The sequence below is a fragment of the Shouchella rhizosphaerae genome (genome assembly GCF_900142675.1).
GTDB classification, from domain to species: domain Bacteria; phylum Bacillota; class Bacilli; order Bacillales; family Bacillaceae_D; genus Shouchella; species Shouchella rhizosphaerae.
Genome location: NZ_FRBS01000004.1, coordinates 164,380 through 492,146, shown reverse-complemented (window position 1 = coordinate 492,146; position 327,767 = coordinate 164,380). Strand labels below are relative to the sequence as shown.

At 44.6% G+C, this 327,767-nt stretch carries 307 protein-coding genes, 1 tRNA gene, 2 rRNA genes, 4 pseudogenes and 3 riboswitches; of the genes and pseudogenes, 240 read left to right on the top strand and 74 right to left on the bottom strand.

Annotated features, from left to right (window positions below; translation table 11 throughout):
* Window positions 1-341 (top strand): 23S ribosomal RNA (locus tag BUC05_RS14145); the annotation flags it as partial.
* 356 nt (window positions 342-697) lie between these two features.
* Window positions 698-813: ribosomal RNA gene (rrf, locus tag BUC05_RS14140) — 5S ribosomal RNA — on the top strand.
* 1,224 nt (window positions 814-2,037) lie between these two features.
* Here rrf and BUC05_RS14135 read toward each other — a convergent pair.
* Complete coding sequence (locus BUC05_RS14135) at window positions 2,038-2,748, bottom strand: MgtC/SapB family protein (protein WP_011245718.1); 711 nt, start codon at window positions 2,746-2,748, stop codon at window positions 2,038-2,040.
* A gap of 127 nt (window positions 2,749-2,875) precedes the next feature.
* On the opposite strand from BUC05_RS14135, the gene BUC05_RS14130 reads away from it, so the two are divergent.
* The 3 genes from BUC05_RS14130 to BUC05_RS14120 are packed head-to-tail and all read left to right on the top strand — an operon-like array spanning window position 2,876 to window position 4,754.
* Window positions 2,876-3,259, top strand: a complete 384-nt coding sequence (locus BUC05_RS14130; RefSeq protein ID WP_011245719.1) for a fluoride efflux transporter FluC — start codon at window positions 2,876-2,878, stop codon at window positions 3,257-3,259.
* Window positions 3,259-3,600, top strand: coding sequence for a fluoride efflux transporter FluC (locus BUC05_RS14125; RefSeq protein ID WP_050748941.1), 342 nt, complete (start codon window positions 3,259-3,261; stop codon window positions 3,598-3,600). Before BUC05_RS14130 ends, BUC05_RS14125 begins: the two co-directional genes overlap by 1 nt.
* A 17-nt stretch (window positions 3,601-3,617) precedes the next feature.
* Window positions 3,618-4,754 carry a trans-sulfuration enzyme family protein gene (locus BUC05_RS14120; RefSeq protein WP_084140066.1) on the top strand — a complete coding sequence of 379 codons (1,137 nt, stop codon included), beginning with the start codon at window positions 3,618-3,620 and terminating at the stop codon, window positions 4,752-4,754.
* A 69-nt stretch (window positions 4,755-4,823) separates the two neighbouring features.
* On the opposite strand, the gene BUC05_RS21520 is transcribed toward BUC05_RS14120, so the two are convergent.
* On the bottom strand, window positions 4,824-4,967 hold the full coding sequence (locus BUC05_RS21520; protein ID WP_156323108.1) for a hypothetical protein: 144 nt from the start codon (window positions 4,965-4,967) through the stop codon (window positions 4,824-4,826).
* 566 nt (window positions 4,968-5,533) lie between these two features.
* On the opposite strand from BUC05_RS21520, the gene BUC05_RS14115 reads away from it, so the two are divergent.
* From BUC05_RS14115 to tsaD, 6 genes are all read left to right on the top strand, one after another.
* Window positions 5,534-5,607 (top strand) — tRNA-Met (locus BUC05_RS14115).
* Window positions 5,608-5,676: 69 nt separating this feature from the next.
* Window positions 5,677-6,669 (top strand): thiamine-phosphate kinase, encoded by a 993-nt coding sequence (gene thiL / locus BUC05_RS14110; RefSeq protein WP_011245722.1) that lies wholly within the window; start codon window positions 5,677-5,679, stop codon window positions 6,667-6,669.
* A 4-nt stretch (window positions 6,670-6,673) separates the two neighbouring features.
* Window positions 6,674-7,141, top strand: a complete 468-nt coding sequence (gene tsaE / locus BUC05_RS14105; protein WP_073305130.1) for a tRNA (adenosine(37)-N6)-threonylcarbamoyltransferase complex ATPase subunit type 1 TsaE — start codon at window positions 6,674-6,676, stop codon at window positions 7,139-7,141.
* On the top strand, window positions 7,126-7,845 hold the full coding sequence (tsaB, locus tag BUC05_RS14100; RefSeq protein ID WP_073305128.1) for a tRNA (adenosine(37)-N6)-threonylcarbamoyltransferase complex dimerization subunit type 1 TsaB: 720 nt from the start codon (window positions 7,126-7,128) through the stop codon (window positions 7,843-7,845). The genes tsaE and tsaB overlap by 16 nt, the downstream gene beginning before the upstream one ends.
* A 4-nt stretch (window positions 7,846-7,849) precedes the next feature.
* Window positions 7,850-8,293, top strand: coding sequence for a ribosomal protein S18-alanine N-acetyltransferase (rimI, locus tag BUC05_RS14095; protein ID WP_073305172.1), 444 nt, complete (start codon window positions 7,850-7,852; stop codon window positions 8,291-8,293).
* On the top strand, window positions 8,271-9,278 hold the full coding sequence (tsaD, locus tag BUC05_RS14090) for a tRNA (adenosine(37)-N6)-threonylcarbamoyltransferase complex transferase subunit TsaD (RefSeq protein WP_073305126.1): 1,008 nt from the start codon (window positions 8,271-8,273) through the stop codon (window positions 9,276-9,278). The genes rimI and tsaD overlap by 23 nt, the downstream gene beginning before the upstream one ends.
* Before the next feature lie 34 nt (window positions 9,279-9,312).
* Here the strand turns inward: tsaD and BUC05_RS14085 are convergent, their stop codons facing one another.
* Complete coding sequence (locus tag BUC05_RS14085; protein ID WP_011245727.1) at window positions 9,313-11,226, bottom strand: ABC-F family ATP-binding cassette domain-containing protein; 1,914 nt, start codon at window positions 11,224-11,226, stop codon at window positions 9,313-9,315.
* A gap of 167 nt (window positions 11,227-11,393) precedes the next feature.
* Here BUC05_RS14085 and BUC05_RS14080 point away from each other — a divergent pair, with 167 nt between their 5' ends.
* From BUC05_RS14080 to BUC05_RS14050, 7 genes are all read left to right on the top strand, one after another.
* A complete protein-coding gene (locus tag BUC05_RS14080) occupies window positions 11,394-12,029 on the top strand; it encodes a redox-sensing transcriptional repressor Rex (protein ID WP_011245728.1) in 636 nt (211 codons plus the stop codon).
* A 16-nt stretch (window positions 12,030-12,045) separates the two neighbouring features.
* A complete protein-coding gene (locus BUC05_RS14075) occupies window positions 12,046-12,237 on the top strand; it encodes a twin-arginine translocase TatA/TatE family subunit (RefSeq protein ID WP_011245729.1) in 192 nt (63 codons plus the stop codon).
* 22 nt (window positions 12,238-12,259) lie between these two features.
* Entirely contained in the window at window positions 12,260-13,006 is a 747-nt protein-coding gene (gene tatC / locus BUC05_RS14070; protein ID WP_035204653.1) for a twin-arginine translocase subunit TatC, read from the top strand.
* A gap of 125 nt (window positions 13,007-13,131) precedes the next feature.
* A riboswitch (SAM riboswitch) is annotated at window positions 13,132-13,238 on the top strand.
* A gap of 76 nt (window positions 13,239-13,314) precedes the next feature.
* Window positions 13,315-14,340, top strand: coding sequence for a methionine ABC transporter ATP-binding protein (locus BUC05_RS14065; RefSeq protein WP_011245731.1), 1,026 nt, complete (start codon window positions 13,315-13,317; stop codon window positions 14,338-14,340).
* Entirely contained in the window at window positions 14,318-14,986 is a 669-nt protein-coding gene (locus tag BUC05_RS14060) for a methionine ABC transporter permease (protein WP_011245732.1), read from the top strand. The genes BUC05_RS14065 and BUC05_RS14060 overlap by 23 nt, the downstream gene beginning before the upstream one ends.
* A 55-nt stretch (window positions 14,987-15,041) precedes the next feature.
* Window positions 15,042-15,872 carry a MetQ/NlpA family ABC transporter substrate-binding protein gene (locus BUC05_RS14055; protein ID WP_011245733.1) on the top strand — a complete coding sequence of 277 codons (831 nt, stop codon included), beginning with the start codon at window positions 15,042-15,044 and terminating at the stop codon, window positions 15,870-15,872.
* Window positions 15,873-15,874: 2 nt separating this feature from the next.
* Window positions 15,875-16,969 (top strand): iron-containing alcohol dehydrogenase family protein, encoded by a 1,095-nt coding sequence (locus BUC05_RS14050; protein WP_073305124.1) that lies wholly within the window; start codon window positions 15,875-15,877, stop codon window positions 16,967-16,969.
* Between the two features lie 65 nt (window positions 16,970-17,034).
* On the opposite strand, the gene BUC05_RS14045 is transcribed toward BUC05_RS14050, so the two are convergent.
* Together BUC05_RS14045 and BUC05_RS14040 are read right to left on the bottom strand one after the other, a co-directional pair.
* Window positions 17,035-17,235, bottom strand: a complete 201-nt coding sequence (locus BUC05_RS14045) for a hypothetical protein (protein WP_035204656.1) — start codon at window positions 17,233-17,235, stop codon at window positions 17,035-17,037.
* Between the two features lie 9 nt (window positions 17,236-17,244).
* Window positions 17,245-17,967, bottom strand: coding sequence for a CPBP family intramembrane glutamic endopeptidase (locus BUC05_RS14040; protein ID WP_011245735.1), 723 nt, complete (start codon window positions 17,965-17,967; stop codon window positions 17,245-17,247).
* Window positions 17,968-18,196: 229 nt separating this feature from the next.
* On the opposite strand from BUC05_RS14040, the gene groES reads away from it, so the two are divergent.
* The 7 genes from groES to BUC05_RS14005 all read left to right on the top strand — a co-directional run bounded on the left by groES (window position 18,197) and on the right by BUC05_RS14005 (window position 25,246).
* The gene (gene groES / locus BUC05_RS14035; protein ID WP_011245736.1) at window positions 18,197-18,481 is read left to right on the top strand and encodes a co-chaperone GroES; all 285 of its coding nucleotides are present in this window, start codon (window positions 18,197-18,199) and stop codon (window positions 18,479-18,481) included.
* Between the two features lie 34 nt (window positions 18,482-18,515).
* Complete coding sequence (gene groL / locus BUC05_RS14030) at window positions 18,516-20,153, top strand: chaperonin GroEL (RefSeq protein ID WP_011245737.1); 1,638 nt, start codon at window positions 18,516-18,518, stop codon at window positions 20,151-20,153.
* Between the two features lie 384 nt (window positions 20,154-20,537).
* Window positions 20,538-22,442 (top strand): BglG family transcription antiterminator, encoded by a 1,905-nt coding sequence (locus BUC05_RS14025; RefSeq protein ID WP_035204658.1) that lies wholly within the window; start codon window positions 20,538-20,540, stop codon window positions 22,440-22,442.
* Window positions 22,439-22,876, top strand: a complete 438-nt coding sequence (locus tag BUC05_RS14020) for a PTS sugar transporter subunit IIA (protein WP_011245739.1) — start codon at window positions 22,439-22,441, stop codon at window positions 22,874-22,876. The genes BUC05_RS14025 and BUC05_RS14020 overlap by 4 nt, the downstream gene beginning before the upstream one ends.
* A 12-nt stretch (window positions 22,877-22,888) precedes the next feature.
* Window positions 22,889-23,170, top strand: a complete 282-nt coding sequence (locus BUC05_RS14015; RefSeq protein ID WP_011245740.1) for a PTS sugar transporter subunit IIB — start codon at window positions 22,889-22,891, stop codon at window positions 23,168-23,170.
* A 43-nt stretch (window positions 23,171-23,213) separates the two neighbouring features.
* Window positions 23,214-24,491 carry a PTS ascorbate transporter subunit IIC gene (locus BUC05_RS14010; RefSeq protein WP_011245741.1) on the top strand — a complete coding sequence of 426 codons (1,278 nt, stop codon included), beginning with the start codon at window positions 23,214-23,216 and terminating at the stop codon, window positions 24,489-24,491.
* A 14-nt stretch (window positions 24,492-24,505) separates the two neighbouring features.
* Window positions 24,506-25,246, top strand: coding sequence for an SIS domain-containing protein (locus BUC05_RS14005; protein WP_011245742.1), 741 nt, complete (start codon window positions 24,506-24,508; stop codon window positions 25,244-25,246).
* 35 nt (window positions 25,247-25,281) lie between these two features.
* Here BUC05_RS14005 and BUC05_RS14000 read toward each other — a convergent pair whose 3' ends face one another.
* Together BUC05_RS14000 and BUC05_RS13995 are read right to left on the bottom strand one after the other, a co-directional pair.
* Window positions 25,282-25,968 carry a queuosine precursor transporter gene (locus BUC05_RS14000; RefSeq protein WP_011245743.1) on the bottom strand — a complete coding sequence of 229 codons (687 nt, stop codon included), beginning with the start codon at window positions 25,966-25,968 and terminating at the stop codon, window positions 25,282-25,284.
* A gap of 128 nt (window positions 25,969-26,096) precedes the next feature.
* Window positions 26,097-26,900 (bottom strand): Fpg/Nei family DNA glycosylase, encoded by an 804-nt coding sequence (locus tag BUC05_RS13995; protein WP_035204662.1) that lies wholly within the window; start codon window positions 26,898-26,900, stop codon window positions 26,097-26,099.
* Window positions 26,901-27,005: 105 nt separating this feature from the next.
* On the opposite strand from BUC05_RS13995, the gene BUC05_RS13990 reads away from it, so the two are divergent.
* Window positions 27,006-28,445, top strand: a complete 1,440-nt coding sequence (locus BUC05_RS13990) for a 4-hydroxyphenylacetate 3-hydroxylase family protein (RefSeq protein ID WP_073305122.1) — start codon at window positions 27,006-27,008, stop codon at window positions 28,443-28,445.
* An 8-nt stretch (window positions 28,446-28,453) separates the two neighbouring features.
* Here BUC05_RS13990 and moaC read toward each other — a convergent pair whose 3' ends face one another.
* The 3 genes from moaC to BUC05_RS13975 are packed head-to-tail and all read right to left on the bottom strand — an operon-like array spanning window position 28,454 to window position 30,017.
* On the bottom strand, window positions 28,454-28,954 hold the full coding sequence (moaC, locus tag BUC05_RS13985; protein ID WP_073305120.1) for a cyclic pyranopterin monophosphate synthase MoaC: 501 nt from the start codon (window positions 28,952-28,954) through the stop codon (window positions 28,454-28,456).
* Window positions 28,955-28,959: 5 nt separating this feature from the next.
* Window positions 28,960-29,532 carry a molybdenum cofactor guanylyltransferase gene (locus BUC05_RS13980; protein ID WP_035204664.1) on the bottom strand — a complete coding sequence of 191 codons (573 nt, stop codon included), beginning with the start codon at window positions 29,530-29,532 and terminating at the stop codon, window positions 28,960-28,962.
* Window positions 29,529-30,017 (bottom strand): MogA/MoaB family molybdenum cofactor biosynthesis protein, encoded by a 489-nt coding sequence (locus BUC05_RS13975; protein ID WP_073305118.1) that lies wholly within the window; start codon window positions 30,015-30,017, stop codon window positions 29,529-29,531. Before BUC05_RS13975 ends, BUC05_RS13980 begins: the two co-directional genes overlap by 4 nt.
* 88 nt (window positions 30,018-30,105) lie before the next feature.
* Here BUC05_RS13975 and moaA point away from each other — a divergent pair, with 88 nt between their 5' ends.
* The 5 genes from moaA to moaD are packed head-to-tail and all read left to right on the top strand — an operon-like array spanning window position 30,106 to window position 33,582.
* Window positions 30,106-31,122: a GTP 3',8-cyclase MoaA gene (moaA, locus tag BUC05_RS13970; RefSeq protein ID WP_073305117.1), complete on the top strand. Its 1,017-nt coding sequence runs from the start codon at window positions 30,106-30,108 to the stop codon at window positions 31,120-31,122.
* A 13-nt stretch (window positions 31,123-31,135) separates the two neighbouring features.
* A complete protein-coding gene (locus BUC05_RS13965) occupies window positions 31,136-32,422 on the top strand; it encodes a molybdopterin molybdotransferase MoeA (protein WP_035204670.1) in 1,287 nt (428 codons plus the stop codon).
* Entirely contained in the window at window positions 32,389-32,904 is a 516-nt protein-coding gene (gene mobB / locus BUC05_RS13960) for a molybdopterin-guanine dinucleotide biosynthesis protein B (protein ID WP_167369577.1), read from the top strand. The genes BUC05_RS13965 and mobB overlap by 34 nt, the downstream gene beginning before the upstream one ends.
* Window positions 32,904-33,332, top strand: a complete 429-nt coding sequence (locus BUC05_RS13955) for a molybdenum cofactor biosynthesis protein MoaE (RefSeq protein ID WP_011245752.1) — start codon at window positions 32,904-32,906, stop codon at window positions 33,330-33,332. The genes mobB and BUC05_RS13955 overlap by 1 nt, the downstream gene beginning before the upstream one ends.
* Before the next feature lie 10 nt (window positions 33,333-33,342).
* Complete coding sequence (gene moaD / locus BUC05_RS13950; protein ID WP_073305113.1) at window positions 33,343-33,582, top strand: molybdopterin converting factor subunit 1; 240 nt, start codon at window positions 33,343-33,345, stop codon at window positions 33,580-33,582.
* Window positions 33,583-33,596: 14 nt separating this feature from the next.
* On the opposite strand, the gene BUC05_RS13945 is transcribed toward moaD, so the two are convergent.
* Window positions 33,597-34,406, bottom strand: a complete 810-nt coding sequence (locus tag BUC05_RS13945) for a formate/nitrite transporter family protein (protein WP_073305111.1) — start codon at window positions 34,404-34,406, stop codon at window positions 33,597-33,599.
* A gap of 128 nt (window positions 34,407-34,534) precedes the next feature.
* Between BUC05_RS13945 and fdhF the strand changes: the two genes are divergently transcribed.
* Genes fdhF through fdhD form a run of 3 tightly spaced genes read left to right on the top strand, consistent with a single transcriptional unit; the run spans window position 34,535 to window position 38,926 of the window.
* On the top strand, window positions 34,535-37,492 hold the full coding sequence (gene fdhF / locus BUC05_RS13940) for a formate dehydrogenase subunit alpha (RefSeq protein WP_073305109.1): 2,958 nt from the start codon (window positions 34,535-34,537) through the stop codon (window positions 37,490-37,492).
* Window positions 37,485-38,111 (top strand): helical membrane plugin domain-containing protein, encoded by a 627-nt coding sequence (locus tag BUC05_RS13935; RefSeq protein WP_011245756.1) that lies wholly within the window; start codon window positions 37,485-37,487, stop codon window positions 38,109-38,111. Before fdhF ends, BUC05_RS13935 begins: the two co-directional genes overlap by 8 nt.
* Before the next feature lie 11 nt (window positions 38,112-38,122).
* Window positions 38,123-38,926: a formate dehydrogenase accessory sulfurtransferase FdhD gene (gene fdhD, locus BUC05_RS13930; protein WP_073305170.1), complete on the top strand. Its 804-nt coding sequence runs from the start codon at window positions 38,123-38,125 to the stop codon at window positions 38,924-38,926.
* Between the two features lie 22 nt (window positions 38,927-38,948).
* Here fdhD and BUC05_RS13925 read toward each other — a convergent pair whose 3' ends face one another.
* The 6 genes from BUC05_RS13925 to BUC05_RS13905 form a co-directional block, all read right to left on the bottom strand.
* Entirely contained in the window at window positions 38,949-39,458 is a 510-nt protein-coding gene (locus BUC05_RS13925; RefSeq protein ID WP_073305107.1) for a ferritin-like domain-containing protein, read from the bottom strand.
* A gap of 200 nt (window positions 39,459-39,658) precedes the next feature.
* Window positions 39,659-39,838 (bottom strand): hypothetical protein, encoded by a 180-nt coding sequence (locus BUC05_RS13920; RefSeq protein ID WP_011245759.1) that lies wholly within the window; start codon window positions 39,836-39,838, stop codon window positions 39,659-39,661.
* Window positions 39,839-39,921: 83 nt separating this feature from the next.
* Window positions 39,922-40,086 (bottom strand): hypothetical protein, encoded by a 165-nt coding sequence (locus tag BUC05_RS21515; protein ID WP_156323107.1) that lies wholly within the window; start codon window positions 40,084-40,086, stop codon window positions 39,922-39,924.
* A gap of 119 nt (window positions 40,087-40,205) precedes the next feature.
* Complete coding sequence (locus BUC05_RS13915; protein WP_073305104.1) at window positions 40,206-42,797, bottom strand: YfhO family protein; 2,592 nt, start codon at window positions 42,795-42,797, stop codon at window positions 40,206-40,208.
* Window positions 42,787-43,206 carry a GtrA family protein gene (locus tag BUC05_RS13910; RefSeq protein ID WP_073305102.1) on the bottom strand — a complete coding sequence of 140 codons (420 nt, stop codon included), beginning with the start codon at window positions 43,204-43,206 and terminating at the stop codon, window positions 42,787-42,789. The genes BUC05_RS13915 and BUC05_RS13910 overlap by 11 nt, the downstream gene beginning before the upstream one ends.
* Window positions 43,190-44,146, bottom strand: coding sequence for a glycosyltransferase family 2 protein (locus tag BUC05_RS13905; RefSeq protein ID WP_011245762.1), 957 nt, complete (start codon window positions 44,144-44,146; stop codon window positions 43,190-43,192). The genes BUC05_RS13910 and BUC05_RS13905 overlap by 17 nt, the downstream gene beginning before the upstream one ends.
* Window positions 44,147-44,417: 271 nt before the next feature.
* Between BUC05_RS13905 and BUC05_RS13900 the strand changes: the two genes are divergently transcribed.
* From BUC05_RS13900 to BUC05_RS13850, 11 genes are all read left to right on the top strand, one after another.
* A complete protein-coding gene (locus BUC05_RS13900) occupies window positions 44,418-45,224 on the top strand; it encodes an HAD family hydrolase (RefSeq protein ID WP_035204681.1) in 807 nt (268 codons plus the stop codon).
* Between the two features lie 128 nt (window positions 45,225-45,352).
* Window positions 45,353-46,189 carry a DUF6612 family protein gene (locus BUC05_RS13895; RefSeq protein WP_073305100.1) on the top strand — a complete coding sequence of 279 codons (837 nt, stop codon included), beginning with the start codon at window positions 45,353-45,355 and terminating at the stop codon, window positions 46,187-46,189.
* A gap of 356 nt (window positions 46,190-46,545) precedes the next feature.
* Entirely contained in the window at window positions 46,546-47,379 is an 834-nt protein-coding gene (ehuB, locus tag BUC05_RS13890; protein ID WP_073305098.1) for an ectoine/hydroxyectoine ABC transporter substrate-binding protein EhuB, read from the top strand.
* A gap of 75 nt (window positions 47,380-47,454) precedes the next feature.
* Window positions 47,455-48,126 (top strand): ectoine/hydroxyectoine ABC transporter permease subunit EhuC, encoded by a 672-nt coding sequence (gene ehuC / locus BUC05_RS13885; protein ID WP_011245766.1) that lies wholly within the window; start codon window positions 47,455-47,457, stop codon window positions 48,124-48,126.
* Window positions 48,123-48,803: an ectoine/hydroxyectoine ABC transporter permease subunit EhuD gene (ehuD, locus tag BUC05_RS13880; protein ID WP_073305096.1), complete on the top strand. Its 681-nt coding sequence runs from the start codon at window positions 48,123-48,125 to the stop codon at window positions 48,801-48,803. The genes ehuC and ehuD overlap by 4 nt, the downstream gene beginning before the upstream one ends.
* An 8-nt stretch (window positions 48,804-48,811) precedes the next feature.
* On the top strand, window positions 48,812-49,621 hold the full coding sequence (ehuA, locus tag BUC05_RS13875) for an ectoine/hydroxyectoine ABC transporter ATP-binding protein EhuA (protein ID WP_374757932.1): 810 nt from the start codon (window positions 48,812-48,814) through the stop codon (window positions 49,619-49,621).
* A 78-nt stretch (window positions 49,622-49,699) separates the two neighbouring features.
* Window positions 49,700-50,125 carry an ArpU family phage packaging/lysis transcriptional regulator gene (locus tag BUC05_RS13870; RefSeq protein ID WP_011245769.1) on the top strand — a complete coding sequence of 142 codons (426 nt, stop codon included), beginning with the start codon at window positions 49,700-49,702 and terminating at the stop codon, window positions 50,123-50,125.
* Window positions 50,126-50,220: 95 nt separating this feature from the next.
* Window positions 50,221-51,840, top strand: coding sequence for a DcuS/MalK family sensor histidine kinase (dcuS, locus tag BUC05_RS13865; RefSeq protein WP_011245770.1), 1,620 nt, complete (start codon window positions 50,221-50,223; stop codon window positions 51,838-51,840).
* Window positions 51,837-52,547 carry a response regulator gene (locus BUC05_RS13860; RefSeq protein WP_035204695.1) on the top strand — a complete coding sequence of 237 codons (711 nt, stop codon included), beginning with the start codon at window positions 51,837-51,839 and terminating at the stop codon, window positions 52,545-52,547. Before dcuS ends, BUC05_RS13860 begins: the two co-directional genes overlap by 4 nt.
* Window positions 52,548-52,747: 200 nt before the next feature.
* The gene (locus tag BUC05_RS13855; RefSeq protein WP_035204697.1) at window positions 52,748-54,097 is read left to right on the top strand and encodes a 2-hydroxycarboxylate transporter family protein; all 1,350 of its coding nucleotides are present in this window, start codon (window positions 52,748-52,750) and stop codon (window positions 54,095-54,097) included.
* A 78-nt stretch (window positions 54,098-54,175) separates the two neighbouring features.
* Window positions 54,176-55,288, top strand: coding sequence for an NAD(P)-dependent malic enzyme (locus BUC05_RS13850; protein WP_244153314.1), 1,113 nt, complete (start codon window positions 54,176-54,178; stop codon window positions 55,286-55,288).
* A gap of 255 nt (window positions 55,289-55,543) precedes the next feature.
* On the opposite strand, the gene BUC05_RS21645 is transcribed toward BUC05_RS13850, so the two are convergent.
* Entirely contained in the window at window positions 55,544-56,374 is an 831-nt protein-coding gene (locus BUC05_RS21645) for an SHOCT domain-containing protein (protein WP_035204702.1), read from the bottom strand.
* 231 nt (window positions 56,375-56,605) lie between these two features.
* On the opposite strand from BUC05_RS21645, the gene BUC05_RS13840 reads away from it, so the two are divergent.
* From BUC05_RS13840 to BUC05_RS13790, 12 genes are all read left to right on the top strand, one after another.
* Window positions 56,606-57,034 carry a hypothetical protein gene (locus BUC05_RS13840; protein WP_035204704.1) on the top strand — a complete coding sequence of 143 codons (429 nt, stop codon included), beginning with the start codon at window positions 56,606-56,608 and terminating at the stop codon, window positions 57,032-57,034.
* On the top strand, window positions 57,024-57,473 hold the full coding sequence (locus BUC05_RS13835; RefSeq protein WP_011245776.1) for a hypothetical protein: 450 nt from the start codon (window positions 57,024-57,026) through the stop codon (window positions 57,471-57,473). The genes BUC05_RS13840 and BUC05_RS13835 overlap by 11 nt, the downstream gene beginning before the upstream one ends.
* Window positions 57,434-57,709, top strand: coding sequence for a Gp15 family bacteriophage protein (locus BUC05_RS22090; RefSeq protein ID WP_142237564.1), 276 nt, complete (start codon window positions 57,434-57,436; stop codon window positions 57,707-57,709). Before BUC05_RS13835 ends, BUC05_RS22090 begins: the two co-directional genes overlap by 40 nt.
* Window positions 57,709-59,490: a phage tail protein gene (locus BUC05_RS13830; protein ID WP_073305094.1), complete on the top strand. Its 1,782-nt coding sequence runs from the start codon at window positions 57,709-57,711 to the stop codon at window positions 59,488-59,490. The genes BUC05_RS22090 and BUC05_RS13830 overlap by 1 nt, the downstream gene beginning before the upstream one ends.
* A gap of 16 nt (window positions 59,491-59,506) precedes the next feature.
* The gene (locus tag BUC05_RS13825) at window positions 59,507-60,226 is read left to right on the top strand and encodes a distal tail protein Dit (protein WP_011245778.1); all 720 of its coding nucleotides are present in this window, start codon (window positions 59,507-59,509) and stop codon (window positions 60,224-60,226) included.
* 17 nt (window positions 60,227-60,243) lie between these two features.
* Window positions 60,244-64,299: a phage tail spike protein gene (locus BUC05_RS13820; protein WP_073305092.1), complete on the top strand. Its 4,056-nt coding sequence runs from the start codon at window positions 60,244-60,246 to the stop codon at window positions 64,297-64,299.
* A gap of 1 nt (window position 64,300) precedes the next feature.
* Entirely contained in the window at window positions 64,301-64,531 is a 231-nt protein-coding gene (locus BUC05_RS13815) for a hypothetical protein (protein ID WP_063609754.1), read from the top strand.
* A gap of 113 nt (window positions 64,532-64,644) precedes the next feature.
* A complete protein-coding gene (locus BUC05_RS13810) occupies window positions 64,645-65,037 on the top strand; it encodes a phage holin family protein (protein WP_235360826.1) in 393 nt (130 codons plus the stop codon).
* Window positions 65,038-65,344: 307 nt separating this feature from the next.
* Window positions 65,345-66,115 carry an N-acetylmuramoyl-L-alanine amidase gene (locus BUC05_RS13805; RefSeq protein ID WP_063609752.1) on the top strand — a complete coding sequence of 257 codons (771 nt, stop codon included), beginning with the start codon at window positions 65,345-65,347 and terminating at the stop codon, window positions 66,113-66,115.
* 85 nt (window positions 66,116-66,200) lie between these two features.
* The gene (locus BUC05_RS13800; protein ID WP_073305090.1) at window positions 66,201-66,773 is read left to right on the top strand and encodes a nitroreductase family protein; all 573 of its coding nucleotides are present in this window, start codon (window positions 66,201-66,203) and stop codon (window positions 66,771-66,773) included.
* 319 nt (window positions 66,774-67,092) lie between these two features.
* The gene (locus tag BUC05_RS13795) at window positions 67,093-69,093 is read left to right on the top strand and encodes a penicillin-binding transpeptidase domain-containing protein (protein WP_167369576.1); all 2,001 of its coding nucleotides are present in this window, start codon (window positions 67,093-67,095) and stop codon (window positions 69,091-69,093) included.
* Between the two features lie 64 nt (window positions 69,094-69,157).
* Complete coding sequence (locus tag BUC05_RS13790) at window positions 69,158-69,394, top strand: hypothetical protein (protein WP_011245785.1); 237 nt, start codon at window positions 69,158-69,160, stop codon at window positions 69,392-69,394.
* A 40-nt stretch (window positions 69,395-69,434) separates the two neighbouring features.
* On the opposite strand, the gene BUC05_RS13785 is transcribed toward BUC05_RS13790, so the two are convergent.
* Window positions 69,435-69,653: a sporulation protein YjcZ gene (locus BUC05_RS13785; protein WP_374757924.1), complete on the bottom strand. Its 219-nt coding sequence runs from the start codon at window positions 69,651-69,653 to the stop codon at window positions 69,435-69,437.
* A gap of 76 nt (window positions 69,654-69,729) precedes the next feature.
* Window positions 69,730-70,674, bottom strand: coding sequence for a metallophosphoesterase (locus tag BUC05_RS13780; RefSeq protein WP_011245786.1), 945 nt, complete (start codon window positions 70,672-70,674; stop codon window positions 69,730-69,732).
* A gap of 120 nt (window positions 70,675-70,794) precedes the next feature.
* On the opposite strand from BUC05_RS13780, the gene BUC05_RS13775 reads away from it, so the two are divergent.
* The 6 genes from BUC05_RS13775 to BUC05_RS13750 all read left to right on the top strand — a co-directional run bounded on the left by BUC05_RS13775 (window position 70,795) and on the right by BUC05_RS13750 (window position 78,511).
* A complete protein-coding gene (locus tag BUC05_RS13775) occupies window positions 70,795-71,352 on the top strand; it encodes a thioredoxin family protein (protein ID WP_011245787.1) in 558 nt (185 codons plus the stop codon).
* A gap of 126 nt (window positions 71,353-71,478) precedes the next feature.
* Window positions 71,479-72,435: an AAA family ATPase gene (locus BUC05_RS13770; protein ID WP_011245788.1), complete on the top strand. Its 957-nt coding sequence runs from the start codon at window positions 71,479-71,481 to the stop codon at window positions 72,433-72,435.
* On the top strand, window positions 72,435-73,610 hold the full coding sequence (locus BUC05_RS13765; protein WP_035204717.1) for a DUF58 domain-containing protein: 1,176 nt from the start codon (window positions 72,435-72,437) through the stop codon (window positions 73,608-73,610). Before BUC05_RS13770 ends, BUC05_RS13765 begins: the two co-directional genes overlap by 1 nt.
* On the top strand, window positions 73,600-75,810 hold the full coding sequence (locus BUC05_RS13760) for a DUF4129 domain-containing transglutaminase family protein (RefSeq protein WP_073305085.1): 2,211 nt from the start codon (window positions 73,600-73,602) through the stop codon (window positions 75,808-75,810). Before BUC05_RS13765 ends, BUC05_RS13760 begins: the two co-directional genes overlap by 11 nt.
* A 199-nt stretch (window positions 75,811-76,009) precedes the next feature.
* Window positions 76,010-77,557, top strand: coding sequence for a glutamine-hydrolyzing GMP synthase (gene guaA / locus BUC05_RS13755; RefSeq protein WP_011245791.1), 1,548 nt, complete (start codon window positions 76,010-76,012; stop codon window positions 77,555-77,557).
* 519 nt (window positions 77,558-78,076) lie between these two features.
* Window positions 78,077-78,511: a VOC family protein gene (locus tag BUC05_RS13750; RefSeq protein WP_011245792.1), complete on the top strand. Its 435-nt coding sequence runs from the start codon at window positions 78,077-78,079 to the stop codon at window positions 78,509-78,511.
* Between the two features lie 752 nt (window positions 78,512-79,263).
* On the opposite strand, the gene BUC05_RS13745 is transcribed toward BUC05_RS13750, so the two are convergent.
* The 3 genes from BUC05_RS13745 to BUC05_RS13735 all read right to left on the bottom strand — a co-directional run bounded on the left by BUC05_RS13745 (window position 79,264) and on the right by BUC05_RS13735 (window position 83,037).
* Window positions 79,264-80,667 (bottom strand): Na+/H+ antiporter NhaC family protein, encoded by a 1,404-nt coding sequence (locus BUC05_RS13745; RefSeq protein ID WP_035204719.1) that lies wholly within the window; start codon window positions 80,665-80,667, stop codon window positions 79,264-79,266.
* A 344-nt stretch (window positions 80,668-81,011) separates the two neighbouring features.
* Window positions 81,012-82,025 (bottom strand): hypothetical protein, encoded by a 1,014-nt coding sequence (locus tag BUC05_RS13740; protein ID WP_073305083.1) that lies wholly within the window; start codon window positions 82,023-82,025, stop codon window positions 81,012-81,014.
* A 76-nt stretch (window positions 82,026-82,101) separates the two neighbouring features.
* Window positions 82,102-83,037, bottom strand: a complete 936-nt coding sequence (locus BUC05_RS13735) for a LysR family transcriptional regulator (RefSeq protein WP_073305081.1) — start codon at window positions 83,035-83,037, stop codon at window positions 82,102-82,104.
* 193 nt (window positions 83,038-83,230) lie between these two features.
* On the opposite strand from BUC05_RS13735, the gene BUC05_RS13730 reads away from it, so the two are divergent.
* Window positions 83,231-84,352, top strand: coding sequence for an erythromycin esterase family protein (locus BUC05_RS13730; RefSeq protein WP_073305079.1), 1,122 nt, complete (start codon window positions 83,231-83,233; stop codon window positions 84,350-84,352).
* Between the two features lie 143 nt (window positions 84,353-84,495).
* Here BUC05_RS13730 and BUC05_RS13725 read toward each other — a convergent pair whose 3' ends face one another.
* The 3 genes from BUC05_RS13725 to BUC05_RS13715 all read right to left on the bottom strand — a co-directional run bounded on the left by BUC05_RS13725 (window position 84,496) and on the right by BUC05_RS13715 (window position 86,870).
* Complete coding sequence (locus BUC05_RS13725; protein WP_011245797.1) at window positions 84,496-85,035, bottom strand: TetR/AcrR family transcriptional regulator; 540 nt, start codon at window positions 85,033-85,035, stop codon at window positions 84,496-84,498.
* 91 nt (window positions 85,036-85,126) lie between these two features.
* Window positions 85,127-85,795: an ABC transporter ATP-binding protein gene (locus tag BUC05_RS13720; RefSeq protein ID WP_011245798.1), complete on the bottom strand. Its 669-nt coding sequence runs from the start codon at window positions 85,793-85,795 to the stop codon at window positions 85,127-85,129.
* Window positions 85,796-85,805: 10 nt separating this feature from the next.
* Window positions 85,806-86,870 carry an ABC transporter permease gene (locus BUC05_RS13715; protein ID WP_011245799.1) on the bottom strand — a complete coding sequence of 355 codons (1,065 nt, stop codon included), beginning with the start codon at window positions 86,868-86,870 and terminating at the stop codon, window positions 85,806-85,808.
* A gap of 252 nt (window positions 86,871-87,122) precedes the next feature.
* Between BUC05_RS13715 and BUC05_RS13710 the strand changes: the two genes are divergently transcribed.
* The gene (locus tag BUC05_RS13710; protein WP_084140061.1) at window positions 87,123-87,605 is read left to right on the top strand and encodes an RNA polymerase sigma factor; all 483 of its coding nucleotides are present in this window, start codon (window positions 87,123-87,125) and stop codon (window positions 87,603-87,605) included.
* A gap of 4 nt (window positions 87,606-87,609) precedes the next feature.
* Window positions 87,610-88,272 carry a zf-HC2 domain-containing protein gene (locus tag BUC05_RS13705; RefSeq protein ID WP_073305075.1) on the top strand — a complete coding sequence of 221 codons (663 nt, stop codon included), beginning with the start codon at window positions 87,610-87,612 and terminating at the stop codon, window positions 88,270-88,272.
* 331 nt (window positions 88,273-88,603) lie between these two features.
* Here the strand turns inward: BUC05_RS13705 and BUC05_RS13700 are convergent, their stop codons facing one another.
* The 3 genes from BUC05_RS13700 to BUC05_RS13690 all read right to left on the bottom strand — a co-directional run bounded on the left by BUC05_RS13700 (window position 88,604) and on the right by BUC05_RS13690 (window position 91,159).
* Window positions 88,604-89,788, bottom strand: coding sequence for an MFS transporter (locus BUC05_RS13700; protein ID WP_073305073.1), 1,185 nt, complete (start codon window positions 89,786-89,788; stop codon window positions 88,604-88,606).
* A 22-nt stretch (window positions 89,789-89,810) separates the two neighbouring features.
* The gene (locus tag BUC05_RS13695; RefSeq protein ID WP_011245805.1) at window positions 89,811-90,272 is read right to left on the bottom strand and encodes a MarR family transcriptional regulator; all 462 of its coding nucleotides are present in this window, start codon (window positions 90,270-90,272) and stop codon (window positions 89,811-89,813) included.
* Between the two features lie 425 nt (window positions 90,273-90,697).
* Window positions 90,698-91,159, bottom strand: a complete 462-nt coding sequence (locus BUC05_RS13690; protein WP_374757923.1) for a ClbS/DfsB family four-helix bundle protein — start codon at window positions 91,157-91,159, stop codon at window positions 90,698-90,700.
* Between the two features lie 317 nt (window positions 91,160-91,476).
* Between BUC05_RS13690 and dhaK the strand changes: the two genes are divergently transcribed.
* The 6 genes from dhaK (at window position 91,477) to BUC05_RS13660 (ending at window position 96,135) form a co-directional block, all read left to right on the top strand.
* On the top strand, window positions 91,477-92,454 hold the full coding sequence (dhaK, locus tag BUC05_RS13685) for a dihydroxyacetone kinase subunit DhaK (RefSeq protein WP_063608825.1): 978 nt from the start codon (window positions 91,477-91,479) through the stop codon (window positions 92,452-92,454).
* 52 nt (window positions 92,455-92,506) lie between these two features.
* Window positions 92,507-93,121: a dihydroxyacetone kinase subunit DhaL gene (gene dhaL, locus BUC05_RS13680; RefSeq protein WP_011245808.1), complete on the top strand. Its 615-nt coding sequence runs from the start codon at window positions 92,507-92,509 to the stop codon at window positions 93,119-93,121.
* A 3-nt stretch (window positions 93,122-93,124) separates the two neighbouring features.
* A complete protein-coding gene (dhaM, locus tag BUC05_RS13675) occupies window positions 93,125-93,514 on the top strand; it encodes a dihydroxyacetone kinase phosphoryl donor subunit DhaM (protein ID WP_011245809.1) in 390 nt (129 codons plus the stop codon).
* Window positions 93,515-93,624: 110 nt separating this feature from the next.
* Window positions 93,625-93,816 (top strand): YfhD family protein, encoded by a 192-nt coding sequence (locus BUC05_RS13670; RefSeq protein WP_011245810.1) that lies wholly within the window; start codon window positions 93,625-93,627, stop codon window positions 93,814-93,816.
* 108 nt (window positions 93,817-93,924) lie between these two features.
* On the top strand, window positions 93,925-95,172 hold the full coding sequence (locus tag BUC05_RS13665) for an MFS transporter (RefSeq protein ID WP_011245811.1): 1,248 nt from the start codon (window positions 93,925-93,927) through the stop codon (window positions 95,170-95,172).
* 42 nt (window positions 95,173-95,214) lie between these two features.
* Complete coding sequence (locus BUC05_RS13660; RefSeq protein ID WP_011245812.1) at window positions 95,215-96,135, top strand: phosphotransferase family protein; 921 nt, start codon at window positions 95,215-95,217, stop codon at window positions 96,133-96,135.
* Window positions 96,136-96,193: 58 nt separating this feature from the next.
* Here BUC05_RS13660 and BUC05_RS13655 read toward each other — a convergent pair whose 3' ends face one another.
* Entirely contained in the window at window positions 96,194-96,577 is a 384-nt protein-coding gene (locus BUC05_RS13655) for a hypothetical protein (RefSeq protein ID WP_011245813.1), read from the bottom strand.
* Window positions 96,578-96,727: 150 nt separating this feature from the next.
* A riboswitch (purine riboswitch) is annotated at window positions 96,728-96,829 on the top strand.
* A gap of 75 nt (window positions 96,830-96,904) precedes the next feature.
* On the opposite strand from BUC05_RS13655, the gene BUC05_RS13650 reads away from it, so the two are divergent.
* Both BUC05_RS13650 and BUC05_RS13645 read left to right on the top strand, forming a co-directional pair.
* On the top strand, window positions 96,905-98,206 hold the full coding sequence (locus tag BUC05_RS13650) for an NCS2 family permease (protein WP_011245814.1): 1,302 nt from the start codon (window positions 96,905-96,907) through the stop codon (window positions 98,204-98,206).
* 228 nt (window positions 98,207-98,434) lie between these two features.
* The gene (locus BUC05_RS13645) at window positions 98,435-98,677 is read left to right on the top strand and encodes a hypothetical protein (protein ID WP_035204741.1); all 243 of its coding nucleotides are present in this window, start codon (window positions 98,435-98,437) and stop codon (window positions 98,675-98,677) included.
* 63 nt (window positions 98,678-98,740) lie between these two features.
* On the opposite strand, the gene BUC05_RS13640 is transcribed toward BUC05_RS13645, so the two are convergent.
* A complete protein-coding gene (locus tag BUC05_RS13640; protein WP_035204743.1) occupies window positions 98,741-100,330 on the bottom strand; it encodes an alkaline phosphatase family protein in 1,590 nt (529 codons plus the stop codon).
* 82 nt (window positions 100,331-100,412) lie between these two features.
* Window positions 100,413-100,916 carry a YhcN/YlaJ family sporulation lipoprotein gene (locus tag BUC05_RS13635; RefSeq protein ID WP_035204745.1) on the bottom strand — a complete coding sequence of 168 codons (504 nt, stop codon included), beginning with the start codon at window positions 100,914-100,916 and terminating at the stop codon, window positions 100,413-100,415.
* Window positions 100,917-101,066: 150 nt separating this feature from the next.
* Between BUC05_RS13635 and BUC05_RS13630 the strand changes: the two genes are divergently transcribed.
* Window positions 101,067-101,903 (top strand): metallophosphoesterase, encoded by an 837-nt coding sequence (locus BUC05_RS13630; protein ID WP_035204865.1) that lies wholly within the window; start codon window positions 101,067-101,069, stop codon window positions 101,901-101,903.
* 89 nt (window positions 101,904-101,992) lie between these two features.
* Here BUC05_RS13630 and BUC05_RS13625 read toward each other — a convergent pair whose 3' ends face one another.
* Complete coding sequence (locus BUC05_RS13625) at window positions 101,993-102,910, bottom strand: proline dehydrogenase family protein (RefSeq protein ID WP_035204746.1); 918 nt, start codon at window positions 102,908-102,910, stop codon at window positions 101,993-101,995.
* A gap of 171 nt (window positions 102,911-103,081) precedes the next feature.
* Between BUC05_RS13625 and BUC05_RS13620 the strand changes: the two genes are divergently transcribed.
* Window positions 103,082-104,617, top strand: coding sequence for a sigma-54 interaction domain-containing protein (locus BUC05_RS13620; protein WP_073305067.1), 1,536 nt, complete (start codon window positions 103,082-103,084; stop codon window positions 104,615-104,617).
* A 110-nt stretch (window positions 104,618-104,727) separates the two neighbouring features.
* On the opposite strand, the gene pruA is transcribed toward BUC05_RS13620, so the two are convergent.
* The gene (pruA, locus tag BUC05_RS13615; RefSeq protein WP_035204751.1) at window positions 104,728-106,278 is read right to left on the bottom strand and encodes an L-glutamate gamma-semialdehyde dehydrogenase; all 1,551 of its coding nucleotides are present in this window, start codon (window positions 106,276-106,278) and stop codon (window positions 104,728-104,730) included.
* Between the two features lie 436 nt (window positions 106,279-106,714).
* Between pruA and BUC05_RS13610 the strand changes: the two genes are divergently transcribed.
* The 7 genes from BUC05_RS13610 (at window position 106,715) to BUC05_RS13580 (ending at window position 114,755) form a co-directional block, all read left to right on the top strand.
* Entirely contained in the window at window positions 106,715-108,403 is a 1,689-nt protein-coding gene (locus BUC05_RS13610) for a 5'-nucleotidase C-terminal domain-containing protein (RefSeq protein WP_035204752.1), read from the top strand.
* A gap of 100 nt (window positions 108,404-108,503) precedes the next feature.
* Complete coding sequence (locus BUC05_RS13605) at window positions 108,504-108,710, top strand: helix-turn-helix transcriptional regulator (RefSeq protein ID WP_035204754.1); 207 nt, start codon at window positions 108,504-108,506, stop codon at window positions 108,708-108,710.
* Between the two features lie 6 nt (window positions 108,711-108,716).
* On the top strand, window positions 108,717-109,178 hold the full coding sequence (locus BUC05_RS13600) for a hypothetical protein (RefSeq protein ID WP_051881226.1): 462 nt from the start codon (window positions 108,717-108,719) through the stop codon (window positions 109,176-109,178).
* Between the two features lie 36 nt (window positions 109,179-109,214).
* Window positions 109,215-109,772: a cysteine hydrolase family protein gene (locus BUC05_RS13595; RefSeq protein ID WP_035204756.1), complete on the top strand. Its 558-nt coding sequence runs from the start codon at window positions 109,215-109,217 to the stop codon at window positions 109,770-109,772.
* 103 nt (window positions 109,773-109,875) lie between these two features.
* A complete protein-coding gene (gene htpG, locus BUC05_RS13590) occupies window positions 109,876-111,753 on the top strand; it encodes a molecular chaperone HtpG (protein WP_011245825.1) in 1,878 nt (625 codons plus the stop codon).
* A gap of 175 nt (window positions 111,754-111,928) precedes the next feature.
* On the top strand, window positions 111,929-113,461 hold the full coding sequence (locus tag BUC05_RS13585) for an AbgT family transporter (protein WP_035204759.1): 1,533 nt from the start codon (window positions 111,929-111,931) through the stop codon (window positions 113,459-113,461).
* Between the two features lie 85 nt (window positions 113,462-113,546).
* On the top strand, window positions 113,547-114,755 hold the full coding sequence (locus BUC05_RS13580; RefSeq protein ID WP_035204761.1) for a cytochrome P450 family protein: 1,209 nt from the start codon (window positions 113,547-113,549) through the stop codon (window positions 114,753-114,755).
* 58 nt (window positions 114,756-114,813) lie between these two features.
* Here BUC05_RS13580 and BUC05_RS13575 read toward each other — a convergent pair whose 3' ends face one another.
* Complete coding sequence (locus BUC05_RS13575) at window positions 114,814-115,086, bottom strand: hypothetical protein (RefSeq protein WP_011245828.1); 273 nt, start codon at window positions 115,084-115,086, stop codon at window positions 114,814-114,816.
* A 213-nt stretch (window positions 115,087-115,299) separates the two neighbouring features.
* Between BUC05_RS13575 and BUC05_RS13570 the strand changes: the two genes are divergently transcribed.
* From BUC05_RS13570 to BUC05_RS13550, 5 genes are all read left to right on the top strand, one after another.
* Window positions 115,300-117,087: an L-lactate permease gene (locus BUC05_RS13570; RefSeq protein WP_011245829.1), complete on the top strand. Its 1,788-nt coding sequence runs from the start codon at window positions 115,300-115,302 to the stop codon at window positions 117,085-117,087.
* A gap of 12 nt (window positions 117,088-117,099) precedes the next feature.
* Window positions 117,100-117,819 carry a (Fe-S)-binding protein gene (locus tag BUC05_RS13565; RefSeq protein WP_011245830.1) on the top strand — a complete coding sequence of 240 codons (720 nt, stop codon included), beginning with the start codon at window positions 117,100-117,102 and terminating at the stop codon, window positions 117,817-117,819.
* 5 nt (window positions 117,820-117,824) lie between these two features.
* The gene (locus BUC05_RS13560) at window positions 117,825-119,252 is read left to right on the top strand and encodes a LutB/LldF family L-lactate oxidation iron-sulfur protein (RefSeq protein ID WP_011245831.1); all 1,428 of its coding nucleotides are present in this window, start codon (window positions 117,825-117,827) and stop codon (window positions 119,250-119,252) included.
* Window positions 119,245-119,934, top strand: coding sequence for a LutC/YkgG family protein (locus BUC05_RS13555; RefSeq protein WP_011245832.1), 690 nt, complete (start codon window positions 119,245-119,247; stop codon window positions 119,932-119,934). Before BUC05_RS13560 ends, BUC05_RS13555 begins: the two co-directional genes overlap by 8 nt.
* Before the next feature lie 162 nt (window positions 119,935-120,096).
* Window positions 120,097-120,831: a FadR/GntR family transcriptional regulator gene (locus tag BUC05_RS13550; RefSeq protein WP_035204869.1), complete on the top strand. Its 735-nt coding sequence runs from the start codon at window positions 120,097-120,099 to the stop codon at window positions 120,829-120,831.
* 41 nt (window positions 120,832-120,872) lie between these two features.
* On the opposite strand, the gene BUC05_RS13545 is transcribed toward BUC05_RS13550, so the two are convergent.
* The 3 genes from BUC05_RS13545 to BUC05_RS13535 all read right to left on the bottom strand — a co-directional run bounded on the left by BUC05_RS13545 (window position 120,873) and on the right by BUC05_RS13535 (window position 124,326).
* A complete protein-coding gene (locus tag BUC05_RS13545) occupies window positions 120,873-122,081 on the bottom strand; it encodes a choline dehydrogenase (RefSeq protein WP_011245834.1) in 1,209 nt (402 codons plus the stop codon).
* Window positions 122,082-122,103: 22 nt separating this feature from the next.
* The gene (gene betB / locus BUC05_RS13540) at window positions 122,104-123,579 is read right to left on the bottom strand and encodes a betaine-aldehyde dehydrogenase (RefSeq protein WP_073305065.1); all 1,476 of its coding nucleotides are present in this window, start codon (window positions 123,577-123,579) and stop codon (window positions 122,104-122,106) included.
* A 180-nt stretch (window positions 123,580-123,759) separates the two neighbouring features.
* Entirely contained in the window at window positions 123,760-124,326 is a 567-nt protein-coding gene (locus tag BUC05_RS13535; RefSeq protein WP_073305063.1) for a GbsR/MarR family transcriptional regulator, read from the bottom strand.
* A 187-nt stretch (window positions 124,327-124,513) separates the two neighbouring features.
* Between BUC05_RS13535 and BUC05_RS13530 the strand changes: the two genes are divergently transcribed.
* A complete protein-coding gene (locus BUC05_RS13530) occupies window positions 124,514-125,362 on the top strand; it encodes a glycine betaine ABC transporter substrate-binding protein (protein WP_073305061.1) in 849 nt (282 codons plus the stop codon).
* 1,385 nt (window positions 125,363-126,747) lie between these two features.
* Window positions 126,748-127,710, top strand: a pseudogene (locus BUC05_RS22085) (adhesive domain-containing protein); the annotation flags it as partial.
* 24 nt (window positions 127,711-127,734) lie between these two features.
* On the opposite strand, the gene BUC05_RS21640 reads toward BUC05_RS22085, so the two are convergent.
* On the bottom strand, window positions 127,735-129,255 hold the full coding sequence (locus BUC05_RS21640) for a hypothetical protein (RefSeq protein ID WP_208610217.1): 1,521 nt from the start codon (window positions 129,253-129,255) through the stop codon (window positions 127,735-127,737).
* 193 nt (window positions 129,256-129,448) lie between these two features.
* On the opposite strand from BUC05_RS21640, the gene BUC05_RS13520 reads away from it, so the two are divergent.
* The 3 genes from BUC05_RS13520 to BUC05_RS13510 all read left to right on the top strand — a co-directional run bounded on the left by BUC05_RS13520 (window position 129,449) and on the right by BUC05_RS13510 (window position 133,494).
* Window positions 129,449-131,119: a prenyltransferase/squalene oxidase repeat-containing protein gene (locus tag BUC05_RS13520; RefSeq protein ID WP_073305057.1), complete on the top strand. Its 1,671-nt coding sequence runs from the start codon at window positions 129,449-129,451 to the stop codon at window positions 131,117-131,119.
* A gap of 13 nt (window positions 131,120-131,132) precedes the next feature.
* The gene (locus tag BUC05_RS13515) at window positions 131,133-131,723 is read left to right on the top strand and encodes a class D sortase (protein WP_073305055.1); all 591 of its coding nucleotides are present in this window, start codon (window positions 131,133-131,135) and stop codon (window positions 131,721-131,723) included.
* Between the two features lie 442 nt (window positions 131,724-132,165).
* Entirely contained in the window at window positions 132,166-133,494 is a 1,329-nt protein-coding gene (locus BUC05_RS13510) for a helix-turn-helix domain-containing protein (RefSeq protein ID WP_167369575.1), read from the top strand.
* A 214-nt stretch (window positions 133,495-133,708) separates the two neighbouring features.
* Here BUC05_RS13510 and BUC05_RS13505 read toward each other — a convergent pair whose 3' ends face one another.
* Window positions 133,709-135,163: an esterase/lipase family protein gene (locus BUC05_RS13505; RefSeq protein ID WP_073305052.1), complete on the bottom strand. Its 1,455-nt coding sequence runs from the start codon at window positions 135,161-135,163 to the stop codon at window positions 133,709-133,711.
* A 198-nt stretch (window positions 135,164-135,361) separates the two neighbouring features.
* On the opposite strand from BUC05_RS13505, the gene BUC05_RS13500 reads away from it, so the two are divergent.
* From BUC05_RS13500 to uxaC, 8 genes are all read left to right on the top strand, one after another.
* The gene (locus tag BUC05_RS13500; RefSeq protein WP_167369574.1) at window positions 135,362-136,015 is read left to right on the top strand and encodes a futalosine hydrolase; all 654 of its coding nucleotides are present in this window, start codon (window positions 135,362-135,364) and stop codon (window positions 136,013-136,015) included.
* Window positions 135,984-136,814: a 1,4-dihydroxy-6-naphtoate synthase gene (locus tag BUC05_RS13495; RefSeq protein WP_011245844.1), complete on the top strand. Its 831-nt coding sequence runs from the start codon at window positions 135,984-135,986 to the stop codon at window positions 136,812-136,814. Before BUC05_RS13500 ends, BUC05_RS13495 begins: the two co-directional genes overlap by 32 nt.
* Before the next feature lie 55 nt (window positions 136,815-136,869).
* Window positions 136,870-137,460, top strand: coding sequence for a chromate efflux transporter ChrB (locus BUC05_RS13490; protein WP_035204779.1), 591 nt, complete (start codon window positions 136,870-136,872; stop codon window positions 137,458-137,460).
* Window positions 137,457-137,996, top strand: a complete 540-nt coding sequence (locus BUC05_RS13485) for a chromate efflux transporter ChrA (protein ID WP_011245846.1) — start codon at window positions 137,457-137,459, stop codon at window positions 137,994-137,996. Before BUC05_RS13490 ends, BUC05_RS13485 begins: the two co-directional genes overlap by 4 nt.
* 119 nt (window positions 137,997-138,115) lie before the next feature.
* Window positions 138,116-138,871 carry a DeoR/GlpR family DNA-binding transcription regulator gene (locus tag BUC05_RS13480; protein ID WP_011245847.1) on the top strand — a complete coding sequence of 252 codons (756 nt, stop codon included), beginning with the start codon at window positions 138,116-138,118 and terminating at the stop codon, window positions 138,869-138,871.
* 99 nt (window positions 138,872-138,970) lie between these two features.
* On the top strand, window positions 138,971-139,723 hold the full coding sequence (kduD, locus tag BUC05_RS13475) for a 2-dehydro-3-deoxy-D-gluconate 5-dehydrogenase KduD (protein ID WP_073305048.1): 753 nt from the start codon (window positions 138,971-138,973) through the stop codon (window positions 139,721-139,723).
* A 50-nt stretch (window positions 139,724-139,773) separates the two neighbouring features.
* Window positions 139,774-140,604 carry a 5-dehydro-4-deoxy-D-glucuronate isomerase gene (gene kduI, locus BUC05_RS13470; protein ID WP_063608669.1) on the top strand — a complete coding sequence of 277 codons (831 nt, stop codon included), beginning with the start codon at window positions 139,774-139,776 and terminating at the stop codon, window positions 140,602-140,604.
* Window positions 140,605-142,023, top strand: coding sequence for a glucuronate isomerase (gene uxaC / locus BUC05_RS13465; protein ID WP_073305007.1), 1,419 nt, complete (start codon window positions 140,605-140,607; stop codon window positions 142,021-142,023).
* Here the strand turns inward: uxaC and BUC05_RS13460 are convergent.
* Window positions 141,980-142,606: a GNAT family N-acetyltransferase gene (locus BUC05_RS13460; RefSeq protein ID WP_063608667.1), complete on the bottom strand. Its 627-nt coding sequence runs from the start codon at window positions 142,604-142,606 to the stop codon at window positions 141,980-141,982. The two genes, uxaC and BUC05_RS13460, sit on opposite strands and share 44 nt — an antisense overlap.
* A 157-nt stretch (window positions 142,607-142,763) precedes the next feature.
* Window positions 142,764-143,519, bottom strand: coding sequence for a MerR family transcriptional regulator (locus tag BUC05_RS13455; RefSeq protein WP_073305004.1), 756 nt, complete (start codon window positions 143,517-143,519; stop codon window positions 142,764-142,766).
* Window positions 143,520-143,682: 163 nt separating this feature from the next.
* On the opposite strand from BUC05_RS13455, the gene BUC05_RS13450 reads away from it, so the two are divergent.
* Entirely contained in the window at window positions 143,683-144,783 is a 1,101-nt protein-coding gene (locus tag BUC05_RS13450; protein WP_073305002.1) for a type III polyketide synthase, read from the top strand.
* A complete protein-coding gene (locus BUC05_RS13445) occupies window positions 144,780-145,331 on the top strand; it encodes an isoprenylcysteine carboxyl methyltransferase family protein (RefSeq protein WP_084140057.1) in 552 nt (183 codons plus the stop codon). Before BUC05_RS13450 ends, BUC05_RS13445 begins: the two co-directional genes overlap by 4 nt.
* A 187-nt stretch (window positions 145,332-145,518) precedes the next feature.
* Here BUC05_RS13445 and BUC05_RS13440 read toward each other — a convergent pair whose 3' ends face one another.
* The 4 genes and pseudogenes from BUC05_RS13440 to BUC05_RS13425 form a co-directional block, all read right to left on the bottom strand.
* Window positions 145,519-146,565 carry an AimR family lysis-lysogeny pheromone receptor gene (locus BUC05_RS13440; protein WP_011245855.1) on the bottom strand — a complete coding sequence of 349 codons (1,047 nt, stop codon included), beginning with the start codon at window positions 146,563-146,565 and terminating at the stop codon, window positions 145,519-145,521.
* Between the two features lie 359 nt (window positions 146,566-146,924).
* Entirely contained in the window at window positions 146,925-148,211 is a 1,287-nt protein-coding gene (locus BUC05_RS13435) for an MFS transporter (RefSeq protein ID WP_073305000.1), read from the bottom strand.
* 64 nt (window positions 148,212-148,275) lie between these two features.
* The gene (locus BUC05_RS21635) at window positions 148,276-149,388 is read right to left on the bottom strand and encodes a hypothetical protein (RefSeq protein WP_011245857.1); all 1,113 of its coding nucleotides are present in this window, start codon (window positions 149,386-149,388) and stop codon (window positions 148,276-148,278) included.
* Between the two features lie 273 nt (window positions 149,389-149,661).
* Window positions 149,662-150,154: pseudogene (locus BUC05_RS13425) on the bottom strand (RNA-guided endonuclease InsQ/TnpB family protein); the annotation flags it as partial.
* 786 nt (window positions 150,155-150,940) lie between these two features.
* On the opposite strand from BUC05_RS13425, the gene BUC05_RS13420 reads away from it, so the two are divergent.
* The 3 genes and pseudogenes from BUC05_RS13420 to BUC05_RS22155 all read left to right on the top strand — a co-directional run.
* A complete protein-coding gene (locus tag BUC05_RS13420; protein ID WP_073304998.1) occupies window positions 150,941-152,692 on the top strand; it encodes an ABC transporter ATP-binding protein in 1,752 nt (583 codons plus the stop codon).
* Entirely contained in the window at window positions 152,689-154,686 is a 1,998-nt protein-coding gene (locus BUC05_RS13415) for an ABC transporter ATP-binding protein (protein ID WP_073304996.1), read from the top strand. Before BUC05_RS13420 ends, BUC05_RS13415 begins: the two co-directional genes overlap by 4 nt.
* A 328-nt stretch (window positions 154,687-155,014) precedes the next feature.
* Window positions 155,015-155,139 (top strand): annotated as a pseudogene (locus tag BUC05_RS22155) (transposase); the annotation flags it as partial.
* A 315-nt stretch (window positions 155,140-155,454) separates the two neighbouring features.
* Here BUC05_RS22155 and BUC05_RS22080 read toward each other — a convergent pair.
* The 5 genes from BUC05_RS22080 to BUC05_RS13390 all read right to left on the bottom strand — a co-directional run bounded on the left by BUC05_RS22080 (window position 155,455) and on the right by BUC05_RS13390 (window position 158,843).
* Window positions 155,455-155,658 (bottom strand): halocin C8-like domain-containing protein, encoded by a 204-nt coding sequence (locus tag BUC05_RS22080; protein ID WP_073304994.1) that lies wholly within the window; start codon window positions 155,656-155,658, stop codon window positions 155,455-155,457.
* 175 nt (window positions 155,659-155,833) lie between these two features.
* Window positions 155,834-156,724 (bottom strand): hypothetical protein, encoded by an 891-nt coding sequence (locus BUC05_RS13405; protein WP_011245860.1) that lies wholly within the window; start codon window positions 156,722-156,724, stop codon window positions 155,834-155,836.
* Between the two features lie 2 nt (window positions 156,725-156,726).
* On the bottom strand, window positions 156,727-157,050 hold the full coding sequence (locus BUC05_RS13400) for a PadR family transcriptional regulator (protein ID WP_011245861.1): 324 nt from the start codon (window positions 157,048-157,050) through the stop codon (window positions 156,727-156,729).
* A 241-nt stretch (window positions 157,051-157,291) separates the two neighbouring features.
* On the bottom strand, window positions 157,292-158,011 hold the full coding sequence (locus tag BUC05_RS13395) for a phospholipase A2 family protein (RefSeq protein WP_073304992.1): 720 nt from the start codon (window positions 158,009-158,011) through the stop codon (window positions 157,292-157,294).
* Window positions 158,012-158,687: 676 nt separating this feature from the next.
* Window positions 158,688-158,843 (bottom strand): YvrJ family protein, encoded by a 156-nt coding sequence (locus BUC05_RS13390; RefSeq protein WP_011245863.1) that lies wholly within the window; start codon window positions 158,841-158,843, stop codon window positions 158,688-158,690.
* A 343-nt stretch (window positions 158,844-159,186) separates the two neighbouring features.
* Here BUC05_RS13390 and BUC05_RS22075 point away from each other — a divergent pair, with 343 nt between their 5' ends.
* Together BUC05_RS22075 and BUC05_RS13375 are read left to right on the top strand one after the other, a co-directional pair.
* The gene (locus tag BUC05_RS22075) at window positions 159,187-159,594 is read left to right on the top strand and encodes a sigma-70 family RNA polymerase sigma factor (protein WP_084140056.1); all 408 of its coding nucleotides are present in this window, start codon (window positions 159,187-159,189) and stop codon (window positions 159,592-159,594) included.
* Window positions 159,587-159,817, top strand: a complete 231-nt coding sequence (locus BUC05_RS13375; protein ID WP_041823665.1) for a hypothetical protein — start codon at window positions 159,587-159,589, stop codon at window positions 159,815-159,817. Before BUC05_RS22075 ends, BUC05_RS13375 begins: the two co-directional genes overlap by 8 nt.
* Window positions 159,818-160,264: 447 nt before the next feature.
* Here the strand turns inward: BUC05_RS13375 and BUC05_RS13370 are convergent, their stop codons facing one another.
* Window positions 160,265-162,277 (bottom strand): Na+/H+ antiporter, encoded by a 2,013-nt coding sequence (locus BUC05_RS13370; protein ID WP_244153311.1) that lies wholly within the window; start codon window positions 162,275-162,277, stop codon window positions 160,265-160,267.
* A 267-nt stretch (window positions 162,278-162,544) separates the two neighbouring features.
* Between BUC05_RS13370 and BUC05_RS13365 the strand changes: the two genes are divergently transcribed.
* The 10 genes from BUC05_RS13365 (at window position 162,545) to BUC05_RS13320 (ending at window position 171,111) form a co-directional block, all read left to right on the top strand.
* On the top strand, window positions 162,545-164,137 hold the full coding sequence (locus BUC05_RS13365; protein WP_208610216.1) for an ATP-binding protein: 1,593 nt from the start codon (window positions 162,545-162,547) through the stop codon (window positions 164,135-164,137).
* The gene (locus BUC05_RS13360; protein ID WP_073304984.1) at window positions 164,134-164,805 is read left to right on the top strand and encodes a response regulator; all 672 of its coding nucleotides are present in this window, start codon (window positions 164,134-164,136) and stop codon (window positions 164,803-164,805) included. Before BUC05_RS13365 ends, BUC05_RS13360 begins: the two co-directional genes overlap by 4 nt.
* A gap of 177 nt (window positions 164,806-164,982) precedes the next feature.
* Entirely contained in the window at window positions 164,983-165,966 is a 984-nt protein-coding gene (locus BUC05_RS13355; protein ID WP_179288247.1) for a tripartite tricarboxylate transporter substrate binding protein, read from the top strand.
* 12 nt (window positions 165,967-165,978) lie between these two features.
* Window positions 165,979-166,437, top strand: a complete 459-nt coding sequence (locus BUC05_RS13350) for a tripartite tricarboxylate transporter TctB family protein (protein WP_035204803.1) — start codon at window positions 165,979-165,981, stop codon at window positions 166,435-166,437.
* Between the two features lie 11 nt (window positions 166,438-166,448).
* Complete coding sequence (locus tag BUC05_RS13345; protein WP_073304982.1) at window positions 166,449-167,960, top strand: tripartite tricarboxylate transporter permease; 1,512 nt, start codon at window positions 166,449-166,451, stop codon at window positions 167,958-167,960.
* Between the two features lie 391 nt (window positions 167,961-168,351).
* On the top strand, window positions 168,352-168,984 hold the full coding sequence (locus tag BUC05_RS13340; protein ID WP_073304980.1) for a replication initiation protein: 633 nt from the start codon (window positions 168,352-168,354) through the stop codon (window positions 168,982-168,984).
* Window positions 168,959-169,165 (top strand): NETI motif-containing protein, encoded by a 207-nt coding sequence (locus BUC05_RS13335; protein ID WP_073304978.1) that lies wholly within the window; start codon window positions 168,959-168,961, stop codon window positions 169,163-169,165. Before BUC05_RS13340 ends, BUC05_RS13335 begins: the two co-directional genes overlap by 26 nt.
* Before the next feature lie 126 nt (window positions 169,166-169,291).
* Window positions 169,292-169,657 carry a YybH family protein gene (locus BUC05_RS13330; protein WP_011245874.1) on the top strand — a complete coding sequence of 122 codons (366 nt, stop codon included), beginning with the start codon at window positions 169,292-169,294 and terminating at the stop codon, window positions 169,655-169,657.
* 133 nt (window positions 169,658-169,790) lie between these two features.
* A complete protein-coding gene (locus BUC05_RS13325) occupies window positions 169,791-170,399 on the top strand; it encodes a zinc dependent phospholipase C family protein (protein ID WP_073304976.1) in 609 nt (202 codons plus the stop codon).
* A 79-nt stretch (window positions 170,400-170,478) separates the two neighbouring features.
* Window positions 170,479-171,111 carry a hypothetical protein gene (locus BUC05_RS13320; RefSeq protein WP_011245876.1) on the top strand — a complete coding sequence of 211 codons (633 nt, stop codon included), beginning with the start codon at window positions 170,479-170,481 and terminating at the stop codon, window positions 171,109-171,111.
* A 122-nt stretch (window positions 171,112-171,233) separates the two neighbouring features.
* On the opposite strand, the gene BUC05_RS13315 is transcribed toward BUC05_RS13320, so the two are convergent.
* Window positions 171,234-171,785: a GNAT family N-acetyltransferase gene (locus BUC05_RS13315; RefSeq protein ID WP_011245877.1), complete on the bottom strand. Its 552-nt coding sequence runs from the start codon at window positions 171,783-171,785 to the stop codon at window positions 171,234-171,236.
* Window positions 171,786-171,844: 59 nt separating this feature from the next.
* Window positions 171,845-172,582 (bottom strand): type II CAAX prenyl endopeptidase Rce1 family protein, encoded by a 738-nt coding sequence (locus BUC05_RS13310; protein ID WP_011245878.1) that lies wholly within the window; start codon window positions 172,580-172,582, stop codon window positions 171,845-171,847.
* A 198-nt stretch (window positions 172,583-172,780) separates the two neighbouring features.
* Window positions 172,781-172,882: riboswitch (purine riboswitch) on the top strand.
* 113 nt (window positions 172,883-172,995) lie between these two features.
* On the opposite strand from BUC05_RS13310, the gene purE reads away from it, so the two are divergent.
* From purE to BUC05_RS13220, 18 genes are all read left to right on the top strand, one after another.
* Window positions 172,996-173,487 (top strand): 5-(carboxyamino)imidazole ribonucleotide mutase, encoded by a 492-nt coding sequence (purE, locus tag BUC05_RS13305; RefSeq protein ID WP_011245879.1) that lies wholly within the window; start codon window positions 172,996-172,998, stop codon window positions 173,485-173,487.
* Window positions 173,484-174,614, top strand: coding sequence for a 5-(carboxyamino)imidazole ribonucleotide synthase (purK, locus tag BUC05_RS13300; protein WP_011245880.1), 1,131 nt, complete (start codon window positions 173,484-173,486; stop codon window positions 174,612-174,614). Before purE ends, purK begins: the two co-directional genes overlap by 4 nt.
* Window positions 174,615-174,633: 19 nt before the next feature.
* Window positions 174,634-175,932, top strand: coding sequence for an adenylosuccinate lyase (gene purB / locus BUC05_RS13295; protein WP_035204813.1), 1,299 nt, complete (start codon window positions 174,634-174,636; stop codon window positions 175,930-175,932).
* Window positions 175,933-175,956: 24 nt separating this feature from the next.
* Window positions 175,957-176,676, top strand: coding sequence for a phosphoribosylaminoimidazolesuccinocarboxamide synthase (gene purC / locus BUC05_RS13290; protein WP_073304974.1), 720 nt, complete (start codon window positions 175,957-175,959; stop codon window positions 176,674-176,676).
* Window positions 176,669-176,920, top strand: a complete 252-nt coding sequence (gene purS, locus BUC05_RS13285; protein WP_011245883.1) for a phosphoribosylformylglycinamidine synthase subunit PurS — start codon at window positions 176,669-176,671, stop codon at window positions 176,918-176,920. The genes purC and purS overlap by 8 nt, the downstream gene beginning before the upstream one ends.
* The gene (purQ, locus tag BUC05_RS13280; protein WP_011245884.1) at window positions 176,917-177,600 is read left to right on the top strand and encodes a phosphoribosylformylglycinamidine synthase subunit PurQ; all 684 of its coding nucleotides are present in this window, start codon (window positions 176,917-176,919) and stop codon (window positions 177,598-177,600) included. Before purS ends, purQ begins: the two co-directional genes overlap by 4 nt.
* On the top strand, window positions 177,584-179,809 hold the full coding sequence (gene purL, locus BUC05_RS13275; RefSeq protein ID WP_073304972.1) for a phosphoribosylformylglycinamidine synthase subunit PurL: 2,226 nt from the start codon (window positions 177,584-177,586) through the stop codon (window positions 179,807-179,809). The genes purQ and purL overlap by 17 nt, the downstream gene beginning before the upstream one ends.
* Window positions 179,785-181,197, top strand: a complete 1,413-nt coding sequence (gene purF / locus BUC05_RS13270) for an amidophosphoribosyltransferase (RefSeq protein ID WP_011245886.1) — start codon at window positions 179,785-179,787, stop codon at window positions 181,195-181,197. The genes purL and purF overlap by 25 nt, the downstream gene beginning before the upstream one ends.
* 23 nt (window positions 181,198-181,220) lie before the next feature.
* Entirely contained in the window at window positions 181,221-182,258 is a 1,038-nt protein-coding gene (gene purM, locus BUC05_RS13265) for a phosphoribosylformylglycinamidine cyclo-ligase (protein ID WP_035204822.1), read from the top strand.
* Window positions 182,255-182,839 (top strand): phosphoribosylglycinamide formyltransferase, encoded by a 585-nt coding sequence (purN, locus tag BUC05_RS13260; RefSeq protein WP_035204825.1) that lies wholly within the window; start codon window positions 182,255-182,257, stop codon window positions 182,837-182,839. Before purM ends, purN begins: the two co-directional genes overlap by 4 nt.
* A complete protein-coding gene (gene purH, locus BUC05_RS13255; protein WP_063608652.1) occupies window positions 182,836-184,371 on the top strand; it encodes a bifunctional phosphoribosylaminoimidazolecarboxamide formyltransferase/IMP cyclohydrolase in 1,536 nt (511 codons plus the stop codon). Before purN ends, purH begins: the two co-directional genes overlap by 4 nt.
* 10 nt (window positions 184,372-184,381) lie before the next feature.
* Window positions 184,382-185,677 carry a phosphoribosylamine--glycine ligase gene (gene purD, locus BUC05_RS13250; RefSeq protein WP_063608651.1) on the top strand — a complete coding sequence of 432 codons (1,296 nt, stop codon included), beginning with the start codon at window positions 184,382-184,384 and terminating at the stop codon, window positions 185,675-185,677.
* 359 nt (window positions 185,678-186,036) lie between these two features.
* Window positions 186,037-187,161 carry a M20 family metallopeptidase gene (locus BUC05_RS13245; RefSeq protein WP_084140055.1) on the top strand — a complete coding sequence of 375 codons (1,125 nt, stop codon included), beginning with the start codon at window positions 186,037-186,039 and terminating at the stop codon, window positions 187,159-187,161.
* Between the two features lie 154 nt (window positions 187,162-187,315).
* Window positions 187,316-188,326, top strand: coding sequence for a LacI family DNA-binding transcriptional regulator (locus BUC05_RS13240; RefSeq protein ID WP_051881230.1), 1,011 nt, complete (start codon window positions 187,316-187,318; stop codon window positions 188,324-188,326).
* A 141-nt stretch (window positions 188,327-188,467) separates the two neighbouring features.
* Window positions 188,468-189,220: an SDR family oxidoreductase gene (locus tag BUC05_RS13235; RefSeq protein ID WP_035204829.1), complete on the top strand. Its 753-nt coding sequence runs from the start codon at window positions 188,468-188,470 to the stop codon at window positions 189,218-189,220.
* Between the two features lie 42 nt (window positions 189,221-189,262).
* Entirely contained in the window at window positions 189,263-190,303 is a 1,041-nt protein-coding gene (locus BUC05_RS13230) for an NAD(P)-dependent alcohol dehydrogenase (RefSeq protein ID WP_011245894.1), read from the top strand.
* Window positions 190,304-190,327: 24 nt separating this feature from the next.
* On the top strand, window positions 190,328-191,680 hold the full coding sequence (locus BUC05_RS13225; protein ID WP_011245895.1) for a gluconate:H+ symporter: 1,353 nt from the start codon (window positions 190,328-190,330) through the stop codon (window positions 191,678-191,680).
* Between the two features lie 25 nt (window positions 191,681-191,705).
* Window positions 191,706-192,464: a glucose 1-dehydrogenase gene (locus BUC05_RS13220; RefSeq protein WP_073304970.1), complete on the top strand. Its 759-nt coding sequence runs from the start codon at window positions 191,706-191,708 to the stop codon at window positions 192,462-192,464.
* 126 nt (window positions 192,465-192,590) lie between these two features.
* Here the strand turns inward: BUC05_RS13220 and BUC05_RS13215 are convergent, their stop codons facing one another.
* Complete coding sequence (locus BUC05_RS13215; RefSeq protein WP_035204831.1) at window positions 192,591-193,538, bottom strand: ABC transporter substrate-binding protein; 948 nt, start codon at window positions 193,536-193,538, stop codon at window positions 192,591-192,593.
* 142 nt (window positions 193,539-193,680) lie between these two features.
* On the opposite strand from BUC05_RS13215, the gene BUC05_RS13210 reads away from it, so the two are divergent.
* The 27 genes and pseudogenes from BUC05_RS13210 (at window position 193,681) to BUC05_RS13080 (ending at window position 212,934) form a co-directional block, all read left to right on the top strand.
* The gene (locus tag BUC05_RS13210) at window positions 193,681-194,196 is read left to right on the top strand and encodes a GNAT family N-acetyltransferase (protein WP_011245898.1); all 516 of its coding nucleotides are present in this window, start codon (window positions 193,681-193,683) and stop codon (window positions 194,194-194,196) included.
* Window positions 194,197-194,212: 16 nt separating this feature from the next.
* Window positions 194,213-195,325: a sensor histidine kinase gene (locus tag BUC05_RS13205; protein WP_050748949.1), complete on the top strand. Its 1,113-nt coding sequence runs from the start codon at window positions 194,213-194,215 to the stop codon at window positions 195,323-195,325.
* Window positions 195,303-195,935 (top strand): response regulator transcription factor, encoded by a 633-nt coding sequence (locus BUC05_RS13200; RefSeq protein WP_073304967.1) that lies wholly within the window; start codon window positions 195,303-195,305, stop codon window positions 195,933-195,935. The genes BUC05_RS13205 and BUC05_RS13200 overlap by 23 nt, the downstream gene beginning before the upstream one ends.
* Window positions 195,936-196,096: 161 nt before the next feature.
* On the top strand, window positions 196,097-197,026 hold the full coding sequence (locus BUC05_RS13195; protein ID WP_011245901.1) for an ABC transporter ATP-binding protein: 930 nt from the start codon (window positions 196,097-196,099) through the stop codon (window positions 197,024-197,026).
* A gap of 9 nt (window positions 197,027-197,035) precedes the next feature.
* Entirely contained in the window at window positions 197,036-198,262 is a 1,227-nt protein-coding gene (locus BUC05_RS13190) for an ABC transporter permease (RefSeq protein ID WP_011245902.1), read from the top strand.
* Entirely contained in the window at window positions 198,259-199,317 is a 1,059-nt protein-coding gene (locus BUC05_RS13185) for an ABC transporter permease (RefSeq protein ID WP_051881231.1), read from the top strand. The genes BUC05_RS13190 and BUC05_RS13185 overlap by 4 nt, the downstream gene beginning before the upstream one ends.
* Window positions 199,318-199,943: 626 nt before the next feature.
* Window positions 199,944-200,327: a DUF5082 domain-containing protein gene (locus tag BUC05_RS13175; RefSeq protein ID WP_073304964.1), complete on the top strand. Its 384-nt coding sequence runs from the start codon at window positions 199,944-199,946 to the stop codon at window positions 200,325-200,327.
* Between the two features lie 17 nt (window positions 200,328-200,344).
* The gene (locus BUC05_RS13170; RefSeq protein WP_073304962.1) at window positions 200,345-200,608 is read left to right on the top strand and encodes a YwqI/YxiC family protein; all 264 of its coding nucleotides are present in this window, start codon (window positions 200,345-200,347) and stop codon (window positions 200,606-200,608) included.
* Window positions 200,609-200,627: 19 nt separating this feature from the next.
* Entirely contained in the window at window positions 200,628-201,326 is a 699-nt protein-coding gene (locus tag BUC05_RS21755) for an LXG domain-containing protein (RefSeq protein WP_244153310.1), read from the top strand.
* An 89-nt stretch (window positions 201,327-201,415) separates the two neighbouring features.
* The gene (locus tag BUC05_RS21750) at window positions 201,416-202,357 is read left to right on the top strand and encodes a DNA/RNA non-specific endonuclease (RefSeq protein ID WP_244153309.1); all 942 of its coding nucleotides are present in this window, start codon (window positions 201,416-201,418) and stop codon (window positions 202,355-202,357) included.
* A gap of 10 nt (window positions 202,358-202,367) precedes the next feature.
* Window positions 202,368-202,832 carry a hypothetical protein gene (locus BUC05_RS13160; protein WP_011245907.1) on the top strand — a complete coding sequence of 155 codons (465 nt, stop codon included), beginning with the start codon at window positions 202,368-202,370 and terminating at the stop codon, window positions 202,830-202,832.
* Between the two features lie 354 nt (window positions 202,833-203,186).
* On the top strand, window positions 203,187-203,855 hold the full coding sequence (locus BUC05_RS22150; protein ID WP_302466543.1) for an RNase A-like domain-containing protein: 669 nt from the start codon (window positions 203,187-203,189) through the stop codon (window positions 203,853-203,855).
* Window positions 203,834-204,136, top strand: coding sequence for a contact-dependent growth inhibition system immunity protein (locus BUC05_RS13150; RefSeq protein WP_073304960.1), 303 nt, complete (start codon window positions 203,834-203,836; stop codon window positions 204,134-204,136). Before BUC05_RS22150 ends, BUC05_RS13150 begins: the two co-directional genes overlap by 22 nt.
* 262 nt (window positions 204,137-204,398) lie before the next feature.
* Window positions 204,399-205,166, top strand: a complete 768-nt coding sequence (locus BUC05_RS21745; protein ID WP_244153308.1) for a hypothetical protein — start codon at window positions 204,399-204,401, stop codon at window positions 205,164-205,166.
* A 15-nt stretch (window positions 205,167-205,181) separates the two neighbouring features.
* On the top strand, window positions 205,182-205,403 hold the full coding sequence (locus tag BUC05_RS13140; protein ID WP_035202084.1) for a hypothetical protein: 222 nt from the start codon (window positions 205,182-205,184) through the stop codon (window positions 205,401-205,403).
* Window positions 205,404-205,618: 215 nt separating this feature from the next.
* Entirely contained in the window at window positions 205,619-206,044 is a 426-nt protein-coding gene (locus BUC05_RS13135) for a hypothetical protein (protein WP_142237559.1), read from the top strand.
* A 2-nt stretch (window positions 206,045-206,046) separates the two neighbouring features.
* Complete coding sequence (locus BUC05_RS13130) at window positions 206,047-206,478, top strand: hypothetical protein (protein ID WP_011245915.1); 432 nt, start codon at window positions 206,047-206,049, stop codon at window positions 206,476-206,478.
* Between the two features lie 199 nt (window positions 206,479-206,677).
* Window positions 206,678-207,175: an RNase A-like domain-containing protein gene (locus BUC05_RS21630; protein WP_244153307.1), complete on the top strand. Its 498-nt coding sequence runs from the start codon at window positions 206,678-206,680 to the stop codon at window positions 207,173-207,175.
* A gap of 16 nt (window positions 207,176-207,191) precedes the next feature.
* On the top strand, window positions 207,192-207,491 hold the full coding sequence (locus BUC05_RS13120; RefSeq protein ID WP_011245917.1) for a contact-dependent growth inhibition system immunity protein: 300 nt from the start codon (window positions 207,192-207,194) through the stop codon (window positions 207,489-207,491).
* A 242-nt stretch (window positions 207,492-207,733) separates the two neighbouring features.
* Window positions 207,734-208,204 (top strand): hypothetical protein, encoded by a 471-nt coding sequence (locus BUC05_RS13115; RefSeq protein WP_073304956.1) that lies wholly within the window; start codon window positions 207,734-207,736, stop codon window positions 208,202-208,204.
* 253 nt (window positions 208,205-208,457) lie between these two features.
* Window positions 208,458-208,889 carry a hypothetical protein gene (locus BUC05_RS13110; RefSeq protein ID WP_073305158.1) on the top strand — a complete coding sequence of 144 codons (432 nt, stop codon included), beginning with the start codon at window positions 208,458-208,460 and terminating at the stop codon, window positions 208,887-208,889.
* Between the two features lie 73 nt (window positions 208,890-208,962).
* The gene (locus BUC05_RS13105; RefSeq protein ID WP_073304954.1) at window positions 208,963-209,403 is read left to right on the top strand and encodes an SMI1/KNR4 family protein; all 441 of its coding nucleotides are present in this window, start codon (window positions 208,963-208,965) and stop codon (window positions 209,401-209,403) included.
* A 318-nt stretch (window positions 209,404-209,721) separates the two neighbouring features.
* Window positions 209,722-210,078: a hypothetical protein gene (locus tag BUC05_RS13100; protein ID WP_073304952.1), complete on the top strand. Its 357-nt coding sequence runs from the start codon at window positions 209,722-209,724 to the stop codon at window positions 210,076-210,078.
* A gap of 230 nt (window positions 210,079-210,308) precedes the next feature.
* Window positions 210,309-210,607, top strand: a pseudogene (locus BUC05_RS13095) (polymorphic toxin type 50 domain-containing protein); the annotation flags it as partial.
* A 23-nt stretch (window positions 210,608-210,630) separates the two neighbouring features.
* Complete coding sequence (locus BUC05_RS13090) at window positions 210,631-210,969, top strand: hypothetical protein (protein ID WP_073304950.1); 339 nt, start codon at window positions 210,631-210,633, stop codon at window positions 210,967-210,969.
* A 242-nt stretch (window positions 210,970-211,211) separates the two neighbouring features.
* Window positions 211,212-211,532 (top strand): hypothetical protein, encoded by a 321-nt coding sequence (locus tag BUC05_RS13085; RefSeq protein ID WP_073304948.1) that lies wholly within the window; start codon window positions 211,212-211,214, stop codon window positions 211,530-211,532.
* A gap of 301 nt (window positions 211,533-211,833) precedes the next feature.
* Window positions 211,834-212,934, top strand: a complete 1,101-nt coding sequence (locus tag BUC05_RS13080; protein ID WP_035202082.1) for an AimR family lysis-lysogeny pheromone receptor — start codon at window positions 211,834-211,836, stop codon at window positions 212,932-212,934.
* A gap of 397 nt (window positions 212,935-213,331) precedes the next feature.
* On the opposite strand, the gene BUC05_RS13075 is transcribed toward BUC05_RS13080, so the two are convergent.
* Window positions 213,332-213,874 carry a GbsR/MarR family transcriptional regulator gene (locus tag BUC05_RS13075; protein ID WP_011245925.1) on the bottom strand — a complete coding sequence of 181 codons (543 nt, stop codon included), beginning with the start codon at window positions 213,872-213,874 and terminating at the stop codon, window positions 213,332-213,334.
* Between the two features lie 249 nt (window positions 213,875-214,123).
* Between BUC05_RS13075 and BUC05_RS13070 the strand changes: the two genes are divergently transcribed.
* The 7 genes from BUC05_RS13070 to ade all read left to right on the top strand — a co-directional run bounded on the left by BUC05_RS13070 (window position 214,124) and on the right by ade (window position 222,910).
* On the top strand, window positions 214,124-215,341 hold the full coding sequence (locus BUC05_RS13070; RefSeq protein ID WP_011245926.1) for a quaternary amine ABC transporter ATP-binding protein: 1,218 nt from the start codon (window positions 214,124-214,126) through the stop codon (window positions 215,339-215,341).
* Window positions 215,310-216,146, top strand: coding sequence for an ABC transporter permease (locus BUC05_RS13065; protein WP_063608640.1), 837 nt, complete (start codon window positions 215,310-215,312; stop codon window positions 216,144-216,146). Before BUC05_RS13070 ends, BUC05_RS13065 begins: the two co-directional genes overlap by 32 nt.
* 59 nt (window positions 216,147-216,205) lie before the next feature.
* Window positions 216,206-217,138 (top strand): glycine betaine ABC transporter substrate-binding protein, encoded by a 933-nt coding sequence (locus BUC05_RS13060; RefSeq protein ID WP_011245928.1) that lies wholly within the window; start codon window positions 216,206-216,208, stop codon window positions 217,136-217,138.
* A 404-nt stretch (window positions 217,139-217,542) separates the two neighbouring features.
* Window positions 217,543-218,595 (top strand): 23S rRNA (adenine(2503)-C(8))-methyltransferase ClbB, encoded by a 1,053-nt coding sequence (locus BUC05_RS13055; protein ID WP_011245929.1) that lies wholly within the window; start codon window positions 217,543-217,545, stop codon window positions 218,593-218,595.
* Window positions 218,596-218,898: 303 nt separating this feature from the next.
* Entirely contained in the window at window positions 218,899-220,644 is a 1,746-nt protein-coding gene (locus BUC05_RS13045; RefSeq protein WP_011245930.1) for an adenine deaminase C-terminal domain-containing protein, read from the top strand.
* 83 nt (window positions 220,645-220,727) lie between these two features.
* Window positions 220,728-221,036, top strand: coding sequence for a YerC/YecD family TrpR-related protein (locus tag BUC05_RS13040; RefSeq protein WP_011245931.1), 309 nt, complete (start codon window positions 220,728-220,730; stop codon window positions 221,034-221,036).
* 143 nt (window positions 221,037-221,179) lie between these two features.
* The gene (ade, locus tag BUC05_RS13035) at window positions 221,180-222,910 is read left to right on the top strand and encodes an adenine deaminase (RefSeq protein WP_073304946.1); all 1,731 of its coding nucleotides are present in this window, start codon (window positions 221,180-221,182) and stop codon (window positions 222,908-222,910) included.
* Window positions 222,911-223,149: 239 nt separating this feature from the next.
* On the opposite strand, the gene BUC05_RS13030 is transcribed toward ade, so the two are convergent.
* Complete coding sequence (locus BUC05_RS13030; RefSeq protein ID WP_073304944.1) at window positions 223,150-225,549, bottom strand: penicillin acylase family protein; 2,400 nt, start codon at window positions 225,547-225,549, stop codon at window positions 223,150-223,152.
* A 143-nt stretch (window positions 225,550-225,692) separates the two neighbouring features.
* On the opposite strand from BUC05_RS13030, the gene BUC05_RS13025 reads away from it, so the two are divergent.
* Window positions 225,693-226,574 (top strand): aldose 1-epimerase family protein, encoded by an 882-nt coding sequence (locus BUC05_RS13025; RefSeq protein WP_073304942.1) that lies wholly within the window; start codon window positions 225,693-225,695, stop codon window positions 226,572-226,574.
* A 35-nt stretch (window positions 226,575-226,609) separates the two neighbouring features.
* Here the strand turns inward: BUC05_RS13025 and BUC05_RS13020 are convergent, their stop codons facing one another.
* A complete protein-coding gene (locus BUC05_RS13020; RefSeq protein WP_011245934.1) occupies window positions 226,610-226,906 on the bottom strand; it encodes a hypothetical protein in 297 nt (98 codons plus the stop codon).
* A gap of 257 nt (window positions 226,907-227,163) precedes the next feature.
* Here BUC05_RS13020 and BUC05_RS21935 point away from each other — a divergent pair, with 257 nt between their 5' ends.
* From BUC05_RS21935 to tkt, 26 genes are all read left to right on the top strand, one after another.
* Window positions 227,164-227,286: a hypothetical protein gene (locus tag BUC05_RS21935; protein WP_255222624.1), complete on the top strand. Its 123-nt coding sequence runs from the start codon at window positions 227,164-227,166 to the stop codon at window positions 227,284-227,286.
* Between the two features lie 219 nt (window positions 227,287-227,505).
* Entirely contained in the window at window positions 227,506-228,558 is a 1,053-nt protein-coding gene (locus BUC05_RS13015; protein WP_035202109.1) for a FecCD family ABC transporter permease, read from the top strand.
* Window positions 228,555-229,568: a FecCD family ABC transporter permease gene (locus BUC05_RS13010; RefSeq protein WP_073304940.1), complete on the top strand. Its 1,014-nt coding sequence runs from the start codon at window positions 228,555-228,557 to the stop codon at window positions 229,566-229,568. Before BUC05_RS13015 ends, BUC05_RS13010 begins: the two co-directional genes overlap by 4 nt.
* 16 nt (window positions 229,569-229,584) lie before the next feature.
* Window positions 229,585-230,412, top strand: a complete 828-nt coding sequence (locus BUC05_RS13005) for an ABC transporter ATP-binding protein (RefSeq protein WP_062750202.1) — start codon at window positions 229,585-229,587, stop codon at window positions 230,410-230,412.
* A gap of 416 nt (window positions 230,413-230,828) precedes the next feature.
* The gene (locus BUC05_RS13000; RefSeq protein ID WP_073305156.1) at window positions 230,829-231,527 is read left to right on the top strand and encodes a heptaprenylglyceryl phosphate synthase; all 699 of its coding nucleotides are present in this window, start codon (window positions 230,829-230,831) and stop codon (window positions 231,525-231,527) included.
* Between the two features lie 12 nt (window positions 231,528-231,539).
* On the top strand, window positions 231,540-233,786 hold the full coding sequence (gene pcrA / locus BUC05_RS12995) for a DNA helicase PcrA (RefSeq protein ID WP_073304938.1): 2,247 nt from the start codon (window positions 231,540-231,542) through the stop codon (window positions 233,784-233,786).
* A gap of 16 nt (window positions 233,787-233,802) precedes the next feature.
* The gene (gene ligA, locus BUC05_RS12990; protein WP_073304936.1) at window positions 233,803-235,818 is read left to right on the top strand and encodes an NAD-dependent DNA ligase LigA; all 2,016 of its coding nucleotides are present in this window, start codon (window positions 233,803-233,805) and stop codon (window positions 235,816-235,818) included.
* A gap of 16 nt (window positions 235,819-235,834) precedes the next feature.
* Window positions 235,835-236,989: a CamS family sex pheromone protein gene (locus BUC05_RS12985; RefSeq protein ID WP_073304934.1), complete on the top strand. Its 1,155-nt coding sequence runs from the start codon at window positions 235,835-235,837 to the stop codon at window positions 236,987-236,989.
* 149 nt (window positions 236,990-237,138) lie between these two features.
* Window positions 237,139-238,233: a BMP family lipoprotein gene (locus BUC05_RS12980; RefSeq protein WP_011245942.1), complete on the top strand. Its 1,095-nt coding sequence runs from the start codon at window positions 237,139-237,141 to the stop codon at window positions 238,231-238,233.
* A gap of 70 nt (window positions 238,234-238,303) precedes the next feature.
* Window positions 238,304-239,842, top strand: a complete 1,539-nt coding sequence (locus tag BUC05_RS12975) for an ABC transporter ATP-binding protein (protein WP_073304932.1) — start codon at window positions 238,304-238,306, stop codon at window positions 239,840-239,842.
* 1 nt (window position 239,843) lies between these two features.
* Window positions 239,844-240,890, top strand: a complete 1,047-nt coding sequence (locus BUC05_RS12970) for an ABC transporter permease (protein ID WP_035202108.1) — start codon at window positions 239,844-239,846, stop codon at window positions 240,888-240,890.
* Window positions 240,891-240,892: 2 nt separating this feature from the next.
* Complete coding sequence (locus tag BUC05_RS12965) at window positions 240,893-241,846, top strand: ABC transporter permease (protein WP_011245945.1); 954 nt, start codon at window positions 240,893-240,895, stop codon at window positions 241,844-241,846.
* Between the two features lie 204 nt (window positions 241,847-242,050).
* The gene (locus BUC05_RS12960; protein WP_035202070.1) at window positions 242,051-242,410 is read left to right on the top strand and encodes a hypothetical protein; all 360 of its coding nucleotides are present in this window, start codon (window positions 242,051-242,053) and stop codon (window positions 242,408-242,410) included.
* Window positions 242,411-242,584: 174 nt separating this feature from the next.
* Window positions 242,585-243,553, top strand: a complete 969-nt coding sequence (locus tag BUC05_RS12955; protein WP_011245947.1) for an immunoglobulin-like domain-containing protein — start codon at window positions 242,585-242,587, stop codon at window positions 243,551-243,553.
* Between the two features lie 35 nt (window positions 243,554-243,588).
* Complete coding sequence (locus BUC05_RS12950; protein WP_011245948.1) at window positions 243,589-244,074, top strand: DinB family protein; 486 nt, start codon at window positions 243,589-243,591, stop codon at window positions 244,072-244,074.
* A gap of 163 nt (window positions 244,075-244,237) precedes the next feature.
* The gene (gene gatC / locus BUC05_RS12945) at window positions 244,238-244,525 is read left to right on the top strand and encodes an Asp-tRNA(Asn)/Glu-tRNA(Gln) amidotransferase subunit GatC (RefSeq protein WP_011245949.1); all 288 of its coding nucleotides are present in this window, start codon (window positions 244,238-244,240) and stop codon (window positions 244,523-244,525) included.
* A 27-nt stretch (window positions 244,526-244,552) separates the two neighbouring features.
* Window positions 244,553-246,004, top strand: a complete 1,452-nt coding sequence (gene gatA, locus BUC05_RS12940) for an Asp-tRNA(Asn)/Glu-tRNA(Gln) amidotransferase subunit GatA (protein ID WP_011245950.1) — start codon at window positions 244,553-244,555, stop codon at window positions 246,002-246,004.
* Window positions 246,005-246,019: 15 nt separating this feature from the next.
* Window positions 246,020-247,450: an Asp-tRNA(Asn)/Glu-tRNA(Gln) amidotransferase subunit GatB gene (gene gatB, locus BUC05_RS12935; protein WP_011245951.1), complete on the top strand. Its 1,431-nt coding sequence runs from the start codon at window positions 246,020-246,022 to the stop codon at window positions 247,448-247,450.
* A gap of 208 nt (window positions 247,451-247,658) precedes the next feature.
* Window positions 247,659-248,567 (top strand): diacylglycerol kinase, encoded by a 909-nt coding sequence (locus tag BUC05_RS12930; protein WP_011245952.1) that lies wholly within the window; start codon window positions 247,659-247,661, stop codon window positions 248,565-248,567.
* A 177-nt stretch (window positions 248,568-248,744) separates the two neighbouring features.
* Complete coding sequence (locus tag BUC05_RS12925) at window positions 248,745-249,203, top strand: flavodoxin (RefSeq protein WP_011245953.1); 459 nt, start codon at window positions 248,745-248,747, stop codon at window positions 249,201-249,203.
* Window positions 249,204-249,277: 74 nt separating this feature from the next.
* Window positions 249,278-250,654 carry a 23S rRNA (uracil(1939)-C(5))-methyltransferase RlmD gene (gene rlmD / locus BUC05_RS12920; RefSeq protein ID WP_073305154.1) on the top strand — a complete coding sequence of 459 codons (1,377 nt, stop codon included), beginning with the start codon at window positions 249,278-249,280 and terminating at the stop codon, window positions 250,652-250,654.
* Window positions 250,655-250,696: 42 nt separating this feature from the next.
* Window positions 250,697-251,302, top strand: a complete 606-nt coding sequence (locus BUC05_RS12915) for an NDxxF motif lipoprotein (RefSeq protein ID WP_073304930.1) — start codon at window positions 250,697-250,699, stop codon at window positions 251,300-251,302.
* A gap of 729 nt (window positions 251,303-252,031) precedes the next feature.
* A complete protein-coding gene (locus BUC05_RS12910; protein ID WP_244153306.1) occupies window positions 252,032-254,095 on the top strand; it encodes a BglG family transcription antiterminator in 2,064 nt (687 codons plus the stop codon).
* Complete coding sequence (locus BUC05_RS12905) at window positions 254,095-254,376, top strand: PTS sugar transporter subunit IIB (RefSeq protein WP_011245957.1); 282 nt, start codon at window positions 254,095-254,097, stop codon at window positions 254,374-254,376. Before BUC05_RS12910 ends, BUC05_RS12905 begins: the two co-directional genes overlap by 1 nt.
* Before the next feature lie 34 nt (window positions 254,377-254,410).
* Window positions 254,411-255,763 carry a PTS ascorbate transporter subunit IIC gene (locus tag BUC05_RS12900; RefSeq protein WP_011245958.1) on the top strand — a complete coding sequence of 451 codons (1,353 nt, stop codon included), beginning with the start codon at window positions 254,411-254,413 and terminating at the stop codon, window positions 255,761-255,763.
* Between the two features lie 129 nt (window positions 255,764-255,892).
* Window positions 255,893-257,899 (top strand): transketolase, encoded by a 2,007-nt coding sequence (tkt, locus tag BUC05_RS12895; protein WP_073304928.1) that lies wholly within the window; start codon window positions 255,893-255,895, stop codon window positions 257,897-257,899.
* Between the two features lie 221 nt (window positions 257,900-258,120).
* Here tkt and BUC05_RS12890 read toward each other — a convergent pair whose 3' ends face one another.
* Entirely contained in the window at window positions 258,121-258,885 is a 765-nt protein-coding gene (locus tag BUC05_RS12890) for an SDR family NAD(P)-dependent oxidoreductase (RefSeq protein ID WP_073304926.1), read from the bottom strand.
* Window positions 258,886-258,997: 112 nt separating this feature from the next.
* Between BUC05_RS12890 and BUC05_RS12885 the strand changes: the two genes are divergently transcribed.
* Window positions 258,998-259,393, top strand: a complete 396-nt coding sequence (locus tag BUC05_RS12885) for a MerR family transcriptional regulator (protein WP_035202064.1) — start codon at window positions 258,998-259,000, stop codon at window positions 259,391-259,393.
* Between the two features lie 153 nt (window positions 259,394-259,546).
* Here BUC05_RS12885 and BUC05_RS12880 read toward each other — a convergent pair whose 3' ends face one another.
* A complete protein-coding gene (locus tag BUC05_RS12880) occupies window positions 259,547-260,989 on the bottom strand; it encodes a GntP family permease (RefSeq protein WP_073304923.1) in 1,443 nt (480 codons plus the stop codon).
* Window positions 260,990-261,164: 175 nt separating this feature from the next.
* A complete protein-coding gene (locus BUC05_RS12875) occupies window positions 261,165-263,147 on the bottom strand; it encodes a YjhG/YagF family D-xylonate dehydratase (RefSeq protein WP_073304921.1) in 1,983 nt (660 codons plus the stop codon).
* A gap of 500 nt (window positions 263,148-263,647) precedes the next feature.
* On the opposite strand from BUC05_RS12875, the gene BUC05_RS12870 reads away from it, so the two are divergent.
* From BUC05_RS12870 to gucD, 4 genes are all read left to right on the top strand, one after another.
* A complete protein-coding gene (locus BUC05_RS12870) occupies window positions 263,648-264,424 on the top strand; it encodes an IclR family transcriptional regulator (protein WP_073304919.1) in 777 nt (258 codons plus the stop codon).
* Between the two features lie 183 nt (window positions 264,425-264,607).
* Window positions 264,608-265,480: a fumarylacetoacetate hydrolase family protein gene (locus BUC05_RS12865; RefSeq protein WP_073304917.1), complete on the top strand. Its 873-nt coding sequence runs from the start codon at window positions 264,608-264,610 to the stop codon at window positions 265,478-265,480.
* Window positions 265,481-265,503: 23 nt separating this feature from the next.
* Window positions 265,504-266,409 carry a dihydrodipicolinate synthase family protein gene (locus BUC05_RS12860; protein ID WP_073304914.1) on the top strand — a complete coding sequence of 302 codons (906 nt, stop codon included), beginning with the start codon at window positions 265,504-265,506 and terminating at the stop codon, window positions 266,407-266,409.
* Between the two features lie 50 nt (window positions 266,410-266,459).
* On the top strand, window positions 266,460-267,929 hold the full coding sequence (gene gucD / locus BUC05_RS12855; RefSeq protein WP_073304912.1) for an alpha-ketoglutaric semialdehyde dehydrogenase GucD: 1,470 nt from the start codon (window positions 266,460-266,462) through the stop codon (window positions 267,927-267,929).
* Window positions 267,930-268,101: 172 nt separating this feature from the next.
* Here gucD and BUC05_RS12850 read toward each other — a convergent pair whose 3' ends face one another.
* The 4 genes from BUC05_RS12850 to BUC05_RS12835 form a co-directional block, all read right to left on the bottom strand.
* Window positions 268,102-268,932 (bottom strand): metal ABC transporter permease, encoded by an 831-nt coding sequence (locus tag BUC05_RS12850; RefSeq protein WP_073304910.1) that lies wholly within the window; start codon window positions 268,930-268,932, stop codon window positions 268,102-268,104.
* The gene (locus BUC05_RS12845; protein WP_073304908.1) at window positions 268,878-269,585 is read right to left on the bottom strand and encodes a metal ABC transporter ATP-binding protein; all 708 of its coding nucleotides are present in this window, start codon (window positions 269,583-269,585) and stop codon (window positions 268,878-268,880) included. Before BUC05_RS12845 ends, BUC05_RS12850 begins: the two co-directional genes overlap by 55 nt.
* Window positions 269,586-269,640: 55 nt before the next feature.
* On the bottom strand, window positions 269,641-271,215 hold the full coding sequence (locus tag BUC05_RS12840; protein WP_073304906.1) for a metal ABC transporter solute-binding protein, Zn/Mn family: 1,575 nt from the start codon (window positions 271,213-271,215) through the stop codon (window positions 269,641-269,643).
* A 64-nt stretch (window positions 271,216-271,279) separates the two neighbouring features.
* Window positions 271,280-272,281, bottom strand: coding sequence for a metal-binding protein ZinT (locus BUC05_RS12835; protein ID WP_073304904.1), 1,002 nt, complete (start codon window positions 272,279-272,281; stop codon window positions 271,280-271,282).
* A 499-nt stretch (window positions 272,282-272,780) separates the two neighbouring features.
* On the opposite strand from BUC05_RS12835, the gene BUC05_RS22065 reads away from it, so the two are divergent.
* Window positions 272,781-273,239 carry a CobW family GTP-binding protein gene (locus BUC05_RS22065; protein ID WP_367618132.1) on the top strand — a complete coding sequence of 153 codons (459 nt, stop codon included), beginning with the start codon at window positions 272,781-272,783 and terminating at the stop codon, window positions 273,237-273,239.
* A complete protein-coding gene (locus BUC05_RS22060) occupies window positions 273,236-273,691 on the top strand; it encodes a CobW family GTP-binding protein (protein ID WP_367618133.1) in 456 nt (151 codons plus the stop codon). Before BUC05_RS22065 ends, BUC05_RS22060 begins: the two co-directional genes overlap by 4 nt.
* Window positions 273,692-274,045: 354 nt before the next feature.
* Here the strand turns inward: BUC05_RS22060 and BUC05_RS12825 are convergent, their stop codons facing one another.
* From BUC05_RS12825 to BUC05_RS12810, 4 genes are all read right to left on the bottom strand, one after another.
* Window positions 274,046-274,867 (bottom strand): alpha/beta fold hydrolase, encoded by an 822-nt coding sequence (locus tag BUC05_RS12825; protein ID WP_073304902.1) that lies wholly within the window; start codon window positions 274,865-274,867, stop codon window positions 274,046-274,048.
* A gap of 139 nt (window positions 274,868-275,006) precedes the next feature.
* Window positions 275,007-275,711 carry a Type 1 glutamine amidotransferase-like domain-containing protein gene (locus BUC05_RS12820; protein ID WP_073304900.1) on the bottom strand — a complete coding sequence of 235 codons (705 nt, stop codon included), beginning with the start codon at window positions 275,709-275,711 and terminating at the stop codon, window positions 275,007-275,009.
* A gap of 37 nt (window positions 275,712-275,748) precedes the next feature.
* On the bottom strand, window positions 275,749-276,627 hold the full coding sequence (locus BUC05_RS12815; protein ID WP_035202047.1) for a fumarylacetoacetate hydrolase family protein: 879 nt from the start codon (window positions 276,625-276,627) through the stop codon (window positions 275,749-275,751).
* 160 nt (window positions 276,628-276,787) lie between these two features.
* Entirely contained in the window at window positions 276,788-277,639 is an 852-nt protein-coding gene (locus BUC05_RS12810) for an AraC family transcriptional regulator (protein ID WP_073304898.1), read from the bottom strand.
* A gap of 113 nt (window positions 277,640-277,752) precedes the next feature.
* Here BUC05_RS12810 and BUC05_RS12805 point away from each other — a divergent pair, with 113 nt between their 5' ends.
* The 8 genes from BUC05_RS12805 (at window position 277,753) to BUC05_RS12770 (ending at window position 286,218) form a co-directional block, all read left to right on the top strand.
* Window positions 277,753-278,835, top strand: a complete 1,083-nt coding sequence (locus tag BUC05_RS12805) for a C4-dicarboxylate TRAP transporter substrate-binding protein (protein WP_244153305.1) — start codon at window positions 277,753-277,755, stop codon at window positions 278,833-278,835.
* The gene (locus BUC05_RS12800; RefSeq protein WP_073304896.1) at window positions 278,832-279,347 is read left to right on the top strand and encodes a TRAP transporter small permease; all 516 of its coding nucleotides are present in this window, start codon (window positions 278,832-278,834) and stop codon (window positions 279,345-279,347) included. The genes BUC05_RS12805 and BUC05_RS12800 overlap by 4 nt, the downstream gene beginning before the upstream one ends.
* Window positions 279,325-280,608, top strand: a complete 1,284-nt coding sequence (locus tag BUC05_RS12795; protein WP_073304894.1) for a TRAP transporter large permease — start codon at window positions 279,325-279,327, stop codon at window positions 280,606-280,608. Before BUC05_RS12800 ends, BUC05_RS12795 begins: the two co-directional genes overlap by 23 nt.
* Window positions 280,609-280,767: 159 nt before the next feature.
* Entirely contained in the window at window positions 280,768-281,058 is a 291-nt protein-coding gene (locus BUC05_RS12790) for a UxaA family hydrolase (RefSeq protein ID WP_011245980.1), read from the top strand.
* Window positions 281,055-282,221, top strand: coding sequence for a UxaA family hydrolase (locus BUC05_RS12785; RefSeq protein WP_073304892.1), 1,167 nt, complete (start codon window positions 281,055-281,057; stop codon window positions 282,219-282,221). Before BUC05_RS12790 ends, BUC05_RS12785 begins: the two co-directional genes overlap by 4 nt.
* A 144-nt stretch (window positions 282,222-282,365) precedes the next feature.
* Window positions 282,366-283,826, top strand: coding sequence for a protein adenylyltransferase SelO (locus tag BUC05_RS12780; protein ID WP_073304890.1), 1,461 nt, complete (start codon window positions 282,366-282,368; stop codon window positions 283,824-283,826).
* Between the two features lie 154 nt (window positions 283,827-283,980).
* Window positions 283,981-284,973, top strand: coding sequence for an ROK family protein (locus BUC05_RS12775; protein ID WP_011245983.1), 993 nt, complete (start codon window positions 283,981-283,983; stop codon window positions 284,971-284,973).
* A gap of 21 nt (window positions 284,974-284,994) precedes the next feature.
* Window positions 284,995-286,218, top strand: coding sequence for an MFS transporter (locus BUC05_RS12770; RefSeq protein ID WP_051881117.1), 1,224 nt, complete (start codon window positions 284,995-284,997; stop codon window positions 286,216-286,218).
* A 105-nt stretch (window positions 286,219-286,323) separates the two neighbouring features.
* On the opposite strand, the gene yicI is transcribed toward BUC05_RS12770, so the two are convergent.
* Window positions 286,324-288,627, bottom strand: a complete 2,304-nt coding sequence (yicI, locus tag BUC05_RS12765) for an alpha-xylosidase (RefSeq protein ID WP_073304888.1) — start codon at window positions 288,625-288,627, stop codon at window positions 286,324-286,326.
* A 449-nt stretch (window positions 288,628-289,076) separates the two neighbouring features.
* Here yicI and BUC05_RS12760 point away from each other — a divergent pair, with 449 nt between their 5' ends.
* The 8 genes from BUC05_RS12760 (at window position 289,077) to BUC05_RS12725 (ending at window position 300,025) form a co-directional block, all read left to right on the top strand.
* Window positions 289,077-290,876 carry a sensor histidine kinase gene (locus BUC05_RS12760; RefSeq protein WP_073304886.1) on the top strand — a complete coding sequence of 600 codons (1,800 nt, stop codon included), beginning with the start codon at window positions 289,077-289,079 and terminating at the stop codon, window positions 290,874-290,876.
* The gene (locus tag BUC05_RS12755; RefSeq protein WP_063608618.1) at window positions 290,869-292,350 is read left to right on the top strand and encodes a response regulator transcription factor; all 1,482 of its coding nucleotides are present in this window, start codon (window positions 290,869-290,871) and stop codon (window positions 292,348-292,350) included. Before BUC05_RS12760 ends, BUC05_RS12755 begins: the two co-directional genes overlap by 8 nt.
* Window positions 292,351-292,444: 94 nt before the next feature.
* Window positions 292,445-293,410: an ABC transporter permease gene (locus tag BUC05_RS12750; RefSeq protein ID WP_063608617.1), complete on the top strand. Its 966-nt coding sequence runs from the start codon at window positions 292,445-292,447 to the stop codon at window positions 293,408-293,410.
* Between the two features lie 30 nt (window positions 293,411-293,440).
* Window positions 293,441-294,337, top strand: a complete 897-nt coding sequence (locus BUC05_RS12745) for a carbohydrate ABC transporter permease (RefSeq protein ID WP_063608680.1) — start codon at window positions 293,441-293,443, stop codon at window positions 294,335-294,337.
* A gap of 25 nt (window positions 294,338-294,362) precedes the next feature.
* A complete protein-coding gene (locus BUC05_RS12740) occupies window positions 294,363-296,024 on the top strand; it encodes an ABC transporter substrate-binding protein (RefSeq protein WP_073304884.1) in 1,662 nt (553 codons plus the stop codon).
* Window positions 296,025-296,148: 124 nt separating this feature from the next.
* Window positions 296,149-298,497 (top strand): glycoside hydrolase family 95 protein, encoded by a 2,349-nt coding sequence (locus tag BUC05_RS12735; RefSeq protein ID WP_073304882.1) that lies wholly within the window; start codon window positions 296,149-296,151, stop codon window positions 298,495-298,497.
* 68 nt (window positions 298,498-298,565) lie between these two features.
* Window positions 298,566-299,297, top strand: a complete 732-nt coding sequence (locus BUC05_RS12730; RefSeq protein ID WP_073304880.1) for an NAD-dependent epimerase/dehydratase family protein — start codon at window positions 298,566-298,568, stop codon at window positions 299,295-299,297.
* 128 nt (window positions 299,298-299,425) lie between these two features.
* Window positions 299,426-300,025 (top strand): GNAT family N-acetyltransferase, encoded by a 600-nt coding sequence (locus tag BUC05_RS12725; RefSeq protein ID WP_244153304.1) that lies wholly within the window; start codon window positions 299,426-299,428, stop codon window positions 300,023-300,025.
* 138 nt (window positions 300,026-300,163) lie between these two features.
* Here BUC05_RS12725 and pelA read toward each other — a convergent pair whose 3' ends face one another.
* Together pelA and BUC05_RS12715 are read right to left on the bottom strand one after the other, a co-directional pair.
* Window positions 300,164-301,195, bottom strand: a complete 1,032-nt coding sequence (pelA, locus tag BUC05_RS12720) for a pectate lyase (RefSeq protein WP_084140052.1) — start codon at window positions 301,193-301,195, stop codon at window positions 300,164-300,166.
* A 65-nt stretch (window positions 301,196-301,260) separates the two neighbouring features.
* Window positions 301,261-302,139 carry an AraC family transcriptional regulator gene (locus tag BUC05_RS12715; protein ID WP_073304876.1) on the bottom strand — a complete coding sequence of 293 codons (879 nt, stop codon included), beginning with the start codon at window positions 302,137-302,139 and terminating at the stop codon, window positions 301,261-301,263.
* Between the two features lie 96 nt (window positions 302,140-302,235).
* On the opposite strand from BUC05_RS12715, the gene BUC05_RS12710 reads away from it, so the two are divergent.
* The 18 genes from BUC05_RS12710 to srlD all read left to right on the top strand — a co-directional run bounded on the left by BUC05_RS12710 (window position 302,236) and on the right by srlD (window position 321,351).
* Window positions 302,236-304,533 (top strand): helix-turn-helix domain-containing protein, encoded by a 2,298-nt coding sequence (locus BUC05_RS12710; protein WP_073304874.1) that lies wholly within the window; start codon window positions 302,236-302,238, stop codon window positions 304,531-304,533.
* Between the two features lie 209 nt (window positions 304,534-304,742).
* Window positions 304,743-306,257, top strand: a complete 1,515-nt coding sequence (locus BUC05_RS12705; protein WP_073304872.1) for an extracellular solute-binding protein — start codon at window positions 304,743-304,745, stop codon at window positions 306,255-306,257.
* 95 nt (window positions 306,258-306,352) lie between these two features.
* A complete protein-coding gene (locus tag BUC05_RS12700; RefSeq protein WP_073304870.1) occupies window positions 306,353-307,312 on the top strand; it encodes an ABC transporter permease in 960 nt (319 codons plus the stop codon).
* A 19-nt stretch (window positions 307,313-307,331) separates the two neighbouring features.
* On the top strand, window positions 307,332-308,207 hold the full coding sequence (locus BUC05_RS12695) for a carbohydrate ABC transporter permease (RefSeq protein ID WP_073304868.1): 876 nt from the start codon (window positions 307,332-307,334) through the stop codon (window positions 308,205-308,207).
* A 4-nt stretch (window positions 308,208-308,211) separates the two neighbouring features.
* Entirely contained in the window at window positions 308,212-309,144 is a 933-nt protein-coding gene (locus tag BUC05_RS12690) for an alpha/beta hydrolase family protein (RefSeq protein WP_073304865.1), read from the top strand.
* Window positions 309,131-310,417 carry a glycoside hydrolase family 43 protein gene (locus BUC05_RS12685; RefSeq protein WP_244153303.1) on the top strand — a complete coding sequence of 429 codons (1,287 nt, stop codon included), beginning with the start codon at window positions 309,131-309,133 and terminating at the stop codon, window positions 310,415-310,417. The genes BUC05_RS12690 and BUC05_RS12685 overlap by 14 nt, the downstream gene beginning before the upstream one ends.
* On the top strand, window positions 310,414-311,526 hold the full coding sequence (locus BUC05_RS12680) for a glycoside hydrolase family 88/105 protein (protein WP_011246002.1): 1,113 nt from the start codon (window positions 310,414-310,416) through the stop codon (window positions 311,524-311,526). The genes BUC05_RS12685 and BUC05_RS12680 overlap by 4 nt, the downstream gene beginning before the upstream one ends.
* Window positions 311,523-312,017: a hypothetical protein gene (locus BUC05_RS12675; protein ID WP_073304863.1), complete on the top strand. Its 495-nt coding sequence runs from the start codon at window positions 311,523-311,525 to the stop codon at window positions 312,015-312,017. Before BUC05_RS12680 ends, BUC05_RS12675 begins: the two co-directional genes overlap by 4 nt.
* On the top strand, window positions 311,992-312,699 hold the full coding sequence (locus BUC05_RS12670; protein WP_073304861.1) for a YesL family protein: 708 nt from the start codon (window positions 311,992-311,994) through the stop codon (window positions 312,697-312,699). The genes BUC05_RS12675 and BUC05_RS12670 overlap by 26 nt, the downstream gene beginning before the upstream one ends.
* On the top strand, window positions 312,656-313,942 hold the full coding sequence (locus BUC05_RS12665) for a Gfo/Idh/MocA family oxidoreductase (RefSeq protein WP_073304859.1): 1,287 nt from the start codon (window positions 312,656-312,658) through the stop codon (window positions 313,940-313,942). Before BUC05_RS12670 ends, BUC05_RS12665 begins: the two co-directional genes overlap by 44 nt.
* Before the next feature lie 3 nt (window positions 313,943-313,945).
* A complete protein-coding gene (locus BUC05_RS12660; protein ID WP_073304857.1) occupies window positions 313,946-315,442 on the top strand; it encodes a UxaA family hydrolase in 1,497 nt (498 codons plus the stop codon).
* 13 nt (window positions 315,443-315,455) lie between these two features.
* Window positions 315,456-316,937, top strand: a complete 1,482-nt coding sequence (locus BUC05_RS12655) for a tagaturonate reductase (protein WP_073304854.1) — start codon at window positions 315,456-315,458, stop codon at window positions 316,935-316,937.
* A 198-nt stretch (window positions 316,938-317,135) separates the two neighbouring features.
* Window positions 317,136-318,092, top strand: a complete 957-nt coding sequence (locus BUC05_RS12650; protein WP_011246008.1) for a sugar-binding transcriptional regulator — start codon at window positions 317,136-317,138, stop codon at window positions 318,090-318,092.
* A complete protein-coding gene (locus BUC05_RS12645) occupies window positions 318,092-318,541 on the top strand; it encodes a transcriptional regulator GutM (protein WP_011246009.1) in 450 nt (149 codons plus the stop codon). The genes BUC05_RS12650 and BUC05_RS12645 overlap by 1 nt, the downstream gene beginning before the upstream one ends.
* Entirely contained in the window at window positions 318,541-319,110 is a 570-nt protein-coding gene (gene srlA, locus BUC05_RS12640) for a PTS glucitol/sorbitol transporter subunit IIC (protein ID WP_062750127.1), read from the top strand. The genes BUC05_RS12645 and srlA overlap by 1 nt, the downstream gene beginning before the upstream one ends.
* Window positions 319,103-320,104 carry a PTS glucitol/sorbitol transporter subunit IIB gene (srlE, locus tag BUC05_RS12635; RefSeq protein WP_011246011.1) on the top strand — a complete coding sequence of 334 codons (1,002 nt, stop codon included), beginning with the start codon at window positions 319,103-319,105 and terminating at the stop codon, window positions 320,102-320,104. Before srlA ends, srlE begins: the two co-directional genes overlap by 8 nt.
* An 88-nt stretch (window positions 320,105-320,192) precedes the next feature.
* The gene (locus tag BUC05_RS12630) at window positions 320,193-320,549 is read left to right on the top strand and encodes a PTS glucitol/sorbitol transporter subunit IIA (protein ID WP_073304852.1); all 357 of its coding nucleotides are present in this window, start codon (window positions 320,193-320,195) and stop codon (window positions 320,547-320,549) included.
* Window positions 320,550-320,568: 19 nt separating this feature from the next.
* Window positions 320,569-321,351 carry a sorbitol-6-phosphate dehydrogenase gene (gene srlD / locus BUC05_RS12625; RefSeq protein WP_073304850.1) on the top strand — a complete coding sequence of 261 codons (783 nt, stop codon included), beginning with the start codon at window positions 320,569-320,571 and terminating at the stop codon, window positions 321,349-321,351.
* A gap of 164 nt (window positions 321,352-321,515) precedes the next feature.
* Here the strand turns inward: srlD and BUC05_RS12620 are convergent, their stop codons facing one another.
* A complete protein-coding gene (locus BUC05_RS12620) occupies window positions 321,516-322,301 on the bottom strand; it encodes a lytic polysaccharide monooxygenase (protein ID WP_011246014.1) in 786 nt (261 codons plus the stop codon).
* A 172-nt stretch (window positions 322,302-322,473) separates the two neighbouring features.
* Entirely contained in the window at window positions 322,474-322,680 is a 207-nt protein-coding gene (locus tag BUC05_RS12615) for a sporulation histidine kinase inhibitor Sda (RefSeq protein WP_011246015.1), read from the bottom strand.
* An 847-nt stretch (window positions 322,681-323,527) separates the two neighbouring features.
* On the opposite strand from BUC05_RS12615, the gene BUC05_RS12610 reads away from it, so the two are divergent.
* Complete coding sequence (locus BUC05_RS12610; protein WP_011246016.1) at window positions 323,528-324,088, top strand: class D sortase; 561 nt, start codon at window positions 323,528-323,530, stop codon at window positions 324,086-324,088.
* Window positions 324,089-324,201: 113 nt separating this feature from the next.
* Window positions 324,202-327,767: isopeptide-forming domain-containing fimbrial protein (locus tag BUC05_RS12605; protein WP_142237557.1), on the top strand; the 3,566-nt coding region annotated here is incomplete at its 3' end.

Sequence of the window (327,767 nt, the reverse complement as noted above, 5' to 3'; positions counted from 1 at the left end):
CCATTAAAGCGGCACGCGAGCTGGGTTCAGAACGTCGTGAGACAGTTCGGTCCCTATCCGTCGCGGGCGTAGGAAATTTGAGAGGAGCTGTCCTTAGTACGAGAGGACCGGGATGGACATACCGCTGGTGTACCAGTTGTTCCGCCAGGAGCATCGCTGGGTAGCTACGTATGGACGGGATAAGTGCTGAAAGCATCTAAGCATGAAGCCCCCCTCAAGATGAGATTTCCCATGGCGTAAGCCAGTAAGACCCCTTAGAGATGATGAGGTTGATAGGTCAGAAGTGGAAGCGTGGCGACACGTGGAGCGGACTGATACTAATCGGTCGAGGACTTATCCTATACACATTCTTGACAATTGAGTCTATTTCGGATTTAGTTTTGAAAGAATCACCGATTCTTTCCATACCCTTCAGTGCAGACGAAGCGATTCGCTGCTTATCTGAAGTCAAAAAAGAACTACGAAGAGAAGCAAGGAGTTCGAGGACAGGAGTGCTCGAAGAAGGGAGCGTACCCAAACGTACGTGACCGACTGAGAGACACGTACTGGACGAAGAAATCCGAAGCTTAAACGATTGACAAAGAGAAGCAAGAAGGTCGAGGATCGGGAGTGTTCGGCTGAAGGAGCGTACAAGCGTACGTGACTGAAGAAGAATCACGAACAAGACGAAGCGATTCGCTGCTTATCTGAAGTAGAGTCCGGTGACAATGGCAAAGAGGTCACACCCGTTCCCATGCCGAACACGGCCGTTAAGCTCTTTTGCGCCGATGGTAGTTGGAGGCTTCCTCCCGCGAGAGTAGGACGTTGCCGGGCAACAGCAAGACACCTGAATAGGTGTCTTTTTTGTTTTTGCAGGAGGCAAAAGAGGGCTGCTTCGAAGAAGCAGAGTTAAATGCTTATTAGGAGTATTTGGAGATAAGCTCATATAAAAAACTACGTGAATAGGCTTCACTGGAAAAGCCTCGTGCCCTCCTGCGAGACGTAGGGATCATTTTCGTAAAACAACATGAAAAACATCTTGAAAAAGCTTCATGCTCAACTCTCCCGTAGGAAAAGATCCCGGACCCAGGACGTTGCCGGGCAACAGCAAGACACCTGAATAGGTGTCTTTTTTTGTTATGGGCAGGAAGCAAAAGAGTGCTGCTGCGCAGTAAAATACATACAGAATCAACCATACAGCAACTCTGCCCTTTATTCCGCGCTATCCATTCAGTCGGTTCTTCTAAGCTTATTGACAATTTTTTTAATACCCATATCAACGAACACAAAAAATAAGTAAAAAAAGGCAACATTGAGTACGAGCCCTATCAGATTAATATCTGCAAAATTAAACTGTTGTGTTACTGAATAGCCATGTAGCAGGAAAACCGAGATCATACCTAATAGTATTGTAATTATTAGTGTTAATGTATACACCGACTTTAGGGACAACAGTTATAATAAATACCGCCAATAAACTAAAAAATTTTGTGTTTTTTCTAGCTAACACCCTCATTTTCGCACTTCCTAACTTGGAATCTTTGAGAACTACCCATTTTGTATAAAGCAGCATCTTGAGTCAATAGGTAGAGTAAACACAAGCCTCACTCTACCCAGCAGTTAAGAAAGGCTCTGTTTTATCGAGCGTCGACTCGCTTTTTTAAAAAAAGAGATAAAAATATTGTAGTGAAGAGATGTGGCCATGATAGTCCATGTGGTGCGTTGCCTTGGACGGTAAGGCTATGGAGATTTCTCCATAGCCAGTGTGAGTGTACGTCCCTGCATACCCCTCTAAAGCATGGTTGCACGGCTTGTCATCGATTTTCGTATCGTGGATGCCACGGCTGCCTTTCATCGTAGATAGCAAAGTGTTCATTCCATCTTGGTATGAAAAAAAACCAATTGTTCTCGTCTTGGCAGCCTAACTGTCGGTCACATTAACGCCGTTCCAAATAAATGGCTATTTGCATTCGCCAGAATGGCCACGCCAATAGTTTCATCTAACTCGTTAATGGGACTTCCATGAAGAATTGCTAGCTGTTCTTGGTAATTATTCTATTACCGTTGTTCAACAGCCACTGATTTCACATGTTCGATGTTCTTGACCCGATCGTATAGCTCTGTCATATACATGGTTCTTGGAATAGAAAGAGCCATGTCTAGTTGTTGGCCGCCTTGGTCAACATCTTTTATCTTCACGTCGCGAATGACGATGTTTCTTTGTTTCCGTTCTTTCCAAGTACTTTCTTTTCGTTGCAGTTGTTTAATCAAGTGTGTGGAGTCTGCTTCTTCAAACATGACAACGCGAAGAGCAACATCGACTTGACTTAGCGATGTAGGACCGATGTGCTTTAACAAAGCTGGAATTAAGTTAACTGCAATGAGAATGAGTATGACTGTGATAAGCGATTCAACGTAAAAACCGGCGCCAATGGCAATGCCGATTCCAGATGCGGCCCAAATCATGGCTGCTGTTGTTAGTCCGGAAATAACATCGTTGCTTCTCCGTAAAATGACCCCTGCCCCAAGGAAACCAACGCCACTGACGATTTGAGCAGCGAGTCGCATTGGGTCCATATTTTGCGTTCCCTCGCCAGCAGATGAGTAGTGCATGTAGGCTTCTACTGAGACGATGGTTATTAAACAACTTGCGATGCAGATGACCATGCTTGTTTTTAAACCGAGTGGCTTATGCTTGATTTGCCGGTCAATGCCAATCAGGAACCCTGAAAACAGGGCGGCGCTTAATTTTAGTAAAATAATATCCATGTTATCACCTTCTTCATTAGTATCAGTTTATCTATATGGGAAAATGAATGACGCCATTCAAAACAAGTTGTCTAAAGGAATGGACTTATAGTAAAATCGGTTTAATCTTACAGAATGGGGCAATTACGTGAAACTCGTCTATACCTACGTCGCTGTCGCTTTAGGAGGCGCCCTCGGTGGTGCTTTTCGTTTTATCTTAACGATTATCTTCCCTTTTCACAACTGGCCATGGGGAATTTTCACTGCAAATCTAGGTGGGTGTTTTCTTTTAGGTTTTCTCACTCCAATTTTGCAGTTAAAAAAGTCTATTCCTCTTGCTGTAAAAAAAGGCATTACAGTCGGATTGATTGGTGGATTTACAACGATGTCCACGTTTGCGGCTGATACGATCGCCATGTTGCAAAACGGTCATCTGCTTGGAGGAAGCGTGTATTTGTTGGCCACTGTTACAGGGGGAATGGGCTTTGTCGCCCTTGGATTCGTTTTAGGAGCAAGAGGGAGGACAAGATGATGTATGTAATAATAGGCGGCGCAGTTGGAGCGTGTTTACGGTTTGCTGTAAGTGAGTGTTGGTTGAAATTTGGAAAGAACGCTCAATTAATGACGGCAGTATTTGTCATCAATATAAGTGGATGTGCGATGTTAGGATGGATTTTGGCCAAGCCTTTGCCAGAAGGGATTGAGTTGCTGTTTATTAGTATGCTGGGCGGATTTACGACGTTTTCAACTTTTTGCATGGAAGCATTAGAGCTATGGCGCCTCAAAAAGCGTAAACAAGCTATGATTTACCTGGTTATATCGATTGTTGGCTCGCTGTTTGGTTTTTTGTTTGGATGGAATGTAAGAGCATAGGAGAGAGGGAGAGAAACGTGGAACCATTTTTTAACACAAAATCTGTACATTTTTTGCAAAAAGAAAAAGGGGAAAATCAAAGCAAAGCACGGCCTATTTACCAAACTTCAGCCTTTGTTTTTAAGGATTTAGCTGATATGGAGCAATATTTCAAAGGCGAGAAGGATTATTTGTATACTCGGTATGGAAATCCGAATACCGATGATCTTGGCAAAGGGGTAGCTTTGCTTGAATGTGCAGAAGATGGAGTTGCTACTTCTTCAGGAATGTCGGCTATTCTTTGTGCCATTTTAGCTTTTTGCAAAACAGGTGACCACCTAATTGCGACGATGGATGTCTACGGAGGCACTTATGCTTTGCTTGAGAAAGAGCTTTCTTTATTTGGAATTGAAGTAAGTTTTGTCCATCCGAACGAGAATTGGGAAGCTTCTATTAAAAGCAATACAAAGGGTGTATTTGCCGAAACGATTTCCAACCCACTTGTTCGAGTAGAGAACTTGGAGGATTTGATTGACGCAGCTAAAAGGCATGACCTTTTAGTAATCGTTGATAACACGTTTGCGACGCCATATTTGTTGCAGCCTTATACGTTAGGTGCCGATTTGGTCATCCATAGTGCTACCAAATACATTGGCGGTCATAGTGATGTAACTGCCGGTGTAATTGTAGGCAGACAGGAGCTTGTTGATCAAGCGATGGCCCGCGTGATTGCGTTAGGAAGCAACTTGAGCCCTTTTGAAGCGTGGCTTGCCTGCCGTGGTCTTAAAACGCTTGCTCTGCGCATGGAAAGGCAATGCCAAAATGCGGCCGAACTTGCTAAAACGATGCAAGAGACGGATGGTGTGAAGCATGTTTACTATCCACCATTTGTCTCTGAAAAAGGAAACGGGGCGATTGTTAGCATTGAGCTCGACCAAAAGGCTAATGTCGAACGCTTTTTTTCTGCTTTTACTTTCGTTAAAGTTGCACCAACATTAGCTGGTGTAGAGACGTCCATTTCGTATCCATTAAATACGTCTCACCGGTCTGTTCCTGAAGAAATGCGAAAAGCATTAAATATTGGTACCCATCTTATCCGAATTTCAGTAGGAATTGAAGATGGCCGAAATATTATTGCCGAGTTTCAGGAAGCGGTAAGGAAAAGCTTGCTATAAATAACAGTAAAAAACTAAAAAACGGCGGATTTATCCGCCGTTTTTAAATATGGTAGCCAAGCAAAAAAGTTATGATCTGTGATTGCCTGAGACAATCGAATCAATAAACTGGGTAAACATTGGTAAATCCACTGCAACTAGTGCTGGCAAGAGAACAATTCCAAGTATAAGCGCGACAGGTGTGAGCAGGATCATACGGAATGCTCGTTTCATAAAATCATCTCCTTTTTGTCACAAAACTGTCATGAAAAAGACTTGAAATTTACTATACTCCTATTTTCAAAGAAACGCAACTAATTTAGCTTCTTTTTTTATAAAAAAATCATTGTTATTGTAAAATAAATATGGTATATTAATTGTTGTCGACGGAAATACTAGTAGTGAAATACTACAATATTTTAAGCGACGCGGGGTGGAGCAACGAACGAAGTGAGTTGTCTCGACGCAAAAACCTCCCCGGATAAGCTAGCAGAGGAAGAGACAGTCCTCTTTCAAACAATAGCACCAAAAAATCAACATTTTTAGAGCGACGCGGGGTGGAGCAACGAGCGAAAGCGAGTTGTCTCGACGCAAAAACCTCCCCGGATAAGCAAGCAGAGGAAGAGACAGTCCTCTTTCAAACAGTAGCACCAGAAAATCAACATTTTTAGAGCGACGCGGGGTGGAGCAACGAACGAAGTGAGTTGTCTCGACGCAAAAACCTCCCCGAATAAGCTAGTAGAGGAAGAGACAGTCCTCTTTCAAACAATAGCACCAAAAAATCAACATTTTTAGAGCGACGCGGGGTGGAGCAGTCTGGTAGCTCGTCGGGCTCATAACCCGAAGGTCGGCGGTTCAAATCCGTCCCCCGCAATACCAAAAGCTGAGGCTGATGTCTCGGCTTTTTTCTGTTTTAGAGCCTTTTAAAGAAAGGGGTACTGACATGGACGATGAATTTTCCTTTATTCGCAGCATCGTGCCGCGGGAAACATACCAGGAGAGGCTAACGCATGGAATTGGGGATGATGCGGCTGTTTATACAGGTCAGGATGCTTGGGATGAAGTGGTTTGTGTAGATGCCATGGTAGAAGGTGTCCACTTTCGTAAAGACACGTTAAGTCCATTCCAAATTGGTCGTAAAGCACTTGCGATCAATGTCAGTGACTTGGCGGCAATGGGAGCCGTTCCCCAATTTTATTTGGTTTCGATTGCGATCCCGCCAAATTGGAGTGCTGAAGAACTAACATCCCTTTACGAAGGAATGAGGGCAGTTGGCGATCGTTACGGGATGGATTTAATTGGCGGTGATACAGTCTCTATAAAAGATTCGCTTGTTCTTTCTGTGACGGCAATAGGACGTGTCAAGAAAGGTTGCGCTCTTTTCAGAAACCAAGCGCAGCCGGGAGATGTCGTGTTTGTAACGGGGCCTGTTGGAGGATCTGCGGCTGGATTGGAGTTGCTTGATCAGCGCGGCCGGTTTGGGGCATTTACTGAACAGGAACGACGGTATGTGCACATGCATCAAGAACCAGTCCCACAAGTGGAAATGGGGAAGATGCTGGCTGAACAACCTTATCGAGTGGCACTCAATGACATTAGTGACGGGCTTGCGAGCGAGAGTATGGAAATTGCAGAAGCGAGCGGTGTCCAACTCGTTTTGGATCAACAGAAAGTGTTGGAGCTTTCTCCGCAAATGGATTCTGTTTTGCCGGAAAAAAGGGTAAAATGGAGTTTGAATGGCGGAGAGGATTTCCAGTTGGTAGGGACAATGACTGATAGCGCCTTTTCGTCTTGCTGTGAAGCAGCACAGCAGCAAGGGCGGCATTTATATAAAATAGGGTTTGTGCGCGCCGGAGAGCCAGCGGTTTTATTGGCTTCTGAAACAGGTGAACAAGCGCTGCAAATGAGTGGATACAATCATTTTAAACGTAGGTGATGACATGACTGTCTGGAGAGCACAAACAAATTCTGTTGAGGAAACGATTGAGCTAGCAGCGGCACTTGGAAGCATGTTAAAGCCTGGAGATGTCGTGACGCTCGATGGCGACCTTGGGGCAGGAAAAACCCATTTTGCGAAAGGCATTGCCGTTGCCCTTGGCGTAAATGGTGTCGTCAATAGCCCAACATTTACGATTATTAAAGAATATGAGGGCAACATGCCCTTTTATCATATGGATGTATACCGAGCAGAAGGGCAAGTTCAAGACTTAGGGTTGGAAGAATATTTTTATGGGGATGGCGTAACGGTTGTAGAGTGGGCGAGCCTTTTGGAAGAAGCGCTTCCGAACAACCGGTTTGCCTGTTCGATTCATTTGCTTGGCGAAACGAAAAGGGAGCTTATCCTAAAACCCGTTGGCGAGGAGAATCGGACACGTTTGGAGGAGCTTGTGCAATGGCAAAAATTTTAGCAATGGATACATCCTCCTATAAGCTCGGTGTTGCTGTAAGTGATGGTGATACCGTTATAGGGGAATACATGACACAGTTGAAAAAGAACCATGCTTTGCGGCTTATGCCTGCTGTAGAAGCTCTTTTACAAGAGGTAGGGATAAAGCCAACAGATCTTGATGCCATTGCTGTGGCGAAAGGTCCCGGTTCGTATACAGGAGTGCGGATGGCGACAACAGCTGCGAAGACATTGGCTTGGACGCTTGGCCTTCCGCTTGTGGCGGTTTCAACGATTGAGCTTATGGCACAAGCAGGTGCTTATTTTCATGGCTATGTTGTCCCAATCATTGATGCGAGACGAAAAACGGTGTTTACAGGTGCTTATCGCAGCGGTGGGGCTCGAGACATAATGATGGAACTGCCTGATCGACATAGCTCTTTAACAGACTGGCTTTCCGATTTGCAAACGCTCGATGGCCCGTTTTTGTTTGTCGGCGAGGATGCCCGTCTTCACCGTGAAGCGATCGTGGCAGCCCTTGGGGAACAGGCTGTATTTGCCCCTAGGATGCTTGCTGATGCACGGCCTGGCGAGCTTTGTGCGCTTGCGAGCAAGCGGGAGCCTGTTCAACATGTCCATGCGTTTGAGCCAACATACTTGCGTCAAGCGGAGGCGGAGGTGAACTGGCAGCGTGCCCAAAAGGACAGACACGAAGGCTTATATTAGACAAATGGTGCTCGACGACATCGACGAGGTGCTGCTGATTGAGCGTGATGCCTTTACGACGCCGTGGGAACGGGAAGCTTTTGAAACAGAGCTGATGAAAAACCAATTTGCTTGTTACTATGTCGTCGTCGTAGACGGGAAAGTCGTTGGTTACTGTGGACTGTGGAAAGTGGTGGATGAAGCGCAAATTACCAATGTGGCAGTCGCTTCGGAATACCGCGGCCATTCTTATGGAGAAAGCTTAATGCGTTACGTGATGGAGTGGTTAAAGGCACTAGGCGTCGTGAGCCTATCCTTAGAAGTGCGCGTTTCGAATACGCCAGCACAGTCTTTGTATCAAAAACTCGGTTTCCGAAAAGCTGGAATTCGAAAAAACTACTACGCAGACAACCAAGAAGATGCGTGGGTCATGTGGGTGAAGCTAAATGACAACGATACTAGCAATTGAAACAAGTTGCGATGAGACGGCAGCGGCCGTCATTGAAAATGGCGATACGATTCGCTCGAATGTGGTCGCGACACAAATGGAAAGCCATGCCCGCTTTGGCGGGGTAGTGCCCGAAATAGCCTCTAGGCACCACGTAGAGGTAGTCACTGCCGTTGTAGAGGAAGCGTTAGAAAAAGCAAATGTGACTTATCAGGACTTAACAGCTGTGGCGGTGACCGAGGGACCAGGTCTTGTCGGTGCTCTTTTAGTAGGGATCCATGCTGCCAAAGCGATTGCGTTTGCCCATGGGTTGCCGCTAATTGGCGTCCACCATATTGCTGGGCATATTTATGCAAACCAACTCGTTGCGAAGCTACAGTTCCCGTTGCTCGCCTTAGTCGTTTCCGGGGGACACACGGAACTGATTTATATGGAGAAAGACGGGCATTTCCAAGTCATTGGGCAAACACGGGATGATGCAGTGGGAGAAGCGTACGACAAAGTGGCAAGAGCTCTTGCTTTGCCTTACCCAGGGGGCCCGAATGTGGAGCAATTAGCCGATACAGCTGAAGCGGCTCTGGACTTGCCCCGGTCGTGGCTTGAAAAAGACAGCTATGATTTTAGCTTTAGCGGCTTGAAGTCGGCTGTGCTCAACCGGCTGAACAATGACAAGCAGCGGGGAATTGTAACCGATCGGGCGGCGCTCGCAAAAGGGTTTCAAGAAAGTGTGGTTGACGTTCTGGTTGCTAAAACGGTAAGAGCGCAAGCGCAATTTAACGTGAAACAAGTCGTGCTTGCCGGTGGCGTCGCTGCTAATAAGGGGCTGCGCAAAGCATTGACAGAAGCGTTTGCCAACAAAGACGTAACGTTGTTGGTTCCACCGCTATCACTATGTACGGACAATGCTGCGATGATTGGCGCTTGTGCCCACAGCATGTGGTTACGTGGCATTTCTGGGAATATGGCTATGAATGCACGGCCAGGGTTGCCGCTTTCCTCATTTTAAAAACAAACAGCCTATGAACTCTAGGCTGTTTGTTTTATGTCGATAGTGTTTCCCATTCTTCCATTAACGCTTCGAGAGCGTTGTTTTGTTGCTCGAGTTCGGCTTGGATCGTTTGCGCTTTTTGATGATCGGTATAAACGTCTGGGTCAGCAAGCTGTTCGTGAAGAGCGGAAATGGACGCTTCAATTTGTTCCAGTTCTGTTTCGATTGCTTCAATCCGCCGTTGTTTTTGCCGCTCTTGTCGTTTCGCCTCTTTATCAAGCTGAAACGAATTTCTATCTGTCTCCGCTGCCTGCTTTGTTAAGGTTTCTTCTTTCTTCAAAGCAGCACGCTCGGCGTTTTGCCGTTTCTTTTCAAGGTAATCATTATAATTGCCTAAATAAACATTTGTGTCACCTTGATCCAATTCGATGATTCGCGTCGCTAGGCGATTAATAAAGTAACGGTCATGGGAAACAAATAAAATTGTCCCTGGATAGTCCAGCAGTGCGGCTTCCAATACTTCTTTAGCATCCAAGTCCAAATGGTTTGTCGGCTCGTCTAAAATGAGAAAATTGGCTTGCTGCATCATTAATTTGGCGAGTGCGACACGGGCTTTCTCGCCGCCGCTTAGTGAGGAAACGGGTTTGAGGACATCATCGCCAGTAAATAAAAACCGGCCAAGCACCGCGCGGATGTCTTTTTCGGGAGTAGTGGGATACTCGTCCCATAATTCATGTAAAACGGTTTTGTTGCTCGACAGTTTTGCTTGTTCTTGATCGTAGTAGCCAATAACGACATTGCTGCCGTAAATGATCGACCCTTTTTGTGGAGAGAGTTGTTGGGTAATGGCTTTTAATAATGTCGATTTGCCTGCTCCATTTTCACCAATTAACCCGACTGATTCACCTCGTGTTAATGAAAGATGCAAGCCTTCAAACACTGTGTCTTGTCCGTATCCGACAGCTAAGTCACGGATGGTGAGCACGTCGTTTCCTGTTTGCTTGTTGATGTTAAACGAAAAAACAACTGATTTATCGCCATCAGGGCGATCGACCATGTCCATTTTTTCGAGTTGCTTTCTTCGGCTTTGGGCTCGTTTCGTAGTCGAAGCACGGGCAATGTTTTTGGCAATAAATGTTTCTAATTTGGCGACTTCCTCTTGCTGTTTCTCGTATTGTTTGACTGCTTGTTGATACCGTTTTGCTTTTTCGTCGAGGTAATGGCTATAGTTCCCGTGAAAAGTTGTCGTTTTGCCCCGTGATAATTCCACTGTCTTCGTCACAAGTTTGTCCAGAAAATAACGGTCATGGGATACGACTAAAATTGCCCCAGAGTAGTTAGCCAAATACTGTTCGAGCCAAGACAATGTTTCCATATCCAGATGGTTCGTTGGTTCATCAAGGACAAGAATGTCTGGTTTCGAAAGGAGCAGTTTGGCTAAAGCGAGCCTTGTTTTCTGGCCGCCGCTAAGCGTAGAAATGGCTGTGCTGTAATCAAAATGATGAAAATGGAGTCCAGCCAGCACACTGCGAATATCCGCTTCGTATTGGTAGCCACCGGAATCTTTAAAAGCGAGCTGCAACTGGTCGTATTCAGAAAGCAGTTTTTGGTAATTGTTTTGCTCTATCGCCTCTGGATTGGCCATCTGCTGTTCCAACGTACGCAGTGAGCGTTCCATTTCCAACAGCGGCGCAAACACTTCAAGCATTTCATCCCAAATGGAACGGTTTGAAGCAAGCCCCGTATGCTGGGCTAGGTAGCCAATTGTTGTTTGCTTTGGAATGACGATTTCGCCTGTATCTTGGCTCATTTCGCCAGTAATTATTTTTAAAAGCGTCGATTTGCCTGCCCCGTTTCGCCCGACTAAGCCTACTCGATCTCTCGCCTGTACTTCTAATTTCACCTGTTCGAGCACAGGTTCTGTGCCAAAAGCCTTTGATACGTTTACGCATTGTAGTACAATCATAAAAAGCAAACCTCGCGTTCATAATAAGTTCTTTAATAAGTGTACATCAATTTAGATACAAACAACAATAAAGGTTCATAATGAGAGCTCTTTCATTTTAGCGAAAATCGTGTACAATAGAGTTGAATCATGCTGCGCCAGCAGCCAAAGCTCAGAAAGGGGCGGACATGAAATCAGAACAACTGAAGATTCCTCAGGCAACAGCAAAACGCTTGCCGCTTTATTACCGCTTTATCGAAAGCTTGCATGCTGCCGGAAAACAGCGGGTTTCTTCAACTGAATTAAGCCAGGCAGTAAAAGTAGATTCTGCAACAATCCGAAGAGATTTTTCTTACTTTGGCGCGTTAGGAAAAAAAGGGTATGGGTATAATGTCCAATATCTCCTTTCTTTTTTTAGGGAGACGTTAGACCAAGATGAGCGGACAAACGTGATTTTAGTCGGTGTAGGAAACCTTGGAACTGCATTATTGCAGTATAATTTTTCAAAAAACAACAATACCGTGATCACCCATGCTTTTGATGTCGATGAAAAAAAAATTGGTACAAAAGTCGGCGAAGTTCCTGTGTATAACTGGGACAAGCTTGAAGAAATTGGGTTGCAAAATGTTTCGATTGCGGTTCTGACTGTGCCTGCTTCCCAGGCACAAAAAAGTGCCGACCGCCTCGTTAAAGCGGGAATTGAAGGGATTTTAAACTTTACCCCAGTGCGCTTATCCGTACCAGCCCATATTCGCGTTCATCATATTGACCTTGCAGTGGAACTGCAGGCGCTTGTTTACTTTTTAAAGCATTACCCACTATAAGAAGGAGGCAACAACAATGGGAGGACTTTCTGTAGGGAGTGTCGTATTAATTGCACTAGTCGCATTGCTAATTTTCGGGCCGAAAAAGCTGCCGGAACTCGGAAAAGCAGCGGGAAGCACATTGCGTGAGTTTAAAAATGCTACCAAAGGATTAGCGGATGACGATGATGACACCAAATCAACAAACGTCCAAAAAGAAAAAGCGTAAAGGCAGAAAAGGGCGTGTCCCTATGCAAGACATGTCCATTATGGATCACGCGGAAGAGCTAAGGCGCAGGATTTTTGTGGTCCTCGCCTTTTTTATTGTCGCGCTTATTGGCGGTTTTTTCTTGGCGGTTCCCGTTATTACGTTTTTGCAGAACTCCCCCCAAGCCGCTGATATGCCGTTTAATGCTTTTCGATTGACCGACCCGCTTCGTGTCTATATGAACTTTGCTGTCATAACAGCGCTTGTGCTTATCATTCCAGTGATCTTGTACCAATTATGGGCCTTTGTTTCACCGGGATTAAAAGAAAACGAACAAAAAGCGACGCTCGCGTACATTCCAATTGCGTTCCTATTGTTTTTGGCAGGAATTGCTTTTTCCTATTTTATTTTATTGCCTTTTGTCATTTCTTTTATGGGGCAAATGGCCGACCGCCTCGAAATAAATGAGATGTATGGAATCAATGAATACTTTTCATTTTTGTTCCAACTGACCATCCCTTTTGGGCTTTTGTTTCAGCTCCCGGTAGTTGTGATGTTTTTAACGAGGCTAGGAGTGGTCACGCCAGCATTCCTGCGGAAAATCCGTAAATACGCGTATTTTGCCTTGCTTGTGATCGCTGGCATTATTACACCCCCTGAATTAACGTCGCATCTGTTTGTTACGGTGCCGATGCTTATTTTATATGAGATCAGCATTACCATTTCGGCGATTACATACCGAAAATACCATGGAACTACCGACCATAATGGCCAAGAAAGTGCTAAATGAAACAAACATACAAAACCAAAACATGTTTTTCACATTGAAAAACGTGTTTTTGGCGTTGCTGCCGATAAATGTTTTGACAATTTTGTTTAAAAAGCGTAATATACGGGTTACATCAATTAAAAAAGGACTTATCAAGAGCGACTGAGGGATTAGGCCCAATGACGTCCAGCAACCTCCCGTTACGGGGAAGGTGCCAATTCCTGCAGAATGGGATCATTCTGAAAGATAAGCCGGAAAAACGGAAACGGATTTTCGCAGCTTCTTTCATGATGATGAGAGAAGCTTTTTTATGTAGGAGTGGAGAACCGATGATTGAGGCAAGCGAGTTAACAAAAGTATACAAAACAAAGAAAAAACGTGTTATCGGCGTAGACAATGTTTCTTTTAAAGTAGGCAAAGGGGAGATTTTTGGTATCGTTGGCTACTCCGGAGCGGGCAAAAGTTCACTGCTTCGCTGTATTAATTTATTAGAGCGGCCGACGAGTGGGACGATTCGTGTTGACGGCTTGGATTTGACCAAACTAGGTACACGCGAGCTTCGGCAAGCACGTCTAAAGATCGGCATGATTTTTCAACATTTTTATTTAATTAACCAAAAAACGGTATTCGGCAATATTGCCTTTGCTTTAAAAGCTGCTGGCGTGAGAGCGGATCTAATTCCAGCCAGGGTGGAAGAACTGCTAGAGCTTGTTGGCCTTTCGAATAAACGCAATGCGTATCCAGCGCAGCTTTCTGGCGGCCAAAAGCAACGTGTTGGCATTGCCCGAGCGCTAGCCAACAAACCAAGCGTGCTGTTGTGTGATGAAGCCACATCTGCGCTTGACCCAACAACAACTAAATCGATTTTGGCGTTATTAAAAAAGTTGAACGAAGAACTAGGGTTGACAATCGTGCTCATTACCCATGAAATGGCAGTCGTTAAAGAAATATGCCATAAAATGGCGATTATGCAAGATGGCAAAATGATTGAGCAGGGAGATGTGTATGATGTGTTTGCTGCGCCAAAAGCACCGTTAACACAAGAGTTTATTGGAGATGTCGTCTCTTTTCATATTCCTGAACATACATTGAGCCAATTTTCTGGCACGATTGCTAAAGTAATCTTTAAAGGTAGCGTTGCCCAACAAGGCATTATCTCGGATACATTGCAACAGTTTTCTGTAAAAGGAAACTTTCTCCATGGAGCGATCGAATATATCGGCGGCCGCCCGCTTGGCATTTTTATTATGGAACTGAAGGGCGAGCCAACAGCGATTCAGGAAGCAATTGCTTATATTAAGCAACGTTCCGCTGAAGTGGAGGTGATCCGCGATGGACTTCGTGCATTTAGTTGAGATGTTGCCAGATATGTGGAACGCCTTTGTAGAGACGTTGTTAATGATCAGCATCTCAACAGCTGTGGCGATAATCGTTGGTTTTCCACTTGGCGTCATTTTGTTTGCGACTGACCGAGGCTTATTCTGGGAAAATCAACTTGTCCAATCAGGGTTGGGCTTTATTGTCAACATTGTTCGTTCCATTCCGTTTATCATTTTGCTTGTGGCCCTTTATCCCTTTACGAAAGCGCTCGTCGGTACAACGACAGGTCCGATCGCAGCAAGCGTGTCGTTGTCTGTTGCTGCGATTCCGTTTTTTGCCCGGATTGTGGAAAGTTCAATGCGGGAAGTAGATAAAGGGTTAATTGAAGCAGCAATCGCTTCGGGCGCGACGCCATGGATGATTATAAAAGACGTGCTCTTTTTAGAAGCGCGTGCTTCGATGGTACAAGGGCTTACTCTTACGATTATCAGCTTAATTGCTTACTCGGCAATGGCGGGTGTCATTGGCGGTGGCGGAGTTGGCGATTTGGCGATTCGCTACGGGCATTATCGCTATGACCATACAATTATGATTGCGACTGTGGTGATATTGATCATTCTCGTCCAAGTATTTCAGTTTATAGGAGATTTGACTGCAAAAGCGACAGATAAAAGAAAATAAACGTTAAGGCAAGCTTGCCTTTTGTTAAATAGATAGGAAAAGAAGGAGAGAAACGATGAAAAAGACATTATGGGTACAAAGTGCAATAAGTTTAGGCGTCATCTTCGCTCTCGGCGCATGTGGAAGTGGAAGTGAAAGTGGAAATGCTGGAGACTCAAAAGAAATTCGGTTTGGAGCTACCGCTGGCCCATACAGCGATATGATTACAAAAGCCATTATTCCTGGTTTAGAGGAGAAAGGCTACACTGTAACGGTAAATGAATATCAAGACTACATCATTCCGAACCGTGAATTGGCTGAAGGCAAAGATGACGCAAATTTATTCCAGCACCAAGTTTATCTAGATGATTTTGCCGAGAATAATGACTTAGAGTTATCTAGTTTGATTTCTGTCCCGACAGCGCCAATGGGGATTTATTCGGAGGTATATGGTTCGCTTGATGAAATTGAAGATGGTGCCGAGATCGCTATCCCTAATGACCCAACGAATGGAGCCCGAGCGTTCTTAATGCTTGAGGAGGAAGGGCTGATTTCATTTGAAGATGGCATAGACCCGCTGACTGTCTCTGTAAAAGACATCACTGAAAATGAAAAGAACCTTCAATTCGTAGAGCTAGAAGCTGCTCAATTGCCACGTGAAGTGGGTGAAAAGCCATTGACGGCTGTTCCTGGCAACTTTGCTTTATCGGCTGGACTTGATTTAAACAGCGCAATCAAGTTGGAAAACATGCCTGACCAATATCGAAATGTCGTGGCTGTTCGCTCAGAAGATGCAGACGGAGAGTTGGCTAACGATATTAAAGAGGTTGTTGAGTCCGCTGAATTTGAAGAAGTAATCGATAAAGAATTTGCAGGCTTTGGCAAGCCAAGTTGGATGGAGGAATAAGGATGGAGTCGCTTGTTGTTCGCGGAGCACCACATGAATATGTATTGGAAGAAGGGATACTGTCTTCCTTAGAAACTAAACTAAAAGCGAGAGGATTTCACCATGTTTTAGTGGTCCACGGCGATGCCTCTTGGAAAGCGGCAGAACGATTTTGGCCGGAATTTACAGCTGTTGAGGCAACTTACTGGCAATACAATGGAATTTGTTCACAAAATCAAATGGACCAACTGGCAGCTGTTGTGCAAAGCGGCGAGTACGATGCGATTGTCGGCGTGGGGGGCGGCAAACTCCTTGACCTAGTCAAAGGAGGGGCTTACCAAACGAAACGGCCTTATGTGCTCGTGCCGACGCTAGCCTCAAATTGTGCCCCTTGGACGCCGCTTGCGGCCGTTTATACAGATGAGGGGACCTATACACACTACGACGTTTACCCAGAAAATGCGTCGTTGCTATTACTTGAACCGCGCTTGCTTTTGACTGCGCCAAAAGAGCTGTTTGTCGCTGGCATAGGCGATACGCTTGCAAAATGGTACGAAGCGGATGTCCAGCTTGGTTCGATGGATGAAAAGTCCCCAGCATTAGAGGTGGCTTATTATACGGCTAAACTATGTCGTGACATTTTGTTGGAAAAAAGCGATGAAGCTTTGCGCGCTTTTGACATAGGCGAAGTGAGCACTGCTTTTTGTAAAGTTGCAGAAACGATTATTATGCTAGGTGGCATGGTTGGAGGATTTGGGGACCAATATGGACGGATTGCAGGAGCCCATTCGATCCATAACGGCTTGACGGTTTTAGCGGAAACACATGATATTCTCCACGGCGACAAAGTGGCATACGGCATTCTCGTCCAATTGGCGTTAGAAGAGAAATGGCACGAAATCGAAGCATTGCGGCTATTTTATGAAAAAGTTGGCCTTCCATATTCATTAACTCAGTTAGGCATTTCCCTCCAAGCTGATTTGCGTTCAGTTGCTGAAAAAGCGACAGTCGCAGAAGAATCCATTCATGTAATGCCGTTTCCAGTATCAGCGGATGCTGTGGTCTCTGCCATAAAAAAATTGGAAGAAAAAAACGAAGGGCTGCAAGCAGGAGTGTAACCTGCGTGCAGCCTCAACACGTTTACTCAAATGTTTCCAACCCTCGTTTTTTCCCATCTTTACTTTCAGTCTGATTGATTTGGTTTCTTTTTAAACCCTCGTTGAAGGTTGAGCCAGCCCACGTACAAATCGACGGCTGCGATAAAGGCGGTAAAAAAAGACATAAATCCCCAACCATTTTGGTTGACGTTAATAAACGTCAGCGCAATGAAGCCAACACCAAGCAACACATACGATAGACCTATAAAAATTGGCGACTTTGTCATAGGGCACCCCTAAAAGAATAACTGGATAAAGGATGACTGCTGCTCGTATTGCTCCATAATCTCCGCCAGTTGCTCAGCAAACACGACTTGGACAATGACGACAAAACTGTTGATCGCCATATGGGAGATAATAGGTACAATAATCCGTTTCGTTTTTACGTATAAGAAGGCAAACGAAAAACCCATAGCAGCATAAACCAAAATATGTTCAAAATCAAAGTGGATGACAGCAAAGATTATCGAGCTTATGAGAGCCGCAACAAAAAAATTGGTGCGGACATAAATCCAGCCAAAAATCGCTTTTCGGAAAACGAGTTCCTCAATAATCGGCCCAAGAATCGCTACCACAAGAATAAAAGGCAAAAAATCTTGGGCGACTTCAACCAGTTGCGCAGTATTTTCAGATCCTTGGTCAATCCCAAGAAGCTGTTGTTCAATCAAGCCGGCAACAGTTTGTGTCGCAAATACAAGGAAGATACCGATAAGCGACCACGCGATTGTTTCTGGAACGGTCGCTTTCTTTCCAGGAAGGCCCCCGCCTCTGTCTTCGTCTTTGCGTAAAATAAGGAGAATGGCGATTAAACCAATCGTAAATGTAATAATGGATGACAAGCCGATGTTCAAGGCGCCGGAAATGGCAAAGTAACGAATCAGCAGCCAGCTTACCAAAATAGCCAGACCAGTCTGCATAACGATATAAGCAAACACGACGAGTAAATAACGTTTTGTCACAGCGTAACTCCTTTAACCTAATCAGATTTTCGTTGCTTCATCATACCATAGTTTATCCATAAATTCAGTGAACAGCACTTAGAATAAAAATCTCTTGTAAATCGACAAAAAAAGTCAAGCAACCCCCTTGCAAAACAAGTGGGGAATGATTATTATAATAAATGTGTTAGCACTCATCGAATCCGAGTGCTAATAAGACTACATACGTCTTCAAAGGAGGGTGTTTTCCTTGTTAAAACCATTAGGAGATCGCATCATCATTGAGCAAATTCAATCTGAGGAAAAAACTGCAAGTGGGATTGTTTTGCCTGATTCTGCAAAAGAAAAGCCGCAAGAAGGCAAGGTTGTTGCTGTCGGCACTGGTCGCGTAACAGACAACGGCGAAAAAGTGGCACTTGAAGTAAAAGAAGGCGATTCAATCATCTTCTCTAAATATGCAGGTACAGAAGTGAAGTATGAAGGCACAGAATACCTCATTCTTCGCGAAAGCGATGTACTAGCGATTATTGGCTAAGTAAGGGAAAGAACACACTAGGAGGCGAATACAAATGGCTAAAGATATTCAATTTAGTGAAGAAGCGCGCCGTTCCATGCTTAAAGGCGTAGATACTCTTGCAAATGCAGTAAAAGTAACGCTTGGGCCTAAGGGGCGCAACGTTGTTCTAGAAAAGAAATTCGGTTCACCACTCATCACCAATGACGGTGTGACGATTGCAAAAGAAATCGAACTTGAAGATGCTTTTGAAAATATGGGCGCTAAGCTGGTTGCTGAAGTAGCAAGCAAAACGAATGATATTGCTGGTGACGGAACAACGACTGCGACAGTCCTTGCACAAGCAATGATCCGTGAAGGCTTGAAAAACGTTACTTCCGGTGCAAACCCAATGGGCATCCGCAAAGGAATTGAAAAAGCAACGGCTGCTGCAGTGAAAGAGCTTAAAGCAATTTCAAAACCAATCGAAGGCAGAGAGTCGATTGCTCAAGTTGCGGCGATTTCTTCTGCTGATGAAGAAGTAGGGCAAATCATCGCGGAAGCAATGGAACGTGTCGGCAACGATGGCGTTATTACAATTGAAGAATCAAAAGGTTTCTCAACAGAACTTGAAGTAGTAGAAGGTATGCAATTTGACCGTGGCTATGCTTCTCCTTACATGGTGTCTGACTCAGACAAAATGGAAGCAGTCCTCGACAACCCATACGTTCTTATTACAGACAAAAAAATCACGAATATCCAAGAAGTGCTTCCTGTACTTGAACAAGTGGTACAGCAAAGCCGTCCAGTTTTAATTATTGCTGAGGATGTTGAAGGGGAAGCGCTTGCGACACTTGTATTGAACAAGCTTCGCGGTACATTTAATGCTGTAGCTGTAAAAGCTCCAGGATTTGGCGACCGTCGCAAAGCGATGCTTGAAGACATTGCCATCCTTACTGGTGGCCAAGTGATCACTGAAGACCTTGGGCTTGATTTGAAATCTGCCACAATCGAATCGCTTGGACGCGCAGCAAAAGTCGTTGTAACAAAAGAAAACACAACGATTGTTGAAGGTGCTGGCGACCCAGAACAAATTTCTGGCCGCGTCAACCAATTGAAAGCGCAAGTAGAAGAAACGACTTCTGAATTTGATAAAGAAAAACTACAAGAGCGTCTTGCTAAACTTGCTGGCGGCGTCGCTGTTCTTAAAGTAGGCGCAGCTACTGAAACAGAAATGAAAGAACGCAAGCTTCGCATTGAAGACGCCCTAAACTCTACACGTGCTGCTGTAGAAGAAGGCATCGTTGCTGGTGGCGGTACAGCACTTGTCAACGTGATTAAAGCAGTTAAAGCAGTTGACGCTACAGGGGACGAAGCAACAGGCGTGAACATTGTGCTCCGCGCTCTTGAAGAGCCAGTTCGCCAAATTGCCCACAACGCTGGTCTTGAAGGCTCTATCATCGTAGAGAAGCTAAAAGCTGAAGAGGTTGGCGTTGGCTACAATGCGGCTACAGGCGAATATGTGAACATGGTTGAAACGGGCATTCTTGACCCAGTAAAAGTGACGCGTTCTGCTCTACAAAACGCAGCAAGTGTTTCCGCAATGTTCCTCACCACTGAAGCTGTTATCGCTGATAAGCCAGAAGAAAATGCTGGCGGCGCTGACATGGGCGGCATGGGAGGAATGGGCGGCGGAATGCCTGGCATGATGTAAGGCATTCTTCCATCCTACAAAGAGGTTGCTCCTAGCAGCCTCTTTTTTATGCAGTCCCCGCATGCAGTTAGCGTTACATTGACTAAAAAACAAAACAGATAGAGACAAAGGAATCTGGCTAAACATCAACAGGTTCCTTTGTCTTTTTATTCTAATTCCGAGCCGGCTAGTTTTTTTCCACTAGTTTGGTTTTTTTTAGTATGAATGGGCACACTATTTTTTGCCAACTACTTGTGAAAACGAGAGCTTCAACATCCTTTGTTTTTGGCTTAGTAGATGTAAAGTTATTTGACAACAACCATCACTTTCTTGCCACAACTGTGATAAACTTCACTCTTTAATTACAGGCAGCCACAAGATATGATTACAGCAAGGGTGATGAAGATGTTATCGTCCAGACAAAAAAGCGTTTTAACGAAATTGCTCCGTAGCAACCACTATGTCACTATTGAGTTTTTGGCGAAATGGCAAAATGTTAGCGGTCGCACAATACGTTATGACTTAGATGCGATTGATGACATGTTAAAACAGGCAGGTGCCCCGTTAAAGCGAGAGCCTGGCAAAGGCGTATTTTTGCATGTTGGTGAGGAAAAGCGTGCTGAACTGTTTCGTATTGCCGAAGGCCATCAAGTCTTTTTTGATAAAAATGTCCACATTGCGATGATGAGCTTGTTTGCGATTATGCATGAGACCGTAACGATCCAGCAGCTGGCGGATGAATTTCATTTAAGCCGGTCAAGCATTCAAAAATATTTACCTGATATTGAGGAGACACTTGACCGTTTTGGTTTACAGCTGGCAAGGCAAGCACGTAAAGGGTTTTTGGTGAATGGAACGGAGCGGAGCATCCGCCGGGCCATTTTTCATTGGCTGACGGACAAACAGGTTGACTTAGAGCGAGTGGAGCGTTGGTTTGACTGTGAAAAGGATGGCGGTCGCGGCCAAATTGATAGGTGGCTTCGTTCTTGCCAAGAGGACCGGCAAGTGTTTTATAGCGAGGGCTCTTTGCGTGTATTGACGATTTTCCTTTGTTGGTGGTATGAGCGGATTTTGCACGGCCATTATGTGTATATTCCTCAGGAAGAGCGCGAAGCAGGACACCGACTTGGTGAATTAAGTGAAGTTGTTTCCGCGCTATGCGATAACCGTACTGCTGAGCACGAGCACGCATTTCTGAACACGTTGCTCGGACAAGCGAAAGTCGTTTCCTATAAAAATGACGCTGTCTTAGGGGAGAGTTATCAGAAGGAAAAAGATTTTTGCACGTATTTGCTTGAACAAATTTCTACCATTCTCCAAGTCGACTTGCTAAAAGATAAAAAACTGATGAATGATTTGCTTTATCACATGAAAGCGGCTTTTTTGAGAATCGAACAAGGGCTTGTTATTGACAACCCGTATACAGAGGAAATTAAAGTTCGGTATCGTGCCATTTACGAGATGGTCCACCAAATTACAGCGGATATGGGGTATACGCTTGTAGCTGCGGAAGTCGCTTTTATTACGATGCATGTGAGTGCTGGTTTTGACCGTAGCAAAAGCAAACGGTTTTTGCCGACTGTGATTGTCGTTTGTTCAACTGGACTTGCTACTTCTTCCATTTTGACGACAAAATTGCAACAGGCTGAGCCAGGTTTCCATTTAATTAACGTGGTGAACACCGAGGATTTAGAAAAAGCCCTTGAAGAAAGCGATGTCGACTTTGTCTTAACCACGCAAGAGCTGCCGATCAAACAATGGAATGAAACGAAAATTTTCCGTGTAAGCCCGTTGTTAAATGATGAAGACAAACGGACGATTCAGCATGAAGCGCAAAAGATGATTAATCGTAAACAGCTCGCTTGTTTCAACCAAGTATATGCCCATGCCTCAGCTGTGGAGCCAACGCTTTTTGACGAAACCGTTCATACGGCCAACACGAGCGACTGGAAGGAAAGCATTGCTCTGGCAGCAGCACCACTGCTCAAGGCTGGCTACATCCGCCAAGGATATGTACAAGAAATGATTATGTCTGTGGAACGGAATGGCACGTACATGGTGTTCTTGCCAAAGGTAGCGTTTGTCCATGCCGGACCTGAAAATGTCATTAAAGAAGGCATTAGCATGACCATATTTGAACATGAAATTGATTTTGGCTCTTTTAACCCTGAACGTGTGGAAGTCGTGATCGTGCTAGCAATTAAAGAAGCACATAACCAGGATTTCTTGCAGCTTTTCCGCTATTTGGAAACACAAGAGAAAAGAGAGCAGCTTATAACGAAATGGATTGGGAGGAAGAGTGCAACATGACAGAAGAACTAATAAAAAAAGAACATGTTGCTGTTGGCGTTCAAGCAAAAGACTGGGAGAGAGCCATTGAAGCATCAGGTTCCTTGCTAGTCAAGTCAGGAGCGGTAACTTCAGAGTATGTTAAGCAAATGGTTGATTCCGTCAAAGAAAACGGGCCTTACATTGTCATTGGCCCCGGGATGGCGATGGCCCATGCCAGGCCTAGTGAGGCGGTGCATACGGACGCCGTTTCGTTGGCAGTCTTAAAAGAGGCTGTGCCGTTTGGCAATGAAGAGAATGACCCAGTTGACCTTGTCTTTTCATTTTCAGCCACGGGAGCAGAATCCCATTTGCACTTAATTGAGAGGCTATCGCGTCTTTTGCTTGATGAAGAAAAAGTCGGTCAGCTACGTGAAGCCAAATCAGCCGAGGACGTTTATCAAATTATTTCATAAGGAGTGTGTCGTATGAGCAAATTAAAAATTATGACAGTATGTGGGTTTGGCCTTGGTTCTTCCATGGTCCTAAAAATGAACTTGGAAAGTGTTTTAAAAGAGTTAGGCATAGAAGCCGATGTGTTTACTGGAGATGTTGCTTCTGCGCAAAGTACGCCTGCGGACTATATTTTCACAAGCAAAGAGTTAGGGGAAAAGTTGCAGGAGTCAGCTGGGAAACCAGTTGTGATCATTAACAGTTTTGTCAATAAGGCAGAGATCAAAGAAAAAGCAGCAGCGGAAATCAAGGCTTAAGCCTTGGCCGCTTTGCTTTCCAACATAAAAAGGGGGGTTTCCCATGCAAGGAGTTATGAACTTTTTTATTGAAATCATCCGGGAACCAGCAATTTTTCTTGGGCTTATTGCATTGATTGGCTTGTTGTTGTTGAAAAAAGATTTTTCGACGGTTGTCTCAGGAACGGCGAAAACGATCATTGGTGTCGTTATTTTAACACAGGGGACAAATATTTTAACAAGCTCGATTGCACCGCTAACAGAAGGGTTTAATTTAATGTATGACATCCAAGAAGCAGAAGTAGCGCCTGCGCTAGGGTCTGATACGATTTTAAGCCAATATGGGACGCAAATCGGAATCGCGATGCTCATTGCTTTTGTCATTAATTTGCTTGTCGCACGCTTTACGAAAATCAAACATGTGTTTTTAACTGGCCATATGTTGTTTTGGTTTCCGTTTATCTTTGTAGCCGTTGGAGTTGAAAACGCTCTTAGCAATACGCAAATAATCTTGTTTGCTTCACTGATGACAGCACTTTATATTATTATAGCGCCCGCGCTTTTGCGCCCATTTATCCGCAAAGTAACGGGTTCAGATGATTTTATCATTGGGCATCCAACCACAATCCTATCTCTTGTTTCTGGCTGGGTGGGAATGCTGTTTGGTACAAAAGGAAAATCATCGGAAGAAATAAAATTCCCTAAATCTACCGAATTCTTGCGTGAAATTAGCATTACGTCTTCGATTACAATGTTCTTAGTATATATGGTCGTATCTCTTATTATCGGGTTCGACGCTGCTTCAACAGCGTTTGGGGCGGAGCAGAACTTGTTTATTTACAGCCTCATGCAAGGAATTTTGTTTGGCGCCGGGTTAACGATTTTGTTGCTAGGTGTACGAATGATGCTTGCGGAAATTATTCCAGCATTCCAAGGGATTTCACAAAAATGGATTCCGAATGCTGTTCCAGCACTCGATGCGCCCATTTTGTTTCCGTTTGCCCCAAATGCTGTACTAATTGGGTTTATTGTATCCATGATTACCTCGGTGGCAACAATTTTCGTGACGGGCAGCCTCGGTTTGTTTAGCTTTGTCATTGTGCCCCTTACGATTACATGCTTTTTTGAAATTGGCACGGCTGCTATTATTGGAAACGCAACTGGCGGGTTAAAAGGAGCGATTGCTGGATCAGCCACAGCCGGTGTCGTGATGATTTTACTTGTCGGCCTTTCTGTACCGGTGTTGAGTGGAACGGTGTCAGATTGGATCGTCATTTTTGGCGGAAACGATTTCTCGCTTTGGTCTTTTATTGGTGACTTAGTTGCCAAACTCTTTCCTTAAGGAGGACGAAATCAATGTCTTACGTGGAGCAATATTACGAGTCAATTAGCCGTCTCTTACGGCAAACGGTCGATGAGGGGGAAGAGGTTCTCGGAAAAGCCGCTGATATCATGGTCCATGCGATAAAGGAAGGCAAGTCGCTCTATCTATTTGGTGCTTCCCATGCGGGCATTATTGCTGAAGATGCCTTTTACCGCGCCGGCGGCTTGGCTCTGTTTAATCCGATTTTTAGCCCAGCGCTTATGCTGAATGTTGAACCGATCACGTTGACTTCTAAATTGGAACGGCTTGAAGGATACGGGACGATCCTGCTTGAATCAAAGCCTGTCAAACAAGGCGACGTGTTGTTTATCCATTCGGTGTCTGGCAGAAATCCTGTTGCGATCGATATGGCGATAGCAGCAAAGCAAAAAGGAATGACCGTTATTTCGCTGACAAACGTTTCTTACTCTAAAAGTGTCGAGTCCCGTCACTCTTCTGGGAAGCGGCTGTTTGAAGTAAGCGATTTGGTAATGGATAACCACGGCGAGCCAGGTGATGCGGCTGTTTCAGTAAAGTCGTTGTCGCAAAAAGTCGCTCCGACGTCAACGATCGTTGGCAGCTTTATCATTCATTCAATCGTTTTAAAAATGATTGAACAACTTGAAGAGGCAGGCCGTGAAGTCCCAGTCTTCCGCAGCGCTAATTTAGATGGCGGCGACGCATATAATGAAGCGATGATGGAACGGCACAAACATCAAATTCACTATATGTAAGTAAAAAAACAGGACTCAATCAGTCCTGTTTTTTTTTACTTGATCAGCTCTAATGGTTTAATGCTTCTCAGCCAATAGATGAATGGGATGCCAAGCAACGAGACAAGAAATTTCATTAAATACGTGGTGAAAGCAATTTCGAGCCAGACATCAAACGAGTAAACGCCGAGGAAGGCGATCGAGCAAAAGATGAGTGTATCAAAGGCTTGGCCAATAAAACTGGAAGCACTATTGCGGAGCCAGAGCATCGACGGCTTTGGAAATAGCCTTTTGAAAAAAGCGAAAATGTATACATTCAAATGGTTGCTAATTAAGTAAGCAATAAGGCTGCCTGCGGCAATACGGAGCGCGAAGTCAAAGATGAAAGCTAGATGTTCTTGCGCCAAGTCCTCGCTATGCGGCGGGAAGTGGACCACGAACTGCATGATGACAGTGGAAATGAATAAAGTGGCAAACCCAAGCCATACAGCCGTCCGCGCCGTTTGTTTGCCATGTTTTTCATTTAGCAAATCAGTAGCCAAGAATGTAGTTGCATACATCACATTTCCGAGCGTGACAATTAGCCCGAACAACTCTACCGTTTTTACAACCTGCAAATTGGCAAGGATGGTGGCAAAGCCGATCCAACAAATCATGCCGGTCTTGCCGAATACTTTATAAAATAGACCAAGCAATAAAAAATTGATGAGGGCAAAAATGAACCCATATAACTCTGTAGGCATTTAGCAAAATCTCCTTAGTTTTGATAACGCAGGAAGGTCTCGAACTGCGTTGTTGCCGTAGGACACTTTACCACATCTAAGCTAAGAAGTACAGGTAGATTTTTGTGACAAACGTACATAAACCGCCACTAATGTTGGCAGACTTGGCAGAAAAATACGTTTTTCTTTGATGCCTCCTGGCGAATAATGGGATTGCCGCAACGGAAGCAAGCTTCACCTTCGCGGTCATACACATAAAGTTTGCTGTTCATACCGCCTGTCAACCGATCTGACGAAGTGAAAGGGTGACTCATATAGCCGCCCGCATCGGCAGCCGCTTGCAGCGTTGGTGCGATTGCTTGGTGCAATGCTGCTAATTCTTTGGAAGAGAGGGAGTCGATTGTCCGTAAAGGGATCATCTTTGCATGGTAGCAAATTTCATCTGCATAGCAATTGCCTATCCCAGACAGGTGGGCTTGGTTCGTTAAAAAAGGTTTTACCATCGTGCGCTTATGCTTAGCAATTTTCTTAAATTCGTCAGCATTTATGCTGCTTGCTTCTGGACCAAGTTTAGCAAGAACGGGCTTAGCAGATTGTTGGTCATGGAGGTGAATGTAGCCAAGGCGCAGCCCGATAAAATAAAGTTTGTGCCTTGAAAAGGAGAGAATCACTTGTTTGGTTCGATCTGGCGCATCCTCCTCTGTCCCCCAATACATCCAGCCACCTAGCATTAAATGAAGCAAAAGCATGTGCCCGTTTGCCAAGTGGAAGAGCAATTGCTTACCCCGTCGTGACACTTCCGTAACGATTTGATGTTGTACCGCTGCCTTCAATTCGAATACAGGCACATTAATGGACTTCTCCCGGTTTACCTCGACGTCTGTGATCATTTGGCCGACTACCGTGCGGGTAAGCCATTTTTGATAAGTGGCCATTTCAGGCATCTCAGGCATAGCAACCACTCCTCTCTTTTTAGCTAGTTTTTGCTTGGGCTCATGTCGTTATACACCTCCATTGTGTCCATCGCATAGGCTAATATCGTCTAAGGAGGCGTTGATATGGCAATGGTGACTGGTGCTGAATATTTAAAGCGAATTGCCCAATTGGAAAGCACAATTTGGATTGATGGTGAATTCGTAAAAGGAAAAAGCACAGAACATCCTGCTTTTAAGGCAGTGTTAGAAGCAAAAGCGAGCTTGTACGATATGGTGCTGGATGATGACTATGCAGATATTTTGCAAGCAAGCGACAAAAACGCTAATTTTTCTTTTGAAATTCCACGTACAAAAGCAGACTTAACGAAGCGCAGGAAAGCAACTCAATTGTGGGCGCAATCGACTTTAGGCGTGCTAGGCCGTTCTCCTGAATACGTGAATACAATGATTGCAATTATGGCAGGGGCAAAAGATTTCTTTGCCGAAGATGGAAAAGAGTATGGGGAAAGCATACAATCCATTTATGAACGAGCTGTAAAGAACGACTATACATTTACGCACACGTTTGTGAACCCATCGATTAGCAGGAAACCATTTTATCCTGACGGAGAAAGTGTCGAGCAGCCCGTTGCTGCAAAGATTATCGAGGAAAACGAAAAAGGAGTCGTGATAGACGGAGCCCGGCTTTTGGCGACACAAGGGGGGATTACCGACGAACTGTTGGTCCTTCCATCAGCTGCATTTGTCGATAGCGATTACTTGTTTGGCTGCACTGTCCCCTCAGATACAGAAGGGCTCCTATTTTTAAGCAGGCCTTCTTTCGGGAAAGAAACGCAATTTGACTATCCTTTATCTGCTACTCTTGAAGAGGGCGATGCGGTTGTCGTGTTTGACCACGTCTTTGTCCCGTGGGAACGGGTATTTATGTATAGAAATGAATGGCTAATGAGCCAGCTCTTTGCGAGAACAGGCATTGAAGCATTTTTGCTGTATCAGGCGGCGAACAGGCAAATCGTTAAAACGGAGTGGCTGCTCGGCGTTGCCCAAGCGCTTGTCGATACACTAAATATAGGCCAACACACTCATGTGCAAGGGAAAGTATCAGAAGTAATTGTCGCTCTGGAAGCAATGCGTGGATTTGTTTATTCAGCGGAAACGCAAGCGCAAGCCAATGAGTACGAGATCATGGTGCCGAAGCTAGAACCGTTAAAAGCTAGTGCGTGTTATTTTCAAATGACATACGCGCGCTTGATTGAGATCATTCAATTGCTTGGCGCGAGCCACTTCATCTCAGCGCCAAGTAAAAAGGATTTTGCCTCGCCGATCGCTGGGAGATTGGAACGTTTTATGCGCGGCGAATATACGAGCGCGAAGGAAAAAACGAAATTGCTCCGCCTTGCTCGCGACTTAAGCATTAGCGAATTTGGCTCCCGGCAAATGTTGTACGAACGCTATTTTTTCGGTGATCCAGTTCGTGTCGCTTCTGGTCTTTACCATTTTGCAGATTGTCAAAAACAGAAGTACGTGGAATGGGTGCAAACCTTTTTAAAAAAAATGGATTAGGGTCAATCCTAATCCATTTTTTCTCTGCGTGGATGGTAAAAGTCGCCGTTTTTGCCGCCTGTTTTTTTGACGAGCAATGTTTCTTCAATCACCATGCTTTTATCGACCGCTTTGCACATATCGTAAAAAGTCAGCGCAGCAGCTGTAACAGCTGTTAATGCTTCCATTTCAACGCCTGTGTTGCCATCAACGGTAACCGTTGCGCCAATCACGAGCATGTAGCCGTCTTTGACTGGTTCATACTTAAAAGAAAGGTCAGTCCCTTGGATGAGGATAGGGTGACACATTGGAATCCATTCTGCCGTCTTCTTGGCGGCCATGATTCCTGCTACTTGGGCAACTGGCAATGGGTTTCCTTTTTTTAATGATTGTTCATGGATCGCCTCGTAAAGGCGAGGCGAAATCCGGACACGGCATTCTGCTGTCGCCGTCCGACTTGTTGCTGATTTAGAGGAGATGTCAACCATTTTAGAAAGCCCGTCTTCGTTGTAGTGTGAGAATTGGCTCAAGGGAATCACTCCTTCCAGTCTGACTGGAAATTAATGTTGGTAAATGCAGGTTCATCTTCTGAAAAAGATACATGTTTAGCCGTTGCGATTTGATATAAAGCACGCATTCGCTTTTCTTCCTGCCCGAGTTCAGGAAAATAACGCAAGCAGCGTCTATGGTAAAGAGCATGGAGCGGTTGTGCTCTCGTGCCGCTTATTGGCAAGACGATATCAGCGCCCGGAGTAGAGCGAGCTTGATTGACGAGCTGTTTGATCATAGCCGAGTGGACATAGGGTAAGTCACCGGCCAAGACTTGGAACCACTCATGCCCTAAAGCACTTCCTTTTTCCATCGCGTGTTGAAGGGCAATGAGCGGCCCTTCGTAAGGGGTCGTATCACAAATGACTGGCACCCCGATGTTGGTAAAAGCAGGCGCTAAGGCACTGTTGGTTACGGCATAAACATCGTCAATGCCAGCCTGTTCTAATGCGATAAAACTACGCATGACAAGGGGAAGTCCTTGATGGTCGGCAAATAGTTTTTGGCTTCCATACCTGGAAGATTTCCCGCCAGCAAGGACAAGGCCGGCAATGTTCATTTGCGCAATTCTCCAGCTAAATGAGATAAAATCGGCACAATAAAGGCTTCCATTGCGAATGCAACAGCATTCTTTGAGCCAGGCAGGCAAAAGATGGCTGTGTTCTCACGTACACCAGCTAGTGCATTGCTAAGGAGTGCCTTTGCGCCGATCTGTTCGTAACTTTTAACGCGGAACAATTCGCCAAACCCTTTCATTTCTTTATCAAGAAGCGGGTAAACGGTTTGAATCGTGATATCGCGCTTGCTAAGCCCAGTGCCGCCGTTTGTGATGATCGCATCAATATCAACGGCTTGCGCCCATTCTGTAACAGTCTGGTGCAGTTTCTCTGCATCATCGGCGATCAGTTTGTAACGGACGATTTGATGGTGCTCCCCTAATAGTGATTGAATGGTTTGGCCGCTTTTGTCTTCTGCCTCACTGCGGCTATCTGATAGTGTGAGGACGGCAACTTTTACGACTGGCACATCGTGCGTATGATGCATTTTCTTTTACCCCCCACTTCAGCTATACTAAAATTGTGGAAATAGCTTCTTCATACTTATTGTAAGTGAGGAAGGAAGGAGGCGTAAAGTGGCGAACCAACGAATTTGTGATAAGCTAGAGCGGCCATTGCAAGATTTACGCATCTCAATTATGGATCGTTGCAATTTCCGTTGCTCTTATTGCATGCCAGCAGAAGTGTTTGGCCCAGACCATGCTTTTATGGATGAAAGCGAGCTTCTTTCTGTTGACGAAATAGTACGCACAGCAGAGCAGTTTGTGCAGTTAGGCGTCAAAAAAATCCGCATTACAGGGGGAGAGCCGCTGCTTCGAAAAGAATTGGCGCATTTGATTGGCCGACTTCATGCTATAGAGGGCTTAGAAGATCTAGCGTTGACGACAAATGGCGTGATGTTGCCAAAGATGGCGAAAGCCCTTAAAGCCGCTGGATTGCAACGGGTCAATATCAGCCTAGATGCATTGTCCACGGAAACATTTCAAAAAATGAGCGGACGTAAGACGAAGCCGCAAGCGGTGTTTAACGGTATTGCTGCTGCCAAGGATGCAGGACTCGGCGTGAAAATAAACATGGTAGTCAAACGAGGCGCAAATGAACAGGAGGTCATTCCCCTTGCACGTTATGCAAAGGAGCTTGGTGTCACATTGCGCTTTATTGAATTTATGGATGTTGGCCAAACGAATGGCTGGGATTTTTCCTATGTTGTATCGAAAAAGGAATTGTACAAGCTCGTCTCCCAAATTGCGCCATTAGAACCGGTAAATCAAGCGTATTACGGGGAAGTAGCCTCCCGTTATCGCTATAGCGGCACAGAGACGGAAGTAGGCTTTATTTCTTCGGTTACCGAAACGTTTTGCCAATCGTGCACTCGTGCGCGCCTATCGGCTGATGGGAAAATATTCACATGCTTATTTTCGGAAAATGGCACAGACTTGCGTGCTGATTTGCGCAAGGGACTTTCAGACGAGGCATTGCAGCGAAAAATCAAGCAATTATGGGAAGCACGGGCTGATCGCTATTCAGAGCTTCGGACAGAAGAAACAGCAAAAACAAGAAAAAAAATTGAGATGTCTTATATTGGAGGTTAATAGGAGGTAAAAAATGGTGGAGAAAAGATTGCCGCTTCCAATTGAAGAGGCAGTAAGGCGTGTATTGCAAGAAATGGATGTCCCTGTTCGTACAGAGTCAGTCCCTCTTTTAGATGCGACGCAGCGTTTTTTGGCTGCTGATCTTGTTGCAGACCACGACGTCCCTCCTTTTGACCGTTCGCCTTACGATGGCTATGCGCTTCGTTCGTTTGATACGGCACAAGCAAGCCGAACAAACCCAGTGCGTTTAAAAACAGTTGGTGAGATCGGTGCGGGAACTGTCTTTGCAGGAGACGTGAAAGCAGGGGAAACGGTGCGCATTATGACTGGGGCAAAGATTCCGAACGGCTGTGATGCCGTAGCCATGCTTGAAGTCGTAAAAGAAGAGAGCGATGGCTATATCACCGTTGTCCGCCCTTTTGCAGCAAACACGAATATTTCTTTTCAAGGAGAAGACACACGAAAGGGGACACCCCTTGTAAAAAAAGGAAGCTATGTCCATCCAGGCGTCGCCGCTTTGCTGGCGACGTTCGGATACAATTACGTGCCTGTGGCCGTTCAGCCAACCGTTGGCATTTTGTCGACGGGGAGCGAACTGCTGGAAGTCGGCGCACCGCTAACGCCTGGGAAAATCCGCAACAGCAACGCGTATATGATTGCAGCCCAAGTAAGGCAAGCAGGTGGGCAGCCCGTCATGTATGGACAGCTACCAGATGATCTTAAGCTGTGTGAGCAGGCAGTGCGCAACATGCTTGAAGAAGTCGATATTGTTATTACAACTGGAGGAGCTTCTGTCGGTGATTATGATCTTGTGCCTCAATTAATTGAGACATTAGGCGCCAAGCAAATTTTTAATAAAGTAGCAATGAGGCCAGGAAGCGTCACAACTGCGGCCCATGTTGGCGGCAAGCCGTTTTTCGGTTTGTCAGGCAATCCTGGGGCTTGTTTTGTTGGCTGCGAATTGTTTGTCCGCCCCCTTATCCGGCGTAGCCTTCAAGCCCAAAACATTCATTTGAAAAAGAGTAAAGCAATTTTAGCGGTTGATTTTCCAAAACCGAACCCATTTACAAGATTGGTGCGCGGCATTCTTTCAGAAGAAGATGGCATTCATAAAGTGGCGCCCTCTGGCCTTGACAAGTCAGGGTCGGTCATTTCTCTTGCTGAAGCAGATGTGTTGATAATGTTGCCAGGAGGGACGCGTGGCTATCAATCAGGCATGGAAGTGGATATATTGCTTTTAGGTGAACAACAAGGAAGTGAATGGCCGTGGAAAAGCGTTGCCGTATCTTCCAAGTCGTAGGCTACAAAAATGCAGGCAAAACGACATTAATGGAGCAATTAATCGCGGTCCTTCGCAATGAAGGGATGGTTGTATCCTGCCTGAAGCACCATGGCCATGGGGGAGCACCTACAGGCAGCACAGACAGTGACCGATTTCTTCTTGCCGGAGCCAATGGGAGCTCGGTCGAGGGAGATGGTGTGTTAAAAATCGTTGCGAAAAAGCAAGAATGGACGCTTGTGCAATTGTTGCAGCTTCAAGTGCTTATCGATCAACCAGACGTTATTTTAGTAGAAGGATGGAAAAACGCTCCGTACCCGAAAGTCGTTTTGCTGCGCGATGACAGCGACCAGTCCCTGCTCGAGTTGGAACATGTACAATGCGCCATCGATTGGGGCAATAACAAGAGAACGAGGGATTTTCCTGTTTTTGGAATTGATGAACGTCAACGCTATATGTCATACATGAAAAAGCAAATTCTAGAAAGCGGGGCTTATTTTTAGTGTTTCAGTTAACCAATAAACCAATTGATGTCCAACAGGTAATCAACCAAGTGACCGATAGAAACTGCGGAGCGATTGCCACTTTTATCGGCACTGTCCGTGAATTTACCAATGGCAAAAAAACAGTGCGTCTAGAATACATCGCCTATGAATCAATGGCTGAAAAAATGCTGAAACGGATTGGCGCTGAAATAAACGAAAGGTGGCCAGGTACAAATGTCGCGATTGTACACAGGCTCGGCGTTCTCGACATTTCTGAAGCAGCGGTCGTGATCGCAGTCAGTTCACCACATCGACAGGCCGCGTATGAGGCCAATGCATACGCAATGGAACGGATAAAAGCGATGGTGCCAATATGGAAAAAAGAAATTTGGGAAGACGGCAGTTCGTGGATTGGCGATCAGCTTGAAACCAAACGGTATACATAAGGGGGACAACATGATTAAAGTTCTTTTTTTTGCCGGGCTAGCCGAACAAGCTGGCCAGGCAGAAACAGAAGTTGATTTTGCTGGAAGGACAGTAAAAGAATTGACAGAGTGGGCCATTGACACGCATAGGCTTTCTCCTAATTCGCTGAACGGCGCCATGGTTGCAGTAAACGAAGAGTTTGCGAGCCAATCGACAGAGCTGACAGCAGGGGATGTCGTGGCTTTTATTCCACCTGTAAGCGGCGGTTAAAACCTTGTAAGGTTTTAACCGCTTTTTTTGTCAACTTGTTCGGGCGACGACTCATTCTTTTTTTGGCTAATGGCTACATAAGCACCGGCGACAAATAGAGCGCCGCCTATGACATTGCCGATCGTAACAGGAATCAAATTATAAAAAAATCCGCCAATGGTGACCATATCATTGCCGCCATGGAATAGAGCCATACCAAGAATAGACATGTTGGCCACACTATGTTCGAAACCAGATGCGATAAAGGCAAAAATGAGCACAAAAATGAGAAAAAGTTTGGCGATGTCGCCTTCCGCTCGGAGGGAAGTCCAAATCGCAAGGCACACGATCCAATTGCAGAGGATGCCCCTAAATAACAACTCCTGTAGAGGCGCATTCATCTTATCGGCCGCAAGAGACATCATGTAATGATGGGCGCCAGCATCAGCAAAAATGCCAGTAAGGAAGACGAGGTACGAGAGCAGTAGTGCGCCGACTAAATTGCCTACAAAGCTCCAACTCCAAATTGAGGCTGTTTGTTTCCAAGTAGTGGTGCCGCTTAATGAGCTGGCCGTAAAAATTAAATGGCTGCCTGTGAAAAGTTCGGAGCCGGCCCAGAGCACAAGCGCTAAAGCGAGTCCAAACGTAGCGCCAGTCACGACAGACAGAAATGGTGAGCTAACTTGATAGAACGGATCGCCAACAGAAAAAAGCACGATCGAGCCGACGCCCACATAAGCACCGGCAAGCATAGCAGCAAGAAAATAACGGAGAGGAGAAGAGTCGAGCAGCCCGTGTTTCTGTTTCGCCTGAGAGTCTAGCTTGGCCAGTGTGTTGTTATACATAAATGGCCCTCCTTTCATCGTTACCCGTATACCCAGCCGTTTTCATTTTAAAACGGTTAAGATGTCTAGGTTTTATTGCAGGATTTTACGGGTAGGGGAGGAAAGAGGAAATAGAGGGGGAATAAAAATTGGCCAGACAGTTCGAAGTTACGTTGAATGGGAAAAAGGAAACGGTTACAAATCCACGTTCACTCTTAACCTTTTTAGCGGAGAAAAAGGTGGAAGTGCCTAGCCTGTGCTATCATCCAAGTTTAGGGGCGATCGAAACATGCGACACTTGTATTGTAGAAGTAAACGGCGAATTCGTCCGCTCATGCTCGACAGACATCAAGCCTGGCGACACGATTCATACAAAAAGCGCTGGCGTGCATGAGGCTCAATTGATCGCAATGGACCGCATTCTTGGCAATCACGAACTGTATTGTACGGTATGCGATTACAATAACGGCAACTGCGAGATACATAATGCGGTCAAAGAAATGAAAATGACCCACCAGGAAACGGAACATTCTTCAAAAAAGGCAGAAGTACAGCGTAACGCGTTTTATCGCTATGATCCTGATCAGTGCATCTTATGCGGGCGTTGTGTGGAAGCATGCCAAGACGTGCAAGTAACGGAAACGCTATCGATTGATTGGAGTTTGGAACGGCCACGTGTTATTTGGGACAAGCACTCACCTATTGACGAATCATCTTGTGTCAACTGTGGACATTGTTCAACCGTATGTCCGTGCAATGCAATGATGGAAGTTGGCATGGAAGGTGAGGCAGGGTATTTAACAGCGATTAAGGAAAACTCAATGCGGCCGATGATTAACATTACAAAGAATGTAGAAACAGGCTACCAATCATTAATGGCTGTTTCTGATGTAGAAGCGATCATGCGAGAAGAGCGGATCAATAAAACAAAAACTGTTTGCACGTACTGTGGCGTAGGGTGTTCGTTTGATGTGTGGACAAAAGGGAGACAGATTTTAAAAGTCGAACCACAGCCTGAAGCGCCGGCAAATGGCATTTCTACTTGTGTCAAAGGCAAATTCGGCTGGGATTTTGTCAACAGTGAAGAGCGACTGACAAAACCATTGATTCGTGAAGGGGACGGATTCCGAGAAACGAATTGGGAAGAGGCGCTCGACGTTATTGCTCGTAAATTTAAGGAAGCGATCGATCAGAACGGACCTGATTCACTCGCCTTTATTTCTTCGTCCAAATGTACGAACGAAGAATCGTATTTGATGCAAAAATTGGCCAGAGCTGTAGTTGGCACGAATAACATTGACAATTGTTCTCGCTACTGCCAGTCTCCGGCGACGAAAGGGTTGTGGCGTACTGTCGGCTACGGCGGCGATTCAGGGGGAATTGAAGACATCGCAAAGGCAGGTTTGGTTATTTCAATCGGTTCCAATACAACAGAATCACATCCAGTTTTGGCAACAAGGGTGAAACGAGCGCAAAAGCTACATGGACAAAAAGTGATTGTCGCCGACATTCGCAAGCATGAGCTTGCTGAGCGTGCTGATGTCTTTATTAAGCCAGCACCAGGCAGCGACCTCGTTTGGCTGTCGGCTGTGACGAAATACATCATTGACCAAGGTTGGCATGATGAAGCATTTTTGCGAAAGCATGTCAACAATGTGCAAACATTTATTGACAGCTTAGCCGTATATACACTTGATTACGCTGAAAAAGCAACAAATTTGTCAAAAGACGAAATGATTGCGGTCGCTACAGCCATCCACGAGGCTGATACTAGCTGCATTCTCTGGGCAATGGGCGTTACCCAACACGGTGGCGGAAGCGATACGAGCACAGCCATTTCAAACTTACTCCTAGTTACAGGCAACTACATGAAGCCAGGCGCAGGAGCTTACCCGCTGCGTGGCCATAACAACGTCCAAGGTGCTAGTGATTTCGGCAGCATGCCTGATCGGTTTCCTGGCTACCAATTTGTTAGCGATGATGAGGTGCGCCAGCGCTATGAACAAAAATGGGGTGTTAAAATCCCAGCAGAACCTGGCTTGAATAACCATGAAATGGTTGACGCCATCCATGAAGGGAAGTTGAATATCCTCTATCTAAAAGGCGAGGACATGGGCATAGTCGATTCAAATGCCAACTATGTGCAAGCTGCTTTTGAAAAGCTGGATTTTTTTGTTGTCCAAGACGTGTTCTTTTCGAAAACGGCCCAATTCGCCGATGTCGTCTTGCCAGCAAGCCCGAGCCTTGAAAAAGAAGGGACATTTACGAATACGGAGCGGCGTGTGCAAAGGCTATATCAAGTCCTTGAACCACTTGGCGATTCTCGCCCTGACTGGATGATTATCCGAGACATTGCCAATCGGCTTGGTGCCGCTTGGTCTTATAAACATCCATCTGAAATTATGGACGAGGCAGCATCGCTAGCTCCATTGTTCGCTGGCGTACGCTACGATCGCCTTGAAGGCTACAATAGCTTGCAATGGCCAGTTGCAGAAGATGGCACAGATACACCTTTGCTGTTTAAAGACAAATTCCCGCTGCCAGAAGGGAAAGCCCACCTATATCCTGTTACATGGACGAAACCGCTTGAATTTGGGGATGAATATGACATTCACGTTAACAATGGAAGGTTGCTTGAACATTTCCATGAAGGCAATCTGACGTATAGGTCAAAAGCGATCAGCGGAAAAACGCCAGAAGTATTTTTAGAAGTATCGAAGGAACTTGCGAAAGACCGGGGCATTACGGATGGCACAAAAGTACGGCTTACATCGCCATACGGCAGCGTGAAAGTAAGATGCGTTGTCACGGAACGAGTCGCCGGAAAAGAAGTTTATTTGCCGATGAATACGAGCGGAGAGGGAGCAATCAATTATTTGACAAGCTCTCATTCAGACAAAGATACCGACACGCCTGCCTATAAAGAAGTAGCAGCTAAATTGGAAGTGTTAGAGTCACAAGGCAAAAACCCACTTCCAAAGACAAACCACCGCTATGGCAATCCTCAGCCACAAATAGGCGTGCGCGTTCAAGAAAAGTGGGCCCGAAAGGATTATGTATTTCCTGGCGATGTAGTAAAGGAAAGGAGAGCGCAGAGCAATGGCTAAGGCGACGACGGTCATCCGCAAGCTTGAAATAGACCCAGCAGAAAAGCGCCAAAACGATTTAACAGAGCTAGAAGACGTTTTTTTAGACAATAAGGAGGCGATCGAGTCTGCCGTAAAGCTCCTTGGCCGTATCCACGAAAAGGGGGCGCTTGATATCGCCCACGGCGCGATAGGGCAAAGCGATAAAATATTGGAGCGAATTGTCATAGCACTTGATCATCCAAATGTGACACAGTCGCTCAAAAACATGTTATTACTCGTTGAAGCATTAGGTACAGTGAAAATGGCAGACTTGGAACCAATCGTTTATAAAATCAACTCAAGCATTGAAAAAGTCGCCGATTATGAACACGTTGAGGGCCAAGGTGGAGGCTTTGCCGGTTTGCTCCGCGCGTTGAAAGACGAGCAAGTGATCGAAGGAATGAATGTGTTGCTTGCAATCGTAAAAGGATTGGGCATCAATCAGGAAGACATAGAAGAAAACCAAGCGATGCACGAGCGTTCCGAGCCTGTTAACCGTCGGAATGCACCAAAGCGCCGACCAGCACAAGGAAAGTGGTACATGTTTGCGGCGGGCGCTCTTGCTTGCGCACTTCCACTTATTTGGAAAAGGAAGTAAGGGTTATGCCGATGGAAAAAAACATACAAACATCAAGACTAATATGGCGTTTTCAGGCAGGAGAGCCAGTGCGGATAGACGATCCAATTGCGAGGGAACAGCCTGTAACGCTGAAAATCAACGGTGAGGAGTTTGCTACGCTTGTTTGTACGCCAACATATTTGGAAGAAATGGCAATTGGATTTCTAGTTTCCGAAGGCCTCATCCAAGCGTATGAAGAAGTAAAGACGATATGGATCGATGATAGGCAAGGGTTTATCCATATTGAATTAGTACGGCCAATAGATCGCTTGCACCAGCACTTGCAAACAAAACGGTATATGGGGTCATGCTGTGGGATGAGCAGGCAAGGGTTCGTCTTTGCGTCCGATGCAAAGACAGCGAGGAAAGTGCAAACAAGAGATGTAAAATTAAATGCTGGCGATTGTTTCCGGTTAATGGCGGAGCTCCAGGAAAATGCACGTACCTTTCAACAAACTGGCGGTGTCCACAATGCAGCATTGGCCACGAAGGATGGCTTGCTTCTCATGCGAGAAGACGTTGGCCGCCACAATGCGTTAGATAAACTCTATGGGCATTGTTTGCAGAACGGTCTTTCCTTGCACGGCAAATTAGTGGTCTTTAGCGGCCGGCTGTCGGCAGAAATTATTCTCAAAGTGGCTAAAATCGGTTGTGAGCTAGTTTTGTCCAAATCAGCCCCAACCGATAGGGCGCTGCAAATTGCCGAGGAATTGGACATTACAACAGTCGGTTTTATCCGCAATCGCTCGATGAATGTCTATACGGTGCCAGAACGAATCGAGCTAAAAAGCTAGAGCAATGCGCTTCTAGCTTTTTTTAATGGGAAATTCGACCAGTGCTATAGATCGTTAAGAAAGAAAGCAGCCATAAGGCATGTCGCTGCTCATCACGAGCAAGAGAAGCATACACTTCTTTCAAAGCAGGATGAGTCGTAAAGCGAGCGGCCTGTTCAAACGTATAAGCCGCAGATTGTTCTTTTTCAAACGCCGCTTTTAAAGCAGGGATATAGTCGTTTCGAGGTAAAGTAGGTTCGGTAATCGTAGGGTCTTTGCCGCTTAATTGCTTATAAGCATGAAGCAGTGTTTGATAATGACTTTTTTCTTCTTCAATCGTTGCATCAATGAGAGAAGCCAAGTGTTGCGTAGGCGCTTGGCTGCGAAGTTGTTCATATTCTAATACGGATTGGTAAGCTAGCTGGAGAAATTGCTGCAATTCAGCCCGCTGCTCCTTGGATACAGTTGGCGAACTTGCTCCCCGCGTCACTGGACCAGCAGATGGAGTAGGTGGAGGCCCCGAGAAAGAGGGAGCGGCCCGTTTTTTAAACATAGTTTGCCTCCTCGCATAAATCGTATAAACCTATGTTTATGCGCTGAAGAAGGCAGACATTCACAAATAACCGGACTTACTTAGACTAGACTTATCCGTTGAGGGATGAATGTGAATGAGCAATCAAAAACGAGAGCCACAATTAACAATTAAATGAGCTGCTAGCGTTTTACAAAATAAACCGGCCTGAAATGAGCCGGTTAATCTTTGTCAGGTTTCTGTTTTTTTGAATAAAAGCTTGCCATTGTACCGACAACAATGCCAATAGCGATTCCAATTGGGATGCTATTTAAAGCAATACTAACGCCAATTCCAATCAAAAGGCCAAAAATCATTCCAAATGTCTCATTAGGTGGTTTCTTTTGGGTAGCTTTGGACATGTCCAACCTCCAGTAGTGTCGCTACATGTATTGTAGCGGACAACTCTGTTGCGGTCAAAAGGTCGCTGGTTCCTGGTTCATGGTTAGCTTTGAGCCTTGCGGGGTTTGAATAGGAGAGAAAGGATTGAACCGAGTACGAGTAACACAAACATGGTGCAAGTAATTGCCAATTCTGAAACACCTAAGTAAAGCAGTAGAACGCCAAGCCCGATGAGCAAAGCAACATAGCCAATAAAAATTCGTTTCATTAAGAATCCTCCTTTTTTAATATTTTGTCATAATCATATGAATATTGCCGTGGCCGTTTTTTATAGATTTAACTTCCATAATAACAGTTTCGTTGTTTAAAGGCAAGAAAAAAACAGCGTTATCGCTGTTTTTTTCTTGCAATCGCCCAACCTGCTGCTAAAAGCAAACCAGTGGCTGTTAAAAAGGTGGAAAGGCGGAAGAATGGTGGCCAATAAGAAAAGACGATGTGATTTTCCCCTGCTTGTAAGGGTACGCCGAGAAAGGCATAGTTTACTTTAAGCAAGTCGGCCTTTTCGCCATTAACCGTTACTTCCCAGCCTTTTTCATAAGGCACAGGGATGGCCAGCACGTTGTTTTCCTCATCATTGTTATAATCAACCGATATTTCCCGCGAAGACAATTGAACTGGAATGTCTTCGCTTGTTGCAACTGCTTCATCAAGGTGGCGATAGGTTTCTGTGTAAAGCGCCAACTCGTTTAATGTATAGCTTCCTTCTGGGACGCGTAACGATAATACGTCATTGGCGGCTACACGAATCGTTATGTGGTTTACATCGGTTCGGTAAATCGACTCACGGGATTTGCGCGACGTTTTGAACTCATTGACTGTTAACTGAAATAATGGAGCAGTCTCAGAATTGTTTCGGAGATAAAAGGATAAGTAGTCATCGATCTCGCTTTCATCCCGTTCACCTATGTAAATGTCAAGCCCGCCTATTTCTTCCGTCACAGTCAATAGGCCATTTTCGTATGTTCCGCCTACTGCTTCAATTTCAGCATCGTTTATACGGTTTTGAGCTTGTGGTATAAACTCGCCCGTTTCTAAACCTGGTTCGACAATAATGCCTTCAAGCATTGCATGTTCCCGATCAAGGACGCTTAACGACGAAAGCTGATCTTCACTATAGGTCGAAGAAGAAACACGGGCAAAAGGAAGGACGTTTTCATTCTCGTAAAGGGCATAGCGTTCATTGTTGGCCACTTCTGAAAAACCGTAAGGGATCGGCGTTTCTTTTTGTTGATCCACGAGTTTATATTTGACTTGGAATAAGCTATGCAAGTTAGCACGATCTCCAAAGCCAGAATAACGGCTGACGCTTTCCCGGTTCATGTCAATTTGCAAATCATGATAGTAGAAGAACAGAAGATGCTTATTTAATACACTCGAATAGGCGCTCGTGCCATAAAAATCCTGGACAAGCGGTGTGTTGTTGCGGAAATCAGCTACCCACTCTACTCTGGAAAGAGGCCTTTCATCGACTGTTTGTGTAAACAGCTCCCGCTGAGCGTCGTGATCATACTCATGGCTTTGCAAAAATGCTGCCGATGTCTGGCTCAAGTTTCCGTTTTCATAGAGCCGCTCTTTTTGATAAATATTCGCAAGCCCAAGCTGTAACACGGCAAGGCTAACGAGTAAGACAGGCATCCAAACTTTAGGATGTTTATGCACGAAGAGCAAAAGCACAAGTGTTAACACTGCGCTAATTATCAGCAAATAAGCTTGGCCAGATTGGAATAAGGACGACGTGTTATACCCTAATACATAGCTGAGCGCGAAAGCAAAACCTGTTAGACAAAAGGCAATCCAAAAGTCGCGTTTGGCCAGTGATTTTAATGACGGCAAAGCAAAGGCAACAGCAGCAGCTAGCAAAAAAGACCCCATATATTGGAATCGGTATTGGGGAGCTGAGAAGCCATTAAAAACGCTACCGATCATTGGGCTATAATGGAAAGCAACAAACAACAAGGCCATAAACGCAAAAAAGCGAAAAGGCTTTTGTTTATAAAGAGAGCGTGCAAACAGGCAAAAGATGAAAATGGCTGGCAAAATGAGCAGCCTGCTCGTATAAAAAACGTTGTCATGCCAGTCCATCCACTGGATTGGATCAGTAAAGGCGGGACGAAAATTATTGACGTACCCGTAAACCGCCGGTATAAATGCAATTGCTCCGATCAAAAAGCCGATGAAAACAGACGGGATATACATGCGTAGCTGTTGCTTGATGGAACTTTCATGATCGGCCAAAGGAAAGAAAAAGCGCAAGAGTGCATAAAGGCCAATAAACAGAAAGTTTATGTAAGCAAAGTAAAAATTGTTCACTAGTGACAAAGCAATCGCAGCAATCAACCACCATGGCTTCTGTTCGCGAATGATTTTCTCAACGCCAAGCACGAGTAAAGGCAACCATAAATAAGCATCCGCAAAAAATTCCCAAAAAGCAGCGTGCCTAAAATACATCACACTTCCGCCATATAACACGGCTCCGATAAAGGCGTACTTTGCTTTTATGTTCATATAACAGAATAAGAGTGATGTAATGAACACAACAGCCGCAAGACGGAATGCGTTTACAAAGACAGCCGCTTGGCCCCAAAAAAGGACTGTGTCAGGATCAGCAAACAGTCCAAGTATTTCGCCAGAATAGACAACAAGAAATGTAAGAAAGAATACAGTACTTGTGGCAAAATAATAAGCTAGTTGGCTGAAAATCCCTCCACCGAGGCCAAACTGAAGGGAGTAAAAGAACGATCCTTCACTGTACAGGCTGTAAAGAAATTGCTTAAAGGGCAACATTTGTGCTGTACCATCATTTGGACCGACCATGAATTGGCCGTTTGCCGACTGATAAAAGAAAAAAGCGTGCGCAGCTGCTGCAAAAAGCACGCTTCCGATCAATAAAGAAAGCAATGTCCTTAAATTAAACTTCATGCTGGACTCCATCTCGTTTTAAAATTTTTGCTGTAACAAGATACGTAATTGGGACAGTGAATAGCACGGCCACTAAAGGTGCAAGGGGGGCAGGCAACCCGATCCATTCAACAAGTACAAAAACAAGCACTGTCGATACACTAAAGTTGACAGCTTGCGTCAACGGAAATTGCAGGAATGTTTTCCAAGAAGGCTTGACGCCAAATGTAAAAAATACATTTAAAAAATAAGAGCCAATCATACTCAGCAAAAAAGCTGTCACGTGGGCAGCTAAATAATGGAGCGAAAAGACTTGCTGAAACAGCAAGTAAAGCAAGTAAAACGTTCCTGTATTAATTCCGCCGACGAAAGCAAAACGGACAAACGAGTTATGGTAGATTTTCTTCCAAATGTTAGTGCGCTCGTTCATACCGTTTTCCTTTAGTCGCATTTGTTTCTTTCACTAAATAATGGGGGCGACGTTTCGTTTCATTGTAAATCCTGCCAATATACTCACCGATGATCCCGAGAGACACAAGCTGTACCCCTCCTAAAAACAACACGGCTGAAATGATGGTAAAGTAGCCAGGGACATCAATGCCTGTACGGATGATTTGAGCAAACATGATGAAAATGTACAGAAGAGCAGCCGCTAAAATAAAGCCGCCCATGTAAAAGCAAATGCGCAATGGCTTCATATTAAAAGATACAATTCCATCAATGCCATAATTGACCAATTTAGAGAAGGACCATTTTGATTCGCCATTTTGCCGCGAAACATTTTCGTAATAAACGACTTTTTGGTCAAAACCGATCCAAGAAAACAGCCCTTTTGAGAAGCGGTTGCCTTCGCTCATAATTAAAAGCGCATCGACAGCGCGTCTGCTTAACAGGCGAAAGTCGCCGACACCGTCTTCGAGCTCCACATCGACAATTTTATTGATGAACTTGTAATACAGCTTTGAGGCTGTGCTGCGGAGAAACCCCTCTCCTTTTCGATCGCGGCAAGCAATCACTTGATCATACCCTTCTTCAAATCCTTCTAACAGGTCTTTGATCAAATGGACCGGGTGTTGCAAATCAGCGTCAATGACAACGACGCAGTCTCCTTTGGCATGCTGGAACCCTGCGACGATAGCAGCTTCCTTGCCAAAATTCCGTGTAAACGACACATAATGTACTTGTGGATGCCAAGTAGATAAACGCTGGAGCAACGGCAGCGTGCTATCGGAACTGCCATCGTCTATATAGATGACTTCCCAGCGATAGTGGGTATCCTTAAGCGTTTCCCTTAAAGCAAAATAAAATGGTTCAACATTTTCCTCTTCATTAAATGAAGGGACGATAACAGAAAGCAACGGCTTGTTCATCTCCGAGCCTCCATTTCTTTACAAGATATTCCTCCATTTTATCTTACCCTGTTTCACGCCTATTCAATCTTACAGTTCGTTTGCAAAATGCGAAAAACTATGGTTGCTTGTAAAAAAGTATCTCAGTGAACCGTTTTCAATTTGTAAATAAAAGTACATACTCGTGGCCGACAGATGAGTTTGCTGAACTTCCGTGTTTTTTGTCGCTAACAGCTGGCGCGCCAAATGAGATCGGTTTAAACTGGAAAGGGACTTGAAAGGAGAGTTTTTTATGAACTATAAATTGGTTGTTTTTGATTTGGATGGAACGTTATACGAAGGGACCGACCATTTTGATTTTTATGCAACCCATTTGCAACAAAAGGTGGCTAAAAAAGATCGGCTTGAATTTCAGCTTGATTACGAGGCGATGAAAGCAGGGAATCATGTTGTGCAAATTGGAAAAGCATACGATGTCGCCCGTGACGCTGTTCTAACGATTGATCCAATGACATTAAAAGTAACTGCTGCCCATACATGGGAAGGCGAACAGTACGACCAGGCTTCTGTCGAAGAAGTGTATACTGGTGAATTGTCGTTTAACTTTGAAGACATGATCGCAATTGGCGACGGTTGGTGGTATCCATTTGTCTGTGCCAAACACTATGGAGTAACAGACTGTTATTCCAGCTATCAAGCGACAAAAGAATATATGGTATCAGACAAATTTCAACTTGAGCCTCTTCCTGGGCTGCGGGACAAGCTTCTTGAGCTGAAGAAACACACACATGTGGTGGTGATGACAAATAGTGACCGGGATGATGTTGGCCGCTTATTTAAAGAATTAGGGCTTGAAGGCGTGTTTGAGCACATTATTTCATCTGCCAAGAAACCGACTAGAACGATGGGCCTTTTTGAGCAACTTTTGTCCCACTATGAAGTAAAACCTGAAGAAGCAGTCAGTGTTGGCGATAATTTCATTAACGAAATCGCCCCCGCTGTTTTGCTCGGAATGGATGCGGTATACATTCATCCACAACGGCCAAAGGTTGATCTTGAGCAAGTGCGTGTTGTAAGCACTGTTCTTGAGCTATGGTAAATATGCAAAAATAACAAATGAATCTATAAAGTAGCTGGAAATCGCGCTTACTCCTTTTTTGTTACAGACACTTGTGTTAGTGTGGCACAAGCGGCAATGAACAAAGGTTTAAAGGAGGACGTAAGGCGATGAAAAAATATGGACTAGCAGTTGTTTCAGTACTTGTGGGTGCAGGGGCGCTTACTGCTTGTGGTGACAATGCAACTGGCGAAGAAATCGAGCAGCTGCTAACCGATTCAAATGAAGCGATGGGGAATTTGAACAGTTATGCCGTAGAAACGGCTGTGCATAGCGATGATTTCGAAAACAATGCGTCCCTTCAACTTACAAGGGATCCGGTCGCTTTAACGAACGAACATAGGCAGCCGGATGCTGTAAGTGGAGAAACAGATGTCAACACGGAGTTTATTGAAGACGGCATTTACTATTATGAAGAGCCAAGCATAGGCGAATGGATTAAGCTTGATGCCGAGGAGGCTGGCATAACTGGCGCGGAAAGTCTCCGCCCGGCTGAAGCGCAACTAGACATGATGAAACAGTATAGCGATCAGCTTGAACTAAATGACAAAGGCGATGACTATATCCTCTCTGCCTCAGGAACGGACGGGGAACTAAAGGAATTGGCCTTGGAAATGGCTGGAGGCCAACAAGCAAAAGAGATGGGCTTAGAAGTAACCGATTTTGATATCGAAATTGTGATTGACAAAAGCTCTTTGTTGCAAAAAGAGGCAACAATGACATTAGGATTTCAAATGCCTAACCAGCAAGAAAATGAAAAGAAAGCAGACGTGCAAACACAATCGCTTACGAGCACGTATAGTCAATTTAACGAAGTAGAAGACATTCATGTGCCAGACGAAGTCACAAACGAAGCAATCGATATTGAAGAAGCACAGGAAATGATGGAGCAGCAACAAGCCGAGTTGGAACAAGAGGCACAACCGAACGAAGACAGTGAAGAATAGCGAATGCGCCCCTTTTCTGCAGTGGAAAGGGGTTTTTTGTTTAGTATTTCCCAATAATAGGAAAAAAGACGACAATTAACATGAAGAAAATTGAAAATTATAGTTATATTTGCGTATCAAAGAGGATATGGGCTTATTCATAAGAAATTAAGACATACTCGAACGACAACGAACGTAAGTAAGAAATAGGCGAATAAATGCGCTAATATTAAGTGATACGAAATTTGTAAGAATGTGTATCTGTGCTATCATGTTAAAAACAGACCGAAAAAGTGTCCTCATGAAAAAGAGGCTGTTGGTTGGGAAAGTAAAAAATAGCTTGTTTTTGATGATGGACAGCAGGAGGAGATCGAGTAGTGAAAAAAGCAGGAATCTTCGGTTTATTAACATCTGCTGTTGTATTGGCTGCATGTGGCGGCGGAAACACAATCCAAGTAGGTGTGGCCAATGAAGAGCCATACGGCTACATTGACACAGACGCGGGAGAAGTAACGGGGGCCAGCCCAGAAATTGCCCGGGCTGTGCTGCAAAAAATGGGCTATGAGGATATTGAAGGGACTGTTGTTGATTTTGGAGCATTGATCCAAGGCGTCAACAGCGGACAGTTTGACATTGTTACAGCCGGGATGGACATCCAGCCAGAACGGTGCGCAAATGGTAATTTCGGCAATATTGAAATGCAGTACGGGGAAGGGATTGTGGTCGCCTCAGGCAACCCGCTAAACATCACAAGCTATGAAGACATTGCCGAAGATCCAGACATTCGTGTTGCGCTTATGGCAGGGGCGAACCAAGAAGCGATGCTGCTCGCACTAGGAGCAGATGAAAGCCAATTTGTCAGCGGAAACAGCATTGCCGACAATATTGCTGCTGTTGAAAATGGCCAGGCAGATGTGATGGTCGCCACAGATGCGACAGCAAACTCAGCTGCTCAAAACAATACGTCAGGCAAAGTCGAATTTGTGGAAGATTTTACACAGCCTGTGATTGATGGCGAGGAACAAATCGCCTACGGTGCAGCCGTCTTCCCACAATCGGAAGCAGGAGAAGAGATGCGGGAAGAATACAATGCCGCACTGCAAGAACTCATTGATTCAGGGGAGTTGCTTGAAATCATTGAACCGTTCGGCTTCACTGAAGCCAATTTGCCTCCTGAAGACGTCACTATGGAAGATCGCTGCAATGCCTAAAGGGCAAGAGGGAAGCATGGTGCTCACATAGGTGGAATCCCATGCTCCCTTTTTTAGTTGATAAGAGGTGAGAGGATGTTCAATAACTTTTCTAGCTTTATGCCGTTTATTCTAAAAGGGCTAGAAATCACGGTCCAAGTTTTTTTAGTAGGCGCTGTCGTCGCGTACAGCATCGCTCTCGTTGCTGGTTTGATGCGAACATCAAAAAATCCAGTCATCCGCAGTGTGGCTGCTGTTTTCGTGGAGCTGTTCCGCGGCACATCGTTGCTTGTGCAAATGTTCTTTTTTGTTTATGCGCTACCGATGATTTTCCCTGGCCTGTCGATGTCAAATTTTTTAGCTGGTTCAATTGCTGTCGGTCTAAATTACGGCGCGTATGCTTCAGAAGTGGTGAGAGGGGCAATTCATTCAATTGCCGTTGGCCAGACGGAAGCTGCCATTTCATTGAACATGTCAAAATGGCAACGGATGAGGCTTGTGATTTTGCCGCAAGCGGTCCGTTTGATGTTGCCCGGTTTTGGCAATAACGCGATTGAATTATTGAAAGGGACGTCGCTTGTTTATTTTATCGCGCTAGCCGATATGACGTTCCAAGCCAATGTACTCCGAGGCAGCAACAATTCGCTGTCCAACCAAATTGAAATTTACACATACTTGCTGGTCGCTTACTTTATTTTAGCGCTGCCTTTGATTTTCCTTGCCCGCTGGCTGGAAAAACGGGCTTCTAAAGGAGTGAGCACATCATGAACAAAACATGGGATTGGGAATTTGCGATCGCAATCTTTCCCGAAATTCTTTCCGCTATTACAGTAACGATTGCAGCTACGATCATTGCTTATTGCATTTCGCTAACAGCGGGCCTCGTTTTAACGCTTTTGCGGCGTGCATCCTTTAAGCCGTTGGCACTAACGGTTGCCGGTATTATTGAATTTATTCGGGCAACACCACCGCTTGTCCAACTGTTTTTCGTCTACTATACAACACCATTAACAGGCTTCCAAACAGGCGCTATCGTGCTCGGCCTCCATTATGCTACGTACGTTTCGGAAATTTACCGTTCGGGGATTGAAGCTGTTCCTAAAAGCCAATGGGAAGCAAGCCAGGCGTTAAATTTCACGCGTGCCCAAACATGGAGACGAATCATTTTGCCACAAGCTATTCCTCCAGTCATTCCAATGCTTGGAAACTATTTAATTGTCTTATTTAAGGAAACACCGTTGCTTTCGGCGATTTTTGTCGTAGAAATGATGGCTGTTGCCCAGTCAATCGGTACAAGCGATTGGCGTTATGTAGAGCCGATTACGATCGTTGGTTTCTTATTTTTAGTGTTAAGCTATCCGTCCGCTGTGTTTATTCGCTATTTAGAACGGAAAGTCGGTACGCTGCACGGCAATAAAATTGAAACTAGAGGAGTGAAAACATGAGTGAAGTCATGGAGAAAGTGGAACCAGCTTCAGTTGTGCAAATGGAGCAAGCAGAAACGCTTGTCCGTTACCGCAATGTGAAAAAAGCATTTGGCGATACGGTCGTTTTGAACAATTTAGACATTGACGTGAAAAAAGGTGAAAAAATCGCTCTAATCGGCCCGTCTGGCTCTGGCAAAACAACGATTATTCGCATGTTGATGACATTGGAGCAGCCAACGGCAGGGACGATCGAAGTGGATGGAGAAATGCTCTGGCATAAAAAAGTGAACGGCGAGCTAAAGCCGGCTGACGAAAAGCATTTGCGCAAAGTACGGGGCAATATTGGAATGGTGTTTCAACAATACAATTTGTTTCCCCATATGACGATCATGAAAAATTGTATTGAAGCACCTATCCACGTCCTTGGCTTGAGCAAAGACGAGGCAAAAGAACGGGCTGTGGCCATGCTTGAAAAAGTCGGGCTTGCCGACAAAGTTGACATGTATCCATCGCAATTGTCCGGTGGGCAGCAGCAGCGTGTAGCCATTGCTCGTTCACTGGTTATGCAACCGAAAGTGATGCTGTTTGATGAAGTAACAGCAGCCCTTGATCCAGAGTTGGTCGGGGAAGTGCTTCAAGTCATTCGCGACATTGCAGAAGAAGGAAAAACGACGATGATGTTGATCACCCATGAAATGGATTTTGCCCGTGACGTTGCTGACCGGATTTTGTTTCTTGATAAAGGCAGCATTGCCGAACAAGGCACGCCTGGTGACGTTTTAAACCACCCAAAAACAGAACGGCTAAAAACATTTTTAGGGCGTTTTCACGCCTAAGGAAAATTTTCTTGTTTTCTTTGATTTAGCGAACCTTCGTTCTCTTTAGTAGGAAAGCGAACATGAAGGGGAATGGCTATGAACAAAACGGAAAAACGCTATGTCGAAAAAAAACTTGAAACGTACAATCTTTATCGCCTGACAATGGCCTATGAAGAACTTCCAAAGACGACACAGAGCTTTCAATTCGTTCCTGCTCACACGGGAGCTCGATCGTTCTTTTCTACAACCGAACAGACAGCGCTAAAAAATATTGAAGCAGCCCAAAAAAGGAAGAACTACATGACGATGATCGAACAATGTGTCAATCGCTTGCCGCCTGCTGAGCGGGAGTTGATTGTCCGCCGCTATTTGCAAGAGGCAGACCGGTTTGATTATCAAGTATACATGGATATGCTCATTAGCGAGCGCCAATATTACCGCATAAAAAACAGGGCGTTTACAAAGCTACACTATTTGTTTTCTGTGTGGGAGGAAGAACAGGGAGAGTTGGAAGGCATCTGAGCGAACGTCAACACGTTGCCAGCGTTCATGAGCAAATGAACGCTGGTCTTTTTTGTGCTATACTGCCTGTTAGGATCAGGAAGAAGGAGACATTTATGCAAAAGGCGAGAGAGAAAAAACGCTCCTATAAAAGGCCAACATTGCGGACAACGATTTTTTTACTCGTTTCGGCAGTCGTCATTGCGGCGTTGCTTGTAACGGACCTTCTTATCCATCGGACGATTGAAGAAGAAATTGAGCAAAATCAAACGGAAAAAGCGCAGCAGCTTGCTAGGGCGGTTGCGCTTATGCCTGTTGTCCAGCAAGCGTTAGTCGAAAAAGAGACGGAACCTGTGCAACAGTACGTTGAAACCTTTATGGGACAAGCTGATGTCCAATTTGTCGTTATCATAGATATGGACGGAATTCGTTATGCCCACCCAGACCGAGAAAAAGTCGGTAAAGCTTTCGTTGGTGGAGATGAAACAGAAGCGCTGAACGGGAATGAAAGTGTCTCCACGTCTGTTGGAACGTTAGGCAGGTCATTGCGGGCCTTTACGCCTGTTTATGCCGAGACAGGCGAGCAAGTGGGAGCAGTCGCGGTCGGCATTTCCCTCGAAGTGGTGGAAAAAGCTCTCCAAGCAAACCGCGTAAATTTGCTCATTGGCACACTGTTTGGATTAAGCGCAGGTTTAGTTGGCGCCGTTCTGTTATCACGCTTTATTAAAAAAACACTATTCCATCTCGAACCGCGAGCAATCGCCACATTAGTAGAAGAGCGAAGCGCCATGCTGCAATCGACCATTGAAGGAATGATCGCCGTTGATGCCGATGGGAAAATTACACTAGTCAACAAGTCAGCACAAGCGATTTTTGACCGTGCTGGCCTGCCGCCAAAGCCAGAAGGTGTCGATGTCGAAGCCTATATGCAAAATTCTAGGCTCCGTCATGTGCTCGCTAGCGGCCAGCCAGAATACAACAAAGAACAAGATTTAAACGGACTTACCATTGTCGTTAACCGCGTTCCGGTTCGGATAAATGACCAAATTATTGGCGCGATTGCCACATTCCGCGATAAAACGGAAATGAAACAGCTTGCAGAACAACTGACGGGCGTTAAAACGTACGCTAGTACGCTGCGGGCACAAACCCATGAATTTAAAAACCGCCTGCAAGTCATTCTCGGTATGTTGCATACAAAAGAGTATGAACAAGTAGAGGCCTATGTTGCCCAAATTGTTGGCAACCAATCAGAAGAATTAAAGCAAACGACCGATAGGGTGAAAGACCCGGTCCTTGCAGGGCTTTTGCTCGGCAAAAAAAGCGACGCCCGGGAAAATGGGGTCGATATGAAACTTGTCATTGACACGGTGATTGAACCGTTGCCCCAAGAAAGGCTGGCGCTTGAGCTCACCACGATTCTCGGCAACTTGATCGATAATGGGATTGATGCTGCTTCTGGCAAGGAAAACGGAAGCGTGAAGGTTACTTTGTATGTGCTCGATGAAGAATTGATTATCCGCATTGCCGATAATGGCCCAGGAATGAGTGAAGTAGAACTGGAGAAGATGTACGTGCGTGGCTATTCAACAAAAGGAAAAGACCGCGGCTATGGTTTGTCTCTTGTAAAGCAAAGCGTCGAGGCGATTGGGGCAGCTTTTACAGTGGAAAGCGAAATCAATCAAGGCACGACTTTTACTGTTTTTGTGCCAATAGAGAGGGGGAGGCACACATGATTCAGGTGCTTATCGTCGAAGATGATCCGATGGTTGCCGCTGTTGTTAAAAGTTATTTGCGCGATGTGCCAGATTTTCAAGTGGCGGCTGAGGCTGGCGGAGTAGAGGAAGCAAAGCAGCATCTTAAAGAAAACAAAACAATCCAATTAGTGTTGCTTGATGTTTACATGCCTGGGGAAAATGGCTTGTCACTGCTGCCTTATTTGCGCGAAAACAAGATCGAAGCAGATGTCATCCTGATGACAGCGGCCTCAGACAAAGAATCGATCGAGACTGCACTTCGATTCGGGGCAGTTGATTATATTTTAAAGCCATATCAATTTTCCCGTTTCCAAAAAGCATTGCATGCTTACCAAAGCCGTTACAATTTCTTTCGCAAAGAAGAAACGACCGATCAAAAACAGCTTGATGAAACGTTTTTTGAAAAAAAACATACGCTTGAAAAACAAACGTTGCCAAAGGGGCTTACGAAAGAAACGCTGCAAGAAGTTTGGGAGGCGATTAGGCAAGTCGGTCAAGATAGCTTTTCAACAGAAGACATCGCCCTTCATGCTCGTCTCTCTCGTGTTTCTGTGAAAAAATACTTAACGTTTTTAAAAGAATTAGACGTGTTGCAGTTACAGCCAACGTATGGATCAATAGGCCGACCGATTCACATTTATCGAATCGATAAAGACAATGTTCGGAAAATAAAGCCCTATTTGTAACGAATACGTGCCCTAGCCTACTGTTTTGCCAGGTTAGGACGGATTCCAGCCAGTTAGAATCAATAACTGGCTTATTTCGTTTTGAGTTTAAAAGAAAGGCCTGCTTTTTTTAATTACAAAAAGAAAGCGCTTATTTACATAAACTATTCACCCTGCTCGAGCTTGTTTAAGATAAAGCAAGAAACGAGGAGGTCTTTCAATTGGAGCAAATAAAAACGGTTTCAGAGCCAAGCGAGCGAAAATACCAGCATGAACATGATCGAGCATCCTCTCGCTGGAACCCCTTTTATTGGAAGGTAGGAGTGTTGCCTTTCCCTATTTATATAGCTATTGCTGCCATCGTCCTGGCTGCAGCGTATTTTCAAAAATTGCCTGCTGACATGATTGGCGGGTTTGCGATTATTATGGTAGCCGGAATGTTACTTGGGGAAATTGGTTCCCGCCTGCCGATTATAAAAAGCATTGGCGGCCCAGCAATACTAGCACTGTTCGTACCCTCCGCATTCATGTTTTTTGGATGGTTAAATGAAACAACTGTAAATGCTGTATCGAATTTAATGACGACATCTAACTTTTTATATTTCTATATTGCTTGTTTAGTAGCTGGCAGCATTCTTGGCATGAACCGCGTGGTACTCATGCAAGGAATCACGAAAATGTTGGTTCCTCTTGTTGCCGGAACCGCTGTCTCAATGGCTGCAGGAGTCGGCATGGGCCTTTTACTCGGCTATGAGGCAAAGCATACATTGTTTTTTATTGTTGTGCCTATTTTGGCAGGCGGCATTGGCGAAGGCATTTTGCCGTTGTCAGCTGGGTACAGCACGATTCTTGGAATACCTGCGGCTGAATTAATATCACAGTTAATTCCGGCAGCGATCATCGGCAATATCTTTGCCATTATCGGAGCAGCCCTTTTAAAACAGCTCGGCGCAAAAAAGCCCCATCTTACAGGAAAAGGAGTGCTTGTTAAGACAAAAGGGCCAGTAATGCCGAAATCGATTGATGATACAAAACCAGTCAATTTTGCGCTAATGGGAGCTGGGCTCCTCGTTGCTTGCAGTTTTTATGTGTTTGGCCACTTAATGGAATCGAGCTTGCATATTCCAGCAGCAATTTTAATGATCTTGATTGCTGCGATTGCGAAAGTATTAAAGCTGATTCCTGAACAACTTGAGCAAGGCGCTTTTCATTTATATAAGTTTGTATCAACAAGCTTTACGTGGCCGCTTATGGTAGGGCTTGGATTGTTGTTTATTCCCCTTGAAGATGTGGCAGGCATTATTAGCTTTTCCTACGTCCTGATTTGCGCCACAGTCGTCTTTGCCATGATCGCAACCGGCTATTTTGTCGGACAGTGGCTTAACATGCACCCTGTCGACTCGGGGATTGTCACCGGTTGCCACAGCGGCCTAGGCGGTACAGGCGATGTCGCCATTTTATCGGCGTCCGATCGCATGAGCCTAATGCCGTTTGCGCAAGTAGCGACGCGACTAGGCGGAGCAGGGACGGTTATTTTAGCAACATTTGTATTACGTTGGTTAGGACTTTAAGAAATGAAGGAGTATGATAACGTGTTACAAGCACGAAAGCAAAGGGAGGCAGCGATTGCGCTGCATAAGCATGGGAAAATGGAAATGAAAAGCACAGTCCCTTTAATAAATGAATACGATATGAGCCTCGCTTATACGCCTGGCGTAGCTGAGCCATGCAAGCGCATCGCTGAGAATAAAGACGAAGTATACGACCATACCATTAAGGGCAACCTTGTCGCCATTGTTACGGATGGCTCTGCAGTGCTTGGTCTTGGCAATATTGGGCCAGAAGCGGCTATGCCAGTTATGGAAGGAAAGGCCGTTTTATTTAAGCAATTTGCCGGAGTGGATGCAATCCCGCTTTGTTTAGAGACACAAGACGTCGATGCAATTGTCGCGACAATTAAAGCGGTCGCGCCTACATTTGGCGGTATTAATTTGGAAGACATTGCTGCGCCCCGTTGTTTTGAGATTGAGCAACGCCTACAGGAAGAACTAAACATCCCGGTTTTCCACGACGACCAGCACGGCACAGCGATCGTTGTCCTAGCTGCGCTAATCAATGCATTAAAAGTCGTCGATAAAGGGTTGAACAGCGCCCGCATTGTCATCAACGGGGCAGGGGCAGCAGGCCTTTCAATCGCCACGCTTTTGCTAGAAGCAGGTTGCAGCGACATCACCCTTGTCAGCTTAGAAGGAATTGTCCAAGAAAACGAGCCGTGGCTAAACCAACGCCAAAAAGAATTAGCGGCCCAAACAAACCGACGTCATCTTACCGGCAAGCTCGACCAAGCAATCGAAGGCGCCGATGTCTTCATTGGCGTCTCCGGCCCTCGCGCCTTAACAGGCGAACAAGTCAAGCGGATGAATAGCGATGCTGTTGTATTTGCTCTCGCTAATCCGACGCCTGAAATTTACCCAGAAGATGCGTCCGCTGCTGGTGCGGCCGTTGTGGGCACTGGACGTTCAGACTTTCCGAACCAAATTAATAACGTTCTTGCCTTCCCCGGCATTTTCCGCGGCGCCTTGGAAGCCCGCGCTAGCACCATCACCACCTCGATGAAGCTGGCAGCTGCAAAAGCAATTGCGAACATTGTTGGGCAAGACTTGCATGCCGGCCACATTCTCCCGTCTCCGTTCGATGAACGAATTGCCCCTGCCGTGGCCAAGGCCGTTGCGGATGAAGCGAAGGAGAAAGTGTGTAGTTAATAATGAATAATGAAGAAAGATGCATGAACAGAACAGCGCCCATTCTGTAAAGAAAGGGCGCTTCTTTATTATTTAAAAATGGGTAATGAGAACAAACATATATGGAAAAATGAAGAGGAAATTTTAGTAAAAACAGGAACGGTGACTTTGGTGTATCAAGTACTTGGCTACAGGAACAACCACTAACCACCTAGCTTATTTGCACAAAGCCCAAGCAATTGCAACGTAGGAACAGTTCCCATGAAAACCCCCTTTTTAATTAAGCAATTCCTTCTTCTTTTTCTCGAATTCCTCTTCAGAAATGATACCCTCATCAAACAATGATTTATACTTGCGGATTTCGTCGGCGGGGGAGAGCGAATCAGTCGAATGTACTTGATTCTCAAGATAACGTTTGAGAGCGAGAATGAGCTCCTTGGCTTCAAGCATTTGGTTGTATTGATTAATGTTTGTGATCGTGATTTCGTTAGCCTCTTCTTTTGGACTATAGTAACCCCGATTAGCAAACCCTTCGTAATGAATTTTAACTTTTCCACTTGTCATAGTTGGTTTTGATACGGATACGCTAGAGATTTTTTGGATATCTACTGTTTTTGAACCTTTTCCTCCAGTATGTAGAAACTTTTTATATTTTAACGTTATCGTACTTTTTGAAATAACTATACTCCCAGTCAAACCACTATAGTCATAGCTTTTTGTCTTCCCATTTATTAGTTCATTTAGTAATTTCTCGTGAGCAAAAGATACTACGGGAGTATCATTTTGGTCTATATTATCCAGATATTGATTAATAAGCTTTTCAGCTTTTAGAAAACGTTTAAACTGATGGGCAAAAGATATTGTTATAGCGTATTCGTCAGCCATAATATCTAGTTTGGAGAGATCCTGAATATCAAATCCTTTACGTAGAAAATAACAATAGCCTGAGACAATACTTGGTTTTTGTAAAATCAACTTATCGAGGTCCGAATATTTGATTTCTACAGTAGGACTACTAGTGAAGCGTTTATTTCTTCCATGTTTTAGGATTAATTTATCTTCTAAAACTACTAATGTTGACCCTTGCCCTTTAAAAGTGTGTTCCATAGCTAGCAACCATCCTTTCGTAAAGGTGTTCTCCTATTTCTCTTATCTTACCATAATCGTGGCAGAATCATGGCAGAAACACGACAGAATCGAACGCTCGTTCCGTATTATGATGGTAGTGTAGCAAGGTTAGCTAAAACCGAGCTGCACATTCGTTATCCATTTGTTAATGGTGCCGGCACCGCCTTTGCTTTGGGTAAACGGAGAAACTATAATTTTGGAGGAATTGACATGGCAGAAAAGAAATTTGTTGGAACACGAGTAGAAGTAAATGGACGAGTAGTAGCAAAATTAACGTCTTTCACACACTCACTAGAGGTTGAAGAGGCGGATGTAACTGGTCTTGGGGATACAGTTGAAGGTGGCGGCGTTTTCCGCCAAAAGTTCATTGCTGCGTCTGTAGGGGAGACGGTGGCGATGGAAGGGATCGCACTACTTGAAGATGATGGCCAAACAGAGTTAAAACGGGTAGCTGAATTAGGTCAAGAAGCAGTTATTAAGCATACAGACGCAAACGGAGCTGGATACGCTTTAACAGGGTTCTTTACTACGTATGAAGAGGAAGGTTCTGTATCTGAAGGTGTATATACATTCTCTGGCGAGTTCCGGGTAAACACAAAACAAGCAGTTGTGGAAGATGGTGCTCCAGGTGGCGAATAACTCGGCGGACCGTTTGCAATTGCTAAATGAAAAGGCGGAAGAGCTGGCCAAAATCCAACAAGAACAGCTTGTTGCCGATTATGATGATGCTTTAGCTGAGCTAGCGAATGAACAAAAGCATCAGTACGTCAAGTTTGCGGGCGAATATTTTCAAATTCCAACTGAAATGCCCTTCCAGTTTGCAACATTTTACTTTCGGCACTGTGTACAAAAAGTGAGAGGCAAAACGCAAATGGCTGTGCCAGAAGAAAAAATGTATGAATTTATTGAACTAATGTTAGGGAAGGAATTTCTAGCCCATCTCGAACAGTCGAAAGCAGGCGTCAATTTCGTTTTTAAACATATTGTGCCTGACATTATGAAACTTTGGGGATATGATGTCAAAGGCTCAGGCGCACAATCAGCCGCGGCGCAAAAAAAAACCAAGATTCGCGGATAATCATTTGGGCGTGGGCAGCGTTAGAAGCAGATTTCTACCGGTTTTATGGCATAAATTTAACAAAAGAGGGATTTGAGAACCGCCTATCTTGGAGGCGGTTCTTAGTATTTGTTAGAGGCTTGCCCGAAGACAGCGCCTTCCAGCGTTTTTTGCAAGACAAAAAGAAACGCAGCGCCGCCGAATGGGATGAAGGCAACATGCAAATGGAAGCGAACAAATGGAAAGGGGGAAGATGATGGCGATTTCAATAGGAGAGTCAGCAAATGTTAGACTTAATTTTGACGATATAGAAAAAAGCGGAAAGGCTCTGGCGGGCTTAGAACAAAGCTTAAAAAATATAGTTCTTGAAGTTAATAAGGTGACACAAGGCTTTGCAGAGGGCAATTGGGGAGAGGTTTTTTTAGGTCTTATATCAGGAGCCGGGACATCCTTACTCGGTATAGTAGCTATTAAAGCAGCTTTTGATGGCCTAGCAACAATAATACCAGTGATTGTAAGCGGTTTAGGAGGAATAGTAACCTCTTTATCAGGATTTATTGTACCGATAGCACTCGCTACCGCCGCAATTGCCGCTCTTGTTGCAGGCATTATGTATCTTTGGCAGACAAATGAAACGTTTCGCAATGGTGTAATCCAAGCGTGGGAGGCCATAAAGACCACGATGGAAACGGTAGTGGCTACAATTGTTACTTTTGTTTCTGAAAAACTGGCGCAAATCAAAGCGTTTTGGGATGAGCACGGGGCTGCTGTTATGCAAGCAGTAACCAATATCTTTAATGGAATAAAGAGCATTATTGAACCAGTTATGAACGGCATTTTGGCGATTATGCAATTTGTTTGGCCGTTCATTGTGTCGCTTATTCAAATGGTATGGGGCAATATTCAAGGAGTCATTTCGGGAGCATTGAACATCATCATAGGGCTAGTAAAGGCGTTTGCAGGTCTTTTTACTGGAGACTTTTCTTTAATGTGGGAAGGCATTAAGCAGCTTTTTTCTGGCGCGCTTGAAGCGATATGGAACGTCGTTCAGTTGTTATTGTTTGGGCGGCTTTTAAAAATTGCTAGTTCTTTGTTTACCGGTTTAATGGGTGTTTTTTCAAAAATGTGGGGAGCAATAAGTAATTTGTTTTTGACGGCATTAAATGGAATAAGGTCGTTTTTCTCCACCATTTTTACTCCTATTCAAAACGTAGTCATGACAGTAATGGGCTTTATCCGCAATGCCATTTCAACTGGCTTAACAACAGCCTCGAATGTGGTTCAAACTGTATTAACGGCAATTAGGACAGTATTTTTAACTGTATTTAATGCTGTTCGCAATGTAGTTACAACGGCGATTAGCTTTGTACAGAATTTTATTTCAACCGGAATTTCGGCGACCCGTACAGCGGTAACAAGTGCTCTTAATGCGATAAAAACCACATTTACAACCATTTTTAACGCTGTCCGTTCAAGTGTGACAACTGCAATGACTAATATCAAAACGGCTATCTCTAATGGAATTCAAAGCGCCTGGCAAGCGGTCTTGAATTTTGTTGGCCGTTTTCGCGAAGCAGGGAAAAACATTGTTAATAGCATTGCAGAAGGAATTACTAGTGCAATTGGGGCAGTGAAAAATGCAATTTCTAATGTCGCTGGAAAGATACGGGATTTCTTGCCTTTCTCACCTGCTAAAGAAGGCCCACTGCAAGACATTCACCGTCTTAACTTTGGAGGACCAATTAAAGACTCAATTTACCGAGATGTGCCAAAAATTGAACATGCATTTGAGAAAGCATTAACACTGCCTTCTCTTCACGACATTGGTTCTTCACTTGGCCGGGGGTTGGCGCGGCTAGATAGCAATGTACAAGCAAGAGAGTTGCAGGGACTGTCAGCAAATCCTTCTAGCAACATGACGATTGAAGTGCCAGTCCACCTTGAAGGCAAACAAATTGCTAAAGTGACCGCACCGTTTATGGATGTTGAACTTGGACGGAGAGGACAAATGGCACAGCGTGCAAGAGGACACTACTAAAAAAGGAGGCGAGAAAATGAATGCTTGGTTTTCTTTTAATGGCGTGAATTTTTCAAAGTGGCTCAAACTGGTCGATGACAATCGTGCCTCATTGCCGCCACGGAAATTTACGAACACGGAAGTCCACCACGGCGTCCATGCTTCAAATAAACGGTGGGGCGAGTACTTGATCGAGCTTGATGTTTTAATGATTTCCACAAGTTATGAAGAACAAAGAAAAGCAATGCGGGAAATGGCTTATTACCTTTCAGCAGAAGAAGGAAAACTGGTATTTTTTGATGAGCCAGATAAAGCCTATCATGCATTTGTAGTCGACTTTTCCGATTTTACAGGCAAAGGGTTGTTGAAAACGGGAAAATTAGTCTTTCAAGTATCGGATCCCGTCGCAGAAGGGGCAAAAAAAGAGCTTGATTTCACAGGTAGCATAGCTGTCGACTATGTAGCTACTGCACCAGCGATGCCGGTTTACTCGATTCTTTTCCATGAAGAAGCAGAAAACGTACAAATAGAAAAAGACGGGAACCGATTTAAGTTAAATCGAATGTTCCATTCAGGCGACCGGGTTGTGATTGACAGTGAAAAGTCAGCGATCCGCTATAACGATGAATGGGCGATGCCTTTGCTTGATCTGCGTTCAGGATTTAAAGATCTATTTTTACATCCTGGAGAAAATCATATTGCCGTTCATCCCGAAACTGCGACAGTAGAGATCGCATATAAGGAGAAATGGTTATAAAGGGAGAGGGGGATAGAATGAACGTATTCATTTTTGATAAGCACGAAACATGCAGAGCTGTTCTCGATGAACGGCATTTAATTGAAGCGGTTCATACAGAACAGCTAAACAATGCACATTCCTTTGAATTTACAATCCTTGCTGATTGTGACCATGCCCTTGAAATCGTTGAAGGACAACAAGTTGCTTTTTATGATGTCGATGGCGATTTTCAACTTTTTGAAATTGTGGTTGTAGAAGATCGCCATGGCGATGCTGCCTATAAAACGGTTATATGTGAACATGCAGTCAATGAACTGCTTGATGAACCTATAGAACATATTCAGTTTCATCGGACAAACGCAAGGCAAGCCCTTTCTAGTATTCTTGCACGGACACGTTGGCAGCCAGGCGTCGTTGCCGAGTTAGGGGAAGCTCCTGTAGAATTTGGCCAAACCAATGCCAAATATTGTGTAGCCGAGTTGTTAAATACGTTTAAGGGCGAACTAAGATGCCGTGTGACCATTGACGGAAGCAAAATTACCGGTCGGTACATTGATATTCTTTCACGCCGAGGGGCAGATACTGGCAAACGATTTGAATATAGAAAAGACTTAACTGAAATTGAACGCACGATTGATATGAGCAGTGTCAAAACGGCGATCAGAGCTTACGGGAAACCGACTGAGGATGAAAACGGGGACCAAGGCAAACCGATTACGTTTAAAGAGATCGAATGGAGCAAAGCGAAAGGCGACCCTATTGATAAACCAAAAGGGCAAGACTGGCTTGGCGATGAACAGGCAAGAGCCTTATGGGGACGAGGGGATTATGAAGGAAAAAGGCACCGCTTTGGCATTTTGGAAGAATCGGATGAAGACAACCCTGTCCGTTTATTGGAACAAACCTATGAATATTTGCAAACGGTATGTACGCCACTTGTCCATTATTCTGGAAAGGTTGTCGATTTATTCAGACTATCCAATTTTGAACATGAACGTATTCAATTAGGAGACACGGCCGCTGTCCTTGATGAAGACATTTATCCGGTCATCCAAGAAAAAACGAGAGTAATTGAGCTGAAACGCGACTTGCTTGATCCTAGCAATGATGAAGTCGTATTAGGGGAGTTTCTGCCGCTTTTTTCAAGTCCAAACCAAGAAGTAGAACGGGTGCTGGCAAAAGTGAAAGAGAATTCCCATGTATGGGATCGGGCGGGGAGGCCAATTCAGCCCAATTCATATCCGGACATTGTTCCTGAAATACCTGCTAATGTGACAGCGACCGGTTTATATGCTGCCGTCATGGTGGAATGGGATTTTAGCCATTTAGATACGTATATTGCAGGTTATGAAGTCTATGCAAGCGAAGTACAAGGATTTGCAGGAAGCCCAGAAACACTCGTTTACCGAGGGATTGGCAATACTTATAGCTTTCATGGAGAACCGAATAAACAGTATTATTTCCGTGTCCGTGCTTTTAACTATTACGAGCGTTACTCACCTTTGTCGGAAGAAGTGAGCGCTACGACAGCACGAATCGTATCAGAGGACATTTTCTTTGGCGAAGACTTGGCTGCCAAACTGCGCGAACTAAGTAAGGAAGCGCAAATTATTGCCGATGGGTCGATTAACTTGGATCAACTGGAAGAGTCGGTCCGCGAGCAATTACAGCAGGACGCTAAGCAATACACCGATGAGGAAATTAAGGCGGTTACCGAGCAAATAAATAGCGAATTGGCCGAAAAAGCCGGGTTAGAGTATGTCGACGGCAAGTTCCAATTCACAGATGGCAAACTAGCTGAGTTAGACAGCATTACCGATAATTTAACCCGTGAGGTTGGCGATATTAATGGGACTGTATCTAACATCGCCACTAACGTAGACGTCATCGAAGGCGAACTATCGGCGACAGCTAGCCGTTTAACGAATATAGACGGAAAGCTGAGTGCTCAAGAAGCAGACATACGAGCCAATGCAGACGCCATTTCTGCACGAATCACCAAGGACGAGTTTGAGGACACGACAGGGCAACTCTCCAGCCAAATTGGCGAATTAGAGTTAACCGCTAGCGGGTTAAAGACTGATTTTGGCGAACTGAGCAAGACGGTTGAAGGAGTGTCAGAGAAACAGTCTAATTTTGAGACAACAATTAATGGGCTAAAGGCCGATGTTTCAAACGTGGAGACAAGAGTAGATAATAATGCCGGAGCTATCACTAATGTCAGTAGTCGAACATCTCAGCTAGAGTTGAGGGCTGATCGATTTAGCACATCCATTACTGAACTTCGTTCGGATTTCGACAATCTGGAAATAGGCGGAAGAAATTTAATCTCACGATCTAGTTGTAACAATGAAAGACCAAGATTAGTGTATGATTCATTTTCGCATGCGAACTTCATAACAGTCAGCTACCAGGATGATTTCTTGATTATGACTAACACAGGGGACTCTTCGACTGACCGATATTACCAGTTAGGTTCTACAAATGTCGCAGATACACAAGGATTTCTAAATGGACAAGAGTATGTAATATCTTTTGAAGCAGATGTTAGTCGTACACTAGAGTTTAGGGTTTTCTCCCGCGTAAACAATAGTTGGGCCAGGGATGTTTTTAACATTCCAGCCTCGGATGGGTGGCAAACTTATACTTACGTTTTTAAGTTTAAGGATAACGCGGCGGGGAAAATGCTTAGATTTCAAATCCCGGGTAATGCTGAGGAATCGCTATTCCGAATAAGAAAAATAAAATTGGAAAAGGGGAACAAGCCTACAGACTGGACGCCTGCTCCAGAGGACATAGAAGATAGAGTATCATCAGCAGAAACAAAAATCGATCAAACCGCTCGTGAAGTCAGCTTGGTGGCGTCTGAGACCAATGTCCTTGGTGGCCGCCTGTCACAAGCAGAGTCTAAGCTAAGTGTACAAGCCGATCAAATCAATGCGCGTGTCGAGAAAAACGGTGTCATTGCTGCTATTAACTTATCTAGCGAGGGTGTCCGCATTGATGGCGCAAAAACACGCATCACAGGGCAAACGTTGATTGACAATGGCGTGATTAAGACGGCCCATATTGGAGAGGCAGCAGTCGGGACTGCTGCGATCGCTAATGCATCGATCAGCAAGGCGAAGTTGCAAAACGCCATTATCGGCACGGCACAGATCGAGAATGGCGCGATCACCAACGCAAAAATTGGCAATGGGCAAATTGACAACGCGAAAATCGCAAATGCCACGATTACCAACGCTAAAATTAGCGACATTAGTGCCGCTAAAATCACAAGTGGCACGTTAGATGCAGCCAATATTATGGTTAGGGCGATGAATGGCAGTATGGCTGTGCAGATGGATGCGGACGGATTTAAGGCGTTTGACAGCAATGCTCGGAACCGAATTTTAATCGGCATACGAAATTTTAATGGTCAGGGCAGCGATCCGGCCCTTGTTAGGTTTTTCGACCCTGGCGGCAAAAACATGGGTTATGTTGGTGCAAACACAAACGATACATTTACCATTTACAGTGCAAGTTCTACATTTATTGATTCGGTCGACCGGATTATCTCAAGGTCCGGGGAGTTTCGTTTTGATCCAATGCGTGGCAGTACCGGCAGCAGGTATTGGGTCATGGGAAGGGGAAATACGTCAAGTAAATCGGGACTTCATCCGACTTTTAGGCCTGATACCTCTGGGTGGGGTCTTGTAGGGATGAGTAATTTCCGGTTATGGGAAGTTTGGACCAATAACATGCATTACTTTACGATGCACAAAATTTCATCACGTAACGTAAAGGAAAACATTGAACCTCTTGACCTGGATTACTTCGCCCGTTTAATAGATCAAGTTGAATTAATGTCTTACCACTACAAAACACCCGATAGAAACGGTGCTTATGTCCGACCGAATTATGGTCCTATTTCAGAGGATTTACCGGAAGAGTTTCGCACGCCGTCTGATGAAGGTCCGGCATTGTCAATGGATGACTTTATCGCTGGAATTCTAGCTAAAGTGAAAGTGCAAGACCGGATAATGAAAGAACAGGCAAACGCGATTAAAGAGATTCAAAAGCAAGTCAATGCTCTGAAAGGAGGTCGCTGATGTGAGTCATGAGTTATCCTCTGAACAAAAGCAATATATCCAATCACTTGAGTATGAGGTACAAAAAGCGAACGCCCGTGTTGAGTATTTAGCGGAAAGGCTGGGGCAGCGGGAGTTAGAGTTATCAGAAATCGATGCGCAATTACAAACCTTTAAAAACGCTTACGCTTTACTGCAAAAAGAAAAGGAAGACATGAAGCAGGAAGAAACACAAGAAAGCCATTCTGAGTGACATACTCTATTAAATGGTATTTGGTTAACGGATTACTAACAGGAAACTAGAACAGCTTGAAATCAACAGCATGCCATTGAAAGGGGGGATGCTATATAGGCACATTCGCTGACTTGTCCTTAGATGTCGCTCGCCTTTACCTTTTCGGCAATGTCAAATTTCTAGACTTGCTCATATTGCTGATGGTGTTCGACATTGTCACCGGCATTGCAAAAGCAATCAAAAACAAAAGCGTTCGCAGCCGGGTTTCTTTGTATGGCTTTGCTCAGAAAATTGGGATTTTTGTTGTCATTGTTGTTGCCAATATGATTGATATCGTCTTAGATTTGAAAGGCATGGTTGCTTCGGCAACTGTGCTTTTTTATATCGCGAATGAGTGTTTGAGCGTTGTAGAAAATTTAGCGGCCAGTGGAGTGAAAATCCCGCCTGTGATTCGGGAAAAATTGTTAGGTTTTGCGAAAAGCGATGATGATAGGGACTCAGGTGAAGACAAGCCAAATAAGTAAAACGAAAAGGATTTATAGGTAACTTCCAAATTTAGTGTGTAATGGAAATAAGAAGAGGAGAAATCCTAGCTATCAGCGGGATTTTTCACCTAATTCAATTCGTTTCTAACGTTTGTCCATGTCGGCAAGACCCTTTGTTTCATACAAGTAGATTATAAGGGTTGACTGCCACTAGTTGAGGTATGGAGATTAACCCTTACGGATGGGAGCAGTCCTATCCTTATCAATAGTGCAGAAGGCTGTTGGCGCTGCCTTCAGCCTTAGACGCTTAGGACAAGCACCTACTATTATTAAGGAGGAATCATTTATGGTTAAAATTTTTATTGATCCAGGACATGGTGGTAACGATCCAGGTGCAGTAGGAAATGGTATGCAAGAGAAGAACTTAACATTGTCAATTGCGACGCAAATTCGTGATATGTTAGTGTCTGAATATGAAAACGCAGAAGTCCGGATGAGCCGAACAGGCGATACAGCCGTCTCTTTAACAGAACGGACGAATATGGCCAATAACTGGGGGGCTGATTATTTTCTATCGGTGCATATTAATGCTGGAGGTGGGACTGGATTTGAGTCGTATATTCACACATCGCAGACAAGCGGGTCTGTTCGGGCACAAAATATTATCCATCCAGCAATTATGCAGCAACTTAGTGAAAGGGACCGAGGAAAGAAAACCGCTAATTTTGCAGTGTTGCGTACGTCAACGATGCCAGCCATCCTAACAGAAAACCTGTTTATTGATCATGCCAACGATGCGGCCAAGCTTCGGGATCCGGCCTTTTTGACACGCGTCGCTCGTGGTCATGTCAATGGGTTGGCGCAAGCGTTCAATTTGCGGCGCAATTCCGGTGGAAACGGCACGATTTACCGTGTGCAAGCCGGTGCTTTTTCCCAACGAGCTAATGCAGAAGCCCTTCAAGCACGACTTCAAGCAGACGGCTACGAAGCCTTAATTATCCAAAGCGGTTCCCTTTATCGTGTCCAAGTTGGCGCTTTTTCGGTTAAAGCCAATGCAGAAGCGCTTGTTGCTGAACTAAAGAGCCGGGGATATGATGCGATTGTTATCACGGTCTAAATGAAAATGAGAATCATTCCTTGCGTTTGCCTAATCCTTTCGTTAGACTAAAAGATAAGAATGGAGAACGAAGGAATGAGTGAAAATGGAATTGAACCAAGTAAAAGCAATTGACGAGCTTATAAAGGGAAGGCGCTCAATTAAGAAATTTAAACCTGATCCTGTATCCATTGAAGAAATAGTCGATATATTGGAAGTGGCAAAGTGGGCGCCGAATCATAAATTAACGGAACCTTGGCGTTTTCTTCTATACGCTGAAGAAGGGAAAAACCAGTTTGTAGACGCCTTTTTGAAAACACAAGCAGGGAGCGATGGGAAGATCCCCGAAAAAGCGCAAAAAAAGGCAGCTTATTTTAGGGAAATTCCCCTCCACCTTGTTGTTGTCATGCCTGAGGACCCTCGTCAAAAAACATGGGATGAAGATTATGGAGCGGTTTGTGCCATGATTCAAAACATCCAGCTTGCTGCCTGGGCCAGAGGCATTGGCATGATTTGGCGTACGAATGACTGGATTTACAATCCTGTCTTCCGTGAAGCCATTGGTGTTCAGCCTGGGGAAAAAATTGTCGCAACATTAATGATTGGTTATGGGGATTTTATTCCTGAAGCAAAAGAACGGACGCCGATTGCTGATAAAATCAATATTATTCGCTCGTAATGACAAAAGCGTACGAAAGCAGAGGCTTTCGTACGCTTTTTTTACTTATAATGGGTCTAACACAGGAAAGAAGAGATAGTAGAGGGTATAGTGTCTTTGTGACCATTCCTTAGAGGAAAAATAAAAAGTGTAAGATTCCTGGTTCTCTTCGAAAGAAGGGCAAAGTTGAGGCTGTTTTTTCCAAACAATCTTGTGACTTTAGACGTAAGAGGTTCAAAGGTATCGACAAGTATGCTACTCTAACAGTAGAATCTTTTATCCTATGATTTTTGTCATATTTTTCGAAGACTTACCAATTAGCAAGGGAGCTGTTAGGGAGTTGAAGCGGTCGGGATTACTACTTTTTTCGGCATTCGCCGGAATGACACTTGCTTTGGCGGCTTGTTCAAGTTCGTCTCCAGAAGATGCTGCTAACACTTATATTGAACATTGGAAAAACGGCGAATACAAGGATATGTACGCCATGCTTACGAATGAAGCAAAGGAGAACGTCGACGAGGAGACGTTTATTACGAAACACGAGCGCATTTTTAGTGATTTGATAGCAGAATTTTCAGTGGATCCGAGTTTTCCAGATGACTACGATGGTGAAGGAATCGAATCGATTCCGATTTCCATTTCAATGGAAACGATTGCGGGACCTTATTCCTTTGAGGAAGGAATGGAATGGGTTCAAGCAGCGGAAGAAGAAAATGAGTGGCATTTGGAGTGGGAGCCGCGCCTTTTATTTCCTCAATTGGAAGGCGATGATGTGGTAAGGCTTGACCGCACGCCAGGAATGCGGGGCGATCTTTATGATGTCCATGGGCAGGCGCTAGCGACTAATGGCGAAGTGCTCGAAATGGGTGTGCAGCCAAGCTTGCTTGAAGGGCAAGATGATGCTGTGTCCATCTTAGCCAATGAGTTAGGGTTAACGGAAGACTATATTGAAGAGCAGTTGAGTCAAGGCTGGGTGACACCAGAGGCGTTTGTGCCGCTTAAGCAATTACCTGCTAGCGAAAATCGCCTAGCCGATTCGATTACAGAGCAAGTAACAGCCGCCTCCTACAGGCGCTTGAACGGGCGGGTTTACCCATTTGGCGAAGCTGCTGCCCATTTAACCGGATACATTGGGCCGATTACGGCGGAAGAATTAGAAAAGCGCAGTAGCGAAGGATACTCTTCTTCTTCCAAAATTGGTCTAGCCGGATTGGAATTGGTGCTCGAAGACCGTTTGCGCGCAAAAGACGGAATAGAAATTTATACAGCAAGCGCAGATGGCGAGCGGAAAGAAACCATTATCGAGTCTGAAAGCGAAGATGGCGAAGATATCCACTTAACGATTGATATGGACGTCCAGGAAGCGATTTTTAACGAATTTGCTGGGAAATCAGGTACAAGTGTGGCGCTAGACCCTCTTACAGGGGAAACGTTGGCATTGGTTAGTTCGCCAGCTTACGATCCGAATTTAGCAGCACTTGGGTTTTCTAGCGAGGAGCGCAAGAAAATCGAGGAAAACGAAGAAATGCCGCTGTTGAACCGTTTTAGTGCCAGTTTTTCTCCAGGATCGACTATGAAGGCACTAACTGCTGCGTTTGGGTTAGAAGCAGGGACACTTGTCCCCGAAGAGAAAATGGAAGTAAGCGGCCACGATTGGCAGCCAGACGATGCATCTGGTTGGGGCGATTACCATATCCACCGCGTCACTGATCCAGGCGGTCCAGTCGATTTAGAAGGTGCCCTTATGTATTCGGATAATATTTATTTTGCGATGGAAGCATTAAAATTAGGGGAAGAGAAGCTAATCGAGCATGCTGAAGCTGTTGGTTTTGGGGAAACATTGGATTATTTGTACCCGTTGAAGAAGTCGCAAATAACCGGCGAGGACGGATTTCGTTCCGAGCCTGAGCTTGCATATTCAGGGTCTGGACAAGGGCAAGTGCTCGTCAACCCAGTTCATCTTGCCACGATGTATACGGCTTTTTCCAATGAAGGCGCTATGATTCAACCAGTGCTAGAGCAAAGTGAACAAACCGGCGTCGTCTGGAAAGACCATCTGTCGCCTGAAACAGCTGCAATTATTGATGATGCCCTTGGGAAAGTGGTGTCTGAAAAAAGCGGGACGGCCCATGCAATGGAAATAGATGGCTATCCGTTAGCAGCAAAAACAGGAACAGCTGAATTAAGCGGTGGTCAAGGTGAATCGAATGACGATGTTCTTGGATGGGTTGTCGCCTATAACCAAGATGATCCTGAAATGTTGGTGGCGTTTATGCAGGAAGGGGCAAGGAGCGGCGAAGTTGTCCCAAAAGTAAAGGCAGTTTTTGAAGCAACTCGGTAAAACTTCCGCACATGCCTGCCTGCTAGTGCATAAGATACCCCATCAGATGTGAAGGGGGACCACGATGCAAACGCAATGGCATTATCATCAGCCCGTTTACCGGCGCCCACCTGGTTACTATGGCGGAAGGCCATTTGGCTATGGGGGAAGTGCATTTCTAGGCGGTCTCGTAGGCGGTCTAGGGGGATCACTCATTGCTGCGCCGTTTTTATACGGTGGTTACGGGTACGGATATGGCTATCCGCCCTATGGTTACGGACCTGGAGCTTATGGGTACCCACCTTATGGATATTATTACTAAATAAAAGAACATTAGCGAAGGACGCTAATGTTCTTTTCAGTTAGCAAGGCAGTCCGCGTCCGCCGCCCCAAAAGCCGGCGCCGCCAATGATAATAATTAAAATGAAAAGCACCACAACTATAGCAATCGCAAACCCGCCGCCGCCAAATCCTCTCGGCCCACAGTAAGGGCCCGGTCCATAACCGTATCCTCCACAAGGCGGGGGAGGGCAGCAGCAGTTGTTTTGAAATCCTCCGTAATAATAGCCCAAGCATTGCACCACCTTTTTCTAGGATAGTACACGATATGGATATCCATCTAAAAAGGTGATGAACCGTTATAATTTGGGCATGGGGCTAAAAATCCATTGGAAAACTAAACGTCATCGGCGCTTTATGAAAGTCCTCGTTTTCTAATGAGTCTTCCTTTGTATAAGGAGAGTAGGTGCTGATCGTCACTGCTTGGGATTTGGGTTGAAACGTCAGGAGGCGCATAAAGCCATTCCCGCCTTTTTGATAGCCTTGGTAATCAGATAAAATCTGTACTACAGTCCGTTCATTTACACCGTCGCCATCGTCATCAATACGGTCAAATCGCTGAGCCGTGCCGTGGTAGTGCCCGCTCAGGACAAGCTGAATGGAAGGGTTGGGCTTAATTAATTCATTAAACAGTTTGTCTCCATCTTCAGAGCGTTTGCCATTGACTTGCAAGTAACGATGCGTCGCAACAATCGTTGCATGGTGAGGGTGGTCTTGAACGACTTCTTTGGCCCACGAAAGCGTTTCGTCATTCCAACCAAACCCGAGGTAAAGAATGAGGAATTTGTGCCCGCTAACTTGAATTTCATCAAAGTGGGCTTCATTATCTTTATAAGATCCCTTAAACACATGGCTTTTTTTAAAACGGGCATCGCCAAAATAGCGGCTGTATGTGCTGTAGTCCAATTTGCTATGTCCGACATCATGGTTGCCTGCCAGCACGCCGTATGGAATTTTGGCTTGATCTAGTTTTTTCATCGCTAAGTCTGCCTGAACCCATTCGAATTCATTCGTCATATGGTCAACGATGTCGCCCGTATGAATCGCGTATTTAATGGACTGGTTCCGTTCGTTTTCGACAATCCACTCCGTCATGCTGTCGTAAATATACGGGTAATGCTGCGAGTAATACTGCGTGTCAGACATCCACACGAATGTAAACGGCTTATCGCCGATCGCATAGGCGATTGGAGTTGACACTTGCCCGATGCCTAAAAGCAGAAGGATAATAAGGGTCGGGGCAAGCAAAAAACGTTTGAACATCTCACCACTCCTTTAAATGTAGTGTTTGGATTGTCAGCAAAAATATGTCTAGAAAGATCAAATTTTTTGCGCCCATGACCTAAGGCATGGTACGATCAGTAATAAAAAAGGAGCAAGCTTATGACACTTCTCGATTGGTTTGAAAAAGGGGCGAGTGCCCAAGACTACATAGAGTCGATGGAAGTAAACAAAGAGACGTTGCTTCACATATACAATCAGTACATTCCTAGCGGGGACGCTGTGCAAGGAATGGAACGCCTCCAAGGGAAAGGCATGAAAGCCGTTGTGCTTACCGCTGATTGGTGTGGGGATGCGATGGTAAACGTGCCGATTTTTCTTAAATTAGCGCAAACGGCTTTAATGGATGTTCGTTTTTTAATCCGCGATGAAAACCTTGAGTTGATGGATCAGTACTTAACCAATGGGCGTGCCCGGTCCATTCCGATTATCGTCTTTTTCGATAGAGAAGGGAAAGAAGCAGGCAAATGGGGGCCACGGGCTGGCGAGATAGAAGCGCTCGTAACCGAATGGAAAAAGCAGCTTCCTGATCCTGCAACGGATGCCTATAAAGAAGCGTTTAAGACAGAACTAATCCCAAAAACGCGAAAACTGTTCCAGCAAAAAGAAACTTGGGATAAAATTGAAGCAGACATGCTGCAAACAATGTCACAACTGTAACAAGCAAAGCCGTGCACTTTAAAGGTGCGCGGTTTTTTCGGTGAAAGCTAACGCTTGTTCTGTAATGATAAAAGAACAGGACAATGGTACAATGAAAAAAAGAAACGGAGAGGGGCCTAGGATTTGTTGACTACAAGCACAGCTAAAATAGATGAGATCATTGAAAATGTTGAAAAAGTGATGATTGGCAAACGAGCGGAAATCCGCCTTAGCCTTGTCGCCTTGCTTGCAGGGGGGCATGTGCTTCTTGAAGATGTGCCTGGTGTTGGCAAAACCGTTTTTGTCAAAGCAATGGCGAAAACAATTAACGGCTCGTTTAAGCGAATCCAGTTTACTCCGGACTTGCTGCCGTCGGATGTGACGGGCGTATCGATTTACAACCAAAACAAGCAAGCATTTGAGTTTCGTCCTGGCCCAGTTATGGCGAATGTCGTGCTTGCTGATGAAATTAACCGTACGTCGCCTAAAACCCAATCTGCTTTACTTGAGGCACTAGAAGAAGGAAACGTCACTGTTGACGGGGAAACGATGGTCATCCATTCGCCCTTTTTTGTCATGGCGACTCAGAATCCAGTTGAATACTCTGGAACATTTCCTCTTCCAGAAGCGCAATTGGACCGGTTTTTAGTACGAATTAGCTTAGGCTACCCGACGATTGAAGAAGAGTTGGAACTTTTAGGGCGTGTCGAGCAAAAACATCCAATTGAGGATCTAGAAGCGGTCGTCACACTTGATGAAATTTCTGCTTTGCAGCAAGAAGTCAAAAACATTTACATTGACGAGTATGTCAAAGAGTATTTAGTAAACATCGTCCATGCCACTCGAACGAGCGGAAAGATTGAACTAGGCGCAAGCCCCCGCGCTTCCATTGCACTGATGCGGACAAGCCAAGCTTACGCACTCATAATGGGGCGTGATTTTGTTGCTCCTGATGATGTGAAAGCTGTTGCACCCTATGTACTCGGGCATCGAATTCGATTGCAGCACGATGTCCACATGCGTGAAGAAGCGGCAGATGAAGTACTCGCTGATCTGATAAAACAAATCCGCGTTCCGGTAGAGCGGAAAAGGCATGCAACCTAATGAAACGAGTAAAACCATTTGTTTATTTTGCTTTCCGATGGTTGATTGTCCTGTTTATTCTAGCTGCTACCTTTGTCTTTGGCATGTTCCAAGGCGGCTTTGTCAGTTGGTTTTTGTTTTATAGCGTCGTCATTGTGTTTATTTGTTCATGTCTTGTTTCTTGTCTTTCCTTGTTTGGAGTGAAGGCCACGCGCCATATATCAAAACAGGAACTAAGAGCAGGTGAAGAATTTAATGTAGAGATCACGATCTCAAGGCCATGGCTGCTTCCATTTTTTTATTATGAAGCGAGTGACGACGTTCCTGCCTCGATATTGGCAGAGCGGCATGAAGCCATTTTCTTTTTCACGTTAAAAAAAGAGCTGCGCTTTTCGTATGAGGCGAAAGCGTTGCAACGAGGGGAACAACAATTTGGCAAACTGGTTGTAACAGCAAATGACTTGTTTGGCCTTATCCGCGTTAAAAAAAGGATTCCGATTCAGACGGAGTTGCTTGTCTACCCTGCTTATCACTATGTAAAGCATGGCTTAGGAACAATCGGCGTTTCACATGTAGCCAAGCAATTAAAAAAGAATCATGAGGACCACGCTGTTTCTGGCGTACGCCCCTATGTGGCAGGCGATCGCATGGCGCAAATTGATTGGAAGCGCTCGGCAGGTGTAGGAGGGCTCGTCACAAAAGAGTTTGAAACGGACCAGAGCGAAGAAATATCGTTATTTTTATTGCCGAGCGTAGTGGAAACCGAGCTAGAAAAAGAATGGTTTGAAGAAAGTGTGAGTTGGGCCGCGTCTTTGGCAGCCACTTTTGTGTCAGCACGTACGGAGGTTGGTTTGCATACGTATCCTAATGGTTGGAATCAGCTGCAACTTAATGAGCGAACGTGGAAATCAGGCTTGCGTTTGCTTGCCAAAGTGAAGCCATTGAAAACGAAAAAGCAAGCCCACCTGCCTCCTAATCTTCAGCTACTAGGAGGGGTGACTCTATTGATAACGCCGCAAATAGAAGAGAATACCATTCGTTTAGTACGGCAGCTTGAAAAACGTAAAACGCTTGTGTTTGTTGCTTCCGCTGCTCCAGTTGGCGAGTGGGAACAGGAGCAATTTAAGCGGTTAAAGGCACAGCTTTTCCATCCCCAGTTTGAGGAGGGCAAGAGGCAAAGTGCGGATGATGCATAAAAAAAGGCAACTTTATCGTGATTTTGTGTTATACATGTTCGGTTTTCTTTTACTGATGGAATGGCTCTATCCTGTCTCAGAAATTACGCACACAGATTCGATTGCTCTATTTGTCGCCGTTTCTGCTGTGTTTTTCTTGATCACATTCTTTAAAATCCACCTTGTTTGGTCATTGCTTTTTCGCCTTGCTGCCATTCTCGGAGCGTTGTATCTGTTGTTTCCAGAATCAAGCACTGAGCAAATGTGGATGTTTACTTTTTTAGATGATCTCTTTTATAACATCTATTTGCTGACGGCTGGCAATTTGGCCGACATTACCGATATGCACCGGACGTTTTTATTTTTAATTCTTTTGTCCATCCTCAGTTACCTACTGTTTTACTGGATTGTCCAAGCACGGAGAATATTGCTCTTTTTAGCGATCAGCATCGTCTATATTGGTATAATTGACACATTTACCGATTATAGCGGGAGCTGGGCGATTGTTCGCACCTTTATCGTTGGGTTGTTTCTGTTTGGGCTGCTGCTGTTGCTTAAACGCGGCGAACAGAAAGGCACGCACGCTGTTTTATCGTTTCGCACATTTGGCCGCTCATTTGCTTTGCTAGGCGTGTTTATCATGCTAGCAGCGTCGATTGGCTATGCGATGCCAAAACCTGAGCCGCAGTGGCCTGACCCTCTTCCTTATCTCCAATCGGTATTTGGCTTTGTTCCGAGCGGTATAGGCACACCTGTGCAACGGATTGGCTACAGTGAGGATGATCGCCGCCTTGGTGGCGGCTTTGTCCAAGATGACACGCCTATTTTTATTGCTCGGGTAGAAAGCGGCCAATATTGGAAAGGGGAGACAAAAAACGAGTATACGGGAAGAGGTTGGCAGCTTTCTGACTCATTAGAAGTCGAAGAGCGGAGTGTGACCCCGCCGTTGCAAGAAAGCAAACGTGCTGATGCCGTTGAAGTAGAAACGCAGCAGGCGGAGTTGCAATTGTATAGTGAAGGGGAGCAACAATTCGGCCACTTATTTTACCCAGGAGAGCTTGCCTCGCCAACGGTAACAGATTTAGTCGGCGAACAAGATTATCCGTTGCAAATGGACCCTGTTTCAGCGATGGCCACAGTCGCGAATGGCGAATTGGTGCCGCAACGATACGAGTTTCAATTTTACGAGCAAACGTACTATGTGGAAGGCTTGCGCAATATTGGCCGACCTGATTACAGCAACGACGAAGAGCTAGCCGATTATTTAGCATTGCCAGAAGAATTGCCTGAACGTATCGGTGAGTTGGCCGAAGACATTACGAAAGACGCGGACAACCAGTACGACATGGCCGTTGCGATTGAACAATATTTAAGCGGGCCCAATTTTGAATACGAAACAGAAAATGTGGCTATTCCCGCAGAAGGCCAAGACTATGTCGACCAGTTTTTGTTTGAAACAGCGAGAGGGTATTGCGATAACTTTTCAACAGCGATGGCCGTTATGCTGCGAACACTTGACATACCGACTAGATGGGCCAAAGGGTTTACAGAGGGGGAAGCACAGGGAACTGTCGGCGAAGATGAAACCTATCAAGAATACGTAATTGCCAATAGCAATGCCCATTCTTGGGTAGAAGTATATTTTCCGGAAGTCGGCTGGGTGCCGTTTGAACCGACGCCTAGTTTTTCAGGTTTTTCCTTTCAGCAGCCCGAAATCGACATCGAAAACCGCGATGAGGAGGATGTCGAGCCTGAACAAAGAGAAGAGCCAGAGCAGGATGAAGACGAAGTGCAAGAGCCTGAAAACGAAGAAGAAACAGAGGCATCACAAACGTTAGGCCAAACAAAAGAAGGCCCGAGCTGGTGGCTAGGAGCCGCCATAGGGATACTTGCAGTGGCGGCGTTGGTTTTGTTTCTGTTCCGCAAAGCAATTGCCCGTGCTTACGTAAACGGTATGTACAAAAATGACGGGCGAACAGAGTCCTTTGTCCGTTCTTATGAGCGCTTGCTATGGTTGCTCGGTTTTCATGGCTACAAGCGAAAAACAACGCAAACATTGCGTGAATATGCAACCGACGTGGACAGCGAACTGGAGTCTACTGGAATGCGGGAGCTAACCGAAGCTTACGAGCAATATTTATACAGCAATAAAAAACCTGACATTGACGGGGACCGCTTTCATGAAAATTGGAAAAACATCCTGAACAAAATCAGAACTTGACCGCATTCAAGTGGGCTTGTTATGATTATTGGCGTATAAGCTGCATAAAGAAATGCGTGAGCCCCAAACAAATGGGAGAGCATTCATTTATATGGCTGCAAAGGCAATGCCGAGGGGCGATTGCTCTTGTAGCCGTTTTATTTGCGATAGTGATTGATTTTTTCCTATATAGAATTTCTTTAGCAAAGGGTGAAGCTGCATGCAAGTAACGAATCATGAAACGATTGTTGTCCTTGACTTTGGTGGGCAATACAATCAACTGATCACAAGACGTATCCGCGACCTCGGTGTGTATAGCGAACTGCATTCGCACAAACTGACGGCGGATGAATTAAAAGAAATGAACCCAATCGGCATTATCTTTTCGGGCGGGCCTAACAGCGCGTATGTAGAAGGCTCTCCTAAATGCGACCCTGCCATTTATGATTTAGGCATTCCGATTTTAGGGATTTGTTATGGCGTCCAATTAATGACGCACCACTTTGGCGGCAAAGTCGACAAGGCTTCCCATCGTGAATACGGAAAAGCGTTACTAAATGTCGAAAACCAATCGCCGCTCTTTAAAGGCTTGCCCATTGAGCAAACCGTCTGGATGAGCCATGGCGACAAAATTGTGGCTCCGCCAGAGGGCTTTACCGTCGACGCTTCCAATCCTTCTTGCCCAGTTGCAGCTATGAGCGACGAGTCCCGCAACTTGTACGGCGTGCAGTTTCATCCAGAAGTGCGCCATTCCGAATTTGGCAATGACCTTTTGAAAAACTTTGCTTTTGACATTTGCGGCGCTAAAGGCGATTGGTCAATGGAAAACTTCATTGAAGAGGAAATCAAGAAAATCCGCGAACAAGTTGGCGACCGCCACGTACTGTGTGCATTAAGCGGTGGCGTTGACTCCTCTGTAGTAGCGGTGCTCATCCATAAAGCAATTGGCGATCAATTGACATGCATGTTCATTGACCATGGCTTGCTTCGCAAAGGGGAAGCAGAAAGCGTCATGGAAACATTCACCCAAGGCTTTAACATGAATGTCGTCAAAATTGACGCATCAGAACGGTTCTTGACTAAATTAAAAGGCGTCACCGATCCAGAACAAAAACGGAAAATTATCGGCAACGAATTTATTTACGTCTTTGATGAAGAATCAGCAAAACTAAAAGATAAGAAAATGGACTTCCTCGCTCAAGGAACACTCTACACCGATATCATTGAGTCAGGAACAGACACGGCCCAAACGATTAAATCGCACCATAACGTTGGCGGCTTGCCAGAAGACATGGCGTTTGAATTAATTGAGCCACTCAATGCGCTATTTAAAGACGAAGTGCGTGCTCTTGGCACAGAACTTGGCATTCCAGATGAGATCGTATGGCGCCAACCATTCCCTGGCCCAGGCCTCGGCATTCGCGTCCTCGGCGAAATTACCGATGAGAAGCTAAAAATTGTCCGTGAATCAGACGCAATCTTGCGTGAAGAAATCAAAAAAGCCGGGCTTGACCGCGAAATTTGGCAATACTTTACGGCACTGCCGAATATGCGCAGCGTTGGCGTCATGGGCGACACACGCACATACGATTACACCGTCGGCATCCGCGCCGTTACTTCCATTGACGGCATGACGTCAGATTGGGCGCGCATTCCATGGGATGTGCTTGAAATCATCTCCACCCGGATCGTCAACGAAGTCGAACATGTCAACCGGATTGTGTACGACATTACGAGCAAGCCGCCTTCCACGATTGAGTGGGAGTAATTCACCGAGAGCATTTGAAGTGAAAACGTTGATTTGAAGGCATTTTGATGGTACGTATAAATGAATAGGATCTCGACCAAAAGAAAAGGGGATATTGTGTAAAAGCAATATCTCTCTTTTTAATTCTTATCGAAGTACTGTTTATAAGCCATTTTACCAAATGGGAATTAGCCAGAGTGGTAAGGACTTAACATACCCCTGTAGATATGCTTTGTTTAAAGGGGAGGAGAAAGTAAAATAAGCTTATACCACAATCAGTCATATTCTGGAACAATATTGCGAACAAAGTAAACGACTTGACTCTGTTATAAATAAGACCTACTCTTATATGGACTGAATAATTGAATCAAAATATCAAGGTCAATGGTAATCATTAGATTAACATGCTGAAAACAAATGTAATGTTTTTGTCCATATGATTTAATAAAATATTTAAAGCAGGCTATATAATAAATTTTATCGCAGAATATGATTGAAGGAATTGTAAAAGGCGAAGCTAAATTATAGGAGAGTGGTCAAATGTTTCATGGAGTTGAATTCGATTTTGTTGTAAAAGACAGTAAAGCTGCTTTGGAGCAATACAAAGCTATTTTTGATGTTGAGGTAGTAGAGGAGACAAATTTTAAAGTTGGAAATAACGAAGCAGTATTTAATATCTATGGTACACGTTTCCATATGCTTGATGAAAATCATGAATATCAACTTTTTGCCCCAAAAGAAGGTGACACACAATCATTTTGGTTTAATATCGTGGTTCCAGATATTAAAGAAACCTATGCGAAAGCAATTGCAGCAAATGTAAAAGAAATTCAGCCTGTCACAAGAATTGAAAAAATGGGCGTCTCCAATGCGATGTTTTCTGATAGCAATGGTTACGTGTGGATGTTGCATGAAATTCATCGGGAGGTATCTTTTGAAGAACGTGTAGACATTCTAAGTGAAGACTTTGAATAGGATTTCTTAAAAAATCGAGATTAGTGAAGGTAATGTTTCCTAATCTTGATTTTTTACATTTCATTTTGATGTTTGGTATTCAGAAGATAAAGGCAGAAACGAATGTTAGTTCTTGATGGTTATGTAACAAATGAATAAACTAGTAGAGTCGAATAGGTTTCTCACCAAGATTCAGCCAAAGGAATAAGAAAGAAAGAGTCTGTGGTGGGTCTATCAAGGGCGTTTACAACGGACAGCGTCTGTGCTGCGTCGTCGTCAATGGAAAACCAAAAACACTATGCCCCCGTGGGCGTTCACTGTTGGTCCAGTCCATCAATCAAGCAGCGGCTTAAAGAGATCCGAAAACGACAGACATTTGGCCATTGGGAACTGGACATGGCCGTCTCTACGGAGGAAGCCATTTGAAAGCTGAAAACTTCTTTACCTAAATACGCCATTCAAACAGCCACCGTAGAGCGTGGAAAAGAGTTTGCTTGTTATGCATCCATCGAGTAAACAAACTCTTTCCTTTATTTTGCGGATCCTTATTCTTCTTGGCCAAGAGGCAGTAACGAGAATGAAAATCGGTTTCTGCGAGAGTTCTACCCGAAGGGACGGATTTTGCTTGTATTGATTCTATCAATGGCCAACTAAGAAAATGCTTACGATGGCGAACAGCCCACGAGGCAGGTTACCCATGAACTGTTGCGCTTGAATTGACAATTTTTTAAATAAAAACGGCACGACTGAACGCTACCCTGTTTAGCACATACTCATATCGCCGTGCTTTCATCATCCTTTTGAGTAGCATAAGTTCGTTTCCAGCCTGTAATGGCAGCAATAACAATGATGATAAAAAGAGACCAGGCGTACGGATTAAGGAATGAAGTTAAAATATTTGGCAATGGAATTCCCCATTTATTAGCCGCTAAGGATAGCTGTCCGTACCATGTGATGATCGTGCTATGCCACGGAATCGTGAAATAAAGGGTTGTGACAGAACAATCCATCAGGATGGCTTTTCGGGACGGTGACAGATTAAACCTATCGCCAATTTTTCTAACAAATCCTGGTCCAACAAGTAACGCTGCAACTGTATTATGCGAAATAGGTGTAGAAATAAGCGTCGTAACAAAAATGATAGATAATTCTGCAGAACGTACCCCTTTTGCAACCTTTTTAGTAACAAAGTCCAAAATGCGGTCAATCGCCCCTGATTCTACCATAATTTGAGTGATAGCTAAGATAATCAACACAAAAATCATCGTATTGCTAATACTTAAGATCCCATCTTCAATAAGTCCAGATGAGACACCGCTTTCTTTTGGGATGTGGAAGAAATCGGATAATACAATTGAGCCATTTAGAATGCCTAATAAAGCAGCAGATACAATTCCCCACACAAATGCTTCAATCATATGCCTGTTAAGGAATACTGCTGTAATAAGCACTAAAACACTAATAAACATAAGAAGCCCTGATGGGTCTACATCCACTCCCATTTGTTGTGCACTTACTACTTCGCCGCCTCCACCTGTCAAGAATATGATAAGCATGGAAACTAGCGCAGCAATAATAACCATTGGCATACGAGCTAAAACAACTTCTCTAATACTAGCATTTTGTGTGGCAGCAGAGGCAATAGTCGTATCCGAATGAGGGGAGACGTTATCTCCAAAACCAGCACCGGCTAAAATCCCTACTGCTAACATGACAGGGTCTGCTCCTAATAAAATACCAGCAGGATAAAGTACAGGTGTAAGAGCTGCTGCTGTACTAACCGAGGAACCAGTAGCTAAGGAAAAAAACATCGTACATAAAAGGGCTAACAACGCAAAATAATTTTGCTGTACGTTTACTTCCAATCCCACCCAGAGCAACCCTTCAATCAGGCCCCCAGCTGTCAAGATTTGCCCAAAAACTCCTGCAAACAAATATAATGTGATAACCACAGCGCCGTTGCTGTTAGCAACACCCCTTATGAGTGCAGCGCAGTAGTCACTTTTATTTTTTGCCAAGAAGATTCCGAGAAAAAAAGCTAACCAGCCTATTGCCCAAAATGAAGTCATTCCCCCATTTCCCGAAAAAGTGAGAACAATCATGCCAACAATAAAAATCAATAAAGGGAAGCTGCCGCCGATAGCGCCTCCATACATGTTAAGTTTTGAATCCTTCATAGTCCCTCCTCCTTATTAACAAAATACAAATAGATTTTTTATATAGGGTACCAAACTTTGTAATTGTACCATAAAATCTAAGAAATCTATTTTAAAAACAACCTTGAAAGAGTATGAAGCGATACTTCATTCAGAAGGAAGGGGCTCACCATTATTGCCTACACGACGAATATTGACAGCATCGTCTTACAACGTCATGGGCTTATGATGAGCTCCTTCTTCCGCATTTTACTAAGTTGTTAGTTGAATCAACTCGCTTGTTCCACCGACTCCTAGTTCTCTATTTCTAAAGAGGAACCGGTACATGCCGTAAATTCGAAAATATTTAAAAATATTGAAGGTCGTTAGCTGAGTTTTTCGTAATCGAGTATATTACGGACTGTGTGGATGTCAGTCATTGTTCTTAAACCTTGTTGACGATAAAACATTAGTGATTGTGCTACATTAACCAGCACATTTGCTGTAACGGTATCCCCAAATAATCCTCCGGGTATGGTAAATTCCAAATGTCCAAGGTCCTTACTTTCAAAAATGATGCGGTCGATTTCCTCCACGTTGACTGACATCACCAGATCTAAGGTAATAGGAATAGTACCACTGCTTACTGCTGTTTCGTGTAAACCACTTACTCTTCCTTTACCAACATGACCAGAGGATAACTCTAGGTCGGTTGAAGTAACTGTCGGTTTAATTGATTTTTTTATTTTTTCCTGACTGAGACCCAGTCCATTTAAAATTAATCGAAGGGACTCCTCAAGACCGACATGCCCAATATTATTTTCTTCTGCAAGTGCATTAAATTCTTCCACCGTTTTACCAACACCGACTTTTTGTTGCAAAGGTATGCGCCGTTTGGAAACGTCCACTTTTCTGGAAATGTGAATACTCTCGATATCTCTCGTAACTGCTGATGTAAATACAGCAAGAGAATCCATGACAAAACCTGGGTTAACGCCTGTTCCAATGACAAAAAGCCCTTTATCTTTTGCGTATTGATCAATCTCCTTAGCTAACTCAGGATATCTCACCCATGGAAACGAAAGTTCCTCGCAAGAAGATACAACAGAATAGCCATGGTCTAACAGAGATTTAATTTGTGGCCAAACTTGTGGAACACTTGAACCGGTTGTATGGAGAGCAACAGAATGATTTGCTCCATGTGGAATGTTGCTTAATGAACTAGTCACTTTAATTCCCGTATTTGAAAGGCCAGCTATTTCACCCAAATCTTTCTCGACTTTATTCGGGTCAATGTCTACCCCGCCAATCACTGTAATGTTATTAGAACGTGTACAACTTTTAAAAACTTCGAGACCAATAGGTCCTAATCCATATAATAATACGTTAATCTCCTTCATCCTTTTCCATCCCTTCTTTGTAATCGGTTACAAAAATCAATATAGCAAATCAAATTAGTTATAGGAAATACGAATTTCATATATGGTTATAAGCTGAGCTAATAGGTGCTGAAAAACTTTCATTTATTACCTTTCTTGCATCTCTTAAAATGTCATTATCCCTTGATTCGTTCCAAACCATTGAAATAGAACTCATAACGGAGATGTCTTTTATAGGCACAGCTTTAATTTCATAAGCGCTGTATAGCTGAATCATATCTTCCGGTATAATGGAAATGCCAATACCGTTAGAAATCAATACAGCCCGGCTCATAAACTCGGCCCCTTTTGCAACGATTTTAGGTGAAAATCCTGCTGACATACATGCATATTCCATAAGATAATATAAGGTGGAAGATGTTTTAGGGTCGTAATGCAAAAAGTCTTCCTCTTTAAGTTCATTCAAATCCACTTCATTATAACCAGAAATTATATGTTCCTTTGCAACAGCAACGGATAGGGGAGAACGAGTAACGGTACGCCATCTTAATGGCTGTTGAAACTCAGCAGAAATATCTAAAGGTGTACGTATAAGTGCCATATCAAAGTCGCCTTTTTTTATGTAATCAAGCGCTTGGCTAGACAACGTCTCTAATATGTTGAATTCCAGTAATGGATGTTGCTCTTTTAGTCTTTTAATTAAAGTCGGCACAATGCTCATAGCTGCTGAAGGGGTGGCTGCAATATGTAAAACAGGTTTCGGCACACTTTTAAATTGTTGTAAATGTTTAAAGGAACTATCAATATTCGTAAATGACGGAACCAACGTCCGATATAAAAATTCTCCTTCTTTTGTCAAAGTGACTTGGTTTTTAGAACGGTTAAGCAGCAGCACGCCAAGTTCCTCTTCCAATGCCTTTATCTTCTGACTCAGAGCAGGCTGAGATATATTTAGTTGATGTGCGGATTTACTAAAATTTAAGTGCTTGGCAATTTCTAAAAAGCTTCTTAACGTTAAGTAATTGATATTCATGCCTTCTCCTTCCTTTTAGCACTGTCCATTAATCAAATTTATTATAGATTACTAAATGGTATTTTCAAATACGAACGACCAACTTTACAAATTAAATCATATAGTAACAAGAAAACATCAAAACATTCTTATCGAGTAAACACCCCAAAAAATAAAGGGGAGCGTCAAGAATTTCGTGTTAAGGAGTTATTTTATGAATCTACAACAATTAGATAAGGAATTAATTATATATAACGATGTTTTTAAAGAAAAGAAAATCATTTTTCTTGGTGAAAATGGGCATGGCGTTTTTGAAATACAAAAACTAAAATTAAAGATGGTTGAATACCTTCATGAACAGTTTGGTTTTAATAAGATTGTCTTTGAGGGCGGTATGGGGGAAATAGCGATTGCCAATCATAATAAACATCAGTTGTCCACTAAATCATTTTTAATGGATTCATTGCCCGAGGTGTGGCATACGAAAGAGTTATTAGAGTTATTTAAAATCATCCAAAATAGGGAGTTAACGGCTTTTGGTATCGATATTCAATACCAAAATCATTCTTTGCATAATTACATTTTTCCAATTTTAGATAAATATAATCACGGTTTAGCGAATGATTTTTCTGATGCTGAGAAAACGGTGGATACAATAACTGCTAGAACGTTTATGAGAAAGAAAATGTTATCGACGAAGAAAAGACTAGATTTGATCTATGGTCGTGTATATGCATTTTTAACAGATATGAAACAAGAAGTTATGTTAAATCACGTTATTGATGAGGCTACCTACATGTTCATGCTAAGAGCTATCGAGAATAGAATGAACTTGTTAGAACTATGTTTAATGAATTTTAACATGTATTCTTATTATCCTGATAAGTATATGTTTGAGCATCTTTCTTTTCTAGTAAACAAATGGCCTGAAGAAAAGTTTATCATTTGGGCGCACAACTACCATATTAGAAAAAACAATTCATTAAGTCAGGGTTGGCTAAATGAAAAATCGCTAGGTGAATTTTATTCAGAAAGGTACAACAATAGCTATCATTTGGGGATTTATATGAAGGAGGGCAGTGCTGCAAATAATAAGGGCAAACCTTATAACATAAAAAGTCATTCAAAAAATAGCCTTGAAAACCATCTTTTTTCTACAAACAATCATGATATTATATGTGAGTCTTTCAAAAACAAGGATCCCCACAAGTGGTATAACCATGAACAAACTGAACGTGAAGCCGGAGTAGATAAACGCAAACTTATTCCATCTCAACAGTACGATGGAGTAATCGGCATTAGACACGTAACACCAGCAAAGGATATTTATGCTTAAATTAAACCATACAAAACTGCCTGTTCCATCCACTATAAACGTTTATCAAAAAAGTGAACCTCGGCGGCCGAACTAATCTGGTAACTGATCGGTACAGTCAATCAGCCTAGATAGCTGTATGCTCGAATCTAGGCTGATTCATTCTATTCATCCAATATTCCATATAAAAATAGATCAATCGCTCGGTCTATCTGCCCCTCTTTCTGAGGGGAACGAAAGTAAGAGGAAATTGAGATAAACAATTGACTTACCGCAAATTCTGGATCAATGTTACTTCTTAGCTGCAATTTACTTTCTGTGAGCAACTCAATAAACGGCTTTTTATAGGACGTGGTCCAAAGGACAAATAATTTGTCTGCAATGTCTGGCGATAACGTATGTTGGATATCATGCAACATCATAAACAGATTAAAGGGATGGCGTTGCTGCAAATAATAAACCATGTTTCGTATTTTCTCTTCAAAGGGCTGTTCATTATTTGAAGACATCCGTTCTAAATTTCCAGATACCTCTGTGGCCAAGCGGAGCATGACATGATAATAAATTTCTTCTTTTTTCTTGAAATAGTAGTATAAGTTGGGCTGAGTAATGCCTAACGTATCAGCAATTTGTCTCGTCGATGTAGCCTGATAGCCTTGTTGCATAAATAATGTTTCAGCCACATCTAAAATTTCATCATACATGTTTCATCACCTAGAAATTGAGTTTAATGTTACCTGCTTCAACACCGGGGCTGTGAGAGGAAGGCAATGGCTCAGCGAACAATTGCCTTTGCTATATTTTTTCTTTCAAAATCCCGTCTTTCATGATTAGTACACGGTCACAATAATCGATTAAACGTGTGTCATGGGTGACCATAATCGTCGCTTTATTGTTTTTTTTCGTTTCTTTTGCCAAAATCTCAGCAACTTCATACGCTTTTTCTGTGTCCAAGCTTGCGGTCGGCTCATCGGCTAAAATGATCGTTGGATCGTGGTACAAAGCCCGAGCGATGGCGACTCGTTGACGCTCACCGCCAGAAAGCTCTTCTGGGTATTTCTTTTTCAATTGGTCAATTCCTAATTGTGTAAAGAGGTTGTCGGCTGTTTGCTTTCTATTTTCTTTGCTGATTTTATCAACAAGCTGTAGTTGTTGTTGTACGGTCAAGAATGGCACAAGGTTTGATGATTGTAAAACAAAACCAATCTCTTTAAATCTTAGTTTGGCGCGCTCTTGTTCTTTCTTTTTGCTAAAAGGGTTACCATTAATCAATACTTCTCCCTCGGAAGGCGCTTGCAATCCCCCGGCAATCGTTAGAAACGTGCTCTTTCCAGAACCAGATGGGCCGATAATAGCGACAAACTCTCCTTTTTCTACCGCGAAATCTGTTTTCTTTAACGCTTCAATTATATGAGCCCCATCTTTGAACGTTTTTTTCACTTGTTTAAATTCAATTGCCCCCATGTTTCCACTCCTATCCAATTGCTTTCAATGGATCAATCTTTACGATGCTTCTTACTGAGAAAAATGCACCTAAAACAGCGATGACTATGATGAGCCCACTAATTCCTGTGAAAAATTCGATCTTTATTTGGAAAGGCACCGCTTCTGGCAACAGCAAGGATGTACCCAATGTGGACAGCAAGCCGATCATGACACCTAATGCTGTTAATAAGAACGTTTGCGCAATAACAGAAGTTGAGATATATCGACTAGAAATGCCTTGGGCTTTCATTACCCCAAAAATTTCCGACTTTTGCATAGTCAGCACATAAACAAATATGCCAATCACAATGGCAGCAATGATAATGAGAAATCCAATCATAAACCCAAACGTTAGTACTTGTGCACTGTAACCAGGAAGTTCATTGATGAAAGTGGCGATATTTACTGTTTCTAACTCATCAGGCGTGTCATTCAGTTGCCCTCTCGTCACAATTGCATTAATAGGCGCCTCATCGACTGTTTCTGGCTGATCAAAACGAATTTCTTGGTTAGCCCTGATTGACGTGTATAAAACTGGGGATACATTGAACTTTGCATCTTCCGTAAAACCAACGATTGTCAATTCTTTATCGTTGCCTGCTAATGTTATACGATCCCCTAATGACAGGCTGTATTGCTCTTTTAAGCTCACATCTGCGACCGTTTCATTGTCGTTTGTAAACATTTCTCCCTCAATTATGTTCGGGACTAAAAATTGATCTGGCACAATGCCAAAAAACTGAACATTGACCTTTTCATCGACATCTTCTTGTGTAATCACACCGGCCGTTTGCGCTAAAATCGCTTTCTCATCAGCGGAAACGTCGTTAAATACATTGGTTGAGACCATTGACATGTTTAAATTGTTATTTGATTCTTCCGCTAATAATATGTGATCGGCGTCCCATTTATCGACAACCATGCGATTTTCCTGTGCCAGGCCATAGGCTAATCCCGTTAAAAAAAAGACCAAATAGGCAATCAAGAACATGACACCTATCACCAAGGCATAGCGTAATTTGGAATGCTTCATTTCATTGATTGCTAAAAACATCTTAACGCCCCTCCTCGATTTTATCGAACGATAAAATGAGCGTAACATGTTTGTTAAGGGACTTCAACAGTAAGGGCAGTATAAGGATTTGGGTAAATAGCTCTTAAACACCTTTCTGGAGGCTTGAATGTGGACAGGTTATACTTAATTGGACAAGTTCAAGAGCGCGCGCCCTTTTTTATTAAAAAATGTTGTAACGAAATCAATAATTTTGTGATACATAGGTGAATGGGCAGAATAGGGAGGGTGGCAGTGGATAAGGACAATATATACCAAGATTATGGGGATTTTATTTTTAAATACTTGTTAACTTTGACAAACAACCTTGATTTAGCAGAGGAGCTAACTCAAGAAACATTTTATCAAGCGATTAAATCCATTAATAAATTTCACGATAATGGTAAAACCAAGTTTTCCACGTGGCTTTGTGCTATTGCTAAAAACGTTTGGTTACAAGAGTTAAACCATAAAAATAAAAAACAGCAATTGAAGGATTCATTAAAAAATGAAAATACAACATTGTATGACCTGGAAAATGAGTATATAAAAAACGAAGATAAAATCATGTTTTTTAAAAAGACTCATCAACTCAGTGAGGATAAAAGAGAAATACTTTACTTAAGATTGTTGGGTGACTTATCGTTTAAAGAAATTGGTTCGATATTTGAGAGGTCGGAAAACTGGGCAAGGGTAACTTTTCATAGGGCAAAACTTGAACTAAGAAAGGGTGAGTAAGGTTATGAAACATAGTGTATTTAAAGATTTGGCTCCTGCTTATATTGATAAATTAACAAGTGAAGAAACAAACGAACAGATAGAAAAACATATGGATCAATGTGAAGAATGCCGAAATTATTTAAACAAAATGAAGGGAGATTTATTTTCAGAAGATGAAAATGAGAGAAGAAAGGATAAAAGGAACATTGATTATTTCAAAAAGGTACGCTCTAAAAATAGAAAAAAGATCTTAGTTATCGTATCTTCACTACTAGCAATGTTTTTTGTTCTGATAACTGCTTATTACTTCGTTTTTGTAAATATGTGGTTAACAAATTCCAGTAATGTTGAAACAAACATTCAGAACCAAGGCATGATGGCTACACTTTTATTCAAAGCAAAAAAGGACAATCATTATATAATTTTAACAGATGCAAAAACAGATGAGGGATATACAGATACTATAGTTGTATATGAAAAAAGGGACGATTTTTCTACTCCAGCGAAACTCTTAAAAAATGGGAGTGGCATTACCTTCACATTTGCAGATGAAAACACATTATTATTGTACAATGGTAAGGAAAAAAAACTAACGGATGAAGATAAGGTAACTATACAATATAAAGATAAAACCGACGTAATACCTATAAAGGATTTATATGATAAAAATAACGATGCTGAGTGATTTAGTGGGATAGAAGTTATACCGTAATCGGGCGCGATTGTTGAAGATCGGAAGGGCAGCATGTGCTGCTCTTTTTATTTTTTCTTGGGCCAAAGTGAAACTTGCTGCAGAAGAAAAAAAGTGGCAATTGTCAACGGTAAATGTCTGACTGGAGCGAACGGAAGGAATTTAAGGAGTTGACAATTTTGCTACACCCGCCCCCTCTTGGCTCGTCAAAAGTCAATACCTATAAAATATGTGACGACCACCTCCAAATACAGGAGAAAGTTATCCTAACAAAAAAGAAATCAACGATTCTAGCCTTGAAAATAAAATAGGAGACTTCAGTCTGTCACAAATCTTTTCTCATGAAAAGAGGATACTGGCATAGTGAAACAATCAAAAGCAAAATGCCTAAAGAAATAAAGATAAGTGTACTCGGTAGAACTTGACTGAATCCTGTAAACATACCGCCGATGGCCATGCCAGAATAACGGATAAAATTAAACATTCCTAAGGCAGCACCTCTATATTCTGAAATTTTATTACTGATCATTGTCGAAAACAATGGGGGCGCAAAACCGATAGTGACGCCATATAAAAACAACAACGTGCTTAAACCGATAATCGTTTTCGTATGGAATATGCCAAAAAGGATAATCAACGCTGGCATGACAAACAGAGTGGCTCTATACAGCTTACCTAATGCTATTTTTCTTTGTAACTTTTTAAAGAGCACACTGCCTAAAATCATGCTTACAGTTAGAGGTAAATACAATAATCCGATATATTGTAAATCAACGTGATAATGATCCCGAAGTAATAGTGGTAAAAACACGAGAATGGCAAAGTATATAAAAAATACAAAGAAGCTTATCAACATCATCATAAAAACAACACGATTAGAAAAAACGGAACGGTACGTCTGTAAAAAATGGTCTTGCTTTTGTGAATACTCTATTTTATAACCGCTGTCAGGAAGTCCGTACATCATAGACAAAAGCAATATAACACAAATAACCGAAAGAAATAGAAAGATTCCTTCGTAACCAAAGTACTCTCCTACTAATCCGCCGAGTACTGGAGAAAGCGCTGGGGCAAGAGTCAGTACGATTTGATAAGTACCCATTGCGTTTCCTCTTTCTTCCCCTTCAAATACGTGTGAAATCATAGTGATTGTTACCAGTGGAATAATTCCAGCACCAACCGCTTGAATGAGCCTACAAATTGTAAAGAGCAGAAAATCATCTGTAAACGCACAAATGGTCGTCGAGATCCCCATTAAGACAACACCTAGTATTAATAACCTTTTCTGATTTTTTCGATCGACCACTGAGCCTAAACAGATTTGTACAAGCGCTATAGTCAGAATGAAGCTGCTCACTGTGAAGTTTACCCAATGAATCGACACGTTAAAAGAATCTCGAATAAGGGGAATGACCGGTGTATAAATATTTTGATTCAAGGAAGCGAAAAAACTGCTAATGCTCAACAAAGATAGTATAAGCATTTTTCCATAAGCCTGTTGCCGTAACATACCTCGTTTCCTTCTTCCATTTTTAATGTGACTTGATATTTTCTGCAAGAGCATGTAAAAAACGAATAATTGTCTCTAATTCTGTTGAATTAAATTCAGCAAAGATGCGCATATAGCGATTCCTTGCCTGTTCATGCAATTGACTATGGATAAAGGCGAGCATCTCTCCTGATTTCGTTAGACGGTAATATACTTCTTTTTTGTTATCTGCTTGTTGTGTCTTCTCCAGGATTTGCTGATCCAATAATTTCTTTACTGCTTTTGTAATAGCTGGCTTCGATACGTTTAAATGTTCTGCGAGCATGGTATTATTTGCTCGTTCTTGTTCTTTTACAATCGCCACAATGTGTAATTGAGTCAGTGTCCAATCAGAAACAATCGATTCCTCCTGGCTGCCTTTCATTGCCTTCCTTCTTCTGTCAGCGGCTTCTCTTTCTTTAATGACTTGTTCCAGTGCTTCGAGTGCTTGTTCTTTTTTATTCATTTGATTCACCTATCTTTATTTTATTAACTGGTTAACAATATTGATTGTATGACTTTTTTAATAAGAATTCAACCCTTAAAAATGTGTGAAAATATTTTTTTGTTATTAGTTATCCGGTTTACTATATTGGTGTGGCGTATGCGTTGGTGAAGTGAAAAGGTTCAGCAATCCATTAAGTAGAGGAGGGGATGACCATTAAATGGCGTTAAAAGGGGATCGATAGGAGATGATTCATAACACTGTGTTTTTATGGGAAATGAGCGCACAAAATGAAAACGGATTAACTTTTTATAGATGTCTATCCTAAGCCAATCCGTTTTTAAGATCTCAATATTAATAGAAGTTTAAATAGGTACAGCGAACTTGAATCAAATAGTAATCATAAAAAACTACACTTTTTGAATAACTATTTTTAGATATTTCGGTTACTTTGATCCTAGCCCTTTCATCTTTTTCCACTTTCTAATTTTCGTTCGAAAGCTTTTAAATGGAGCCACTGTATTGATATGAATCCATTTCCAAATGGGCCAATTGGCTGGCGTAGAAGTCGCCCATTGTCTACCACCTGGTTCAAATAATTCTTCGTCGCTATAGCTCTCAACTAATTGAACGATTTTATAAACATCTTGTTGAAACAGGTCAATTAATGTTTCAAGGGAACACGCTGCGTATTTGTCGTAAAAACGTTGATAAAGGCCACCAAGGTTATTCCATTTATAATTTTCCGTTGGTGTTATGACGTGCTTTCCATCCTTATTATCTTGTTCCCAAGAGAGGATTAAATTGATCCAGCCTAATTGGTAGGCAATCATCTGGGCTGGCGTTCGGTCCACTTCTTTTACGAATACATCTTTATCAAGATCATCAATAGCATGAAATTCATTCATGAATAACGTTGCTCTTTTCATTATTTCATCAATCAAAGCTTGTTTATTCGCGTAGTTGCTCAGTTGTCATCATCCTTTCTTAACCGTTTTTGCTTATATACTTTTATACAGATTATACAATCAAACGACTCTTAAAAATGTGAAACAAATGTTCATATGATTGTTCGCTGAGATCTTTAAGGCATTTCGCAATTAAGGGATTAGAAAAACTGTCACAGATCATTTGATTACTGATTGGCGCGGCAGGGAATATAGATGTATGCGAATAATTATATGATAAGCATCGATTTGCTCATTAAGGAGAGGGGAATATAAAAATGAAAAAATTGTTGAACGATCCGAATCAGTTAGTGTCCGATTTCCTAGATGGGTTTACTGCTGTTCATACGAGTCAATTGAAACGCCTTCCAAATAGCAATGTGGTTGTCCGTAAGCAGCCAAAAACGGATAAAGTCGGTGTTATTAGCGGAGGGGGCAGTGGCCATGAGCCTGCTCATGCAGGTTATGTTGGTCAAGGGATGCTCGATGCTGCCGTATGCGGTGAAGTCTTTACTTCGCCAGGGGCTGATCAATTTTTAGCGGCGATTGAAGCAGCCAACCAAGGAAAAGGTGTGCTTCTTGTCATAAAAAATTACAACGGCGATCGAATGAATGCAGAAATGGCGATGGAAATGGCTGAGGCACAAGGTATTCAGACAGAAATGGTGGTCGTTAACGATGATGTAGCTGTGGCTGATCCAGCACAACGGCGTGGCATCGCTGGCACGGTTCTTGTCCATAAAATTGCAGGAGCTTGTGCAGAAACGGGCGCTAGTTTAACGAAAGTAAAGGAAGTCGCTGAAAAAGCAATAAGCCGTATCCGCAGCATGAGTGTGGCTTTAACGCCTTGTTCATTGCCTGGCGTTGACCAACCTAGCTTTGCTTTGGCAGAAGACGAGATGGAAGTCGGCATTGGCATACATGGTGAAAGAGGGATGTATCGAGAAAAAGTCGCTCCATCGCAAGAAATTGCCAAACTGCTCGTGTCGAAAGTGGCCGCTGAATTGCCTGGCTCTGATCCACTAGCTGTCCTTATTAACGGCATGGGCAGCACGCCGTTAGTAGAGCAGTACAGTTTTGCTCGTGACGTGCTAGCTGAACTAGATAAGCAGTCCTATAAAATACATGCCACCTATGTAGGCGATTATATGACAAGCCTTGATATGGCAGGCATTTCCTTGACGTTGTTTGTTGTCGATGACGAGTTAGCGCCTTACTTACAAGCAGAGGCAAGGACCGTGCAATGGCAATCGTAAGCAACTCGTTTTTGAAACAATGGGCGATCATTTTGACAGAGGAGGAACCGGTATGAATACAACACAGCTTAAACAATGGTTAACAGAACTGGCGGCTGTTATTGCGGACAACAGAGACGAATTGTCGAAATTAGACCAAGCATTAGGGGATGGGGATCATGGCATTAACATGCATCGCGGCTTTCAAGCAGTGCTTTCCGAGCTGCCAAACATAAAGGAGGAGGATGAGCCGGCGGCATTGCTGCAAAAAGTCGCTACCATTCTCATTTCAAAAGTAGGAGGAGCGTCAGGACCTTTATACGGTACCGCGTTTTTACGTATGTCCGCTGCATGCAAAGGAAAACAGACACTTGATGATGAGACGATGGTGGTTGCTCTCAAACAAGCAGCTGAAGGCATCGCCCAGCGCGGAAAGGCCGCGCCAGGAGAAGGGACACTTCTTGATGTTTGGTCCACGGTGGCGAATGAAGCAAAGGAAACCGGCATGGATTGGAACCAGTTGGAAGCGTCTGCTAGAGAAGGGATGGAAGCAACGAAGGATATGGTCGTCAAACGTGGCCGGGGCGCGATTTTAGGCGAGCAGTCAGTAGGCCATATCGATCCTGGGGCAGTCTCAAGCTATTATTTGTTTAAAACGCTATGCAACACAATGAAGGCAGGTGAGTGATGTATGGCAGACAGACGTGTAGCGATTTTGCTTATTTCCCATGTGGAAGCACTGGCGGACGGCGCCCAAGCATTGATGCAACAAGCAAACCGTGATGTTGGTATTTATGCTTGTGGCGGTTTGGAAGACGGAGAGATCGGCACAAGCATCGAACGGATTCGCACAGTTATAGACAGAATACCAAGTGATCATGATATTTTGGTTTTCTACGATATAGGAAGTGCGAAAATGAATGCGGAAATGGCACAAGAGTTTGAGCCGAACCGAACGATCATGATTAGCGACGCACCTTTAATCGAAGGAGGATATGTGGCGACGATTCATGCAGGGCTTGGAAAAGGGATCGATGAAGTAAAAAGGAATGCAGAAAGCAGCTACCAGAAAGGGGAGTAAACCAACTGTCATTTCTGTAAAAACGAGCGGGTCACTCTTCTGTTTCTTTTTAAATATGCATAGAAAGCAATTTGAATGGAAATGTTATGGAACAAAGGAGTGATGGTGAATTGACAAGAGGACAGTCTCGTAATAATAAACATAAAGACAAAGCTAAATTGTCGCAAACGCCAAAACAGGAAATCATAAGTGATGGAATTGACGAAGAATATTCCGCCGAACTTGCGGACCAAGACGATATAGAGGCTCAACAACGGGCTGCCGCTGCTGACAGACGCGCCAACCCTGATAACGAAGCATAACGCATATTAGCCAACCTATTCGGGTTGGCTTTTGTTTGTAAAAAGATGGTTGCGTGAATGTTCTTTCTTCGGTATTCTTTCCTATAGAGGGCAAAGCAGGGGGGAAGGATGGAAAAGAAAAAAGAGTGGCGCAAGTTAGCGATTTTGCTTGCTTCGATCGGTATTGCCAACATTGGTGATTTTGTTTATTTAGTGGTGATTAATATTATTGTCTTTGACATGACTGGTTCGGCTGCCGCCGTAGCCGGGTTGTGGATTGTTAGCCCAATTGTGAACATTTGCACGAAATTTTGGACGGGGAGTTTTATTGATTACCGAAGCAAACGGGCAGTAATGATGGTGACATACGGACTTAGGGCCGCTTTTATTGCTTTGCTTCCTTTAGCCCCCAACATCGCTATTATTTATTCGATTCTTGTTTGTTTAAGTGTGGCCCAATCTTTTTTTACGCCAGCTTCGATGACGTATACGACCATGCTCGTTCCTGTTGAAAAGCGGAAGCGCTTTAACGCCATTCGCTCGTTTTGTTCATCGAGTGCGTTTATTGTCGGTCCTGCGATTGGCGGCGCTATGATTCTAGCAACCTCTATTTCCTGGACACTTTGGGCAAATGCTTTGTTTTTTGTCGTTGCTGCTATTTTCCTTGCACTATTGCCAAAGGCAGAGAAAATCAACCAAGCAACGGTTCCAAAATTAACGGTTGCACAAGTTGCTAAAGATTTTACTGCTGTCGCCGCGTTTTTGCGAAACCACCAATATATTACATTCATTTACGTTGTTTTTTTGCTAGTTATGTTGTTTTCGTTTGCCATGGATACGCAAGAAGTTGTCTTTACACAGCAAGTTGTTGGTTTATCGCAAGTTGAATATAGTTTGCTTGTTAGTATTACCGGGATCGGTTCGATTGTTGGCGCCGCCGTTTTGGCGTTGTTTGCCAATCATATTCCGTTGCGGCATATGATTGGCAGTGGGCTCCTTTTAATGACAGCAGGTTACCTCATGTACGCGTTTTCTTGGTCGTTTTGGTCCATTGCCGCTGGCTTTATCGTTCTCGGCTTGTTTAACGTATTTGTGAACGCTGGAATGGCGACTTTTTATCAAAACCACATTCCAGTAAAAATGATGGGGCGAGTTACAAGCATGATGCAATTAGGCCAAAGCATTTTTCAAATTCTTTTTATTTTAGCGGTGGGCGTGATGGCTGATTGGTTTTCCTTACGGCTAACCATTGTGGTGCTCGCCCTTGCGATGGCTGTCCTCGCCTGTTTATTTGCGATTTCCGTTTTCCGACCAGGCAATCGACCATTTTTTGAAGATCAAACAACAAACGAGCAAACGGGGCAACAAGCAAGGTAGGTCATTGCTAAGTTGTTTTCGTTTAGAAAAGGAGGCGGTCATTTGTTTAAAAACACTTTAGAAGGAATTCCGTACGTCGCTGGGGCTAAGTCTATCCGCCAGCTCGTCAAAGGGTTTTCCAATGATGAAAAATATGTACTTGATGAAACCTATCTAGTCCGGCTATTTCCGTTAACGGAAGCAGAATGGCGTAAAAAAGAATTTGAACTAGTTCAAACATGTGCCGCCCATTCTGATTTCGTCCCCAAGGCATTGGCATTTGGCCACTTGCCAGCTGATGGCAAAGCGTATATGGTGCTGACTTACATGCCGGGAAAAGATGGTGAAGAAGCACTGCCGGCGCTGTCTGAAAAGGAGCAATACCAAATCGGTTTTGTGGCGGGGCAAGAGCTGGCTAAGCTGCATGAAATAGAAGCGGATCAGGACTGGCCTTCTTGGGAAATAGCCAAAAAACAAAAGAGCGACCGCTATTTGTCAGCGCTAGAAAAAATAGAAGAGCTTGACCCTGCCCTTAAACAGTTGTTAACAGGCTATATTGGAGAAAATGAATGGTTGCTGAAAGGGCGTCCGAATCGTTTCCAACACGATGACTTTCATCCGGCGAATATGATTATTGACCGTAACCGTTTTGTCGGTTTGGTTGATTTTGGCCGCTTCGACTTTGGCGATCCGCTTCATGACTTGCAAAAACTTGGCTTTTTTTCCATTCGAGTAAGCATTCCCTTTTCCATTGGTGCCATTGACGGCTACCATAACGGTGAAAAACCAGGAGAGCGTTTTTGGCAACTTTATGCCCTGTATAGCGCGATGCATATAGTGTCTGCCATCGTTTGGGGAAAGCGGACTAGCGAAGAACAGTATGACACGCTATTGGCCTACTCTCTTGACGTGGTGAATGATCATCATGATTTTACGGAAATCATCCCTAGTTGGTATCGGCAAAAGGCAGATATGTTTTTTTAGCTGCCACCTCCTTACTCATTTTGATGGAAATCTACATATGCCATGAGTGTGCCCTCTACTAGATTTTCTTTTTAGGCTGGCTTTCTCGATAAAATCCTTCGCTACGATTGGGAGTGAGCCATTCGCTTTCAATAACTTGTATCGCTGCCCCTTTAATAGGAAGAAGGCGGCGTGATAGGCGGCAAGCCAGTGATTCATAGTCTTCGATGAAATCGACATGACGCTCATAGGGGACAAGCACTTCTACGAGTGCAGTGGCCGCGACTTCGTTGAATTGGTTTTTCCAATGTTTATAGTTTGAGAGATCCGTAACACGGAGGCAATCAGACACAGGGTTTTGATAATGGGCGTGGAACAGCGCTTTTGTAGAGGCGAGGTTAGGAGTGCCATTGCCGAAATCGTGGTAAAGCGTTGTCCTGCAAGTGACTTTACAGGCATACATCGATGTCAATCCTCCTCATTAAATCGTGTTGTTAGTATACTAGATTTTAGGAATGAAGCCAACAAAGTTGAAGACGAATAATGGGAGGGCTATACTTCCCATTGTTCGTTTTTTTATATTGACACGTTTCCCAACCATTGCTACACTAACAATGTCCAATAGGAAAATACCCGTATAATTGCAGGAATAAGGCCTGCACGTTTCTACCGAGCCACCGTAAATGGCTTGACTACGGCATGATAAATGGAGCGCAACATCGTTGCGCCGTTTGTGTCAGCCTCAGGTAGAAGATCCCTGGGGTTATTTTGCGTTAGGAGGAAGAAAAAGATGGATCGTTTTTTTAAGCTTACAGAGAATGGGACGTCTGTTAAGCAAGAACTGCTAGCTGGGTTCACCACGTTTCTTGCGATGGCGTACATCTTGTTTGTCAACCCTGATATTCTTGGGGCAGCGGGAATGAACGTTGGGGCAGTGTTTGTTGCGACAGCACTTGCAGCAATGACTGGTTCTATCATTATGGGGCTCGTTGCCAATTACCCAATCGCCCTTGCACCTGGAATGGGACTGAATGCCTTTTTTGCTTTTTCTGCTGTCATTGGCATGGGCTTATCTTGGCAGGCTGCGCTTCTTGCCGTATTTTTCTCAGGTGTCATTTTCCTTGGCATCACCGTTTTTAAAATCCGTGAAAAAATCATTGATGCGATTCCAGAAGAATTAAAATACGCAGCCGGTGCAGGGATTGGGTTGTTTATTGCCTTTATTGGCTTTAAAAATGCAGAGATTATCGTAAGCGACCCCGCCACCTTTGTGGCGCTTGGCGATTTGTCAGCTCCTGGCCCTTTGCTTGCTGTTTTTGGGATTGTCGTTACGATTATTTTTGTCGTCCTCGGCTTTAAGGGTGCGGTGTTCTATGGGTTGGCGATTACTGCAATCGTCGGTGTCATTACTGGTTTTACGACATTAACAGGCGTCGTTAGTGCTCCGCCAAGCATCGCACCGACGTTTTTACAAGCATTCCAAGTAGATTGGCAAAATGAAGTGTTTACTGTGCAAATGGTTGGTGTTGTGTTAACGCTCTTATTCGTTGTCTTTTTCGATACAGCAGGCACTTTATTTGCCGTTGCCACTCAAGCAGGCTTTGTAAAGAACAACAAACTTCCACGTGCGGGCAGAGCGTTGTTTGCCGATGCGAGCGCTACGACCATTGGCTCATTGCTCGGGACATCGACAACAACTGCTTACGTCGAATCCACATCAGGCGTTGCTGTCGGAGGGCGCACAGGGCTAACGGCTATTTTTACAGGATTGCTGTTTGTCGTCGCTCTGTTTTTCTCGCCGTTGCTTAGCATCATTACAGGCCATGTGACTGCTCCGGCATTAATTATCGTTGGCGTCATGATGGCGACATCATTGCGTTTTATCGATTGGAACAAAATGGAGATAGCGATCCCTGTCTTCTTCACAGTTGTCACCATGCCGCTTACGTACAGCATTGCCACTGGTATTGCTCTTGGGTTTGTGCTTTACCCGATTACGATGGTAGTAAAAGGGCGAGGAAAAGAACTCCACCCACTTATGTATTTACTGTTTGTCGTGTTTATCGTCTATTTAGGTTTTCTCCATCATTAAGCAAGAAAGCTGGCGCTCTGTCGCCAGCTTTTTTGCTATAGAGGTAAGGAGGAGTTTTTTGTTTTCTCTTGATAAGGTGGTTAACTCATTTGCCGAATGAAAACTATATTTGTCGTAATAACTCTTAAACTGTCTAAATGGTTGAGTGATCGTTTTTCCATTGTTATTGTTAACTGCGACAGTATCGTATGTTTTTAGGTACCCAACTTTTAAAGGAATGATGTATTAGTGGCTACTATAGGAATACTAATCATTGCCTCGATAAGTGTCATTGCTTTTATTGTCGCTGTATTTGGTAGACACACAATAAAGTCCAATTATTTGGCCAGTTTCTTTTGCATGTTAATAAGTGGTGTCGTACTTATAGAAGTAGTGAGCAGTGGCACTCGTGACGTCTTAACATTTGGCACAATTTTGTTGTTATCCCTTTTTGCCGCTTTTTTTGCTGCCGATTTAAGAACGATCAAATGATTGCGAACCGTTGGCCAGCGATTGGTGATTTTGTCCTTGTTCCAACGTCCATCTAAGCAGTGATCACTCAATCCTTTTGCTTTGCGAATCTGTTAATGCCTCGACCCACTGTTTGAAGTCTACAAGCCGCCTATAGTCGGGTTCAATGCTGGTGCCGGCAATGATTAATGGGATGGTTGAGTCAAGCTTATGCAAAGAACCATGGCCTGCTCCGCCTGAATGTTTTGGTGTATGCTTTGCGATAAATTCATAGCCTGGAAGAGCATCTGCAATTAAAAAGCGGCCATCGTGTGAATGGAGGGCGCCGTGGAGCCTTGCCAGGGCATCGGGGTAGTCATCGAACTGTATGTCATTTTGGTCATTTGTTGTAAGACCTAAAATTGTCTCATCCCCATCGATCGACCAAGTTTGTTGGTAAGGGTCTGTATAGTCGCCGTTGGGAGAAAAGGTAAACAGCTCGTTTGACTTTGGAGAAGAGACATAATTGATGCCATTTTCGCTCCAGGCAACAAAGCCGATTCGTGAGTCGGCTGTTAATTTTGCTGCTACTTCTAAGTAGGAAAGTTGCTCATCAAGCAAATGCAAATAAGTCATGCGCGCGTTAAGGGCAGGAACGATTTGAAAAGATGCTGGAGACGCCTCTTCACCAGCATTCCAAACGGTAAACTGAGACAATAGCTGATTAATGTCAATTTCTGCTGTTTGCCCATCAGCCAAAATATCGGCTTGACCACTATCCCCACAAACAATCCAGATCGCTTGTTCCATTGCTTCTTCCCAAGATCGATACGTGTTTAAAATCGTTTGCAGCTCTTTGTCAACTTGTACAATGCCTTTCACTGCCATCGAGCCGTGTTTGTGGACTTGTTTATCCAATTCAGGGAAGTAAGCGAGCGTAAAAGCAGGCAGTTGGTTTTGCTCGATAAGATAGACTAACTCATTTGCGGTCGCTGTATCTGTTAATCCAGCTGATTTCCATAACTGAAGATCGTTTTTCGGACTAAAATGGGAAAACGCCCCCATTGACAACAACGATGGCCCTTGTGTTTGAATCGTTTTCGGCAGCATATTTAGCCACGCTGCTCCATTAGGTGTCGTTAATGTGTGCGGCTTTGGGCCTCGATAAATTAAACCATTAAGAGATGCTGCTTTGAGGTTGCGGGAAGCTAGTTCTTCATAAATCGTTGCCGTCTGTTTGTTTAAATGCTTTTGGTTTAAATGAAGCATGCTATCAGTTGTGACTTGCTTGACGCCAAGGGCGATGATTTCATTTAAGCCGCTGCCATAATTAACAAGGCGATTTTCATCTGTTTTAAACCAGGCCAAACCGGGAATGCGATGACCGTTTGCATACGTCCCTGTAAGCAAAGTGCTGTCAATGGTCACAGACATTGTTGGATACGAACTAACCAAATCAGTGTAGTAACGGCCATTGTTGATGAGAAACTCAAAAGCTGGAGCATTTCCGTCCGCCACTGCTTTTTGCAATGGCTCGTCCATGAGCGAATCAACCAATAAGAGGATGACAGGTTTGCCTTGCTTGTTGCTAGCATGGTGCTGATTGATGTTTTTGGCGGGAGTGTGTAATCCAATGATCGAAACGGCAGCTAGCAAGAACACGATTAAAAACACAAATAAGAGCTTTTTCTTCATACGAGCGCACTCCTTTAAATCGTTAAGGGAAGAAAGACAACCGGCATCTCAACAGGAAACGCCGGTTGTGTTGTTAAACGTATTACTTTGCATTTGGAAAGATTCGTCGAATGGTTTCATTAAACTCGTCAACAAACCCTTTCACAGGCTCTCCATTATTTATGCGGTCTGTATAATCCCTTGCTCGTTCAACAAAGTCAGGGTTTGAAGAGACATAGACATTGTTCATATTTTCATCTGTTTTCCTAACTTGTTCAGCGATTTTCTCTTTTAACTCCTCTGTGACTTCATCTTCGCCGCGATCGGTCATCATCACAGCAACATAGGCATTATCCCCAGCAATAAGAACGTTAGCCCTTTCCACTTCATCGAGTTCGGCCACGCGTTCAGCTGTTTCATCAGCGACCTCTAGGCGATCTTCTACCGGCCCGGCGTTATCATCATACCCTTGTTGGCGTGTTTCTGTTTCTCTGTTGTCATTGTCGTCCACTTGCTGGTCACGATCATTGTTGTTTTGAGCCATGCCACAACCCGTTAAGACGAGGCCTATGAGACAAATAGCAGAAAACTGTTTGATACGATTCATCAATTATCCCTCCTAATCTTGGTACTGGTAGGATGTGATGATTGTTTGCCTATTATTCACTGGAAAATGAGAAGGTTGTTTTGTTGGGCGATTATGGGGGCCATGCCAATAATTGCAGGTAACAACGCGTCGTTAAATTTTCTATACTTGATGTATAGAGGAGGACGTTCCGTGATTATTTTTACACTATTAGCGATATTGGTTATTTTGCTTTTTTATAGAGGCTACAAAAACACGCAACATTTTGTAGTCAACACGGTTTCTGCATCTGAGTCGGATCGGGAGGCTAACCATTCCTTATGCGTCCTGCATATTTCTGATATGCATCTTGAACGGATTTCCGTCACTCCTGACCAGCTTTATGAAAAATTGCGCCATAAGCGGATAGACTTAATTGCTTTAACGGGTGACTTCGCAGACCGCAAGAAAAGCATTCCGAAAATGATTCCATACTTGAAGATGTTCAGCCGATTAAGGCCGCTCTATGGGATGTATGCTGTATTTGGCAATCACGATTATTGGTTGAAGAACCCTGATTTTCAAGCCCTGAAGGAAGTATTAGAAAAGCATGGTTGTAAGACGATGCAAAACGAAAATGAGGCGATCATGATCGACGGGAAACGGTTAAATATTATCGGCATTGATGATGCTGGATCTAACCGAGAGGATATAGACAAAGCATTTAATGGCGTAGCCAATGGATATAACCTCGTATTGACCCATGATCCGAACATTGTCCTTGATATGGATCATGTCTCGTTTGATTATTTGCTTGCTGGTCATTTTCATGGCGGGCAAATCCATTGGCCAAAGCCTTATCACCTTGTGAAAATGGGAAAATTAGTACGTTTGAAAATGGTAAAAGGGTTGCATCACCATAAAGGACAACCGTTTTATATTAGTGAAGGTTTAGGACAAACAGGGTTAAATATCCGCCTTGGAAGCCGCCCTGAAATTACGCTGCACCATTTCGCGTTAGGGTGTTAACAAAAAATAATAGCACGTTAGCTGGTTAGGTGCTTGCCACTAAGAGAAGGGCCTCCAAGAAAGGGTGTCCTCTTTCTTGGAGGCTTAAGTCATTTTGAAAAGAACCCCCGCAAAACAAAGGCAATATTTTGCGGACGTTCGGCAAGGCGGCGCATGAAGTAACCGAACCAATCGGTTCCAAAAGGCACGTATAACCGGACTTTGTAGCCTTGTTCGAGCAGTTCCTTTTGTAGCGTTTCGCGAAAACCATAAAGCATTTGAAATTCAAACTGACTTTTAGGAATGCGGTTTTCCGCCGCATACGTTTTAACTTTTTCAATAATATGGTGGTCGTGGCTGGCAATCGCCGTATACGAACCGTTATCAAGGTGAAGACGAATAATGTTGAAATAGTTTTCATCGATAAGGGCCTTTTCTTGTAATGCCACTTCTGCTGATTCTTTGTAAGCCCCTTTAACGAGGCGGAGAGGAACGCCTTTTAACGAGCGGACGTCTTCTTCTGCTCGGTGCAAGTAAGCTTGGATGACAGTGCCAACGCCGTCGTATTCATTCCTGAGTTTCTCTAAAATACGCAAAGTTTGTTCGCAGTGCGCATAATCCTCCATATCGATTCGGACGAAAATTCCGAAGCTACGTGCCGTCTGGACAATCCGTTTCATGTTTTTGAGGCAGAACGATTCATCAATATCAAGGCCAAGCTGCGTCAGTTTGAGGGAAAGGTTGCAGTCAGCCCCTGTTTCATTAATGGCGCGTAGGACGTCTAAGCATGCTTCTGTTGAGTCAAGCGCTTCTTGTTCTTCGGTGACGAATTCGCCTAAATGGTCTAATGTACAAACTAGGCCTTTGTTATTTAAATCAATAACTGTGGCCATCGCTTCTTCCAGTGTTTGTCCAGCGACGAATTGCCGCGCGCCAAATTTTAATCCCCATTTTTTAGCTGCTTTATTTAATGGTTTGCTTTTAGCAAGCTGCATAAAGAATGAACGAAGCGGTTGATCTAGAACCATCGATGATTCCTCCTATTGAAATGTGAAGTTGCTAATAACAATGCAAGAAATGTGCCAATAATGAAAAATACGCGAAGAAAAAAAGATTGTTTATTGGCCAGGTTCGTCTAAAATAAAAGACAATAAGACAATTGTGTATAACGGATAAATCCGTAAAGGAGTGTGACTCTGTTGCGTAGATCTCTTAAAGATGTGGCGGTGCCAATTGCCGATCAACCAAAAAACAGCGAGTGGCGGCTGCCTGAAGACACATTGATTGCACAGTTGCCGCCGTTGTTAGAACCAAAAGACATTTATACGGTAGATCACATGAACAACGTGGTTGGGATTGTCAAAAAACAAGTGTTGGCCAATGTTTTGCTGGAAGAGCTAAAGCGCACAAATGCCTTTTTACAAACAATGATGGAAGCGATGGATGACGCAGTCACCATGGTTGATGAAGAACAGCGGATTATCCAAATTAACGCCAAATCAGAACAATTGTATGCGTTAACAAGCTGTGCTATTGCCGGCAAGCCTTTGCGCGATTACTTTGATGAGGAAGCGCTCGTGCTTTGGTCCGTTATGAAAGATAAACAACCAGTCGTCCATCAATACAACCAGCCGAAGCCTGGCTTGCATGTCATAGTGAATACGGTTCCAGTATTTGAAGGAGAAGCGTGCGTCGGCGGCCTCTCGATCGAACGGGACATTACAGATGTGGTTCGCTTAAATGAAGAATTATCGTCTAAAACCGCGTCTTTGCATCATTTGAATACGACTAGCGAAGATGAACCTTTTCAGAAAATCATCGGGCGCAGTGAACCGATTAGGCGGGCCATCCATCTTGCCTCTAAAGTGGCAAAAACAACGGCGAATGTTTTAATTACAGGCGAAAGCGGCGTTGGCAAGGAACTGTTCGCGGAGGGCATCCACCAGGCAAGTGACAGAGCAGAAAAACCGTTTATTGCCATTAATTGCGGCGCCATTCCTGCAGCGTTATTTGAAAGCGAATTATTTGGCTATGTGCAAGGCGCCTTTACTGGTGCCGCCAAAGGTGGCAAAAAGGGAAAACTCGATGCAGCCAAAGGAGGCACGCTATTTCTTGACGAAGTTGGAGAAATGCCTGCTGAATTGCAAGTAAAGCTGTTGCGTGTGCTGGAAGAACGAGCGTACTACCGAGTAGGCGGGCATGAAGCGATTCCGCTTGATGTCCGTATTGTGGCGGCAACGAACCGTGATTTAGAAAAGATGGTTGCGGAAGGCCGTTTTCGTGAAGATTTTTACTATCGTCTCCATGTCATTTCCATTTCCATTCCGCCTTTAAGAGAGCGCATAGAAGATTTACCTGAGCTCGTCCAATCTTTTTTACAGGAATTTGCCCAGCGCTATGAAAAACCGGTGCCTAAATTGGATCCAGAAGTACTATACGCGCTTAGGACGCAGAAATGGGAAGGAAACATTCGCCAATTGCGAAATTTAATCGAACGAATTGTGATTTTGAACGGCGACCACGAAGGGTCCGTTCATTGGTACCATTTGCCTGAATCGTACCAACAGAAATTGAAACACATGCCGTTGGCTTCAAAAGACAAGCCAAAAAAAGACGAGCGAATCGAAATCATCAATGCGCTAGAAAAAACATATGGCAACAAATCAGCTGCTGCAAAACTGTTAGGCATTTCACGGGCAACGTTATACAATAAATTAAAACACTACAAATTGTAAGCGGTAACTGTCTAAATAGACAAAAGTGTATAAACAAAAAATAGACACAATCTGTTCAAGATTGTGTCTAAGGTTGTTGACAAAGTCGATAACCTCTCTCAAAGGAGCAGTTAAAACATTTCTGAAATGGTTTTAGCTTGCATATGGAGAGTAAGGTAATCTGGTCCGCCTGCTTTTGAGTCGGTACCTGACATTTTAAAGCCACCGAATGGATGGTAGCCTACAATCGCCCCTGTGCAGTTACGGTTAAAGTAAAGGTTTCCGACGTGGAAATCCTGTTTAGCCTGCTCGATTTTTGCGCGGTTATTTGTTATTACAGCCCCAGTTAGCCCGTATTCTGTATTGTTGGCAATTTCGAGCGCTTCAGCAAATGTCGACGCCTTGCTAATGGCTAAGACAGGGCCGAAAATTTCTTCCTGCATGATCCGCGCTTTTGGATCAACATCGGCAAAAACGGTTGGGTGAATGAAGTAACCTTCTGCATCGTCGCTTTTGCCGCCAGCAACTAGTTTCCCTTCGGATTTGCCAATTTCAATATAACCTGTAATCTTGTCAAATGCCGCTTGGTCAATGACAGGCCCCATATAATAGTTCGTCGCATCTGCCGGGTTGCCAACGGTAAGCGCTTCTGTTTTTTCCACTACTTTTGCGACAACCTCGTCATAAAGGTCCTCATGGATGACTGCGCGTGAGCCCGCTGAACACTTTTGTCCAGAGAAGCCAAATGCGGAAATAACGATTGCTTCAACCGCCGTGTCAATATCGGCTTCATTGTCAACGACGACCGTGTCTTTCCCGCCCATCTCCACGATCACACGTTTCAAATGGTTTTGTCCGGCTTGGACGATTGCCGCTTTTTCATACAAGCGGACGCCGACATCCCGTGAACCTGTAAATGTGATAAGCGCGGTTTTAGGATGTTCAACAAGGTAATCGCCTACTTCACTGCCGCTTCCAGGGACGAAGTTAATAACCCCTTTCGGAACGCCAGCTTCTTCTAACACTTCGACAAATTTAGCAGCAACCACCGGTGTTGTGCTTGCAGGTTTAAGCAACACGGTATTGCCAGTGACAAGAGGAGCTACCGTTGTGCCTGCCATAATCGCAAACGCAAAGTTCCAAGGTGAAATAACAACGGTAACGCCAGTTGGTGTATAAATATAGCGGTTTAGTTCGCCTTCCCGGCTGTGAACAGACTTTCCTTCGGCTAATTCAACCATTTGCCGGGCATAATATTCCATAAAATCAATGCCTTCAGCAGTGTCTGCATCGGCTTCTTTCCAAGGTTTTCCGGCTTCTTTTATGAGCAGCGCCGTAAATTCATGTTTGCGGCGGCGCACAATTGCTGCTGCGCGGACAAGAATATTGGCGCGTTCTGCAGGCGCTACCGTTCTCCATGATTCAAACGCAGTGCTGGCGGCCTCAATCGCTTGCTCGGCATGCGCTTTTGTCGCTTTGCCTGTCGTACCAATCAATTCTTGTTTGTTCGCCGGGTTATAAGATGAAATCGTGTCATCCGTCTCAACGCGTTCGCCATTAATGACCAATGGGTAATGACCGCCTAGGTTCGCCTCCACTTGCTTAATCGCTGTAAGCAGTTCTTGTTTGTTTGCCTCAATTGTAAAATCAGTAAATGGTTCATGCTTATAAGGGGTAAACATTGGCTAATTCCTCCTTAAAAATTAAATTCATGATGAATCATGCAAGATGCGTGCCAAATTAACATGGTTACAAAATCGATAACGGTGGCCTAGTGGGCTCATAAATGTGGGCGGATGACCACTTGAATCATGAACGCATCGGTTCGCTGGCAGAAATACACGACATGTTTTTTCTATCATCCGGGTATACAAATAAAAAGTGGAGGAGGGGATCTTATGCGTAAACTGGCCGCACAAGTACTAACAATTGTGGCTGTCTATGGAGTCAAAAAAATGATTAACCGGTTTGTGCTTGAAGGCAAGTCGGCTAAAGCGCCAAAAGCGTAATCAGGAGGCTCATGCTTCCTGATTTTTTATGGAAACTTTAGTGGAAAATTACTTAAGTTAAAACAAGTTTAACCTTCGTAAGCTAATATAGAAGAAAAAGGAGGCGAAAATGGCTAAGAAAAATGTCTTTATTGGCGTGGTTAGTGTACTTATCATTCTTTTTTCAGAAGAAGCATATGCAGAGGAAACAACGATCCGTATTCTCCACACGAATGACGCCCATGGCCGTGCATTTGAAGGGGAATTAGATGGCATCGGTTATGCAAAAATGAAAACGCTGATCGCTGAAAACCGCGGAGAGCACTCGCTGTTAGTGGATGCAGGCGATACGTTCCACGGGACGACGTTTGCTTCTCTTGAGAAAGGGAGAACGATTGCAGATGTATTAAATGCAGTCGGTTACGATGCTTTTGTACCTGGAAACCATGATTTTAATTATGGGCTTGATCGATTGTATGAGCTTGAGGAAACAATTGATTTTCCAGTCATTGCTGCTAACCTCCTTAACGATGAAGAAGAGCCATTGTTTGAACCATTCATGCTGGAAGAATTCGATGATGTAACGGTCGGCATTTTTGGGTTAGCTACACCGGAAACTGCTTTCAAAACACATCCAAATAATGTCGCAGCGGTTACGTTTGAAGACCCATCAGCTGCTGCACAAAGAATGGTCGATCTTCTACAGCAAGAAGGCGCTGATGTCATTGTGGCGCTTGCCCATTTAGGCATTGATGAAACGAGTGAACACACAAGTCAGAAAGTAGCGGCTGAAGTCCAAGGGATTGACGTGATTATTGACGGGCACAGCCACTCGGAGTTGCCAACAGGACTTGCAGGAGAAAATGATACGCTCATTGCAAGCGCCGGGGAATATTTGCAAAACCTTGGCGTAGTCGATTTGGTGTTTGCAGATGGCATCCTTGTTGAAAAAAGCGCAAAGCTGATCCAGCAAAGTGAAGCAGAGGCGATCGAACCTGACGAAAAAGTAGAGGCATTGCTGGCAGAGTTAGAAGAGGGGCAACAAGCCATTTTGGCTGAACCTGTCGGGCACACTGCCGTCGACTTAAATGGCGAGCGGGAGCATGTTCGAGTGGAAGAAACGAATTTAGGCAACTTCATTGCGGATGTGCTTCGTAACGCAACGGAGGCGGACATTGCCTTGACTAATGGAGGCGGCATCCGTGCTTCCGTTCAAGCAGGAATGATAACGAAAGGGGACTTAGTCGAGGTTTCCCCTTTTGGCAATTACGCCGTAACCATAGAAGTGACAGGTGCCCAACTGCTTAAAGTTTTGGAAAACGGAGTGAGTGGCTATCCAGAACCGAGCGGCGGTTTTCCGCAAATCAGCGGGTTTTCGTTTCAGTTCGATCCCAACAATAAACCTGGACAGAGAGTCCATTCTGTTCTCGTAAAAGGCAAGCCGCTGCAAGAAAACGAAACATATTTGCTTGCTACAAATGATTTTCTTGCTGCTGGCGGAGATGAATACACGGATTTGGCTAATGCACCGATTGTCAATGAATTTAGCGCAGTCGATGAATTGCTGATTGAGTACTTGCAAGACGCAGGCGAAATCGCTCCTAAAAGAGAAGGCAGAATTCAAATGGCAGCCATACCAGCAGAAACACAAGCACCTTTACATGCTGAATACGTCATTCAGCCAGGAGATACGTTGTTTGAAATCGGCCTTCGTTTAAATGTTCAATGGCCAAAATTACTTGAAATGAACCCTTCAATTAGAGACGAAGATGTCATCTTTTCAGGCGAGACCATTCTTGTACCGCACACACGGACGTAACCACGTCCGTACCTTTTTTAATGTTTGATTGTAAAGTCAACTAGACAAAAAGTAAAATGTACTATACAATAAAAGCAGAATTGAATCGAGAAGGTGGACTATGGAGATTGAAAACAGGGTAAAAGTATTGCGTGCTGAAAAACGAATGACACAGGGAGAACTAGCCGAGGCAGTGGGGGTGACAAGGCAAACGATTGTTGCCTTGGAAAAAGGGCGGTATTCGCCCTCATTATTGCTTGCCCTTCAAATAGCGAAGCAATTTGAATTACCTGTAGAAGATGTGTTTTTTTTAACTGAAGAGGAGTGATCGAATTTGAAATGGTGGTTTACGATCGTTAGTTTAGTGGTTACAATCGGGTTGTTTACATGGCAGCTCGTTGAATATTTCCGTGGCTTTGATGAGATTAAAACGGCAACAGGGTCATGGGAAATATCAATTAATATACTCCCCACGACTATTATAATTGTTGGCGCGATCATTTACGGGATTGTGAGCGTTTATTTAAAGAAAAAAGGTATCATGTTCCAAAAAGGGCTGTTGATGCCTCCAGAGTTTTCGGAGCGTGATGAGCGTGAGAAAGAAATCACTGCTAATGCTTGCCGTACTGCTTATTTAAGCATGTATATTATCTATCCTGTCCTAGCGGCCTTACTTGTTGTTTATCCGTTGGTGCAAACGAAACTGCCGTACTTGCCGATCATTCTTGTTATGGCAGGGCCGCTTTTGCAGGCATCTGTTTATATGGTTTCATGGCGAAAAGGGTATTTGTCTTAATGCTGGCTTTAATTCAAAAGAAGGGATAGGTCTAACATGAAGGAACGTTGCGCGCTTCTTATTATTGATATGATTAATCCGTTTGATTTTGACGATGCTGATAAGCTATTGCCAAATGCAAAGAACTGCGCGAAAGCGATTGCTAACTTAAAGGCAATACTACGCGCCAAAGAATGGCCAATCATTTATGTTAACGACAATTATGGCGATTGGCAATCGGAATTTACACAGGTCTATAATCATATTGTCAACAATCGTTTGCCAGGAGCACCAATTGCGAAGCTGCTTGCTCCTGATACAGAGGACTATTCGGTGTTAAAACCCCAATTCTCGGGGTTTTTCGCTTCTCCTTTAGACATGCTTTTAAGGGAGCTTAATATTCAGACACTCATTTTGACAGGAGTAGTTGGCAACATGTGCGTCGAGTTTACGGCCAACGATGCCTACATGCGCGATTATCAGCTGCTTATCCCTAAAGACGGTTTTGCCTGTTTTACAGAAGAAGAGTACGACGCTTCATTAAACCATTTCACCACGGTTTTGAAGGCGGATGTGTCTTCCTCAAAAGAACTGCAAAAATGCCTAAACCGATAAAAGAATTGACGCAGAAGTGAATTTTAGTAAAATAGAATTGTTAGCACTCTAAACAAACGAGTGCTAAAAGATTCGTGATTGGATGGAAGGGAGCGCTCTTTTAATGGAAAAGAAGCAATTTCAAGCTGAATCAAAGCGTTTGTTAGAAATGATGGTCAATTCCATTTACTCGCAGAAGGAGATTTTTCTGCGCGAACTGATCTCAAATGCAAGTGATGCAATTGACAAAATGTATTATCGCTCGTTAACGGATGACTCGCTTTCATTTGAAAAAGACCGCTATGCGATTTATGTAGAGGCGGATAAAGATAACCGCAAGCTTGTAATGAAAGACACAGGGATTGGCATGACGAAAGAAGAGCTCGAAGCCAATTTAGGTACGATTGCCAAAAGTGGTTCACTCGCTTTTAAGAAAGAAACGGAAATTGAAGACGGCCACGACATTATTGGCCAATTTGGCGTTGGTTTTTACGCTGCCTTTATGGTCGCTGATAAAGTGACTGTCATTACACGGTCCATTGATAGCGACCAAGCTTATAAATGGGAATCGGATGGCACAGATGGGTATACAATTGAACCGGCTGAAAAAGAAGATGTCGGCACGGTCATCACACTCCACATAAAAGAAAATACGGATGATGAATCCTATGATGAATACTTAGAGGAGTACCGTATAAAAGCAATTATTAAAAAGTACTCTGATTTTATCCGCTATCCAATCAAAATGAATGTAACAGTAAGCAAACCAAAAGAAGACAATGAAGACGAATATGCAGAGTACCAGGAAGAGCAAACGATTAACAGCATGGTGCCGATTTGGCGCAAAAACAAAAGTGAGCTAAAAGACAGCGATTATGAACAGTTTTATCAAGACAAGCGTTACGGTTTTGATAAGCCCCTTGAACATATTCATGTATCAGTAGATGGCGCAATCCGTTACAACGCGATTTTATTTATCCCAGAGCATACGCCGTTTGATTATTACTCCAAAGAGTATGAAAAAGGCTTAGAGCTTTATGCCAACGGCGTGTTGATTATGGAAAAATGCGCAGAGCTTTTACCTGACTACTTCAGTTTTGTGAAAGGGATGGTTGATTCAGAAGACCTTTCACTCAATATTTCTAGGGAAATGCTCCAGCATGACAGGCAACTAAAGCTGATCGCTAAAAATATTAAGTCAAAAATCAAGAGCCAGCTGAAAACAATGCTGAAGAAAGAGCCGGACAAATACGAGAAGTTTTATAAAGCGTTCGGGCGCCAATTAAAATTTGGCGTGTACAATGACTTTGGTGCCAATAAAGACGACTTGCAAGACTTGCTGCTCTTCTATTCCTCAACAGAGAAAAAACTAGTGTCGTTAAGCGATTATGTATCGCGGATGAAAGAAGGGCAAACGTACATTTATTATGCGACGGGCGAGTCGAACGAACGAATCGCCAAACTGCCGCAGACGGAAATGGTAGCTGACCAAGGCTATGAAATTCTCTATTTCACTGAAGATGTAGATGAGTTCGCGATTAAAATGCTCCGTTCTTATGATGAAAAAGAATTTATGTCTGTCTCCAGCGCCGATTTGGATATTGAAACTGACGAAAAGCAAGAGGAAGAGACGAACAGCGAAGAGAACAAAAAACTATTTGAGAAAATGAAAAGCATTTTAGATGGAAAAGTAAAAGATGTACGCACGTCCAAACGTTTAAAAAGCCATCCTGTCTTTTTAGCTGCAGATGGTGAGATTACGTTAGAAATGGAAAAAGTTTTACAAGCAATGCCAGACAACCAAAATGTAAAAGCGGAAAAAGTATTGGAAATCAACCCAAACCATGACGTCTTTCATTCCTTGAAACAAGCATATGAGGAAGACGAAGACAAATTAAAGCTATATACCAACTTGCTATACAACCAAGCGCTCCTTATTGAAGGGCTGCCTCTTGAAGACCCAGTCGAATTCTCACAAAACATGTGCAAAGTCATGGTTTAACATCCGTTTTTTGTTTAAGCCTGCCGATGATCAATGTCGGCAGGCTTTTTCAATAGAGACGAAATTCACGATAAGAAGATTTGCAATTGGGACTTTTTTTAGTAGCCTTGCCTCTGAGAAACGACCTGTTTACCCTGGAGGCGTGGGAAGACATTTTCATAGAAAGGGTGATTGTATGTCCACAGTGGAAAGGAAAAAGGGGATCTTCCAACGTTTTCTTGATGGGATTGAAAAAGCAGGCAATAAGTTGCCACATCCAGTGACGCTATTTGCGATTCTTGCTGTTCTTGTCGTGGTCATATCTAGCGTTGTAGCAAGCTTTGGCATTTCAGTCGAGGATCCAGCTAATCCTGGAGAAACGATTGCTGTAAAAAACTTGCTGAGCGGTGAAGGGATTTCCTATATATTCACGAGTATGGTTGACAACTTTATTGGCTTCGCCCCATTAGGCGTCGTACTCGCAACGATGCTCGGTATTGGAATATGTGAACGCAGCGGTTTGATTAGTGCCGGATTAAGAGGCTTTGTGCTCTCGATTCCAAACCGCCTCATCACGGCAGGGCTCGTATTTGCGGCAGTGATGTCAAGCGTTGCCTCGGATGCAGGTTACGTGGTGCTCCCTCCTTTAGGCGCTGTCATTTATGCAGCACTTGGCAGACACCCACTAGCAGGGCTTGCCACTGCGTTTGCCGGCGTCTCCGGTGGGTTTAGCGCCAACTTGCTTTTATCGGCGACCGACCCAATGCTTGGCGAATTAACGATGCAAGCAGCCGCGACAGTAGACCCAGTTTACGCTGAACAAATGAATAACGCGATGAATTACTGGTTTATTATCGTATCAACGATTTTGATTACGATTGTTGGTACGATTGTTTCCGAAAAGATTGTGGAGCCTCGGTTAGGCACTTATAAAGGGGACTATACAGGCGAGTTAGAACGCTTAACACCAATCGAGAAAAAAGGCATGCTTTATGCTGGCATCGCTTTTGCTGTTTCTGCTGCCTTAATCAGTTTGCTTGTTGTGCCAGAATGGGGGCCGATGCGGGGCACAGGGGACCAACCGATAGTCGTTTCACCGTTTATGGACTCTCTCGTTGTGATTATTTTGTTGCTCTTCCTCATACCAGGGCTTGTTTACGGAATTGTAACGAAAAACATTAAAAGCGATAAAGATGTGGCGAAGCAAATGACAGACACGATGGCATCAATGGGCATGTTTATTGTCCTCGCTTTTACAGCTGGCCAATTCGTCGCTTACTTTTCTGAATCGAACTTAGGTTTATTTTTAGGGATTTTAGGTGGTGAAATGCTGACTTCCTTGAATTTAGACGGCATTCCAGTGGTCATTGGCTTTATTTTAATCACCGCCTTCATTAATTTGTTTGTCGGCAGCGCATCGGCAAAATGGGCGATGATGGCACCTGTGTTTGTACCGATTATGATGCAAATTGGCTACTCGCCTGAGTTGGCGCAAGCGACTTATCGCGTCGCAGACTCGGCCACCAATATCATTACGCCACTGATGACCTATTTCGCCATTGTCATTGCTTTTGCCCAGAAATATGATAAAAATATGGGGATTGGTACACTGATTTCAGTTATGCTACCCTTTTCGATTTGGTTCTTAATTTCATGGTCATTGCTGTTAATCGTCTGGATTTTTACTGGCCTTCCATTAGGGCCAAATGCGCCTATTTATATGCCTTAATTGTGAAAGCGGTTGCCGTATAAAGGAGTTTGGTTGCGGTGGAACGAATAGTAGAAGGGACGACGCATTTGAAAGGAAGATAAAATTGAAGCCAACCTCAAGCGAGCCAATTGATCTTTTTTCCGATCAATTTCACCAGCAGCCTTATACGTATTACAAAGATATTCGGGAACAAACCGGATTTGCGAAAGTCATGCTGCCTTATGGAATCCCAGCTTGGATGGCTTTCCATTACGACGTGGCGGAAGCGGTGTTAAAGGATGAGCGGTTTATTAAAGATGCACGTACTGTTTTTCCAGATGAAGTTTCGGACGAACAAATGCTGCCGATAAGCAAGAGCATGCTGTTTGTCGATCCTCCAGACCATAAGCGGCTTAGGGGCCTTATTCAAAAAGGGTTTACCCCAAAGCGGATTTCCAGGCTAAAAGGCAGAATCGATGCTATCGCGATGGAACAAGCGCGCCGGATTAAGCAAAAAAAGCGCTTTGACCTTGTCGAAGAATATGCTTTTCCAATCCCGATTATCGTCATTTGCGAGCTTCTCGGCATCCCTGATTCTGACCGCGATAAATTCCAATATTGGTCAAAGTTAATCGTTGATCTTGATAACGATGGATACGGCGAGTCTACTACAGTGCAGAAGGGCATGGACGACTTTCTTGCTTACTTGCAAGCATTGATTCATGCCCGGCGCCAAGATCCGCGAGAGGACCTCTTATCTGATTTAATCCGCGCCGAAGAAGATGGTGACCGATTAACGACAAATGAACTTTATGGTGTCGTCATGCTCCTCATTGTTGCTGGCCATGAGACAACCGTTAATTTGATTGCAAATGGGATGTTGGCCCTGCTTATGCATCCAGACCAGTTGGCGTTGTTGAAAAACGACGATCAACTAATCCCTCAAGCAGTTGAAGAGTTGCTTCGCTATAACAGTCCCGTTGAATTTAGCACAGACCGATGGGCTCGTGAATCATTTTCGTTTATGGGGAAAGATATAAAAAAGGGAGACTTCGTCATTGTGTCGCTCGCTTCTGCCAACCATGATGAAGCGCTTGTTGAACATCCTGATAAGCTGGACATCACTAGAGAAAAAAGCCCCCATTTATCATTTGGAAAAGGAATCCATTATTGTTTAGGCGCTCCGCTTGCACGATTGGAAGCAGAATCGGCGATCCGTGTCCTTTTAGAAGAATGTCCTGACATACGTCTAGGCGCGGAACCAGCCGAGTTAGCGTGGCGGCAAAGCTTAATCATTAGAGGATTAGAAAATTTGCCTGTGGAAACAGGTTAAGCAGGGCACTGCCAAGCAGTGTCCTGCTTCAGCATGCTTATTTTGGGGTTGGCAAGAGTTATGGACGGCGTTTTAACGCATAAATGTCACGTTCGTGGTTAATGAGTTTTTCTTTAATAAAGTCAAACGTAGTAGAGGCATGTTCTGCATGTTTTTGTAATTGGGCAGTTATGACTTTTTGTTCAGCCATATCCTTTTTTAAGATAGAAACATCACTTTTTAAGATAGCGACATCGTCTTTTAACGTGGCAACATCCCCTTTGATTTCCCGCAATTGGCTGTTAACTTCCCGAAATGCAGTCATGACTTGCTTAAATTGGTCGTTTGTCATTTTCTTCACCTTCTCTCAGTTTAGTATAATGGAGAAGGAAGGACAAGAACAGCAATAAAGAAGCTATTTAGCGATAAGCCAAAACCTCCTTTTCGTAAAAATTGTACTAGATTGGCTTGCCTGATTCATGAAAGTAAGCTATATTTGTAAGTGCTTACATATAGTCATCTGATGACCGTATGATATAATCATTATGGTAGAGGGGGAGAAAGGATGGGGTTTTGGTCGCTTGCGCTTTTAGCGCTGACGCCAATTTTAACAGTGTTGTTGCTTCTTGTTCTTTTGGGGTGGCCTGCTAAGCGGGCGATGCCGCTTGCTTTTCTAATGACAGGCTTAGTTGCCATTTTCTTTTGGGGTGTACCATATAACTATGTGGCGGCCGCAAGCACAAAAGGGATTATTACGGCTATAGAAGTGCTATTTATTGTGTTCGGCGCTGTATTAATGCTCAATACATTGCGAGAAAGTGGCGCAATCCACACCATTCGTGCTGGATTTACAACTATTACGCCTGATAGGCGGATACAAGCTATTATTATTTGCTGGCTGTTCGGCTCGTTCATTGAGGGGGCATCTGGCTTCGGCACACCTTCGGCCATACTTGCACCGCTTCTTGTCGCTATTGGCTTTCCAGCGATGGCTGCGGTCCTGTCGGCTCTTATTATCCAATCAACGCCAGTTTCGTTTGGCGCTGTCGGCACGCCGATTTTAATTGGAGTGAACTCTGGGCTCTCGGGAGCGCCAAATGTGGCTGAACAGGCGGCCGCACTTGGAATGACGACCGACGAATTTATTCGTTCTATCGGTGGCCAAGTGGCGATATTCCATGGGATGATCGGTGTGTTTTTGCCATTAGTGTTGGTCATGATGCTTACATTGTTCTTTGGTGAGAAACGCTCCATTTGGGCTGGATTGGAAGTGTGGAAGTTTGCGCTGTTTGCCGGTTTAGCATTTACGGTCCCTTACGCCTTGATCGCCAATGTACTCGGTCCAGAATTTCCGTCGCTTTTCGGTGGCCTAATTGGGTTAGCAATTGTTGTTCCTGCCGCTAAAAAAGGATGGTTCATGCCAAAAAAGAGCTGGGATTTTCCTCCTCTTTCCAAATGGGAACAGGACTGGATGGGAATGCTTTCGGCAGATCCTCTTACTAAACCGACCATTTCAATGTTTAAAGCGTGGTTTCCGTATATACTCATTGGCTTTATCCTAGTCATTACTCGCATGGAGGCGCTTCCTTTTGGCGCTGCTTTAAAAAAAGTAGCGATTACCATTGAACAAGTGTTTGGAACGACGATTGACATTTCCAGCACTCCGTTGTTTTTACCAGGAACGATTATGGTAGCTGTGTCGGTCGTTGGTTACTTTCTTTACAAGATGGATCGCTCTTCTTACCGTACGGCAGTAAGCAACTCGGCAAAAATGATTGTCAGTGCCGCACCAGCACTTTTGTTTGCCGTGCCAATGGTGCAAGTGTTTATTAACTCTGGCGTCAATGCAAATGGGTATGAGTCGATGCCGCTCTTGCTGGCTGAAGGCGTGTCAAAAATGGTTGGCGAGCATTGGCCAGTCGTAGCGCCAGTTATTGGCGCGCTAGGCGCATTTATAGCCGGAAGCAATACGATCAGCAATATGATGTTTGCCTTGTTCCAATTTGGGGCGGCAGAAAATGTTGGCATTTCTCCTGCTACGATCGTTGCTTTGCAAGCTGTTGGCGGAGCAGCAGGAAACATCATTTGTGTCCATAACGTTGTGGCAGCAGCGGCAGCGGCAGGGATTATTGGCAAAGAAGGCGTACTTATTAGAAAAGTGTTGCTTCCGCTAACATATTATCTCGTTTTTGCTGGTGGGCTAGGCTACGTAGCCATACATGGGTTTGGGCTTCATATCGGCACGTTGTTTGTGGCAACTGTCTTACTTGTTTTTCTAATCATGATCCTCAAATACCAGCGTAAAGCCAAATTGGCCAACATAGAAAACAACAAAAAAGTATCAACGCTATAAGGGGATGGTAATGTGAACGTTTCGCTATTCGTCACATGTCTAGCGGACATTTTTTATCCAGGTGTTGGGAAAGACACTGTAGAAGTGCTTGAACGCCATGGGTGTAACGTCAAATTTCCAGAAAACCAGATTTGCTGCGGGCAACCGGCATTTAACAGCGGTTATCATGAAGATACGAAAAAAGCAGCCAAACATACCATTGAAACGTTTGCCGATGCCGATTATGTTGTGCTGCCGTCAGGGTCCTGCGCTGCTATGCTCCTCGAATACAAGGAACTATTTGCAGACGATCCTGAGTGGGAAAAACGAGCAGAAGAGCTTGCAAGCAAAACGTATGAACTGACCCAATTCCTTGTCCGCGTCCTAAAAGTCGAAGACATTGGCGCAGTTTGCCATAAAAAAGCGACATACCATACCTCTTGCCATATGTCGCGGTTATTAAGGGAAACAGAGGCACCCTTTTCTTTGTTGGAACAAGTAAAGGGCCTTGAGCTGGCTCCACTGGCAAACAAGGAGTCGTGCTGTGGCTTTGGCGGTACATTTTCAGTCAAAATGCCTGCAATTTCGGAACAAATGGTGGAAGAAAAAGTCGGCCATATCGAAGCGACAGGTGCTGACCTGCTTATTGGCGCCGATTGCGGTTGTTTGATGAACATTGGCGGGCGGATCGAACGAAACGGCAAAACGATTGAAGTAAAGCATATTGCCCAAGTCTTAAATAGCAAGGAGTGAGGAATGTGGCCATTAAAATAAGCGATGCCCCTTTTTCAAAACGGGTTGAAAAAGGGCTCCAAGACGGTTTTATGCGCCAAGCGGTCAGCTCGGCCCAGGAACGGCTGAAAACATCAAAAGGTTCAGCGGAAAAGGAGCTTGGCAATTGGGAGGAGTGGCGCACACTCGCAGAAGAAATCCGCTCACACACGCTCAATCATATTGATTTTTATTTGCACCAGCTTAGCGAAAACGTTGAGAAGGCGGGAGGACATGTTTATTTTGCGCAAACGGCTGAAGAAGCGAATCAGTATATCAAGGAAATTGTAAGCAGCAAAGAAGCGCAAAAAGTCGTCAAATCCAAATCGATGGTAACCGAAGAAATTAGCATGAACAAAGCGCTCGAAGACATTGGCTGCGAAGTCATTGAAACCGACCTGGGGGAGTACATTTTACAAATAGACGACCATGATCCCCCTTCCCATATCGTCGCGCCAGCATTGCACAAAAATAAAGAACAGATCCGTGATACGTTTAAAGCCCGCAAAGGTTATACAAAGTCAGAGAATCCCCAAGAGCTGACGTTGTTTGCTCGTGAACAGCTCCGCAAAGAGTTTTTGTCAGCAGATGTGGGCATTACAGGCTGCAATTTTGCCGTAGCAGAATCAGGAAGCATTTCGTTGGTCACGAATGAGGGAAATGCCCGCCTCGCGACCGCACTGCCTAAAACACATATTGCCGTTATGGGGATGGAACGGATTGTGCCGACATGGGAAGAACTTGACATTTTAGTTAGCATGCTTTGCCGAAGTGCAGTCGGCCAAAAATTAACGAGTTATGTGACAGGCCTCACAGGTCCTCGTGAAGATGGCGATGCCGATGGTCCTGAAGAGTTTCACCTCGTCATTGTCGATAATGGGCGCTCCAATATTCTCGGCACTGAATTCCAAGCAGCGCTTCATTGCATCCGCTGCGCAGCTTGCATCAATGTCTGCCCTGTGTACCGCCACGTCGGCGGTCATTCCTACGGCTCGATTTATCCAGGGCCGATTGGGGCAGTATTAACACCGTTGTTGGAAGGGTATGAAGACCACAAAGAGTTGCCTTACGCGTCAAGCTTATGTGCGGCTTGCACGGATGCGTGCCCTGTCAAAATTCCCCTTCACGAACTGTTGATTAAGCATCGTCGCGTTATCGCCGAACAAAAGCGGACTGCGCGAACGGAGGCGTTGGCGATGAAAGGGTTTGGAATTGGTGCAAGTTCGCCTATGTTGTATAAGGCTGGAACCAAAGTAGTGCCATTTTTGCTGTTCCCGTTTGTAAAGGATGGCGCAATTCCAAAAGGGCCAGGGCCGCTAAAAGGTTGGACAGATGTCCGCCATTTGCCAGCTCCGGCCAAAGAACGGTTCCGTGATTGGTTTAAAGCACGGCAAAAGGAGGGGGCGCATGATTAAAAACCGCGATTCTTTTCTCGATCATGTGGCCAATCAACTTGGCCGGCCCCGCCAAACAGAAGGGGTGTTACGGCCCAATTATCGAGTTTCCCCTCAATTTGAAGTATTAAAAGACGCTTCAAAAGATGAGTTGGTCACAGTGCTGAAAGAACAATGCGTGGCGATTCATACAGACTTTAAACAAGTGGAGAGCGGTCAGTTAGAGACGGCACTTGATGAAACAATCGACATGTATGGAGCGAAATCGGTCATTGCTTGGGATGACCGTCGTTTTCATGAGTTTGGCCTCGGCTCCTTTTTGACGCGCCCCTCTGTTTCATTATGGGACAATCGTGACAGCAAACGTTCGATTGAGCAGGCAGAAATAGCAGACGTAGGCATTACCTTTTCCGATATCACTCTTGCTGAGTCGGGAACAGTGACATTGTTTAGCAGCAATGGCAAAGGGCGTTCTGTCAGTTTGTTGCCGCGCTATTATATCGCGATCATCCCGAAAAGCACGCTAGTAGCGCGGATGACGCAAGCGGCGCGCCACATTCGGCAACTAACAGGCGAAGGACGCCTCCCATCATGCATCAATTTTATTTCAGGGCCAAGCAACAGTGCGGATATTGAAATGAGTTTAGTAGTTGGCGTGCACGGCCCGCTAAAAGCGTGCTATATAGTAGTCGACGACAAGTAAAAAACACCCAAGGCCAGCGCGTTACCGCTGGCCTTTTAGTTGTTAAATGTTGCTTCAGGTAGAAGAAGGATACTGCAGATGCTTTTTACTAGTCAGCAAAAGGATGTTGCTCGTTTGCATATGCTATACTTAAAACGAGAAGTTGCAAATGAGGTGTTTGCTATGTCCTTAAAACAAGTAAAGTCTAAAAAAGTGTCCGAACTAATCCGCGACCAACTCGAGGACATGATTCGGAGTGGCGATATTCAACCAGGGGAAAAACTCGATTCAGTTGAAAAGCTGTCGGCGACATTTCAAGTAAGTCGATCAGCCGTTAGGGAAGCATTGAGCGCATTGCGTGCAGTCGGGCTTGTGACGATCCGCCAAGGAGAAGGCACATTTGTTAATAAATTCGATTTTTCAAGTATGGTCAAACCAGTCGGAATCAAGGGCGTTTTGTCGAATAAAGAGAAACAGGATTTATTCCAAGTGCGAAAAATCCTCGAAGTCGGCGTCGCGAGTTTGGCGGCTGAAAACCGCAGCGCTGACCATCTTGCCAAGATCGAAGAGGCGCTTTCGCAAATGGCCAAGGCAGAAGCTGGCAAGGATTTAGGCGAGGAGGCCGATGTTCGATTTCATCTCGCTTTGGCCGAGGCGACAGAAAACGATTTGCTGATGGAAATGATGCAAAAGTTGTCTGACACGCTCGTGATGACCATGTATGAAAGCCGAAAAATCAGCCTTTACGCCGAAACACAAACGCTTAAACAGCTTCATGATGAGCATGAGCAAATTTATAAGGCGGTGGAAGCGCAAGACAAAGACAAAGCCCACCAGGCGATGATGGTTCATTTAGTCAATGTCGAACAAGCATTAATGGAATATGATAAGCAAAAACAAGAGGACGACAGCCAGTAAATTGAGCAAGCCGCGCAAAAGCGGCTTGCTCTTCGTTTTGTTTAAAGGGTGCTTGGTACGAGGTTAAAGCAGCGTTTGTAAATCCATTCATAATCAGCAAGCGTCAAGTCACGAGGATTTCCGATGGTTTGTGGATCTTTCAACGCTTCTTCGGCCCAACGGCTAATTTGTGTTTTGTCAACACCTTGGTCTTCAAGCGATGGGATTTCCAGCTCTTCAACTAACTCATACATATAGCGGACTGCTGCCTTGGCCGCCTCATTGGTTGTCATAGCCGTTGTGTTTAGGCCGAATGCTTGGGCAATGCGGGCAAAACGTTCAGGCGCTCCTTTCCAGTTGAATTCCATGACCGGTCCCATCATCGCTGCCACACATTGTCCATGAGCTACAGGGACGATGCCGCCAAGGGACTGGCTCATTGCGTGGGCGGCCCCAGCCGATTCGCTTCCATAGGAAAGCCCCGCCAACATTGCAGCTTGCGCCATCCCATAGCGTGCTTCTAGGTCATCCCCGTCTGCAAAAGCGCGGCGTATGTAGGTGGCTGCATATTCAATTGCCAACAAGGCGACAGCATCTGTAACCGGTTGTGCATATTTCATCGTGTAGCACTCAATGGCATGGGCTATGGCATCAATGCCTGTCATCGCTGTGACATGAGGAGGCATTGAAGTATGCAATTGTGGATCAATAATGGTTACGTGTGCAGCAATAAGAGGGCCGCCTGTATTGAATTTGTATTTCCGTTGTTCATCCGTAATGACTGCCCATTGCGTCACTTCCGAACCTGTTCCGGCAGTGGTTGGAACAGTTGCCAATGGTGGAATTCGCCGTTTAAGCGGCTTCTTGCCCTCTGCTGCTTCGTAATCAAGGACTGTGCCTTCGTGTGTCACTTCCACGCCAATTGCTTTAGCTGTATCCATAGAAGAGCCGCCGCCGACAGCCACTAAGCCGTCGCAGCGATGTTCCGCATAAACGCTGGAACCTTTGGCGATTAATCGTGTTGGTGGATTGGGCTCAACTTCGTTGAAAAGGACGACGTCAATGCCCGCTTTCTCGAGGCTTTGTTCGACTGGTCTTGTAATGCCTGCGTTGTAAATGCCAGGGTCCGTCACAAGCAATATTTTTTTGGAACCAAGGGCGCGGACTTCTTCGCCAAGGTGGGAGATAGCGCCAATGCCATGCTTAATAGCGGTCGGCACTTCAAAAGTATGGTAGTTTAACATCGATTCAATTTTCATATGCATGCTCATGTTTATCGCTCCTCAATTCATTTTACCCGCGGAACCAGCCGATTGGTTGCGGTTGCTTATTGCGGAAAATATGCTTTGTTTCCGTGTACTCTTCTAAGCCGATTTTGCCTAATTCCCGCCCGAAGCCAGATTGTTTGTAACCTCCCCAAGGTGCTTGGACAAAGTATGGGTGAAAGTCATTGATCCATACCGTTCCTAAACGAAGTTTGCTTGCAATGCGTTCTGCTTTGCCAATATCATTGGAAAAAATAGCGCCAGCAAGCCCATAGATGGTGTCATTTGCCTTTGCGATCGCTTCTTCTGTTGTTCTGAATGTTTCGACTGTAAGTACAGGACCAAACACTTCTTCTTGGACGATGCGCATGCTGCTGCGGCAGTTCGTAAAAATAGTCGGTTCTAGAAAAAAGCCGTTTTGCAGTTCTGCCGCATCTGGGCGTTTCCCGCCACAAGCAAGTGTAGCGCCTTCATCTAATCCGATTTGAATGTAGCTTTCAACTTTGGCGCGGTGGGCGGCCGAGATAAGCGGCCCAGACTCTGTTTTTTCATCAAAACCATTGCCAAGCTTGATACGTTTCGTCCGCTTTACTAACTCTTCTACGAAATCATCATGAATCGCTTCTTCCACAAGCAAGCGCGAGCCAGCTGAACAAACCTGGCCAGCATGGAAAAAGACAGCGTTTAAGGCTTGGTCAATGGCTGTCTCAAAATCGGCATCAGCAAAGACGATATTAGGGTTTTTGCCGCCAAGTTCTAAAGCCATTTTTTTAACGTTACTGCTTGCCGCTTGCATGATGGTCTTGCCTGTTTCAATGCCTCCAGTAAATGAGATCAAGTCGACATCTGTACTTTCGGCAAGCGGTGCGCCAACTTCCTTGCCTGTGCCAAGCACAAGATTGGCCACTCCTGTTGGAAGCCCGACTTCTTCAAACAGCTCAAATAGCTTCATCGTCGTAAGAGGTGTAAGTTCGCTTGGCTTTAAAATAAGGGTATTTCCGGCAACGAGTGCAGGCGCCAATTTCCATGCTGCTTGCAACAACGGATAATTCCAAGGCGTAATTAGCCCGCACACGCCTACAGGTTCACGGACAACGATGCTTGTTGAGTTCGGAAGCGGGCTCCGAATGACCTCGCCCTCATTTTTGTCCGCCAGACCAGCAAAATAAAAAAACACATTGGCGATGTCTTCCATATCTGTTCGGCTTTCTTCAAGCGTTTTACCTGTATCAAGCGACTCCAAACGGGCAAATTCCTCGTTTTGATTGGCTATTTTTTGGCCAATTAGACGCACCCGTTCACCTCGTTCACTTGCGGATGCAGAGGACCAAACGCCTTCATCAAAGGCAGCTCGGGCGGCTGCAATCGCAGCTTGGCTGTCTTCAGCCGAACCTTCTGGCACTGTTGCGATCACTTCCTGGTTAAAAGGATTAATAATTTCTCGAACGCGGCCATTCTTTGCCTCCGTCCATTCCCCGTTAATAAACATCTTTCCGCGAATCATCAACCTCTCTCCTTTATTTTGTTTAATATATATTAAACGTTTTATACAAAATAAACATAGCATTTCTGTTTGTTTGTGTCAAAAAAAAGCCTCCTAAAATAGTGATGCCCATTGTAAGGATACTATTTTAGGAGGTTCTTTAACGAAAACTTGATATGGTTGTAGCAGCTAAGTTCTTTGTTAGGAGGTGCCGTTTTCGTTTTTATAGCGTTCTACTAGATCTTTGGCAAGATTTCCAGTTTGGAACTGTTCTACTAGCAAACCAAGAAACTCATAATATTCAAGAGAAGCCGTTATTTTTTTTAATGTGTGTGCGGCTTCCGCCCGTACCTCATCTGGCGTCTCAGCATCATCCACTAATGCTTCATACAGAGGAATGGCTTGTTTAACTGCCTGAAGGTTCACGCTACGTTCCCGTTCCCATCTTCGCGTAAAAAAGGAAATAAAAAATTGAAAGAAGTCTTTTTCAGCCTCATACAAGTCTTTACGCTCGCCTTTTCGGTACACGCGGTGGATAATTTTTTCTTCTAGAAGTTTGCGTACACCAATACTCATACTGCCTTTACTCATTCCTAATTCATCGCGAAGGTCATCGAGCGTCATTGGCCCGTCGTTTAAATACAAAGTCGCATAAAGTTGCCCGACTGAACGGTTTACCCCATAAATGTCCATCGTATCGGCTATGCCGTCTTTAATGATAGCGTGCGCTTGCTCTAATTTTTCAAAAACATGTTCATCCTTTTCCATTTCAACACCTCAATTGCAATTTAACGAAATTTAGCGATAGTATAGCTGTTTACCTGTAATAAAGCAAGGTAGCGAAAGACTGGCGGTTCTGTTGGATGTTGACAGAACGAGAGGCTATGTTAGTATAGTGTCTAAAATATTTAATTCGTTTTAAATATATTATACATAATTGAGAGGATGATCGGTAATGAAAACCATTCGCTTGCTTGCGTTTTTGCTATTGGCTTTGCCTATGATGTCGGCCTGTGGCGCCCAAGGGGAAGAAGCCAAAGAAATTGAACTCGTTTACGTTGTATGGGATTCTGAAATCGCTTCAAACCATGTAGTGAAGATTGCTTTGGAACAAGCCGGTTATGATGTGACGTTAACAAGTGTTGAGCAAGGAATCATGTGGTCGTCAGTGGCAGACGGAAGCGCCGATGCCCATGTTGCCGGATGGCTGCCAGAAGATATGAAAGTCCACTATGAACAGCATAAAGATGACATTATCGATTTAGGAGCTAATTTGGAAGGGGCACAAACTGGCTTAGCTGTCCCAGCGTATATGGAGATTGACAGCATCGAAGAATTGTCGGCTGACGTCGTCAGTACCATCACAGGCATTGACGCTGGCGCAGGCGTAATGATGACAACGGAAGAGGCGCTTCGTGAATATGGAATTGATGACGTTACGTTGTCAGCAAGTTCAGATGCGATTATGACGGCAGAGCTTGGCAACCGCTATGCAGCGCAAGAACCAATTGTCATTACCGCTTGGCAACCTCACTGGAAGTTTAATTCGTATGATTTAAAATTTCTTGAGGACAGCAAAGGCATCTATGAAGCAAACGGAGAAATCCGCACAATTGTCCGCGCAGGCTTGGACGAAGAAAAGCCAGAAGCGTATCGGATTCTCGACCAATTTTACTGGACAGCAGACGATATGAATGAAGTCATGTTGTATATGGCAAAAGACGGAATGGAGCCAGAAGAAGCAGCGGAAAAATGGGTGAATGCCAACCAAGATAAAGTCGATGAGTGGTTGAAAGGCGTATAGAATTAAGAGGAACAGCTATTCAAACGCTTGTATTGACACGCCGTAAGGGATCATAATAACTGGTTCATTGCGGCTTTTTTGTATGAAAGGCGTCATCTCGCTTGCGGGTGAGGCACTATTTTATCCAAAAGTGGCGCATCTCCTTACTGCAAGTATGCTAGGACGGAGATCGATAATAATAGCGTGGTTCCAAGTTATCTGTTGTTACTAGGTTTTTTCGCCCAAATGGCCACCAATCTCCCTTTCATTCAATATCAAAAACGGAAGGAGTTCAAGTATATTCTTAAAGCCTAAGGCAATCCCGTATGGCTGTCTACCCACCGGCATCACTTCTAAATAGTAGCCCCATTTATATTTACAGTTACCTAAAAGATTTTAAACGTGCAAAAAAGAATCTCCTATAAAAAATCTAGGAGGCAAAGAATGCATTTTTTTACTAGGGTTAATGATGGAATTGTTCTCTAGTATCTCATTTTAAAATTCTTCTCTCAAAACTACCAAACCTTCCACGTACTTTCTTGTTCGGTTTTTAATCCTCATTATAGCGCAGCACCAACGGTTTTATTTTTACATATAGTTAAATACTGCTGAACAATTTTAATAGAGATCTTAAAGAATACCTATCATAACATGTCTAAATAAGGGGAAATCTTTTAAAGGTTTGTTGAGATATTTCTATCACAGAAAATAAAATTTAATAGATTTAAAACATAATAGGAGAAATGAATTATTAAACCAACATACATCATTCTATTTAAAGGGTTGTAATGGTGTATAACCCGCCTAACATTAACGGTTTCTCTGCGATAATAATTACTTTATATCAAGTCTATTTTTCAATGGGAATAGTTCCCCAGAAGATCCGTACACCCAATCTCAGGCATCTTTTGGTGCAGGACTTAAGTATTGTGTTGGGTTGAGTGAATGGTATGTAAGTAGGGAAAAGATGATACGTGACTAGACTATTCGTATGCTATCATGCGTATCAAGTACACTAAAATAAATAAATAGACCTATTTGTTTCGTATAAATAGGCCTTAGTTCCTCTTTGATGTGTGCTTAGGAGAAACCAAACATGAAAAGGGGAGTGATCGTTTTTCTTGTCCTATTCGTTTAAGCAGATTTTAAAAAGTACGTTATGAAGCATTCGCAAGCAATCCTTGTCATTCCTCGGTATACGAAACCGCTGTCGGTTATCGGTTGCATACACCTTTTAGGGCAGCAGTGGCTATTTATAATAGCTTTTTAGTGCGCGGTTAATATTCGGAAAAATGGCTTTATTATGTATGCTTTTTTGCTTTTTACCAATAAAGTTACCGAGAGAAAATACTTAACAGAGGAAGTGTGGACTATTGTCTTCGAAAAAGTACGATTACAAGAAAAAGATGAAAAATAGGCAAAAAAGAAAAATGAACACTCTTTCAAAAGTGGTCGCTTCTACGGCGATTACAACTCTAACAATAGTGCCTTTTAGCAATCTTAATGCTGAAGGCGTATCTGGAAATGTATTGACGAACCCAAGTGCCTACGCTTCGGCAGCTAGTCTAACAGAGTTTCAATTATTGACGGATGTTGCAGTCAATGCTCAACTTGGTGATGCTGATGAAAATGGGCTTTATGATCTTGGGCTTTCTTTAACTGGGCGAGGCCTTGCTGATGCTGAGCTCTTCGGTCCAGAGCGTACGGTTATCTTTTATTCTCCTGACCTTGCTGATAAGTGGACCGTAGAAGGGCCAGCGCAAGTCAGGGTAGAAATCCTTCCAGTTACAATGGATGCTTTGCCAACTGTAGGCAATTTAATAGGGGATATCACGCAGCAATTGAACACTACAGTTAATGACTTGGTTGCTGCAGTTGACCGGATTGTAAATAATCCAATTACGGCGCCTTTAATTCGTGTAAGTGGATTAACAGAATTACAAGATGCTCTAAGTGCGCTTAATAATATAGATGGGGCGCTGGCTGATCTGCTTGCTTATAATGATGAAGTAGAAGCAGTCGTCCAGCCAGACGGTTCAATTCTTGTTAATTTTTCAGATGGCTTAGGAAACCACCTTGAATCAGCGGTTCAAGATGTGGTGGTTCAATTACTGAATGACGTAGTAGATGCGATTGGCAATGTCAGCATTGACATTTTGGGCGGCGGTATTTCTGTTCCTCTAGAGCCTCTTCAAGCACTTGTACAACCGCTTTTAGGTCTAATTGATAATATTTCCAGTGGGGCCGTTGATCTATCCAATGACTTGGCTGGCGTGCAATTGCTTGGAAGGACAGAAGTTACACTAAACACAAAAGTGGATGGCACCGACGCATCTGGAGAAGTCCCAATTTATGGCGCAGGTGTACACGATAGTACAATTGACCTTCAACTGCTAAGCAGCATTGGTGATTATGATACAGTAATATTTGATGACGACAGTGATGCCGATGCCGATGCTGACGCCGATGCCGATGCCGACGCGGACGCTGATGCCGATGCGGATGCCGACGCTGACGCTGATGCGGACGCGGATGCTGACGCCGACGCGGATGCGGACGCCGATGCTGACGCCGATGCGGATGCCGACGCTGACGCCGATGCGGACGCTGATGCCGATGCCGACGCTGACGCCGATGCGGATGCGGACGCTGACGCCGATGCGGACGCTGATGCCGATGCCGACGCTGATGCCGATGCCGACGCGGATGCGGACGCCGACGCGGATGCTGACGCCGATGCCGATGCCGACGCTGACGCTGATGCGGATGCCGACGCTGACGCCGATGCCGACGCGGACGCTGATGCCGATGCGGACGCTGATGCGGACGCCGACGCGGATGCGGATGCGGATGCCGACGCAGACGCTGACGCCGATGCGGATGCGGACGCTGACGCCGATGCCGACGCTGATGCGGACGCTGATGCCGATGCCGACGCTGACGCTGATGCGGATGCCGACGCTGACGCCGATGCGGATGCGGACGCTGACGCCGATGCGGACGCTGACGCTGATGCGGATGCGGACGCTGATGCGGATGCGGACGCTGATGCGGACGCCGATGCGGATGCTGACGCCGATGCCGATGCCGACGCTGACGCTGATGCGGATGCCGACGCTGATGCGGATGCGGACGCTGATGCGGACGCCGATGCTGATGCCGATGCGGATGCGGACGCTGACGCCGATGCGGATGCGGATGCGGACGCCGATGCGGACGCTGACGCTGACGCCGATGCCGATGCGGATGCGGACGCCGACGCGGATGCTGACGCTGATGCCGACGCTGACGCCGATGCGGATGCGGATGCGGATGCCGACGCAGACGCGGACGCCGATGCGGATGCTGACGCGGACGCTGATGCCGACGCTGATGCTGACGCCGATGCCGATGCCGACGCGGACGCTGATGCCGACGCGGATGCGGACGCCGATGCCGATGCCGACGCTGACGCTGATGCGGATGCGGACGCCGATGCCGACGCTGACGCGGATGCCGATGCGGACGCTGATGCGGACGCCGATGCCGATGCCGACGCGGACGCCGATGCGGATGCGGATGCGGACGCGGATGCCGATGCCGATGCCGACGCCGACGCGGACGCTGATGCTGACGCGGATGCCGATGCGGATGCGGACGCCGATGCGGATGCTGACGCCGATGCGGATGCGGATGCGGATGCGGACGCTGATGCGGACGCCGATGCGGATGCGGACGCCGACGCGGATGCCGACGCGGACGCTGATGCGGACGCCGACGCGGATGCGGATGCCGACGCAGACGCCGATGCGGATGCTGACGCGGACGCAGATGCCGATGCCGACGCGGACGCGGATGCCGATGCCGATGCGGATACCGATAAGGACAGGGTTACTGATAAAAATCGAGTCGATCGAGACTATACTGGTAAGCAAGACTCTTCGAAAGATGGGAAGAAGCTCCCAGATACAGCAACTTCCATTTGGACTGTAGGAGTTACGGGAATGGCAGCACTATTAGCTGGAATAAGTGCTCGTCTATTTAGAAGAAAGAAATAGAAGTGTTAAATAAGGAAGCAAATGCGCTATTAGCATTTGCTTCCCTTTAACTAATCCAGGAGGTTGAGCCATGAACCAGAAACTTACCCAAATATTTAACCGTGATATGGATCAACTGCATGCATTTATGACCGAGTCAGGGGGGTACAAGGAACTACGAAAAGAAAAGCCGGTTATCTTGTTTCTTTCTATTGGCTATTTAGATAAACGAGCAACGGTCTTAACCGTCAAGGAGAATAGTTTTCAGCGCGCTTGGAAACGCCTTTACAACAGAGGGGTTTCCCTCATGAAGCAGGAATATTCCTGTCTAAAAGTTGACTGGGTTACTAGTACTGAACAACACTCGCTTTTGTCATTTATTAATATTATGACCAAAACAAAAAAGAACTACTTTAGGCAAGGCATCAGTTTTGATGAAAACTTTAGCCATGCTTTTTTAGAGCAAGAGATCAATGGAAACGCAATGATTCAAATTGACAAAGATACAAAGCGAGGGTATTTAAACGAAAAAAACATTCAATCTTATATACGGAACCATCGCCCTCATTTAAAACGATTAGATTTCAACAAAGTTTCGGCGGTAACCACATTTACAACAAAAGGTTACTTTTTGGAAAACCAGCAGCTTTATACCCTTAAAGAAGGGCCAAGAGACAACGGAAGACGGGATACCGCTTTAGACGCTGGGGAAGTAAAAGAAATGATTGCTAGTGGACTTAATTATTTGGCTAAAATGAATAAAGCGGCAGGCCAATTTACATATGGGTATTTTTCTTGTTTTGATAAAGAAATTCATTTTTATAATTTGTTGAGACATGCCAGTACACTTTATGCAATGATCGAAGCGCTAGAAATCACTCAGGATAAAGAAGCCATTCCGGCAATTGAAAGAGGCCTTGATTATTTGCTAAAGGGGCTACATGTTGATAAGAAGCAAGGGACTGCCTATGTTGTCGACGGTGTTGAACAAGATCAGTTGGAAGTTAAATTAGGAGCGAATGCAGCCGCCATTCTTGCTTTTACAAAGTATACGGACGTTTTCCAAAATGATCGTTACCTTCCGGTTGCCCAACAGTTGGCAAATGGGATATGTCAGCTTCAACAAGAAAATGGCGGCTTTCACCATGTGCTCCATTATCCATCTTTCGAATTAAAAGATGCGTTTAGAATTGTTTATTATGATGGAGAAGCTGCTTTTGCTTTGCTAAGGCTTTATCAATTAGACAAAAATGAAAAATGGATGAAGACGGTTGAAAGAGCGTTTGATTACTTTATTGCTAACGAATATTGGAAAGACCATGATCACTGGCTTAGTTATTGTACAGAGGAATTGACACGATATAAGCCATTGCGAAAGTACTTTCATTTTGGCCTACAAAATGTTCAAGCTAAACTAGATTTTATCTATCATCGCATCACCACATACCCGACTTTTTTAGAATTGACATTGGCAGCTTACAATATGATTCAGCGTATGAAAGAAACAGAGCATCGAACCCTTTTAGCAGAATTCGATGAAAAAAAACTTCAAGACACCATTCACAAACGCGCAGAATATCAACGAAATGGATATTTTTATCCAGAATTGGCTATGTATTATAAAAACCCTTCTAGAATTCTTGGTAGCTTTTTTATTCGCCACCATTCATTTCGAAGCCGTATTGATGATGTAGAACATTACTTATCTGGCTACTGTCGCTATTATGTGCACATGAGGGCTGAATCACGATTGTTTAAATAGAGAGGACCGCGATATGAAACGAATTGGAAATTTGCTAATCATAACAGGTCTAATTGTTTTGGGGGCATTTGTTTATCAACTAATGGCTCATGAACGCGCTCAAGACAAATCACTGGTAGAAGCGAAAGCGTATATAGAAAAAGCCGAACGTGAATGGATACGTGCCGGAGGAGACGAAGACGATGGCGCTGTCGAAACCTTTCGTCCAGACGCTCACGAAGCCTTTGCAACATTAGAGATTCCAAAGCTAGATCGGACAATCGCTGTTGTTGAAGGGACCAATGAAGAGGCTTTAAAAAATGGGGTCGGTCATTTATCCGAATCTGCTTTTCCTGGGCAAAATGAACAGATTTTGTTATCTGGCCATAGAGACACTGTATTTCGTAATTTTGGCGAGCTAGAAATAGGCGACTCTTTTATTGTAACGATGCCCTATGGCAAATTTACGTATGAGCTAAAAGAAACTGAAATTGTTTCCGCAGATGATACTTCTGTCATTCGGAAAATGGGGGAGGAAGTGTTAGTCATAACAACTTGTTATCCTTTTCATTATGTAGGGAGCGCTCCTGAGCGATTTGTTATTTATGCGTATCCTACAACTTAAACAGAGCATCGTTTTTACCCTTAAAGTGAACGAGGCAAAAGTATTGGCTTTTTGCTTTTAGCAGAAGCGAACATACTGTATAAGCATGTCACCATAGGGCATGCTTCTTGCCAATGCACCTCTCAAACCTGAATTTCAAAGGTCTATGTGGCGTTTTTCGTAAGGAGAATACATTGTAAATGACATATAGAATAGGCAATGAGCGTCTCCCCAACAGTAGCATAGATATAAATAAATACAGAGAACGAATAGAACAATTTAATTTATGGAAGCAAGAGAAGAGGTGAATGGCTTGGATTACTTTTTGAATGGGAGTGCAGTTTCTAAAGTACGAATCCTAAGGTTTTTGGAGGCCCAAAGTCAAAGTGTCTCACTTACACAGATAGCAGAAATATGCGGTATTGAAAAACGAACAGCGAAGAAAAATGTACATGAGTTGGCTATGGAACTAGAAACCTTAACAGACCAAGCCAAAATCGTTCGCTCAGAAAAAACAAAAGGCTATTGGTTGGAACGCTCGTTTGCGTTTTCCGTTAAAACAATCGAACGGCTGTATAACCAAAACTCGTTGCCTTACCAGTTTTTAGATACTGTATTCAAGGGTCAGTTTGTCAATAGCGTTAAGTTTTCAAATGAAGCATATGTCAGTTATGGATCCCTTTATCGTTCTCTTAAAAGATTAGTGCCGCTTTTAAATACGTTTGATTTGGACATTCAATTAAAAAGGGAGCCCATTATTCATGGAGACGAAAAACAAATTCGTTATTTTTACTATCTTTTTTACTGGGATTCCAACTGGGCAGAAGAATGGCCATTTGACGTGATTAGTCTTAAACAAGCAGAATCATTATTAGACAAGGCGTTTGGGCGTTGCCAGGAATCGTTGTTGTATTGGGTAGGTGTAAACGTAAGTAGAATCCGCAAAGGGTTTACCATTGCCAGGGATCGTTTTTTTGACGTGTTTGTGAAAACACATCCTTTGTTTGAACAATTCCGGAAAGACATCTATACCCTTTATAAGGAACTTACAAAAATAAATGATCGTGATTTAGAGGATGAAATTGCTTTTTTATTCTTAGCCTTTATTTCTTTTTCTTATTTAGAAAAAGGCGACCAACGTTCCATTTCTTTTATCCAAAATGCTTTTTCCAACGCTTCTGCTGATTTTGTCAAATATACCATACAATGGTTGGATCGTTTTATTGATTTTTTTGGAGTCGCGATTAGTGGCGAAGAATATACAACACTATATGCTAACTTAATTAACATTCATTTGGCAGACAGTTATTTTAAGGGTAATTCCTTTTTTTTCAGCAACGACCATTCTGAAACAGAGCCTGACCAATTGGTTGACTCGTTTCTGGATCATTTGACCACACAAGTGGTTTGGTTAGATAAAAATAGAAAACGAGAATTGTTAGATAGGTATCGATTTTTATTAAGAAATGTACTGGGTTTTGATGGTGCAGTAAAACCCATTATAATAAAGCTGTATTCCATTTTTGGCGAAGCAGGAAAAAACATAGGTTTAAAAATGGTGCAAGAAGTTTATCCCCACTTGCGTTTTTGTGAGCCAGGGGAAACGCCAGATTTGATTGTTTCAGACCGCGATTATGTAACGCTAAAAAAAGAAAAGGCAAACGGAGCGGTCGTCTGTATATTGAATGTGAACAATCCGGCGAAACAAGATTATTTAAGGTTGGAAAATTGTATTAGAGTAATATTAAAAAAGAACGAGGCGCAACCGACAGTAAGCAATGTCATTCATTGAGAGAAGCCGCTGCCAGTTACGTTTCGTAAATAAGGTTCCTTTTTCGATATCGAAAAAGGAACCAGCAACGATTATTGGGTATTTGTCAATTCAATGTTTTAGTGGACCAGCTGCTTTGGTATGGTTCCTTTTTGTTGTTGCGGATTTACAGACAATTGATCGTATTCTTCCTAATTTTAGTCCGCTCCTAAAACTTGCCGGCGCCATCTGTCGATCATTCATAAATAATGCCGTGCTTGTCGACATAGCGGTTGGTAATGATCGTCCGTTCAAAGCGATCGCCGTTTCTTGTCATTCCTTCAATATCAATGGTAATCGTTTGCGAAGCATCTTTTTGGGGCGGCAGCGCGTGAAGCGAAGCAGTATTGGCTGCGATGTTGTCATCATTGACATGGACGGTGTAGCGTGTTTTGCTGACATCGATGGCATTCGGGTCAATGTCAGACTGGAGGCGAACGCTGTCAAAAGCGATGGCTGGCGAAACGCCGCCTTCAAGTGCGATAACCGCTAAATAGGCTGTTGTTTGCGGGTGTTCCATTTTTAGTTCCCATTCCCCGGCACTCGGGTGGTCCATTTCAAAATGATGAGCATAAGCTCCGTAAAAAACACTATGCTCTTGCTCGGCAGCGACGGCGGCAACAGAATAGACTTGCCCATCTGGAGAGTGAAGTTCAGCGGAGTCAAGATTTTCATTAGCAAGTACCGAGATTTGTGCTTTTTTTACGTTTGGCTCGATGACAAAAGCCTGGCTGCCATTTTCGTTAAATTGGCCGCCGCGGATTATAGTTGCGCTCATGGACTTCGCATGCTCTTCTTCCTTCGCTTGTGCACCCATTTGCGCTTGCAGTAAAGGGAAAATAAGATGGCCTTGCGCCACTTGCATATGATCCCACCGGTTGGAAGCAAGTTCTCGGGCGTAGCTTAGTCTAGAGCTATTCACTGTCACAGCCCCATCATTCGTGCCGAAAAATTGCAAATACACTCCGCCGAAATAGAGAGCAGATCCAAATGAGCCCCAGGATGTTCCTGAAATCGTCGAAAAGGGGACAGATTGTGCAGAGATTAAACCGTCTGTTTGCGCTCGAAAATAGGCCATGTTCCCTGTTTGCAAAGAGTCTGTGCCTTCTGAGCGTTGGCCGATGATTTCCGCGAGCCAGCCAGCCCAGTTGCTATATGCTAAGTTGGCGAGTTCGCTTCCGTGGTGAGGCGAACCGAGCGTAATGACTTCTTTTACATAAGGTTCAGCCCCATAATGTAGGAGCGCAGTTTGCGTATCGACGCCGCCTTTGCTATGGGCAACAATTGTGACCTTTTCACCGAAATGGTGGTAAATATCGCGAATTTTTTCTGCTAGTAACTCGCCATTTTGCCAGTTTGATTTATCTGGGTGCAAATTGATGTAAGCACTCGGAAATCCTTGCTCATATGTGTGTACGAACATGTCATTTGGCTCGAACCAAGTGAGCGCGGAACTATTAAGACCATGGACAAACAAGATCGGCGATCCAGCAGTCGTTGCTGGTGTATCACCAACAACCCAGGTTCCTGGCGGAGCGCCGGGCGCTGGTTTTCCTGCGCCAAGAAACCCAGCGTGTGCTGAAGCTTGCGGCCATAAAAGCAGGAAGGACAACAAAAATAAAGTAAGCGCTTTCAAAAATGATTCTTTCATCCAAATTCACTCCTTATTTGTCAGATAATACATTCTATGAACGATTTCTTGTTGCATGTATAGGTAATAGAAGCGATTATTATATTGACTGGCTCGAAAGCAAACAAATGGACTTTGTTGGCAACTTCATTTATGGTATACTAGACCGTTAGAATCGTTGGAAAGGATTGTTGGCGCGTGGTAGACAGGAAGCCTATTTTGATTGTCGTTTCCGTAGAACCTGAAAAACAGGCTGTCTTACAAGGGTTGGGAAATTCTTCAGCCTATGAAGTACTCGTTGGCGGCGTAGGGATGGCCCAGGCAGCTGCACGTACAGCAAGGCAGCTCGCCCAAAAACATTATCAGGGAACGATAAACATGGGGATTGCGGGTGGCTTCCCTGGAAAAGCGGCAAATGGCACGGTTGCTGTCGCAACGTCGATTATTGCCCCGGAAATAGGAGCAGAGTCACCTGAAGGGTTTTTGACGATTGATGCGCTCGGTTTTGGTACACAAACGTTGCCTGCAGTTGCAAACGATTCTTATATTGGGAAACTTCAAGAAGCTGTATCTGTGGCAACGGGTACAATTTTGTCCGTGATGACTGTGACTGGGACAGAAACGACGTTAAACGTCCGCCAATCCTATGGAAAAGATGTAGTGGCGGAAGCGATGGAAGGGTTTGGAGTAGCTAGTGCAGCAGCGGAGTTTGGCTTGCCTTTTGCCGAGGTTAGGTCCATTTCAAACCAAGTAGGCATTCGCGATAAAGCAAGCTGGGAATTTGCGAGTGCTTTTTCGTCGTTGACGAAAGCAGCAGAAAAATTGAAGGAGGTTGAACAACTTGGAGATTGCCTTTTCACCATGTCCAAATGACACATTTGTCTTTTATGCATGGGTTCACGGAAAGATTGCTGGTGCCCCTAAGTTAAATGTAACCTATGCCGATATTGACCGCACCAACTACTGGGCGATTGATCAGACGGGGCCTGAAGTTATGAAAATTTCTTATGCTGCGTTGCCGTATGTACTGGACCATTATTGTCTAGTGCCGAGCGGAGGCGCTCTTGGTCGTGGGTGCGGACCCCTTGTGTTAACGAAAGAGCCGCAAGAAGCAGCGACTCTTGAAGGGAAAACGGTTGCTGTGCCAAGTGACCGCTCGACTGCATACTTATTGTTCCGTCTCTGGACTGAACAAAAACTTCCTAAAAATAACATCTTTATAAAAGTGATGCCATTTGACCGTATTATGCCTGCAGTCGCAAAAGGAGAAGTCGATGCAGGGCTTGTCATCCACGAAGCACGCTTTACATACGAAACGTATGGCTTGTCCCTGTTGCAAGATCTAGGCGAATGGTGGGAACAAGATACAGGATATCCGATTCCGTTAGGCGCGATTATTGCCAAGCGTTCTCTCGATAAAGAGCAATTGGCCAAGTGGGCCCGACAATCAGTTGAGTATGCATGGGCACACCCTGAAGAGACAAGCGATTATGTGCTTTCCCATGCCCAAGAGCTTTCAGCAGAAGTCGCCAATGCTCATATTGAACTTTACGTAAATGAGTTTACGAAGTCACTTGGAGAAGATGGCTATCAAGCGATTGAGAACTTGTTAGGCCGAGCAATGAAACAAGGGCTTGTCCCTGACTTTGACATTGCTAAAATTCGGTTATAGCGCTAAGCGGAGCTTTGTAAACTACGAATGAATAGCGAAAAGAGGGATAACGGCAGTGGAGAAGGAAACCACAACGCAATATAGGCAGCTAGCACTAGCGATGCTGCGGACAGGGCTGTTTGGGTTTGGCGGCGGCCCGTCTGTCATGCCACTGTTTCGAGTGGAAGCTGTTGATACGTATAAATGGATGGACAATGAAGAATTTGGCGAGACGCTGGCGATTGCTAATACGTTGCCAGGACCAGTGGCAACGAAAATGGCAGCCTATTTAGGTTATCGATTGAAGGGCTGGACGGGTGCTTGTTGGGCAACGTTGTGGCACATTTTTCCTACGAGTGTAGCGATGGTGTTGCTTTTTTCGCTTGTTGATGCTATCAGTGGTTCGGAAGTGGTTGCTGGCATGATAGGCGCAGTTACACCTGTTATCGCCGTATTGCTTGCGCAAATGGCGTATGATTTTGGCAAGAAGGCGGTTAAAGGTTTTGGCTGGGTTTTTGGCATGCTCACTTTTGTTATTGCCTTTGCCGCTTTGCAAGGGTTTGACGTACATCCTGGCTTTGTGATTATTGCCTTCATTATTTACGGTGTGTTTCATTATAAACTGATGGATAAATGGCGGAGCAGGCAAAAAGGAGAGTCGTCATGATTTTATTATATTTATTTATCGCATTTTTTCTTGCTAACTTGCTAGGCTATGGTGGAGGCCCGGCTTCCATTCCGCTTATGTTTGAGGAAATTGTCAACCGCTATCAGTGGTTGACGAGCGATGAGTTTTCCAATGTCCTTGCCTTGGCCAATGCTCTGCCAGGGCCGATTGCAACAAAAATTGCTGCGTATGTCGGGTTTGCTGCCGGGGGCTGGCCAGGGTTTATCGTTGCTCATGCAGCGACCATTGTTCCATCAGCGCTGGCCATGATTTTGTTGATGCGTGTTTTGCGAAAGTACCGCCAGTCAAATGTGGTCAAAGGCATTTCCCTTGCTGTTCAACCTGTTATTTGCATATTGATGGTAGTGTTGACGTTCGATATCATTGGCGATGCTGCTGCCCAAATTGGTTGGCTTCAGTCATTGGCAATTGCAGCGGTTGCTTTTCTGCTATTGACAAAGGCAAAAGTCCATCCGGCATTAGTGATTGTCGCCTCATTTGTTTACGGAGGTCTTGTCATTCCATTTCTAGGGTAGGCAGTAAATGAGAGAGTCGGTATGCGGTATACACACAGGCAGTTTTATAAAAAGCTGCCTGTTTTTATGTTTATTTATGTTCGGTTATGTGTGATAATGGAACAGAGAGGTGAAGAATCATGTTCACATTGGAACGGCACGAAAAACTGCTTGCCTATTTAGCGAAACACAAATCGATACGCGTTTCCCAAGCGAGCGAATGGCTTGGTGTTACCGAAAAAACAATCCGCCTAGATTTAGAGCGCCTCGAAGAAAAAAAGCTGCTCAAGCGTGTTCATGGTGGTGCCGTATTAATGGAAACCGATACAAGCTTGTTTCCGATTCAGGAACGGGAGCAAAGAAATGAAAAGGAAAAGCACGCTATTGCGGAAAAAGCAAAAGCGTTGATTTGTGAGAATGACGTGATTTTGCTAGATGGCGGCAGTACGACGCTTGCCCTTGCTGAGCGCCTTGGCGACAAGCCGATGACAGTCATTACTAATGACATCCGGATCGCGAACGCCCTTTACGAAAAAGAAGCAATCCAGCTTATTTTGCTCGGAGGAACACGCCTTGGCACTTCTTCGGCACTGTATAGCCAGCAAACGACGGCAATGCTCAAGTCGTTGTATGTGCAAAAAGTATTTTTAGGGGCGACTGGCGTCTCTATTGATCACGGCTTATCGATACTAAACAGCTTTCACTATGAATGGAAAAGAGCGGCCATCAATTGCGGACGAAAAACAATCTTGCTGTCTGATTCAAGCAAGTTTGGCCAAGTTGGTTTAATGCGATTTGCAGACATCACAGAAATTGACGAACTTGTCAGCGATGACTTGTTAGACAGTGAAACGCGAAGCGTCTTGGAGAATGAATACGGCATCAATGTTTATTAACAAGTGCAGTAAAAAACAATGCCTAGTTGTAAGCTGTTTAAAGCTATGGTATGATCAAACGTAAATGAACCAAAACAAACAAATAAGGGGGGAGTGGGGATGGAAATGTTTTCGCTTGCAGGAAAAACAGCCGTCGTCACTGGCGCTAGCCGAGGGCTTGGCCAAGGGATGGCGCTCGGACTTGCCGAAGCGGGTGCTAACATCATTGGTGCAGGAATTAGCGATATGATGGAAACAAAACAAAAAGTAGAGGAAATTGGCGGGCGATTTTATGGGATAAACGCCGATTTATCTCAGCCTGATGGGGCAAAGGAATTGGCCGCTAAAGTTTTGGATCATGTTGAAAGCGTTGACATATTGGTCAATAATGCCGGTATCATTAAGCGGGCTGATGCAAACGTGTTGGATGATGCATCTTGGCGGGAAGTGCTGCACGTCAACTTGGATGCTGTATTTACGCTGTCTCGGGAAATTGGCGCACATATGCTTGAAAAGGGATCAGGATCGATTATTAACGTGGCCTCGATGCTGTCGTTCCAAGGCGGATTGCGCGTTGCCGCCTATACAGCAAGCAAACATGCCGTTGCCGGTTTGACGAAAGCACTTGCCAATGAGTGGGCCAAAAAAGGGGTGCGCGTCAATGCGATTGCCCCAGGGTATATGGTAACAGACAATACAGAAGGGATTCGTACAGATGAAAGCCGTTATGCTTACATTAGCTCGCGAATTCCGAAAGGCGAATGGGGGCTCCCTGATGATTTGAAAGGCCCTGTTGTTTTTCTCGCATCGGAGGCGTCAAACTATGTGAATGGCCATATTCTAGCAGTCGATGGCGGTTGGTTAAGTGCATAAACGAACCATTGTGACTCTAACAAACGAAAACGTGAAAAGGGGAAATGGAAATGGATATTCGTTATGAAGTAGGGCCAAGAGATTTTAAAACGTATACAACAGAGGAAATGAGAGAAGCTTTCTTAGTCGAATCGCTGTTTGAAGAGGGGGCGCTCCATTTAAGCTACTCCCACTATGACCGATTAATAATCGGCGGCGCTGTTCCAAGCCATGAAGCGATTGCCCTAGACGCAGGCGATGCTTTAAAAACCGATTATTTTCTTGAAAGGCGGGAGTTGGCTGTTATCAATATCGGTGGTGAAGGGACAGTAACGGTCGGAAAAGACACATATAAAATGGCAAAGCGTGACTGCCTCTATGTCGGTAGAGGCAATGAACATGTCGAATTTGCAAGCAACGATCCACAACAACCAGCCCGGTTTTATTTAGTGTCAGCCACTGCCCATCAAACATATCCGACAAAATTGGCACCGATTGGAGAAGCGCAACCGACGAAATTAGGTTCAGATGCTGAATCCAATAACCGCACGATTTACAAGTATGTCCATAAAGACGGAATTGAAAGCTGCCAGTTAATGGTAGGGATGACGCTGCTTGAGCCAAACAATATGTGGAATACAATGCCTGCTCATCTTCATGACAGGCGGATGGAAGCCTATTTGTATTTTGATATGGAAGAAGATACGCGTGTGTTCCACTTTATGGGTCAGCCACAGGAAACGCGCCATCTAGTGATCAAAAATGAACAGGCTGTCATTTCGCCGCCATGGTCGATTCATTCAGGCGTTGGCACAAGCAATTACACATTTATCTGGGCGATGGCTGGAGAAAATTACACGTTTACGGATATGGACACAGTAGCGATGGAGGAGCTGAAATAAATGACCTCAACAGGAAAAGCATTCATTCACGAAAATTTTATGTTGCAAAATAAGACAGCAGAAACACTTTACCATACGTATGCAAAAACGCTGCCGATTATAGACTACCATTGCCATGTCCCCCCACAAGAAATTGCCGAAAACCGCCAATTTAACAACATTAGCGAAATTTGGCTCCATGGGGATCATTACAAATGGCGGGCAATGCGTGCTGTCGGCGTCGAGGAAACGTTTATTACAGGCGATGGGGATGACAAAGAGAAGTTTCTTAAATGGGCGGAAACAGTCCCTTATACAATGGGCAACCCTCTCTACCATTGGACGCACTTGGAATTGAAACGCTATTTTGGCATTGACGAACTGTTAAGCAGTGAGACAGCTGAAGCCATATGGAGCGCCACGAAAGAACAACTGGCAGCACCAGAGCGGTCAGTCCAAGGCATCATCAAGGAATCTAATGTCAAAGTGATTTGCACAACAGACGATCCGAGCGACCATTTAGAAGCCCATCAGCAAATTAGAAAAGAGGGAGCGTGCCAAGCAGCGGTGTACCCTGCCTTTCGCCCAGACAAAGCATTGGTTGCTTCAGCGCCTAGCTTTGTCCCGTATTTAGAAACGTTAGGGGCTGCGGCAGAAGTGGACATTTCATCGCTCCGCTCTTTATTGGAGGCGCTTGAAAAACGGGCGACATTCTTTGCCGAGGAAGGCTGTGTTCTTTCTGACCATGGGCTTCGCACACTCCCGTTTGTAGACACGACCGAAAAAGAAGCAGAAGCGGCGTTTCAAAAAGCGCTAAACCAAGAAACGCTTACGCCGCAAGAGGAAGAAAAATACCAAACATACGTATTGTTGTTTTTAGCACGGTTGTACAACAAACTCGGCTGGACTATGCAATTTCATCTAGGGGCATTGCGAAACAACAATTCGCGGATGGTTGAGCAAGTTGGACCAGACTCAGGTTTTGATTCTATGGCTGATGACCGCTTTGCTGAATCATTAAACCGTTTTTTAAACGAGCTAGAGCGGACGAATGAACTGCCAAAGACGATTTTGTATACATTAAACCCGATTTATAACGAGGTGATCGCGACTACGATTGGCAACTTCCAAGGAGGCGGCATACCTGGCAAAATCCAGTTCGGTTCAGGCTGGTGGTTTAACGATACGAAAGATGGCATGGAAAAACAAATGACGGACTTGGCAAACAACGGTTTGTTAAGCTTGTTTGTCGGTATGCTTACAGATTCCCGCAGCTTCCTTTCCTACACGCGTCACGAATATTTTCGCCGCATTCTGTGCAATCGCATTGGTGAATGGGTTGAGCGGGGCGAATGGCCAGCTGACGAAAAATGGCTCGGCAAAGTGGTAGAAGATATTAGTTACTATAATGCAAAGCGCTATTTTGCTTTTCCGAAATAGACTCAGGTGGCCGGGAGACAGACGGATGAAAAGCTGTATAAATGCACGTATCCATCAGTTCTCCTGTATGTGGGCTCCGTTCGTTTTCTAGCAATGTCGCTTCAAGCATAAAGCCGAGCTTCTCAGGAATCGCTCGGCTTTTGTTGTTGTTTCGATCACAGCGAATTTCCAGGCGGTGAGTATAGTGTGTGTAGAAAGCATAGGACATAAGCGCTTTAGCCGCTTCAGTCATATAGCCTTTTCCAGCAAATCGGCTATCGATCCAATAGCCCATTTCCATACGCGGGACGTCCCAGTTAATGTGATGGAGCCCGCAAGAGCCGACAAAAGTGCCGGAACGCTGCTCAAATAAGTGGAAATGAAACGCTTTTTTTTGCAAAAAATCAACATATGCTTGCTGTACACCTTGTTCAGCTTGCTCTGGCGATGACATTCTCTCCACCCATGGAATCCATGGCACCAATTCTTTTCTGGAAGCCTGGAGCGCTTGATACAAAGCAAACCCGTCGCCAGGCAGTGGCAGCCTCAGGAATAACCGTTTAGTCAAAAGCTCAGTTGACGCTTGCGAATGGGGCCGATACATCAAAACGCCTCTTTTCCTTTCATATAAAATCCAGCATTAGTTCAATGTATGGGAAAAAAGGCTGGTTTATGAATAATGGCGAGCAGCTTGGAAGAGCAAGCTTACTAGAAATAACCCAGTTTCTTCAACTGGGTTATTCCACACACTTCTCGTCACATTATTGAAGGTAAGCCAATATAGCATCGCGCAAGAAGACGGCGCCACCAGGTACTACTTTGTTATAGTAAGCAGCAAAGCGCTCATCGTCGACATACATCTGTGCAACGCCAGCATGTGCTTCTTTCGAGTAAGACGTCCACGAGAACTGGAGCCATTCTTTATGGGCCTGGGCCAGTTTTCGGGCGGCTGCAGAAGTAGGATCGTTCGTTGCCAGTGCTTCTTTTAACAAGGCAAAAACCTCCTGCTCTTTCGCTTGCATGGCTTCATATTGCTCTTTAGAGAAGCCACGTAATTTTGCATTAGACTCATCAACCTTCTTGTCGCCGTATTTTTGGCGTATTTCTTCTCCATACGCTTTTTCATTGTCTGCAATTCGCTTTTCTTTCAAAGCGTCAAATTTGTCTTTGTCACTCATTGTTTCTGCTCCTTTCTTTGAGGCGATCGTCCGCTCAACCGTGGCAATAATGCGGTCAAGACGGGCGCGTTTATTTAGGAGGTGGGCGCGGTGCTCATAGAGCGCCATGACAGGATCAAAGGAATCGTCGGTCACGAGCTGCATAATCGTTTCAAGGTCTACATCAAGCTCACGGTAAAATAAAATTTGCTGCAACAGGTCGACTTGTTTTGGCCCATATATCCGATAACCTGACGAATTGACCCGTTCTGGCTTAAGCAAACCAATTTCATCATAATAACGAAGCGTCCGTGCACTGACGCCTGCTAATTGAGCCAGTTTTTTGACCGTATACTCCATTTCAACTCCCCCTTGCGTTAACAATAAAGGTTTACGTAACGTTAATGTCAATACACAAATAAAATCTTTTTTTCTTACGTTTAGATTTCCTCCATGGAGGGGATGCATGCACTGGGAAAGGATCGGGCATGCTATAGGCATTCTAACGTAGAGGTGAGCGATCGTGCCTACGATTTTATCAGTTAGTACATATGATCCACCCCATCCAATCAAACAGGAACAGACAGTGGAATTTGCCCGGGAATTATTCGCTGAAAGTTTTTCTGACATCGAACGGTTATTAAACGTTTTTGCCAATGGGGAAATTGAAAAGCGCCATTTTTCCGTGCCGTTGGATTGGTTCCAAACAAGCCACCGTCTAGGAGAGCGGAACGACCTCTTCATTGAAAAAGCAACGGACTATAGTGTAGAAGCAGTAAAAAGCTGCTTGGCAAATGGCCATTTTGTATCAAGAACAATCGCTCCCGAAGAAATCGATGCGATTATTTTTGTGTCCTCGTCAGGTATGGCAACGCCATCGATAGACGCTCGCATCATGAACAAACTGCCTTTTCGCCCCGAAACAAAACGGTTGCCTATTTGGGGACTTGGCTGCGCGGGAGGAGCTGCGGGCTTAAGCCGTGCTTACGACTATTGCCTCGCCCACCCGAAAACAGCGGTTTTAGTCGTCTGCGCCGAGCTATGCGGACTAACTTTCCAAAAAGAAGACCAATCGAAAAGCAATTTAATCGGCACGTCCCTTTTTGCTGATGGTGTCGCATGTGCCCTTGTCGCTGGGCATGCCTCGCCACTGCTCGCAGACGCCGCCCAAGCCTACCGCCCAGTAATCCGTGCGACCCAATCGGTACTGATGCCCGATTCAGAAGACGTCATGGGCTGGGATGTCCGGGACAATGGCTTAAATGTTATCTTTTCAAGGCATATTCCAACATTAGTCGCCCAATGGCTGAAGCCGAACGTTGAGGAGCTCCTTCGCCAAGAAGGGAAAGAGATCGGGGAGATCAATGCTTTTATCGCCCATCCTGGCGGAAAAAAAGTGTTGGAAGCGTATGAAAAAGCACTAGGGTTTCCAGAAGAAATGACAATGCTTTCCCGCAAAGTGTTAAAAGAGCACGGCAATATGTCTTCCCCCACTGTCCTTTACGTGCTAAAGGAATCAATGGAAGAAACGCATAAGCACGGCGATGTCGGCCTCGTTGCGGCGCTCGGCCCTGGATTTTGTTCAGAAATGTTAGTGCTTGAATGGGCAGGTGGCCTCCATTGACGTGGGCCTATATTATGATGGCACTGATTATCATCCAACGCCTCGTGGAAGTCAGGGTAGCGCGACGAAACGAACGTTGGCTGAAAGCACAAGGGGGCGTTGAAGTGGGAACGGCCCACTATCCGTGGATGGTCGCGCTCCATTGTGGATTTTTCATTTCGTTGCTGATCGAAGTAACCGTATCCAATGCAGGGTTTTCACGTTGGAGCGGGATTCCCCTTACGGTTGTCGTCATTGCCCAAATCATACGTATCTGGGCGCTTGCTTCACTCGGGAAATATTGGAACACGAAAATCATCGTGTTGCCAGAAGCACCAGTCATCGAAAAAGGGCCCTATCGCTTTTTGCGCCACCCTAATTACATGGTCGTAGTAGCAGAAATCGCGTTTGTCCCATTGCTGTTTCAAGCGTATTGGACGGCTATTGTGTTTAGTCTATTAAATGCGGTCATGCTGATGATCCGGATTCCCACGGAAGAGGCAGCCTTGCAAGGAGAGACAGACTATGGTGAACGATTTAAGGAAAAGAAGCGGTTTTGGTTGGTGTGAAAACGAATAGAAACCCCAAGCCTTGAAGAAGGTTTGGGGCACAGAGTTTTAAAGGAGTTGTCCTGGTTTAGCTTGTGTGGTAATTTCAGAGCTTTGTTCAGTAGTAAATGATCCAAGGGAAAAGGAAAAAAGAACGACGAGAGTTGAAGATACTACGAACCATTTTTTCATGTAAATTAACTCCTTCTTAAAAAAATTTGATTTTTTTAATTTCTTTTTCCGCAAATCCAATCATATGGGTGTATCCTTCAGATGAAAAAGCTTTAATCGCCTCGAAAAACAAGGGAATACTTTTAAGTGCTTTTGCTTTGTAAAACAGCAAATGTGCGTCTTTTTTTCCAGGCGTCTCTAGTTGGGAAATGATTTCTAAAGCTTTTCGAGTTTCGCCCCTAACCACATATTGATGTGCTTGTTCTTTCGGTATCACATGATCAATGTCGAAAATTTCGCCGAGCATATTTTTAACAAACGGGATATCGTCATATTCCAAGTTCTGATGATAATGATCCAACTTAGAGCGTTGTGCGTAAAAAAGAGCTTTTTGATGTGCATCTAAGCATTGTTGCTTGTTGTCTTTTAAATACACAAGCCCAAGGCCATGATAAGCAGTGACCAGAAGTACATCGGGAATGGCCTCTATTACTGTGGCGGCTAAATAACAACGTTCTGCTTCCTCATAGTCTCCATCGCCGAATAAGCTAGCATTGCCTGCAAGCAAAGTCACCCGTGCTGCAAGTGCACTTTTGAAAAATCCACTAGGCATCGTTTTAAATTGTTCTTTAAATTGTTTCATCATGGGTGTTAAATTATTGATGCTCCCGTGAATGTCAAAATAATTTAGTTCAGCAATTTCTAATCTCATTCGCAATTGGGGATGTTCGACTAAGCCGAATAAATTTCGGATATTACGGATCAAAACATCATCGGTTTTTAAATGGGGCAAAAAATCATAGAAGAACCGATAGACTTTGACCCATTCATGTAATAAATCGTCATTTTCATGGATCTGGATCATTTCTCCTAATGTGTCAACTTGCCTAAACAAATTCGCATACTCAAATGCATCTTGCACATGACGGAGTTTTTTAACGTGTAAGGCGTAAATATTCATTAAAGGAACGTAATCATTCGGCAGCGTTTTTTTCACCATTGTCAACACTTGTTCAAATGAAAGTTCTGGATGGTTGTTTGCGAGGTCTTTCATCAATTGTTCTGTAATTTGTTCTTTCTGCAATACACCGCTATTGGCAATTGCAACTACAGGTTGTTGAATGTTTTCCCCTCCTTTTGTGGTTGGGCTTATTTAAAGGATAGTACAGCAAATGACACAAATCAACAACTTTCTGCTAATTTTTGATTTTCCCAATACGCAGCTAGTTAATTTTTGTCGTTTCTGAAGAAAAAACGAGGAATACAGTTGCTTTTTGTCTTTTGATAGGGAAAAAAGTTTGTTTAAATGGAAGTGGAAAGAAGTGCTTTGGGTGAAGGGGCTGTGTGGGCATTAAAACACACATTAAAAACACTCCATCAGACGGCAATCGAAATAAAAAAAACAGCTTTCGCTTTTAAGCTGTTTTTTCCAAAATGCGGACATTATATCTTTTTCATAACTGGTCTGAATGAAATGACCATACAAGCTATGAACAAGATCAGTCCAAGGCACGCCATAATATAACCAGAGTATTGGTTTCCATAAGTGTTTATTAATGAGCCTACAAGGAAAGCGCCGATAGGTTTGCTTATAAAGCTGAAAAAAGCTAACACCGAACTGACACCAGCAAGCATATGAAAGGGAATCATTTTTTGGCGTATTGTTTTAGAAAAAATATCGGTTGGTGCAATGACAATACCGCCTAAAAAAAGAATGACACATACGAAGACGATATTCGGTACGATTCCAATAAAGAAATATAGGAGGCCATGTAGACCTATCAATATGCCCATCGTCATAGCAAAAGGAACTTTCCATTTCATATTGCCCGCCAAAAATAAGCCTAATATAAAGCCTACTGAGTTTACAGACATAAGTAATCCATAAACAAATCCGTTACTTTCGAGAACGTCAACGGTGAAAATAGGGTAAAGGACTTCAATCGGTCCAAATACAAATAAATTCCACAAAAATCCTATAAGCAAGATGGATAGCATAGGGGGTGTTTTTACGATAAACGAGATTCCCGTCTTTAAGGAATTTATAAACGTTTTTGGCTTAGCTTCTTTGTTATCAGCTTGTTCAACATTGAAATGGTCTCGATAATCTTTGTTTCTTTTCGCAATGATTAGCATGACAATCCCGAGAAAAAGAAAGGAGGCCATGTTAAGAACGAGGCCGTAATAAATGCCAATTGTAGAGACAAATAAACCACCGATTAATGGCCCGATAATGTAAGAGGCATCAAATTGAATGCCTTGTAGAGCATTTGCAGGTATTAGCTGCTCTTCATCTCTTACTAAAACCTTGATCATGACGAATTCCGATTGTTTGCTTAATGGAACAAATATGTATTCTAAAGTCATCAGTCCTACAATCACCCACGGACTAACGCCGTCCTTGACATATAATAGCGATATAAATAAAAACGTTAAAATAACTGTGCGAATTCCAGTACTAGAGATTAAGCTAGTAAACGGTCCCCACTTGTCTACTAAATGCCCCATATAGGGAGACATAATCGCATAAGCGGATTGAGTGAGTATGACAAGAGCCGTTAAGTAAACGGCAGGATGATCGAATTGAGTTGTTAAAACCCAAGTTGTGATCACCCAAGCAACCAGATCTCCAGCCAATGAAAACATAGAGACTAATAGAAACCACACATAGTCTTTATTACCCCAAATGGGTATATAGTTTTCAAATAAACGAGCGAACTTACGTTTCAAAAAATCCCCTCTTTGACTTAGTAATACAGGATATAAACCTTCTTATATCCTGTATTACCCAATTTTATAAAAGTACTTTCTCTTTGTGAGCGGTAGGAGATAAAAAGAGCGCGTATGCAATCTCTGCAATTGTCTGGTTGGCTCTCCTACTATCGACAATTGGATTAATTCCTGTTTCTAATTTACTTCCAGGAGCAAGCTTCATTGGTACTCCACCGTAGTCGCTGTGAACTTTATCCAAGCCTAATTTATGAATACCCACATTTAAAATGTAAGCGCTCAGAAACACAGTATACACTCCTGGCTTTGTATCAATAGAAAGTGGGTCTTGGCTGTCCCACAAATCTTCTGCCCCTTTAGCCATATCGGCATCAAAAACCGGAGCGAGTCCTGTTAGGGAAGAGCGGTATGCACGAATCATGACAAATTCGGAAGCCAATTGTCTATGTGGACCAGTTAGATTTGTGCCTGGATGGATGCATTTATCCCTAAAATCGCCCATTCGTTCGTAGACTTTCACATTTTCTGTCCATTGAGTGAACGGGGCTTTCTGAAAAATAGCGGAAAAGTTTTTAAATAGTTCTTGCGCTTTTTGAGACTCTGTTGTCCAATTTATTAGCCCGTCTAACGGGTTTCCATTAAATTGGGTATCAATTTCACCTAATTCTTCTACAGGAGATCCAATGTCTGGCAAGCCTTTTGCAATTTCAGTTATAGAAGCAGTTAGTGGTGAGCTTACTAAGATGGGGGTTACAGATGGTTTAGTTAGGAGTTCGTATCTGAGGTGATAAACATTATTTTCGACCGGTGAGATGTAAGCAAGTAAAATAGTTCCAAAACTTGCGCTTTCGGGATCAAGATCTCTTGTTCTTATTTCCCACTTCCCGGATTCAGTGAAGGTTTCGCGTATTTCAAGTGTAGCTTTTAGCTTTGTTGGATCGTAGCCTACTGAGAATACATGACGGAAAATCCTATTACTCTCTGGAGTTAAGTGATCAATGCCGGCTAAATCTTTTACCTTAGTTCCAGCGCCAGTTACCCCGTATTCTCCTTCTGGTTGACTGCACCTGAAGGTTTCAATTCTCATAATAGGGCCATTAAAATTTTTGTCTTGCAAATCTAACTGACAAAAATTTCCGTCATTTTGCACAAAACCTCTCACTTGTTCAACAGCCACAGAATCTCCTCCTGAATAATTTTTATTGTTAATAATAATAAATCAATTATCAACTGTGCTTATTATAAAATTCGTATTTTAAATTGTCAAGCATTTCTTAAAAATAGACTATTTTTAAGTAGAATAATTTCCGTTCAGTCGTATAATGGTTTAATTTAAAGGCTATTTTTGAATTGGAAGTACTAGGAACTATAAATAAGACTCTAGGGGGGAGAGCTTTAATGGATAAACATAGTATCTTTTGAGGCTACTGTCTCAAGTTGTTATAGGGGATGATAGTTTGCGTTGTTCTTTTGCTAATCGATCCAGCATTTGACGATAGAAACGTGGGTGATTGGCTTTCTTCCCTTCGCTATCGACAAATAACCCGTTCATTGCAAAATCTAATCCAACCACTTTTTTCATTTCCTTACTCTCAATCTCCTTCTCGTACTCTGTAAGAATCTGATGAAGTCATCGAAATCGTGCACGATTTGAGTTTGTATGCTGAAGGGATTTCTCAATGTTGTCTGATTTTGCCCATTTTTACTTTAGGTGATTTGATATGACCATCTAACAATTGAATATTCCCTTTTACGATATTCGTTGTATAGCTTTGTTTATGACGCTTCCTTTTGAATTTTGGGAACTTGGTGCGTCCTTTGAAGAAGGCTCTATATGCCTTCTTCAAATTAAGTTGTGCGTTCGCTAACGCTAATGAATCTACTTCTTTCAACCACTCATACTCTTTTTTGTACTTGGCAGGAGTAGGGGGCTTCTCTCCTTTTCAAAGCTACCAATATTTTTATTGTTATTTAGTCTCAATAAACTTATTTTTATCTATCATAAATTATGGTGAGGATCGGTCTCACATAACCAACTTAAAAAAATCCTTAAAGCGGTAGTACTAATTCTATGAGAGAAAATTTACGGCTTTTGGATGCAGTTGATTTAAAGCAGCAACGTATAGACACTTTTTTAATGCAGTTTATAAAACATTTTTGTGACGAGAAGTAATTGATTCTTTTCTTACATCATGATTTTTACCATTACGTAATCTGGTGATGAATCGATTTTTTATATTTCTTCAGATTGGGATAGGGGTATTCATGATTCTAATCGCTTAAGAAAGAACCGGTCGCAATGACAAACCACCTTGCAAAAACTTCTTGCTTTTTATCAGATAAATCAGGTAAGCTATAAACAGCTTTTTACTTTTTTGAAAGGGGATGAGACAAGTGACACGTAATGTTTTTGGTACTGCACGGTTAAAAACGGAATACTGCGTTTGTCTCGTCGGCGAGCTGCCTTTTCATCGGTAGGTTGCGTCTTTCAAAACGAGGCTGCGCCTATCAGCGCGCCTTTGCACACGTATATGCTTACATAAGTGACGTTGCGGCATGCCGCAGCGTCTTTTTTGTAGGCAAAATGATTGGGAATAAAAGGAAATAAAAAGGAGGAACAACATGTGAATAGGTTGATGAGCCGAATTCCACTTTTGCTTGATTTAGGGGAGCTAGAGGGTGGATAGCAAAGCAATGATCAAAGTTTGAATAGAGAGAAGTGAGAAAAAATGTTTCGTGTATTGAAGCAATTGGCCTGGTTTTTTAAAGAACAAAAAAAACGGTACACCGCAGCGGTTGTATTGCTACTTGTAGTCAGCGTTGTTGATTTGATGCCCGCTTTATTAATTGGGGAAGCGGTGGACGCGTTCCAGCGCGGTGCATTGTCTTATTCGTATGCTTTTAGCTTGATAGCGCTGTTGGTTGTTATCATTATAGCTAGTTATTGGATTAGTTTTATTTGGATGCAGCAACTGTTTGGCGGCGCTTTTATTTTGGAACGGAAATTGCGTTCCCGTTTTATGCGCCATTTGTTTGCGATGGATCCGCCGTTTTTCGAGAAGCGGAAAACAGGCGATTTGCTTGCCCGTGGAACGAATGACATGAAGGCCATTTCGATGACTGCTGGATTCGGCATTCTGACATTGTTGGATTCGGTCTTATTTATGGGGATCTTGCTTGCTGCGATGGTTCTTTTGATTGATTGGCGTCTGACGCTGGCGGCCGTTGCGCCGTTGCCGCTGATCGCGTTAGTCGTCACGGTTTTAGGGAGTATGATCCATTCCCGTTTTTCAAAAGCACAAGAGGCGTTCGGTGATTTGAACAACCGTGTGCTTGAGTCAGTGGCAGGCATGCGCGTTATCCGGGCCTTTCGGAGCGAGCGTCGTGACGAGAAATTATTTGCCGAAAAGAGCAACGACGTATACAAGCGGTACATGCAAGTGGCGCGTGTTGAGTCGTTTTTTGACCCTGTTGTCAATATGGTCGTTGGCTTAAGTTATGTGATCGGGCTTGGCTACGGTGCTTATTTGGTGTTCCACCAACAAGTGACGCTCGGACAAATCGTTACATTTAACATGTACTTAGGGATGTTAATTTGGCCAATGTTTGCAATTGGTGAATTGGTTAACATTATGCAACGTGGTGGTGCTTCTTATGACCGTGTCAACGATACGTTAACGGTTGAAAAAGCGGTTCAAGCGCCGGATGCGCCTGTTGAAGGCCTTGGCCACCATTTGCCGATCCGATATGAAAAAGTCAGCTTTTCATATCCAGGCGCAAAAGGAAATCAGTTGGAAAGCGTCTCCCTGACAATCAACAAAGGGGAAACGCTTGGAATTGTCGGAAAGACGGGGAGCGGCAAGTCGACGCTTGTGAAACAATTAATGAAGTATTATCCAGGACTAAGCGGTGACATTTCTTTTGCGGGTGTGTCGATTGCTGATTTGCCTCAAGAAGAAATACGCGGTGCGATCGGTTATGTGCCGCAAGATCATGTGCTCTTTTCCAAATCAGTGCGTGAGAACATTCTATTTGCTGCTGATGGTGCCACAGAGGCTCAGTTAAACGAAGCAATCGAAGCTTCGGCTTTCGCCCAAGACCTCGCTTTTTTGCCTGAGGGGCTTGATACGCTCGTTGGCGAGAATGGCGTGTCTTTATCTGGTGGACAAAAGCAACGGATTTCGATTGCACGTGCGCTCGTGACAAAGCCGGAACTGTTAATTTTGGATGATTCGTTGTCAGCTGTCGATGCTAAAACAGAGGCGAAGATCGTTGCCAACATCCAAAAGGAACGTGCTGGCCAAACAACCATTATTACAACGCACCGGATGTCCGCGGTTGAACATGCCGATCAAATCATTGTCCTTGAAGACGGAAAAGTAGTAGAGCGGGGCACCCATGCGCAATTAATGGAAGAAGGCGGCTGGTATGCAGAGCAAGTTAGGAACCAATCGCTTGGTGAAGAGGAGGTGAATATATGAGTACGGAAAAACGGCTCGTTCGTTATGCGTTAACAAGCAAGTGGACAATTATGACTGCTTTGCTTATGTTAGCCGTCGCTGTAGCAGCAGAGTTGACGGGGCCTTTTATTGCAAAAACAGTGATTGACCGCCATATTTCAGGAATTGAAGAGCCTTGGTATGAGACCGAAGCAGGCAGCCAGGCAGTCTCGTATAACGGCGCCTATTACACACGGGAAGCCTACGCCGATAGCAGCCACATCCAAGGCGAACCTATACAAATTATGCAAATCGGCACGTCGTTTTACTTTACGGAAGAGCCACTTCCTCTTGATGGAAGTCGTTCTTTTCAAGACGGAGAGCTGAGGATTGAAGCAGGGGGAGACGTTTATACAGCGGAAGCGGAACCGTTGTCGGCTTCCGAAGTGCTTGCGTTTTATTCGCCGGAAATCCCGCTTATTATCAACTGGCTGTTGCTTTACCTAGGGATTGTGTTTGTCGCTTCCTTCTTCCGCTACGGCCAAAGTTACTATTTAAAGAAAGCAGCGCACCGCATTATCCAGCGGATGCGGGTTGATGTATTTGGCCAGCTTTCCCGAGTACCTGTACGCTTTTTTGACCATCAGCCTGCTGGGAAAATTGTTGCCCGCATTACGAATGACACCGAAGCAATTCGTGAGTTGTATATGACCGTGCTCGCCAACTTTTTCTCAAGTGGCATCTACATTGCCGGCATTTATGTTGCTTTGTTTATCCTTGATTGGCGTTTGGCGCTAATGGCGCTTGTGCTATTGCCGATTTTGTATGCTTGGTTTAAAGTGTACCGTAAATTTGCTGCAGGCTATAACCGGAAAATCCGCGCCAAAAATGCGGAAATTAACGCTGCAATGAACGAAGCAGTCCAAGGCATGAGCATTATCCAAGCATTTCGCCAAGAACCAAAAACAGAAGCCGCGTTTGAAAAGTTAAACGAAGAGCATTATACGTATCAAGCAAAACTGCTTAAACTCAATTCATTAACATCCCACAATTTGACGTTTGTTGTCAAAAATGTGGTGTTTGTGGGGTTGATTTGGTGGATTTCTGGCGGAACAGCAGGTTTTTTAACACTTGGCGTGCTGTATGCGTTTGTGGATTATATCAATCGTCTGTTTGAGCCAGTTAACCAAATTATTAATCAGCTTGCTAATTTGGAGCAAGCCCGTGCAGCTGGTACACGGGTATTTGAATTAATGGATGAAGAAGGAAGAGACGTGGATGATAGTGAAATTCCGCGTTTTAAAGGTGAAGTAGCGTTCACGGATGTCCGTTTTTCTTACAAAGACGGCGAGCCTGTCCTGAAAGGCCTGTCGTTTCGCGCAAAGCCTGGCGATACGGTTGCCCTTGTCGGCCATACAGGGTCTGGAAAAAGTTCGATTATCAACTTGCTGTTCCGCTTCTATGATCCGCAGACTGGGACGATTTCGATCGATGGTGTCAATACGAAAACACTATCGCCCCAAGCAATGCGGGCACATATGGGCATTGTTCTCCAAGAACCATACTTGTTCTCAGGCACCATTGCCGAAAATATCGCCTATGGGCGGCCTGACGCGACACGGGCTGAAATTGAGGAAGCCGTTCGCCTTGTTGGCGGAGAGGACGTGTTTGCCAAACTGACGAATGGCTTAGATGAAGAAGTATCGGAAAAGGGCAGTACTTTATCAAGTGGACAGCGGCAGCTTGTCAGCTTTGCCCGCGCTCTAGTCGCGGACCCAGCCATTCTCGTTTTGGATGAAGCTACGTCGAGCATTGACACGGAAACGGAAATGATCATTCAGCGCGGATTGGAATCGTTGAAGGCGAACCGGACGACGTTTGTGATTGCCCATCGATTGTCCACCATCAAAGATGCGGACCAGATCATTGTGCTCGACCGGGGCACGATTCTAGAAAAAGGCACTCACGAAGAGCTATTGGCTGCAGGCGGGACGTATGCCCACATGTACTATTTGCAGCAAGGGCAAGCTGTGTAAAATGGAAACAGATCGCGGAATGCAGTCTGTTTAGCCTGTCGACACTGTCTCGATATTACCGAGACAGTCGACAGACTTATAGCTTCCATACGGCGTGTGATGCCTGGATTTATTCTGGGAATCATGGTGAAACCAGCAAATATCCACGCCAGCCAAGTTTTCCAAGACCTGTTTGATCAATTGAAAGACACGGTGTGCCGACCGAAGATTGTAGCAGGGCGGGGCGGGCTTTAAAACGCCGACCATTGCCAAAAAGCTTCTAGAAGAAGGCGTTCATCCAGTCATGCCGTATAACGCCCAATGCCCCCTAAAGGCTATATCCGAAAAAACAATTGATCGTGTCTTTGCTGATCTGAAACAAAAGCATGGTCTGCGTTGGATTAACCTGAAAGGGTTGGGAAAAGTTCAATGCAGGCGATGCTTGTTTTTGCTGCGACGAACTTTAAAAATTAGCCATCTGAAGTTTAAAGGGGGAACACTCCTCCAACTCCAAAGTCATTCCACATCTTTTTGATCAACAAAACGCCTTTGGGATTCATTCCTCAAAGGCGTTTTGTCTATGGTCTGAAACAGCTGCATTTTAATAATTTTTCTTTCTTGATTTCAAATGCTCATCAATTACTAAAATTTTTTTCCGGAGGTGCTTTGATTTTTTGAAAGAAAGGACGTTTAACACTTTATAAAAGTAAAAATGAACTTCTGAATACTTATCAGATGTATCTTTACTTGCTATCAACTTCATCTTTCTCACATCCTTTCATGTAAAATTTAGCAGAATCGTCTTTTAGCTGCGTTACACCCATCTGCAGTAATTGCAGCACATAAACTTCCATATATAGTAAAACCAAGTAAGAGACCTATAATTGGGATGGCACGACATGCGGCATTACACGCTGATCTGCCACCAATTCCACATAGGACATTAATTGCGGTTTCGCACGCTGAAGCGGGGACATATTCTGGAAAATTCATATGCCTGTGACCATCAAAGACCTAGGAAAATCAACGCAGAAACGGGTAATTTATTGGTGTTACCTTGACAGGAATAAAACCAAAACCAGCCAACCTGTGATCAAAGAGAAAGAAGATAGGTAGGTTTTGGTTCTAAATGTTTAAAGAGAACACTCGTTCTATAAACGGGATATTTTTAGAACAGATTGTTAATTACGTCAATAATTTTTTGAGAGAAAAAAGTGCTCACAACTAATGCGACTACTCCAACCTGTAATAATCTACCTACCATCGATAAATTTACTTTAATAAGACTAAAAACAAGACTAATCACCCATATACCTAAAATGAATAAAACAAAAGTGATTGGAGCAAGGCTAGGTGGCACGCCAAAAATGAAGAAGCCTACCGAAATTAAAGAGGTGTACCCTAATACAACAATGCCACTAACTAGATTAAACAAGACATTTATTCTTCTTTGAGTAGTGTTTAGAATTTGAAATCGAGAGCTGATAGGCTGATGAATTGCCCCAATTACTATGTTGGTCAATATTGCGACAAACGTAATTATTAATAATACGAACAACATCATGTATATTATATCGTGTTTTATTGCTTCAAGATAAAATTGACCTATCAAGCTTATAAAAGAAAAAACAACCATAAACCCTATAAAGAAAGCTCGATATTTAGCCGTTTTAAGGGGTTTAAAGTAAAAATAGCTAGTTACTCCAGCTGAGCTTAGCATTAAAAAAAGCCAAATTAAAGGAACAGAGTTTGCGAAAAAAGAAGAATATAAAAAAACAGATGTGCTAAGTACAAAACTGGAAATGATGACACTTATTAGAGCAATTTTTCGATAAGGAAGATAAGTTTTAAGTAAATCCTTTCCTACTTCTTTGCTTTCTCCAAAGTCTTCGATAGAAGCGTCTGCTGCTGAATCTGAATCCAGGCCTTTGCCTTCGTAAAACTCTTTCTTCTCATTAAGATATGTCAAAATTTCACTTTTTAGATCGTTATAATTTTGATTGTTCAGCTCGACTTCATTAAGGATACTGTCAACATAATTTTCAAATTTGTTAGCCAAACTTATCCACCCCTTATTGAATTTTCAATCATTTTGTTGATTGATCTCCAACTTTCCAATTTTTCTTTGAATGTCACTTTTCCAGCATCAGTTATAGAATAATACCTGCGCCTGCCGCCATTCGTTTCGTCTCCCCAATAAGAGGAAAGGAGTCCCTTTTTTTCAAGTCTTTTTAAAAGTGAATATAAGGTTCCTTCACTCATTTTGTATTGTTGGTTACTTTCGTCATATATTTTTTTTACAATCGCACCCCCATAGTCATCTGTTTTGGAAACGTGCGCAAGTATAATTAAATCTAAGTTCCCTTTAAGCTGTTCTTTATCCAATTTTATCCTCCTTTTCAATATCCCTATTATGTTATGTACTAATATATAACGATGTACTATGTCTCGTCAAATTAAACCCTAAAAAAAGGCACGTTCCTAGGGTACGATAAAACGTACGGATGTTTTACTGAGTCAATAACAAGTATGAAAATGAAAAAAATACGATGGCCTTTCCTCGCTTATTATCGCAAAAGGCCACCATATTTTACCACATTCTACCTTCAGAAGTGGTTTTCATTCTTTAGCATGCATTATAAGCAAAGACTGCCCATATGGTTGCATAAGCCGCAGGATATTTGCCCCTGTGTGGTCGAGCACAGTTAATTAGATTACGATCACACTGACAATCCCATCTTCCATACCGCTCCCAACAACGGTCATGAGATCGACAGCAAGTGTCAATTGGATTTATGGGTGTACCTCCGCCTTTACTGCCCTTATCACCACAATCACTTCCACAATGTCTGTATCCTCCTGGCATACAGATATCCCAAGGTGCTTGAATCGATAGTAATTCTTCATCGTGGTCATAATTAGGATTATCGGGCAGCTCCTCTTCGATCATTTGATCTAACTGACCGTCGTATTCTGTTGTCAAAACTTCTTTAACTTCTTGATCCTCTACTACAAAAGTTGTAATTAAAGATCCATTAGTATGAAGGAGGTCCGCAGAGAAACTTTCTAGTTTTTCTTCACCAGCTTCGACAAGGTGGTAATAAACCAATGCATTTTCAAGTTTTAAGTGTGCAAATGTCAGCTTAAAAACATGCTCATTTCCTTCAAAGCTATTCACGACTTTGCCGTTATACGCAACTACGGATTCAGCAGAATTATTTTTTAATCCTGCCTCAGACAATTTGTCCAAAATTAATTTATAAGGTTTTTGTTCTTTGATTCGATTTAATAATTTTTGCTTATGGAATTTGTCAAGAAATGAACCGTCAACAACTGTTTGACCCATTATAATACCCCCAGGTTAATTTATTGTCCACAACATCTGCCCGTGTAAAATTGAGTACCATCCGGAAAAACACCTACTTCTCTTAAACATTTCTCATGGTAGTAACAGCAAGCTCTGCTATCACCTGCGCAACCAGTAATATATTGAGGTTTCACCTCATTATTTTTTTTGTCCAATACTATCCCTCCTTTCCTAATATATTGAGTACAAAAGAGGAAAGTTTCTGTACTCGTTAACATATAGAGAAACTTGGCGGATAATAATCAACTATGATGAAAAAGTTTAACAAAGGTTGTTGTAACATAAAAAGACAAAAAGCAGGGGTACAACTGTGTGTTGTCTCTGTTTTTTTCATACTGATTTGCTGCTTTTTAAAGAAGGCAGTGGTACAATTTAATATGTTAGCACTCGGATTAGAACCTAGATAAAAATTTTGTAGACCCTTGCTTTTCCTCTGGGCTATACTGCTAAGTGAGCTTTTAGAATAATCTCTTTTGTATTTCATAAAGCCGGTGACTTCTGTCTTTTATAGGTGACAGTGTAAAGCCAACTTTTATTTGTAAGAAATCAGTTCGTTCAAAGATCCCCTTTTTTGATGTTCTTTTCTTCGATTTTTTAAGCTTTCTAGTGTCATGTTGTTAATTCGAAAAATTAGCACTAAATTGTAGTAAGTACTTTACTTTCTCCTATTTTTAATACTATTCTTTAATTCGATAATAACAGATGTTAGGGCTTCAATTTTTCTTTCAAACCGAATCAGTAGATAAACAGCAATTAAAATAGGGAAACCAAAATTACCAAGTAGCAAAACCCAATTGTTTACATCGTGCATTTTAATCCCCCCTAGGTATTAGGTAAGAGAAAATAACTTTGATAAAATCCATCATCCAAAAAAATTTCCAACAAATTAGGGTGTTTTTTATTACAAAATCTAGAAACGGTTGATAAAAACGGTACTTATTCCTCTATATATTTAAAAAAGGGGGAATTGTTGTGGATTTAGTCGATCATATAGACAAGCACTGTATTTCTTTATTAACTGATCTACAGCCAAGTGAACATCCTGTACTTAAATCCTTCCTTTCTATTAAAGAACACCATTTGCTCTATCAAAAGGTGTTAGATCAGCCAAATAAAGAAAATGTTAGGTTCGTCTATTTTTTTACGAGTTACGTCTGTTAAAGTATGTTTCAACATTAATTAAAAATTATACGATTGATGTTATTAAGCGATACAGGAACCATTTCAAAAAGCACGTGTATATTCTTGATAAAGACGCTCCTGCTGATAACGTTACTAACACTTTACAAAGCTATTTTGCCGTAGATTTTTCGACCGATCCAGCAGTATTGTTTGATAAAAAATGTGAATCAATTTGTCAGTGCGTTGGTAATAAGCAATTAAAAAATGCTCTTAACAGTTTAACAAAAAGGCAACTTCAAGTATTAGAGTTATTCTATATTTACGATATGGATAACCAAAGTGCTGCCAAATATCTTAACGTCTCTAATCAAAATATTTCAACAATCCATAATCGTGCACTAGAGAAGTTATACAAAAAGATGGTTGATAAAGATGAATGATAAATTAGATCTAGCTAAAAAAATAAAACAGAAGCGTGAGTATGTTCTTAGAAAAGTGGAACCTCAAATTAGAAGACAGATGAAAGCCATACCGAATAGGTTTCGCGATGACGTTGAACAGGAAGTGAGGATCAAACTATTTCAGTCGATTGACAAAGTTAAATTTGAGAACACCCCAACTATCTTTGAATTTATTAAAAACAATCAAAAAAGGAGAAAATAATAAAATGAGGACTACCAGTGAATTAATGGAATGTGTAGCGGCAATACATCGAACTTTGTCCATTTGTTCGCGTTGCTTAGAATGTTGCACTCCTGAAGAGAGGAAAATATACAGTGAATTGTCTCAAGATGCAGCTTTGATGCTACGAAAAGTAAACCTTGCTTTTAAAAAAGAAAATGAGTAGTTATTTTTAGGAAATTACATGTTTAAAAAGGTTCCGATTGTCAAAGTGATTGGAACCTTTTTGCATTAGACGACTACCAGATTTCTTGTCCCATAAACTTATTCAACATGGTTCGCCCTAACCGATAATACGTTTAAACCATATCCACGGGCAACGAGGTCAAAATACAAGAGGTTTGATACCCAATTACTTCCCCAATAAACACCAAAAGACGCGAACCCTTATCTGTTCGCGTCTTTTTTCATTCCTTGCCACAGCCGTGGTCAATGGCCATTTTTCTCGTCAGGTAGTTGCAGCGCTTCGGTTACATTGGCTTCGATATAGTTTAAGTAACGGCGCAGCTTTTGTGTTGTTTCACGAGAAAGGTCATTGTTTTGGAAAAGGGTTTGCAAAGAGCGGCGCATCTCTTCCATAATCTCGTAATGCAATCCAAGCATTTCCTTATAGAGCTTTTCATCGTAGTTCAAGTGTACATGATCAAGGCGGTTAAGCTGAATTCTGTAAAAATGGATGACTCGTTTGGCAACAGACTCATTTTCTGCCGTCATTTGTTCGTCGAGTTTTTTGATAATGTCAGCAAAGAGGCGCGTGTAAATCAAATAGAGACGGTTCTTTTCCTCAATGGATAGGCGATTTTTGTTCGCTTTGTTTAACATTCTGTCGATAAAATGTTTTGAACCGAAACGTAAGAAAGCAAGTGGCGAGCGGACACTTAGGATTTGACCAATGTTTTGCGCTCTAGCACGTAGCCGTTTTTCCATCGCTTCTGTTAACGTGGGGTCTTCAAGTGTTGCCTCAAGCAAATCATACTCATGTTGCAGCGCTTTGAACAACAGAAAAAGCTCTTTCTTGCGGTTTGGCGCTATCAAGGTGTGATTGGTATTGGCATCATGAAGCAGCGGGATGACAATACGGTCATATTCGCGCTGTAAACGGCGCAGTGTTTGTTTATTGTGAGAATGGGATTTGTCAGCCAAAATCACCCTTGCCTCTTGGGTCAACTGCTCAAGCGCGCGTGTAAAGCTAAGCTGTTGGTCGGCTTCTTGAAGTTCTGGTTTTTTAGCCAATAGCGGCAGCAAGATGCTGGCAAGCAATACTGTCACAAGAATAGTGCCGGCGGCAAGGAACAGTAGCAAATCACGCTCTGGAAACGGGGAACCATCGGCGACGATATAGGGAATGGTAAATGCTCCTGCCAGCGTGACGGCGCCACGTACGCCAGAAAACGTTAGGAGTGCAATGGCACGATGCTTTTCTTCTGGCTCTGCTTGAAAGAAGAGCAGTGGTTTGATTTTTTTCCAAAACAATGCAAGCCAAATGTAGCGCAACAAAAGCAAAGAAGCCGTAATGGCGAGAATATAGCCGATCACTTCCATATTTGTAATTTGCGGATCCTCAAAGATGAGCCGCGTTGTATCTGGGATTTGCAGGCCAAGCAACACGAAGACAAGGCCATTTAAAATGAAGAGAATGACTGACCACGTTGTGTCGGATACACGTTGCAACTCTAGCGTGCGCGACTCGACTTTTTCTTTTTCAATCGCGTGGACAATGCCTGCTGCTACAACGGCAAGAATTCCCGAAACGCCAAATTCCTCGGCGCCAATATAGATGACAAATGGCGTGATAATTTGAATAATCATATGCGTTGTGATATCTTCCATGCCAAAGCGGCGCAACGCCATTTTTAGGCCGATGAGCATAAAAGAAAACAGCACGCCTAATCCAAGCCCTCCGAGTGCAATCAACAAGAAGCTTACGGATGCTTCACTAACCGAAAATATCCCTGTAACGGTAGCTGCAACAGCAAATTTAAAAGCGACAAGGCCGGAAGCATCATTCATTAAGCCTTCGCCTTCGAGGAGGCGCATTAACCCTTTTGGCATGTGGACTCGTTTGGCAATCGAACTGACAGCGACGACGTCTGTCGGTGACAGAATCGCAGCAAGTGCAAATGCGGCAGGCAATGGTATGGACGGAATCAGCCAATGGATGAATAGGCCAATAACCACAACCGTAGCAAACACGAGGCCGAGGGCGAGCAACAAAATAGGAAGGCGCAGCTTCCATAATTCATCTCGAGGCGTGACTTTGCCATCATTAAAAAGCAATGGGGCAATAAACAAGACAAAAAACAACTCTGGTTCTAATGGAATGTGAAGGCCGGCAGTTGGACTAATGGAACACAACATACCTAGTGCGATTTGGATTAATGGCAATGGGATAAACGGCAGAAAGCGTTGGATAATGTTTGATAAACCAATAATGAAAAACAAAAGTAAGACAAGATAAATCGTGCTAATTGGTATAACCTTCTTTCGTATGAAAACGTTGGAAGTACGTATGTTTATAAGTTTCCCAAACCTGCCCCTCCCATTCAGCTATTAAGTATAGCACAGGTAGAAGTGTTGTTCACTTTTTGGACGTGTCGTTAACTCAAAGGAAGTCAGCTAGTACAATAAAGAAAAAACGCCATCGCACCGCCCCCTTTTCCAGATTCTTTGAAAACGTTATACTAGACAACAAGAGAGGGGAAGCGTAACGTGAAAAAGCGGTCGCTTGAAAAGAAGTTTATCGTATACGTAGGCGGGCTCATTACACTGATTATGGTGCTCGTCACAGCGGTATATGTCTATTTAGAACGAAACCAGGCGCGCCAGCTTATTGGCGAACAAGCGTTGACGACTGCCAAAGCCGTTGCAGAAATTCCAGACGTGAAAAACGCGTTGGAGACAGGGGCGAGCACAGACGAGCTTCAGAAGTTGATTGGTGCTATCCAAAAACGGGCAGATGCAGAATATATTGTGGTGGGTGATGAGAATGGCATCCGCTTGACCCATCCAGACCAGGAAAAAATCGGCATGCCAATGGTAGGCGGAGACAACGAACAGGCGCTTGTTTATGGAAATAGCTACATTTCGTTGGCGGATGGTTCTCTTGGCACTGCGGTGCGGGGGAAGACGCCTGTTTTTAATGAAGAAGGCGACGTCATTGGCGTTGTATCAGTAGGATTTATGATCGGCTATATCGATTCCATCTTTAAACAGGGTATGGTTGTATTTTTAATTTGGCTGCTGTTGATTTTTTTAGTCGGAATTGCAGGAAGCACAGCGTTGGCGCGAAGCATCCGCAACGACACGTTTGGGCTTGAACCTTACCAAATTGCCAGACTCTATAAAGAACGCCAAGCGGTGTTCCAATCGATTAAAGAAGGATTGATTGCAACGGACCAAAAAGGGATTGTCACGCTTGTCAATCAGTCGGCGACAGATTTGCTACAAATTGAAGATGATGCAGTCGGGAAGCCAGTCGAAACGGTGCTTACACAATCAGAAATGGCTGCGGTCTTAAAAGAGCAGCACCGTAAAGGGCCACACGAAGCGATTTTTCGCGATAAACGGCTAATTGTCCATTACAAAACAATTGAAGAGAACGGGGAGTATGGCGGAAAAGTTGCCAGTTTCCAAGACCGTTCTGAACTATACGAGCTGATTAATGCTCTGTCGGAAATGCAGCAGTATTCCCAGGATCTCAGGGCGCAAGCACATGAGTTTACCAATAAGCTTTATGCGATTTCTGGCTGGCTTCAGCTTGGCTATAGCGACAAGGCGCTTGAATTTATCCATGAAGAAACAGGCGTACATACGCGCCATGAAAAAGTCATTTTTGAGCAAATTGCCGATCCGACGATTCAGGCGGTCTTGCTCGGCAAGCTTTCCAAGGCATCCGAAAAGAAAGTTACACTAGCGATCAACCCAGACAGCGCGGTGTCATTTATGTGGCCAGCGCAAGCAACGGCTTCGTTAGTCACCATTATTGGCAATGTGATTGATAATGCTTTTGATGCCGTCTTGGAAACAAAAACACCAGAAGTCGATGTGTTTTTGACCGATATTGGCGCGGAGCTTGTTATTGAAATTGCCGACAATGGCACTGGCATTGGTCCCGATGTTGCTGAACGCCTTTTTGAGCAAGGGTTTACTACAAAAGAAGGTGGACATCGCGGTTTCGGGCTCTCACTCGTGCAAGCGGCATTAAAAGAATTAGGTGGCTTTCTTGAAGTCGAGGCGAATAAGCCGACAGGGACGATCATTAGTTTGTATATTCCAAAGGTACAGGAGGGGTTGACAACATGAAAATAATGATCGCCGAAGATGATTATCGAGTGGCTGAAATTCACGAACAGTTTTTAAAGAAAATGAAAAATGTTGACGTTGTCGCCAAAGCGCAAAATGCGACAGAGGCTGTTTTACTTGCAAACATGCACCAGCCTGATGTGCTGCTGCTGGATGTGTATTTACCAGATCGCCTCGGCGTAGACGTTTTGCCAGAGCTGCACCAAGCATGCCCCGACATGCAAATCGTCTTGATTACGGCGGCGACTGAAAAAACAATTTTCCATAAAGCATTGCAAAATGGCGTTGTCGATTACTTAGTGAAACCAATTGCGTTTGAGCGTTTGCAACAATCGGTCGATAAAGCTAAAAGCTTGCGTAAGTGGCTCCAAGATAAACAGCCGATTGACCAGCAAGCAGCGGATCAATTTTTCCAAGGCACCAAAACCAAACATGCGCCACCAGAAGCCTTACCAAAAGGAATCGACCAGTTGACGCTTGAAAGAGTGCGCACATTGCTGCGTCAACAATCGGAAGGAGTAACGGCCGAAGCATTAGGGCGGAAATTTGGCGCTTCACGGACAACGTCACGGCGCTATTTAGAGTATTTAATTTCAACTAATGAGGCAAAAGCGGAGCTGGAATATGGCATTGTTGGCAGACCAGAGCGAAAGTATTGGGCAACGTAGAAAGGCAAGAGGGATGTCTCTTGCTTTTTTCGTGAACTTTATGAACAAAATAAATAATATGCACTTAATGAACGTTATTTTGAAAACGGTTACATTATCGTGAAAACTCAGTAAGATAAGAAAAATAATACGAAAGGAGAGAAGTAGAGAGTGTTCATAAAAAAAAGCATATGGACTATGAGTACGGGTATTGCTTTACTAATTAGCGGCTGCTCGATGCCAGTTCAAAGCGGATCCGTTAACGCAGAAGGGGAATGGGAGCCGGACCGTTCCATTGAGTTTATCGCTCCGGCGGCAGCTGGGGGCGGCTGGGACACAACCGCAAGAATGCTTGCCAAGACAATCGATGAAGAAAAGATTGCTGACCATAGTTTTGGCGTTGTCAACAAACCTGGCGGCGGCGGGGCGGTTGCTTGGGCATACATCCATAAGCGAAATGACCCCCATAATATCTTTATCGCCTCGCCACCGTTGCATTTTGTCGCCTTGGCCGGGCAGTCTCCATACGGCTACGAAGACTTTACGCCGATTGCCAACTTAATTGCCGATTACGGGGCCTTCGCTGTCAGAGCTGATGCAAAGTGGGATACACTGGAAGAATTGTTTGCCGATATGCGCGAAGATCCGAGCCAAGTAACGACGATTGGCGTGTCATCTCCAGGAAGTATGGACCATATGCAGTTTGTCTTATTTGCCGATGCAGCTGGTGTAGATATTACAAAAATTCGTTACGTGTCTGATCAGGAAGGCGGGGCAATGACTTCTGTTTTAAATGGCAGCGTTGATGTTGTGTCAACAGGTGTGTCAGAAGCTGCTGAACAGGCTCGTGCCGGCAAAATGAAAATTCTTGGCATCACAGCCCCTGAACGGTTGGAAGGCGAGTTTTTGTCAACGTTGCCAACGGGAAAAGAACAGGGCATAGATGCAGAATTTGTCGTATGGCGCGGCATTTTTGGGCCGCCAGATATGACCAATGAACAGCTAGCTTATTATGAGTCGATCTTTAAACAAGCTTCTGAGTCGGAATCATTTGCAGAAGTGCGCGAGGCGTATGGATGGGATGAAATGTACATGGATTCCGAGTCGTTCGCTGCATTTTTGGAAGAACAAGCAGAAGATTTGGAAGCGGTTTTAGATGAACTAGGCTTTCGCCGCGACTAAAGGAGGGATAACATGAGACTCACAGTCAATCGAGGGATTTCGATTGTGTTGATTGGTATTGCAGTTGTTTATTTAGTGATGGCGTTCCAATTGCCAGAATATGCGTTTGTTCCTGTAGATTCAGACTTAGTGCCGAAATTGCTCGGAGCAAGTTTGCTCATTCTAGGGGTTTGCTTTTTCTTTGCAAAAGACACTGACACAGAAGAGCAAAAGCAAAAGCGGACGATTCCTAAAACAGAACTGTGGATGCTACTTGCGGTCATGGGGCTTATTTTAGCCTTTATTACGTTTTTAGAAGTAATCGGTTTTGTCATCATGACCACGTTATTCATTTTTGTATGTTCACGACTTTTAGGGTATCAAAAGTGGCTTGTTAATGCGCTGACATCGATTGTCTTTTCAATCGGCGTTTATTGGTTGTTTAATTACGGGTTAGCGATTCGGCTGCCAGCTGGCATTTTGCCGTTTTAAGGAGGGAGAATATGGGCTCATTTGAAGGGCTGTTGCAAGGCTTTCAAGTTGCATTCAGCTGGGAAGGAATTCTTTTTGTTTTTATTGGCGTGCTTCTTGGCACGATCATTGGGATGATCCCCGGACTCGGGCCAATTAGCGCAATTGCGATTATGATACCGATTACGTACGGCATGAATCCGACGATTGCACTTGTGATGATGGCCGGCGTCTATTATGGGTCGATGTATGGTGGCTCAACGTCGTCGATTTTGTTGAATGCTCCAGGTGTCGCCGGAACCGTTGCCGCTGCGTTTGACGGTTACCCGATGGCAAAGCAGGGGAAGGCGGGGAAAGCCCTTGCGATATCGGCGATTTGTTCGTTTGTTGGCGGTACAGTCAGCGTTGTGTTGTTGATGCTGTTTGCGCCAATGTTGGCAAGCGTTGCGATTTACTTTGGCCCGCCAGAATATTTTGCACTTATGCTTCTCGGTTTGACTGCTATCGCAAGTTTAAGCGACGGGTCAACATTGAAAGCGCTAACATCAGCAGTGCTTGGGTTTATAGTAGTGACAATCGGAATTGATTCACAGACAGGGACAACCCGTTTTACGTTTGGGAGCGTCAATTTGCTTGATGGTATCGATTTTCTCATTATTGCGCTAGGTGTCTTCGCCATAGCTGAAGTGTGCTTTCTTATTTTAAACCGGAAAGAATCGATGAGTGGGTTTAAAAACATCGGCAGCTTAAAATTAAGCAAATCCGATTTTAAAGAAATGAAAGGGCCGATGACAAGGCAGTCTCTCCTTGGCTTTCTTCTTGGTATTTTGCCAGGGGCAGGCGCAACGATTTCATCGTTTATCGCCTACATTTCTGAAAAAAGGCTTGCTAAAAAACCAGAAGAATTCGGCAAAGGCTCGATTAAAGGACTTGCTGCTCCTGAAACAGCAAACAATGCGGCAACAAGCGGCGCATTTGTGCCGTTGCTCAGCCTCGGCATACCTGGTTCAGGCACAACAGCTGTCATGCTTGGAGCGTTTCTCGTACTAGGCGTCCAACCTGGCCCATTGTTAATGACTGAAAACCCAACTGTGTTTTGGGGCGTTATCGCCAGTATGTATATCGGCAATGTGTTCTTATTAATTTTAAACTTGCCTCTTATTCCTTACTTTGTAAAAATATTAGCGGTCCCACGGCCTTTGCTTATTTCACTTGTTATCGTATTTAGTATGGTCGGCGTATACGCGGTCAGCTTCAGCACATTTGACCTTTATTTACTCGTTTTATTTGGAATACTCGGCTATTTAATGCGAATTTTTGCTTTTCCAGCAGCCCCTTTTATTCTTGCCTTTATTCTTGGAGGAATGATGGAACAGATGCTGCGTCAGTCGTTGACAATCTCAGACGGATCGTTCATGATTTTTCTGCAAAGCCCACTCGCTGTATCACTATTTGTCTTAACGCTTATTGCTTTAATTTTCCCAGAATGGCGGAAAAGAAGAGCAAACCGCAAACAAGACCACAATCGTACGATCGGTATGTAGGCAAGCCGCCCGAAATGGGCGGTTTCAGACTGTAGAAACAAGGAGCACTGCTTGGTGAATATATACGGAACTGATATAAATACAATTGAAATATAGGATAGAGCAATAGAGAGGACTTCGGACTGAAAGTCGTCTCTTTTTAATTGATTAGGAACCCGTTCCGCTTAGTTCTAAGCCATCTACAATTGGAATTTCAAAAAGAAGTAGCTAAAAATTGTTATCGATTTAAATATTACTCCTACCAAAGGGATATTTTAATTTAAATTTTTTTATGGTGCCTAAAGTATTGATAGTACTGGCCTTTCTCTCTCAATTTGCTAAATGTCCCTTTTATAGGAGTGGCATATAAACTCAACACTATATTAGAATTAATAGCAAGAGAGGTGGAAATATGGATGAGCAACTTTTAATATTATCCATGGAGGAAACTGTTAAAAAAGCGAATATAATAGAAATGCCTCAAGATTTAACACTACAAGAGAAAAGAATTATTTGGGTCTTAGCATCGTTTATTAACAAAAAAGACACTAGTGTTCGACAACAACAAATAAAAATAGAAGATTTGGCGAAATTAATTGGAATAGATATAGCTGAAAATTCTTATTATAAGGTAGTGAAAGATACCATTGAGGGCCTAATTAGTAAAAAGGTGACATTTAACAAAGGCAATGAACGAACGGTATTGGCGTGGCTGTCCAGTGCAACTTATGACAAAGGCACAGGAATGGTAGAACTCAAATTCTCTGAAATGCTCAGACCGTATCTTCTTCAACTTAATCATCAGCTACGCATTATTTCAAGAACCCCTACTCTTATACAGGAAATAAAATCTTTTTTAGATAGCTTTGGAGAAAAAAATGATTTTATATTACGGCCTTTTCTGGGTACGAATCGGGAATGGGCTGTTCAATGTTTTTTAACTCATATAGATGAGGCGAAAAGGGTGGCTTGTGGTAAAATCGCTCTAAGGAAACTAGCTTTCATGTCAGGAGGAAAAAGTGAAACCGAAAAAACAAACTTTTGAAGTCGGGGCCAATGAAACGATTAGCGATTGCTTGGCGCGGATGGAGCGGGAAGGCTACCGGCCAGTAAGGCGGATCGAGAAGCCCGTTTTTGCCCAGAAAAACAGCAAAGCAGAGCCTGAGTATGTGCGGCAGCGCATTGTTTTTGAAGGCATTCAAACAGATGGCAATGATTTTGCGTAACGGTTCTTTCGTTTAGTTGGGAAATAGCCGACATCTAGCTTTTCCCTTTTAATTCGTTACCCGGCAAAGGCTAAGACGTCCATATAGCTTTAAGGGTGGAAAAGCATGATCATTTAGGAGGACACCATGACATATCAAAAAGCATTAGAGGCATACATTAACGCAACGAATACCCATGATTTTAATGAAGTAAAAAAAATTCTGCATCCTGAGGCGGTGTACTGGTTTACAGATAAAACATGTACGTCTCTGGAGGACATCGGAAACTACTTCCAACACGCGTGGCAAATCATTAAAGAGGAAGTTTACTCTGCGACAAATGTTCACTGGTTAGCTGCTGATGAGAAGGTCGCAACATGCATTTACACGTACCGGTATGAAGGATACCATAATGGCAAGTTTGTTTCAGGCAGTGGCAGGGCAACGAATGTTTTCACCGTCTATGATGGCGAATGGAAATTAATACATGAACATTTAAGCGGGAGTATATAAAGAGTGGTTTTGCACCACTCTTTTTATGCATGACCAGTATTGTGTCTCGGTGTAGACAACAGAACCGAGGTGCCTTTATCGTATGGTTGGCTGTTGCATTTAATAAGATGGTTAGGATGGGAGGATGAGGAATTTGGGTTCACGAATCATGCACCTAATGATCGCTAATCGAATAGCGGAGTATTTCCCTGTTGAAGATAAGCAGGCGTTTTTGCTTGGCGGCATTGCTCCGGATGCTGTGTCGCCGAAAGAGTTGTCCCATTTCTTTAAAGGGGCGTTGCAAGACTATTCAAGGAGGATTGACTATAACGGATTTCTAGACAAATATCGGTCGCAAACAGATAGTGACTATATATTAGGCTATTTCGTCCATTTGATCGCTGATGATTTATGGTTAAAAGGTTTTTATTTGCCATGGTTGAAAAACCGGTTGGAGGCCGATAACGAACTGTCTAACTTGTATTATCATGATTTTCGCTTATTGAACGCAAAGTTATTAGAACACTATGGCTGTGCAAATGAATTGAACCCCATGCTTCGGTCCCTACCGACCATTTGTGAGTTGCAAGAAGTAAAATCGCAAGATGTGGAATCATTTCTTCCTGATGTAATCAATGATATGGAGTACGAGGAAGACGTCATAAACGAGACACTAAATATATTTACGTTTGATCAGATCATTGGTTATATCGAAACATCAGTTGATAAAGGATTAGTACGGCTGAAGGCCGTCAAGCGATAGAGAGAGTTGGAATAGAACAGGGCTGATTTTATAACAATGAAAGGAGAGGTTAAGGTTAAAAATAGGAGGGGAGAATCGAATGGATAACGCTACGTATGTCTGGTATGCCAGCTACGGATCGAATATGAACAGGGAGCGGTTTCTTTGTTATATAAGAGGCGGCCAGCCAGAGGGGGCGGAGATCGAAGAAGTTGGTTGTTCAGATCCTGCCCACCCAATAAAGGAAACAGCGCATCGATTGCCTTTCCCGCTTTATTTTGCTCAAAACTCAACCCGTTGGCAAAAGAAGGGCGTTGCTTTTATTGGCTTGACTCCTTTAGCGGGGGCTTATACGTACAGCCGGAAATATTTAATAACGAAGGAGCAATTTGAAGATGTCGTTAAACAGGAAAATAACGGGCTCGCTTTTTCAATTGACATCGACGATTTGAAGCAAAGAGGGAGGAAAGCCGTACTTCCTTCTTGGTATGGCACAGTGCTTTATGCAGGGGAAGAGGAAGGGTTCCCTATTTTCACTTTTACGGCAAAGTGGAAAAAAGAAGTACCGTTCCATGCCCCGTCCTTTGAATACTTAAGGATGATCGTGAAAGGGCTGTATGTCTATGTAGGATTGCCGCAAAGGGAGATCGTCACGTATTTGCGCGATAAGCCAGGAGTAGCTGGAAACATAACAGAAGAGGAACTATGGAATCTTGTAAACAGTATGACATAAGGTTCATCTTCCCTAAAAACCACGAATAAAGGATACAACGTGGTTTTTAGGGATGCGCATCCGCGTGTATAATGTAGGAATCTAGCTAGTATGGAATCCCTGGCGATGGTTTCGTTGTCCGATTACTCCGCATTTGCTTGCCATTCCTTTTTTAACAAGCCATAAACGACATGGTCGTGGTGCGAATCTCCAACGATTTCAGCATGGCGGATAACCCCTTCTTTTGTAAAACCAAGGCGTTCGGCGACGGCTTGGCTCGCTTTGTTTTCTGTCGCCGCCCGAAGCTCCACTCGTTCTAAATGATAGTAGTCAAAGGCTAGTTTTAATAGAGCGTGGGCAGCTTTTGTCATGAGTCCCTTGCCACAAAACGCCTCACCGAGCCAATAGCCGATCGTTGCCGATTTATTTTTCCAGTCAAACTGGTGAAAACCGATGACGCCTGCTGCTTGGCCTCTATGCCATATGCCAGCGTGCAAGCCGCTGTTAGCGCCAAAGTCCTGCATACTAGAGCGGATGAACGCTTCCGTGTCTTCTAGTTTGTTCGTTGACTCGGCCCACGGCATCCATGGACGCAAGTGTGCTTTTGAGTTTTGAATTAGTGCAAAAATCGCCGGCGCATCTTGAAGGTCAAGTACTTTTAAGTAAACATGATCGTCGATTTCAAACGTAAACACGTCTCTTCCCCCCTTTTAAGATTCATCTAGTATAGCAAGGGGGGTGAGAAAAGCCAATGTTACTTAACGACAAACGCATTGCGGTATAACGATGGATAGACGGCATTGGCGAGCATCACAAGGCCATTAAGCATGAGAAGCAAAGCAAAAACGACAATCACGGCTTGCAGGTAAGGAACACTAAGCCAAAACACCATAAATAACCCAGTTTGCATAAGCGCAGCTGCTATTGACGATTTGCTTGTCGCTGTCAAAAAAGAAAGGGGCGCGCTTGCTAGCAAAAAGTATGCAGCCAAAAGCAAAACATGCCAATCGCTGCCTTGGAAAAATACAAGAATAACGGGGATATGCCAACAGGCGATAATGGCGCCGACAATGAGCGATGATTGCCAAAAAGGCAATCTAGTAAACTCTTTTTGAAAAAAACCACGCCAACCGATCTCTTGCAATAGGGCAGCTAAAAAAACGAGCAGCCAAATAAACGGATTCGTCATCAGCGCAGGAGCGATAAGCATAAAAGAAGACAATAGGACAAAACAAAAGAACAGCGGGACGAAAACGGCAACAATCCACCAGACGTTTGGTTTCCCAGATAGAAATACATGGGTAAAGAATGAGTCGGTATAGTTTGATAAATGCAACGTATAAGCAGCAAATAGCGGGCTCGCTGCGGCAAAAATAGCAAGGTATAAAACCGGTGTTTGCGGGACAGCAAGCGCGAGTGCGGCGCATCCCCAGGCAATGCCGAAAACAATAAACAGAAAGAGGCGTTTGGTTCGTTGTTCAAAAGCGCTCATTGTCTGTCCTCCTCATCACAATCACAATCATGAAGTTATATCATTCAATCAATGTACATTATGCTATGCAGCAATTGGGCATTTGTTTCAGCAGTGCCTAAAAAAGATAAAAACGAACAATGTAAAATACTTTCGATAAAATGTTCGACTATTTGTTGACACTTACGAGGAGGATGCGTAAACTAAAAGGGAAAAAGCAAGTTAAAAACGAAAACACCTCATATATACTCGGGAATATGGCTCGAACGTTTCTACCCGGCAACCGTAAATTGCCGGACTATGAGGGGAAGTCATTACGCGCATATTAGCCTTTTCGGCATAGAATTTGCGAACTTTCTCTCATGGAGTGTCAGGAAAGAAAGCGGTTCTATGCTTTTTCTGTTTGCAAAGAAGACAAGAGTGGGGGATGTGACATGAAACAGCCGATTGTCGGCATCATTATGGGCAGTACTTCTGATTGGGAAACGATGCGCCATGCCAGTGAGATTTTAGACGAACTTGGCGTTCCTTATGAAAAAAAAGTCGTGTCCGCCCACCGTACTCCTGATTATATGTTTGAATACGCGGAACAAGCGGAAGAGCGGGGGCTTCGTGTCATTATTGCAGGGGCAGGGGGAGCGGCCCATTTGCCAGGAATGGTCGCGGCAAAGACGCTTCTTCCAGTCATTGGCGTTCCTGTTGAATCACGTGCCTTAAAAGGGTTGGACTCCTTGTTGTCGATTGTGCAAATGCCAGGAGGAGTACCTGTGGCTACTGTGGCAATTGGCAAAGCAGGTGCAACCAATGCAGCGCTTTTGGCTGCGCAAATGATTGCAACAACGGACAAGGTCTTGCAACAACGATTGGCAACGCGCCGTGAACGCATTAAAAAGACCGTTCTAGAAAGCAGTGGTGAACTCGTATGAACGAAGTGAAGCCAGGGAGCACGATCGGCATTATTGGCGGCGGCCAACTGGGCCGGATGATGGCGTTGTCGGCTAGGCAAATGGGTTACCGGATTGCCGTGCTTGACCCGACTCCTGACGCCCCGTGTGCCCAAATCGCGGACCATGTGTTTACGGCCGCCTATGATGATGTAGAAGCGTGCAAACACCTTGCCAATGTAAGTGATGTCATCACATATGAGTTTGAAAACATAGATGAAAAAGCAGCTAAAAAAATCACAGAGTTAAGCGACTTCCCCCAAGGGTTTAAAGTGCTTGGGACAACACAGCATCGTCTTAAGGAAAAGCAAGCGATCTCTGCTTTAGGGGTGCCCGTCGCCCCATTTTCCCCGATTTATGAGGAAGCCGATATCGAAGAAGCACTCAAGGAAGTAGGCTTGCCAGCAGTTTTGAAAACTTGCCGCGGCGGCTACGATGGCAAAGGCCAAGCGGTTGTACACACAAAAACGGAATTAGAAGCAGCCGTAAAAACGCTTCTTGCCTCAGGGGAGCTTGTGCTCGAAGCAATGATTCCTTTCGAACGGGAAATCTCGGTTATTGTCGCTAAATCGCGCAATGGCGAAGTGAAGACATTTCCTGTAGCGGAAAATGAACATAAAGACAACATTCTCCATCGTACGATCGTTCCGGCCCGCATTCAAAGCGAAACAGAAGAACAAGCGCTTGAGTTGGCTGTCAAAATAGTGAATGGTTTGCAGGCAGTCGGGCTGTTAGCGGTAGAAATGTTTGTCAACAAAGATGGGTCGTTGCTTGTAAACGAACTCGCCCCTAGACCCCATAATTCAGGGCATTATACAATAGAAGCGTGCCGCACTTCCCAGTTTGAGCAACATATCCGCGCTGTGTGCGGACTGCCACTCGGATCGACTGAATTGTTGGCTGCCGCGGCAATGGAAAACATCCTTGGAGACGATGTTGCCCCATTGCTTGGCCGCCTTGACCGTCTCGGCTCCGTTTCGTTGCACCTGTATGGAAAGAAAGATGCTAAACCAAAGCGGAAAATGGGGCACGTAACGGCGCTTGGAAACGATGCCGATCACTGCCTACGCTTACTGGATGAATTGTGGCTACAAACGACTTTACATTAATTGTTGGAGGAAACAACGAATGATTGAACGGTACACACGCCCAGAAATGGGTGCTATTTGGACAGATGAAAACCGCTATAATGCATGGCTTGAAGTAGAAATTGTCGCTTGTGAGGCTTGGGCGGAGCTAGGCGAAATTCCGAAAGAAGACGTGGCGAAAATTCGCGAGAACGCAAGCTTTCGTGTAGAGCGTATTTTGGAAATTGAAGAAGAAACGCGCCATGACGTGGTCGCCTTCACGCGGGCTGTATCAGAAACGCTTGGCGAAGAGCGGAAATGGGTTCATTACGGCTTAACGTCAACAGACGTCGTTGATACAGCGCTGTCGTATTTGCTAAAACAAGCAAACGCGATTCTGGCAGAAGACTTAAACCGCTTTTTAGACATTATAAAAACAAAAGCGCAAGAACATAAATATACGATCATGATGGGGCGCACACACGGCGTCCACGCAGAACCAACGACATTTGGCTTAAAGCTCGCCCTTTGGTACGAAGAAATGAAACGAAACATTGAACGCTTCCACCATGCGGCTGAAGGCGTCCGCTTTGGCAAGCTTTCAGGGGCAGTTGGCACATATGCCAATATTGACCCACGCGTCGAGCAAATTGTGTGCGAAAAGCTTGGCTTAAACCCAGCGCCGATTTCCACGCAAACGCTCCAACGTGACCGCCACGCCGAATACATGGCAAGCTTGGCGTTAATCGCGACATCGATTGAGAAATTTGCCGTCGAAATTCGCGGCCTGCAAAAAAGCGAGCTGCGCGAAGTCGAGGAATATTTCGCAAAAGGGCAAAAGGGCTCCTCGGCAATGCCACATAAACGCAACCCAATTGGCTCTGAAAACATGACAGGCCTTGCCCGGTTGATGCGTGGGTACATGAACACGGCTTATGACAATGTTGTCTTGTGGCATGAACGCGATATTTCCCATTCATCGGCCGAGCGTGTCATTTTGCCAGATGCAACAATTGTGCTCAATTACATGCTGAATCGGTTCGGCAACATTGTTAAACATTTAACGGTTTTCCCTGAAAACATGAAGCGTAATATGACACGCACTTACGGGCTCATTTATTCACAGCGTGTGCTCCTTAGCTTAATCGACAAAGGCATGGTCCGTGAAGAAGCCTATGACCTTGTCCAGCCGAAAGCGACACAAGCGTGGGAGGAAGGCGTTCAATTCCGTGAACTGGTGGAAGGAGAGCCACGCATTACGAATGTGCTGTCGCCAGAGGAATTAAATGAGTGCTTTAACTATGAACACCATATGAAGCATGTCGATACAATTTTTACACGTCTTGGTTTAAACGACTAATATCCATAAGGGGCTGAGCAAGCAATGGTTAAAGGGGAATTGCTTTACGAAGGCAAAGCCAAACGGATTTTCCGCAGCAGCGAAGAAGGAGAACTGTGGGTCGAATATAAAGATGACGCCACAGCTTTCAACGGGGAAAAGAAAGAGACGCTTGCAGGCAAAGCACGGCTCAATAATGAAATTTCTTCTCTCATCTTTGCCACGCTTGCGAAAAAGGGGATTCCGTCGCACTTTATACGGAGATTATCTGACACAGAACAACTGGTCAAACAAGTAGACATTATTCCTCTTGAAGTAGTCGTCCGCAATGTTGTCGCTGGCAGCATGGCTAAACGACTTGGCATTGAAGAAGGAATTGCGCTGAAAAAGCCTCTTGTGGAGTTTTATTATAAGGACGATGCCCTCGGTGACCCATTGGTGACCGAGGACCACATCGCCATTTTAGACGTCGCTGCGGCAGAGGAAGTAGCGCAATTAAAACAAATGGCCGCTGCTGTGAATAACGAGTTAATCGAGTTGTTTGCCACGGTTGGTGTGCAATTAATTGACTTTAAGCTTGAGTTTGGCCGCATGCAAGCAGGGGAGCTGCTCCTTGCCGATGAAATATCGCCAGATACGTGCCGGCTATGGGATAAAGACACAAAGGAACGTTTTGATAAAGATCTTTTTCGCAGAAATCTAGGAAACTTACAAGAAGGCTATCAAGAAATTTTATCCCGGCTAGGAGGGCTTTACCATGTATAAAGTGAAAGTCTATGTCACCTTGAGAGAAAGTGTGTTAGATCCCCAAGGAGGCGCTGTCAAAAGTGCGCTCCACGCGATGGATTACCAGGAAGTTACAGATGTCCGCATCGGCAAGTATATGGAATTGCAGCTTGAATCTACTGAAAAGCTTGAAGAGCGCGTCAAAGAGATGTGTGAGAAATTGCTTGCCAATACCGTTATTGAAGACTACCGCTTTGAAGTGGAGGAGGTTGTCCCATCATGAAGTTTGCGGTCATCGTGTTTCCAGGCTCTAATTGCGATGCAGACATGTACCATGCCATTAAAGACGGACTTGGCGAGGAAGTAGAATATGTCTTCCATACGGAAACGTCTTTAGACGGTTTTGATGCCGTGCTTCTTCCAGGTGGCTTTTCCCATGGCGATTACTTGCGTTCTGGAGCCATTGCCCGCTTTGCGCCAATTATGCCAGCAGTCATCCAAGCGGCTGAGGCAGGCAAGCCAGTACTCGGCGTTTGCAATGGATTCCAAGTGCTTCTTGAAGCCGGTTTGCTTCCTGGAGCAATGAAGCGCAATATTGATTTAAAATTTGTGTGCCGTACAGTTGAATTGGTTGTCGAAAACAACGAAACGATGTTTTCTTCTGGCTATGAACAAGGGCAAACGATTCGCATTCCTGTCGCTCATGGCGAAGGCAACTATGAATGTGATGACGAAACGCTAGCAAAGCTTCGTGAAAACAAGCAAATTGTCTTTCGTTACAATGAGCATGTCAATGGCTCCAAAGGCGACATTGCTGGCATTACCAATGAACGGGGCAACGTGCTTGGCATGATGCCGCACCCAGAACGGGCAACGGAAACATTGCTCGGAAACGATCAAGGATTGGCTGTTTTTACATCGATCTTACGCAACTGGAGGGAATCTCATGTCACAGCTTCTTGAGCCAAGCGCTGAAACGATTAAAGCCGAGCGGTTATATCGAGAAATGGGCTTGACGGATGATGAATTTGCACTGGCTGAAAAAATCGTCGGCAGGCCTTTAAATTTCACAGAAACAGGCTTGTTTTCCGTCATGTGGTCTGAGCATTGCAGCTATAAAAATTCAAAAGTACTGTTGAAAAAGTTTCCGACTGACGGCGAGAACGTGCTCCAAGGCCCAGGTGAAGGGGCAGGCATTATCGACATTAAAGACGAACAGGCGGTTGTGTTTAAAATTGAAAGCCATAACCACCCGTCTGCCATTGAGCCGTACCAAGGCGCTGCGACTGGCGTCGGCGGCATTTTGCGCGATGTTTTTTCGATGGGTGCCCGTCCTGTCGCATTGTTAAACTCGCTCCGCTTTGGCGAACTCGAATCAAAAAAAGTGAAGTACTTGTTTGAAGAAGTTGTGGCCGGGATTGCTGGGTACGGCAATTGTGTCGGCGTACCGACGGTCGGCGGAGAAGTGCAATTTGATCCGTGCTACGAATCGAACCCCCTTGTCAACGCAATGTGCGTCGGTTTGATCGACCATAAAGACATTCAAAAAGGCCAAGCAAAAGGTGTCGGCAATACCGTTATGTATGTCGGCGCAAGCACAGGTCGTGATGGCATTCATGGCGCAACTTTTGCCTCTGAAGAGTTAAGCGAAGCCTCCGATGCCAAACGGCCAGCTGTCCAAGTCGGCGACCCGTTTATGGAAAAGCTGTTGTTGGAAGCTTGCCTAGAAGCGGTTCAATCGGATGCGCTTATTGGCATTCAAGATATGGGTGCCGCTGGCCTCGTATCTTCTTCATCCGAAATGGCGAGCAAAGCAGGGTCAGGGATCGAAATGAACTTGGACCTAGTGCCACAGCGTGAAGCAGGGATGACGCCGTATGAAATGATGTTGTCAGAATCACAAGAACGGATGTTGCTCGTTGTTGAAAAAGGGCGAGAACACGAAATCAAAGCGATTTTTGAACGGTGGAACCTGCATGCTGTGGAAGTCGGTGTTGTCACAGATGATCGCCGGCTCCGCTTAACCCATAAAGGCGAAATCGTCGCTGATGTGCCCGTTGATGCGCTGGCAGAAGATGCCCCTGTTTACCATAAACCATCAAAAGTGCCTGCCTATTTTGATGCTTTTCAACAACAGGCCCCTTATATTCCTGAAATAACAGACGCGAATGAAACGCTGCTGAAGCTTCTGGCTCAGCCGACAATTGCCAGCAAAGAATGGGTGTATGAGCAATATGATTATATGGTGCAAACGAATACCGTTGTCGAGCCTGGCTCAGACGCTGCGGTGATTCGCATCCGCGGCACGAATAAAGCATTAGCAATGACAACCGATTGCAATTCCCGCTATTTGTATGTAGATCCAGAAATGGGCGGCAAAATTGCGATTGCGGAAGCCGCGCGGAATCTTGTTTGTTCAGGAGCGAAGCCACTTGGTGTAACAGACTGCTTGAATTACGGCAATCCGGAAAAACCAGAAATTTTCTGGCAGCTAGAAAAATCGACTGATGGCTTAAGCGAAGCATGCCGCGAGCTAGGGACGCCAGTCATTGGCGGCAACGTGTCGCTTTACAATGAACGGTCTGGCGGCGCGGTCTATCCAACTCCTGTCATCGGCATGGTTGGCTTGATTGAAGACGTTGCTCATATTACGACGCAGTCGTTTAAAGATGCAGGTGACTTGATTTATGTGATCGGTGAAACAAAAGCAGAGTTTGGCGGCAGCGAGCTGCAAAAAATGCTAGTTGGCGAACTGTCAGGGAAAGCGCCGGAAATTGATTTGGCTGTAGAGAAAGCCCGCCAACAGCAATTGTTGAGCGCAATCAAACAAGGGCTCGTCCAGTCTGCCCATGATGTTGCCGAAGGCGGGCTTGCCGTTTCCTTAGCAGAAAAAATGATGGAATGCCCGTTTGGGGCTGAAGTCAGTCTATCCCTAAGTGCAGCCGAACTGTTTGCCGAAAGCCAATCACGTTTTATTGTCACTGTGAAGCCTAGCGATCAACAACGATTTGAAAATACGGTCCTTGATGCGGTTGTCGTCGGGGCTGTTACGGAAAGTAGAAAATTGACGATTCGTAACGAAAATGGAAATGCTGTCATTGACCTTTGCCAAGATGAATTAGTGAAAGCCTGGAAAGGGGCTATTCCATGTTTACTGAAATCAAAGGCTTGAACGAAGAATGTGGCGTATTTGCCGTTTGGGGCCATAAAGAAGCTGCACAAATTACGTATTATGGGTTGCACAGCCTCCAGCACCGCGGCCAGGAAGGCGCAGGCATTGTCGTGTCCGACGGAAACAAGCTCTCTGCCCATAAAGGGCTCGGCCTAGTCAATGATGTGTTTAATCAAGATGTCTTGCGTAACCTTCAAGGGAAGGGCGCGATTGGCCACGTCCGTTATGCGACGGCCGGTGGAGGCGGCTATGCCAATGTCCAGCCGTTGTATTTCAATTCGCAAAAAGGCGGTCTTGCGATTGCCCACAATGGCAATCTTGTCAACGCCAATCACTTAAAACACCAGCTTGAAGCACAAGGGTCGATCTTCCAGTCCACATCGGATACGGAAGTGCTCGCCCATCTCATTAAACGCAGCGGCTACTATACGTTAGAAGAACAATTGAAAAATGGGCTGTCTTCCTTAAAAGGCGCCTATGCATTTGCCGTCATGAATGAGCGCCAACTGATGGTCGCCCTTGATCCAAATGGGTTGCGTCCTCTTTCCATCGGACGTTTAGGCGATGCGTATGTCGTTGCTTCAGAGACATGTGCGTTCGACATCATTGGCGCCACCTATGAGCGTGAAGTAATGCCAGGTGAACTGCTCATTATTGACGATACAGGCTTGCGCAGCGAACGCTTTGTTTCTCCAGGGAACCGGGCGATTTGCAGCATGGAATACGTTTATTTTGCGCGGCCAGATTCAAACGTGGATACCATCAATATTCATACAGCGAGAAAAAATTTAGGAAAACAGCTTGCGATTGAAGCGCCAGTGGAAGCGGATGTGGTGACAGGCGTGCCTGATTCCAGCATTTCCGCAGCAATTGGCTATGCTGAGCAGTCTGGCATTCCTTATGAGTTGGGCATGATTAAAAATCGCTATGTCGGGCGCACCTTTATTCAACCTTCACAAGAATTACGGGAACAAGGGGTAAAGATGAAGCTTTCCCCTGTGCGTGGAGTAGTTGAAGGCAAACGAGTTGTTATGATTGACGATTCGATTGTACGGGGAACGACTAGCCGCCGCATTGTCCATATGCTTCGTGATGCAGGGGCAGCTGAAGTCCATGTCCGCATTTCATCGCCACCGATTAAACATCCGTGCTTTTACGGAATTGATACGTCAACGACGGAAGAATTAATTGCTTCCAACCACTCAATCGAAGAAATGCGGGAAATCATGGGGGCTGATTCACTTGCTTTTTTGTCGACTGAAGGCTTGAAAGCAGGGATCGGCCGTTCTGAGGCGATGCATAATTGCGGGCAATGCCTTGCCTGCTTTACAGGCGAATACCCAACGGAGATTTATGCCGACACCGTGCATCCGCACGCGAAAGTATAGCAAAGAATCGGAGGAGAGCATTCGTGTCAAACGCATATAAAGAAGCAGGGGTCGATATTGAAGCTGGTTACGAAGCAGTAAACCGAATGAAACGGCATGTGGAACGAACAGCAAGAAAAGGGGTACTTGGCGGTCTAGGCGGATTTGGCGGCAATTTTGACCTTTCTACGTTAGGGTTAAAAGAGCCTGTACTCGTATCAGGAACGGACGGCGTTGGCACGAAGTTAATGATTGCTTTCATGGCAAACAAGCATGACACAATTGGCCAAGATGCAGTCGCCATGTGTGTCAACGACATTGTCGTACAAGGAGCTGAACCGCTCTATTTTTTGGATTATCTAGCTTGTGGAAAAGCAGTGCCAGAAAAAATTGAAGCGATTGTCAAAGGCGTCGCCGATGGTTGTGAAATAGCAGGCTGTGCCCTTATTGGCGGGGAGACGGCGGAGATGCCTGGCATGTACGAGGAAGACGAGTACGATTTAGCCGGTTTTTCAGTCGGGGCAGTCGAGAAAAAAGACTTGCTGACAGGCGAACATATTCAAGCAGGGGATGTTCTGATTGGGCTCCCATCAAGCGGTCTTCATAGCAATGGCTTTTCCCTTGTCCGCAAAGTATTGTTGCAAGATGCAGGCCTGACGTTGCAGACTGAATGTGCCACACTAGGCAAGACGCTTGGAGAAGAGCTCTTGACGCCGACAAAAATTTACGTAAAACCGTTGCTTGCCTGCCTCAAACAAGGGTTGCTTGCTGGTGCAGCCCATATTACAGGAGGCGGCTTTTACGAAAACATTCCCCGCATGCTGCCAAAAGGCGTAGGCATTCATATTGACTACGGTTCATGGCCGATACCGCCGATTTTTTCATTGATCCAAGAGCAAGGCGGCCTATCTGAACAGGATTTGTTTCATACGTTTAACATGGGCATTGGCATGGTGCTCGCTGTACCTGAGGACAAACACCAACAAGCGCTCGCCACTCTTGAAGCTAATGGGGAAGACGCCTATATTATTGGGCGGGTAACGCCAACAGAAGGAACGGTGATTGGGGGCATTGGTGCATGAAGGTCGCGGTCTTTGCTTCTGGGACGGGAACGAATGCCGAAGCGCTCATCAAAGCAGCAAAAACAGGCGAACTTGGCGGAGAAGTCGCGCTTGTCGTCAGCGATAAGCAACATGCTCCAGTACTCGAAAAAGCGCGGAATTTGGGGGTGAAGGCGGAGCATCTTTCCCCACAATCTTTTTCCGATAAAGCCGCTTATGAACAAGCAATCTTGACGCTTCTTACAAAAGAAGGCATCGATTTTATTGTGTTAGCAGGTTATATGCGGTTGATTGGACCGACGTTGCTTGAAGCCTATGAGGGAAAGATGATCAATATCCATCCATCGCTTTTGCCTGCGTTCCCTGGTTTGGACGCAATAGGCCAAGCATTGGAGGCAAAGGCAGACACCACAGGCGTAACCATCCACTATGTCGATGCAGGCATGGATACAGGTCCGGTAATTGCCCAACAGCAAGTAGCAATTGCCAAAGGAGAAACGCGGGAGACGTTAACTGCAAAAATCCAAGCCGTCGAGCACACGCTCTATCCGGCGGTTGTAAAACAAGTTTTAAACGAGCATGTTGAGGGGGAACAGCAATGACGAAGCGAGCACTTGTTAGTGTATCAAATAAAACAGGCTTAATCCCATTTGTAAAAGGGTTGGCAGAAGCAGGGGTGGAGATCCTATCTACTGGCGGCGGCACCAAACGGGCATTAGAAGAAGCGGGCATCGCTGTTGTCAATGTGTCAGATGTAACGGGCTTTCCGGAAATTTTAGATGGCCGTGTCAAAACACTCCATCCGAACATCCACGGCGGCCTCTTAGCGATGCGCACTAACGATGAACATATCAAACAAATAGAAGAACTTGGCATTGAGCCGATTGATTATGTTGTCGTCAATTTGTATCCATTTGCAGAAACAATCGCCAACCCAGACGCGTCATTTGCTGACGCGATCGAAAACATCGATATCGGTGGTCCGAGCATGCTCCGCTCCGCTGCTAAAAACCACGCCGATGTAACAGTAGTGGTAGATCCAGCCGATTATGACGCTGTGCTTGCTTCCCTTGACGCAAGCAAAGAAGAGCAACTTGCCCTACGGCAAAAACTAGCTGCAAAAGTATTCCGCCATACAGCGGCCTATGATGCGATGATCGGCAGCTACCTAACCGATGCCGTTGGCGAGGAAAATCCCGAAAGCTTGACGGTTACGTATACACATAAACAAACGCTCCGTTACGGGGAAAATCCACACCAAAAAGCTGCTTTTTATGAAAGCAGGACAAGTTCGCCGTCATCCATTGCCCAAGCAAAACAACTTCATGGCAAGGAATTGTCTTACAACAATATCAATGATGCCAATGCAGCGCTTGAAATCGTAAAAGAATTTAGCGAACCTGCGGCGGTAGCTGTCAAACATATGAACCCATGCGGTGTTGGCACTGGCGCCACTGTTGGCGAAGCCTATACGCGCGCTTATGAAGCAGACCCGAAATCAATTTTTGGCGGCATTGTAGCCCTGAACCGAAAGGTGGACCGTGCAACTGCTGAAAAAATGGCGGCGATCTTTTTAGAAGTCATTCTCGCCCCTTCATTTAGCGAAGAGGCAAAAGCGATTTTGCAGCAGAAAAAAAACATCCGTCTGCTAGAAGTCGCTGTTACCAAAGGCGAGCTGGAGAAAAAGCTTGCCTCCGTCCATGGCGGCTTGCTCATTCAGGAAGAAGACCATTTAGGCTTTGACGACGGGGACATCCGCATTCCAACGAAACGGGAACCGACAGAAGAAGAATGGACGGCGTTGAAACTCGGCTGGAAAGTTGTCAAGCATGTGAAATCAAACGCAATTGTGCTTACGAACGGCGAAATGACAGTCGGCATTGGCGCTGGCCAAATGAACCGTGTCGGTGCCGCAGCAATTGCAATTGAACAAGCAGGTGAACGGGCGCAAGGCGCTGCCCTCGCATCGGATGCGTTCTTTCCGTATGGAGATACAGTCGAAGCAGCCGCAAAAGCGGGCATTACCGCGATTATTCAGCCAGGCGGCTCTGTTCGTGACAACGAATCGATTGAAAAAGCAGATGAATATGGAATCGCCATGGTCTTTACAGGCGTACGCCACTTCAAACATTAAGGAGGTACCTATGAATGTGCTTATTATTGGCGGCGGCGGGCGCGAACATGCGATTGCATGGAAAGCGAAACAAAGCAGCCTAGTCGACAATGTCTATGTAGCCCCAGGAAACCCAGGAATGGAAGAGGTCGCTACATGCATAGGGCTTGCCGAATCAGACCATGACGCACTCGTGCAATTTGCGATCCAAAGCGATATTGGCTTAACGATTGTTGGGCCAGAAGCGCCGCTGTTGGCAGGGCTTGTTGACCGTTTTGAAGAGGAAGGGTTGCCTGTGTTCGGCCCGCGCCAAAGTGCGGCGCTCCTTGAAGGGTCGAAGTCGTTTGCGAAAGAGATCATGACAAAATACAGCATTCCAACGGGCAAAGCCAAAGCGTTTTCCGATTACGAGGAAGCGGTAGCATACGTAAAGCAAGAAGGCGCGCCGATTGTAGTAAAAGCTGACGGCCTTGCTGCCGGCAAAGGCGTCACCGTCGCTTTGACAGAGGAAGAGGCAATCGCTGCCCTCCGCCATGTGCTAGTCGAAAGTGCATTTGGCGAGGCAGGCGCACAAGTCGTCGTCGAAGAATACCTCGAGGGCGAGGAACTATCGCTTATGGCGTTTGTGAGCGGCAATACGGTTGTGCCAATGGTCGGAGCTCAAGACCATAAACGTGCCTATGATGGCGATCAAGGCCCGAATACAGGCGGAATGGGAGCCTATTCGCCTGTTCCACAATTCAAACAAGCGGACGTGGAACGCGCTGTAGTAGAAGTATTGCAGCCAGCAGCGGACGCCATGGTTAAAGAAGGCCGGCCATTTACAGGCATTTTATACGCTGGCTTGATGATGACCGCCCAAGGGCCAAAAGTAATCGAATTTAACGCCCGCTTCGGTGATCCAGAAACACAAGTGGTCTTGCCACGGCTAAAATCTGATTTAATTGACGTGATGGTGAAACTGCTAAACGGAGACAAGGTAGAACTTGAATGGAAACAAGAAGCGGTTGTCGGCATCGTCCTTGCGAGTGTCGGTTATCCCGGCGCCTATGAAAAAGGCGTGTCCATTGCTGGCATTGAAGCAGCTGCAACGAAAGGTCTTGTGTTCCATGCAGGCACAACAAAGCAAGGGAACGTTTGGCAAACCAATGGCGGGCGCGTCTTGTTGACTGCTGCCACTGGGCATTCGATTGCCGATGCCCAGGCGGCTGCTTATCAAGCTGTGAAAGAAATTAAAAGTGACGGCTTGTATTACCGAAATGATATTGCAGTAAAAGCGATGGAAGCGGCGAAGCAACACAGTACCGTTGTTAGACGAGGAGTGTAGGCGATCGACTCGGATGTGCGTTTATGAACAGCGGTTTCCTTGCTTTGAAACAATTGACTTGCGCAAACGCCAACGTAAACGAGCGTTTGTCTACAACGTGACCAATGGCGCTAGGGGATGAGTGCCATTGGTCTTTTTTGGAATTATCCTGTCAATCGAGCAAACAATGTGCTGATTTGCTAGAGCAAGAGCCCTATTTTCGCTATAATGGATCCATATCGTTTTTAAAGAATGGAAATGAACGGCCGTGCAACGATTGATCAAGAGATGCTGTCATACTGCTTGTTTTGCGTTTGACGACGGCGGATTGGCTATTAGCCGATCGTCGATGTTAGTAATATAAGGGAGGAATTCGGCGAGTGGGCACTTATTCCAAAGCAAACATGCTAGATTTGCTTGAAAAACTAGTAAATATCGATAGCGGTTCCTATGACAAAGAGGGAATCGACCGAGTAGGCTCGTTTCTTTATGAGCAATACAAAGCATTAGGGTTTTCAGCCGTTATCCATGAGCAAAGCACCTATGGGAACCACATGACGATCACCCATCAAGAAGCACGTGATCCAAACATTCTGTTGCTTTGCCACTTAGATACGGTTTTTCCAACAGGCACAGCAGCCAAACGCCCTTTTTCAATCAAAGGAAACCGTGCCTATGGGCCTGGGGTAGTCGATATGAAAGCTAGCCATGTTTCATTGCTTTCAGCTGTTTCTGCGCTAGCGGCAAACCATGATTCCGCCTTACAGAACATCGCCATTTTGCTGACGAGCGATGAGGAAATTGGCGCTCCTTCTGGAAGAAAGATCATTGAAGCCGAAGCAAAAGACAAAAAAGCAGTCCTCGTCATGGAACCGGCACGCAAAGACGGTTCCCTTGTAACAGCAAGGCGAGGCGGCGGTACTTATGTCATGAAAGTGAACGGAAAAGCTGCCCATGCAGGCATTGAACCAGAAAATGGGAGAAGCGCGATTGAGGAGCTTGCGCATAAAATCGTTGCCCTTCACGGGTTATCCGATCAAAAAGCGGGCACAAATGTCAATGTCGGCCTAATAAAAGGCGGGACATCCGTCAACACAATTGCCGACTATGCCGAAGCAAGCATAGACATCCGCATTTCTAAGCTTGAACAAGCAGCTGTTTTGGAGAAAAAAATACAGAGCATATGCAAGACTCCTACCGTAGAGGGAACAGCCATTGAGTTAATAGGCGGGATCACAAGACCGCCAATGGAACGGAATGAGCAGACGGTCGATCTGTTTAACGTGATCCAAAAGGAAGCACAAGCTCTCGATCTCACGTTAACGGAAACAGCGACAGGGGGCGGATCAGATGCCTCATTCACATCGGCATTAGGGGTTGCTACGATTGACGGCATGGGCCCTGTTGGCGGCAATCCTCATAGCGAAGAGGAGTATGTAGAAATCGATTCCCTTCAGGAGCGATCATTGCTTTTGGAACGGACGCTGGTTCGATTGTCCAAATGAATAGGAAAAATGGCATCAAGGAAACAGCAAAAAGCTGTTTCCTGAGGTTGCCAAGCTGCAAAAGAGAATGATAGATGCAACGTGTTTGAAGTCTAGATGTTTATTCTCTTTGCTATAACTAGACAAACGATGCATGTAGCGGAGGGGTGATGGGATGCCAACTATCAAAGATATTGCGAAACGCGCGAATGTTTCTACAGCAACCGTTTCTTATGTAATAAACAATACGAGGTATGTGAGCCCAGAAAAACGAGAACGGGTCGAACGTGCTATAAAAGAATTAAATTATGTACCCAATGCAGTCGCAAGAGGATTGCGTGTAAGAAGAAGCAAAGTGATTAGTTTAATTATTGCTGACATTGCAAACCCGTTTTACCCTGACTTGGCTAAAGCATGTGAAGAGACGGCTAAGAAAGAAGGGTATACAGTAACGATTATGAATACAAATGATGAACAAGGAAGCTTGCCAAAAGCCGTTTCGCAATTAAGAGAAGGCACTGTCGAAGGATTGATTGTCACAACTGCGTTAAACACGGATGTGCCTTTTCTCGAACAACTTTTACAAGAAGGGTACCCCATTGTTTTAGCCCATCGTTGCCCTGAAATGGACATTGATACCGTAATGGCTGACAATTTCCAAGGAGGCTTTGAGGCGGCCAACCATCTGATCGAGTTAGGCCATGCAAAAATTGCTTTTATGAGAGGGGTCCAACACTCGCCCATTGATGCTACACGTACCCTAGGATATAAAAAAGCAATGGAGCTAGCCGGTTTTCATATATTGGAGGAGTGGTTGCCAACTGGGTTAGCTAATTATGAAAAAAGCTATCAAGAATGTATGCGCTTACTTGAACTGCCAAAAGATAAACGGCCAACGGCGCTCATTAACATCGGCGATATCGGCGCACTTGGAGCAATTGACGCAGCTTCAGACAAAGGCTTGAGCGTCCCTGACGATCTTGCTGTCATTGGATTTGATGATTTATTTCTCGCTAACTTGCGCTCTGTCCAATTAACGACTGTGCGGATGCCCCGGTTTGAAATCGGGCAACGAGCAACCGAACGTTTAATTGAGAAGATGAAAAACCGAACAGATTCAAGGAAGCTTCAGGTGACGTTGCCTGTTGAACTGATTAAACGGAAAACATGTGGATGGAAAAAATAAATTGTAAGGGTTTACATTAGGGAGGTGATTGTTTACAATAATAAAAACGCTTACAAGAAAATCTAATCGATTAAATTGAACAGTAAGACTCAGAGTTAAAAGGAAATCTAATCGATTAAATGATCCTGAAAGGGGCTATTCATGTTTGATTTAACGGGAAAGAAAGCGGTTGTTACTGGAGGAGCAAGAGGATTAGGAAATGGGATAGCCACCGCCTTAGGGAACGCTGGCGCAGAAGTGGTGCTTATTGATATTTCGAATCAACTTGACCATATTGTCCAAGAATTAAAGCCACGTTTTAAAGTTCACAGTGTTTATGGCGATTTGTCTACATTTGCAGGCAGAGAAGAGGCGTTTCAAAAAGCAATTTCTCTATTAAACGGAAAAGTAGATATTCTTGTCAATAGCGCAGGCATTCATGATAGGCGTGCTTGCTTTGATCTCCCAGTAACGGATTTTAATAAAGTGATGGAAATCAACCATACTGCCGTGTACCATGCATGCCAATTTTTCGGAAAGACAATGGTAGAGCAGGGAAGTGGAAAAATGATCAACCTTGCGTCTATGCTTACATTCTTTGGCGGATTCAATGCCACTGCCTATGCAGCAAGCAAAGGGGCCGTTGGTCAGCTGACGAAATCGCTTTCAAACGAATGGGCTGGCTATGGTGTGCAAGTGAATGCCATTGCTCCAGGCTATATGGCAACGGAAATGAACAAGGATTTGTTAGAGGAAACAAATGAGAGGCTTCCGCAAATTAATGCCCGCATTCCTGCTCGGCGCTGGGGAACCCCAGAAGACGTAGGGGGAGCCGCAGTATTTTTAGCATCCGATGCAGCAAATTATGTAAGCGGTGTCATCCTGCCAGTCGATGGCGGGTATGCAGCCCGTTAGGGATAGTCTGGTAGGAAACATTAAGAAGGAGAGGAATAAATAATGAGAGCATCCGTGTTAAAAGCTTTAAAAACGATTGAGTTGGAAGAGCGGACCAAGCCAAAGCCAGGAGCAGGCGAAGTTTTGATTCAGATGAAAGCCGTCGGTATTTGTGGGTCAGACCTCCATTATTACGAGCATGGCCGCATAGGAGAGAGGGTCGCAAAGCCGCCATTTGTCCTTGGGCATGAATGTGCAGGCGTAGTTACAAAAGTCGGCCCAGAAGTAGCAGATTTAAACGTAGGCGACCATGTTGTCATTGAGCCTGGATTGCCGTGCGGCGAATGTTCTTCGTGCCGAGTAGGTCACTATAACCTTTGCCCAAAAGTATTGTTTCTTTCCAGCCCGCCTAATGACGGCGTATTGATGGAATATATATGCCATCCAGCTAAATTTACATATAAAATGCCAGAAGGCCTGTCGTTTGAATTAGCTTCTCTTGCGGAACCTCTTTCTGTAGGGTTGTACACAGCCCAAAAGACATCGATTCAACCAGGTTCGAATATCGTCATTATGGGAATGGGGCCTGTAGGATTGTGCATGATCCTTGCAGCCAAATGGTACGGAGCGTCCAACATTGTCGTCACAGACATCGAACCGTACCGACTAGAAATCGCCAAAAAGATTGGCGCAATGGATACAATTCAAGTCAACCATGAAGCAGACAGGGCTGGCCTTTTGGCTGAAGCCGATCGTTTAGGCGGGTTTGATATGGTCATTGATACGTCTGGTGCAGAAGCTGCATTTGATATGGCAGTGAACTTGCTAAAAAGGGGAGGCACTATCGGCGGAATTGGCTTTCCTGGAGGAGCAAAGTCTACGATTCCGTTGCTGAAGATGATGCAGAGGGAAATTGTTTACCAACCGATCTACCGTTACCGCCATACGTTTAAACATGCGTTGGCCTTATTGGAAAAGGAACAAGAAGCGGCCCAATTGTTATTGACCGATTTTTTCCCGATGAGTCAAATAAGCGCTGCATTTGACTACGCTGCATCAAATAAAGACAAAAGCATAAAAGTCATCATCCACCCAGATAAATAACGTAGAACAGAGGGGAGAATTGGTATGCCACTGCTTATTACAGCTGTTGGAGTTTTGGTTCTATTGCTTTTGATTATGAAGTGGAAAGTCAATACATTCATTTCACTGGCAATCGTTACATTTTTACTTGCAATTGCGTTAGGCATTCCACTTTCAGATATCGTTGGGTCGATTGAAAGAGGCCTAGGCGGCACATTAGCAAGTGTTGGCCTCATTTTCGGGTTCGGAGCAATTTTAGGAAAACTGATTGCAGACGGCGGCGGGGCCCAACGAATTTCAACAACGTTAATTGACGCTTTTGGTGAAAAACGGATTCAATGGGCGGTTGTTTTAACTGCTTTTATTCTCGGGATCGCACTCTTTTTTGAAGTTGGGCTTGTCCTTCTTATTCCGATTGTCTATCAAATTTCAAAGCAAGTGAATTTGTCGTTTCTCTATTTAGGGTTGCCCATGGCGACAGCGCTCTCCGTCACGCATGCCTTTCTCCCGCCCCATCCAGGCCCGACAGTTATTGCTGGAGAGTTTGGCGCAAATATCGGGATGGTGTTGCTGTATGGATTTATTATATCAATTCCGACCGTGCTGATTGCTGGCCCCCTGTTTACAAAGTATGCACGAAAATTTGTACCTGACGCGTTTGAAAAAGCGAACAAAGGCGGAATGGCAGCACTTGGCGACAGCAAACCGATGCCCCTTGAAGATACGCCTGGCTTTGCAAAAAGTGCGCTTACCGCTTTGTTTCCTGTTCTATTGATGGGAATTGCCACTGTCACGAGCCTTTTGCAAGAAGCAGCAAACCTCCCAGACCATTGGTTGTTTCATGTCGTTGCTTTTATCGGCATGCCGACTTCTACTATGTTTTTGTCCTTGTTGCTTGCTTTATATACAATGGGCATTTCCCAGAAACGGACAATGGCTCAATTAATGGAATCTGCTGAGCAGTCTGTAAAGGCAATTGCGATGATTTTGTTAATTCTTGGGATAAGCGGATCGTTAAAAGAAGTACTAATTGTAGGCGGAGTAGGGGACTATGTGGCGTCTCTCTTTATTGACAGTGCCTTATCCCCGCTCGTTTTGGCGTGGCTGATTGCAGCCCTTATGCGCTTGGCCCAAGGTTCTGCTACTGTTGCAGCCCTAACAACGGCAGGGCTTGTTATTCCACTCATGGAAGGAAGCGACGTAAACGTGGCCCTAATGGTGTTGGCAACAGGAGCAGGAAGCATTATTGCTTCACACGTAAATGACACAGGCTTCTGGATTGTCAAAGAATCGTTCGGTTTAACCATGAAAGAGACATTTGCCACCTGGACCGTGTTAGAAACAATTATTTCCGTTTGTGGGCTTCTATTCGTATTCATATTAAGTATTTTTGTTTAGTCAAAGGATATATACGGAGGGAAACATGAAAAACTTATTTGATTTATCAGGAAAAGTAGCCGTGATTACAGGAGGAAGCAGGGGAATTGGAAAAGGAATTGCAACAGGCTTAGCACATGCAGGTGCAGATCTTGTTCTCGTGCAACGTACTGAAAACCACTCGCTTAAATCAAAACTAGAAGAAGAAACAGGGGTGCGGTGCGAATCGATCCAAGCCGATTTAAGTAAACTTGAAGAAGTGAAGCAAGTCATTCCACAAGCGCTCGATAAAATGGGGAAAGTCGATATATTGATTAACAATGCAGGCATTCAGCGGCGTTCCCCTGCTGTTGATTTTCTGGAACAAGATTGGGATGCTGTGATGCAAGTGAATTTAAAGGCGGTTTGGATGTTGTGCCAACAAGCGGGCAAGCACATGCTCGCAAATGGACAGGGAAAAATCATTAACGTCGCTTCCCTGAATTCTTTTCAAGGCGGAATCAACATTCCTGCGTATGCTTCAGCAAAAGGAGCTGTCGCCCAGTTAACAAAAGCACTGGCGAATGAATGGTCGTCAAAAGGAATCAATGTAAATGGGATTGTACCTGGCTATGTCGCGACCGATATGAATGAAGCATTGATCGCCGATCCTGTCCGCAGCCGTCAAATTCTCGAACGAATTCCGGCAGGGCGCTGGGGCAGTGCAGACGACTTTGCCGGTGCAGCTATCTATTTGGCTTCTGATGCGTCTAGTTATGTGCACGGCCATTTGCTTGCTGTTGACGGCGGATGGTTAGGCAGGTAATCTCAGGGACGGCGGTTTTTCCGTCTTCCCATAAGAACATGCCGTCTCGCTTTCCGGTTAGCGAAGTACCGAAAAAGACTGGATCTCTGTTGGATAAACAGAGTCCAGTCTTTTTCCATTTCACGTTTATTCACCGATAATATGTTCATAAACGGAATCAATCGTTTGCATATTGGCTTGGTAGCCGTTATAAAGCCAGCTGCTTTTACCTGAAACTTCAAACACGTTGCCTTGTTCAACTGCTGGAATGCCGGACCAGATCGCTTCTGATTTCAATGATTCGATTGTATCTGGGTCGCCGTCTACAAGGAAAAGGTAGTCTGCGTCAAGTTCAGCCAACGCCTCACGGGAAATCGGATTCCAGTGGGCGCCAGCATCTTCAGGCAGATTCGCGATGGCATTGGCCGGTTCTAGCTCCAAGTCTTCAAAGAGCACGGCACCGCTAGCTACATCTGGCGCAACGACATAAAAATCGCCGCCAATCACCCAAACGGCAGCAACTTTGCTGTCGCCTATTTTTTCATTTAATGCCTCTTTTACTTCAGCAACACGGGCGTCGTAAGTAGCAAGCGCCTCAGCTGCCTTATCTTCTAAACCGAGCACTTCGCCGATTTCTGTTAACGCCGCCCGCCAATCATCGGCCGTTTCCTGGTCTAATACATAAGTAGGTGCAATTGAATTGTATTGTTCATAATCGCCGCTTTGCAAGCTAGTCTCCCCTGGCGCAAAAATCAAATCTGGTTCAGCATCCATGACTGCTTCGAGGGGAAGCACTGAATCAATTGGATCAATTCCTTCGAGGTATTCTTCTAAATACACTTGAGTGGATTCACGGCTGGCAACCGACCATTGGACAACAGGTGTCACTCCAAGTGTAACAAGAGGGTCCTCTAAGTAAGAGCCGATGATGCGCTCAGGCTTGTTAGGAATCGTGACTTCATTGCCTACTCCGTCAGTCACCGTCTTTGGTTCGGAAGCAGAACCAGCATCGGAACTGTTTTCGTTTTCGCTTTGGCAAGCGCCAAGTAATAATGCGGTAGCCATACAGGCTGTAACGAGATTGCGGGATTTCATTTTAATAGACGTCCTCTCTTGTTCGATCTATAAAGTATCATATTGAGAATCGTTATCAATGTCAAGCTTAAATAGAGATCTTTAAGCAAAAATGCAACAGCTACGTTATAATAACGGTAGGAAGAGAGAAGGATGGGGTAGGATGAGTGTTGAAATTAGCAAACTAGAAAGTGTAGGTCGCTATATTGGTCAGTTGGCTAAACTGATGGTAGACACTGTAGACGGCGGAGCTTCGATTGGCTTTATCGCCCCTATGGAAAAACAAGAGGCAGAAGCGTATTGGCAATCGCTTCAACTCTCAGAGCATACCCATGTGTGGGTGGCCTTAGCAGATGATAACGTAATGGGAACGATTCAACTTCACCTCGTCGACAAAGCGAATGGTCGCCACCGTGCCGAGATAGCCAAGCTCATGGTCGCTAACAAAGCGAGGCGGCAAGGAATAGGCCGGAAATTGCTTGCCGTTGCCGAAAAAACAGCAATGGAACATAACCGGACGTTGCTCATCCTAGATACGGAAGAAGGCGCGCCCTCGAATGTATTGTACAAAACAAGTGGCTATACGTTTGCAGGGACGATTCCCCAATTTGCCCAAAATCCTTATGGTGGCTTACGAGGGACGAATTTGTATTACAAGCATTTACCAAATGGCGATTAACTAGGAGGTGTGCGCCGTGGCGTATTGGGTGCGCGTTGCCTTTATTTTTGCAGGAATTGTCATTTGGCCGCTCAGTGACAAGACGCAACTTGTTGACCCGCTGTTTTGGCTCACAAGTGGATTGATATTAGGCGGTCTGCTTTCAGAACCGCTATGGCGGCGCCCCATGTGGCTATATAGTTTGCTGACAGCCATAGCGTGCGTATACATATTGTTAGCTGGAATGGACGCAGCTTGGCTCGTGCCAATATTGCTGGCTGTTTATCCATTTGCACGAACAAGTAGTGGACAATGGCAGGCAAGCGCCTTGCCAAGCGCTTTAGTGGCTGCGTCGATTTTATGTAGCCCAACGGGTATAGCGGCTACGTTTGTCTGGCTGCTGACTACGGTTATTTTGTTTTATATGATGTGGCAATTTGCCTTATGGCAAAGGCAAAACCGCCAGCAACAAGAAAAAATAGATGAACTCCAATACGAGCAGAAACAACTGCGTCGCCGTTTTCTTGAACATGAAGATGCCGCGAAGCAGCGGGAACGTACACGGATTGCCAGAGACGTTCATGACTCCGTCGGCCATCAGCTTACAGCGCTAATGATGCAGCTGCAAGTCGCAGAGATGAAGGTCCAAGATCCGGTAATCGCAGAGGCAAAACAAACCGCCCGGACAGCGCTCGCAGAAATGCGCAGTGCAGTTAGAGCACTGGAAAGTGAAGAAGAGCGGGGCGTAGCGATGATTATTCGCCTCATTCGCAAGTTAGAGGCAGAGGGCCATGTTCGCGTCACGTTTACAACAGAAGCTGGAGCTCTGTCTGTGCCGCTCTCAGAGGAACAGAACGTGGCGCTATACCGATTTGTCCAAGAAGGATTGACGAATGCCATGCGTCATTCTTATGCCAAAGAGATTGATGTCCACTTAGCAGTTGTCGGCAAACGGACGTATGTAGCGACATTAAAAAATGAAGCAGAGCCAGAAGCGGTTCGTGAAGGATTTGGGCTGACGCAGTTGCGCAATCGATTTGAACAGTTGCATGGCTGGTTTCGGGCAAGCAATGAAGACGGGATGTTTATAGTAGAAGGTGCTTTTCCGATAGAAAGGACGACGGCAATTGAAAACGATTCTTTTAGCTGAAGACCAACAAATTGTCCGCCAAGGTTTGAAAATGATGATCGAGCATTCTCAACGTTATCAAGTGATTGAAGCTGAGAATGGACAAGAGGCTGTTGATTTAGCTGGCCGCCATGTCATTGACCTTGTGCTAATGGATGTGCGTATGCCTGTGATGACAGGCATTGAAGCGACAAAGCGGCTGATTGAACGGGATCCAAATGTGAAAATCGTTATGTTAACGACGTTTATTGATGAACGTTATGCGATTGAGGCACTTAAAGCTGGAGCAAAGGGCTATATATTAAAAGATGCCGATATGGAAAGTTTGTTTGCTACGATTGAAAAGGCACTTTTAGGCGAACTCGTCTTAGATGGCCAAGTGGCGGCAAAGGTCATGCCAAAGCTTCTGCAGCACTCAGCTCCGCAGGAGAAAGAACAGATTCCACCTTTAGCTGAGCGGGAAAAAGAGATCATTCGCCTAGTGGGGCAGGGCCGCAACAATGCGGAAATCGCTGCTGAACTTTATTTAAGTGTAGGGACAGTTAAAAATTACATTAGCCAATTGTTTATCAAACTAGGGGTGCGTGACCGGACACAGCTAGCCATTTTTGCAGTCAAACATGATATTTAACAAGCCGTGCAAAAAGCCGAAATGGGCATAAGCACGGCTTGTTGCCCCTTGTCTCCAAAAAGATGACTTAAGTCATGTAGGGGATAAGCACTTTATGACCGCAGTGAATCGATATAACGAAGCAGCACGCGTATGATAATAGTGACAAGGGAGGGAAAAGAATGCTGGAACTAGAAGGGGTTTCAAAGAGCTTTGCTGCAGTAGAAGCAGTAAAAAATGTCCATCTCCATGTACGGCAAGGGGAAGCCGTTGGCCTGCTTGGTCCAAACGGAGCGGGCAAATCGACGTTAATTGACATGTTGACGACACTAACAAAGCCGACAGCAGGGGAGATCCGGTTTGAAGGCAAGCCAGTCGCAAACCAGTTGAAGCCATTTCGTAACCGAATTGGTGTGGTGCCTCAGGAAATCGCCCTGTTTCAAGAATTATCGGCGGAAGAGAATTTATTGTTTTTCGGGAAGCTTTATAAACTTGAAAAAGCTGCTTTAAAACAGCGGGTAGCCGAATTATTGGATTTGATGGAATTGACAAATCGAAAAAAAGAACCTGTGCGGACGTTCTCAGGGGGAATGAAACGACGTTTAAATTTAGCCGTCGCCCTCATCCACAAGCCTGAGTATTTAATATTAGATGAACCAACGGTAGGCATTGATCCACACTCGCGCCGGCATTTGCTGGATTTTATTAAAGACCTCCAGGAACATAAAGGGCTGACTATTTTATATACAAGCCATTACATGGAAGAAGTCGAGTTTTTGTGCAATCGCATTTATATTGTCGACCGTGGCTCTGTCATTGCAGAAGGCACACAAAGCGAAATCAAGCGGATTATTAGCCCTCAATCCACTTATGAGCTAACAGTTGCTGTGAAAACGGCGGAATTAAAAGAACAGCTAGCCAGCCATGAACATGTGCAGGCCTTAAAGGAGACAGACGAAGGCTACCGCATCGTTTCAGCAAAAAACAATTTGTTTCCAACGCTTTTGCATATGGTTGAAGACAGCGGTACTACTGTAAAAGGCATCCATATCAAGCAGCCGACGCTAGAAGATGTATTTCTGCACTTAACTGGCCGGTCGTTGCGGGATTAGGAGGCATATATGTTTTATATAGGAAAAGACGCAAAACAGCTTTTAATGGACAAAGGCGCGCTGGTCACGATGTTGTTCATGCCTCTCGTGCTTATTCTAATTCTTGGTTTTGCCCTAGGAGACGCGTTTACAGGCATGCCGGAAAAAATCGACGTCGCTATCGTTTCAGATGAGACACTTGCGGACGCGGTACAGCGTTTTTCTGACGAGCTGGATGATTGGCCTGCCCAAGAAAAAACAGCCGTTTTAGGCTTAGCTGAACAGCTGTCTGTTCCAGAATTATTGATTGAAACCGTTGAGAGCACAGAAGACTTGGACAGCATCACGTTTCATTATGAAAATGAGCTCAGTGAAGCAAGGGACAAGGATTATGCTGGCGTTCTGCATATTGGCGAAGGCTCCCGGGCGCAAATATGGGAACAGCAATTTCTCGGGGGCGGGGAATCGACTGGCACGTTCACTTTTTATGCCAATACAAGCGAGCCGCAGCAAGCAGCGATTGTCGAGGCAATTATGAAACAGTTTATCGACCAATTTTATGCACAGACAGCTTTGGCAAACGCCGGTCTTGAATCAAGTATGTTAGAAGGAATCGGAGACGTTATTTACCAAGGCAGTCAGCCTATATCGGCATTTGAATATTATATGTTTGCAATGGGCGTCATGTTTGTGTTCTACACAGCCGGATTTATGGCATCGTATGCGTATATGGAAAAGAAAACATCGGTTTACGCTCGGCTCATTCTCGCCAATGTCTCACAAGTAGGATATTTAGTTGGCAAAGGCGTGACGACCGTTTTCCTTGTACTCATTCAATTGATGTTAATCTTTGCCGTCAACTTGGCTTTATTTCGAATCGAAATTGGCAATTGGCCTGGGGTATTGCTCATTTCGCTCATGCTTGGCATCGCTGTCGCCAGCGTCGCGTTGCTCATCACCGCGATTCAGTTTCGCTTTCGCTCTGAAAAAGTCGCAAACCAATTTATGTTTTTTATCATCACCATTTTTGCGTCTGTCGGCGGCAGCTTTTTTCCAGTCAGCGACTTGTCGCCTTTATTGGCGCAGCTAAGCCAATGGACGCCAAATGGCCGTGCGCTAACTGCCTTTTTACAAGCAGCTCAAGGGGCGGCTCTTGAAGAGATACGTCCAGCTATTCTTATGCTTTCTGGATTTTCATGTCTATGTTTTGCAATCGCTTGGCTGTTTTTTCCGCGGCAAGGAGGTGCGGAATCGTGAAAGCTGTTCTTTACCAATTGGTTCGAGATGTCATCCGCAACCCAGTTGAATTGGTATTTATGCTTGGCCTCACGATCATCTTTGCGCTTATTGCAGGGGGCACGAGCGGAAGCAACGCGCAAGTCGTGCATGTGTTTTCAACGGAATTAAGCAAGCCAGAATTACAGGACTTAGCAACGGATTGGGAAGAAAACAACTGGAATGTGCGTATCGTTTCCGAAGAAGAGGCAATGCAGCTTCTGAGCAAGCAGCAGGCAGACGGCGTGATTGAGGCAGGGGAACTCGACTATACGCTTCATGCCGCCTATGAAGGCTCGACATTTGTTCCACTTATACAAGCAGAACTTAACCATTATTATGCAAACAAACGCTTAGCCAAGGCAGGAGTAACGGATATAGTCGATGAAGGAAGCTTTGCTATTAAAACGGAGCCGATGCAAGAAGGAACGAATTTTGACCGCTCGTTGCAAGCGCTATTCGGTTTCGCACTCTACTTTGCTATTTTTACAATGAGCTTTTCAATCATGAGTTTGCTCAGGCAAAAAGAAGAAGGGATTTGGAACCGGCTCATTTTAGCGCCAGCTTCCAAAACAGCTTTATATGCTGGCAATCTTTTATTTTCATTTTTGCTCGCTTACGTGCAAATTTTCCTTTCACTCGTCCTGTTTAACGTTGTTTTCGGTTACGACTATTATGGAGGCTTCTGGAAATTGTCGCTTGTTCTTATCCCATACGTGTTTGCAATTATGGCGATTGGCTTACTGCTTAGCGGCATTGTCCGTTCAAGCCAGCAACTAAATGCCGTCATTCCCCTTGTCGCAACCGTATTCGCTATGATTGGTGGCGCCTTCTGGCCGCTAGAAATTGTCCGATCCGAAACGATGCGTGCCCTCTCGTATTTGAGCCCAATTAGGCATGCGCTAGACATGATGAAAGGAGCCACATACCAAGGCGCAAGCCTAGCCGAATTTTTATTGCCGACATCTGTGCTGTTGTTTATCGGACTAACCGTAACAGGAATTGGCATTCGGCTGATGGAAAGAAAAGCACTCTAAGAAAAAATACGTTTAAAAACGGCTGAATCCTGTTGCAAAGAGGAAGAGGCCGTTTTTTTATATCTTTGACAGAGCGGTTTTTTAAGTGAAAAGCAACACCAAAAATAGAAAGAAAAAACCTAAAACCAAATTCAAATAGCGCCATTTCCGATCCTTTTCCTTAAAAAACAAGAACACAAAATATAAAAACAAAATCGCCACAAAGAAGGTTGAGGCTAAAGGCGTTGAAAGAGTAAGCGATAACAAGCAAAAGGTTACAATTAACAACCTAAACAAGTAATCTACTATTTTCACTGTTATACAGAACCTCCTGAACGATGTATCGTTAAAAAAGTGCGAGTTTTTTAAGTCTAACAAATTTATGTGGAAAAATGAACGGAAGCTTTGTCCTAAAACGATGAGATTATTCTTAGTTCAGAGCGGAATATAGAAATGCAGTCCTAGTTTGGGCGCGTTGTTATTTTAATTCAATCGCAACGCTCCCATTTAATTATGGCGGGATAAAAAAGCGCTTTTTCTATAAAAAATTGAATAGACGATTTCGAACAGTTGTTTTAAAATAAAATGGAATGAATAGCCATTTTTTTTAGACGGAAGGATGAAACCACCAGGGGGGAGGATGGCCGATGGCCGATCAAACCGAAATAGCCAAGCTCCACTATGAAATTAGCCAAATGCGGGCGCAACTTTTCCAGACAGAAGCGCAATTGGAGCGATTGCGGGCGGCCAAACAAGCGCTTGTTTCCGAACAAGCGACTCTTCACGACCATAAAAAATGGGGGAGCGAACCAGAGCTAGACCATGATGCGTGGCGCGGCCAAGCCGAATCGACGCACGATGACATTCGCCGCCATATGCAACTGGCTTACACGAACGTACAAGACGAAACGGAACAACTGATGCGCGCGATTGAAATGGAAACGAGGCGGCTCCAAACCACGATTGCCTCTTGCCAAATCGTGATCGACACAAAACAACAATCGCTTCAAACATTAAAAACGGCGAGATAGGAAAGGAGAGAGAATCGATGCCTGAAATCAAAATCGACGAAGGCTCCGTGCTCAGCGCTTTAAGCGAAACCGGGGAACAGGCCAGCTATTCTGTGTCGGATCACGAGCCTGCGATCCATACGTCGTCGATGGCCTTTCTCCATTCATTGCTGGAAGTAGAAAGCGGGTATGCCGACCAATTCAATCGTTATTTGGACGTCGTGAAAAACGTACAAGCAGAAACAAAAGAACTCGTTCAAACATACGGAGTTGTAGACAAGATGCTGGCAAGCCGCCGATAATAGAGAAAGGAACAGACGGATGAACACACTTGACGTACAAGAAGTACTCGATGCACTTGACGAAATCGTGGAACGAAAGCTTCACGATCAAGCCCAGCTCGAACGCTTGCAGGCCAGCATCCAGAAGATCATCCACCTTGATTCCCTGCAAGGTGAAGGGGGCGAAGCAATCAAAGACCATTTTGCGACGCTCCATCTCCCTGTATTGGCGGCGTTCCAGCTTTTCATCGGCCAATACATCGAACAATTGAAGCAAATCCGCTCGAATCTGCTCAACTTTGAAAGCAGCTCCGCCCTGATTCGGGAAGAATTTCTCGCCGATGTCAAAAACGGCCTAGACCGAGTCGAGCGCTATGCGATCGCAGACGCGACAGCGATTAAGTCGATTCGCGCTTCCATCGCCGACCTATTGCCACTGCCCCCGTTCTCAATGGAACCGATCCTTCGCTACGCCCAACAAGGCAAAGACCATGTCCGTGTAACGGCGGAAAGGCTTGGCAACTTGGACGAAGCCAACGACACGGTGCTCGCAAGCGCAAAAAGCACCTTGCAAGAACTGACGACTGTCGTCAGCCAAGTAGCCAGCTGGACCAGTGGCGGCGTGATCGCCTCCCCAGAAACGCAGGCGGAGATCGATGCCAATATGGAAGAGCTGTACCAAAATGTCGTGACACAAGCGCTTATACAGGCGCCTACGCCCCGCTATACGGTAGCCTGAAAGCAGCTAACTGGTATTACTTGAACCATTTCCCTGTCAATGCCATGATAAGCAATGAACAGGCGCTGCAAGCGTGCCGAGCGCCATCGATGAGAGCAACCCATGCCGTTACCCCGGCATATTTCCCGTTATTTGCGCGCCTATCGACTTTGCCGGCAAACGCGACCGTCTCGCCGGCGATCCTGACACGGCAACTGAAACAGCTGGTTCCGATCCAATACCAGTGGTACCAAGCCCAGCTCCGTACCCAAGCGATTCAAACGGACACGTCGCAAGTGGTCACCATACCAGAATATATGTTTACGGATCAAGAAGTCGCAGCTATCAACACGTATCTTGAGAACAACCCTCCGAACGAGGAGAGATTGAATGAAAATCCCATTGTTACTGGAGTGGTCGACTTTTTCTTCGGTGACTTCCTCACGCTGGCCGACCCAGAAGCTTCGCTTGGGGAGAAAGCCTTGGCAACGACGTTTATTTTAGTGAAGCCAGCGAAAGTGGGAGAAGTAGTATATGACTTGTCGAAGGCGAGGAAGGTGAAGACTGGGGGGAGTGGCAATAGACGGGTATCTGATGATATCATTAGGGATGGTAGTCATTTGGGCAAAGATGGTACATTAAAACCTAATGTTAAGTATCAAGCCGGTGAATATAATTATCAATATAAAACAGATGAATTAGGAAGACTAACTGATTTTAATGCGGATGACTTAAAGTTAACAAAACGTGATAATAGATTGTCTCATAAGTCTAATACACCTGGAAAAGAACCTGGAGACCACGCAGGACACCTAGCGGCGGATAGATTTGGAGGGTCTCCAGATTTAGATAATATTGTATCTCAATCAAGTAGTGTTAACTTGAGTAAATACAAAAAGTTAGAAAACCAATGGGCTAAAGCAATAGAAGAAGGAAAAGATGTTTCAGTTAATGTTAAAGTTAATTACGAAGGAAATAGTTTAAGACCGAGCAGCTTTGATATAGAGTATGAAATAGATGGTCGTATGAGGTTTACAAGTATAGGGAACTAGGGGTGATAATGTGAAGGTATTTGAGGACTATTTTTCAGAGCTCCAAGCAGACATGGTAGCTATTTGTTTAGAGTATGTCGATAATAAAGCAGATGAAATCTTTATTTATTGTTCATATGAACCTAAAATGTATGTTTTTGATTTTTTCTATAAAATTAATGGAGAGGTTGTTCATAAACATCAACTAAACGAGGCTGTAAAAGAATTGGATAGTCAACACAATCACGTTTACGATGTTTCGAGAGAAAGACAGAAGGCTGCATTAAGAATAGGAAATCAAAATTTAAAGCTTATTCATAAAAAATGTGAAGAGTTCAATCAAGACATGCCAACAGAAATGAAATTGTATTACAATGTAAAGAAAAATAGCTTAAAAGGAAAATATAGATATGATTTAGTGTATTCGATTGATGACGAACTCTTACCGGATGATATCTTTGATTTATGGTTCGAAGAAGTGAAGAAAAATAATTAGTAAAACTAGACCTTGACTGGCTTAAGCCTTTCAAGTTTTCCTTATTTGAGGGGCTACCTAGTGCTGAATAGTTTATTTTTATGCAGTGAGTATGAGTAATCTATGTAAGTAAGACTTAAATTACGTTTTTACGAATCATACAGTACGTATAACTTTTAAAATGTATCCTCGGTTTTCAGATAACTTAATAACATCAGCAATAGGTGATTAAAACTAAACTGTTATTATACATTTAGAAAAATAACTCTAGTTTCTATAAGACACAAGCTTCGTATGGTTTTTAAATGGATGGGGCGTGTCAAAAGGTTGATTGTTAAAGGTTAACATACTATCGTATACACGGATCGACCAACGATGCCCGTGTTGGCGCCTATGGGATCGCGTATAAGAATAACATTAGCCTTATTTGATCCAGCAGCCGACTTTTTCTTCGGGGACTTCATCACGCTGGCAGACCCAGAAGCTTCGCTTGGGGAGAAAGCCTTGGCAACGACGTTTATTTTAGTGAAGCCAGCGAAAGTGGCCGAACTAGGATATGACTTGTCGAAAGCGAGGAAGGTGGAGACTGGGGGAAATGTTAAACCAGGAGATAAGAGTTCTCTTGCATCTGGTGGTGGATTGGCTGCACATGAGGTAAAAGGTGGGCATTTGATTGAAAGACATGTTGGAAAAACTGATGAAGAATTATTAGAAAGAATAAGAAATAATACTAGAATTAATGGCTCTTCTACTTTTAAAGATAGGGCTATTGCTGAGAAAGTTGCTAGTGAGGTCTTAAACGATATAAATAACAAAAAGATTGAATCTTGGCTAAGTAATCCTCAAAGTAAGTCAAACTTAGTCTTGACTTATGAAGGAACCGAAGTCATTGGACGTGGAGTAAAAAGAGGTTCTACAACTGTTGAAAATATGACAAATGCTAGAATTGTCTTGAAAAAAGGATGGAGAAGGGAATTATATTCTAACTGGCTATCCAAATTAATACTAAAGGGTGAGATGTTATGTTGTCTTCTAACAAACTAGAAGAACCAGTTTTTCAGTTCTTGGCTGGAACTTTTCATCAAGATATTGATTCTCCAGATGAAGCATTACAAGAATTATTAACAGAGGAAAGTAAAGAGTATCTGGAATTTGCTATTATCTTTTTAACAGATTTTATTGAAAGTGAGTATTCAGATATCGAAAAGAATGAATACATTCAGTCTTGTGCAGATGGTGTGTACTTTCCCGCTACAGGTTTAGAACCACTTCAGTGGCTCTATCAAGTTATTGAACAAATAAAAGATGCTGTTAAAACAAAATAACATTATTATAAAAGACCTTGATTGGCTAAAAGTGAACAGTCCCCCGGAAAATGGACACTTTAAAAAAGTCCGTTTTTCGGGTTTTTGTGTTCTTTTACAACGAACCCATTATAATCAAATATAACTAATAAGAACAATAAATGTAAAAATAAGTAAATGGTTTTTGCTATTCTTGAGTAGATACAGTTAGAATTTAAACCATTTCCCTGTCAGTGCCATCCTAAGCAATGAACAGGCGCTGCAAGAGTGCCGAGCGCCAGCGATGGGAGAAACCCATGCCGTTACCCCGGCGTATTTCCCGTTGTTTGCGCGCCTATCGACTTTGCCGGCAAATGCGACCGTCTCACTGGCAATCCTGACACGGCAACTGAAACAGCTGGTGCCGCTCCAATACCAATGGTACCAAGCCCAGCTCCGTACCCAAGCGATTCAAACGGATACGTCGCAAGTGGTCACCATACCAGGATATATGTTTACGGATCAAGAAGTCGCAGCTATCAACACGTATCTTGAGAACAACCCTCCGAACGAGGAGAGATTGAATGAAAATCCCATTGTTACTGGAGTGGTCGACTTTTTCTTCGGTGACTTCCTCACGCTGGCCGACCCAGAAGCTTCGCTCGGGGAGAAAGCCTTGGCAACGACGTTTATTTTAGTGAAGCCAGCGAAAGTGGGAGAAGTCATCTACGACTTGTCGAAAGCGAGGAAGGTGAAGACTGGGGGGAAGGGTGCGGGGAGAATTCCTAAGCAAACAGTGAAATCGAATAAAGGTAAGACAATTGATGTTACACCCACTGCAAATCATTCAACTACAACATCGGTTCCAAATCCTGCTAAGGGTACACCAAATTCATCAGTAGATATCACAGACAAGAATACTGGTGAAATAAAAACTAGGAGATTTTATGGACCTGACGGCAGGGCTGTGAGAGACGTTGATTATACTAATCACGGTAATGCTAAGACTCATCCTGAATGGCCACATGAACATATTTTTAAATGGAATAGTGATGGTACGTTTAATAGATAATCTAGGAGTGATACTATGGATTATGAAGAATTAAAACAAAGAGTAGCGATGGGAGAGGAGTTTCAATTCTACTATCGAAATCAAAGTTTTTGGATTAGCAGAAATGAAGATGGGTACTATTTAACAAGAGTTAGAGATAGCTATTCTCAATCCTTTAAAACATCAAATGAATTGTTTGTGGATGGACGAATAGATGGGAAAAGTATTCGAGAGTTATGGAAAGAAATTGAGATATAGATGCTGTATACCTTGATTGGCTAAAAGCTTGTCAAGGTTTTTTTGTTTAAATCATGTAGATACTCGGACGGTCAGGTGTACTAAAATCACGTCATAGTCTTTACCCCAGCAGAACAACCTTTCATTTAGACGACTTCCTCACGCTCACCGCCCCAGAAGCTTCGTTCGGGGAGAAAGCCCTGGCAACGACGTTTATTTTAGTGAAGCCAGCGAAAGTGGGAGAAGTCATCTACGACTTGTCGAAGGCGAGGAAGGTGAAGACTGGGGGGAAGGGTACGGGTAATGCAGTTCTCAATAATGGTAAAGTCACTGTTGATGCAATTAAATCAAATCCAACTGCATTCAAAGGGAAATCGACGGATGAAGTCGCCCGAATGCTAAAAAATGAAGGTTATGACGTTACTGTAAAAGACTCCACTAAATCAAGTTCAGGAGCAAAAATTATCAAGATAAATAATACTGGGGGAGATAGGAATATTACTCAAGTTCAAGTATCACCTGGAGGTGGGAGACACGGAGGAAGTCCATATGTGAAAATTAGTACGAACGACCAAGGTATCATAAAGGTAGTTGATGGAGCCGAAAGTGCATATAAAACAGATGGAAAAGAGACAGCAACAATAATTTTCACAGGAGGGTAACTATGGTGTTATTGAATGCTCCCATTATTCCATGGAAGGAAATGGGTGGAATAAAACTTTACAGTCATATCAGTGAATTTTATGACATTATTAATAATCTCAATGATGCGGATGCTCTATTAGGGAAATCTCTAGTGAGATATGAAATTAAAGATGAAGTTTACTTGTGGTTTAATTTATTTAATGGGAAATTATTCAAAATAACTGCATTAAAGAACTATACTGGAAAGCTATTTGATAAAATTTATATTGGTATGCCTATTGACGAGGTTTTGGAAATAGAGCCAAGTTTTGAATACGATGATTTTGAAGAAGTATACTATAGTCCAAAAGGAATATTTATTGAAACAGACCCTGTAGAACACACGGTATTATGGATTTCAGTTTATGTTAAAGAACTGGATAACGAAGATTTTGAAAGAGGAAATTGGTAGCAAACCTATGAAACCTTGATTGGCTAAAGCTTTTCAAGGTTTTTTATTTAAATCATGTAGACACTCCGACGGTCAGGGTGTATTAGAATCGGGTTATTCCTTTACCCTAGCAGTCAACTATTATTTAGACGACTTTCCCACGCTCGCCCGCCCCAGAAGCTTCACTTGGGGAAAAGTCTTAGCAACGAGGTTTATTTTAGTGAAGCCAGCGAAAGTGGCCGAACTAGGATATGACTTGTCGAAGGTGAGGAAGGTGGAGACTGGGGGGAAGGGGATAGATAATGTTAAACCAGGAGATAAGAGTTCTCTTGCACCTGGTGGTGGATTGGCTGCACATGAGGTAAAAGGTGGGCATTTAATAGATAGACATATCGGAAAAACAGATGAACAACTATTGGAGAGATTGAAAAGTAATCCTAAAATTACTGGTTCTTCTACTTTTAAGGATAGAATGACAGCTGAAAGAGTTGCGGATACAGTTCTTAAAGACCCTAAAAATATGGAGAAAATCCAAAAATGGCTGTCTGACCCAAATAGTAGACCCACGTTGCCATTAAAATTCAAAGGTGATGGGGAAATAATTGATAGAAGTGTTACAAGAAATTCAGAAGTAATCGAGAATGTTACAAACGCAAAAATTATATTGAGGAAGGATAAAAATGGTAGTTTTATTTTGACAGGTTATCCTGTTAAATAGAAAGAAGGGATATTTTATGTATAATAGTTATGATTATCTAGAGGAGTTGGAGGATTTTTTAGGAGGTACATTTCATCAAGATATCGGTTCCCCTGAGCAAGCGTTAAATGAGTTTATAAACGAAGTTAGCAAAGAATGCCTGCTGTCTACAATAAAGGATTGTGAGAAGTTTTTGAACAGCAATTTAACAAAACAAGAAAAAGAAAGTTTTATCCAAAACAATGCAGAAGTTTATTTTCCAGCTATTGAGTTAACCCCTCTACAGTGGCTAAATAAATTAGTACAGCAAATGAAGGAAGCTGTAAAAACAAAATAAAAATATTTAAAGAACCTTGTTTGGTTAAATTGAACTGCGCCCCGAAAAGTGGACACTTTAAAAAAGTCCATTTTTCGGGTTTTTTGTGTTCATTTACAACGAACTCGTTATAATCAAATAAGAAGAACAGGGAATATCTAATGTTTATTGCTCTTAGCAGAAATAGTTAGTATTTAAACTATTTCCTTGTCAGTGCCATCCTAAGCAATGAACAGGCGCTACAAGCGTGCCGAGCGCCAGCGATGGGAGCAACCCATGCCGTTACCCCGGCGTATTTCCCGTTATTTGCGCGCCTATCGACTTTGCCCGCTAACGCGACGGTGTCGCCAGCGATCCTGACACGGCAACTGAAAAAGCTGATGCCGATCCCATACCAATGGTACCAAGCCCAGCTCCGTACCCAAGCGATTCAAACGGACACGTCGCAAGTAGTCACCACACCAGGATATATGTTTACGGATCAAGAAGTCGCAGCTATCAACACGTATCTTGAGAACAACCCTCCGAACGAGGAGAGGTTGAATGAAAATCCCGTTGTTGCTGGAGTGGTCGACTTTTTCTTCGGTGACTTCCTCACGCTGGCCGACCCAGAAGCTTCGCTCGGGGAGAAAGCCTTGGCAACGACGTTTATCTTAGTGAAGCCAGCGAAAGTGGCCGAACTAGGATATGACTTGTCGAAGGTGAGGAAGGTGGAGACTGGGGGAAGGGGATAGATAATGTTATTAGTAATGGTAGAGTTACAATTAACTCAATAAAATCTAACCCTAGTGTATTTAGTGGAAAGAATGCGGATGAAATTGCTGAAATTTTAAAGAGTCAAGGTTATGATGTTACTGTAAGAGCCTCTTCTAAATCACGCTCTGGTGCACAAATAATTAAAATTAATAATCCAGGAAATGGTAGGAATATAACGCAGTTACAAGTTTCACCTGGTGGAGGCAGACATGGAGATGGGAAGTGATATATTTGATTAATTTAGAAGCACCTATCGTTCCTTGGAAAGGGATGGGCGGAATAAAGCTATATAGCCACATTAATGAGTTTTACTCAATAATAGAACAATATGGTAAACAACCGAAACTATTAGGTAAATATTTAATAAGATATGAAATAGATAACTCATTAGATTTATGGTTTAACTTATTAAATGGTAAGTTATTTAAAATAACTGCTACAAGTAACTATAATGGTACTTTATTTAATAAAATTAGGGTAGGAATGCACATTGACGAGGTGCTAAAGATAGAGCCAAGCTTTGAATATGATGATTTTGAAGAAGTGTACTGTAGTCCAAAAGGAATATTTATTGAAACAGACCCTGTTAAACATACGGTATTATGGATTTCAGTGTATGTCAAAGAACTTGATAATGAAGATTTTGAAAGAGGAAATTGGTAGGAATACCTATGAAACCTTGACTGGCTAAATGCTTTTCAAGGTTTTTTATTTAATGTAAAGGAGGCAAAAAATAATGAGCTATAAATTTATTAAGGCAAACCAAGAAAATAGCTTTTATCAAGTGACTGAGAATGAAATAAAACAAGTTGAGAAGGAACTGAGTTTAAAACTTCCAAAGGAGCTAGTAAATTTTTATAGTGAGGTTGGCTACGGGTTTATTAAAGGTTCAGAGTTTAATATTAATCGTATTATGGATCCTTATTCAGTAAGAGATTTTCGATTGAGAGTTAATGATTTCGAGTTTTATCCAGACATAGAGATCTATGAAGAGTTTGAGAATAATAAATTAATATTTTTTGAAGGTAGTGAATCAGCTTTAATGTCAATCGAGTTAAATGAAAATAATCAAAGCCCAATTTATTATTATGATATTCAAATTGCGACATCCTTGGAAGAATTTTTAAGAAAGATACAAGAAAATGATAAGTATTACCTGGAGTTACTTACCGAGTAAGAACGTTAATAAAGCTAATACCTTGATTGGTTCAATACCTTTTAAGGCTTTTTTTAGGGGCTACCTAGTGAGTGGCAGAAGAAGGGAACAAGCTGTAAATGAGGGGGAAGAGTATGGAACATTGGATAGGTGGTACCAACAAATGTTTACCCTCAAGTTATACAATGAGAAGTTTACTTTAGACTCTTCATAATAGAATTTGATAAATTCAATGATTTCAAACCGACTTCAACCATGACTATTTTGGTAGATAAGCATGGGAATTTAGTGACAGTTACACCTGGAATAATAAAATAATCAATGAAGGAAGTGGTACATATGAAATTAATTGGAAGAAAAACTGAGCAAGAATTAAGAGAACAGCTTATTAAATCGAAAGAATCGCTTTTCGGGAGCGAAGAGAAAAAAAGATTACTTGAAGTGCTAAGAAATATTTATCCGAAAATGAACACTGTATATATCCTTCATTGGATACCTGAGCAAGGCGAGGATATTTATAAAGTATTAATTAATGATAATATGATCGCGGTAGTGGAATTAAATCGATATAACACGAAAGTTGAACCAGAAGTTCAGCTTATGTCGGTCCCCCAATATATTCAAGGACTCAATAAACAAAAACAAATTAAGCTTGCGGTTGCTATTGATTTAGCTAAGCAATCCTTGGAAAAATGAGTAGGAAACAAAAAATCACCTTGAAAAGCGGTTTCGTTTTTCAATGGTTTTATATTTAGCATCGAAAAAGAGTGGCTAATGTATGTACTAAATCCTGATGGGACGGTTATATAAGATACAAGCTTCGTATGGATTAAACGGCTGTGTCATGTCTAAGAGGATGCTTGTTAAAGACTAACTTATCTGGCAAAAAAGCGCACGGGATCGATCAAGGAGCTCATGCCGATTGATTTCCAGTTAAAGTAAAGCCAGGTGCACAAAAGAAGCATATTCCTCATACTCCAAATTACAAACAAGAACTTGCAAATGGAAAACACAAGAATATCTTCTATGGCGATAATAAGCATAAGAATTACTTGATAAGTTTGCCGGGAAAGGAACCACTGTGACCAAAAATAAAGAGAGAGTGGACTTTGGTGAACCGATAGGTAAATACTATGATCGTAATACTGGTAAATATCATACGACTACTAAAGGATTAATACATTATGGAAAAGACGGCGCTCATATAATACCATCAAGACCATAAAAACAAAAGAAACGAGGGTGCGTATGGGGTATGACTCTTTAATCGGAACTTTAATAAATTATGAAGATAGTGACATAATAATAGAATGGGAAAATGGATTAAGAATTATTGGCGAACTAGATACAGTTTTCGAAACAGACAATGGATTAGATGAAGATGATATAGATTATACAGAATATGATGCTGCTGTATTTATTGTAAATAAATTCTTATCTCATCCTAGTAATAACAAAGGCAATGTATACAATTGGTTAATACAAAAGAAAGGTTCATTGGTCGAAATTTCTCTCTATGACGATCCCCCAAGTGCAGTATTTTTACCTGACGGAAAGAAGGTATGGGATAGAGAACGATCCAAATAAAATAATAGTTGTATTTCAATTTTGACCTTGATTGGCTAAAGCTTTTTACAGGTTTTTTATTTAATCATGTCGCGCTCCGACGGTCAGAAAAATGTTCTGTTATAGTAGATGCACTAAGTAATGGAACAAAATTACCAGGTAATATATCAGGTACATAGATTTTTGATAAAACGATGTGAGGGTTATTGCAAATGAAGCTGGAGATGTACTTACTGTAACTCCAAAATAGAAAAGGTGAGAGTGTGTTTGTAAAGTATGATGAATATGAATTACTAGAGTTATTTCTTACAGAAGGAGAAAGTTTATCCGGAAATGTAGAAGATGGAAATATTAAGTATTCAAGAACTAAGTCGAAATTTAGTTTAACTATGTATATACGTACTTATGAACAGCAAGTTAGTATTTTCTTGAAGTACAAAAATAGTGATGTATTTTATGTTGATTTGAAAAATATCACAAAAATTGAACGAAAGGATAATTATTTAAAGCTGTGTGATGGAGGTAAACAATTAGCAAACATCCATTTTGGAGAAATTTTTTCGATTAATGTTTCTGAACAATAAATTGAACAGGTATTTGCCAATGTGCGGATCACGAGGGGAAGAAATTAATTGAACACTCGTAATATGCAAGAAGTTATTAATCTCATCGATCAAATTGTAAAGGAACAGATCGAATGCTTGTAAAGCTAGCATCCGAAAGTAAGGTAGTAGTCCATTTTCCCAACCACCCACCGATACTCCCTTCTACACCAGTTTTTAACAAAAAGCATATTGGGAAAATTGCCATGCCTGTTGTCTTATTCGTTCTAAAGTACTAGGATAGCACTAGTATGGAACTTTATTTCGGGAGGAGGGATAAACATTGCTTGAAGTAAAAGAAAAAGCTGGCACACTTTTGCGCCAAAAAGGGTGGGCCAATCCTTTATTAAACGAAGCACGTATGAAAGAACTAGCAAATAGTGATGAGTACTCGTTTGAAGAAGTGCTCCTTATTGCAAAACACTTAATGCCTGACGAGTTCATTCCCCTTATGAATGTATATGCGGCATCGGCAAAGAAGCTGCAGCATGTCCGGGACGCGTTTGAGTATGCTGCACTAAATGAGCAATTTGATATACTAGAAATTCTTATTAACACTCATAAAGAAGATGAGTTGCTTTGGGAATCGGTTCGTGTTTATCAATTAATATATGATATACTAACAAATCAAATTGACGAAGAAGAGTCGCTCCAAAAAGCTAGAAATTTATATGCAACAACCATGAATCCAATGGTAAGAATGCGCTTAGAATTTTTAGAGTTAGCGCAATCGTTTAAAAATCAAACATTGCGTGGGGCAAAAATTATTGAAAATAGAATGAGAAGTGCTTTTAAACAAACGGAACCTTGTTATATGAAAAGTGTTTTGGCTTCAAAGTATTCCATATTAATAGGCTCAGTCTTACTATATAATGAAGGGCGCTTTGAAGAAGCAGAAAATTATTTCTTGGCCTCTGCTGTGAATCAATCATCTTCGGACGGCATGTTAAGCTCATGTTATCACGGGTTAGGCCAAATTTATCTCGTTCAAAATAAGCCCGGGCTATGTATCGATAGTTACGAGAAATCAATCAACTATGCAGCTGCTTCAACATTGGACCATTACAAAATTAGTCTCGAAAATGAGTTTTTTCCTTTTGCACGCAATATGCTTGGTCAAGTTTTTGATATTGAGAACGTCGTCAGTGAAGAGCGTGTTCATCAATATATTGTTCGGGGCGAAAATCAACAAGCTTTATCGCTTATTGCTGACTTAGAAACACAAGGGAAAAGCACTCCTTTTCTATTATTTTATAAAGGAAAAGCGACAAAAAATGTGGATTTTTATTTGCAATCAATGAGAAAGTTTGCTGATTCTGGGCATATTTATTATTATGGAATTGTAGAACGTGAACTAAAAAATTTAATAAAAAGGTGGTTTTAATGTGAAAAAAGTGTTAGTAGTGGTATTTATGTTGACAGTTATTTTTGGTGTCTCAGCGTCTTACGATGGAACCATCCAACCTCAAGGAGGAGGAACAAATTACATCAATCCATAACACTTTGAGATACTAGGAACTGTTCTATTACTTCATTTATTTTCACGTATTTTCACGCGTCATTGCTAACTACCTTTTCGGAATTGTAGAGAGTAATTTTAAACGCAAGCCGTCGGAACAAAGAAATGTTTAGAAAAGCGAATAAAGTGGCTTAGTGTTATTTATTAGACTAAAGGTTATAAGAAAAAAAGAAGCTTAAATTAACAAGCTTCTTTTTTCTTGTTCCTCAGCTCCTTAAAAAACTTATACAAGGAGCCAGGTATAAAATATTCAGACTTTCTATCATTTCTCCAAATGCTCAAAAATCTCGCCACTCTCTAAAAAGTCGATAAAGCGGTCGAGCCAGTCGTAATATGCTTTGGCATGGGCGATTTTTTTTAAGTCGGAAGCGATGACTTCTGCTTGTTCGGGGGTTTCTTTCTGTAATGCAAGCAAGCGTTTTTCCATTTGCACGCTTGCTTTTTTGTTGTTTTCGATTCCTTGGCGCCATTTTTTCGAAAAAATCGCGATAAAAGAAGCGTACCAATCTTCTTCTCCAATATAAAGGTCTTTGCGGACGCCTTTCTTCCACACTTTCCGCGCCATATTGGCATCAACAAGCTGTCTAATGCCAGTGCTCATGCTTGTTTTGCTCATCCCTAGGCGCCGGCTCATTTCATCAAGCGTTAAAGTATCGTTTTCAAATAATAGCGTACCATAAAGACGACCGACTGATTCGTTAATGCCATATAGATGAAAATTGGTCGAAAGCTCATGGATAAACTGTTCTCTGATTTCCTGAAGTTGCTGGTCAACGCCGTTGCTATGCTCGTTTGCCTTCTCCATGTCATTCCTCCAGTGGCCTGCTTATAGAGAGTGTAACAAAGTTCAAAAACAGGTGATAGCATGACAAAGTACAGCATCTGCCAGCATCTGCGAGCAAATAGAAGGAAACCGACCATTGCTTTCGTACAGTTTAAACTGTATGAAAAATATCGACTAAAAGAATGATATATCATGTTTGATTAAAAAATTGTAAATAAGGTATAGTTACAAGGTCTAAAGCAGCACGACTGAAGTGAAGAGGTGGAAAACTTGTCAAAAATTAGGGTTGAGGGCTTGACAAAAGTATTTGGGAAAAAACCGAAACGGGCTCTGGACATGTTGGCACAAGGAAAATCCAAAGCGGACATATTAAAAGAAACTGGCCACACGGTTGGTGTTAACCAAGCAAGTTTTGAAGTCGAAGACGGTGAAATTTTTGTTATTATGGGGCTTTCGGGCAGCGGTAAGTCAACGATTGTGCGGCTGCTGAACCGTTTGATTGAACCGACATCAGGAAGTGTTTGGATTGACGGTGAGGACCTCGCTAAGATGGATGGGAAAAGCCTTCGGGAAGTTAGGCGCAAAAAGATGAGCATGGTCTTCCAAAAGTTTGGCTTGTTTCCAACAAGGACGTTGATTGAAAACGTGGAGTATGGCCTTGAAGTGCAAGGCATTGAGAAGCAGGTGCGCCGTGAAAAAGCGATATCGTCGCTTGAACTTGTTGGCTTAAAAGGATACGAAAATAGTTATCCTTCGCAACTTTCTGGCGGAATGCAGCAACGTGTAGGGCTTGCCCGTGCCCTTGCCAATGATCCGGATGTCCTGTTAATGGACGAAGCGTTCTCTGCGCTTGATCCGCTCATTCGGAAAGATATGCAAGACGAATTATTAGATTTGCAAGAAACGATGAACAAAACGATCATTTTTATTACCCATGACTTGGATGAGGCGCTCCGTATCGGTGATCGCATCATGATTATGAAAGACGGTTCGGTCGTGCAAATTGGCACGCCTGAAGAAATTCTCACACAACCGGAAAATGATTATGTTGAGCGGTTTGTTGAGGATGTGGACCGCTCAAAAGTATTTACAGCGGAAAATGTCATGATCCGTCCAGAAACGATTAATTTGGAAAAAGACGGACCGCGTGTTGCCTTGCAACGGATGCGCGATGCGAAAATTTCTAGCATTTATGTAACGAAACGGAATAGGGAGCTAGTTGGAATCGTCCATGCGAGCGATGTTTCGGAGTTAATCAAGCAAAATATTAATAGCATTGACAGCATTATTGTAACAGATGTGCCGAAAGTCGAAATGGACACGCCAATTAATGAATTGATGGAGGAGCTTGCGAGCAGTTCCGTGCCTCTTGTTGTCATTAAAGGCAACAAACTACAAGGCATTATTGTAAGAAGCGCCGTTCTTGGAGCGTTATCGGGAAGTGAGGTTGATTTTAATGGATTTTCTACCCCGTCTGGAACTAGGTAGTTGGGTTGAAGCGTTTGTAGAATGGCTGCAGCATGCTGCTTGGTTTTTTAATGGTATTGATTTTACGATTGAAAAGGTCATGGACGGGATTTACTGGATCATCGCCTTGCCGCCAAGCTGGTTGTTTGTTCTCATTATTGCGGCGCTCACGTATTGGACAAACCGCAAATGGGGCTTGACCCTTTTTGTAATCCTCGGCCTGTTGTTAATTGACAGCCTTGGTTTTTGGAACGGCATGCTTGATACGTTGGCACTCGTCTTGACGGCTTGTCTGATTTCTGTCGTCATCGGTGTTCCAGTTGGCATTTTAATGGCGAAAAACGACCGTACAGAAGCCATTATCAAACCAGTACTTGATTTTATGCAGACGATGCCTGCATTTGTTTATTTGATTCCAGCTGTTGCTTTCTTCGGCATCGGCATGGTTCCTGGCGTTGTCGCTTCTGTCATATTTGCCATGCCGCCGACGGTCCGCATGACAAACCTCGGTATTCGCCAAGTTTCAACGGAATTAATAGAAGCAGCAGACGCATTCGGTTCAACAGGCACGCAAAAACTATTTAAAGTGCAACTGCCAATGGCTCGGGGAACGATCATGGCTGGGATTAACCAAAGTACCATGCTTGCCCTTTCTATGGTTGTGATCGCGGCCATGATCGGGGCAACTGGAATTGGCCAGGTTGTTTACAGTGCAGTTGGACAAAATAACATTGGCAATGGCTTTGAAGGTGGTATTGCGATTGTCATATTGGCGATTATTCTCGACCGTTTAACGCAAAGTTTTAACAAAAAACAAAGCGAATAAGTGGCAAAAGAGCGGCAATCGCTCTTTTCACTATAGATTTAAATTCAGGGGGTAATGAAATGAATGTAAAACACGTCACGATGACAGCGACAGGATTGGCCCTTGCCGTAACACTTGCAGCTTGCGGAAATGGGGATGACAACGGCAACGGTTCAGACTCTAAGCCAGTTGGCTCTACGGATGAAGGTATGATTTCCAAAGAAGATATTCAAAAAGATTTATCGGTCATTACGGGGATTGACCCAGGCGCAGGCGTTTCCCAAGCAGCAGAGCGGGCGATTGAGGACTATGATTTGACAAACTTGACTTTGCAAACATCTAGTTCCTCTTCGATGGCACAAGCGTTGGATACGGCCATCCAAAAACACGAGCCCATCGTTGTAACGGCATGGAATCCACATTGGAAATTTGCTGCCTATGACTTGAAATACTTGGATGATCCAGAAGGTTCATTTGGCGGTACAGAAGAGATTCATACGATTGCTCGCCAAGGTTTGGAAAGCGAGAAGCCTGAAGGCTATCAAGTCGTTGATAATTTCTTCTGGAGCGAAGATGACATGAACGAAGTAATGCTCGCTGTGCATGAAGGCGCTGATCCAGCAGAAGCTGCTCAAGAGTGGGTTGATAACAACCAAGAAAAAGTCGATGAATGGATTGACGGCGTTGATACAGTCGATGGAGAATCATTCTCCCTTGTGCTCGTAAACTGGGATTCAGAAGTAGCTTCTTCCAATGTGCTTGCCCTTGCTCTTGAGCAAGTTGGCTATGACGTAGAACTGAGTGTTGTTGAAAACGGGCCAATGTGGAAATCGCTTGAATCTGGCGACCAAGATGCAAGTGTGGCTGCATGGTTGCCAATTACACACGGCAGCTTCTTCGATGAAAGCAAAGTCGACGATTTAGGTGTCAACCTTGATGGCGAGCCACGCATCGGCCTCGCAGTGCCAAGTTATATGGATATTGATTCGATTGAAGATTTGAAAGCTGAATAATGGACGAAACAAAGTGAAATGAACGAACAAAAAGTGGTGGCAGATTAACAGATAACATGTTATTATGCTTCTAACGAATGAAAGGAGGCAACATACAATGGCTACTGTTTTTATGAATGATGGGATAAATAAACTTCATACCATAAAAACAGTGACCGGAAGTATCGTGTCTTCTAAATTAAGAAAGTAGCGATGTGGAGTGCTATTCATTTTCATACAGGGTTAAGATGAATGGGCTCTATAAAAAAGCTTCTTTGTTATATCGAGCGATGGAATGAGACACCGGTTTCTAAATCGGTGTCTTTTTCTATGCATGAAAGTAGGTGAAGCATGAAACAAGCGGTGCCCGTACATGAAAAAGCCTCCTAATATTGAAATTTTATCTATTAGGAGGCGCGTACAAAATGAAAGTTGTCAATCATGCGACAAAATACGAACGATTAAAACATTTTTTGAATGCTTTAAATGAACCAACGTACCGGTATAAACAGATTACTGAAGCGATTTTCAAACATCGTATTGGTGCGTTTAATAAAATGACCACATTGCCAAAAGCACTGAGAGAATCGCTCATAAACGAATTTGGTCCTTCCATCCTTACAGTAGAGCCGGTGCTAGAAACAACGTCTCAACAAGTCACTAAAGTGTTGCTAAAAGTAGCGGGAAACAATCAAGTGGAAGCCGTAAGAATGCATTATGAAGCAGGGTGGGAGTCGTTTTGCATTTCTTCTCAATGTGGCTGTGGGTTAGGGTGTACGTTTTGTTCGACAGGAGCCATTGGGTTAAAACAAAACTTATCAGCAGACGAGATGACAGACCAGTTGCTCTATTTTTATCTGAAGGGGCATTCCTTAGATAGTGTCTCTTTTATGGGCATGGGCGAAGCGCTAGCCAATGTAAGGATATTTGATGCTTTGAATGTGCTTGTCGATCGGCAACTATTTGCATTAAGTCCTAGAAGAATAACGGTCTCTACGGTTGGCATCATACCAAACATCCAAAGAATGACTAGCAGCTTTCCTCAGATGAACCTAACGTTTTCACTGCACTCTCCTTTTCATGATCAGCGCAGCGAGTTGATGCCGATTAACAACAAGTACCCGTTAGACCAGGTAATGAATGTATTGGATCAGCATATTCACGAGACAGGGAGAAAAGTATATATTGCTTATGTCATGCTTCGGGGTGTCAATGATTCGGAGAAACATGCAGAAGCACTTGTTAAACGGATTCTAAACAATCGCTATCCCCATCTCTATCATGTCAATTTGATTCGCTACAATCCGACTGTGGGTACGCCTGAAAACTATGGCCAAACCATAGAAGAGAAACTGCAAACTTTTTACCGTGTCGTAAAATCAGCTCGAATTCCTGTAACGATTCGGAGTCAATTTGGAAGAGAAATTGATGCCGCCTGCGGCCAATTATATGGTCAGTATCAGGCGAAAAAAAGGTGAATTCCTTCAAGCATGAGGGAGCCGCTCCTCGTCTTGGCCCTTGGTTGGCTTGTTCTACCAAGGGCTTTTTGCTCTATGTAACGAAGCTGCTTGTCTTAAAGTTCCTTTTCAATAAAGAAATTGACATAAAAGGAGAATGGCGGATATATAGTGGTAGAAGTGTGTTTGAATGTTAAGTAGACAAAGGATCACAAATAGCCGATAGCAAAAAAGATGTGAAGAAATGTCACATTTAACAATCAAATGCTGTTCTTTATATGGTAAAATAAAACTAAGATTGACGAGATGAAATGAGTGATAATGATGAGCACGGAGCGGATTCACCGCTGGACGAAAACAAGGCTGCGGGAACATCTAAGTGTTGTAAAAGGGGAGCGCCCGCCAACAATCGTTTTAAAAAATGCTACGTATTTAAACCATGCCAGAAGAAGATGGCTGAAAGCAAATATTTGGATTGCGGATGACCAAATTGTTTATGTCGGCAAAAGTTTGCCAGAGCAGATAGGCGATGCGGAAGTGGTTGATTGTACAGGGGAATACATTGTTCCTGGCTATATTGAACACCACGCCCATCCATTTCAACTGTATAATCCATACAGTTTGGCAAAATATGCTTCTGAGCGTGGGACGACGACGCTAATCAATGACAACTTGGTTTATTTTTTGAACTTGGAAAAAAAGAAAGCGCTTTCCTTGATCGAGAAACTGGAAGAATTGCCGACAACGATGTACTGGTGGGCACGCTACGATTCACAAACCGAGTTAATCAAAGATGAAATGTTTTCCAATTCAAAAATGAAGGCATGGCTGGAGCACCATTTGGTGGTGCAAGGAGGGGAACTGACGTCATGGCCGAAAGTGCTGCAAGGCGATGACACGACATTGCATTGGATGCAGGAAACAACGAGGCTGCGGAAGCCAATTGAAGGCCATTTGCCAGGAGCTTCTGAAAAAACGCTGTCGCAAATGGCGCTTCTTGGCGTGACGTGCGACCACGAAGCCATTACGGGTGAAGAAGTTGTGCGCCGTTTGGACCTCGGGTACACCGTGTCGTTGCGCTATTCTTCGATTCGCCCTGATTTGCCTCGCTTGTTTGAAGAATTGAAGGAGCTAGGCGTCGATTATTTTGGGCGTTGTTTGATGACGACTGATGGTTCGCCGCCGTCGTTCTACAAAGATGGTGTAATGAACCAATGTATTAAAATCGCCCTGGAAGCCGGCCTTGATCCTGTTGATGCATACGGTATGGCTACCTATTATGTCGCCCGTTATTATAATATCGACCATAAACTCGGCATGATCGCTCCAGGCCGCATTGCCCATTTGAACTTTCTCGAAAGCATGGACAATCCAATGCCTAAAAGCGTTTTGGCTAAAGGGCAGTGGGTGTTAAGAAATGGCACTCCACAAGGAAAAGAAACAGCGCCATTTGAGTGGGGCGACTATGGGATTGGCCCGATTCACATCGACTGGAGTCTTGGTGAAGATGAGCTCCATTTTTCGATGCCGATGGGAATTGAAATGACAAACGCGGTCATTTTAAAGCCTTACCAAACGACGTTGGAAACGGCGGCAACGGAGTTAGCGACAGGCCATGACGAATCGTTTTTTGCGATGGTCGACAAGCAGGGCAAATGGCTTGTGACGACTACATTAAAAGGGTTTGCCACGGCGGTAATGGGCATGGCCAGTTCCTATTCGTATACAGGCGATATCATTTTGATAGGCAAATCGATTCCAGCCATGATCCAAGCGTTCAATGAATTAAAAGCACAAGGGGGCGGGCTCATTCTCGTCGAGAATGAGGAAGTGATCGGCCGTGTCCGCTTGCCTCTTCTCGGCATGATGTCCGCGGCGCCAATGGAAGACATTATGGCAGAAGAACAGTCGTTTGTCAGCCTCCTGCGGGAACGGGGCTACAAATTTGAAGATCCGATGTATAGTTTGCAGTTTTTTTCAGCTACGCACTTGCCTTATATTCGGGTAACGCAACGGGGGATCTACGATGTTCGGAAGAAAGGAATACTATTTCCGGCGATAATGCGTTAAAATAGAATTACTTTGGTGCTTTAAAACTTTAAAAAAGACACGCATCGTAGAGATTGCACAATACTCGAAAGGTGTGACATTGCTTGCAGATCAACAAATTACGGGGCAAAGAACTAGATCAGCTCTTTAAATCGATTTTGTCTCTCAAAAATTTAGAAGAAGCGTATGAGTTTTTTGACGATCTTTGCACCATTAATGAAATTCAGTCACTTGCGCAAAGGCTAGAAGTTGCTCGGATGTTGCGTGATGGTTATACGTACCACAAAATTGAGACAGAGACTGGGGCTAGCACAGCGACCATTTCCCGAGTTAAACGCTGTCTAAATTATGGCAACGATAGCTATCGGATGGCGCTTGACCGGATTGAAGCCCAGGAAGAGCCGCAAGATTAACACCATCTCCTATGAGCGAGGCAACATGTTTGTCTACAGGCTAAGAACGATTCTTTTTAGGATCGTTCTTTTTCTTGTTTTTTTGATAGCGCAAATAGGGGAGATCGGCTACAATAGACGTTAAAAACAAAAGGAGAACGAGAATGGACCGCCATCACGCTACGTACAAAAAACGGCTTGCCGCAGCAAGCAAACAGGAGCCGGCCGATATTCTGGTCATTAACGGCAAACTGATTGATGTTTATACGTTAACCATCTATGAAGCTTCTATTGCGATCACAGACGGCTACATTGTTGGCATTGGCGATTATACAGAAGGCAAAACAGTGATTGATGCCCAAGGCAAATACGTATGCCCTCCGCTTATTGATGGCCACGTCCATATTGAATCGGCGATGGTTCGCCCTGAAGACTTTGCCGGTGTCCTTGTGCCAAAAGGCGTGCTTACGGCGATTGCCGATCCTCATGAACTCGCTAATGTTGCTGGTGTAGAAGCGGTGACATACATGGTTGAAGCAGCTAAAGACTTGCCGCTTGATATTAAAATGGCCGTCCCTTCAAGTGTGCCTGCCGCATCTTTTGAAGAAAATGGCGCCTCCCTTTCTGCCGAAGATGCACGCTTGCTTTTTGCGAACGAAGGCGTATACGGGCTAGGAGAAGTAATGGACTACCCGGCAGTTTTAAATGGCGATGACGACATGCTTGAAAAAATCGCAATGGCGAAGGCAAAGGGCCGCCCCATTGATGGCCATGCAGCAGGGCTAAATAGCGATGCATTAAATGCATATCGGACAGCTGGCATTCACAATGACCACGAAGCAGTAACCGCTGAGGAAGCCAAAGCACGAGTCCAGCGTGGATTTTATGTACTGATGCGTGAAGGGACGGCTGCCCGTGATATCGAGGCGCTCTTGCCAGCTGTTACAGCAGCTAATGCGCGGCGGTTTGCCTTTGCGACAGATGATAAGCATCTAGATGACTTGCTGAAAGAAGGCAGTGTTGACTTTAATGTCCGCAAAGCGATTGCACTTGGCATGGAGCCACTCCAAGCAATCCAAATCGGAACCTTGAATGCAGCTGAATGCTTTCAACTTGATGATAAAGGGGCCATTGCTCCTGGAAAAGAAGCGTCGTTTCTGTTCGTGTCAGACCTTTCCACGTTTCAAGTCGATGCCGTGTATGCAAAGGGCATGCTCGTAGCCGAAAAAGGCGAACTAACGAGCCCGATCCGCACTCCTTACCCCGTGCCAGAGCGATTGTTGAACAGTGTCCATCTTGCTCCATTTGCACGAGAGGACTTAACGCTAAAACTGAAAAACGCTCACTCGACCCCTGTTATTGAAACGACGCTTGGCTCGATTGTGACGAAAAAAGCGATGGCGTCCGTTCCAGCGGAAAACGGTATTTTTCAACCTGGCGGCGAATGGCTAAAGCTTGCGGTCGTGGAACGCCATGAGGCGACGGGACATATCGGACTCGCCATTGTAAAGGGCTTTCCTTTTTCAGAGGGGGCAATTGCCGCGACTGTAGCTCATGATTCCCACAATCTTATCGCTGTAGGGGCAGATGATGAAAGTTTGTACCATGCCATTCATCATGTCGCTGGCTTAGGGGGTGGGATGGCGGTCGTAAAGGGAAACAACGTGCTTGCGGCCATGCCCCTTAAACTGGGCGGCTTGATGTCAACCGCTTCAGCGGAAACAGTCAAACTACAGCTCAATGAGTTACAACAATCACTCGTCCATCTCGGCTACCAAGAAAAAATCGATCCGTTTTTAACGTTGGCCTTCCTTGCACTCCCTGTCATCCCCGCGCTTAAACTGACGTCAAAAGGGCTGTTTGATGTCAATGCGTTTGCCTTTGTCGAACAATAAAAACACGAAGTATATAAGCATTGTCTTAAGGACTGGCTAGTACGCCAGTCCTTAAGGTTGTCGACAAAGTCGATAACCGCACTCAGACTGAAAGAAAACGCTTGTCAGACGAGGAGTGCAGGGGATGGAAGATGTGAATAGAACGAGTGTTCATGAACATATGACTGAGACAAACGACGAAGTATGCGAGCGTTTGTCTGCAGTCTGAAGGGCTGGCCAGAACGCCAGTCCTTCTATTGTTACTGGGGACGTAATTCGAGTTTGTCACTGTTGTTCTTATACGTTGCCGGGTGAATCGATGTCGTATGATAATGACCCTCTGTCCAAGCTTCCATTTGCGAGCGGTATGTCTCGCTTGTGACATGGCCAGACTGTCCAGGAGCGACGATGTGGTACGTATGGTCAATGTCGCTTAAATCAAATACGCCACGCCAACCGGCGCCGTGGTTGACGATGCCTGTTTCGTGATTGTAGCTTGCCGCCATTGTCGTAACATGGCTGCCGTCTGCTGGAAGAGGAGCCCGATCAAATAAGTAATTCAGCGGTGTGATTGCTGCCATTGGATGGCTAAATTCAACTTGGTGAAAGTCGCCCCAACGCCATTTTGCTGGCGCATTTCCTTGTAAACGCGCCGCTTTGTCTATTGCCGCTTGGTAACTTTGAAGGACGACTGTTTCTAAACCGCCAGCGCCCTCGACCCATGGACCTGGATCACCCGTTGCTGCGCATCTTAGCAATTCATCGACGACACCAGCACGGCCGTAAAAAAGCTCGTTGATTTCAGCAGGAATTTTAGCGGCAAACAACAAATTTTCGATTTCTTCCATCCAAAAATGGAACAATAGCGGTCCAGCTTCTTCGCGCTCGTCAAATTGGTTCCATTCTGCGAGAACATCTAATCCCTCCTCGTCAATAGCGCGGAGTCCCTCAGCCGGTAACGCTTCTGTCAGAAGGGGAAGCATGTTGGTTGCTTGCAAATTGGCGACGTCCATTTGCAATGCTTGCATGTCGGTTACAGTATGGTTGTCTTTTGCTGCGAGCACCTCAATAATCCGCTGTTGCCGGTAAGGTTGGGCCCATGTGTGGGAAATGTGGTAAGGATAGTCGTCTCCAGCAATTTTGTTATTAGCGGTGGCAATGATTCCTGATTCAGGATTGACGATTGTTGGCAACTCATCCCAAGGAATATACCCTTCCCATTCATAAGCCGGGTCCCAGCCAGGCACTGGCAATAATGCGTCATCTCCGTTTGCACGGATTGGAATCAGGCCATTGGCTCGGTACGCGATTGTGCCATCCGTGCTAGCAAACACAAAATTTTGTGCGGGCGCATGAAAATGGGTTAAGGCTTCCTTAAACTGGTCCCAATTATCGGCGCGGTTAAAATCGAGTACAGCTTTTAGTTCCGTCGTTGGATCGTGCCCCGTCCAGCGCAAAGATAACGCATACTCGGACTCGTCTTCTACGTGGGCATATTCGGATAGGATCGGGCCATGTTTCGTTAAAACCACGTCATGGTAAAAAGGCTCTTCACCAGCAATTTTAATCTCTTCTGCGATGACTTCGGCTTTATACCACTCCCCGTCATAGAGAAATTCATTTTGGTTTTCAGGGTTGCGCTGTTCAAAATAGAGCTGTTGTACGTCAGGGCCGACATTGGTGACACCCCAGGCAATCGTTTCATTTGAGCCAAGAATAATGCCAGGGACGCCAGCGAAAATCACGCCTGTAACGTTCACAGTCGGCGATGTTAGGTGTGTTTCATACCAAATGCTAGGCGCCCCCAATCCCAAGTGGGGATCATCAGCCAGCAGCGGCATGCCAGTCGCTGTCCGGTCCCCTGAAAGCACCCAATTGTTGCTGCCGTTAAAAGGGTGTGGCAATTTAGAGCCGACGTTGGCAAATGCTGTTTCGACGTCCATGTCAATCGTTTTTGCCAAGTCAAGAACAGCAGGCCCTTCTTCTGGATAGCTAGGAAGCAAATCGAGTGCTTCTTCTTCACTTACATGTTGGCTTAGCCAGTAATGGAACGCTTGGCTTTGCCAATTGCCGCCTAAGTCGTATGCCATATGTTTTCCTATCGTTAAGGAGTCAATCGGGTCCCATTGTTCAGGCTCATAGCCGGCCAAACGAAATTCAAGTGGAAGTGTGCCAGTTGCCTGGGCGTATTCGATAAAAGCATTAACGCCTTCAGCGTAAGCTTCTAAATACCGGTATGTTTCAGCGTCATAGGCAGATGCCGATGCCTCAGCGGCCCGTCGCAAGCCGAATGTCCGAAAGAAAACATCCGAGTCCACAAAGGTTTCTCCCATTACTTCAGCAAGCCGTCCCGACGCCTGCCTTCTGCTTAAATCCATTTGAAACAGGCGGTCTTGGGCAGTAACATAGCCTTGGCTAAAATATAAATCAACGTCTGATTGGGCTTCAATGTGAGGAACGCCTTGCGCATCCCGATACACATTGACAGGAGCATTTAATCCATTGACGACGAGTTCTCCTGTCGTTTGCGGCAGCGGTTTTTTGATTTGCATGTACGCCCATAATAGGGTTGCAAGCAAAATGACCAAAATCGCTGCTCCAGAAATAAAGAGAACCCGCCGTTTTTTTGGCGCCTGGCCAGTGGATGGTATGGAATCCATCAAATTCCTCCCCTCTTTTGAATGCGCTTTCATATTGTATTTTATTCGCAGGTTAGTTTGATTAATCCTGCAAAGGACGGTACTAGTTGCATTTTCAGTCCATTCCGTCATACTACAAGAGAGAAAGGATAGGAGGGCTATATATGATCATTATTGAAAATGATAAATTAACGGTTGAAATTGCAAATAAAGGGGCGGAAATTCGGAGCATTTGGCATAAAGAACAAAGCAGGGAAGTGATGTGGAGCGGAGACCCAACGTACTGGGGGCGGATCGCGCCTGTATTGTTTCCAATTGTTGGGCGTTTAAAAGATGGCGCGTATACATACAACGGAAAGTCTTATCAACTGAGCCAACATGGGTTTTTGCGCGACCAAATGTTTGTTACTGACGATTTACAAAGCGACAAAGCCGTATTCCGGTTTGAGTCATCAGGCCAGTTTGCTGATGTGTATCCTTTTGAATTTACGGTTTATTTATCGTACCAGTTAAACGGACATACGCTCATCGTAGGCTGGGAAGTCGTCAATGACAATGAGGAAGAGATGTATTTTTCAATCGGTGGGCACCCTGCTTTTAAGGTTCCCTTTCGCTCTGAAGAAACATTCACAGAGTATGAGCTCTCCTTTAAAGCAGCAGAAGGCAAGCAAATCGAACGTTATGCCCTTTCGAACGGTTTGGTCCAAAAACCGGAAATCGTGCCAGTGCTAAAAAATATCGGGCTTACTGATTCGCTCTTTCAACATGACGCACTCGTCTACAGCCATCTCGACGAAGTCGCGCTTTATCCAAAACAACGCCCCGAAGAGAAAATTGTTGTCTCCTTTCCGCGTTTCCCTTATGTCGGAATTTGGTCAGCATATGATTCGGAAGAAAAAACTAACGCTCCTTTTGTTTGTATTGAGCCATGGTTTGGGGTTGCCGATACGGTTGATACAACAGGGCGGTTAGCGGAGAAAAAGGGCATCCAACAAATTGGTGCCAATGAAACATTTAAAGCATCGTATGAGATCAAGGTTTATTGAGCAATCGCGCAAACAGAGGCGCGATTGCTTCACTGTTAGCTTGATTGCATAAACAAAAAGCGGAAAAACGTGACGGCCGCTAGAACGGCAACGCCAATCAAGTAAATAATGGAAAGCCTTCGTTCACTTTTGCTCGTTGTTTTTAATGCTTGCAGGATGAGCAGTGCAGCAAGGAAAATATTTAAGAGAGAAACAATGAAAAAGGGAAAAATGCTTGCATATAACTTCGTTGATGCAATTCCGGTAATGTTGACAACCGCCACCAAAATAAAGAGCCACATATAGACCATCATAAGGAATGACGGCCGTTCTTTTCGTTTGTTTGCTGACATCATTTGCCTCCTAAATCGAATTATGTATGGATCAACAAAGAGCCGAAGGAAAAGCGAGCCTGTTTAGCGAAAAGAAATGTATGATCCAACAGGCTATCGTAAGTGTAGCACATGAGGCTAAAACATTTCGAAAAAGACGCCAGCTTTAGTGAAAGTCTCCTGCTAATAAGGCTTACAGAATCTTTACGATTGCTTAATGCTGGCTACATGCATAGCCCTTATGCTGAAAGCAGCAAGATAAAAAGGAGGCGTCGAGGTTGGAGGAGGATATTCAATACGAAGTTGGCGAGAATATGGTTGTAGGCGCAGGCTGGGCTCTTGCTCTTAGCATTCCTTTATGGGGCGGGTTGATTGCCCTTTGCAAGGTGTTGTTTATATAATTAGCGGCTTTGGCGTTTTGTCCAATACGAAAACACCAAAGAACGGAAGCTAAATCATTCGACTTTTTTTGGCTGCATGCCGTTTTAATGAATAAAAAGTTTTCTAAAACCAGCAAAATGCTGGTTTTTTTGTTTACCCGCTTGATCGTCCATGGTATGATAATGATTATCAATACCATCAAAAATGACGGATCGAACGTTAAAGGGAAAAAACACGAAATGAGCACACAGGCTAAGGAAGCACAACAAGATTTAGAAAAAGCGAAGGCACGTTCTAAGCCGTTAGCGGCAATAAGCGTCCTCGTTATTGGATTGGGGTTTCTTGTGTTTGCGCTCGTTCTTTCCATTTCTTATGGGGCAGCGCAAATTGACTTTAAAACCGTTTGGCAGGCGGTTTTCTCTTTTGACCCCGGATTGACCGAACATCAAATTATCCAAGAAATCCGCCTTCCCCGGGCTTTAGGGGCGGCGCTAGTCGGCAGTTTTCTTGCTGTCTCAGGCGCTATCATGCAAGGGATGACGCGCAATGCCCTCGCAGAACCGTCGATTATGGGCGTCATGGATGGGGCGGCGTTAGCGATTGCGATTATGTTTGCTTTTGCCGCGCATGTCTCTGGCTTTCATTTAATGGTTGCTTCTTTTATCGGCGCAGGCGCCGGTGCTGCGTTTGTGTTCGCAATCGGGTCACTGGCACGAGGGGGCTTGACGCCGGCCAAGTTAGCGCTAGCTGGCGTGACGGTCGGCGCATTTCTAAGCGCGATTTCCTCAGGCATTGCCATTCATTTTGACGTCGCCCAAGATATAAGCTTTTGGTTTGCCGGTGGTTTATCCGGTATGAATTGGACCAACATTAAGTTGATTGTGCCAGTCGCCATGATCGGTTTGCTCCTTGCTCTTGCTTTATCAAAGTCGGTGACGGTGCTTAGCCTCGGCGAAGATGTAGCGCGAGGGCTGGGCCAGCGGATTTTTCTTGTTAAGTCGCTCGGTGTGGTAGCTGTCTTGTTATTGACAGGCGCTGGTGTGGCAGTCGCAGGCTCGATTGGATTTGTCGGCTTAGTGATCCCCCATATTACTAGAGGCTTAGTTGGCGTCGATTACCGTTATATTATTCCATGCACTGCTGTATTAGGAGCATTGCTGTTAGTGTTAGCGGACTTAGCCGCTAGGTTGGTAAATGCCCCCTATGAAACGCCGGTCGGTGCAATGACCGCGTTAATCGGCGTACCGTTTTTCCTTTACCTTGCAAGGCGTGAAGGGAGGGGGCTTTCATGAAGCAAGCATTGAAAAATCGTCCAATCGCAGTGCTAGCGATTCTGTTTTTGGCCATTGTCATCGTGTTTTTAGTCAGCTTACAGACTGGCGCGATTCGGATCAGTCCCGATGCGGTTGCAAAAACGCTGTTTGGCTATGGCTCTACCCGAGATGAACTCGTGTTGTTTCAGTTTCGTTTGCCGCGAATGGCAATCGCCCTTTTGGTTGGTGTAGGTCTTGCTGTTTCTGGCGCAATTTTACAAAGCATTTCCCAAAATGAACTGGCTGATCCAGGTATTTTGGGGATCAATACAGGTGCAGGCCTCGCTGTTGTCTTATTTATCTTTTTTGTACAAGGTTCTTTAACGGGCCTTGGCAGTGCAAACCTTTTGGTGATGCCGTTATTTGCGCTAAGCGGTGCGCTGCTTGCTGCTTTCCTCATTTATATACTGGCTTGGAAAAAAGGCATTACGCCAGTGCGGTTAGTGTTGGTGGGGATTGGTTTAAATGCAGCATTTAGCGCCTTGCTGATCGTGATTCAATTGCGGATGGAACCAAATGATTTTATGCAGGCAACGATTTGGTTAACAGGGAACATTTGGGGAACGACGTGGCCCCACGTATGGGCAGTCTTGCCATGGATCATCCTTTTGATTCCGATTACGCTTTTTAAAGCGAGAACGCTAAATGTGTTACAAATCGGCACTCAGTCGGCGGTGTCATTAGGCGTCCCGATAGAGAAAGAACGGCGAACGCTTCTTGTCTTAGCTGTTAGCCTTGCTGCTGTGTCCGTAGCTGTTGGCGGTGGCATTTCCTTTTTAGGTTTAGTCGCTCCCCATATTGCACGTCGCCTCGTCGGGCCGAAACACCAAGTGCTTATCCCGGCTGCGGCCTTAATGGGGGCATTGATTTTGCTTACTGCGGATATGATTGGACGCAACATCCTGGCTCCTTCGGAAATCCCAGTCGGCATTGTGATTGCCATTCTTGGAGCGCCATACTTTTTATATTTGTTGATGAAAACCCGATAAACAAGGAGGAAGTCCAATGCCACGTTTAGTGACTGAAAAGCTTTCGATTGCTTATGAAAAAAGAGAGATTGTCAATGACTTGCATTTGCAAATTCCAGATGGAAAAATTACGACGATTGTCGGGCCGAACGGCTGTGGCAAATCGACGATTTTAAAAACGATTTCCCGTATTCTCCAAGCTTCCAGAGGAGCCGTTTATTTAGACGGGAAATCCATTCATAAACAGTCAACAAAAGAAATCGCCAAAAAGATGGCGGTATTGCCACAGTCTCCTGAAGCGCCAAGCGGGCTAACCGTTTCTGAGCTGGTTGCATATGGGCGTTATCCTCATCAGCGCGGGTTTGGCCAATTGAAGGACCATGACCGCTCCATGATCGACTGGGCGTTAGAACAAACCAATATGAGCGAATACGCGGACCGGCCAATCGAGGCCCTTTCTGGCGGCCAGCGCCAGCGTGTATGGATTGCAATGGCCCTTGCACAAGAAACGGATATTCTTTTGCTTGATGAGCCAACGACTTATTTGGACTTGGCCCATCAACTCGAAGTGCTGCAAGTATTGGAACGACTAAACAAAGAACAACAGCGTACGATCGTGATGGTCATCCATGATTTAAACCATGCAGCACGCTTTGCCGATTACATGGTATCGATCCGCGCCGGAAAAATTATGAAAGAAGGCGCGCCAGCAGATGTAATGTGCCAAGACGTGCTCCGCGATGTTTTCCACATTGATGCCAACATCGTCATGGACCCACGGACAGGCAAACCTGTTTGTTTGACGTATGATCTGTTAAAAGACCAACACCAGCAGCAGGACGAAAGACAACCAGCACTCGCATAGTGCTGGTTATCTTTATAAATATTATCGGGATTTCGTGGGCAACATCGAACATAACAGAAAGAAGCAAATTTTTTAGCGAATTTTCATTGACAATGATAATGATTTTCGTTATCATTTAGATAACGTGCTACGATACACGTCTGGTCGATATAGACCCCCTACATTTAACCTGCGCCTTACTGGCGGAGGTCTTTTTTTGTCTAATCATCTAGGCGGCAACTTTCAGTGAAATCCCTTATTTTTTCAACAGATGGATACGGGACAACGAGTAGGAACTTTGCTATAATGACAGACAGAACGAACGTACGTATACTCGGTATGTGGCATGCCAGTTTGTATGTTTTGCATTTTTAAGAGGATAAGTGTTTGTTGATTATCAATAAAGGAGGGGCGTGCCTGCGGTTAAGGCGCTTAACATGAAAAATTATGATGAATGGGCGCATGTTTTTAAACTTGATCCAAACAAAGAAATAACCGATGAAGCGCTTGAAGCCGTTTGCGAGTCAGGTACTGATGCGATTATTGTTGGCGGAACGGACAACGTCACATTGGATAACACGTTGTCTCTTTTTGCCCGCATTCGCCGGTTTCCAGTGACATGTGCGCTTGAAGTATCGGACCTTGAAGCGATTACGCCAGGGTTCGATTATTATTTGATTCCATCCGTCATGAACAGCCAACATGTTCGTTGGGTCATTGGCCACCATCACAAGGCTGTCAAAGAATATGGCGAAATCATTAATTGGCAAGAACTGCTGTTGGAAGGCTACTGTGTTTTAAATGGGGAAGCACGAGTGGCCAAACATGCGAATGCCCAGACTGACTTGGATATAGAAGATGTTGTTGCTTACGCACGGCTGGCAGAGCATATGTACCGCTATCCTTTTTTCTATTTGGAATACAGCGGCAAAAAAGGGCCGATTGATGTTGTCAAACGGGCAAGCGCAGTATTGGAAAAGACAAAGCTCATCTATGGAGGCGGGATTAAAAATGCAGCAGATGCCTCTGAGATAGCAGCATATGCTGATGTTGTCGTTGTCGGCAATGGGCTTTATGAAAATCTTAAAGAAGCGCTTAAGACGGTGGAGGCCGTCAAGGAACATAAATGCAGGTAGGCGGTGAGTGACATGCAAGATACAATAATTGAACGGATGCTATCTGAGTTAAACCCTGAGCAACAAAAAGCTGTGACCCATTCAGACGGGCCTTTGCTGTTAATGGCGGGTGCAGGAAGCGGCAAAACCCGTGTGCTGACTTACCGGATCAGTTATTTGCTCCGGCGCCATTCGACGCCGCCTTGGGCTGTTCTCGCCCTCACATTCACGAACAAAGCAGCGCGAGAAATGAAAGACAGGGTGGCCCAGTTGGTTGGACCAATAGCTGAAGATATTTGGATTTCCACTTTCCATTCGATGTGCGTGCGGATGTTGCGCCGTGATATTGACCGGATCGGCTACAGCCGCAATTTTACGATTTTGGATTCATCTGACCAGCTTTCGGTCATAAAGCAAATTTTAAAAAGCCAAAACGTCGACCCTAAGAAATTTGACCCAAAAGCGATATTAGGGATGATTTCTGCTGCTAAAAACGAATTGCAAACGGCAAGCAAATTTGCGCAAATCGCTTCAGGCGTATTTGAGCAAGTAGCGGCCGACGTGTATAGTGAATACGAAAAACGATTGAAACAAAACAACGCACTTGACTTTGATGATTTAATTATGAAGACGATCCAATTGTTTAACGAAGTGCCGGAAGTGCTCGATTTTTACCAACGCAAATTCCAGTACATTCATGTTGATGAATATCAAGATACAAACAAAGCACAATACCGCCTTGTGAAACTCCTTGGTGACCGTCTGCAAAACATTTGCGTTGTCGGCGATTCCGACCAATCGATTTACCGTTGGCGCGGCGCCGATATTCAAAATATCCTCTCCTTTGAAAAAGACTACCCGGATGCGACTGTCATTTTGCTTGAACAAAACTACCGTTCGACAAAAACGATTCTGAAAGCAGCCAACAGTGTTATTGCTAACAATGGCAACCGCAAGCCAAAAAACCTTTGGACTGAAAATGACGAAGGAGCGAAAATCAGCGTATACGAGGCGGCTACAGAACAAGCTGAAGCACAGTTTGTCGTCGAAAAAATAAAAGAAGCAGCAGCAGAACCAGGATTTTCTTACAAAGACGTGGCGATTCTGTACAGAACCAATGCCCAATCGCGTATTATTGAGGAATATTTTGTGAAATCTAATCTCGACTACAATATCGTCGGCGGTACTAAGTTCTATGACCGCAAAGAGATTAAAGACGTCCTTGCTTACTTGCGTTTAGTTGCCAACCCTGATGATGACATTAGCTTACAGCGTGTTGTCAATGTGCCTAAGCGTGGCATTGGTGCGACGACGGTAGACAAGATCGCTGCTTATGCTGATGCCCATGGGCTCTCGATGTTCAAAGCGCTTGGGGAATTGGAGCAAATCGGCGTTACGGCCAGAGCGCGGACGAAACTTGTGGAATTTCGCGACCAAGTGAATAACTGGGTGCACATGCAAGATTATCTTTCCGTGACAGAGCTAGTGGAAGAATTGCTTGATAAAACCGGTTATCGCGAAATGCTTAAAAACGAGCAGACGATTGAAGCACAGTCTCGGCTTGAGAACATCGACGAATTTATTACGGTCACCCAAGAGTTTGAGAAGCGGAGCGAAGAAAAAGATCTCGTGTCTTTCTTGACCGACTTAGCCCTTGTTGCCGATATTGACCAACTCGATAAGGACGAGGAAGCGACAAAAAAAGAGGCCATTACGCTGATGACGCTTCATTCAGCAAAAGGACTTGAATTCCCATATGTCTTTTTGATCGGAATGGAGGAAGGGGTGTTCCCACATAGCCGTTCCTTGTTTGAGGAAGAAGAAATGGAAGAGGAGCGGCGCCTCGCCTATGTTGGCATTACCCGTGCCGAAAAACGGCTCTATTTGACGAGTGCCAAAATGAGGACGCTCTATGGCCGAACGAATACCAACCCGACTTCCCGCTTTATTGCTGAAATCCCGGCTGAATTGATTGAAGAAGACAGTCAAATGCCCGCTTGGGGAACAGGGGGTTCTAGGCAGCCAGCCGCCGCAAGTGCAGCTGCCCGTGTGCGCTCAAGCGTCTTTGCAGGCAAGAGCGGATCGCCACGAGTAACAGCAACAGGCGGAGAAAGTTTTGACTGGTCAGTCGGCGACAAAGCGGTCCATAAAAAATGGGGAACAGGAACAGTCGTCAGCATAAAAGGAGAAGGGGATTCCATCGAGCTGGACATCGCCTTTACTCCGCCTACGGGTGTAAAGCGGCTATTTGCCAAATTTGCGCCTATCACGAAAGCTTAGAGAGGAAGACAGACCAATGGACAAGCACCAAGCAGAAAAACGGCTTAAAGAGCTGCGCCTCCTATTGGAGGACTATGGCTACCATTATTATGTGCTCGATACGCCTAAAGTCCCCGACTCGGAGTATGACCGCCTCATGAATGAATTGCTTCAACTTGAGGCGGACTATCCAGATTTGGTTACGGAAGACTCACCAAGCGTACGCATTGGCGGGCCGCCGGCTCCGTCCTTTAAAAAAGTGGCCCACCGAGTGCCGATGATGAGCTTGTCCAATGCCTTCAATGAGGAAGATTTGCGCGCGTTCGACCGCCGCGTCCGCCAAGCGGTAGGCGAACACGTCTCCTACGTGTGCGAATTAAAATTTGATGGCCTTGCTGTATCGCTCACGTATGAAAATGGAAAGCTCGTCCGCGGCGCGACTCGTGGGGACGGAACGATTGGCGAAGATATAACAAACAATTTGAGAACCGTTCCTGCCATTCCTTTGCGGTTAAAACAGCCTTATTCGATCGAAGTGCGCGGCGAGGCATATATGCCAAAAGCATCATTCGAACGTTTAAACGAAGCAAAAGAACAGGCGGGAGAAGAAAAATTCGCCAACCCTCGTAATGCGGCAGCTGGCTCCTTGCGCCAGCTCGACCCGAAAATTGCCGCCAAACGGAATTTATCGTTATTTGCCTACTCGATTGGCGAAGTCGAAGGCAAAAACGTGCAAACCCATTTTGACAGCTTGATGTTTTTGAAAGAACTCGGCTTTAAAGTAAACGAAGAAGCAGCAAAATGCGAAACGATTGAGGACGTCATTGCCTATACAGAAAAATGGAGCGAACGGCGCCATGAGCTTCCATATGAAATTGATGGAGTCGTCGTCAAAGTCAATTCCTTGGCCGACCATGAAAAACTAGGCTTTACAGCAAAGAGTCCCCGGTGGGCAACGGCATTTAAGTTTCCTGCCGAAGAAGTGCTGACAGTTTTACGCGATATTGAACTAAATGTTGGTCGAACAGGCGTAGTAACGCCTACTGCCCTATTAGATCCCGTGCTTGTTGCGGGAACAACCGTAAGGCGGGCTTCCTTGCATAATGAAGATTTGATCCGCGAAAAAGACGTCAAGCTTGGCGATACGGTCATTGTCAAAAAAGCAGGTGACATCATCCCAGAAGTCGTTGGCGTTTTGACGGATAAGCGAACAGGCGAGGAAGTTGACTTTCATATGCCGACAGAGTGTCCTGAGTGCCATAGCGTTTTGGAACGCTTGGAAGGGGAAGTGGCGTTGCGCTGTTTAAACCCGAAGTGCCCAGCGCAAATTCGTGAAGGGCTTATCCACTTTGTATCACGAAATGCGATGAACATCGACGGCCTTGGCGAAAAAGTAATCAGCCAATTGTTTTTGCATCAATTGATCGCTGATGTGGCTGATTTATATTTGTTGGAACGTGAGGAATTGCTCCAGCTGGAACGGATGGGAGAAAAATCTGTCGACAATTTGTTGGCGGCGATTGAAGCCTCAAAAGAAAATTCGCTTGAACGGCTGTTGTTTGGGCTCGGCATCCGGTTTGTCGGTGCGAAGGCAGCGAAAACGCTAGCATATGAATTCGAGACAATGGAACGGCTCCAAGAGGCAACGTTTGAACAATTGCTTGCCGTCAATGAGATTGGCGAGAAAATGGCAGACTCGATTGTCTCCTATTTTCAAAAGCCAGAGGTGTCCACGTTGTTAGAAAAACTAGCCAATGCTGGCGTCAACATGACTTACACAGGACCGAAAAAAGCAGCGATTGCCGAAGAAGCTGGGGTATTCGCCGGCAAAACGGTTGTGCTGACCGGAAAACTGTCCCAGTGGACGCGGAAAGAAGCACAGGAAAAAATCGAAGCGCTCGGCGGCACAGTGACGGGCAGTGTTAGCAAAAAAACCGATTTGGTTGTCGCTGGGGAAGATGCGGGCTCTAAACAAAAAAAAGCGCAGAACATTGGAATTGAGATTTGGACAGAGGAACAGTTTACACAAGCGGTTGAACAAAGCGAACAGTAACAAGGGGGATTGAAAGATGAAGCGTGTGGGGATACTTGGTTTGGCAAGCGCTGTTCTCCTCTCTGGCTGCAATTTCTTTGGCGGCGAAGAGGATGATGAGGCCAATACACCTGATGTTTCGGAAGCGGATGACTCGTTAACCGTTGTCCCATCGATACCATCAGAGGAGAACTATTATGCAAGCGTCCTGCAAGATGGGGCTTATGTGCATGGACAAACACGTGGCTATGGCCTTGACTTAGGTTATAGCCGCAAAGACTTGGATTGGCTTGAATTAGGGTTGGAGGATATTGCCAAAGAACGGTTTGATCCTAACGATTACTTTTTTCAGGAGGGCACCCATCTTTCTCGGGAAACGGTAAAGTCATGGCTGCTCCGCTACGATGAAGAAGAGAATCCGAATGGGCTAAATCCATCTTTGGGCGATGGAGACGATCCGATAGAACAAGAGAAAAACAGCCCTTGGGTGCTAGCGAACGTACTTGAACAAAATTACATGAATGTAAATGATGAGGGCGACTATTCAACAGGCGGCGTCGCGCTCGGCTTATCGTTATACAGCGAATATGAATTTAGCCATGACGGAAAGTCAGATTCTGTACCTATCAAAGCTGCAGTCCAAGAGGAAAAAGGGATGGAGTTTGCTGAAACGATTGTCAATCGGATGCGCGAAGGCGTTGACTCGGAAGAAGATTTGAGCGACGTGCCAATTGTCGTGGCGCTATTTAGCCAACAGCCGAAAGACTCTGTCAACGCGGGCCATTTTTTTAAAGTAGGCACATTTGAACCAGGAGAAAACCCTCATTGGGAAAATATTAACCAAGAGCATGTCCAGTTTCCTTCACCTGCAGCCAATGAAGATCATCGTGACGATGCGGATCGCTTTACCCAATTCCGTACTGACGTGCAAGCGTTCTTCTCAAATAATATCGGCGTCGTTGGCCGTGCACGTTATGAAGACAATCAAATGGTCAAGCTTAATGTTGACGTTAATATCCAATATAAAGGCAAGGCAGAAGTTGTCGCCTTAACCCAATACATTGCCGGCCAAGTCGAAGAATACTATGAAAACATACCAGTAGATGTAAACATTTCAGCGCTTTCCGGTTCACTTGAGAGCATTGTCTCGTATCATCCAGATCGGGAGCCGTTTATTCACATTATCAATTAAAATGCTAAAAATGTTCGTTTTTTATATGATGATTTTATGCTATAGTATGTTTGCTGGCAAAAAAGGAATGACGTTGCCGTTATTCCTTGCCACATGAAGAAAAACGCTTTCAGCAGCAGCTGGAAGTCATTATAGGAGGATATTCTCACGTGAAAAAATGGATCAAGGCATTATCGGTAGGTCTCGCATCGGTTGTTGTGCTAGGTGCATGTGGACAAGGCGATGGTTCGGAAAACAATGCAGGTTCAGAAGGTGGAGGAGAAAGTTCGGATTTTACTGCAAAAATGGTAACAGACGTTAGTGGCATTGACGATAAATCGTTCAACCAATTTTCTTGGGAAGGCTTGAAAGCTTTTGGCGAAGCTAACGGGTTGGAAGAAGGCAAAAACTATGACTATGTACAGTCAAGCACTGCCCAAGATTTTGAACCGAATTTGCGCGCTCTTACACGTGAAAACACGGATATTAGCTGGGCGATCGGCTTTCTCATGGCGGATGCTGTTAAAACAGTGGCGCAGCAAAACGAAGATGCACAATTAGCGATCATTGACTCAGTCGTAACAGATGATAATGGCGATCCATTAAGCAACGTAGCAAATATTACTTTTAAAGAGCACGAAGGCTCCTTCTTAGTGGGCGTTGCCGCAGGCTTGCAAACGGAAACGAATAAAGTCGGCTTTATCGGCGGCGTTGAAAGCGAGTTAATTAAGAAGTTTGAAAACGGCTTTAAAGCAGGCGTTCATGCGGTGAACCCCGACGCAGAAGTCATCGTCCAATATGCAGAAGTATTTACAGACCCGCAAAAAGGACAGCAGCTTGCCAACACGATGTATACGACAGGTGCAGATGTCATTTACCATTCAGCGGGGAACACAGGGAACGGCCTGTTTACAGAGGCGATTAACCGTGTCAAAAATGGCGAACAAGTATGGGCGATCGGCGTTGACAAAGACCAATATGAAGAGGGCGTCTATGAAGGCGACCAATCCGTTACACTTACGTCGATGATCAAACGTGTCGATACAGCAGTTCAAGATGTGACACAGCAAACGATGGATGGCAGCTTCCCTGGCGGCGAAATCCTTGAATATGGAATTGAAGATGATGGAATTGATTACGCGACGACTGGCGATAACTTAAGCCCTGAAATCATCGAAAGCATGGACGATTATATGCAGCAAATTCTTGACGGTGAGCTGGAAGTGCCAAAAACCGATGACGAGTTTAATGAATTTGCCGGATAAACGAAATCAAGATGGGCTAGTGTGAAAAACTAGCCTTTCTTTTTAGTTCATTAAAGGAGCGTTTGATCCTATGGAATATGTCATTGAGATGAACGGCATCCGCAAAGAATTCCCAGGCATTGTAGCGAATGATAACGTCAATCTTCGCTTGAAAAAAGGGGAAATCCATGCCCTTTTAGGGGAAAATGGCGCTGGAAAGTCGACACTAATGAACATTTTGTTTGGCCTTTACCAGCCAGAGCAAGGAGAAATCAAAGTCCGGGGCGAAAAAGTAGCGATCACAAGCCCAAATGTTGCTGGCAAACTTGGAATTGGCATGGTCCATCAGCACTTTATGCTCGTTGATTCGTTTACGGTTACGGAAAATATCATTCTCGGCATGGAACCGACAAAAGGCGGCCGCATCAATAAGAAAAAAGCGAGCAAGGAAATTGCAGCCCTGTCTGCCCAGTATGGCCTTGCCGTCGATCCTGATGCATTGGTCAAAGATATTTCAGTCGGCATGCAGCAACGGATTGAAATTTTAAAAACGCTGTATCGTGGCGCGGACATCCTCATTTTTGACGAACCGACGGCCGTGCTGACGCCCCAAGAAATCAAAGAATTGATGGATATTATGAAAAAGCTGACTGAAGAAGGCAAATCCATCATTTTAATTACACATAAGCTAAAAGAAATCAAACAAATTTGCGACGTTTGTACCGTCATTCGACGCGGCCGCGGGATTGGCACCGTCGAAGTGGCAAGCGCGACAACAGCCGAGCTAGCAGAAATGATGGTTGGCCGTGAAGTCAATTTCCATGTACAAAAAACGCCGGCTGTGCCAAAAGATACTGTACTTGAAGTAAAAAATCTTTATGTCAAAGACGGCCGTGGCGTGGAAATGGTCCAACAGCTTGATTTAACAATTCGCGCAGGCGAGATTGTCGGCCTTGCTGGCATTGAAGGGAACGGCCAATCGGAGTTAATCGCAGCGATTGCCGGTTTGCTTCCGGTAGAAAAAGGAGAAATTCGGTTAAACGGACAAAACGTTGCTGATCTCAGCCCACGCAAAGTAACGGAAGCGGGCGTCGGTCATATTCCTGAAGACCGCCATAAACTTGGCCTTGTCCTTGACTTCAGCGTCCAAGAAAACATGGTGCTGCAGACGTATTACCAAGCGCCATACTCGCGAAATGGTCTGCTGAACGCGGAAGCCATCAAGGCAAAAGCAAAAGAATTAGTCGCAGACTACGATGTACGGACGCCTTCTGTTGAAACGGCGGCAAGAGCCTTGTCTGGGGGCAACCAACAAAAAGCGATTATTGCCCGTGAAGTAGACCGTTCTCCAGACCTGTTGATTGCGGCACAGCCAACAAGAGGTCTGGATGTCGGTGCGATTGAAACGATCCATGAACGTCTTGTGAAAGAACGTGACAAAGGCAGAGCAGTGTTGCTCATGTCCCTTGAACTTGATGAGATTCTTAGCGTGAGCGACCAGATTGCCGTGATCCACAAAGGCCAAATTGTCGATATTGTGGAAGCCGACCAAACAAATGAAAAGGAGCTCGGCCTGTTAATGGCTGGAGGCAGCCGTGAAAAAGGAGTGGAAGCAAGTGAACTTGAATAAATTGCTGGCCGGAAAAGCTATGCATATTGCCATTCCCCTTTTTGCCATCCTGCTCGGACTGCTTGTCGGCGCCATTGTGATGATCATCACGGGCCATAATCCGATTGAAGCTTATGGGGCGTTGGTAGCAGGTATTTTTGGCAGCAGCTATTATTTTGGCGAAATGATCCGGACGATGACGCCGCTTATCCTAGGGGGGCTCGCTGTTGCGTTTGCTTACCGGACAGGGCTGTTTAACATTGGCGTAGAAGGGCAACTGATTGTCGGTTGGCTTGCCTCCGTTTACGTGGGAGCCGCTTTTGAAGCGCCGATGGCCATCCACCTCCCACTTTCTATTGCTGCTGCGGCGGTAGCTGGGGCGCTGTGGGCACTTGTTCCAGGCATCTTAAAAGCAAAGCTTCATGTCCATGAAGTCATTGTCAGCATTATGATGAACTATATTGCATTGTATACCGCTAATGCGATTATTCGCACTTACTTGCTTATACCTGGCGAGCGGACAGAAAGCATTTATCCTTCTGCCTCATTGGCTTCGCCATTCTTTCAGTCTCTTACGGAATATTCACGGTTGCATTATGGCTTTTTAATCGCAGTAGCCGCGTGCTTGTTTATGTGGTTCTTTTTATGGAAAACGACAGCGGGCTATGAGCTTCGCGCAGTTGGTTTAAATGCAAATGCTTCCACTTATGCAGGGATGAATGTTAGCCGCAATATCATTCTTTCGATGGCCATTTCTGGCGCATTTGCCGGACTGGCAGGAGCGGCAGAAGGCTTAGGAACTTTTGGATACATGAGCATTCTTTCAGGCTTTACAGGCGTTGGTTTTGAAGGCATTGCCGTTGCACTACTAGGTGCCAATACAGCGCTTGGCGTGTTCTTGTCTGCCTTTTTATTCGGAGGCTTGAAAACAGGCGCATTGACAATGAACCAGCAAACCGATGTGCCGACAGAACTGATTAGCATTGTCATTGCACTGATTATTTTCTTTGTCGCTTCAAGCTATGTTGTTCGTCTCATGCTTCTGAAGCGGAAAAAGGGGGATAAGTAACGATGGATGTGCTCGCCCTAATTGTTTCAACGACGATTTATTCGGCTGCCCCTTTAATGCTTGCTGCTCTAGGCGGCCTGTTTAGTGAACGTTCAGGCGTCGTCAACATTGGCTTAGAAGGGTTGATGGTGATGGGGGCATTTTCTGTCATCGTCACAACGCTCACTCTTGAGGCGGCAGGGGGAGGCGCTCTATCTGTTTGGATTGGGTTGCTTGTCGCCGCTGTGGTCGGCGCGTTGTTTTCGTTGTTTCATGCAGTCGCCTCGATCCATTTCCAAGCCGACCAAGTCGTAAGTGGGGTTGCCTTAAACTTTCTTGCAGTTGGCCTTTCGGTCTATATTATCAATTTGCTTTATGGCAGTGGGCAAACCGCTTATATTGAAAACCGCTTTTACCGTTTTAACATTCCAGGTTTAAGCGACATTCCTGTCATCGGGCCGTTGTTTTTTTCAAATGTGTATGCAACATCCTTTCTTGCGTTTGGACTTGCTTTTCTCGTCTATTATGTCATTTATTATCGGCCGTTTGGCTTGCGTCTCCGCTCTGTCGGCGAACATCCACAGGCCGCGGATACAATGGGTATACGAGTAGTCAAGATGCGCTATATCGGCGTGATGTTGTCAGGCGTGTTTGCCGGCCTTGGCGGCGCTGTTTTTGCAGCGACGTTTAGCGGCAACTTTTCCGCAACCACGATCACAGGCCAAGGATTTATGGCACTGGCGGCGTTAATCTTTGGCAAATGGCACCCTCTTGGCGTCATTGGCGCCACGTTGTTCTTTGGACTTGCCCAAGCACTTGGTGTAGTCGGCCAGCAGCTGCCGTTTCTTTCTGATGTGCCGCCTGTATTTTTGCTAATTGCCCCTTACGTGCTGACGATTTTAGCCCTTGCCGGTTTTGTTGGCCGGGCAGAAGGTCCAAAAGCGTTAGGCAAGCCTTATATAAAAGGATCGCGCTAAAAAATACATGATAGAAAGCGTTTGTTCGTTGTGAGCAGTTGGCTACAAACTGAACAAGGCAAGCCCGTGGTTTGCCTTGTTTTTTGTGCAACTTTTTTCGGGTGGAAATGTGTTTTTGGCAAATGGCAAAAACGCGGAAGTAAGCCTTTCTTTTTTATGCTTTCCTCGGTTATAATGATGAAAAATGGGAGGTGTAATCACAAAATGACGACAAATGACCGTGATTTTGACCAGTTGTTTTCCCTAGTCACAGAGATGAGAAAAGTGATGATTGACATGAAAAATGACATGGAAACCCGTTTTGACCAAGTGGAGAGTCGCTTTTCAGAAATGGACAAACGCTTTGATGATATGAAAAGCAATATGGAAACCCGTTTTTTGAAAGTGGACAAACGTTTTGATGAAATGAAAGAAGAGCATGTCGTAATGAATCGACGCATTGGCAACTTAGAGACTGCCCAGTTGGAAACAAATGCCCGCCTTTCTAAAGTCGAAGACAGCCAAATGAAAACAGCCGCAGCATTAACTGCTATTGCTGACGCTATTAAAGAGCGGACAAAGTAAGCGGCTTTTACTCCTTTATGCCTCTTGAACGTTTTCCTCTTACCCCTTTACGAGTTTTTCCCTTTTTCCTTTGCTACCTTTCCATTCTTCTTTTCACGCCACCCAATCGTGACTTGCAGGGCCCCCTCTTTTTCTCATTTATATGTATAATAGAATAAAGGAGCGTGAACGGGCATGAACCGTTTTCGAAACATTGTGCTTGTCGCTATATCGACAAGTGTGGCAGTCACACTTGCTAGTTGCGGACAAGACACAGCGAGTATACAGGGAGCAGACTCACCGTCTAATTCCGATCAACAGTCTCATCTTGATGATGAAGCAACTTGGGCAAAAGGGCATGGCGAATTGCCGTCTAAAATCGGCGATGGTTTAACCGATACGCTTGCTGTAGATGCTACTTTTACCGATTTATTTGACATTAAAGAGGAGGTTTGGCAGCAAACGGAATATGATTTGCCAACTGGCGTTTGGTTTTCACAAGAAGAAAATAGCCCAATAAGAGGATATGGCCTTACTACAGGAACCCAACAAGCTGGCAGCAAACTTGAAATTATCTTTTTTGGCCATACAATGGACGGAGAACCGGTAGAGCGTGATGTCCGCATTCAGTTGACGGAACGGGATGGAATTGCGAAAAGCGCCTTAATTGATGAAGACATCATTTATGTAGACAAGGTAAAGTCGAGCGGAACCGAAATCTATGAGAACACGCTGCCTGAAAAAGAGAATGCAGCCTATTTATTGAGCGTTGAAATGTTAAATGCTGATGGCGAAGTAGAAGATACCAAACTGTCTTATATCTATGTCCCGATTCCTGAAGCGAATGCGACACTGGCATTTACCGAAAGCGTTTATCAAGCTAGTGATTCACCGGCAACGCTTGTTTTGCATAATGAAGGCCCTGTCCCATTATCTTTAGGTGTCGATTATACGATTGAAAAACAAGTCGGCCAAGAGTGGCGAACGGTGCCGCTCGAAATGGCTTTTATTGAAATTGGCGTCGAATTGCCAATCGGTGGGGAGCACCGTGACGACATTGAGATTGGGGGACTTAGCTCAGGCAAGTACAGAGCGGTAAAAGAAGTATGGGCACACGGGATCGATGCTAGTTTCACGCTTGCCGCACAGTTTGAGATAAAATAAAGCACGGCAAGACATAAGATTCAGGGGTGAACACAATGAAACGGTTTTTTGAATACAATTGGCAAGTTCGTCAAGAGTGGTATGAGTGGTGTGAACAACTTAGCGACAAAGAGCTGCTTGCTGAGCGGACAGGAGGGGTGGGCAGCATTTTAAGAACGTTGTTCCATATTGTCGATGTGGAATGGAGTTGGATTCGCGACTTGCAAGGAAAGCCCAACCCAGAGGAAGACTTTGATTCCTTTAAAAGTTTAGCGAAAGTGCGCGCGCTTGACCAAGCATACCATGTGGAAGTAAAGGCGTTTGTAGACCGCTGGGATGAGAAAATGGAAGAAAACCGTTATGTTGAAAAGGGGGAAAATGGCAAGGTGTACGATGACACGTGGGGCATCGTCATGCGCCATATCATTGCCCATGAAATCCATCATATTGGACAATTGTCTGTTTGGGCGAGAGAGATTGGCAAGGAACCAATTTCAGCAAATGTCATTGGCCGGAAGTTGGCCGCAAGTCAAGCGGAGTGAGTCGGAATAAGGGCATAGGTATGAAAGACTTATGTTCACATATGCCCATTTAACTGGAGCCTTTTCATACAGACCTATCCGTCATACCGCCTAAGTTGCTTGCGTTGCAGCAATTTGGTATCATTAATCATATTGTCAACAAGTCCGTTTTGGAGGTGTCAAAATGTCAAGAATTTCGAAAGAACAAGTGAAACATGTAGCCCATTTGGCCCGGCTTGCCATTACGGAAGAAGAGGCTGAAACATTCCGCAACCAACTTGAAGACATCATTACTGCTGCAGAACAACTGAATGAAGTCGATACAGAAGGCGTCGTGCCTACGACACATGTGTTGCAAATGCATAATGTCCTACGTGAAGATAAACCGGAAAAAGGGCTCGAAGTAAAAGAAGTGCTGAAAAATGCACCGGACCATGAAGATGGCCAAATCCGGGTTCCGTCGGTATTTTAAGATTGAAGCATAGACAGGAGGACAAGCATGTCATTATTTGATCATTCGTTAACAAAACTGCATGAGTTGCTTGCTGCAAAAGAAATCAACGTCTCTGACCTTGTCGATGTCTCTTACAAACGCATCGCTGACGTTGATTCAAAAGTAAAGGCGTTTTTAACGCTTGACGAAGAACGGGCGCGCGACCTCGCCAAGAAGCTTGACGAAGTAGACGCGAGTGAAAAAGGCGTGTTGTTTGGCATGCCGATTGGCATTAAAGACAATATTGTCACGAAAGGCTTGCGGACAACGTGCTCAAGCAAAATTTTAGAAAACTTCGATCCCATTTATGACGCAACGGTTGTAACGAAGCTTCGTGGAGCAGAAACGGTCACAATAGGAAAAATCAACATGGACGAGTTTGCAATGGGCTCTTCGAATGAAAACTCGGCATTTCAAGTAACGACAAACCCGTGGAACACCGACTATGTGCCAGGCGGTTCAAGTGGTGGTTCTGCTGCAGCAGTAGCAGCAGGGGAAGTCCCGTTTGCGTTAGGATCTGATACAGGCGGCTCGATTCGCCAACCAGCTGCTTATTGCGGCGTTGTCGGCTTAAAACCTACATATGGACGGGTGTCCCGTTATGGCCTTGTTGCTTTTGCCTCTTCCCTTGATCAAATTGGGCCGATTACGCGTACGGTCGAGGATAATGCCTATTTGCTTGAGGCGATTGCTGGCCACTGCCCAGCTGATTCGACATCTGCTGACTTGCCGGTTCCGCCATACAGAGAGTCACTTACAGGCGAAATAAAAGGGCTTCGCATTGGCGTGCCGTCTGAGTATATTGGCGATGGCGTATCAGAAGAAATGCGCAAAGCCGTGTTCGATGCGCTGAACGTGTTGGAAAAAGAAGGCGCCGTTTGGGAAGAAGTTTCCCTGCCATACTCGAAATACGCGCTAGCAGCTTATTATGTCATTGCGTCTTCCGAAGCGTCTGCTAACTTAGCCCGCTTTGATGGCGTTCGTTATGGCTACCGCACTGACAATGCCGACAACTTGCTTGATATGTACAAGAATACACGGGCTGAAGGTTTCGGTGATGAAGTGAAACGGCGGATCATGCTCGGGACGTTTGCCCTTAGCTCAGGTTATTATGACGCCTACTATAAAAAAGCCCAGCAAGTCCGCACATTGATTAAAAAAGACTTTGATGATGTCTTTACTAATTATGACGTAATTATTGGCCCAACAACGCCGACACCAGCGTTTAAAATTGGCGCCAAAACCGATGACCCATTAACGATGTACGCCAATGATATTTTAACGATACCAGTCAACCTTGCTGGTGTGCCAGCGCTTTCGCTTCCGTGCGGTTTCAAAGACGGCTTGCCGCTCGGCTTGCAAATCATTGGCAAGCACTTTGACGAAGCAACGATTTACCGTGTTGCCGATGTCTATGAAAAAGCAACAAACTTCTCTAAAGAGAAACCTTCATTGTAAAGGGGGGACTTGGAAATGAATTTTGAAACGATTATTGGACTTGAAGTGCACGTGGAACTGAAGACAGACTCAAAAATCTTTTCGTCTAGCCCCAACCATTTTGGTGCTGAACCGAATACAAACACAAGTGTCATTGATCTTGGCTATCCTGGCGTATTGCCAGTATTAAACAAGCGTGCGGTTGATTTTGCGATGAAAGCAGCGATGGCCCTCAATTGCCAAATTGCGACTGACACGAAATTTGACCGCAAAAATTACTTTTATCCAGATAATCCAAAGGCGTATCAAATTTCGCAATTTGACAAGCCAATTGGCGAACATGGCTGGATTGAAATTGAAGTCGGCGGCAAGAAGAAGCGCATTGGCATTACGCGCCTTCATTTAGAAGAAGATGCCGGTAAGCTGACACATGGCACAGACGGGCATTCGCTAGTCGATTATAACCGCCAAGGCACGCCGCTAGTGGAAATTGTCTCTGAGCCGGATATCCGTACGCCTGAAGAGGCCTATGCGTATTTAGAAAAACTAAAAGCGATTATTCAATATACAGGCGTATCCGACTGTAAAATGGAAGAAGGCTCTTTACGGTGCGATGCCAATATTTCATTGCGCCCAATCGGTCAAGAAGCATTCGGCACAAAAACAGAGCTGAAAAACTTGAACTCGTTTAACTTTGTCCGCAAAGGGCTAGAGTACGAAGAAAAACGCCAAGAACAAGTGCTTCTTTCAGGCGGTGTGATCGAACAAGAAACGCGCCGTTATGATGAAGCTGGCAATAAAACGATTTTAATGCGTGTCAAAGAAGGCTCGGACGACTATCGCTATTTCCCTGAACCGGATCTTGTGAATCTCTACATAGATGACAATTGGAAAGAGCGCGTCCGGTCGGAAATTCCTGAACTTCCAGATGCCCGCAAAGATCGCTATGTAAGCGAACTCGGCTTGCCTGCTTATGATGCTCATGTGCTTACGCTCACAAAAGAAATGTCCGATTTCTTTGAGGAAACGATTCGCGAAGGCGCTGACGCCAAACTTGCTTCCAACTGGCTGATGGGTGAAGTGCTTGCCTACTTGAATGCTGAGCAAAAAGAGCTGCAAGAATCAGCCCTTACGCCAGCAGGTCTTGCCGGCATGATTAAGCTGATTACATCGGGAACCATTTCTTCAAAAATCGCTAAAAAAGTGTTTAAAGAGTTGATCGAAAATGGCGGCGACCCTGAACAAATTGTAAAAGACAAAGGGCTCGTGCAAATTTCCGATGAAGGCGAATTACGCAAAATCGTTGCCGAAGTGCTTGATGCCAATGCACAATCGATTGAAGACTACAAAAATGGAAAAGATCGTGCTCTTGGCTTCCTTGTCGGCCAAATGATGAAAGCGACAAAAGGAAAAGCCAATCCGCAATTGGTTAACAAACTCTTGCTTGAAGAAATGGACAAGCGCTAAGGAACATGCAAGAGAACAGCTGAACAAAAGCCGTTCTCTTGCTTTTTTATGGACTCAGCGTTTACTAGCGCAAGAAACGGGAAAAGATAAAAAGTGTTGCTTGCCGTTATTTTTCACAAAATTGAGTAGATCTTACGCCCATTCTCGCTATTGTTTTTAGTACAATAGAAGAATGACATGATTGCAAAAAAGTAAAGTAGGGATTGTTATGAAACGGGCACGATTGATTTATAATCCAAGTTCCGGCCGTGAGCAACTAAGAAAGAATTTAGCTTACATATTAGAACGTCTAGAAAAGGCAGGTTACGAAACGTCAGCACACGCGACGACTCCAGAGGAAGGATGTGCGATACGGGCTGCCCGCCAAGCAGGAGAACGGGGCTTTGATCTCGTCATTGCTGCAGGTGGAGATGGGACGATTTTTGAAGTCGTTAACGGACTAGCGGGGCTGGAGAAACGCCCAATGCTCGGCATTATCCCAGCAGGGACGACCAATGATTTCGCCCGGGCGCTCGGCATTTCCCGAGATATTGAAAAAGCATGCGACGTTTTGTGTGAAGGCCACTTTGAGCCGATTGACATTGGCCGCATGAACCAGAAGTATTTTACCAATATCGCTGCCGCAGGCACGTTAACCGAGTTGACATATGAAGTTCCGGCAAAGCTAAAGACAATCGTTGGCCAGCTCGCTTATTACATTAAAGGGCTGGAAAAATTGCCACAAGTCAAGCCGACTTTTGTCCATGTCGAATATGATGGCAAACAGTTTGAAGACGAAATCATGATGTTTTTGATCGCCAATACAAACTCCGTCGGCGGTTTTGAAAAATTATGCCCAGCCGCTTCCATTCAAGATGGGTTGTTTGATTTTATCATTGTCAAAAAGACATCGTTTCCTGAGTTTGTCCATTTGGCATCGCTTGCACTCCGGGGCGAGCATATTAACCACCCCAAATTAATGTACGTAAAAGCGAAGCGCATTAAAGTATCGGTCATGAGAGACGATGAAATGAAGCTGAACCTCGACGGCGAACGAGGCGGCGTCTTGCCGGCCGAATTTGAAAATTTGTACCACCATTTCCAGATGCTTATGCCAAAAGACCGCAAACGAAACTAGTGAAAACGCAGCTTCTTTCTTTTAGAAGCTGCGTTTTTGTATCCTTTTTTTAAGGAGGCTCCCTCGCGGAAAAACAAATTAACTTGTTTTTTCGAGAATGTTCCCTGTTTTTTCATTGAAAATGATTATCAATATCATTTATTATAAATGTAAGGAACGGGAAAGGAGAGAGATTCCATGCGCGTGTTGATTGTATTTGCCAGCATGTCTGGGAACACCGAAGATATGGCTGAGCTGATCAAATCAGAACTAGCAACAGACGGCGTTGAAGTCGACATGGAGGAAATGGACGGTTATAACGCTTCGGAACTATTGAATTACGACGGAGCTTTGATCGGTAGTTATACATGGGGAGACGGCGACTTGCCTTATGAAGCCGAAGATTTTGCCGAAGAGTTAGCTGAACTAGATTTAACAGGCGTCATTGCCGCTGTTTTCGGTTCAGGGGACCGCGTTTACCCTGCTTTTTGTGAAGCCGTTCATACATTTGAATCGATTTTGCGAAATGGTGGCGCCACCGTCACCGCCAAAGGGCTTGAAATGGAATTTGATCCGAATACAGATGAAGAACGAGCAGCATGTCGTTCATTTGCAAACACATTTCTCACCGCACTCAAGCAACGCCAAATGGTTTAGCGCTTTGTCCCTAGCAAACTTCATGGTACAATGGGGCGAGGAAAAGGAATGTTTGCAAAGGACGTATTTTAATGATGAAAAAACAAGCACCCCCTGTACAAAAAAACGAAACGCTCACCGTTACAATAGAAGATTTGACCCATGAAGGAGCAGGCGTAGCGAAAGTAAACGGCTACGCCCTCTTTATCCCTCAGGCACTACCTGGCGAAACAGTCGACATTAAAGTGGTGAAAACAAAAGCGGGCTATGGCTATGGACGCTTGCTACAAGTCCAAACAAAAAGCGAGCATCGCGTTGAGCCGCCGTGCCCGATCTTCTATAAATGTGGAGGTTGCCAAATCCAACATATGGATTACAACGCCCAACTGGCTTATAAGCAAAAACAAGTAAAAGATGTTATGGGCCGAGTTGCCAAGCTCCCCGACGTACCTGTCCCCCCTGTCATCGGCATGGACGATCCATGGCGCTACCGCAACAAATCGCAAGTGCCAGTCGCTTTCCAAAAAGGCGATCTCGTTGCCGGTTTTTATGCGAAACGGAGCCACTCCATCGTTGATATGGATCAATGCATCATCCAACATAAAGAAAACGACATTGTCGTGCAGACAGTCAAACAGCTTGCCAAAGAGCTGCGCATTCCTGCCTACCAGGAACAAAGCCATCAAGGCGTGTTGCGCCATATTGTTGCCCGTTACGGAAAAACGACTGGGCAAGTCATGGTAGTACTCGTCACAAAAGAGAAGAAGCTGCCTCACAAAGAAGCGTTCATTTCCGGCATTCGAAAGCATGTGCCAGGCGTCGTCTCCATCGTCCAAAACATTAACAACAAACGGACAAATGTCATTTTCGGCCAGCAAACAGACGTGCTCTGGGGCGAGCACTATTTGTATGATGAAATAAACAGTATTCGCTTTGCGATTTCAGCCCGGTCTTTTTACCAAGTCAACCCTGAACAGACGAACCGCCTGTATAGCAAAGCGCTTGAATACGCTGACTTAACAGGAAACGAAACCGTTATTGATGCGTACTGCGGCATTGGCACGATTTCGCTGTTTTTAGCCAAAAAAGCGCGCCATGTTTACGGAGTCGAAATTGTCCCCGAAGCAATTAAAGACGCCAAGCGCAACGCCAAACTCAACCAGATCACCAATGCCACATTTGCCGTCGGCGAAGCGGAAGAAGTCATTCCTCACTGGCATGACCAAGGCATCGACGCCGACGTCATTGTCGTCGACCCACCGCGAAAAGGCTGCGACGAAGCATTGCTGCGGACAATGATTGAAATGAAGCCAAAACGCATTGTGTATGTATCCTGCAACCCAGGGACATTGGCCCGTGATTTGCGCATTCTCGAAGATGGCGGCTACAAGACGGAAGAAGTGACGCCTGTTGATATGTTTCCGCAGACGACACACGTAGAAGCTGTAGCGAGATTGGTTATAAATTCGTAACAAGAAATTAAGGATGAAGAGAAAAAGTGGAGGGAGAAATAAATGAAAAGAATCGTTATTAGCTTCTTCATCATTTTTGTGTTGGCTGCATGTTCGCAAGAAGAAACTATCGATGCTACTGAGGATGACACACCTAGCACAGGCGACGTAGAAATACCGAGTACGATTTTCACTTCTGAAAAAAACAATGACTTCATTGACGAAGAAGAAATCAAGCAAAGCATAAAAACGTATTTAGACAGCAGCGAAGATTTATATCATGCAAGCGGTCCATTCGAGGAGATAATTGATGCAGGTGAACAATTAACCAAACGTGATTTGGCTGCATTTAACGAAATCAATGAGCTCATAAAAGAAAACGATGAGAATTTCTCTAATTATATTTTAAATAATACGTTGCCTGAAGGGTATCAAGAAGAGGCTGAAAGAATTAGTCAGTACATGACAGCGTCCAATCAATACCTTTATGAATTAAATGATGCGCTCAATCATCTAATTGACGACATTAGTGAAGGAAATTTTTCGGAAATCGATTTTGAATCATTAATCGATCAAAGTGATGTAGTGAATGGAAAAGAACAGAAAAAAATAGAAGAATTCCTTGATGAGAAAAACATTCATACAAACGCTTTTGGACGAGAAGAATAAGAAATAAAAACGATAATCTATGGAACCGCATAATATTCAAAAAGCGCCCCTTTATCTTAAAGGGGGACCGCTCCAGCCTGGCGACAATACTCGGTTTTTGCCGAGATGGTCGACGGGCTTTTTTGTACAGTAAAAGAGGCACAGTGTAAGGGAAAGGAATATGCATAATATCAATACAACTAGACAATCATTGAATATAGGTAGGGTTTTGTTAGTCGGTAGGTGATCGATAGTTAGGCTCGTATACTTATGTGAAATTCGTTTCCTAAAAATACAAGGAGAACTTTTGCAGCAATTGTTTTTAGGAAATTCACGGGAGGGGACAGGCGCGAAGAGTATCGCCAAGGCTCCTGGCCCCGCCAACTGACATCCCAGGTAGCACGCTCACTTTACGTGTGCGGATACGCAATGGCCGATTCTCTACAGACCTTTTCGTTCGTTACTAACAGGTGCCTTTGAAGAAAAAGCATTCGACTACTTGGAGCCTCGAGGTTGCGTTTACATACAAATTTGGGCTTGATTGGATGGGAGGCCCTACGAAAGAAAGCACCTCTTTTGGTTGATACATTGATCATACTAGGGGGTGCTTCGGCATGATAAGCGGTGTTTGATAGAGGCTTACAATAAAGAAAGGACTCGTATCCGGCGCAATTGAGTACAACGTTTTTAAAAATGGGCAACAAAGATTGGGTTTGAATCAAATTGTATCGCTTTCAAAGGCGGTCTATAATGAAAACAAGAAATGGGGGACGTAAAGTGCTAGATGAAAGATCCTACACATTGCTAAAAACAATTACCCAGCACAGACAAGTAACCAAACCAGAAGTTTTAAGAATGATGCAAGTATCGGAACGACAATTTGGTTATGATTTTGACAAACTGAATTATGCGTTAAAAAACTTGCATCTGCCTCCAATTCAATTGAAAAACAATACGTTTATTTTGGAGGAAAACTTAATCCAAGCGGTTGAATCTGGGGAATTATATGAAATTAATCCAGCCTTAGTCACCATTTCCAAGGAAGATCGGGTTTATCTACTTTACCTTTATACGTTCATTCGCAAGGAGCCTATTTCTAATTTTCACTATCAGACATTTTTAGGGGTAAGCAAGAACACGGCGCTTGAAGATGTAAAAAGAACGAGAGAGATTTGTGAAGAATGGAATTTGAGCATGATCTATTCCAGAAAAGATGGATATTATTTAATCGGTGATGAATTTGATAAAAGACGCTTGGCCTTATACGCGGTGAATATATTGTTAGATTCACCTTTTGGAAATGAACTAATCCATTTGCCGCTTAATGATTGGGGCTATGACGATTTTATTGAAGAAACGGAGAGCGTTTTTGCCGAGGTCGTCAAAAAACATTCCATCATGTTAGTCAAAAGCAGGAAAAATGAGATTCTTCCATTTCTGACTTACCTGCGAGCAAGAAAAAAATACGCGAACTTAAATTTTCCGGAATATCAAGAGCATATTATCGAAAGGCAAAATGCCTTTCTAGCGGGAAAGGAAATGGCCGAAACTTTCTTTGGTAAAGAAGCTGTTAGCGAGCAGTATTTTGTCAGCCTTATGCTGTTAATATCAATGCAAGAATCAAAATATGAAAACGCTTTATTGGAACAGTTGGCAGAACGAATTATCGAAGAATTTGAACGGGTGACATTGCTTCCGCTAGAGAATAGAGAAACATTGAAAAAAAGTCTTTATGATCATCTCGTTCCTGCATTCTTTAGAATTTCCTTTAAAATTCCTTTAGTCAATCCATTAATAAACAGGATAAAGGAAGAGTATCCGGAACTTTTTGAGTTTGTGAAAATCGCTCTTGCACCGCTATCGATGTGGACTGGGCAAGTGATCAGCGAAGAGGAAATTGGCTATTTCACATTGCACTTTGGCGGTTATCTTGAAAAAGATAAAAGAAACCATTCCACTGTCAATGGGTTAATCGTTTGTTCCAATGGCGTTAGTTCTTCATTGATGCTAAAAGCGCAGTTAAAGGAAATGTTTCCTAATATTCATTTCCTAAATGTTCATAGTATTGATCAGATGACAGAGATTCCTAAGTCCAGTTATGATCTTATCTTTTCAACAGTGAGGGTTCCATCTACGAAACCGGTTTATTTAGTAAAACCGTTGCTCTCACAGGTCGAAAAAAATTATTTGATTCAAGAAATTGCGAAAGAATTCCCAAGTTTGAATTACCGGAATATCTCTGTCGATCAAATTATTGAAGTCATCAGGAAATATGCAGATATTCGAGATGAAGAAAGATTATTTTCAGAACTTGTTCATGTACTTTATTTTGAGGGTTTTAAGAAAGGGAGATATTCGCCAATGCTTTCAGAATTATTGACAAAGGATATGATTAGCTTCACAGATGAAAGGTTGGACTGGAAAGAAGCTATCCGCTTAGCCGCGAAGCCATTGTCAGACACTGGTAAAATTGAAGACAGTTATGTGGATGCCATGATTAACAATGTTGAAGAATTAGGGGCCTATATCCATATCGGAAAAGGGATTGCCATTCCCCATGCAAGACCACAAGCCGGGGTCAACCAAGTCGGAATGTCGTTCTTAAGAACCAAAACGCCGGTGCTCCTTTTAGATCAAGAACAACATAAAATTGATATTTTTATCTGTATAGCCGCAGTTGACAATGAAACCCATTTAAAAGCATTGTCACAACTAACAAAAATACTGGCTGACAATGATAAGCTCAAAGAATTGAAACAAGCAAAAACGGTTGAAGAAATAGTAAATATTAACAATGAAGGAGAGAGTAAATGATGAAAATTTTAACAGTTTGTGGGTCGGGTTTAGGTACAAGCTTTATGGTTGAAATGAATATTAAACAAATTTTAGAAGAGTTAGGCGTAACGGAAGTGGAAGTAAACCATTCTGACCTAAGTTCAGCAACTCCTGGTGATGCGGATGTATTCTTCCTTGCAAAGGATATTGCAGAAGGCGGTTCCCATTTAGGGAATGTCGTTGTTTTGGAAAGCATCATTGACATGGAAGAATTGAGGGACAAAGTGAAACAAGTATTACAAGAAAATGGATTGCTCTAAAAATTTCATATGAGCTGATTGGGAGGTTTATCCTATGCAAACATTAATAGACATTCTTAGTGTGCCTGCCATCGTGGTTGCTTTAATCTCACTCGTTGGATTGTTGCTGCAAAAGAAAGGAACGGCAGATGTTGTGAAAGGGACAACAAAAACCTTTATCGGATTCCTCGTTCTTTCTGCAGGAGCAGGTGTTTTACAAACAGCATTGATTCCTTTTGGAACATTGTTTGAAAAAGCGTTTAACGTATCAGGTGTTGTGCCAAACAATGAAGCCATTGTAGGCCTCGCGCTTTCAGAATACGGTACAACAACAGCGCTTATCATGTTCTTTGGTATGATTGTCAATATCATTCTAGCAAGGTTTACGAAATATAAATATATTTTTTTAACTGGCCACCACACGTTATACATGGCCTGTATGCTTGCAATTATCATGGCGGTTGCAGGGTTTGACTCAGTCGGATTAATTGCTGCTGGTTCTGTAGCATTAGGTATTATCATGACATTGTCCCCGGCAATTGTGCAACCATTTGTCCGGAAATTAACCGGAAACGATCAGGTTGCTCTTGGCCATTTTAGTGCGGTAGGCTACGCAGTTAGTGGTTTAGTTGGAAAAGCTGTCGGAGGCAAAAATCCTACTTCAACGGAAAAAATCCATTTTCCGAAAGGTTTAGGGTTCTTGCGGGACAGTACTGTAAGTATCGCGTTAACAATGGCTGTTATGTATGTCATTGTGGCTTTGTTCGCTGGACAACCCTTTATCGAAACAGAATTAAGTGACGGAACAAACTTCATTGTCTATGCTCTTACTCAAGCCGGTAACTTTGCGGCAGGCGTCTTTGTCATCTTGGCTGGTGTCCGTCTAATTCTTGCAGAAATTGTTCCTGCTTTTAAAGGTATTTCCACAAAGCTTGTACCAAATGCAAAACCGGCGTTGGATGTGCCAATCATTTATACCTATGCGCCAAATGCTGTATTAATTGGTTTCTTCTCAAGCTTTGTCGGCGGGATTGTAAGTATGGTTGTTATGACCTTTACAGGTGGAATCATTATCTTGCCTGGTGTTGTTCCACACTTTTTCACTGGTGCGGCAGCTGGGGTATTAGGGAATGCAACCGGTGGTGTTAAAGGGGCGGTTGTTGGTTCCTTTGTAAATGGTGTCATTATTTCATTCTTGCCTGTATTCTTAATGCCGGTACTAGGAGATCTTGGCTTTGCAAGCACAACCTTCTCTGACACAGACTTTGGCGTATCTGGTATCTTCTTCGGAACGTTGGCTAACTACTTTGGCTCCATTGCAATCGTGATCGGCCTAGTCATAATTGTTGCTCTAATGCTGGTTCCATTTGGTAAAAAAGCTTCTTCAACAGAAAATGAAGCAAAATAAAACCTAAATTTTGGACCAAAAATGGGTAGGAGGAGATAAAGCAAATGCAACGGCGGCAGAGGCCTTTCTATTATTAAAAACCAAGTTATCCCTATCAGATTTTCAAAAAGAAAAACATGGAGGTAAAAAATGACTAAAACAATTAATGTATCTCAACTCTCAATTAATACAATTCGGACCTTAACCCTCGATGCCGTTGAAAAAGCACAGCATGGACATCCGGGTATGCCGATGGGGGCAGCCCCGATGGCTTATAGCTTATGGAAACATTTTTTAAACGTGAACCCTGAAAATCCAAACTGGTTTAATCGTGACCGTTTTGTCCTTTCAGCAGGGCATGGTTCTACTTTAATATATTCTTTGCTGCATTTGACAGGATTTGACGTTACGATAGAAGATTTGAAAAACTTCCGACGTCTTGGGAGCAAAACTCCAGGCCACCCGGAATATGGGGTCACTCCAGGGGTTGAAGCAACCACGGGCCCCCTCGGCCAAGGAATTCCCGCCAGTGTTGGCTTAGCAATGGCTGAGAGACATTTGGCAGCCTCCTATAATCGGGAAGGATTTCCCGTTGTGGATCACTATACGTATACCATTTGCGGTGATGGAGATTTAATGGAAGGTGTATCCTATGAAGCAGCATCTCTCGCCGGACACTTAAAACTTGGACGTTTAATCGTTTTATATGATTCCAATGATATTTGCCTTGATGGCGGACTTGAACTGGCTTTCTCTGAAAATATTCAACAACGTTTTGAATCTATGAATTGGCAATACATGAAGGTTGAAGATGGAAATGATGTAGATGCGATTGCAAAGGCTATTGAAGAAGCAAAAGCCGATGAAACCCGTCCAACAATTATTGAAATTAAAACGGTGATCGGTTATGGGTCTTCCTTGCAAGGAACCAATAATGCCCACAGTGACCCAATGGGGAAAGAGGAAGTTGCTAAAACGAAGAAGTTTTACAATTGGAATTATGAAGAAGCGTTTTATGTTCCTGAAGAAGTTTATGCTGATTACGCAACGATTCGCGAACGCGGAAAACAAAAAGAACAAGAATGGAATCAATTGTTCAGTCAATATGAAGCGCACTATCCGGAACTTGCGAAGGAATTAAAGCGAATCATGGAAGGCCAACTTCCTGAAAACTGGGATCAACATCTCTCCTCTTATGAAGAAGGAAGTTCATTGGCTACTCGTGTAGCAGGAAGTGAAGTCTTGAACGCGTTTGTCAAACGTATACCTGAATTTGTTGGTGGCTCTGCCGACTTAGATTCATCTACAAAAACAAGATTGAAAGAGGAGATCGATTTCGGTAATGATAGCTATGGGGGACGGAATATCCGTTTTGGTGTTAGAGAATTTGCGATGGGCGCCATTGCAAACGGTTTGGCACTGCATTCCCTTCGTCCCTTTGTAAGTACCTTCTTCGTATTCTCCGATTATTTGCGCCCTGCTATTCGATTGGCTGCTTTAATGGGACTCCCGGTAACTTATGTGTTTACACATGATTCCGTTGCCGTTGGACAAGACGGACCTACCCATGAACCGGTTGAACAGTTAGCTTCTTTTCGAGCAATGCCTGGTTTAACAGTAATTCGTCCTGCGGATGCGAATGAAACAAAAGCTGCATGGAAAGTAGCTGTTGAGCAAACAGACCGTCCAACAATGCTTGTGTTAGGAAGACAAAATGTCCCTACATTAAAGGATTCCGATACCTTGGCGGAAGAAGGTGTAAGACGCGGTGCTTATGTGATTTCCAAAGCAGAAGGGGCACCTGTAGGGATTTTGGTTGCTGCTGGTTCTGAAGTGTCCTTGGCGATCAATGCCCAAAAGGAATTGGCCAAAGAAGGCATTTATGTAAATGTAGTCAGCATGCCATCCTGGGATTTATTTGAAAAACAATCGCAAAAGTATAAAGAAGGCGTATTGCCAAGCAATCTTCAAACCCGCCTAACAATTGAAATGGGTTCGAAACTAGGATGGAGAGAATATGCAAGTACCAATGGTGCCGTTATGAGCATTGATTCCTTTGGCGAATCCGGCCCTGGTGAGGAAGTAATTGCAAAATTTGGCTTTACCGTCGAAAATGTAGTTGACAACTTTAAACAGCTACTAGCAAACGTTCGATGATTCCGATTTGATTCATAAGTAAGAAAAAGGTAACCTCGATAACGCGGTTACCTTTTTCTTTTTGAGAGAAGCGAGAAATTTGTGTTGACAGTCTATCATCATTACAGACCATCCTTTTGATTCTAAAGCAAGTATGTGGAACCTATGCAAAAAGGCAATCGAACGAGCATCGTTGAAATAGGTGTTACGGAGCGCTTTCGCAGCTCTTGGGCCTTGTTCAATTAAAGCATCTGCCCGCCAGATACTTCGAGGCGAGTCCCATTCACCCAGCCGAACTCCTCTGTGCACAAGGAAGCGATAACCCCACCGATATCATCGGCTTCTCCAACCCTACCTAGCGCTGTATTAGAGGCAACATGTTCATTCATCTGCGGATTGTCCCTTACCGCTCCTCCGCCAAAATCGGTCGCGATCGCTCCAGGGGCAACCACGTTGACGCGAATGCCTCGCTTTCCCCATTCTTTAGCCATATACTTGGTTAAGACCTCGATCGCGCCTTTCATTGCTGCATAAGCGCCAAACCCTTCAATGACAAAACGGGTCAGCCCCGTTGAAATATTGACAACTCTCCCATTGTCTACGATGTAAGGGAACAGTTTTTGTGACAGGAAAAAAACGCCCTTGAACTGCACGTTCATGATGTTGTCGAATTGTGCTTCCGTCGTTTCCGCAACGGAAGCGTGAATGCCGTAGCCCGCATTGTTGACCAAAATGTCGATCTGATCCCGATTCCATCTTTCGTGCAGAACTGCGGACATCCGGGAAACAAACGCGTCCAATGAGGATACGTTGCCAGTATCTAACTGGATCGCTGCCGCTTTTCGACCACTGTTTTCTATTTCTTGAACAACTTTGTCCGCCTCGTCCTTGCGAGTATGATACGTGATAATCACGTCAATCCCTTTACGGGAAAGGGCGATAGCGGCATTTCGGCCAAGCCCTCGGCTGCCTCCCGTTACGAGTGCAATCTTTTGCGTTGAAATCATAGTCTCATTCTCCTTCTGATTGTTATGAGACCACTTGATCTGTCGTTAGCAGTGGTCTATAGTGAGTGTAGTACTTCGAGTTAACTCTAAGTCAAGAGGTGAAATAAAAAAATTGAATTACTCCATTAACGAGGTCGCGAGCAAGTTTGGCCTGTCCGCTCACACCCTGCGCTTCTATGACAAAGAAGGTTTAATGCCTTTTATCGGAAGGGATAAATCCGGCAACCGGGTATTCACGGACACGGATCTCAATTGGGTCGCTATGGTATGCTGCTTAAAGGATACGGGAATGAAGATCAAAGACATCAAGCAGTACGCGGATTGGTGCACGGAGGGCTTGCAGACGATCGAAGAACGAAAAACAATGCTCGCCGACCATCGTCAACAAGTCGTAAAGCAGATGGAAGCACTGAAGAAAAATCTGGCGCTTATTGATTCGAAAATCGCCGTTTACGAAAATCCAGAGGAGGCCGAAAAAAAGTACGGCTTGCTCGAAAAACAAGAATGAGCCACACTATGTCCTTGATAGGAAGGTGTGCATGCTTCTCTCGTAATCGTTTACTGGACTGTGAACCGGCAGGCGGTAGCAGGATGAGGCGTCGAAAACAGAAGTAGAAGGCAAGCTTCATCAAAAGAAAAGAGGGAGCACGAGTCTACGACTCTATGCCCCTAACGCTTTTCTTTTATCTTTTATAGGGGTAATGGTGCTGAAGTATATGGCTACCACACTAATAAGAACGATGGCTATTCCTGCGATGATGAAGGATGCATCGAATAATAAAATAAACCCTAATCCAACGACAGAAGTAATTGTCGATAGGATCGTCCATGTTGAAAATGTTTCTTTCATGCTTAACCCAAAGTATTCTTTGATCATCCAAAATCCAGCATCATTCACATGGGAGCAAATCGAGCTGCCTGCTCCAGTTGCAAGAGTGACCAAGGCTAAATTGACATCGTATTGGGCTAGCATTGGCACAACCAATCCCGCTGTAGATATAGCGGCAACGGTGGCTGAACCTAAAGATATACGCAAGATTGCCGCAACGAGCCAAGCAAATAAAAGAGGGGACATGGACGTTTCTTTAAATAGTTCGGCTACATAATCTCCGACACCGCCATCAATGAGCACTTGCTTAAAGGCGCCTCCACCTCCAATAATTAAAAGCATCATTCCAATCGCTGCAATTGATGATGCACATGAATCCATCACTTGTTTGATTGGGATCTTTCTTGCTATCCCCATTGTATAAAATGCAAGCAATAAAGATAGTAACATGGCAGACGAAGGGTTTCCGACAAGGCGAATGATTTCTATGATCGTATTATCCTCAAACCCTACTGAGTTCTGGACGAGATCGACGATTGTAGAAATAGCCATTAATAAAACAGGGAACATCGCAGTTAAGACACTAATACCAAATCCAGGCGTTTGTTCGAGTTTGAATGTTTTTTGTTCTCCTAACGAGTCTATATTGCCTGTTTTGTTGAATGCATCCGGTGCAATTTTTTTAGCAACCTTAGTAAAGAGAGGGCCAGCGATAATGACAGTTGGTATGGCAATCATAATTCCATAGAGTAAAACCACTCCAAGATCTGCCCCATATTCGCCAGCTATTACGGTTGGTCCTGGATGCGGCGGTAAGAAACTATGAGTTGCTAATAAAGCGGCCGCCATAGGAATGCCTAAGTATAAAATAGAAATCCTTAGTTCTTTTGCAATCGAAAATACAATCGGGATTAATAATACTAAGCCGACCTCAAAAAATAGGGCAATGCCGACAATGAACGAAGCAACAACAACAGCCCACTGAATTCTCTTTTGTCCAAATTTGTTAATTAACGTCATGGCGATACGCTGGGCACCCCCTGCGTCCGCAATTAACCTGCCAAGCATAGCACCGAGCCCAAATATTAACGCGATATGGCCAAGTGTACCTCCTAATCCCCCTTCAATGGAGGACACTACATTTTCTAAAGGCATGCCTAGTGCCAACGCTACGATAAAAGCGACAATAATTAATGAAACAAATGTATTTAACTTGAATCCAGTAATCAAAATGAGTAACAAGACAATTCCAGCTGCTACGATAAATAATGGCATCCTAAACCTCCAAAAATGAATAAGTATTCGTGTGCTTTCAACATACTTGGATTGTCTACTATCCGAAAGCGCCGTTCATTGAAAAACGCCCATATTCGGAAAACGCTTTCAATAAATCCCCCATTTATGAAGCACAATGGGGGAAATTTTACGCACGTTTTAACCTGTGTGCCATTTAGACGTTTAATTGTTCTTCCTCTAACGCTTTTACTCCAGCTTTTAGAACTTTAATGATTCGATCTGTATCGTAAATATTTCCTCGCCAAGTTCCTCCACTTACGGATTGGAGCGCAGCCCATAAACGAGTGTCGTCTGGCAGATCTGGATTCGGTTGAAGGTCTGGATGGAGGGAGCGTTCTTTCAGTACTTGACTTGCATCGGCCAAAGAAAGCCGCTCATTTTCCGTTCCAATGAAATTGACAGAACCTACTAACTCATTGCGGTCAACGATGATTTCAATCACATCTCCATCGCGTAATTTTCCAATTGGTCCGCCTGCCAATGCCTCGGGTCCGATATGTCCAATGCATGCGCCAGTAGAAACACCTGAAAAACGGGCATCTGTAATCAAGGAAACATGTTTTCCATAAGACAAATGTTTTAATGCCGATGTTAGTTGGTAGGTTTCTTCCATCCCCGTTCCGGAAGGGCCGCCGCCCATCACAACCATGATGTCCCCTGCTTCAATGCTTCCATGTTTAATCGCCTTTATAGCAGACTTTTCTGAAGTAAAGACTTTCGCTTTCCCGGTATGTCTATAAATTCCGTCTTCTCCTACCACGGAAGGGTCAATAGAAGTCGATTTAATGACAGATCCTTCAGGCGCAATATTTCCTTTCGGGAATGTAACCGTAGAAGTTAGGCCTCTTTCTTTTGCTTTGATTGGGTCCATGATAATATCGTCTGGATCAATTCCGTCTGTTTCGAGCAACTGTTTTTTCATTAGAGCGCGTCTTTCGGATTTTTCCCACCAATCAAGGTTTGCACCAAGCGTTTCTCCAGTCACAGTTTGTACATCTTCATGCAGTACGCCTAATTTTCTTAAATGCAGCATAACCTCAGGAACACCACCTGCGAGGAATACCTTAACAGTCGTGTGGCCAACAGGCCCATTTGGCAGGACATCAACGAGGCGAGGGATTTTCTTATTGATTCTTGTCCAGTCCTCGACAGTAGGTATCTTGCAATTAGCGGCGTGGGCAATGGCTGGGATATGAAGGAGTAAATTGGTTGAACCGCCAAAAGCCGCGTGAACCACCATCGCATTTTCGATCGCTTTATCCGTCATAATGTCTTTAGTTGATAGTCCTTTTTTCTCCATCTCTAATGCTGCACGGGCTGATTGTCTAGCCATCTCCATCCAGATCGGCTGGCCAGATGGCGCCAGTGCCGAGTGAGGCAACGCGATACCCATCGCTTCGGCAACGACTTGAGAGGTGCCAGCTGTTCCAAGGAATTGGCATCCTCCTCCCGGTGTCGCACAAGCACGGCACCCGAGATCGGCAGCTTCTTGTAAGCTGATTTCGTTATTGGCGTATCGTGCTCCAATCGTTTGAATTTTGCCTGCGTCTTCACCGTTTGTAGGCGGAAGCGTGACACCTCCTGGAACAATAATAGTTGGCAAGTCATGCATGGACGCTAAAGCAACCATCATTGCCGGAAGGCCTTTATCGCATGTCGCTACGCCAATAACGGCACGGCGCGTTGGCAACGAGCGAATTAGCCTTCGATAAACAATCGCTGCGTCGTTTCGAAACGGCAGGGAATCAAACATGCCAGTTGTTCCTTGGGAACGGCCATCACATGGGTCACTAACGAATCCGGCAAAAGGGACGCCTCCTTGTCTGCGGATTTCTTCCGCTGCTTCCTTCATGAGCAGGCCTATTTCCCAGTGGCCAGTATGATAGCCTAAGGCAATCGGAGCGCCATTTTCATGCCGGATTCCACCTTGAGTGCCTAGGATTAAAATTTGTTTTCCAAGGAGACGGGAAGGCGCCCATCCCATACCAACGTTTTGAGATAGTCCAAAAAGGTCGCCACTTGGTGAATCTAACAACATCTCGGATGTAAGGGGGAGTGAGCCATCCGCTCCTTTTGCATGAGTCTGAATGTTGTAAAGAGAGACATCCTCATCGCCAAATATTAAATGCAAGGACATATGTTTTCCTCCATGATTGAGATTATTCCTTTCAACGAAATGAAAGCAATCCATTTTATTGTCTTATCATTGCTTCGAGAATCACCGATAAAGCTGAATTTCAATAAAGCGCTTTCAACTTCATTGGAAATTCACCCCCTTAAAGTTTTGCTCAACTAGGTGTTTTTTGCTCATTCATCTTTCGTTAATGGCTCCATTCATCTTCATACAGCTAAAAACGTCGTTATTTTGGTTTTATATAAGAAACCTAGTTTGTTGTATTAAACTATTTTGATGATAGCATACAATTTATGAGTTGGAAATAGATTTTTTTCAATTGGAAAAACCGTGAACGCTAAGATGAGTGGCTGTCTAAACGGTGTGTCCTATCTCATGAAACCAACTTGAATGGACAATTGCCTTAAATGAAAATACGATATTGACTACATGAATTGATCATGTTAGGTTTTAATAAGAAAACCAAGTTTATTATATTAAACAAAATAGAAGGGTTTGGCGCTATGGAGAAAAAATATTGGGTTCCCGCGATTGGGAAGGCAGATAACATTTTAAATCTTATTGCCTATCGGCCCAATCAATATCGGCTAATTGATCTCTCCAATGAATTAAATATTAATAAAAGCTCACTTTATTCATTGCTGAATACACTTGAAACGCTCGGTTGGGTGAAGAAAGGGAAGGATGATACTTATTCCCTTGGAATGAGATTTGGTGTATTTAGTGCTTTGTACTCGAGTCAATTTGATTTAATTGGCACGTTTTCGGAGGAGGCAGTAAGCACTGTCAACAATTTAGATGAAACGATTCAGCTTTCGATTTTAGATGGTGTCGATATTTTATATTTGGCAAAGAAAGAGGGGAGTTCCCCAGTAAGGGTTGCCACTGATCCAGGAATGAAATTTCCTGCTCATGCAACTGCGATGGGAAAAGTTCTCCTTTCCAAATATACGTTTAACGAAATGAAGGACTTGTATGAGGGAAGAAGCCTTGAGGCTAAAACGCCATACACCATCAAAACATTAGAGGAGCTATGGGCACAAATTGCCCTATTAGCTGAACAGGGCTACATTAAGGAATATCAAGAAGCCGTAGAAAATTTCTTCTGTATTGCTGCCCCAGTAAAGAATCAAGAGGATGAAGTCATTGCTGCTGTTAGTGTAACGATGCTAACAACAAGTTGGGAAAAGAAACAAGAAGAAGCAGAGCGGGAGATTGTAGACTTGGCCAAGAGAATTTCTCTTCATGCAGGATTTTTAAAACCTGTCGGGCCTCAATAGAACGAATTTGTGAGAATCCAAGAATAATGGTTTTGGTTCAAGACCATTTTCTTGGATTGAAAAAAGGCGGCTTTCATATGTATTCCGGTTAGTGACTAAAAAAATGAATGCGTTATCATGCTTTGGGCAGGTTCGATTTGAAACCCGGCTAAACAATCTATCCAAAAAGGAGACTAACTCTATATGAAATTCATTCGATTTAAAGATCCAGAGCATATTGTCCATTCTGCGATTGGACAGACATTTTCTGAAATGTATGTCGTCCCTTTCGATAACTATGTGAATTTTTATTATTATCTTAAAGAAAATGCGAAAACAGCAGAAATGTATATTAAAGAGAACAGCCTAGCTCCAGTATCAATTGAAGAAACGGCTTTGGAGATCCCAATAGAGGCAGATGAGGTATGGGCTTCGGGAGTAACATACATGAAAAGCAGAGAGGCCCGAAATTACGAAGCAACGAATGGAAAGCTCGATGTATTAACGTTTTACGATAAAGTGTATGACGCTGAGCGCCCTGAGATCTTTTTAAAATCGACTGCACGGCGCACCCAAGGTCCAAATAAAGAGTTATTGATCCGAAGTGATTCAAACTGGCAAATTCCTGAACCTGAACTAGGCTTAGTTATTGGCGAAGGGGAAGAGATCATTGGTTATACATTAGGAAATGATATGAGTTGCAGAGATATTGAGGGCGAAAATCCTTTATATTTGCCACAGGCGAAAGTGTGGAAAAAATCTTGTTCCATTGGCCCAGCCATCCTTATGCCAACTGGCATTGAAAATCCATATGAGCTTTCGATTATGTGTACGATTAGCAGGGAGCACGAGGTTGTTTTCCAGGGGTCAGCAAGTGTGAGTCAATTAAAAAGAAAATTAGAGGAATTAGTAGAGTTTCTAATACGCGACAATGACATCGTACCTGGAACGGTCTTATTGACGGGCACGTGTATTGTTCCCGATAACGATTTCACATTAGCGGTAGGCGATGTGATTGACATTAGCTCTACACCCATCGGCACATTAAAGAATTATGTCGGTTCCTTTCAAAAATAAAGAAGTCTGAGGTGATTAAGTTGTTGCAAGGCATCATTCCTCCACTTGTTACGTTTTTTGATGAAAATGGCTCAGTAGATAAAGAAACGAATTTCCGACTAATCGATATTCTGATTGAAAAAGAGGTAGATGGACTTCTCTTATTAGGGAGCAGCGGTGAGTTCACTTCAATGACGCACCAACAAAAGAGCGATTATATCGATCACGTTATCCCCTATATCAATAAGCGGGTTAAGTGTATGGTGAATGTTGGAAGCAATGTTGTTGAAGAGGCGGTAGATTTAGCGATAAAAGCTGAAAAAGCAGGAGCGGATGCAGTTTTAATTGTTAATCCCTTTTATTGGCCATTAAGTGAAGCACAACTGATCGATTATTTCAGCGAAATTATTCAATCGATTAAAATAGATGCCTATCTCTATAATGTGCCGATGCTTTCATCACAAGAGATCCCAGTAAACATTATTCCTGAGTTACTAGAAAGACATGACAATTTAAAAGGAATAAAAGAAACGGTTAGTGACATAGGCAGATACAGAAAATTAATTGAAAACGTTAGACCTAAAAACACCGAATTTGTAATTTTAACAGGTTTTGATGATCATTTATTACCTGGTATGATGATCGGCACCAACGGAAGTATTAATAGTACAGCTGTCGTATTCCCAGAAATCTCCGTCAAGCTAAAGAAAGCGATGGAACAGCAACATTTCGAAGCAGTGAATCGTTACCAAAACCTAATAGCCGAAGCCATGCAACTATATGATATAAACAACTCATTCTTTTCAACGATTAAAGAGGCGGTTTCCTATAGATGGTTTAACGGTGAACGTGTCTATCATAAGAAACCTTTTCATTTAATTAACGCCAATACAAGGTCAGAAGTAGAAAGAATCGTCGATAACATCAATCGTAAATGGAAAGAAGACTGATTGATTGGAATTCTAGTAAGTTAAATAAAATCAGATAGGGGTGCGTATAAGTGGCGAAATTTACACAAACAGTAGAAGTATTTCAAAATTACATCAACGGTGAATGGAAAGACAGTACGAGCGGACAAGTAATGGATAGTGTGAATCCAGCGAACAAAACTGAAACGATCGGCCAACTCCAGTCTTCGACAACTGAAGAAGTCGATGAGGCGATTCAATCGGCGACTGAAGCGAAAATCGGCTGGCGTAAAACCGGGGCATATCAACGGGGCCAACTATTAGCTAGTGTCGCAAATGAGTTAGAAAAAAACGTTGATGACATTGCCGAAACGTTAACAAAGGAAATGGGAAAAACGTTGCCCGAAGCAATTGGTGAAACGCAACGTGGGATAGCGATCTTACGGTATTATGCAGCAGAAGGGATGAGAAAAGAGGGGGAAGTGATTCCAGCTTCCGATAAAGAGGCGCTAATGTTTACAAAACGGACGCCTTTGGGCGTAGTTGGCATCATTACCCCTTGGAACTTTCCAGTAGCAATCCCTATATGGAAAATCGCTCCGGCATTGGTTTATGGAAATACGGTTGTCTTTAAGCCAGCTTCTGAAAGTGCGGTCACAGCCGCTAAAGTGGTTAAGTGTTTTGAACATGCAGGCCTTCCTAAAGGGGTATTGAACTTTATAACCGGAAAAGGCTCCATTGTTGGCGAAGCGCTTATAAATAGCAAGAAATTAAACGGGATTACGTTCACTGGATCGGAGTCCACCGGTAAACGAGTCGCAAAAGCAGCAAGCGCTAATGGCATAAAATACCAACTGGAAATGGGCGGGAAAAATCCGGTCATTGTTCTAGACGACGCAGATGTCCAAAGCGCTGTGCAAGGAATTTTAAGCGGTGCCTTTAAATCAACAGGGCAAAAATGTACAGCAACGAGTCGTGTCATTGTACAAGAAGGGATTTACGAAGAACTGAAAGCCGCCCTTTTAGCGGAAACGAAAAAGATTACGATTGGCGATGGAATGAATTCAAGCATTTGGATGGGGCCGTGCGCCAGTGAAAGCCAATTAAATACCGTTTTAGAGTACATTCAAATCGGCCAAGAAGAAGGCGCTACACTTCTATTCGGTGGGCAACGGTTAACTGAAAATGAATACGCTCATGGCTTCTACGTTGAACCAGCGATATTTGAACAGGTGACGTCCACAATGCGTATTGCCCAGGAAGAAATATTTGGACCAGTCATTGCTCTCATTAAAGTAAAAACTGTCGAAGAAGCAATAGATATTGCAAATGACACTGAATTTGGGTTAAGCGCATCCTTATACACATCCAATATTGGCTCAGCTCTTTCTTTCATTGATGACATCGAAGCTGGATTAGTCCGTGTTAACTCAGAAAGTGCCGGAGTCGAATTACAGGCGCCATTTGGCGGGATGAAAGCTTCAAGTACAGGAACGCGTGAACAAGGAGAAGCTGCCAAAGAATTTTATACGGCGATTAAAACGGTTTTGATTAGAAGTTGAGTGAACCTTTGTCCAAGTAGGCAGTCGAAATAATCACCATGTAAACGGCTTAAGCTCTGATGTCTAGAGCTTAAGCCGTTTTTTAAAAGTGGTTCGATAAATCGAGGTTTGCCCAAACGAACAACATGGCCCTGGCGAAGCAAAACGGTCATTAAAATTTATGCCATCACTTCTATTTAAATCGTTTCTCTAATTTAGTGTGACGCAAAATCTGTTTAACTAGTGCAGTCGCAGCAAAAAGGATCATAAAAATTAATATGATAGAAGCTCCCGGTGGTGTACCTAATTCATACGAAGCGACTAAACCACTCAACATGCCAATTAAGGCAATCACGATTCCAATGAAAATAACACCATTAAAGCTTTTGCTTAACCGCATTGAAATTGCAGCAGGTAAGACGATAATGGCTGAAACGAGTAAAGCGCCGACTATCGGCATAATGATTGCAATCGTTACCCCTGTTAACACGTTAAACAAAATAGACATCGTTTTGATAGGCAAACCTGCGGTGAAGGCAATTTCCTCGTCGAATGTCAAAATATACATAGGTTTGCGGAAAACGAAATAGAGGAGACTAATCATAATCGTTAGGATGAACAACATCCATACTTGCTGCTGACTAATGGTGACAATGGAGCCAAATAAAAATTGGTTCATACTTAAAGTCGCGCCACCCTCATTTAACCCCATCAAGAATAGGGCTAGAGCCATGCCAACTGACATTAAGATCGCAATCGAAATTTCTGAATACGTACGATACACCACTCGTAAATATTCAAGCATGATGGCAATTGCCGCAACGACTAAAAGATTGGTCCACGTTGGATTGACGCCGATTAGCAAACCTAGTGCTACACCGGCTAAGGATACATGGGATAAAGTATCCGCCATTAGAGACTGTCTACGCAATATTAAAAACAAGCCTAACAATGGTGCAATGAATGAGATTAGCAGGGAGGCTTGGACAGCTCTTTGCATGAATCCATGGAAAAACATCTCCATGGAGAGCCCTCCTTCCTGACTAGCTCAATATGTTTATCAGCATAATGACGGATTTCTTCATGATCATGGGTAACCATTAAAATCGCTTTCCCATGTTCACGACAATTGTGCTTCAACAATTTATAGAATTCTTCTCTAGAATTCACATCCATTCCAGTCGTCGGTTCATCTAGGACAAACAAATCAGGGTCTGTTGCAAATACACGGGCAATCGAAATCCGCTGTTTTTGCCCGCCAGATAATTCGCCTATTTTGTTATGGCGCATGTCCCACATTCCCACGGATTCTAGTGAGCGCCGCACATGCTCCTTGTCTACTTTATCTAATCTTTTAAACCATTTGCCCCTTTGATAGCGGCCGGATTGCACAAATTCAAGCACAGTACTTGGAAATCCAGCGTTAAACGAGGCAACCTGCTGTGAAACATATCCGATCATGAGCTTCTCGCCAAAACGATTTTTTGGTGAAATGCGGACGCTGCCTTTTGTTGGTTTCAGCAAACCTAAAATATTGCGCAACAAAGTTGTCTTTGCGGCACCATTTTCTCCAGTTAGCATCACAAAATCTTCTGCATTTACTTCAAATGAAATATTTTCTAACAGCGGTTCATGTTCATACTGAAAGGCGAGATTCTTTACTTCAATATAATGCATAATGAAACGACCTTTCTATTCGTTGTTTCCTATCTGCCATCGTTTAATTATCTTGTTATTTGATGCTTACCTGTAAAGCTTCCAAGTTTTTACGCATGGCGTCGACGTATCCTAGATTTTCTGCTTGTAGCTCTTCAGACAGTACTTCTAAGTCATACAAAACGGCGGTCTCTGTCCCTGTTTCAGTAGCGACTGTTTCGGCAATGGCTGAATTTGCCCCTTGTTGATAATAAATAACGGGCACATTATGTTCTTCCACGAGGTTTCCAATTTCAGCAATGCGCGATGGACTTGGTTCTACTTCTGTAGATAAACCGCCAATCGCTACTTGCTCTAACTGATAACGTTGCGCAAGGTATCCAAATGCTTGGTGTTGTACGACAAAAACGCGGCTTTCTGCATCTTCAAGAGCAACTTGATAGTCCTCATGTAAGGCTTGAAGCTCTTTATTAAAGGCTTCTGCATTTTCCTCATAAATCGCTTGTCCGTCTGGATCTGCCTCAATCAGGGCATCGCGGATAACATTAACTTGCTCTTGTGCCAATACAGGGTCTAGCCAAATATGTGGATCGTGTGATTCATGATCATCAATAATGACCGATACTGGCTCTGATTCTGCATACGTATGATGATCGTCATCAAAAAGGACTGCCCGTACTTCGAAGCTTTCTCCAGTCGTTTTATACTCAAAGTGGTCGGTTCCTTGACCAGATACAGCTTCCCATTCATCCTCTTCACTCATACGTGTGTACCAGTGCCAATGATCGTAGTCTACGTCTTCTTCAAGCAGCGCAACGAGTGTAACCACGTCTCCTGTATGGTAGTGATCCGCCAATCCAACTATTTCAATTGCGCTATCACTTCCATGTTCATGGTGTTGACCATGTTCCTCATCGTGCTCATGTTCGTCTTCCTGGCCATGATCATCAATGACAATTTCTACTGGGTCTGACTCGGCGTATTCATTGTGGTTCTCATCAAAAAGGACTGCCCGGACCTCAAAGCTTTCTCTTGATGCCTCATAGTTGAATTCAGGTCCTCCTTGATTCGGAACAGTTGCCCATTCATCATCCGCACTTTCTCTTGTATACCAGTGCCAATGATCATAGTCTACCTCTTCATCTATTTCCGCCGTTAATTCAATCATGTTGCCAGTATGATAATGATCCGCAACCCCTTGAATGCTGATCGTTCCAGCAGCTTGTTGCTTTTCCTCGTCTCCATGTTGATCGTGGTCATGAGCATGACCTGATCCACTCGTATCAACTACATCCACACCATCTGCTGTGCGAGCAATGACGAGATCATCGTTTTCGACTGTGTTTAATAGACTTGAAACCCAATGTTCCATTTCTTCACTACTATAGACAAATACTTTTGCCTCATTCACAGCCGCTACATCTTGGGCACTTGGTTCATAATGATGAGCATCTTCTCCTGCAGAAACCATGAGTGATACGTCTGCACGATCCCCTGCGACTTGTTGAGCAAATTCATACATTGGATAAAACGATGTTACAACCGATAATTTCTCACTTGCAGCATTTTCGTCTTCATTTTGGCTACAGCCTATAAGAGTCGTACACACAAGTGAACTAAACAAAATGGTAGCGAACCAAGTGCTTTTCATCCTATATTCTCCTCACATTAGTACGAATTTCAACTATATTCTTTTAAATGAACTTCTGCGACATTTAATGTGCCAACATATCACGTACGATACCATCTTTGTCTAATTCAGAAGGGTAGTACGTTGGCCAATTGGTAACTTCGTCCAATAGGGCCTCGCGGTCATCTCCCCAATATAAGTGGAAATGATGGGAATCTACGGGATAGATATTGTGATCACTAAACTGAATGTATTGAGGCATTTCATCTGATCCATCAACTAATTTAAAGATAAATCGTACCCCTCTATTGCCTGCTTCATAGGTAAGAATCTCGTAACCATCTGACTCGTACTCTCCTGCATACTCGTTGTCATTTTCAAAGAAAGTGACAATATTGTCTTCAATGATGATACGATCAACATCTGTTTCATATCCGACCGTATAATATTGCTTGTACTCATCTGCTGTCTTATCTCCATCTTCTGCTTTATGTTCAAACACTTCGTCTAGATCTCCAGATAGAAGGTAAGGATAAACCGATTGCCAATCACCTTCCCAATCAGACAATTCGCGATCTTCAACTTGACTATCTTCAAAATAGCCTTGATAGATTTGGCGGCTTTCTTCATCATGTCCATGATGATCATCAATCACCACTTTGACTGGTGCAGATTGAACGTGAGGCTTATGGTCATGATCGAATAATACAGCTTTTATTTCTAAGCCATCTATTGTTGCTTCTCCTGTAAATGTATCCGTTTCCTGCCCTGAAACGACTTCCCATTCCTCATCCGCGTTTTCTCGGCTATACCAGTGCCAATGATCATAGTCTGTTTTTTCATCCTGTTCTGCAGTTAGCTCAATTGCATCGCCAGTATGGTAGTGATCAGCAACCCCTTCAATGTTTATCTTTTCGGGAGCCTCAAAATCGCTTGTATCACCATGGGAGTGATCCTCATCTGTATGTACTTCTGATTCTTCTTTTTCTATTCCGTTTACTTGCTCCTTCTCTTTTGTCCCTTGACATGCTGTTAAATAAGTACTGAGTACCACTAAACTTGATAAGCCAATAAGTAGCTTTTTCATTTTTTCTTTCCTCTCCTTTAAGGTAAAAGTATAAATCGTAATTATTACGTTTTGTTACAAGCTAACACTTCTTTTGCTATTCCGTCAAGAGTTTTATTTCTTTCGTTCGAATAATAATCGATATCCATAAAGGGGGATATCGGAGCTGTTGGTTGATTGAAACTCTTGCTTTGCTTCTATCAAAGTGGATTTGTGGAGGGTAATCATAGTTGTTATAAGTCGCTGTTAAAAGAGGAGAAAACTCTAATTGATTTGACCATTGTTTTTCGTTTGTGTGGAAAACGACGTATGAAGGAGGGCACCATCTTTGCTATTTACATTCCTACATGAACATCATATAATTCTTTTAAATCGTAATTGATACGATTTGTGTTTGCGGCAACACATGTTACGATCAAAGTTGGAAATGTAGGCGATGGAGGAAAAAGAGGCTTGCCAAAACAACAAACAGTTCCGGTAACGATTTTAACGGGCTTTCTAGGCGCAGGGAAAAACCACATTGCTCAATCACTTCTTAAAAGGGATAGATGAGCAAAATGTGGCTGTCATCATTAATGAATTTGGCGATACATCGATTGATAGCCACTTGGTCGTGCCAACTAAGGAAGAAATTATAGAGGTGAATAGTGGTTGTATTTGTTGCAATGTACGGGCTGATTTAATCAATCGATTAAGAAATTTGAATGAACGAGAAGAATCCCTTGACCGTATTGTCATTGAGACAACGGGTATGGCGAATCCGGCACCCGTCATTCAAACGTTTTTAATGGATAAGGAAACGGCCCATTCATTTGAAAGCGATCATGTGATTACGATGGTTGACGCCAAACATATTTGGCAACATTTAGCGGAAGAAGAGGCTGGGCAACAAATCGCTTTTGCTGATATTCTCTTAATAAATAAGGTTGATTTGATTACGGACGATGAAAAAAATAAACTGGGACAACGGCTGATATGAACCCACATGCGAAGCAAATTTATACAACATTTGCACATGTAGATAGTCGAGATGTCGTTGGGAAAAAATCCTTTGATTTAAAAAATGTAGTGAAAATAGATCCAACTTTATTAACCGAAATGCATCACCACCACCATAATGAACAAGTGACTTCTTTTGTGTTTCAGGAAGATCATCCCCTTGATTTAGAAAAAGTGAATAAGTGGTTTGCCTATTTAGTCCAATGTAAAGGAGAAACGTTGTTTCGTTATAAAGGAGTCCTTTATATAAAGCAACTTGAGAAAAGAGTTGTTTTTCAAGGCGTACATATGCTATTTGCAAGTACAGAGGGAGCGCCGTGGGCGAAAGAGGAAAAGAGGCAAAGTGAAATTGTTTTTATTGGCAAGCATCTTGACAAACAGGAACTAGCGAAAGGCTTTCACTATTGTCGTGCTTCATTTTTTGCGACTTAAATGTATTGATTTTGGCTTGGTTGAAGATCACAATGAATAGATAGTTGGCAGATCATTGTACAACGGACAAGCCTCTATCCTAGAAAAGTGTACATGGATCAAGATAAGGACGAGAATAAGGAATGAGCCACTGCTTCTAAAAACAGTGGCTCATTCCCTATAAGCTTTCAGATACAGAGGCCTAACCACGGCTATAAGGCAGAATGCCCCGAGAGCGGAGCCGAGTACATAAAACCCGTTCATGCTGTCAAAAAAGGTCTGGATGATTGCCGATCCGAGCGCCGCCCCTAGTGCCGCTAAGAAACCAAGAAGAATGTTTTTCATAAAACCTCCAACACAAGAATCGTGCAGTATTCATCTGTTATCGGAATGCGAGGAATAAACGTTGTCAAGAAACGATAAAAACACCTTGTTAAACGCTTCAGGGTTATCTTGATGGGCGCAATGGCTGGCATTGTCAATCCAATAGAACTCCCCATTTGGCTCTCGCTTCGCCCAGCGTGGTGCCGTTTTTTTTATGTTGCCTGTTTGGTCATTGACGCCACAGACAAGTAAAAATCGTTTTTGGATATAGTATGTTTCTTCTTCGTGCAAGCAGTCTTGCATGCCTTGAAAGATTTTCGGGAAATCCTTCCGGCCAACCGTATGAAAGCACTCGCGTAAATAGGCTTGCACATCGGGTTTAATCGAGCTAGCGCGTGCACTTTGATTGACTAACATCTTCCACGGATACAGTGACAAGAGCAGCGGCGTGAGGGTGATTAATCCTTTCTCTATGAACGTCATCTTTTGCGTATTGCACGTACAATCAATCAAAACCAAGCTCTCGACTTTGTCTGGATGGTGGAATACCAACTCTTGAGCTGCATTTCCGCCCATCGATTGGCCGATAAATGTCGCTTTTTCAATGCCTTCTTTCGTCATAATCGCCAACATGTCATCGATCAACAGCTTGATCGTAAAATCCGTCCCAATTGGCCGGGACAGCCCATGCCCTCGTGCATCCCACAAAAGCAGGCCGTACGTTTCATCGATTACATGAAGTTGTTCAGCAAACATGCGATGGTCCGTACCGGCGCCATGCATGAAAATCAACCAAGGGCCGCGATGGTTGGCAGTCACCCAATAATGAATTGGGCACCCATCCTTTTCAAGGACTCGTTGTTTTAATTTCATTGTGTTTCTCCTTTTGTGTTGACCGATTTTGAAAACAGCTGCATGTATCCGATTGCCTCGACCTCAGCAGCGCATGGACAGGAAAGGCGCCGGAAAGCAGCGCCAAAGGCAAACATCGCTACTTAAGTCATGCTCCTTTTCAATCAGCCCCTAAAAATGTTGTCTCTAACTCGATTTCCTTCACCTGTTTGCCATCATAATCGACTTGGTAGGCTTTCGCTTGCGGCCTTGAGCTGACGATTTTCCACACGTCTTTTTCTTTATAATGAAGGGCGACTCCGTCATCGGCGGCTATTCCAGGTTTGATGTTGCCAGCCGCTACGAATTGCTGGTAGCGCGGCCTTCTGTCTGTTTCGCCGTCATAATGGGGACAGTTGCTTCCCGTTAAAAACCCAAGTCCATTGGTTAATGGTTCGAGCCCCTTTCCGTAAGAGTCTGTCACGCCTTCTTCAAACCAACAAATCGAACCGGCGCTAATGCCTGCTAGTACGGTTCCTTGTTCCCACGCTTTTTTCATTATCGCATCTAAGCCCCATTCCCTCCATAAAACGAGCAAATTTTTCGTGTTTCCGCCGCCTACATAGATGATGTCTTTTTCAAGCAAATAGCTTTCTAAATCTCGAGTCGGCGGTCTAAATAAAGACAAATCCGAAGGCTGGCAATGTTCGTTGCGGAAGAAGTGGTAAAATTTAGCGATATAATGTTCGGCATCACCGCTAGCAGTCGGAATAAAGCATATGGTTGGCTTAGGTTTGGCGGATTGATTCAGTATGTAGCGGTCTAATAAAGGGTTGCCAGGTTCCATCGAGAACCCTCCTCCTCCAAGGGCAATGATTTGCCTCATTCGATTCATCCTTTCTCTAATAACGAACGATTTGCTCTTATTCAGCGTTCACGAGCTTGTTTGTTAATGTCCCTAATTGTTCAATATGAACGGAAACGGTGTCTCCAGGTTGCAAATAACGCCGCTCTGCTTCAGGTAGGCCGAGAATGACTCCTTCAGGCGTGCCAGTAAGGAGAATATCCCCTGGCTTTAGCGTAAAGTGGCGGGAAACATAACTGATAATCTCGGCACATGTGAAGATCATATCGGCTGTATTCGATTGCTGTTTGATTTCGCCGTTGACTCTTGTCTCAAGCGCTAAGTTTTGCGGATCAGCAATGTCTTCTTTTGTGACAAGAAACGGACCGATTGGGCAAAATCCATCGCATGTTTTGCCTAAAAGCCATTGCGCTGTTTTCATTTGCAGATCACGGGCGGACAAGTCGTTAGCCGTGCAGTAGCCTAACACATAATTAAGCGCCTCGTCCTCAGTGACTTGTTTCGCCGTTTTGCCAATAACAATAGCGAGCTCTACTTCGTAATCCAATGCTTGCGTTACAGGAGGAACGACAATGTTGCTGCCATGACCAGTAAGGGTGTTATTAAATTTGCTAAAGAGAATCGGCGTTTCTGGATAAGGGGAACCTGTTTCATCTGCATGGCGCCTATAGTTAAGACCGATGCAAATGATTTTCTCTGGGTTCGGAATGGCAGGGCCAAACGTACAGGACTCAATGGCATGCATGTAAGGCCCTGTTTGTTCTAATGTTTGCATGTAAGCTTCTAAAGCTGGCAGCGATTCCGGCTGATTGATCAATTCGTCCATTGTTGCTGGGACTTCCTCAGCAGGGCGAGCTTGCAAAGCCTCATAAATATTCGCAATTTGCCCATTTCGTTCGACGCCTAAGTGGTTGTGTTCCAACGTGCATAATTTCAAGGGAACCGCTCCTTTTTTGGTTTGTTAACTGCTGCTTTTAAAGATGATTGTTCTATTTTAGCATAAAAATCAGAAATCAATCATCGACTTCTTTCGTAGACTAGTTGCTTCTTTTTATCCGTGCTATCAATGATGGGGCTCTTGCTCTTATTGTGAATGCCTAGCTGTTTTTTCGGTATGCGGCTGGCGTTGTTCCAGTTGCAGCGCGGAAAGTCCGATAAAAATGGGGCATACTGTGATAGCCGCAGGCTTCGGCAATGGCTTGGATGCTAAGGTCAGTCGTTTTTAGCAAATCTTTTGCTTTAACAAGGCGTTTTGACTTTAAAAACTCGATATAAGTCAGGCCAATAGAGGCTTTGAATTTTTTGCTGAAATAAGAGGGATGGACACAAGCATGGGCGGCTAACATTTTTAAATCGAGTTCTTCGTGCAAATGGGCGTCAATATAAGCTAAGCTCTCTTTTATCCATGCAGGTACGAGCGGAGACAGTTTTTCTTGGGCAGTGCCGCAGTTTCGCGAGACAAACACGATTGCGTAGCGGATAAGCAACGCCACTGTTTCGCCTGAATACAAATCAGCAATAGCTGTTTCTTTGGCTATTTCGTCAAAGAGGCCAGCTAAAAACGCCCGTTTCTCTCGTTCCATATAATAGCGGTACTGTTTTGTTGTTTTAGCCGTTGTAAAAAGAGAATGGAGTGAGTCAGACTCGGAGCCGATCATCGATGCAAGCAAGCTTGGACAAAAGTATAATGCGGACGTTGTTACGGTTTTGCCTTTGTCAAGAAGCGAACAATGAATGCTATTGCCGGGGACAATCACAATATCGCCTGAAGCAAGCTCAAAAAAACAATCATCAATAAAAAACGTGCACGTACCTTGATGGACCACAATAATTTCATGCCATTCATGCAAATGGTGTGGCAATTCGTCGTCACAAGATTTGGTTTTGTTATGGACAAGCTGGAAAGGCACAATGTGAGATTGGTTAAAGCATTTGCGAATCGGCCCCATATAGCACCTCCTGGTTTAGACTAAAAAAAGCAACTTTTACACCCACAATCGCAATTTATCGTGTTTGGTAATCATGGTAGCATACAGAGGACCATGTTTGAAAGCGCTTTCTGTTGGTCACACTGGATCGTGAGAAAGGCGATTACAGCAAAAGGGGGATGGATGCCAATGAAGGGGGCGACGTTCAATACAGTCGTATGTGCAATGTGGTGCTTGCTGTTAGTTGGCTGTGGGTATCCGACCTGGCATCGAAGACGGCGTTAGACGATGTGTATACAATTAATATTGCTTATGGGAATCAGCCTGGGGAACCAATTGATCAACAGGCAAGGAAATGGCAAGAGCTAGCAGCAGAAGCGAGCAACGGCCGCTTGCAACTTCACGTATACCCTAGCTCTCAGCTTGGCAGTGAAAGCGACATGATTGAGTTGGCGATGCGCGGCAACAACGTCATCGTCTTCACTGCGTATGATTTTTTAATGGATTACGTACCTGACTTTGGCATTTTAGGGGCGCCATATTTAGCAGAGAGCTTTGAAGACTTGCTTTATTTGACGACGACCGATTGGTATGCAGGGCTTGAAGAGGAGATGAACGAGCTCGGACTTTCTCTATTAGGGAAGAGGACAATTTACGGAGAGCGGCACTTGATGACCAAAAAAGAAGTCAACACGCCGGATGATTTGCGAGGAATGAAAATTCGTGTCCCAAATAACAACTTGTATATCCGTGCTTTCCAAGAGTTAGGAGCTTCGCCAACGCCTCTTCCACTTGGTGATTTATATGCATCATTGCAGCAAGGGGTCATTGATGGCGCTGAAAATCCTCTACCTGTGCTTCAGGGCACTCGTACGAATGAGGTGACGTCACATTTAACACTAACAGGCCACATTAAAGTAATGAGTGTGTGGGTGGCAGGTGCGAAAATGATGGAAGATTTGCCTGATGACCTTGCCAAGATCCTTGCTGAAACGAGTGAGGAAGCGGCTGAGTATACTTATGACATTACCAAACAAAAGGAACAGGAGGCGCTGCAATTTTTTGTCGACGAAGGGATGATGGTCAATGACGTCGATCAAGCTCTGTTCCGAGAAAAAGTCGCTCCTTTTTACGAAAAGATGCCATCATGGTCACCAGGGCTTTACGAAAACGTGCGCGATTTAATGGCACAGAGGCCGAAAGAGGGAGAGGAATGAAGAAGAAAGCGAATAATTGGCTTGAGTCCGTTGATGATTGGATTGGTGCGATTGCTTTGAGCCTGATTGTCATGTTGATTGGTGCCAATGTGTTTTTCCGATTTGTGCTGTCCCAGCCGATTACGTGGAGCGAAGAAATAAGTTTAGCGCTGTTTGTTTGGTTAACGTTTGTCGGCATTAGTGCTGTCATGAAGCGAAATGAACATGTTGGAATTGATTATTTTGTCCGCAAACTGCCTAAAGGGGCGTTCATGTGGGTGCAACGTTTTCGCCTATTTGTGTTACTAGCTGTGACAGGCGTTGTTTTTGTTTATTGGGGCGCAAAGCTAGCCATTGATACTCATTGGAAGGTAACACCTGTGCTTGGCGTTCCTTTTCGCCTCATTTATATGGCGCTTCCTGTCGGCGGCATCCTTGCGCTCTATCATTTAGTCAGCGTACTTTTGCGCAAGGACCGCTCATTTATTTACCAGGAAGAGAGGAATAGCGATGATGCTTCTTTTGATCGTTAGTGTGATTGTGCTCCTAATTGTCCTGAATGTTCCTGTAGCTTACGCGATGCTTGCAGGTGTGGCTATTTACTTTATTGCCAATCCAAGCTTTATGAATGAGACATTGACGCAACGGGTAGTAAGCGGAGTTGAATCCTTTCCGTTGCTTGGGATTGTCTTTTTTATCACTGCTGGCGTTTTGATGAACTATACCGGAATTACACAACGAATGCTTGTATTTGCCAAACTTGTAACCGGACACTTGACTGGCGGATTGGCGAAAGTGAATGTGTTGCTTAGTGTGCTAATGGGTGGCTTATCGGGTTCGAATGTAGCGGACGCCGCAATGCAATCAAAAATTGTCGTCCCAGAAATGGTCAAAAAAGGGTACGCGCCTGGTTTTTCAGCAGCATTAACAGCGACAAGCTCGCTCATCACGCCGATTTTGCCTCCAGGAATTGCTTTGATCTTATATGGCTATGTGGGCAATGTCTCTATCGGTGATTTATTTATTGCCGGTATTATCCCAGGTTTTTTGTTGGCGGCGATTTTACTCGTTTATGTCCACTTTGCCGCTAAAAAGCGTGGCTTTGAGCAAGAAAAGAACCCTTTCCCTTCTTTCAAACAAGTAGCGATTGCTTCAAAAGACGCTTTGCTTGCTCTTTTGCTGCCAATTCTTATTATCGGTGGCATCCGTTTAGGGATGTTTGGCCCGACAGAAGCTGGAGCCGTTGCAGTCTTGTATGCACTTGTTATTGGCTTGTTTATATACAGGGAAATGACGTTCAAGGATTTAGTCTCCGCTGCGAAAGAATCCGTGCAAATTATTGCCACTGTCATGATTATTATTGCAGCAGGCACCGCATTCGGCTGGATGTTGACGCTTGAGCAAGTCCCGCAACAGCTTGCTTCTGCAATGACTACTTCAGTCGAACAGCCACTTGTATTTTTAGTGTTATTGTTGGTGTTTCTGCTCATTGTCGGGATGTTTATTGAAGGAAACGTCATGCTCATTATTTTAACGCCAATCTTTATGCCCATGCTAGAGACATACGGAATTGACCCTGTTCATTTTGGAATCTTTTTTATTCTTTGTTTGAGCATTGGCACAATTACACCACCGATCGGCACGATTATGTTCACAACCGCCTCGATCACAAAGGTGAAAATTGAAACGTTCATTAAAGAGGTCATACCATTTTGGCTGCTGCTGATTGGCTTAACGCTAATCATTATTTTCATCCCGGCTTTGTCGTTATGGTTGCCGTCTGTCTTGTCTTAAGATCGCAAAGACCTGTGTCGGAGCAGTTGCCAATGAAAATGGCCGTCGCTCCATTTGCGGCTGTGTATGTAGGTTGATCAAGGAAGTGATGACCACACATTGGAATGCTACCAAAACATTGGTTTGCTGTTCCATTTGAATGGAAAGGATGAAGGCAATTTGAGTGAAACAAAGACCCATGTCGTCATGCAGCAAAAGGACAATGTCGCCACTGCCTTGCGGGATTTTGAAAAAGGGCAAGTAGTCACGCTCGCCGGAGAACAGCGACTACATTTAAAAAATCATATAGGCTTTGGCCATAAATTTGCCCTTTGCCCGATCAAAAAGGGAGCAGACATTACAAAATATGGAGAAGTGATCGGTGTTGCTTCAACCGATATTGCAGCAGGAGAGCATGTCCATCTCCATAATGTGGAAGGCAAAAGGGGAAGGGGAGATCAACGCGTATGAGTTTAAAAATAACAGGTTTTCGCCGTCAAGATGGTCAAGTCGGCATCCGCAACCATGTGCTCATTTTGCCAACGATTGTCTGTGCCACCCAGGCTGCGCAAAACGTAACCAAACTGGTCGATGGCACTGTTTCTGTCATTCACCAGCACGGGTGTGCACAAGTGGGAAGCGACTATGAGCAAACGTTTCGGACGTACGTCGGAATGGGATTAAACGCAAATGTTTACGGAGTGGTTGTAATGGGGCTCGGGTGTGAAACACACCAAGGCAAAAGTGTCGCTGAAGAAATTGCTAAGAAGAGCAACAAGCCTGTTGAACTAGTCTCGATCCAAGACTATGGCGGGACGTTGCAAGCGACTTGTGAAGCAGCGCGGATTGCGACCAAAATGGTGCAAGACGCATCCATGCTAGAACGGGAACCGATTGCGTTTTCTGATCTTATTGTCGGCACGGAATGTGGCGGCTCCGATGCCTGTTCTGGATTGTCGGCCAACCCAGCTGTCGGTTATGTCAGCGATGCCATTGCTGATTATGGAGGCACATCGATTTTGGCTGAAACGACTGAGTTAATCGGTGCTGAACATTTACTCGCCGGCAGGGCAGCCAATGACCACGTCGCCAAGCGTGTTTATGAAGTGATTGAAGCAATGGAGAACCGCGCTTATCAAATGGGTGTTGACATTCGTACTGGTAACCCGAGTCCAGGCAATAAACAAGGGGGGCTGACGACATTAGAAGAAAAGTCTTTAGGTGCAGCAGCAAAAGCGGGAACACGAACATTGCATGAAATTGTTGATTATGCAAAACGACCAACGAAAAAAGGCCTCGTCTGGATGGATACGCCAGGTCACGATATTGAGCAGCTTACAGGGATGACGGCAGGGGGCGCGCAACTTGTCTTGTTTACAAGTGGAAGAGGCACGCCCACGGGCTCGCCAATTGCCCCAGTCATTAAAATCGCAACCAACACGGCGATGTTTGAAAAAATGAACGAAAACATCGATTTTAATGCAGGTACGATTATTGAGGGAAAAGAAAGCATCGAATCAACAGGCGAACGCCTATTAGCAGAAGTCGCTGCAGTTGCGTCAGGCAAACGAACGAAAGCGGAAATCTTAAAACAGCATGATTTTGGCATTTGGCGGATTGGCCCTACTTTTTAAGCAGCACGTTCAATCTCCGCTGGCGTTGGCTGACGAAAAGGGAAGGCGGCCGTTATCATTGGTATGTGCAATGATGCCATGTATAATGAAAAATAAACAACAAACACTGACTATAATCAATGGCACATACGAAAAGGGGATACCATGACTGAACAAGCGAAATGGAATTTTGACAACAGTTACACCCGTCTTCCACAGCCGTTTTTCGCCCGTCTTAAGCCAAACCCAGTGCGGTCGCCAAAGCTTGTCCTCTTTAATGAACCGTTGGCGACTGCCCTTGGCTTGAATGGGGAAGCGTTGCAGCAGCCTGAAGGCGTCGCCGTCCTTGCTGGCAATGTGATCCCTGAGGGAGGGGAGGCGCTCGCGCAAGCGTATGCTGGCCACCAATTCGGCCACTTTACAATGTTAGGGGACGGCCGCGCATTACTGATTGGCGAGCAAATCACGCCTGATGGCAATCGCTTTGACATCCAGTTAAAAGGATCAGGGCGGACGCCTTTTTCCCGTGGCGGCGACGGCCGTGCGGCGCTTGGACCGATGTTAAGGGAATTTTTGATTAGCGAAGCGATGCACGCACTTGGCATTCCGACAACTAGAAGTCTCGCTGTTGTAACTACAGGAGAAGAAATATGGCGGGAAACGGAACTGCCTGGCGCTGTGCTGACTCGTGTCGCTAAAAGCCATCTTCGTGTGGGCACGTTTCAATATGCAGCTGGGCGTGGCGAAGTAAGCGATGTGAAAACATTGGCTGACTATGCGATTAAGCGCCACTATCCAGAACTAGCGGAAAGCGAGAATCCTTATTTATCCTTGTTGGAACAAGTCATTTCCCGCCAAGCCAAACTGATTTCCCAATGGCAGCTCGTTGGCTTTGTCCACGGCGTCATGAATACCGACAATATGACGATAAGCGGGGAAACGATCGATTACGGGCCATGCGCTTTTATGGATAACTACGACCCGGCGACTGTATTTAGTTCGATTGATACGCAAGGGCGGTATGCGTACGGCAACCAGCCGCAAATCGCCAACTGGAATTTGGCCAGGTTCGCTGAAACACTCGTGCCTTTGCTTGCTGAAGATGAAACTAAAGGGGTGGAAATGGCCCAATCAGCGATTGAAGGCTTTAAAGGTCAATATGTAAGCAATTGGCTGGCAGGCATGCGCAAAAAGCTAGGCTTATTCAATGCGGAAGACGGTGACAAGGACTTTGTAGAGAAGTTGCTCCGCCTTATGCATGAACATGAAGCGGATTACACCAATACATTCCGGTTGTTAACACTAGGCCAACCAGAAAAAACGGCGATGAATGGAGCTGCTGAATTTTCCGAGTGGCTCGAACAATGGCAACAGCGGCAAAGCAGGCAAGCGCAAACGAAGGATGAGGCGATGAAGCTGATGCGAACCAACAATCCTGCCGTTATCCCACGTAACCACCGCGTCGAAGAAGCGCTTGCGGCTGCAGTCGATGAAGAAGATGACAGCTTGGTGAAACAATTGATTGCTGTATTAAAAGAGCCTTATGCGTACAGCGAAGAGCAAGAACGATATGCCGAGGTGCCAGAACGTTGCCAACATGGCTATGTGACCTATTGTGGCACATAAGTGTAAAACAAGGGTGCTACCCATGTTCTAAAGAAAGAGCATAACCAAGTGTTATGCTCTTTTTTTGTCTTGACAGCAAGTGCTTGCTGAGCCATACTTACTTTGTCAAATGACTTTATAAAGTGAGTTTATAAAGGTGGGGATGGAGGTGCCTATGGGAAAAGCGCATACGCAGTTGCTCAAAGAAATCAATTTGGGCAATGTGCGCCGTGCCATGCGGACAGCAGGAAGTGCGACAAAACCGGAATTGGCGGAAGCAACTGGGTTAAGCGTTGTGACAATCGCCTCGCTTGTAAAAGAGCTTATACAGATAGGGGAAATTTACGAAGGAAAGGCAGCTCATTCAACGGGAGGCCGTCCGCCAGTCACGTATCATTACAACTATGACATTTGCATGGCGTTGTTGGTAATCCTTCATGAGCATAAGGAAGAAGTACTTGTGTCGGTGATTAACTTAAACGGCGATGCCTTGAAAAAACAAACACATGTAGTTGCCAATTTTGATGTGGACGCGATTTGTATCCTTGTCGATGAATATGTAGCGGCCTATCCGGCGATTAAAATGATTGGAATGGGCATTCCTGGCCAGCAAGTGGACGGAGAAATGAAAGTCAGCAGCCATGAAAAACTAATTGGAGCGAGGTTAACGGAAACGATCCAACAGCGATGTGCTTTGCCAGTATGGTGGGAAAATGACATTAATGCAGCCTTGAGCGGCTATTGTGCAAAATATCCGCCAAATGAAGGGGAGTCTGTCATTGGCCTCTTTTTTCCAGAACATCGCCCACCTGGTTCAGCCATGTATATAGACGGAAAATTGTTTAAAGGCAAAAACGGGATGGCGGGAGAAATTAAATTTCTGCCTGTCGACGTTGATTGGTACCAGCCGCTTGAAAGCAGGCGTTTTACTGAATTCGTTTGCTACACGCTGCAACTGCTTAATGCAGTGCTTGCCCCTGACAAAATCATTATTTACCAACATCGCTGCAACAAAGAAGAATTGCTAGCTGCTTGGCAAGCACACGAGCACGATCACCCGATGCCAGTCTCGCCGAAAGTGATTGTATCTGACGGTTTTGGCGCTGATTTTTTGCGAGGCTTAAAGGCGATGGTGTTAAGAGGACTAGAAGAAAATGCGTATGAATGAGAGACGAAATCGGAGGAAACGATGAGAAAACTCGTATGGATGGCTTGTTTGGCATATTTACTTGCCGGGTTTGGCCATATTATTATCGGTTCTGTCCTAGAGCCAATGATGGATGCGTATCAGCTTGATTACCGTGATGGCGGACAGCTAATTATGAACCAATTTCTTGGATTTTTAGTAGGGGTGTTGTTTGCGCCTCTTGTTATAAAGGTACTTGGCCGCAGACTCGTTTTGCTGTTGGCGTTAGCGTTGTTTGCAGCCTCGCAATTGTCGCTGTTCTTGATGCTGCCTTGGAATGTATTGCTTGCCATCATCCCCCTTGGAGGTGCAGGGTTAGGGCTTACAGAGACCGTGCTTGCCGGTTTAATTATTGGCAAGTTGAAGGAAAAAAAGGCTTCGATTATGGTGCTGACAGAAGTGTTTTTCGGGGTAGGCGCGCTGGCTGTGCCCGTCCTTTCCGCTCTATTGATTGCAAATGGAAATTGGAATATGGTGTTTTTGGTCGTCGGCGCAGCTGTGGTGGTTAGCTTCTGTTTATGGCTGTTTCTTCGTTTTGATGAACATGAGCCACTGCTAACAAAAGAAGCCGTTGCCGGTGCTGATGGGGATGAGAGGCCATTAAAGGCTCGTTATCCAAAAACGTCGCTGCCATTGGTTTTATTTGGCTCGATCTTTTTCTTTTGCTATGTTGGCGTCGAAATGACGTTCCCGAATTATTTGCCTTCAATTTTAGCAATGACATCTGACCTTTCCCCGTCTGTGCTTGCCCTTAGCATTACCGTCTTTTGGGGGGCGATGACGATTGGCCGGATGATCATGGTCTTTGTTGTCGGCAAAGTAAACGTCGCGACCTTGTTTTTGCTTGCTGTTTTTGGCCAGTTAGCGACGCTCGGACTGTTTGCGATTTCTCCCCATTACATCATCAGTTTTATCGTCATCTTTTTCGCAGGGTTGCTAATGGGAGGCATCTTTTCGTTAGGATTGCTTGTTGTCAATGAAGGGCTGCCAGGGCTTGAAGACCGGACAACGAGCTTGTTAATTGCGATGGGTGGACTAGGCGGAGCGCTGTTGCCTCGTCTAACAGGAAGCTTGCTTGATCATTATTCCGTACAAGTAACACTGCTCGTGATCTTCGCGTTTGCGCTCGTGATGACAGCGTTGATGTTTCTCATCTTCCATTTTCGCAAACGGTTGTTTACAGAAGCGGGAAAAGGTGGCAGTGAACGGATAAGTGAAGTTGGTTGATGAGGACGACAGAGAAAAATGTTGATGAGAACCTGACAAGTCAGGAGAGTGAAAGCCGCAATAGACAGTTTGAAACGGGGCAGCGACGGCTGCCCCGTTCTTACGTTAATCAGGCAATGTGACGCTTACTTCTTCGCCCTCTATTAAGACGCCAAGCTCATGTGGTGTCCACGCCCCGCCGTCTATGGAGAGAATGGTGTCGACGTTGCGCAGCAGCCAAGTACATGTTCCTGTTACGCCGTTTGCGCTTAAAGCGAGTGTGTTGCCTGTTTTGGAGGCGCGGGCAGAAGCGGCAGCTGTCCCGTTTTCATCGTGGATCGTACACGTTGCTTCATCGCTAATCGCGAATAAATGAAAGGCAACATTTTCGGTATAATCATAGTCCGCTGTTTGCTCTTCTGCACCGAAAGGGAGAATCGTGTTTTCGCGGACGAGCAGTGGCAATGTTTCATAACTGTGGTGTTCGCTATGCCATTTCCCGCCGGCGATGAACGCGTTTGTCAGGAGGTTGGTCCAATTGCCTGCTGGCGCGTAATAGCGGACGTTTCCTGTGTCATTAAAAATCGGAGCGACGAGCAGGCGGTCGCCAAGCATGTATTGGCGGTCAAGTGTGTGGCATGTTTCGTCATCTCGGTATTCGAGCAGCATCGGCCGCAGCATTGGCACGCCATCTTTGCTTGCTTCGACGGCTTTGGCAAATAAATAAGGCATTAATCGGTTTTTCAATTTCGTAAACGACCGTGTGACATCTACCGCTTCCTCGTCATACAGCCATGGCACTTTGTAATCGCCGCTTCCATGGTAACGGCTATGGGAGGACAGCAAGCCAAATTGCGTCCAGCGCTTGTACAGATCAGGCGTAGAGCCTGTCTCAAATCCGCCAATGTCGTGGCTCCAATAGCCAAAGCCGGCTAGTCCAAGTGAAAGGCCGCCACGGAGCGTCTCGGCCATCGAAGCGTATGTGGAAAAGCTATCGCCGCCCCAATGGACTGGAAATTGCTGCCCGCCCACCGTTGCCGAGCGGGCAAACAGGACCGCTTTGTTTTTTCCTAGGCGCTTTTCAAGCAATGTGTAAACGGTTTCGTTATAAAGGTGCGTGTAATAGTTATGCATTTTCAGAGGGTCGGCTCCATTTGCATAAACGACGTCCGTCGGTATTCGTTCGCCAAAATCGGTTTTAAAGCTATCAACGCCCATGTCAATTAATGTTTCCAGCATGTCTGTATACCACGTTTTTGCCTCTTCATTTGTAAAGTCAACTACGCCAAGGCCAGGCTGCCATTTGTCCCACTGCCACACGCTGCCGTCAGGGCGCTTTAGCAAGTAGCCTTTCTGCTTGGCTTCGGCAAATAGCGGTGATTTTTGGCCGATGTATGGATTGATCCATACACAAATGTTTAGCCCTTTTTCTTTTAAACGGGAAAGCATGCCTTTTGGGTCTGGAAATGTCCGTTCATCCCACTGAAAGTTGCACCATTCGAACTCTTTCATCCATAAGCAGTCAAAATGGAAGACATCAAAGGGCAAGTCCCGTTCTTGCATGCCGTCGACAAACGAATGGACCGTCTTTTCATCATAGTTTGTCAAAAACGATGTGCTTAGCCACAGGCCAAATGACCATTTTGGCAATAGCGGCGGCTTACCGGTGAGCGTTGTGTAGGTGCGGAGCACATCTTTAAGGGTGTCACCCGAAATAATGAAATACTCAAGCTGTTCGCCGGGAACGCTGAATTGCGCTTTTGATACTTTCTCTGAAGCGATTTCAAAAGATACCCGTTCTGGATGGTTGACAAAAACGCCGTAGCCTTTATTGCTCACGTAAAACGGGATGTTTTTGTATGCTTGCTCGCTGCCAGTGCCGCCGTCTTCGTTCCAAATGTCAACAGACTGGCCGTTTTTGACAAATGGCGTAAACCGTTCGCCGAGCCCATATACATATTCACCGACGTCAAGTGACAGCTGTTCCCGCATAAAGGGAGCTCCGTTATCAGCGACAATATGGCTTAAGCATTGCCTTTCGCTTGTTGTAACCAAGTCGCCTTTTCGTGAAAAAGCGAAGCACCAATCATTTTTGTTGACCGTTAGAACAAGTTCGCCGCTTTGGAAAGAAAAGGACTGTTCGTCTTCTTTGCTGGTAATGTCTGCTTTTTCCGTATATAGAGGGAAATCGGGCCCCTTGTCAACGCCGCCTCCGTGGTGGACGCTACGGACACGAATCACATCATTCATAGGCGCCGATACAGTGACGGTCATCATGCCGCCGTCAAGCGTCATCCCTGGATGGGCGATTTTTTGGAATGGGCCATACAGTGTTGCCTCTGAATCTGTTTTGCGAATGTCATACACTTCTTGCGGAGATCGAATTTCAAAGCCTGCTCGGTTCATCCAGCAGCCATTGCTGAACTTCATCGTCTCACCTCATTTATATGATAGCGTTTTCGAAATCGGGATTATCGTACATGAGATTGCCGCCGTGCGCAATGAGGCGGCTAAAGGGAAAAAAGCAAAAAAACGACAGGAGGGCCGGGGAAAAGTCTTGATGGCATGGAGGTTTTCCAGCAACCAGATTGTTTTGTTACCTATAATTTTAACATGAAATTTGCACTGATTTTCTCTCTATATGCTGTCCTTGCCTTTGTCCTACACTGAATGTAGACGCAGGAACAACAACGATAGCCAAACGGGGCGCTTCTGTCGTCGTTGGCATTTTCCTACGGTCTACTCGCATCTTTGTCTGACAAGTGTTTTCATCAGTCTGATGGTTGTCGAAGAATCGACAACCATAGCGGATTCGGCTTTTTAGGCATACGTTATAATGAGGGCACAATTGAAAGCGTTTGCTTAAAGGAGATGACAACATGAGGAATGCTTTTCATCAATATGTTTCGACGAAACTGAATCAAATCAAAATACGGGATAAGCTTATTCTCATGTTCCTGTCTAGCGTGGTCATTCCAATTGCCGTTGTTGGCTTGTTTTTAACCAATGAATTAAAAGCCAATGCCATAAAGGATGCGCAAGAACAGGCAGACATGAATGTCGAACGTGTCAAACAGCGAATCAATGAAGTACTGAAAGGGCCAATTATGGTTGCGAATCATTTGCAATTTGATGAACGGTTAAGCGAATTGGTCAACACCGACTACGAACACTCATTTTCTGTCTTTCAAGCATACCGCTCTTACCCTGATTTTGCCTACCATAAAGGAAACCACCCAGAAATTGAAACGATCCGCCTTTATGTGGACAACCCAACGTTGTTGAATAACTGGACGTTTATACCAGTGGAAGGGTCGCAAATGGCTAGTTGGTACACCATCGCAAAAGAGGATGTAGGCTTTTACCAATGGTTTTATTTGCAAGATGAGACGCAAGGTGGCGGCCACTATTTAAGTTTAATGAAACGGATTAATTTTATTGAATACGGCACATTCGGATTGCTCGTTATTACAATTGCCCCTGACCTGTTGGAAACGATTATGCAACAGGAAACGCACCAGACGGTCGTTGTCGATGAACAGAATTCCATTATTTCGTCGTCGGAACCGTCATTCATTGGCGAAAACTTAGACGAGCTTGTCGTAGTGACAGACAGGGGAGAAGGAAAGCATGGATTTTACGAAGGCCAAGCAAATGGGGAACCGATTCACATGATGGAAACAAGTTTGTTTCCCGAGCTAAGCCAAAACCAACTGCGGATTGTCTCCATCATCCATACCGAGGATATCGTTGGCGCGGCGAAAAAACTTAGTTATTTTGGCATTCTTGTTACCGGGCTCGGCATTGCGTTCTCGTTATTTTTGATCGTTTGGTTTTCATGGGGCTATGTGAATAGGCTTTCGCGTTTAAGTGCGACGATGAAAGAAGTGGCACAAGGCAATTTAACAACGAAAGTTGCACTCGATGGAACAGATGAAATTGGCCAAATTTCTTTGCAGTTAAACAAAATGATTGATGACTTGAACGAATCGATTGCCCAGTTGCTCGAAGCCAATGAACAGAAAACAGCCCTTGAACGGAAGCAAAATGAAATGAAATTTAAAATGATGGCGAGCCAAATGAATCCCCATTTTTTGTTTAATACGCTGGAGGCGATCCGGATGCGCGCCCATATGAGCAATGAAACGGACATTGCGAAGGCAGTCAAACGCCTAGGACAGCTATTGCGAAAAAGTTTAGAAGTCGGCAGCAGCATGATTCCATTAAAGGAGGAACTGGAAATGGTGCGGAGCTATTTAGAGATACAGTCGTTTCGCTATGGCGAGCGCCTAACGTATGACATGGACGATGCTGTCACAAGCGATAACGTTGCTGTGATTCCGCTCACAATCCAACCGCTCGTCGAAAACGCCGTCTCCCATGGGCTTGAAGCCAAAGAGGCAGATGGTTATGTGAACATTCGCATCAAGCAGGCAGAAGATGGGACATGGATTGAAGTGAGCGATAACGGGATCGGAATGGGACCACAACGGCAGCAAGAAGTCCGGGAAATGATCGAAGATCCTCTCGAAAAGCCGGAAAACCGGATTGGTTTGCGCAATGTCCATCAGCGCTTAAAACAAACGTACGGCACCGACGGCCTCCTAATTAGCAGCAGCCAAGGAGAGGGGACAACGGTGCGCTTTTTGATTCCGAAGGAGGAAGGAAGCTATGTATAAAGTGTTGATTGCCGATGATGAGTGGATGATTCGGGAAGGGGTAAAAAATCTAATTCCCTGGGAACACTATGGCTTCGAAGTGGCTAGCTTAGCATGCAATGGCAAAGATGCCCTTGAAAAATACAAACACGATAAGCCTGACTTGGTCATCGCAGATATACGAATGCCACAAATGGACGGGCTGTCTTTGCTGAAGCAAATTCGCACTGAAAACGAAGCGGTCCCTTTCTTATTGCTTAGTGGGCATGCCGACTTTCACTACGCCCAAGAGGCGATCGGCCACGGCGTAGACGGGTACTTGCTCAAACCTTTAGAGGAAGATGAGCTTATTGAGCATTTGCAAATCGTCTTTCACAAATTGGAACAAAGAAAACAAGCGCATGTCCTGCGCCAGCAAAGTGTACGGATTGAGCAAGAACGCCTTCTGCTCAACTTGTTGGCAGGAAAGCCGCTGCCGCCAAGTGTGGATATCTCCCGCCTCGGTCTTGCTGCTTCACGGTATCAAATATTTTTGGTGCACGCTGGGGAGAGAGACGCATTAGAGCACTTAGCCGAACAGATTCCCCACACCGCTGTGCCTTTTGCCAAAGGCGGGGACGCTGGCTTATTGATTTGCCATCTTCAAGAGGGGCTAACGAAAAGCGAGTTGCAGCAGTGGGCGTCTCATTTGCTCGCGCCTATGCGCCATGGGGCATTAGGGAAGTGCGTCCGCAAGCTGTCTGCGATTCAAGCTTCCTATACTGCTGCCAAATACCTCCTTTCACTAGCCTTTTATGCAGACAAAGGCAGTGTGATTTCAGAGCTGCCGACTGTGCTCCAAGACGGGCAACTAGCGAAAAAGCAGCTTTCGTTTTATGAAGAGCGCACCTACTTGGCGCTCCACATTGGCGAGAAAGAGCCGGCCAAACAGGCAGTCTCCGATTTTTTGGCGGATGTCGCTGCCCGGCGTATGAAGGAGGCTTCTTTAAAAGCAAAAGCAAGTGAATTGGCACTGAACGTCATCCAACGCTTAATCGCTAGCCATGTGTTGGCAAAAGAATGGGCGCAAAAAGGCTATCGTTTCACGGCACAGCTTCAAGAAGCGGAAGACTTTTTACAGTTACGGCATGTGCTTCGATGTTTGTGCGACGAGCTTGCGGCCAATACGAACGTGCGCAGCAACGACACCGCTGTTAAAAAAATGATCGACATGATCGATAGCCGCTATGACGAGAATTTGCGGCTTGAGACGATATCTGCTGTTTTAAACTACAACAGCGCCTATTTAGGCAAACGCTTTAAACAAGAAACAGGCGATTATTTTAACACGTATTTGGATAAAGTCCGGATTCACAAAAGCAAAGAGCTGCTTCGCGCTGGCTGCAAAGTATACGAAGCCGCAGAAAAAGTAGGCTATCCCAATGTCGATTACTTTCACCGCAAGTTTAAAAAATACACGGGAATGTCGCCGTCGGCATTCAGAAAGAAAGACTAGACACTCCAATTTTGACCTGATTTCTAGTCGGATTTAGTTGGTATTTCCAAAATCGAAATCCAGCTAAGATGAAAGACAGAGAGGCGGGGGTGAAATGAAGCTTATAAAAAAGAAAGCGCATTCAGTCGCTGCTGCGCCTTTAGGGCAAAAACGCTCCTTTAGGCAAACTGTATGGCAGCAACGGTATCTCTATGCGATGTCATTGCCGTTTGTCGCCTGGGTGTTTGTATTCCATTATTTTCCGTTGTTTGGCTGGACGATGGCCTTTCAAGATTATCGCCCAGGGTTGGCCTTTTTTGAGCAGGAATGGGTAGGGTTCAAACATTTCATTGAGTTGTTCCAAGATGAACGCTTTTACTTAGTGTTGCGGAACACATTAGTGATGAGCCTTTTAGGGCTGCTTGTCGGTTTTACATTTCCGATATTATTTGCTGTGCTGTTAAACGAGGCGCGGGCCAAATTGTTTAAAAAGACTGTACAAACCGTTTCGTATTTGCCCCATTTTGTCTCGTGGGTCGTTGTTGCTGGGATTGTCACAAAAATGCTTTCTGTTGATGGAGGCATTGTCAATGAAGTACTCGTGGCGACAGGGGCCGCTGATAAGCCGATCCAATTTATGACGAAAGGCGAATGGTTTTGGATTATTGTCACACTTGCTGATTTGTGGAAGGAAATGGGCTGGAACTCGATCATCTTCTTGGCGGCAATGGCCGGAGTCGATCCTCAGCTTTATGAGGCGGCAAAAGTTGATGGTGCCAGCAGATGGCGGCAAATTTGGCATATTACGTTGCCAGGCATCCGCCCCACGATTTTAGTCGTGCTGATTCTGTCGATTGGCAGCTTAATGACCATCGGTTTTGAAAAGCAATTTTTGCTTGGAAACCCGACAGTCGTTAACTATTCTGAAGTACTTGATTTGTATGCATTAAATTATGGCATTAACCTTAGCCGTTTTTCTTATGGGACGGCGATCGGCATTTTCAACTCGCTTGTAGCGATTATTCTGCTTTTTATTGCAAACGGCCTATTCAAACGCTATGCCAATCAAAGTGTCATGTAAGGGGGGAGGGAAGTGAATCATAGCAAGCCGATGCGCTTTTTAACAGGCGATGGGTTATTTAATGTCATCAATTACTGTTTTTTAACGATCGTGTTTTTAGCAACGCTTTACCCTTTTTTAAACGTGCTGGCGATTTCTTTAAATGATTCAACCGACACAGTCCGAGGCGGCATTTACATTTGGCCACGGGAATGGACGCTTGAAAATTACCGAACGATCTTCCAATACGACCATTTAGTGACAGGGTTCATCAATTCTGTGTTGCGGACGATCATTGGCACTGTCCTTGGCATTTTTTCCTCGGCTATGGTTGCGTTTACACTAAGCCGCGCCGATTTTCAAGGGCGAAAGTTTGTGTCGATGATGCTTGTGTTAACGCTTTATTTTACAGGAGGATTGATTCCTGGCTACATGCTCATGCGGGAATTGAACTTAATTAACACGTTTTGGGTTTATGTCCTCCCTGGAATGGTGAATGCATTTCACATTATCATCGTCCGCTCGTTTATGGACGGGCTGCCGTACTCCCTTCAGGAATCGGCGAAGATGGATGGCGCCAATGATTTTACGATTTTTTGGCGCATTATCATGCCATTATGTACGCCAGTGCTTGCGACAATTGCCTTGTTTGTCGCAGTTGGCCAGTGGAATGCTTGGTTTGATACGTATTTGTACAATGGCAGCAATCCAGACTTGACGACATTGCAGTATGAACTGATGAAAATCTTGCAAAATACGACGATGGGCGGTTCTGGCGATGCCAACGCTTACCGCAGCATAAGCGGCGATCAAGCTGCACAAACGGTCTCACCTGAGTCGATTAAAATGGCGATTTCCATGGTGACGGTCGTGCCAATTTTATTGGTTTACCCATTTTTACAGCGCTTTTTCGTCCAAGGCATGACGCTTGGTGCTGTAAAAAGCTAAATAGTAAAAAGGGGGAAGAAGAGACATGGAGAAAAAAAGCGTGGTAAGGGCATCAACCATTGCTGGAGCGGTTATGGTGGCACTGGGAATGGCAGGGTGCACGAGCGATGATGCTAGCAATGAATCAGACGATAGCCCGGTTACCTTTACGTTGTTTAGCGCCGATCCTCACTCCCAGTGGGACAACATGGAAAGCCCTGTAAGCCAAAAAGTGATGGAAGAAACAGGCGTTACGTTGCAGCCTGAATTTGATGTCAATGGAGGCGAGCAAAAAATTGCCTTAATGGCGGCGAGTGGCGATTACCCAGATTTTATTTTGCCAAAAGGCTCAGCGAGCACACTTGTCAACGCTGGCGCTTTTATCGACTTGACAGACTTGATCGAAGAGCACGGGCCGAATTTAAAGAAAGCGTATGGCGACTATTTTAACCGCCTGAAATGGAGCGAAGAAGACGAGAGCATTTACATTTTGCCGACTTCGCCAATCGACCATACGTATTGGGAACCTGGCAACGGCTTTATGCTCCAGCATGAAGTCGTAAAAGAACTTGGTTATCCAGACATTCGTACTGTCAAAGACTTTGAAGACGCCATTCGTGCTTACATGGAGGAAAACCCGACCATTGATGGCCAGCCGACGCTCGGTTTGTCGTTATTGGCTGATGATTGGCGGATTATGATATCGACAACGAATCCGGCTTTCTATGCGACTGGCGCTCCAGATGACGGCGAGTTTTATATTGACCCGGACACCTATGAAGCGACGATGCATTACCGCCGTGCGGAAGAAAAGGAATATTTCCGCTGGCTGAACCATATGAATGACAGCGGTTTACTGGACCCAGAAAGCTTCGTGCAAAAATACGACCAATATTTAGAGAAAATCTCATCAGGGCGTGTGCTCGGGCTCATTGATGCAGACTGGCAAGTCGACGATGCGGAAAGGGCATTGCGAGAAGCAGGCAAACATGAACGGATGTACGGCATGTATCCTGTGACATTAACGGAAGAATACAAGCACCCTAATTTCCAAGATACTGGGTATCTTGGCGGCTGGGGCATCGGCATATCCATCGACAATGAAGACCCAGTCAAGGCGATTCAATTTCTGGATTACCTCGTTTCAGAAGAGGGGCAAATCCTGCAAAACTGGGGATTGGAAGGAGAACACTATGAAATCGTCGATGGCAAACGCGTCATCCCTCCAGAAGAAATGGAGGAACGGAATAACAATGCCAACTATGTGAAGGAAACGGGCATTGGCGTCTTGAAAGGCTTCGCTCCAGCTTACGGCGATGGCGTGGAAGATTCGACAGGGCAAACATTTACAATCGCCAATACAGAACAAATCATCGATTCCTATACAGAAGTGGAAAAAGAAGTCTTAAGCAACTATGGCATTGAGATGTGGAAAGATTTATACCCACAAGAAGACGAATTTCCAGTTAAGCCATGGGGAGCCGCTTACAACATTCCAGTTGATTCTACCTCCGATTTGAATGTCATTATGCAGCGCTGCCTTGACATTGTCAAACGCAAAGTCCCTGAAGCGATTTTAGCGGCTCCAGAGGAATTTGACCAAATTTGGGATGAATTTATGGCCGAGCTTGAAGGAGCTGGCGTCGAAGAAGCCGAAAAAGAATACACGGAACTTGTGCGCACACGCGTTGAATTGTGGAATGACTAACAATAACGGTGGCGGACCACGACACATTAGCTGAGACGACGGGTGCGAGCGCTTGGCTACAGTCTGAGAACCTGCGGCAAGCAGGTTCTTTTTTAAACTTTATATACAAAAGGAGGAAGAACAGATGCAACTGACCGAACAGCAACCAGCGCAAACGTGGACCGAGGCTTATCCGATTGGAAATGGGCGGATAGGGGCGATGGTTTATGGTGGTGTGGAACACGAAAAAATCGCTTTAAACGTGGATAGCCTTTGGTCAGGGCCGCCTGCTAAAAGGAACCAAGCGCCTGTGAAAGGAACAGTAGCAGACATGCGCGCAGCCATTGCCGCAAGAGACTTTCAAGCGGCAAGTCGATACGCAAAAGACATGCAAGGCCCATACACGCAATCGTATTTGCCACTCGGCGATTTGCATATCTTGTTTCCTTTGCGTATGCATTCAAGCACTCGTTATGAACGGACGCTTCAGTTGGAAACGGCAACGGTGACGGTGGAAGACGGGTTATACAAAAGAAGCGTTTTTGCTAGTAAGCCTGACGAAGCGATCATTTTGCGTTTAGAGGCTGTTGCCGAGCTGCCGCTATCTTTTTCGGTGTGGCTAACATCGCCATTGCGTACGATTGGATGGCCCGATCAGGACCATGTCGGCCTAGCAGGCTGGTGCCCAGAATATGTAGCCCCTAACTATGTCCCGTCTTCAGAGCCGATCCGTTACACAAGCTATGAAACATCGTCGGCGATCCGGTTTGCTAGTGCGGTACAATTGCTCGAAACAGACGGGAACGCAGCGGTTAAGAACAACAAACTCGTTGTTGAGGATGCCCGTTATGCGACGGTGCTCGTTCATATGGAAACTAGTTTTGCGTCAGCACAGGCATCCCAAGGCAAAGAGCCAATCACGCTCATTCGCAAACGCCTTAGCGAAACGGTTACGAGCACGTACGAGACGTTGCAGAGCCGGCATTTGCAAGACTATCAATCCCTTTTTCAACGGATGACGTTTACCCTTAACGAAACGGAACGAGAGAAGCTTTCCACAAGCGAACGCCTCGCCAAGTACGGCGCCAATGATGGTAAGCTTGTTGAGCTGCTCTTTCAAATGGGCCGTTATCTCCTTATTGCCAGCTCAAGGGAGGGGACAGAGGCAGCCAATCTTCAAGGAATATGGAATGAACATATTCGACCGCCATGGAGCAGCAATTATACATTAAACATTAATGCACAAATGAACTATTGGCCAGCAGAAACCGCCGCTTTGCCAGAATGCCATCAGCCTTTTTTAACGTTTATCGAAGAGCTGTCCGAGCAAGGAAAAGCCGTCGCCAAAAATTACTACCAATGTAGGGGCTGGACAGCGCACCATAATAGCGACATTTGGCGGCAAGCAGAGCCAGTCGGCGGTTTTGGTGGCGGCGATCCTGTCTGGGCTTTTTGGCCAATGGCCGCTCCGTGGCTGACGCGCCATTTGTGGGAGCATTATTTGTTTTCAGCCGATCGTGCCTATTTAACGGAGCGCGCCTATCCAGTCATGAAAGGCGCCGTATTATTTTGCCTCGATTGGCTCGTTCAAGATGAAAACGGCGCCGTTTATACGAGCCCGTCGACTTCGCCAGAGCATCGCTTTTTGTACAAAGGCCAGCCTTACCCAGTATCAGAAGGCGCTGTGATGGATCTTGCCTTACTGGAAGATGTCTTTCACCTTTTTTTAGCGGCCAACGAGCTAGTTGGCGGGGACCAACAGTTGGCCACCGATGTGAAAGATGCTTTAAATCAGTTGAAAAAGCCGCCGTTAAGCGCTGAAGGCGCGTTGCAAGAGTGGACGCATGGCTTTCCAGGAGAAGACATGCACCATCGCCATCTTTCTCATTTGTATGGTGTCTACCCAGGCAGCCAGTGGAGCAGCAACCACCAACAAAAACGCTACCAAGCAGCGAAGCAATCGTTAAGCGAACGAGGCGACGGAGGGACTGGCTGGAGTTTGGCGTGGAAGCTCTGTTTATGGGCGCGGTTTCTTGACGGGGATCGGACAGATGCGCTCATTTCTCGTTCTATGCAACTAGTGCGCGAAGGCGATGAACAGCATGAAAGCGGCGGCGTCTACCCGAATTTGTTTTCCGCCCACCCACCTTTCCAAATAGATGGCAACTTTGGCTTTGTTGCCGGAGTGATTGAAACGCTCGTCCAGTCCCATGAAGGGTTTATCCGGTTGTTGCCGGCTCTTCCCCGTCGTTGGAAACAAGGCGCCATTACAGGAGTCAGATGCCGAGGTGGTTTTACGATTGACCTCGAATGGCAAAACAGCAGCGTTCTTGCTTGTACCGTCTATGCCAGTTGCGAGAATGCATGCGTCGTCGTCTTCCCGAATGCGATGAGTACGACTGAAAACGGGGAACGAATGGCGATTGATGCAGGCAAGCTTTATGCGTTTAAGGCGGAAAAAGGCCAATCCTATACATTTCAAAACAATGGTTAATGTTAGGAAGAAAACGGTAATAATCACTAAGAGGCACGAGTTTGCCGAATGAGAAGGAGGGCGCGGTGGTGAAAAAGATCGTTTTAGTAGGCGGGGCAGGAACGGTTGGTGCTATTCTTGCGAAAGGGCTAAAGGACAAGTATGAAATCGTCATTATGGACGTGCAAAAGCCAGACGACAATGTGGCTTTTATTGAAGGGGATGCTGTTGATTTTGACGGGCTCTTAGAAACGCTTCCTGATGACACAGATACAATTGTCAATTTGTTGCGGATCGAGTCAACAAAGGGCATTGACAGCAAAGCGCATTTTGACGAGATGACGGCGCTGTTTTTCAATGCCAGTTATTATCTGTTATTGGCAGCACAAACAAAAGGCATTCGCCGGGTCGTGTTTGCGAGCAGCAACCACGTCACGGATGGTTACGAAAAAGACGGCTACTCTTTATTGCCACGGGAAATTACCGTTGACGATTTTCCGAAAACGAACAGCCTTTATGGCGTGCTGAAATTTGCCTCCGAACAGCTAGGTTATTTGTTTGCCAAAGAAGGCAAGCTATCTGTCATCAACTTGCGGATTGCCTCTGTTCCACCAGCCGAAAAACGAAAACAGCCGAATGATCGGCTTAAGCGGACGTTGCTTGCCGATGAAGACTTAGTGGCGCTCGTTCAAGCATCGATCGAAACAGATAAAAACTACGGGACGTATTACGGCGTTTCTGACAATCGTCATAAACCGTGGAGCACATTAAACGCTTATCAGGAGCTAGGGTTTGGCGGAAAAGCTAGCAAAAAGGAGTAGGGGAGGAAATAGGGTTGTCCAAAAAGGCCGCGTGTCTAGTTGGGCAGCTTTTTTTAAAAAAGAATGGCAGGATAGACGATGAATGATAAGATAGGGTAGGAAACAGATAGAATGAAGGGGTTATGAATATGGAAGATATTTTACAAAAAGTAGATGATAGCCATTATTTTTGGCAAGACGATAACGTTAGATTGCGTGCGATGCAACCTGAAGATTGGCAAGCAGACTACCTTAGTAAGTTTGATACGCCTGCTCGTCGTTTTTTAGCATGTGCGATTGAGTTGCCTCCTACTGTTTCAGGTTCTCAAACGTTCGCGGAGGAACATGCCGATTTTGCGTCAACAAAGGGAAGAATCATGTTTACGATCGAAAATGAAAAAGGCAACAATATAGGCAGTATAAATTTAAACCGTATTGATGAGAGAAATGGGACATTTAGTATTGGGATCATCATTGATAAACAGTACCGGGGAAAGGGATACGGTACAAGCGCCATGAATATTCTTTTAAAATATGCTTTTTTTGAACGAAGACTTCACAAATTTAATGACTGTGTTCTCAAAGGAAATGAAGGTTCTGTTAAAATGATGGAAAAACTGGGCTGTATTCAAGAAGGGGTTCGTCGACAAGTAGTCTACATGGACGGACAATATGTAGATTTAATTCTGTTTGGATTAACAAAAGATGAATTTGTGGAAGCGCGAAAAGAAGCGTATACGTTTGGCTAAGAAGCGATTCTTCATTCGGAAGGTCGCTTTTTCTTTCTCCTTTAAACAGGCAGGTAATGTAATGGGCTAGATAGGTCAAGGACTTCCAACGTTGTGAAAGTCCTTGACTGTAGCCAAACGACAACCTAAAACCAACGTTTAACGAAGTTTTTGCGGCCACGTGCCGGCCCAAGCATAGCCATAACGCCGTTCTTGTTCAACGTTCATGATGTCATGGTGGATGACGCCATCACGCCCTGAAAAAATCGGGCGGTTGGTGCCGATTTGATAAAAACGATACCAAATCTCTGCCCCAGGCTCATAGAAAAAATGGGGCTCAACGCGGCGCTCGTAGCGTGTATCAGCGACACGAGCTTCATCCATCCACGCCCGCGCTGCAGCAATCGCTTCTTGGACCGCAGCTGATTGGTTTGGCTGGTCTTCCAGCCATTGGACAATGCCTACCGATTCATCTGTTGCAATTGAAGGATGCTCATAAGCACGTCCTTGCTGTGGTTGTAGCGTCACAGGGTCATGTTGTTGGCCCCAGGCGGTTTTCTTGCCGTTTGCGACAATTTGGGCTTGTAAAATATAATCCAATCCGCCCTCAATGGATGCGGCCATTTGTTTGCGCTGTGAATCATTGAATAAGTCGCCTTCAAATGGCGCTTTTCCTTGGCGGGCGTCTTCCAGTAAACGGAGGACGTTGACCATCGCATGGTCGTTAAAAGTGACATAATTGGAGTACCAGACGGAACTGGACGGATCGCTGCCTCGTTGCGGGTACACTTGGCGAAAGCCGCCGCTCGGATATTGGAGTTTATAAAGAAAATCAATGCCGTTGTGGACGCTCGCTTTAAAGCGTTCGTCTTTTGTCAGTTGGTACGCTTCGGCCACAACGCGAATTTCAGAGACGGTGGCATCATTGTCAATCGTCCCAAGTTCTTGTCCATTTGAAGTCCAAACCGATTTCGCTTCCCTGCCGTTCCAGTCTCGCGTATACATTTGCGGCATGTCTTTCGACCAGCCGCCATGGTCCATTTGCCAAGTCAACAGATGGTTCGCTTGTTTAATGATCGTTTCGTTGGAAACCGTTGCTTCTTCTGCAGCAGCAGTGGATGTCAGCATAACGAAAAAGCCAGCACATAATCCAAAAATAGCAAACTTGGACATTCGTTTAAGCGCTTTCAAAAAAGGACCATCCTCCTTTCGTTAAGTTGCCTTTAGCATAACAAAGAAGAATTGACTCATTTTGTTTATCTGCCACCTAAAGATTGCCTATTTTTGTGCAAATAGGAATGACGGTATTGAATCGGCGAAACCGCCATTATACGTTTAAAGACGCGATGAAAATGTTCAAGGCTGGCAAAGCCTGCTCTCTGGCAGACGATTTTAACAGGCAAGCTCGACTCTCCCAACAGTTTGCAAGCCTCTGCAATACGGACTTTTTGAATGTACTCGCTTAAACGAGTACCTGTGACATGTTTGAATAGCCGGCTTACGTATGAAGGGCTTAAGTGGACATGAGAGGCAAGTCGATTAAGGTCTAACCGCTCTTGGTAATGCTGTTCGATGTGCTGAATTAGCTGTGATGCCACGCGTGTTTGTTCGGAAAGAGCTGGCAACGGCTGTTGCTCCATGTGCAGCGTAAAATCAAGCGCCCGTTTGCTTTCGATTAACAGCTGTGACAGCAGCGATTGCTGATAAAGAAGGCTATCCTTCGTCGCAGGACTGTTGTACTCTTTAAGAAGCTGCATAAAAAGCTGATTAAATTCATCTGCCCGCTTTTGCGGAATTTGCAAAACCGTAAAGGCAGGGGACAGCAGCGGTTTAGCCAGTTTTTTTAACTCGTTTGAGAGGACCGCTGGTTGGAAATTAACGACATAACGGGCATGTTCGGGTACAGGAGCGGCTTTCATTCTATGGATGAAGTGGGGTGAAATAATTAAAAGGGTGTGCTTCTTTAACAAGATCGAGCCGTTTTTGGACATGAACAAACGCTCGCCTTCTTCCAGCCAATGAAACTCAAAATCGTTATGGAGATGGTAATGGTTCATATCAAACGGTGGTTTTATCTTGCAGTTGTAATCTACATAAATAGAGCGGCTTCGGACAGAAATGGCCAATCGGTCCATAATCAAACTCCTTTCTTTATGGATGACCTGCTCGGTATCTTTCACTATATCAGAAATTTAAGCGCTTTCATATATGCAGAAAAAGGGGTGTTTTGATTGCAGCGTAGCATGTGGATGAAATTGCTGCTATATGGCGGCCTGCTGAGCACCATACCGGTTATTGTCGTTGGCGTGTTTGCTTATATCCAGTCAACGAACCAGGCCGAACAAAGGGTTGAAAATGAAAAGTTGCAATTGATGAGACAAGTCCAGGCAAATATTGAAACGGTGCTGACAACCGTCCACCATTCTTTAAATAATACGATTGAGTCGCCGACGATGGAAGCAGCCATTCGCACGTCTTTAGATGGCGAGGATTTTCTCGTTTACCGAGACTTGCGGACGGAGCTCAGCAAACTGCAATCATTTGATACAAAAGTAGAGGAAACGATTGTGTTAAACAAGGACCAGAATTGGCTTGCCACCAATCAGGGCATTCGGCGCCTAGACAGCCACGTAGATTATGAACGCTATTTGACTTTTTTTGATTTGCCGTATGATACGACATGGAAATTGATAGCCAATGATTCTTTTACAGAGCCGATCATACGGCGTAATTGTCCGTATAGTCTCAGTCTTATAAAAAAATTGCCAGCGCGTGCTAGTGAGAAATTTGGGCTTGTCTTTGCCAATATCCCGATGTGTACGATCCAAGAAATGATCGGCGGAGATGAAGTGGACGACGAGCTGATGATTTTAGACGAACATAACCGTGTCATTGTCCACTCTGATGAGCAGGCAGTCGGAAAAACATTAGCTGAATTAGGCTTTTCAGAACCAGTGTGGACAACGGAGGCAGCCGGCCAGTTTACGGTTGACCGAGATCAAGAGCCATTTGCCATTACCTATTCCTCTTCTACATTTACAGGTTGGAAATATGTCTCGGTTACACCAATGGACGAATTAATGGCTGAAACAAAAAGCATTGGCTGGTTTACGTTTTATGTTGTGCTTGCGATCATTTTGTTGTCAGCACTCGTTGTATGGCTGTTCTCACGCAAATTGTATTTGCCTGTGCAAAAGCTTGTTGCCGCAGTCACGCAAAAGGAGAACGGCGTGCCAACTGGGAAAAGGCGGACGGAGTTTCAAGTTATTGAAGATACACTGCAAGAGCTTTTCTCATCAAAGTCGATGCTGGAACAAGAACTAAGCATCCATGCGAAACAGTCAATGACGTTATTTTTAATGCGTTTGTACCAAGGCCATTTCTCGGAAGCAGAAAGGCAAGAACGGCTCAAACTTTATGGGCTCGACAGCCGAATGGCAAAGTGGCATTCCTACAGTTTGCTCGTTGTCCATTACGAGCAAACTCAAAAAGAAGAAGACCAACAGGAAATGGATTTGCTTACGTTTGCGATGCTCAATGTCGCTGAGGACACCATTCCCGATGAATACCGTCTTCCCGCCGTGTGGGTCGACCAGCTGCTTGTCCTGTTTATCGGTTTAGAAACAGATAGCCAAGAACAAGGGAAATCAGTCATTTACCAATGGAGTGAACGGCTTAAATCATTTATGCACCATTACTTAGAAGCCGATGTCAGCATTGGCATTAGCGCCCCATTTACAAACATGGCCCAGACGAGCACCGCCTATAAAGAAGCAAAAGAAGCACTCACCCATCGGCTTAAATTTGTCGATAACGTCATTATTAATTACGAAAGCATCCAAGCGAAAGAAAAGTCGAGTATGTTCCAGTATCCTGAACACTTGGAAGAAGAATTGTTGCTAGCGCTCCGTCTTGCCGATGATAAACAAGCGTATGACTTGTTTAACCACTTGCTGGCAGAGGTTAGCGAAGGAGCCCATCATCTCGGTGAAGTCCGTGTTTCCTTTATGCGGTTGCTCAACCGAATGCTGCAACTTTACCAACAAAGCGGATTGCGCCACGATCAAGGCGTGCTCTTGCCAGAAGGCACCCTTTATCAAGAGTGCTTAACGATTCCTAGCCAAGAGCAAATGAAAAATTGGTTTGTCAGTCGCCTGATTGACCCATTGCTATCAGCCTTCAAACAAGTGAGCGAATCCCAGTTCCAACACTTATCAGAAAAAATGATCGACTACATCCACCAGCATTACCACCAAGCGGTAACGCTTGAACAATGCGCAGCTGATTTGCATTACAATGCCAATTACTTGAGCAGCGTGTTTAAAGAAGGCACGGCAATGACGTTTAGTGAATATTTGGCCCAATATCGCTTGAAAAAAGCAAAGGAATGGTTGGCGAAGACATCAGAACCAGTCAAAACGATTGCCGAAAAGCTTGGTTACAACAACTCGCAAAACTTTATCCGCTCGTTCAAAAAAATGACTGGAATGACGCCAGGCCAATACAGGCAACAAAAACAATTAAAATGACGTTATAAGCAAAAAACAGGCCCATAACGGCAGTAATCATTTTGTTAGGTGAGGCGCAAATCGTGGATTGCTGCTGGGATTATGGGCAAATGATTATTCAAAAAAATGCGGCGCCTCGCTAATATGGGAAGCAGAGAAAAAAGGCTGCAGCCAAAAAACAAGCAGGTGGGAAGCGGAGAAAAAATGAACAAAAAGGTGGGGGTTTACAAATGGCAAGTTGGAAACAAATGTGTGCAGCATTGAGCGTGGGCGTTAGTTTAGTAGCAATCGCAGGATGCGGCGAAAATGAAAGCGCTTCCTCAGAAGGGGAAAAGACTTCGGCTGAAGAAGGCCCGTTTAAATTTACAATCATGGCTAATTTGCATACAGCAGAAGTACCAGAAAAAGAAGTCCAACATTTATTAGAAGAGGCAACAAACACAGAGCTCGACATTCAATGGGTGCCAGACAGCAATTATGAAGAACGGTTAAATACCGCGTTTGCGACAGGGACGTTGCCACAAGCTGTTTATATGAAAAACCAAACAACCTATGACCAGTTTAAAGATGCGATTCGCGATGGGCAATTTTGGGAAATTGGCCCTTATTTAGAGGAATTCGAGAATTTGAAAAAACTAAAGCCAGAAGTCGTTGAAAATACAATGGTTGATGGAAAAGTATATGCGCTCTACCAAGGCCGTCCGTTAGCCCGTTCAGGCATCATCTATCGCAAAGACTGGGCTGACAACCTTGGTCTTGAGGCGCCAACAACGATTGAAGAGTTTGCAGAAATGGCGCGCGCTTTTACAGAAGACGACCCTGATGGCAATGGCCGCGACGATACGATTGGCTTAACAGACCGGAACGACCTCATTTATGGGGCCTTTAAAACAGTGGCATCTTGGCATGGGACGCCAAATGGATGGGGCGAAAAAGACGGCGAGCTTTTGCCAGAATTTATGTTTGATGAGTATATCGATACGTTAGACTTTTTTAAAGAACTTCATGAAAACGGATACATGAACAAAGACTTTCCGGTTACAAGCAAGCCAGACCAACAAGCGCTCTTAAAAAATGGAACAGCGGGCATTTATGTAGGCTCGATGGGCGACGTATTGACGCTGTATTCAGAAGCGTCGCAAATCAATCCTGATTTAGAATTTGATGTCCATAACTATGTCGAAGGGCCAGATGGCGAATACAACATTTGGGCGATTCCAGGTTACGGCAATTTGGTGATATTCCCGAAATCAGCCGTACAAACGGAAGAAGAGTTAAAAAGCATTCTTTCTTTCTATGACCAGCTCATGGAGCCGGAGAACGCAAACTTGATTTACTGGGGCATCGAAGACGAGCACTACACTATTGAAGACGGCAAAGCCGTTGCGATTGAGGATACGCAGCGGACGGAGCGCGAAGTCAAACCGTACCAATCGATTGAAATCGGCGAAGCTGAAACCAATGGACGCTACTTAGGGCAAAGCCATTATCCAGTCAAATTAAAGGCCGATGAACTCGAAATCGATAACGAGTCTTATTTGGTTCACGACCCGACAACGACGCTTCATTCGCCAACGGCGCAAACACATGGCGAACGTTTGCAGCAAATTATAAACGATGCAACGTACCAGTATATCCTTGGACAAACCGACCTCGCTGGCTTTGAGCAAGCAGTTGAAACGTGGAGAAGCCAAGGCGGCGATGACATGATCAGCGAGTACAACGAGTCATACAACCAGCAATAAGCAGCAATCATCCAGACTGAAAGGGCTGGCAAGCTTCCGCCCGATTAATCGGGCGGAGGCTTGCCTCCCTTTATATTCAATGAAAGAGGTGTGCCATGGACAGCCCGATAATGGCAAATAAAAAATGGACCCGGACAAAAGCAGAAAGGCGCCAGGAACTATGGCGCAAAATCAAAAAGAACAAATGGATTTACTTAATGATTGCACCGGGTCTTCTCTATTTTTTTGTCTATAAATATATTCCCATGTATGGGTTAATCATTGCGTTTCAAGATTATAAACCGTATCTCGGCATCACTGGAAGTCAGTGGGTCGGATTGGACCATTTCCGCCGGCTGTTTTCCGATCCCGACTTTTGGATGATCTTTAAAAATACGCTCGTTCTCTTTGCGTTGCAAGTGTGTATTTCGTTTCCAGTGCCAATCATACTGGCGCTTATGCTCAATGAATTGCGGAGCCGCGCGTACCAACGCAGCATTCAGACGATGATTTACATTCCCCATTTTATGTCGTGGGTCGTCATCGTTTCAATCAGCTATGTCATGCTGACGCTTGATGGCGGGATTGTGAACAACATTTTGCGCGCGCTCCAGTTTGACCAAATCAATTTCTTGCTCAACCCTGAATGGTTTCGGCCAATGTACATTTTGCAAATTATTTGGCGCGAGGCTGGCTGGGGCACAATCATTTTCTTAGCAGCGATTGCTGCAGTCGATCCCCAGTTATACGAAGCGGCAAAAATGGATGGCGCCAACCGTTTCCGGCAAATGTGGCATATTACGCTGCCAGCGATTCGCAGTGTCATCATCGTCTTGCTCATTTTGAAAATCGGCGATGTGCTTGAATTAGGATTTGAACATGTCTATTTGCTGTTAAATGCGTCCAACCGCGAAGTGGCGGAAATTTTCGACACTTATGTTTATACGGCCGGATTGAGGCAAGGCCAATTTAGCTACAGTACCGCCGTTGGCTTTTTTAAAGGGGTTGTTGGCTTAATTCTTGTTGTGATGGCCAACTGGCTGGCGAAGAGATACGGAGAAGAAGGAATTTACTAGGAAAGGGGGCGTTTGTTTTATGGTTGGCGATAAATCGTTATCAAGCCGCATTTTTAATGCGTCCAATATCATCATTCTAGGCATCATTGCCTTGCTTTGCATTTTGCCGTTTATTCATGTCATCGGCAGCTCGTTTGCGACAGGCGCTGAAATTGCCCAACGCAGCTTTTTGCTGTTCCCAACACAATTTAGTCTAGACGCCTATCGCTATATTTTTTCAACAGACACGCTTCTGCGCTCCATGGGCGTTTCCATCGGCGTCACATTAGGCGGTACGGTGTGGAGCATGCTGTTGTCCGTTTTAACCGCCTATGGCTTGTCGCGGAGAGATTTAGTCGGCCGGCGTTTTCTCATGTTTTTTATCGTCTTTACGATGTTGTTCAACGGCGGCATGATCCCGACATTTCTCGTTGTCCAGCAAACAGGGCTAATTGATTCATTGCTAGCTCTTATCGTACCTGTAACGATTAACGCGTTTAACATGATTATTTTGCGGAGCTTCTTTATGAATTTGCCGAGCGGGCTAGAGGAATCGGCAAAAATTGATGGGTGTAGCGATTTCGGCGTGCTGTTTCGGATTGTCATCCCGTGCTCGTTGCCGGCCATCGCGACGATTTCCTTGTTTTATGCCGTCACCTACTGGAACACTTACATGCATGCGATTCTTTATATAAATGACCCTGATAAGTGGCCTGTGCAAGTATTGTTGCGGCAAATTGTCGTCTTAGCAACGGGGTTGAATTACGATGGTTCTGAATATACAAGCGTTCCGCCACCGGAAATTAGCGTCAAAATGGCGGTGATCGTTGTCGCAACGATTCCTGTTTTGCTCGTTTATCCATTCTTGCAAAAATATTTTGCCAAGGGCGCCTTAATTGGCTCAATGAAAGGGTAAGCCTATGGCAGAAATCGATGATTACTTGCAAGGGCTCTACCGGCAAGAGGTTGGCACCATCACTTGTAAAGACGAGCGGTTGGCAGCATTGCGCGAAGCGATGGGCGATTTCCCGAAAGCGACGATGCTTGAGGCGACATGCCTTTATAAGCGGCAACACCCTTCGTTTACGGAGAGCGCTTACGTGCTTCCAACAACGGCAGAACTAAAATTGCCGTTCCGTTTATTCGAGCCTGTTGGCGGCAACAAGGAGACGGTTGTGCTCGCATTGCATGGCCATGGCGCAGGCGCAGAAGAAGCGTTGCAGGAAGATTCGAGCCATAACGCTTTTGCCTTAAAGCTTGTTGAGCAAGGGGCAGTTGTTGTGTTGCCTGAGCTCGCCGGCTTTGGCGCCCGGAAACGAAAGCAAGATCAAGCGGAGCAGAACAGTTGTTTTTCCATTGCCTCTCACTTGCTTCTTTACGGCAAAACACTTGCTGGCCTGCGCGTGTTTGAATGCGCCCGCTTGCTTGATTGGGTAGGCGAAACGCGCCGTGGCAACGTTGGCTGTATCGGTTTTTCAGGTGGGGCCTTGATTGCGCTGTTGTTGGCAGCAACCGATGAGCGGATCAAAGCAACCGTACTGAGCGGTTTTGCAAGTCTCATGCGCGACAGCATTTTAGCTTCACGCCATTGCTTAGACAACTATATTCCTGGCTTGCTGGCGATTGGCGAGACGCCGCAATTGTTTGAACTGATTAAGCCGAGGGCACTGTTTATTGAAAGCGGCAGCGACGATCATCTTTTCCCGTCTGAATCGGTAAAGCACGCATTGCATGAAAGCAAATGGGGAGAAGCGCATTTTTTTGCCGGAGGCCATCAAGTGAACGGAACAAAAGCGATCCCATGGCTTTTGAACGAATTGGGAAAGGAGCAACAACAACGTGGAACCGTTTAACAATCCGTTTGTAACCGCAAAAGACCCCGCTGGGCCTTGGTCAGACCCAGTTTGGATAAAGGGGGCGCCTGGGATTGACCCATCCTTGTTTTTTGATGATGATGGCCGCGTCTATTACACAGGCAATCGTGTCCCACCTACAGGGCAAACGCACGCCAAGCATATGGAAATTTGGCTCCAGGAAATCGATCCCATTACAGGCTGCCTGCTTGGCGAACCGACTGGGATTTGGGATGGTGCGCTAAAAATAGCCCATGCCCAGGAAGCACCCCATCTTTATAAAAAAGACGGCTACTATTACTTGTTTATTGCCGAAGGGGGGACTGGATTCACCCATGCGGTGACAGTTGCGCGAAGCCGGGAGATTGCCGGCCCTTATGAGGCGAATCGGCGCAACCCCGTGCTGACGCACCGCCATCTCGGCCAGGACTACCCGATCACGAATGTAGGCCACGCCGATATCGTCCAAACACAAGACGATGAATGGTGGCTTGTCTGTTTAGGTTCCCGCCCATATGGGGGCATGTACCGCAATATGGGGCGTGAGACGTTTTTAGCGCCTATGCGCTGGGAGGACGATTGGCCTGTTGTTTGTCCTGAGACAGGGAAAATCGAAGTCGAGATGCCAGGCCCGTCTTTGCCGCGGCAAAAGGTGGAACCATTGCCGGTCCGGGATGATTTTAACGCTCGCAAGCTAGGCTTTCAATGGAATATGATCCGCACGCCGCGGACGCCGTTTTACTCCCTTGAAGCGAGGAAAGGGTATTTACAGTTAAACGTGCGCCCGGAAACGCTTTCTGACGAGGCAAATCCGAGTTTTATCGGGCGCCGCCAGCAACATCGATCGTTTACTGTCCGCGCTTTTATGGAATTCGATCCTAAGCAAAGTGGCGAGGCTGCTGGACTTGCTTTATTTTACAGCCAGAAAAACCATTACCGCTTTGAACTTATACATAGTGGGCAGTTGTTTATACGGCTCGTAAAAGTGGAAGATGGCGTGGAAACGGTGGCAGGTAAAAGCACGGCGCCGATTCCGGCAACGGCGATTGAATGGCAAGTTGCCGCCGATTTGCAAGAACTTTCGTTTTCATACCGTGTGCCAGGTGGCAAGTGGCGCATGGTCGCTAATAAGCAAGATGGCAGGCTATTGAGCACAGATCGAGCAGGGGGCTTTGTCGGCACCTATATTGGCATGTTTGCGACAAGCAACGGACAAAACAGCACAACGACAGCCGCATTTGATTGGTTTGAATACAAGGGGGAATCGACATGACATCATTCGCGAAAGTACGGAGCCAACAGCCGTTAGAGTGGGGAAAAAAGGCGTGTGAGGCGATTATGAGCAAGTACGAGCCGGTTGAAATGCCGCCAGCCAACCGCTGGCATTACCATCAAGGCGTGTTTTTATGCGGCGTTCACCGGATTTGGGAAATGGATCACAACGAAGCCTACTTTCAGTACGTGAAAGACTACGTCGATGCCTTAATTGATGAAGACGGCAACTTCCTGTTTCGCCGTGATGAGTTAGACGCGATTCAAGCTGGACTGTTGCTTTTGCCGCTGTTTAGGCGTACAGGTGAGTATCGCTACCAAGAAGCAGCCCGCAAACTCCGAGGTTTGCTCCATACCTTAAACCGCAACCGCTTTGGCGGCTTTTGGCATAAGGACAAATACCCGAACCAAATGTGGCTCGACGGCCTTTATATGGCTGGCCCATTTGCAGTCCAATACGGGCAACAATTTAATGAGCCTGAATTGATCGATCTTGTCCTGAAGCAAGAAGAGCTGATGCGCAACCATACGAAAGACGAAGCGACAGGTCTGTATGTCCATGCTTGGGACGCAAGCAAACAAGTAGCTGTCTGCGACAAAGAAACAGGCAAGACAGAGGAAGTTTGGGGCCGTGCTCTTGGCTGGTATGCAATGGCGCTTGCCGACTTAATTGACTTGCTTGGCGAGAATCATATGAAACGCCCTGTGTTAGAAAGCGCGTTCCAGTCTTTAATGGCCCGCCTCCTCACGTACCAAGACGAACAAACAGGGCTCTGGTATCAAGTCGTCGACAAAGGCAACCAGCCTGATAACTGGCTAGAAAGCTCCTGCACGAGCCTGTTTGTCTATGCTTTGGCAAAAGGCTACCGCCTAGGGTTGCTTGGCGAAGACGCGTTCTTCCATGCTGAAAAAGGGCTTTCAGGCTTGTTGGACTATGCGGTTGACATAGAAGAGGACGGCGCGCTCGTTTTAAAAATGATTTGCATCGGTACGTCAATCGGCCGTTACGACGATTACATTAGCCGGCCGACGAGCGCCAATGACTTGCATGGCGTCGGCGCCTTTGCACTCGCTTGTACGGAAATCGAAAAAGGACGGAAGCACCGATGAACCGGCGGTTTGTTTGCTTTGCTGCCATCGTTTTGATCGCGTTAGCAGGATGCGGCAAACAAGGAGACGATGACCGCCTCCATGTGATGGCCTTCTCTGACGAGCTCTATCAACAGCAAGACCAGTTGCATGAACTCGTCAATGAAGACGAAGCAAGGCTGACGGTGTTTCCAAGCGTTTTAGAAAGGCTTGTCGTTGAGTTGGCAGGCCACGAAGCTGACATTTTGCTTGTGGATGGCAGCCTAACAGAGGCAATCGATCCAGAAGGGCTCGTTTCATTAGAAGGAATGGACGGCGTTCCTGTCCAATTAAAGGGAGAAGAGACGACAGTCGCAGTGTCTGTTGACAGCGTGCTTGCCACAAGCTTCGCCCTCGACCATGAAGCCGTCCTTGTCCTGCCTGTTTATAGCGATAAGCAAGGAAAGGCAAAAAAGCAAGTCGAAAAATGGCAGGAGGGAGAACAACGTGGAGTTAACGGGAATGTGGGGTAGCTTTTACCGTGTATCTGTATTTATTTCCAAACTGGCTTATGGAAACGCTCTCTGGCTCGGTTTTACGTTGCTCGGGCTTGGCTTGTTTGGCGCCGCTCCAGCGACGGTCGCTTTATTTTCCGTCACCCGGGGATGGGTGAACGGCCAATGGGAAGAGACGCCTGTGTTCAAGACGTTTTGGCAAACGTACAAACAGGAGTTTTGGCGCGCCAACGGCGCAGCGCTTGCTTTGTTCCTTGTCGGTTTTCTCCTGTACTGGAATTTTACACTGTTTGCTGGCCCTGGCCTCGCGATGGTGGTCGTTCGTGGCTTATTGCTGATTGTGTCGGTGCTGTACAGCAGCATGCTGCTACTCTATTTTCCTACGTATGTCGGTTTTGATTTAAAAGGTTTGAACCGTGTCCGCGCTGCATTGCTGATTGGCTGCGGCCACCCCCTCCACTTAATTTTGTTAGGCGCCTCCTTGTACGGCCTGCAATTTTTGTTTATGTCGATGCCAGGCCTGATCTTGTTTTTTGGCGCAGCAAGCGTCGCTTATTTGATTTCTTGGGTAGCCGAGCGGATTTTCCGCTCGATGAAACGATTACAGCTTTCTCAGCAAAAGGCTTCTTCCGAAAAGGAGCCAGAAGGAGTGTCAAATGGAAAGAGTCGTGATTTGCGGCCTGAGCAACAGGGCGCTTAAGATGTTCGTTGAACCGCTTATTGCTCGTTTTCATCATGACAATGAAATTGTCGCTTTGCTTGATATTGACCCGAAACGGTATGAAGTTTGTTTGAAAACGTATCCTGCACTTGCCAATGCCACGTTTTACCGGCCGGACCAATTTGAACAAATGGTCAAAGAAACGAACGCGACGATGGCGGTTGTCGCAAGCCGCGATGATACACATGTGGATTACATTTTACGCGGCTTGGCGTTAGGACTCAACATAATTAGCGAGAAGCCGATGGTGACAACAAGTGAAGATGCGAGGCGTGTCCTCGAAGCGGAAAAGGCAAGCAAAGGAAAGGTCACTGTCGCGTTTAACTATCGTTACAACCCGTACCACATCAAAATTAAGGAATTAATCCAATCAGGGCGAATTGGCCGTATAACGTCGATTGACTTAAATTGGTATATCGATACGTACCACGGATCGAGTTACTTTAAACGCTGGAACCGAAACCGCGCTTTTTCTGGCGGTTTGTCTGTCCATAAGTCGACGCACCATTTTGACCTCGTTAATTGGTGGATTAGCCAGCGCCCCCAAGAAGTGTTTGCCTTTGGCGACCTGCACTATTACGGGGCAAACAGCGAATTAAACCCACGGCGGGAAAATGGCCGCCATTGCGGGACGTGCAGCGACCGGCAAAATTGTTCGTATTACAGGCGCTGGTTTGGCCGCAACCAATCGACGCAAATAAAAGACGACCATTTAATGGCAGGGCAGGACCTTGGCGCGTACACAGGCTATCGTCCCGACGCCTGTGTGTTTGATGAAGAAATTAACATTGAAGATACGTATGTCGCCAATGTCCGCTACGATGGCGGTGCATTGCTCAGTTATTCGATCAACTTTTCGCTTCCGTATGAAGGCTACCGCTTGGCGATCAATGGCACAAACGGACGAATTGAGACGCAGGAATACCATGCACCATCAAGGACGCCATTTCCTGTGCCAGAACAAACGATTGACTTATTTCCGCTATTCGGAGCGAAAGAAACGATCCATGTCGTCCAAAAAGAGGGCGGCCATGGCGGCGGCGACCCGGTGATCCAAGAAGACTTGTTTTTAGGCGAAGATCCTACACGGCCATTCGACGTCCTCGCCGGGGCAGAAGCAGGGGCGCTTTCGGTCGCTGTCGGCGAAGCGGTGTGGAAGTCGGCGAAACAGGGCGCGCCGATTCGAATTGAAACGTTGCTCGCCAATAAAGAGGAGGTATAGGCTGTGGACGGCGTAAAGATCCACCCAAAAGACGATGTCCTTATCGTGTTAAAAGAGGCAGCTAAAGGCGACGTCATTAGCGTGGGCCAACAGCAGCTCGAGCTAGCAGAGCCAGTCGAACGTGGCCACAAAGTGGCCCTCCGCGACATTCGCGAAGGGGAACCGGTGTTAAAATACGGCTTCCCGATTGGGATCGCCAAACAGGCGATTGCCACAGGGGAGTGGGTCCATACACACAACTTAAAGACTGCTCTAGACGGCAAGTTGGCGTATGAATACAAGCAAAGCCAAAGCGCAGCCACGGCAGACACAGACAAAGGGACGCCCGCTTTTACGTTTAAAGGATACGTCCGCAAAAACGGCGATGTCGGCATACGCAATGAAATTTGGATTTTAAATACGGTCGGCTGCATTAATAAAACGGCTGAGCTCGTTGCCCGCCTCGCCCAACAAGAGCATTTTGCCAATATTGATGGCGTCTACCATTATCCACATCCTTTTGGCTGTTCCCAGCTAGGCGACGATTTAAAAAGCACGCAAGCAATCCTGAGCAGCTTAGTCCACCACCCTAATGCGGCAGGTGTCCTTGTGCTTGGCCTTGGCTGCGAAAACAACTATATTGACGTGTTTAAAGAGGCCGTTGGCGCTTACGACAGCGACCGCGTCAAGTTTCTAGCTGTCCAAGAAGTAGAAGACGAACTGGAGGAAGCCCTTCAGCTTGTTTCTGAAATCGCTGCTGTCGCTAAAAACGATGTGCGGACAGACGTGCCAGCGTCAAAATTAAAAGTAGGCTTAAAATGTGGAGGCTCTGACGGTTTTTCAGGGATTACAGCCAACCCACTTGTCGGCGCATTTTCCGATCGGCTCATTGCCCAAGGCGGGTCAACAGTGCTGACAGAAGTACCTGAAATGTTTGGCGCAGAAACAATTTTGATGGAACGAGCTGCAGATGAAACGGTTTTTAACGGCATTGTCAACATGGTCAATGGCTTTAAAGACTATTTTATCCGCCATAACCAGCCTGTTTATGAAAACCCTTCCCCGGGCAATAAAAAAGGCGGCATTACCACCCTTGAAGAGAAGTCACTCGGGTGTGTGCAAAAAGGCGGTTTTGCGCCAGTAGCCGATGTCGTCCCTTACGGCGGCAGAATCAAAAAGCCAGGGCTAACACTCGTGGAAGGGCCAGGGAATGACCTTGTTTCCGTCACCGCCCTTGCCGCTTCAGGCGCCCATATCGTCTTGTTTACAACAGGGCGCGGTACACCATTTGGTGGCCCTGTTCCAACTGTCAAGTTATCAACGAATACACCTTTGTATGAACGGAAGAAAAACTGGATTGACTTTGATGCAGGCACACTTCTTGACGGGAAAGAACTAGGCGAACGAGCAGACGAACTTTTTGCCTATGTGCTACAAGTCGCCTCAGGGGAACGGGCGACTCACAATGAACGGAATGGCTTTAAAGAAATCGCCCTGTTCAAAGATGGCGTCATTTTATAAAAGGAGTGACAGCATGGATCGAATAGAAACAAAGCAATTGACAAAAAAGCTCGTTGGCCAAGAGACGTTGGCAGGCAAGGAAACAATCGTTCAAATCGGGGAAGGCAACTTCATGCGCGGTTTCATCGATTGGATGGTCGACCAACTTCACCAGCAACGGCTGTATGATGGCCGCGTCGCGGCGATACAGCCGACGCCACACGGCAAAATCGTCCCTGTCCTTCAAGCACAGGATGGCTTGTACACCGTGATTTTACGGGGAAAACTTGACGGCACGGTTATCGATAATACGGAAGTGGTCCAATCAATCGCCCGTGGCATCAATCCTTACAGTGATTGGGAAGAGGTCAAAAAATTAGCGCGCTCCCCTGATGTAAAATGGTTGTTTTCCAATACAACAGAAGCAGGCCTTGTCTATCAACAGGAACGATATGAAAAGGACAAAGCGCCACTGTCTTTCCCAGGGAAGGTGACTGCCTTTTTATATGAACGCTTTTTAGCGTTCGATGGTGCTCTCGAGGCAGGGATCACACTCGTGCCTTGTGAGTTAATCGAAGACAATGGCGCTGTGTTAAAAGACATTGTTGAAACGATTGCCGAAGACTGGGAGTTGCCGATTGAATTTGGGCAATGGCTAAGAAAAGCGAATGTCTTTTGCAACACGCTCGTCGATCGAATTGTAACAGGCTTTCCCCATGGCGAAGAAGAAACGTGGGCAAACAGGCTCGGCTACGAAGACCGCCTGTTGACAGTCGCTGAACCGTACCATTTGTTCGTGATCGAACCAGAGCGCCCGCTAGACGAGCGTTTGCCGTTCGAGCAAGCAGGGCTCAATGTCAAATGGGAACCTGTGGCGTTGCATCGGGAGCTAAAAGTAAGGCTCTTAAACGGATTGCACACGATGATGTTCGCACTCAGCTTTTTAGCAGGAGAAGACACGGTCAAAGGCGCCCTTCACTCTCCGCGCTTGCGGCGCTTTATTGAACGAGGGCTCGAACAAGAACTGATCCCCGTTGTCAACGCGCCGGAGGAAGAAAAGCAAGCCTATGCGGCTAGCGTGATAGAGCGGTTTGAAAATCCGTTTTTGGCACACAAGCTGACCGACATTGGTTTAAATGCGATCTACAAATTTAAGACACGGCTTCTGCCAGCATTAGAGGCCCATGAACAGCAAGACAACGAGCCGAGTCAGTTGTTAGCGAGCCTCGCAGCATTGCTTGTCTATATGAAGCCACAGGAAAGAGATGGCGCGTTTCTAAAAGGAAACTGGCAAGGCAGAACCTATCAAATTCGGGAAAACGAAACAGCACTCGCACTACTAGAAGCGACATGGTGCCAGTATGATGCGGGTGAAGCGACATTAGCAGAAACGATTTCCACATTGCTGCAAGCAGACGGACTGTGGGGCCGTGATTTAAGCCGTTATAGCGAGAAGGTTGCTGATTGCGCATATGGCTTGTTGAATGGCGATCTGTTCAAAATGATAGAAGGATAATAAAGAAGGCGACCGCGCCTTCTTTTTTTTGCGCTTTCTTACTAAAGAAGAACACAAATGTGCAAATCGAATTTGAATTTTATTCCATTTGCCAAATCGAATTGCATAATGAAATGAAAGCGGTTATATTCGATCTATCAACCACATATGAGCGAGTATTGCACATATGTGCAAACGAAAGAAGGTGAACAAACAGGCATGAAGTGGCAAGAGGAACGCCAACTAGTCATTGTCGCAAAAATGTACTATGAGGAAGCGCTTACACAAAATGAAATTGCTAAACGGCTAGGCCTTTACCGGACAACGGTGACAAGAATGCTGCAAAAAGCACGCGAGGCAGGAATTGTGCAAATAAAAATTGCCAGCACACAGCGTCTTCGCGTTGATTTGGAAGCAAAGTTGGCGCGCATGTTCGGCATTCGCGAGGCTGTGATTGTCCCGGTAGACCGTCACGCGAGCAGAGAAGAGCGCCTAAAAGCATTAGGGGAATCAGGAGCGAATTTGCTCGACAGCCTCCTCGTTGATGGCGATGTCATCGGTCTTGCATGGGGAGACACCCTTGGAACGATGGCTGAAACGATTGGTTCTTTTCGAAAGCGTGACACCGTTTTTGTGCCAATCGTAGGCGGTCCTGGCAAGATGCACGTCAAGCATCATATCAATACGATTGTCTACAATTTTGCCCGTGCCTTTAAAGGCAAAGCACAGTATATCGATGCTGCGGCTATTGTGACGTCAGCCGACGCGCAAAAAGACATTCGCGAATCGGCTTACTTGCAAGACGTTTTAAAGCTTTGGGAGGAAATGACCGTCGCTGTCATTGGCATTGGTGCCCACGTCCGTTCATCCAATTTAGTTTGGAGCGGTTTTATTGGCGAAGCTGAACAGCAGCTGCTTGCGAAAAAACAAGCGATTGGCGATATTCTTTCCCGTTTTTACACGATTGATGGCAAAGAAGTGCAAACGCCTATAAGAGAACGGACGATTGCGGTCGAGCTAGATCGTTTAAAGGAAAACCGGGCTACAGTCGCGATCGCCGAGTCGAAAGAAAAAGTACCTTCGATCATAGGCGGTTTGCAGGGAGGCTATATTTCCCACTTGATCACAGATGAAGAAACAGCGATCGAACTTATTAAGTGGAAGGAGAATCAGTAATGGCAATTTTGCTAGCAATTGTCTGTCTCGGAGTCGGTTTCCTGTTGCAAAGTGTACTTGGTTTTTGGCAAATCAAGCATTTTAACAACCGCTATCGCTCCTTTCGGCAAGAAGGCCAAGTGGCGATTGGCCGCTCAAAAGGAATCATTCGCACTGGCGTGATCTTGCTGTTGTTAGTAGACCGTAAAGCGAATATTATTCGTGCTGAACGGATGCAAGGAATGACGATTTTTTCCAGGTTTAAGGAATTGCCGTCATTAAAAGGGCAGCCGTTGTTTTACGTCGACCAAGGGGTAGAAAGGCGGTTGGACCCCTTTACGAGAAAAGCGCTGGCGGACGCAAAACATGTCTATCGCGTCGTTAAGGCCGGCGGGGAAGTAAAACCGCCGAAAGCCCCGCTTAGCCAACTTTTGGCGGTATTTACAAGAAAGCGTGAGGTGAGTAGCTAATGGATTGGCTCGTAAAAATGGCCGAAGGCTTTATCGGTTTATTTGCAGAAGGAGCATCCACATTTGTTGGATTAGTCGGTGATATCGTCCCACTTTTAATTATGCTGCTTGTCGCGATGAATGCGGTCGTCCAATTTGTCGGGCAAGAACGAATTGAAAAATTGGCGATGAAATCAGCAAAAAACATCTTTACTCGGTATTTAGTCCTGCCTGTTATTGGCACTTTTTTCTTCCTCAATCCGATGACGTTGTCATTAGGGCGTTTTTTACCAGAACGGTACAAGCCTGGCTATTATGCGTCAGCCAGCTATTCTTGCCACTCGATGAACGGGTTGTTTCCCCATGTCAACCCGGCCGAACTATTTGTCTTTCTTGGCGTTGCTGCCGGGATTACGCAATTAGGCCACTCCACCGCTGAGCTAGCGCTACGGTATTTTCTCGTCGGTGTCGTCATGAATATGTTCCGTGGGCTTGTGACCGATTGGATGGTCGCGTATGTAGAAAAGCAGCAGAAAGTCAAGTTGAAAACGTCTATGAGCGAATCGTTAGGAGGTGTTCGCAATGGCTGATTTTAAAACCGTTCGAGTCGTAAAAGGGACAGGCGGATTTGGAGGACCGCTTGAGATTACGCCAACACCTGAAAAAAATAAGATCGTCAACATTACAGGCGGGCCTGTTTCCGATGTGGCTGCAAAGTTGTCGGAACTTAGCGGGGCTGAGCTTGTCAATGGGTTTACGACTTCTGTGCCAGAAGAACAAATCGCAGCAGTTGTCATTGACTGTGGCGGAACGCTTCGGGCCGGGCTGTATCCAAAAAAACGAATTCCGACGATCAATATTATGCCGACTGGCCAAAGCGGGCCAATGGCCAAATTCATCGTCCCCGATATTTATGTATCAGGTGTGAAACCAAGCCATTTGACGATCGTCGACAAAGAGGGACATCAACAAGAACAAAGCATACCAACCGAAGAAAGCGCCGCTACAAAACAAGCAACCTATGACACAAGCAAAAAAATAACCGAGCAAAACGACAACTTAATGGCGAAGATTGGCAAAATGATGGGCGGCATCGTCAATGTGTTTTACCAAGCTGGCCGTGAAGCGATTGATACCGTCTTAAAGACAATCTTGCCGTTTATGGCGTTTGTGTCGCTCTTAATTGGCTTGATTTTAGCTTCTGGCGTAGGCGATGTCATCGCCAATGTCTTAAAGCCACTTGGCGGTACGATTTGGGGACTGTTAATTTTATCAGCGATTGTATCTTTTCCGTTGCTGTCTCCTTTTCTCGGACCAGGAGCGGTCATTGCCCAAGTGATCGGCACGCTAATCGGCGTCGAAATTGGCAGAGGCAACATTCCGCCCCAGTTTGCGTTGCCTGCTTTATTTGCGATTAATGCCCAAGCAGCTGCAGACTTTGTCCCTGTAGGGCTTGGCTTAGCTGAGGCAGAGCCTGAAACGGTCGAAGTCGGTGTTCCTGCCGTTCTGTATGGAAGGTTCTTAACCGGCCCGCCAACTGTCTTTGTTGCTTGGCTAGCCAGTTTCGGCATGTACGATGGATAACAGATAGTGGGAGACCGCTAAAACGTGCTTAACAAGCAATCACTATTTTTGTAAAAGGGAAAGTAAAGCGAAAAGGTGGAAATTTACGATGATTTACAAAACAACTGTGACAAAGTTAGGCGCTCTTGCTAGCGATTTTTTGGAAGAAAATATGCTGATCTTGTTTAAAAACAATGCGCCAGAAGAGTTAGCGGAGTATTGTGTCCTTCATCAGGAAAACCAATTAATAGACAAGATCCAACCAGGCGATACGGCGATTTTAGCAGGACAAGCGTTTGTGGTTACAGCCGTTGGCAGTGCGGTTGAAAAAAATTTACGCTCCCTCGGGCATATAACGATAAAAGCCGATGGGGCGAAGGAAGCGGAATTGCCAGGGACTTTGTCACTCGAAGCAAAGTCGCTGCCACTACTAAAAGAAGGAGACACCATTACAATTTCTAGATAAATAAAGGAGTGGAGATATCATGGCAGAAACAAAAAAAACAGCTGTTGTCGCCGGGGGCGGCCAAAATTTAGGAGAACATATTAGCTGGCGATTAGCAGAAGAAGGCTATCATGTTGTTGTCGCTGATCTGCAAGGGAGCAGGGCGGAAGCCGTCGCCGAAAAGATTGCTAATCAAACGGGAAGCAAAACACTTGGAATTGGCTTTGACGCTACGGTAGAAGACGAGGTTGCTTATGTCATGGAGACGGCGGCCAACACGTTCGGATCTCTTGATTTGCTCGTCTACAACGCAGGCGTGGCCCGCAGCGCCAAAATTGATCATTTCCCGACAAAAGATTGGCAAATGGCACTAGACGTCAATTTGACAGGCTATTTTTACTGCGCTAGAGAAGCAAGCAAAATCATGATCAAACAAAACAGCGGCAACATCATTCAAATTAATTCAAAGTCAGGAAAAGTCGGGAGCAAACACAATGTTGCCTATTCCGCTTCCAAATTCGGCGGTGTTGGACTCACACAAAGCTTGGCGTTGGATTTAGCAGAGCACAACATCCGTGTCAATGCGATTATGCCAGGGAATCTTTTGTCGTCGCCGATGTTCCAAAGTCTAATCCCCTCCTATGCGAAAAAACTTGGCATCAAAGAAAGCGAAGTCGAACAAGTCTATATCGACAAGGTGCCCTTAAGGCGGGGCTGCACGTATGAAGATGTTGCCAATGCTGTCGTTTTCTATAGTTCAGACAAAGCCGCCTATATGACTGGTCAATCGATCAACGTTACCGGCGGGCAAGTGATGTTTTAAGTTAACTAGAATCCCCCTCTTTGCTTTGGCATGTGGCCAAACAAGGAGGGGGATGTTGTTTTAAAGACAGATTAAAATCACTACAACCACCTATTTACTCAAATACAGCAGATTTTTATTCACTAGTAGTCCCATTTTTCTTCCAAAGATCATTTCCTGTGCGGTTAAAGGGGGCGCCATACTTCGGCAGTCCCTGGCCTTTCACCTTGGGTCCACCATCTTGCTTCATAGGCACGGCCTTCGTAGGTGACGCGATCACCACCGAGATAAACAGTACCTGCATTCCACTCTGGATAGGCCGGCGCAGGGTCAGGGGGGCTTGGTTCGCCAGGCGAAGTGCCATCGTTAGGACCAAAATGTACGTCAATCACATTGTAAAACGCATTGGCTGTATCTGCTACATCCCAGACACCTAAAATCACATGGTATCCTGTACGCTCAGGAATCGTTACTTCGTGAGTGACCTTCTCACCTGGTCTCGCCCCATTGTCATGTCTCTCATAAAAGGGAATAAGTACAAATTGATCACGAGTTAATGGCTGATTGGGGTTCCAGTCTGGTTTTGTGATGTAATAATGCCACTTTGCTGTCGAATGCATGGCTGTTAAGTGCCAAGTAAATGTATGTGTCCCACTTGTAAGCGGCACTTTTGACCAACGAGTTGAGCTTTGCTCATCCAGTTTTGGGAACAAGCCACCTGCTGAGGCAATTTGGCCATCTGGAACGCTCTGCCCTGGAAATCCTTTTGGCGCTTCCAAGCTTTGTGGTTCCCAAACAATCGCTCCACAATCCTGATTGATCCCTTGCTGGCAAAGGAGCCCACGGGAGCTAGGACTTTCAATGTACCCATGAGCGGAAGCAACTTGGACTCCTGCAAAAGCAAGCAACCCAAACACGACTGTTTGTAACAAGACGGCGCGACAACATTTCATCCATTTTTCTTTAACCATACAGTCCTCCTTAAAACATTTAGGTTGTTACAACTTTCATGAATATGTATATAACATTGATACAAATTTTATAACGAATTTTTTCCAGTGATCATGATCTATTTTAATTTCAGAACATGGAAGCATCGCCAGTCTATACTTAAGAGTCAATCGGAATAGACTTGTCTATTGATTAAAAACGTTCATATGTAGAATCCTCTTCCTTTTCACTCCATGTTTTATCTAGTACTTGACGGTCGTTGCCATTCAAGTGGTGTGAAATGGAAATGTTTCGACGTTGACATTCCTTGAGTAAAAGATGAATAAAGTCTGGATCAAGGTTAAGCTTGATTGCATTTTTACACGCCTCAATTAAAATGTTGTCCGACAATGTTTTCATGAAATCCCCCATTTTTTTAAGAGTATAGCCTCTCATTTATCAATCAAGCTGGCAGAGACGTAGAAACGCAGAAAAGACGCTAAGTCTATGCCGGGCTTAATCCTGATTCTCCGTTTAACAAAAATGATGCTGAGCAGCGGTTATGGTGCTAGTAGTGATGATGCCTATACATCGGTCTAAGTCACTCATAACAAAAATCTTGCATATGTGCTGCAAGTCTTGTGAATTGGTTTGGTGAACGAATTTAATCGGCAATTACATACATCGACCCATTCATTTTTCTATCGAATGTCCCGAATACAGCGTTTTTCCATTCGTATATTGATTGGAGGGCGATTTCTTTATCAGCTTATTCTTGTTCTTTCACTTAAAATCCTATTAGTCCTATGACAAAATTTCTGCACTTGCGAAGGGTAGTTGGGAAAAAATAGATAACATGAAGGAAAAAAATCCTACTCTCTTCAAGCCGTTAAAGCGGTTAATTGCCAAACCAAGAACCACTGATATGTAGCCTAAAATCATTTCAGTTGTAGTAGATTTATAGTTTTTATGAACAAACGAAGATAGATGAATAATGACAAAAAAATAGGCATAAAAAATCAGTTAATAATACCTGGTAATTGGTATAAATATCCAAATAATCCATGCGAACGTAATTAAAAGAGGCTATAGTTGTTTGATTGTTCAGAACTCTTGACTTGCTTCTATAACCGAATTAAATTAAAAAATAGATTGATATATTTATAGATGTCACCTTTTTTTACCCATTTTATCTAAATAAAACAATTGCTTTATTATTTTTATTATTATTAGTTGCAATTAGGATAAAAAAATTGGAGGGCCATATATGCGAAAACTGGGTTCCTTATTTCTTCTGGCAGGCCTCATTTTTCTAGGGTGGTTCGCTTTCGAGTTATACAGCCAACACAAAGCTGAACAACAGTCATTGACGGAAGCACAGGCGCGGATTGGCGAAAAAGCGTCGTCAGAAGGTTTTTCCGCTAAACAAGGCGAGGCGTTTGCGACATTGGAGATTCCAAAGCTTGAAAGAACGCTTCCCATCGTTGAAGGGGCTGATCCTGATTCATTGGATGCTGGCGTTGGCCACTTGCCTGAGACCGCTTTACCTGGGCAGGATGAACAAATTGTTTTGTCGGGACATCGCGATACCGTTTTCCGCAATTTCGATCAATTAGAAATAGGAGACGCACTCATTGTTGAAATGCCTTATGGAACGTTTACCTATGAAATCGCTTATACCGAAATCGTGCCAGAAGACGATACGTCGGTGATCCGCAAAATGGGAGAAGAAGTCCTAGTGGTCAGCACCTGCTACCCATTCCACTTTATTGGCAACGCTCCAGAACGGTTTGTCATTTATGCATATCCACTGGAGGATGAAGCCTGATCAAACATCGTACCAGCAAACACATCCTTTTAAGGGGGTGATGGCCATGGTGACCAAATAAATTTTCAGAAAAAGAAGGTGTTAGAAGACTAAAAAAAGAAGGTGCGAATACGTTGCAATCGAAAAAACTATTGACCAGGAGAAGACTTCTGGAATTAAGAAAACTCGTCATTGTTACGATGGTTTTCTTGCTTTCGCTTAGCAACTTCCTTCCTTACTCGGCGCAATATGCGCAAGCGAATGAAACGCCTTCCCTTTCTGATCTTGAACTCAAACAAGATGTCGATGGGGAAGAGCGCAAGGAAGTTGAAAAAGGCGCCACCTTTACGTTCAATGTCGATGCGTTGATCCCAGAAAGCGGATCGAATGAGGGAACGTTAACGATTCTTAATCAAGTCAATAAACAACTAGCGATTGAGAATGTGGAAGTCGTTGTGAATGAAGAAGAAAGCGATTTGGAGGCAACTGTAGAAGAACAAGATGTCAGTCTTGAGCTTACGCCAGAACAACTGGACACAGTCGCTGGCCAACATGTCACTCTGAAGATTACCGCTGCTTTTCAAGATGAAGTAGAAGCAGGCACAGAAATCGAACATGTGGCAGAAGCATTCATCAACGGCGAATTAGCCGAGAAAGCAGAACCCGTAACAGTCGCGCTTTTAGCTGATGCTGAAGCCCCTGCGGAAGAAGAGACTACTGAAGAAGAAGCCCAGCAAGAAGAGGAAAACGTTGGTGAAGAGTCTTCGGAAGAGGAACAAGTTTCAGAAGAGGAAAAAGTTTCGGAAGAAGCGCAAACTTCAGTAGAAGAGCAAGCCACAGAGGAAGAAGCTGCTGGCGAAGAGGCTGCTGAAGAGGCGACAGGTGTCGAAGCGAATAATAATGAAATAATTGAAAAACTAGATATTGATGGATGTGCGAACCGTGTAGCGTTGGTGAATGGTGAGTTTGATTTGCCGGAGGGACCTGGTAACTTTGATATCCCAATAGCAGGCGGCGGTTATTACTACGCAGACACTGTTCCAGGGTGGGAAACGACTGATGTCGCCCGTACACCAAGAGGGATCATTCAAATCATGGACCCAGCCCGGCCGAGCACGATACCTCCAAATACTCCGAATCGGGAAAATCTTACGAGTAGATTTGCAGAGTTAAATGCTGATACACATAGTATGTTGTATCAAGAATTGCCGACTGTACCAGGGCAGACCATTTATTGGCGCTTAGATCACCGAGGGTGGGCTGGTGTGGATACGATGAGTGTGAATATTGGACCGGTTACGGCCGATCCATTCAACACCACGCCAGAAATAGAGAGATTTTCAACTGGGACTGTATGGGAAACGTATTCAGGAAGTTATACGGTTCCAGCAGGCCAAACAGTGACGCGTTTTGGATTTAAAGCCATTAGTACAGCTACTGGACAGTTGGCTTTCGGTAATTACATTGATAATGTTTTCCTAGGTACAGAACCGTGTGTCGATGCTGAAAAATCCGTTTCTCCAGAAGGAGAAGTCGGTGTTGGCGATGAGCTAACCTATGAAGTAACGGTTAAAAATGGCGGTGGCGACATTGCTGGAAATACCGTCATTGAAGATGCGATTCCAGAAGGCACGGAATATGTCCCTGGCTCGATGAAAATTGTTAATGGTCCAAATGCGGGCGACTTGACTGACGATAATGATGAGGATGGTGGCCATTTTGATGGTGACAAAATCGTTATTAATCTTGGTAATTTAGCGAATACAACGGAATTGCCAGACGGCATCACCGTCCAATTTAAGGTCAAAACACTCGCCAGCCATGCCAATGACGTTGTCGTCAACCAAGCAAATATTGGCTACAAAAACTTACTGCTGGGTGAGGATGAAACAATTGATACCAATGAAGTGGAAACACCGATTGTGTATCAAAAACCAGTAATCGAATCAGAGAAAAATGCAACACTGCTCGAAAAAGCAGATGGCAACACCGATGCTGACAACCCAGAAGTCGGCGATACGCTTCTGTACACAATTCAGGCCCGTAATACACTTGAAGGAAGCATTGTTGAAAACTTTGTCATTTTCGACGTGATTCCAGAAGGACTAGAGTATGTACCAGGAACGCTGAAAGTGAACGGAGAAGCGGTTACCGATGAAGAAGATGACGACGAAGGCCATTACGTTGGTGGCGAAGCGTTTGGTTCCTTCCGTGACGTAACGAACACCGAGTGGCAAACGCTTGAATTCCAAGTCATCGTTGGCGAAGGTCAAGCTGGCAAGGACATCGAAAACGTCGCGGTCGTTGATGGCGATAATCTCGATGAGCCAGATGAGCCACGTGAAGAAGTCAAAATCTACCCACGTGAGCCAAAGCTAGAGTCAAGAAAATCTGCACAAAATGCGGATGAAAACAAAGAGCGCTATGAAGTCGGCGATACAGTTGTATACACGATTGAATCCCGCAACACGGTCTCTGATAGCTTGCTTGAAAACCTTACCATCACAGATGTCCTTCCAGAAGGGCTAACGTTTGTGGAAGGCAGTTTGGAAGTCAGCCATGGTGGCACAGGAAGCTTTGAAGACGGTACCGTAACAGCAGACTTCGGTGAAGTCGCAGACACCGAATGGCGCACAGTTACGTTTGAAGCAACGATTGACACAGGCTATTCAGGCGAGACGATTAAAAACGTTGCCGTCGTCGAAGTGCCAAATATTGACGAGCCAGACGAGCCAGAAACAGAAATTGATGTCGATCCAAAAGAGCCAGTGTTAGAGTCTGAGAAAGCTGCAAGCCTAATTGAAAAGGCAGAAGGCAATACCGATGAGGACAACCCAGAAGTGGGCGACACACTTCGGTATACGATTCAAACACGTAACACGATCGAAGATAGCTTGATCGAAAACCTCACCATCTCTGACGTGATTCCAGAAGGCTTGGAATACGTACCGGGCACGCTGAAAGTCAATGGCGAAGCGGTCACTGATGAGGAAGATGACGATCAAGGTCACTATGTCGATGGCACAGTGGTAGGCCAGTTCGGCAATGTCGAAGATACAGAATGGCATACCCTTGAATTTGATGTGGTCGTATTGCCAGGTCAAGCAGGGGAAGACATTGAGAATACAGCCGTTGTCGATGGCGACAATTTGGACGAGCCAGATCGTCCGCAAGAAGAAGTCAAAATCTACCCACGTGAGCCAAAGCTTGAGTCAAGAAAATCAGCCACAAACGCAGACGAAAGCAAAGACGGCTATGAAGTCGGCGACACGGTTGTGTACACGATTGAAGCACGGAACACAGTCTCTGATAGCTTGTTTGAAAACCTCATCATCACGGACCAACTTCCAGAAGGGCTAACGTTTGTCGAAGGCAGCTTGGAAGTCAGCCATGGTGGCACAGGCAGTTTTGAAAACGGCACGGTAACGGCTGAGTTCGGCGAAGTCACAGACACCGAATGGCGCACGGTTACGTTTGAAGCAACGATCGACTCTGGTTATGTAGGCGAGACGATCGAAAACGTCGCACTCGTTGAAGTACCAAATATTGACGAGCCAGATGAGCCAGGAACGGAAATTGATGTCGATCCGAAAGAGCCAAAGCTTGAATCAGAAAAATCGGCAGCACTGCTTGAAAAAGCAGACGGCAATACCGATGAGGACAACCCAGAAGTGGGCGACACACTTCGGTATACGATTCA

Excerpts from the sequence above, each read along its gene's own strand:
- BUC05_RS14125 (WP_050748941.1), top strand. The coding sequence starts at position 3,259 with ATGTATGTAATAATAGGCGGCGCAGTTGGAGCGTGTTTACGGTTTGCT.
- BUC05_RS12870 (WP_073304919.1), top strand. The coding sequence starts at position 263,648 with ATGGAGAAAAAATATTGGGTTCCCGCGATTGGGAAGGCAGATAACATT.
- BUC05_RS14020 (WP_011245739.1), top strand. The coding sequence starts at position 22,439 with ATGACAGAAGAACTAATAAAAAAAGAACATGTTGCTGTTGGCGTTCAA.
- BUC05_RS12835 (WP_073304904.1), bottom strand. The coding sequence starts at position 272,281 with ATGAAAAAGCTACTTATTGGCTTATCAAGTTTAGTGGTACTCAGTACT.
- BUC05_RS13630 (WP_035204865.1), top strand. The coding sequence starts at position 101,067 with ATGTATAGAGGAGGACGTTCCGTGATTATTTTTACACTATTAGCGATA.
- BUC05_RS13935 (WP_011245756.1), top strand. The coding sequence starts at position 37,485 with ATGGCTAAGGCGACGACGGTCATCCGCAAGCTTGAAATAGACCCAGCA.
- BUC05_RS13030 (WP_073304944.1), bottom strand. The coding sequence starts at position 225,549 with ATGGATTCCATACCATCCACTGGCCAGGCGCCAAAAAAACGGCGGGTT.
- BUC05_RS12770 (WP_051881117.1), top strand. The coding sequence starts at position 284,995 with ATGAGAAAACTCGTATGGATGGCTTGTTTGGCATATTTACTTGCCGGG.
- BUC05_RS12645 (WP_011246009.1), top strand. The coding sequence starts at position 318,092 with ATGGCAATTTTGCTAGCAATTGTCTGTCTCGGAGTCGGTTTCCTGTTG.
- fdhD (WP_073305170.1), top strand. The coding sequence starts at position 38,123 with ATGGAAAAAAACATACAAACATCAAGACTAATATGGCGTTTTCAGGCA.
- BUC05_RS13800 (WP_073305090.1), top strand. The coding sequence starts at position 66,201 with ATGGAATTGAACCAAGTAAAAGCAATTGACGAGCTTATAAAGGGAAGG.
- purC (WP_073304974.1), top strand. The coding sequence starts at position 175,957 with ATGGTTAAAGGGGAATTGCTTTACGAAGGCAAAGCCAAACGGATTTTC.
- BUC05_RS13345 (WP_073304982.1), top strand. The coding sequence starts at position 166,449 with ATGGGCTCATTTGAAGGGCTGTTGCAAGGCTTTCAAGTTGCATTCAGC.
- BUC05_RS13945 (WP_073305111.1), bottom strand. The coding sequence starts at position 34,406 with ATGTATAACAACACACTGGCCAAGCTAGACTCTCAGGCGAAACAGAAA.
- BUC05_RS12985 (WP_073304934.1), top strand. The coding sequence starts at position 235,835 with ATGAAGCGTGTGGGGATACTTGGTTTGGCAAGCGCTGTTCTCCTCTCT.
- BUC05_RS13005 (WP_062750202.1), top strand. The coding sequence starts at position 229,585 with ATGCCACGTTTAGTGACTGAAAAGCTTTCGATTGCTTATGAAAAAAGA.
- BUC05_RS13735 (WP_073305081.1), bottom strand. The coding sequence starts at position 83,037 with ATGAATATCAATTACTTAACGTTAAGAAGCTTTTTAGAAATTGCCAAG.
- BUC05_RS13805 (WP_063609752.1), top strand. The coding sequence starts at position 65,345 with ATGGTTAAAATTTTTATTGATCCAGGACATGGTGGTAACGATCCAGGT.
- BUC05_RS13100 (WP_073304952.1), top strand. The coding sequence starts at position 209,722 with ATGAAATTAATTGGAAGAAAAACTGAGCAAGAATTAAGAGAACAGCTT.
- BUC05_RS14080 (WP_011245728.1), top strand. The coding sequence starts at position 11,394 with ATGAAATCAGAACAACTGAAGATTCCTCAGGCAACAGCAAAACGCTTG.
- BUC05_RS13605 (WP_035204754.1), top strand. The coding sequence starts at position 108,504 with ATGGAGATTGAAAACAGGGTAAAAGTATTGCGTGCTGAAAAACGAATG.
- BUC05_RS13860 (WP_035204695.1), top strand. The coding sequence starts at position 51,837 with ATGATTCAGGTGCTTATCGTCGAAGATGATCCGATGGTTGCCGCTGTT.
- BUC05_RS13695 (WP_011245805.1), bottom strand. The coding sequence starts at position 90,272 with ATGAATAAAAAAGAACAAGCACTCGAAGCACTGGAACAAGTCATTAAA.
- ade (WP_073304946.1), top strand. The coding sequence starts at position 221,180 with ATGGACCGCCATCACGCTACGTACAAAAAACGGCTTGCCGCAGCAAGC.
- BUC05_RS21755 (WP_244153310.1), top strand. The coding sequence starts at position 200,628 with ATGAACACACTTGACGTACAAGAAGTACTCGATGCACTTGACGAAATC.
- BUC05_RS12760 (WP_073304886.1), top strand. The coding sequence starts at position 289,077 with ATGAGGAATGCTTTTCATCAATATGTTTCGACGAAACTGAATCAAATC.
- BUC05_RS13140 (WP_035202084.1), top strand. The coding sequence starts at position 205,182 with ATGGATTATGAAGAATTAAAACAAAGAGTAGCGATGGGAGAGGAGTTT.
- BUC05_RS12680 (WP_011246002.1), top strand. The coding sequence starts at position 310,414 with ATGACATCATTCGCGAAAGTACGGAGCCAACAGCCGTTAGAGTGGGGA.
- BUC05_RS13585 (WP_035204759.1), top strand. The coding sequence starts at position 111,929 with ATGTCCACAGTGGAAAGGAAAAAGGGGATCTTCCAACGTTTTCTTGAT.
- BUC05_RS13395 (WP_073304992.1), bottom strand. The coding sequence starts at position 158,011 with ATGGGTCAAACAGTTGTTGACGGTTCATTTCTTGACAAATTCCATAAG.
- BUC05_RS12750 (WP_063608617.1), top strand. The coding sequence starts at position 292,445 with ATGAAGCTTATAAAAAAGAAAGCGCATTCAGTCGCTGCTGCGCCTTTA.
- BUC05_RS22080 (WP_073304994.1), bottom strand. The coding sequence starts at position 155,658 with ATGAATTTTCCAGAATATGTCCCCGCTTCAGCGTGCGAAACCGCAATT.
- BUC05_RS13830 (WP_073305094.1), top strand. The coding sequence starts at position 57,709 with ATGGCGATTTCAATAGGAGAGTCAGCAAATGTTAGACTTAATTTTGAC.
- tkt (WP_073304928.1), top strand. The coding sequence starts at position 255,893 with ATGACTAAAACAATTAATGTATCTCAACTCTCAATTAATACAATTCGG.
- BUC05_RS12675 (WP_073304863.1), top strand. The coding sequence starts at position 311,523 with ATGAACCGGCGGTTTGTTTGCTTTGCTGCCATCGTTTTGATCGCGTTA.
- BUC05_RS12845 (WP_073304908.1), bottom strand. The coding sequence starts at position 269,585 with ATGCATTATATTGAAGTAAAGAATCTCGCCTTTCAGTATGAACATGAA.
- BUC05_RS13415 (WP_073304996.1), top strand. The coding sequence starts at position 152,689 with ATGAGTACGGAAAAACGGCTCGTTCGTTATGCGTTAACAAGCAAGTGG.
- BUC05_RS13240 (WP_051881230.1), top strand. The coding sequence starts at position 187,316 with ATGCCAACTATCAAAGATATTGCGAAACGCGCGAATGTTTCTACAGCA.
- BUC05_RS13625 (WP_035204746.1), bottom strand. The coding sequence starts at position 102,910 with ATGGTTCTAGATCAACCGCTTCGTTCATTCTTTATGCAGCTTGCTAAA.
- BUC05_RS13230 (WP_011245894.1), top strand. The coding sequence starts at position 189,263 with ATGAGAGCATCCGTGTTAAAAGCTTTAAAAACGATTGAGTTGGAAGAG.
- BUC05_RS13745 (WP_035204719.1), bottom strand. The coding sequence starts at position 80,667 with ATGAAGGATTCAAAACTTAACATGTATGGAGGCGCTATCGGCGGCAGC.
- srlE (WP_011246011.1), top strand. The coding sequence starts at position 319,103 with ATGGCTGATTTTAAAACCGTTCGAGTCGTAAAAGGGACAGGCGGATTT.
- BUC05_RS13045 (WP_011245930.1), top strand. The coding sequence starts at position 218,899 with ATGAGCACGGAGCGGATTCACCGCTGGACGAAAACAAGGCTGCGGGAA.
- BUC05_RS22060 (WP_367618133.1), top strand. The coding sequence starts at position 273,236 with ATGAACCCACATGCGAAGCAAATTTATACAACATTTGCACATGTAGAT.
- BUC05_RS13535 (WP_073305063.1), bottom strand. The coding sequence starts at position 124,326 with ATGGAAAAGGATGAACATGTTTTTGAAAAATTAGAGCAAGCGCACGCT.
- BUC05_RS13990 (WP_073305122.1), top strand. The coding sequence starts at position 27,006 with ATGGCAATGGTGACTGGTGCTGAATATTTAAAGCGAATTGCCCAATTG.
- BUC05_RS12745 (WP_063608680.1), top strand. The coding sequence starts at position 293,441 with ATGCGCTTTTTAACAGGCGATGGGTTATTTAATGTCATCAATTACTGT.
- BUC05_RS12825 (WP_073304902.1), bottom strand. The coding sequence starts at position 274,867 with ATGAAATTAAAACAACGAGTCCTTGAAAAGGATGGGTGCCCAATTCAT.
- BUC05_RS13790 (WP_011245785.1), top strand. The coding sequence starts at position 69,158 with ATGCAAACGCAATGGCATTATCATCAGCCCGTTTACCGGCGCCCACCT.
- BUC05_RS14065 (WP_011245731.1), top strand. The coding sequence starts at position 13,315 with ATGATTGAGGCAAGCGAGTTAACAAAAGTATACAAAACAAAGAAAAAA.
- BUC05_RS12725 (WP_244153304.1), top strand. The coding sequence starts at position 299,426 with ATGGAAGATATTTTACAAAAAGTAGATGATAGCCATTATTTTTGGCAA.
- BUC05_RS21645 (WP_035204702.1), bottom strand. The coding sequence starts at position 56,374 with ATGGAACACACTTTTAAAGGGCAAGGGTCAACATTAGTAGTTTTAGAA.
- BUC05_RS13020 (WP_011245934.1), bottom strand. The coding sequence starts at position 226,906 with ATGTCAGCAAACAAACGAAAAGAACGGCCGTCATTCCTTATGATGGTC.
- BUC05_RS13840 (WP_035204704.1), top strand. The coding sequence starts at position 56,606 with ATGGCAGAAAAGAAATTTGTTGGAACACGAGTAGAAGTAAATGGACGA.
- tsaD (WP_073305126.1), top strand. The coding sequence starts at position 8,271 with ATGACAACGATACTAGCAATTGAAACAAGTTGCGATGAGACGGCAGCG.
- tsaB (WP_073305128.1), top strand. The coding sequence starts at position 7,126 with ATGGCAAAAATTTTAGCAATGGATACATCCTCCTATAAGCTCGGTGTT.
- BUC05_RS12690 (WP_073304865.1), top strand. The coding sequence starts at position 308,212 with ATGGCAGAAATCGATGATTACTTGCAAGGGCTCTACCGGCAAGAGGTT.
- kduD (WP_073305048.1), top strand. The coding sequence starts at position 138,971 with ATGGAAATGTTTTCGCTTGCAGGAAAAACAGCCGTCGTCACTGGCGCT.
- BUC05_RS13920 (WP_011245759.1), bottom strand. The coding sequence starts at position 39,838 with ATGTCCAAAGCTACCCAAAAGAAACCACCTAATGAGACATTTGGAATG.
- BUC05_RS13720 (WP_011245798.1), bottom strand. The coding sequence starts at position 85,795 with ATGGGGGCAATTGAATTTAAACAAGTGAAAAAAACGTTCAAAGATGGG.
- BUC05_RS13390 (WP_011245863.1), bottom strand. The coding sequence starts at position 158,843 with ATGCACGATGTAAACAATTGGGTTTTGCTACTTGGTAATTTTGGTTTC.
- purB (WP_035204813.1), top strand. The coding sequence starts at position 174,634 with ATGATTGAACGGTACACACGCCCAGAAATGGGTGCTATTTGGACAGAT.
- BUC05_RS12785 (WP_073304892.1), top strand. The coding sequence starts at position 281,055 with ATGAGTTTAAAAATAACAGGTTTTCGCCGTCAAGATGGTCAAGTCGGC.
- BUC05_RS12650 (WP_011246008.1), top strand. The coding sequence starts at position 317,136 with ATGAAGTGGCAAGAGGAACGCCAACTAGTCATTGTCGCAAAAATGTAC.
- BUC05_RS13000 (WP_073305156.1), top strand. The coding sequence starts at position 230,829 with ATGAAAAATTATGATGAATGGGCGCATGTTTTTAAACTTGATCCAAAC.
- BUC05_RS14050 (WP_073305124.1), top strand. The coding sequence starts at position 15,875 with ATGGAGTCGCTTGTTGTTCGCGGAGCACCACATGAATATGTATTGGAA.
- BUC05_RS13545 (WP_011245834.1), bottom strand. The coding sequence starts at position 122,081 with ATGAGCATGCATATGAAAATTGAATCGATGTTAAACTACCATACTTTT.
- BUC05_RS12975 (WP_073304932.1), top strand. The coding sequence starts at position 238,304 with ATGGAATATGTCATTGAGATGAACGGCATCCGCAAAGAATTCCCAGGC.
- BUC05_RS13780 (WP_011245786.1), bottom strand. The coding sequence starts at position 70,674 with ATGTTCAAACGTTTTTTGCTTGCCCCGACCCTTATTATCCTTCTGCTT.
- BUC05_RS13635 (WP_035204745.1), bottom strand. The coding sequence starts at position 100,916 with ATGAATCGTATCAAACAGTTTTCTGCTATTTGTCTCATAGGCCTCGTC.
- BUC05_RS12820 (WP_073304900.1), bottom strand. The coding sequence starts at position 275,711 with ATGAGGCAAATCATTGCCCTTGGAGGAGGAGGGTTCTCGATGGAACCT.
- BUC05_RS14010 (WP_011245741.1), top strand. The coding sequence starts at position 23,214 with ATGCAAGGAGTTATGAACTTTTTTATTGAAATCATCCGGGAACCAGCA.
- BUC05_RS13910 (WP_073305102.1), bottom strand. The coding sequence starts at position 43,206 with ATGAACGAGCGCACTAACATTTGGAAGAAAATCTACCATAACTCGTTT.
- BUC05_RS13010 (WP_073304940.1), top strand. The coding sequence starts at position 228,555 with ATGAAGCAAGCATTGAAAAATCGTCCAATCGCAGTGCTAGCGATTCTG.
- BUC05_RS13850 (WP_244153314.1), top strand. The coding sequence starts at position 54,176 with ATGGAAATGAAAAGCACAGTCCCTTTAATAAATGAATACGATATGAGC.
- BUC05_RS13555 (WP_011245832.1), top strand. The coding sequence starts at position 119,245 with ATGATTAAAAACCGCGATTCTTTTCTCGATCATGTGGCCAATCAACTT.
- BUC05_RS13340 (WP_073304980.1), top strand. The coding sequence starts at position 168,352 with ATGGATGAGCAACTTTTAATATTATCCATGGAGGAAACTGTTAAAAAA.
- BUC05_RS13060 (WP_011245928.1), top strand. The coding sequence starts at position 216,206 with ATGAATGTAAAACACGTCACGATGACAGCGACAGGATTGGCCCTTGCC.
- BUC05_RS13460 (WP_063608667.1), bottom strand. The coding sequence starts at position 142,606 with ATGTATCGGCCCCATTCGCAAGCGTCAACTGAGCTTTTGACTAAACGG.
- BUC05_RS13730 (WP_073305079.1), top strand. The coding sequence starts at position 83,231 with ATGAATCTACAACAATTAGATAAGGAATTAATTATATATAACGATGTT.
- BUC05_RS13550 (WP_035204869.1), top strand. The coding sequence starts at position 120,097 with ATGTCCTTAAAACAAGTAAAGTCTAAAAAAGTGTCCGAACTAATCCGC.
- BUC05_RS13905 (WP_011245762.1), bottom strand. The coding sequence starts at position 44,146 with ATGAACAAGCCGTTGCTTTCTGTTATCGTCCCTTCATTTAATGAAGAG.
- BUC05_RS14075 (WP_011245729.1), top strand. The coding sequence starts at position 12,046 with ATGGGAGGACTTTCTGTAGGGAGTGTCGTATTAATTGCACTAGTCGCA.
- BUC05_RS12840 (WP_073304906.1), bottom strand. The coding sequence starts at position 271,215 with ATGAAAAGCACTTGGTTCGCTACCATTTTGTTTAGTTCACTTGTGTGT.
- BUC05_RS13220 (WP_073304970.1), top strand. The coding sequence starts at position 191,706 with ATGAAAAACTTATTTGATTTATCAGGAAAAGTAGCCGTGATTACAGGA.
- BUC05_RS12655 (WP_073304854.1), top strand. The coding sequence starts at position 315,456 with ATGGATCGAATAGAAACAAAGCAATTGACAAAAAAGCTCGTTGGCCAA.
- BUC05_RS13595 (WP_035204756.1), top strand. The coding sequence starts at position 109,215 with ATGAAGGAACGTTGCGCGCTTCTTATTATTGATATGATTAATCCGTTT.
- BUC05_RS12715 (WP_073304876.1), bottom strand. The coding sequence starts at position 302,139 with ATGGACCGATTGGCCATTTCTGTCCGAAGCCGCTCTATTTATGTAGAT.
- BUC05_RS12960 (WP_035202070.1), top strand. The coding sequence starts at position 242,051 with ATGACGACAAATGACCGTGATTTTGACCAGTTGTTTTCCCTAGTCACA.
- BUC05_RS13965 (WP_035204670.1), top strand. The coding sequence starts at position 31,136 with ATGGTGGAGAAAAGATTGCCGCTTCCAATTGAAGAGGCAGTAAGGCGT.
- BUC05_RS12615 (WP_011246015.1), bottom strand. The coding sequence starts at position 322,680 with ATGAAAACATTGTCGGACAACATTTTAATTGAGGCGTGTAAAAATGCA.
- purQ (WP_011245884.1), top strand. The coding sequence starts at position 176,917 with ATGAAGTTTGCGGTCATCGTGTTTCCAGGCTCTAATTGCGATGCAGAC.
- BUC05_RS13310 (WP_011245878.1), bottom strand. The coding sequence starts at position 172,582 with ATGAGCGCTTTTGAACAACGAACCAAACGCCTCTTTCTGTTTATTGTT.
- BUC05_RS13455 (WP_073305004.1), bottom strand. The coding sequence starts at position 143,519 with ATGGAGTATACGGTCAAAAAACTGGCTCAATTAGCAGGCGTCAGTGCA.
- BUC05_RS13700 (WP_073305073.1), bottom strand. The coding sequence starts at position 89,788 with ATGTTACGGCAACAGGCTTATGGAAAAATGCTTATACTATCTTTGTTG.
- BUC05_RS13895 (WP_073305100.1), top strand. The coding sequence starts at position 45,353 with ATGAAAAAATATGGACTAGCAGTTGTTTCAGTACTTGTGGGTGCAGGG.
- BUC05_RS13235 (WP_035204829.1), top strand. The coding sequence starts at position 188,468 with ATGTTTGATTTAACGGGAAAGAAAGCGGTTGTTACTGGAGGAGCAAGA.
- BUC05_RS13995 (WP_035204662.1), bottom strand. The coding sequence starts at position 26,900 with ATGCCTGAGATGCCTGAAATGGCCACTTATCAAAAATGGCTTACCCGC.
- BUC05_RS13715 (WP_011245799.1), bottom strand. The coding sequence starts at position 86,870 with ATGTTTTTAGCAATCAATGAAATGAAGCATTCCAAATTACGCTATGCC.
- BUC05_RS13740 (WP_073305083.1), bottom strand. The coding sequence starts at position 82,025 with ATGAAGGAGATTAACGTATTATTATATGGATTAGGACCTATTGGTCTC.
- BUC05_RS13075 (WP_011245925.1), bottom strand. The coding sequence starts at position 213,874 with ATGGAGAAGGCAAACGAGCATAGCAACGGCGTTGACCAGCAACTTCAG.
- srlA (WP_062750127.1), top strand. The coding sequence starts at position 318,541 with ATGGATTGGCTCGTAAAAATGGCCGAAGGCTTTATCGGTTTATTTGCA.
- ehuC (WP_011245766.1), top strand. The coding sequence starts at position 47,455 with ATGTTCAATAACTTTTCTAGCTTTATGCCGTTTATTCTAAAAGGGCTA.
- BUC05_RS13650 (WP_011245814.1), top strand. The coding sequence starts at position 96,905 with ATGGATCGTTTTTTTAAGCTTACAGAGAATGGGACGTCTGTTAAGCAA.
- BUC05_RS13150 (WP_073304960.1), top strand. The coding sequence starts at position 203,834 with ATGTTGTCTTCTAACAAACTAGAAGAACCAGTTTTTCAGTTCTTGGCT.
- pruA (WP_035204751.1), bottom strand. The coding sequence starts at position 106,278 with ATGTTTACCCCTTATAAGCATGAACCATTTACTGATTTTACAATTGAG.
- BUC05_RS13610 (WP_035204752.1), top strand. The coding sequence starts at position 106,715 with ATGGCTAAGAAAAATGTCTTTATTGGCGTGGTTAGTGTACTTATCATT.
- BUC05_RS13055 (WP_011245929.1), top strand. The coding sequence starts at position 217,543 with ATGAAAGTTGTCAATCATGCGACAAAATACGAACGATTAAAACATTTT.
- BUC05_RS13170 (WP_073304962.1), top strand. The coding sequence starts at position 200,345 with ATGCCTGAAATCAAAATCGACGAAGGCTCCGTGCTCAGCGCTTTAAGC.
- purL (WP_073304972.1), top strand. The coding sequence starts at position 177,584 with ATGTCACAGCTTCTTGAGCCAAGCGCTGAAACGATTAAAGCCGAGCGG.
- BUC05_RS21750 (WP_244153309.1), top strand. The coding sequence starts at position 201,416 with ATGAGAGCAACCCATGCCGTTACCCCGGCATATTTCCCGTTATTTGCG.
- BUC05_RS12850 (WP_073304910.1), bottom strand. The coding sequence starts at position 268,932 with ATGGAGATGTTTTTCCATGGATTCATGCAAAGAGCTGTCCAAGCCTCC.
- rimI (WP_073305172.1), top strand. The coding sequence starts at position 7,850 with ATGGTGCTCGACGACATCGACGAGGTGCTGCTGATTGAGCGTGATGCC.
- BUC05_RS13350 (WP_035204803.1), top strand. The coding sequence starts at position 165,979 with ATGAGACTCACAGTCAATCGAGGGATTTCGATTGTGTTGATTGGTATT.
- BUC05_RS13355 (WP_179288247.1), top strand. The coding sequence starts at position 164,983 with ATGAGTACGGGTATTGCTTTACTAATTAGCGGCTGCTCGATGCCAGTT.
- BUC05_RS13225 (WP_011245895.1), top strand. The coding sequence starts at position 190,328 with ATGCCACTGCTTATTACAGCTGTTGGAGTTTTGGTTCTATTGCTTTTG.
- srlD (WP_073304850.1), top strand. The coding sequence starts at position 320,569 with ATGGCAGAAACAAAAAAAACAGCTGTTGTCGCCGGGGGCGGCCAAAAT.
- BUC05_RS13765 (WP_035204717.1), top strand. The coding sequence starts at position 72,435 with ATGAAACGAGTAAAACCATTTGTTTATTTTGCTTTCCGATGGTTGATT.
- purE (WP_011245879.1), top strand. The coding sequence starts at position 172,996 with ATGAAACAGCCGATTGTCGGCATCATTATGGGCAGTACTTCTGATTGG.
- BUC05_RS12630 (WP_073304852.1), top strand. The coding sequence starts at position 320,193 with ATGATTTACAAAACAACTGTGACAAAGTTAGGCGCTCTTGCTAGCGAT.
- BUC05_RS13215 (WP_035204831.1), bottom strand. The coding sequence starts at position 193,538 with ATGAAATCCCGCAATCTCGTTACAGCCTGTATGGCTACCGCATTATTA.
- BUC05_RS13105 (WP_073304954.1), top strand. The coding sequence starts at position 208,963 with ATGAGCTATAAATTTATTAAGGCAAACCAAGAAAATAGCTTTTATCAA.
- BUC05_RS12775 (WP_011245983.1), top strand. The coding sequence starts at position 283,981 with ATGGGAAAAGCGCATACGCAGTTGCTCAAAGAAATCAATTTGGGCAAT.
- BUC05_RS13485 (WP_011245846.1), top strand. The coding sequence starts at position 137,457 with ATGATTTTATTATATTTATTTATCGCATTTTTTCTTGCTAACTTGCTA.
- BUC05_RS14025 (WP_035204658.1), top strand. The coding sequence starts at position 20,538 with ATGTTATCGTCCAGACAAAAAAGCGTTTTAACGAAATTGCTCCGTAGC.
- BUC05_RS14135 (WP_011245718.1), bottom strand. The coding sequence starts at position 2,748 with ATGGATATTATTTTACTAAAATTAAGCGCCGCCCTGTTTTCAGGGTTC.
- BUC05_RS12695 (WP_073304868.1), top strand. The coding sequence starts at position 307,332 with ATGGTTGGCGATAAATCGTTATCAAGCCGCATTTTTAATGCGTCCAAT.
- BUC05_RS13320 (WP_011245876.1), top strand. The coding sequence starts at position 170,479 with ATGGATAACGCTACGTATGTCTGGTATGCCAGCTACGGATCGAATATG.
- BUC05_RS13975 (WP_073305118.1), bottom strand. The coding sequence starts at position 30,017 with ATGCATCATACGCACGATGTGCCAGTCGTAAAAGTTGCCGTCCTCACA.
- BUC05_RS12865 (WP_073304917.1), top strand. The coding sequence starts at position 264,608 with ATGAAATTCATTCGATTTAAAGATCCAGAGCATATTGTCCATTCTGCG.
- BUC05_RS13915 (WP_073305104.1), bottom strand. The coding sequence starts at position 42,797 with ATGAAGTTTAATTTAAGGACATTGCTTTCTTTATTGATCGGAAGCGTG.
- BUC05_RS13925 (WP_073305107.1), bottom strand. The coding sequence starts at position 39,458 with ATGTTTAAAAAACGGGCCGCTCCCTCTTTCTCGGGGCCTCCACCTACT.
- BUC05_RS21520 (WP_156323108.1), bottom strand. The coding sequence starts at position 4,967 with ATGAAACGAGCATTCCGTATGATCCTGCTCACACCTGTCGCGCTTATA.
- BUC05_RS13980 (WP_035204664.1), bottom strand. The coding sequence starts at position 29,532 with ATGAACATTGCCGGCCTTGTCCTTGCTGGCGGGAAATCTTCCAGGTAT.
- BUC05_RS12735 (WP_073304882.1), top strand. The coding sequence starts at position 296,149 with ATGCAACTGACCGAACAGCAACCAGCGCAAACGTGGACCGAGGCTTAT.
- BUC05_RS13690 (WP_374757923.1), bottom strand. The coding sequence starts at position 91,159 with ATGAATGAATTTCATGCTATTGATGATCTTGATAAAGATGTATTCGTA.
- gatC (WP_011245949.1), top strand. The coding sequence starts at position 244,238 with ATGTCAAGAATTTCGAAAGAACAAGTGAAACATGTAGCCCATTTGGCC.
- BUC05_RS14060 (WP_011245732.1), top strand. The coding sequence starts at position 14,318 with ATGGACTTCGTGCATTTAGTTGAGATGTTGCCAGATATGTGGAACGCC.
- BUC05_RS12950 (WP_011245948.1), top strand. The coding sequence starts at position 243,589 with ATGAAACGGTTTTTTGAATACAATTGGCAAGTTCGTCAAGAGTGGTAT.
- uxaC (WP_073305007.1), top strand. The coding sequence starts at position 140,605 with ATGACCTCAACAGGAAAAGCATTCATTCACGAAAATTTTATGTTGCAA.
- BUC05_RS13820 (WP_073305092.1), top strand. The coding sequence starts at position 60,244 with ATGAACGTATTCATTTTTGATAAGCACGAAACATGCAGAGCTGTTCTC.
- BUC05_RS14000 (WP_011245743.1), bottom strand. The coding sequence starts at position 25,968 with ATGCCTACAGAGTTATATGGGTTCATTTTTGCCCTCATCAATTTTTTA.
- BUC05_RS12800 (WP_073304896.1), top strand. The coding sequence starts at position 278,832 with ATGAAGAAGAAAGCGAATAATTGGCTTGAGTCCGTTGATGATTGGATT.
- BUC05_RS12890 (WP_073304926.1), bottom strand. The coding sequence starts at position 258,885 with ATGATTTCAACGCAAAAGATTGCACTCGTAACGGGAGGCAGCCGAGGG.
- BUC05_RS13665 (WP_011245811.1), top strand. The coding sequence starts at position 93,925 with ATGGAAAAGAAAAAAGAGTGGCGCAAGTTAGCGATTTTGCTTGCTTCG.
- BUC05_RS13115 (WP_073304956.1), top strand. The coding sequence starts at position 207,734 with ATGGGAGCAACCCATGCCGTTACCCCGGCGTATTTCCCGTTATTTGCG.
- BUC05_RS12925 (WP_011245953.1), top strand. The coding sequence starts at position 248,745 with ATGCGCGTGTTGATTGTATTTGCCAGCATGTCTGGGAACACCGAAGAT.
- BUC05_RS12965 (WP_011245945.1), top strand. The coding sequence starts at position 240,893 with ATGGATGTGCTCGCCCTAATTGTTTCAACGACGATTTATTCGGCTGCC.
- BUC05_RS13130 (WP_011245915.1), top strand. The coding sequence starts at position 206,047 with ATGGTGTTATTGAATGCTCCCATTATTCCATGGAAGGAAATGGGTGGA.
- ehuA (WP_374757932.1), top strand. The coding sequence starts at position 48,812 with ATGGAGAAAGTGGAACCAGCTTCAGTTGTGCAAATGGAGCAAGCAGAA.
- moaD (WP_073305113.1), top strand. The coding sequence starts at position 33,343 with ATGATTAAAGTTCTTTTTTTTGCCGGGCTAGCCGAACAAGCTGGCCAG.
- BUC05_RS12910 (WP_244153306.1), top strand. The coding sequence starts at position 252,032 with ATGAAAACAAGAAATGGGGGACGTAAAGTGCTAGATGAAAGATCCTAC.
- BUC05_RS21745 (WP_244153308.1), top strand. The coding sequence starts at position 204,399 with ATGGGAGAAACCCATGCCGTTACCCCGGCGTATTTCCCGTTGTTTGCG.
- BUC05_RS13175 (WP_073304964.1), top strand. The coding sequence starts at position 199,944 with ATGGCCGATCAAACCGAAATAGCCAAGCTCCACTATGAAATTAGCCAA.
- BUC05_RS12665 (WP_073304859.1), top strand. The coding sequence starts at position 312,656 with ATGGAAAGAGTCGTGATTTGCGGCCTGAGCAACAGGGCGCTTAAGATG.
- BUC05_RS13190 (WP_011245902.1), top strand. The coding sequence starts at position 197,036 with ATGTTTTATATAGGAAAAGACGCAAAACAGCTTTTAATGGACAAAGGC.
- BUC05_RS13360 (WP_073304984.1), top strand. The coding sequence starts at position 164,134 with ATGAAAATAATGATCGCCGAAGATGATTATCGAGTGGCTGAAATTCAC.
- BUC05_RS13870 (WP_011245769.1), top strand. The coding sequence starts at position 49,700 with ATGAACAAAACGGAAAAACGCTATGTCGAAAAAAAACTTGAAACGTAC.
- BUC05_RS12955 (WP_011245947.1), top strand. The coding sequence starts at position 242,585 with ATGAACCGTTTTCGAAACATTGTGCTTGTCGCTATATCGACAAGTGTG.
- BUC05_RS12620 (WP_011246014.1), bottom strand. The coding sequence starts at position 322,301 with ATGGTTAAAGAAAAATGGATGAAATGTTGTCGCGCCGTCTTGTTACAA.
- BUC05_RS14045 (WP_035204656.1), bottom strand. The coding sequence starts at position 17,235 with ATGACAAAGTCGCCAATTTTTATAGGTCTATCGTATGTGTTGCTTGGT.
- BUC05_RS14055 (WP_011245733.1), top strand. The coding sequence starts at position 15,042 with ATGAAAAAGACATTATGGGTACAAAGTGCAATAAGTTTAGGCGTCATC.
- BUC05_RS13025 (WP_073304942.1), top strand. The coding sequence starts at position 225,693 with ATGATCATTATTGAAAATGATAAATTAACGGTTGAAATTGCAAATAAA.
- gatA (WP_011245950.1), top strand. The coding sequence starts at position 244,553 with ATGTCATTATTTGATCATTCGTTAACAAAACTGCATGAGTTGCTTGCT.
- BUC05_RS13775 (WP_011245787.1), top strand. The coding sequence starts at position 70,795 with ATGACACTTCTCGATTGGTTTGAAAAAGGGGCGAGTGCCCAAGACTAC.
- BUC05_RS12780 (WP_073304890.1), top strand. The coding sequence starts at position 282,366 with ATGACTGAACAAGCGAAATGGAATTTTGACAACAGTTACACCCGTCTT.
- BUC05_RS13655 (WP_011245813.1), bottom strand. The coding sequence starts at position 96,577 with ATGTATGCCTGTAAAGTCACTTGCAGGACAACGCTTTACCACGATTTC.
- BUC05_RS13090 (WP_073304950.1), top strand. The coding sequence starts at position 210,631 with ATGGGGTATGACTCTTTAATCGGAACTTTAATAAATTATGAAGATAGT.
- rlmD (WP_073305154.1), top strand. The coding sequence starts at position 249,278 with ATGAAAAAACAAGCACCCCCTGTACAAAAAAACGAAACGCTCACCGTT.
- BUC05_RS22150 (WP_302466543.1), top strand. The coding sequence starts at position 203,187 with ATGCCCGTGTTGGCGCCTATGGGATCGCGTATAAGAATAACATTAGCC.
- tsaE (WP_073305130.1), top strand. The coding sequence starts at position 6,674 with ATGACTGTCTGGAGAGCACAAACAAATTCTGTTGAGGAAACGATTGAG.
- BUC05_RS13570 (WP_011245829.1), top strand. The coding sequence starts at position 115,300 with ATGGGGTTTTGGTCGCTTGCGCTTTTAGCGCTGACGCCAATTTTAACA.
- yicI (WP_073304888.1), bottom strand. The coding sequence starts at position 288,627 with ATGAAGTTCAGCAATGGCTGCTGGATGAACCGAGCAGGCTTTGAAATT.
- BUC05_RS12755 (WP_063608618.1), top strand. The coding sequence starts at position 290,869 with ATGTATAAAGTGTTGATTGCCGATGATGAGTGGATGATTCGGGAAGGG.
- dcuS (WP_011245770.1), top strand. The coding sequence starts at position 50,221 with ATGCAAAAGGCGAGAGAGAAAAAACGCTCCTATAAAAGGCCAACATTG.
- betB (WP_073305065.1), bottom strand. The coding sequence starts at position 123,579 with ATGATTCGCGGAAAGATGTTTATTAACGGGGAATGGACGGAGGCAAAG.
- pcrA (WP_073304938.1), top strand. The coding sequence starts at position 231,540 with ATGCAAGATACAATAATTGAACGGATGCTATCTGAGTTAAACCCTGAG.
- BUC05_RS12930 (WP_011245952.1), top strand. The coding sequence starts at position 247,659 with ATGAAACGGGCACGATTGATTTATAATCCAAGTTCCGGCCGTGAGCAA.
- guaA (WP_011245791.1), top strand. The coding sequence starts at position 76,010 with ATGCAAGTAACGAATCATGAAACGATTGTTGTCCTTGACTTTGGTGGG.
- BUC05_RS13480 (WP_011245847.1), top strand. The coding sequence starts at position 138,116 with ATGTTCACATTGGAACGGCACGAAAAACTGCTTGCCTATTTAGCGAAA.
- BUC05_RS13420 (WP_073304998.1), top strand. The coding sequence starts at position 150,941 with ATGTTTCGTGTATTGAAGCAATTGGCCTGGTTTTTTAAAGAACAAAAA.
- purD (WP_063608651.1), top strand. The coding sequence starts at position 184,382 with ATGAATGTGCTTATTATTGGCGGCGGCGGGCGCGAACATGCGATTGCA.
- BUC05_RS13375 (WP_041823665.1), top strand. The coding sequence starts at position 159,587 with ATGAATGATAAATTAGATCTAGCTAAAAAAATAAAACAGAAGCGTGAG.
- BUC05_RS12900 (WP_011245958.1), top strand. The coding sequence starts at position 254,411 with ATGCAAACATTAATAGACATTCTTAGTGTGCCTGCCATCGTGGTTGCT.
- BUC05_RS13640 (WP_035204743.1), bottom strand. The coding sequence starts at position 100,330 with ATGAAGAAAAAGCTCTTATTTGTGTTTTTAATCGTGTTCTTGCTAGCT.
- BUC05_RS12880 (WP_073304923.1), bottom strand. The coding sequence starts at position 260,989 with ATGCCATTATTTATCGTAGCAGCTGGAATTGTCTTGTTACTCATTTTG.
- htpG (WP_011245825.1), top strand. The coding sequence starts at position 109,876 with ATGGAAAAGAAGCAATTTCAAGCTGAATCAAAGCGTTTGTTAGAAATG.
- gatB (WP_011245951.1), top strand. The coding sequence starts at position 246,020 with ATGAATTTTGAAACGATTATTGGACTTGAAGTGCACGTGGAACTGAAG.
- BUC05_RS13195 (WP_011245901.1), top strand. The coding sequence starts at position 196,097 with ATGCTGGAACTAGAAGGGGTTTCAAAGAGCTTTGCTGCAGTAGAAGCA.
- BUC05_RS12810 (WP_073304898.1), bottom strand. The coding sequence starts at position 277,639 with ATGGGGCCGATTCGCAAATGCTTTAACCAATCTCACATTGTGCCTTTC.
- purS (WP_011245883.1), top strand. The coding sequence starts at position 176,669 with ATGTATAAAGTGAAAGTCTATGTCACCTTGAGAGAAAGTGTGTTAGAT.
- thiL (WP_011245722.1), top strand. The coding sequence starts at position 5,677 with ATGGACGATGAATTTTCCTTTATTCGCAGCATCGTGCCGCGGGAAACA.
- BUC05_RS13210 (WP_011245898.1), top strand. The coding sequence starts at position 193,681 with ATGAGTGTTGAAATTAGCAAACTAGAAAGTGTAGGTCGCTATATTGGT.
- kduI (WP_063608669.1), top strand. The coding sequence starts at position 139,774 with ATGGATATTCGTTATGAAGTAGGGCCAAGAGATTTTAAAACGTATACA.
- BUC05_RS13725 (WP_011245797.1), bottom strand. The coding sequence starts at position 85,035 with ATGTATGATGAAATTTTAGATGTGGCTGAAACATTATTTATGCAACAA.
- BUC05_RS12610 (WP_011246016.1), top strand. The coding sequence starts at position 323,528 with ATGCGAAAACTGGGTTCCTTATTTCTTCTGGCAGGCCTCATTTTTCTA.
- BUC05_RS12875 (WP_073304921.1), bottom strand. The coding sequence starts at position 263,147 with ATGTCCTTGCATTTAATATTTGGCGATGAGGATGTCTCTCTTTACAAC.
- BUC05_RS12705 (WP_073304872.1), top strand. The coding sequence starts at position 304,743 with ATGGCAAGTTGGAAACAAATGTGTGCAGCATTGAGCGTGGGCGTTAGT.
- BUC05_RS12795 (WP_073304894.1), top strand. The coding sequence starts at position 279,325 with ATGATGCTTCTTTTGATCGTTAGTGTGATTGTGCTCCTAATTGTCCTG.
- BUC05_RS13520 (WP_073305057.1), top strand. The coding sequence starts at position 129,449 with ATGAACCAGAAACTTACCCAAATATTTAACCGTGATATGGATCAACTG.
- ligA (WP_073304936.1), top strand. The coding sequence starts at position 233,803 with ATGGACAAGCACCAAGCAGAAAAACGGCTTAAAGAGCTGCGCCTCCTA.
- purH (WP_063608652.1), top strand. The coding sequence starts at position 182,836 with ATGACGAAGCGAGCACTTGTTAGTGTATCAAATAAAACAGGCTTAATC.
- dhaL (WP_011245808.1), top strand. The coding sequence starts at position 92,507 with ATGAATACAACACAGCTTAAACAATGGTTAACAGAACTGGCGGCTGTT.
- BUC05_RS12905 (WP_011245957.1), top strand. The coding sequence starts at position 254,095 with ATGAAAATTTTAACAGTTTGTGGGTCGGGTTTAGGTACAAGCTTTATG.
- tatC (WP_035204653.1), top strand. The coding sequence starts at position 12,260 with ATGCAAGACATGTCCATTATGGATCACGCGGAAGAGCTAAGGCGCAGG.
- BUC05_RS13065 (WP_063608640.1), top strand. The coding sequence starts at position 215,310 with ATGGATTTTCTACCCCGTCTGGAACTAGGTAGTTGGGTTGAAGCGTTT.
- BUC05_RS12915 (WP_073304930.1), top strand. The coding sequence starts at position 250,697 with ATGAAAAGAATCGTTATTAGCTTCTTCATCATTTTTGTGTTGGCTGCA.
- BUC05_RS14085 (WP_011245727.1), bottom strand. The coding sequence starts at position 11,226 with ATGATTGTACTACAATGCGTAAACGTATCAAAGGCTTTTGGCACAGAA.
- BUC05_RS13515 (WP_073305055.1), top strand. The coding sequence starts at position 131,133 with ATGAAACGAATTGGAAATTTGCTAATCATAACAGGTCTAATTGTTTTG.
- BUC05_RS13705 (WP_073305075.1), top strand. The coding sequence starts at position 87,610 with ATGAAACATAGTGTATTTAAAGATTTGGCTCCTGCTTATATTGATAAA.
- groL (WP_011245737.1), top strand. The coding sequence starts at position 18,516 with ATGGCTAAAGATATTCAATTTAGTGAAGAAGCGCGCCGTTCCATGCTT.
- BUC05_RS14005 (WP_011245742.1), top strand. The coding sequence starts at position 24,506 with ATGTCTTACGTGGAGCAATATTACGAGTCAATTAGCCGTCTCTTACGG.
- BUC05_RS13330 (WP_011245874.1), top strand. The coding sequence starts at position 169,292 with ATGACATATCAAAAAGCATTAGAGGCATACATTAACGCAACGAATACC.
- BUC05_RS13505 (WP_073305052.1), bottom strand. The coding sequence starts at position 135,163 with ATGAAAGAATCATTTTTGAAAGCGCTTACTTTATTTTTGTTGTCCTTC.
- BUC05_RS13510 (WP_167369575.1), top strand. The coding sequence starts at position 132,166 with ATGGAACTAGAAACCTTAACAGACCAAGCCAAAATCGTTCGCTCAGAA.
- BUC05_RS21515 (WP_156323107.1), bottom strand. The coding sequence starts at position 40,086 with ATGAAACGAATTTTTATTGGCTATGTTGCTTTGCTCATCGGGCTTGGC.
- dhaM (WP_011245809.1), top strand. The coding sequence starts at position 93,125 with ATGGCAGACAGACGTGTAGCGATTTTGCTTATTTCCCATGTGGAAGCA.
- BUC05_RS13825 (WP_011245778.1), top strand. The coding sequence starts at position 59,507 with ATGAATGCTTGGTTTTCTTTTAATGGCGTGAATTTTTCAAAGTGGCTC.
- BUC05_RS13120 (WP_011245917.1), top strand. The coding sequence starts at position 207,192 with ATGTATAATAGTTATGATTATCTAGAGGAGTTGGAGGATTTTTTAGGA.
- BUC05_RS13530 (WP_073305061.1), top strand. The coding sequence starts at position 124,514 with ATGAAAACCATTCGCTTGCTTGCGTTTTTGCTATTGGCTTTGCCTATG.
- BUC05_RS13575 (WP_011245828.1), bottom strand. The coding sequence starts at position 115,086 with ATGACAAACGACCAATTTAAGCAAGTCATGACTGCATTTCGGGAAGTT.
- BUC05_RS14015 (WP_011245740.1), top strand. The coding sequence starts at position 22,889 with ATGAGCAAATTAAAAATTATGACAGTATGTGGGTTTGGCCTTGGTTCT.
- purN (WP_035204825.1), top strand. The coding sequence starts at position 182,255 with ATGAAGGTCGCGGTCTTTGCTTCTGGGACGGGAACGAATGCCGAAGCG.
- purF (WP_011245886.1), top strand. The coding sequence starts at position 179,785 with ATGTTTACTGAAATCAAAGGCTTGAACGAAGAATGTGGCGTATTTGCC.
- BUC05_RS12700 (WP_073304870.1), top strand. The coding sequence starts at position 306,353 with ATGGACAGCCCGATAATGGCAAATAAAAAATGGACCCGGACAAAAGCA.
- BUC05_RS13760 (WP_073305085.1), top strand. The coding sequence starts at position 73,600 with ATGATGCATAAAAAAAGGCAACTTTATCGTGATTTTGTGTTATACATG.
- BUC05_RS13900 (WP_035204681.1), top strand. The coding sequence starts at position 44,418 with ATGAACTATAAATTGGTTGTTTTTGATTTGGATGGAACGTTATACGAA.
- ehuD (WP_073305096.1), top strand. The coding sequence starts at position 48,123 with ATGAACAAAACATGGGATTGGGAATTTGCGATCGCAATCTTTCCCGAA.
- BUC05_RS13750 (WP_011245792.1), top strand. The coding sequence starts at position 78,077 with ATGTTTCATGGAGTTGAATTCGATTTTGTTGTAAAAGACAGTAAAGCT.
- BUC05_RS13015 (WP_035202109.1), top strand. The coding sequence starts at position 227,506 with ATGAGCACACAGGCTAAGGAAGCACAACAAGATTTAGAAAAAGCGAAG.
- purK (WP_011245880.1), top strand. The coding sequence starts at position 173,484 with ATGAACGAAGTGAAGCCAGGGAGCACGATCGGCATTATTGGCGGCGGC.
- BUC05_RS12740 (WP_073304884.1), top strand. The coding sequence starts at position 294,363 with ATGGAGAAAAAAAGCGTGGTAAGGGCATCAACCATTGCTGGAGCGGTT.
- dhaK (WP_063608825.1), top strand. The coding sequence starts at position 91,477 with ATGAAAAAATTGTTGAACGATCCGAATCAGTTAGTGTCCGATTTCCTA.